The sequence below is a fragment of the Algoriphagus oliviformis genome, assembly GCF_017254915.1.
Lineage (GTDB): Bacteria > Bacteroidota > Bacteroidia > Cytophagales > Cyclobacteriaceae > Algoriphagus > Algoriphagus oliviformis.
The window spans coordinates 288,357-631,612 of the sequence record NZ_JAFKCT010000002.1; the positions used below are offsets into that span (position 1 = coordinate 288,357).

Consider the following 343,256-nt stretch of genomic DNA (forward strand, 5'->3'; position numbering starts at 1 on the left):
AGCTGGGCAACTATGCCTTCAAAAACCAGAACGGAAGCACCTTCCGAAACAGCTCAGCGGATTGGGGGCTCGACACTCCCAGCAACAGCAACGGCGCGGCCTATGCCGACCTGGACGGAGATGGAGACTTGGAACTGATCGTCAACAACCTCAACGATCCCTCACAGATCTACAAAAACCTCAGTCGGGAACGTCAACAAGGCCATTTTATACAAGTCAAGCTGGCCGGAGAAAAGGGGAATTCCAGCGGTGTGGGAGCCAAGCTTTGGTTGTACTCCGACGGTGCCACCCAATATCAAGAGCAGGCGATTTACCGTGGTTTTCAGGGAAATGTATCGGAGGTGCTGCATTTTGGGTTGGAAAATCCGAGCATCGATTCGCTTCGCATCCAGTGGCCGAATGGAAAGGTTCAGATGCTAAGAAGTCCAAAGGCCGACCAGCGGTTGACCCTGAGGATAGAGGAGGCAAATGGCACAACGCTAGCCAAGCCCTCGGTTTCTCCTCGGTTCCAGCTTGTCGATGAATTTCCTTTTGGCAGGATCGCCGAGCGATCAAACGATTTCAAGCGTCAAAGCCAGTTGCTCTATTCCCTGAGTCGGGATGGGGTCTTTTTCGGTGAAGGCGACCTCAATGGGGACGGGGAGGCGGATCTGGCCTTCGCCACTTCGAGAGGGCACCTGATGAGGTTCGACGGCAAAAGCCAAAAATTGCTCGCCTTTCCCTTGGTCGATATCCCCCCTAATATTACGGCTCTGCTATGCCTGGACCTCGATGCAGATGGGGACTTGGATCTCTACCTGGCCAATGGAGGCTATGGAAACCTTAGCGAAAACGACCCGGCTCTTCAGGATCTCGCTTTGGTCAATGACGGTAAGGGCACCTTGACGGCAGCTCCCAGGGGATTCCTGCCGGAAAGTCTCACGGCTACTTCCGTTGCTGTGGCTTGGGACTACGACGGGGATGGACGGGAGGAAATTTTCCTTGGAGGGGGCTATACGCCCGGTCGCTGGCCGGAGTCTGCGGGATCGTCTTTGTTGAAAAAGTCCCAAAGCGGCTTTGAGATCCATGCCGATCCGATTTTGGATTCCCTGAAGCGGGTCAAAGATGCATTGGTCTTTGACTTGGACGGAGATGGCGTGAAGGAATTGGTCGTAGCTTCCGAGTTTGACCGGCTTCGGGTTATTTCTGCAAAAGATGGAAAACTAGTCGACCGAAGTTCGGAATTTTTTCCTGCGGGAAAGACCGGACTCTGGCGAAGTCTACTGCTGGAGGATCTGGACGGAGACGGCAGTCCCGAGCTGCTCGCGGGCAACTGGGGGCTGAATTCCCGACTGCGAACGGAGGAGGAAATGCCCGTGCGGGTCTATTTTGCCGACTTTGACCAAAACGGTTCGGTCGATCCCCTGATGACTTTCCCGATACAAGGGAAGGAAGTTCCTTTTCTTTCTAGGGACGAGCTGGCGGCTCAGATGTACCGCAAAAAGGCGCTTTTCCCCAAACACGAAGGCTTTGCCAGTGCCGGCATGGCCGATATCCTCACGCCCGAGGAGCTTTCCCGTGCGGCGACTCTCGATGCGGAACGCTTGGAAACCCAGCTTTTCACCCTAAAAAACGGCCGCTTTGAGCCCCTGCCTTTGCCAGCCCAAGTCCAATACGCGCCCGTCAATGTTGCCTTGGCCTTGGAGGGAAGCACTTGGGGAAAAGAGTTGCTGCTGCTCGGAAACATCGACCAGCCCCGGCTCAAGCTGGGGAAAATGGACGCGAATCAAGGGCTCCTGCTGCGTTGGGATCAAGTCCGCCAATCTTGGCTTACGGTTCCCCAAACCCAGTCAGGATTGCCGCCGGGAAATGAGGTGAATTCGGCCGTGACGCTGGGAAACAGGCTATGGGTTGGGGTGGAGAGCGAAGGGGTCAAAGTCTTTGAGTATAAGTAAAACCAAAATTTTATATGGCTGATATACAGCTGTTTGGAATATGTCTCTGAAACTAAATATTTTATTGCTCATAGCGGCTGTTTGGGCCTCTTGCACCACCAGCCAAAGCATAGATTCCCTGGAGCTGAGTGAGGCTATCCGGCTTAATCAGGTGGGCTATCTTCCGGAGGGTGCCAAAGTTGCCATTCTCTTGTCGGAGGAGTCCGTGGACGGTTTTTTCGTTTGGGATGTTGTGGAAAAAGCGGTGGTTTTTGAGGCCAAGGCAAAGGAACTTGAGATGGAGACGCTTTCTGGCCAAAGGGCCTGGAGGCTGGACTTTTCGGCACTTTCCGAGTCTGGTACCTACGAGATCGGAGTGCCCGGTTTGGGCAAGTCTTATCCTTTCGAGATCGGGGAAAATGTGTTTGGGAACCTGGCCGGAGCTTCGCTAAAGGCTTTTTACTTCCAGAGGGCTTCGGTGGATATCCCAAGGGAATTCGGCGGAACCTGGGCCAGAAGTATGGGCCACCCCGATACGCTGGTGCGGATCCACCCTTCGGCAGCCAGCGCCACTCGACCGAGTGGCACCCTCGTGTCAGCGCCCCGAGGCTGGTACGACGCCGGAGACTACAACAAGTATGTCGTCAACAGCGGCATCACCGTCGGAACGCTTTTGTCGCTGTATGAAGCCTATCCTGCCTTTTTCGCAAAGCAAAGACTGAATATCCCGGAGTCTGGAGATGGAGTGCCCGACATTCTTGTAGAAATCGCTTGGAATCTGTACTGGATGCTGGCGATGCAAGACCCGATGGACGGGGGAGTGTACCACAAGCTGACCACGGCGAGGTTTGAAGGACTGGACCTAGAGCCTAGAGAGGCGGTGAACCAGCGCTATTTGGTACAAAAAAGCACCGCGGCGACTTTGGATTTTGCGGCGGTGATGGCCCAGGCGGCGAGGGTCTACAAGGCCTTTTCTCCTGAGGATGCCATAGGCTACCAAAAAGCCGCCGAAAAGGCCTGGTCTTGGGCTTTGGAACATCCGGAGGTCTACTACCGACAAAACGAACTGAATGATGCCTTCGACCCAGACATCAGCACGGGCGCCTACGGTGACCAAAATCTGGATGATGAGTGGGTTTGGGCGGCGGCAGAGCTCTTTGTCTCTTCCCACAATCTCAACTATTGGGAGGTACTTCAGCGAGCTGAGCTGGACTACCGCCTGCCATCTTGGAACCAGGTCAAATGGTTGGGCTTTTATTCCCTAATCCGGCATGAGAAGTCTCTGCCCCAGATCCCTGCGGAATGGATGTCCACGTTGAAAATCAACCTGGTCACCGCCGCCAAGTCCTATCAAAATGGGGCCCAGTCGCATGTCTGGCTTTCCCCCATGGGAGCTGAGCCAAAGGACTTCATCTGGGGTAGCAATGCGGTGGCAGCCAATCAGGGAATCTTGCTTCTTGAGGCCTATAGACTAAACGGAGAGGACGGGTTTCTCCAAGGTGCAAGGGCTAACCTGGACTACATCCTCGGCAGGAATGCTACAGGCTACAGCTATGTGACGGGTTTTGGCAGCAAGACTCCGCTTCATCCCCACCATCGTTTGGCGGTGTCGCGTCAGGACTTGCCGCCATTGCCGGGGTTTCTCGTGGGAGGCCCCAATCCCTCCCAGCAGGATGGCTGTGACTATGCCAGCAAGGTGCCCGACGAATCCTATGTGGACGATGCCTGTAGCTACGCGTCCAACGAGATAGCGATCAACTGGAATGCGGCATTTGCTTATTTGGTCAACGCAATCCAAGCAACGGAAGAACTCCCGGAATAGAGCTTTTGCGAAAGTTTTTGGCTGAATTGGCACAGATAAACCATTTATTTTTGGCAAATTCCCAGACAATCGACCAAATCTCACCTTGAAGAAGTTTCTCCTCTTTGCCTTGCTATTGCCCTTGGCTTTTGCCTGCGGCCTGTCCAAGCCGGATTCGGCCGTCGAGTTTCCAAAACTGATATCCGAGGGCATGGTAGTCCAGCGAGACCGATCCATCAAGATCTGGGGGAGGGGAATTCCCAAAGAGAAAATCCGGGCAAGCCTGGCTGGGGCAATCGGCAGTACGCAGGTATTGCCCGACAGTACTTGGATCGTGCAGCTGCCTCCTTTGCCAGCCGGCGGCCCTTACGAACTCGTGGTGAATGTCCAGACTGTCAAGGATGTCTATATCGGCGACGTATGGCTAGCCGGAGGCCAGTCCAATATGGAATGGCCCCTGAAGTCGGGCGTGATCGGTGCGCAGGAGGAATTTGCCAAGGCGGACTTTTCTTCGATCCGCTTCTTCAAGGTCGCCAAAGACTATAGCGTGGACGAAAAGACGGATGTCTCCGAGGGGCAATGGAAAGTAGCCAACTCGGAAAACCTGCCGGATTTTTCCGCAGTAGCCTGGTTTTTTGCCAAGAAAAACCATCTGGAAAAAGGCGTGCCTGTGGGCGTCATCGAGTCCAATTGGGGCGGGACTCCAGCGGAGGGATGGACGGAGACCGAGGTTCTCGCTGGAATAGCTGAGCGATCCTATACCAAGGAAGCCAACGAGCTGCTGGAGCAGGCCGAGAAATGGAGGGAGATTTTGGCGGAAAACCAAAGGCGACAAATTCTCCGCGACAGCCTGATCGGGCAGCCGGACTCGGCCAAGGCCCGCACCGTGGCTTCCCTCGAATACAACGACGCCTCTTGGAGGTCAATCAGCCTCCCGGCCGCCAATCCCCTCGAACACATCGCTTGGGTGAGAAAACGCTTCAACCTTGCCACAACCGAAAATGTCGTCCTCACGCTGCCGGACGTGCAGCAGATGGCCTACTTCTATGTGAACGGAACCTTAGTCCATCACCGGGACTGGGGGGCATCGATGCCTGAGGTGGAGATTCCCTCAGAAATTCTCAACAAAGGCCAAAACGTGTTGACCATCCGAGCGGTAAACGGCTGGAACAACAAGCCACAGGTCGGCTCAAAGGATCAGATGTACATCACGCAGGAGGGCAAAAAAGTCAATCTGGAGGGTACTTGGACGTATTCCAACGATCAAGTCGAACCTCGGGTGCCAGTGGTGGAATACCACAACTGGAGACCTGGGTTTATGTTCAATGCGATGATCGCCCCTTTGACGAACTACACCATCCGCGGGGTCATCTGGTATCAGGGCGAGAGCAATGCCGGCAGGGCCGAGGAGTATAGGGAGCTTTTTGGCACTATGATCACCAACTGGCGAACGCGATGGAAGGCGGAGAAAATGCCCTTTCTTTTTGTCCAGCTGGCCAACTTCATGGAGCGGAAGCAAGTGCAGCCCGAAAGCAACTGGGCTCACCTGAGGGATGCCCAAACGCAGACCCTGGAGCTGCCGGCTACCGGAATGGCGACTATCATCGACATAGGCGAGGAGACGGACATCCATCCGCGAAACAAAAAAGACGTGGGCGAGCGGCTTTGGCTGCAGGCAAAAAAGGTGGCTTTTGGTGAGGATATCCTCGCTTCCGGACCGGTATTCAAGGAAGCGAGGCTGCAGGAGGATGGGGTGCTGGTGACTTTTTCCGAATTAGGCGAAGGCCTGAAGTTGGTGTATGGAGAGGAGGTTTTAGGCTTTGTCGGAGAGAATGCAGCGGGGAAATTTGAGGCGCTCAAAGGGACTTTGTCAGGCAAAGCCCAAGTGCTCTTGGAATTGCCCCAGGGTTTTGTGCCGGTGGGAATACGCTATGCCTGGGCCGACAATCCGGAGGTGAATCTGGTGAATAGCCTGGACTTGCCAGCTGTGCCGTTTAAGGCCAGTTTGGAGATGGAGCAGAAATAGCCGGAAATTGCTTTCTCAAAAGGTTCCTTCTGCCAGTTCTTTTGCGCTGGCCATTTCCTCTACCTGTTCCTGAAATTCAGGCCTGGCAGGCACTTTCGCCACATTTTCCAAAAAATCTATGGTGCTGAAAAGGACGGTCTGCCAGTCATTGGAAGTGATGGAGGAGGCTATGACGTGGTCGCCGGTATTGGGAAAAGCCTGCTTGTACTTCAATGCCTCAGGGGTACTGATCTGCTCGTACATTTCCAGCATTTTTGGTACAGACACGACGAAATCCTGCTCCTTTTCATTTTTGTAATAGTAGCCCAAGAAGAGAGGCTGGGTGATTTTGGAAAAAGTCTCGGGATTCATCTCGCTGTACACCAAAGTGCCCAAGCTGACATAGGCGTTGATATGATAGTCTTCCGACCAATACGCCTTCTTTTCCCCCGTTCTTTCCTCGTGTAGGACGCTTTTCTTCATGGCGAATTTTTCCATCAAAAACTTAGACCAAGGCTTGAAAAGTGCGTCCAGTCGCTCGCCTCCATCCCGGATACAGGGAGAATAGAGGACGACAGCCTTGATCTCAGGCTGCTGGCTGGCGAGCAGGAGCGACAAAGCTCCACCCATGGACGTACCCACCACGATGACCGAGTCACCGAGGCTTCTGCCGATCTGGTAGGCCTCGCCCACGGCGTCGGCGAGCTTTTGGGCGGAGAGATATTCCATTCCGTTGTCCCGCTTGATGCCGTGCTCAGGCAGTCTGGTCACGAAGAGGTTGGCTCCGAAATGCTCGCCCAAGAAGCGGTGAATCGGATCGCCCTCCATAGGGCTGGCCCCAAAGCCGTGGATGTAAACAATGGAGTAGGGGGTTTTCGCTTTGTTGCTGCTGTCAGCCCACTGGATATAGGCTTCGTTCCCAGCTTTCAGGCCAATGACGGTGTCTTCCCGGTGGCGTACGTACTGGCTCAGTTCGCTGAGACGAGTGGGGACTTCCGGGTAGTGGACGGTGAGGTCTTGTTTTTCTATCCTTGGGCCGAGCATATAGACGATCACCAAGACAATGGCGGCGGCAAATAATCCCAGAAATATCTTACGGAGCATAAAAATCAGCGGATTTAGACTTGTGCGAAACAACAGCCATGGGCATTTGCCTAGCTGGGGTCAAAAATAGAGCTTTTCTCCTTCGAAGCTCCAAATCAGGAATCTGAAAGTTTGAAAGTAAATTCCTTTTGACGGGAGACTTTTCATCCCGTCAGCATGGGGAGCTTGGTTGTATTCCCTCCGTGTCTATAAATGAAAACAGCCACCTTAGATATCCAAGGTGGCTGTTTTTTAAACTTTTACGGTCAGGCTTTCACTACGGAGAAGTCAAAAGTCTCCAAAAACTTGGTTGTGAAGTTGCCTTCCTTGAACTGTTCGTTTTCCAACAGGGCGATATGGAAAGGAATCGTGGTCTTAATACCATCGATCACAAACTCCTCCAAGGCACGCTTCATCCGCACGATCACTTCCTCTCTAGACTGCCCGCTGACGATGAGCTTGGCGATCATGGAGTCGTAGTTTGGTGGGATCACGTAGCCAGCGTACACGTGTGAATCCACGCGTACACCACGTCCACCGGGGATATGGAGGTTTTGGATCTTGCCTGGGCTAGGTCTGAAGCCGTGAGCCACGTCCTCGGCGTTGATTCTACATTCCATGGCGTAGAGCTTTGGAAAATAGTTTCTTCCCGAGATAGTTTCGCCAGCTGCGACTTTGATCTGTTCCTTGATGAGGTCAAAATCAGTCACTTCCTCCGTGATGGGATGCTCCACCTGAATTCGGGTGTTCATCTCCATGAAGTAGAAGTTGCGATTTTTGTCCACCAAGAATTCTATCGTTCCGGCACCTTCATAGCCAATGGCCTCGGCACCTTTGATGGCGGCTTTGCCCATCGCATCGCGGAGCTCGTCGGTGATGAATGGGGAAGGGGTCTCTTCCACCAGCTTTTGGTGTCTGCGCTGGATAGAGCAATCGCGCTCGGAGAGGTGGCAAGCTCTGCCGGTCTTGTCGCCGACTACTTGGATCTCGATGTGGCGTGGCTCTTCCACGAATTTTTCGAGGTAGAGTCCGTCGTTGCCAAAGGCCGCTCCGGACTCCATTTTCGCATCGTCCCAGGCTTTCTTGAATTCCTTGTCTTCCTTGACGATTCGCATGCCTCGACCACCGCCACCGGCAGTAGCCTTGAGGATGACGGGGTAGCCCATTTGGTTGGCGATCTTCAGGCCTTGCTCGATGGAGTCGAGCAGTCCGTCTGAGCCCGGAATGGTAGGCACGCCAGCGGCCTTCATGGTAGCTTTTGCGGTAGCCTTGTCACCCATCTTCGCAATCATGTCTGGAGAGGCGCCGATGAATTTGATGCCATATTCCTCACAGATTCTGGAAAACTCCGCGTTTTCGGAGAGGAATCCATATCCGGGGTGGATGGCGTCCGCATTGGTGATCTCGGCTGCGGCGATGATTCTGGGTATATTCAGGTAGGACTCGCGGCTGGGAGCTGGTCCGATGCAGACAGCCTCGTCGGCAAATCGCACGTGCAAGCTGTCCTTGTCCGCAGTGGAGTATACGGCTACGGTTTTGATCCCCATCTCCTTGCAGGTGCGGATCACGCGAAGCGCAATTTCTCCTCTGTTAGCAATCAATATCTTGTTAAACACGGTCTTGTCTTGTTTAGTGAAAAAATCAACCTGCTGGATCTACCAGGAACAAAGGCTGATCGTACTCTACCGGGGTGGCGTTGGACACGAGGATTTTCACGATTTTGCCTGACACCTCGGATTCGATCTCGTTGAAGAGCTTCATCGCTTCGATGATGCAGACGGTTTGTCCCGCTTTCACGGAGGCACCCTCGCTCACGAAGGCCGGAGAGTCGGGGTTTGGAGTGAGGTAGAACGTACCGATCATCGGGGACTTGATCTCTACCAGATTGGAAGGGGTGGCGGCTGGCGCTGCTGCCGGAGCGGCGGCCGGAGCTGGAGCGGCTGCTACCGGGGCAGGAGCCGGCGCGGCAGCCACAGGTGCGGCAGCGTGCACGACCTGTGCGCTTTCAGCGTATTTTTTGATGGAAAGTTCGAATTCCTCGGTCTTGATTTTGACCTCTGCCAGGCCGGAATTGGAGATGTAGTCGATCAATTCCTGGATCTCTTTAGCTTTCATAGGGTTCTTTTTTGGTACAATGTCTTGAGACATTTTGGTTTGGGTTAAAACAGAAAAGCTGCATAATTTAAACAAATCGTGCAGCTATTAATAGTTATTTTACTCTTTCTGAATACGAGCCGTCCCGGGTGTCCACCTTGATCATGATGTCCTGGTCGACGAAAAGCGGCACCATCACGGTAGCTCCGGTCTCCACGATGGCAGGCTTTAGGGCGTTGGTTGCGGTGTCGCCTTTGATGCCAGGCTCGGTGTAGGTGATCATCAGCTCCACGAAGGGAGGAAGCTCTACGGACAGGGGAGTCTCGTTTTCGGCATGGACGAGGATGTCCACCAGTTGCCCATCCTTCAGGAGGTTTGGCCTTTCGATCAGGCGCTCCTCGAGGGACATCTGCTCAAAAGTCTCCGTGTCCATGAAGTTGTACCCCATGTCGTCCTTGTAGAGGAACTGGTGCGGTCTTTTTTCCACGCGGGCGGTGACTACTTTTTCACCGGCGTTGAAGGTTTTTTCCAAAGTCTTGCCGGTTCTCAGGCCTTTCAGCTTGGTACGCACGAAGGCTGCTCCTTTACCTGGTTTTACGTGCTGGAATTCGACGATCGAAAAGATGTCGTTGTTCATCTCCAGACAGAGTCCATTCTTAAAATCCGCAGTACTTGCCATAATATTGAGTTTTGTTCTGTTTGATTATTTTGGATCGTAGCCCCACTTCAGGTAGATGGAGCCCCAGGTGAAGCCTCCGCCGAATGCGGCCAGGATGAGGTTGTCCCCTTTTTTCAGCTGGCTCTCATACTCCCAAAGGCAAAGCGGGATCGTGCCGGCGGTGGTGTTGCCGTAGCGCTCGATGTTCATCATCACCTTGTCGGATCCGACTCCCATGCGGTTGGCGGTGGCGTCGATGATGCGTTTGTTGGCTTGGTGAGGCACCAGCCAGGCGATGTCGTCGCCAGTGAGGCCGTTTCTTTCCATCACCTCAGCACTTACGTCTGCCATGTTCGTCACGGCAAATTTGAAGACGGTAGAGCCCTCCTGGTAGGCAAAGTGCTCGCGTGCGGCCAAGGTCTCTGCCGTGGCCGGCTTGCGGCTTCCGCCTGCCTTCATGTGCAGATAGGGAGCACCGGCGCCGTCGGACTTGAGGATGGAGTCCATCACTCCCAGCTCCTCGGTGGTAGGCTCGAGCAGGACAGCTCCCGCCCCGTCACCAAATAGGATGCAGGTGGTGCGGTCTTGATAGTCTACGATGGAGGACATCTTGTCCGCACCGATGACGATTACTTTCTTGTGGGTACCGCTTTGGATGAACTGGGCGCCGAGCTGCAGGGCGTATAGAAAACCGGAGCAGGCCGCGCTGATGTCAAAGCTGTAGGATTTTTTCGCCCCCACCATATCGGCGATGATGTTGGCAGAGGAGGGGAAAGGCATGTCCGGGGTGACGGTGGCACAGATGATCAGCTCGATATCCATCGGGTCGGTCCCTGTTTTTTCCAAAAGCCCTTTCACCGCGGCAGCTCCCATGACGGAAGTGCCTTGGTTTTCACCTTTGAGGATTCTTCTTTCCTTGATGCCAGTACGGGAGACGATCCATTCGTCATTGGTCTCGACGAGGGTTTCAAGCTCCTGGTTTGTCAGCCGGTACTCGGGCACGTAGCCTTCTATGCCGGTGATCATGGCTCTTATTTTGTCCATTTGTATAGGTTTAATTGGAGCAGGAATAGGTATAGATGCCCCAAAATGGGTTGTTTGTATTTCAGGCATTGCCTGGGGAAGGCCAAAAATAGCACAATGGCATCTGACCACCAAAACCAAAGCGTCCACATTGGATGAAGTCGCTGCAAGTCAGTTCTTTTGAGTTTGGCAAAAACAAAAAATCCACCCCTTTTTTGGAGTGGATTTGTAGCTGTCGAATCTAACGAGCGATTAGGCTCTTACTTCTTTTTCGATGATCACCTGTCCTTTGTAGTAAAGCTTGCCATCAAGCCAGAAAGCTCTGTGAGGCAGGTGCATTTCGCCGGTAGTTGGGCATTTCGCCAATCCCGGAGCTTCCAGTTTGTAGTGAGTTCTTCTTTTATCTCTTCTGGTTTTCGAAATTTTGCGTTTAGGATGTGCCATTTTATGCGTGGTTTATGATTGTTCTTTGTTTTTTAACTTCATTAATTGTTCCCATCGGGGATCGACCGGCTTGGGCTCCTCTCCAGTTTCCTGGGCTTCGTCCTCGGCTTCCTCATCCAGCTCGTCGTCGATGTACACGTATCCTCCGTCTGCCTCCAAGTCCTCGTCATCCAGCTCATTGACATAGTCTGGATGGATTTTCTTGGCGGGCAGTGCCAGCAGGATAAACTCGTAGATGAGCTGGGCGACGTTGATCGAGGGGGTGTCCCGGGTGATCATGTACACGTTTTCATCTATCTCCTGCTCTACAGCGCCGTACTTGTAGATCATCTTTTCGGAAAAATCCAGCGGATGGTCAAACAGCTCCAGGCTGCGGTCGCAGGTCAGTTGTACAGTACCTTGGATATGGAAGGTGAGCTCGATGACGTTGGCTCCCTTGTCCATGATGACCCGTGTGGTCAGCTTGCCTTTTCGGACTATCTCGTTGTCTTCGAAGTTTTGGAAAAAGGAATCCCCAATTTCAAAGTCGATTTCGTGCTTTCCTTCTTTGAACTTAATTACCTCAATATCAAAGCTTTTCCAGAATTTCACGATTTGTCCTCCCGATTTAAGACCGCAAATGTAGGTATTATTTTAAAATTGCTAAAGCGGATTTTAAAATAATATTTGGTTTTCATGCGGGTTTTTAAAGTTTATCCGATTCAGGCTTCTACTTCCTGTGGTTCATGCTGTGCGATAATGTCTGCTGCCAGAAGCAAGGCGGCGCGCATGGAGCCTTCGTCGGCCAGATTTTTCCCGGCGATGTTGTAGGCCGTGCCATGGTCAGGCGAGGTGCGGACCACCGGAAGGCCGGCGGTGAAGTTGACCCCGGAGCTGAAGGCGATGGACTTGAAGGGGATCAGTCCCTGGTCGTGGTACATCGCGAGCACACCGTCGAATTTTCTCTGGTGCATCATGCCGAAGAAGCCATCCGCAGGGTAGGGGCCAAAGATCAGCTTGTTTTGGTCTTTGAGCTCACGTATGGCGGGCTTGATGACCTTTTCCTCCTCCTCACCGAGCAGGCCGTCTTCGCCAGCGTGGGGATTGAGGCCCAGGATGGCGATTTTTGGCTTGTTGATCCCAAAGTCCGTTTCCAGGCTTTTCAGCATGATGTTGGCCTTTTGCTGGATGCGCTCTTTGGTGATGGCTTGGGAGACCTTGGCCAGCGGGATATGGCCGGTGACCATGCCCACGCGCAGGGTTTCGTCCACCATCATCATCAAGCTGTCCTTGGCCGATACGGCCTCGGTGATGAATTCGGTATGCCCGATGAATTTGAATTCGGGGGAATTCAGGTTGTTTTTGTTCAGTGGCGCGGTGACCAAGCCTTTGATTTTGCCTTCTTTCAGGTCGTTGACGGCGGCGGTAAGAGCCTCCAGTGCCAGCTTTCCCGCTTCGGCAGTCTCGACACCAGGGATGATCTCGGGGCATTCCTCTGCCACGTTGATCACGTTGACCTTGCGGTGGTGCACTTCGTCGAGGCTCCTGATCTGGATAAAGTTGAAATCCTCCAGGCTCATGTGCTTGCGATAGAAGGACAGGGCCTTGCCATGGCCATAGATCAAGGGGGTGAAAGACTTAAAAACGCGGCTATCCGAGAGGGCTCTCAGGGTGACTTCCACACCGATTCCATTGATGTCTCCTATGCTGATTCCCAGGATGGGCCTTTGTTTTTTTGCGTTCATGTTTTGCTCTGCTGAAAATGGGCAGGGGACAAAATTCCCCGACCGTTTTGGAATATTCCCTTAATTTTAGGCTGCAATTTATAAAAATTTATCAGAGCCTGAGGATGGAAAAAGTCAAACCCAAAAAGCATTTAGGACAGCATTTCCTGACCGATTTGAGCATAGCCGAGCGTATCGCGCAGGCTGTCAAAGGGCACGGGGGTGTGAACCAGGTGCTGGAGATCGGCCCTGGGATGGGCGTGCTGACTGATTTTCTGCTGAAGAATCCCCAGGAACTCTATCTGATAGACATCGACAAGGAGAGCATCGCCTACCTGCACCAGAAATACCCCCAGCTCGGCGACCGCATCATCGAGGGAGACTACCTCAAATACGATTCCCATCAGGCACTACCGGAGAAGTACGCCATAGCGGGGAATTTTCCCTACAACATTTCCTCGCAGATTTTCTTCAAGATCCTGGAGGAGAAAAACCGTGTCACCGAGGTGGTATGCATGCTCCAAAAGGAAGTCGCCCAGCGCATTGCGTCGCCAAAGGGCAACAAGGATTACGGCATTTTGTCGGTGCTGCTGCAGGCCTGGTATGATATTGATTACTTGTTTACCGTTCCCCCGGGTGTATTCAACCCGCCTCCCAAGGTCAATTCCGGGGTGATCAGGCTGACCCGCAATTCGGTGGCAAAACTGGATTGTGACGAGCGGCTGTTTTTTAAGGTCGTCAAGGGAGGCTTTGCTACGAGGAGAAAAACGCTAAGAAACGCGCTCAAGCCTTTCGGACTTTCGGAGGAATTCAAGTCGCACCCTATGTTGGACATGCGCGCGGAGCAGCTGGACGTGGCGGATTTTGTGTTTTTGACCCAACAAATCGAAAAATCGCGTGGAGCAAATCAGACAGTTTGAGCTATCCAAAGAATACCTCGAAAGTCTCCAGCTGGGGATAGAAGAGGAAAATATTGACTTCATCAGGGACTCCCTGGATGGGGTCAACGTGGCCGATATCGCCGCGATCCTGGACGAGCTCAGCATGCAGGAGTCGATCTATGTGCTGCGCCTGCTGGAGAAGCAGCTCGCCGCCGACATCCTGATCGAGCTCGACGAAGACACGGCCGTCAAAGTGCTCCGTGAGCTGGAGACCTCCGAGGTTGGGTCTTGGATAGAGCTGATGGATTCGGATGACGGGGCGGATATCTTGAGTCTTTTTTCCGAAAAAGAGCGCGAAGACGTCATCGCCGAGATCCAGGATAGGATCAAGCTGGAGCAGATTCTCGAGCTCCTCCGCTACGAGGAAGATACGGCGGGTGGTATCATGGCCAAGGAATTCATCCGGGCCAACAAAAACTGGAACGTGATCCAGACCATTGCCGAGATCCGCCGCCAGGCCGAAAACGTGGAGAAAATCTACTCCATCTACGTCATCAACAACCGGCAGCAGCTGCTCGGACGAGTCTCGCTGAAAAAGATCATCCTGGCTGGGGCAGATACCCGGATCGAGGACATCTATGACGAGGAGGTGATCTCAGTACCCGTACACATGGACCAGGAGGAAGTCGCCGCCATCATGCGGAAATATGACTTGGAATCCGTGCCCGTCATCAACGCCAAAAATAAGCTGGTCGGTAGGATCACGGTCGATGATATCCTCGACGTCGTGCAGGAAGAGGCCGACGAGGACATCCAGGCGATGACCGGGGTGTCGGCCGATATCGAGGAGTCTGACTCCGTGCTGACCATCTCCAAGGCCCGCCTTCCCTGGCTCCTTATCGGGGTGCTCGGCGGACTGATGGGGGCCAAGATCATCGGCTATTTCGAAGTGGGCCTGAGCAAATACCTGGCGTTGGCCTCGTTTATCCCGCTGGTGGCAGCGACCGGGGGAAACGTCGGGATCCAGGCCTCCTCGCTGATCGTGCAGTCTTTGGCCTCCAAGTCGGCCTTTGACGACACGCCGATGCAGCGTTTTTTCAAGGGACTTTTCGTCGCAGTGCTCAACGGGATCGTCTTGGGAGCCTTTGTCTTTTTGGTGGTGGTATTCGTGTATGGTTTCGAGCCCATATTTGGCGTGACGATAGGCTTTGCGCTGTTTTGCGTGGTCTTGTTGGCTTCGTTCATGGGGACTGTCACCCCTTTGGTTTTAAATAGATTCGGCATCAATCCGGCCATTGCGTCGGGGCCTTTTATCACGACTACCAACGACCTCTTGGGCTTGACCGTGTATTTTGGTATCGCGATGTTTTTACTCAAACTCTAGCAATGAAGATTCTGATTATCGATGAGATGCATCTCAGCATCGTGGATATGCTGCAAAAAGATGGTCATCAGGTGACTTATGCCCCCAAAATCTCCCGAGAGGAGATCTTGGATCAAGTAGGGGAATACGATGGGTTGATCATCCGGTCCAAGACGCCGATGGATCGGGAGCTGATGGAGAAGGCCGTCAACCTGAAATTCATCGGCAGGGCCGGAGCGGGACTTGACCAAATCGACTTGGACTATATGGTGCAGCGTGGGATCAAGCTTTTCCATGCGGCCAAAGGAAACCGGGATGCGGTCGCCGAGCATGCGATGGGCGGCCTTTTGGCGCTTTTCAACCACACCATCAAGGCCGACTCGGAGGTCCGAAAGGGAGTCTGGGATCGGGAAGGCAACCGCGGCGATGAGCTCAAAGGCAAGACGGTGGGAATCATGGGTTTTGGCAATATGGGAAAATCATTTGCCAAGCGCCTGACTGGCTTTGGGGTGAAGACCGTCGCCTATGACAAATACAAGATGGGCTACGGCAAGGGCTTGGCCGAGGAAGTGACTTGGGAAAAACTGAAGTCCCAGGCGGATATCCTGAGTATCCACGTGCCCCTTACGGCCGAGACGAGGAATTTCCTCACCTTGGACGAGCTGGGCACTTTTGCCAAGCCGATTTGGCTGATCAATACCGCACGCGGAGAGGTGGTGAGCTTCGCCACCCTGAATGCAGCCCTGGATCGGGGAATTCTCCGAGGCGCGGTACTGGATGTGCTGGAAAACGAAAAATTCAAGAAGTTCACGCCCGAGCAAAAAACGGAATTCGAGAGGCTTGCAGATCGGGCAAACGTCATCTTTTCCCCACATGTGGCTGGCTGGACCTTTGAGTCTTACGTCAAGATCAACGAAGTTTTGGTTAAAAAAATAAAAAAGGCGTTTGAGCACTGAAATCTCCTTCCATGACCAAGGGAGGCAGGTGACGGTACCTTGCTAAGTCAAAAACCTTTGCTATCTTTGCCCTACACATAAAAGGCAAAACAAAGTAACGGTCTCCACCACGTGACCGTTACTTTGTTTTTTGTGCCTTTCGAAAAAGAAAAAAACTATGTCAAAAGTACAATACTACACCGAGGAAGGGCTGAAGAAGCTGAAGGATGAGCTTCAGGAGCTGAAGACCAAAGGACGTACGGATATCGCTCGTCAGATTGCCGAAGCAAGGGACAAAGGTGACCTGAGCGAAAATGCGGAATACGACGCGGCGAAGGACGCCCAGGGGCTTTTGGAACTCAAGATTGCCAAATTGGAAGCGGTAGTCGGCAACGCCCGCATCCTGGACAATTCCCAGATGGATACCTCCAAGGTGGGAATCCTCAGCACCGTGAAAATCAAAAACGTGAAAAACGGCATGACCGTGAGCTACAAGCTGGTGTCTGAAGAAGAGGCTGACCTGAAAGCCGGAAAGATCTCCTTGGCATCTCCTTTCGGAAAAGGACTGGTGGGAAAGTCCATAGGTGATATCGCCGAGATCAACGCCCCCGCCGGCACGTTGCAGTTTGAGGTTTTAGACATTACCTATTAAACACTATCCCGGTTCGTTCCGGGATTTTTTTTGATATTTACCCTGGACGAAGCGGCATTTTAGCGCACATTATCCAGACAGCTCGTCCGGAGGTTCATTTTGAAGTCCCATTTTCAGTTATCCCATGGCCAGCATTTTCACCAAAATCATCAACCGGGAGATTCCCGCTCACATCGTCGCCGAAGACGAGCATTGCATCGCATTTCTGGACATCATGCCCTTGGTCAAAGGACATGTCCTGGTCGTGCCCAAGGAAGAAACGGACTACATTTTTGACATGCAGCCGGATGCATTGGCGAGGCTGAACGTCTTTGCGCAAAAAGTCGCCAAGGCCATCGACAAGACGATCAAATGTACCCGCGTTGGGGTGGCGGTGATCGGCTTGGAGGTGCCCCACGTGCACATCCATCTCATTCCCATGAGGACGATGGACGACGTGAATTTTTCCCGACCCAAGCTGAAGCTGAGCCAAGAGGAGCTGGCCGAGGTGGCCGAGACGATCCGGGGAGGCTTTTGACTTTGGTCTTAAAAATCCAATTGGGCAGCAGTCTCAGCCCAGGCTTTTCTTCCAAATCTCGATGCCGCGATACGCTGGCAGGAGCATTTCAAAATCCAACTGGTAGTTGAAAAAAGGCCCAAACCCCATTTTTTCGTAGAAACGCTTGGCTTGGGGCTGGCAGGACATCACTTCCAGCCAAAGCGACTCCAGTCCATTTTTCGTCGCCTCATTTTCGCAGTGGGCTACTAGGGTTTTGGCAATCCCTTTTCCGTGGACATCCCGATGGAGGTACAGCCGATGAAGTTTCATCGAGTTGGGGATCTCGATTTCGCGAGGTGAAAAGGGATAGTCGTACTTGAGGATGCCGATCTTTTTGCCTGCCAGCGCTACGAAGAAATAGTGGCTTCTGGCCCGGTTGAGCTCTTTTTGGAGGGTTTCGGGACTGTAGATGAGGCTCACATACCAGTCGCCTTGGTCTTTCCAAGCGAATCGGTAGGCATCTCGGTAGATCGGGTCCATCAGGGCCAGAAGTTCGGTATGGTCTCCGGGCAGAACGGGAACCAGGACTAGTCCGCCCGCTGGGTCAAGGGGTATTTCCATTCCCGCGGTTTATTTCAGCTTTTCAATCAGCTCTTCGGTCATCTCGTCGGCATAGACGCCGTAGGAGTTGACCAAGACACCTTTGATGCCACCGGATTTGGAGGAGATCGCATAGAGGATGGCCTCGTCGGAGGGATTGGTATTGCCTTCGAAGCGGAAGGTCTGGTCTACCTCAAACTCCTGGGGAAGGAGGCAGGCCTTGTCGCAGATCAGTGCGTCAAATCGGATGTTGAAGTCCTCGGTGTAGCCTTCTTTTCGGAGTTTTTCCAGGGTTTCCACGAGGGTAGGTTCATAGTTGGGCATGGCAGTGTGGGCGTTGATTGGATTCAAGTTACGGTTTTGCCGGGCGATATCCTTCCGTGCTTCGCAAAAAGAAAGCATGGGCAGGCAAGTTTGTGGCTTGGCTTTACAAGGCGGGGTTGAAAAGGGAAAAACCCAGAAACTATTTCCAGAGGCAATTGCGTGGACTTTGTAATTTTCGGCTAACTTACTCAGAGTAGAAACGCCCAAATAGCCTAAACTGGGAAGCTTTCCAGCTTTTCCGGTTTCGACCGATGAGATTTTTCTTACTTTAACCACCTATTAGGCCTATGTCCATCCGAGTTGCCATCCGGCACTACACCAAGTACGAGTACGAGCGTCCGATCAGTCTCAGTGCCCAGGTCATCCGCCTGCGCCCCGCCCCGCATTCCCGCACCCATATCAAAGGTTATTCGCTGAACATCAAGCCCGAAAACCACTTTATCAACTGGCAGCAGGATCCTTTTGGCAACTACCTGGCCCGGATCGTGTTCCCGGAAAAGGTCAAGTTTTTCGAGATCGACGTGGAAGTCATCGCGGATATGGTGGTGATCAATCCCTTTGACTTCTTCGTCGAGGACTATGCGGGAGAATTTCCTTTTGACTATGATCCAAGTGTGCAAAAGCAGCTGGGCCCCTATCTGGAAAAGCTGGAGGCAGGGCCTCAGCTGATGAAGCTCGTCGAGCGGGCGAAGTCCCTGCTGAAAGAGGATACCCGCACGGTGGACTACCTCGTAGCGATCAATCAGCTGATCCATGGTGAGCTGCGATACAATGTACGGATGGAGCCCGGTGTGCAGACCTGTGAGGAAACCCTCGGTTTGGGCTCCGGATCTTGCCGGGATTTTGCCTGGCTGCTGGTGCAGGTCCTGCGCCATGTTGGGCTGGCTAGCCGCTTTGCTTCCGGGTATCTGGTGCAGCTGAAGTCCGACGAAAAATCTCTGGACGGCCCGTCGGGGCCTGAGGAGGACTTCACCGACCTGCACGCTTGGGCAGAAGTCTATGTGCCCGGAGCAGGCTGGATAGGCTTGGACTCTACTTCGGGTTTGTTTGCCGGGGAGGGGCATATTCCCCTTGCCTGTACACCAAGCCCCCAGGATGCAGCACCGATCAGCGGAATGGCTGAGCATGCGGAGACGGAGTTTTTCTTCGAAAACAAAGTCACTCGAATCAAAGAGACTCCCCGAGTCACCAAGCCTTATACTGACGAGCAGTGGGAATCCATCCTCGCTGTGGGAGACCGGGTGGAGGAGGATTTGGTCTCCAATGACGTCAGGCTCACCATGGGTGGAGAGCCGACTTTCGTCGCCATAGACAACCAAGACGCTCCCGAGTGGAACTCCTCTGCCGATGGCGAGCATAAACGAAGCCTAGCCAATACGCTTTTCCACAAATTGAAAAATGAGCTGGGCAATGGGCCTCTCATGCAGTACGGGCAAGGGAAATGGTACCCCGGTGAGCCCCTTCCCAGATGGAAGCTTGCCTGCTTTTGGAGAAAAGACGGCCGGCCGATGTGGCATGACGACGCCCTGATGGCGGATCTGTCCAAGGACTACAAGTTTACCAGCCGCCATGCCAAGGAATTCATGGCGGAGCTGACGGGACAGCTCAACGTGGATCAGAGAAATGTGGCGCCGCTGTATGAGGATCCCTTTTATTTCATCTGGCAGGAGGGAAAAGTGCCAGTCAACGTAGATCCCTTCCAATATGATCTGAAGTCCTCTCTGGAAAGGCAAAAGCTCGCGGACTTGCTAAGCCAAGGTTTGGATGAGGCCGTGGGCTACTCCGTTCCCTTGGAGTGGGACTATGGAGCCGCGATGTGGCAGAGCTGCCACTGGATGTTCAGAAGAAACCATCTTTTCCTGATCCCGGGCAATTCACCAGCGGGCCTGCGCCTGCCGCTGGACTCCATCGAGTCAGTCAAAGTGGAAGATGAGCCTATCCAGCCGGAGCGGGATCCTTTTGAGGAGGTTTCCGCCTTGCCCAATGCCCCTGTGGAGGCTTTCAGGCGACAGCCTATCAACTCCAGCCGGATATTCAAGACCTCGCTGGTCGTCGAGGCAAGACAGGGAAAACTCTTTGTGTTTTTTCCCCCGGTCTCCTACATCGAGCACTACCTCGATATCGTCCAAGCGGTGGAGCGCACGGCGAAAAAACTGAACATGCCGATCCTGATCGAGGGCTATGACCCGCCCTCGGACACGCGGATCGAGAAGCTGATGATCACCCCCGATCCGGGAGTGATCGAGGTGAATGTCCAGCCTGCCAAAAGCTGGAGGGAAATCGTTGCCAACTATGGAGTACTGTACGAAAAGGCGAGGGAGTCCCGGCTCACCAGTGAAAAGTTCAACGTGGACGGGAAGCACACCGGCACGGGGGGCGGCAACCATATTACGCTGGGTGGAGCGAGCCCTTCGGAAAGCCCCTTGCTGCGTCGACCCGATGTATTGCGGAGCTTCATCACCTACTGGCAGCATCACCCGGCACTGTCTTACCTGTTTTCTACCCAATTCATAGGTCCGACTAGCCAGGCGCCCCGGGTGGATGAAGGCAGGGAGGATATGCTGTATGAATTGGAGCTGGCCTTTGAGCAGGTGCCCACGGGGCAGGAGGGAGAGCTGCCGTTTTGGCTGGTGGACCGGATTTTCAGAAACCTGCTCGTGGACATCACGGGCAATACGCACCGGGCGGAGTTTTGCATAGACAAGCTTTACTCACCCGATTCGAGCAGTGGTCGGCTGGGAATCCTGGAGTTTCGGGGTTTTGACATGCCCCCGCACTATCGGATGAGCATGGTGCAGCTGCTCTTGATCCGGGCCTTGATGAGCTGGTTTTGGAAAAAGCCCTATGAACATTCCCTGGTGCGCTGGGGGACTTCCCTGCACGACAAATTTCTGCTTCCCCACTACTGCCGTCAGGATATGCTGGATGTAGTGAACGACCTGAAAAGTGCCGGATATGCGTTTGACATCGCTTGGTTTGATCCTTTCTTTAGTTTCCGTTTTCCTTTCGTGGGCGAGCTTCAAGTGGGTGACATCCATATCGATATGAAAATGGCGATTGAGCCCTGGCATGTCCTGGGTGAGGAGATGTCCAGCACGGGCACGGCCCGCTTTGTAGACTCATCTTTGGAGCGGCTGCAGGTGAAGATCAGCGGTCTCACGGAGTCTCGCTACCACCTGCTTTGCAATGGCTATCGAATTCCCCTGAAAAACACAGGAGTGAAGGGCGAGTTTGTAGCGGGTATCCGCTACCGGGCATGGCAGCCGCCCTCGGCCTTGCATCCGACGATAGGCATAGACACGCCTCTGGTGATCGACCTCTATGACACCTGGAGCAAAAAGTCCGTTGCAGCCTGCCAATACCATGTGGTCCATCCCGGTGGCAGGAGCTATGATACCTTCCCGATCAACAGCTTTGAGGCGGAGTCGCGCAGGGTGGCCCGTTTCTTTGATTTTGGACACACCATTGCCCCCAGCAGCGCACGAATCGTGTCGGCAGAGGGAGAGGGGCTGTCCGACCGATACATCACCCAACTGAACATCCAACCTCATTACGAGGCGACCGAACTAGTAGTAAACCCAGAATTTCCCCATACCATGGATCTCCGCCGGTATAAAAAACGATGATTCTGTATTTTATCCCGATCCATGCTAGCAATTTTGAGATATGATAGACTCTTATCTTATTGAGCGAATGTTCAATAACGAGCCCTTTCTTGACGAAATGGCTACGGATCAAGGTAAAATAAGCTCCCATTGGGAGCGCCTCGCCAAGTACTACGAGCAGCTCGGCAGCGAGAAGATGGGGCAGTTTCATGAGGAAGTGGGTCGGCAGCTCCGTGAAAACGGAGTGACCTACAACGTCTATGGAGACCCCAATGGGATGAACCGGCCCTGGATACTGGATCCCGTACCCATGGTCTTTGGCGGTGAAGAATGGGAGGGGATAGAAAAAGGATTGGTTCAAAGAACCAATCTTTTGAATCTGGTTTTGAGTGATTTATACGGAGCTCAAACTTTGATCAAAGAGGGCCTGATTCCCTTTGAATTGGTGTACAACCACAAGGGGTTTCTCCGGCAGGCGCACAATATCAAGCTCGACGGAGACCAGCAGCTGATCCAATATTCTTCCGATCTGGCCAGAGGCCCCGACGGCAAAATGTGGGTGCTTCACGATCGGACGGATGCGCCATCCGGCGCGGGATATACCTTCGAAAACAGGGCTGCGATGACCCGAGTTTTCCCCGATCTGATCCGGGAAAACCATGTCAGGAAGATTACTTCCTACTACCAAACTTTCAAAAACACGCTGGGCAATCTGACCACCAACAACAAGGAAAACCCCAGGATAGTCCTGCTTTCCCCAGGCCCCACCAACGAGACCTTCTTTGAGCATGCCTACATTTCTTCCTTTATGGGCTTCACCTTGGCCTTTGGGGAAGATCTCACCGTGAGCGACGGCTACGTATGGCTGAAGACGATCAAGGGTCTGGAGAAGGTGGACGTGTTGATCCGTCGGGTGGACGACGTCTTTTGTGATCCCTTGGAGTTCAAAAGCGACTCCCACTTGGGCGTGGTAGGACTGATGGAAGCGGTCCGGCAAAAGAAAGTCTTGGTCATCAATCCGCTAGGGTCCAGGGTTCTGGAAAATCCAGGCTTGATGGCATTTTTGCCCAAACTGAGCAGACATCTGCTCGGCGAGGACCTGATCATCCCCTCGGTCGCCACCTGGTGGTGCGGGCAGCCTAGGGAATTGAGCTATGTATTTGAGCACATGGAGTCCCTGGTGATCCGTAACATCTATCGCGGCACCAACCACAAATCGGTGTTTGGAGGAAGCCTGTCGAAGGCGGAGTTGGAAGCTTTGAAAAAGGAGATACGTCGCAGCCCCTACCTGTATGTGGGGCAGGAGATGGTGGATTTTTCCACCACGCCGTCCTGGATCAACAACAAGTTGGAGGCGAGAAACGCGGTTTTCCGAAGCTATGTGGTGGCCGATACCGAAAACAAAGACTATAAGGTCATGCCGGGAGGACTGTCCCGAAGCTCCCCGGAGAAAGGGGCCTTCTTGGTTTCCAATCAGACAGGTGGGATCAGCAAGGACACTTGGGTGCTGGGAAAAGCCAAAGATGCGGTCTCCGTGGCTATGAAGCCGCTGAGCATCCAGCCTTTGGTGCGAAACGTCCTTCCCAGCCGCACCGGGGAACGCCTGTTTTGGCTGGGGAGGTACCTGGAAAGGTCTGCCTACACGGTACGCCTGATGCGGATGACCCTGCTCTCGTACAACGAGGCGGATGAGGATATCCATATCCAGGAAAACCCCGTTTTGAACACCCTCCTCCAAACTCTGACGAGTATGACCGGAACCTTTCCGGGTTTTAGTGACAAGTCTATCCTCAAAAATCCCGAGCCTGAGCTGATCGCGCTGGTACGGGATGCCGACAAATCTGGCAGCTTGGCCTATTCCGTCCAGTGCTTTTTGGCGAATGCCTTTGCCGTCAGGGATAGGCTGAGTTTGGACACCTGGAGGATTTTGGACAGCATATCGGAGGAGCTGGGCCGCATGCGGATGTCGGTCACGACTGTCCAGCAGGCCTACCAAAGCCTGGACAGCATGATCGTGAAGCTCATGGCTTTCTACGGGCTCAACATCGACAACATGACGCGGGAACCGACCTGGCACCTGCTCAACATAGGCCGCTTTATCGAGTCGGCTGTCAACAACTGTACGATACTGAAGGGTATGCTTAGCAAGTCTTTTGACACGGAGTCAAACAAAGAGCTGATGGAGGATACCCTGCGCTGCAATGAGAGTCTCGTGACGTACCGCTATCGCTACCGCTCCAACCTGGAGATGCATGGCGTGCTGTCTCTACTGATGCTCCATGAGGACAACCCCAGGGCGTTGATTTTCCAGCTTTTGGAGATTGACCATCACCTGAGGACGCTGCCCAACCAAGGCGAGGGAGAGCTCTTTGGCGGCGAGCGGAAAAAGCTGCTCGAAGCGATCACCAAGATACGACTCTGCGACATCGACAGACTGTCCGAGCCGAATGCCAAGACCAAAGCGTACCAGGAATTGACGGCGTTTTTGGACGAAATCGTCGAGCTGCTCCATGATACATCAGACGTAGTCTATGAGAAATATTTCAGCCACACCGGCAGCAACTACCGGACAATGCAAACTTCCGTAATTCCCGAAATATGAGATACCAAGTAGTGCATGTCACCAACTACCTGTATGAGGTTCCCGCGACGCTTTGCCACAATCTCATGTTTCAGGTTCCCCAAGACCTGCCTTTTCAAAAGGTGGAAGAATACCTGTGTGAGATCAGTCCCAAACCCAGCTTTGAGGTACAGCGGATTGATTTTTTTGGGAACAAGTACCTCTATTTTTCCGTGGCCCGATCCCACAAAAAGCTGACGGTAACCTCAAAAAGTACCTTGGAACTCTCCAAACCGGCTTGGGATAGCGCAGATCCATCGGAGACCATGCCCTGGGAACAGGTGGTGGAGTGGCTGCATTCCACCGAGGCATCGAGCGAGATCCGGCAGTTTTACCTCGAGTCCAATCATGTGCAGCTGATCGATGGGATTGCCGAGTACGCTCGACAGTCCTTCACTCCAGATCGACCGATCATGGAAGCCATGTTGGATCTGAACGGGCGGATTTTCAAGGATTTCGCCTTTACCCCGGGCTTCACGGACATCAGCACGCCTTTGGAGAAAGTCTTCGAGCACAAGAAGGGCGTTTGCCAGGATTTTGCGCACTTTTCACTGGCCTGCCTGCGTTCGCTGGGGCTTGCGGCTCGGTATGTGAGTGGCTATATCGAGACTTTTCCGCCCCCGGGCAAGCCCAAGCTGGTGGGCTCTGACGCTTCTCATGCTTGGATAGCGGTCTATGTTCCCGGCTTGGACTGGGTGGAGTTTGACGCGACCAACAATCTGCTGGTCAGCGACAATCACCTGCGCGTGGCTGTAGGAAGGGATTTCGCGGACGTGACACCCCTGAAGGGCATCGTGTATGCGGGCAAGGAGCAGGAGATGAAGGTCAGTGTCGATGTCCAAGCACTGGAAGAGGAGGAGGAAGAATAGGGGTATTCTACGTTTTACCGCTGGTCAATAAGTGGCGTGTGGGCTTTTAGGGATAGCCAGGCTTTTGCGAATTTGAAAAGATGGGTTTGGATCTATCATCTTGTGGCCACTCGAAGCTGACTAGCGATGTAAGTGGAACAATTTCTACAGCTTGGCAAAAAGTACCCCAAGTTGGACAAGCTGATTTGCTGCCGCCAATTCCAAGCCTGACTTTTTTTGGTTGAATTTGGACTTTAATCTCCCTAAGTGTTCGGTTAGGAGGTGTTTTCCGTGCACTTGGTACGGATATGGGATAGGGTCGAAATGACACTGGAGCTATCCAGTTTTTTCGACCTGTTCTTTTAGTACAAACTAAACCCAGACCCGATGAGCCTGACCTTGATGAAAAGCGACTACATCATGGCCTTGATGCGATGTGCTCGCGACTGTTCCGAGTATATTGGGATGTTGCCCAAGGGAGAAAATGCCAGCCTTTCTGTTTCCAAAGCGCAGGAATGCAGAACGGCCTGCCTGGACTGCGTGGAGGCCTTTGAATCTGCACAAGTGGCGATACGGGGACTGCTGATCCAGTCTGCAGCCCACGCCTGCCGTTCTTTTTTGAAGCTTTGCGAAGGGTGTTCCGAGCCCATCAGCCAAAAGTGCAAAGAATCCTGCAAGCGTTGTATCGAGGAAAGCGAGTACCTCATGGCTTGAAGCCCATCCACTTGCGCTAGCCGAAAATGAAGCCTCCGTCACTGGTATTCCAGCCGGTAGATTTTGCTGTCGAAGGCGCAGAGATAGAGGTTTTTGTTTTCATCCACTCCAAAAGAAGAAATGTTAAAATTGGTCTTGAAAAGCTCTTCGTTCACTGGGTTTTGGGGGTTGGAGGCGTCCAGGCTCCACACTCTGCCCGTACCAAAATCCGCATAAACGTACTTCCCCTGAAGCTGCGGCATTGCGGAGCCTCGATACACGTAGCCCCCGGTGATGGACACGCCCTCAGACCGACCATATTCCCATACCGGCGGATCAACAAAGCCCAAGTCGCAATTTGCGGGTCTGAAGCAGTGGTTGCCCTCGGCGATGTTCCAGCCGTAGTTGCCGCCCTTTTCGATGATGTCAATCTCCTCGTAGTTGTTTTGGCCTACGTCTCCCGCCCATAGCTGGCCTGTCTCGCTGTCGAAACTGAAGCGCCAGGGGTTTCGCAGGCCAAAGGCATAGATTTCCTTCATAAATCCCTCTGTGTTTCCCGCAAAGGGATTGTCGGCAGGGATGCCGTAGTTTTTGCCTCCCTCGGTTTTGTTCACGTCGATGCGCAAGATCGTTCCCAGAAGGGTTTTAAGATTTTGCCCATGCCCTTCCGGATCCCCGCCGCTGCCCCCATCGCCTACCGCGATGTAGAGGTATCCGTCTGGGCCAAAAGCCACTTGGCCACCGTTATGGTTGGAGTAGGGCTGCTGGATTTCCAAGAGAACCAGTTCGGAGGCCTTGTCAGCCGAGTTGGCATTTGCAGACACCTTGAACCTGGAGATCACCGTACGGTTTGGATTGGAGGCGGTATAGTTGACGTAGAAGTAGCCGTTGCTTTTGTAGTTAGGATGAAAAGCCAAGCCGAGCAGTCCTTCTTCGTTACCGCTGTCATCCACTTGGGACTCGATGTCGAGGAATGTGGTTTTTTCATTCGTCTGCGCCTCGTTTTTGAAAACTGAAATCACCCCGCGCTGCTCCACGACAAACAGTCTGCCGCTGCCGTCCCCGGCATGCTGTAAGTCCACCGGCCTGTTGAAACTCAGGTTTGGAAAGGCCTCCGTGACTTGGTAGCTCGCCGGACTGGGAGGATCGCCCGGGTCAGTTTGGGTGCATGCGGTCACCGTGGCGACGAGAAAAAACAAGACAAGCGTAGATAGCGGACTGAACTTCATGGTGGCAAGGGTTTGGTTTGTTTGTCTGCCCCGAAAAAAACCAGGAGAGATTGCCCAATTTGGTTTCGAATTTGGATTCGGGGTCGAACAGTTACTAACGTCCTTTTTGACAAGAAGTTAAAATCCCAAAGTCCAGGCTTGGTTTAGCCGATTTCTATCCCCAGCCGCTCGTGCCAATGCGGCAGCATTTCGAAGATCAGGTCCAAAGCCTTTTTTTGCTCGTCGGTCAGCGGGGTGTTTTTTGACCGGGCGAGGGGGAGTATAGGCACACCCCGCTTTTGCAGGAAGTATTTGGCGCTGATCGGGTAGCCTTGGGAAATGATCGAGTCCGCCTGCGTCAGCTCTGCCTGAAGCCACAGGACATCGGCCTGTTTTGCCGGGTTGTTGGCGTTGGCGCACATCCATGAGAAGAGCTCGGGGTAGAGATTTCCTGCAATGCAGGACATTCCCTTGGCTCCCAGTTGGAGGGAGTCCATGGTGTTTGGCGTGTGGGCGTCATAAAACTCCAGTGGACTGCCTTTGCTAATCTCCAGTTTGGCTTGGATCAAATCCAGGTCAAGACTGGTGTCTTTGTGATAGGTGAAGCGCTTTGAAGAAACCATAAAACGCATCACTTCGGGAGAAATGATCCTCTTGTAGGGAGAGGGGCATTCGTAAGTGCCCAAAGGGATGTCGCCGGTGAGGCTTAGGAACCTTTCGAGATTACGGATCAATACGGCGTCATCCTCCTCCTTGTCGGCGAAGTGGCTGCTGATCAGGATGACTGCGTCGACTCCGGTATCGTACATTTTCTTCGCAAACTCCGCCTTTTCCTCAATGGTATCCCCAAAAGAGCCCGTTGCCACCACCGGCATTTTTCCGTTCACCTGCTTCACCACATGGCGGGCTAGGGCGAGGCGCTCCGCATTGTCGAGGTGGTACATTTCGCTGCTCAGACAATTTGCGAAGAAACCTTTGGCTCCGCAGGCGAGGTAAAAGTCAGTGAGTTTGCCCAAGGCCTGAAAATCGATTTTCAGGTCTGATTCGAAGGGCGTCAGCATCACCGGCACAAATTTCCTTTGCCCTGTTTTTAACCTGTCGGAAAGGGTTTTCTTTCTGGTTTCCGGCGAATCGGAAGCGAAGAGGGTTTGGTCAAGGCCTATCAAGGTAGTCAAGGAAAGTGTTCCGAGGGAGACTTTCTGCAAAAAGTCCCTTCTGGGGTTTCGGTGGGATGTTTTCATGAGGGAGTTTCCCTTGTCAAGGAGGCTTGAGGGGAAAGTTTTTGTCTTTACTCGTTTACGTTTTTTCGTCTTTCCATGACCTCCCGCCAGGTGGTCAGGATGATGCCGTTTTGCTCGATGTAGGATTTCAAGTCTGGAGAACGCATGGCATCCAGGTCCGCTTGTCGCGAACGGCCCGAGCCGGAAATGGTGTCGAAGTTTTCGTTGTGCGTAGTGCTGTGGACGATGACCATGGCCAGTCCGGGTTGCATTTTGGCCAAAATGCGCTTGAACTCGGCTACTTTGTAATCGGCGTGTTCTTTTGGGGAGTAGCCAGCTGTCGCAGGCTTCCAGTCTCCGCTCATCGTGTGCAGGTCGTCGAGCACCGGGAGTCCCATCGCCCAGATCTTTTCGCCTAGGAGGGGAGCCTGCTCCAAGATTTCGATCTTGGGCAGTTCCATGCCTTCGACATACTTTCCTTCCGCTTTCAGCTTTTGGATGACCGGCGCTTGCTGGCATTCTTCCAGCAGGACGTTGTTGCCGCCGGGAAACATCACCGGAATGCCGTACTCGACCCCGAGTTGGATGTATTTCTCCAAAAATTTGGGATGGGCAAAGACCGTCCCCATATGTGAATCCAGGTGCGTGGGACGGATGCCCATGTTGAGCGAACGGTCTATCTGGGCCTTGAGCTCGATGTAAACCTCCTCGGGGCTGGCGTGTGCGACCACCTCTTCGACTGTGTGCCAAAAGGAACCTTCGGGATCATGCAGTCCGGGCACCAGGCTTTTCCCCGCCAAAGGCTCCCAGCGGTAGCCTTTCCATTCCGAAGTCAACACCAAGTGCAGACCCGCATCGATAGGTGCCTTTCCCTTGGTCTCACGCATAAACGTCCCGGCCCAGGGACAGGGCATCATGACGCTGCAAGAGGTAGCGATGCCGCCCTCCAGAGACTGAAACGTGCCCTCGTTCGACTCCCTCGACATGCCCGCGTCGTCCACGTGGAAGATCACCACCTTTTTGTCTTTCGGCCAGCCTAGCTTCTCGGCGTAGGTTTGGGCGAAAACCGGTGAGTTGGCAAAAATGAGAAGGAGGGGGATGACAAAAGTTTGGTTTGAAAAAATGCGAAGAAAGGTCTTTTTCATGGTTTGGCTGAAAATAGGGGGTACATGTTCATTACCTCCGATCAGCCCAAAAGGGCTAGCGAAAAGGGATGATTTCGCCAGCGCCTACCCCTAAAACCGAAAAACCACAGCCATGCCAGCTGTGGTTTTATATTTTGGAAGGCTTTTGGCTTATTTTCTCGCGATGGCGGCTTTCGCAGCTTTCACGATGTTTTCGGCGTTCAGGCCATATTTTTCAAGCAATTGGGTCGGAGTACCAGACTCGCCAAAGCTGTCGTTGACACCGACGTACTCCAGCGGAGCCGGATTGTGGCGGATCAGCGTTTGGGCGATGCTGTCGCCCAGGCCTCCGTTGATCTGGTGCTCCTCGGCGGATACCGCGCAACCGGTCTTTTTCACAGACTCGAGGATCGCTTCCTCGTCCAGTGGCTTGATGGTGTGGATGTTGATCACCTCGGCGTGGATGCCTTCCTCACGGAGCATGGCCTCAGCGACTACGGCTTCCCATACCAAGTGGCCAGTAGCGAAGATGGTCACGTCCTTGCCGTCGATCATCTTCCACGCCTTGCCGATCTCAAACTTTTGGTCTTTAGGAGTAAAGATAGGCCAGCTCGGACGACCGAATCTCAGGTAAACCGGGCCCTCGTGCTCCGCAATCGCCAAAGTCGCGGCTTTGGTCTGGTTGTAGTCGCAAGGGTTGATCACCGTCATGTGGGGAAGCATCTTCATCATGCCGAGATCTTCGAGGATCTGGTGGGTAGCACCGTCTTCACCCAGGGTCAAGCCTGCGTGTGAGGCGCAGATTTTCACGTTTTTGTCTGAATAGGCTACGGACTGGCGGATCTGGTCATAGACACGGCCGGTGGCAAAGTTGGCAAAAGTACCCGCGAAAGGAATTTTGCCGCCGATAGCCAAACCAGCGGAGATGCCGATCATGTTTGCCTCGGCGATGCCGGTCTGGAAGAACCGTTCGGGAAACTCTTTTTGGAAGTCGCCCATCTTCAGGGAGCCGATGAGGTCAGCGCAAAGGCCTACGACATTGGGATTTTTTCTCCCTGCTTCCAGGAAACCGTCACCGAAACCGGAGCGGGTGTCTTTCTTTTCTGTATAAGTGAATTTTAAGTCTAAGCTCATGATAAGGTCATTTGGAAGGGGAAATTAATAGTCGCCGAGGGTCTCTTCGAGTTGTCCCAAAGCGTTGGCCAGCTGCTCGTCGTTGGGAGGGGAGCCGTGCCACTTGTGCGTGCCGACCATGAAGTCCACGCCATAGCCCATCTCGGTGTAGAGCAGGTTCACGACAGGCTTGCCTTTTCCAGCCAGTTCTTTGGCTTTTTCCAAACCATCCAGCACAGACTGCATGTCGTTGCCGTTGGTGATTTCGTTGACTACCCAGCCAAAGGATTCCCATTTGGCCTTCAGGTTCTTCAGGTCCATGATCTTCTCGGTCGGGCCGTCGATCTGCTGACCGTTGTAGTCCACGGTGGCGATCAGGTTGTCCACTTTTTGGTGGGCGGCATACATGGCCGCTTCCCAGATTTGTCCTTCCTGCAGCTCGCCGTCACCCATGAGGATGTAGACCAACTTGTCGTCCTTTTCGATTTTCTTGGCTTGAGCCACTCCAATGGCGACGGACAGCCCCTGTCCCAAGGAGCCGGAAGCCACGCGAATACCGGGAAGGTGCTCGTGGGTAGCGGGGTGGCCTTGAAGCCTGGAGTTGAGCTTGCGGAAAGTCTTCAGCTCTTCTACCGGGAAGTAGCCGCTGCGAGCCAGCACGGAATACCAGCCTGCGGAAAGGTGTCCGTTGGAAAGGAAAAAGAGATCCTCACCCTTGCCGTCCATCTTGAAGTCAGGGTTGTGGTGAAGCTGGTCAAAGTACAGAGCCACAAAGAATTCTGCGCAGCCCAGTGGCGCGCCTGGGTGGCCAGACTGCACCGCATGCACCATGCGCAACACGTCCCTGCGGAGCTGTGTGGCGACCTTTTGGAGTTGTTCGATTGATTGTTTTCCCATGTCTATAGGTTTATTTTAGGATTTGAGCCGTGTGGTTTTTGGATTCGACTTTTTGGATGATTTCCGAGATTTTGCCCGCTTCGTCGATGACAAAAGTCGTGCGGATGGTTCCCATGTAGGTTTTTCCAAAGGTCGTTTTTTCACCCCAGACGCCGTAAAGGTTTTGGACCTTTTGCTCCGGATCGGAGATCAGCGAAAAGGGCAGGGATTGTTTCTTGATAAAGTTGCGGTGTGACTTTTCACTGTCCGAGCTCACGCCCAGCACCACGTAGCCAGCCTTAAGCAGCGCCTCGTGATTGTCTCGAAGGTTACAGGACTGGGTGGTACAGGTCGGGGTATTGTCTTTGGGGTAAAAATAGAGAACCACCTTTTTGCCCCGGAGGGAGGAGAGTTTTACCAGTTCTCCGTTTTCGTTTTTCGCTTCAAAATCGGGGGCCACTTGGCCAACTTCTAATGACATTCTTACTTCACTTTTAAAATTAAAAACTCAGGAAATCGTCCCTTTCCATTCGGCGACGTTTCCCGCCATATCGGTCACCCGCAGCACAGCGGCACCGCGGAGGGGCTCGCCATTGAGCGTCTCAGACCAGATGACCGCCTGCTTGTGCTCGTAGCGCATGAGCACCCACTTGCCGTCCACGAAGGCCTCAAAGCTCTTGATGCCCGAGAGGTTGTCCTTGATGGTAAAGCGCAGTCCTTGGCTGTTGGCGCGGATCACGGAGATCGTCGGCTTCACGTCGTCCACGGCGAGGACAAAACTACCAAAATTTCTGGTTTTGAAGCGGATTTGTCCGCCTTCCCAATCACCCCCGGCAAAAGACCTGGAGCCGTTTGGCGAACGGAGGTACACGTGGGTTTTGCTTTTGTCTCCCGTGTACCCGCTCACGTCCCAGAGCACCTCGATGGGATTCCAGAGGTATTCGGTCGTTTCTTGCAGTCTCAACACCGGTGCGGAAGGACTTCCGGAAAAGCCTACCCGCAGATACAGGTCTTCCAAGAGGCTGTTTTCCGCCACCTTTACCGTCAGCCGATCCGTGGCGTGGAGATGCTCTTTTCCCACAGGGAAATGGCCAAAGAGCTGTGGATCGAAGATCTCTGAACAAAGGTCAATCTTGGTCGGAACGCCAAATCGCAGATCCCATAGGTAGGTTCGCGTCTGCGCGTCTTGGTAGGCCGGAAGGACCTCATAGACCGTGTTTGCGATGAAAAACTTGGCCAATCCGCCCTTGTCGGTCTGCGCGACGCGGATCTTCATGTGGTGGTTTTGGTAGCTCGCTTGCGCGCTGCCAGGGGCTGAGCCGTCGGACACAGTCGAATCCAAATCCGCTCCGGTCAAGGTCAGGTTGACCAGGCGGGTATTGTTGTAGGCGTCGGAAAGCTTGATCTGAACGTTCTTTTTCTGCCCTGCTTCCACCTGGAGTTCTCCGGTACCGGGCGTATTGGGAGTGAAGAAATCAAACTTCAGATTCGGCTGGAAATACAGCTTGGTGAAGCGGTTGAGATGCGTGTGGAGCAGGAAATGTCGCGTGTAGTTGAAGTCCACTTTGTCCACGACCAAGCTGAAGAGCGAGCCGCTGTCGTCGGCCACTTCAAATTTCGGGTAGCCGTTTTGGTTGTTTGCCCCGTCCAGCTTGTCGTAGCTTTGGATTTCCAGACCCACTTTCCCGGTGACTTTGATGGTTTCGGGGATCTTGTAGCTCGCACCACTCAGCACTGGGGTGATTTCCAGCCGTTGGAATTTGCCATTGACCCGGCTGTCGATCTCCAAGGGGACAATGGCGATTTTTTGAGGTGTGGGAGGGATGTTGTCGATAATTTCAGGCAGGCCTGCCAAAAGCGGATCCATCGCTCGGTCCAAGCTATCACGGATTTCGAAGTGCAAATGCGGTCCCCCAGAACTTCCCGTGTTGCCTCCGTTGGCGATGAGTTCACCTTTTTTGACGGAGAGCTCACCTGGTTCTGGAGTTACTTCCAGTTCGTTGGCCTGAGCTTCATAGAGCTTTTGTCGCATCCAAGCCTGAAGTTTGGGGTTGAAGTTTCTCAAATGCCCATAGAGCGTAATGTTGCCGCTGGGATGCTTCAGGTAGATCACGTTGCCATAGCCGAAGGAAGAGATCTTGATTCGGTGTACCCAGCCATCCGCGGCGGCGTAAATAGGTTCGCCTTCCGACCCGCCAAACTTATAGTCCAGGCCGGTGTGGAAGTGGTTGGGGCGGAGCTCCGCGAAGTTGCCGCTGAGGTAGTTTCTTCCTCCGGGCTTGACCGGGGAGCGGAAGTAGCCCTTCTGGATATCTTGGGAAAAACTGCTGAAAGAAATACAAAAACCCACGAGCAGCGCTAGCGGAAAAAGCTTACTTAACTTCAAAATCCAGCATTTTTTCGGTTCCGATAAATCCTGTTAGCCTGTCGCCGATCTTCACCGGACCGACTCCAGCGGGCGTGCCGGTGTAGATGAGGTCGCCTTTTTTCAGGGTGAAAAATTGGGAAACGTACGAGATGATCGTGGCAAAGTCGAAGAGCATCAGGCTGGTGTTTCCTTTTTGCTGCAGCTCCCCGTTGATCTCCAGATGGAAATCCACATCTTTCAGGTCTGCGAAATCAGAAACCGGCTTGAAGTCGCCGATGGGAGCCGAGCCATTGAAGGCTTTGGCAATCTCCCAGGGCAGGCCTTTGGCTTTGCATTGGTCCTGCAGGTCGCGGGCGGTGAAGTCTATCCCGAGACCGATTTCCTCGAAGTAGCGGTGAGCAAACTGGGGCTGGATGTATTTTCCTTCCTTGGAGATCTTCAGCACGAGTTCCAGTTCGTGGTGGATGTTTTCCGAAAAGTCAGGGTGGTAGAAGGGAGCGCCGCCTTTGAGCAGTGCGGTGTCTGGCTTGAGGAATACGACCGGCTTGCCGGGTTTTTCGTTTTTGAGTTCTTCGATATGGGCGGCGTAGTTTCGGCCAATGCAGATGATTTTCATAGAGTAAAGCTGGATTCGAAAATGAAAACAGGCGCAAAGACCATGCTCCATTTAAGTCCGTGAAATTAATTGGATTTGCCGCATGGAGGCAATTTTTGCGGGAAAAATGAACCGTGAAGGCCGAATACCTCCATCTGGGTGATTCGAGCAAAGCAAAAGAGGCTGACCAAATGATCAGCCTCTCTTTTGAATCCAGTAAACCTTACAAAATCGACTTCACCAATCCACCTTCCACCCGGATTGAGGCACCGTTTGTCGCGGAGGCGAGTGGGCTGGAGTAATACACCACAGTGTCGGCTACTTCCTCCACGGCTGCAAAGCGCTGGATCAAGGAGGTAGGACGCATGTCTTTGAAGAATTCCCGCTCCACGTCGGCGGTACTTTTCCCTCCCGAGCTGGCCAGCTCTTCGATAAACTGTCCCACGCCCTTCGACTTGGTCGGGCCGGGAAGGATGGAATTTACCGTCACGGCGGTACCTTTGGTCAGTTCGGCCAAACCTCGACTGACGGCCAGTTGGGCGGTCTTGGTCATGCCGTAGTGGATCATCTCATCGGGGATGAAAACACCCGATTCGCTGGAGATGAAGATGACGCGCCCCCAGTTTTTGGCCAGCATCTTTGGGAAATAGTGGCGCGCTAGACGGATGCCGCTCAGTACATTGATCTCAAAGAAGCGGAACCAGTCCTCGTCAGGAATGTCGGCAAAGGCTTTGGGCTCAAAGATCCCGGCATTGTTGATGAGGATGTCGATCTCGTCGATTGCCGCGATTAGTCGGTTGACGTCTTCGACTTTGGAGAAGTCCGCCGCTACGCCAGAGACCGATCCGTTTGGGTATTCGGCTTTCAGCTCGGCAATGGCTTGGTTGACGCTTTCGTCGCTGCGTCCGTTGAGGATGACGCTGGCACCTTCGGCCAAAAATCGCTGGGCGATGGCGTAGCCGATACCGGCGGTGGAACCGCTGATCAGGGCTTTTTTGCCTGTGAGTTTTAAATCCATGTGGTTAAAATATATTGGTTTGAAAAGATCTCTCCCCGAATACTCGGGAGAATGGAAAACCCGAAGGCGGAAACAAAAATTCCCCCGATCACCACTTCTGGACTGTTTTTGTCCATGTACTTGAACGACACTAGGCTAACAATCCGCTTTATTCCCTAGCTTTGATCTAACAAACCATCACTCCCATGGATCTACAGGCAATCAAATTGGATCTTATTCAATGGCTAGCAACGCTTCAGGATCGCAGTGTATTGGAGCAATTGCAAGCTTTCAAACAGCAGCAAAAAAACGGTTTGAGTGAATCCCACAAGGCGCTGTTGGACGAGCGGATCGAATCTTATCAAAGCAATCCTGGCAATGTCAGGGATTGGGAGGATGTGATGGATGAGATCGAAAAAAACCTGTGAGCTTTAAAATCAAGCTTCTGGATTCCGCTCGGAATGATATCCATGAAATCATTGACTGGTATTCTGGCAAAGAAAAAAGGCTTGGGGATAGGTTTTATCAGGCTTTGAAGTCAGCTATGGAGTACATCAAAAGGAATCCGTACAACTGTCAAATTGCCTATCGAGATGTGCGTAACAAGCCACTTGGCAAATTTCCCTATCAGGTGCATTATTGCATCGAAGAGCCAGATAAAACGCTCATTGTCTTGTAACCCATACAAGTAGAAATCCGAGGATCTGGACTGAAAGGCGCTAATTCGCCGCAATTCAGTCCAAGAAACTCTACCAATACAATCAGCGCGACTATCGCTAAAGGCATCGACTCAGTCCACCGCCCGCAAACTCATCAACGCATCACCTTTTTCATCACGGAGATAGAGCACGTTGTTTTCAATTTCAAAAGTCCGAACCAGCTCCAGCACTTTTTTGACTTCGTTTTCCGCTTCCATGTTTGGACAGGCCATCATGGTGGACGCGCCCTGACCGAAGCGGATGCCCTTTGCTCCTTCGAAAGCAATGGCTCCACGGATGGAATTGCAGCCAGTCTCAACGAAATAGGAGCTTTGGGCCCCATTGATCTCAAAAGTCAAAGCTTCGCCTTTTGCCGACTTGGGATCCTTGATCGCCCCCACATGCAGGAGTTTCCAGATATTGGTGAGGGCAAGCCTGGGGTCGGAGGTCTTGCTTAGTTCTTTGACCAATCGGTAGGAAAGCGCAGACGCGTCTGCGGGAATGGGCTCTTCTTTCTGGGTCACTTGGACTTCCAGCTGATAGATGTAGCCTGGCTCGTAGTCGAAGCCGGAGATTTGGTCATAGAAAAGCGTCCACTCACCATCTTTTAGGCTTTCGCCCTTTTGGATCTGCATACAGCTCATCGGGCCGACCCCCACGCAGTCGATCTTGGCGGAGTTGACCCACCAGATTTCGGTAGTGTTTTCTTCGCTTTCCTGTTTTTCACAGGACTGCGCCATCAGGAGAACGGAGAGTAGTGTGAGGAGTAATTTCATATCAGAAGACGGTTTTTTGAACTAGGGTTAAAAGCTTTGTAGTCCATCGCGCATAGACCAGTCCGGAAGGATGGAGCTCGTCCGCGACGACCATTTCTGGCTGGGCTCCGATTTCGCGATAGTCTTCGGTAATCCCGACGAAGGCGACTCCCATTTGGCTACACACGGCCTGTTTGGCGGCATTGAAGGCGTTGATTTCCAGTGCGACTTTTTCCGGATCCACCCCTTTGCCTGCCGCAAAAGGCGTCACTCCCCAGTCTGGAATCGAGACTACGATGACGTGGTCTTTTCTCCCCCTGGCAAATCCAATCGCCCGATTCAGCATCGCTTCAAATTCCATCTCAAACTCCGCCACTGGTCGGCCTCGATACTGGTTGTTTACCCCGATCAGCAGCGTGACCAGGTCATAGCCTTCGGGGCTGAGTTCGGCGGAATTGATGCCAGCCTCGAGTTCGTCCACCGTCCAGCCGGTCCGGGCGATGATCTCGGGTGGGGAAAAGAAGAAGCTTCCGGATCGGTTCAGTTCGCGGACCAGCTGGACAGGGTAGCGGTCTTTTTCCTCCACGCCTTCACCGATGGTATAGCTATCGCCGAGGGCAAGGTAGGTGAGGGGTTGTTTGTTTTGGGTAGCTGAGGATTCTGACATGGTAAAAACTGCCGCAGAGATTTGTATAAGTAGAAGGAAACTAATCATGGATTGCTCAAGATTGGAAAAGCCGCTGCCCCACCGTGATCGTCCCCAAGTCCGCATCCATCTCGACCTGTGCTCCCACCGGGATGATAAACTGCCGGGAGACGTGGCCGATCATGGCTCCGCTATAGGCCGGGACTTTCAGCGGCAAAATGTAATGGTCTAAAAGCTGATCCACCGTGAAAGCTCCATAGCCACCGCTTGGCGTGCAGTCGGAGCATTGCCCAAATACAAAGCCTTTGATCTTGTCCAGTGTGCCGTTCAGCTTCAGCGTACTAAGCATGCGGTCGATCTTGTAGGGATCTTCCCCAATGTCTTCTATGAACAAAATAGCGTCTTGAAAATCAGGGAAATAGGGCGTCCCGGATAGAGCGGTTAACACGGTCAGGTTTCCGCCCAGGATCTTCCCTTTGGCTTTGCCTCCAGTGAGGGTTTGGATGCGATTTCCCTTTGCAACTAGGTCGTCCCCTTTGCTGGTTTCGTTTTTGAAGACAATGGGTTCGGTACCGAAAAATACCTTTTCAAACTGCTTTACATTGAAGCTGTTCCAGCTGCCAGAGCCGTTGGGGCCGTGGAAGGTGATCAGGCCGGTCTGGCTTTGGATGGCGGAGTGCAGCGCTGTGATGTCGGAATAGCCTTGGAGGGGTTTCGGGTTTTTCCGGATCAGTTCATAGTCGAGCAGCGGCAAGATCCTCGCCGCACCGGAACCACCCCGGATGCAGATCACCATTTTGACCTCGGGGTCTCCAAACATCGCGTTCAGGTCACCGGCCCGTTCTTCATCTGTGCCCGCCAAATGCCCCAAACGGTTTTTCAGGTTTTGGCCCAATTTTACCTGGAAGCCCAACGCTTCCATGGCTTCCTTGGCGTAGGTAAACTCCATGCGATCAGCCGAAGCCGCAGAAGGGGAGATGATCCCGACGGTATCGCCTTTTTTGATCGCTTTGGGCAAGATCACATCCGCTAAGGGATTTTTTGCCGAAGGGCTGAATGATAGAAAAGGAGCAGTACCGGCCAAGAGGCCTAGGGATTTCAGAAAATGTCTTTTGTCCATGTACATCGGGGATGAAAATTGAAGTTAGCGTTTTGCGGAGAATCGCGCGCCAAACCGCCAAGGCTTTCGCAAAAGGTATTCCAACATCTGACATCGGTCATCCGACACCTGACGCCATTACAGCATCTCCCGCACCATCACCATGACCTTTTCCATCTCCCTGCGCACGACGGAGGCGGTGTAGGGATAGTTGGAGTTCATGAAGGCAAAGCAATACGTTTTCCCGCTTTTGGTTTTGACCAGACCGACGAGGCTATGGTTGTTGCTCATGGTGCCGGTCTTGGCGAAAATGTAGGGCTGCGCGGCCTGGTAGCTGTTTTTCAGCGTTCCGGTTCTACCGCCCGTCGGCAGGATGTCGTAGAGTTGGTCTTCGGGTAGGATGCGGTAGAGCTTGTCAAAAAGAGCCACCATGGATCGGGGCGTGAAGAGATTGTGGCGGCTCAGGCCGCTCCCGTCCACCCACTTGGGCTGGTCGGGCAGGTCAAAAAGGTAGGTTTTTTGGATGTACTCGATGGCCCGCTCGGTGTCCAGGTTTTGGAAAAGCCTGTCCGAAACCATCAGCATCAGCTGCTCGGCGATGAAGTTGTCGCTTTCGAGCATCATCTCTTTCAGAAGGGGAAAAAGCGGAGAGGCCCTCCAGACTTGGTTTTCCGCAGGCAAGGGGTCGGCGCGATAGATCCAGGGTTTTCCAGTCTCCGAACTGGCCAAGTCCACAAAAAGCTGCGCTGAGGTGAGGAAGGGGATAAACTCCTCTTTTCCCTGAAAAGTCAGCGGGTTGTATTCAAAGGTATTCGCATGGAAATCCCGCTCCAGTTCCTTGATCGGGCGAGTGGTGGTACTGACATAAGGCTGAAAGCTTGCCGGAAAAACGAGCGCCTGACTGCCGGACTTTTTCACCCGAACCAGATTGCCATAGATCGGCAGGGACGTCCGCTCCGCGGCATAGTCAAAGTAGTAGTCATCCCACTGCCAGCCGTAGCCAAATTCCGGGGAGAGCTGGTTGGCGTCCGAGAAGACCACCGCACGGAAGGGAGCCAACAGGCGACGGAAGTCCGGCTGGGCAAATTCCTTGTATTTCCAGCTCGGATCGCCACTTCCCCAGATCCGCAGCGTGTCCCCATCCGCCACATAGCGCAGGGTTTGCGTGCTGTCTTGCAGGATCAGGAGTGAGGAGAAAAGGGTAAACAGCTTGGTCGTCGATGCGGGAATGAAGCGGATTTGGGAGTTTTTCTCAAACAAGACCCGTTGGGAATCCAAATCGTAAAGCATAAATCCCGTCAAGTGCCCGCTGAAAAAACTCGTTTCGCCCAAGGCGGATTCCAGTCTGGCGTACTGGTCGCGGTTGAGTTGGGCGGAGGCGGGGACTAACGCAAGGAAAAAAGCAAAAGCCAAAACCATCGCCTCTTGGGATATGGGGAACTTGGAAAGTAAGGACTTAGGCTTGGACATCGGGCTTGGGAAATCGAAGGAAAATGGATTGGCTTAGGACTTGGATTCTGCGGCGAGCGGTATCAATCCCAGCCAACCGACGATAAAGGCCACGCCGCCGAGTGGAGTGATGGCGCCCAGCCAGGTGACGCCGGTCAGGCAAAGGGTGTACAGCGATCCTGAGAAAACCAAAATCCCCAAGGAAAAACCCCAAAAGCTTAGCGCGGTCTTTTGCATCTCCGGCTTGACCGAAGTCCAAATCCCGAGGGCGAGCAGCGCAAATGCGTGGTAAAAGTGGTATTTCACGGCGGTTTCGAAGGTTTCCAATCTGCCGCTGCTTTCCAGCAAGGGCTTCAATCCGTGTGCACCGAAGGCTCCGATGCCGACGGCCAACGCTCCGAAGATCGCTGCGGTTTTGAGGATGGTAGAGGATTTCAAAGGTTGGTTAGTGGTTAGAGGTTATTGGTGTAAGGTGGTAAGGTGGTAAAGTGGTAAGGTTGCAAAGTTGGAAAGTTCAGTACCTCAAAGGCCAATACTTAAATCAATCGCTCATCTTGCTTTTGACGTCGTAAATCATAAATTCTTGCCTCTCGCTTCTTGATACTTGCTACTCGATACTTGCTACTTTCGTCTCGCTACCTGCTACCGACTTCCAAAAATAGCCGAACCAATTCGCACCATGGTACTGCCTTCTTCTTGGGCGATGGGGTAGTCCCCGCTCATGCCCATGGAGAGCTCGGCGAGTTGGACAAAGTCAGGGAGTTTTCTCTTCTTCAGTTCGTCAAAGAGACTCTTCAGGCTTCGGAATTCTTTTCGGATTTGGCTTTCATCCTCGGTGAAAGTCGCCATGCCCATCAGGCCTTTGACTTGCACATGGCCCAATGCCGCAAAATCCGGAGAGGCGAGCATTTCTTCCAACTCAGCTTGGTCAAAGCCAAACTTGCTCTCCTCCTCGGCAATATGGATCTGTAGCAAAACAGGAATCATGCGCCCGACTTTCTTCCCCTGCTTGTCAATCTCCCGCAACAGCTTGAAGGAATCGACCCCATGAATGAGATGGACGAAGGGGGCGATGTATTTGACCTTGTTGCTCTGGAGGTGGCCGATCATGTGCCAGCGGGTGTCGGCGGGCATCTCGGGCTGCTTGGCCTGGATCTCCTGCACCTTGTTTTCCCCAAAATCCCGAATTCCAGCGGCATAGGCTTTCTGGAGGTCGGGGAGGGGCTTGGTCTTGCTCACGGCGATGAGCTGGCAGGCGGGATTGACAAAGGATTTTTTTACTGCTTCGAGGTTGGCTTTGATGTCCATTGTATATTTTTAGACTTCACTTTTGGCCTGTAGGGCATAGACAAAGATATGGCAATCCTAAGCAATTTGCTTAAAAAAGGCATCCGACTTCGGGACAGCTTGGAGCAGGAGTACTCCAGCCCGCTCGACTTGCAAAAAGACCAGCTGAAGAAACTCTTGCTCAAGGCCAAGGACACCGAGATTGGCAAAACCTATGATTTTCATGGTGTTTTGAAGGCATTCAAGGAAAGTAATGGGGCGTTTTACGAGCGATACAAAAGCCAGGTGCCCATCTATGACTACGATTCAATCCATGCCGAATTTTGGCACAAACTGCTCTCCGGCAAGGCCAATGTGACCTGGCCCGGAGCCGTGAAGCACTTTGCGCTCAGCTCGGGCACCTCCGGCGCGGCGTCGAAGTACATCCCTATCACCAAGTCCATGGTCAAGGCCATCCGTCGCACAGGCGTGCGGCAGATCCTGAGCCTTTCCAAGTACGATCTGCCAGCCTCGCTTTTCACCAAAGGCATCCTGATGCTCGGTGGAAGCACGGACCTGGAGTTTAACGGCACCTATTTTTCCGGCGATCTGAGCGGGATCACGGCGGGCAAGTTGCCGATCTGGTTTCAACGCTTTTACAAGCCGGGCAAGAAAATCTCGCGAAACAGAAATTGGGGCGACAAGCTCGACCAGATCGTGGAAAAAGCCCGAGACTGGGACATAGGCATCATCGTGGGCGTGCCGGCTTGGCTGCAGATCCTGATCGAAAAGATCATCGAGCGCTACCAGGTGAAGCATATCCACGAGATCTGGCCCAATCTGCGGATTTTCGTCCATGGGGGCGTTTCTTTCGAACCCTACCGGAAGGGCTTTGAAACCCTCCTTGACAGGCCTTTGATTTACATCGAGACTTATCTGGCTTCGGAGGGATTTCTCGCGTTTCAGGCTTTGCCCGACCGCAGATCCATGCGGCTTGTGTTGAACAATGGCATTTTCCACGAGTTTATCCCCTTCACCGAGGCTAACTTTGACGAAGAGGGAAATGTGAGAAAAGACGCGCAGACGCTCAAAATCGACGAGGTGGAAGAGGGGCGTGACTACGCGCTGTTGATCTCGACCTGTGCGGGAGCTTGGCGCTACCTGATCGGGGACGTGGTGCGCTTTGTGTCCAAAGCCGAGTCCGAAATCATCATCACTGGCCGCACCAAGCACTTCCTCAGCCTCTGCGGGGAGCACCTCAGCGTGGACAATATGAACAAGGCCGTGGAGCTGGCAGCAGACGAATTGGGCATCCGGATCAAAGAGTTTACCGTGCTGGGGGAGCCCTACAAGAAGCTTTTTGGGCATCACTGGTACATCGGATCGGATGACGCGGTGGATGCGAAAAAGCTCACCGCTAGCCTGGATCAGCACCTCAAAGTCCTCAACGACGACTACGCCGTGGAGCGTAAACACGCTCTCAAACAGGTCAAAACCACCGTTTTGCCTACAAAGGCCTTCTACGACTGGATGCGTGAGCAAGGCAAAGAAGGCGGCCAAAACAAGTTTCCCCGGGTACTCAAGGGTGAAAAAGCGAATTCTTGGAAGGGCTTTTTGGCGGAAAAAGAGCTTCACCAGTGATCCAGAGTCTGCTGGAAGGAGTCAGCATGGGCCTGCTGCTCTCGGTGATCATCGGGCCGGTCTTTTTTACGCTGATCACCAACAGCATGCAGTATGGCTTTCGCTATGCGATGAGCTTGGCGCTGGGGATTTTTGTCAGCGATTCCCTGTATGGCCTGCTGACCTATTTTGGGGTCCGCCTGCTGGCCAATACAGAGCTGTTTGAGCAGGTGCTGGGCTATACGGGAGGATTGATTTTGATCGGTTTTGGATTGGGTTCTTTGTTGAAAAAGAGCGTCCAACGTCCAAATTCAGGCATCGATCAGCAGGCTGGGAGAAAGCGGACGGCCTTCGCCAAAGGGTTTAGCATCAATGGAATCAATCCCTTCGTCCTGCTTTTTTGGATTTCCATCGCCAGTTTGGTGTCGCTCAAGGAAGCCTGGACAGGCGGGCAGGTTTTGCTTTACTACACGGGGATTTTGTTGACCGTTTTTTCCATCGATTTGCTCAAGGCCTTCGTGGCCAAGCAATTGTCCCGCTTTGTGACGCCTCGACTGATGGGCTGGCTCAACAAAGGAGTGGGGATCGCCATGATTGCCTTTGGCATCCGGATGCTGCTCTATGCCTACCTTCACTAGGAAGTGAGCTAAAGGATTTAGTTAACCGACAGCTCAGGATCGAGCTGTTTTTTGGACTCTTCGGAGCAGGTGCTGACGAAATTTTCTCCTGCCGAGGCGATCAAGCCGCAGGTTCCGGTTCCCATGCCCATGATCGTACGCATGGCATCCTGGGTTTGTACATTGAGAAAAGTAATGGCGTTTTTTGGCACGTGGTAGATGTTGCCATTCGTGGGGTTGGGCGCTGTGGGGACGAAAATGGTATAAAGGTCTTCGTTGATCTTGTCCGTGACAAAGCCCGTCATCAGCGTTCCGGTCTTGAAGGGGTCAATCAATACCACGTCCGAAAAGGGAAGTTTTTTCAAGCCTACAAACTGGTAGACCGTCTGATGGATCAGGCTGTAGAGCGGCACTTTGGTCAGGTATTTTTTCTCAAAGCTGGAAAAATACCGCTTCCCGAGCTTGTTGCGGATCAGCGCTCCGATGATGAAGATGAACAGCGCCAAGATGCCAATTGACAGAAAGTTGATCGACCAATGCGGCTCATCGGCTCCGGAATCCAGCATGAAACTGATTGGGGAGACGATTTTGAAGATGAAGTTGAACACAAAGGAAAGGAGAATCAGTACGATCGTCAGCGGGAGCAAAATCAAAAAACCTTGGAAAAGGGTATCCAAAAAATAGCCTCGTTTTACATTCTTCTCCTCGGTTTCGGGATTTTTGAGCTCGGGTTCCATGATTTTTATCGGTCTGATTTGCGTTCAAATTCCCTTTTGTGACAGTCAAATCCATGCCATTTCGCTAAAATGGCTCCCTGCCTGAGTGAGGCTGCTCGAACTGTGTAGGCGATGGGTCTAGTTGGGGAGTTTTTGCCTCTGTTTTAGGAATAGGGAGGAAAAGGCCGACCACTTGGCGCTTTGCAAAGGGAATGGTAGGGCTATGAAGAGTTTATTCTGAGACGGAGCGAATGGGTGCACAAAATAAAAAGCTGATAGTCAGCTAACTATTTTTGTAAACTTATCGTATCTTTCTTCACTCACTTTTAACATAAAACCCATGAAAAAGACCTTGTTCGTATTAAGCCTCGCGTTGCTGATTTTTTCTTGTAAAACCTCCGAAACTGTCACCGTAGACACCGTGGCAAAAAAGGAGCAGCTGAAGTACTATCAAACCTTTAAGGTGGTGGAGAATGACAAGGCGGATCGGCGAAGCGAGATGCTAACGGGTTCTTTCCGTAAAGCTTTGTTGGAATATGGCTATGAGGAGGTGGTGGAGAATCCGGATTTCTTGATCCAATCGGTGTTGGTGACTAGGGAATATGTGCAGGAACTCGGTGCTTATTCTTCCCAGCCACCCGCATATATCGACCAGTTTTATGGGATAGCCAGTGGCGGGACGAGTGATTTTGTGGTCAATAAGGGCATGATAGGCAAGGTGATTTTTTTGATACAAGACTCCCAGACCAACGAAATCGCCTGGATGGGAGTGGGGACTGGCGTCACCCAAGGTTCAAAACAGATCAGCATGGAAAACCTAGACTTGGCGCTGTATGAATTACTGGCAACGCTGAATTGATGCCCAGTTTTCGAATTTGCTTGCCAGGCAGGAAAATCGGCAGATTAAGGTGAATTTCGATGGGTCGGAATGATAGCGACAGCTAAAAGCTTATTTTTGCGGCATGGAAAATCTAGCCCCTTGCCCCAAGTGCCAATCTGAGCTCACCTATCCCATGGATAACCTGCTCGTGTGCCCAGAATGCGGCCACGAATGGAACCCAGAGGAGATCGAAGAGGAAACTGGTTTGGTCGTCAAAGACGCCAACGGAAATCTACTCGCCGACGGTGACGCCGTGGTGATCGTCAAAGACCTTCCCGTCAAAGGAGCCCCCAAACCGATCAAGGCGGGGACGAAAGTCAAAAGCATCCGCTTAGTCGAAGGAGACCATAATATCGACTGCAAAATCGATGGATTTGGATCCATGGCGCTGAAGTCTGAGTTTGTGAAAAAAGCCTAATTCGGTAGGCAGTCTCAGCGTGCAGGTCTCAGGCGCAAGAGTGACATTTCGTCAAGTCTTCAGCCCAAACAAACGAAAAATCCCGCTAGAGTGATCTGGCGGGATTTTGTGTTAGTGTCGATTTGGCTTAGGCCAAGTATTTCTCTACCGGAGTATAAGGCAGGTTGAAGGCTTGCGCTACGGCTTCATATACCACTTCTCCATTGATCACGTTCAAGCCGGGAACCAAGTCTGCGTTTTCTTTTGCGGCCTTTTTCCACCCCTTGTCCGCCAGCTGGATCGCGTACGGTAAAGTAGCGTTGGTGAGGGCTAGGGTAGAGGTGTAAGGCACCGCACCGGGCATGTTGGCTACGCAGTAGTGTACCACGTCGTCGATGATGAAGGTAGGATTCTCATGGGTAGTAGGCTTGCAGGTCTCGATGCATCCTCCTTGGTCTACCGCCACGTCCACCAATACGGTGCCCGGCTTCATATCCTTCAGCATGTCGCGGGTGATCAGGTGGGGTGCTTTGGCGCCTGGGATCAGGACAGCTCCGACGATGAGGTCAGCGTCCTTGATCAGGTTTCTCACATTGTATTCGTTGGACATGATCGTCTTCACGTTGGCAGGCATCACGTCAGCGAGGTATCTCATGCGAGGCAGGGACACATCCATGATGGTGACGTCGGCGCCAAGTCCAGCCGCCATCCATGCAGCCTGGGTTCCCACGATGCCTCCTCCGAGGATGAGGACTTTGGCAGGAAGTACGCCAGGTACGCCACCCAGTAGGATTCCACGGCCTTTCAGAGGTTTTTCGAGGTAGTTTGCTCCTTTTTGGATAGCCATTCGGCCGGCTACTTCAGACATGGGAACCAAAAGAGGCAAGCTTCTGTCGGCTTTCTCCACGGTCTCATAAGCGAGGCAAACCGCCTTGCTCTCGATCATTGCCATGGTCAGCGGCTCATAGGAAGCGAAATGGAAATAGGTAAACAGGAGTTGGTTTTCCTTGATCAGCTTGTACTCGGATTCAATGGGCTCTTTTACCTTCATGATCATCTCGGCGATGTCGTAGGTCGCCTCGATGGAGGGGAGGATCTTGGCTCCAGCTGCCTCGTATTCGGCATCAGGAAAGCCGCTGCCTTCACCCGCTGTATGTTGTACATAGACGCTGTGGCCTCGCTTGATCAGCTCTTTGGCTCCGGCGGGGGTAAGTGCTACCCGGTTCTCGTTGTTTTTGATTTCCTTAGGGACACCGATTATCATGGCAAATGCTATTTGGATTTAGATTCTTCAGGCAAAGATAAGAAGCAATGAGTTTCGAAAAAGCCCTTTAAAAAATAGTATTTGGTATCGAATTGGGGTAAAACATGTTTTCGATAGTTTATTTCATTTTTTATGGTGAGGATTTAGAAAATTCCAAGATTTAATTTTTCGAAATGCCAAAACTTTAAAATATATTTTTAAAAAATGTTTAATTTGGAGAGGTTTCGCGGTTTCTGATTTTCAAGCAATTCGGTTGTTTGTTGAATAATTTCAAAACAAAATTTCAAGATCATGAAAATTTGGCAATTCTTTCAAAATTTTTGATTGCTGAAATGGAAAGGCGAAATTTGCATCAAAATCTATTTTGGCTATTTTTGATGATACTAAGATCAGAATGTAGAACCCAAAGTAACATTTTAGATTCCTAATCGCTTATGGCAATTACCAACCCTTATCCGCAATCCCCTGAAGAGCATTTGGTTGACAAAGAAGAGATCCTAAAGGACTTCAAAGTGGCGGTGACCAGCCGGCACGCCTCCCTGATGGGAAGAAAGGAAGTGTTTATGGGGAAGGCAAAGTTTGGGATTTTCGGTGACGGAAAGGAACTGGCGCAGATTGCCATGGCAAAAGCCTTCCAAATCGGCGATTTCCGTTCGGGATATTACCGCGATCAGACGTTTATGTTTGCGCTGGGCGAACTGAGCGTTCAGCAGTATTTTGCGCAGCTCTATGCCCATACCGATGTGGAAGCCGAGCCTGCCAGTGCCGGGCGACTGATGAACGGTCACTTTGCCACGCGATCCCTCAATCCTGACGGATCCTGGAAAGACCTGACCAAGTCTTACAACTCAGCCGCAGATATTTCCCCTACAGCAGCCCAGATGCCAAAACTCCTCGGCTTGGCGTATGCGTCCAAGCTTTTCCGAGAAAACAAAGGACTGAAGGAGCTGAAGCAGTTTTCTAAAAACGGAAATGAAGTGGCCTGGGGCACCATTGGCAATGCCTCTACCTCGGAAGGCATGTTTTTCGAAGCGATCAATGCCGCAGGTGTCATGCAGGTGCCGATGGTGGTCGCGATATGGGACGACGAATACGGCATCTCGGTACCCAATGAATTCCACACGACGAAGGGAAGCATATCCGAGGTACTGATGGGCTTCCAGCGCACCGATACGGAGAAGGGTGTGGAAATCCTCCGTGCCAAAGGATGGGACTACGAAGGCTTGGTGCAGACTTTCCGCTATGCGGGTCAGCTTTCCAGGGAAGAGCATGTCCCGGTTCTGATCCATGTGGAGGAGATGACCCAGCCGCAAGGGCATTCGACTTCTGGTTCACACGAGCGCTACAAATCCTCCGCGCGCCTGCAATGGGAGCGTGACTGGGACTGCATAGCCCGCTTTAGGGATTTCATCGTTTCCTCTGGCATTGCCGAGGAGGAGGTACTCGACAAGATCGAGCATGAGGCCAAAGCAGAGGTCAAGCGCCAGAAGGAAGCTGCTTGGAGCAGCTTCTCCGGGGAGATCAAGAAGGAGATCCAAGAGGCAGTTAGCCTTTTGAAGGCTACCGCTGAAAACAGCTCCAAAAAGTCCCTGCTTCTGCAGCTGGCAGAAGACCTCGCCAAGACCATCAACCCAATCCGCAAAGATGCCGTCACAGCAGTGAGGAAGGCTTTGCTTGCCCTACGTTTTGATTCGGAGGAGGTAAAAGCCGGGCTAAAGGGATGGTATCAGACTCAGGGTGAGAAGAATTACGACCGATACAATAGCCATCTGTACAGCCATTCCAAATGGGCTGTAGGAAATATAAAGGAAGTAGCCGCTACCTACGACGATAAGTCTCCCTTGGTAGATGGGCGCGAGATTCTCCAGGCATTTTTTGACCGGATGTTGGAAAACGACCCTCGATTTTTCGCATTTGGAGAGGATGTGGGCAAGATTGGTGACGTAAACCAAGCCTTTGCGGGCCTTCAGGCAAAATATGGTGAGCACCGCGTGGCCGATACCGGCATCCGCGAGTGCACCATCATCGGACAGGGGATAGGTACAGCCCTGAGGGGGCTTCGGCCTGTAGCCGAAATCCAATACCTAGACTACCTGCTCTATGCGCTGCAGACCCTCTCTGACGATTTGGCTTCTCTTCTCTATCGGACCAAGGGCGGGCAAAAAGCTCCGCTGATCGTGAGAACCAGAGGGCATCGATTGGAAGGGGTGTGGCATTCCGGATCTCCGATGGGGATGATTCTTTCATCGCTTCGGGGGATGATCGTGTGTGTGCCCAGGGATATGACCCAGGCTGCAGGGATGTACAAGACGCTGCTTGAATCCGACGAACCAGCGATCATGATCGAATGCCTGAATGGCTACCGTCTCAAGGAAAAGATGCCTTCCAATCTTGGGGAGTTCACGGTGCCTTTGGGTAGGCCGGAGATCCTGCGGGAAGGTACAGATCTGACCATCGTGACCTATGGCAGTATGTGTAGGATCGTGATGGATGCGGCTGAGGAGCTGGCTGAGCTGGGCATTTCAGCGGAAGTGATCGACGTGCAGACGCTGTTGCCGTTTGACTTAAGCGGGGTGATCGGCCAGTCGGTGCAGAAGACCGGCAGGGTAATCTTTGCCGACGAAGACGTGCCGGGCGGCGCATCAGCTTACATGATGCAGCAAGCCATCGACGAGCAGGGCATTTTCAAATACTTGGACTCGGAGCCCCAGACCATTGCTGCCAAGGCACACCGTCCGGCTTACTCTTCGGATGGGGACTACTTCTCCAAGCCCAGCACGGATGACGTGACCGAAAAAGCTTATCACATGATGCATGAGGTCAGTCCGGAAAGGTTTCCCGCCATCTAGACGGGAGATTGGGAAAAGCCTCTTAGAAAAGGGAAGCCGGTATAGATAGTTCTTCCGACTATTTGCCTAGGCAGCTTGGTTTTTTAGCGTCTTGCGGTAGTAGGGTTGCTTTTTCGACAGAAAGTTGGCGACTTCGATGCGGTAGAAATCATATCCGATCACCACCAGGAGAAACAGGCAAACGATATAGAATACATTGTATTCCACACGGAGGTAGATCAGTCCCGCGCAGACGCCACCAGTGACATAGGAGACCATAATGGAGAGCAACAGTCTCATCTTGTCACGCAATTCCGGCCGTTCTCGGTATTCCTTCTTTGTAAACATGGAGGCCAAAATTCCCAAGTCGGTAGTCAAACCGGTAAGGTGGGTCGTCTTCACCGCAGCGTTGGAAACGGTTGCCGTCAGCCCGTTTTGGAGCCCCATCGCAAACAGCATCAAACTCACCATCAGCTCGGTCTCAAAAAGTGTTTCCCTATAGTAAAACTGGATATAGGTGCCCACAGCCAGCAGGCAAAGTATTTCCAAAATAATGGGAAGTGAATGGGCCAAATATGCGTTGGACTTGTTAAGGTTGATGACGGCAAGGTTGGAGGTGAAGTTTCCCAGGAAGAAAAGCAATATCCATCCGCCCACCACCAGTACCTCATACCAGTTTCCCTTGGATATCTCTTCGGCAAGAATGGCATAGTGACCGGTGACGTTTGAGGTGAAGGCAAAAAATATGATCACGGATACGACATTCACCATGCCTGCCGAAAAGGCCGTCAGGGCCCCAAGTTGGATGTTTTCCCTGTTGGTTCTATCTCTGTATCTCTTGATCATGATGGGGTGGTCTTATCTTTTCGAAAGTCATCTTCACGATTCCCCTCACCTGCATGTCCGAGTTGAAATGAAGCACCATTCGGGAAGGGGTGAGCTCTTGGATCTTGTAGTGCTCGGTCTGGTCTTCCGCGCCGGAGATCTTCAGCACGTTGCCCCGCCCCTTCAGTTTCCACCGAGAGGATTTGGAGTTGTTCTTTCCGCTCATGTGCAGCGACTCGTCGGCTCCAAAGCTCCAGATTTCGGCCTGGTGTATGATCAGGTTTTCCGCGATCTGGCTCTTGATATGGTCGGTAATCCTAAAGTCAAATCCGCCATCATCCGGATTGTCTGCCTTTTCGTATTCCCAGGACACTTCCTTCCAATCCCCCAGAATCCTGCTTTGTGGACTGGGCTGCGTGGATAGCAGGGCGAAATAGGCGGCGGCAAACAAAAGGAATGCCGCCAGGTAGAGCATCGAGGTTTTCATTTTGTCCAACGGTCAATGGGCAATCTGCCCCCTGGTGAAGAACAGTGTGGAAATCGCGTTTTCCCGGTCTTCATGGGATGAGATGGATATATCCTCCCAATCAACCTTGATTTTGGGCAGTCTGCATTTGTTGAAAAAGGGAAGCAGGTCAAAACTCGACCGGCTGGCAAGCTTTAATTTGTGGTTTCCTGGCAAGTATACTTCGTCTATCCGGTTGGCTTCCAGGTAGTTTTCAAAAGCCGCTTGGGTAAATCCGCTGAAGATGTCTATCGTCATCCGTTCGATTTTCCCGTCGAATTTCGAAAGGAGAAGGTTACAGCTAGCTTGGAATTCAGGAGTCTCCAAGTCGGCAAGCACCCTTGATTTGGAGTAGAAAAGCAGCTCCGTGATGGAAGTGGATGCCATCAAGCCGTGGATGAGGATGATCTTTATTTTCTCTTGCGGATCGAGGCTTTTTTGCAAAGCCATTTTGGCAAGGTTGAGGGATTTTACCGTAAAGTCCGTCGGTATCAGGATTGTTTTGGCCATGTCTACATCACGTTGTTGAAACAGCTGTAAAACTAGGCCTGTCCAATTAGAACGGTCTAAGGATGGGATTAGGACGGGATTAGAATACCGCCCCCAAATTAAAACGGGATTAGAGTTGGAAGTTGCCGCGGGGAAGATGGATCTCCACGGTGGTGCCCAGGTTCAGTTTGGAGGAAACTTTCAGCTCTCCGTCGTGGATTCGGATGATGTTTCTGGCAAGGGGTAGGCCGATGCCGTATCCTTCATGGTTTTTGGTGTTTGAGGCCCTGAAGTAGGGATCGTAGATGTAATCCATTTCCTCCGGCGGGATACCGATCCCGTTGTCCTTGACGATCACGACGATCAGTCCTTCCATGGCTCCCAAAGCAATGTTTACGGGTTTTCCGTCCGAATATTTGCATGCATTCAGGACGATGTTGGAAAGGGCCAGGTGGAGCAGCTGCTCGTTTCCCAGTACCTTCAGCATCAGTGGGCTTTCGGGCAGCAGGCTGAAGTCCAGGGAGATCTTCGAATGGGTCTGGATTTTTTCCACTGTCTCCTTGACGTCCAGGATGAGCTGGTCCATCCGTACCTTTCCAAACTTCTGCCGCTTTCCGTCAAATCCGGTTTGTGCCAACAGCAACAGAGCCTGTGTTTTGCTCTGCAGCTTTTCCGCATCGTCCAGGATCGCCTTGATCGCCTCGATGTATTCCTGGGGCTCGCGGAGCTTGGAAAGGGTGACGTCCGCTTCGCCGATGATGGAAGTCAGTGGCGTGTTGAGTTCGTGGGAGGCATTGCTGATGAAGTTTTTCTGGGTTTCAAAGGACGTTTCCAGCCTGTTGAGCATATCGTTGAAGGTCTGGCTGAGTTCCCGGATGGCGTCATTGCTTCCGGGGACTTCCAATCGCATGTGCAGGTTTTCAAAGCCGATTTTTCGGGTTTTTCGGATGATGTTTTGGATGGGCTCGATGATCTTCCGTGAGAACATCACCGAAAACACCACGATGAGCAAGAAGGCAATGGCAAGCGAGGTGAGTATCAGGTTGCGAAGGTAGGCCAGATGGTGGGTGGCAAAATAGTTTTCGGCGGAGATGATCACCAGGTGCTCTCTGCCGTCGGGGGTTTGGTAAAGCGTGCCGTAGACAAAGGTGTTTTGGGTATTGTAGGTGGCCAGCCCCTCAGCCAAAATGGCCCGGAGGAAACCGTTTTGGTATCCGTCCAGCCTGGCATCCTCCAAAACAGACGATTTGTCTATGTCCTCCAAAATAAGGTGGCTTTCGTTGGGGAGTACTTCCAGGTATTCCTGCCTCAGCTGCTGTACCACGTTGGTTTCCGTGGGGTTTTCCAGTTCGATTTTGGCAGTGGTAATGGCCCGGATCTCCAGTCTTTTGTAAAAATCGGCAAATGAAAACCTCGAAATGGAATAGTAGATAAAGCCGCTGAACAACAGGGTGTAGCCCAGAAAAGCGGTCAAGAGGATATAGACAATCTTGTTTTGAAGCTTCATTGCTCTTCTTTTAGCACATAGCCCATGCCGATTACGGTGTGGATTAGTTTCTGGTCCCCATACTTGTCCAGCTTCTTACGGATGTAGTTGACATAGACATCCACCACGTTGGTACCCATGTCAAAGTTGACACCCCAGACTTCGTCCAGTATTTCCATACGGGAAAGGACCTTTCTCGGAGACTTCATGAACATCAGCAATAGCCGAAACTCCGTGGAGGTAAGCGAAAGCTCATGCCCGTTTCTGAAGACCGACTTTTCCGAATTGTTGAGGATGAGGTCTGCAAAGGTGAACAGTTCGCTGTCGGCTTTTTTTGGCTCTTCGCTCTTTTCGCTCCTGCGGAGCAGCGTCTTGATCCGTGCCAGCAGTTCGATGAACTTGAACGGTTTGACCAGGTAGTCGTCTGCTCCTGACTCCAGCCCGATCACGATGTTTTCGCTGCTGCCCATGGCCGTGAGGAAGAGTATGGGGATGTCCCGATCCCGCTCCCTGACCTGTCTGCATACCTCCAGCCCATTCATGTTTGGCAGCATGATATCGAGAATCAGGACGTCGAAGCTTCCGCGGGTAGCGAGCTGTAGCCCCAAAGTCCCATCCATTGCCACCGTCACCTCAAAGCCGTTTTCCGTCAGGCCTTTGTTGATAAAACTGCATACGCGAGGATCGTCCTCCACCAAAAGTATCTTTTTCAAATCAAATCTTTGTTTTTGCTAACCCTGCCCACAAGTACACCTGGCTCTGAACGGATGTCAAGTTTGGCCGGTTGTAACCTGCCGCCTATGGCCAAGGCTGTCCAATTTCGGTATTGTTTCCATTCTCAAGCAACACAATTTATTTGGAAGAGTTGGTATTGTGGTAGAAACTGTACTATTGAGTCGTGAAAAAATGGAGTTGAATTTTAAGGCCAATTTGAATGGATAAGGTCAGAAGCAGGCCAAGCCGATGGTTTAGATGGAACAATTGAATTGTGGGCGACACGGTTTTGGGGCTTGTCTTTTGCCGGTTCAGTTCCTTTGAATCGACGATAGGGGTTTTTCTACGTCATGCACGAAGGGTGTTTTCAAACCGAGTTTTAATAAAAAATCCCCAAAACTGCTAAGTCTTGGGGATTTGTGATTTTCGGAATCGGAAGCCTGTTTACTCTCCCGTGTCTGCAGCAGCGTGCAGCTTGCCAAGCTCTTGGTCGATCGTCCAGAGTCCCACGCCTTCCTCTCCGATGATTTCGAACAGTTCAAGGGCCCGTCGTGACATGGTCTCCTCTTCGCGCTGCTCGGTCACGTACCATTGCATGAAGCTGAACGTGGCGAAATCCTTTACCGAAAAAGCATGGTCCACGATGTTGTTGATGGACTTGGTCACCTTGATCTCATGCTCCAGGATAAGCTCAAACACTTCGCGCAGCGAGTTGAAGTTATGGCGAATGCCTGTGATTTCGGGCTGGATGGCGTGTCCGCCGGCCTCATTCACGTATTGGAAGATCTTCATCATGTGCATGCGCTCTTCGTCCGCGTGGGTGTAGAGGTATTTGGCGGCATTGGCGTAGCCCATCATATGGCACCAAGATGCCATGGAAAGGTAGTAGGCGGAGGATTTTCCTTCCATTTCCACCTGTTTATTGAGCAAAGCTTCGGTATCCGGCAGCAGGGAACGCTGAAGCGTTACGATTTCTTTCTGTTTCATAGTTGATAAAATTAGATACTTAAACTTAACGAAATCGGGGCTTTTTCCATTCCCGGCCGAAGCTTTTCGAAGAGAATTTGAAATTGGTTTAATTTAAGCGAGCTGCCTTACCTGGAAACCGGCGAGGGAAAGACCGCGAGGCTTTCGGACCCGGCGTCGGTGACCGACTGGACTGCGAAGAAGTAGTTGTCCTTGGAGTAGGGGAGGGTCAGGGTCGTTTCGGTGGTGAAAAACTTCTTTTCCCACATCGGCGACGAAGTCTCCCGCATCAGCACGTAGTATCCTTTGGCTTTTCCGGTGGTAGGCGCCTTCCAAAGGAGGGTGGACTTGTTGCTCAGGCCCGCCACGCTGATGCGCACGTCTTCCGGGGATCCGGCCGAGCTGGCCAGGGACGCGGCGGCAGCGAGATTCACGGCTGAGACTTTTCTGAGGTATTCGAAGTCCATGAACTCAGGCAGATCGCCATAGTGTATGCCGTTTTCCACCCGCACATTTTCATGCTGGTGGTAGAAGTTTTCGTTCATCTCGGATACTCGGATGGCCGTGAAGCCATTTCTCAAAAATGGCGTTTGGTCCCCGCCTCGGAGAAAACGGTCCATCCTATAGATCAGCTTGACCTCCATCTGGTCCACGTAGCGCTCGCCGACTTCTTTGATGTAGCGGGCAAGTTGTCGGGATTTGGAGTCGTTCTCCGCACCTACGGAACGGCGTGCGGCGGCCTCCTGCTCAGTCTCGGCCAGAGGGATGGTTTCGGAGAAAATCCTAACCTTCGTATTGTCGCTGATAAGCGTCTCGGAGGAATTGCTGTTGCCGATGATGTCGTTGTTGAGGACTCCGGCGATGTTCCATCGTTCGGCTTTGGCTTTGTCCGCCAGGTAGGTTGCCCCTTTTAGTCCTTGCTCTTCCCCGGTGAAGGCCACAAACATCAGGGTAGCGGAAAATTCCATCTTGGCCATCACACGAGCCAGCTCCATCACCGCGGCGACACCGCTGCCGTCGTCGTTGGCCCCAGGCGCTCCGCCTTCGGCGTCCATCACGTCCTTGTTTCGGGAATCCAGGTGGCCGGAGATAATGAAAATTCGGTCATCGGCAGGATCGGTTCCCTTGAGTGTCGCGACTACGTTGGCCACCTCCGATTCGGCGGTGATCCGGCGTCCGTCTGCCGGGGTGACAAAGTGCTCGATTTCCGCAGTCATTCGGCCGGATGAGGACTTCGCAAAGGAGTTGAACTTGGATAGCACGTAGCGCTGGGCCGCTGGCATGCCGTTCTTGTCGTCCTTGCTCAAGGTATGGCGGGAGTGGAAAGCGGCTAGCTCGTGGATGTATTTTTTCAGGGAATCGGAAGAGACCTCGGAGACCAGTTGCTCTATAGCCGGATTTCGGTGAACAAGTGTCTGGGCGTCTGCATCCCATAGAGTGAGACCTAGAAAAAGGGCGAATAAAGTTTTGCGCATAGTAGTTTGGTTTTAACCTTACCCCTAAATTTATCCGAATAGCTCTTAACCCAAGCGGATTTTATATGAACAGCTTTGCATTGCCCCAGACCGGGACTTATCCTTCTTTTTACCACACGTACATCTCCAAGCTTTCGGAAGCACAGTACCAGGATCTGATCCTATCCCAGGTCGCCGAGATCAGAGCCCTTTTTGGATCCAAGGAAGAAAGCTGGGCTACCAGCCCCTATGCGCCTGGCAAGTGGTCTCCAAAAGAGGTCTTGGGGCATATCATCGACACGGATAGGATCATGACGTTTCGGGCGCTCTGCTTTTCCCGGGGAGAGCAAAGTGCCCTGCCAGGTTTTGACCAAGATCCCTATGTGATCAACGCGGGATTCAACCAGGTGGAGACAGGTTTGCTGTTGGCGGATTTTGAGGCAGAGAGAAAGGCCTTGGCGACGCTGATGAGCACCCTGGACGAGTCGATACTCGACAACGTCGGCACAGCCAACGGCAATCCCATCAGTCCAAGATCCCTGCTTTGGATCATCCCGGGCCATTTTATCCACCATCTCAACATCCTCAAGGAAAGATACTAAGCCATGCAGATCCCTATAGCAGTAATCGACGCCTTTACCGACAAGGCATTCTCCGGCAATCCCGCCGCCGTCTGCCTGCTCTACGACACGCTCACTGACGAGCAGATGCAGGCCATAGCCATGGAGATGAACCTGAGCGAGACGGCATTTGTAAAGGGGATGGAGGAGCAGGGAGTGTTTTCCCTGAGGTGGTTTACCCCGGCGGTGGAGATAGATCTCTGCGGCCATGCGACCCTGGCTTCGGCGTTTTGGATGATCCAGTCGGGCTGGGCGGATGGTCTGGACCTGATCCGCTTTCAGACCCGCAGTGGGGAGCTTCGGGTGAAAAGCGCGGCAGGGAGACTGGAGATGGACTTTCCGCTCATCCCCACGTTTACCGACACGCACCCCCATTTTTCGGAAGAGCTGTTTGGCAGCAAAATCCTCCAAGCGGCCAAGTTGGAGAGAAACTGGATTTTCGAGCTGGAGAGCGAAAAGGCCGTGCGGGAGCTGCAGCCGGATTTTCCGGAAGTAGCCAAGCACAGTGACTTGGGCTTCATCGTGACCGCAAAAGGAGACGGTGACTACGACATAGTCAGCCGTTTCTTTGGGCCCAACGTCGGCATCAACGAGGATCCGGTGACCGGCTTTGCGCACTGTGCCTTGGTCGACTATTGGAACCAAAAGACGGGGAAGACCCAGTTTAAGGCCTTTCAGGCCAGTCAGCGGGGCGGAGAGCTCTGGTTGGAAAAGCACGATGACCGGGTCATGATCAGCGGGAAAGCGGTGAAGGTGCTCGTGGGAACCATGGATATCTGAGGCGATGGTGAAATTTGCAAGAACCGGCCACGTGAAGCATGCCATCCGGCGCATCACCGACTACTGGCTCAACGACGCCAGCTTTGTCGTGCTGATGCTCATGTTGGTTTTCACCGTTTTTATCCTTCCCATTCTGATAGACTACGGGCATGTCAACATGCTTTTTGTCAACGTGGTCTTCATGTTCCTCTTTTTCACGGGAATCTGGTCTTCGGACAACAAAGGCCTGATAGCCCTGACGACCATCCTCTTTCTCGCCCAGCTCGTACTGAGGATCTTGAGGTTTAGCGATCTGCCGGTGGAGTTCTACCTTTGGGAGCGGCTGGTGGGTCTTGCCAACATGCTGGTATTTATATTTTTGAACATACGCCTGCTTTTCCGAAACTACGAAGTGGGGCTCTATCGGATCATCGGAGCGATCAACGTGTACCTGCTGGTGGCAATCTTGGGTGCTTTTGCCATGGAGATCATACAGATCACCATAGGTTCGTCCATTTCCGGCCTGTCAGAGCAGGCTCCTGTTCATCAGCTCAAGGGCGTAGATCAGGACTTTTCGACCTACATCTATTTCAGTCTGGTGTCGTTGACCACGGTGGGTTTTGGCGACTACACGCCGGTAAACATCCTGTCCAAAATGCTGTCGGTGATGCTTTCGACCACGGGAATCTTGTATCCCGCAGTCGTGATCGCCAAGCTGGTCGGCTCCAGCAACGAGGAAAAGCAGTGAGAATGCCCGCTCCTGTAAAAGGATTGCGGCTAGTCGGCAATCCTTTTTAATTTTTCAGTAAACTTAGAAACCACACCTTATGAAGAAAATCTACCTGAGCATGCTGCTGCTCCTGTGCTATGGACTGACCTGGGCGCAGACGGAGCGAAAAATAGAGACCGAATCCAAAATCGAGACCACGGCTGAAGTCACCATCAAAGGCAAACGCGTGCCCTACAAAGCGACCGCCGGCACCCAGCCCGTTTGGGACGACAAGGGGGAGCCGATCGCCTCGCTTTTCTACACCTACTATGAGCGGACCGATATCAGTGACAAGGCAAAGCGCCCCCTGGTGATCAGTTTTAACGGTGGACCGGGCTCGGCATCGATCTGGATGCACCTGGCCTACACCGGTCCGGTTATTCTAAACATCGACGATGAAGGCTATCCCGTGCAGCCCTACGGCACCAAAGCCAATCCGCACTCCATTTTGGATGTGGCGGATATCGTCTACGTCGATCCTGTGAATACCGGATATTCCCGTATGGTAAAGGAGGACACACCTAGATCTACTTTCTTTGGCATCAACTCCGATATCAAGTACTTGGCTGACTGGGTAAATACCTTCGTGACCCGCGCCAATCGTTGGGCTTCGCCAAAATACCTGATCGGCGAGAGCTACGGCACTACTCGCGTGGCGGGTTTGGTATCCCAGCTGCAAAATGCACACTGGATGTATTTCAACGGTGTGATCCTCGTGTCGCCTACAGACATGGGCATCGAGCGCGAGGGCCCGGTGAAGATGGCGAACTATTGGCCATACTATGCGGCGACGGCTTGGTATCACAAAGCGCTGCCAGCTGACCTGCAAAGCAAGGATCTTGACGAGTTGCTGGCAATTGTGGAGCCTTTTGCGATCAATGAGGTACTTCCTGCCATGACCAAAGGCGGCATGCTCTCCGAAAGCGAACGGGACGCCATTGCGACCAAGATGGCCTACTATTCGGGCTTGAAAAAGGAATCGATCCTAGCGTACAACCTGATGGTGCCGACCAGCTATTTCTGGAAAGAACTTTTGAGAGAAAGAGACGGGATGACCATCGGTAGACTGGACAGCCGCTACAAGGGCTTTGACCGCATGGAAGGAGGCGACCGCTATGACTTTGATCCCGCGCTGACCAGCTGGAACCATGCTTTTGCCCCGGCCTTTCAAGTGTATGCCAAAAACACCCTGAAGTTCAACACCGATCTGACCTACAACCTCTTTGGACCCGTGCATCCCTGGGACAGAAGCAATGAGACCACCGGCTACGACCTGGGCTCTGCCATGCGCCAGAATCCTTACCTGCACCTGATGGTCCAGTCCGGCTACTACGATGGAGGCACCGACTACTTCAACGCGAAGTACAGCACCTGGCACATCGACCCCAACGGCAAGATGAAAGACCGGATTGACTTCAAAGGCTACCGCTCCGGACACATGATGTACCTGCGCGCGGAAGACTTGGCCACTTCCAATGAGGACATCCGCCAGTTTATCCAGAAGTCAGCCGTCGCGCCTGATCAGCCTGCAAAGTACTAGTGAGGTCAGTCAACGGTCCACTGAGCGATGTGGTAGTTTGACCTTCAGTTTTCAAAACAAAATATAAACCTAATGAGACTCAAGAGAAACGCACTGATACCGGTGTTTTTGCTCTGCTTTGGCTTTGCCCAGGCGCAGGACAAAAAGCCGGTGCAGCTCAGTGACCTGACCAAGATCGTCACGGTGGGCGATCCGGAGATCACGCCCGACGGGCAGGTGATCTTTGTGAAAAGTTACATGGAAGCCGGAAAGGACGGAGCGTACGACTACAAAAGCCAGGTCGTCCGCGTTAGTCTGGCCGATCCTTCACAGACCCAGGTACTCAACAGCCCGAGCTATGACCTTTCTGGCTTTGCCCTGTCGCCTGACGGCAAAAGTCTGGCCTTCACCAAATCCTGGGAAGGCAAGCCCCAAATCTGGATTCTGCCGCTGAATGGGGGCGAGGCACAGGTGCTGACTTCCGAGAAAGACGGCGCTTCCTCGCCCGTCTGGTCTCCGGACGGAAAGAAGATCCTGTTTTCCTTCTCCGTTCCGCTGACAGCGATGGAAGGAACACCGCCTTGGGAAAATCCCCGCCCGGGCCGTATCTACGGCGACGAGCCCAACTATGCCGCAGCCAAAGAGGGCAAAGGCGAGGAATCCACCAAAGCGGACATGGACGGAAGCCTGGACGAGCTCCGTGCTTGGCTGGCTAAAAACGCCTCCAAAAACAATCCCCGCGTCATTGATCGTCTCAATTTCCTCGGTGAAAACGGTCTGTCTACCAACATTAGCTACCGCCATCTCGGCGTGATCGACGTGGCGACCAAGAAAAGCAGCAAGCTGACCTCCGGCTACCAAAGCTTTGGCAGCGCCTCCTGGTCTCCAGACGGGAGCTTTGTGCTGGCAAGCAGCGTGAAGAGCGAGGAGCATCCCGACCTGAGCTTTGAGCTGGATTCGGAGATCTTCAAGATCAACGTGGCGGATCAGGCGGTTTCGGTCTTTTTGACGCAGGAGGGCTATCGCTTTTCCGAGGCGACTTTTTCCCCTGACGGAAAAATGCTCCTCGTCTCCGGTCAGGATACGGAGGATCGCAGCTTCAACCAGTCCCTGATCGGTGTGGCAAAGCCAGACGGCAGCGGCCTGAAGTGGTTTACCGAAAAACTGGATCGTCGACTCGGAGGAACCAAATGGACAGACGACAGCAAGGCGATCTACTTCACCGGTGCAAACCAAGGCGGCGTGACACTCTACAGAGCGGAGGCCTCCAGCGGCAAGATCAGCGAAGTGATCACAGGACCGGTGGGAGTGAACAGCTTCGACGTGCACGGAAGCCAGCTCGTCTACGCCCTGACCAAGGTGGCCGATCCGAGTGAGCTCTATGTGGCTGATTTGGCTGGAAAGGGCGAAAAGCAGCTGACGAACTATAACACGGCATGGCTGGCTGAGCGCTGGGTGTCCCAGCCTGAGGCAGGTCAGTTTGAGCAGGACGGGTTCCAGGTGGACTATTGGGTGATGCCGCCTTTCGGACTGAAGGAGGGCACAGAATATCCGACCCTGCTGGAAATGCACGGCGGCCCGACTGCGATGTGGGGGCCGGGAGAGTCCAGCATGTGGCATGAGTTTCAGGTGTTGGCAGGCCGAGGTTATGGTATCGTCTACGCCAATCCGCGCGGAAGTGGCGGCTACGGCAAGCATTTCCAGCGCGGCAACTACCGGGACTGGGGAGATGGCCCTGCCAAGGACGTTTTGACGGCTTTGGACAAAGCCGTGGAGAAATACGAATGGATCGACGAAGACCAACTGGTTCTTACCGGAGGCTCCTATGCCGGCTACCTCACCGCCTGGATCGTGGGTCACGACCACCGCTTCAAGGCCGCACTGGCTCAGCGGGGGGTCTATGATCTGACCTTCTTCATGGGTGAGGGCAATGCTTGGAGACTCGTGCCCAACTACTTTGGCTATCCTTGGGAAGAGGGCGTAAAGGAAATTTTGGAATACAACAGCCCCCAAACCTACGTCGCCAACATCCAGACTCCACTGATGATTTTCCACGGCGATGTGGATCTACGTACGGGCGTGCGCCAATCAGAACTGCTCTACAAGAGCCTGAAAATCCTCGGTAAACCCGTGGAGTACATCCGCTATCCAGATGAAGGCCATGAGCTGTCCCGCTCCGGCAATATCAACCGACGAATGGACCGAATTGGACGGATCGTGGAGTTCTTTGAGCGCTACGTCACCCATCCCAACTAGACGGTCAAAACTTACTCATCGAAAGCTGCTCCATTGGGGCAGCTTTTTTTGGTTGTGGAAATTTCCGATAGCATCGTTAAAAAGCGGTGGCTTTGTTCTGGGTTTCACAAAGACCGCTTATATTCTCGCTTCAAAACACAATTACTTAAGCCCAAGCCATGAAAACCAAACTCCTGACATACTTTTTTGCAACCGTATTTTCTGCTTCCGCCATAGCCCAAGAGAAGGAAACGGGCTACTTGGACAAAAGCTGGAAGCAGGTGGCGACCGGAATGCCCGACTCCTGGTATGGATCAGAAGCGGCCAAAAACGTGGCGGAAAATGTGCTGCTCTACCAAAAGGCAATCGGAGGCTGGGAGAAAAACAAGGACTTTCACCATCCTGTGTCCGACGCGGAGCGAAACGAAATCCTCGCCGCCTCCGACGGGCTGGGGGCTACTTTCGACAACGGCGCCACCATCCAAGAGCTGCGTTTTTTGGCAAATATGGCCAAACACGCCAATAACCCAGCCTACGCCGAGGCTTTCAAAAAAGGCTTGGACTATACGCTGGAAGCCCAATACGCCAACGGGGGGTGGCCTCAGTTCTATCCAGCCCGCAGTGGAGGGGCGTCCTATTCCGAATACATTACCTACAACGACGACGCGATGGTCAACATCCTCCGGTTTCTGAAGGAGGTCTATGCGGGTAGCGGAGCCTTTGCTGCCTCGGAGCTCGATACCGAGACAAAGGGCAAAGCGAAGGCAGCTTTTGACAAAGGGATCAAATGCATCCTGGCTACCCAGATCGTGGTGGATGGCAAGCCGACCGTTTGGTGCGCCCAGCACGACCAAAATACCCTTGCGCCGGCCAAGGCTAGGGCCTTTGAACTCGCGTCCTACAGCGGGGCCGAGTCGGTCGGGATCGTGCTGCTGCTCATGAGAGTCGATCAGCCTTCCGATCAAGTGATCGCCGCGGTCGAAGGGGCGATGGACTGGTTTGACAGCCATCGGGTCGAGGGACTACGGCTGGATACGGAGCTGGACGCGGAGGGCAGGAAAAACCGGATCGTGGTGCCGGACCCAACTGCTCCGACACTGTGGGCGAGATTTTACGACCTGGAGACCGGACAGCCGTTTTTCTGTGATCGGGACGGGGTGAAAAAGCAGACCCTGGCCGAGATAGGCTACGAGCGGCGCAATGGCTACAGCTGGTACACGTCCAGTCCCGCCAAGCTTTTCAAAGAATATCCCGAATGGAAAAAGCGGGTAGGCCTAGAGTAGGCTAGAGCCCCAAGGCATTTTTGAAGCCTCCAAAGTCAACGAGCCGTTCCTTGGCTCCCATTAGTTGTCCCAAAAGGGTAAAGAACTCTGGCAGCTTCTTGCCCTCTTTTCTCAGGAATTGGATGGAAGTGGCTCCCTCCGATTTGGAGAGCTTTTCCTTGTTGAGCCCCTTGATCAGGGCATGGTGATGAAAGGTCGCCTGGCCAAATCCCTCGGCGCCGATGATCCTCGCCAGATCCAGCTGGGCCAGCGTGGAGCTGTGCAAGTCGCTTCCCCTCACGATCAGGTCGACCCCAAATAGCTCGTCATCGACCACTGAGGTCAAATGATAGGCGGGAAGGCGGTCTTTTTTCCTCACCACATAGAAGGCCGTATCCTGCGGGATCAGCTCGCTTTTCTTTTGGTCCGGATATTCGGTGAATTTGACAAAGTCAGACTCTTGGGTATCCACTCTCCACGCGCTTTCGGGCTTGTCCAGCGGATATTTTCTGTCTATGCATTGGCCTAAATAATAGCCTGACGGATCGAGCTGCAGGATCTTTTTCCTAGAGCAGTCGCATGCAAAGACCTTTCCGCTTGCTTTCAATTTCTCCAATGCGCTTTCATATATTCCCATGCGATGGATCTGGGACCAATCGGTCTCAAAGTCCCGGAGGTCTTTTGGCCCCTGGTCAATCTGGATCTCCAGGAAATCCAATGTCTCAAAAATATCCTCGACGTATTCAGCTCGGTACCTTTCCCTGTCCAGGTCGTCGATGCGCAGCAGGATTTTGGCGCCGTGCCTCTCGGCCAGTGCCTTGGTGATCAGGAAGGAATATGCGTTTCCCAAATGCAAAAATCCGCTGGGGGTGGGGGCGATGCGGGTCAGGCTGAATTTCATCCTGCGAAAATAGGCAATGCATCCCGTGAAATCATTCTTCCCAGCCGATAGTCATTAAGTTACTTTAACGGGTACTTTTTCCGGAGCCTGTGATAAACGGGTATTTTGCGGGCGAAATGAAAGCAGGCCTTTTCCTCATCGTGTTCTTTAGCTGTGTCTTTTGCGCCAGCGGACAGTCGTATTCCGGCAATGTGCTGGATGCTTTTGACAAAAAGTATCTGGAGGGAGTGCTGGTATCTGTGTCTGGAAAAAGCCAAACGGCCACCAACGGTCGGGGATATTTTTCCCTCGAAGGGGAAGTAGGCGACACACTTCGGCTGAGTTTTCCGGGTTTTGTCGACCATCAGTTGGTGCTGGGAGAGGACAGGTTTCTTTTGCTGCAGATCCAGGACAAGGCCCGCTTGCTGCCGACGTTCCAAGTGGAGGCCGAGCCGTATCGCTTTCGCTTTAAGGACGGAAAGCTCTACCTGGCCGAGGATGAGCCGGAGACGGAACGGAAGCTGAGTACCTCCGTCAGTGGGGGAGCCTTGAATTCGCCAAACCTTACACCCGGATTTGCGATGTACGGCGTGCTGAGCTCGCTGACCAAGAGAAACCGGGAGCTTCGAAAGTATGAGGAAAGGCTGGCATGGATCGAGCGCCGGAAGGGCTATCTGGAAGTGATCGACTCCGAGCCGATCCGAGAGGAGCTGATGGCGTCCTACCGACTGGACCGCGAAGACTGGGACGAGATGATCGTCCGCTTCAACGAGTTTCATCTGGAGCATGAATTTTTGGACTGGCCCAAAGAGCGCGTGGAGGCCAGTTTGGAGGAGTTTGTCCGACTCGAATCCTATCTGGACTTTTAGGATTTGCGCTTAAAGGACCAGGTGACGAAGAATCTGGCCACCACTTCACCGGCAGGGTTTTTTCCCGTGGAGACCATCGTCAGCTGTCCGGCTTCCCCGACTTTTAGGCTTTCTACCAGATCAAACAGCTCAGAGCCTTGATCGCAGGTGAAGGTGATTTTTGCATTTGCCTTCTTCGAGTATTCCGCCCGAAAATCCACCACCAGCATGCTGAACGCGCCCCGTCCAGCCAAGGCCAACTGGCCCAACGCCCCGGTGCTCAGCTCCGCAGCGCCCGCAAGTGCGGCAAAATAGATAGACCGAAAGGGGTTTTGGGTTCTCCATCCGTAGGGGATGGTGACTTCACAGCGCTCGGCTGTCAGCGTCTTGATCCGGAGCTTCCAGAAAATCGCCGAAGGGAGCTTCAGGAGCATGGCAAACCAGAATACCAGCGGGCTGCCCATCTTGCGCTGGTAGGCCAATGCGGCAGGCGAAAGGAGGTGGGCTGAAGTTCGGGTTTCCATGCGCTGGGATTTTTACCCAAAGTACTAAAATTCGCTTGGCCGCGGAACCTTGGTATCGTTTTTGACTTTCGGCTTTTATAAAACAATCCACCATGAAGAAGACAATATTGATTTTTGCGATGGGACTTTTGGCCTTTTCCTGTGCCAAAGTTCCGCTTACGGGCAGAAACGCGCTGGCAGTCGTCTCCAACGACGAGATCCAGCCCCTAGTCAATGAAGAGTATAAGAAAGCGTTGGCCTCGGACAAGACCCTGACCGGCACGGCAGACGGACAAAAAGTCGTGCGGGTAGGAAAGAAGATGGCAGCAGCCGTGGAGGCCTTTTTGATCGCCGAGGGATATCAGGAGCTGGTAGACGACTTTGCTTGGGAGTTTAACCTGCTGGAAAGCGAACAGGTGAACGCTTGGTGTATGCCGGGAGGAAAAGTGGCTTTCTACACCGGGATCATGCCTATCACGAAAGATGAGACTGGGATTGCCGTGGTCATGGGCCACGAGATAGCCCACGCAGTCGCCTCGCATGCGAGAGAGCGTATGTCAAACGGGATGGCCATCAACCTGGGTATGACGGCTTTTTCCACCGCCTTGGGCCAAAACCCTACCATGATGGAGCAGATTCTATTGCAATCCGTGGGGATGGGAAGTCAGCTGGGAATGCTGAGCTTTTCCAGAAAACATGAGCTGGAAGCTGACGAAATGGGCTTGATCTTCATGGCGATGGCTGGATATGATCCGCGCCAAGCGCCGGTCTTCTGGGAAAGAATGGCCGCCGCGGGTGGAGCCGCTCCGCCGGAGTTTCTCTCTACCCACCCTGGTCCTGACCGTCGTATCGAGCGTCTGAATGCCAATATGTCCAAGGCCTTGGAATATTATAAGCAGTAGGCGGCTTCCAGTAGGCAGTTTCCAGTGGGCAGTAGGCAGAATTCTGTGTACTGCCCACTGCCCTCTGAAAACTGTTCATCGTCCTACTTCATGCCAAATCCGCGCAGCTTCACTTGGGTCAGCTTGCGCTTGGTGTCCAGGGGAAAGTCCCCTTTCATCATCCACTCGTAGTAGCCGGGCTCTTCCTTCAGGGCTTGCTCGATTGTTTTTCCCTTGTGCTTGCCAAAGTTGAAGATCTCCTGACCTTGGGAGTTGAAGACAAACCTTCCGGCTAGATCCACCATTTTTTCATTGACCATTTCATGGATTTTCCTCATGTCGTTGGTGAAAATCCCCACCCGATTTCCCTGCAGGTCCTCGATTTCCTCGCCTTGGTAGCGCTCCACTTGTGCTTGGAAGACATCCAAAGTAGCGAGCGTGTCGGCCTCTGCGCTGTGAGCGTTTTCGAGGGTGCGATTGCAATAGAATTTATAGGCTGAGCTGAGGTTTCTTTTTTCCATCAGGAAAAAGATCTTTTGCGCATCGAGCAGGTTTCTGTGGTCGAGATCAAAGTCGATCCCGGCCCGGAGAAACTCCTCGACCAAAAGCGGAATGTCATATTTCAGGACGTTGAAGCCCCCCAAGTCCGCCGTGCCGATAAACTGCTGTACCTCTCTGGCGATGTCCTTGAAGCCGGGCTCGTTTTTCACGTCTTTGTCATAGATGCCGTGGATGAGCGATGCTTCGAGGGGAATGGGCACTCCGGGGTTGACGCGCTTGGTGTAGATTTCCCTTCCTTCATCGGGGTGAAGCTTCACGATGGAGATCTCCACGATCCGGTCGGTTCCGACATTGGTGCCGGTAGCTTCGAGGTCAAAAAATGCAATTGCGTTTCTTAGATTGAGCTTCATTGGGAATTGAATTTTGCTTTGAGCGGTTCGAGATCCAGGTTGTCATAGTTGCCCGAACTCATCAAAAGCAGGTTTGTGTTGCTGTAATTTTGCGAGTTAAGATAATCTTTTAACGCAGAGCTTTCGGTAAAAAGCATCAAATCCGCCCGTTTAAATCCCTCCCGCAAGGTGGCCTCGTCCATGAGCTCCAGCTTCTTCAGCGCGACGGCATGGGGATTCAGGTAGATCAGGGCCAGGTCTGCGGCGTCCATGGAGTGGGCATAGTTAGGCAAAAATGCCCTGTTGAGCGAAGAGTAAGTGTGCAGCTCCTGCACGGCAATCAGCCTTCGTTCGGGAAACTGGCTTTTGACTGCATTGACCGTAGCCTTCAGTTTGGACGGGGCATGGGCAAAGTCCCGGAAAAGAATGCAGCTATCGCCTTTGGCGAGGATTTCCTGTCGTTTGGCGGCTCCTTTGAATGTAGGAATCGATTGATAAAACCGCTCTTTGGACACACCCAAGGCTCGGCAGATCTCCATGGCACCTTGGAGGTTTTGCAGGTTGTGATCTCCGAAAATCCCGATCTCGACGAGTCCCTGTTCTGTTTCTAGGAAGGTCTTGCCATCGAGGATCTGGGCGGGATGGGCGCGGTAGGGAGTCTTTTGACCTTTGGTCGATGACTGCTCCGCGGCATCGTTTACCAAGGGATCGACGGCGCAGTAGATCAGCTCGCCAGTTGCGGGAGTTTTGTCCATCAGTTTGGAAAACTGCGCCTTGTATTCGTCGAAATCCGGAAACACATTGAAGTGGTCCCAGGCGATCCCGCTGACCAGCGCGATGTCGTGGTGGTAGTGGAAAAACTTCGGCGTACGGTCTATGGGGGAGGTGAGGTACTCGTCGCCCTCGATGATGATCACCGGCGCATCCGACAGCCGTACCATGAGGTCAAAGCCGGCAATCTGTGCACCGACGAGGTAGTCAAAGTCCACCTGTTGCTCCTTGAGCACATGGAGGATGATCGAGGTGATCGAGGTCTTGCCATGGGAGCCGGCGATCACTACGCGTTTTTTGTCCTTGCTTTGGTTGTAGATGAATTCTGGAAAGGAATAAACCGGGATGCCGAGCTCCTGCGCCCGGATCAGCTCGGGATTGTCTATGCGGGCATGCATCCCCAAGATGATCCCGTCGAGGTCGCCGGAGATTTTCTCCGGAAACCAGCCGTAGGCTTCAGGTAGGATGCCGGCATTGGCCAGGCGCGTGCGGGAAGGTTCGTAGATCTCGTCATCCGATCCGGTGACTTGATAGCCTTTTTTGACCAAGGCGAGGGCCAGATTGTGCATCACTGCTCCACCGATGGCGATGAAGTGGTATTTTTTCATAGATGAAAAGTGAGGTTATGCTTTGCCCGTCAAACTTAAAAATAAAACACGGCTGCTCAGGGACTATTCTTTTTTGATTTCAAGGTTTTTTTGAGCCCGTGGCTTTTTGGCTATTTTCGGGCAAAATTTCCCCGAGAATGCTCGAAGACAAGTACGCCTACCTGACCCTTTCCCTGCTCTACATGCTGGCTTGGCTGGTAGTCTATCTGAAAAACCCCTGGAAAAGCGGCATGGTCAAGGTGTGCGCGATCGGGGGGCTCATGGGGGTAGTGGCCGAAGTCTGGTATTTCCACGACTATTGGCGGCCGCCAACCTTGTTTGGGGTAGGGATCGTCGGCATCGAGGACTTCATCATCGGCTTTGCCATGTTTGGGGTCGGTGGGTACATCCACTCTTCCTTCACGCGCCGCGAGATTAACTTTGACTACCAGACTCCGGCCAAGAACAAGGATTTCTTCTACCTCTGGCTGATCGGCTGCGCAAGCCTGACCATCTTCACCTTCGGGGTGAAAATCCACTCCGGATACACCACCTTCCTGACCTTCCTGGCTTTGTCCATCTACATCTGGATCCAAAGACCCGACCTGATCGGTCTCTCCCTGATCTCGGGAAGCGCGGTGATGCTGATCACGATTGCGATCTATTTTGTCACGTTCCGCATCCTGTTCCCACATTTTTGGGATACTTATGGCATGCTGGACGGTACCTACATGGGGGCGACGATCCTGGGGATTCCGCTGTCGGAGATCCTGTGGCACTCCAGCTGGGGGATGCTCTGCTCCATGTTTAGGGGCTATCGAAATGGCGTTTACTATAAAGAAAGAACCCGATAGGGGCTTGATTTTTGCTGGTTAGGCTTGTTGATAAGTTTTGTAAAACTTGTTCAAAACTCTTGCCTTTCAGCCGATACATTTGTTCTATGACCGAAAATACCAACCAACCCCGAATCACCCGCAAAAAGCCGAATTTCGACAGCCCAGCCAACTTTCTGGGCAAAGTCCCTCCCCAGGCGGTGGAGCTCGAAGAGGCGGTGCTCGGGGCGCTGATGCTGGAAAAGGACGCGCTGACCAACGTCATCGATATCCTGAAGGTGGAGAGTTTTTACAAGGATTCGCACAAGGTGATCTTCCAGGCGATCCTGGATCTCTTTACCGAAAGCCAGCCCATCGACCTGCTCACGGTCACCACCCAGCTACGCAAAAGCGGCGCGCTGGAGATCGCAGGCGGTGCTTTTTATGTCACTGAGCTGACCTCCAAGGTTGCCTCGGCAGCCAATATCGAATACCACGCCCGGATCATCACGGAGCAGTCCATCAAGCGTGAGCTGATCCGTATCTCGGGAGAAATCCAAAAGGACGCCTTTGAGGATACGACTGACGTATTTGAGCTGTTGGACAAGATGGAGCAGTCGCTGTTTGAGATCTCGGAGAAAAACATCAGAAAAAACTACTCCGATATGCGCTCGATCATGCGCGATGCGATCAAGGAGCTGGAGGAAAAGAAGCACCAAAAAGACGGTCTTACCGGAGTTCCTTCCGGATTTACGGCTTTGGACCGGGTGACTTCCGGTTGGCAAAAGTCCGACTTGGTCATCATCGCGGCCCGTCCGGCGATGGGAAAGACGGCCTTTGTACTCTCTACCTTGAGGAATGCCGCAGTCGATCACAGCCGACCGGTAGCGATCTTCTCCCTGGAGATGTCCTCTGTCCAGCTCGTCAACCGTCTCATTTCCTCCGAGGCAGAGCTGGACTCCGAAAAAATCAAAAAAGGCTCTCTTGCCGACCATGAATGGGCGCAATTGGTTCACAAGACCGCCAAGCTGTCCAAAGCTCCGCTTTTTGTGGATGACACGCCGGCCCTGTCCATTCTTGAGCTTCGCGCCAAATGTCGAAAGCTAAAGGCCCAGCACGATATCCAGATGGTCGTGATCGACTACCTGCAGCTGATGTCCGGTGACACCAAAGGCGGAGGTGGCGGCAACCGTGAACAGGAGATTGCGAGTATTTCCCGAGCCTTGAAGAAGATCGCCAAGGAACTCAGCATCCCGGTCATTGCACTCTCGCAGCTGTCCCGTGCGGTGGAAACCAGGGGCGGGGACAAGCGCCCGCAGCTGTCCGACTTGAGGGAATCCGGTGCCATCGAGCAGGATGCCGATATGGTAATGTTCCTCTACCGTCCGGAATACTACGGTATCACCCAGGACGAGGACAACAACTCCACAGCCGGGGTCGGCGAGGTGATCATCGCCAAGCACAGAAACGGTTCCCTGGAAAACGTCAAACTCCGTTTTATCGGCAAGTACACCAAGTTTGCTGATTTGGACTCAGGGATGGGTGGAATGGGCTATGGAGGTAGCCAAGCGCCGGAGGTCGCCTATTCCCACAAGTTTACCTCGGGGGCATCGGGCGTTTCGGCGTTTGACAGTGGCCAGACCATCAAGCTGAGCAGTAGGGCCAATGAGGATGACATCGACGATGTCTTCAAGAGCGACGGCGGTCCGGCACCGTTTTAAGTATCAAGACTCTAGTATCAAGAGGCTAGTATCAAGACGTTAGACTTTAGATTATTAAGGAAAAGGTGCCAAACTGGAACAAGAGAGGTACTGGTGAAAACAGATTTTTTGAAGATGAAAGGAATAGTTTTAGACAGAAATTCGGAACCAAAGATAGATTTCGTGTCACTGCCTGAGCCGGAGCTGAATGCTGGCGAGGTGCTGGTGCGGATCAAAGCCGCCGCGCTCAATCACCGTGATGAGTGGTGTCGCCAGGGACTTTACCCCAACCTTTCGGATGGGGTAGTCCTTGGCTCGGATGGTGCCGGGGTCGTGGAGCGAGTGGCTGACGACGCGGATTCAGCCTGGATCGGAAAGGAAGTCATCATCAACCCCGCCATCAATTGGGGCGCTGATCAGCGTGCGCAGTCCAAGGATTTCCAGATTTTGGGTATGCCGAGAAAGGGACTTTTGCCGAATACCTCGCCATCCCGGCCGATAGGCTGCACGAGAAGCCCGCCCATTTGACTTGGGAGGAGGCTGCGGCTTTGCCTTTGGCGGGACTCACCGCCTACAGGGCTTTGCTATATCAGGGACAGGCAAAAGCTGGGGATCAGGTCTTGGTGACGGGCATCGGTGGTGGTGTGGCGCAGTTTGCTGCGCAATACGCTGTAGCCTTAGGGGCCAAGCTCTCGGTCAGCAGTAGCCGAAGCGCAAAACTGGAGAAAGCCAGAAGTCTTGGGGCAGAGCATGGTTTCAATTACCTGGAATCCAATTGGGTGGATCAGGCCCTAGCAGCTACCGGAGGCTTTGACGTGATCATCGACGGAGCGGCAGGAGACCCGCTCAACAACCTGATCCACGTATGCAAGCCGGGGGGTAGGATTGTGTTCTATGGTGCGACGATGGGACTGCCGGGCAAGCTGGAGGCAAGAAAAGTGTACTGGAACCAGCTCAAGATCATGGGCTCTACGATGGGATCCGACCAAGACTTCCTGGATATGATCGCTTTTGTGATGAAGCATGCGATACGACCTGAGATTGATCGGGTATTTGGCTTTGGCGATGCGGTGCAGGCCTTTGACCGGATGAAGGCTGGAGACCAGATGGGAAAGATCGTCCTTACTCCTTGATTGCCTCGTAGGTCTCGCCAAACTCCTTTTTGGCCACGCGGTAGATCTCGCTTTTGTCCGTGGGGGCCACCAAAAAATCTCCGGTCTTCACGACGATGGACTCCTTCCAAGGAGCCTGAAACTCCATCACTTCACCCGCGCCGAATTTTCCCAAATCCTCTTCGGAGACCTTGTAGGCATAGACTTCACCTACGGGGCGGTAGCAGCCCCAGCCTTCGCCAAGGGAGTGCATCAGGATGTATTTCTTTTCGAAAGTCTCGGCTTTGATCAGGTAGCTTTCTTTGGCCGAAGTCTGGTTTTCGACCAGCCAATCCCCCTTTTCCGCAGTGTTTTTGGTCTCCACCCCGTCGCTGGTGAGCGTGACGACTTCGAGCCCCGGTTTGGCTTTTTTGGCCCGGATTAGGCTCCGCTTTCTGAAGCGCTTCCCCTGCGCTTCCATCAGAGGCAGAAAGTGTGCGAGTATTTCTTTTTGGGAGATCATAGGTCAATGCGTTTCTGGGAGCTTCAAGTTAGAAAAATGGTCGCCAATTCATACCCGCTGGTTTCGAAATTCGGATTTTCGGCTGTCTCAGTCCAGATCATTTTCAAAAAGAAAGTTCTGGTAGGCATTGCGGAGTTCCTTCAAAGCCTTCTCTTCCTTGGTTTTTGTCGCCAGCTCCATACCGGATTCGAACAGATTTTGGGCCTTTTCCAGCTCATCCAGCTCCGCAAAAAAATGTGCAGAGGGGAAATACACCGGCAGGTAGTCGGGATGCTTTTCCAAGACCAGGTCAAAGAGCCGCCCGGCTTCTCGGGGATCTTTTTCCCGAAGTTCCAGAGCCAAAGCGTAATAGTTAAAGGGGTTTTCTGGCTCCTCCTCGATAAAGTCCCGGAGTAGGGAAAGTCTGTCCAAATTGCCCATGAATAGTTTTTTTAATTAACCTTTCGCTGTTATTTTCACGCAAAATAAATCTAAAATAATCTAACTCTAAACCAATGAAGATTCTTGTTTGTATCACCCACGTCCCGGATACTACGTCCAAGATTCAGTTCACTGCCAATAATACCAAGTTTGATACCACAGGAGTTCAGTTTATTATCGGTCCGTACGACGATTATGCACTGGCTCGGGCAGTGGAGCTCAGAGACCAGACCGGCGGCAGCCTGACCGCGCTCAACGTAGGAGAGGCCGAGACCGAGCCTACCCTGAGAAAGTCGCTGGCCATAGGCGCTGACGACGCGATTCGGGTCAATTCCTTTCCCAAAGATTCTTTTTTCGTCGCCACGCAGATAGCCCACTATGCCAAGGAAGGTGGATATGACCTGATCCTGATGGGCCGGGAGTCCATAGATTTCAACGGCGGGATGGTGCACGGCATGGTCGGCGAGTTGCTCGGAATGCCGTCCTTTTCCCCAGTGATGAAGCTGGAAGTAGAGGGATCCACGGTGAAGATGGCGCGTGAAATAGAAGGCGGCAAAGAGCATCTGGAAGCCCAGCTGCCTCTGATCGCGGGATGTCAGGAGCCTATCGCTGAGTGGAAAATCCCAAATATGCGCGGCATCATGTCTGCCCGCACCAAGCCGCTGAAGGTGGTAGAGCCCGTCAGCCAAGAGACCCAGGCCGAAGCGACCGGTTTCCAGTTGCCGCCAGCCAAAGGAGCGGTAAAACTCGTGGACAAAGACAATGTGGCCGAACTGGTCAAAATGCTCAAAAACGAGGCAAAAGTACTTTAATCAATTTTTGGTAAATTTCGATAAATCAAGATCTTATGTCAATCTTAGTATATATAGAGCACGCAGACGGAAAAGTGAAGAAAACCAGCCTCGAAGCTGTGTCCTACGCCAATGCCTTGGCCGCTCAGACCGGCGAAGGGGAAGTGGTGGCCGTAGCTTTGGGCACGGTGGACTCAGGAGAGCTGGCTTCGGTAGGCAAAGCAGGGGCGTCCAAAGTTCTCCATGCCGATGACGCCAGACTCACCGACGGCGTGATCCAAGCCCATGCGGCAGCGGTGGCCCAGGCTTTTGGATCTGTGGGTGCCAAAACCTTGGTATTGGCCAAGTCCTCCCTAGGGGATGCCGTGGCTGCCCGACTGGCGATCAAGTTGAATGCAGGGCTGGTGTCCAATGTGGTAGAGCTTCCCAACACTTCCGGTGGCTACACCGTGAAGCGCAGCATCTATACCGGAAAAGCCTTTGCCGAGTCGTCCATCACCACCGAAAACAAAATCCTCGCGGTAAAGAAAAACGCAGTCGACCTGAAGGCCGACGGAGCTGATGCCACTGTGGAGAAAATCTCCGTGACGCTTTCCGATGCGGACTTTGCCTCCAAAATCACTTCCACCGAGAGAGCGACAGGCGAAATCCTGCTTCCCGAGGCGGATATCGTGGTGTCGGGTGGTAGAGGAATGAAAGGCCCGGAAAACTGGGGCATGATCGAAGACCTCGCAAAAACACTCGGCGCAGCCACGGGATGCTCCAAACCTGTGTCGGATATCGGCTGGAGACCACACCATGAGCACGTGGGCCAGACAGGGGTGAAAGTTGCCCCAAGTTTATACATTGCCATAGGAATTTCAGGAGCTATTCAACATCTTGCGGGGGTCAACTCTTCAAAATGCATTGTCGTGATCAACAAAGATCCTGAGGCGCCATTTTTCAAAGCGGCCGATTATGGGATAGTAGGGGATGCTTTTGAGGTGGTACCCAAGCTAACTGAGGCACTAAAAGCTGAACTTTAATTTTGTGGAAAAACTCGTAGAACTGGAGATTTTGGGACTTTCTTCCAACCATTCACAATCGGGGTCTTTCACCCTGGTGATGGGAGAGGTAGAGGGAAGCAGAAGATTACCTATCGTTATCGGAATGTTTGAGGCTCAGGCGATAGCCATTGAGATCGAAAAGATCATCCCCAACCGTCCGATGACCCATGATTTGTTCAAGTCGTTTTCCGACAGTTTCAAGTTTGAAATTGAGAAGATCGTCATATCGGACATGAAGGAAGGGGTCTTCTATGCCAAAATCCACTGCAAAAACAGCGCAACCCTGGTCGAGATCGACAGCAGGCCCTCGGATGCGATTGCGATTGCGGTAAGATTCTCCGCGCCGATATTCTGTGCCGAAAAGGTGATGTCCGAGGCGGCGATCGAATTTACCGAGGAGGACAAAAAACTGGAGAGCACCAAGGAATCCCAATCTCCGCCTCCGAAGGCAAGCCCCAAAAAAGAACCTTCATTGAAGGATTTTAGCCTGGATAAGCTGAATCAGCTTCTGGAAAAAGCCATCACCAACGAAGACTACGAAAGAGCTGCCCGGATAAGGGACGAAATAAACAAGAGAAATTAAGAATCTAAGGCCCCGGATGTTCTGGGGCTTTTTTCTTGTTGGCCTTTGGGCTATTTTTAGCCCTTCGTTACAATTTCCACTACATGGATTATCTCAGGGGTGCCCTCGGTCTGGCAATCATCATCTTAGTTGCGTTTATTTTTTCCAACAACAGAAAGAAAATAGACTGGAGGCTGGTCGCCATCGGCATTTCGCTACAGCTGGTTTTTGGCTTTCTGATCACCCAAGTGGAATTTGTCAAGGATGGCTTTCAGCTGCTTTCCCAAGGCTTTGTGAAATTTCTCAGCTTTAGCGAAGCGGGAGCAAGGTTCATCTTTGGTGATCTCGCTGGTGATAGCTTTGGATTTATCTTTGCCTTTAAGGTACTGCCCACAATCATCTTTTTTTCAACGGTTTCTGCCGGACTATACTACCTCGGAATCCTTCAAAAAATCGTCTATGGCATTGCTTGGGTGATGGCTAGGACGATGAGGCTTTCCGGTCCGGAGTCCCTTTCCGCAGCAGGAAATATATTCCTGGGACAGACGGAAGCTCCCTTATTGGTTAGGCCATTTATCCCCCAAATGAGCAAGTCGGAGCTGATGTGTCTGATGACGGGCGGCATGGCAACGATAGCCGGAGGGGTGTTGGCTGGATACGTCGCATTTCTCGGCGGTAGCAGCCTGGAGGAGCAGAGTAAATTTGCTGCCTACCTCCTCGGGGCCAGCATCATGAACGCGCCGGCTGCGATTGTGCTTTCCAAAATCTTCATCCCGGAGACGGAAAAGGAAATCAAGCAGGACAAATTGGAGGTCAATGAAGAAGCCATGGGCGTGAATTTGATCGATGCCATGTCCATCGGAGCGGCGGAGGGGCTAAAGCTCGCGCTGAATGTGGGCGGGATGCTGCTGGCATTCATTGCGGTGATCGCGGCGATCAACTACGGGCTGAGCGGCCTGATCGGTGAGTACACGGGCCTGAATGCTTGGGTCAATTCTACGACTGGGGGCCAGTTTGACGGCTTTTCACTGGAGTATATTTTTGGACAGATCTTCCGGGTTTTCGCATGGGTGATCGGAGTGGACTGGGTGGATACGCTGCAGGTAGGTAGCCTTTTGGGGCAAAAAACCGTTATCAATGAGTTTGTCGCATACTTGAGCCTGTCGGAAATGAAGGCGGCCGGGACGCTGAGCACCAAGTCCATCGTCATCGCTACTTACGCGCTTTGCGGCTTTTCCAACTTCAGCTCTATCGCCATCCAGCTCGGTGGGATCTCCATCATCGCCCCCAACCAACAGGCAAACCTGAGCAGACTTGGGATGCGGTCTTTGATGGCGGCATCACTTGCCTGTCTCATGACCGCTACGATAGCGGGAATGCTTTTTTAAGCTGCTAGAAAAAGCATCAGGACATCAGAGGTTGCATGCAGTAGCATCAAAAAAGCCCGATTTCATTACGAAAACGGGCTTTTTTCCATTCAAAGTATGCTATCTTTTATCTTGATACCTGATACTAAAATCTAGCTACTCACTACTCAGCTACCAGATTTTACTTTCCATACAGCGCCTTGCCTACTTCCTCGTATTTGTCTCCCGCCGCCCAAGTTGGCTTTTGGTCCCAGTTGGCGATTTTTTCGGCAGAGAGGATGTAGGATTTCCAATACAGCTTGGCGTATTCCAGGTCAAAGCTTTCGACCTCGTCGGCAGCCTTGTGGTAGTATTGCTGGATCTCGTCGTCAAAGGCGGTGAAGCCCAGCGTGAAGCTTGGTGCAGGAATGCCCTTTCTGGCAAAGTTCACGTTGTCAGAGCGGTCATACAGGCCTTGCTCGGGAGCGGGATCAGCCTTGGCAGTGAGGCCAAAATCCGCCACAGCCTCCTCGATCAGGAAGTCGGCGCTGGTGCGACCCAATCCGATCACCGTGATGATCGAGGTGTCGTTGTAGCCCGCGTTGTCGATGTTGAGGTTATAGACGATCTTGTCCAGAGGGATCAGGGGATTGTTTGCAAAATAACCACTGCCCAATAGGCCTTTTTCCTCCGCCGTCCAGAGCGCCAGCAGCACGGATCGTTTTGGAGGGTTTTCCGCAAAATACTTCGCCGCGTTGATCACCGCAACGGTGCCGACGGCATTGTCGCGCGCGCCATTGTAGATCGAGTCGCCCTCGGCATCGGGAGTGCCCACGCCCACGTGGTCGTAGTGTGCGGAGAGGAGGATGTATTCGTCTTTCAGCTTCGGATCGGTGCCTTCGATGTAGGCGACCACATTTTTGCCTTCCACTGGGGTGTTGACTTTTCCGGAGACATCGACCTTTGCGGTGGTCAGCTTGTCGCCGACCAGCTCATTTTTCACATCCTCTATCCAGATGTAGGGCAGGTCGCTTGCAGCACCCTGGTCTATGCTCATCTGGGTGCGGTTGAGAAAGCCCGAAATCATCTGCCAAGGCACAGACGGCACGTTGAAACGCTCGATCAGGGCGACTGCGCCGGCAGCCTCGGCTCTTTTCGACTTATCCCTACCTTCGGAAAAAAGCTGGTTGGGGTTCAGTTTGTTTGGGGCACCTACATTGGTGATCACTATTTTTCCCTTCAGATCTTTGCCCGCAAAATCCTCCTCCTGGCCAAATCCCAAATCAACCACTTCATAACTGCCTGCAAAGGACTTGCCGTCCAGCACGAGCAGGTTTTTCCCTTGGGAAAACTCCGAGCCACCGATGGAAATGGTGCCGGATTGGGGAGGGGAAGAGAGTCGGAAGGGGATGTTTTGGTAGTAGCCGTCCGCACCCTGTAGGGGCTTGGCACCGGCCTTTTTGAACTGCTCGGCGATGAAACCGTAAGCCAGCTTCATCTCGGGGCGAGCCGGATCACGGCCCATCAGTTCATCCGAAGCCAGGTAGGTGAATTCGGAGATGGCCTCCTTCTCGTCAAATTGCTTCTCGACTTCTTTCTTTTGGGAATATGCCAAGGTGCTGGAGAGCAGCACCAAGCCCATGGGCAAAACCAGTTTTTTCATAGGGTAATAGTTAGAAGTTGAAAATTAGCCGAAAATTCGGACTTCGGCTTCCCGTTGCTATAAATTGCCGCTTTCCCATCCCAATTCCCGCATAATTGTTCGGAAATGGGCAGGAGGAGGGCAGGAAAGCGAGATTTCCTCCCCGGTGATGGGATGGTGAAAGCTGAGCTTCCAGGCATGGAGAAGGAGGTTTTGGAGGGCAAACTGCCGCTCGAAAAAGATGTTCTGCTTGTTGTCCCCGTGCTTTTTGTCCCCGATGATGTAGTGGCGGATATGCGCCAAATGCCTCCGGATCTGGTGGGTTCGGCCCGTCAGCAGTTCCATCTCCAGCAGGCTATAGCGGCTGGTCGGATAGCGGCCGGTGGAATTGAAGGGGATTTCGGACTCCGCCAAAACCCGATACTTGGTCTGCGCTTCCTGTAGGCGTTTGGACCGCTCACTCTCCAAGGGCTGGTCGATCAAACCGGCTTTTTCCCCGGGGATGCCACGGGCGATCGTGAGGTAAAACTTGCGGACCTCCCGATCCATAAAGCGGGCTTTGAGCTGCGGGAGAATTTCCTCATTCTTGGCGAACAGCAGAATCCCGCTGGTAGCCCTATCCAATCTATGCACCGGCGAAACCCACGATCCGATCTGATCCCGAAGCTGGATCAGCGCATTCTCGTCTTCTCCATAGGCCTGTCGGGTTCGATGAACCAACAGCCCTGCGGGCTTGTCAATCAAAACAAGATTTTCGTCTTCAAAAAGGATGTCCAGCATAATTACCAGTCGCTAAGAAAGGAGGATAGTGGAAGTATTAGTTATTTCCCACAGATGTTCACAGATTTTACAGATCATGATAATCTGCAATCTTGCCAGTAAGCGAAGTTGCTTCTTCAATCTGGTCGGAAGACCGATGACCGAAGACCGAAGTAGGGCAAAGCCCCAATTTTAGGGTTCTTTTGGATTGTCGCAGCTGCCTACAGGTATAAAAGCGGATAATCATATTACAGATTATGCAATCCGTGAAAATCAGTGACCTTTTCTATGCTTATCTGTGGGAAAAACTCAAAATATCGTCCCGGAACCAATGCATTCCTCGCCTTGATACCAGGCCACAAACTGGCCGGAGGCGACACCTTTTTGCGAGTTTTCGAAGAGTACATACAGCCCGTTTTCCTTCATGACCAAAGTCGCTTTGGAAAGGGGCTGACGGTAGCGGATTCGGGCTTCGTAAACAGCAGATTCACCGGGTTTTAAAGTCAAATCCTCTCTGATCCAGTGGATTTGATCTTTTTTGACAAACAAACCCAATCGGTTCAAGCCGGGATGGTCTTCTCCTAAACCCGTGTAAATCACATTTTGCCGGGTATTGGTTTCGATGACAAAAAGGGGTTTACCTGTTCCGCCTACCTGAAGGCCTTTTCTTTGACCCACGGTAAAATAATGCGCCCCATTGTGTTCTCCCAATACTTTTCCCTGGTCCGGAGTATAATGAATCGGCAAGCAAAGTGCATCCAAAGTTTCCTGATCCCAGTCTTGGGGATCGATACCTGCTGGAATTTTTACCTGATCGTAAACCGGTAGGTTTTCCGGGATTTGGATGATCTGACCTTTTTTGGGTTTGAGTTGCTGCTGAAGAAATTCAGGAAGTCGTACTTTTCCTATAAAGCATAGGCCTTGGGAATCCTTTTTCTCCGCCGTGATCAGATCGGCTTCTTTGGCGATTTTCCGCACGTCTGGCTTTTGCAAATGGCCGATGGGAAACAGGGCCTTGGAAAGCTGCTCTTGGGAAAGCTGGCAAAGGAAATAGCTCTGATCCTTGTTGGGGTCGGCTCCTGCAATCAGCTGATAAACAGGCTGACCATCGACCAAAATCTCTCTTTTCTGGCAATAGTGACCCGTGGCCACAAAGTCTGCTTTGAGCTTTTGGGCAGCTTTTAGGAAGATGTCGAATTTGATTTCCCGGTTGCAAAGAATGTCCGGGTTGGGCGTCCGTCCGGCTTCGTATTCCGAAAACATGTAATCCACGATACGCTCCCGATATTCCTCGCTGAGGTCAATGGCTTGGAAGGGGATTCCCAGTTTTTCAGCTACCAGCATGGCGTCTGTGGAGTCTTCCATCCAAGGGCATTCGTTGGAAATGGTGACGGATTCATCGTGCCAGTTTTTCATAAACATGCCGATGACTTCATAGCCTTGATCCAAAAGTATTTTGGCGGCAACACTGCTGTCAACGCCTCCGGAGAGGCCGACAACTACTCGAGGTTTTGTCTTCATAGGTAGTGGTTAATGGATTCAAGGTCCATTAGGTTACGCTGGAGGAAACGCCCAATCGGGCGGAAATAGTTCGTCAAGGTATCTAAATCTGTGGCAAGGTTGCAAAGTGGTAAAGTTGTAAAGTTGTGGCCTAAACTTTGCAACTTTACCACCTTACAACTTTTGAACTTGATGAGTACCCTCGACCAACGAATCCTTTCCGGTGCTTTTTTGCCCGAACTCCAATTTCAGACTTCCCGCGCGGGAGGGCCTGGAGGGCAAAACGTCAACAAGGTGGAAACGAAGGTTCAGCTTCGGTTTGACGTCAACAATTCCTTGATTTTGAGTGAGGAAGAAAAGTTGACCTTGCTTCAAAAGGCGTCCAACAAGATTGATCAGTCGGGAGCTTTGATGCTTTCCTCCCAAGAAAAGCGCTCCCAAATCCAGAATAAGGAACTGGTAATCCGCAAGTTTTACGACTTGCTCAAATCTGCTTTTGCGAAGCGAAAGGTGAGAAAAGCGACCAAACCGTCCAAAGGGGCTGTCGAGAAGCGCTTGCAGTCAAAGAAGGCCCAATCGGAAAAGAAATCCTCCCGAAACTGGAAATACTAATCGCAAACAGGGGAGTTGTCTTCATCATTGGTACGGAAGTATCGCTCTCCATTCAAGTAGAGTTTTTGGTCGATGTATTCGAGTCGATAGCGTCTGGTTTCTCCGGAATGCTCTTCGAGCTGTAGGTGAATATAGGCATCCGTACCTAGGACTATACTCCATTTGCCGCTTCCTTGCTGATTTCCAGAGACGGCTCCGTTTAGGAGAATATTACTGTTGCTTCCGTAGGTGTAGAACCCCTGAGGGCACAGGTCAATCACTCGCTTAATATCGTAGCCACCCGAAATTCCACCACTATAGCTAGGAGAATTATAGGACTCCAGATAGGTCAGCCGCATACCCGAGAGGAATTTCAGCCATTCCTCTATCTCTGCGGTTCTGTCCACTTTTTTAAACTCAAAGGAAGAAGCGAGCTGCTGTCCGGTTTGCTGGAGCTCTTCGGAAAACAAGCCCGGTTCGCTCGCGGCGAGGATCGAGACTCCCAATCCACCAAAGGGATTGGCGATGCCGACAATGTAGCACTTTGCCGGACTACCCTCGAGCAAGCCTTGATAGTTGCCACCAATAGAGTTGGCGCTCAAGGTCTCCAGGTTCCCGGTGAGTTGGAGACTGGTTCCCTGTCCATCGTCCAGGGGCTTTACGGCGTCATCCTTTAGCTGATCTAGTGTACGCGCATGGGTGGATATAAAAACAAAGCCTGGCGAAGCGGGCTTTTGGAGCAAGATTCCTTGGTTTATTTCTTGTGGTTGCCAGCCTGGCGGAATCACGAACGAAATGCCCAACTGATCATAGCTGACCCGGTTGCTTTCCTGAGCGGTCAGGGTTTGAAACGCAAAAAGTGACAGGAAAAATAGAAGTGCACTTTTCATAATCTTATGAAATACAGCAAAATAAGTTAGAAAATATGGGGAAAAAGGAAGATTAAACTTTCCTTTTTTTCTTCGTGGTCATAAAGAACAGGGTAAATCCTGAGACAATCGTGGCCATTCCAAAGAGCGAAAATGCCCGAAGCAGGAGGTTGTTGAAATTGTCCCGACCGGCATAATCCATGGTATGGAACATCCACAGGAAGTCAAATACCCTCCAGCTACTATGTCTTACCCGCTCAAAGTTTCCGCTTTTCGCGTCGATATAGGCGGTAAGGTTTTCCGGGTGATCGTAGTGGATTGCCCAAGCGGGTAGGGGACGGCCGCGATATTCGTGATGGGAACCCGTTTCAGTCAAATACTCAGCTTCTTTGATGCCATAGTCCCCTTTGATGTAGATCTTGGCGATTTCCTTGGCCTGCTCGGCAGTGATTTCTCCCTGAAGTTCACCGGTTTGGGCATTGAAAAGCTTTTCTCCGTTCACCCAATAGTGGGGCTGATGCCGGACAAAGCGAAGCTCAAGGGTGGAGATTTCCAAAGTAGAGTCCAGTGATCCCGGGTCTGCCAGATTAGTCGCCGTCATGTGCATCATATGGTCTGCATGGAAGTGATCTCCGTGAATCTCATCGATATCTGTCCAGGAAAAATATAGGCCTGAAAGTGTCCAGAAGAAGAACTGGATTCCGATGAATACGCCCAGAAACCGGTGGATCTTCCGGGTGTAGTATTGGTTGTTTTTGCGCATGGGTGTAGATAGATGGTAGAGTAACCCTCCAAGGGTTCAAAACCCTTGGAAGGTTATCGTGTGCTAGTCGACCTCAAAGTAGAGGTGATAATGCTTGCTGCATCCGGGGTTGAATCCTGATTTGCAATGCGGGCAGGTATTGTTGGAAGCCATGTAATCTTGGATGCTCAGTTCGTTTCCACAGACCCCACAAAGGATAGCCTTCTGGTCAAATTCAGCCTTGGGCCAAACCTGGTGTTCATGGTCTGCTTCCTCCTCATGACAGGAAAAGCAGGGATAATACTTCTCGCAACATTTGAATTTGATAGCAATGATATCTAATTCAGAGTGCCAATGCACGCATCGGGTTTGGTTGTCCACCGGCTTGCCAAAGACATTGATTCCTCTGATTTGGGATACTTTCAAGGGTTCCAGGATTTTTTCCTGAGCCAGGCTTTTCTCCATGGAAAAAAACAAAAGACCCAGAAGGCAGATAAGTTTGAATTTCATATCCCAAAAATAAAGAAAGCGAACCGATTTGGGCGATTCGCTTCCTTGAGATGATCAATTCATCGCGATGACTTCCTCTACTCGACCGCAAGTCAACATGGAGCTTCCGAATAGGGGATTCTTGATTTCCTCTTTGGCACTCAGCCACATGCCACCTGATCCGTTTTTGTACATCGGGCAATACTGATGGTATAAGGTACGGTCAGTACCTGCCACTTTAAGCAAATCTTTCATAGTTACACTAAGCGCCTGGAAGCTTTCCCTTTGGGCTGCAATGTCACCGGAAGCCAATTTTTTCGCCTCCTCCAGCGCTTTTGCCTTGTGTTCCTCAGCTGCTTGTGCATCAAAGTTTTGAATTGCCGTAACAAGCGCATCGCTTTTTGATGCTGCCTCTGCCTGATTGTCTGCGACCAAGGCATCCTTTACCGCAAGGTAGGAATCAATCATCGCGGTGGTGGCCATATTCCTAGAAGTGGAAGTAGGAGTGGCCTCTGATTCATGGCCGGAGGAATGTTCCATGTCATGTCCTTCGTGGCTTTCTTCCTGTTCGGTCTTTCCTCCACAGGAGAAAAGTGCGACTGAAAGTGCAAGGGCGAATAAAAGGGACTTTTTCATACGTGTTATAATTTAGGTTTTGTTGAATGAAAATTTAAAATCAGTTGGTGAAGACACAAACGAGATGGGTAGTTCATAGACCCTCCAGGTTTTGGAAACCTGGAGGGTCTTCCTGTTGGATTAATGATTGTGTAGAGGAGCTGGAGCTGGGTTAGAACCTGCCAGGTTCAAAACAGGCTGGCCTTTGAGGTAGGTCTGTTTCACTTCTCCGCAAGTGAGCATGGAAGCACCAAAATAGGGATTGGTGATATCTTTTTTCTCCGAAAGCCAATACGCTCCCTGATCTCCAAAAGCCATTGGGCAATAGTCTTTGTACACGACGTCCTTGTTGATACCGAAAGTCTCGGTCATTTCCAGAATGTGAAAAGAAAGCATGGAAAAGTGCTTTCTGGCTTCCTCTAGGCTGGGAGAGGCGTTGATTTTTTGGCTCGCCTCCTTGAGGCCGTTCAGTTGATTCATCCATTGCACATGGGCCTGATCCTTGACCAGGGACATATTGACTTTGGAAAGCTCCTGGGAAAGGAGGCTAACACCCTTTTTGGTCCCTTCCAGATCGTCATTGACCAAGGCATTTTTTATCCCAAAATAAGCCTCTGCCACCTGGGTGATTTGGCTTTTGAATTCGGGAGAAACTTCCAAAGATTTGGTTTCCGGACGATTCATCATGCTAAATTGACCCGAAAGCTGCGCCGCTGCATCGATGGCAAAAGCGCCATGGGTGACGATTTCTTCTCCAGGCTGCAATCCGGACTCCACGAGGTAGTTGTCGCCCATTCGAGCTCCTAAACTCACTTCTCTCATTTCAAAGGAAGGTCTTTCTGCAGGGACTTTTACATAGACCACTGATCGCTTACCTGACCAAAGAATGGCTGTTCTGGGTACTGTCAAATCCGATCCAGGTTGCGCAGTTCTGGTTTTAACCTGAGCAGTGACAAACATCTCCGGTTTCAATTTCTGGCCGGAATTGGAAATCTCAGCCCGAACGGAAGCTGCTCTGGTGTTTGGGTCCAGAAGCGGATCGATAAAGGAAACCTTCGCTGTAAAAGTCTCTCCAGGAAGGCCAGCCACCGAAAAGCTGATGGGATCTCCCAGTTTGATAGATGCCAAATCAGACTCATAGGCATCCAATAATACCCAAAGCTTATTCAAGTTGACCACATTAAACAGAACCTGACCGGTGCTCACATAGTCGCCTAAGGCTACATTCCTTTGGGTTACGACTCCGCTTTGGTCAGCCAGAATGTCGATTTGTTCAGAGACTTTTCCGCTTTGTTCTATTGCCTGGATTTGTGCCTCTGTGAGCTTCCAAAGCCGGAGTTTTTCCTTTGCAGCCTGATAGAGTTCGGGAAAATCCGCCTTGCTTTTTCCCGCTTCGATCAGCTCACGCTGGGCAGAAAGCAATTCCGGTGAATATAGGGTGGCCAGTTTTTGACCCACCTGAACCCGCTCACCGGTAAAGGTGACATACAGTTTTTCAATTCTTCCTGGAAACTTGGCCGTCACAGAGGCATTTTCCCGCTCGTCGGCTTGGATTTTTCCCGTAAGGAAAAGTTCACCAGCAGCATTGGTTCCACCCACTCGGGTGGTGTGAATATTCGCCAAAGCTACCGCCTCAGGGGTCATTTCGTATACCAAAGGATTTCCTGAACCAGAACTCATCTGGTTAGTGGGAATCAAGTCCATCCCGCAAATAGGGCAGGAGCCCGGCTCTCCCAATCTGATTTGAGGATGCATAGAACAGGTCCAAACCGTATTGGCCCCCGCTTCTCCCACATGGTCATGCTCCGCCTCCGAAGGGGAAGCAGAAGGTTTTAAGATCCATCCAATCAAAGCTCCAAGAATCAGAGTGCTAAGGATAAGGACCGTTTTATTTTCAAATATTTTTTTCATCGGATTCATTGGTTAAATGGGAGGGAGGAGGAGGAAAGCATTTCCAACTTTGCCAGACTTTGATGCTGGAGATTGATCGCGTTGATCTCCTGCAGTTGATAGTTTAGCAGCTGTTGCTGCGCTCTTAGGATTTCCTCGAAATCCTCTCCGTTTGCCGAAAATGATGTGATCAACAGGTTTAGGTTCTGGTTGGTCAAGTCCCGTTGCTCTCCGTAGAGTTTGATTTTCCGCTCGGCATTTTCCCAATCCCGATAGGCGTTGGCCCATTCCATTGCCAGCAGGTTTTTGGCTTTGTCCTTTTCCAGCAAGGTCGCTTCCTGAAGCAGTTCGGCTTCTTTGACTCGGGAATTGATCTTTTTGCGATAGATCGGTAGGGATAGGCTGACCATCGGCATGACCATGTCCTTGCCGCCCATCATCATCCCGCTTTCCTCCCGGGCGGTGAAAGGCATGTAGTTCACGCCAGCCCCAAACATCGGTCTGCCGTCGATTTTCGCCATTCTGGCCTGTTGCTTGTATGCCGCCAACTCCGAGTCATACATGGCGAGCATGGGGTTGTTGCTCTGGATGCTGTCCAATACTTCCATTTTTCCAGCCTCCAACCGAATCGGCTGAAAGCTTGCCGGAAGAGCGATCTCCGACCTGATCTCCCGGTTGAGCAGTTGGTTGAATTTGATCTGAATCGGTTCCAAATCCGCCCGCTGCTGCTCAATCGTATTTTCCAGCTCCTTCATGGAAATGCGGATCTGGAGGATGTCGCTCATCGTGGAGCCAGATGAGGCCATGGCGGGAGATGCCATGGAGCTTGGCGCGCCGGAGCCCTGGGAAGCAGGGGAGCTGGTCGATTGTCCTCCCATGCTGGCCATTCCCGAGGAACCGGAGGAGGCGCTGTTTCCTGAGCCACTAGCCATCGCCTGAGCCGGGGCTCCGGTTGAGCTTCCCGTCGCAGCCTGGTATTTGATCAGGGCAAGGCGCTCGTATTTCTGAAGGAACTCCAGATTTTCCTTAGAAATCCGGATTTCCTCCTGAAGTCGAATCATCTCGTACCAAGTAGATTTAACCTGATACATCAACTGGGTTTTTTCCTCCAAAAAGAGTTGGTATTGCGCTTGAGCCATGTGTTTGGCTTCTTCTTTCTGCGTACCTATCATCCCAAACCAAGGGAACATCTGCATCAACCTGAGATCGGCCTGCTGATTTCCCATAAACCGCTCCATAGGTCGGAAAAAGATTCCGGCCTGGAGTTCAGGATCAGGAAGCCCGGGTTGGTTGGTCCTTTCCAAAGCAGCCTCGTAGCGCGCATAGGAGGCTTTCAGGCCGGGGTTGTTTTCGGCAGCCTGGATGAGGTAGTCGTCGAGGGTTTGGGCGTTTCCTTGACTGGTAAATAGTAAGAGATAAGAAGTAAGTAGTGAAACGATTATTCGAAATCCGAAGTCTGAAATCCGAAGTCTGAAATCCGAAATCCGAAATCCCAAATTGAATATGGTCCTAATTGTCATGACTTTATGCGTTTGATTCTTCAGCAAATGCCTTGGAATTGTTTTTCAATTTTCGCTCTGCCCACCAGCAATAAAGAGTTGGCACAATAAATACCGTGGTAGTTTCCAAGACCATTCCTCCCAAGGAAGGAATCGCCATTGGAATCATAATGTCAGATCCTCTTCCTGTAGAGGTCAATACCGGAACCAAAGCAAGCAATGTGGTCGCCGTCGTCATCATACAAGGTAAAACCCGTCTTTTTCCGGCTTCCAATACCGCTTCCCTGATTCCTTGGATGGTTCGGGGCTGGTTTTCCTTGAAGCTCTGGTCCAAGTAAGACGCTACAACTACCCCGTCATCTGTGGCAATTCCAAAGAGGGCAATGAAACCCACCCAAACTGCTACGCTGAGGTTGTACACTTTCATTTGGAAGAGGTCCCGAATATTGGTTCCAAAGAAACTGAAGTCCATAAACCAATCCTGCCCATACAACCAAAGCATAAGAAATGCACCGGAAAAGGCCATTCCAATTCCCGCGAAAACAAACAAGGAGGTGGATACTGATTTAAATTGGAAGTAAAGAATCAGAAAAATCAGGATCAAACAGAGCGGAACTACAATTCCCAGTCTTTTCTCCGCACGGACCTGATTTTCATAAGAACCCGAGAATACATAACGAACTCCATTCGGAACCTTCAGTTCTCCGGAATCAATTTTCTCTTTTAAATACTTTTGGGCTTGCTCGACGACAGTCACTTCCGCGAATCCTTCCATTTTGTCCAGCAGGACATAGCCTACCAAGAAGCTGTTTTCTCCGCGGATCATATCAGGTCCAGGTCGGTAATTGATGGCGGCTACTTGGCTTAATGGGATGTAATTTCCCAAAGGGGTCGGGATTTGAAGATTTTCAATTGCATAGGGATCATCGCGAAACTCCCGGGCATAACGGACGCGAATCGGGAATCGCTCACGTCCTTCGACCGTTGTGCTCAGTTTCATGCCCCCAATGGCAGTTTCGATGAAGTCCTGCACATCAACTACATTCATCCCGAATCGGGAAATCTGATCCCGGTTGATGTCCAGTTCCAAATAGGGCTTACCCACAATCCGGTCGGCAAATACGGCTTCTTTCTTCACGGAAGGTACCTCTTTGAGGTACTTTTCCAACTCTAAGCCAAAGCTTTCAATGGTTTGTAGATCAGGGCCATAAACCTTGATTCCCATAGGTGCCCGCATCCCGGTTTGAAGCATCACCAATCGGGTTTCGATGGGCTGAAGCTTAGGGGAGGAGGTCACCCCAGGGATTTGGATTACACCGACAATTTCTTCCCAGATATCATCCGGAGACAGGATGTGCTTTCTCCACTGCCGGAAATACTCTCCGTCTTCATCCGGAACCAAATCAGCCACTTGGATTTGATTGGGGGTCATAGTTTCCGGGTCGAAAAGGGAGCCGTTTTTCAATTCATATTTTCCGTCATTGATTTTAAAGCGAAGTCTGTTGCCATTGATGTCTGTGGCGTATTCGCTTTTGTAGTTGATCGTGTTTTCAAACATGTTCATCGGGGCCGGATCGATGGCAGTTTCTGCCCGACCGGCTTTTCCGACCACGATTTCTACTTCAGGAATCGCCGTGACCAGCATGTCCAGCTGTTGAAGTACTTCCTTGTTTTCCTGTACCCCGGCATGTGGCATGGTGGTGGGCATCAGGAGGAATGATCCCTCGTTGAGCGAAGGCATAAATTCCTTTCCCAAGCCCGGGAAAGAATGGCTCAATCCTGACCACAAGCCGGTAGTTCTGATATTGACCCCGATCATGTCAAAAGTTTTCGGGATAATCCCAAAAACCCGGTTGAAGCCCAACCAAACACTGGTTCCCAATAGGAAAATGAAAATCGGAAAGAGGATAAACTTCCCTTTGTTAGCCAGACACCAACCGAGGATTCTTGGGTAAATCCGGATAAATCCAGCAAATCCGCCCAAGACCAAAAACAGCAGTAACGCGATGAAGAAGAAGTTGACCCCCTTGCTGACTGATACACCCAAAGGCATCCATAGCCCCGTCAACAGCCAGGTGACAAATAGCAGGGTAATGGCAATGGTTGCCAGGTTTTTATGCGGTTCGACTTTCTCCGGATACTGATAAGAAAGTGCATGCAGCAAACCAAAAGCAAACAAAAACCAACCGGCCCAAGCCCATACAGTGAGGGCAATGACCGGTCCGAGGATCAACAAGGAAAGGTTGATCCATCGACCAATTTTTCCCTTGATCTCCTTCATGGAAAATGCCCAATGGGAAAAGGCCGGCATGATCAATAGGGTGAAAATCACCGCTGAAACCAAGGCAAAGGTCTTCGTATACGCTAAAGGACCAAAGAGCTTTCCTTCTGCCGCTTGAAGGGTAAATACCGGGAAAAAGCTGACAATGGTAGTACTTACCGCAGTCACGATTGCTCCGGAAACTTCTGCGGTCGCCTGATAAACAGTTTTGAGTTTGGATTGGCCCGAGGGAGCTGACTCCAGATGGCGGAGAATATTTTCGTTGAGGATAATCCCTAAATCCACCATGGTCCCGATGGCGATGGCAATACCTGATAGGGCTACGATATTGGCATCCACGCCAAAGTATTTCATAAAAATGAAACACATCAATACCGCTAAAGGCAAAAGTGCAGAAATCAGTAAGGACGCTCGAAGATTGTACACCATGACGATGATCACCAGGATGGTGACCAAAATCTGAAGATTGATGGCCTCGTAGAGGGTGCCCAAGGTTTCATAGATCAGACCAGTCCGATCGTAGAAGGGCACAATGGTGACTTTGGAAACGGTGCCATCGGCCAAAGTTTTGCTAGGAAATCCCTGGGAAAGTTTTTCGATTTCGGCTTTTACTCCATCAATTACTTTAAGAGGATTATCTCCATAGCGGGCGATAACCACTCCACCGACAGCTTCGGCTCCGCTTTTGTCCAAAATACCGGACATGTTCCGGGGTTGTGGACCGATATTCACCCGGGCTACATCCTGGATTCGGATCGGCACATTGTTGGTGACTTTGACTACGGCCTTGTCCAAGTCGGACAATTCCTCCACATAGCCCAGTCCTCGGATAAAATAATCCACCCGGTTGACTTCAATGGTATTGGCAGAAACGTCCAGATTGGACTTCCGGACAGCTTCCATCACATCCATCAGGGTTACGCCGTGAGCTTTTAGCGCCGCAGGATCTACATCCACCTGGTATTCTTTCACATATCCACCGACGGAAGCTACCTCAGCAACCCCTTCGACAGCCGTGAGGGAGTATCGAACATAATAGTCTTGGACAGTTCTAAGTTCGTGCAAATCCCATCCACCGGTAGGATTTCCGTTTTCATCCCGGCCTTCCAAGGTGTACCAATATACCTGACCTAAGGCGGTGGCGTCCGGACCCAGTTTGGGTTGGACTCCATCCGGTAGCAAACCGGCCGGCAGGGAATTGAGTTTCTCTAAAACCCGGGACCGACTCCAGTAAAACTCGATGTCTTCCTCGAAGATGATGTAGATGCTGGAAAATCCGAAAGCAGAGCTGGATCGCACGCTTTTTACCCCTGGTAATCCCAAAAGGGTAGTGGTCAGCGGATAGGTGATTTGGTCTTCTACGTCCTGAGGGGAGCGTCCCATCCATTCTGTAAAGACAATTTGTTGGTTTTCTCCAATATCAGGAATGGCATCTACCGGGACAGGGTCTCTGGGCAAGAAGTCCACATTCCAGTTGAAAGGAGCAGTGACGATTCCCCATCCGATAATCAGGAGCAGGAACAGGACTGTGACCAGTTTATTTTCTAGAAAGTATTTGATGATTCGATTGAGCATAAATCAAAGGTTTTGAATGCAAGAGGCTGTGCCAACCTGGATTGGCAAGTAAAATACATGCGGGACGCGCCCGCAACCTGGGATTTAGATCAAGAAGGATTGATACAGTACCTGCAGGTTCTGCTCAATGGGGGGAGGGGAATAGGTAGGGAATTGTTCCTTTTCGGCAGTTTCGGTCGCAATGCCGAACACGAAAACCTGAACTAGTGCCACCGCAAAGTCCAGCGACAAATTGACGTCGATCTTTTTGAGATGAACATCATCGTCCACCTGCAATTGGGTGGTGACGTTTTCGCAGCAGGACTTGGGGTCTTGTTGATTATCTGGCACATTTTCACTGTGGTCCATGGGCATGTTCATGCCGCAGTCCACGTGTTTTTCACCAAAGCCGATCTCTGACTTCATTTCCATACCCATGCAAAAATGGGTCGTCTTCGCCATCCCAACGGAGGCAAAGAAAACCAGCAGGGCAAGTACTATGGACACAGAGGCCTTCATCGGTTCAAAGGTACGGAATAAAATTGGGGAAGTTTAGATTAAGATTCAAGGGGCTAGACACAAGACGTTAGACACAAGACATTAGACAGGAGACCGATGTCTTGAGTCTAGCGTCTCTTGTCTTTTATTTCACATTCGCTACGAATCCGGCCTTCAAGACCGCCTTTTTGATATCTTCCGGTTCTAGGTTTTCGGTGTTGACGGTAAGCGTGCGGTCAGGATCCTGCAAATCCACCTCCCAAGATGCGATCCCAGATTCTTCATTGAGCTTAGGGCTGACTTTTGCCAAACAATTGTGGCACTGGATGTTGGTTTTGAATTTTAACGTTTTCATTGTTTGAAATTTAGTTGTTAAATAATAGAAATTGGTTGTTGATATTTTTGATTTCGGATTTCGGATTTCAGACTTCGGATTTGGGATTTTAGACTTCAGATTTATGATTTCAGACTTCAGACTTTAGACTTCTAAATTCCGACTTACTCTGAATTTCCCCTCGTAAATCGTAAATCATAACTCGTAAATCATTAAAGTTTTCTCACTTTCAGTCTCAAGCTATTCATCACCACGGAAACCGAGCTAAAGGCCATGGCAGCTCCGGCGATCATTGGGTCCAGCAGAAATCCATTGATCGGGTAGAGGAGGCCTGCGGCAATAGGAATACCGATCAGGTTGTAGATAAATGCCCAAAAGAGGTTTTGCTTGATGCCATTGACGGTCAAATGTGACAGTTGAAAGGCCTGTGGGATTTTTTGGAGATCAGAAGTAATCAGGGTAATCTTGGCCACATCCATGGCGATATCCGATCCATGACCCATGGCAATGCTGACATCTGCTTGCGCCAATGCTTCTGAATCGTTGATCCCATCACCGACCATGGCGACTACCTTTCCTTTTTCCTGAAGCCTCTTGACAAATTCCGACTTGTCCGCAGGCATTACCTCAGCGCGATAATCTGTAATTCCTGTTTCCTTCGCCACCGCGGCAGCAGTCTGCCGGTTGTCTCCAGTTAGCATGTAAACTTCCACTCCGGATTGTTGAAGCCGGGTTATAGCAGCTTTTGAACTGGGTTTAATCTGATCCTGAATGCCTAGGATGGCCAAGGCGTTTTCCTGATCTGCAAACCAAATGACCGTTTGGGCCTGCTCGCTCCAGGCATGGGCAGTGGACTCCAAGTCTTTAGGAATAGAAATCCCATTTTCCTGGAGGAGTTTGAGATTTCCTGCGAAATAGATCTTTCCGTCTTTGCGGCCTTTCACACCACGTGCGGTAATGCTTTCGAAATGTTCCAGGTCTGTGGCTTCGACATTTTCGGTTTTCAAATGCTTGACCACAGCCTCTGCTAGAGGATGCTCGGATTTGCTTTCTAGACTTACGAGTATCTCTTTGAGAACAGAAAGATTGCTTTGCTCCTCCGTCGCTCGCAATGACGACTGCCTACTGCCACCTGCCAGCTGTCCACAGCCAGCTGCCCACTGAATACTGCTAACCGTTGGCTTTCCTTCCGTAATAGTTCCCGTCTTGTCGAGAATAATCGCATTGACTTTATGGCCCAATTCCAAGCTTTCCGCATCCCGGATCAGGATATTGTTTTCGGCCCCTTTACCTACGCCTACCATGATGGCGGTTGGCGTAGCCAATCCCAAGGCACAGGGACAGGCAATGACCAAGACCGAAACTGCTGCAAGTAGGGCATGGGAAAAAGCATTTTCCCCGCCCCAAATCATCCAAACCCCAAAAGTGAGGATGGCGATTCCCATGACCACCGGAACAAAAATCCCCGCGATCTTATCCACCAGTTTTTGGACTGGAGCCTTGCTTCCCTGGGCTTCCTGCACTCGCTGGATGATTTGAGCCAAGAGGGTAGAGGCTCCTACTTTCACCGCTTCGATTTCCAGACTTCCTTTTTGATTGATAGTGCCGGAAAAGACCGAATCCCCTGCCTTCTTTTCTACCGGTACGGGTTCCCCGCTGATCATGCTTTCGTCTAGAAATGAACTGCCTTCCAGTACTTTTCCGTCCACTGGGATTTTCTCCCCCGGCTTAATCAGGATTCTGTCACCAACCAAAACCTCGTCGATTTTGATTTCCTGAGGCCTACTGTCTTGGATTCGGGTCAATGTTTTGGGCTGCAAGCCCATCAGCTTTTTCAAAGCCGTTCCCGTTTGGGATTTGGCTTTTTCCTCCAGCATTTTCCCGAAGGAAATAAAGACAATAATCACCGTCGCCGCCTCATAATAGACGTGGGGATGGATGCCTCGCTGATGCCAAAACTCCGGAAATAGGGTATTGAAGACCGAGAAAACAAAGGCAATCCCGGTACTCAGGGCAACAAGCGTATCCATGTTGGCCTTGCCATGCCGGGCTTGCTTCCAGGCGTTGCGGTAGAAGTTTCTTCCGAAAAAGAACAAAACCGGAATGGAAAGCGCCAGGCTGATCCATTTTCCCGGTTCCCATTCCATGAAAAACATCCCAAGGATAAATACCGGCAAGGTCAATGCTGCTGCGCCTATCGTCTGCTTTTTGACGGCTTGGTACTTTTTCTCCTGTTCTTCCTGCACTGTTTCCTGCACATCCTTCGAACCCACCACCAAGCCATAGCCGATGTCCGCCAGGGCAACATTGAGCTTTTCCGGCGAGGTGCTGTCGTCGTATTCGACCTGAACCGTGTTGGTGGCGAAGTTTACCGCGGCGGATTTGACACCATCCGTGTGTTGCAAGATCGTCTCCACGCTGGAGGCACAGGCGGCACAGGTCATGCCTGTCACGGGAAAGGTTTCCTTGTGGACTTTACCGATCGTTTGTGTTGTATTTGGGCTTGGGGATTCCATGGCTAAGAATTGATGATACAAAGTTGTGCGCTTAGCCGCAGAAAAGTCTTACAGGATTTTGGGAGAGATTTATAAGATTTTGTGGCTCGACAGGCTCGACAACCTGGTCTCGACATACCTCGGCAAGCTCAGGACAAGAGCTCGATCATCTAAGCTCACCGGCCTTGAAATCCATTGCGGCAAAGGCATAAAGCTATTGCGACGAAGTTTACAAGATCTCCAAAAATGGCAAAAACAACTGGCTACCGCAGGGCTTTTTAAATCCCATCCAAGCTTCTCCGTTTCGCCTGCCCGTTCTTCTTGAATTCGCTGGGAGTCATGCCGGTTTCCTTTTTGAACTGGGAGCTGAGGTAGGCCACCGAGCTGTATCCCATGTGGAAGGCGATTTCGGAAAGGCTGAGTTCGTCGTAGAAGAGGTATTCCTTCACTTTCTCGATCTTTTGCAGGGTGTAGAAGCGCTCTATCGTCATCCCCTCCACAGCCGAAAAGAGCTTGCTCAGGCCGGTGTATTCCTGCTGTAGCTTTTCGGAGAGATAGGTAGAGAGATTCTCGTGAAGGGATTCGCCGCGGTGGTGCACCAGCTCGATGATGAGGGTTTTGATCTGGGAGATCAGCGCGGATTTTCCCGGTTCGAGAAGTTCAAAACCCCGATTGCTGAGCGCTTGGGCCAGTTTTTTCTTTTTGTCCTCGCTGATGCTTTGCGTAAGAGTCACTTTCCCCAAATCTACCTTTGCTTCCAGCTTTTCTCCTGCGAAAATCCCAGCCACCGCCTCGATGCAGCGGGGACAAACCATATTTTTGATCAGTAGGGTAGTCTCCATTATTTAGCGTGAACAGGTGTCAGGCAATAGATCATGAGCTAAGGATTGGGCAGTTGTAAAATGCAGTGTTCTTTTGGCGGAATTTCGGGTTTCCTGCATCCCAAATCCGACATCCTAAAACTCCTTCTCGCCAAATTCCGATTTCACGAATTTCGCCCGGTTTTTAGAACGGTTGATCGTGTAAGATAAGTTCAGGATGATCATGTCCACCTCTTGGATATAGTTGGTGGTGGTGTAGAATTCCCCTTCCCGCCAGGTGGTGATGCGCTGTTCGTTGGTCTTGAGCGCGCCCAGGTCGATGTTTTGCCAGAGCAGGTTGAGGGCCAGGCGACCGTCTGCAAAGGTCTTTTTGACATTTAGCGAGGGCAGGTAGAAGCGGGAATCCTCTCCCTGGGCGGTGACCCTTCTGGACAGGTAGTTGAGCGTAAACTGGGAGCTGACCGTCTTGAAAATGTTGTAGGTCGTGTTGAAGTTATACGAGTAGGTCCATGCCGCCTGATCGACCGCACGGCCATCAAACTCGCCAGCTATGGAGTAATGATAGACATTGCCGCCTAGGTAGGCTTTCCACTTGGGAGTGAAAAAGAGCTCTGTGCCCAGCTCCAGCCCGATGGATTTTCCCACGCCGACGTTGGAGTAGATGCGGTTGAGGATGGTGTCGTTGTAGACCGTATTCACGCGGTTGACCAGGTTTTCGATGCGGGTGTAGTAGGCCGTGGCAAAGAAGCTGTTGTCCTTCCAGTTTTTGATCATGCCCGCCTCCAGCGTGTTGATAAACTCCGGCAGCACGTTGGGGTCGCCCTGCTCCAGGGTTTCGCTGTGCTCCCTTTCGGGAAAGGGATTCATCTTGAAGGTCGTCTCCCGCTCCACGCGCTGGGTGAAGCTGAGCTTCCAGGTCAAGTCTTCTTTAGGCGTGTAGGTAATATTTCCGCTGAAAAATGGTCGGATATAGTCATACAGGTAGGTGGTGTCGATCGTGCCGGCCTTGTCCTGCAAGCGAAATTTCCTGTCCATTATCTCCGTCCTTACTCCGGCGCTGTAAGACCACTTTTCTTTCTTTTTGTCCCACTGCACATAGCCGGTGTGGATGATGCGCTTGAGGTCCACTTCGGAGGAAAACTCCGGCACCATTTCCCACGCCCCGCTTTCGTTGTTTTTTCGCTCGTAGAGAAAGTCCCCGAAGTGGTCCAGAAAACGGTACTGATAGCCGACTTGAATCGTGCCTACAGCCCCAGGCTGGAGGGTATAGTCTAGGTTGTACCGAAAGCCGTTGAGCGGGTTGTCATTGCTGTTGTACTCGTCCTGATAGACGATGGACAGGTCGGGATAGCCTAGGTTTCGGTTGATCGTGGGGCCACCGAGCATGGAGTATTCGTAGAGGATGGAGGTGCTGAGCTTGGAGGAGTTGCCAAAGGTGTGGGAGTAGTCCAGGCTACCCAGGGCAAAGTCGCCACGGCGGTTTTGGTCGTTGGCATTGAAGTATTGGAACGGAGCCGTCTCGCCTCCGGGGTACTCTTGGTGGTTGTCATAATAGAGGATGTCCGCGGTCCGTACCTTGTCTCGCACGCCGCCATAGAAGCCAAGGCTGAAGCCGTCCGAAGCACTGGGATTGAAGCCCAGGGTAAACCTCCCGGAGTAGTTGACTTCGTTTATGCTCCGCTCGCCCTCCGATGGGAAATAGGTGGTCGTGTCTCCCTCGATGGTGTACACGTTGCCGACGCGCTTGCCTGCGATGTCATTTCGCTGATAGCTCGCGCCTAGGGAAAGGTCCCATTTTCCCTTTTGGTAGTTGAGGTTGAAGTCTCCGCCATAGCGCTCCTGTGGTGCTTTGTTGTCGTAGTTTTCGATGGAGGGCAGGCCCAGCTTCCCGTTGAATTGCAGGTAGAGCCCGTCGGTAGCGCCTTTTTTGGTGGTAATGTTGATGATTCCCGCCTTTCCCTCGGAGTCAAACTGTGCCCCGGGAGAGGAGAGCCATTCCACCTTTTCTATGCTGTTGGCGGGCAATTGGCCGAGGAGCATCATGGGATCTCCCTGAGTAGGACGTCCATTGATCATCACGACAAAGCCGGTGTTCCCGCGAATTGCCAGGGTACCTTCCGAATTGATGCTGACACCGGGCAGGTTTTTGAGGACATCGGTGGCGGTGCCGCCCTGTGCAGCTTCGAAGTTTTCGGCGGAGAAGCTCTGTTTTTCGGGACGAAACTCGGTGCCTATCCTTTGCCCCTGGACGTCCACGGTCTGTAGGCTTTGTGTGCTGGCAGAAAGCAAAAGGACTCCCAAGTCCAAGCTTTGGTTTTTGCCCAAATCAAATACGGGAGAAGGGACGGGGTCAAAGCCCAGGAAACTGGCGATCACGTAGTAGCTGCCGGGGGGCGTTTTTTCAAAGACAAACTTCCCTTCCGAGTCCGAAATGGTGCCGTCGATGAATACGCTGTCTCTGTGGGAGTAGAGCACGACGGAGGCATATTCGAGTGCCTCTGCGCTGCCCTGGCCCCGCAGGGTTCCAAAAATGCGGGTTTGGGACAGCGCCAGGTTCGCCCAAGCGGCAAACACCAAAAATAAAAACAATGATTTCATAGGCCCCGAATATACTTCCGCTGCGGATATTTTGATTTCCCGTCTGTCAAACTAGGCGAGCAATTTTTCCACCAAAAGGAAAAACAGGGAAGGGCAAACCAGGCAGCCCAAGCCTGTATAAAACGTAGCCGTCACAGCGCCGTAGGGAACCAGCTTCGGGTCTGTCGCGGCCAAACCCGCCGCCACACCGCTGGAAGTGCCCATGATCCCACCGAAAGCCATGGCCGAACCGGGGCTGGACAAGCCGATCTTTTTGGCGAAAATGGGGGTGAAAATGGTCACCGCGATGGTCTTGACCACGCCTGTGCCTATACTGAGTGCGATGACCTCCGAGCTGGCTCCCAGGGCTCCACCCGTCACCGGCCCTACGATGTAGGTACAGGCTCCGGCTCCGATCGTACACAGGCTGACGGCATCCCTGTAGCCCATCACCCAAGCCAACACAACTCCGGAAGAGAAGAAGACGCCAATTCCCAAGACGAGGGACACCAGTCCCAGCCAGCCGCTTTTGCGGATCAAGAAGAAACTTGCCCCTATCGCGGTGGCCACGATGGCAAAATCCCGAAACATAGATCCTCCCAGACTGGCAAGGCCTCTAAAAAAAGGGACGTCTGCAAGGCCCTTTTCCCCTCCAGCCCACAGTCCGCCCAAATAGCCCAAGACCAAAGCCAGGAAAATGGCTATCGCCGAACCCGGAACCCTTGATCGGATCATTTTTTTGGAAAACAGGTCTGTCAGCCAGGTGAGCGCCCCGACGATGAGGAAGGCGACGACGAGGCCGTTTTTGTCCAAAACCGTCATCAGCTCAGTCATGTGCAGCGGGGAAGAAGCGGATCAAAAGCCTAAAAACCCAAAAGGCAAGCAATACCGGAACAATGCCGGCCAAAATCGCGAGGGTGCCGGATGAAAGGGCTGCTTTGACGTTGAGGCTGGCGGCCATGGCGATGACGACGGGGATGTAGAGCTTGTTCCAAAACTCGATTCCAAAGCCCATTTCTGGAGCCCACCAGCCTTTTTTCTGGAAATACTCTTTGGTCAGCAAAAGGAAGATCATGGCAAAGCCCACTCCGCCTACGTTGGCATCGACTCCCAGCCAGGTGCCGAGCAGCTCTCCACACCACATGCCCAGTAGGAAAGAAAAGGAAAGTACAGCAAGTCCCTGGATCATGGGCTAGAAGAGCTTTTTCAGTTCGTTTTTGACCACTTTGCCCATGGCGTTTCTGGGAAGGTCTTCGACGACGAGATACTTCCGGGGCGTCTTGTAGGCCGGCATTTGCTCGCGCATCCAGCGGTTGAGGGCCTTTTCATCCACAGGCTCCAGGGTGACCAGTGCGGCGGAGACCAGTTCTCCCCACTCTTCGTCGGGGATTCCCACGACTCCGCAGTCTTTGACCGCGGGATGCTTTCTCAGCACTTCCTCGATTTCCAAGGCGGAGATCTTATAGCCGCCGGACTTGATGATGTCCACAGAGTCCCGTCCCAAAATGCGGTAGTAGCCATCTTCGATGACGGCGACGTCCCCAGTCTTGAACCAGCCGTCCGAGGTGAAAGATTTGGCGGTAGCTTCTGCTTTTCCCCAGTATTCCCGAAAGACGGAGGGGCCTTTGATCTGGATCTCTCCCGGCTGTCCCAGCTCCACCGCATGGTTTTGCTCGTCGACCAGCCTGGTCTGAACCCCAGGCAATGGCTTGCCTATGTATCCAGCACGCCGCTCTCCCTCATAGGGATTGCTGATCGCCATGCCTATTTCCGTCATGCCATACCGCTCCAGGAGGTAATGTCCCGAGATTGCTCTCCACCGTTCCATCACGGAAACCGGAAGCGCCGCCGATCCGGAAACCATCAGCCTAAACTTGGCCATGCACTCGCTGAGCCGCTCTTGTTTTTCCTTTGAATAGGATTCAAACTCAGCGATCAGCTTGAAATAGATCGTGGGCACCGCCATGAAGACGTTTACCTTTCCCTCCAGAAATAGCCCATAAACTTCCTTTGCGTAAAACGGATGGATGAATTGGACCGTTGCTCCAGACCAGAGTGCAGAGGATACGACGTTGATGATGCCATGCACATGATGGAGCGGAAGCAGGCAGACCGTATGATCTTCGGCAGTCCATTTCCATGCTTTGACCAAGGTGCCGACCTGAGACTCGATGATGGCATGGGTGGTGAGTACGCCCTTGGGCAGGCTGGTGGTGCCAGAGGTATAGAGGATCATTGCGCCTCGGCCACTGTCTATTACTGGGAGAGGAGTGGTGTCATCGAGTTGATCGACTTCGGGAATGGTCAGGAGGCGTATGCCTTTTTCCAGGGCATAGCTACGGAGAATGTCTTCGTATTCGGGGCCGGCGATGATAAGTTCCGCCTGCGTGTCCTCGATCACATAGGCCAAAGACGGCAAAGGGTAGGTGACGCAGAGGGGGACAGCTATGCCGCCTGCCTTCCAGATGGCCCATTGGATCCGGACATAGTCGAAGCCTGGGGAAACCATAAATGCCACCCGGGCTTCATCCAGGTCTGGCTTGCCTGCCAATATTCCCTTTGCTATCCTATCACTATCGGCTTGGAGCTGGCGGTAGGAAAAACTTCCTTTTGGGTCTATGATGGCTGTTTTGTTTGGTGATAGTAGGCTTTGGGTAAACAGTTGCTGCATTTCGGGGTATTTTCCAGTAAGATACCCATTAAATGGAATTTTGAAAGGCAGACTACGAGGCGGAGCGTTCACACGCTGCTTTTGGGAAATGGAAAAAAACAGCCAGAGAACGTGGGAAGCGATTGGCTGTCGGTCATCTAACAAAGAAGAGAGCGAGAGAGCCAAAAAAGAAGGCCGTCCTGTTGGAACGGCCCTTTGGTTTAATTGAAGGCAACTGCGGCGCTTTCTTCGGTCAGGATGGTGGTCTGCTCCTGGCCGATACTGCCAGCCGGGATGGTGGGATCTTGCTGGAGCAATCGGGACAGCATCTCAGCCTTTTCCTCTCCGGTGATGATCCAGAGGATTTTCTCGGCCTGGTTGATGAGCGGATAGGTCAGCGTCATGCGATAGCGGCCTTGATAGGGATTGCTGGTGAGGGCCACGTCTCTGTCCTGCACAGCCAACACCTCGTCTCCCGGAATCAGTGAAGCGGTGTGTCCATCTGTGCCGATTCCCAGGTGTACCAGGTCCAACTTTCCGGTTTCGGTCACACGCTTGATGGTTTCGGCGTATTCTTGGCAAGCCTCATCCAGGTCTTCGGCGACGACATGCATCGGGAAGATGTTCAGTCTGGTAGGGAGCTTGGTGTTTTCTATGGATTTGAAAAGCTGGGTCAGATTTCGGTCGGGGTGTCCATCCGGGGCGATGCGCTCATCCACTTGGAAGAGAAACACCTTTTCCCAAGGCAAGTCCTGCTTAGCCAGCTCCTTGATCATTTCCCAAGGGGTACGGCCACCGCTGATTGCCATGGTGAAAAAATCCTTTTTCGCGATATTTTCCCTGATCCTGTCGGCTATAAAGTTGGCAGCTTCCTGGGCTACTTCATCCGCAGATTGAAACGTTCTGATATCCATTTATTTGCTTTTTGTTACAGTTGGATTGTTCCAACCACCTAGGGGTAGGATTTGTTCATTGACTGTGTCCGGTCCCCAGGAGTTTTTGTCATATATATAAACGGGGTGATCAGAGGATAAGTATTCGTCGACGATTTTCCATGCCTCTTCCACATAGTCCTGGCGGGCAAAATGGGTCGGGTCTCCGGCCATCGCATCAGTCAAGACTCTTTCGTAGGCTTCCTTTTCGTTTGGAAAAGGAGTCGGGTTGCCTTGCACTTCGGACAGCACCGAGGACATATCTTCTCCCGGAGCCATAATTAACATCCCGAAGGCGACTTTTACGTCGGGACTTATGCGAAAGCGGATATGGTTGGGTTGTGTGGCTATAGAAGAGTATGCCGAAGGCAGATGCTTAAACCGCACCACGATCTCGGTGCAGGTCACCGGGAGGTTTTTTCCGGCACGGATGTAGAAGGGGACGCCTTGCCACCTCGGGGAGTCGATGTGCAGTCTCATCGCCGCAAACGTCTCGGTTTTAGAGCCTTCCTTCACTGCTTTTTCTCCCAAATATCCCTCGTACTGGCCACAGATGACGTCCTGCGCTTTGAGCGGGCTGATGGCTTTGAGGACTTTGACCTTTTCGTCACGGATCGATTCGCTGTCCAGCGCCTTGGGCGGTTCCATGGTCAGATTGCATAGGATCTGGAAAAGGTGGTTTTGGATTACATCGCGGATCGCTCCGGTGACGTCATAGAAGGCGCCGCGGCCTTGGATACCAAAATCCTCCGCCATGGTGATCTGTATGCTCTCGATATGCTTGTGGTTCCAAACCGGCTCAAGGAGTGAGTTGACGAAGCGGAAAAACACAATATTGTTCACCGGACGCTTGCCAAGGTAGTGGTCGATGCGGTAGATGGCGCTTTCGGCAAACTTCGCCAACAGCACTTTGTTCAAGGCTTTGGCTGAGTCGTAGTCGGTTCCAAAGGGTTTTTCCACGATGACTCGGGCTCCCTTTGCGCAGCCGGACTGATCAAGCTGGGCGATGATGGTGGGGAAAAGGACAGGGGGGATCGCGAGGTAGTGGGTGGGGTTGTTTGCTCCGCCCAGTGCTTCGCGGATCCGCCTGAACGTCTCCTGGTCGGTGTAGTCTCCGCCGACGAAGGCCAGCAAGCTGCAAAACTTCTTGTAGGATTCTTCCTCGTATTGTCCGTGTTTTTGGATGCTTTCTTTGGCTCGTGCGCGGAGCTTCTCCAGATCATAGTCCCCGCGGGCCACCCCGATGATGGGGGAGTCCAGGTTGCCTCGCTTCACCATCATGTGAAGTGCCGGGAAGATTTTCTTATAAGCGAGATCTCCGGTAGCGCCGTAAAAGACCAGCGCATCAGATTTGACTTGAGTCATGGGTAGAGGGTCGATTTTATCGTAGAAAGGGTTAGCTGCATACCAGAAACTCCGGTATGCTTGTTTTGGGTTTCAATTCAATGTGGATCGGCGGAAATTAGTTTCGCCAAGCGCTCAAAACTTGTAGGATTTTTCCCAAAGCCTGAAGCCTCCGGTGAAGGCGTTTTTGTTGGAACCTAGGCTGCAGTCCTCAGGGATCTCGTCTAGGAGCTTGGAGTTGCCGCCTCCGAGGATGATGTGGTCTGGCTGGAAGCAGCGCCTGAAATGGGCTATAGACTGGGCTACGAGCTCCTTCCATTTCTTTTTGCCCATTTTTTTCATGGCGGCATTGCCCACGTGGGTTTCAAAAGTCCCCAACTTGAAGGGGAGGTGTCCGCCTTCCATCGGCAAGATCAGGTCTTCGAACACTAGGGCTGTTCCCAGCCCAGTCCCGAAACCCATAAAAAGTAACTTGCCGCCTTCGTAGCTGCCGAGCGCCTGCATCGCCGCGTCGTTGATGATCTTTACAGGGCAACCGAAGGCGTTCTCAAAATCGAATCCTTTCCAGCCTGACCCCATGTTGACCGGATCGGCTACGATCTTTCCCTGCTTGACCACGCCGGGAAAGCCGATCGTGATCACCTCGTAATTCCAATCTTTGGCCGCTTCCTTGACCAGTGGGATCATCTCCTCCGGGGTAAAATCCTTTCCGGAGGGGATCTTGATACGTTCGGGTTGTCCTGTTGCTAATATTTTGATGTTTGATCCTCCGATGTCGATTACGAGTACGTTCATTTTTTTCAATAGGTAGAGAGGCTTGGTGGGGTTAGGCTGAAAACCTTCCGGGAATTTGTATGCGTTCCAGAGAAAATTCCATGCCTAGATTCATTTTTTAGGTACAGCTTAGGCTATATGCGGATTAAAGATAAGGAATACTTTCACTCCTCAGGGACGTATTTGCCGCCTTTTTGGCTTCTGCTGAAACGCTTTTTTTCAGCGGTTCGGAATTTTTGTTTTACAAAAAACCGATTGTCCTGCCTCAGTGCTTGTCTTTCCTCGTATTTGTGGAACAAAATTTCACGGAGGGGAAAATCAGCGTAAAAACACCTTCCGTGGACGAAAACGTCTTTGATCACACCTTATCTTCTCGATGCAAGGCTCAGCTGGCAACACGGCGTCGCACGCCTTGGGGAGTCGGCGCCACAGCTACTTTTGTCCAGCTAGACAGAAATGAGCTTAAAGTGGCAGTTGGAGTTTTCCTTTTTGTTGCCGCTGATCTCCTTGCTCAGGTGGTAAAAGGCCTCCAAAAGCGGGGCGTTGATCATCCCCCCGGCGTCGATAGCCTTAAAGCCGATGAGTTCCACGAGGCGTTTGATCCGGATACGGTCCGGCAGACTATCCCCGCAAAAGTAGGTTTCTTTGACCAGGCCTAAGGAGTCCGAGCTGGGATAGTCTATGCCTAGATTGTTGAACGCTTTGAATACAGAGGCCTTTGGTGCCACTTTGTAAATCTGCGTGGTATTGGGGTTGGCCAGTTTTTGGTCGTAGGGGGCGTTGGTGCAGTCGAGGATTATCTTGTCTTCAAGTTCGGCATCTTGCAGTGCGGCACATACGGCTGAAAGTTCCTCGTTTTGGCAGCAGACCAGGATGATCTCCGACTGGATGATCGCGGAGTCAAAGGGGCAAAGTCTGTTGTGAAGACGGTTGAGCGCTTTCCAGTCACTGGCCTCGGTGTCAAAATCGCTTCCGACCCCGAAAACCACCGAAAGACCGGCATCCAAGTACCTTTTTCCCAATGTATTGGCCAGCGAAGTCCCGCCTAGGATTCCAAGTTTCATAAATCGCAAAATTGTAGTGGGTTTGCTCGTCAGGAAATCTCCGAGGCACAAAATATCGGAAGGGCAGCAAAGCGGGGATTTCCTGAGAATCAAAGAAAAGTAGAATGAAATCGGAAGGAATCAAAATTAAATTTTGAAAAACAAGAATGTGTGATTTATTGTTCTTTTTCTTGTCCTTGAAAGCCAAAAAACCGTGTTTAAATTTCATGTCAACCTGAAAGTCAATTGACGCTATGCTTCTGGGTATGATGTTTTGACCACATGCTTTTTCACGCTATCGTTGGGCTGGAGACCGTCAAAATCAAAAATGGGTAAATTAGAGAATACGGTTGTTGAAAAGCTTTTATTAGGTTCAATTTGTGTAAGGAAACGAATATTAGGTTTAAAAATACGTTTAAATTGGTTTGTCAAATTGGATTTTTGAAAATATAGGTTTCAAAATTAACCAAATGATTTTTTTGACTTAACTTCACGGCATCTCCTGGATTTTCCGAGGAATCTACCGCCCAAAACAGCCTGGCCAGAAAGGAAAGACCCTGCCTTTTCGAGCCCGAGAATGCCAGTTTTTGGCATTTCTACCCAATACAAATACCCTTTTACAGAACTATTTACCCAAATCATTACAGATATGACCAAGACTTTAAACAGAAGAGATTGGCTGAAGTCCGGCCTGCTGCTCGCAGGTGGGCTGGTAGCATCACCGTCGTTTGCCTACAAAAGATCCATGCCTGTCAAATCGGCTTCCACCAGCTTGGTGAAAGAGCTGATGCCGGAGCTGAGAATGACCGAAAGCCGTATGTTGGCCCGACTCAATGCCAATGAAAACCCCTATGGCCCTTCCCCGAAAGTCATTCAGGCCATCACAGAGTCTGTGAGCCTGGGTAATCGCTATGGCCACGGAGATGCCGCAACGCTCATTAGTATGATTGCTGAGAAGGAGGGGGTGGACAAAGAGTGCATCATGCTCGGGCCTGGCTCCACGGATCTGCTGGAGAAGGCGGCGATCACCCGCTTCCAGCATGGCGGCAACATCGTGTCGGCGGACCCATCCTATATGTCCGTGATGAGTACCGCCCAGGCGATGGGAGGGAAGTGGAAGCCAGTGCCATTGGCAGCTGACTATTCCCATGATTTCGCCGGAATGGCTGCGGCTATTGACAAGGATACGCGACTGGTCTATGTCTGCAATCCAAACAACCCAACGGGATCTATCTCCGATGCTGCCGCACTCAGGAAATTCTGCCTGGAGGTGTCTCCCAAGGTTCCGGTGTTTGTCGATGAAGCCTACCTTGAATTTCTGGAAACCCCGGAAACCCAGACTATGGTGGGCTTGGTGGCAGAGGGCAAGGATGTCATCGTCGCCAGGACTTTTAGCAAGATACATGGGATGGCGGGTCTGAGGATTGGCTATATCGTGGCTACCCCGGAGAGAATACAGAGCATCACCGAAAAAGTAAGAAGCACCATGGGGCTCTGCGTGACCTCGCTCAAGGGGGCCATAGCCAGTATGCAGGAAACCGCGTTTTTGGCTGAATGCAAGTCCCAAAACACCGAGTGCCGGGAGTTCATCACCTCGGAGATCATCAAATTGGGCTATTCTCCCATTCCGTCATTTACCAGTTTCGTCATCTTCCCTATCCACATGGAGGGGGAGAAGTTTATGAAAGGAATGTATGGCGAGGGGGTAGGCATCCGGGCCTACGACATGTATGACAAGCCGTGGTGTCGGGTGAGCATGGGAACCCAGCAGGAGCTGGAGCTTTTCCTTGAAACCTTCAAGAAAGTAACCCAAGCCTGATAGTCTCTGCCATGCCTTCTGCCATTCAGACCTCAATTTCCTTGTTGCTGATGATTTTCCTTGGCTACCTCCTTCGGGGAAAGCTGGAAAAGGAAGAGCATAGAAAGGGTATTAAAGTAGTAATTCTGGATCTGGCCCTTCCCGCGATGATATTCGTGGCGATGATGGGGGTCAAGATGGATGCGGAGTTGTTGTTTTTGCCAATAGCGGTTCTGCTCTGGAATGGCTTGATGCTCGGCGCCGGCTACCTGGGGCTTCCTCTGATGGGAGTCAGCAAAGACAGTCCGCAATATCGTACTTGGCTGCTGCTGTTGCCTTCTTTGGCCCCCGGTTTGTCCTGTTTCCCATTTTTGATCGAATACTTGGGCGAGGACGCTCTGGCTTGGGGCGCCTTGTCGGATTTTGGCAACAAAATCTTTGTACTGCTCATTTCCTATTTCATTGCCATGACCTGGTTTTATCGATCGAGCCGTGTCAGCCAAGAGTCAAGCGGCGAAAAGGCGCGGCAGTTGCTTTTGGCCATGCTCAAGGAGCCCATCAACATGGTTTTGGTCCTTTCCGTACTGCTTCTCGGGCTGGGATGGACTATGCAGGATCTTCCAAAGGCGCTTGGGGAGACGGTACAGATGCTCAAAGGAGTGATGACACCGCTGATTCTGCTGTTTATAGGCATGTCCGTTATCCTAAAGTGGCAGCAGATCCAGTCCATCCTTTTCCTGCTGATGCTCAGGGCGGGCCTCAGTCTGCTGGTCAGCGGACTGATAGTGAGCGTGGTGTCCTTGCCGACGGAGTCGGCAGTCCTGTTGGCGGTCGTCTTCCCGCTGTCGAGTTGTTCTTTTTGGCCTTTTGCGCACATGTCCGCCATCCGACAGATGGAGACGAAAAGAGGCGTAGGATCAAGGACCTTTGACCTGGATTTGGGGATCAACATTTTGGCGGTTTCACTGCCTTTTAGCACCCTGCTTATTCTGGGTATTTTCAGTGCGGGGGACTACTTTGTTTCCCCTGTGGCGGTCGTCGGACTTGGTGCGGCCTTGATTTTTGTGCCTTTGATGGCAAAGGTGGTGTCCTACATTCGGGGTCTGGATTTTTCGGTCGATTTGGTGAGGAATCAGGGATTGAAAAACAGCTCCACCGAAAGCAGATAATACAATAGGTTTGATTCAATTGAGAAACGCCCCGGGAAATTTTTCCGGGGTGTTTTTTCCTTTCCCAATCAGCCATATGCCAATGCGCTGATTTACATGGTGGTAAAAGCTGTCGGGTTTTGTCTGTTTTTCAACGAACTGAAAGCTGGATTCGGATTTTTGCAAAAAAAGTAAAGATTTGTAAAAAGATCTTTTTTTGGCTTTTTTAAGACTTATAGTCGCCATATAATCCTTTTATCCCGCTGTTTTTTGCCGCTACGGCTGTAATCCTCCCGTTTTTTTGGACTATTCGAGATGGAATTGAAATTTTTTGTAATCATAAATATGCATTACACCACAAAAAAAACGCATTTAAATTTTGGAAATCTGTACTTCGAACTTAACTTTGGATCAGTTGCAGTTCGGGAAAGCGTTCGCTTTTGAATTGCTGCGGAATTCGGAGCAAGTGTTGTTGTTTTGTCGCCGTTTTTCTAGGGCTTATGGAAAAAGTTTGTTTTTCAAGTGTGATTTCTGCCCGGGGCGCTTTTTATAGTGTTGCGCAGTCTCAGGACGTGGTGGCATCCTCCAAAGAATCGACTACATGTAGTGTTGATCTGACGGCGGGATGTTTTGTTGTGGATGTATCGGGGATTTGTTGATCAGGTCGGAATAAGGATAAGCATTTAGCGCGGTTGGTTGAGTTGGTAAAAAGCAAGCTGCTGACTGGTTTTAGATATTTCAGATGACATATACCACATACTTTAACTATTTGATTTTAAACTAAAGCTTATTATTCCAATGAACTTTTTGAAAAAAAGAATCTTTGTAGCTGGCCATACCGGGATGGTTGGGTCGGCAATATGGAGGCTGTTGGAGGCTAGGGGAGCAGAGCATCTGATCGGTGTGGGCAGCAAGCATCTCGACTTGCGCGACCAGGCCGAAGTCGCCAACTTCTTTGACATCCACAAGCCGGAGATCGTCATCGATGCAGCGGCCAAGGTAGGGGGCATATTGGCCAACGATTCCTACCCGTACGAATTTCTGATGGACAATCTCCAGATCCAAAACAACCTCATCGACACCGCCTACAAGACCGATGTGGAGCGTTTTCTGTTTCTCGGCAGCTCCTGTGTCTATCCGAAGAGATGCGCCCAGCCAATTCGCGAGGAGTATCTGCTGACAGGCCCGCTGGAGCAGACCAATGAAAGCTACGCTATTGCCAAAATATCCGGTGTAAAGGCCTGCGAGGCCATTTTTCAGAAAACAGGCAGGGCTTTTTCATCCATCATGCCTTCCAACCTGTACGGTCCCTTTGACAACTTTGACCTTACCAGTTCCCATGTGTTGCCGGCGATGATCCGCAAGTTTCACGACTCTAAAGTCAACGGCAACCAGCCGGTCAAGCTTTGGGGTACGGGCGAGCCAATGCGGGAGTTTCTGCACGTAGAAGACCTGGCGGATGCGGTTCTGTTTCTATTGGACAAGGACGTTCAATACCCGGTTTTGAACGTGGGTACAGGCATAGACATTCCAATCAAGAAACTGGCGCTTATGGTGCAGAGCGTGGTCGGACATGAGGGAGACATCCTTTGGGATTTGGACAAGCCCGACGGCACGCCGAGGAAGGTGATGGATGTAAGCAAAATCAACGGTATGGGATGGAGCCATAGGCTGAGTCTGATAGAAGGCATCACACAGACCTATAAGTGGTACCTGAAAAACCCACACAGTATCAAGCATGTGAAAATGAATATCTGATTATAAAACTTATCACTACCTAATTTTAATTTCAACTTTAATATCATGACAAAGAAGGTTGCTTTAATTACCGGTGTAACAGGCCAAGATGGTACTTATCTTGCCGAACTTTTATTGGAAAAGGGCTATATCGTCCATGGCATCAAAAGAAGATCCTCCTCATTCAACACCCAGAGGATCGACCATCTATACCAGGATCCGCACTCCTCAGATCCTACTTTCATCCTTCACTACGGTGATCTGACTGATTCTATGAACATCACCAAGATCATCAAGGAAGTAATGCCCGACGAGATCTACAACCTGGGCGCGATGAGCCACGTGAAGGTGAGCTTTGACTCCCCGGAGTACACCGCCAACGCTGATGGACTTGGTGTCCTTCGAATCCTGGAAGCCGTAAGATTGCTGGGAATGGAGAAAAAGACCAGAATCTACCAAGCCAGTACTTCCGAGCTCTACGGTCTGGTGCAGGAGATCCCCCAGTCTGAGACTACGCCATTCTATCCCCGCTCACCCTATGCGGTGGCCAAGTTGTATGGTTTCTGGATCGTGAAAAACTACCGGGAAGCCTATGGCATGTTTGCCTGCAACGGTATCCTCTTCAATCACGAGTCGCCGCTGAGAGGCGAGACTTTTGTGACGAGAAAGATCACCCGCGCCGTGACTAGGATCGGTATGGGAATGGAAAAAGTCCTGCACTTGGGCAATCTCGACGCGAAACGCGACTGGGGACATGCCAAAGACTATGTGGAAGCGATGTGGAGAATGCTGCAGGTAGATACTCCGGAGGATTTTGTAGTCGCTACCGGTGTTACGACCACCGTAAGGGACTTTTTGAACCTCGCTTTTGAAAAAATCGGCTTCAAGCTGGACTATGTGGGTGAGGGAGTGAACGAAATCGGTCTCTTGTCTCACATCGACTATGACGTAGCGTTCCAGCAACTTGGCAGAACCAAGGAAGAGCTGCCTAAGCTGGGAGAGGTTCTCCTGAAAGTAGATCCCGAGTATTTCCGACCTACCGAAGTGGATATCCTGATCGGCAAGCCAAACAAGGCATTTGAAAAACTGGGCTGGAAGCCGAAATACGACCTCAACCTGCTGGTAGAGGATATGGTAACCGAGGATCTAAAGCATTTGAAAAAAGACATCTGCCTCGTAAACGGTGGTTTTGAAGTCACTGCTCACTTGGAGTATTGATTGAGATAGAATTTAGTTCACGGTTTGACTAACCCAAGGTAAATAGAATGGAGTCTTCAGCATCTTTTGAATCACAGCACGTATTTTCCAAAGTTGAGCAGGCATTTCGCTTGTTTCCCGGTGAGGTTGCCTTGGTTTTTGGTGACGAGGCTATCACGTATGCGGAACTGGAGCGACGGGTGTCAACGCTTCGCCAGCTTATTCTGTACAAAGTACCCGGCGAAAAGCTCATCGCAGTATCCTGTACCCGGTCAATCCAGACGGTCGTAAACATTCTTGCGGCGCTCGCAGCAGACAAGGCTTACCTGCCGATCGATTTTGACCTGCCGGCTGACCGAATCCAAAAGATCGTCTCCGAAACCCAGCTCAGATTTGGTTTGCCGGGTAGCGTTCACGAGTCCTTTGACTCCTTGGGTATCACGGATATCAGCGAATCGCTCCCGTCCCAAACCGACGTGGCCAACGAGCGGGCTGAAAAAGCTTACATTCTATTTACTTCTGGGTCTACCGGCGTGCCCAAGGGGATCGCGATTCCCCATGCTGCGGTGACCAATTTTGTGGAGTGGCAAAACTCCACCTCCCAGTCGGGGCCTGGTTTTAATACGCTGCAATTTGCCAAGCTTACCTTTGACGTGTCGGTGCAGGAGATTTTCTGTACGCTGTCTACCGGAGGCACGCTTTTTCTGGCTGAAAACAGCACGCTGAAAGACCCGCTTTTGCTCCTGGAATTTGTCGAGAAAAATGCGATCAACCGGATTTTCTTCCCGTTCATCGCCCTCCAAGGACTCTGCAATGCCGCCAATTCCTATGGCATTTTCCCCAAGTCGCTCAAGGAGATCATGACTGCCGGCGAGCAGCTCAAAGTGAGTCTGGCTGTCAGAAAGTTTTTCGGCAAGATGGACTGCGTCCTCTACAACCAATATGGACCAACCGAGACGACTGTGATTATCACAGAGCTTCGTCTCGACGGCAACCCTGACCGCTGGGAAGATCTTCCCTCTATAGGCAAGGCTATTGCCGGCCACGAGCTTATTTTGGTGGACGAAACTGGTAAGCTGGTGACGGACACAGGAGTGGTGGGCGAGATCTACATCTCGGGTCCAGGCCTTGCGCTGGGCTATTTCAACAACCCCGCTCTCACGGCCGAAAAGTTCGTAAAGATCGGGTTTGAAGGATTGCCACAGCGGCGCTATTTCAAGACCGGGGATCTTGCGGAATGGACTTCTAGGGGCGAGTTGAGGTTCAAGAGCAGAATCGACGACCAAATCAAAATCAGCGGCTTCCGAGTCGAACTGAGCGACATCGAGGCCAACGTGTCCAATATCGAGGGTATCGACGAGAATGTGGTAATCACAGACCACTACAGCGACGGGGAGATTTTCCTGAAGTTGTTCTACATCTCCGCAGACTCGACGCTTACCCAGGAAGTGATCCGTAGAAAGCTCGAGAAGGTTCTTCCCGAGTACATGATTCCTGCCCAGTTCATCAAAGTAGACCTTTTCCCGAAAACATCCAGTGGAAAGGTCGACCGGAAGGCCTTGGCGAAATCCCAGGTCGCTGGCACTTCATCCAAAGCGGAATCCAAGCTGGAAGAAACAAAAGACATAGAGCAGATTGTCAGAAAGATATGGGCCCAGGTTTTGGGTGTAGATGACTTTGCTGCGGACAGTAATTTTTTCAATCTGGGAGGTCGCTCGATCCTTGCCCAGAAACTTTCCTTGGAGATCAGCGAAAAGCTTGGAATGAGGTTCCCGGTAGCTTTTGCATACCAATACCCAACACTAAAAAGCCAGCTCAGCTACCTGACGGAAGCCAGCAAACAGTCCTCCGAGGCGGGTAAAATCCAGCAGAACCAGAGCTCCCGCCAGTCCAAGGACGTGGCGGTGATCGCGATGGCGGGCAAGTTCCCCAAGGCAAATTCCATCGGGGAATTTTGGGAGATGATCAAAAGCAAAGGGGAGGGGATTACCTTTTTCGACAAAGATGAGATCGATCCCTTGATCCGAGCCGAGGCTGAGGAGCCAAACTACGTGAAGGCCCGGGGGATAGTGGATGGCGTGGAAAACTTCGACGCCGAATACTTTGGCATCAATCCCAAGCTGGCGGCGATCATGGATCCACAGCAGCGGCTGTTTATGGAGATCTGCCATGAGGCGCTGGAGAAAGCCGGCTGGATAGCCAATCGTCCCGAATACAAGATTGGCGTGTTTGGAGGAACCAACTACAATACTTATTTCAACAAAAACATCGTATTTGACCAAGAGCTGCTGGATGTCTTTGGGGCGATCCCCATCCTTTCCATGAACGAAAAGGACTATCTGACTTCCCGCACGGCTTTTCAGCTCAATCTCAAGGGGCCAGCCGTGAGCGTTTACTCCGCCTGCTCCACGTCTCTCTTGGCTGTGGCTCAAGCTGTAGAAAGCATCCGAAGTGGACAATGCGTGGCGGCCCTCGCTGGAGGAGCCTCGGTGACTTTCCCGGTGAGAAGCGGGCAGGTGCACGAAGAAGGGGCGATTTTCAGCCATGACGGCCACTGCAAGCCCTTTGATGCGAGCGGTACTGGAACGGTATTCTGCGACGGCGCTGGAGTAGTGCTGCTCAAGTCTTACGAGCAGGCTGTGGCAGATGGAGACCCGATTTTTGCGGTGGTCAAAGGCGTAGCCGTAAACAACGACGGATCCGAAAAGGCCAGCTTCACCTCCCCAAGCGTATTGGGTCAGGCCGATGTGATCAAGACCGCTATGGCCGATGCCGGCGTACGGGCTTCCGATATTGGAATGATCGAAGCGCATGGCACTGCGACCCCGATCGGGGATCCGATTGAGATCGAAGGGCTCAAGTTGGCCTTTGGAGAAGCAGCTCCCCTTCAGAGCTGCTCCATCAGCTCCGTAAAGAGCAATGTGGGGCACTTGACCGCAGCCGCGGGAATCGCCGGCTTGATCAAAGCCATCTGCGCACTGAATGAACGCGTGCTGCCTGCCTCGCGCGGCTATGAGCGTCCCAATCCGGAAATCAACTTTGAGCAATCGCCATTTTATGTGCAAAAAGACACCGCCCCTTGGATGACCGACGGCAAAAGGGTCGCTGGCGTGAGCTCATTTGGTTTTGGCGGGACGAATGTCCACGTGATCGTGGAAGAGTTTGACTCTGCCGAAAAGAAAAAGAAGACTTCAGACTACAGCGACCATTTGATTTCTTTTTCCGCAAAGAAAGAGAAAAGCTTGGCGCTTTATGCCGCCGATCTGCGCAGATGGGTTTCCTCGCGTTCTGATCTGGACTTGGCCAGCTTGAGCCAAAACCTGCTGAAGAGAAACGCTCCCTTCGGATTCCAACAGTCCTTTTGCGTTTCCTCCAAGCGGGAGCTGCTGGACAAACTGCAGGCAGTGGCAGACGGAGAAACCAGAGCCATCCAGCGTTTGGGTGAATTTGGACGTCCTGTTTTCCTCTTCCCAGGTCAGGGAGCCCAATACATTGAGATGGGCAAGACGCTCTATGAGTCCAACAAAGTATTCAAATCTGCCTTCGACGAATGTTGTGGTGAGTTTGACAGCTATTTGCCCACCTCGCTGAAGCAGGAGATCTTCAGCGGATCGGCCGAGACTTTGGCCAATACCCTTTACACCCAGCCGGCGATTTTCACGGTTTGCTATTCCCTTTCCGTGATGTTGATGGATATGGGAATCCAGCCCGAGGCGGTTTGCGGACACAGCATAGGGGAGTATGTGGCGGCACATTTTGCCGGAGTCTTTTCCCTGCAAGACGCGATCAAAGTCGTGGCGTACAGAGGAAAGCTGATCAGCGAACTTCCGGGCGGAAACATGCTGTCTGTCAGGTCAAAGACGGATATCGTGCTGGAGCTTTTGCCTCAACAGCTATCTTTGGCAGCCCACAATTCCCCCAATCTCTGCGTGGTATCCGGCCCGGTCTGTGCGATCGCGGACTTCAAGACTGTGCTGGACGGCTATGGCATTGCCAGCCAGATTTTGAAGACCAGCCATGCCTTCCACTCCGCGATGATGGACGGAGCGCTGGAAGATTTTGCAAAAGTGATCGCTTCGGTCAAGCTGCAGTCGCCAAAACTCCCGCTGATGTCCACGCAAACGGGCAAATGGCTCACTGACCAGGAGGCGAAATCTGTAGACTATTGGACTGGTCACATCAGAAACGCGGTGTTGTTCAACGATGCAGCGGCCACCCTGCTGGAGGAAATGCCGGATGCCTATTTTGTGGAAGTAGGCCCGGGAAATGTGCTAAACAGCCTGATGCAGCAGCAGCCCAACGGAAAAAACCATCCCATTGTCCATAGTCTTTCCAGAACAGACTCAGGTTCGGAAAATGCTTATATGATCGAGCAGTTGGGCATCGCAAGAGCCAAAGGAGCACTCATCGACCTGGACTTGATATTCAAGTTTTCCGATTTTGAGTTTTTGGACATTCCTACGTACGCCTTTGACAAAAAGCTCTGCTGGAACCAGAACGGCGCGAATTTCAATCCCGCATTCCGCAAGAGCGCTGGCCAAAGCCTGGGAAATAGGGTAGTGGAGGCTCCACTTTCTTCTGGCAAATTTGCCAAAGAAGAGGGAAATGGCGAGCTTCGTCATTTTGCCAAACTAAAAACTATGCTTGAATCGGCATCGGGTATTTCTATTTCAGAAAATGACCTTGATTCTTCATTTTTCGAGTTGGGTTTGGATTCCCTGATTTTGACCCAATTCACCTTTTCGCTGAAGAAGGAATTTGGCGTCCAGGTATCCTTCCGCCAGCTCAACGATACGCACAACACGCCCAAGTCTATCCTGGATTTGCTGGATGAGAGCCTGTCTCCAGAGGAGAAGGCCAACAAAGCTCAGTCGGCGCCCAAGGTGAGGACGGTAGAAGTCGAGGATATCGTAAACGCATCGGATTTGGCAAGGGAAACCTCCCAGGAAGAGGGCGATCTTTCCGCGATAAAACTTCAGAATTTCAATAAAATAAAGGCCTTGTTGGAAGCTGCTGCCGGAGTGTCGATCTCAGAGGAAAATCTCGATTCCAGCTTTTTTGAGCTTGGGCTGGACTCTCTGATTTTGACCCAGTTCGTTTTCTCCTTGAAGAAGGAGTTTGGCGTGCAGGTGTCCTTCAAGCAGCTCAACGACTCGCTGAATACTCCAAAGTCTATTCTGGACTATTTGGAGGCAATCAGACCTTCAGATGCCAAGCTTTCCCAGGAAAATCGGAAAGGTTTTCCATCAGGTGAGGCTTCCATGCACCATCTCAAAAACCAGCTTGAATCCATCACCCAGCAAGTCCGAAAAATCGAGACAGGCCACTCCGAGGAGCATGCCAGCCAAATGGGCTTGGATCTGGGGAGGCTGACCAGTGGGATGGCTGAGGGCAGCGCAACGGGCCAAGGTGCTAGCCCAGTGGCTGAGACTAGCCAGAAGGCAGCGGATTTCCTCGCTGACTTTGGATTGGAGTTCACCCGAAAAACGATGAAGAGCAAGCAGCATTCGCTGCGGATGAATGGAGGTTTGGGTAATCCGAGTTTTGTGAACGGCTATCCCGCGATCGACTCTTCCGATGTTTCTTACAAAATCGTGTCCGATCGATTTGCTGGTGCGACCATGCATGACGTGGATGGAAACCGCTATCTTGACTGGATGGGCGGCAAGGGTGTCAATATCCTAGGCAACAATCCGAGTCTGGTTGGCGAGGCTTTGAAAAAGCATATTACAATGGCAGGCGATTCCGGTTCGATAGCTTCTCAGGTAGAAGCCCTCGGAAAGACCATCCGTAGCTTGGCTGGTGTCGAGCAGTTTGCGCTGTATGCCACGGAATATGAGGCCAAGCAGTGCGCCTTTTCACTGGCCCAGAGCGTGTCAGACAGAAAGGTGCTGGTGACTTTCTCCAAGTCCTGTCAAGATTGTGATCGTTCTGGCAGTGCTGTGGATACAGCCGATTCCAAAGGAGAATTGGTACTGGAGTATGGCTCTCAACAGGCTTTGGAGACCATTTCGAAGCGTGCCAGCCAGATAGCCGCGGTGTGGTTTTCACCGATACAAAAAAACAACCCGGGCTTTGTGTCCCTGGATTTCCTCAAAAGACTTCGCGCACTGACCGCGTCCTTGGGAATTTGCCTCATTATGGATGAGACGCTGACAGGCTTTAGAGTGCATCCTGGAGGTTTTCAGCAGCTCGTAGGCGTGACCGGTGACTTGACCGTGTACGGTACGATGGAAAATTCCGGCCTACAGCTCACCATCCTTGGGGGGAAGGCAAAGTGGTTTGGCCTGATAGGGGAAAACTCTGTAAAAGAGGTCAATGGATCGGAATCCAACGCGCTCGGATTTTGTGGCTCCCAGATCCGCCAGCCTCTGCCATTGGCGGCAGCGCAGGCTGTCCTCAGGGAGATAGCGGAAAAAAGCCCCGAGATCCAGGAGAACCTGACGGGAATGACGCGACGGCTGGTCACGGGGATAAACGACATTTTCGACCGGTTCGGAGTTGCCTACCGAGCATTTGCTTTCAAATCCATCTGGAGAATAGCTGCGGTATCCAAGTTTAGCCATTCCGATATGCTTTTTGCCATGCTGAGAAGCGAAGGGGTGAATATCCACGAAAGGGGCTTTTGCTACATGACAGACGTGCACTGGGCCGGAGACATTGACCTGACGCTGCAAAAGATCGAATCGGTATTGACGACACTGATCGAAAACGAAGTGATAGACGGTGACCTGCCGGATTTGGAGGAAGTGCTGATGGATATCAAGAATCCGCCTTTCCCGGGAGCGAAGATAGGATTTGACGAAAATGGCAACCCGATGTGGATAAAGCCACCAAAAAAATAGGATTACAAAAAAACAGTAAGCATTTTTTATGAACAACTCAGTTGAAATGACCTTAAATAAGATGATTCTCACCAACGAACCGGTCGAAATCGAGAAAGTCATCCAAACGACTCCTTCCCAAATGGAGATCTGGCTGGCCTGCAAGCTTGGCGGCAATGAGGCGAACATGGCCTACAACGAGTCCGTTTCCGTCCAGCTGAAGGGCAACCTGTCTGTGAAGAGTCTTCAGGAGGCATTTTCGAAAACCATCCAGCGGCACGATGGTATGCGGGCGATCCTCAGCCCCAACGGAAAGCATTTGCTGATCCTTTCCTCCTACGAACTGCCGATTCGACTGAGGGATATCAGTGAGATGAGTTTTGAGGAAAAGGAGCGTTTTTTGAAGAAGCACAGCCTAGAGACCGGCAAATATCAGTTTAACCTGTCTCAAGGACCGCTTTATGTCATGGAGCTGATCAAGCTGGATGGAATGCACTATCAGCTGACCTTTACTGGGCATCACATCATTTTTGACGGCTGGTCGCTGGGCGTGATGATGGAGGAGCTGGGGAGCCTGTACTCTTCCATCGTGAGCCAAACCGAGTCCACGCTGGACAAGGCTGACGACCTCACGGAATACTCTGTGGAATTGATCAACTATACCCGCAAGTCCAGCTATAAGGAGACCAAGAAGTTTTGGACTGACTACCTCAGCAATCCTGTGCCTGACTTGGTGCTGCCGTTGGACAAAGCGAGACCCAAATACCGGACCTTTGAATGCGAAGTGCTGGAGGTGCCTTTTGAAGACCACTTGCTGGCCAAAGTGAGGGAGTTTTCCGGCAAGCAGCGTGTCAGCCTCAACCATACCTTGCTGTCTGCTTTTGAGATATTCCTGAGTGGATGGACGGGGCAGGATGACGTGGTCGTAGGACTTCCCGTTGCCGGGCAGCTTTTGATGAACCGACCCTCCCTGATCGGCCACTGCGTGCATCTGCTTCCCCTGCGCAGCAAAATCGATCCTTCACAGACATTCATCGACTATCTGCAGGATCGCAGAAAATCGTATAACAAAACCCTGGACTACCAAGCAATCAGCTTTGGCACCATGGTGCAGGACCTTCAGATCAAGCGGGATCTATCCCGCATCCCGCTGGTTCCGATTACCTTCAATATTGATATGGGGATGGACAAGTCCATCGAATTTAAAGGACTTGAGCACAAGCTGATCTCCAACCCCAAGGCCTTCGCCAACTTCGAGATCATCATCAACCTCTTTGGCTCAGCCAACGAGAACGTATTCCAATGGACATTCAACAAGGGGCTCTTTGACGAGCTGTCCATTGCCGCTGCGGGTAGCAGATACATGGCGTGCCTGGAGAAGATAGTGGAAAACCCAGAGGCCAAAATCGGGGAAATCATCCAGTCCAATCAGGCTTCGAAAACCGACTCTGCCGCATCGGTGGGGGGACTTTCGAACGGAACGGACCGGGACTTCATTCCATTTGTGGAAAAGATCCAGCACCAGTTTGACCTTCAGGGAGACCAGCTTGCACTTAACTTTCACAAGGAAGTCGTTTCCTACCATTCATTGGGTACCAAGTCAAAATCATTTGCAGCCTACCTGACCAAAAATGGCATCGGCCCGGGCGACGTGGTCGGTATCCATCTGGACCGTTCGCCTGAGTTGATCTACACCATTTTGGGAGTATTGCAGGCTGGAGCTGCTTACTTGCCCATCGACGTGGATTTCCCTGAGGACCGGGTGAAATTTATGCTCAACGATGCCCAAGTAAAGTGCTTCTTCACCGGAAGCAAAGACTTGGACTGGGGCAGCCTGGAAGCCAAAAAGAGAACTCTAGACCCGGAAGTATTTCATGCCTATCTCGGAGACTATCGTGCTGCGAAGATGGCTGCCAGTGACCCTGTTTTCATCATCTATACATCGGGATCTACCGGCGTGCCCAAGGGCGTGGTCCTGACTCAAAGCAATCTCTTTCATTTCGCCAAGCACTATGTCACTACTCCTGGAATCAAGGCAGGAGATCGAGTTTTGGGACTCACGTCCGCCTCATTTGACATGCATTGGCTTGACATGGTCATGCCTTTCGGCTATGGCGCATCGCTTTTCTTGCTGGACAGGTATCATCGAATCGACTCCAGGGAGATCATCAAGGCGCTGGAGAAACACAAGATCACGCAGCTTTCGGCGACCCCTTCCCACTTGAGATCCCTGGTCAACCATGGCATGACCAAGCGACTGGAGGGACTTCGTATCACTTCTGCGGGTGAGCCGCTTTTGGTGGGATTGGCAGATTCGCTCTTTGCCGTATGTGACTCACTTTTCAATATCTATGGGCCGTCGGAGACGACGATTTTCTCCACAGTCAAGAAAGTGGAACCGGGGTCAAAACTTATCACCATCGGTGGGCCTGTACCTGGGACGGACATCATCATCGTCGATGAAGAAGGCAATCTGGTAGAGGGTAGCGGAAAAGTCGGGGAATTGGTGATTGGCGGCACGGGAGTGTCCGCGGGATATCTCAATCGTCCCGAGCTGAATCGTGAAAAGTTCATCATGGATCCCTTCCCTACCCACAAGGGCCGCTACTATCGTTCTGGCGATCTGGGTCACTGGACTGAGGATGGCGAAATCATCTGCATGGGCAGAATCGACCATCAGGTGAAAATCCGCGGCCAGCGCGTGGAGCTGGGTGAGATCGAAAGCAAAATCTCGGGAGACCCCAAAGTCCAGCATGTCGCGGTACTCAAATATACCGACGAGCACGGGGATGACCTGTTGAAAGCATTTGTCTCCATCAAAGAGGCGTTCAGGAGCGGTTTTGACAAGCAGGCTTGGATCGAGGACTGCAAAGCAAGCCTCAGCAAGCGCGTAGCTTCCTACATGGTGCCCGCACAATTCGTTGTATTGGATCAGTTCCCGCTGAATTCCAACGGTAAAGTCGACAGAAACTCGCTCAAGTCGTATGGGTTGGAAGGTTCCCTGGCGACTACGGCTCCCAGCCAAACCGAACGGGTGACGGGAGACACCAAGACCAGAGTGAAGGCACTTTGGGAGAAAGTGCTCTATACCAACAACATCGGGCTGGACGACAATTTCTTCGAAGTGGGAGGCCACTCCCTGCTGGCTGTGGAGCTCATTTCCCTCATCGAGCGGGATTTTAGCGTAAACCTCCCGCTTTCCATACTTTTCGAATACCCAAGCATCCGGTCCATTTCAGCCCAGATCGACAAGCTTTCTGAGGAAAACACCAAGTCGCACTCCGGCTCCCTGGTGAAGATCAAGGATGGGGATCCGGACAAGGTATTGTTCTTTATCCATGGAGTGGGGCTCAATCCAATCGAGATCACGACGCTGATCCAGCACATGGACGCTTCCCAGACGATCTGGGGCCTGCAATCTCCCGCGGTAGTCGATAGCACCATCGCTCCTCTGACCAACCTTGAGGAGATCGCCAACTACTACATCAGCCAGATCAAGTCGGCCGGACTGCAAGGACCCTACAACCTGATGGGGAATTCCATCGGAGGGCTGATCGCTTTTGAAATGGCACACCAGCTTCACAAGGCAGGCGACCAAGTGAGCTTTCTAGGCATGATCGATACCGTAGCTTTCCAGTCCGAAAGCATGGGAGACAGTTTGTTTGGAGGGATCAAGACGATCCTGAGGAAACTTGCCTTCGAAGCAAGTTTTATTCTGAACGATTTCGGATACTACCTCAAGTTCCGAAGAAGATATATCCAGGAAAAATGGGAGGGTATCTACGAGCGGATCACAGGAAACAAAGGAACGGACCTCTTTGCCAGGATCAAGCACATCGAGCATGTCAACATGGAGGCATGGAAGAACTACAAGCACCCCCAGATTGATTTCAAGATTACCCTGTTTTTGGCGGAACGAAAGACCTTCTTCGTCGGCGATCCGAAGACCTTCGGCTGGAGCAAGTTCTGCCCTGAGGTGGAAACGATCCGAATGCCCGGCGAACACGCGGAAATGCTCAAACCTCCCCACGGAGAGAAGTTTTCCAAAACCCTTCAAGCTAAACTCAATCTGATAAAGTGATCGAAGATGGTATTGGGAAGAGTAATCTGCGATAAGATAAAGGTTCTTGAATGGAGCAAAGTGTGCGATTTTGAATTGCTGAACCACTTTGATCTATGGAGAATCCACATTCCAGACCACTTGGATGCGATAGAGCGCGAGATTGGCCTACTGGTGGAAGCAGAGCAAAAAAGAAGTGACTCCTACGTGCGGCAAGAAGACAGAAACAGGTACGTGCTGGGAAAGATATATCTGAAGAAGCTGCTGTCTAGCTATCTGAAAACCGACCCGTCGGAGCTGGAATTCAAGTATTCCGATCAGCAAAAACCGACATTGGAAAATTTCCCCTGGGTACACTTCAACGTGTCCCACTCTGGCGACTATATCATCATTGGCTTTGCCAACAAGTGGTCGGTGGGGGTGGATATCGAGCAGATGACTCCAAACGTGGATCTCTACAACATGATCATCAACTGCATGTCCAGCACCGAGGTGAGCGTAATCCTCAACAGCGAGATGCCCCGGCAGATGTTTTACAAGTATTGGACAAGAAAAGAAGCGCTTCTCAAAGGGCTCGGCATAGGGCTGACGGATCGGCTGAAGGATATCAGCTGCAGCGACGGGCTTAATTTGGTTCCGATAGAATTTTCAGGGTTTGCCTCCACCTGGAAAGTCTGGAGTTTTGAAATGGAGGACTCGTATTCGGTCAGCATCGCCCATGATGCAGCTATCCGGGTGATGAGATTTTATGAAGTATAAACCAAACCACTGACTGAAAAATAAAGCTATGAAAACCAAAAAGAAAGACTTGTTTAGTATCGCCAGGTGGACGGGAGCAGTGATGTTGACGCTGTGTTTGTTTTCCTGTTCCAAAAGAAACATCACCTATTTTTCAAACCTGGAAACTCAGGAAGAGGGTGTGATTTCCAACCTAACCGAGCTGGAGCCAATCCGCATCCAAAAGGACGACGAACTGGAAATCAAGGTGACTACGCTCAACCCCGAATCCAACCTCCTCTTCAACTACGGAGTGATGTCCGGTGCCGACCAAGTCAACGTGCAGTCAATGGGAAGCTACGATCTGGCAAGATACATTGTGGACTCCGAGGGAAACATTGATTTTCCCATTCTGGGAAAAATCCAGATGGCGGGCCTGACTAGGGAGGAAGCCAAGAAGAAATTAACCGAACTGCTGTCCAAGCTCGTGACAGATCCCCGGGTGGAGCTCTCCATCGCCAACTTCAAGATCACCGTACTCGGAGAGGTCAACAATCCCTCTACTTTCACCATAGAGGCAGACAAGGTGACCATACTGGAGGCACTCGGGCTGGCTGGTGACATGACGGTCTACGGTAAGAGGGAAAATGTCCTGGTCATCCGCGAGATGGAGACCGGAAAGAAGATAATCAGAGTAAACATGCTGGATAAGGCAGTACTGAACTCCAGCAACTACCAGCTGATGCAGAATGACGTAGTCTATGTAGAAGCTGTAAACAAGAAAGTAAAACAAGCCGATATCAACCCGACTACGATTGCGATCATTTCCATCGCATCCTCGGTGCTGGTAGCGTTTATCTTTAGTTTTGACGAAATATTTAATTAACATGAAGGCTTCAGACGTATTGTTGGACGGTTTTTTTCAGAAGGATTCCACCAACCCAAGGGCAGTCAAGCAGAGTATGAATTACTATCTCCGGTATTGGAAGTGGTTTGTGCTATCCATGCTGTTGTGTTTCACCGCTGCCTTTGTTTTTCTCTATTACTTCGTGCCGGTCTACCGCGTAGGCGGAGCAATCATGCTGAAAGATGACTCAAAGGGCTCTCGCTTCTTCGAGAATCCCGTAGTCGGCGAGCTGGAGGACTTCAAGTCTTCCCAGCTTACCGAAAACGAAGTGGACGTATTGGGTTCCTACGAGCTGATCTACGAAGTCGTAGACAAGCTGAACTACTACAATCTCTACTACTCCAAAGGTGACTTTGGCAAGTTGGAGGCGATACCGGACAGTCAGCTGCCTTTTTACTTCAATGTCTCCGAGGTGTTTTACAATCGGACCGAGCCGGTGGGTGACTGGACGATCGACGCCATCCAGGGAGATGTTATTCGCTTCACCGTGGACGGCAGCCAGAAGACCATCCAGTTTGGCCAGACGATCAAGACGGACTTTGGTGTCTTCGTTTTTGAAAAAAATGAGCTGACCGAGTCCTACACCAACTTTCCCTTGGTGATCAAATTTCACAACAAGCACGAGCTGGCAGGCCTGTTTAGCATCGGTCTGAAGATTGAGCCCAAGGACAAAAACAGCTCCGTGATCTACATCAGCTTGGACACGTCGTTTCCAGAGCGTGGCGTAGCGGCCGTGGATGGCCTGGTGGACACCTACAATAAAAATGCACTCGAAGACAAGAAGGAAGTGGTGCTGAGCACACTCAGCTTTCTCGATAGCCAGCTCTATCAGCTGACCGCGGACCTTGCCGTGATCCAGCGAAATATCGAGCAGTTTAAGAACCGTAGAAATGTGGTCGACATCGAAAACGACTCCAAGCTGTACCAAGAAAACGCGGTGGAAGTGACCAAGCAGTTGGCTGAGTACCAAAACCAGCTGGATATCCTGACCAATCTGCAGGCGGATCTGCAGGCCAACTCGGAGAAGAGCATCACGCTGGGGCCCTTGTCCAGCAACGACCCTGCTCTGCTGGGCATGATCCAAGACTTCAACCAGGAGCTGAATCGACTGCTGAGACTCCGAGCAAGCCTTTTGCCCGAAAACCCGGTGTATGTCAATTCCCAAACCAGCCTAAACAACTTCAGGGAAAAGATCGACAACCACATCAAAAATAGAATTTCGGCGCTGGAGATCACGCTGAGAAACGCCGAGACGACTACGACCACTTTCAGCCGCAAGTCCAACTCTGGCCCGATGTTGCAGCGGGAGTTTGAAGTGCTGACCAGAGACCTGGAGATCAAGAAAGAGCACTACCTCTACTTGATCAAAAAACGCGAGGAGACCTCTTTGTACCTGGCTTCTGTACCTACAAGCCACTCCAAAAGCATCAACCGAGCGGGATTTTCCCCGACTCCGATCAGTCCCAAGCCGTCGATCATCTACAGCATCACCCTGCTGCTGTCTCTGATAGCCCCCTTTGGATACCTCTTTGTGAAGCGTTCTATGGACGAGAAACTTGAGGACAAGAGTGCGATCTCCAACCTGTCGGTAAATATGCTCGGTGAGCTATCCGAGATCCCAAAGAAAGATCGCGGCATGCTGATGATCGAGGATCCGAGAAATCCTATCGCCGAACAACTCCGATATGTGAGGACGAGCTACTCCCTGCATAGTGAGCGCAACAAGTCCCAAGTGGTGCTGATCACTTCGACGGTGTCCGGAGAGGGCAAGACCTTCTTTGCGCTGAATTTCGCCAAGTCACTAGCCCTAACGGGCAAGAAGGTAGCCGTACTGTCTTACGACCTGAGAAAGCCGCAGACCAACTCAAAGCTGGTGGATGCGAAGGGGCTTAGCCTTACCAGCTTCCTCAGCGACAAAACCATCTCTGTGGAGAGTATGCTGGACAGCGGAATGCCAATGGATGGATTTACTTTCTTCCAGTCTGGCAAGGTGCCCAAAAACCCGGGCGAATTGATCATTGACGAGCGAAACAGGGAGCTGATCGATAGACTGAGAGATCAGTATGACTACGTCATCATCGACTCCAGTCCGGTAGGACAGGTCGCCGATGCGCTGGCTCTGGTGCCCCTGGTAGACCGCACGATCTACATCATGCGATACAACTGGACCACCAAGCAGGATATCGAGTTTTTCCAACAGCTGAACCAAGAGGAAAAATTGGTGAACCCGCTGATCGTCCTGAACGGATGCAAAGTGGGACAGGGATACGGATACGGATATTATCAAACTAGCTAATCGATAAACTTTTGAAACAATGTATTTGACCAGTGTCAAAAAAAGCGTGTTCAATATCAAAGAGGAAGTAAGAGGCTTTTTTTCAAAAGGAGTTCAGCGCTCGATCGAGGCTAAAAAGAATATAGTAGGATCATTTTTGATCAAAATAGCGAATATGGGAATCTCTCTGCTACTGGTGCCGATCACCATCAACTATGTCAACCCGACGCAATATGGCGTGTGGCTCACCTTGACCTCAATGGTGGCCTGGGTGGCATTGTTTGATGTGGGGTTGACTCAGGGGCTGAGAAACAAATTTGCAGAGGCAAAGGCGCTGAAGGACTCGGCTCTAGCCAGGACCTACGTCAGCACGACTTATTACTACGTCGCCCTGATATTTATGCTCATCGGGATCGTCGCCATTGCCGCCAGCTATTTCGTGGACTGGAGGGCATTGATCAATGCTCCGCTGGGGAGCGAAAACGAGTTGAAGTATCTGGTGGTCATTGTGATCAGCTATTTCTGCCTGCAATTCATCTTCCAGATCGTCAAGGTGGTCATCACCTCTGACCAAAAGCCAGCTTTGGCTTCCCTGATCGAACTGTCCGGGCAGGTCTTGGTCTTGCTCATTGTCTGGCTGCTTACCCATTTCACGGAGGGCTCCCTGATCTACCTTGGCCTCGCGATCGGGCTTACCCCGGTAGTGGTGCTGATCCTCGCCAACCTTTATTTCTTCTCCGGCAAGTATCAGATGTATCGGCCTTCCCTGGCTTTTGTCAAGAAAGAGTATGCCTCGGAGCTGATGACCATGGGGGGGAAGTTTTTCGTCCTGCAATTGGCCGCGATGATCCAGTACAGTACGACGCTTTTTCTCATCGCCCACTATTTTGATCCAGAGTCTGTGACGGCCTACAACATCGCCTTTAAATACTTTGTGTCACTGCAGGCGATATTCATGATCTTTCTTACGCCACTTTGGAGTAGCACCACGGATGCCTATTTCCTCAAGGATTTTGACTGGATACTCCGGGTGATCGGGAAGTACATGCTTTTGCTGATTCCGTTTGCCGCCGCTGCCTTGCTGATGCTTTTCTTCTCAGACGATGTGTACAGACTGTGGTTGGGTGATGCCTATATCGCCATTGACAGCAAGATTTCCATTTTGTGCTGCATCTACATTGTCGTGTCCATGTTCTCGAGTGTTTTCGTGAATGTGGTGAATGGGATGGGCACGCTGAAGATCCAGTTTGTGTCATCCATCGTGACCTCGCTGTTTTTTCTTGTCCTGTGTTACGCGTTTATCAACTACTTCGGATTTGGAGTGTGGTCCATCATCCTTGCCTCTATCCTGAGCAATGTGTATGGCTTTGCCATTTCGCCTGTCCAAGTGTATAAAGTACTGATAGAGAAGACGTCAAGTAAAATTTGGTATTAAACTTATTTAATATGAACAAAGTTGCAATTTTCGGAGGCTTAGGAAATCAGATGTTCCAATATGCATTGGCGATATCCATGGATGCTGAAGGGATTCCGACCAAGATCAGCGTCAATGACTTTTTGCTGAACAGACATTACCAAGGCTTTGAGCTATTGAAGGCGTTTGACGTGCCTATGCCGATAGTGGACCGATGGAGAGCTTCACTGATGTCGCGGGTAAGACCGCTGCTCATGAATGCCGGCTCTGGCCTTGTGAAAAATACGCTTTCCAAACTGCTGCTGAGCAGTTCCAATGAATTTCACGAGAAGCTGGAGTATCAATATGACGAGGAGGTGATGCAACAGCGAGATTCCCATCTGATAGGAACTTGGCAATGCCCCAAGTATTTTGAATCCCAGCAGCAGCTGATCCGTGAGGTTTTCAATTTCAACAAACCTCACGACGATCTCAACCTGAAGTTTTCCACCGAAATCGCTGCGTCCAATGCCGTCGCAGTGCATGTACGGCGCGGCTTCTACCTGGAGCAGTCCATGAGCCGGAGCCACATGGTGATCGACTCCTCGGACTATTACTACAAAGCCTTTGACCTGATCAGCCAGCAGGTAAAAAATCCCGTTTTCTACGTTTTCTCCGACGATATCGCCTGGGCAAAGCGTAACCTAAAGGGTGGGAGATTTGTGTTTGTCTCGCACAACAGAGGGGCAAACAGCTACTTGGATATGTACCTGATGAGCTTGTGCAAGCACTTCGTGATCGCAAACAGTGCGTTTAGCTGGTGGCCCGCCTGGCTTGCTCCCAATCAGGACAAAGTAGTCGTGGTGCCCAAGCCATGGGTACGCGAGTCCGACTGCCCCAGCATCTACCTGGGCAATTGGCAGGCTATAGATGTGTTGGACAATCAAATGGAAGTGGCCTGATGAAGCGAATATTACATATCCAATTTTCGTCCAAATCGGGAGGATCTGCGGCTTGGAAGCTTCACGAGGCATTTCTGGCCCAGCCAGGCTTCACCAGTGAGGTACTTTCCCTGCATCCAAACGAGCAGGAAACGCCGGGATTGGTAGTGTTGCCGGAGCGTTCACGCTTCAAGGCCAAGGTAAACAATCGTCTGGGAAACATGTTTCTGGACTATGACAAAAGCAAATTTGGTTTGTTTTCGCAGCCACTGATAGGCACCGATGTTTCCAAGCACCCAAGCGTACAGAAGGCCGATGTAATCTATATCCATTGGGTTCAGATGGGGGTTTTGACGCTGGGCGGATTTGAGAAGCTGGTGGAGACCGGGAAGCAGATCATCATTTTCATGCATGACATGTGGGCGATTACCGGTGGATGCCACAATTCTTTTGATTGCCTTGGCTACCAGAGCGATTGCAAAGGATGCCCGATCCTCAACAGAAGCAAGTCGCTGGCAGCAAGGCAGCTCAAATGGAAAGAGTCCATCTTCAACCGTAAGAATGTTTTCTTCGTTTCTCCCAGCCGTTGGCTGAAAAGCTGTGCGGAGGAGTCCACCATCGCACGCAACAGACCCGTCCACTACATTCCCAACTATTTCAATTCCAAGGCTTTTGTCCCAAAGGACAAAGTGTTGGCCAAGCGACAGATGGGGATTTCGCCCGAAACCAAAGTAATCGTCTTTGGCGCTGTCAACCTGCTGAGTCCCTACAAAGGGTTTAAGTATCTGGAAAAGGCGCTGAACCATCTCCCCAATATTTACCAAGAGGAAGATGTACTGATCCTGATTTTTGGAAGCGCCGAAAAGGAAGACATGGAGCGCCGCCTCCCATACAACATCAAATTTTTGGGCTATTTGGGGTCTGAGCAAGAGGTGGCCGAGGCATTCCAAGCGTCTGATGTCTTTGTGATTCCTTCCATCATGGACAATCAGCCCACTGTGATCGTAGAAAGCCTCTCCTGCGGGGTGCCTGTAGTCGGCTTTGAGATCGGCGGGATTCCGGATATGGTGAAGCACAAGGCAAACGGCTACTTGGCCCAGGTCACAGACTACCAAGAGCTGGCGGAGGGTATCAAGTACTGCCTGGAGGAACAGGTCACCGGATATCAGCTGGACAATTTTGGCCCAGCATACGTCATGGAACTACACAATGAAATGATCGATGAGCAGCACGCAGTTAGCATATAGCGTAGAAAACCAGTCAAAACTGACGATGTTTTTTGCCCCCTTGTCACTCACGAGGAGCATGAACATCTTTTGGATCAGTGTGATTCTGTTTTCGGCTGGCTATACTTTTTCGTCCAGTATCTATCCCATTGCGGCACTGTTTCAGGGACTTCAGGTTCTGGGTTTGGTTGGGTTGATGTTTTCCATTTTCCAATTGGCGAGCTTCAATCAGATGAGCGTCTATATCCAGCTCTTGTTGCCTATCTATGTTATTTGGCAGCTCTACTTTCTGCTTCGCGGAGACTTTGAAGGACTGAAATACGAGGATGTCAAATCCTTGATATTTAGCGGTAACTATGGGGTGATCTGTTCTTTTGTACCTCTGGCGCTACTTCTTCCTTCGACTTTGCCCAACGTGAAAAAGATGTTTGATGCGATCTTTATCCTGCTCTTCCTGTATCTCGTCTTTTCGGTCGTGTTGCTTTCGGATCTGCTCAACCCAGACTCATTGGATGCCTTTTCCAGGGAAGCCCTCGAGACTTCGGTGAAGTTCCTTGCTTTTCCCGCAGGACTGATTCTGCTCACTTTTGACCTGCATACCAACAAGCGGAGGCTGTTTGCCCTGGCGGTATTTGCCGTATCCATCCTGTTGGCTATCGTGAGAGCCAGGAGGGGAGTGCTGCTGATGGATGGAATAGTGGGCATTTTTGCTTTTACCTTTTTCTTTTTCAATACCTCCAAAAAGATAGGCTGGGTGCTTGCAATCGTCTATCTGCTGATCCTCGGATATCAGTTTTACATGATCGAGTACTCATTTGCCAAGATCAACTTCTTGGGGAACCTGTTTGAGAAAGGGCTGGAAAATACGAGAACCTATGTGGAGGAGTGCTTCTATGCGAGTATGTCCACCATGGACTGGATTGTGGGCAAGGGATACAACCAAGGGTATCAGTGCCCCGGAATCGATGAGTCGGTTTTTGCAAACGGGGTCAGGAGGGTCATCGAGACCGACTACCTGCAGTTGATATTGACCGGAGGACTGGTCAACCTGTTTTTGATCTTGGCGATGATCCTTCCCGCGGTATTTCTCGGGTTCTTTCAGTCATCCAACCTGTTTTGCAAGAAGGCGGCCACCTGGATCATGATCTGGATTTTCTTCTTGTACCCATCCAATGGCTACACTTTCTCCCTTTTCCATATCAGCATGTGGCTGATGGTAGGGCTTTGCTATAGCGGGAAGTTCAGAAATCTTTCGGATCAGGCGATTATCAACTACTTCACAAAAGACATTAAAATAAATACAAGTGGAAAAGCCTAGAGTTTTAATTTTCGGTCAGTCATTCAACTCCAATACTGGAGGTGGGATCACCCTGTCGAATCTATTCCATGATTGGCCGAAGGAAAAATTGGCGGTGACTGTGACAAGCCATGCAATGGGTAACATCAACACGGTGTATTGCGACAAGTACTATTTTATCGGCAGCAATGAAAACAGCTGGAAGTTTCCTTTCAAGTATTTCCAGAGAAACATGCCCTCCGGCGAGCTGGACATCACCAAACAGGCAGAGGAAAATGAGGTGTTGACCTCCAACCCCAGCTTGAGAACTCGCTTTATCAACGGGGTATTTTATCCTATTCTGAATTGGACCGGGCTCTTTCACGTTTTGTCCAAAATCAGCCTGACGGATGACCTGAAAAAATGGATCCGTGATTTCGACCCGGAGATCGTCTACATCCAGGTGTCTACTAGAGACTCGCTGCAGTTTGGCATCGCGCTGGCAAAGTACCTCCAAATACCCGTGGTGCTTCACCAGATGGATGACTGGCTGAACTCCATCAGCTATGGCGGCTTGGCCAGCGGATTTTGGAGAAAGCAGATCAACAAGGAATTCAAGCAGCTGGTAGACCTCTCCACGCTTTGCCTCAGCATCTCTGACCAGATGGGCGCTGAATACAAGCGCCGGTTTGGGAAGGACTTCAAAACCTTCCACAATCCGGTAGACCTCAGTTTTTGGAACTCTGACGAAGAGGAAATCAAGCTCAACCCAAAGGGGATCACCGTCCTGTACGCCGGCAGGACGGGTTTTGGGATCGGCACCTCCCTGCGGACATTCGCAGAGGCGGTCGAGTTGCTTCGAGTCGAACACAATATTCCCATTGAGTTTTTCATCCAAACGGTGGAGCCTTTGTCGTGGATTTCCGAGTTTGAAGGCACGCACTACCGCGGATTGGTGCCTTATTCCAAGCTGCCACAGGTGTTTAGGGGATCGGACTTTTTGTTGCTTCCCTGTGATTTTTCCCAAAAATCGGTAGAGTTCCTGCGCTATTCCATGCCTACCAAAGCACCGGAATACATGATCTCCGGCGCGGTGACCATTCTTCTGGCACCGAAGGAGACCGCGGTATACCAGTATGGAGACGAAGAAAAATGGGCCTTTGCGATCGGCAAGGATGATGTAGGTCTGGTGAAAAAAGAGCTGCTGAGACTAATCCAGGACCAAGATCTTCAAAATAGGATCGCCGACCGGGCCGTTCATTTGGCCAAGACTAACCACGATTGCCTGACTATTCGTGAGAAGTTTGCCGGGGAGTTCAGGGAGCTCCTGAGAAAAAGAGACAAGGAGAATGACAACTATGTCTACTCCGGTTGATTTGTACGCCTATTTTTAGAAGCTATGCATATTTTGGTTTTGGGAGTGACACTCTATGAAGGAATGGCCGGCTCGGTACGAGTCCGCAATCTTCTTGAGCCTATGATTCAGTCTAAGGGCATCGTCTGGAGCAACCTGTATTTCACCAAGTTGGCTGGGAACAAGGTGCCCGAACAGCAGGAAAACATGAAGGAAGTAGACGTGGAGCTGTCCAGCCCGCGTTCCATTTTCAAGTTCCTCAGAGACTCTTTCCGTTTTATCCGACGGCAAAAGGTCAAGGGAGAGCTCAACGTATTCTATGCCTACGACACCCCGGACCTGAAGACCATCTTGCCAATCCTTTATGCCAAAATGTTGGGCTACAAGGTGATCCTGGATATCGTGGAGGACAACAGTGTGGCACTGAGTTTTGACGGGGTGATGAACCGGGTCAGGATCAAAAGCGGACAATACCTTCTCAATATGTCGCCGTTTTTTGCCGACATGGCCATCGTCATTTCCAGCCATCTCAAAGGCAAGCTTGATAACATCTACAATGATCTCTCCCGTGTACTGTACATCCCCGTGACGGTGGATCTGAAAAAGATCAAGTACACGCCCACTTACCGGCCAAGAGTGGAAAAAGTATTTTACGGAGGATCTTTTGGCAAAAAAGACGGACTCGATGTCCTGATCAAGGCATTCTCCCGCGTGTCGGGCGAGTTCCCACATGCGGAACTCATCCTGACCGGAAAAGGCGAGAACAAAAAGGATTTCAACGAAATCATGGACTTGATCGCGGCTTCCGACGCAGCCACCCAGATCAAGTACCTGGGCTTTTTGAATTCAGAGGATTACCTCCGTGTCTTGGGGGAATGTGATGTCTTCTGTGTCACCCGAAACAACTCCAAGGCGGCCAATACCGGATTCCCCAGCAAGCTGAGCGAATTTTTGGCTGCTGGCAAGGCCGTGATCGCCTCCTCCGTCGGTGACGTGGGCACCATCCTCAAAAACGAGGAAAACGCGCTGCTGATTTCTCCGGAGGACGAGCAGGCGATGTATCACTCCCTCAAGCAGGTGTTTTCGGATAGCTCGCTGATCGAAAAACTGGGAACGAGCGGACGGAAGACCGCCGAGGAGAATTTCGACAACCGCAAGTTTAGCAACCTGCTGTTTGAGCGACTCAAGTTCCTGGAAAACTAACCCCATATCATGGAAAAGAAACTGAAAGTAGCAGTCCTATTGACCAACTCATACCTCACCTCTTATGGGGGAATAGGCCCTTTTGTGAGAAATTTAGACATCGACCTGCGAAATTATTTTGACCTGCATTATTTCTTTTTGCCGGAGCACCTGGAGAAAGTCAAGCTGATTCCCCATCGCTTGCTGTTTGTTTTTTTTCTCCTGAAAAACTTCCGACGGCTCAGCAAAACCGACCTCATCGTCTCGCACAGTCCTGAGGGCTCCTATGTGGCAAGCTATACGTCCACGCCCTTGGTGCATATTTTCCACGGCAATACCAACCCCATGGAGATCTCCAGATTCAGCTTTGGCAAGTACCTCCGTTGGGTGTTTGACTACATGAACCAGGTGATCTACTCCAAGTCCTTTTTGCTCTACTCGGTGGGGGAAAAGCGGGAGGGCACCAAGAAGTTTGTCAATCCCATTTCCCACGAGGTGATGGTCAAGAACCCCGAGAGCCGGGAAGGTTTCATCTTTGCCGGCAGGCTCGAAAAGGGAAAATGTGTTCCCAAAATCATCGAGTCCTACGCTTGTCTGCCGAAGGAAGTCCGAGCCAACCATAAATTGTACATCGCTGGATCCGGATCGGAATTTGGAAATCTCAAGGAGCTCGCCAAGAGCATGGACCTGGCCAGTCAGGTCGTGTTTTTGGGAAATATGGACAATCGCTCGCTGATCGAGGTGACCTCGAAGAGGAAGATGCTCCTGATGGCGTCGGCTTTCGAAGGCTTCCCTATGGCCATCGCCGAGGCACTGTCTGTTGGGGTGCCGGTGGTGAGTACAGCGGTGGGGGATATCCCGCAGTTTGTCGAAAGCGGCTACTGCGGCCTTCTGTACCCGGTGGATTTTCTGCCGGAGGACTATGCCCGAGGAATCCTGTCCATATTGGACGACTATGAAAACTATTCAAAAAACGCGCTGGAGGCGAGCCGTCCCTTCGATGCGAAGGAGGTCACGAGAAAATTTGCGGAGGAGGTTCTTTCGGGATTGAAAACCGCAAGTCTTTCGAAAGTCGCCTAAATTTACCATGAACAAAATCTGTTTAGACGTTACCAATATTTCACCCGGCAAGGGTGGGGCAGGAGGGGGAATCACCACCTACGCCAAAAATCTACTCCTGGGACTGGATTTTTTGCTGAAAGAGCCCGAAAATTCCAAAATCGAATTGGTCGCCCTGGGGCATACCGATTTTTTGGCTGGGCTGAATCTCGACCGAATCCAAAAAGTCACCAGAAATGTCAATAACCAGTCTTTCTTCAAAAGAAACTATTGGCTCCATGTAGCACTTCCGCGTTTCCTGAAGGAAAACCAAATTCGAGTCCTGCACCGCGTCATTCCCGAACTGCCGATGGTGAAGTCCTCCAAATACATCATGACGCTCCATGATTTCATGTTTGATTTTTACCTGGAGCACCCGCCTCTGAAAAGCTACCTCAGCACCGCAAACCAGCTGAAGTTTTTGTTTCTTAGGAAGCTGATGCAGATGGGGGTCGCCAACCACGACTCCATCCTAGTACCTTCTTCGTCTATCGCTGAAGAGGCCAAACAGCGCTTCCCCGACCGAAAACTCAACTGCAAAGTCACCAAACTAGCCACCAATCGGGAGCTGAGCGACGTCAAACCGAACGGCGCCCACGGCAAAGAAATAGCATTGGGCTACGTGGCGGGATTTTACCCGCACAAGGGGCACAAGCAGGCGCTTCGTCTGATGAAGACGCTCAGGGGATCCGAGCGCGGTAAAAACGTCAAGCTCTTTTTCCGTGGAAGCGTGGTCTACCGCAACTATTTCCAAGAAATAGAGCAGCTGATCCAGAAAGAAGGGTTGCAGGACTGCGTCTTTATGGAGGGATTTGATCCCGACATCACCATCGAGGAAATTTACAGAAAGTACACGGCGACGCTTTTGCTTTCCGAATATGAAGGCTTTGGGCTTCCGGTGCTGGAATCTCAGGCATTTTCCAAACCAGTGATCTGTTCGGATATTCCGGTTTTCAAGGAAAACCTAAAGGATTCGGCGATCTATCTCAGCCTCAATCCTTCCGGTCAGGAAATAGAGGGGATGCTGGACAAGCTCTATGATCGGGCGTACTTGGAGGATCTGGTGGAGAAAGGAAGCGAGAATACTTCCCAATATTCCTGGAAATCAACTTGCCAAGCGACCTTGGACAGCTACATGAGTCTGCTTTAGCAGACAATATTTTCGACAAAAAAAGAAGGGCCCGATGAGGGCCCTTCTTTGGTTTACTAGGCAGCCTGTAGCCACTTAGATTTTGATCAGTTTCTTGGTCTGGAAATGTTTGTCTCCAAAGGCCAGTTTGACCACATAGATGCCTGGTTTCAGGAAGGAAAGATCCAGGGCGATGGATTCCTGATCTGTGTTGAAGTCTGAGTTGAAGTGGTTGACTCCTCTCAGGTCCAGGACAGTCACCTTGCCATCCATATTCGCGGGATATCCATCGAAGAAGACGTTCAGGGTTGAGCTGGTAGGGTTTGGTCCCATCTTGATTCCATAGCCAGTGGCTCCGTCGGTCTCAGCCACTGCCATTTCGCTTTCGACTTGTCCTGCGGAGGAGTCAAGAGGATTGCTTGGCGTGGTAGTCTCGGTTTCTCCGTTGGTACGGTAGTTTGGAGAGACTACTTTGAATCTTACCGGCTCAGAGTCGATTACGTTGCCCTTGGAGTCTGTGATCCTGGCGGACACAAAGTACTCTCCGAGTTCGATTTTCGTCCAGCTAAACTGGTTCGTGTTTGACACTGATACCAGCGGTAGGTACCAGTTGAAGAATTCTACCTTGCTTACCGACTCGGAGGTGACTGCTTTCAGTACCACTTGATCTTTGCCCAGCTCAAACACTTGGTTGTCCACCGGGGAGGCCATCGTCAACGTAGCGGGAGCAGTAGACTTGCTTGCATCCGTTGCAGAGGCAGAGTAGGACGGAGCCGTTACTTTGAATTTGACAGTGTTGGATGTGGAAGTCGCTCCGTTTTGGTCGGTTACCACCGCGTAGATTTGGTAGTCTCCCACCTCGATTTTCGTCCAGTCAAATTCATAGGGTGAAGCATTGACCGCTACCAGAGGATGGCCCCAGTTGTAGAACTGGACGTTTTTGATGGAGGTAGAGCCGGAGACATCAGCCTTTAGCTTTACCACTTGTTGACCGAGCGTGAAGGTTTGGCCATCGGACGGCAAGCTCATATTGATGCCGAGGCTCACTGGAGGGGTGGCCGTCGATGTAGACGAGGCAGCTTTTACGGTAAACTTGACGGTAGCTGTCGTGTAGACGGTACCTTTGCTGTCGGTGACTTTGGCGTAGATGCTGTAGTTGTCAGGCTGTACTTTGGTCCAAGGGAATTCAAAGTTGCCGGAGGTCACGGTCACCAATGGATAGCCCCAGTTGAAATACTCCACTTTCTGGATGGTCAGGCCGGAGCTTGCTGCGTTGGTCTTCAAGACGACCTGCTGGCTGCCCAGGTCTAGTGTGGTATTGTTTGCCGGGCTTACCATCTGCGCGGTGTAAGACGGCGGGGAGACCACTGTTGCGTCTTTTACGGTGAAGTTCACTTTGGTAGAGGAGGCGGTCAGGTTGCCCTCATCCACTACTTTGGCATACACCTGATAGCTGCCGGTCTGAATGCTGCTCCAAGTGTAGGAATATGGTGCTGCTGTGACAGTAGCCAGCAGGGTGCTGCCATTGTAGAATTCCACACGCTTGATTTTTCCCTCAGGATCCTGGGCGTTGGCCACGAGCTCCACGGTATTTACTCCTTTGGTGAAGACCTGTCCTTCGGTTGGCTTAGAGAGGGAGACCGTGGGTGCTTTATTCTCGGCGGGAGCGGTCACTGCAGAAGCAGCCTTCACGGTAAACTTCACTGTGGATGTCGTATAGACATTGCCCTTGCTATCGGTGATCTTTGCGTTGATGCTGTAGTTGTCCGGTTCTACTTTGGTCCAGGGGAATTCAAAGTTGCCAGAAGTCACGGTCACCAATGGATAACCCCAGTTGAAAAACTCAACCTTCTGGATGGTCAGTCCCGAACTGGCTGCGTTGGTTTTCAGCACTACTTGCTGCGTTCCCAGGTCAATGGTGGAATTGTTGATCGGAGTGACCATCTGTGGAGTAAAAGACGGAGGGGTGACAACCTCTTCTTCCTTCACGGTAAAGTTTACTTTGGTGGAAGTCGCAGTGAGGTTTTCTTCGTCCACCACTTTGGCGTACACCTGATAGGTACCGTTTTGGATGCTGCTCCAAGTATAGGAGTATGGCGCGGCTGTCACGGTAGTCAGCAGGGTGGTGCCGTTGTAGAATTCCACACGCTTGATTTTTCCTTCCGGATCTTGGGCGTTGGCCACGAGCTCTACAGGATTCACGCCTTTGATGAAGACCTGTCCTTCGGTCGGCTTGGAAAGGGATACGGTCGGAGCCTTGTTTTCCACGGGAGTGGTGGCGCCTGATACTTTCGCCAAGAGTACTGAACCGTAAGCAGGTATTGAGATCGAGCTGCTGAAGGTTTCGTTTTTCGCATTGACGTAGGTTCCAGACAGGGATTTCTGCACCGGAGAGCCGGTCTCGTTGTAGGCGAAGAAGACGAGGGACTCTTTGTCGATGTCTTGGGTAGTGACCCTGCTGATTTTGATGTTGTCCAGGAAAAGCTCGCTAAGCGAGGGAGGAAAACGGAATACCACGCTTTCGTTGCTTTTTGCCGCCAAGGAGTTTAGGATGATTTTGTGGCTTTTGGCAGAAGTTGTCGTGGAGACCTTTGCGTTGCTCAGTCCTTTGTCCACATTGTAAGTCCCTTCCAAAAACAGCTCCACGGGGATGTTTGCCGGATTGCCTTTCATGTCAAACTCGATCATGATTTTCTGGCCAGCTTGCACCGCGCCGATCTGGAGGTAAGCGGTGGCATTGTTGGAAGAGTTGGGGGCAAGTCTCAGGGTTCCGCCGGAGATGGCGCCGGATACCAATTGGGAAGAGGCTCCATAGACACCAGACACGATGGAGGAGTTGGAGCTGAAGTCGCTTTCCTTAAGGAGTGTCGAGGAAGTGACCGTATAGGTAGGCACGTTCAGATCCGGTCTCAGAGAGTTCGCATCGTATCCGAAGTTGGTGGCCCAGTTGCTCAGGTTTCTGCTGACGCCGGTAGGGCCGTCATTTGATCCTTTGGTCAGGATGAAAAAATCGTTTTTGAATGGATCGAGAAAGTAGTTGGAGCTGAAGGATCCCACAGATCCGATGTCATTTTCGGAGGAATAGATGGAATAGACCTGGTCGGTTTTTTCCACTGAGGAAAACTGGTTTTTGTTGACGTTGATGTTTCGGATAGGATCCCCCATGAAGTCGTGGGTCAACTGGAGCTGGCTTTTGGACTTGTAGAAAAGGTTGTCCGTAATGGTGATGTTGTTGGCATTGTGCAGGTAGATACCCTTGCCAGTCACAAATGCGATGGTGTTTTTGGATACGGTGACTCCGGCACTGTTGTCATCAAGGTAGATACCTTCTGCCATGTCAACTTCCTCTGTGGTGCCCAGTTTGGTTCCTTTTCCGTTTACTACGATGTTTCCGGTGATTTCCCTGCCTACGTTATTTCTGTCTCTGAAGCCGTCGGAGTTGGTGTAGATACCACCGCCGTCCTGCTTGTAGAGGCAAAAGTTGTCGATGAAGTTGTTCACGACTTTGGTATGGCTACCGCCAAAGTGGATTCCGTTGAAGCCTGAGTTGATGAGTGTGTTTTTTTCGATCAAGCTGCCGTCACCGTCGCTGGCCAGGAAGATACCGATGCCGGCGAGGTCGCTGTTCTTTGCCATTCCTTGGAAAGGGAAAGTGTTGGTCAGCCTGTTGCCACGGATGATCGCTCCCGGTGCGCCGTAAGAGATGTAGATACCGGAGTTCAGCGCATAGTTGATCTGGTTGTTTTGCACCACATAGCCTCTGATGTCGGAGGACTGGATGGCGTTTTCTCCTGCATACTCTAGGAGGCAATTCTCGATTTTCACGTTTTCACTGCGGGAGATATTCATCAGGTGGCTGTTGGCACCTTTGAAATGCAGGTTGGCAAAGGAAAGGTTAGTCGTGTATTGGTTGTTGGTCACCAAGTAATCTTGGGTAGCTACCGATACGTTGACAGAGCTGGCGTTGAAGCCATTCAGGTTGATAGTAAATTTTTTGGTGCTGGGATCGTAGCTCCATTCTCCGGGCATGTCCAAAAGGGAAGCGTGGTTTTGGAGGAAATAGCCGTAGTTTTTCTGAGGAGAATAGTGGCTTTCGTTGGATTTGAAAGAGATGCTGCTGCCTGAAATGCTGGAGATGGCATGCCGGTCGATGATCCAGTTGTTTTTTCGGATGACGACATCCCCGCTGTTGCCGCTGTAGGGGTTGCCGGGAGTGCTGATGCTTGTGCTGGAGTTGACGTTGGTGATGCGGAGGTAGCCTCCGTCGGCTGCACCCGTGTTGGGATAGCGTCCCACTTCCTTGATCTGGTCGTTGACAGTTGCGATCTGCAGCCTACTGATGTTGAAAGCGCTCAGGTCAGCCTCGTATTTTCCGCCGCCAACAGAGACTAGGTTAGTCAGCTTGACCAAAGAAGTAATGACGGGCTTGGAGCCGGTTCCATAGGAGGTGAACAGGATCGGAGCTCCAGCTGAGCCGGATTTGGTGATCTTGATCGTACCGTAGAAGACGTCTCCTGATTTGAAGAAGATCCTGTCGCCGCCTTTGAGAAGGCTGGAAATCGAGTTTAGCTTGTCGATGGACTTCCATGGAGTAGCGGAGTTTTGCGCTTCGATGGCACTCCTGCTGTCATTTCCACTACTGGATGAGAAGTAGTAGTCGGTGGCAAAGCCTTGCTGGACCAGGGCCAGCATCAGGACAATGAAGGGAAGAAGGCGGGTGACTCTGAATACAGAAAGACACGTCTTTCTACATTCGGCGATGAAATCGGTGGTTTTCATGTTTAACGGTTAGTAAGTAAAGGTGATTTTCAAATGGGGCGATTAAGTTGTATGACTGAATTCTAGTGTTTGGACTAATCAGTTATTATGGGTGGGCCGATTCTTCCCCGTTCCCAAAAGGGAGGGGGGTAGATTGGTAGATGGACTAGCTTGCCAAGTTTGGATGGGCAAAAGGATATCAGGGCCGCTGATTCGAAATAGGGTGAAATCTCAAATCCGGCAGAATCCAATCTGGGGTGATCACATGTTTGGCGGGTGCATCAGCGGAAAGTCAATTCAGGAAATTGAACTTTGGGTGATTTTCTTTTGATGCGATAGTACTCGGCTGTTTGGTATTTTTTTCTTGTATTGGTTTACGTTGGAACTACTATTTATCAGGTGATTTTTGGGTGATATAATATTTAGATAGTTGTCTTTTCCTGGGTGAACTATAGATGCAAACATTTTTTATGGCCTTCGTGATTTTTGGAGATTTTCAGGGTGCTTTTTGATTTGATTATCTCCGATCAATCTTTGAAATCTATGCCAGAAATGCGGGCTTATTGGTGATGGTGTTTTTTTTGCATTTCATATAAAATAAAATTTATCTTATATTTATATCTATTTTTCATTCAATATTAGTTTATTATTTTGATATAAGGCAAATGTCAGAATAAAATTTTTTCCCGCTAAAACTATCCAAATCAGCGTGTTGTGCTGTTTATACTTTATAAAAGTGGAGTTCGAATAGCTAAAAGATCATTCTATAGGAAATTTCCCCTTAAAAAAATTTTTGAAATTTTTTAAACGGAATGGTTTCCTCTTTCGTACTAGGCTGTTTTATCTGCGTAATGTTTGGTCAAATCCGAAAAAACAGATGGCGCACTCTCTGGCAAAGGGCGAACTATCAGGCTGTTAAAAATTGTGATGGCGGAGAGTCCCGAGTTGGGAACGCCCAGTGGGACAAGTGGAATATCGCCCTTTGAGTCCACGGATTGTTCTGCATTTCCGCAATGTTTTTGCAGCTAGGCGTGGGGAGGAAACCCTTCTTCTTGTCGCCCCTTCATTGCCATATTTCTCCGGGCAAAATGGCACATGGAACTCACTAGGCCGTCGATGGTGTGTCAAATTGCTTTCTTGAATTTGATAGTTGCGGGGTTATTTATGCCCTGATTTTTAAACACTGGAATTAATAAAATGGCCTTTGTGGGGATTGGGCTTAGAAGCTGACATACTAAAACAGGGCTGGAAAAAACCAGCCCTGTAGAAGGAAGACAGAAGAACAATATAATCTTAGAGTTTGATCAGTTTTTCCGATTGTACGGTACCATTGTCAAAGCTCAGCCTAACCAAATATACCCCAGATTTCAGCTTGGCCAGGTCAAGGTTTAGCGTTCCCTGACTGGTGTTGAAATCTTCGCTGATCAATTCGACACCCCGTAGATCCACGATGGACAATTCTCCTCGGTAGTCTTTCGGGTAGTCGTCAAAGAAGATGTTCAGGGTAGAGGAGGTAGGATTTGGTCCCATTACGATACCATAGGCTCCGGTTTTGCCCGGGATATCCTTGCCAGCGGCGCCTTCGAGCCCTTTTTCAGATTTAGCTGCATCGGATTCTACTACGGTAAACCATACCGGCTCGGTCTGAGAGGTTCGGCCCAAGGTGTCTGTAATCTGGGCATACACCATGTATTCCCCTGGTTGTGCTTCGGACCATTCGAGTTCGCTCTGGCCCTCGAGTTGGGTTCCTATCGGCGTAAACCAATTGAAATATTCTACTTTGCTGACACTGCCAGAGCTTGCCACCTCAAATGACACAGGTTCTTCGCCCAGCTCAATCACCGCGTCGTTTGCAGGTTTAGTGATCATCGCCGTGAGCTCGCTGGTAGATGAGGTGCTGGTTTCGGTACGGGCGCTAGGGGCGTTGACCCTGAATCTCACCGTGTTTGAAGTCGATGTACGTCCATTGACGTCAGTGACTACTGCATAGAGAAGGTATTCGCCTACCTCAATTCTCGTCCAATCAAATTCATAGGGGTAGGTGTTGTCTGAAACCAATGGGAGGTTCCAGTTGTAGAATTGGATGTTTTGGATCGGCGCCGTGCTTGACACGTCTGCTTTCAATTTGACCACCTGCTGGCCTAGGACAAAGACCTGGTTGTTGTACGGCTGGCTGACGTTGATACTGAGGCTAGCGGAAGGAGCGGTCACGGTGAAGCGGATAGGCTCTGTGGTGTATACGGTCCCATTGCTGTCGGTTACCTTTGCGTAGATATTATAGGTGTCCACTTCTATCCGCGTCCAGTTGAAGTCAAAGTTGCCGCTGCTGACCTCGACTAGTGGAAAGCCCCAGTTGAAAAACTCCACCTTTCTGATGCTGAGTCCAGAGGTGGAAGCATTGGTCCTCAAGATGACATCTTGGCTGCCGAGTGCGAAAGTAGATCCGTTGATCGGCGACACCATCTGTGCATTGTACGTCGGGTTAGTTGGGGTAGTAGGTGCGCGCTCGGCGGCTACGGAGAATTTGATCGTCGAGGAGGTGGCGCTCAGGCCTTGGTCGTCTCGGACGATCGCGTGCACTTGATAGTCGCCGGGCTCTATCGTGCTCCAGTTGAACGTATATGGAGCAGCGGTCAAAGTGGTGAGGGGAAGTCCCCAGTTATAGAATTCCACCTGTTTGATTTTCCCTTCCGGATCCTGTGCGTTGGCAACCAGCTCGACCGGGTTGACGCCTTTGACGAAGATCTGTCCCTCTTTTGGGTTGGTAATCGAGATGGTAGGTGCCTTGTTGGTCGTGGGTGGTACCTCATTGGATACTTTTGCCAACAACACCGAGCCGAAAGCAGGGATAGTGACTGACCCGCTGAACACTTCGTTTCTTGCATTGACATAGGTGCCGCTCAGTCCTCGCTGCACAGGAGAGCTTTCGGCATTGTAGGCAAAGAAAATCTGAGACTCTTTGTCGATGTTTTGCGTGGTGACTTTGCTGATTTTCAGATTGTCGATCAATACCTCGGAAGCCGAGGAAGGAATTCGGATGACGACGCTCTCGTTGCCTTTTGACACCAAAGAGCTTAGCAACACCTTATGGTTTTTGGTAGCGGAGGTAGTAGATGCCTTGCCGTTTCCTGCGCCCTTGTCTACGTTGTAGGTGTCTTCCAAAAACAGCTCTATCGCCGTATTGGCCGGTGTGCCGCGCATGTCAAATTCGACCAGGACTTTTTCACCAGGCTGGATCGCTCCGATCTGGATATAAGCGGTGGCGTTGCTGGATGAATTGGGGGAAATCTTCCATGTTCCACCTGAAATCCCGCTGGAAATCAGCTGGGATACCGCTCCATAGACACCGGCGAGGATTGAAAGGCCGGAGCTGAAGTCAGTCTGTTTGATCAGGGAAGAGGAAGTGATGTTATAGCTTGCGAGGTTTAGGTCGGGTTTGGTGGCATTGTTGTCAAAGCCAAAGGTGGAAGCCCAGTTGTTTAGGTTTCGGTCCACGCCGGAAGGGCCGTCGTTGGATCCCCTCGTTTTGATAAAGAAGTCGTGGTTGTAAGGATCCAAAAAGTAATTGGAGCTGAATGAGCCAACCGATCCAATATCATTGGCGATGGAATAGACTGAGTAGATCTGATCTGTCTTGTCGACCGAGGAAAAGAGGTTACGGGAGACGCTTACGTTTCGGATAGGTCCGCCGTAGTTGCTGTGCGTCAATTGGACCTGGCTTCTGGACTTATAAAACAGGTTTTCGGTGATCACGATGTTGTTGGCGTTGTGGAGATAGATACTTTTTCCACTCATAAAAGCCACGGTATTTTTGTGCACCGTCACTCCGGCGCTGTTGTCGTCGATGTAGATCCCTTCGGCCATGTCCACGTCCTCCAAGGTTCCGGTCTTAGTTCCTTTTCCGTTGAGCACGATGTTGCCGGTGATCTCTCTTCCGATATTGTTCATAGTGCTTAGGCCGTCTGAGTTTGTGTAGATACCACCACCGTCTTGTTTAAATAAGCAGAAGTTGTCAATAAAGTTATTGACGACCTTGGTGTAGCTTCCCCCGAAATGGATGGCGTTGAACCCGGTGTTGACGATTCGGTTTTTCTCGATCAAGCTTCTTTCCCCATTGCTTGCCAGGTAAATCCCCACACCTGCGATGTCGCTGCTTTTGGCCATGCCTTGGAAAGGCATGGTGTTGACGATGGAGTTGTTGAGTACATTGGCTCCAGGGGTGCTGTGTGCCATGAAGACTCCCGCGTTTAGTGCATAGTTGATCTGGTTGTTGTTGATCACCAGGCCGCGAATATCATAGGTATAGATGCCGTTTTCCCCCGCGAAGTCCAACACGCAGTTTTCAACTTTGACGTTTTCGCTTCGGTTGATGCTGATCATGTGACTGTTTGAGCCTCTGAAATGGAGGTTGGAGAAAGTCATGTTGGTAATGTAGGCACCATTCACCACGAGATTGTCCAAAGTGGCGACCGATACATTGGTGGATCCGACATTGTAGCCCGAGAGGTTTACGGTCAATCTTCTGGAGCTTGGGTCGTAGGCCCATTCTCCCGCCTGGTCTAGGATGGAAGGGTGGTTTTGGATGAAATACCCAAAATTCCGCTGAGGGCTATATGGACTTTCGTTGGCGCGGTAGTTAATGGTAGTTCCGCCGATGTAGTCGATGGTATGGCGGTCGATGATCCAGTTGTTTTTCCGGATGACCACTTCTCCGCCTGAGCCTGAGTATGGGGCTCCGCTTTGGGTACTGATGCTTGTAAAAGAATTGGCGTTGGCAATCTTTAAGTAGCCTCCGTCCGCAGACCCTGCATTGGGGTACCTTCCTATTTCTTTTATTTGATCGTTGATCAGCAGCACTTGCATTTTGCTGATGCCGTATCCGGAGAGGTCAGCCTGGTAGAGTCCATTGCCTATAGATACCCAGTTGGTCACGCGGGCCAGGGAAGTAATGACAGGTTTTGCACCAGTGCCATAGGAGGTAAAAAGGATAGGTGCTCCGCTAGCTCCTGATCGCGTCACTCGGATGGTGCCGTAGAAGACATCTCCAGATCTGAAGAATATCCTGTCCCCGCCTTTGAGACTGCCCGCGATCGCGTTGAGCTTGTCGATCGTTTTCCAAGGAGTGGCAGAGTTTTGCGCCTCACTTGCACTCCGGCTATCATTTCCCAGACTAGAGGAAAAATAGTAGTCGGTGGCCAATGCCGACTGTGCAAGACTCAAGATGAATAATAAGGTGAAGGCAAGGTAATTCTTTCGAAAGCTGAACGCAGGGGTAGCCCAGCTTTTGCTGCAAATGGTAATTGTCATGATTGATCAATAGGTTGGGGTTCCGACCAATTTTGACAAGGACTATGCCAGCGTAAAATGTAGATGAAATACAAAGAAAGTTATTATAGATTTTTTGAAACTATTGGGGCGATTCTTAGATTGACCCACTGTTGGTTTCGAAGGTGGGTTAGTATCTTTTTTGATTGTTGACTTCGCATTTTTTCTCGAGTCTTTCAGTCCAAACGCTGGTGTTTGATTTTACTGATGGACAGAAGCGATAGCTATTGCATTGTTGAAAAGCTTGCCACACCATCTTTATTTTGAAATTCGAAAAAGTATAGTCTTGGGCTGCCTGTTGATTGTAAAATATTTAAAAATGTCCGTCGTATTTTTTAAAAAAAATCAATTATTAATCTAATGAATATTTAGGATTGTATTAATAATATTAGTTGGTTTTGCTACGATTTTTGCCGTGGTCGAGTCGATTTGCCAGTCTTTTTCATGGCTTTTTTATGAGGCGACTTTCTTTGTCTGGTGATTTTTTGACTCCATTTGTGCAGGAATTTTGATTTTGTATAAAAAGCAGGAATCTGTATGTAAAAATTTATTTTGTCTGTCAGGTTTTTTAAACAGAATATTATTTTGAAAAATATTTATTTATAGAGGTAAAAGTCTAATAATCTTTAAATGTAAGCTATTAATTAAAATTTAATTACACTAACAGGCTGTTTTTTGATTTAGGTAGAAACTTTTTTACAGCAGGTAAATGGATTTCAATTATAAAAAAATGTATCTTGTGCCAAAGTTCAACGGCTGGAGATCGACGGAAATCCAGATGTCTACCCAGATAACAACAAACTATGAACACGTTAGAATCCGAGTTTTTGGGATACCATATGTACAAAGGTCAGCTGACCGACATCCTCCAAAAAGGCAAAACCATCATCAATACGCTAAACCAATACTCTTTTTGCCTGGCAGAAGAGGATAAGGTGTTCAAAAAGGCGTTGATGAGTTCGGACGTGCTGCTCCCTGACGGCATTGCGATCGTTCTTTCCGCGAAGTTTTTGAGCGGGAACAACTTCTCTAAAATCGCGGGCGCTGACCTCCACGAGTTTGCTCTAAAATATTTGAACAATGTCTACGGCAGCTGTTTTTACCTCGGCTCGATGAATGACACCATTGAGGCCATATCGAGTAAAGTTGCGGAGGAATTCCCCAATGTGAGAGTAAGTGGATACTCTCCACCATTTAAAGACCAATTTACCGAAGAGGACAACAAAATCATGATCGAGAAAATCAATGAATTTGGTCCTGATGTACTGTTTGTCGGCATGACTGCTCCGAAGCAGGAGAAATGGGTCTTTCAAAACAAGGACAAGATCCAGGCTACCTATATCTGCTCCATTGGGGCGGTCTTTGATTTTTACTCCGGCAAAATCGAGCGGCCAAATGCGATTTGGGTAAAATACGGCTTGGAGTGGTTTGCCCGATTCCTGAAAGAACCTAAAAGATTGTGGCGCCGCTATTTTCTATACGGCGCTGTCTACCTGAAGCATATCGCGTTTGGGAAGTTTAAAAAAGCAGCCCCTGTCAATTTGAATTAACTTTTAACTCCTACCACTATGTCTCTTACTATTGAAAAGTACATTGCTGTAATGAATTTCAAGCAAGAGAAGGACTTTTTTATCAATTCCTACTCTTTGAACTACCTGGACTCGGTGCAGGTCTTTTCCAAAAGAATGACCGACCTGGTTCTTTCCGGACTCTTTTTGATAACAGTAGGTTGGTGGCTTTTTATTATAGTGGCTATCTGTATCGCGCTCGAGTCCAAAGGGCCGGTGATTTTCAAGCAGCTGAGGCATGGGAAAAACAACCGCCCATTCTATTGCTATAAATTCCGCACCATGAAGTACGATCCGGAGAGAAAATTTCACCAAGCCCAGAAGAATGACCCCAGGATCACCCGGGTGGGTTATTTCTTGCGCACGACAAGCTTGGACGAATTGCCCCAGATTTTTAACATATTGGTAGGGGAGATGTCCATCGTAGGGCCGAGGCCCCATGCGCTTCCGATGAATCGGCAATATTCCGAGAAAATCGAGCGCTTCATGTGCCGCCACATGGTCAAGCCGGGAATAACTGGGCTCGCCCAGGCAAAAGGGTATCGAGGAGAGATCAGGGATGAAAGGGACATCAATTTCCGACTTACCTATGACCTTTTCTACATCAAAAAATGGAGCCTTGCCTTTGACTTCATGATCATTTGGATGACGTTTAAGTGCCTTTTGTTTAATAACGAGAATGCGTACTAAGCTTGGTTGTCAGACAAGGTAAGTATCGCAAGTACCAAATTGGCGGGTGGATCGGTCGATAAAGACAGATTCATCCGCTTTGTTTTTGACTCAAGTTCATTCAGTTGCTAGCCAAGGATTCCAATACCCCGGCCCAGCTTGTATTTATTGCGGAAGTCCCTGGGAGTGCAGCCGTTGATTTTCATAAAGGCGGCGTTGAAGCGGCTTACCGAGTTGAATCCACAATCAAAGACAATTTCGGTCACCAAACGGTTGGTGGCTACCAGTTTTCTTTTCGCATGGACGATCCTTTCTTCCATCACGTCGTCGCCCATCGCCATAGGGGTTAGGCGTGCGCGGATCTCGAGGAGTGCGACCTCTCCCGAACTACCTGGGCTGATACCTTAAAGCCAATTTTCGAGGAGGTACTCGTCTTACGCGCTGTTTTTTCCGATGCTTCGCAAAGAACTTCCAGCAATCCTGTCCTCCATGTTCGACGCGATAAGTGACAAAATGTTAGTCTTTTACATTGATGATCACCCTCTTGTATCTGGTCAGTGCAGGGCTACCATTGTCTGTGACTTCCAGGATGATATGCAGGGTACCGAGTCTTGGCGCCTTCGGAATTACGAGCACTGCATTAGCCGAATCGGCGTTTTCGATCTGGAGCGGTGTGGCAGTTCGGCCGCTAGTCAGGGTAAACTCGCTTGGCTCGGAGTAAAAGTACCAGCGGTAGCTGAGGCGATCGCCATCCGGATCGGTCGTGCCGTCCGCGCTGAGCTCCACCCGGTCGCCGACTTTGGCTTCCAGCGTGGCAGGAGAGGCGAGTTTGACAAGGGGAGGATGGTTTGCATCTTTGTACTCCTTGATCGTCCAGTCCATCCTCGCGACGAAGTCATTTTGGAAAGCCTCTCTCCATCGCCAGATAGTGGCCTTGTTGCTGGTGTGCCAGCTGCCGTCGGCACCGTAGACCTCGTCCATGGCATCCGTCCAGAGTGGTCGGGTTTCAGGCTCGGAAAACCATCTCTCAGTTCTGGGTTGGTAAAACTCATACCGCCCGCCCCAGTTGCCGAAGTCAGGGCGCTCCGGATTTTGCATACCGGTGTGGATCAGGTGCATAAAGCTCGGGGAGTCGCCCTCCATCAGGAACTCCATGTGTGGGTATTCTTTGCCTAGCGGGCCTTTGCTCCGGATATGTTCGTCCAGCCAGGGATTGTCCACGATTTCAAAATTTCCTCCGGCAAACCTCCCGTGAAACTTGTCTCCGCTGATCCCCGACCAGGTAGCAAAGTGATAGGCACCATAGGCGTGGATTCCAGGACTCGCGATGTAAAAGAGCCCTGGAAAAGTCTTTCTCAGCCAAGGTCCGCTGTTGTCCTGGTCGGAGATGGTGTACACGCGCAGCTTCGCGACAAACTTCTCCACGTCGGCTGGACTGCGGCTTTCCTTGATTTTCCAAAGTGCCTGGGCCAGACAGTTGGGACCGCCCCAGACCAGCACCCAGACCGGGCGCTCGTCTGCCTTGTCCACGGAGCTGATGATCAGCTCGGAGCCTTCGGAGTCCATGCCCTGGCCCACCGCCTCCATTCCGTATTTTGGGATGCCCTCCCTCACGACCGAGCGCAGGTAGTCCGCGCTGGGATAGCCCTGTTCATGCTTTTCCAGGTTGTCCCGGACTTTGCCGTAGGCATCCAGGATCTCGTGGATTCTCCAAGTGGCGATCTCGTTTTGCTGGTGGATGGAAGTGGTAGCGATCAATCCTTCCACGTCCCATTGATTGGAATAGGTGAGAAAGCGAACCAATGACATCGCATCGTCAGGCTCGTTTTCGATATCGGTGAGGACGATGATTCTTTCCTTTTCGGATTTTTGTTGGGCATTGAGCCCGGTCGATACGAAAAGCAAAATGCTCCAAAAGAGCAGGCAATTCTTATGCGGATATTTCATGGTTACGGGGGTTATTTTGCAGTAATAATCACTCGCCTATATCTGGTCAAAGCGGGCCTTCCACTGTCTGTGACCTCACAGATCACATGGATCGTTTGACCGGGTTTTGCGTCTTTAGGTACTGTGAAGACGGCGTCTTGCTCATTTGGATGCTGGATTGAAACTTCGCCTTTGTAGGAGCTCGGATCGCGATACTGCCACCAATGATAGCTAAGCCTATCACCATCTGGGTCATGGGAGCCTGCTGCACTTAGTTTTACTTTAGCTCCGGGTTTTAGCAGCATGTCCTCGTCGTGGGCGAGCTTGACGACGGGCTCATGATTTGCTTCCGCAAAAGACTTGATCGTCCAGTCTGCTCGCGCGGCAAAGTCATTTTGCATCGCCGCAGTCCAGCGCCAAAGTGGTTCCAGATAGTCCGTTAGTTCCTGGTCATTGGGTATTTCTTCCCTCAGCCGCTCTCTTCCCCAGGCAGAGTCGCCATACCATCTTCCTTCAGGGTAGGAATAAGAGGAATCCAAAACTGGATCCAGCCAGGTGTTTTCGCGAACTTTCACATATCTACCTCCCCAGCCTCCAAAGTCCGGTGATTCCATGCTCCGCAATCCGGTAGGTACGGTATGTAGAAAAGCAGGTGAATCTCCCTCTGACCTGAAATCGCCTTTGTCAAATCCTTTATCGCCTTCTTTGTGGGCCGGATACATGGATAAAAGCGGCCCATGCCCCTCCAGGATATTTTCGTTCATCCAGTCCGCCGCAAGGTATTTCTGCTCAGCCTCCGGCAAATACTTTTTCCAATGATAGAAAATGGCAATGAACTGATCAGAGATGATCGTGGGGATATTGTATTTGCCCCAAACCGGGCGAATGTATTTCTGATAGGTTTCGTCTTGCTCCCAGATGAAATAGAACCGGATTTTGTCTGCGACCGCCTCCATTTTTTCAGGATGATCTTCCTCTATCGTTTTCAACGCCCGCGCAATGGTATTAGTCCCGCCCCAAGCCTGAATCCAGATTGGCCGATCGTCGGATTCGTCCAGCAGTACTTTTACGATGTGCTGGGAGCCGTCCGTGATTTTTTCCATCTCACCTTCTGTCTCCACATTACCGAGAAAAGTCCGGGAGCGGAGGAATTCCGCAGAAGGGTAGTCCGGATCATGCTGGAGAAGGTTGGGCTGCACTTTTGCGTAAGCATCCAAGTAGGGAAAAGCCCAGTCGTCGCCGGCCCATCGGTGACCATGCCAGTGGTATTGGGAGCTCGAGGTAATGATGCCCTCAATATCCCATTCGTTCGCGTACAGTAAAAACCGCACCAGGGAACATTCATCATCGATCTCACCATCGCTGGTGACGATCACCCTTGGTTTTTCCGGTTTTTGCTGCGCAAAGACATTCAAACCAAGCATCCCAATCAACGGCAGTAGGAGCAGGGGTTTTGGGGAAAAGTTATGAGGTTTCATCGTTTGACAGTGTACTAAAAAGCAGTTTTGGGAGATCTAGTTTGCTTTTACGGAGACGATCACACGGCTATATCTGGTCAGGGCTGGACTGCCGTTGTCAGTCACTGCGCAGATTATATGGATGGTGCCACTTCCCTGCGGCACTACAAACGAAGCCTGGGCCTGATCTGAGTTTGTCAACTTTACCAGCTCACCGGCGTTTGGTAAAGTGCTGGGTTCGGTATGCACATACCAATCATAGCTGAGTTGGTCGCCGTCAGGATCTTTGCTTCCGGCTACGCTGAGCTTGATGATCTCACCGGGTTTTGCCGTTGGGTTCAGTTTGCTTTTAGTCCGCACTACAGGCGGGTGGTTGGCGTCTGCGTAGGATTTTACACTCCAGTCGGCCCGGGCAGCAAAGTCATTTTGCATCGCATCAGACCAACGCCACATCGGTTTGAAATAGGTGTTTCGCTCCTCTGCAGTGGTGTTGGTTCCTTCACGTAAACTTGCTCTGCCCCAGCCATTGCTTCCGTACCATCTGCCTTCCGGATATTCATACCCAGAGACCGGCACCGAGTCCAGCCAGGTATTTTCCCGGATTTTCACAAATCTGCCACCCCAACCTCCATAGTTTGGTGATTCCAAGCTTCTCAGGCCTGTGGGAATGGTATGCAAAAATGCCGGAGAATCACCTTCAGAGCGGAAATCACCGTTGTCCATCGCGGGATAAAGTGATGCCAATGCGCCGTGGTTTTCAAGGATATTTGCTTTCATCCAAGGCCCTTCAAAATAGGGCTGCATGGTTTTGGGCTGCACCTTTGCCCAGCGATAGGCGATGGCCTCAAACTGGTCCGAGATAATGGTCGGTATGTTGTATTTCCCCCAATGCGGACGGATATATTCCTGATAGGTCGCGTCCTGTTCCCAAATCAAATACAGGCGCATCTTCTCCGCCACATATTCCATCTTTTCAGGATGGCTTTCTTCGATGCTTTTCAAAGCTCTGGCTAGTGTATTCGTCCCGCCCCAAGCTTGAATCCAGATGGGTCGATCATCTGTTTCATCCAACAAAACCTTTACTATCAGCTCCGAACCGGGAGTGATTTCAGTCATTTCACCTTCTGTCTTGACGTTGCCAAGCAAGGTTCTTTCCCGAAGGAAAGCCGGTGTAGGATAGTCCGGGTCATGCTTGACCAGATTTGGATAGTCCTTGGCATAAGCATCCAAATAAGGATCAATCCAATCATCTCCAGGCCAATTGTGGTCATGCGCATGATATTGTGAACTGGAGGTAATTATGCCTTCTACATCCCATTCATTTACATAAAACAGGAAGCGGACGATAGAACATTGATCGTCGATCTCTCCATCACTGGTGACTAAAACCCGAGTTTTCTCAGATTTCTTTTTTTGAGCCTTTCCTTCATAAAAACCAAGTAGGAGTAAGGCAGTAAGTAGAAAAGCTATTTTGGGAAGCTGTTTCATGAAGGGTAAGATTAGGTTTAGGTGTTTTTATTGCCAATTACTTTTTTCCATCCTTTATAATATCCCGCTACTTTCTCAGAGTCTTTTCCAGGTAAAGTGCTGATGAAGTTTTGGTTAAAGGATCTGAGTTGATCTATACTTTCATACACTTTGGAGTTCAGTCCCGCCAGATAGGCGGCACCCAGCGCGGAGACGTCCGCGATGCCGATAGTGATGACCTTGCGTTGGAGTAGGTCGGCTAGGAACTGCAGGACGAATCGATTGGCAGTGATGCCTCCGTCCACCTTGAGCTCGGTCAGGGTCGTGCCTGAATCCGCCTCCATTGCGACGACCACATCCTTGATCTGGTAGGGGATAGACTCCACCGCCGCGCGGATGATGTGGCTTTTGGTGCTGTCAAAAGATAGCCCCTCGATACTCGCCTTTCTGTTCATGTCCCAATGGGGAGCGCCCAGACCGGAGAAAGCGGGCACGATGTACACACCGCCGTTGTCGGGGAGGGAAAGGCATATTTGCTCCAATTCCGAAGGATTTTCAAACAGGCCGAGCTGGTTTTTGACCCATTCGATGGTGGCACCTGCCGAGACGATGATCCCCTCCAGGGCATAGTCCACGCGATCTTCCGTACTCCAGCAGATCGTGGTGACCATTCCGGTTTTGGACGTTTTCAGCTCCTTTCCTATGTTCATCAAAATGGAACTTCCCGTCCCCAAGGTGGCTTTGGCACCGCCCGGCTCGAAACAGCCTTCCCCAAAAGCCGCGGCATGGGAGTCGCCAATCAGCGCAGAGATGCTGATTTCCTGATCCAGCAGCCCGTCCAGATTGCTGTGGCCAAAGTGGTAGGAGGAGGGTTTTGCTTCGGGTAGGTTTAGCTTGGATAGACCGAAGTCAGCCAGGAGCTCACGATCCCAAGCCAACTCTTTTAGGTTGAAAAACAGCGTTCTGGAGGCATTGGTATAGTCGGTCAGGTAGGATTGACCTTGGGTCAGTCTAAAGAGCAGCCAGGAATCTATGGTGCCAAAGAAAGCTCTTCCCTGATCGATCGCCTCTCTGACAGTGGGCTCGTTTTCGTAGAGCCAGATTACTTTCGTTCCGGAAAAATAGGGGTCTATGATCAGGCCTGTTTTCTCGTTGATCTTTGTGCCAAAGCCTTTTTTCTCCAAACGCTCACAGACTGCAACTGATCGCTTGCATTGCCATACGATGGCGGGGTGCAAAGGCTTGCCCGTCTCGTCCCAGATGACGAAGGTCTCCCGCTGGTTGGAGATGCCGCAGGCCTTGATCTGTGCCAAATCACCTCCGTTGGCTGCAAAGCCGTCTAGGCACTTGCGTACGGAAGTCAAGACATTTTGGTAGATCTCCTCCGGGTCTTGCTCCACCCGGTTTCCATCCAGATAGACGCTCCTCAGTGGCTCGGTGGCCTTGTGAACCGACTTTCCGCCCTCGTCGAAAAGGATGGTTTTGGTGCTGGAAGTTCCCTGGTCTATGGCTAAAATGTAGGGCATGTCGCTTTGCGTTTACCGTTTTGGATTTGATGCTATTCGCTTTTTTGGTTGGACTTGTCGATGACCACCGCCAATAGAATCACGATGCCTTTGATGACTTGCTGCCAAAAAGGGGAGACGTCCAGAAGGATAAGGCCGTTGTTGAGCACCCCGATGATCACCGCGCCAAGGACAGTCCCGAGGATGGTGCCGCGACCGCCGGAAAGCGAAGTACCGCCGATCACGACCGCCGCAATGGCATCCAATTCATAGCTCATGCCGGCATTGGGCTGGGCCGAGTCCAGCCGGGCCGTCACCAGCACGCCGCCGACCGCTGCCAGGAGGCCAGCAAGTGAGTACACCCAGATCTTCACCTTGGAAATGGGTATTCCGGAGAGTCGGGCGGCGTTTTCGTTTCCGCCTATGGCATAGATGTATCGGCCAAACTTGGTTTTCCCCGTGAGTACCACGGCAACGAGTACAACGAAACCCGAGATCCAAACCGGCATGGGGATGCCCAGAAACCAGCCTGTGCCCAGAAAGCCAAAGCTTTCCCCCAAGCCCGTAATCGGATGGCCCTTTGTCCACAGCATGGTGAAGCCGCGTGCCATGGTGAGCATCGCCAGCGTAGCCACGAAGGGCGGCACCTTGAATCTGGTCACCGCGTAGCCATTGACAAAGCCCAATCCGCCGCCGAGCAGCATGCCCGCGAGCACCGCGCCCAGCACGGTAAAGCCGATAAAGAGATTGGCCGAGGGAATGCTGATGCCTGATCGTAACAGTCCTGCGGTCACTGCGCCGCAGAAAGCCAGGATGGAGCCCACCGAAAGGTCGATTCCGGCAGTCAAGACCACGAGGGTCATGCCCACGGAAATGCAGACATTGACGGAGATCTGTCGCATGACGTTCCAGAAATTGTCCGCCGTCAGAAAGTTGTCCGTGGTCAGAGCCAGCCCCAGACAAAGGACGAACAGGGCGATGAGGGATTGAAACTGGGCAATATTTAAGTTTTTCCTGAGGGCGATCATTGGGGCAGGTTTTCTGGGATACAGGCGTTCATGATGTTGTTTTCAGTGGCTTCGCCGCTGGCAAATTCGGCCGTGAGCTTTCCCTCGGCCATGACGAGGATGCGGTCTGAGATGGCGAGGATTTCCGGTATTTCGGAGGAAATGACCAAGATGGAGATTCCCTCGGCACTGAGCTTGGAGATAAGTTCGTAGATCTCGCTTTTGGCGTTGACGTCGATGCCGCGGGTGGGCTCGTCGAGCATCAACACTTTTGGATTTCGCTCGATCCATTTGCCGAGAATGACCTTTTGCTGGTTTCCGCCGCTGAGGTTTTTGATAGCTTGGTGTTCTCCCGAGGACTTGATTTTCAGGGAGGAAGTATGTTTGTCGTAAAGCTTCGAGTGAAGCCGGTCGCTCAGGAATCCCAGCTCGCTGACTTTTTCCAATACCGTCAAGCTGAGGTTTTTGCCCACGGACATCCCGGGAACTATCCCATCTCTCTTGCGGTCTTCGGGCACCAGGGCCATGCCTGCGGCGATCGCTTGGATAGGGCTCTTGAACTGGCAATCCTCGCCGTCGAGCCTGATGGAGCCCTTGAGTGCTTTGGAGTGCAAGCCAAAAAGGCTTTCGCAGAGCTCCGTCCTCCCAGCTCCCATGAGGCCGTAGATCCCCAGTACCTCACCTTTGCAGAGAGTGAAACTGATGTCATCCAAAAGCGGCCGAGCGCTGTTTTCCGGATTGAAAAGATGGAGGTTTTTCACCTCCAAGACGGTTTCCGGGCAAGCGCTTCTGGAGGTTTTCTTGACCACTTTCACCTCGCGACCAGCCATCATGTTGATCAGCTGGGCTCGGGAAATCTGGGAGACGGGCCCCTCGCCGACGATTTTTCCATCCCGCAGTACGACGAGATCGTCCGCCATGGCGAAGAGCTCGTCCAGCTTGTGGGAAATGTAAACGATGGCCTTTCCCTCGGCCTTTAGCCTTTCGATGATCTCAAAGAGCACTTCCACCTCGCTCTCGCCGATGGCGGAAGTGGGTTCGTCCATGAATACCACTTCGGATTCGACCAAAAGCGCCTTGGCGATTTCCACGATTTGCTGCTGTCCGACTTTCAGGCTACCCACCAGGGCGGTGGGGTCGACGTCGAGCTTGAGCCTTTCCAAGAGCGTCTTGGTCTTCCGTATCATCTGGCTCTTGTCCAAAAAGCCCAGCGCATTGAGCAGTTCCCTTCCCAAAAAGATGTTTTGGGCGACGCTGAGGTGGGGGATCAGGTTGAGTTCCTGGTGGATGATGGAGATGCCCAGGTCCTGCGCATCCTTGGGACGGGTGAATTTCACCTCGCTACCTTTGAACAGGATTTGGCCCTCATAGTCGGTGTAGACGCCGGACATGATCTTGAGCAAGGTGGATTTGCCGGCACCGTTTTCCCCGATCAGGGCAGTCACCCTGCCTCCTTCGAGGCTGAGGTTCACCGCACTGAGGGCTGTCACGCCGGAAAACCTTTTGGTGATGTCTTTTACTTCCAAGAGCGCTGCCATGCTAGGGGTTGATCTTGAGGGTGAAAGGAATGATCTCAGGCCGCTGTAGGTTCAGATGGGCTTTGTTTAGCTCCATCGCTCCCTCAAATTCTACCCGGTCGCCGACGGCCAAGGAAGACCGAAACGTCGGAATGAGGTCGTGGCGGATTCTCGCGTTGATCTCCTCCGATATGGTGTTGAAGTCGGAGGTGTTTGGATAGTCGTTGATTTTCACGAGTCCGGAAGCGTCACGCAGGGCATTTCCGTAGATGAATTCCGTCTCGATCTCTACGCTTTTGTCCCCAACTTGCAGCAGGACATGGTTTTCGTCCACCGAAGTGACCGTGCCTTCCCCCTTCACCCGGAAGTATCCGATGTTGCCGATGCCCAGGGCGTTTCCGCTTTTCTCGAAGGTGCCCTCTGGGTCTGTTGCCAGTGCCGTGAGGAGTTGGGAAAAGTCGGGAGCGTTGCCGTAGGACTCCGCCAGCTCGGTGTCCCAGATGCTTTCCACGTAGGCGGCGGCATCGAAGACCTCCTTTTGGTTTGCGGCCAGCCGCTCGTCCAGAGGCTGGAAGTACACCGAGTTGTAGCCCAGCAAGGCCAGCAGCGCCATTCCTATCAAGTATTTGATCGCTCTCTGTTTCATTTGCTTCCGTAGGCTTCGTATTCGTAGACGTTTTCCTGGTTGACCATCTCGACGGTCACGGGTACTTTTTGGGCAAAATCACGCTTGCCTCCAAAATATTCCTTGGCGTACTCGGCGGCGGTTCGGGCGATGAGCTTGGGAAACTGCATCCCGGTGGCCAGGATTTTCCCCTGCTCGATGGACGTGACCACGTCGCTCGCACCGTCAAAGCCAAACACCATCACCTGTTCCGCCTTTCCGGCAGCTACCAAAGCTTGGTAAGCTCCCATGGCCATGCCGTCGTTTCCGCAGAAAACGCCCTTGATGTCTGGATGTACCTGAAGGATGGATTCCATGACCTCCATGGCCTTGTTTCGGTCAAAGTCGGCATTTTGCTGGGCGACCATCTGCAGACCGGGGTAGTGGTCCACAACGGAGTGAAAGCCCTTGGAGCGGCTCCAGGTGTTGTTGTCACCGACGAGGCCGAGGATTTCCACATACTTGCCTTCCTTGTTGAGCTTTTCGACGAAATACTTGCCGATGGCCACACATCCGGCATAGCTGTCGGAGAGGATCTGGCTGGTGGCGGCATCGGTGGCGTTTATTTCCCTGTCCATGCAAAAAACCGGAATGTCGGCCCGCTTGGCGATCCGCACGTTGGCAATGGAGCCGTCTGCGTCCGTGGGGTTGAAAAGGATGGCATCGTAGCCGGAAGAGATGGCATTTTCGAAGTGGTCCGTCTCCAGCGCCGTATTGTTTTGGGAGTCAAAAATGGTCGCCTGAAAGCCAAGTTCGGTTGCCCGGTCAGCCGCCGTCTCTGCCAGGACAACAAACCAGGGATTGTTGAGCGTGGAGACGATGACGGCTACCTTCTTGGGGGCGTTGGGGTCAGATTCCTTTTGTTTTTGGCAGCTGGCGCAAATACCGACAATCAGCAGGAAGAGAAACGGGAAGAGGCTGTTTTTGAAATAGGTCATTTTGGGTCGTTGTTTTTTATTTCAAAAGCTGCTCTGCCCGGGCTAGAATTCCCTCCGGGGAGATTCCGTAGTGGCCCAAAATCTCCATTTGGGATCCGGTGACCGTGTATTCATCCGGGATTCCCATGATTTGAAAGCGGTTTCGGGCGCCTTTTTGGAAAAGGTAGGAGGCGCAGGCTTCTCCCAAACCACCGTTCACCATGTGTTCTTCCACGGTGATGATCGGTTTTCGTTTGGCAGCCAACCCATCCAACAGCTGGGTGTCAAGCGGCTTGATGGTGTGCATGCTGACGACTTTTGCGCTGATGCCGTGTCTTTCGTCAAGTGCTTTGGCTGCTTTCCAAGCGGGATAGACGGTCTCCCCATTGGCGATGATCGTCAGATCACTTCCCTCGCGGACGATCCGTGCCTTTCCAAATTCAAACTTTTGGTTTTCCTCAGAAAGAAAAGGCATGGCCTTTTTCCCAAAGCGGAGATAGACCGGGCTGCTGGATTGGCTGGCAAGTAGCACCGCCTGCTCCGTTTCGAAGTTGTCAGCCGGAGCGACGATGATCAGGTTGTTGATGGCGCGGAGGGCGGCAAAATCATGCAGGCTGTGGTGGGTGGTGCCCAGAGCGCCATAGCTCACTCCTGCACTGATTCCCACCAGCTTCACGGGATTGTCCGAGTAGGCGACGTCATTCTTGATTTGTTCCAAAGCGCGGGCAGTCAGAAAACAGGCGGGGGAGACTGCGAAAGCCTTTTTGCCGGCCGAGGCCAAGCCTGCGGCCACGCCGACCAAGTTTTGCTCGGCTATGCCTACTTCGACGATCTGCTGGGGGAATTTTTGGCCAAAAGGTACCAGCTTCCCCGATCCTCGGGAGTCGCTTGTCACGGCGACGATATCCCGGTCTTTGGCGGCCAGCTTTTCCAGTGTTTCCGCAAAAATCTCCTGGTTAGCTTTTCCCATCCGGAGATCCATTTCCGCTAGTTTATCCAGTTCCATAGGTTTTCAGATTTGTGCTTCGGCAGTGTCCAGTTCGGTCATTGCCAGTTCGTATTGCTCTGGGCTTGGCACGCCATGGTGCCATTTTAACACGCTTTCCATGTAGCTTATGCCTTTGCCCTTGATGGTGTGGGCGATGACGAAGCTGGGTTTTCCGGCTTCCAGCGGGCCTTGGTTGAGCGCTTTCTCCAGTTGGTCTAGGTCGTGTCCATCCACTTCCCGCACGGCCCAGCCAAAAGCCTCCAGCTTTTCCCGCAGGGAATCAGTATTCATGACCTCCTGGTTGGAGCCGGTGATTTGCTGCTTGTTGTTGTCAAGGATGGCGTAGAGATTGTCCAGTTTGTAGTGCGCAGCCGAGAGGAAGGCCTCCCAGTTGGAGCCTTCGGGCATTTCTCCGTCGCCCAAGAGGGTAAAGACGCGGTGGGATTTGCCGTCAAGTTTGGCGGCGATGGCTTCCCCGACACAGATGGGGAGTCCGTGGCCCAATGCTCCGGTATTTTGTTCCACGCCATTCACTTTCTTGGTGGGATGCCCGATGTAGTGGGATTGGTATTGGCACAGCGTTTCCAGATCCGATTCGGGGAAAAAGCCCCGGTCGGCCAAGGTCACAAAGAGCGCTTCGACACAGTGTCCCTTGCTCTGGATATAGCGGTCCCGGTTGGGATTTTTGAAATCGGCAGGATCGACATTCAGCACCCGATTGTAGAGGACATTCAGCGTGTCCACGCAGGAAAGACTTCCGCCGGTATGGCCGGCCTTGGCTTTGTAAATGTATTTGAGAAGGTTTTTTCTCAGCAATACAGACTTTATTTTCAACTCACTGTCGGTCATCTGAAGGTAGTTTTGATAGCAGCGGACTGCAAGATTGATGTTGTGTTATCCCTGATGGTGATAAACTTCCCAGCCCAGGTAGTTTTCGAAGGCCTCCCCCAGTACAGCCGACGTATGGGAGGCGTTCATGACCACGTGGTGCTCGAAGCCGTTTTTGCAGACATACTTCATCAGGCCTTGGAGGTCGGGGATCTTTGCGACGGCTCGGTTTCCGAATGTGTTCAGCTCATCGTTGGTGAGGTATCCGTCGCCGATGTAGGCTTTCATGATGCCACGGGTATCGTCCGTGCTGATTCGACCGAAGGTCAAAGGCGAGGCTGGGGTGCGCCCGTCCAGCGCGCCGTAGGTATTTTCTACCCCCACGGTAGTGCCGAGTATGGGGGCGTTGCTGATCTCTATGTCCGGGAGAAAAGACTTAGCCCAATTGCCGCAGTGGAAAAGCACGCATTTTTCATCGTCGTCCGCATAGTTGTTGTTCCAGTCGACGAGGGCGCTGGGCGAACCGGAAGCAAGCTGTAGGGCATACATGCTCAGGGTGCCGGTGACGTCCACTTCGCAGGCGCTAGGGATCATGCCTTCGCTAAACATACTGGAGCTGGTGCAGACGTTGCAGCCGTAGTTTTGCTGGAGGGAAGTCCAGCATTGGATGGCGTTGGCATCGAGCTGGTTTTCGATCATGAAGTCGTTGAGGACCACGTCCAGTTTCGCCATTTGGACCAGTGCTTCGCTTGGAGTCTTGCCTGTCGAGGCATAGTTGTGGATTTTTTCCAGATGTTCTTTCACTCGCTGATCGCTTGGGCCGAGCTTGTTTGCTTTGCCGAGGATTTCCGAAAGGTCGCAGGTGACGACGGAGATGCCGTTTTTCTGCAAGATTTTTTCGCTGTAGCGGACTGTGTTGAATGCGGTGGGCCTGGCGCCTATGGCGCCGATGCGTACGTTTTTCAGGCCTTTGACCACTCGGCAGACTCCGATGAACTGCTCCAAGTCGGCGAGAAAGGAGGCGTCGCCAGGATGCACCACATGTTTGGCGGTGAGGCTGTATTTGATGCCGTATTGGTAGAGGTTGTTGCAGACGGAGATCTTGCCGCACCAGGAGTCGCGGCGGTTTGCGACATTGAGCTTGTTGAGCTCATCGGGATAGCCCTGGATCAGTACGGGTACTTTGAGGTCGGCGAGGTGCAGGGTATCCGCCACGCCTCGCTCGTCTCCAAAGTTTGGCAACACCACCAGCACACCGGCGATTTGGTCTTTGTGTTTTTTGAAGAGGTCTGCGCATTTTTTGGCGTCTTGGTAGGTTTCCACTCCGCCCAACTTGCTGTCCGACTCCGCGAGCATGACTGCGCTGATTCCGCTCTCGGCAAAGAGCTTCAGGATGTCTGCCCGGGCTTCAGATACCAGTTTGTCGGGAAAAAAATCCCGGTTTCCTATGATCACTCCCAAGGTGAGGTTTTGCTTTTTCATTGAATGGGTCAGTATGGGGTACTATTTATGTGGTCGGTTTCTCTGCGATGATCAATTCGATCTCGTGCTCCTTAAATACTTCTTTGTGCTTGTTTTCAATCCCTTCGTCCGTGATGATGTAGTCGATCAGAGATAGGGCTCCCAGACTCGCAAAGGCGCTTTTGCCGATCTTAGAAGAGTCGGCAACCAGGTAAGTGGTGTCGGCAGCCTCGATCATGGCTTTTTTGACCACCAGGTCACTGAGGCTGGGGTAGGTGAGGCCGGACTTCAGGGAAATGCCCGCCGTTGCCAGAAAGAGTTTTTGCACATTCAGGCCCTTGAAGAAATCTGCCGCCTTTTGCCCGGTGAGCGAAAGGGTAGGAGCTTTGAATTCTCCGCCTGTCATGATGATGTCGATGTTTGGGTTTGCGCCAAGCATCAGGGCAATATTCAAAGCATTGGTAATCACCGTGAGCCCTTTGATGTTGATGATCTTCTTGGCGATTTCGGTGGTTGTCGAGCCAGAGTCCAGGATGATGGTGTCTCCTGGGTGGATGAACTCCAGACACTTTTCGGCGATGATTTCCTTTTCCCGAAGGTTGTCTTGATGGACTAGGGAAAAATTTCGGACTTGGTCTTCCACATCCTTCAGGTGAACGCCTCCATGTTCGCGGACCACCAGTCCGTTTTTTTCCAGTTTCTCCAGATCCTGCCGGATGGTCACTTCAGTCACCTTGAAGATTCTCGCCAAATCGTTGACTTTGGCAGAGCCGTCTTCTTTCAATAGCTCAAGTATCTTTTCTTTTCTTTGTTTGGGAAGCATGTGGATTTTGTTTCTTGATGGAAAACAAAAGTAGCCTATTTCGAAAACTTATGCTTTTCATTGGGTTTGCTTTCGCAATATTTCATTTTGATATACAGCCTTTCGAAAATCATCTTCCCAGGATCGTTTGAATGAAGACTTGAATTGAGCGTTTTGATGTGAAGCTTAACTAGGAGGAGGGGGCTATACCTCCTAAGGTAGAGCCCTTCCTTCTAAGTCCATGTATTTATTGGTAACCCGGATTTTGGGTAAACTCATCCCGGTTAGTAACCGCGTCCAATTGCGACTGAGGGATAGGACGGATATAGTGGTGTTGACCCACGCTCTTTACGTCCGGATTTAGTGCAGGGACTCTGTCGACAAGCTTGTTGGTTCTTTTCAGGTCAAACCATCTCAATTGCTCCCCGGCAAATTCTCTTGCGCGCTCATCCAAGATGAAGTCGATCGTAACTTGGTCTGCGGTGATTTTCATTGCATCCGCTTGGCCGGGCTTGGCTGCTCTTGCTCTTACTACATTGATGAAATCTGCCGCAGCCTGAAGGTTGCCAAGGTACATCTGCGCCTCAGCTGCGATCAGATACAATTCTGCAAATCGGATGACATAGGCGTCTCTCGCACTCTGGGCTTCATTGGCACTCGATCTGGTGTTGTCCATGTGCTTAGTGAGTGTAGGATAGCGAAGATTGTCACGGACGGTTCCATCTTGGTTATAGATGTCATTTCTGTTATAGACCTGATATATATGTCCCGCGCTTCCCTTGAAGGTAGATCTGGTGGCTACTACGGCTGTGTCTCCCCGGTGCATTCCGGCTGGGAGGTTGGTGGAGTTGGCATACCATACCTCCATAAATGACCCCTCATATCTATTATCTGCCTCGCTGTATAGGTCTAGCAGTGTTCTGGTGGGCATGTATCTGTTGAACGGTCTGCCATATTCGATGGCTCTGGTGAGTCCGGGCAGGTTGTCGTATTTCATCAGGAAATGCAGGTGACCATTATTACTGCCACGGCCATGTCCAAGCGGATTGGTTTCATTGTTTCGGAGGTCATTCAGAGTCAAATTTTCCGCATAGTTCACCGCGTATACTATTTCGCTGTTACGGTTGTTGGCCATATTCCAAAGGTCTTTATAGTTCGGTACAAGTTTGTACCCAAAGCCCCCATTGATCACAGCAGTGGCCATATCACTCGCTTCCTTGTACATCTTTCTGGTCAGATAGATGCGGGCGAGAAAAGACATAGCTGCCGGCTTGGTTACTCTTCCATAATCTGGAGTCGTAGGGGCTAGATGCTTAACTGCGAAATTCAAGTCTTCGAGAATCTGGGCGTAGAAAGTATCCACGGGAGTTTTGTTGGCAGTAGTAATGATCCCTTGGGATTCTTCCAAGGTGAAATGTACTCCTCCCCAAGTCTCTACGATATGATAGTAGTAAAATGCTCTAAGGAACCTCAATTCAGCTTCTCTCTGTAGACGGTTGGCCGGTGTTAATCCTGCGTCGGCGATCCTGTTGATGCCAGCATTCGTCAGGTTCACGGCTGCATATAGCTGCGTCCAAAGTGTAGTGATAGGGGCGTTGGTGCCCTGTAGGTTGGTGTAGGTGGACAGATCCGGCCACACATCTCCTGCTGCACTCATCCAGATATCGGTCCCCATCTCTGTCATATTGTATGCCTCTTCTTTGCCATACCACCATCTCTGGTAAGAGTATGCCGCATTTACTAAGGACTCAAATCCTTCAGGAGTCGTATAAACGGCCTCTGCAGTTAGACCGCTGGGGTTGTATTCTTCCAACAAGTCTTCACAAGACGTGGTAAGTATCGTGATCGATAAAGCGAGTATGGATAGTATTGATGTTTTTTTCATGGTTACGAGCTTTTGAATGATTTAAAAACCAAGGTTGATTCCGAAGACATAGTTTTTTAACATCGGAAAGCTTTCTCCGCCACCTCTTTCGGGATCGTATTCATCGAGCTTGGAGTTCTTAGTCCAGGTGAAGAGATTGGTGCCTGCGAAATATATTCGCATGTTGCTGACAATCGATTTATCCTTCACTGGTAGCGTATAGCCTAGGGATAGATTTCTCACCCTGAGGTACGATCCGTCTACATAGCCAATGGTGCTCCAATAGAGCGTAGATGAACCGGATACCCCTGCATTTGGTCTTGGATATTCATTCGTTGGGTTTTCAGGAGTCCAATAGTCAATGGCTTTTGAACTATTGCTAAGGTTTGACTGCCTGTCATATCTGCTTAGGAAATTTGGATTGATAGTTTGTCCCCATCTCGCAAATAGATACACACTGAAGTCAAATGCTTTGTAGGTCACTTTGTTGTTCAAACCTCCAAACCAATCAGGTCTATTGTTGCCAGCCAACACGATCCTGTCATTCACCGCATCGATCTTATTGTCTCCATTTTGATCCCTTACCTTGATATCGCCCGGCGCTTGACCAAAGATTTTTGCTTCGTCCGCCTCGGCGGTCTGCCAGATTCCCAATTTTTCATAATCATAGAAAACCGAAATAGGCTGCCCTACAAACCAACCGTTGCTGATATCATCCACTCCGTCAGTGACCAGAGAGACAATCTCTTCTCTATTTCTGGTGAAAGTCAATGTGCTTTCCCATAGCAGGTTTCCTTTTTCGATGTTGACAGTGTTTATCCCCAATTCAATCCCGCGATTTTGCGTTTTGCCGATGTTCTGATAGACCTGCTGCACGCCTGTGGTAGGTGGCAATCCTCTGGGAAGGAGCAAGTCGGATGTCTGTGTGTTGTAGATGTCTAGGGTGGCATTGATTCGGTTTTTCCATAATCCCAGGTCAATTCCAAAGTTGGTGGTGGCGGATAGCTCCCATCCTGCATCGGGATTTCCGAGAAGGGGGGAGAATGTAAAGCCCTGGAAACTTGACTCTCCAAATGCCATAGGAATTCTGGTCAAAGTGCTTTGGGTACCATAAGGCTGGATCCCGGAGTTTCCTGCCACACCGTAGCTTGCACGGAGTTTCAATTCACTTATGCCTTCAATGTTTTGCATGAAACCTTCATCCACCACTCGCCATGCCACTGCTGCCGATGGGAAAAATGCCCATTTGTTTCCTTCTGACAATCTCGAAGCTCCATCAGCCCGGTCCGTCAAAGTGATAAGATACTTGCCTTTGAAGCTGTAGTTTAATCTCGCGGCAAAGGACAAAACATTCCATTTTGAATAGCCGCTGTTGATTGAAATATTGTCAGGGGCATTTCCCAGGCCATAGAATAACTGTCCGGGAAGCAATTGATTTTCGCCTTGCGCCAACACATCATCCCCCTCGCTTTGTACATAGCTACTCAAGGCGGTGATGGTAAAGGAGTGGTCTTTGATCTCTTTTTGATAGTTGAAAACATTGTCCCAATTAAAAAAGCTGCTGTTGGAGGCGGTGTATTGTGCTCTGCTTGTTCCCCCGTTTCTGCTGATCGAATTGGAGGCTTCGAATAGACCTACCCGCGAGTTGCCGATATTTGTCCCAAAGTTGGTTTGGAAACTAAAGCCCTCGAATGGTTTGAGATCCAAATAGACATTGGCGATGACATTGGTGATCTTACCCGTGTTGGAGAAAATGTCCGGCTGCTCATCAGCTAAAGGGCTGATGGAAGAGCCTCCAAGAGGAAAGACGATAAACTCGCCTTCGTCATCATATACCGTCCCAAGGGGAATGATTTTGTTTGCCATGTTCAGCGGGTCTCGACGATAGCTTTCGTCCCTGTTGGCTACCTGTGACTGCAACCCTGCCTTGATCCAGCTATTGAAGGTATGGTCCACATTGGCTCGGATCGTATAGCGTTTTACCTCGTCGAATTTCAAGATGCCTTTTTCACCAAAGTAATCGATTGAGGTGTAAACCTTTGTTTTGTCGCTTCCGGCGTTTACGCCTACGTTATAATTTTGCTGAGTGCCGTTTTTGAACAGTAGGTCTTGGTAATCAATCCATTCTCCGTTTGCTATTGCGTCCAATTCTTGAGTGTTGAAGATGAGTGGATCATCTGCCTCGGACTTCCATTTTCCCGTGGTTCGGTTTGCTTCTCTCTTGATGGCAACATATTCGTCCCCGTTCATTACCGCTGGATATCGCGAAACTTCCGAGACACCGAAGTAAGAATTGAATGAAACTTTGGGTTTGCCTGCCGCTCCTTTCTTGGTGGAAATTATGACGATGCCATTGGCTCCTTGCCAGCCATAGATTGCGGTAGAAGAGGCGTCTTTTAGGAATTCCATCGATTCAATGTCATTTGGGTTGATATTGTCGATGTTGCCTGTCTGCACTCCGTCCACTATAAACAAGGGGTTATTGCTTGCACCGATTGATCGGTTACCTCTAATCCGGATATTGATTCCCGACGAAGAAGATCCGCTTCCTCTAGTGATATCTACCCCTGCGACCTTTCCTTGGATGGATTCCAGTGGGTTTTGGGCCGGCACCTGTCTGATGTCTTCATTTTTTAGAGAGGTGACGGCACCCGTCAAGTCTCTTTTCTTCACAGTACCATACCCAATGACGACCACTTCTTCCATGTTGGTGATATCAGGACTGAGCGTGATGTCGATAGTTTTTTGATTGCCTACTTCAACTTCTTGTGTGTTATATCCAATCGAGCTGAATACCAGGGTGGAACCCGTTGCCACTGAAATGGAATATCTTCCATCTGCATTGGTTACTGTACCGGTATTGGTTCCTTTTACCAATATCGTCGCCCCTGGAAGAGGGCCATCGAAATCAGTCGCGTTTACGATCCCCGTTACCTGGGTCGTTTGGGCCGAAATCTTGAAGGATACAAGTGCTAAACAAACTGAAAAAAGCCACAGGAGCCGGTTCAGTTTGCCACGTTTCCGTGTAGGTCCCGTTTTAGTAAGAGTTTTCTTCATGTTAAATGGGTTTTTGTTAAAGGATAGGGAATCGACAGACAAGCGGTTCCTTTGATAAGTTTTATAAAACAGAAAGCATGTGAAACTAAAACGAAGAAAACGGAAGTCATTTCCGGGATAAATGTAGGTATTAGGAAAAATAATCAAAGAAATATTTCGAAAAAATTTACGAATATTTTCCTTTTGTTTTTCGTTTTCTTTCTTTTTGATACATTTGACCATAGTCTTGCTTAGGGCGAGCGTACCAAATCTTCGGGTGGATGGGTGAAATGTCCTATATAGCGTCAAATAAAAGTCAGGCAAGTAGTATGAAATGGATCAGGATTATTGGTTTGGGAATAATGGGGATAGTCGCAGTGGGTACTTTGCTCAGCTGTGAGGGATCTGAAATAGAGACTTCCAAGCCGAGGGTACTCGTCAGTTCTGATATCGGCGGCACAGACCCTGATGATTTTCAATCGATGATCCACCTGCTGATGTATGCGGATCAGGTAGAGTTGGAAGGACTGATATCTTCTCCTTTCGGAGAGGGTAGCAAAAAAGACATCCTGGACATAATCGGGCTCTATGAGCAAGATTACCCTCAACTCCTTGCCCATGCCCCGCAGCTTCCCAGCCCCAATTCCCTGAGGGCTATCACCAAGCAAGGCGAAAAAGAAGCGGCCCCCTTCAAAGGCTATGCTTCTGCGACGGAAGGTTCAGAGTGGATAATCCAATGTGCCAAGAAGAAAAGCGATCAGCCTCTTTGGGTGCTCGTCTGGGGTGGGATCGAGGATGTCGCGCAGGCACTGCACGATGCTCCTGAGATCAAGGAAAAGATCAGGGTGTATTGGATCGGCGGGCCTAACAAGAAGTGGAGCATCAATGCCTATTCCTACCTCGCCGCCGAGCACCCCGACCTGTGGATGATCGAGGCCAATGCGACCTACAGGGGCTGGTTTATGGACGCAGAATCGACCGCGGAGTGGAAGGGCGACACTTACTATGAGCGCTACATCTCTGGCCGTGGGGCGATGGGCAAGGACTTTGTCAACTACTACGAGGGCAACATCAAAATGGGCGATACGCCGTCACTGGCCTACTTGCTGGACGGTAACCCAGACGATCCCACGGGGGAAAGCTGGGGAGGGAGCTTTGGGAAAATCGACCGAAGCGCGAGAAGGGTGTTTGAGGGAGGAAGTACGGTCGAGGACACGGTTTCGACCTATGCGACCCTGGAGTGGCACTTTTCCGGCCCTGTCTTGGATATTCCATTGGACTCGGCGGTTTTTCGGATTGAGATACAAAAGCAAGTTTGGCCGGGCTATTACCTCGGGGATGGGCGGTATGGAGTGAAGTATTCTCCCAAACAGGCTGAGACAGGCAGCTACGTCACCAGCAGCAGCATTCCCGAGCTCGACGGGCTGCGCGGAGGCTACACCAGTGTCAATCCCTGGCCGGGAAGACCTTCGCCACTGGACTTCCTGCTCGGCCCCAACTGGTACAGCGACCGTCCGGATTCGGCTTTGTTTATCGAAAACCAGCAGGGTGCCAAGACCATTTCCAAGCACAGGGAAGCGTTTCTGTCCGATTGGGCGGCACGATGGAAATGGTTGGAGTAGGAGCTTTTCGGCTTTTAGCATGACGCTCATTTTTACTTTTGGTGTCTCTTAGGGTATTGCTGCCCAGACAGTGGAATAGTTTCCACAGCCGCTTTGGAACTTTGATTTGGGCTGCGATAGCGAAGGTTCCTTTTCGGTGCATTCCGTTGGCATTTCGGGACAATTTCCTCTATTGGGGCAGTTTGGGATCACTTTTGAAACAGGGGATAGCGACAAACTAACCCCGACTTATGACAGCATTTCATTCCCGGTATTTTTCCAGGGTGATAGACACCGTAGGAGATACCCCCCTGATCCGGCTCAACCGCATTTTCCCAAAGTCCAGCGTTCTGTTTTTTGGGAAGGTAGAATCCTTCAACCCTGGTGGGAGTATCAAGGACCGTACTGCACTCCAGCTGATTTCCCACGCGATGGAGACGGGACAGCTCAGACCGGGAGACACGGTCGTTGAATCCAGTTCAGGTAATATGGCGATTGGCCTTGCGCAGGTGTGCAAGTACTTTGGACTGCAGCTCGAAGTCGTGGTAGACCCGATGGTCAACCGGCAGAACGTCAGAATCATGAAAGCCTATGGAGCCCATATCAACTATGTGGAAAAGCCTGCCCAAACCGGCGGTTTCTTGCAGGCTAGGCTGGACAAAGTTCAGGAACTATTGCGCCGAATCCCGGGAAGCTTCTGGACCAACCAATATGGAAATGGCCAGAATCCGGCAACCCATCGCAAAACCATGCACGAGATCGTCAAGGACTTGGGCTATGCGCCCGATTACCTGTTTGCCGCGACGAGTACCTGCGGGACGCTGATGGGCTGCGCCCAATACATCCAGCTCATGGCGCTGGATACCAAGCTGGTCGCCGTCGATGCCGTAGGTAGCGTGATTTTCAACGGGCCCTCAGGAGAAAGGAAGATTCCGGGGCACGGAGCGGGAAGAAAGTCGCAGTTTTTGGAGCCGGAGGCAGTCGATAGGGTGGTGCATGTGGACGACTGGGACTGTGTACAGGGCTGTAGGCAACTGCTGGATCGAGAGGCCTTGCTCTGCGGAGGCTCATCGGGGGCTGTGTTGAGTGCAGTCGCCAAAGTTTTGCCGGAGATTCCAAGAGGTTCCACGGTAGCCATGATTCTTTGCGACCGCGGGGAGAGATACCTGGATACCATCTATAATGAGGAATGGGTCAATACCCAAATTCGACGAGGGGAGGTGGTGGAGCTTAGATGAAGACAGGGAAACAAGCATTTGCAAATCGAAATCCTCGACCTTTCAAAGTCGCGATAGTGGGCTTGGGGCCCAAAGGCCTCTATGGCTTCGAGCGCCTACTGGCGAATCTGGCGCTCTTGGAGGACGCCCCGGAGGTAGAAATCCACCTTTTCAACCGGACGGAAAGTTTTGGTGCGGGAGAGGTCTATGATCCCGAGCAGCCAGCGTACCTATTGATGAACTATGCCAACGGCCACATCTCCATGTGGCATAGCGAGGGGATTCCCGCCGTGGTGCCGACGACTTATACCTTGGTCGAATGGCTCAAAAAAAACCAATATTCTACTTCCGAGCCAAACGAAGTGTCGCCGCGGTATTTGGTGGGGAAGTACCTTCAGGAGGGTTTCGAAGCGCTGGTAAAGCATGCTCCGAAATTCGTCAAGATCTACAAACACGTAGGTGAGGTGGCGGACATAGCCCCTCTTGGAAAGCGGTACACGCTGACCGTCTCGACCGATGGATCAGAGCGTCGACTGCGCGGTATCGACGAAATCTTGGTGGCTTCTGGTCACCCGAGGGCCCAGGCGCCACCTTTTCCAGATCTCGATCACGCGGTGGACTTTGTCTATCCCATCCCGAGCAAACTTGCCAAAATCAATCCGGGAGAGCTGGTCGCGATGAAGGGGGTGGGGCTTACGTTTGTGGACGTTGTGCTCGGTTTGACCGAGGGTCGAGGTGGCCGTTTTTCGGAAAACTTTCAAGGGGATTTGGTCTATTTTCCCTCGGGAAAAGAACCCCAAAAGATCTTTCCCTTTTCGAAGTCTGGGCTTCCCATGATGCCCCGGGGAAATACCTACCCGCCCAAAATCTACGAGCCCATTTTTTTTATCGAGGAAAATTTGACCCAAGGTCGGAATCCAAGCGCAAAGTATGACTTTGAGAAAGAAGTGCTACCCTGGATGGAGCGGGAATACAAGTGGGTGTACTACTCCAAGCTCTTCAGGATAAATCACTTGACCTTGGATTTGAGTACTAACTTTTTAGAGGTAGAAGCCCAGATTGAAGACTTTCATCGGCTGTTCCCAAAGTTCGTTCGGTTTGACCTGCAGGACTTTTTGCATCGTCCTTTTACCGAGGAGGGCTTTGTTGAGGACAGGCAGGCCTACGTGGACTATTGTCTTGGCCAGGCAAAGCTAGGGGAGGAAAACAGTCCGCTGGCAGGCGCGGCTGGACTATGGAGAAGCCTTTCACCCGTATTTGCCCGGATTTACCAGTTTGGAGGCCTCAAACCCGAATCCCACAGACTTTTTGCGGAGCAGTACGCGGGAGCGCTCAACCGTCTTTCCTATGGGCCTCCCGTCGGAAACATGGAGAAGATCTTGGCTCTGGCAAAAAACGGGTTGCTCGACTTCTCTGCCGCTAAAGGGCAAATCTCCTATAGAAATCCTTTGTTTCGGCTCCAGTCGGAAGTTGGGCGAGTTGCGGTTGAAACCGACTACTTCGTAGATGCCAGAATTCCCAAATATCAAGTTTCCGACACTTCCCAAGGCCTGTACGGCAAAATGATCGAACGAGGCATAGTCACCCCGTATGTCAACCGGGAGGGAGAGCGCTGCTACCAGCCCGGATGCGTGGCTCTCAGCAAGGCCGGGCATGCGATTGATCCCTCGGGCCGTGTCAACGATTCGATCACCTTCACCGGCACGCCTACCGAAGGCCTGACCTACGACAATGACTCGCTCTCAAGGGAAAAAAACGACCTGGTAAGCGCCTGGGCCAGAAATCTGTGCGAGCGCTTGGAAAAAAAGGCTAAGCCTTTCCGGATCTCTGAATCAAAAACCTCTGTATCCCCATGAACACCCTGCCCAAACTCACGCCCATCGTATCGCCTTGGATGGAAGACATAATAGCAAACAAGCCGCTTTTGGAGGAGTTGATAGCCGAGTATGGCTCTCCGGTCAACATCATCAATCCAAAATCCATGGCAGCCAACTATGGCTCGTTTCTCTCGACGCTGACAGATTTTGGACTTTCCCACGGTGTGTTCTTTGCCAGAAAGGCAAACAAGTGCAGGGCATTTGCCGAGCAGGCAGCTGCCTTGGGCATGGGCGTCGATACGGCCAGTCTGCAGGAGTACGTGCAGTGTCTGGAGATGGGGATAGATCCCTCGCGGCTTATCGTGACGGCGGCGGTGAAAAACGCCGAGCTGATCAGGCAGGCGGTCGAAAATGGCAGCACAATTATTTTGGACAATCAGGATGAGTGCGTCCAGGTCCAAGCCATCGCCCATCGCCTAGGGAAACAGGCCCTCGTGGGGTTTCGGCTCAGCGGGTTTCAGTTTGGCGACGAAAAGCAATACAGCCGCTTTGGTTTTGATCTGGAAGATTTTCTACCCTTTGCGACGGAAGCGCTGACGGGCTCGGATACCTTCGGAAATCTGGCTTACCAAGGGCTTCACTTTCACCTGAACCGCTACTCTACCCAGGAGAGGGGCATGGCGCTGGGGCAATGTCTCGACCTGGCCTCGCAACTTAAAAAAGCCGGATTGGACACCAAGTTTATTGACATTGGGGGTGGTTTTCTGATGAATTATCTCCAGGATCAAAGCCAATGGGAGGGCTTTCGAGAAGCGCTTGAAAAGGCTATGTTGAATGAAATCCCTCCAATCACATTCGGCAACCAAGGCCTTGGGCTTTTTGTCCATCAGGGAAAAATCGAGGGAAGCCTGGGGGTCTATCCTTTTTGGAACGACCGCCCCCAGGGCAAATTCCTGAACGAGGTTCTTTCCCATCGACACCATGGGGGGCAGCGGGTGGGAGACCTGGCGGCTTCGCAAAAAATAGAAATCCGGATGGAGCCGGGCAGGTCCCTGCTTGACCAGACTGGGATGACGGTGGCAAGGGTAGCCTTTCGAAAAAGGGATTCCCGAGGCGATTGGCTGGTCGGATTGGAAATGAACATGACCCAGATGCTGAGCGGAAGTGCTGATTTTCTGCTGGATCCTTTCCTCATTTCGGAAGAAGAAAATGCAGAAGAAGAGGTTGGAGTGTACTTTACCGGAGCGTATTGCCTGGAGCGGGATATTTTGCTCAAAAGGAAGGTTGCGCTTTCGCACCTGCCGGAAGTGGGCGACCTGGTAGCCTTTGTAAACACAGCCGGATACATGATGCATTTCTTTGAATCCAGCGCCCATCTTTTTCCCCTCGCCGCAAATCTCGTCTATCAAGAAGAAGCGGGAGCCAAAGCCCAAGTGCACCATTTTCGGCAGGAAGTGGAGTAGCCAAAGCAGGATTCAATTCGGTCAAAGGCGAAGGATCTGCTGTACAAACGAAGTACGCGAAACAAACGCACAACCGAAGTTGTTGGAAAATACGGCAACTAAAGCATAGCCTATGCTTCGAAACGATTTGTTGATTTTTGACTCCAAGGGGATTTTTTGCCCTCCCGCGCAGGTTTATCTCGATCCCTGGAAGCCGGTAAAGCGGGCCATCATCACCCATGGGCACTCTGACCACGCGAGGTTTGGACACCAGTACTACCTCACGCACCATTCCAATATTCCTATCCTCCGGCATCGTTTGGGCAATATTCGGGTTCAGGGAGTGGATTGGGGCCAGACGTTTTTGATCAATGGGGTAAGCTTTAGCCTCCAGCCTGCGGGACATATTGTGGGATCATCGCAGGTCAGGGTAGAGTATGGAGGGGAAGTGTGGGTCTTCACCGGCGACTACAAAAACGAGCCCGACGGAGTGGCGGAGCCTTATCGGCCGATCAAATGCGACACGATGATCACCGAATGTACCTTTGGGATTCCGGCCTTTAAGTGGAAACCCCAGCATCAGGTTTTTGACGAGATCAATTCCTGGTGGCAAGGCAATAGGGAAGAAGGCAGGACTTCGGTGTTGTTTGGCTATACTTTGGGCAAAGCGCAACGGATTTTGAAATACCTTGATCCCTCCATCGGGACGATCTACACCCATGGAGCGGTCGAGAATATGACCGAAGTGCTCCGGCCTCAGTTGGAATTGCCCACTACCGTTTTGGTCACCAAGGACATACCAAAAAAAGAGCTGGCGGGCAACTTAGTCATCGCGCCGCCGTCGGCCCACGGGTCATCCTGGATGAGAAAGTTCGTGCCCTACGAGACCGCCACCTGCAGTGGCTGGATGGCTTTTCGGGGAGCGCGGGCAAGAAGGGCCACCGACCGGGGTTTTGTCCTCTCTGACCACTGTGACTGGAGCGGCCTGCTGGACAGCATCAGGTCCAGCGGGGCCGAGCGGGTGATTTGCACCCATGGCTACACCGACATTTTCAGCCGATACCTGCGCGAGATAGGCTACGAGGCAAGCGTGGAAAACACGGGCTACGAAGGGGAAAAGGACGAATCTGAAAGCCAACTGCAAACCAACGGGGGATGAAGGCATTTGCGGATTTGGTAGAAATGCTGGACTCCACCAACAAAACCAGCCAGAAGGTAGCCGCTTTGGCGGACTATTTTGCTCAGGCCGAGGATAGAGACAGGCTTTGGACGATCGCGATACTTTCCGGCAGAAGACCTCCTCGGCCGATCAACACCACACTGCTGAGGGAGTACGCCGCGGAGCTCGCGGATATTCCGCTTTGGCTTTTTGAGGAAAGCTACCATATCGTAGGAGATCTTGCCGAGTCCATCGCCTTGATCGTCCCCACTAATCGGGATGATTCGGGCAAGGAACTGTGGGAAGTATTAGGTGAGATCGTATTGCTCAAGGCGAAAACGGAGGGAGAGAAAAAAGCCTACGTCGTGGATATGTGGAGCCGCTTGGACTACTACTCGAGGTTTGTATTCACCAAATTCCTGACGGGATCCTTTCGCATCGGCATCAGCCAAAAATTGATGACCAGGGCGCTGTCGCAGGTGTCGGGAATCGGAGAGGATGAGTTGGCCTATCGACTCACGGGAGGCTGGGATCCACTGGGTACTACCTACCGTGAGCTTGTTTTTGGCCAAAATGAACAAGCCCAAGTCTCCAAACCCTATCCGTTTTACCTCGCTTACGCTTTGGAAGGCGGTCTCGAGGAACTTGGGCCGGTTTCAGACTGGGCCATCGAACATAAATGGGACGGCATTCGCGGTCAGCTGATCCATAGAAAAGAGGAGGTTTTCCTTTGGTCGAGAGGGGAAGAGCTGGTCACGGGGAGCTATCCGGAGCTTTCGGAAGCCGGGAGCCATCTGCCGGATGGCACCGTGCTGGATGGGGAAATATTGCCTTTCAAAAACGGGCAAATAGGCCTCTTCAACGACCTTCAAACCCGGATCGGCAGGAAAACCGTGGGCAAGGCGATCTTGGCCAAAGTCCCGGTGGTCTTCAGGGCTTACGACCTGCTGGAATTTGGCGGCGAGGACATCCGGAATCGCAGCTACCTGGAGCGCAGGCAACTTTTGGAAAGTCTGCTAGCTGAGCTGGGGCATCCTTCCCTGCAACTTTCCACCCGTTTTGAATTTGGGAGCTGGGAAGAAGTGGCCGAGGAGCGGGAGCTTTCCAGGGAGAAAAGGAGCGAAGGTCTGATGCTCAAGAGAACCGCTGCTCCCTACCGGCTGGGAAGGAAAAAGGGCGATTGGTGGAAATGGAAGACTTCTCCATTGACCATCGACGCCGTGCTGACCTATGCCATGCGTGGCCACGGCAGAAGGACCAACCTGTTTACCGACTATACTTTTGCGCTGTGGCATACCAACGAGCAAGGGGAAAAGGAGCTGGTGACGGTAGCAAAGGCATATTCCGGACTGACGGACAGCGAGTTTGCCAAGGTGGACCAGATCGTCAAGCGCACGACTCGGGAGAGGTTTGGGCCGGTGCGCAGTGTGGAGCCCACCCTTGTGTTTGAGTTGGCCTTTGAAGGAGTCGCTTTCTCCAAGCGTCACAAAAGCGGTGTTGCCGTCCGGTTTCCGAGGATTTTGAGATGGCGTCAGGACAAAAAGATCGAGGAGGCAAACAGTTTGGAAGATCTTAAGTCTTTGATACCGGGCTAGTGAAGGACATTATTCGAGAGCTGTCAAAAACAAAATCGGGCGGAAGCTTGACGCTGCCGCCCGAAGCGTCCCTAGACCGGGATTTTTTTGGCATCCTCCCTTTCCCATATCCTGTGCTTGGAGATCGCCTCGACGAAGGAGCTGGGGGCCTGGTCAAACAAGACTCCTTTCGGCTTGGCGTTTCTCGAGGCATAGGTCATGTCCCAAAGTGACCTTCCTGACCCGTCTACTGCGATAAACTTGTAGTGCCTATAGGATTCATCCAAAAATCGGATCGCCAGTGGTTCGTCCTTGAGCGTCTCCACACTTTCTGCTCCGTCCGGCACATATACTGCGTCAAACAAGACAGAAGACGTAGTCACCAGACTATGGTCAACTTTGATCGTCTTTCCGCCTGAAGCCGTGATGGATCCTCCATTTTTGCTGATGATTTTCGAGTCTGCCCCGGCGCTATTGAATGCTTTTTGGAATTTTTCTACAGCATCGGAATCTACCCCATCTGCAGCCAAAATAGCAATCACCCTGCCCTGTATGCCTTTGCCCGGAGAGGCCATCAGGCTCAGTTTCTCTGATTTTTGGATTTTCGATTTCACCGTTGTCGGCTGGTAGTCTTGCGGGTTGGCATCAGCTCCGTAGCTGTGGTTGAGGGGTTTTTCCGGAGTCTTGATCTCTTTGATCCCCAGTCCCTCGGCCACATTTTTGGCCAGCTCTTTATTGACGTAGGAGAGCATTCCCACCATTCTTTCCCTGATTTTCTCATCGGTCACCTTCCCCAGCTCAAACCTCAAGGCTTCGATGATGTGCCGCTGCTCCAGAGCAGTCTGGCTCTCGTAAAAGAGCTTTGCCTGGCTGAAGTGATCGAGAAAGCTCTTACTTCTTTTACGGATTTTGTAGCCTTCGATCCTTTCATGATGCGATACAAATCCGCCGTCGGCCATCGCAGCCTGATAAGGACAGCCTCCATTTCCTTGGTTGGGGTGGTAGCCCCCCTTGCCTTTGTTGATGGTCAGCCGCATCGATCCTCCCCGCTGGTTGTTGTGCACGGGGACGATGGGGCGGTTGATGGGGATTTCAGCAAAGTTCGGCCCCCCCAAGCGAGAAAGCTGGGTATCTGTGTAGGAAAACAAACGGCCTTGGAGGAGTGGATCGTTGGTGAAGTCTATTCCAGGCACCAGGTGGCCTGGGTGAAAAGCAATCTGCTCGGTTTCTGCGAAAAAGTTGTCCGGATTGCGGTTGAGCACCATTTTTCCGAGTATCTGAACCTGTACCAGCTCTTCGGGGATAAGCTTGGTGGGGTCGAGTAAGTCAAAGTCAAACTTGTGCTCGTCCTCTTCCCGGACTACCTGTACGCCAAATTCCCATTCCGGAAAGTTGCCGCTTTCGATGGCATTCCAGAGATCCCGTCGGTGAAAATCAGGATCTTGCCCTGAAATCTTTTGGGCTTCCTCCCAAGTCACCGAGTGGGTCCCCAACTTGGGCTTCCAGTGGAATTTGACGAAGGAGGATTTGCCCTTGGCATTCACAAACCGAAAGGTGTGGACGCCAAAACCTTCCATCATTGCCAAGCTTCGTGGCAAAGCCCTGTCACTCATCGCCCACATGATCATGTGCATGCTCTCGGGCATCAATGAAATGAAGTCCCAAAAAGTATTATGGGCGGAAGCTGCCTGTGGAATTTCGTTGTCTTGCTCGGGCTTGACGGCATGGATCAGATCGGGGAATTTCATCGCGTCTTGGATGAAAAAGACCGGCATGTTGTTACCGACCAAGTCATAGTTGCCCTCATCGGTGTAAAACTTTACGGCGAAGCCCCTTACATCCCTGGCCAGATCGGTGGATCCCCTGAATCCTGCCACGGTGCTGAAGCGAGCGAAAACCGGGGTTCGTTTTCCTTTCTCTCCGAGGAAGGAGGCTTTTGTCAGTTCGGAAAAGTCGCCGTAGCTCTCAAAATAACCATGCGCACCTTCGCCTCTGGCGTGGACGATTCGCTCCGGAATGCGCTCGTGGTCGAAGTGGGTCATTTTCTCGCGAAACTGAAAATCCTCCAAAAGTGTCGGGCCTCTTTCCCCGGCAAGGAGGGAGTTTTGGTCATCGTTGATTCCCACGCCTTGGTTGTTGGTCATCATTTCGCCGCTACCATCTTCGGTGTTTACATGGAGATCTTGGATTTTCTCGTTCTTAGGCTCTTTTTGAGATTTCTTGTCTTTCATGATGGGATTTGTTTAGTGGTTGGCAGTCAGCCGTTCCAATAACATTCCATACCATTTAGGAGTCTTGAAAAAAGAGAGGTAAAGGAGCCAGGGGAGATCCCTGCTTTGGTAGACTAGCGTTCAGATAGACTAAGAAAACTGCTTCCAGAGGAACTACAGGGAGTTTTTGGGCTTGATAACATCGCTCGGCAAAAAGCTTGGCGGAGCACATTTTCTGTTGTGGCTATTTCTGGCTGAATGTCCTTTGCGCAGGCGACGGCCCACCCGATGTCCCATACAATCCACACTCTGTACAAAAACAGAAAGCATCCGACAATTGAGAGAAAGAAGGGTGAAAATAGCCTTAGGCGGCTGTCCTTCTCCTGTCTCCAGCGTTCCTCTCGAGGAAATAGACCAAATCATGGAGATTGCTTGAAGTAGTTCTAGAGTAGACTGTCTTGGCGTTCCCAGACCGAAATTCAAGCTTGAGCGAGTAGATTTTTCCCAGACCGGGCAGCTTGAAGCTTGTCAGTCTCCATCCTTTCAGGTCGGTATCGACATTGATGAGGAGTGTCTTCAGGGGATGCCAGATTTTCACGTTCCTACCCAGACGGGTAATGCATTTGCTTGTTTTGGAGTCTAGGGTTAAAACGAGTGAGAGAAGGGATGCGAAAAGCATAAAGGAGCAAAGTGCCGCGAAAAAAATCATGTGTAACAGTAAAAAGGTTTTAAAACAAAATATGAGTCGCAGCCGAAAGCCAGCAAGACAGACCAAAAACAGGGTAGATCGCTAATTGAAAAAAAGAAGGCGTTGGAATTCCATCCGAAAATCCGTGCCTCTAGTCTTCAGAAAACACTTTCAAATCCTGAAGGCTGACTTTTAAACGTACCGAGGTATGGAATTCTTCGAAAAACCGACAGTTTTTTTTGAGCGGTTTCTGAGGCATATCTTGGGAAGTTGTTATCAGTTTTCTGGCTATAATGTTGTTTGAATTTAAAAATATGGAATTCCTATTCATAAAATTGCATAAAAAATTTTTTAAATTGGATTTTCGCCTCTGACGAAAGGCTGTTTTTCTTCTAAATCCCCGCTCATCGGAGCGTTTGGAATTCTCTCAGGACATCATCATATACCTAAAGCCAGATTTTTGGTGATGGTATCGTTCCGCTTTCATGTTTGACTTTGGCTCACCTGCGAAAGGCGGGGTTGGGATGGATTACATAAAGGTGCCTTTCGAACGCACTTCCGCTACGAGTGGTAACACAAACCAGGAAAGCGCTGTCGGAAAAAGGTGGAAGTTGGTACTTTACCACACTAGGCCATTCCAAGGGGTTTCTGGTAGTCCGAGTATGCTAGACGGATTTTGAAGCCTGGAAAACCAGAAGACAGCGCTTCTTCTCGCTAAGCAAATCACTGAAACATAGCTAGATTATGTGTCGCAGGAAACTGAAAGTACTATTGGTTGATGATGACCAGGTTATGAACTTTGTCAACAAGAGGATGCTTGAAAAATCGGGCCATGCCGACACTATTGAAGTTGGGCTAGGGGGTAGGATGGGTTTGGAATTGCTCGCCAATAAACAGCAAAAGGGGGAAAGGTTTCCGGACTTGATCATGCTAGACCTGAACATGCCGGAAATAAACGGCTGGGAATTTTTGGACGAATACAGGAAGTTTTCCCCGCAGGTGAAGTCTAAAACCCTGTTGGTCATGCTCACCAGCAGCTTGGATCCAGATGATTTTTCCTCAGCAATGAACCGAAGCGAGGTGGACGAGTACTACGTCAAACCCTTGGAGATGAGTGTGATCGAGGACCTCGTGGCGAAATGCCAGGCCAAATCCGATCAATAGAATGGTTTTGCCCTCTGGAGCGATCTGCTAGTTGTTGATTTTATTGACCCTATTGATCAGGTCTTTGTAATAGTTTCTTCCTATTGGGATTTCCGAGTCCTCGATTTTGATGATGTCATGATTGAAGGCCTCAATCTTCTCCAAGTTGACGATGAATGACTTGTGAACCCTCACGAACTCATTCTCGTCCAGTTTGCCCATGATTTCCTTTACGGTATTCCGCAGGGTATATTGCTTGCCCCCCACATTCAGATGGGTATAGGTGCCTTCTGCCTTGATCCAAAGAATATCCACACTTTTGATTTTTTTGAGCCACCCGTTGTCCCTGATGAAAATTTCGTTCATGTGTGGCTTGGTGTCAGCCAAACTTGTCTGGGTTCTTTCTGATTTTTTGCGCTTGGTCTTGTAGTTCGAAATCGCCAGCTCCACCGTGGTGATTAGAGACTCTTTGGTGAAGGGCTTGACGATAAATCCGTCAGGCTCTAAATACTTGACCCGGGAAATGACTTCTTTGCCGGAGGCCGAGGTGATAAATACCAGTGGCAGCTGAAAATCCCTTCTCAGCTCCTCTGCCAGCTCTATTCCGGTCTTCTTTCCCTTGAGTTTGATGTCTATCAACACCAAATCCGGGGAGGATTCCATCATGTTTTCGCCTGCCTCCTCCGCGGACTCATAGATTCCCAAAACTTCGTATCCATTCAATTTGAGCAGTTCGCTGATGTTTTCGGACAGGTTTGCATTGTCCTCGACCAGCAGCACTTTTGTTTTCAGACTCTTAGCTTTCATGAATTGGCGTTTCCGAAATGGTTTATTTGATTAAATTAGTTGTCCTCTACTAAAAAAGTAAAAAAAAACGATAGATGGAAGGTAGCTCCGTTGATGGCACCGGTATGGAAGACTTGATTTTTTCCCTTTTTGACTATTCTATCCTGAAAATTTCCGAAAGGATAAAGATACTTTTTCCTGTGATAGACTGGGATCAGATTTCCTGTCTGGGGGATTATGACCTGGCAGCGCCACTTCCCGAAGAGCTGGGAAAGCGGAAGGACCGCTATCCGTCGCAGTCTGACTCGGACGCTACGGTGGAGTTTGGGAAGGGCGGAACACAGGTTTTTGCCAAGGAGGTCGCTTGGGTAAGCGGGGACGGGGAACGGCTTCACCTGATGCTTTTTCCCAGCAATGTGGAGCGCTATTTTGAGATATCACGCAGGCGGCTTCAAGAATACATGGATAGGCTGGGCACTCCTGCCGTGCTTTTTGACTATTCCTTGGAGTCCACGACAGCGATAAACTACGACATGGTATCGCTAATGCGTAAATCCATCTCATTGTTTTCCAATGGAATAGGTCTAAAAGATCTTCTGATGGACGATTCCATCTTCGAAAAGCTTTTGGATTGGAGGGAGTCGGCCTCGGTTTCCCAGGCATTTGAAGTGAAAGTAAGCTCGCAGGACGGCAGGGGGCATTGGTTTGAGGTGAATTTCTCCAAAGTGAAGATGGAAGGGCTGATCTATCTCATGGCGGTCTTCAAAGACATCCATGAGGCGACGGTTTTCCAATTGCGCCAGAGAAAAAAGAAGCTCATTCTATCCCGCCTATCCAAAGTACAGAACTCTTTTTTGTCCAAAACCTCCGATTTCAACCCTTATCAACTTTTTCTTGACGCTATTCTGGATATTTCCGGAGCCGAATATGGATTTGTGGGTGAAGTCGGGGTGGGCAGTGAGGGGAATAAGCTGATGAAAATCCACGCGGTCACGGATTTTTCGAACAACAGTGAAGCGTCCAAGGCGCTGATCGACAAGCTTAAACACGACAAATTTTTTTTCAGCCACTTTGACAATCTCTTCGGAGCCTGCATCAAGACCGGCCAGGTCATCTGCGAGAACAGTCCCAAGACCAATCCCCACTCCAGCAACAAACGTATCCCCGGACACCCAACCATCTCCAACTTTCTGGGAATTCCTATTCTCAACGGAGACCAGGTAGTCGGCTTGATCGGCTTGGGAAACAAGCCGGAGGGTTTTTGTGAAAGTGACGTAGAAGACCTTCAGCCCTTTGCGAGCACGTATTCGGTGATCTTGAACGCGTTGGAAAACGAAGAAAGAAACCAGGTACTGCTGAGGGACTCATCCGACAAGGCGCTGATCCTATCGACGGTAGGCGACCATTCCCCGGACACCATCGTCGTGCTCGACGGACAATTGAACATCAACTTCCTGTCCCCCGGATACAGCAAGCATTTTGGCGCTGCCGTGACGGAACTCGACGCCAAAAACAAGATCAAATCCCTGATAGGGAAGACTTTGGCACAGAAGTACAAGCAGACTGAGGAGCATTATCGATCCAGGCTTTGCATCACTACCAAGGAGCATGAAAACCGGTGGCTGGAGACTTCGCTGAATATTTTTGGATCGGAGGGAGGACAAAAGATCATCGCATTTGTCCGCGAGGTGACCACCCACGTGAAGTCTGAATTGACCCTCAAGGCCTCCCTGAGGAAGGAAAGACAGTTCAAGCACTTTCTTTCCGAATTTATGGGGGTCATCGCGCATGAATTCAAAACACCCTTGGCGACGATCATTTCCAGTTTGGAGCTGTCCGGAGTTTACCTCAACCAGCCTACCGAGGACAACCTTCTCATGATCAAAAAGCATCTGGCCAAAATGGAGAACGAGGCCGGCAACCTGCATAAGATAGTCGTGAACTCGCTGGCCTATGAGCGGTTTAGGAAAGAAAGTGCGACGCTCAAGAAGGAAGAGGTCAAGCTCTATTCGTTTTTGGTCGACACACTCAGCCAATATGGCCTTGCAGACCAGGTCAGTTTAGGTTTTGAAATGGAGCGGGATTTCAAGGTGCGGTGGGATCGTTTTTTGATGCAGACGACCTTGGTCAATTTGGTGAACAATGCGCTTAAGTACAGCGATGGAAAAGGCATGCCCAAACTCAGCGTAAGATCTCGGGCGTCTGGATTTTCGATCAGCGTTCGTGACTATGGGATAGGAATTTCGGAAAAGGACTTGCCATATATTTTTACGCCATTCTATCGGGGAACAAATTCCCAACATGTGGAAGGAACGGGAATGGGATTGATAGCGGTCAAGAATTTTGTGAAGCTCCACGGGGGAGAGTTGAGAGTCAGGTCCAAGCTCAACGAAGGCACGCTGGTGACCTTATTTTTCAAAGAATGACGGAGTGGAGGTTTTGCGAAAACTCTTGTAGCGATGCTCTGGTGGCGATTTTCAGCGATTCCAAGACTTCTTGTCCACGTGAAAGCCGGTTATACGCTGCTGCTCAGGACGACCAATTCCTAAAGAAAAAATCACAAGCCTCGCCGGATATAAAAAAAAATAAAATAATACGGTGATTTTTGTCAGATTGGTGTCTTAATTGGACGTTGTTTTTCCTGAATCTAGGGAAATACAGCCCTTGGTCACCCCGACTTAACACCTCAGTTTGAAAAAAAACCAAATAGCAATTTATCCTGCGTTGTCTCCAAGCGACGTAGATACGACTCTTATAGATCTTTTCTTGCAAGAAGGGTACGATGTGGTCGTTTCCTACCATCTCAGTGAGGATAGGGAGTTTTTGCAAAGCCGGATTTTAGCAAAAGAGAGAAGCCGAGTACATTTTGAAACCTGCGATTTGGAAAGTCTTGGAGAAGTCCAAGCCTTCCAACAGCTCCTGTTGGAAAAGTGGTATCCTATCAGCGCTGCCTGCATCACTTTTGGATCCGAGACCGGTATTCTAGGTCTGGAGGACCTGAGTACCGAGACTTTGTTGGAGGCGTTCAAGGCTGATTTCCTGCCTTCGTTTCATTTGGCCAAGTGCCTTTTGCCGCTGATGCGCTCTGCGGGTTCAAAGATATTGGTAGTGGAGAAAGAGGTTGTTTCGAAATCTCGCAGGCTGGGACTAGTTGGTGAACTGTCCCAAGGATCCAAAGGCGTCTTGTGGGACAGATTTCAAATGGAATGTAAAGGTGCCGATCTGAAGAGATTCACGCTAGACGTCCGAGTCGAGTCTGAAGAAGAAACGGTCGATGCAGTCACCCACTCCGCTATGATCGAAAGCGTCAGGGATTTTTTGGCAAACAGAGACCCCGATTCACTCGCAGAATCGGGCTCCGATACCTCACCCAAATTGATTTTGCCGGGACGGTTTTGAAATCTTTAGCCCAAGGTAAAAAGGTTGTTTGTGTATTGGGACACGATGGCAAGGTGTAAAATGAATCTGAGCTTATTTACCGATGCGGTAAGTGTATATCTTTTGATAATCAATGTATTATGTTTGTTTTTGTGTATGTGGGGTGTAAACTTTTTAGGAAGTGTGGGGTTTTCTGATAGGGAACAAATCGTGTGAAAGTAGGGGAGGCGGTAATCTCCCTTTTATCTCCTGTAATTTCTCCGGTGTTCTCTTAGTGAATTCCAATTTCTATCTGGCTTTCCAATTGCTGTTAGGTTTAAACTTAGATTTTCAGCAAGTTTTTTCCTTTGAGCTATAGAATTACATTCTATAGCTCATTTATTTCGTAATATTGAGGTGTAGAAACGAGATTTATCACTCATGAAATGCCCGTGCGAATGACTTTTCACACAGTCAGATGATCATTTAGGGCATTCTCCCGACGAAAATCGGTACAGGCTATCTGACCAATTAAATCAATTAAAAACAGATGAAATGGATTTGGGAGAGACCGGATTGGCCAAACTTTACCTTTGATGCGGCTGCTTTCATTCATTTAGAACGCGAATTCCATCGGAATACGGGTTTGATTTTAGGTTCGCTTAGTGGAGTGTCTTCTGAAGATGCGGATGAATTGCGGGTGACCCTATTGAGCAACGAAGCGCTGGATACCTCGAAAATCGAAGGGGAAATATTGGACAGGGATTCCGTACAGTCGTCCATCCGTGGCCAGCTGGGATTGCAGACTGATGGGAGAAGATCTGGCCCCAAGGAAACAGGTGCTTCCCGTATGATGGTGGATCTCTACAGAAGCTACAGTGAGCCTCTTGACCAGGAGCGTCTATTCTCCTGGCATCAAATGGTAATGAATGGAAGGGTTGATTTGGAAATCATTGGGGGTTACCGAGTTCACGAAGATCCTATGCAAATTGTATCGGGGAGATTTGATTTACCCCAAGTTTTCTATGAAGCTCCGCCATCCCACCGGGTACCAAGCGAGATGGAAAATTATTTGCTTTGGTTCAATCGAGCTTTTAATGAAGGAATGCCTACGTTGGTTCATGCTGGATTGGCGCATCTGTTTTTTGAACTGATTCACCCTTTCGAGGACGGAAACGGGCGAATCGGTCGTGCTATTGCAGAAAAGGCCTTGGCTATGGGAGCCAAGCATCCCTTGATTACATCTCTTTCCAGTACCCTAGAGCGAAACAAGAAGGCCTATTATCATGGGTTGGAACGTGCCAATGGTTCTCCGGATGTGACTGATTGGTTAGTATATTTTTCTGGAGAGGTATTGAAAGCCCAAGGCCATGTGCAGCAACTGATTCTATTTATCGTGGAAAAGGCTCGCTATTTCGAGCAATTCCGGGATCAACTGAATGGGCGCCAGTCCAAGGTCGCGCTTCGGTTATTCCGAGAAGGGCCAGCCGGTTTCCATGGGGGACTGAGTGCTGAGAACTATATCCGAATCAGCAAAACGTCCCCCGCTACCGCAACCCGCGATCTGGCGGAAATGGTAGCTATTGGAGCCTTAAAAAAAACTGGAAAATTGAGGCATACACGGTACTATCTCCCGATGGTGGAAGTCTAATTGTTGCTTTTGGCTATGATTTGGGTATTTCAAACGCCATATCTTCCTTGATCAGATCCGCTACATTAAGGGTAGGCAATATATATCTTTCAAAACCTGTTTTGTCCAGTTTGGCATGTAAAACCCCTCGCGCAGTCCCGATAGTCAAAACAGTCAAATGGGTCAAAAAACCTTTAGGGATGATGTATTTACCCAATTTAGAATCAAGCATTTCATCAAAGGACTCCTTTTCAACGTCAAAAGAGCAGGTTAGTTTCAATACGATAAACGGTGATTCTTTACACTTATACACTATAGAGAAGCGTACTGCAACTGTATAACTCTCAGGGTCAATTTCGAATGTATATCCGGTTTCAATCTGAACACTTTCTTCTTCTTCTTTATAACATTCCTTTATCGTCGCAAACTCATCTGTCGAGATTCCTTTTAATTGAAATGTTACTTGCTGACTTGCCATGATTTAAGCTACTTTTAAATAGGGGTATTTCTCTTGAACCGCATAGGCGACTTCTACAGTCGACGCGTTGTTTCTAGCTACTGTTTCTCCTGAAATTTGAAAGGAAATAGGATTTAAGACTTTCTTTACTTCCTGAGCTGATTTGATTTGCTGGATTGGAGTGGCTTTTATTTCAAAATTCTGGTGATAGAATGCCAATACATCCGTTTTTACAAGTACTTCGTCACTCTTCGGAGAAACAATCAATTTTTCACCCAAGACCGATTCAATCTTGGCTATGCTCTTCAAGGTGAAATTATGTGAGCCCTGCATCCATTTACTGATTTCGGACTCTTTCTTGCCCATTAGATTAGCAAGATCTCGCTGCGTTTTACCTTGTTTTTCCAACAAATCATAGATCCGATTGACAATGTCAAACGAGTGATCTACATAACGCTTTACGTCATCACTTACTTGGATTGATTCGAAAATTGCGCTCATGCTAGGGGTTTATTTTGTGAAAAAAGTCAAATCTCCAGAAATATGATTACTGGTAATCTCAATTTGACCACTTTCTAATTTCATTTGAATCGCAAATGCGAGGGTATTCATTACTTCGAAATGGGGGAATGCATCTGGACTATCTTGTACTTTTTGGGATGATTTAATCCCTCCATTGCCTAAAATCACAATTTTATCACTAAGTCGGTAACAATAAAGCCGCAGCTTCGAAATGGTGATGGGAATTGCTTCTGCGGATTTCTCCGGCCTAAAATGCCTTTCCAAGGCACCTGATTCCTTTCCGATTTTTTGGATCCAATACTTGATGGTTGCAATATCTTTCTGATAATCAGGGTTGTCCTTGAAGCGGATAAAGAACTCATCGGTCTCGTTGATTCCCTTTCCTACTTCTTCGATGGTGTAGAATTGGGTCTTTTCGAAACTGATATAAGCCTTTATTTCAAAGCAACGCTTCACTTTTAAGTTAAGTTTACAAATGTGTCAAAATTTTGTCGAGATAAGCAAGCTCATCATTCTTGAATTTTTGTCCGTTCCCAAAATTTCTCATAGCATGACAAAGGATTTTCTATTCCTTACTCCCCAAAAAATACACCGGGTGCAGTGGAAGCATATTTTTCTGCTCGTCGCTCATTCTGGGGTAGTATTCGATCCAGAGCTTGACAAATCGGGAAAAGTCGATCAGCTCGATATGCTTGTAGGCAGAGGTGGCCTCTTGCTTTGCCGGACTGCTGAAATCTCCCGAGGTGACGAATATGCCGACATCCGAATTCCGCTTCATGGTACCGGAGAGCTTTTGGATTTCGTCCGAATTCACGTTGTTTTCCGGTCGGTGTTTTACTTGAACGATAATGCGGGGAGAGTTGACCCCCAGGGGATCGGTGTAGGCGATGATGTCGATACCTCCATCTCGACCCTTGGGAGCCACCAAAGCAATATGGTATCCCATGGCCTTAAGCAGCTCTGCGACCAAGTCCTGAAATTCATAGGGATTTTTACGGTTGACAAACTCGCGGATTCCGTCCAGTGCGCTGGACTCGTACTGGGAGAGGAGGGCTTCCTGTTTTTGGGAGATCTCTTCCGTATCGTCTATGTCTATATCCTGGGACAGGTCGGATTCTTTCGACTGCTTGTTCAGCGCATCCCATTCCCGGTATTTTTTGGTAGCGGTGGAGAGTAGCTTTTCTGCTCCAAGTTTCATGGCTTCCTCACCTTCTTCAGTCAATATCCACATGCCGCTTTGCTTGCGCATATAGCCTGCCTTCATGCAATCTATAGTGAAAAAGTGGAGTATGCTTTCCCAGCGGATATAGCCTGTCTTCTCGTAGCGGAAGTTTTCGTATTCGTCAAAGGTGAGCCTTTCCCTCAGCTTCTCCACCACTTCGCTACCCCGCATTTCGCCACCAGCCTCTTTCAAAATCTGAAAGGAGGCAAAGATGGTCTTTTCGGCTATTTCTTTGGATCTGGATTTTTTCTTCATAAAATTAGACTATAGTACCAACACAATTTCTCTTCTCCACAAGTAATTTTTTCCTCCATATCCATTTAGTAAAATCATATATATAAAATTGCCTATTTCATGGTTTTCATTCAATAGGTCTATTACATTGAACTTGCCTTGAATACTTTCAGAAAAATATAGTATAGATTTAACAAAGTGATTCTCATCAAGTAATTTTACTTGCCTATTTTTGAAATCTAGTAAAATAGAATATCCATTGTTTGATGTATACCACTCCTTAAAATTAATGTTATTCATTATTTAATCATTTTAGCCATAAGTTTTTACAACTGGTAAGAAAGTGATTTTTTTTATTATTGGTTCTTTCATATATAGATTTAACTTCCCTTTTCCACTATCCCAATCTCCTCCTCACTCAAGCCATACATCCCATACACCAACTGATCGATTTCGGCTTCCAGCGTCGAGGTGTCCGAGCTAGGGTCTTGCTTTTTGGATTCCAGGATTTGTTCTACCAGGTTCTCTATTTCGGCTCTGTCACCTTCGGATATCGCTGCTATCGGGATTTGGGCTAGGTACTGCCTGATGAATCTCAAATAGCCGCCTCTGATTGTCGAAGTAAGGTTGGAATAGAAGAAGTGCACCAATTTGGAATTGAGGATGGCCAAAAGGTATCTGTCCCCTTTGGGGATGATGTAGGCGGTGTTGACGCAGTACATTTGATGGGTGTCCAGTAGCGCTTCCGCTTTTATGGAGATGTCCGGAAGCATGATTTTGTTCTTCTCAAACTCATCGTAATAGTCACAGGCCCGCAGCTCCCACCAGTAGTCGCCTTGATCGCTACGTTTTTTGGCAGCCTTTTCAAAGGGCCGGAGATAGCCAGCGATTGCAGGATAGTGGTGCTGCACCCATGCCCAAGCCGGATCATAACCCATGTAGCCGTATCGAGGAGGTTCGCTAACCTGAGGCAAATAGTTTGGATCATCCATTGGCAGGTTTCGCTTGATGGTAAATCCCTTAGGAAATAGTATCAAAAACTTATCACTCTTCGGCTGCTGGTAGCGCTTGATATCCCTTCCCGCCAGGAAGGGCTTGATGATCTCCGCGCTTTTGGGGTCTTCGGCGATCAGGCGTTCTCGGGTTTCCGCATCGATCACAAAGGCTTCGTTGTATCCGGTTTTGATACCGTAGAAGATTTTCCCATCCACGTACTCCGATAGGGGAACGCCCTGGGACTTGAGCTTGAGAAGAAGTGCCTGGGATCGACTGTCAGTCAGCGTCCAGCCTTCCTCGGAAAGGCCAGCAGGGGAGACTTCCAGTTGGTTTTGTCTAAGGTAATTTTCCATCCCGTCAGGAAAGTCCAAGGTGTTCAAGTTGACAGCATGGAAATTGGCTCCCGGTTGGGACTTGCCCAAAGCAATGATCAGGGGATAGGTGGTCGCCTCCTCGAAGACTTGCAAGTCCCCAAAGTCCAGAAGCTCCTGGATGGCGAATTCCTTCACATAGCTGCGCAGCGCCTTGCCGTATCCAGCCCGCATCCATTTGTTGGGGATGATGAAGACAAAGTTGCCACAGCTTTTCAACAGGTTCATACTCAACTCCACGAAGTACACATAGAGGTCGGCAGTGCCTGCAAAAGTTCGGAAACGTCCCTGTAGGTAGGGCTTCAGCGCGGAAAACTCCTCCTGTCGGATGTAGGGCGGATTGCCTATCATGACATCAAATCCCACAAAATCCCCCTCATCACTTAGGACTTCTGGGAATTCAAAGCGCCATTCAAAAGCGTTTTCATAGATCTGGTTGGCTTTGATCTCCTCGATTTGGCTGTCCAGTTTGTTGAGCTCTGCGCTGACTTTTTCCACCTTCGCTAGGCGGATTTTCTTTTCCTTGGCGGATTCTTCAAAGAGCCCGGTTTGGCTGGTCAGGTTGTACAGCTCACCGCCCAGCTTGGCTTTGCGGATAATTTTTGGGTCATTTTTGGCGATCTCGGAGCGGAAGTTGGTTTTGATCTGTGCGATCAGGGCTTCCATTGCCCGTTTTTCGTCCTTAGATTTGGCATTGCGGTAGGTGGAGACGGCGACTTTGTAGTCCTCGATCTTCCAGGTTCCCTTCAGTGCTGACTTGAGGTCAGAATCCAGCGCAAAGCGGCTGACCAAGGAATTGCCCACTTTGATATTGATGTCGATGTTGGGCAGGGTTTCGAGTTCGCGGAGACCTGTCAGGTTTCCAAAACCTGACAGGTCTTTGTATTCCGGCCTTACTTCATCAGAACCTTCATAGCATACTGGCGAACTGTTGGCTTTGGTCGCATTAGCGTCCTTGTAATAGGCACTTTTCAGCAGCTCGATCCAAAGCCGTAGCCGACAGATTTTGACCGAGTTGGGGTTGATATCTACTCCGAAGAGGCAGTTTTCGATGATTGTCTGCTTCTCGTGAAAGAGCGTTTCCTGGATTCGTTGGGATTCTTTGTTGTTGGGGTGGTAGGCAAAGAGTTCCCCATCTTCGTCCTTGACGATCAGTTCGTCATTCACCACTTCGACCTGGTATTCCTTCAGCCGCTTTCCCTTTCGGTCTTGTAGGATTTTTAGGTCGTTTTTGACCGCAATGATCTCATTGAGCGCGGATACGAGAAAGTGCCCTGAGCCCACGGCCGGATCGCAGATTTTCAGGGAGTTGACCAGCTGGTTGGCTTCGGCTCGATCTTCGATCAGGTCATACAGGTCGTCAAATTCTAGGGGAGAACCCTCCAAGGGTTCCGAACCCTTGGAGGGTTTACGATACCCCGCCTCGACAAACTTCTGCACGACGGCCTTTCGGATGGTTTCCCGACACATGTACATCGTGATAAAACCGGGAGTAAAGAAGGAGCCGTCTTTGTAGCCGTTGATTTTCTCGAAGATCAAACCCAGCACCGAGGCATTAATCAGGGTTTTGTTGTCCTCCTGGATTTCCTCCGAACCCTCGCTGGCGAAATCGTAGGCATCCAGAAATCGGAACAGGTATTCCAAAGTCGTGAGTTCTCCCGTCAGCTTTTTCCCTTGACCGTCCTTCAAAACCGTAGAAGAGATCACGGGGATAGTCTTCTCATTTTTCAGAAAGTTGACCATGATGGTTTTTTGCTCCATCTCGGTCGGCTCAAAAAGGGAGGAGTTCAGGTAGGGGACTTGGGCAAAAGCCGCCCTTACGTCCTCGTTTCTGTCCTCGGTTCTCTTGGCCAAAACCTGAAAAAACAGGGAATTCAAGTCATCCCAATCATGGATTTTCTTCTTGTTTAGAAAGGAATAGGAGGTATCTCCTTTGTGGTAGGCGATGAGCTGCGCTTCCAAAAGCTTGAGGAACAGCACTCGGTTGATCCAAGTGATGCTCAGCTCCAGCCCCACATTGAAAAGTCGTTCCTCGGCGCTGCCGCCGTATTGACTGGGTTTCGTGAGTTGGCTGATCTTGTCGTAAGTGTCCAGCTGTATCATCGCATCCTCCAGGATACTTCCGGAGTTTCGGCTGCCTTTGCTGCTACGCTCGATGAGCTTCTTACCGCCTTCCTTAGTCTCGGTAAGACCGATGATGTGCAGCAACTCAGCGTAAAAGCGCTTGTCTAGACTGTTGCTGTCGTTAGCAAAAGGCAACTTCAGCAAATGCTCGGGAGAAAGGAGCTTGAAAAGCGCAATGAGCTTCGTATCATCGGCCTTGTCCGAATTTCGCAGCGCTTTGTCGTATTCCCTGAAATCAAAGTAGGTGAAAGTAATTTGATCCTTGACCTTCTCGATGGCTGGTTCAGCGATGTTTTTGTAAAAAAAATCAGTCTTGATATCTGCCAATCTTCCCGCGTCAAAATCCTCAAACTGCTTGACCAAAGCCTTGTTTTGCGCAAAAAGGCGGTCAAAGGTCAGTGCATCGAAAATAAACCATTCGTGGATGTTGGTCACGACGAGATGCTTTACCTCCAGATTGTTAAGGACGATTCGTTCCCTAAGGTAGTACAGCACCAGTTCCTGAAAAGCCTTTCGGTTAAGACTCTCCCTCGATATCATCTCAGACTTGCTGCTTGGCTTTTTGGCTTCGACGATGACGCCGACGCTGGATTTGGCACTGTCTCCGGTGTGGATGACCAGGTCGTTTCTCCCTTTGGTATTGATGAAGTGGGAGGGATCGTAGTAGGTTTTTTTGAGAAAATCGCTGACCAGATTTTTGTGAAACTCCTCCGATTCTGACTCATTGATTCGATCGATGAGTTGGATGAGATTTGCCTTGAAGCTCTCGATGGCCGAGCGGTTGGGTTTTACTTTGCGAAATGCGGGATTGAGGGCTTGTTTGGGCTTGAGAAACTTTTCGGTCATCGGGAGTCAGCTTGCTAGAAAAAACTGTTCTCAAGATGCATTTTTTTTTGACTAAAAAGGCAATAGGAGAGATTGGGTTGTCGAAAAAAACTGCGTCAGAACATCAGGTTAAACCCAGACCCTTTTTTGGGCTTGTTGATCTCTTCAATCTTACGAATCTCTGATTGAAGGAGCTTGGAATACTCATCCCGCATAAACGATCGGAATATTTCCAGGTTGCTCTGGGCCCTTGTGTCTATCAAGGCCTGAATATATTCTGCTTTTGACTCGCTAAACACAATCGCCAACGGCAACTCGTAAAAGTGTTGGATATAGTTCATCAGCAATCTCGAGGTGCGTCCATTGCCGTCATAAAAAGGATGGATGCTCACCAAGTTGAAATGAGCGTCGAAGGAAAGGTTAAGCTGCTCATTGATGGTGATTTCTTTATTCATCTTTTCCTTGACTTTTGATGCCAAAGCAATAGTCATGGATTCTACCTTCTCGTAATTGGGGAAATAGGAAGCTCCAGCACTTACATTCCCTTTTCGAAAAGCCCCCGTTCGAGCATCAATTGTCCCGAAAACAGTATTATAAACAGCTCCAGTACTGTGGACGACATGGGCGTTTATTTCCTGGATAAACTCGGCTGTAACGGGCCTTTTTCTTTTGGCTTCCTGCAACGTAAATTTTAAAGCTTTAAAATGGTCAGTAACCATCAAACTATCCTGTATGGGTTTGCCTTTTGGAGTAAGCCCCTCATTTAGCAAAACCTGCGTTTCAACTTCCGTAAGCGTAGAGCCTTCAATAGAAGTAGAGTGATGAACTATCGAAATGAGATTAAATTTCTCATGGTCGATGATTTCGTCAATCTTCAGTGATCTATATTGTTGAATTAAATCTGCGATATCCATCATGCAACACTATCCCAAATAGTCCTTACTCCAAAATTGCATATTCTCTTGTAGAAACATCAACTTATTGGAGACTTATTTCCCGATGCAAAAATTCCTAAATATGTTTTCCAAGAGGTCATCGGTCGTGATTTCGCCAGTGATTTCGCCCAGGTAGTGCAGGGACCGGCGGATGTCCATCGCGACAAAGTCGTTGGTGACCTGATTGTCCAAACCTGCCAAAATATCGAGCAAAGACTCACGGGTTTTGACCAAGGAGTCGTAGTGGCGGATGTTGGTGACCACGGTGTTTCCGGTCTTGAACTTGTCCAAGTTCACCAGTTCCAGGATGCGGGTTTTGAGGCCTTCGAGGTTTTCCTTTTTTCCCGCGGAGATGAAAATCGTGTCAGGATGCTTTGATCTTAACTCATTAATCAACTGTACATTAGCTTTATCTATCTTATTCGCCACTTTCAGGAAAGGAACGCCTTGGTTTTCCAGCTTGTTGACATCCCGATTGATCTCTACGAGGTCGGTGTCGCCCAGGTCAAAGAGGTAGAGGATAAGCGAAGCGGTCTTCATTTTCTCCTGTGTTCGGCTCACGCCAATCGCCTCGATGGTGTCGGTCGTCTCGCGAAGTCCAGCTGTGTCGATAAATCGGAAAATCACGCCACCGATGTTGATTTCGTCCTCGATGAAGTCCCGCGTGGTACCTGCGATATCCGAGACGATGGCTTTTTCCTCGTTGAGCAGCGCGTTGAGTAGGGTGGACTTACCGGCATTGGGCTTTCCGGCGATCACGGTAGGCACGCCATTTTTGATCACATTGCCCAGGTCGAAACTCAGAATCAGTTCCTCTACGACGCGAAGCAGCCTTTCGACCAATTCACGCAATTCTTGGCGACTGGCAAACTCTACATCTTCCTCGCTGAAGTCCAGCTCCAGCTCGATCATGGAAGCAAAATGGATCAGACGGGATCTTAGCTCCTGTATTTCAGAGGAAAATCCGCCTCGCATTTGCTTCAGCGCAGCGCTGTGGGAAGCTTCCGAATCCGCGTGGATCAGGTCAGCCACTGCTTCAGCTTGTGCCAAATCAAACTGCCCGTTCAGAAAAGCACGCTGGGTGAATTCTCCCGGCTTAGCCAAGCGTGCTCCCTTTCGGACAAAGAGCTTGATGACCTGGTTGATGATATAGGAAGAGCCGTGGGTGGAGATCTCCACCACATTTTCCTTGGTGAATGACTTTGGGGCGATGAAAAGCGAAACCAAGACCTCGTCTATGATTTTTTCCCCGTCCCGGATCGTGCCAAAATGGATCGTGTGCGAGGCCTGTTTTTCCAGGTTTTTTCCAAAAAAAACTTCATTACAAAGCCGGATGGCGTCTTTTCCGGAAAGTCGGATGACCGCGATGGCTCCTACGCCTTGGGGCGTGGCCAGTGCGATGATGGTATCTTCGCGCTCGGCGAGGGAGAAACTCATGGGGTGTTTTTGAAAGCTTTGTCAATCAGCTCGTCCAAACCCGCCAGAAACTGGTCAGGGGTACGATAACCGGGAAGTTGGGCGATATTTTGGAGCTTGGGCTCAATCACGACGAAATTGGGATAGGAGCGAACCCGCATAGCTGCGGCCATCTCGGCTTCATTGTATTTTTTCCCCATAAACTCAAAGGTGCGCTTGGTGTCTTCCGCGTTGAGCTTGACCGCGTAGTAGTTTTGGTTGATATGGGCGATGACCTTCTCGTCCGTGAAGGTCTCCTTATCCATCTTTTTGCACCAGCCGCACCAGTCGGTGTACACGTCCACGAGCAGCATTTTTGGATCTTTTGCGTTGGCGGCTATCGCTTCCTCAAATTTCATCCAGGTGATTTTGTCTTGGGCTTGGAGCGAAAAGCTCACCAAAACCAAGAGGCATAGGACAAACAGGTATTTCAATTTTCTGATCATTTAAGCTCCAACGGTTGGGCGTGGGGAGAAGTTCCGCGAAGCCAGAGTGGCTTCTTGCTGTGTATGAGTGCGCTGATTAGGAAAAATACTCCTGCGACCGTCACCATCATTCCGGCAATCGAACTGTCAATCCAGTAGGCAAGATAATAACCTAAAAGTGCAATCAAAACACCCATGACCGCGGTGAGCTTCAATAGGGGAATAAGGCTCTTGGTCCAAAGGAATGCCGTGGCCGGAGGGACCACCAAAAGAGCGACGACCAAGATCGCACCCACTGACTCAAAGCTGCTCACCGTGGTATAGGACACGATGCTCATCAGTGCGAGGTTGATTCCCTTGGAAGGAAGGCCCATCACTGAGCTGAAGTTTTCATCGAAGCTGGTAAGTGCTAACTCCTTAAACAATAAGTAAATAAAGCCACAGACAAAAACGAAATTCAAGCCCGCGAGCCAAGTGATTCTGGGACCGAGGTTCAGCCCGTTTTGTGTGATCCAGCTATCGATGGGCAGGTAGGCGATCTCCCCGTAGAGCACGCATTCCTGATCGAGATCCACCTTGTAGGCGAGCACATTGACCAGGATGATGCCGATGGCAAAAAGCAGCGTGAAGGTAATTCCTATCGACGCGTCCAGTTGGACTCGGGCTTTTTTGCGCAGCCAATCGATCATGAGCGTGGCGAGAATTCCCAACAATCCCGCTCCGATGATCACTTCCAGGCTTCGCTGGCTGCCGGAAACAAAGAATCCGATGACGATGCCAGGCAGTACCGCGTGGGAAATGGCGTCGCCGGTCATGGACATTTTGCGCAGCATCATGAAAACGCCCAGAAATCCACAGGATATCGCGATCAGCGAGCCGGTGAAGATGATGAGGAATGCGTTGGTGTCGAAAGACATTTTGTAGAGTATCTAGTAGTGAGTAGCTAGTATCAAGATGTGAGAGTCAAGAGCCAAGAGGCTAGAGTCAAGTAGTTAGTATAGAGTAGGTGGCAGTCGATTTTCAATGTTCAATTATCAATGGTCAATAATCAATTTTCAATAACCAATAACTACTCACCACTTACTACTTACCAAATCACTTTTTTTCCGGTCGTGGGATAGGCTCCTGATGTGGGTCGAGCGCGGGGAAATTGAAGCGCTGCTCGAGCATAGCCTCCAGCTCTGGAGTGATCAAGTGCTCCAGCTGCTCGGCCGAATCGTGCACGTGATCTGGCGCGATATTCATCGACTCGTTCAGGTACAATTCCCACAGGCGATGCAGACGGACCACCCGCATGGCCTCTGTTACACCCTTGGAGGTAAGGTCTATAATCTGTTGATTTTTATCGATAAAGTTCAGTTTTTCTAAATCAGTGATTGATTGCTTTGTCTCTGGCTTTTGGAAAGGGTAGAGCTCATAGATTTCATCTATAGTCAAGCCGGGCCTGCCGTTTTCCTTCGCCTTGTAGAGCGCCTTGAGCAAATGCTCGCGGTGGGTCTTTGTCAAGTATTTTTTCCTCGCAAAGTATCGGAACAGCATACCGCTTTTAGGCGAAACCAAAAACGAAACCACAGCAAACAGCGATAGAAACACGACTACCCAAGGGCCGGTCGGCATCTGCGGAATGACAAAAGAAACGTAGGTGCCGAGTATGCCGGAAACCACGGAAAAGAAGGCGGCGAGGATGAGTAGGGGATTCAGTCGATCCGTCCAAAATCTGGCGGCAGCCCCCGGAGTGATCAGCAATGCGGCCATCAAGACCACGCCGATTGCTTGGATGCCGATCACGACGGCCAGGATCATCAGCACATTGAAAAGGAAGGTGATGGCTTTCATCGGAAATCCGATCGCTTTGCCAAACTCGGGGTCGAACACCATCAGGCGGAATTCCTTTAGTGCGACGGTCAGCACCAGGATGATCGCCAAGGCCAAACCTCCGTACAGCAGGAGATCTGACTCCGAGATGCCGATGGCGTTGCCAAAGATGAAGGAGTTCAGGCCGGCGACTTCGGGATTTCCTGATTTTTGCAGGGCGGTGAGCAGGACGATGCCAAATCCGAAAAAGACCGAAAGAATGGTGGCGATGATGGTGTCCTCGCTAAGCTTGGTATTTCGCTTCAGCCAGGAGCTCAGGAAAGTCGCCACCGCACCGGACAAAAATGCGCCAGTGACGATGTAAACGGGATTTTTCTCACCCGCTAACACAAAGCCTAAACAAATTCCCGGCAGCACCGCGTGGGAAATGGCGTCACCGAGCAGGGCTTTTTTGTCCAAAAAGGAAAAAGTCCCGACATAGGCCGAGCCCACGCCGAGCAGCGTAATGCCTAGCACCACCCAAGCGATGGAGGGATCCTGAAACGTGAAGAAGTAGACGAAATCTTCCATGTTCAGCCTTTGAGCGGGTTGAAATCTTTTTGCCGGATCAGGTCGGTGACGCGGGTCAGGAGGTTGAGCTTGCCCCCGTAGGTTTTGCGAAGCATTTCTTCGTTCATTACCGTTTCTTTCGGCCCGGAGGCCACCAGGTGCAGATTGAGCATGATCAGCCAGTCGAAGAAATTCATGGCCGAGTGGATATCGTGGTGGACGACGATCACGGTTTTTCCTGCTGAAGCCATGTCTTTGAGAAGTTGAAAGATGGCCGTCTCCGTAGCCATGTCCACTCCGGCAAAGGGCTCGTCCATCAGGTAGAGATCTGCCTCCTGCGCCAAGGCCCGCGCGATGAACACTCGCTGTTGCTGTCCGCCGGAGAGCTCGGAGATCTGACGCTTCGCAAAGCCGGTCATGCCGACCTGCTCCAGGCTTCGCATGGCGAGGTCTTTTTCCTTTTTCCCCGGACGGCGAAAGAGCCCGAGCTTGCCGTAAGTCCCCATCATCACCACGTCGAGCACCGAAGCGGGAAAGTTCCAGTCCACGGATTCCCGCTGGGGCACGTAGCTGATCCGCGCGCGCACGTCGTTGAGCGGCTTGTCAAAGATCTTCACATAGCCAGACGTGGGAGGGATGAGTCCCATGATGGACTTGATCAGCGTGGACTTGCCCGCACCGTTTGGCCCGAGGATGCCTACGAGGTTGCCCGCGGGCAGGCTGAGGTCCACATTCCAGAGCACGGGGTTTTGGTCGTAGCTGACCGTGAGGTCGTGGATTTCAAGAATCGGATTTTCTACTTGGGTAATCATGGCAATAGGTTTTCGTAGATGATTTGCAGGTTGGTTCGCACCATTCCTATATAAGTGCCGGCGGGCGTTCCTTCCGCGTCGAGACTGTCCGTGAAGAGCGGTCCAGCCAAGATGACTTCCCGGTTTTTCTCCGCAGCTCCGGCGACTACGGCTCGGATGGCTTTGGGCGAGATGGTCTGCTCCGCAAAAATGGCTTTGACGTTGTTTTCTTCCACGATCTGGATCAGGTCGGTCAAGTCGCGAAGACCAGGTTCACTTAGTGTCGAAAGTCCCTGCAGTGATTTGACCGGAAGTCGATAAGCTTTGCCAAAGTACGCAAAGGCATCATGGGCAGTGACCAAAACCTGATTGCTTGACCGGAGTTCATTGACCTTGGTTCTAACCTCCAGGTCAAGGGATTCGAGTTGGCCAAGGTAGTTGTTTGAATTTTGTTCAATGTTGTTTTTCCATTCCGGCTTCCACTCGATGATCTCCTCCGAAGCATAGTCCATGGCGATTGACCAGAGTTCGACGTCAAACCAAATGTGTGGATCGACGCTGTGGCTTTCCGGGCCGGAGCGGATCAGGCGCTCTTTGGGCAGCCCTTGGGAAATGTCGATGAGTGCTTGACTGAGGGCCAGTTTTTCGAAGATCTCGGTCATTTTTCCCTCCAGGTACAAGCCGTGGAAGACCACCAAGTCGGCGTTGGTCAGGAGATCGAGATCCCGTACGGATGCTTTGTATAGGTGTGGGTCTACACCGGCAGGCATCAGTGCCACGACCTCGGCTTGTTCTCCCACGAGATTGCGGATGCCGTCGGCCAGGATGCTCGTGGTGGCGACTATGCGTGGCTTTTCTCGATGTCCCTTAGCGTCGGGCTTGCAGGAGAGGAGCGCCAAAAAAGCAATCGCTATGCAGATCAGGCGGCTCATGACTGCTGAACGAGGATATTGGCTGAGACATCCTTGGACATGAAGAGAGTCTTCTTCTGGTCGACCAAGATCTCCAGCGATCCGTCAAACTCCACCTTGTCCAAGACTTTGATCCTGGCGCCGATGTAGGCTCCGACCTTGTCCAAGTAGCGGAGGAAAGCTGCCGAGCTGTCCTTCACGGCTACGATCTGGCCAGTTTGGTCGATTTCCATTTCATTGAGCTGCACGCGTGGTCTGGCCCGTACGTCCCCAAACTCATCCGGAATCGGGTCGCCGTGCGGGTCAAACTTGGGATAGTTGAGGTAGGCGTCCAGACGCTGAATGAGCAGGGGGGACTGGATATGCTCCAGCTGCTCGGCCACCTCGTGGACTTCGTCCCAGGCAAAATTCAGCTTCTCCACGAGGAAAACTTCCCAAAGTCGATGCTTTCGGATGGTTTGCAAGGCGAAGCGCTTGCCGCTTTCCGTGATCTGTAGCCCGTAGTACTTCCGGTATTCGATCACTTCCTTTTCCCCCAGCTTTCGCAGCATGTCGCTCACAGAGGCTGGCTTCGTTTTCATCTCCGCGGCGATGTCGTTGGTGGCGACACTTTTTTTGCCCTCCTCGGATAGGTGATAGATCGCTTTCAAATAGTTCTCTTCCGCCGTCGTCAATTCCATGTCTCACTCAGTTTTACAATGAGTCAAATATAAAAATATATTTAGAGATAGCTAAAAATTATTTTCATTAGAGCTAAAACAGCTGTGGAAAAGCCAAAAATAGCTGTGGTTTTCAAATTAGTCTTGGCTAAAAATATGTTTAGGATGTATTAAAATACAGTGTAAAACGCTGTAAATAAGGGTGTAATGATTCTGTTTTTGGAGGCTGATGGGCGGAAAAGGCGGAAAAATCCCAGTTTCCATTTGGAGGAAATGGGTGTAAAATGGCGGGCGTGGGTGGATAACTTCGCGGACTTATCCACCGCCAGGCGTTGGATTGGGAGGGGCTAGAAAAGCAGCTTAGCGAAAGTCTGCTGTAGCTGAGCGCTTTGTGTTTTCCACAGCACAGACTGTGGAGCGGGGGACGTAAAAAAAGTTTTCCCCAGCGCTGCTTCAAATTGACTGAGCGCGGTAGATGGAGTGGAAAAGTCAACGGAATGTCCCCCAGCGAAAGGCTTTAGAAAATCCACCCACGGTGGACTGGGGCTGACCAAGACCGGAATCCCCAGCGCCGCGCATTCAAAGAGCTTGGTAGGCATCTTGCCATCTATGGCAGGATGACTTTGATAGGGGAGCAGGGCAAAGTCCGCCTTCTTCAATGTATGGATAAGCGCTTCGTGGGCTATAGGAGCCGAGTCTAGCCGGAGCTTGATCTGGGGATTTTGCCTGCTGGCTTGGGCAAGTTTTGCCCCAAAATCATCCAAGGGACAGTGCCCGATGATCTCCAGCGTGGACACTGGATAGACGGGAAGGATAGTCTCAAACCAAGTGACCGCCTCCCAAATCCCAAAAGCTGGCGTGATGGTGCCGGTGATGCAGAAGCGAAAGCTCCTTTTATCCAGAAATTGGATTGGCTGAGTAGGCTGTACCTCTCCGCGAAACTTGTTTTCCAAAACCAAACAAGGCGTCTTCTCCGGCATTTCGTTGAGGTAGCATTTTTCAGCTAGGAGATAGAGATCAATTCGGTCGGTGTCTTCGGCGCTTTGGATGAGTTTTGCAGCGCGGGACTTTGCAGCGGAGGAAAGAGTTGGATTCAGGTCAAGATTTGCACGGTAGTTTTCCTGCACGTCATACACCAGTTTGTAGCCCAAGATGGGCTTCCAAAAGGAGGCGAGAGGCAGCAGTTCGTAGCTGCAGCAAAGGAGGATTTTTGGGCGCACCTGGAGCAGGCATTTCAAAAATCTAAGCTGGGAAAGCAGGCGATCCGGGCGTGAACCGAAATGGCCCATAGAAGAAAAAAATCGGATTCCAGGCTCAGATTCGGGCTTTTTAGGAGAAAAGCCTATGATGTTAAGCTCGTATGTATTTGTTTCGCCAAGTGAACGAGCCAGCTTGCCAAAAGCCCGTACATCCCGGATCGGCTTCAAGGTCGAGGCGATCAGCAGGGGGATTTTTCGGGCCGGAGGCTGGGTCATAGCCGAAACTATAAAAAATAATGGAACTGAAAACTATCATCGAATCAGCCTGGGAAAACCGGGAACTGCTCAAGGAAGCCGAAACCCAAGAGGCCATCAAATCCATCATCGCCCAACTGGACGCGGGTCAACTTCGCTGTGCGGAGCCGACCGAATCAGGCGACTGGCAGGTAAACGACTGGGTGAAGAAGGCTGTCATCCTCTATTTCCCCATCCAAAAGATGGAAACCATCGAGGTGGGACCGTTCGAATTCCATGATAAGATGGCGCTCAAGACCAACTATGCCGCGCAGGGCGTACGGGTGGTTCCCCATGCTGTGGCACGCTACGGCGCCCACCTGGCTTCCGGTGTGGTGATGATGCCAAGTTATGTTAATATCGGCGCATTTGTGGATAGTGGCACGATGGTTGACACTTGGGCTACCGTCGGATCTTGTGCACAGATCGGCAAAAACGTTCATTTGAGTGGTGGTGTTGGTATCGGGGGCGTGTTGGAGCCAGTCCAGGCAGCGCCGGTGATCGTAGAGGACGGTGCTTTCATCGGCTCTCGTGCGATTATCGTAGAGGGAGTTCACATCGGCAAAGAAGCCGTGATCGGCGCAGGGGTGACCTTGACCGCCAGCTCCAAAATCATCGACGTGACCGGCGCAGAGCCAGTGGAGTACAAAGGCTACGTGCCTCCGCGCTCCGTGGTGATTCCCGGATCGCTTTCCAAGCAATTCCCAGCCGGAACATTCCAAGTTCCATGCGCTCTGATCATCGGTCAGCGCAAGGCTTCTACCGATCTCAAGACTTCGCTCAATGATGCCCTTAGGGAAAACAACGTAGCAGTCTAACAAAAACAACAATGAAATTACTTTCCAAAGTCCTTTTGATTCCAGCCTTGGCTGGGTCGCTTTGGGCTTGTTCTGAGTCCAAAAGAAATCCTGCCGACAGCTATTTCGAAAAAGGGCAGTATGAATTGGCGGTTCAGACCTATACTGAGGATCTGAAGTTTAAGCCTACAGATGTCAAGATGCTTTACAATAGAGGTAGGGCATTTCAGGAGATGGGGGATGTGGAAAAGGCCAAGGCGGATTTTGAAGCTGCTTTGGACCAGGATCCCAAAAACTTCCAAGTGCTGCTGAGCTTGGCGGCACTGCAGCTGAACGATAGGAACTACGCCAGCGCACTTTTGTACGCCAGCAAAGCGGAGGAGATTCCAGGCGCACCTGCCATGGCATCCCTGCTCAAAGGTCGCGCTCTGCACCAGATGGGTTTGACCGAGGAGGCGCTCCGAGCCTATGGCAACGCGATCCAGCTAGATAAGGAATTTGGCCAAGCCTACTTCAACAGAGGGATGCTGAAAATCGCTTTGGAAAGGAAAAAACAAGCTTGTGAGGATTTTAAAATGGCCGAGGTGCTGGGCTATCCCGGCGCAGACGACATGCTCACGAAATATTGCAACTAATCAAAATCCCGCTTCTGGCGGGATTTTTTTTGTCATTACGCCTCAAGTAGAAGCGCTCGGTATTTCAAGTTGAATGGGATTCACCGAATTGAAGAATCGATGGTAGAGTGAGGCGTCAATAGCGCTGCCAACGCTGGCTGACCGCTTAAACTGTTATTTACTTTCATCGCCGTGCTGGTGAGGCTGATGGTCGCAGATCGCGTCAGAAGTGATTTTTCCCGCCCCGTTGCAGGTTTTGCAGTCGCTGACTTGCTTGCCAGAGCCGCTGCACTCCGGACAGGTGAGGCGTCCTTTGCCCGCGCAACGCTCGCACTCGAAAAATTCGACGATGTTGAACACGTTCACTTTTTTGATCATGCCCGAAGCGGCACAGCGGCTACATCCCACGATTCCCTTGGACTTACAGTAGTCGCACATCTGCTCGATCTGCTTTGAGCCCTCACAGGTAAAGCAGGTCTCGTAGCGGTAGCCTCTCCGATCGCAGAGCTGGCACGTTTGGATGGCGGAGAGAGGCTCCTTCAGCTTGGCTTGAAGCTGCTTGGCACCTTCGTAATTTTCGCCTTTGAAGCCGGTCAGCTCGAGGTACTTGTTGAGAAAGTTCGAACTGTTGTCGTATTGTCCCAGCTCATAGAGGGTTTCGGAAAAGTAATAGGGCATCTCATCGGGGAGCGGCAGCCCGGAGTCGATGAGGTTGCGGAAGATCGAGTTGGCGGTCTGGTAGTCGCTCCGCTCCATGGCGGCAAGGGCGCCTTTCATCCAGCGGTCGGTCTGGCCAAGGTTGACCTGGCCAAAGGTCCAGAACGGCAGGAAAGCAAAGAAGAGGAGGAGCGGGATTCGGTATTTGGATGACAAAGTCACTTCTGTTTAATTCCTCGAAAACTACTTAACTCCCATTTTAACTCAAAGTTAAAATTTGTGGGGATCAGGCCTTCATTTCGGTATTTTCATTTTGGGAACGGAAAATTGTCATTATTTTGGAAGCTAGTGGGAAATTTGCACCTCAAATTTCCTTTTTTGAAATTTCCATCTAAACCAAAAACAACGATGAGCAAAACAATCACCATGATCGAGGGAATAGGAGAGGTCTTCAAGGGAAAACTGGCGGAAGCCGGCGTCACCTCCGTGGAAGGACTTTTGGAAAAAGGTGCGACCAAGGCCGGAAGAAAGGCCATAGCCGGAAGTTCGGGAATTGACGAAGGCAAAATCTTGGATTGGGTGAATATGGCTGATCTGTTCAGAATCAACGGGATCGGTAGCCAGTTTGCAGAACTACTGAAGGCTGCCGGTGTAGATACCGTGAAAGAGCTGAGAACCCGAAATGCCGAAAACCTGCATGCCGCGCTGACCAAGACCCAGGAGACGAAGGGCTTGACCAAGGCCGTCCCTGCGCTGAGCAAAGTCGAAGACTTCATCGCCCAAGCCAAAGCGCTGGAACCAGTAGTGACCTACTAACCAGGAGCCAAGCTCCCAGCAACATGAAAACCTTGAGGAGACTCAGGGTTTTTTTGTAGTTTGGAATCCAAAACCCTTCCCCCATGAGCAATATTGACCAGTTTAAAAAGCATCTGGAAGACGGCCAGGTATTCAAAAAAGACTACATCGTATTGGGAGCCGGTATCCTGGACGGACAGCCAGTCGGCCAGGCCCAGGTAAAAGTGCCGCTCAAGACGATGAACCGGCATGGCCTCATCGCCGGAGCGACCGGTACAGGTAAGACCAAGACGCTCCAGGTGATCGCAGAGCAGCTTTCGCTGAAGGGTGTCCCTTCGGTATTGATGGATCTCAAGGGGGACTTGTCGGGGCTGGCCAAGCCAGGAGATGCGAGTGATTTTATCCTGAAAAGGTCGGCGACCATCGGAGTGGACTACGAGCCTCAGGGCTTGCCCGTGGAGCTCATGTCCATTTCCAACGAAAAAGGAGTGAGGCTAAAAGCCACAGTCTCCGAGTTTGGACCGGTTTTGCTTTCGCAGATCCTGGAGCTGAATGATACCCAGCAGGGAGTGGTCGCCGTCGTGTTTCGCTACTGCGATACTCACCATCTGCCGCTGCTGGATCTGAAGGATTTCAAGCGTGTCCTGCAGTTCATCACCAACGAGGGAAAAGACGCGATAGAAAAGGAGTTTGGGCAGGTATCTTCTGCATCGGTCAACACGATCATGCGAAAGATCATCGAGCTGGAGCAGCAGGGAGCGGAGCGCTTTTTTGGGGAGCTGTCCTTTGACGTGGACGATTTCCTGCGTACCAAAGATGGGAAGGGTGTCATTTCGGTCATCCGCCTGACCGATATCCAGAGCCGCCCCAAGCTTTTTTCCACCTTCATGCTGAGCTTGCTGTCGGAGATCTACGAGACTTTTCCGGAGCAGGGAGACGCAGACCAGCCTAAGCTTTGCCTGTTCATAGACGAAGCTCACCTCGTATTTGACAATGCTTCCAAAGATCTGCTGGAAAAGATCGAGGCGATCATCAAGCTCATTCGCTCCAAGGGGGTCGGAGTGTTCTTTTGCACGCAGACGCCCACGGACGTTCCGGACAGCGTGCTGGGACAATTGGGCCTGAAAGTACAGCATGCGCTGCGGGCCTTCACTGCCAAAGACAGAAAAGCCATCACCAAAACCGCTGAAAACTATCCGGATTCGCCTTTCTACGAGACTTCCGAGGTATTGACCGCCATGGGAATCGGGGAGGCTTTGGTCACCGCGCTCAACGAAAAGGGGATCCCCACACCGCTGGCGCATACCCTCGTGCGCGCGCCGATCACGCGGATGGACATCTTGGAAGACGCGGAAATAGACCAACTCGTAAAGAACTCCGATCTGGTCTATAAGTACAACAAGGACATTGACCATGACAGTGCTTTTGAGATCCTGGAGCGAAAGATGAAGGCTGTACAGGAGGCACAGGAAAAAGCTGAACTGCCCGGTCCTTCTTCTTCCCGACGCAGCAGCACCCGTACCAAAGAGGAAGAATCGCTCCTCGAAGAGCTCAGCAAAAACACGATGGTGCGACAGCTGGGACGCACGCTGTTTCGTGAATTGGCCCGGGGGATCTTGGGTTCATTTTCCAGTAAAAAGAGAAGGTAGTAATTGATTGTAATCTAACTGCTTAAGGATTTGAAAGTAGCAGTAATCGGCGGTGGTGCAGCGGGATATTTCGCGGCCATCCATGCCAGTGGGCCGGGGATTGAGGTCACGATTTTTGAGAAGACGCCCAAGCTGCTCTCGAAAGTCAAGGTCTCCGGCGGAGGTCGATGCAATGTCACCCATCGGCCCATGGAGATCTCCAAGCTGGTCAAGAACTATCCCCGCGGGGAAAAATTCCTCAAGCGTACCTTTCGGCACTTTTCCATTCCCGATACTTTCGACTGGTTTCAGTCCCGCGGGGTAGAGCTCAAGGTCGAGTCCGACGGGCGCGTGTTCCCCGTCAGCGACTCCTCCCAATCCATCATCGATTGCCTGCAGCGGGAGGCCGAGAAGGCTAAGGTGCATATTCGGACTTCTACGGCCATCAGGGAATTGAACCCCCTCGAAAAGGGCTACGAGCTGATCACGGAGAAAGGAGTCTTTCGCGCGGATGCGGTGGTCATTGCAGCTGGAGGACAGCCCAAGTCAGATGGGTATTTTTTTCTTAAATCCCTTAAGCATAGCGTAAAAGATCCGATTCCTTCACTTTTCACTTTCAATACTCCCGGGGAGCCCATCCGGGAGCTGATGGGGATCGCTGTGCCGGACGGCATGGTAAAGATCGAGGGCACCAAACTGAGCTACCGCGGGCCAGTGCTGGTCACGCATTGGGGCATCAGCGGTCCAGCCGTGCTCAAGCTTTCGGCCTTCGGCGCGGACTGGCTTCACCAGCAGCAGTACCGGGCCCGGGTGCTGATCAATTGGAATGCGGGCTTCGGGGAAAATGACTACCTGGAGCATCTGACCGGCTATGCCAAGGCGCATCCCAACCGAAAAGTCCATTCCCACCCGCTTTTCGAGCTGCCAGCAAGGCTTTGGGAGCATTTTTGCGAAAAAGCGGAAATAGAAGAAGGGGCCTTACTGGGAAATTTGTCAAAAAAGAATTTAAACAAGTTAGTTCAAAACCTTTTTTGCTATATCTTGGCAGTGAGTGGGAAGACCACCTTCAAGGAAGAGTTTGTCACCGCAGGCGGTATTTCCTTGACAGAGGTGGATCCCGAGACCATGCAAAGTATCTATCACCCCAACCTATACTTTGCCGGCGAAGTCCTAGATATTGATGGAATTACAGGCGGCTTTAATTTTCAGGCGGCCTGGTCTACTGGATTCCTTGCCGGAAAGTCTATTAAACAGCGCATTGTATGAGCAACATCTACCCGGAATTGGGCCAAAGGATTCTGGAAATGGCAGAGGGAGACGACGAGTTTCGAGTAGAACTGACCTCGGCGATCTATACCGGATTGCTGGAGCTAAAGGCAAGATACAGCGAAGGCACCGCCGATCGCGATGAGGAGAAGATCCAGCAGATTCGGCACAAGATCAAGCCCACGGTGACGATGTTTGAGTTTGACCAATTGGCCGACTCGCTGCAGAAAGGCAAGGAAATCCTCGATTCGGAGGGCTTTGGAGACAGCTTTGACTCGCACTTCCAGCTTTTTTTGCTGCTGGTGGACTCCGCACTCATGGAGGTGGGCAGGCTGAAAAACTAAAAAAGGAGCTGCACCTGCGAGCTCCCATTTTAGTTAAATGCCCTATGAAGAAAAATTCTACCGCGAAAGTAAAACCCCATTTTTGGGCGTCGGTTAAGGCTGTGTTATTTTCGGGTGAAGAATCAAATGCCTGATCCATGCCGATCATCCCCAGCGCTTACACTCGGCCCCCCGCATACCTATTCAATGCCCATCTTGAGACCATCGTCCCCAGCCTTCTGAGGAAGATCTCCGGTCTGGAGTACAGCCGCGAGCGCATAGACACGCCCGATGGTGACTTCCTGAACCTGGATTGGTCTAGGGTCGGAGGGGAGAAGCTCCTGATCCTTTCCCATGGGCTGGAGGGCGATTCCAGACGGCACTACGCGATGGGATTGGCCAAGCTTTTCAACCAACAGGGCGTGGATGTGCTCGTGTGGAACAACCGGACCTGCGGAGGAGAAATGAACCTGAAGCCGATTCTCTACCACCATGGATCCAGCTATGATCTGGACACGGTGATTACCCACGTGCTCAGACAGGGGACGTATCGGGAGATCTTTCTCAGCGGTATCAGCATGGGCGGGGCGCAGACACTCAAATATTTAGGCGAAAAAGGACGCGATCTCCCCGCTCAGATCACCCGTGCAGCGGTCTATTCCACGCCCTGCAACCTCGCCTCAAGCGCCGCCACGCTGAAGATCTCCAGCAACCGATTTTACAAAAACCGTTTTTTGGGGAAGCTGAAAAAGAAGATCGAGGCGAAAGCTGTCCAGTTTCCGGACTTGGTAGATCTGGAGTTGCTGCGCAGGGTAGATGATTTCGATACGTTTGACACGCATTTTACGGCAAAGCTGCACGGCTTCAGGGATGCGGCGGACTTCTATAAGAGCGTAAGTGCGGACAATTGGATGGACCAGATCGCTATTCCCACCCTGATCGTCAATGCCCTCAACGATCCCCTTCTTGGCCCTGCGTGTTTTCCTACCAAACTCGCCGCCTCCAAGTCGAATATTTACCTAGAAATGCCCAAGCGAGGGGGACATACCGGATTCCTGCTTCGTGGGAAAGAATTCACCTTTGGTGAATTTAGGATCTTGGAGTTTTTGAATGGGGCTTGATTGCTTGGGAATTGTTATTTTCCCATTGACAACCCATTTCCTTTATGAGAAAGCTCTCGCTGGCCGTCTTGATCGGCCTCGTCCTAGCCACCTTCTTTTTCATGTGGCTCAATGATTTCGAATCCTTCAGGATCGGCTATCTGATTTTGTTTGTGCTTTTTATGATCGCGGGCTTGGGCCTGTGGGATGCCACGCAAAAGAAGCATGCGATCCTTCGCAATTTCCCCGTCGTGGGTCATTTCAGATACCTGCTGGAGTCCGTCAGTCCTGAGATCCAGCAGTATTTCATCGAATCCAATACCAGCGGGAGGCCTTTCAGCAGAAATCTCCGCGCCCTGGTCTACCGTCGGGCAAAGAACGTAAACGACACCCATCCCTTTGGCACCCAGCGCGACATCCACGCGGAGGACTACGTGGCGCTGCGGCACTCGATCTATGCCAAAACCCCGAAGGAGGAAGACCTGAGAGTGACCGTCGGAGGGCCCGATTGCAGGCAGCCCTATTCCGCATCCATTTTTAACATTTCCGCGATGAGCTTTGGCTCCCTGAGCGGAAATGCAGTGACTGCCCTGAACAAGGGCGCTCAAAAAGGCAATTTTTTCCACAATACCGGCGAGGGAGGCATATCCCCCTACCACCTCCAAGGTGGGGATCTCTGCTGGCAAATTGGCACGGGCTACTTCGGTTGTCGAGATGAGCACGGCTTTTTTGATGGGGAAAAGTTCAGGGAGAAAGCCGCTTGGCCCCAGGTCAAGATGATCGAGATCAAACTCTCCCAAGGCGCCAAACCCGGACACGGTGGTGTGCTGCCAGGGGTGAAAAACACGCCGGAGATCGCGGACATCCGTGGCGTGGTGGCCGGGACGACGATCCTTTCGCCGCCTGCCCACTCGGCTTTCAGGGATCCGCATGAGATGGCTCATTTTGTGAAAAAGCTCCGCGAGCTATCGGAAGGCAAACCGATTGGGTTCAAGCTTTGCATAGGGCGCACGGAAGAGTTTGAGGCGATATGCAAGGCAATGGTAGCCGAGGACATTTTCCCGGACTTCATCACCATCGATGGGGCTGAGGGAGGCACGGGAGCGGCTCCGTTGGAATTTTCCGACAGTGTAGGGCTTCCGCTGGAACCGGCCCTGATCTTTGCCCGCCTGACCTTGGAAAAGTACGGTATCAAGGACAGGATCAAGCTGATCGCTTCGGGCAAAGCCATCAGTGCCTTCGCCATCGTCAAAAATCTGGCTCTCGGTGCCGACCTCTGCAATTCCGCCCGTGGCTTTATGTTCAGCCTAGGATGCATTCAGGCGCTCCGCTGCAACACCAACGCCTGCCCGACTGGGGTGGCCACACAGGATAAACATCTGGAAAAGGGCCTGGTCGTCACTGACAAGTATGAGCGGGTGTACAATTTCCACAAAAACACCGTCCACGCGGTCAAGGAACTGCTGGGCGCCACGGGATACGACCACACCTCACAGCTGACTGTCAGGGACTTGGTGAGAGGGGACGAGATGGTTGACTTTGCCAACCGATTTTTCCCAGACTCAGTGACCCACCATCTGGAGTAGCAGGCTAGTCAAATCGCTTCAATACCATAGCTGCCACCGTTCCGCCAATCGCAAGCGAGCTGGTGGCTGCTGGAGAGGGGGCGTTGAGCACATTGATCGCGTAGGCTGACTCGCGGATGGCAAAGTCGTCCAGCAATCCGCCGCTGCGGTCACAGGCTTGGGCACGCACGCCGGCGCCACCCTCGACGAGGTCTGATTCTTGGATTTCCGGGATCAGCTCCTGTAGGGCCTTGGTAAAGGCTGCTTTGGAAAAGGAGCGGTACATCTCCCCAAAACCGGTTTTCCAGTATTTGGCGGCTACTTTTTGGAAGCCCGGCCAAGCTAGGGACTCCGCCAGCTCGGCGAGGTTGATCTGGCTTTTCTTGTATCCTTCCCTGCGGAAAGCCAGGACCGCATTGGGCCCGGCTTCGACTCCGCCTTTTTTCATGCGGGTAAAATGCACCCCTAGAAACGGGAAGTTGGGATCCGGAACCGGGTAGATGAGGTTTTTGACGAGGTATTCCTTTTCTTTTTTGAGCTTGAAATATTCGCCTCGAAAGGGAATGATCTTGACGTCATCGATGGCCGGGTCGTTCATCTGGGCGACCTTGTCCGAGTAGAGGCCGGCGCAGTTGACGACCAGTCTGGCTTCAAAGGTCTTGTTTGGAGTTTCGATGTAGTTAAGCCCTTCTTTTTGGCTTATTTTCAAAACTTTATGGTTCAGAAAAATCTGTCCTCCGTTTTGGAGGATTTTCCTCCCATAGGCCAGTGCCACTTGGTAGTAGTCCACGATCCCGGTCTGGGGCACGTGGATGGCGGCTACACCCGCGCAGTGCGGCTCGTAGCCTTTGAGCTCCTCCAGGCTGATGTATCGGGTGCCTTCCAAGCCATTGGCTAGGCCACGGTCCAGCAGGGTCTGAAGCAGTGGCTTTTGCTCCTCACGGGTGGCGACCACGACCTTGCCGGTGATCTCGAAGGGGATTTTTTCCTCCTCGCAAAACTGCACGAGCTCGTGGTAGCCGCTGATGCAGTTGGTGGCCTTGAGCGATCCCGGCTTGTAATAAAGGCCGGAATGTATCACGCCCGAGTTGTTTCCCGTCTGGTGTTTGGCCAGCTGGTCCTCCTTTTCCAAAACCGCAATTTTCAGCCCGGGGCGGGACTTCTGGATTTTGAGGCCTGTGGCCAGTCCCACAATCCCACCTCCGACTATCACTAAATCGTATGTCATTTTCTCATTCAATTTGGCCCCAAATATACATGCAGGACAGTCAAAGCAAACCCCATTGCGGGCCAAGAAAAAGCTTCTTGTTTGGAAATATTCACACCAAAAGCCGGGCAAAGCGCCCCGTTTGGATTTAACTTGCGAGCCATTACCCCCATGTGCGTGAACAAAACAATGACTCGCTTCTTTTTAGCTGCTTTCTTTTTCTTTTTTTCCAGCTCCGGCTGGGCCCAGTACACGATCCGCGGGAAGGTATCGGACGCAGAAACAGGTGACCCCATCGCCTTTGCCAACGTGATCCTCCGAGGGACTACCACCGGCATCACGACCGACTTCGAAGGCAACTACCTGATCCAGGCTAGGTCCCTGAGCGACAGTCTGGTGGTGAGCTACCTGGGGTATATCTCCCAGTCCAAGGCCCTGGCCGACCAGCCTGAGCAGGTGCTGAACTTCCAGCTCAGACCTAGCGACTTTGAGCTGGAGGCTTTTGTATTTGAAGCTGGGGAAAATCCGGCTTTCGAGATCATCCGTCGGGCATCCGCTAGGCGAAAGGACTTTGACAAGCGCTCGCTGAACGCCTACGAGACTAAAAACTACACCAAGATCGAGATTGATATTGACAACCTCTCGGAGGAGTTTCGTCAGCGCAAATCCGTCCAGAAAGTGACCTCAGTCTTGGACAGTATCCGCCAGCTGACCAACGACGAGGGGGAGAAGATCCTTCCTGTTTTCTTCTCGGAGACGGTTTCCAAGTTTTACTACCGAAACAATCCCGAGCTGCGCAAGGAGGTGATCGAAAAGACCAAGGTCACCGGGGTTGGGATTACCGATGGCTCGACAACCTCGCAGATCACCGGCTCGGTCTTTCAGGAGTACAACTTTTACAAAAACTGGCTTTCCATCCTAAACAAGGACTTTATCTCCCCAATCTCAGATGGGTGGAAGACCTTCTACGACTATGATCTGCTGGACTCCGTGCTCGTGGGTCAGGACAGCTGCTACAAGCTGCAGGTGTATCCACGTCGGGAGCAGGACTTGGCTTTCACCGGTACGATTTGGATCAAAAAGGACGACTATTCCCTCAAGCAGGTGGATCTGACGATCCCCAAGGCGGCCAACCTGAACTTCGTGGACAGGATCAAAATCCAGCAGGAGCTGGCCCCCAGCTCTGCCGGGCCACTGCTTCCCTCCAAGACCCGGGTGCTGATCAAAATCGCACAGGTGACCGATGACACAGCGGGGCTTTTGGCGAAGTTTTACACCGCGACAGACAGCGTCCTTGTCAACCAGCCCAAGGAGACCAAGTTTTTCAACCAGGCGGTGGAGCTCCAGCCTGACTTTGGGATGGCCGAAGAGGACTTTTGGGTGGCAAACCGTCCCGACCCCCTGAGCACTGAGGAGCTGGCCGTGCTGCAGATGGTGGATACGCTCAAGACGATACCCATCATCCGTTTTTACTCGGAAGGGCTGAAGTTTTTCGCGACGGGGTACAAGCCTATCGGCAAGATCGACATCGGGCCCTGGCCGGGATTTTTCAACTACAACAACATCGAGAATGTGCGTCTCGGCATGGGACTGCGGACCAATTACAAGTTTAGCAAGAAGTGGGAGCTGAAGGGCTACCTGGCCTATGGTTTTGGGGACATGGAGTGGAAATATGCCGCATCCGCCACGCGGATCCTCGACCGAAGCCACTGGACCACCATCCAGGCGTACTCCAACAAGGAAATCGACCAGGTCGGACTGGAGATCGCCAACCTGCAGAGCAACAGCATCTTTTTGGCAGCCAGCAGGTTTGGCACGCTGCGGAGTCCGTACTTCAGCACCAACCACGGGCTGAACGTGCAGCGGGAGTTTTTCAAGGGCTTTCTCGTCAAAGCTGGAATGAACGTGGGTCAATTTGATCCGCTCTACGACTTTTATTACCTGGAAAAAGACACGCGGGAATACCGGTCCAGCTTCGAGACGACCGAGATCCGTGCCGGAATCCGCTACGGACGGGATGAAATCATCCTGATCAACGACAACGAGCGGACCTCGCTGGGATCGATCAAGTGGCCTATTTTCGAGGTCAACTACGCCCAAGGAATCAGTGGCTTGGGCGGGGACTTGGAGTACCAAAAGCTCAGCTTCTACGTCTACCAGCGCATCAACATGGGATTGCTGGGAGTCGGGCGGTACGAGCTGGATGCCGGCAAGATCTTTGGCGAGGTGCCGTATCCCATCCTGAAAAACCACCTGGGCAACGAAACGCTGTTTTATACCACGGCAGCTTTCAACACGATGAACTTTACCGAGTTTACATCCGATCAATATTTCAGTATCCGCTATCGTCAGTCCTTTGAGGGCTTCTTGCTGAATTCCATTCCGCTGATCAAGCGCTTGAAGTGGCGCTTCGTCGGCAATGCGAACGTGCTCTGGGGCTCGGTCAAAGACTACAATGTGGACAATGTGCCGGCTTTTGATCCGGATGGCAATCCCCTGAATACCTTTGGACGACTCGATTTTGGAACACCTTACCTCGAACTGGGCTATGGGATAGAGAATATTTTCAAGTTTCTCCGCGTCGACTTTTTCCACCGGATGACCTATCTGGACAATCCCGGAGCCAAGCCTTTTCATGTGAAGGTGAGCGCGCAGTTTATTCTTTGATCGAAAGTTTTCCGCATTCCCCTGCACTAAATTTTTCCTTTGCTAGTCGGTTTTGCATATTTGCAGCTTAGACCATTTGCCTGTTTGTATGGGCAGAAAAACAACAACACATGTCTGATCAAATCAAAATCACCCTTCCGGATGGCTCCGTGAGGGAGTACGAAAAAGGAACAACCGGGCTACAGATTGCTGCAAGTATCAGCGAGGGTTTGGCGCGGAATGTCCTTGCCGCCAAAGTCAACGGAGAGGTGTGGGACGCTACCCGCGCCATCCATTCCGATGCAAATCTACAACTGCTCACCTGGAACGACGGAGAGGGGAAAAACACCTTCTGGCACTCTTCTGCACACCTGATGGCCGAAGCGCTTGAGGCGCTTTATCCCGGCATCAAGTTTGGCATCGGACCTCCGATCGAGACCGGATTCTACTACGACGTGGACTTCGGCGACCACAAGCTCGAAGGCGAGGAGCTGGAAAAGATCGAGCAGAAGATGATCGAGCTCGCCAAGCAGAAAAACGAATACATCCGCAAAAGCGTGGGCAAATCGGATGCGATAGCCTATTTCCGGGAAAAGGGGGACGAGTACAAGCTGGACCTCTTGGAAGGCCTGGAGGACGGGTCGATCACATTCTACGAGCAGGGAAGCTTTGTCGATCTCTGCCGCGGTCCGCATATCCCAAACACAGGTTTTATAAAAGCGGTCAAGCTGACCAATATCGCCGGTGCCTACTGGAGAGGGGATGAGAAGCGCAAGATGCTGACCCGTATCTACGGGGTGACTTTTCCGAAAGCACAGGAACTGAAAGACTATTTGACCCTGCTCGAAGAGGCGAAAAAACGCGACCACCGCAAGCTGGGCCGCGAGCTGGAGCTTTTTACTTTCTCCGAAAAAGTGGGCATGGGACTGCCGCTGTGGCTGCCTAAGGGCACCTTGCTGCGGGAGCGTCTGGTGAATTTTCTCAAAAAAGCCCAAGACAAATCCGGCTACCAGCAGGTCATCACGCCACATATCGGCCACAAGGCGCTCTACGAAACCTCCGGCCACTACGAGAAGTATGGCAAGGATTCCTTCCAGCCGATTACCACGCCGCATGAGGGCGAGGCCTTCCTGCTGAAGCCGATGAACTGTCCGCACCACTGCGAGATCTATAAGCACAAGCCGAGATCGTACAAGGATCTGCCGATCCGCTATGCGGAGTTTGGCACCGTGTACCGGTACGAGCAGAGCGGCGAGCTGCATGGCCTGACCCGCGTGAGAGGTTTTACCCAGGACGACGCGCACATCTTCTGCCGTCCAGATCAGGTGAAGGAGGAGTTTATCAAGGTGATCGACCTGGTGCTCTATGTGTTTAAGGCACTGGGCTTCCAGGACTATACTGCACAGATCTCCCTGCGCGACCCGGAGAACCCATCCAAATACATCGGTGGCGACGAGGCTTGGAACAAAGCCGAGGCGGCAATCATCGAAGCAGCTGCCGAAAAAGGACTGGATACCGTCACCGAACTCGGAGAGGCGGCCTTCTACGGGCCTAAGCTGGACTTCATGGTGAAGGATGCCTTGGGCAGAAAGTGGCAGCTTGGAACGATCCAGGTGGACTACCAGCTTCCGGACAGATTCCAGCTGGAGTATATTGGCTCAGACAACCAAAAGCACCGTCCGGTGATGATCCACCGCGCGCCTTTTGGTTCGCTGGAGCGTTTTGTCGCCGTCTTGATCGAGCACTGTGCAGGAGATTTTCCGCTATGGCTTTCTCCTGAGCAGATCAATATCCTGCCTATCTCGGAGAAGTACATTGCTTACGCTGAAGAGCTGAAAGCGCTGCTGGACGAGGCGGGTATCGCCGGCAACATCGATAACCGTGATGAGAAGATCGGCCGAAAGATCCGCGATGCCGAGGTCAAAAAGGTGCCTTTCATGCTGATCGTCGGCGAAAAAGAGCAGGAAGAGCAGAAGGTGTCCGTCCGAAAGCATGGCCAGGGAGACCTGGGAAGCTTCGCGATAGCGGACTTTATCCAGTATTTTCAGGGGATTATTTCAGAATCGCTGAGCGGACAGTAATAACGTAATATTTTATTCCGCTTTTTAGAATTGGAAATAATTCCGATATTTGCAGGCAATTTCACAAGAAACAACCAAAGCTAACTTGAGCCAAAGACCACATCAGCACCAAAGAGGAAGACAAGAGGAACCCTATAGGATCAACCATAAGATCCGGGTTCGCGAAGTAAGACTAGTAGGGGATTTCGTAGAAGGGGGCAATGCCGTCCTTCCCATCGAAAAAGCCATCAAACTTGCCCAGGAAAACGAACTGGATCTTGTAGAGATTTCTCCCAACGCCGTGCCTCCTGTATGTAAGATCATCGACTACGCAAAGTTTAAATACGAGCAAAAGAAGAAGCAAAAGGAGATCAAGGCCAATGCGGCCAAGGTTGTGCTAAAAGAAATCAGATTCGGGCCTAATACCGATGATCACGACTTCAACTTCAAACTGAAGCATGCAATCAACTTTCTGAAAGAAGGAGCCAAAGTGAAAGCCTACGTACACTTCGTCGGCCGATCCATTGTCTTCAAGGAAAGGGGAGAGATGCTGCTGTTGAAATTTGCGCAGGAGCTCGAAGACCACGGCACCGTGGAGCAAATGCCAAAGTTGGAAGGAAAGCGGATGAACATCTTTATCGCCCCGAAGGCAAGCAAGAAATAATTTCAACCAACTAAATACAGCAAAATGCCAAAAGTAAAAACCAAATCCAGTGCAAAGAAGCGGTTCGCGTTGACGGGAACCGGCAAAATCAAAAGGAAACACGCTTTCAAAAGCCACATCCTGACGAAAAAATCTACCAAGCGTAAGCACAACCTGACCAAAACCGGTCTGGTACACGTGTCCGATGAAGGTAGAGTAAGAGACATGTTGAAAATCTGATTTTCGACGGAAAGCTTACAAAACAAGGTTAATTAATTCACCAGATGCTCTGGTAAAAAAGATCCCGGTCACACGGGGCACCAAGTGTCAAAAATCAAAAAACTATGCCTAGATCAGTAAACGCGGTAGCGTCAAGAGCAAGAAGAAAAAAAGTGCTAAAGGCCACTAGAGGCTATTTCGGAAGAGGTAGCAACGTATGGACTGTAGCCAAAAACAAGTATGAGAAAGGTCTCCAGTACGCTTACAGAGACCGCAAAGCGAAGAAGAGAGAATTCAGAGCTCTGTGGATTCAGCGTATCAACGCAGGTGCCAGAGAGCACGGCGTATCCTACTCTCAATTGATGGGTCTGTTGAAGAAAGCTGAGATCGAACTGAACCGTAAGGTTTTGGCTGACCTCGCCATGAACCATCCAGAGGCATTCAAAGCTGTAGTTGAAAGAGTGAAATAAGGTCGGCACATCCTTATTTTGCGGAAAGCTTTCCCGACAGGGAGGGCTTTTTTCGTTTAGAAGAGTTTGAAAATGCCGTAGCCAGACACCAGCAGGATGGAGGCGATGCTCAGCCAAAAGACGGTTTGGTACACCTTGCCGGGAGTGAGCTTGAGGGCTTGGTTGCGGAGGAAAAAGACCACTCCTCCATAGACCGTCAGCAAGAGCAGCACGGATCCGACCGCCCCGCCAAACAGCACCATGACGCCGGGCTGCTTCACAAACAGGAACGTCAACACCCAGCATAGCGGCAAACCCAACGCGAGGAAGCGGACGCTTTTTCCCAAGCCCTGCGGAGCGATCCATCCCGCGGCGACGAAAATATCCGGAAACAAGCGCGTCCAATAGGCCAAGGTGGCAAAAACGCTTGAATACAGCGCAAAGAAGGCCCCGACCAGGTAGCCGACCCTAGCCCCAGAGCCGAGGGATTCGGTATAGATACCGGCAAGTGTATTGACCAGATCGGTACCCTCGGGAATACGCTCCCGACCGTGAAGAATCGCCGCTCCCAGCAGATAAAATGCCGCAGTGACCAAGGTGTAGATGCCCATGGCCACGAAGGCGTCCAAGTGCATGACTTTGATCCATCCCTTCGCGCGGGCATGCCATTCCGGGGATTCCTCATAGGGGCCTAGGTATCGCGCGTAGCCTTTCTCCTGGCACCAATAGGTGTAGGCGATGATCTCGTCGCTAGCCACGCCCGTGATTCCAAAGGCCCCAATGGCGACAAAGACCAGCTCAGGAGGCAGTTGGAAGGTGAGGCCTGTCGAGAGCTCAGTCAAGCCAAAGGAATAGGAGGTGAAGAAAATAGCCGCAAAAGAGGCAAGCGTAAACAGTGTAAAACCACAGACCAAGGTCGTGGACACCTTCTCTATCCTGGAATAGTAGTTTTTGATAAAAAAATAGGGGAGGGTCGCACCCAGGATCACGGCACAGAGAGCCACCGGCAACTGCGGAAAGAGGAGGCTGAGTGCGATGGCTGCGCCGCCGAGCATTCCGCCAAGCTGCAGGATCTTGAAGGAAGTCAGGACAAAGGTGCCCCAGACCATCCAATTGGTGTTTCGGATACGCCAGCCCCGAAAGCTATTGAAGTCCTGCATCAACGGCCTACCCGAGATGATGGCGTTCTTGCCAAATTCCAACTGTACGGCCACTTTGATCAGGCAGCTGACCAGGATCACCCAGAAGGTGATGAATCCGGCCTTGGCACCGAGGACGGTCGTGGCGATCAGCTCACCGGAACCGACGATGGATGCCGAGAGGATAAATCCGGGGCCTAGAAATCGGAGTTTGGAAAAAAAAGATTGGGGAGGAGCAAGCGTAGAAACAGGGTCGGTTTTTGGCATTGGGGAATTTAGCCAAAAAGGAGTCAGGAGAAAATGCGGCTTCGATGTCCAGACCTACTAGAAAAGAAAAAAGGCTTCCGTTTCCGAAAGCTCCCGAAAGCGTTCGGGACGAGAGGGAGAATTGAACTCCTGTCCGCCCGAGGCGGATATGAATCCTGCGCTTTAGCCATCTGGGCTGGTCAGCGCTCAAAAGAATACAACATTGCTTTTTACCCATTCCCTGCCTGTTCCTGTTTTCAGGTATTTCTCACGCCGTAACGCGTCCGCTTTTTCCCCAAAAAACTCGACGTGGACGACAGTCCATGGCCTAAATCGTGTGGTAAACCCTTTTGTAGATTTGGAATTGTGGAAATGGAATCTGGTGATCAGATCGGAGGTCATCCCAGTGTAGGTCTTGCCAGAACTGGGAGAGAAAAGGATGTACACGACGAATGAATTCATAGCCGCAAAAAAAAAAGGCTTCCGTTTCCGAAAGCCTTTGTAGCGAGAGGGAGAATTGAACTCCCGACCTCAGGGTTATGAATCCTGCGCTCTAACCATCTGAGCTACCTCGCCATTATGAATCTTGCGCTCTAACCTCCCGATGGCTATCGGGATGAGCTACCTCGCCTTGTGTTTTAAATATATATTCTGGATTGATTTCTGAAATTAATGGTTAACTTAATGCACCATCGAATTTTCAAAAATCAGGCTATTTCCTTGTGAAACCAGCTATTTTCAGCCCCCTGCGAAAGGGAATGCAAATATGAGGTCTTGTGCTCTGAAATGCAAGTTCAGTTTTGAGAAAAAGTGTGAAAAAGTCGCCTTTAAAATAACCCGTCATGGTCAAAAATAAGTTTGTCGCTGATTATCAAATAAATGCTTCGAAGAAAATTGTTTTCCATTATTTAAGTTCTGCCAGCGGATTAGAGGAGTGGTTTGCCGATGAGGTGAGAATCGACGAGGACAAGAATTATATTTTCAATTTTGACAATGAGGACCACCACGCCAGACTGAGTTCGATGAGGTCCAATCTCCATGTGAAGTTTGATTTTTTCGACCCAAAGAGCCCAAACGAGTCGGATCATTCCTTTATCGAGTTTAAACTCGAGGAAAACGAGCTCACCCAATCCCTGTTTTTGAAAGTGATCGACTACTCCAACGACTACGAAGAGGAGGAGCTCCAGGCCATCTGGGACGGGTTGGTCTCGAAGCTAAAAGAAATTATAGGTGGATAAAGTGCCGCCAAATCGCCAACTTTGAACCCTGGCGTGGTAAAATCGTTTTTCTAGCCGGGGAAGTTTGCACGGATGAAAAAACTCGATAAGCTTATTTTGGGGTCTTTTTTAGGGCCTTTTTTATTGACCTTCCTAGTCGTTGACTTTATTCTGCTGATCGTCAACATGCTCAAGTACTTTGACGAGATATTCGGAAAGGGACTGAGTTTTTGGATCTACGCGGAGCTGATCGGATACTTTGTGATCAGTATTTCTCCCATGGCACTGCCGCTGGCTGTGTTGCTCTCCAGCCTGATGACCTTCGGCAATCTGGGAGAGCACTTCGAGCTCACCGCCATCAAAAGCAGCGGCATTTCCCTCATTCGGGCGATGCGTCCGATTGGCATTTTTGCCGTATTGCTGACCATCGCCGCCTACCTGTCCAACAATTACCTAGTACCCAAGGTCAACCTGAAGACCTTTAGCCTGCTCTACGACATCCGGATGAAATCCCCCGCACTGGACATCAAAGAGGGGGTATTCTATGCGGGAATACCGTCCTACAGCATCAAGGTGAACAAAAAGCTGGATGACGTACGACTCAAGGACATCATCATCTACAACCACGCCGAGCAGCAGGGAAACCTCAACGTAACCTTGGCGGACTCGGGTAGGATGGAGACATTTTTCAACGACAGCTACCTGAAGCTGACGCTCTACAACGGGCAAAACTACAAGGAAGCTAGGCTGAGCAGAGGAATTGCCGAACCACCACCGGAGTTTTCCAGGACGAAGTTTGACGAAAACGTCATCGTGTTCAACCTGGATGCTTTCCAGCTCAGCAGAACACCGGAGGACCTCTGGTCTACCAATCGGGCGATCAAAAACATCTCCCAAATCAAGATGGGCCTGGACTCGATCAACACGCTGGTCAATGACCTGAAGTTCCAAAACTACATCACTGCGCAGAGTACCTACACCTTTTTTTCGAAAGAGCGGAAGCTTCTCGCTCCGGAGGAAATCCAGGAAAGAAAAAGGCGTGACGATGAAATCCGCAGGGAAAGGCTTGAAAGGGAGAAAGCCGAAAAGGACTCCCTGAAGGAAATGGAGAAAGGCTTGGATTCTGCCGCGGTACTACAGGGCGACTCGGCTCGCAAGGATATTTCTAGGATCTATGTCACCAGCAGTGCAGACGCTCCCGGGACTGATTCGGTATTTGTCAGGGATTCGTCCAAGCGCGTGGAGCTACTGGACTCTGTGGCTTCCAGCACGCCTGCTGCCCCAGCGGCGGACACGGTGGTCAATCTGCCGCCTACGAAATTCAAAAGGACGGCACCCCTGACTGACGAGGAGCGGGCCCTCATTGACTCGGTAGTCATCCAGCGCGGATATATCTCCAATGCCTACACCATGGCGCTCAACAATTCACGAAACCTGAAGAATTCCTTTGATGTGAAAAAGAACCAGGTGGAAGGTCATGAGCGGGAGTATCGGCGATATGAAATCGCCTGGTACCAGAAATACACGCAGGCGATTGCCTGTTTTGTGATGTTCCTCATTGGTGCGCCTTTGGGTTCGATCATCAAGAAGGGGGGCCTAGGCATGCCGGTTCTGATCTCGATTATCTTCTTCATCCTCTTTTACATGTTGACGATTACGGGGGAGAAGTGGGCCAAAGAAGGCATTACGGACCCGCTGTTTGGGACGGTGTTTTCCAATCTTTGCCTGTTGCCTTTTGGTTTGTTTTTCCTCAGACAGGCCCGCAAAGACGCCCGGCTGTTTGAAGCGGATTTTTATTCGGGACTTTGGAAAAAAGTGTCCGCTTTTTTGCCCAAACGGGCAGCAAAGTCAAGTTGATTGTTTACTTTCCGGAATATTAGCCTTACCTTTGTAGCTGTTTTATAAAATTTAGCTAAACATGTATTTAACATCAGAGAAAAAACAAGAGTTGTTTCAAAATCATGGACGGTTAAAATCTGCTACTGATACAGGATCTCCTGAATCACAGATTGCCCTCTTCACGCACAGAATCCAGCATTTGACCGAGCACTTGAAGTCAAACAAAAAGGATCACTCCTCCCGACTGGGTCTGCTGAAGCTGGTAGGTAAGAGAAGAAGCCTACTTGACTACCTCCATAAGAAAGACATCGAGCGCTACAGAGCGATCATCGCCGAGCTCGGAATCAGAAAATAATCCTTAGGGTAAGGTTCTCCAAGTTGAGAACCTTACTTTTTTCTTTTTTAAGCTAGATGCCTTTATTTTTCAAACCGAAGAAAATTATCTAACAACAATTTATGTTACCAAATTTGATCACAAAGACCATCCAACTACAGGATGGCAGAGAAATCACTATCGAGACCGGAGCACTTGCCAAACAGGCTGATGGATCTGTAGTGGTACGGATGGGAAAAGCCATGCTTTTGGCCACCGTCGTCGCCAAAAAGGACGCGCTTGAAGGCGTGGATTTTTTGCCTTTGTCAGTAGACTACCAAGAGAAATTTGCATCCTCCGGCAAGATCCCGGGAGGGTTTTTGAAAAGAGAGGGAAGGCTCTCCGACTATGAGATTTTGATCAGCCGCATCGTAGACCGTGCGATCCGTCCGATCTTCCCAGACGATTACCATGCCGATACCCAAGTGGCGATCACCTTGATGTCTTCGGACAGCGAAGTGCTGCCAGACAGCTTGGCGGGCTTGGCAGCTTCCGCTGCTTTGTCTGTTTCGGACATTCCTTTTAACGGCCCTATCTCCGAGGTTCGCGTCGCCAAGATCGACGGGACTTTGGTCATCAACCCGACTCCATCCGCGCTGGAGAAGGCCTCCCTCGAGTTTATCGTGGCGGGTTCCCTCGACTACATCCTGATGGTGGAAGGCGAAGCTTCCGAGATCCAGGAAGACGAAATGGTCGAAGCGCTGCAGTTTGCGCACGAGGAGATCAAGCGTCATTGCCAAGCACAGGTCGAACTGACCAAAATGGTCGGCAAAGAAACCAAGAGAGAATACTCTCACGAGAAGTCCGATTTGGCCCTCTACGAAAAGATGAAGGCAGAGCTGTACGACAAGCTTTTTGCTTCAGTGAGCCTCCAAACTCCAAACAAGACCGAACGCTCCGCGGCTATCAAGGCGATCAAAGATGCCTTCGTAGAAAGCCTGGGCGAAGAGCACGAGTTTGAGGCCAGCCTTATCGGCCCATACTTCCATAAGATCCACAAAGAAGCCGCGCGTAACCTGACCCTCGAAACTAAGAAGAGACTGGACGGACGTGAGCTCAATGAAATCAGACCGATCTGGTCAGTGGTGGATTACCTTCCTTCTGCACACGGTTCTGCCGTGTTTACCAGAGGGGAAACCCAATCCGTCACCACCTGTACGCTCGGTACCAAAATGGACGAGCAGATGGTCGACGGAGCGGTGATCTCTGGCTACAACAAGTTCTTCCTGCACTACAACTTCCCAGGATTCTCTACCGGTGAGGTGAAGCCTAACAGAGGCCCAGGTAGGAGAGAGGTTGGTCACGGCAACTTGGCTATGAGAGCTTTGAAAAAAGTACTTCCTGCCGAAGCCGAAAACCCATACACCATCCGTGTCGTTTCCGATATCCTTGAATCAAACGGTTCCTCATCCATGGCTACTGTCTGTGCGGGTTCTTTGGCACTGATGGACGCTGGTATCCCTATCAAAGCTCCAGTCACTGGTATCGCGATGGGAATGATCTCCGATGCCAAAACAGGAAAATACGCGATCCTTTCTGACATCCTTGGGGACGAAGACCACTTGGGTGACATGGACTTCAAAGTGACCGGAACTGAAAAAGGAATCACTGCTTGCCAGATGGACCTCAAAGTAGAAGGTCTTGACTACGCGGTGTTGAAAGAAGCCCTTTATCAGGCAAAAGACGGTCGTCTGCATATCCTGAACGAAATCTCCAAGACGCTGGCTGCGCCTAAGCCAGACCTGAAGCCTCATACCCCACGCTCATTCATGATGTGGATTCCAAAGGAACTGATCGGTGCTGTGATCGGACCTGGAGGCAAAGTGATCCAGGAAATCCAAAAAGACACGGCCACAACGATCGTGATCGAGGAGATCGACAACCAGGGCAAAATCAACGTGTTCTCAGCCAACCAGGCCAACATGGACGCGGCGATCAAGCGAATCAAAGCGATCGTGGCACAGCCGGAAATAGGCGAGACTTATACCGGGAAAGTGAAAAACATCCAGCCATTTGGGGCATTCGTGGAATTTATGCCGGGCAAAGATGGTTTACTTCATATATCGGAGATCAAATGGGAGAGATTGGAAAGCATGGAAGGCGTACTCGAGCCAGGCGAAGAAATCACTGTCAAACTGATCGATGTCGATAAGAAGACCGGCAAATTCAAACTTTCCAGAAAAGTTCTATTGCCCAAGCCGGAAAAACCCGCTCAGAAAGAGCAAGCTTAATCAGACAATTGATTATCTTATTTGCATTAAAAAATTAATTTCTCAAATTCCATCCTGAATGAGGCAGCTAAAAATTAGCAAACAGATTACCAACAGAGAATCCCAATCACTGGATAAGTACTTGCAGGAAATTGGTAAAGTCGACCTGTTGACAGCTGATGAAGAAGTGGTTTTGGCAAAAAGAATCCGTGAGGGCGACCAGCTTGCCCTCGAGAAATTGACCAAGGCAAACCTTCGATTTGTGGTGTCCGTGGCTAAGCAATACCAAAACCAAGGGCTTTCTCTGGGAGATTTGATCAATGAAGGTAATCTCGGTTTGATCAAGGCTGCCCAGCGATTTGACGAGACCCGTGGCTTTAAGTTCATTTCCTACGCCGTATGGTGGATCAGACAGTCCATCCTGCAGGCTTTGGCTGAGCAGTCCAGGATCGTCCGTCTGCCGCTGAACAGAGTGGGGTCCCTCAACAAGATTTCCAAGACCTTCAGCGAGCTGGAGCAGAAGTTTGAGCGCGAGCCGTCTCCCGAGGAGCTGGCCGAAGTGCTCGAAGTGACCGCTTCTGAGGTCGTGGATACCATGAAGATCTCCGGACGTCACGTATCCATGGATGCGCCCTTTGTTCAGGGTGAGGAAAACAGCCTTTTGGACGTGTTGGAAAACGACGGCGACGAAAAGCCGGACGACGGTCTGATGACCGACTCCCTGAGAAAAGAAGTCCAGCGGGCACTTTCTACCCTGACCCAAAGAGAGGCTGACGTGATCACCCTGTACTTTGGACTCAACGGTGAGCATGCCATGACGCTGGAGGAGATCGGGGAGAAGTTTAACCTGACCCGAGAGCGCGTGAGACAAATCAAGGAAAAAGCAATCAGGAGGCTGCGCCATACTTCCAGAAGTAAGACGCTAAAACCCTACCTGGGATAACAAGACTAAAAGGGGGCTCAGGCCCCTTTTTTTATTTGGAGTGCCTCCAAAACTATCCCTCTGAAAAATAGGCGACAATTGGCCGCTTAGGGAATTTTAACTAGGCCGAGTTTTGTTGCCTATCCAAAAATGACAAAATTTAACCGATTTAATACAAGCTATTAATGAATCAGCAAATTGAAAGGGTCAAAGTATTGATCATAGGATCAGGCCCTGCTGGCTATACAGCCGCGATATACGCCTCCAGGGCTGGATTGTCACCCGTATTGTACACCGGCGGCCAGCCAGGCGGACAGCTCACCATCACCAACGACGTGGAAAACTATCCAGGCTACCCTGACGGCGTCATGGGCCCTGAGATGATGGAGGATTTCAAAAAGCAAGCGGAAAAATTTGGTACTGACGTGCGCTACGGCATGGTGACCAAGGTGGACTTTTCCGCCCGTCCCCACGTGGTCACAGTGGACGATCAGGTCACTATCCATGCGGATACGACTATTATTTCCACCGGAGCCTCAGCCAAGTGGCTGGGAATAGAAAGCGAAACCCGCCTGAATGGCAAAGGGGTATCGGCCTGTGCGGTCTGCGATGGGTTCTTTTTCCGCGGACAGGAAGTGGCCATAGTAGGAGCCGGCGACACCGCCTGTGAGGAGGCATCCTATTTGGCAAACATCTGCTCCAAGGTCTACATGATCGTAAGAAGAGACGAGATGCGCGCTTCCCAGATCATGCAAAACCGCGTGATGAACAATCCGAAAATCGAAATCCTTTGGAACTCGGAGACTGACGAAATCCTCGGGGAGGAAGAGGTGAATGGAGTCCGTATTGTCAACAATAAAACCGGGGAAAAACAGGAAATCGCAATTTCTGGCTTCTTTGTTGCTATTGGACATCAGCCCAACACGGAGATTTTCAGGGAGTTTATCCACATGGATCCCTCCGGTTACATCAAGACAATTCCGGGAAGTTCAAAAACCAACGTTGACGGCGTTTTTGCCTGCGGTGATGCTCAGGACAACATCTATAGACAGGCTGTCACTGCAGCGGGTACCGGCTGTATGGCGGCATTGGATGCTGAGCGCTTCTTGGCTGCACACGAGAATCATTAAATCCAGTTGATGAGGAATTTCATTCTGAAGACAATATTGGGAATCCTGCTGAGCATTGGTTTCGTCGAAGCCAATGCTCAGGTTTTTCCCAAGATTGTGAAGAAAAACAGTACGACAAACCCAGCCAATGCCCAGGAGAGAAGAAACATCGAACTGAGGCAATTTGATCAGGAGTCCTATCTCAGGACGCTGACCTTTCAGACTGATTCCCTCATTTTCCAATACGACGTCAATCTCGCCCGCATCCGGTCTATCATCAGTGAAGACCAAAACGTGATGGCTTGGGCCCCCACTAATCAGCTGGTCAAGGTGTCCGAACAGATTCAGATCGACAGTATCTGGGTGACGGCATTCGAATACTATTCCACCTGGGACAGCAAGAAGGTGGACATCTACAATTTTGACATCCGCAATTTCCAGGACAGCCTGCAGCTGCGCCTGTACGACCAGCGCTACGGCATGGACTGGAAGCTGCCGCTGGATGAGTCCAAAAAGACCTCCGTTTTTGGCCCCCGATGGGGTAGAAACCACTATGGGACCGATTTGGATTTGGATACTGGGGACCCGGTATATTCCGCTTTTGACGGCATCGTGCGGGTGCGGTCCTATGACCGATATGGATGGGGCTATTACATTTTGGTGAGGCATAAAAATGGCCTCGAGACTTTGTATGGCCACCTTTCCAAGCAAATAGCCGAGGTAGGGGACGAAGTGAAGGCCGGAGATATCATAGGAAAAGGCGGGAGCACCGGCCGTAGTACCGGTTCCCATCTCCACTATGAGATGCGCTACCGGGGCTTGCCTTTTGATCCGGAGAAAGTCTATGATTTTGACGTCGGAGCGCTGACGATCCAGGATCTGATGATCACCAAGGATCTCTTTTCCCATGTCGCCAAAGCCAGGGCCGCTGCCTACCATCGCGTAAAGCGGGGTGATACGCTAGGCTCTATCGCCAGAAGGTATGGCGTGACCATCAGTCAGATCACCCGACTCAATGGCATCAGCAGCCGCTCCATCTTGAGAGTGGGGCAAAATCTCAGAGTAAAATAAGAACTAGATGAAATTAGATATTTTGGTGTTGGCTGCCCATCCCGACGATGCGGAATTGGGTTGCTCAGGGACTATCGCTGCACACATTGCCAAAGGGCACAAAGTCGGCATCGTGGACTTGACCCAGGGAGAGATGGGCACACGCGGCACGCCGGAGCTTCGACTGGAGGAATCCGATGAAGCCGCGAAAATCCTGAGGCTCTCCGCCCGCGAAAACATGGGCTTCAAAGACATCTATTTCCAGGACGACGAGGCCCATCAAAAAGAGCTTATCCGCATTATCCGCAAGTACCAGCCCGATATCGTTTTGGCCAATGCCGTAGCAGATCGCCATCCCGACCATGGGAAGGGGGCTTCTCTGGCTACCAACGCCTGTTTCATGAGTGGGCTCCGGCGGATCGAGACTTCACTCGACGGAAAGGCGCAAGAGCCCTGGAGACCGAAATTTGTCTACCACTACATCCAAAACAACTACATCAAGCCTGATTTCATCTTCGACATTTCAGAGTTTTGGGACACCAAGGTAGCCAGCATTATGGCCTTCAAGTCGCAGTTTTACGATCCTTCCTCCGAAGAGCCGGCCAGTTTCATTTCCTCTCCGGACTTTTTGCCTTTTATCGAATCGAGAGCCCGGGAATTTGGCCACCGCATCGGGGCCAAATATGGCGAGGGCTTCACGGTGGAGCGCTTTGTGGGAGTCAATGACCTTTTCGACCTGAAATAATCAGGGGGCCAGGCGGTCGATTTTCCAGCTGTGGTCTGGATTCATCTGGTAAGAAATGCGGTCATGGAGCCTGCTCGGCCGTCCCTGCCAAAACTCCATCCGTATCGGCGTCAGCCTATAGCCTCCCCAGTGCGTCGGTCGGGTCAGTGGCTCTGTTGCAAATTTTTCCTCAAATGCCTGCTGACGCGAGGTCAATTCCTCCCGATTGGCAATGATGGTGCTCTGGGGGGAAGCCCAAGCGCCGATCTGGGATCCCAGAGGCCTGGAATGGAAGTAGGCGTCGGATTCCGCGCCGGACACCTTTGACAAATCGCCACTGATCCGGACCTGCCGCTCCAGCTGCGGCCAAAAAAAAGTGAGCGAAGCTCTGGGGCTTGAGGCGATTTCTCGTCCTTTTTCGCTCGCGTAGTTGGTAAAAAAAACAAATCCCTGATCGACCTCTTTCAGCAGTACGATCCGCCCGTTGGGGTAGCCGTCCAGGCCTAGGGTAGAAAGGCACATGGCGTTCACTTCGGGGACTTCGGAATCGATTGCTTCGGCCATCCAGCTCCTAAACTGCTCGATTGGGTTTGTGTTTATATCTTTGATATCCAGTGATTTGGAACTGTAGTCTTTACGAATTTCAGAAAGCTTCATCATCGATTCTCTTGGGTTGAAAATTGCCTGATAAAAGTACCACAGGCATTGGATTTTTAAAATTTAAGCCTATATTTTTCACTCAATAGGAAAGGATATAAGTATGAAGAATGAGGCTACGAAAATCCCCCAAGCAGGAAATCTACTGATTTCAGAACCTTTTTTGCAGGATGAAAACTTCGTCCGCTCAGTCGTTTTGCTTTGCGAGCACAACGCTGAGGGAAGTTTTGGACTGGTACTGAACAAGCCCTCCATCCTCCATCTCAGCGAGTTGGTCGAGGAGCTTTCCTTTTTGGAAAACGAGGTCTTTGTGGGCGGTCCCGTAGAGCAGAACACCCTGCACTTTATCTACTTTGGGGAAAAGTCTCTGGAGGGGAGTATAGCCATAGGGGAGCACCTCTGGTGGGGAGGGGATTTTGAGAGCCTCGTGGAGCATCTGAAAAGCGGCATTTTGGATCCTCATGACGTTCGTTTTTTCATCGGATACAGTGGATGGGGATCCGGACAGCTGTCCGACGAATTGGGTGAAAACACCTGGATCGTATGCGACCACAAAGTGGAGCCGAATGTACTGGAAAACACCCCTGACGAGCTTTGGCGCTTGCTTTTGAAAAACATGGGAGGGGAGTTTAAGGTAATCGCAAATTATCCCCTCGACCCAAGATTAAATTAGGCAAAATCCCTACTTTTGCCCATATTGCCTTGAAATAGTATCGTTTTTATGACTGAAAAAAGTAACGAATTGTCTGAAAAAGACAAGGTGACCCAAGCTTCCGAAGAGGAAGTAAAGGGTATCGAAAATGCAGAACAAGCCGATCAAACCGAAGCGGTCCCAAGTCCCGAAAGCAAGGATGCGGAAGATACCCAGCCAGTAGCAGCAGAGGAAGAGAAAGCCGTCGAAGGAACTTCGGTGAAGGAAACTCCCGCAGCGCCAGCTCCGGAAAAGGAGGCGCCTATCGCGGCGGAAGCTGCCAAGGATGAGGCTGCAGTCGACCCAGATAAAAACGATCAAAGCGAGAAAGAGGAGGGGGAATCAGAAGAGTCTGACGAGGATGATGACCATGCGGATGAGCACATCGACCTGTCTGACTTGGGCAAGGTTCAACTTTTGAAGCTCCTCAAGGATAAAATCCACCAAGTACCCGTACTGAAGCTCGACAAGCTGGCCCATGAGATCAAGGCTGCTTTCGAAGAGCTGGTCTCCAAGGACAAAGAAGAGGCATTGGCCAAATTCAAGGCAGAGGGTGGAGCGGAAGATGATTTCGAATACCGCCAGCACGAGGAAGAGCGTGAGTTTTTCAAAGTGTTCAACGACTTCCGCTACCAAATCAACTCGCTGAGAAAAGAAGCCGAAAAGCAAAAGGAAAAGAACCTCACGGCGAAAAATGAGCTTTTGAACAAACTCCGTGACCTCGTCGACGGAGAAGAGACTACGCTCAGTATGGGGGCTATCAAGGCCATCCAGGAAGAGTGGAAGTCCATCGGTCCGGTACCTACCGCTCAAAACAGAAACCTTTGGGCGAGTTTCAATGCCCTCATGGACCGTTTCTACGACAATCGAAGCATCTATTTTGAGCTCAAGGAACTTGACCGCAAGAAAAACCTGGAGAGCAAGACGGAGCTCTGCGAAAAGGCCGAGCAGCTGAAGGATGTCAAGGAGCTGAAGGAAGCCATCAAGCAGCTCAACGAGCTGCACGAGGAATTTAAGCACATTGGCCCCGTACCCCGAGAGGATCAGGAGGATTTGTGGCAGCGGTTCAAGGCAGCATCAGATGCGGTCTATGATCGCCGAAAGGAATTTTTCGAAGGCCAAAAGGAAGTCTATAAACAAAATCAAGTCGACAAAGAGGCATTGATTGCCCAGCTGGCTCCATTTGCCGAATTCAAGGCCGACCGGATCAAGGACTGGAATACCAAGACCAAGGAAATCCTGGAAGTGCAGAAAGCTTGGGAAAAGATAGGCCCTGTGCCGAAGGAGTCCGGAAAGGAGATCAACAAGGCGTTTTGGGCGGCTTTCAAGCATTTCTTCCACAATAAGAACCTGTTCTTCAAGGAACTGGATGAAATCCGCGCTACCAACCAAAAGAAAGCCGAAGAACTGATCGCACAGGCGGAGTCCCTGATGGACAATACCGACTGGCAAAATACCGCCAACCAGCTCGTGAAGTTGCAGCAAGACTGGAAGAAGCTGGGGCCGACCCCTGAGAAGAACAGAGACGCGCTATACAAGAAGTTTAAGTCCGCTTGCGATACCTTCTTCGAAAACAGAAGAAACTCCAACAAGCAGGCGCATTCCGAGTTTGATCAGAACCTGAAGAAAAAGCAGGAGATCATTCAAGCCATTGCCGATGCGGCATCTGGGGAGAGCCTGACGGAGGAAGCCTTGACCACCTGGGTTTCGGAGTTCAACGAGATTGGCTTTGTGCCTCGCAAGAATATCAAGGAGGTGCAGGCGCAGTTTAAGGATGCCGTGGACAAGTATCTTGAAAACCTCGACTCTACCGATACCGATCGGGAAGATTTTCTGTTTAGGCTCAACCTAAACCGTATCCAGTCCGATCCAAATGCCGTGAAGACCCTCAACAAGAAGGAGCATGGCATACGCAAGCAAATCGCCGATCTGGAAAACAACATCACCCTCTGGAAAAACAACCTGGAATTCTTTGCGGCATCCAAAACCGCCGATAAGCTCAAGGACCAGTTTGATGTGAAAATCCAAAAGGCGGAAGAAGAGATAGACAAGCTGAAAAAGAAGCTGAACATCCTGAAGGAGTTCTGAATTTTCATGCTATAAATTAGGGAAAAGGGAGTTTTTAAACTTCCTTTTTTTTCTGCCTAACTCCTTTTAGGCAGTAGCTTGAAATTTCACTTGAATGGGTTTTCTTTCATCCCTACACCATTTCACCTTAAAATTGTTTTGGAAAAACAATTACTAAGCCGCCGCGATTCCGCTGATAAAAGTCTCCACGAAGTCGACGATTTTACCGATCACCCGCTCGGCGGTGGACTTGCGTTTGGCCAGGCCTGGCTTGTCCTTCATGATCGATACCACCTCGTCCCGTAAGGGTTCTTTCTCAGTATAGATATAGCGGGCGATGAGATCTTCCAAGGGGGCGGGCTCCAGTCCTTCTTCTTCGCTGAGCATCCTGACCGCCTCGATGCGTTCTCTTGTCCAGAACTGCTCAAATTCCTCCGGGATCTGCTCCGAGTCGCCGATCTGGGGGAGATTTTCGCGGATGAACTTCTCGATCAGTTCCCGCTTGCTGCGGAGTTGGGACTCGCCTACCATGAGGTCGACGATGGCCTGCTCTTGCTTCTCGCGCTCCTCTAGCGGCGCATCTTTTAGCTTAGCCAAGAGCTTGAGAATGTAGGACACGTTGATTTCGTCCCGGTGGATCAGCTCCAGCTCAAAGTCCACATCCTGGAGGATGGATACCTTTTCCTTTTGCGTATGTCCCTTGGCCTTGTCGTAGAGGTCCAAGTATTTACTCTTGTAGTCTTCGAAGGTCTGCTCCGGCATCGCCAGATCCGCAAAGCTGAACTCGGTAAAGGTCCCCAGCACGTTCTTGATCCTCATCAACTCCCGGAAGGCCTTGATGAATTCCAATTCCTCCACCTCGCTCGGCAGATGGTTGACGCTGTCCACGGTTGGGGTGATCTGCAGCAGCTTGATATAGGCCTCTGCGAATTTCCGCACATAGTCCTCGTAAGGCTGGAGGATGATTTCGTCCTTGGCCGCGATGTTGGAGAACAGGGTGATCGCTTCGTCCGTGGCGCTCTTCAGGTTTCGGAAGCAGACGATGTTGCCTTGGGACTTGAGTTCGTTCAGGATACGATTGGTACGGGAGTAGGCCTGGATTAGTCCGTGGAACTTGAGGTTTTTGTCCACATACAGCGTGTTCAGCGACTTGCTGTCAAAACCCGTGAGAAACATGTTCACTACCAGCAGTACGTCGATCTGTTTCTTTTTGACCTTCTTGGCAATGTCGATATAGTACTGGTAAAATAGTTTACTGTCTTTGGTGGAGTAGTTGGTGTTGAAGTCTTGGTTGTAGTGACCGATGAACTCGTCCAAGTATTCGCGGGGATGCTTGGCACCGGGTAGGCCATAGGGCGCTCTTTCGTTGTCCGCAGCGATGCCAAACTCGCTTTCTTCCCAGTCGTCCTCAAAGCCACCATCCTCGATCAGATCCACATTTTGGCCATAGGAGTAAATCGTGGCTACCTTCAGCTGATGGGCTCCTTCCTGGCGCTTGCGGTGGAAAAGCTGGTAATACTGGATCAGCACAGGCACGCTGGGTACGCATAGGATGGATGTAAACTCCCGGTTGTGGGTCTTCTTGCCATGGTTTTGGATGATGTACTCGACGATGGACTCCAGGCGCTGGGGAGCGGTCATCACTTCTTCCTCGTCGATGGCTTCCACGTTGATGTCCAGGATCTGGTCTTTCTTGCGAAAGGTGCTGATGTATTCGACGGAAAACTTCAGGACGTTTTCATCCCGGATCGCGTCGGTGATCACATACTTGTGCAGGCAGTCACCAAACAGCATCTTGGTCGTCCGCTTTCCGTAGCTGTTTGTCCCGGCGTTTTGCTCAAAGATAGGGGTGCCGGTGAAGCCGAACATCTGGGAACCTTCGAAAAAGCCCTTGATCTGCTCGTGGGTCTTTCCAAACTGGGAGCGGTGGCATTCGTCGAAGATGAATACGATCTTTTTGTCCCGCAGCTGTCCAATTTTTCCCAGATGGCGTGTCTTGGATACCGCCGTGTTCAGCTTCTGGATGGTGGTGACGATGAGTCGGGCATCTCCTTCCAATTGCCTTACCAGGGTTTTTGTATCGTTGGTACCGTCGATGCTACCCTTACTGAAGGCGTTGAACTCTTCGACGGTCTGGGTGTCCAGGTCTTTTCTGTCCACGACGAAGACGACTTTGTGGACTTCAGGGAGGTTGCAGAGGATCTGGGCGGTCTTGAAGGAGGTGAGCGTCTTGCCCGAGCCGGTGGTGTGCCAGATATACCCAAACTTGTCACTGGTCTTCACCCGCTCCACGATGGCCTCGGTGGCGAAGTACTGGTAGGGGCGAAGCACCATCAGCGTCTTGTTGCCCTCGTTGAGCACGACATACTTGGTGATCATCTTGGCCAGGTGGCAGCGCTCCAGAAACACATCCGTGAAGGCCTGCAGCTGAGTGATCAACTGGTTCTTTGGATCTGTCCAGTAAAAGGTCTGCTTGAAGGAGCGGTCTTTCAGGCTGGAGTTTGCGTAGTACTTTGTGTTGACGCCATTACTGATGACGAAGAGTTGGATAAACTGGAAGAGACCCTGTCCGGCACCGAAGGAATGGATGCCGTAGCGCAGGGTTTGCTTAAAGGCTTCCTTCAGCTCCAGTCCGCGACGCTTGAGCTCGATCTGGGCGAGGGGAAGTCCGTTGATCAGGATGGTGACATCGTAGCGGTTTCTGTACGTGCCCTCCATGCTGAGCTGTTGGGTCACCTGGAACTCGTTTTGACACCAGTGGAGTTGGTTGACCAGTTCGATGGTGCGGTGCTCGCCCATCTCATCCAGATAGGGCACCCGATCTCTGAGAATTTTGGCGCGCTCGAATACGCCACCCTTGTTGATGAAGTTGAGGATCTGGGAGAAGCTGCCCTCGCTGAGCTTCACGCGGTTGTGCTTTTCCAGCTGGGTTTTGAGGTTGCCCAGAAGGTCTTGTTCGTCTCGGAGGATGACCTTATTGTATCCGAGCTGTACAAGTTGGTCGACGAGGTTGTTTTCGAGGGTCTGTTCGGGCTGTATGGTCATTGGTTGGTGAGCGTATCCGGAATTCTGCCAGCTTTGCAATTTTCGGTAAGTTGATCTGTCTTCTGGTTCAATAAGGCTGGATGTCCGATGTCCGATGTCCGATGCTTGGGATTCAGTACCATCAATAGCAGATTGATCCATAAAACCAGCGTAAGGTGGATGTTGAGTCTGGATTTGGAGGGGTAATACATTCCAGGTAAACTTGGAAGGCTCTTTACCTTCGGTTTGGTGCCCACAAAGGTCTTCGACGTTGAACCCGAATCAACGTCTTCTTTTTTGAAGAAGAGTTCTGCGACTGTCAAAGTTTTTTCAAAAAAAGACCCGAGAGCAGATCTCCCGGTCACTATCGGGACGGTATGCCACTCAGGTTCTGTTGTGGCTAAGATGCAAAATTAGTTGACGCGATGCAAGGTCTCCAGCGGATCTCGATTTACCCTAGTATTTCAGCCTAGTCGGGCTTTGGCGAACGTCAAAAAAGGTGATGATCAAAATGCTGTCGGCCTTTATTCGGTAGTAGACTCTGGTCTGCTTTGTCAACTGGAAGGCTCTGATCGACTTTTCGCGTTTACTTCTGGGCCGATATCCGGAAAGTCCGCCACAAGATCCAAAAAATTCTTCGTGCGTTTTTCAAACTGAACAGCCACGGCTTCACCTCATTCCTCCTCCAGGTAGTCGACTGTTTTGTGGAATTTTTTGAGTGCAGTCTTGGTGACGACTACCTTCACTTCAGGTGCCGAAAAAGTCTTGTCTTTTCTACGAGGTTTTCCTCTTTTTCGGACTCCTCATAGGCATCCAGCACTTCCTGTTTTTGCGATTCGCTCAGATCATCCCACAGGACACCTGCTGGCGTGTTTCTCTGAGAGAGGAACCTGACCAGTGTTTCGAGGAGATCTTCTTCCTGGATCTCTTCTACGAGCCGGATGAGTTGTGTTTTTAGTTCGACCGCGGGCATGATGTTAATCCTGTTTGTCAGAATGGTTAAGGTAGCTAACGGCAGGGAGGTTTCAAAGTTCCTTCAGCCGTCCTATCGACGAACTGGACCTATCAGTATCCCAAACCCATGTCTTGTGCCTCTTGGGCGAGCTGCTCCAAGCTCTTTCTTCGTGTCTCCCGCAGGTTTTGGTCATAGCGCTGCACATGCTCCGGTAGGAGTATGCGTTGTGTCCCGGCTTCCTGAAAGGGAATTTGACCTGTATCCAGCAACTTTTCCAGATGGGAGGGGGAGACCTTCAGGAGATCCGCGGCTTCGGCGGTAGTCAGTTCTTGGTACATGGTTTTGAATGTATAGCCTGGGGGGAAGTTAAGATCCGCGTTGGCCAAATCAAAACGTAGGCATATAAACCGACGGGATTTGCTTTGCGGTGACCTAAACAAACCGCGTTTACAATACCTCTCCCTAAAAAGCAAAAGACACGCCCTGGGACGCTGCCCCGATGGAAATCGGGAGTGGTAGCGTGGCGTGTACTGTCGCTGTGAAGATGCCGAATTCGTTTCGAGATAGCAACGTTTCCATCAGGTTTTTCCGAATGTATTGGAGCATCTCTACAGGTTTTTGGGATAGCACCGGGATTTCATCCAATGGGGCACATTCCCTCAATTTTCTCTTCTACCAAAAATGATGGGTTGAAGTGATTCTCTCAATCCGCTATTTCCCAAATATGTCCTCGTGCCATTTGCCGGGATTGTTGCGGATATAGGCCTTGATTCGCTGGTATTCCCCTTGGTCGCGAATGATGTGGTCGTGGTAGTTGGGCTGGAAAAAATGGTTGTAGTGGTTGTATTTGGGCATTTTCAGGTGATGTTGGTCGATATAGTCGTCGATTCGGGAATTTACGGCGGATTTGAATCCAGCCAAAAAGGAGGAAATCGATCGGGGCAGGCGGATGGGGCGATGGCGTGGGATTGGGATATTGGAATTGGGGTTCGATGCAGATGGCAATTGGGATGCCGATGGCGATGGCGATCGCAGAGACGCACGGCCGTGCGTCTGTACGGATCCGGATTTTGATCCGGATTCCGATCCAGATCCCGAATCCGATCCCATGTGCGATGCCGATTGATTGATCAGGATGATGGCGTGCAGGTGATTGGGCATGATGATGTATTCATCGCAGGTCAATTCCCGGCGGATATCAAAGGAGCGGAGCCATTCCGTTTCCACGATTTTCCCAAAATCGGATAGCCACATCCGATTCGGTGGGTAGATCCTGCCCAGGTTGCAGATCCGGTGCTGGGTCACGAAGGTGATGAAATACGCCCCGTCCGAGGAATAATCCCAGCCTGGTCTCCGGTGGGATTCGATACGGCATTTGTCTTGGTATTTCATGCAAAATAGCTGGGATCAAAAAGAGTATCCCAATGTCGCTATTTCCATTTGAAAATCAGAACACTACACAAACATCCCCTGCAGCAGCCCCTTCTTCCACTCCTGCGTCTGGGTGATCTGCTTGTTTAGGGTTTCAAGGATCGAGTCCAAGCTTGTCAGAAACTGGACAATCTTGGCTTGCTCTGCTGGAACTGGGAGGTGCAGATCCAATTCTGACATCCTGGGAACTGAGATGCTGAGGACTTTCGTGCCTTGGGCGATCTTTTTGACCTGGTTTCTGACAGCTTGCGATTTCATCAGATATCCTCCAAATCCCAAGGCCATTGATCCGCTTGACGGTTTTGCGTGAAGCGTGTGAAGTCCCGCCAGTACACGTTGACCTTCTGTGTTGACCACTTCGATAGTCTTTCCGATGTCGTTGTAGTCTTCAGATGCGTCTGCAATGATCAGGTCTCCGGCCTCCACCAGGTTGTCGGCAAAGGTCTTTCGAATCTCAACGTCCTCGTTGACAAAGGGCAGGGCTACTTTCTCCAAATCCACAAGGGAAGGAAGTTTGATGTGGATGTCTCCGTAGTGGATATTCCTGAACTCCCCGCTTTCCTCGTTCATCTTGTCTCTTGAAAAAGAGTTTGTAGTGCGGAATTCATAAACCTCCCCCAGCTTCTTCTCCTCCCAGTCCGGGAAGGCTGACCCGTCGTCGGCACGGAAGCGGATTTTCTGGGAGAATATGCCCTGCATCACGCCCTTCTTGTAGGCCTCCAGCTTGGCGCGCTTGGCCTGCAGCAGCTCGATCCGCCTGTCCACCGCCGTCAGAAACCCGGCGATCTTCTCCTGCTCGGGGAGGGAGGGGAGCAAAACGGACACTCTTGACAGCGTCTCTTGACCTACATTATATCTTGTGCTCCCTCCGCTTTTTGAAGTGATTTCATTTCGTGCGCTTGGAGTTTTTAGTAAACTGTTCAAGAAAAAGGGCTCATACTCGCCAACCTTTTTCCCCCTAATTACAAAACCTCCGAAAGTTGAGGGCCTTTGCTTATCCAAATAGACATTTGCCTGCCCCACTTCCTCACGAGTTTCAGAGCTTCGCTGGAATAGGATGTCTCCATATTCCACTTTGTATTTTTCAAACTCGCTTAGAGAAAGCTGTACAGACCCGATGATCTTATCATGAGTGATAAAGTCGTTTTGAATGATGTCTAGTACGTTGATGAATTTTTCTCCCGAACCATAGCTTTCTTTGGATGCGTTGAAGCCGTTTTTGAACTCTAGGAGTTGCCCGAGGCTCTTTTCTTGCCAGTCCTGTCCAAACCCCGGAAACCTCAGCTTCGGCACGTTTCTTTTTTCGCCCATGATCAAAACGGGCTTGGGATTCCGAGTTGCTTGCAGAAGCCGATCAGGGATACTTCGCTGGACTTCAGCTCGGAGTCCAGGCTTCTGAGCTCCTCGGCGACTTGCTCCAGGTTGATCTCCTCCTCGGCCTCGAAGGTGTCCACATAGCGGGGGATGTTGAGGTTGTAGTCGTTTTCGGCGATCTCGGCCAGGGTGGCCACATAGCTGTACTTCTCGATGCTTTCCCGCTTGCGGTAGGTGTCCACGATCAGCTGCACGTCTTCGTCCCGGAGTTCGTTTTGGTTGCCCACTTTGATGAAGTGATTGTCCCCGCTGGCATCGATGAAGACCACGGAGTCGTCCTGCTCGCGGCACTTCTTCAGCACCAGGATGCAGGTGGGGATGGAAGTGCCGTAGAAGATGTTGGCCGGAAGGCCGATCACCGCGTCGATCGCGTTCATATCCCGGATGAGGTACTCGCGTATGGCTCCCTCGGCCGCCCCGCGGAAGAGTACCCCGTGGGGGAAGACGGAGGCCATGATGCCGCTGTCGCTGAGCTGGAAGAGCATGTGCTGGAGAAAGGCGAAGTCGGCCTTGGTCTTGGGCGCCAGTCTGCCGTAGCGGGCAAAGCGCTCGTCAGATTCGAAGAGCGGGTTGGCATCGCCCCGCCAGTGTGCGGAGAAGGGCGGATTGGCCACGATGGCCTCGAAGCGCAGCTCCGTATGCTGGGGATGCTCCAGGGTGTCCTCCTGCCGTATGCTAAAGTCCCGGTAGTGCACGTCGTGCAGGATCATGTTCATCCGGGCGAGGTTGTACGTGGTGCGGTTGAGCTCCTGCCCGTAGAACTCCGTCACCTCGGCCTCCTTGGCCACGCGGAGCAGGAGGGAACCCGAGCCGCAGGTGGGGTCATAGACGGACTTGAGGCGGGACTTGCCCGTGGTCACCAGCTTGGCGAGGATCTTGGACACCTGCTGCGGGGTGTAGAATTCCCCCGCGGATTTCCCAGCCCCCGCGGCAAACTTGCCGATGAGGTACTCGTAGGCATCGCCCAGCACGTCGGACTCGATGTCGTCCAGTCGGAAGTCGATCTTGGCCAGGTAGCCGAGGATCTGGGCGATCACCGTGTTTCTGGCGGCCACCGTCCGACCGATCTTGGTGGAGTTCAGATCCAGGTCTTCGAAGAGGGCCGTGAAGTCGTCCTCGGACTCGGTGCCCATGGTGGACTGCTCGATATGGTTCAGAATGGCCTTGAGGTCTTCCAGGATGTAGTTTGACTCAGATTCAGTAGCCGCGTTGCCCCGTGCGGCGATGGTGTCAAAGAGCTCGCCGGGCAGGAGGAAGTAGCCCAGCTTCTCCAGAGACTCCTCCCGGATAGCCTCGATCAGGTCGGGATCCCGGAGGTCGGTATAGTCATTGACAGACTCGGTCTCCAGGAGGGAGTTGGCATATAGGTGCTGCTTTTCGCTGAGATACTTGTAGAAGATGAAGCCCAGGATGTAGTCGCGGTAGTCGTCGGCGGAGATTTTGCCGCGGAGCAGGTTTGCGATGCCCCAGAGCTGGGACTCCAGTTGGCGTTTTTGGTCTTCGGACATGGGGGTGGGGTACTTTTTCGAAAAAGGTTTTGGGTCGCTAAAAATAGGTTTTTCGGTGGAAAGGGAAAGGGGTGGGGAGGAAAAAAGAAACCCTCAGCTGAGGGGAAAGGCCAGATTCACAGATGTGCCAGCTCTCGACTGCAAACAAAGTGTTGATCGTCAGGATCTGGCAAAGCATGCACTAGTTCTCCGCCTGCAAAACCGCCGACAAGCTCAAGGACCAGTTTGACATCAAAATCCAGAAGGCGGAAGAAGAGATAGACAAGCTGAAAAAGAAGCTGAACATCCTGAAGGAGTTCTGAATTTTTCACGCTCACACTCTGGGAGATAGGATTGGAAAGCAAAATTCTTGAAAGTCCGACTTGGAGTGAAGCACCCGAAAGTCTATATTTGCACCACGATAAAGGTAAGCCTCTTTAGCTCAGCTGGTAGAGCAACTGACTTGTAATCAGTAGGTCGCTGGTTCGATCCCGGCAAGGGGCTCCGAATAGGGAAACAGAAATGTTTCCCTTTTTTTGTTTTTTTTCATTGATACCACATGGGGAGCTTCTTCGTCTACATCATCTATTCGAAATCGACCGATAGGTATTACATCGGCCAAACCGAAGACCTCGGAGAGCGACTATCCATGCACAACTCACATTTCTTCACGCATTCCTTTACCAAAATCGCCTCTGACTGGGAGTTGAAATACGCTCTAACATGTCGAAGCCGAAGCCAGGCCCTTAGGATAGAATCCCATATCAAGAAAAACAAATCCAGAAAATACATAGAGGATGTGATTCGACACGAAAGCATTGGTTTACGCTTGCTGGAGAAATACCAAAATCCTCAGTAGGCCGCTGTCCGCGATAGCCATCGGGACGATCCCGGCAAGGGGCTCCGAAAAACCACCCAGAAATGGGTGGTTTTTTTATTTTCCTTGCTGGGATAGTTTGGATCAGTCCGAATATCTGGGGGACCGTATTTTTCAAGCATAGATGTTGGAGAGCCTGAAAAGGAAGAATTCGGATCAGTCCTAAAAGTTGGGGGATTTGGTTAGAAAGGTTTTCTTTGAAAGAAAAGGATTACCTCAGTTTGCTGTTGCCCGAGGGGCTGTGGGATTTTTCAAGGTGACCAAAGTCGCCCTGCGGGACAACGAGATCAGTTTCAAAAGTTGGGGAGGAGTATTTTTCAAGCATAGCTATTGGAGAGCCTGAAAAGGAAGAATTCGATGTTTGTCACTCCGCTATAGCCCAATGCGGGGAACTATATTTTTGTCAAGTGCCAGCTTTGATGGAGAAAAATCACTACATTTTTTGACACAAAACCAAAACCCAAATCAGATGAAACTACTTCTTACCAGCTTTGCGCTGCTGCTTACGCTTTTCGGGACTTCGATGAGCTCTCCTGAGGTGGCAGCCCGCGCCACCTATTTTGACGGAAAATGGGAGGTATTGATCAAAGAAACGCCTCAGGGAGATGCGGTGATCCCCATGCGGTTTGAGACTGCAGACGGCAAGACTACCGGCTACTTCAAGGAAGCAGGAGCCGAGACCGAGTCCAAAATGAGCTCCGTGGCCGTGACAGGCGACGTGCTCAACGCAGCCTTCAACATCTCCGGCTATGATGTCACGCTGGACCTCAAAAAGGTCGACGAGGACTTCTCCACGGGAAGCTTGATGGGGATGTTTACCGCCGAGGCCAAGCGGGTGAAGTAAGGCCGGTGAGCAGTGAACGGTCGGCAGTAAGCAGCCCGTACTAAGCAACTAATCCAAGCAGAACCAATTACGAATGCAAAAAGGCAGCCCGAAAGGCTGCCTTTTTGTATGGATTAAGGGGTAGTTTACTTGATCGTGAAATCCGGCAGATGCTTGATCTTTCCGCCTTCCATGGCCGACTCGTGGGCCAAGATCCCCACACAGGTGATGTTGGCCGACTCGCGGGCATCGGGATAAGGAGCTCTTTCTTCGGAAAGTGCATTGAGAAATTCATTGACCAGGTGGGGGTGTGAGCCACCGTGGCCGGAGCCTTGGATGAAGGACAGGTGCTGGTTGTCATCCGAATCATACACGCCTTGGGTGGTAAAGGAGGCAATCTCCGCAGGAAGCAGATGGGCATAGTCCGGGATCTTCACCCGCTCAGGCGTCTCGCCGGTATGGATCACCGAGTCCTCGTGCTCGATGAGCGTCCACTCAAAGGACTTTTTGGAGCCGTACACGTCAAAGCTTTCGCGATACTGGCGGGCGGTGTTGAAAAGGGAGCGGGTCACCTCGGCCGCCAAGTCGGAGTCTTTGAACTTGATGTGGCAGGTCTCGATGGCAAAAGGCGAACCGTACTTTGGAATCAGGTTTTCGTCAATCCGTCCCGAACCGAGGCAGGACACGTACTCAGCCTGTCCTTTTGGCAAAGCCAAAACCGGCCCCACGCAGTGCGTCGCGTAGTGCATGGGAGGGAGGCCTTCCCAGTAGCCCGGCCAGCCAGCCATCTCCTGCTGGTGGGACGCACGGAGAAACTGGATTTTGCCCAGCTCGCCCTTCTGGTACATTTCCTTGACAAAAAGGAATTCGCGGCTGTACACCACCGTCTCCATCATCATATAGGTCAGGCCGGTCTCTTCGGTCAGCTTGACGATCTGGCGGCATTCCTCGACGGAAGTCGCCATAGGCACCGTGCAGGCGACATGCTTGCCCGCTTTCAGAGCTTTGATGGACTGCTCGGCGTGGTTCTGGATAGGGGTGTTGATATGGACAGCGTCTACGTTGGGGTCTTTCAGCAGCTCGTCGTAGTCGGTATAGACTTTCTCGATGCCAAAGGCTTTGCCGATCTCCTCGGCTTTTTCCTTGTTCCGCTGGCAGATTGCATACATGTTGGCCAGGGGATGCTTTTGGTAGATCGGGATAAATTCAGCGCCAAATCCGAGTCCGATGATGGCGATGTTGATTGGTTTTTTACTCATGATTAATGTCGATTTTTTCGGTTAAAAAAAGGGTCTAAGGTGTATTGATGTCCGATGTCGGATGACCGATGTTGAATTGCAATTTCTTGATACTAGCGTCTACTCCGCCGCCCATTTACGCAGGAATTCCAGGCCCTCTTTGGCGAAGCCATCTTGGGAAGGCACCAAAGGCTTCCAGATGCAGACCGCTCCGGCGAGCTCCTTGATCTCCGGGGTAAAGCTCTCGATGGAGACGTAGCCGGAGTAGTTGACTGCCTCCAAGCCACGCTTCCATGCCGCCCAGTTGGTCTGGCCTGTGCCGGGAGTGCCGCGGTAGTTTTCGGAGACCTGCACGTGGATGAGCTTGTCGCCAACGGCCTTGATCGCGTCTTCGATGCTGGGCTCCTCGATGTTCATGTGGAAGCCGTCGAGAATGGCCTTGGCTTGGGGTTCGTTGATGTCGGTGATCAGCTGCTTGAGTTCGGCCGCCGTATTGATCAGGTCGGTTTCAAAGCGATTGAGCGTCTCGATGGCGATTTCCAGGCCGTGCTTCCCAGCTGTGTGGCAGACCTTCCGGAGATTGGTCACCGCACGGTTCCACTCCACCTTTTTTTGCTCGGGAGATACCAAGCGGGCTTTGCCCACAGCGGAATACATCGGTCCTGCCACAAATTTAGCCCCAAGCTCCGAGGCGATCTCGAAGCAGGCATCCAGGTAGTCAAAACAAGTCTGGTGATAGGAGGGATCCTCGTTTGTCAGGTCTCGGCTTGGTCCGAAAGCTCCGCAGATAACGGGACTGAGCCCGTTATCCGCAAGTGCTTTCTTTACCCAATCGATATCTATCAAGGCGGGGTCTTCCACCGGAATCTCCACGGCATCGTAGCCGTAGCTTTTGATTTTGGGGAAGAGAGCCGTCGTTTCTTTGTTGAATGGCGAAGTCCAAAGCCAGGTACTTACCGCAAATTTCACGTCTAACGCCATGCCTATTCTACTTTCATGATTCCGTTCATGATTCTCCAGTGGCCTGGCACGGTACAGATGAAAGGATACTCACCCGGCTCGGTAGGTGCCACAAAGACCAGCGATTCGCGTCCTTCCGGATCGACCAGCTTGGTCGCGGCGATCACCTGAGGGATCTTCGGTACGTAGTTTTGCTCTGCACCCTTGGGATCTCTGGCCAGTTCGTCTGCCGCGAGACCAATGGTTTCCATGGAGCCTTTTTGGCCGATGACCAGGTTGTGCTGCATGAAGTCCGGGTTTTCGAAGTCTATGGTCACTTGTGAGCCGGCCTTGACGGTGAAGGTGGCTTTGTTGAACTTCATTTCATGGGGAGTCACCGCCAGTTTGATCACAGTCGTACCGTTGGCTGCGACGGCTTGGGAAGACTCACCCAAAAGATCGATGGCCGCGCCCGGTTTTTTCAGCGCCAGAGTTGACTTGTTGCTCAGTCGGCCTCCAAACCACCAGGTCCCCTCATATTTTCCGACCACGTTTCGGCCGTCATTTTGTCCCACACGGACTCTGGTCGGCGTCAGGGGAGCGGTGAAAAGCCCTTTGGTTTTCCCCTTGTCCACTTCTTCGCCGTTGATTTTCAGGCTTAGGCTGCCATCCTCTACCAGGGAAGCGTCGATGGTAAACTGCTCCTCAGGAAGTGCCTTTTTCGACTTGAGCAGAGTCAGTTTTTCATCCTGCGCTACCGCAAAATAGAGTGCGTCCTTGTAAATGTAGAGGCTATAGCCATTGGTGTTGTTGCCTTGTGCGACGAGCACGCCTTCGAGGGGATCGTTGGCCTTGGAGATCATCATGCGGATGGAAATCTCCTTGCCAGCCACATCAGGCGGGAAAAGGATGGTGTTGCGCTGGTCGAGCGGATACTGCTCGGCCACCAGACTGCGGCTGATGCGGTCTGTCAGGGAAACCTCGGTATCCGAGTTGGCCTGCAGGGCGGCGGTGTTGTCCAGCTTGGCAAACTCTGTAGGATGGGCCAAGACTGCCGCGAAGATGGACTGGGGCAGGTAAGCGTCTTTGCCGTTTTCCTCGGCTTTGGCGGCATCCACCAGCTTCTTAGCCGCATCTTCGGAGAACGGCATGTCCGAAAGCGCCAAGAAAGCTTCCTTGCGGGTGTGTAGGTCTGTATCGTTGATGATATTGGAAGCCAAAACAGCGTTTAGCGAAGACTCGGTTCTTGGCAGTACGCGCAGAGCATTTTTGCGAACGGCGGCAGAAGGGTGGGAAAGTGCTTTTTCCACGGCCTGCATCGCTTCGGCATTTTCACCGCCGAGCTCGCCCAAGCCCTGCAAAGCCCACAGTGCATTGACGGCTGGGCCGTTGAGGCCGATTTCGTCCACGGACTGGTTTCCGATGATTTGATAAAGGCCGGAGAGTACTGACTTGTCCTGCTTTTCCACGATCAGGCGCTGGGCGGTAAGTCTCCAGAACATGTTTTCACTCTTCAGTGCTTCTAGGAGCTCGTCTCCGTCGGCATCTTTGAGGTCAAAGACTTTGGAGTCCTTGCCTCCCTTATGGCTAATGCGGTAGATACGGCCGTGCTTGGCGTCGCGAAGGGGGTTGATGTAGGCATTGCCTTCCCCGTTTTCGAAGCCTCTTGGAGTCGGGTTGTGCTGGATGATGAAGTTGTACCAATCCGCTACCCAAAGCGCTCCATCCGGTCCGACTTCGGCATGGACGGGAGAAAACCACTCGTCAGAGCTGGCGAGGATGTTGAATCCGTTTTTCTCCTTGAAGCCCGATCCATCGGTGTTGATGATGGCATTGTGGAGCACTCGGCCGGTAGGCTCAGCCACGAAGGCGATGCGGTTCCAGTAGTTTTTGGGAAAGCTTCTCGCGGTGTAGAAGTTGTGTCCCGCTGCCGCGGTATAGCTGCCAAACCAGTCCACCTGTCGCAAGAAAGGCGTGATGTGGGGCATGTCGTAGTGCGAGTCGATACCATGCACGGTATTGGCGGACCCTTGGAAGATCGGGCGCTTCAGATACTTGTTTGGCATGGAAAAGTAAACGCTGTGCTGTCCGTTGGCTGTGGAGATGAAGGTCTCGAAGTCCTCCGTGAAGCCCAAGCCCCAAGTATTGTTGGAGGTGTTTCCTAGGTATTCCAGGTTTTCGCCGCTTGGCTCAAAACGATAGACGCCCTGCCCAAAGGAATGGGAAACGCCACTGACTTCACCTCTAAATCCGGAATAGCCAAGGACTCCCCAGATTTTGTTGTCAAAACCGTATTTCAGGTTGGAAGGTCCGGCGTGGGTGTCGCTTTTACCCCAACCGGTCATGACCACTTCGCGCACATCTGCTACGTCGTCGCCATCGGTGTCTTTGAGGAACACAAAGTCAGGCGCCATGGAAATGAGCATGCCTCCATTGACCGCCATGATGGAGGTCGGGATATTCAGGTTTTCGGCAAAAACGGTCACCTTGTCGGCTTTGCCGTCTCCGTCGGTGTCTTCCAAGATCTTGATCTTGTCGTCGCCGCCTTCTTTTCTGATCTCGTTGGGATAATCCACGGTCTCGATCACAAAGAGCCTTCCTCTTTCGTCCCAGGCCATGGCGATGGGGTTGATGATCATCGGCTCGCTGGCGAAGAGCTCCATTTCAAAGCCTACCGGTACCTGCACCAGCTTCATGCTCTCCTCAGGAGAAAGCGGTAGCTGGAATCGTGGAGCCGGATCCCGCTTTTCGTAGTTGGGAATCTCCGCGTCTTGGAATTGGGTCACAGGGATGTCGTAGGCCGCCAACAGTTCGTTGACTTTGTCTCCCACTGCCCAGAGAATGCCATTGGCGACCAGTTCCTGAAACTCCGGCTGCTTCCAGGTTTCCTCGTTGTGGCCATAGGCGGTGTAGAATACGCGTCCTTTGCCTTCCTCACGGGTCCAGGTGTAGGGTTCCTTGTGGTCGCCCTCTACGCGCTCCATGAGCACGTGCATGTCGGGATTGACGTGGGAGTGGACGTAGGTCTCGTCCCAAGTCTCAAACTCCTCGATGCCCTCCATCGCCGGGTGCTCGGCATCGATGATGTCCGCGGTGAAGCGGCCAGTACCATGGGTGCTAAACTGCCCACCGACTGCGCTTACAAACCAATCCGAGTTTCTGAAGCACCAAGAGGCGCTGTGGATGGGAATCAGGGCTTTGCCACTCTGTACGTAGTCCTTCAGCGCGGCCTCTTGGCTGGAGCTGATGGAGTCGTGATTGGCATAGATCATCAGACCGTCGTAGTTGTACAGCACCGACTCGTTGAGGTCGTTGGGGTCAGAGGTGTAGGTGAGGTTGATGCCTTTTTGGAAGAGCGGAGTCCCCAGATACATCATCAACTTCTCCGAATTGTGATGCTCGCTGTCGTGTCCCAAGACGAGGATTTCTACCCGTCGGGGTTCTGTCATGGAGAGGTAGGAGTCTTTTTTGCCGCAGGAGAATAAGAATACGAGGGCATAGAGTAGGGGAAGACCATATCTTCCCGGCATTTTTAAATTGGTCATGCTTTGGGTTAGCGGATTTTTTTCGATCCTAATATTCCTTATTTAGTGGAAGAATTTCTTACTGTATTCCCCTAATTTGTGACTGTTTTTTGCCAATTTGTATTTTCAAAACCCAAAAAAAGAGCAAAAAGCAGTGAAGACGCCTTTCCAAAAATCCCGGATACCAGAGGGTAAAGCCTTTGAAATCAGAGAGTTGATCGCCCCTTATTTCGATGTGAACTGGCATTTTCATTCTGAGTATCAGCTTTTTGTGGTGCTCAAGGGGAGGGGGACGCGCTTCATCGGCGACCACATGCAAAACTTCAAGGAAGGCGACATGGTGCTGACCGGTCCGGATCTGCCGCATCTCTGGAAAAACGACAAGGCCTACCACATTCCGGAAAACCGCATGGAAACCCACGGGGTGGTGATCTATTTCCCGGACAATTTCCTCAACAACTCCGTCTTCCAGCTGGAGGAGTTTGAGACGATCTCCGGCATGCTGAAAAAGTCCGTGCGCGGAATCGAGATCAAGGGCAAGACCAACCTACTCGTACGGCAGATGATGGTGGATCTCCTGGAGATCAGGGGAGTCAAAAGCATCGTGCAGCTGCTGAAGATCCTACAGACCATCGCCGAGTCCAACGACTGCAAGCTCATCGCCGACGCCGCCTACATCAATACCAACAAGGAGTCTGAAAAGGACCGTATGGGCCAGGTCTATGAATACGTGATGCACAACTACCAAGGCAAGGTCAGTCTGGAGGAGGCCGCCCAGCTGTCCAACCTATCGGTGTCGTCCTTCAGCCGCTTTTTCAAGTCGAGGATGAACAAGTCCTTCACCGATTTTGTCACCGAGGTCCGGATCTCCCATGCCTGCAAGCTACTCCACGAGACGGATCTGAACATCAGCGAAATCTCCTATGAATGCGGTTTTTTCACGCTTTCCAACTTCAACAAGCTCTTCAAGGAGCGGATCAAAAAAACTCCCGTCGAATACCGACGGGAGTTCTTGAATACGTTTTCGGCTTAGCCCAGCTGAAGACGATCAAAAGTAGGCATTGGACTGTAAGCTGGCGACTGGGACGGATCACTGATCTTTCAGCTTCTCCATGACCTCATCGAGGTAGGAAGAGCTGATCGGCACGCGGTGTCCCCCAAGGTGCAATTGGTGCCTTTCGGCCTTGTTCACCAGGTTTTTGTTGGCGAGAAAGGAGCGATGCGTACGGACAAAGTGGGAGGGCAGGAGCTTCTCCGTCTCGGAGAGGGTCATGCGGCTGATGATTTTTTCCCTTTCCAGCTGGAAGTTCACGTAGTTGCCTTGGGCCTCGCAGTAGTAGAGGTCTGAAAAATCCACGCGAACTTGCCCCTCGGAGGTTTTCACAAACAAAGAGGCGGACTCGTTTTTGGGCTGGAGTTCCATCCATTCCTGGGCTTTCTGGCAGGCTTTCAAAAAGCGGCTGAGGTTAAACGGCTTGAGCAGATAGTCCAGCGCATTGAGTTCGAAGCCCTTCACCGCGTAGTCCGAATAGGCCGTGGTAAAGACGACCAGCGTCTCCTTTGGAATCAGCGCAGCCATGTCTATCCCCGAGATGTCCGGCATGTTGATGTCCAGAAACACCAAGTCAACGGCGTTTGACTTCAGGTATTCCAAGCCCAAAATCGCATCGGTATAGGTCGCTTCGAGGGCCAAAAAAGGCACTCTGGAAGCGTGCGATTTGATCACTTCCAGAGCAAAAGATTCGTCGTCGATGGCAATAGCCTTGATCATCAGGAGTGGATTTGTACGGATAGGTGGACAAAGAAATCCGAGTCGTTGGAAATGATGCTGAGCTGGTGTCTGTCCGGATAGAGCAGGCCGAGGCGGCTCTTCACGTTTTCCAGACCGATTCCGGACTCCTCACGGGATTTTTCCGCCACCGGCTTTTCGGGATGCACACTATTAACCAGGTCCAGGTGGACCGAGCCGGATATGCATCTCAAATTTAGCCGTATCCAGGATTTTTCCTTGGCGGAGATGCCGTGTTTGAAGGCATTTTCCACAAAAGGTATCAGCAGCATGGGCGCAATATCGCCCTGGCAGGCTCCGTCCTGGATCTGTATGTCCAGCTCGAGGTTGCTCTGGGAGCCAAAGCGCAGCATCTGCAGGTCCAGGTAGTTTCGCAGGTAGTCAATCTCCCGTGAAAGGGGGATGCGTGGGAGTTGGTTTTCGTGGAGCATGAAACGCATCATGTCGCCCAACTTCTGGATCCCGTCGGCGGTTTTGTCCGCATTTTCGATCAGAGAGCTGGCATAGAGCGTATTCAGGGCGTTGAAGAGGAAGTGCGGATTGATCTGGGAGCGTAGGAAGTCCATGCTGGCGTTGCCGTGGTCCACCTGGTTGGTCAGCGTGGAGATCTTTCCGACGTAGGAGTCTATCTTTTTGAAAATCAGCGTAGCCAAGGGGAAAAGCACTACCTGCAAAAAGGCTACGGTCGGTAGACCGCCGAGAAAGAAGATTTCCTCACCGCGATACGCATCTACAGCGATCAGGAAAAACACGAAGAGGATCACTGCCATCAGTCCCCAGTTAAACCATCTTGCCCGCTTGATCTTGCCCGCCAGCTTGTTTTGATAGATAAAATAGTAATGATACAGTCCTAACAGGATAAGCCCAGGCACCACCATCCCGAAGATGATCAGTGGTCCCGGATTGGTGATGCGCATGACCTGGATCAAAAAGAGGATGCAAAAAAGGTAGGCTACGGCCAGTCGGACGATGTTGTAGATCTGGAAGTCGCGCAGGCGAGGCGGTGTCAGCGCCTGCTCCAGGATGTAGGCCCCGATCAGGTAGCAGGCGTAAATGCCCACCACGCCGAGGTAAAAGCTGGGAAAAGGCGCCCTGACCAACTCAGACTGGTAGGCCAAAATGGCGCAGATAATCAGCGACGCCGCACCGATCAAAACGGTGAAAATGATGGGCAGCGCCGCTTTTTGCTCCCGCTGGTACTTGGGGATCAGGACCATGTGTACCAGATGGAAGGCTATGTACAGGACCAGCGGAATAGCCAATCGGGAGACATAGCGGAAGATTTCGTGGGCGGAGGTTTCGTAAAAGCCCGGGTTGAATCCGAACAGGTTGAACAGGATGATGGCCAGAAAGGCGGTGGTGACGATCCACCATTCGATTTGTCGGAAATCGAGGCTTTGGGATTTCATGGGCGAAAGGTAAAGACTATTCATGGAGGCTGTGTGAGGTGAGTTCATTTTTGGCTGGGGTTGGGGTGGCATCGTCCTCCTTGGAGGCAAACCACAGGAACAGGTTGTACAGCAGCGCGGCGGCGATGATGAGGTAAAAGGCCTTGCGTCTGTCATGCTTTCTGCTTTGGCTTGCATCCATGGGGACTGGGGAGAGTTGGTTTAGTTTTCGGGTTGAAAATTTTACCAACATTACCGCCCCCGCCCAGCGGGATCAAAAAAATGTGACGAAAGCGGGGATTTGAGGGGTGGAAGTGGGGAGGTGGGAGGCTAGGAAGTGAGAAGTTTGGAAAAAGGGAGGAATGTCACCCTGGGCACCTGAGCGACGAGAGTCCCGAGGTCGAAGGGAGTGTCACCCTGAGCGAAGTCGAAGGGTTATCTGGTAGGCAGTCGGGAGTAGGAGGTTGGGAAGTTGGGAAGAGGGAAGCTCGGACTGACACTTCACTGCGACCCCGACAGGGGTCAAACTTTTGAATAACCACCGGTGAAACCGGTGGGAAGCCAGTCCATACGCCACTTTCCCGCGACCCCGAAGGTGGTCGAACTCTGGGCAAAAAATACCCTCGATACATCGCAAATGGGTCGATACTCCTCCTCTGACATCGGAGACTGGACATCCGACCTATTAAAAAGGATACTTTTCCAACTCAATCCCCCAGAGCCAGGGCAGGACAAAATACACCATCAGCGCGATGATCAGGACGGAGAGGAGATTCAGCCACAGCCCCGCCTTCACCATGTCCTTCATCTGCAGGTAGCCGGAGCCAAAGACCACGGCATTGGGCGGAGTGGCCACAGGAAGCATAAAAGCACAACTCGCCGCCAGGGTGGCGCCGACCATCAGCCCGAAGGGATGCAAGTCCAACTTGATCGCCACGGAAGCCAAAATCGGCAGCAGCATCGATGCCGTAGCCACATTGGAAGTGACCTCTGTGAGGAAATTGACCGAGGCGATGATGACCAGCAGCAAGATAAAGAAGCTGACCCCCTCCAAAAGGGTGAACTTTTGCCCAATCCACTCGGCAAGTCCGGTGCTCTGGAAGCCCTCGGCCAAGGCCAAACCGCCCCCAAACAGGATCAAAACGCCCCAGGGAATGCGTTCGGCGGTCTTCCAGTCCAGGATACGCTTGCCAGGCTGGGAAGAGGGAAGGATCAGGAGCAGCACCACGCCAGCCAGTACGATGATAGTGTCATCCAGCCCAGGGATGAACGGCGCCAAAAGGAAGCTGCGCGTGATCCAACAAAAGCAAACCAGGCCGAAAATGAGCAGCACGGACTTTTCCTCAAAACTGATCTTTCCCAGTGATTTCAACTGGGTGGAGATCACCGACTCGGCATCGTCCAGTTGGAAGGATTTGGGTAACTTATTACCAAAGCTGACCAGGTAGTACCAGCAGATTATCAGCAAGATAAGCGCGAAAGGAAATCCGAAAAGCATCCACTCGTTGAAGGCGATTTCGTAGTCATAGAGCTCCTTGACCACAGCGGAAAGAATCGCGTTGGTCGGCGTGCCGATGAGGGTCGCCATGCCACCGATGGAGGCGGAGTAGGCGATGCCGAGCATGATATTTTTGCCCAAACTATCGGCTAGGATTTCGTTGGATTTACCCAGTTGGCTTTTGAACTGGGTGACGACGGCCAGTCCGATGGGCAGCATCATCAGGGCGGTGGCGGAATTGGAAATCCACATCGAGAGAAACCCCGTGGCAAGGATAAAGCCCAAAACGACCGTGCGGAGGTTGGTACCTAATAAGTTTATTATGTTAAGTGCGATGCGGCGGTGCAAATCCCATTTCTCGATGGCAGTGGCCAGGAGGAAGCCGCCCATGTAGAGCATGACCGTGGGATGCATGTAGTTGGCCGACACATCGCTAATCTTGAGCAGTCCCATCGTCGGCATCAGGATCAGTGGCAAGAGCGCCGTACCGGCAATAGGCAGCGCTTCAGTGATCCACCAGATCGCCATCCAGGCGGTGAGCGCGAGCATGGCTTGTGCTTCGGGATTGAGGCCCGGTGAGTCGAGGAGAAAGATGATCGCCAGAAAAGCCAGCGGGCCAAGGTACAATCCCAGTCGGGGAAGCCAATTGTTCATCAAAAGCGGGAGGCGTGGTGGTCAAAAGAATTCAGAAAGGGAAGATAGAAAAAGAACGGGAAAAGGGAGGATTTGATTTTTTATTTAACATAATATAAATTATAAAACAGTATATCGATTTTTATCATCTAGACTTTCAGCCTTGATATCCCACCATCAGCGTGCAGCACTTGACCAGTGATCCAAGATGATTTTTCACTCAGTAAGAACTCGGCCATATTGGCGATGTCTTCTGAGTTCCCTATTTTTTTTAATGGATGGCGCTGGGCGTTAGCCTCTTTCTTTTCCTCACTGCCAAGCAGAGAACCCGCCAGCGGTGTGTCGACGATAGATGGGGCAATGCAATTTACCCGGATCTTTGGGGCAAATTCTGCCGCCAAAGCTCTGGTCAACCCTTCTACCGCACCTTTGGACGATGAGACAAGTGAGTGAAAATTAAATCCCGTCTGTGCGGCCACCGTGGAAAAAAGCACGATGGAAGGACTTTGGGAATTCTTGAGCTTTGGCAGACAGGCTTGGAGTACCTTGACCGCGCCTAGGAACTGGAGCTGGTAGTCTGCACTAAAATCTGCCGGCTTGATCCTCGAAAAAGGTTTGAGTAGTATCGCACCCGGGCAATAGGCTACTCCGTCCAATACATCCGGAACAAAACTCAAATCCAGCGCGTCGCCGAGCACGTCTAGTTGTTGGATTTTTTCAAATCCTTGGTGAGTAATCTCGGTCTTTAGAAAAGTCCCAAAGACACGGTGACCGCCAGCGATCAGACTTTTGGAGAGGGATAGGCCTATCCCCGAGGATGAGCCGATTATCAGGATGTTTGCCATGGTCGGAAAACTAGCCACCTGCCGATTTGTTCATCCTCCCTTTGCATCAGCTCCGCGCAGCTCTTGGATTTCTTTCTCGAGCTGGTCTATCACTTCCATTTTGGCAGCATAGAGCCTGAGGTCGCCCGACCGCTGGATTTGCATCGCTTCTTCGAGCAGTCGCCCGACCGCTGGATTTGCATCGCTTCTTCGAGCAGTTTCCTTCGTTTGGTTTCAAGATTTTTAAGTGGATCTTTTTTGAAAAAGGAAAACATATGGTTTTTCTTAGATCAACCCAGAAAAGCCGGAATTGTTGTCAGGCGAGGCACGACACATGTGCGGTACGAAATTCTCCACACCGAAAACTTCCTTGTCTTTTCACCTTTGCAACAGCCGGGCGACGGTCTCATGCCCAGCCTCTGTAGCCCAATCAAGCGCAGTTTTTCCCAAGCTGTCTTTCACTTCCAAGTCTATATCCGGAAGACTGAGAATCCATTGGACAATTTCTATAAAACCAGCTCTGGCCGCCACGATCAAAGCGGTGGATTCTGTGGCTTCATAGTTCGCAACCTCGCATGTTTCCGGCTTGTTTATCGATTGATTTTCGTGATGATGTTTCCATTGGATTATTTCCAGGAGGTTTTCTGAGGCAGCATTGGCATTGGTAATGGTTTTTGATTCGGAATCGCGAGGAAGTGTAGGCATCGCGTAGTAGCGAAGCATGCCGATCTGTTGCTTGTGCTCGATAGGCATTTCGGAGATCACTTCGATATCCTTCATCATTGCTACTACCCCATTTTTCGAGATGCTAAATGGGGTTATAAACAAAGAATTGCTGTATTGCACCAGTCTTTCGGTCAACCAAAGCCCCTTCTCCTCATTGGTGGGTTGGTTTTTTACCCTAGTGAGACAGAGCTGTACCAAAGACGCGATTCTTTCTTTTTCAGCATCTGAAACACCTGATATCCATCGGAGATCCGATACATGGTTTATCAAGTCAAAAAATCCCATATCGGCATGGAGGTTAGCGCAAAAGAACTCCAGGTAAGAATCGACGTTGCCAATATTCAGTCTCACTGGCAGCTGACTGTTGAGTGCGTATATTGGATGGGATTTCCCATCCAATAGCTGGACGTATTCCCCGTCCTTGACGATTGCCCTCGTGAAATACTGGATGCCGTCATGTTGCCATAAATCAAATTCCAGTAGATCCAAGCTTCGGTAGAAACTCAAAGGAGCCAAATAGCCAGAGCCAGTGGAGAGGCTGTGATCAAAAATCACCTGAAGCTCGGGAAGCCTCTGCTCCAGAAATAACGAAAGCAAGTAAAGGGCATCCTCCTGGCCTTCTTTGGTTTTGATCCAGGTTTCGATGTTTGATTTGGCGTCTTTTTGTAATTGACCCGCAGCGGGGGGAATTTTGATCAAATTGGGCATTTCGTATCTGTAAAACGGACCGTAGGTTTTCAGATTTTGGATATAAAAGCCCTGATGCTTAGGGATGTCCTGCTGCATGACCACCTCGCCTCCCGGTTTTACCAGAAATCTGGCCAGGAAAAACGAGCTGGAATAATAGAGGATCCTTGAGGTTTGCCAGCCTTCAGTCACTGGATAGATGGCGGTGTCCAGCTCTTTCAATTCGCTCTGAAGATATTTTAGTGTATTCGCAGTGATTTCGTTCTCTTCTATAAAAGGGAGCAGTTCGGGATCGCGTACCACCTCGAAACTTCCCGCATCTGCCATGATATTTCCTGTGAAGAATTCGAGATATTGGCCCACGTTGTCAGCATCCAAATGAAATTCCGGGCGCCCTATCAGTCCCCTTATGATGGTGGATGTACCGTTGAGAATACTTAGGATTCTCTTGTCTCCATCCGCGACAAAGCGCAAAAAGCAACCTGGCAATCCACTAAAATTTGGATGAAACTCGTACAGTGTCATCCCCTCCAAGAAAGGCAGCGGAGTACTCATCACCTGATCCGAATGCTCTCCGGCCAAGACCTCCTCTATTTTTTGGATTACCGGATTTCCCTTGATGTAAGACAGGTAGTCAAGGAGAGGAAGGTAATCCGCCGTTTCCTTGTGTTCTTTTATCCAAGCCATCACGAGGCTATACCATGCCCGCTCGGCTTTGCCTTGGGAAAAACGCAGGTTTGCCTGAGTCAAATCCTCTGAAGGGCTCTTGTTGTCATAGGCAAGGCCTGCCCTGAAAGCCTCAAATGCTTCGTCTTTTTGTCCCGTGTTCAGCAATATGTTGAACATGACATAGTGTGCGTTGGCATTGTCGGCCTTCAAAGCCAAAGACTCGGTCAGAAATTCGTAAGCATCCTCGTAATGTTGTTGATACAGACTCATCATTCCCTTTATTTGATAGGTATAAGCCGTCAGGTATTTGCGTTCATTGGAGGGAACTTGCCTTTCTAGCAAACGCAGGATGATATCCGGATATTTGGCGCACTTCTCATAGTCTTCGATATTGAAATATTCGGAGGCAAGATTGTAAAAGAAAATCCCAAGCTGCTCGTATTCCTGGGTTTCCAGATAAGAGGCCAACTTCTGGAAATCAGGATCGTCGCGGTAGTCCCGGGCTGCTTTGCTGAGCATAAGTTGGGTTCGCTTGGGAAAATAGGTCCAGGATATTTCCAGCAGCTTCTCGAAATAGGCAAATCCATCCCTGCTGAAAAGATGCTTGATGATGAAATACTCCGCCACGATATCCGGCTGCAATCCCAGATATTTGGGCATAAGTCCTCCCAATTCTTCCCGATAAAACAACTCGTCCAACCGGTCATCGATGTTCTCCTCGAGCTGAGGAAAGCAAGGCAATCCCGCCTCGGTGGTTTCCCGCAGGATCTTATAGAAATTCGGATTGAGTTCGAGATAAGATACCGCGGTCGCCAGCCAAACCATATTTTTAAGTGCTTTGCGATTTGCATACCAAGGGTGTCCCCTCCAGCGCCTGCTTTCGAGTCGTTGGACATACCACTCGATAGCCTCGGTTCGATCCTTGAGTTGCAGGCTGCCGGTTTCTTTGAAAGCTTCCGCTACGATGAATACAAAAAGCGGTCTTTTCAGGCCGTCTAGGCTTGCCAGCTTGCGCAGTACATCTGGCCTGATCCCATCGCCGGAGTAGCCACTCACCTGTCTGAAAAGATCCCAGCGCTCAGAATCGCTCAGGCTTCGCAACTTGAAGGGCTGCACATACTTTTGCAGAGAGCTTTTTTGACTGAAGGTCTCCGGTTCGAGGCTTTCTTTGGGGAAATAGTTGAAGCGGATCTTTTGGTCATTGAGGTCGTTGAGCTGGTGTTCGTTGAGGAATCGCTCAAGCAGGACGAACCGCACCTTTGGAAGCATCTTTTGGCGATAAGTCTCCGACCTCGGGTCAATTCCCTCCAGTTCGCGCTTGAGCTTGCTGACTTCCACGTTGAGATTACGAATGGCGCTCAAGGCCTTCTCAAAGTGGTCCCCCACACCTACGTAGTCAAAGATAATCAGGGTGTTTTTGTCAAAGGATGACCTGTTGAAGCTGTAAGTTGGATCATTTTCGTATTCATAAAAGCCTACCTCCCAACCCAACTCATCCAAATCTCTGCAACACTCGTAGGCCAAGCGACTCTTGCCCGAGCCTCCCTCTCCGGTGATCACCAGCCACCTGAACTTCTCCCCGTCTGCCAAAAAGCTGTTGAGGTATGCTACGGCATCCTTCCGGCCAACGTATTGGGATTTGCCGGCCTGGTAGGTAAACAACTCCATCTTGGCTCGCTCCTCATTGGGAAGTAATCCGGAAAGCGGAGGCTGGGTCAGCCGTTTGAAACCTTCCATCAGCCTGCTTTCGATCTGTGTCTGCTTCACCAGCAGGGTGTGGTTGATATGGATGCTATAGGCATGAAAGGCCGTCTCGTTGCTTTTCAGCTCCTTGAGAAAGTACTCGCTAAATAGCAGGTAGAGATTGTCTTTCAGCACGTCCAAAAATTCCAGGAGCTTGTCCTCCGTCTTGTTGCTAAAAGAAAGGTACAGGCCATCTACCTTTTCTCCAGCTTCTAGTTTCTGCCCGTTTTCCAGCATCTGGTCAATCAGATCATGGAAAAAATACTCTCCCTGATGGATCTGAACCTGCTGATCGTAGGCCAGTTTGATTCGATCCGGGTCGCAAAAAGCCTCCAAAACCTTTTCGCAGGTCTCTTTCAAGGCTGCCCGGATGATCTTGTTGTCCGAGGGAAACTGCGATAGCTGTTCGGAAATGCTGAGGTTTAGCCCATGATCCTTCCGAAAACAGCTGTCGACTTCCCCCACACTCGATTTGACTGCGGAAACAAAGGCCCGGTGCAAACTCCCGTTTATTCGCACCTCCTTCCTTTTTGCGACCTCCTGAAAGTCCCGTAGGAGGAGGTCATCGCTGATGCCGCTAAAAAAATTGAAGAAAGAACCAAGTTCTCCTGAGTTGTTTGCGGCAAACTTCAGAATAGTCTTTCCGGCTAAAAATACCAAGGAAACAGGGAGTGACGATATCATGGGCTTTTTATTTATCCAAGCAGTATGAGTTAGGTATTAAATCAACTTGAGTGTTATGTCGTTCTTAGGTGCCTACCAAATCTTAATCCTCTCCTCCGGCTCCTTGTAGTTTGCGTCGCCGGGCTGGATGCCGTAGGCTGTGAAAATTCTCATATTTGGGTTTCAATAATGAAATCTCGCCTGTACAATCCTAAGAATCTGGTCGTCCCCTGAGCCCTGCACTCGATAAACCAATCGATGTTCTCCGGTAATTCTTCTGGACCAGTAACCAGCCAAATTTCCTTTTAGAGGTTCAGGCTTGCCTTTTCCTTTGAAGGGATTTCTTTTGATTTCCTTGATCAGCTCATTGATTTTTTCAAGGACATCAGCATCGTGCTCTTGCCAGTATAGGTAATCATTCCACCCATGATCTGTGAATGCGACCTGCATTTATTCGTCGAGATTGAGTTCTCGGAGTGTCGCACCATTTGTTTGGTCTTGGGCGATACTTTCGAGTAACCTTTTGGCATTGGCTTGGGTGGACAGCAAGTGGGCCGTTTCTTCCATGGCATTGTATTGCTCCAGCGTCAGCACCACAAAGTCTTTTTTCTTTGGCCCAGAAAGAATCAGAATATCCTGATCGTCTTCGATTTCCCGAAGACGTTCTTTCATATTGGCCCTGAAGTCTGTAATCGTTGCAGTTTTCATACAACCAAATTAACCTAATTTTTTCAAAATTGGTTGCGATTATCTGTACATAATTCTGTACTTTTTTTTCGTAATCCCCCTGCCCCCTTTTGTAAAGGGGAGTCGGCCTCTGACAGTCTCACTCTCCTATTCAAATCCTGAAGCCCTCGGTTTAATTTTTCAATTTTTAAATCTTGCAATTTTTCAATCCCTCCCCTACCAAATCTTAATCCTCTCCTCCGGCTCCTTGTAGTTTGCGTCGCCGGGCTGGATGCCGTAGGCGGCGTAGAAGGGCTCGAAGTTCATCAGCGGGCCGTTCACACGCCACATGGCCGGGGAATGGGAGTTGGTTTGGACGTAGTTGCGCATGAATTCGTCGCGGGTCTTCACCCTCCAGATGCGGGCGATGGAATAGCAAAAGCGCTGATCGGGGCTCAGTCCGTCGATCTTGGTCGTGTCCTGCCCCTGCTCCGTGAGCTTGAAGGCATCGTAGGCGATATAGATCCCGCCGTTGTCTGCCGTGTTTTCGCCTATGGTCATGGCGCCTTTTACATGAACCGAATCCAGCACGGTGAAGGTATCGTAGCGGTCGATCAGCAGCTGGGTTTTGGCCTTGAACTTCTCGTAATCCGCCGCAGTCCACCAGTTTTTCAGGTTGCCTTCTTTGTCAAACTGCGCCCCCTGATCGTCAAAGGCATGCGTGAGCTCATGTCCGATCACCATGCCTATGCCGCCATAGTTGATCGCGTCGTCGGCATTGGGGTCAAAGTAAGGATACTGGAGAATGCCCGCCGGGAAAACTATTTCATTCAGGGAGGGATTGTAGTAGGCCGTCACCGTACTCGGGGTAGTCCCCCACTCTGTCTTGTCCGGAGCCTTACCAAACTTCTCTAGCTGGTATCGTGCATTGTCCTTGCGCAGTGCCAGGACGTTTTCGAAGTATTTCCCCCGGTCTATGGCTACGGGATATTCCCGCCACTTGTCGGGATAGCCGATTTTTTTGGTGATGGAGTAGAGCTTTTCCTTGGCCTGGGTCTTGGTGCTGTCGCTCATCCAGTCCAGCTGGTTGATGCGCTGCTCGAAGGCCTTCTGCAGGTTGTTCACGAGGTCTAGTACTTTTTGCTTGGCGTTTTCGTCAAAGTGCCGCTTCACATACAGCTGACCGAGGTCAAAGCCGAGCTGCTGGTCTACCTGCTGCACCATCTGTTGGGCGCGAGTCAACTGCTTGGCCTGCCCAGACACGGCCTTGTTGTATTCGAAGGCCGCATTGGCAAAGGGAGTGCTGAGGTAGTTTGCGTATTCAGTCAGCGTGTGCGCTGCGAGGTAGGTTTTCCAGTCGGCCAGGGATTGGCTTTTCAGCATGTCGTCGAGCTTGTCGTAGTAAGCCGGCTGGCGGATGTCCAGGGAGTCGGCATTGAGGCCCAAGCCCTCAAAAAAGCCCTTCCAGTCAATATTTCCGTGTTTTTTGTCCAGATCGGCGAGGGCGACTTTGTGGTAGTTTTCCTTGACCACGCGGCGCTCGATGCGGGTTTTGTGGGATTCAGCCAGTTGCTTCTCCAGTCCATAGACCTTGGCGGCGGCGGATGTGGCATCGCCTGCGCTTTTCCGGGTCAGCTGAAAAAGCGTGGAAAGGTAGGTCTGGTAGGCCTTTTGGATGCCTAGGGTGGCGGAGTCGCTTTTGAAATAATAATCCCGATCCGGCAAACCGAGACCGGTCTGGCTCACATGGATGATGTTGATGGTACTGTTTTGGTCGTCCGGGGAAATGCGCAGGCCGATCAGGGACTCGTGCGTGTGCTGGATCTCGGATACCAGGTATTGCTGCAGGTCTGCCAGGGAGGCGATGGCCTCTATCTGGGCGAGCTGGGGCTGGATGGGTTCAAAACCGCGGGCATTGATCGCCGCAGTGTCCATGCCGGAGGCGTAGAAGTCCCCCACTTTTTGCTCGATGCTGCCGGCGGGATGCTCGGCTGCGGAGACTTCATCGAGGATGCTTTCGAGGAGCTTCTTTTGGGGAATGTTCAAAAAAGAGTAAGACCCAACTCCCACTTGGTCCGCGTCGATCTCGGCGCTGTTGTACCACTTGCCGTTGACGTGCATGAAGAAGTTGTCGCCGGGCCGGATGGTGGAGTCTATGCCTGCCAGCTCGACAAACTGGCGGGATTCGCTTTCGTTGGAGTTTTGGCTGGAACTGTTGCAGGCAGCCAAAAGGATCAGGCCTGCCAAAAATCGGTTTCTCATAAGGTGGGGATGGTTTTAGCCCTAAACTAAAGAAAAAAGTTGGATGAGGGATGACCGATGTCGGATGTCGTTGGATCTACGATTTACGAAATACGTCCCGATGACTATCGGGATACGAAGTTTTCCGGAACTCCGGTCAGCCATATATAAGGCAACCCTTGTTTTGCATCTGAGAGCTTCGCGGAAGATGTCTTTTGCGCATGTACGATTTACGAAATACGATTTACGGCGTTTTTGGGTAGTGTCTGAAGTTTCTTACAACTTTGCCACTTTACCACTTTCCAACTCTCGAATCCAATTTTCCCATTAAAAAACATCGGTCACCGGACACCCGACATCGGACTCTTTACCACCTTCCCACTTTACCACCTTCCAACTTTCACAATATTCCAATCATATCGAAATCCTCGCCTCGGAATACAGATCGTAGGCAGCAATCAGCGCTTCGGCGCCCCGGGCATTGGGATACAGCTCGTAGCCCTCGATCGCTTCGCGGTCTTCCAGGTACAGGGGCTGGTACTGTTCGTCATAGACATTCCAGATGACCAAGAGGTAGTGGTAGCCGATTTTGCTGGTTCGGCCATTTTCCAGCCAGCTTTCAAAAATGTCTTCGCTCAGCGGCTTGGGATAGTTGGGACTGTCAAACATGGAGGCAAGGTAGCGAGGAAAGGCCTTTTTACCCACTTCTGCCGCTACGGCTCACTCCATTTTTCGCCGATAGGCCCTATATTCACCAAAACCACCTTTCCAAACCACCTTGCCTTATGAAGAAAATCAGAAACCTTTTTTTTGCCTTGCTGGCTGTATTAGCGATGCTGGCGGCCATCTTGGTCTTCAACACCCTTCGCCTCAGTTCCAAGCAGGTAGATCCCCTCCCGATCACCGCCGTGGATGTGCCGGAGGAGGTTTTTCCGCGCCTTTCTGCTGCCATCCAGTTTCAGACCATTTCGTTTAACGAAGATGCGATCCCGGACTCGGCGGCATTCAACGGTTTCCATCGGTTTTTGGAGGAGGCTTTTCCCCTTGTCCATCAGACCATGAGCCTGACCAAGATCAACGGGTACAGCCTGCTCTACACCTGGCAGGGCGCGGATCCCTCACAAAAGGCCATCGTGCTCATGTCCCACCAAGATGTCGTTCCCGTGGACGAACCCACGCTGGGCATGTGGGAGGCTCCTCCCTTTGAGGGGAAAATCACCGAGGACCATATCATCGGGCGCGGTACCCTAGACGACAAAAGCTCCCTGATGGCGCTTTTGGAAAGTGCCGAAATGCTGATCCAGGAAGGTTTTGTCCCCCAGCAGACGATCTATTTTGCCTTTGGCCACGACGAAGAAGTCGGGGGTGGCAAAGGCGCCGCCAAGATCGCCGAGCATCTGAAGACGCTCGGCGTGCGGGCCTCTTTCACCCTGGACGAGGGCGGTTTTATCGCGGAGGGCATGGTCCCCGGCGTGGATCAGCCCATCTCGATGATCAATGTGGCCGAAAAGGGCTTTGCCTCTTTCCGCCTGATCGTAGAGACCAAGGGAGGGCATAGCTCCTCCCCTCCCCGTGAAAACACCATCGGCATGCTGGCCCAGGCCATCGTCGATCTGGAGAACAACCAGCTTCCTTACCGCCTCGTAGAGCCTGTGGAATATCAGCTGGAATACCTGGGGCCCGAGCTCCCCTTCCTCCAGCGGATGGCTTTCGCCAACCCTTGGCTACTGAAGGGTCCGGTACTGGAGGCGCTCAATTCCCACACGTCCACCGCACCCACCATCATCGATGGCGGGGTGAAAAACAACGTCATCCCTACGGTGGCCGAGGCCACGATCAATTTCCGGATTTTGCCCGGGGAGAACATCGAGTCGGTAAAGGCCCATATCGAAGCGACCGTCAGCGACAAGATTCGCGTCGAGCCTGTCGGATTTCTGACCAATCCCTCACCCTCATCGAGCATAGATACCAAGGAATACAAGCTGCTGGAAAGCACCGTGCGTTCGGTTTTTCCGGAGTCGGTGGTGGTACCGGGTCTCATCGCAGGTGGGACCGATGCCCGGTACTTCTATGAAATCTCGGACGGGGTGTATCGCTACTATCCGATCCGCATTTCGCCAGAGGGAATGACGCGCTTCCATGGCATAGACGAGAAGATCTCCAAGGAAAACTACCTGGAGATTATCCAGTTCACCTACCAACTGATGAAGCAGCTTAGCAGCCAGTAGTGTGCAGTGGTTTTTGGGAAAAACAGGCTCTAGGGTTTCCAGCGTTTTTCTACTGCACCCTCCCCATCATTAGTTATTTAGCCTTTACAGATAGAGATAAACTATCTATCCATAAATACAATCAATTTGACAAATGGGCCGGATAGGGTTTATCTTGGCTTAAGTTTTAAAAGTACTTACCTTAAATAACCATTTTAAACTAACATACTATGTCAGAAATGAAAGACCACAACGGGAGTGCAGGAGCTGGTAAATGCCCCTTTGGCCACTCGGCGCCCCCTGCTGAAGCCAAGCAACCCGCAGGTGCCGGGACAAGAAACAGGGACTGGTGGCCCAACCAGCTAAAAGTCAGCATCCTGAGGCAGAATTCCTCCCTATCCGACCCCATGGACAAGGACTTTAACTACGCGGAGGAGTTTAAGAGCCTGGATCTGGAAGCCGTCAAGGCGGACTTGCACAAGGTCATGACCGATTCCCAGGACTGGTGGCCAGCTGATTTTGGACATTATGGGGGACTTTTTATCCGAATGGCCTGGCATAGCGCCGGCACTTACCGTATTCACGACGGTCGCGGGGGCGGAGGAGCAGGCATGCAGCGCTTTGCCCCGCTCAACAGCTGGCCGGACAACGTCAGCCTGGACAAGGCCCGTCGTCTCCTCTGGCCGGTGAAGCAGAAGTATGGCAAAAAGATCTCTTGGGCTGATCTGATGATCCTCGCCGGCAACGTCGCGCTGGAATCCATGGGATTCAAAACCTTTGGCTTTGCCGGAGGACGAGAGGACGTATGGGAGCCCGACGAGTCCGTGTATTGGGGATCTGAAAAAGATTGGCTAGGAAGCGACCTGCGCTACGAGCATGGCTCTCCCGGTGCTTCCAAGCAAGAAGGTACGCTGGTATCCGACGACGACGCCAGTGGGGCCACCCACGGTAGAAACCTGGAGGAGCCACTTGCCGCTGCGCACATGGGGCTGATCTATGTCAATCCCGAAGGTCCCGACGGCAAACCTGACCCAGTAGCTGCCGCCAAAGACATCCGCGATACCTTTGGCCGCATGGCGATGGACGACTACGAGACTGTCGCCCTGATCGCCGGTGGGCATACCTTTGGCAAGACCCACGGTGCGGCTTCTTCCGAATACGTGGCTGCCGAGCCGGAAGGCGCACCGCTGGAGGCCCAAGGTTTTGGCTGGACCAACAGCTTTGGTTCTGGTGTAGGCAAGGATGCCATCACTTCGGGCTTGGAAGTGACCTGGACCAAAACTCCTACCCAATGGAGCAACAACTTCTTTGAAAACCTGTTCGCCTACGACTGGGAACTCGAAAAGAGTCCGGGAGGGGCACATCAGTGGGTGGCCAAAAACGCCGAGGCTTCCATCCCTGACGCGTTTGACAGCTCGGTGAAGCACCTGCCAAGGATGCTCACCACAGACCTTTCCCTGAAGTTGGATCCTGGTTTTGAAAAGATCTCCCGTCACTTTCTGGAAAATCCCGACGAGTTTGCGGATGCTTTCGCCAGGGCTTGGTTTAAGCTGACCCACCGGGACATGGGGCCAAAAGCCCGATACCTCGGTCCAGAGGTGCCTGCGGAAGACCTGATCTGGCAAGATCCTATTCCTGCCGTCACCCATCCACTTGTGGAAGAGGAGCAGATTGATGCCTTGAAGGCGAAAATCCTGGCTTCCGGCTTGAGCATTTCCGAGCTGGTGAGTACGGCGTGGGCTTCGGCTTCGACCTTCCGTGGCTCGGACAAGCGAGGCGGTGCCAATGGCGCTCGCATCCGTTTTGCCCCACAAAAAGACTGGGAAGTCAACAATCCGGCCCAGCTGGGCAAGGTCTTGGCTACCCTGGAAAAAATCCAAAGTGACTTCAATGCCAATGAGACCAGTGCCAAGAGGATTTCCCTCGCGGATCTGATCGTCCTGGCAGGATGTGCCGGTGTGGAAAAAGCCGCTAAAAACGCAGGATTTGACGTCAAAGTGCCTTTCACTCCCGGCCGTGCAGACGCCCTGCTCGAACAGACGGACGTAGAAGCATTTGATGTATTGGAGCCTCTGGCTGACGGATTCCGCAATTACAGCAAAAGGCTGTTCAGGGTTTCCGCCGAGGAAATGCTGATCGACAAGGCCCAGCTCCTGACCCTGACCGCCCCCGAGCTGACGGTGTTGGTTGGTGGCATGCGGGTATTGGACACGAATTTTGACCACTCCAAGCATGGCGTGTTCACGAGCCGACCTGGATTCCTGACCAATGATTTCTTCCTCAACTTGCTGGATATGGGGACTGCCTGGTCTGCATCTCCAGGGAAAGAGGGAATCTATCAGGGCATGGATACCAAGTCCGGAGTCGTCAAGTGGACCGGAACACGGGTGGATCTGGTTTTCGGTTCCAACTCTGAGCTTCGTGCCATCGCGGAAGTATATGCCTGCGAGGACTCCAAGGAGAAGTTTGTCAAGGACTTCATTGCTGCTTGGAGCAAGGTGATGAACCTGGATCGCTTTGATCTGGCTTGATTTTGAATTGAAGTTATAAAAATGAAAAGGCGGCTCTCGGGCTGCCTTTTTTTATCCCAAAGACTGCACGAGACATCATCTTGCCCCATCACCCTCCAAGGGTTCAAAACCCTTGGAGGGTTCCGACTTTGGACTATGGACTATCAACCATGGACCATGGACTAACAACTATGGACTACCAACTACCTCATTTTCTCCACACCCACATAGTAATCCGGATCGACGGTCAGCGGAGTTTTACCATCCACTTGCATTTGTCGCCACTTGGTGGTGGGGCTGATGCGGATTTTCTTTTCGCCCAACGCCACGTCTACCGGCATATCAAAGGAAGCTACCGCATTGATCCAGCGATAGTTGAGTGTTTGTTCGTCAGAATAGTAATACTCCAAAATTGGAATCCGAACGTCTCTTAAATATTGGTCAAAAACTGGCTGAAGATCCGTCCCAAAGGCTTGGGAGATGTAATCTTCTACTTGCTGGGTGGTGACGGTTTGGTGGTAAAATTCCTCGTTCAGCCCCCGCAATACGCCTCTCCACTTCTCGTCGTCGTTGAGGATCTCGCGAAGCATGTTCAGGAGGTTTCCGCCCTTGTAGTACATATCACCCGAGCCACGCTGATTGACGCCGTACTTGCCGATGATGGGGATATCGTTGGCGATGGCCATGCGTGTACCGCGCACATACTCCTGACCAGCTTCCTTGCCGTAGTGATAGTCGAGGAAAAGGCTCTCCGAATAGTTGGTAAAGCTCTCGTGGATCCACATGTCCGCGACGTCCTGGTAGGTGATGTTGTTCGCAAACCACTCGTGACCCGCCTCGTGGATGATAATAAAGTCAAACTTCATTCCCCAGCCCGTCCCGCTGAGGTCTCGGCCGCGATAGCCGTTTTGGTAGCCATTGCCATAGGTGACGGAGCTCTGGTGCTCCATCCCGAGGTAAGGCGCTTCCACCAGCTTGAATCCATCCTCGTAGAAGGGATACGGCCCAAACCAGTGCTCAAAGGCTTTCATCATCCGGCCCGCATCCTGAAACTGGACTTTGGCCTTGTCTAGGTTGTCACGCAGCACATAATAGTCCATGTCCAGTTCGCCCTTTTCCCCGGCATACTTTTCCGCAAAATGCACGTAGTCGCCCACGTTGATATTGACCCCGTAGTCGTTGATGGGATTTTTGACCTCCCAGTGGTAGGTCGTGGTTTTGCCTTTTTTCTCGGTTTTGACGAGTCGGCCATTGGACACGTCCATAAGTTCATTCGGCACCGTCACGCTGATCCGAAGGCTGTCCACCTCGTCGGCGGGATGGTCTTTGCTGGGCCACCAGATGCTGGAGCCTATGCCCTGGTTGGATGAGGCGATGAAGTGCTTACCGTTGGCGTCTTTTTGCCAGGTAATGCCTCCGTCCCAGGGTGGACGCACGGCCTCTTTGGGCTGACCCTCGTAGGAAATGAGAATCTCCTCGACTTGACCCGGGTTCTGCTTCTTATTTAGGGAGATCAAGTGTGCCGCTCCTTCCTTTGTCACCTCGAGTGTTTCACCGTCCTGCGTCACGGCAGTGATGGCCAAAGGCTCCTGTAAGTCTATCTGAAGCGTTTGGTTTTCGCTTTTTACCCGATACTTGACCAGGTTGGTTCCTTTGATGGATTTGGTCTCGGGAAAGATCTCCACCGACAGATGGTAATAGCCCAGATCCCACCAGGCGCGCTGCGGCGTGATGCTCCCACGCAGCGTGTCCGCCCGGCTGGGCTGCTGCTGGGAAAAGGCCGAAAATGTCATCAAGGATAGGCTGAGAACGCCGAGTAGTCGTAGCGGTGATTTCATGAATCTAGGGGTACTGGGTAAAGGTTTGGCTTCAAATATTCTAAAAAAACCAAACAATGTTACCGGGATTTACACCTTTGGCAACGGTGCTTTCCATATTTTTTGGACAATCTGGAAAGAAATATGCCTTGGCTGACTCCAAAAACAGGCCGAAAAACTCGGGCTTTACCGCATGATATCGGCCAGATTCACCACTGCTCCTCCCCTGTGCTTGCTTTCGTCGGCCGCCTCCATGAACGCATAGATTTCCAGCGTCTCGGCAGCATCGACGGGGGATTTTTTGGTTTTGAAAAATTCCGCAATCCGCACTGCCAAAGGTTCATAGCCTTCGTATTGCCCAAGGAAGAGGTTTCCCTCCGAGCCAAAAGCTGTCCCTCCATATTCGTGTTTGCCGCTTCGGGTACCGCGAAACGTCCCAATCCGTCCGTCAGCCCAAGTGCCAATGACCAGCTCTGTGTCTGGCGTACTGCTGCGGGTCACAGACTGGCAGCCGGGCCCCATCACGGTAAAGAGAATCTCCACGCCATGTATCCCATACCAAAACAAATCCGGGTGGCTCGGCTCCAAGACCGCCGGGCTGAAGGCATCGCAGCCCAGGACCTTTCCGATTTTGTTCGCATGGCGCACGGCTTGGGCATTGCTCATGTAGCGGAGTGATGAGGCCGAGAAAATGGGAACTCCAGCGGCCTCGGCTTCTTGATAGATCAGCTGTGTGTCGCGAAAGCTCGCCGCTACCGGCTTATCGATGAAAAAGGGCTTGCGCGCTTGGATGACTTTCCGGGCTTGTTCCAATCTGGGATTACCGTCGTTGGTCTCCAGCAGCACCACGTCAACCTTGGTCAGCAGCGATTCGATGGACTCGCAGATCTCGACTCCCAATTCCTTGACCTGCTCGATGTAGCCTGGGATGCGGTCATAGCTGGACTTGATCGTGCGGCTGCCGTGGGGATAAGCCGCCACGACCCGAAAGCCAGCCAATTCCGGCTTTGGACTTTCCGCGTTGAAAAGCTTGGTAAACGCAGGCGAATGCGAAGTGTCCAGGCCGATGATTCCTATCCGGATGGGAGCGACTTTTTCTTCCGCAAAGACCGAAAAAGGCAGGGCGCCGACCAATCCAGCTGCCGCCCCGATCGTGGATGTTTTCTTTAGAAATGACCGACGGGAAGATTTCATATATTTCTGATATTAAATTAGATATGACTTGTTAAGTGATTATTTCGTATAATTATCCGCAATCTTGCCAGTAAGCGAATTCGCTTCTTCAATCGGGCCTGCCTGCTCAGGCAGGTCGGAAGACCGATGACCGAAGACCGAAGTAGGGCAAAGCCCCAATTTTAGCGTTCTTTCGGATTGTCAAGGCTGCATACTGGCATAAAAGCGGACAATCATATTATTTTATTAAAAAGGATCTATGGTTCTCATTCCACTTTTTCTTGTTTTTACATTCTAGCTTCTTTCGATCTCAAGTCCTCAAACGAGCACTCGCTTTAAGCTCCAAATACTTGATACCAGATACTAGCCTCTTGATACTTAGATGCCTTCTTGTTTCTCGATTCTTGCTTCTTAATATCAGACTTTTGGCTCCCAGCCCTTTTCATACTCCCGTCCCCAGAGCTTCATAGCAGCTTTGTCCTTCAGGACTCTGCCCGTATCGCCGTCGATCTCCAATGCCCTTCCTGTGCGATAGGAAATATTCCCGAGATGACAGAGCAGCACGCTTTTTTGGATTTCCGGATAGGGAGAAATCAGCGATTCCCCTTTGTCGATCGCGTTGATGAAGTTGGTAAAATGGGCAATATCCATGTCAAATCCCGCCCCGGCCTGGTTTACCACCGTGTTGCTGGTCGGTTCAGCGGATTTGAGGAGCTGGTTTTTGTTGTCAAAGATTTTGTAGGAGTTGTTGAGCAGCTCGAGGGTTCCGTTTTCCCCGTGAAAGGAAACACCCGATCCCATGGCGTTGATGTCCCGGGCGTTGCAGCTTCTGCCTTCCCAGAGGATGCTCTTGCCATCGGCAAAGTCGAAGGAGGCAATCTGCGTGTCGGGAGTCTCCCAATCGTCCTGGTACTGGTATCTCCCGCCGCTGGAGTAGGCGCGAACGGGATAGTTTTCCTGTAGCCCCCATCGGGCTAGATCCAGGAAATGCACGCCGTTGTTGACGATCTCGCCGGTTCCCCAATGCCACTTCCAGTGCCAATTGTAATGGATCAAGTTGTCCACGAAGTCCTGTCTCGGCGCAGGCCCCTGCCAAAGCTCGTAGTCCAACCACTCCGGCACGCTGGCTAGGTTGCCCTTCCCTATGCTCGCCCGGGTGTTGGTGTACCAGGCCCTCGCGTAGTACACGCGGCCAATCGTGCCGCCGTGGAGCTCCTGCATCGCTTCCTGCACTCTAGGCCACGAGCGGCGCTGGTTGCCCATCTGGACGATTTTTCCATAGCGCCGGGTGGCTTCCACGAGCAGCTCGGACTCTGCGGCGTTGTGCGAACCGGGTTTTTCCAAGTACACATGTTTTCCCGCCTGCATCGCCAGAATCGCAGCCGGAGTGTGCCAAAAGTCCGGCATGGCAATAGACACGGCATCCAGCGTTTTGTCCTCCAAAGCCTTCCTGAAATCCACCAACCCGACCGGCAAGGTCTGCGCGCCGGAGGACTTAGCCAGCTCTATCCCCTTTTCCCTCGCCCGGGAGTCCACGTCGCAGATATAAGCAATCTCCACGTTCGGGATTTTGGCGAAAGCCTGGACGTGCTGGGCACCCCGGCTGTTCACTCCGATCACGGCCACTCGATATTTGTCCTTTAGTGGATATTGGGAGAGGATATTGAAGGAAAAGGCGGAAGACATCGCGCCGAGGCCTAGGGCACCGGTGGTGGCGGATTTGAGGAAAGTACGGCGGTTAAGGTTATTTTTCATGGCAAAAGGATTTTTGACTTGGGGTTAAGAGGAAAATACTTCCTTTCCGTTTTTGATGGTTTTCAGGACTTTTAGGCTTTGGTTCGGGCCCTTTTGGATGAGGATCAGGTCGGCTTTCGCTCCCACTTTGATCGGGTCAAACATGGGATCAAAAAGCCGATGCGGCCTGGTGGAAGCCATTTTCCAAGCTTCCGACAGGGTGGCCAGCTCTTTTTCCAAAAGGAATTCTATCCCTTGAAGCAGGTTCATGGCCGACCCTGCTAGCATCTGTGGATTGGAGCGGAGGTGCAGCTTGCCCTCGGGACTCAAAGTGATCTGGCCTCCAATGTGCAGCTCGTAGTCCCCCGCAGGCATTCCCGCCAGAGAAGTCGAATCGCTCACGAGCAGGAGCTGCTCCCCCTTGGCTCTTTTGAAAACGCGGATCACTTCCGGCGGCAGGTGAAACCCGTCGGCGATGATGCTGGCGGCAAGGCGATCTTCAGCCAGCTGGGACCAAAGGTAGTTGGGGTGGCGGGCGATCTGCCCATGCATGCCATTCCCCAGATGGGTGGAAAGTCTCGCCCCAGCCGCCACCGCGGCGATGACCTGCGCCGGGCTTGCCTTAGTATGGCCTATGGACACCAAAATGCCCTTTTCCACGCATTTCTCTATGAACGAAGGCGAATTGTCCCACTCCGGCGACAGCGTCACCATCCTAACCAAGCCCTGGCTTTCTACCATCCAGCGCTCAAACAAGTCCCAATCCGGAGCTTGCACGAACTCTCGGGGATGCGCTCCCCTTGGCCCGTCTTCGGGGGAGATAAAGGGCCCTTCGATGTGGATTCCGGCGATACAGTCACGGGCGACTTTGTCCTCCCTGCACAGCGTCACGATCTGGCGGATAAGGCGGGAGATCTGCTCTGGGCTATTGGTGATGATCGTGGGAAAGTGGCTGGTCACCCCGACTTGCAGCAGTTTGCGGGAAATTTGACCTAGGGACAAAACCTCGTCATAGACCGCATTGTAGTCCCATCCCCCGTAGCCATTGACCTGAATATCCATCAGTCCAGGGCCCAGGAACTGGTCATCCGGAAGCGGCTCCGCTATCTTTTCCACCCGGGAAATAAGTCCCCCTCCGATCCTCAGCTTCAAGGGACTACCGTCCAAAAAGGATTTGCCACTAAGCACTATGCGATCTTCCATTTCCTGATTTTGTGCCCATGGAGCGCGTAATAGACGAGATACAGATAGCAGGGAAACAAGACCCAATAGGCCATTTTGACGGAGTATAGATCCGCAAAATACCCGTACACCATCGGCATGATTGCGTTGCCGCAGAGTCCCATAATCATGATGGAAGCGCCGAGTTTGGTAAACCTTCCCAGGCCATCTAGCGCCAAAGGCCAGATCCCTGCCCAGACGAGCGAATTGGCCAATCCCAGGAGCACCACGAAAAGGATGGAAATGTCGACGGTCATTCCCAAAAAGCGGATTGGCCCGCTGCTAAAGACAATCAGCAGCGTCAACGCAGTACCCAGCAGGGTGCAGATCCGCAGGACATTTACTTGGGAGATGACCTTGGGGATCAAAGAAATCCCCACCAAATAGCCCAAAATGGTGAAAGCCAGCGTAAATGAGGGAAATACTTTAGCGTCCAAAAGACTGATGCCAAAGGAATTGGCATAGGGAATCACCGTGTCTATGGCGATGACCTGGGTGCCAACATGCAGGAAGATGGCGATTGCCCCCAACACCAGATGGGGAAACTGGAAAATAGAACTCTTGCCGGAGTTTGCCTCCGCCACCTCGGCGGATTCATGCTCCGTGTCGATCTCGGGAAGTGGGGAAAATCGGACGAAGATCCCCAGTGCCAAAAGCACCGTGCCCACGACAGCGTATGGCGTGATCACCCGCTGGATCAACTCGGTCAAGGCAGCGTCCCTCGCCTCTGGACTCATCTGGTCCAGCTGCTGGAAAAGCTCGCTGTCCCCGACTCTCAGCACCACTGCCGCGAAAAGAATGGGAGCCAAAATCCCCGCGCCCTTGTTGAATATCCCCATGATGCTGATGCGCTGGGCTGCGCTTTCCTTGGGGCCAAGGATCGTGACGTAGGGATTTGCCGCCGTCTGGAGCACCGCCAAACCAGATCCCAAGGTAAACAGGCCCAGCAAAAACAACTCGTAGGTCCGTGTCATCGCCGCTGGTACGAAGATATAGGCACCCAGCGCCATGGCGAAAAACCCGTACATCATGCCCTTTTTGAAACCCACCGCCCGGAGCAGGTAAGAGGCCGGCACGGACATCACCAGATAGGAAATGTAGAAGGCAAAGGCGACGAGGTAGGAGTCTAAATTGCTGAGAGTAAAGGCAATCTTGAAGTAGGGAATCAGGATGGCGTTGACCCAGGAGACAAAGCCGAAGATGAAAAACAGCATTCCGATGATTCCAATCGATATCCAGGTCTCTTTTGGGCTGAGGGACTCTACTTTGACTGCCGTTTGGCTGGAGGACATAAAGTGTAGCTTGGTGGATGGTTCAATTCCAGAATCTTTGCCCGAAATCCCTATAAATACCAAATTTTAAACCTAGCAAACAAGCCTTTTCCCATCAAATGCCCACAAGCAGGGATGAAGAATCGCGGTCCAGAAAAATCCAGCAATCCGGATGACTTTGGAGAACTGAGGCGGGATGCCTGTTGCTGATTTCCCCTTGCAGACAGTCCTTGACCGCTTGAGCCTTTCTCTGGTCCGGCACGGAGCAAATGAGCTGTTTAGACTTCAGGATCTGGTGGATGGACATGGAAATGGCCTTCTGCGGAACCGACTCCAAGTCCGGAAACCAGCCCTCTCCCATTTGCTGGGCGCGGCAGGCCTCATCCAGCGTCACGACGATATAGGGCTTTTCCACGCTGAAATCAGCCGGGGGATCGTTGAAGGCCAAGTGCCCGTTTTCCCCGATTCCCACGAAAGCCACGTCAATGGGATGATCCGAAATCAGAGCGGAAAGGCGTTCACATTCCTTGTCTGGGGCACTTTCCCCGTCGATGAGGTGATAGGCTTTCAACTGGACCTTGTCAAAAAAACGCCCCTTTAGATACCTGCGAAAGCTGGCCGGGTGGCTGATCGGCAGTCCGATGTACTCATCGAGATGGAATACGGTCACCTTTTCCCAATCGATGTCCTCCTCCGCCAGCAGCTGCTTGAGCGTCTCAAACTGGCTGGTGCCCGTCGCGAGGATGATGTTTGCAAATCCCTGAGCCCGGATGGCTTGGCGGATGAGTTCTGCGCCGGCCTTTCCGGCAGTTTGCCCGAGCGATTCTGGCGAGGGAGAAATGTGGATTTTCATGTTTGGGGCTAGTTCTCTAAAAGGGCTTCTATTCTAAAACCGTAGTCGCTTTGCAGGTCTTCGTGGAGGCTGGAGATGGCAGTTTGGGCTTTTTTGACCTGCAGGGCAAAAAGGTTGTCGATGACCGGATGTCTGAACTTGAGGTAGCCGTACTCCTTCATCTGTTCGCAAAAATAGAGGATGACCTCCGCCTGATCCGCCTTGTTTTTGCTCAGCTTGAGGAGCTTGTTCAGCTTCCTGCGGATGGCCTGGGCGGACTTTTTGGCAAGGTGGTAGTTTCGGGTATTCGCGGTTTGGAAAGCTTCCTCCAGCTCTTCCCTCACCGCATCCACGTAGAGTCCGGGTTGCTCTGCCTCGTGCAGTTTGAAATAGAGGAAAGCTTTGTTGTCGCGGCTGAACTTGGCCAGGTCCGAAAGCAGCGCCACAAGCTCCTTTTCGCTGCGGTAGCCCAGCTCTCTTTTCAACTCTGCCAAAGAAGGAATGTCCATGTAATTGATGGCCTGATCTGTAAAAACTGTTAAATCCGGGAAGCTGCCAAAAGGCTTCGTCGCAAATTAGCGCCTGTTCGTCGCAAACCGGATTTTCAAATTAGCTCAAAAATCCATTCCGCCGTTGATTTGTCCAAAGATTTAACCCAACCAACAGACGCCATGGAAAAACGAGAATTTCTGAAACGCCTTAGCCTGAGTACCTTCGCCTTTCCCATGCTCATGTCCTGCGCCGAGCGGGCAGAAGCCATCATCGAGGGCAGTGACGAAGGCTCCACCAACTCCGCGGACACCGCATCCGACTGCACCCTGACCAACTCGGAGACGGCAGGCCCCTACCCGACCCATTCTCCCGGCAGCCTGGTGCGGGAAGATATCCGAGCCGACCGTACCGGCGTCCTGCTGGACGTCGAGCTGACCGTGTTGAACGCCAGCCAATCCTGCCTGCCCCTGGTCGGTGCGCTGGTGGACATCTGGCATTGCGACAAGGACGGCAACTACTCCGAGTACAGCGGTTTTTCCAATGTCTCCTTTCTGAGAGGGAGACAAGTGACGGACGAAAACGGCAAAGTGGCCTTCACCACGATCTTCCCAGGCTGGTACAATGGCCGCGCGACCCACATCCACCTCCATGTATTCAACTCCGCCGGAAAATCCCTGCTCGTGTCCCAGATCGCCTTTCCCGAAGGCTCCAGCAGCGCTGTGGTCCAAGTCAACGCCAGCACCGCAAATGGCTACACCAAGGGAATGAACGGCTACACCTACAACGCCCAAGACGGCATCTTCCGCGACGGGGTGAGCAATGAGCTCGCCAACATCTCCGGAACCCTGAGTGCCGGATATCAGCTCACCCACTCCATCGTCGTCTCTGCCTGATGCATAGCCCAAACCAACAATCGGAACGGAGGATACTGCTGTCGGCCCAGGCCGAAATGCGCCAAGAGCGGGGCTTCACCATGCGCCAGAGAGAGCTGGACCTCGTGCCTGGACTGACGGTGAAGATCTCTGAAGTCACACTGCTGCCAAAGACGGAATTTGACGTGATCGCGTCGGAATCTTCGCTGCAATGCCTGCTGCCCATGGTGGGTGAGATCAGGCTCGAGTCCGGCATGCGGGTGGAATTGGGAGAGCTTTGGTCCCAATTCAAACCCAAAAATGGCAGGCTTTCGGTTTCCAATCCCTTTTCCAAGGAGTCGGTCCATTTCCTCCGAATAGAGATCCCCAGCCTGAGCTATTTCCCGGAGACCTTCTCCCCTTTTCGTTTCGAAAACATCAAAGATCGGATCTCGCCGATTTTCACCCACAGGGACGGCGGAGAGTACTTCCGCATCAGCGTCGGGAATTTGGGAGGGAGAAAGGATGTGGAGTTTCCCTCTCAGGCCAGCTCGGTGGCACTGGTCCTGTCTGGCGCCATGGAATACCAAAACTGCCTGCTGGAGCAGGGCGACTGTCTGGCGCTGAATGGAGCCTGCACCCTGGAAATGGAGGCGCTGAGCGAGGAGACCTTGGTTTTGATCCTCGAATTTGCCGCCAAAGAGGAAAAATCCGAGGATCCTTTGCGTAATTAGGATGATGAAACCAAGGACCAGCTGGCCACTGCACCTGATCGCCGGAATCTGCTTTCTGCTGGTTCCGGTGATCTTGGCGCCGCAGCCGCCGGGAGTGTCCCGCTTTCAGCTGGATGTGGTCACAGTGCGGGAGCTGTTCAGCAATGGGCTGATGTTGGGCTTTTTCTACCTCAACTATTTCATCCTCATCCCCCGTTTTTTTCTCAAGGGAAAGTATTTGGGCTACTTTCTGATCGTGCTCGTGTCTTTTACCCTGATCCTCGGGATTCCCGAACTCTTGGTAGTGGCCAAGCCCGCAGCGCAGCATCCGCCACAGTTTCCCAAAATGCACCGTCCGCGTTTGGTCCCACATCCCAAGGCCCTGGATCGGCTTTTTATCTGGGATGAACTGGCCGCTTACACCTATCAGTTGCTGCTCTTCTCGGTGATGGTGCTCTTTTCGATCTTTCTGAGGTTGAGGGAGGCGCTGTTTGACTCCGAGCAGGCGAAGTCCAAAGCCGAAATCGGAAACCTGAAAAACCAGATCAATCCGCACTTCCTCTTCAATACACTCAACTCGATCTATGCCCTCAGCATACGGGAGAAGGCCGACAAAACCGGCCAGAGCCTGATGAAGCTCTCCGAGATGATGCGCCACGTGGTCTCCGAGGCCCAGCACGACACCGTCCCCCTACAGCGGGAAGTCGCGTATATCGAAAACTACCTGAACCTGCAGCGCCTTCGCCTGCCGGAGGATTTTCCGCTGACCTATCACAAGAAAGGCCGTTTTGAGGAAAAGAAAATAGCTCCCCTGCTGTTGATCCCCTTTGTGGAAAATGCCTTCAAGCATGGCGTGAGCACGGAGGAGCCCGGGGAAATCCGGATCGAGATCGCGCTGGAGCAGGACACCTTTTCCATGCAGGTCGTCAACCGGCTAGTCTCCCACCAGCTCGCCAGCCATGAAGAAAGCGGTTTGGGGCTGGAAAACACCAAATCCAGGCTGGAATTGATCTACGGAGGAGACTACCGGCTTGAGATAGGCGAGGCAAATGGCTATTTTCGGGTACACCTGCAAATCAAGCTTGGATGATCAGAGCCATTGCCCTAGACGATGAACCCCTGCCCCTGGAGATCCTGAGGGCATTTTGCGAACGAATTCCAGAAGAGATTTCCCTGCTGGCCACCTTCTCCAAGGTGACCGAGGCCAAGCAGTTTCTCGAAACTGAAGACGTGGACCTGATTTTTTTGGATATACAGATGCCCTTCCTTTCCGGCTTGGACTTTTACCGGCTTTTTGGCGCGGACAAGCTTTTGATCTTGACCACGGCCTACTCGGATTTTGCCCTGGAGAGCTTCGATCTCGGCGCTGTGGACTATCTCCTGAAGCCCTTTGATTTTGAGCGCTTTCATCAGGCCGTGAAAAAGGCCCTGCGCTACCAATCCACAGCATCCAAAAGCGCCGCCAAGGACGTGATTTGGGTAAAGTCGGACTCTCGGCAGGTCCGCGTGGAGCTGCATCAGATCCTCTACATCGAGGCCATGGCCGACTACCTGCGGATTTTTTTGGAAAACGGCAAACCCTTGGTCACACGCATGACCCTGAAAAAGATGGTGGAGGAGCTGGACGAAAACTTCGTCCGCATCCACAAATCCTACATCGTAAGAAAGGATAAAATCACCGCGAAAAGCCCCAAGGAAGTGCAAGTCGGCTCGGTCACCCTTCCGGTAGGCTCGGCTTTGGGCTCGACCGCCGAGCTGGACTGAGGAAGTTCCTTCGGTCTCCCCACCCATCGCTTGCGAAAATTCTCCCACCAATCGTCTCAATTGATTGAAACCGTTCTGCTTTTTTCCTAGGTTTAGTGCAAATACATAAACCCAAATCTGTATATACGCTTTTCTGCCAGTAAACGAATTTTCATTAACAATCGGGCCTGTCTGCTCAGGCAGGTTGGAAGACCCCGACTCGTCGGGCAGGCGATGACCGAAGACCGAAGTAGGGCAAAGCCCCAATTTTAGCGTTCTTTCGGATTGTCACGACTGCCTACTGGCATAAGAGCGGATAATTACAAATACATAAACCCAAATGGAAGCTTACGGTCAGATCCTCCTCATCGCGATGCCGGCGTTCTTTGTCCTGGTACTTTTCGAAAAGTTCTGGGGCATGTGGAAGGGCTTTGACACCGTCCCGATGAACGACATGATTTCCAGTCTGAGTTCGGGGATCACCAATGTCACCAAAGACGTCCTGGGCCTGAGCATCGTGGTGATTTCCTACAGCTGGCTGCATTCCAAGTTTGGCTTTTTCGAGATCAAAGCGACCTGGCTGGTCTACCTGATCGCCTTTTTCGCGCTGGACTTTGCAGGGTACTGGACCCACCGCATCGCCCATGAGTACAACATCTTTTGGAACAACCACATCATCCACCACAGCTCAGAGGAGTTTAACCTGGCCTGTGCGCTCAGGCAGAGCATCTCCCAGATCCTGAAGATCTTTGCGGTCTTCCTCATCCCCGCGGCGATCTTGGGCGTGCCTGCCGAGGTCATCGCCATCGTGGCTCCCCTGCACCTTTTTGCGCAGTTTTGGTACCACACGAGGCATATCGGCAAGATGGGCTTTTTGGAAAAGATCATCGTCACCCCTTCCCATCACCGCGTCCACCACGCCATCAACCCCGAGTACCTGGACAAAAACTACGGACAGATCTTTATCTTTTGGGACCGCTGGTTTGGCACCTTCCAAGCAGAACGCGAGGACATTCCCCCTGTGTACGGCGTGACCCGCCCCGTGCAGACTTGGAACCCGATCAAGATCAACTTCATGCACCTCTGGCTGCTGATCCAGGATGCCTGGAGGGCAAAAAATTGGGGAGACAAGCTGAAAATCTGGTTTATGCCCCTCGGCTGGAGGCCGGCAGACGTGGCCGCAAAGCATCCCGTGTACAAGATCCAGGACGTTTACCATTTTGAAAAATACAATCCCGTCCTGGGCAAGCCCCTGTTGGTCTGGAGTTTTTGCCAGCTGATTGCCTTGCTTTCGCTGCTGAGCTACCTGTTTGCCAACCTTGCCGCCATTGGCGCACCGGGGATTTTCTACTATGGAGGCTTTGTGTTCCTGACGGTTTACGCCTTTACCGAGCTCATGGACCGCAATCCGAAGGCTTGGGTTTGGGAGCTTCTAAAGGCCGCTTATGCCTTCTATTTTATCATTTCCACGGGAGATTGGTTTGATTTGAGTAAGGTGTTTCCGGGTGGCCTCTCTATTTTCGTTGGTTACCTCCTGGTATCGTTTGTCCTTTCCCTTTGGTTTTCTTTCAGAAAAGAAAGCCTCGAACTCGCCTCTTGACCCATTTTCCCGCAGATGAAAGAACTTCAGCTGATCATCCAAGCCTACGAATTCGCAAAGTCCGAAAGCCAGCAGGTCGCCCTCGCTACCGTGGTGAAGGTGGACGGCTCCGCCTATCGCCGACCCGGAGCTCGGATGCTGGTGACTCAGGACGGACAGCTCACCGGGGCGATCAGTGGCGGCTGCCTGGAAGGTGATGCGCTGCGCAAAGCCCAGGCGGTGATCTTCCAGCAAAAATCCATGCTGGTGACCTACGACACGACCGACGAAGACGACCAGAAGTTTGGCGTGGGGCTCGGCTGCAACGGCATCATCCACGTCCTGATCGAGCCCATCGATTTCGAAGACGCGGAAAACCCCGTGGAGCTGATCCGCTCCGCACTCTCCGATCGCCAGACTGCGCTGCTGCTCACACTGTTCTCGGTGAAGCATTCCAAATCGGAACAGATAGGCACCGTACTGCTCCAAAAAGGCGAGTCTAGGCGGGGAAACTGGCAAAAGCGCATCACCGACGCGAGACTGAGCGAACTCCTCGATTCCGAGATCCAGGGCTTTGGCGCCAACAGCGACATCAGAAACTACCCCGAGCATCAGGAGGTCTCCGTGTTTTTCGAGCTGCTGAAGCCCGCTCCCCGCATCCTCCTCTTTGGTGCCGGCAACGACACCCAGCCTTTGGCCAAAATGGCCGAGATCCTGGGCTTTGAGCTGGTCTTGATTGACGGGAGGAAAAATCTGGCGACGGATGCACGGTTTCCCTCCGCCAAGCGCATCATCCAGGGTGCCGCGGAGGAAGTGATGGACGAGGTCGAAACCGACCTGCACACGGTCGCCCTGCTGATGACGCATAATTTTGAGTACGAGGCCGTGGTGCTGGAAAGGCTCCAGTCCAGCATGATTCCCTACATCGGGATATTGGGCCCGAAACGGAAAACCGAAAAGCTGATCCAGCGCCTTGCCCTCAAGGGAGTCGAGGTCGCCGAGGAAAACATCTACGCGCCGGTCGGCATAGAGATTGGTGCCGAAAGCTCCGAGGAAATCGCCCTGTCCATACTGGCCGAAATCAAGGCAGTACTCAACCGTAAACAGCCGATTTACCTTCGGGACAAGGACGGGCCGATACACGAGAAAGGCGTATGAAAACAGGTGTAGTCATCTTGGCGGCAGGTTCTTCCTCCAGATTAGGAAGACCTAAGCAATTACTTGAATTCCAGGGCAAAACCTTGCTTCAAAAAGCAATTAACGAGGCGTCCGGAAGCCATGCTGATTCCCTGGTCGTCGTGCTGGGATGGAATCCCGAACTGATCCAGACCGGCTTTGATTCGACCAAGGTGGCATTTACCATCAACCCCAACTGGGAAAGCGGCATGGCTGCCAGCATTCAGGCTGGTTTGCGGTTTTTGGTTGAGAAGGGGGAACCCGATCAAGTCTTGGTCATGCTTTGTGACCAGCCCTTGGTGGATGACGTACTTTTGAACCGATTGATTAGAAAGGGCGTCAGTTCAGGCAAGGGAATCGTAGCGAGCTTCTATGCCGATAGCCTCGGCGTCCCGGCGCTATTTTCCAAAACGTATTTTCCCGAACTGCTCAGCCTCAAAGGCCAAGAAGGGGCGAAAAAGCTTTTTCATCAGCATCAGGAAGACCTGGCGAGGGTCGACTTTCCAAACGGCGTGATCGACCTGGACACGGAGGAAGATCTGCGCAGACTGGAAGGCCTTGGGTGACGAAACCCAGATCAGTGCCTTATAAGCCATTCCAGACTGGGGAAGCTATCGCTTTTTCATCCACCAAAACAAGAGCCCTACTAGAAGGGCCACAGCCAGAGCCCAATGGAGCCAAGGCTTTCCTCCTTGGGAATCCAGCGCCGAGGTATCCCCTATCAGTCCCAGCCCCGCCCAGTAGTAGGGATGCGCCAATTCCTCCGGCGCATTTTCCAGAAAGTCCAACTTCGCCTCCCGAAGAGCCGCTGCCTTCGGCTCTCCCTTGGCGAGCTTGAGGTAAAAGCTTTCCAGGATCTCCGAACTGGTTTTTTCGTCAATTGCCCACATGCTCATCAGCACGGCCGAGCATCCGGCATGCAGGAAGCTGTGGGCCAGGGACACCAGTCCCTCCCCCTCCTGAAACTTGCCGACACCGGTGTTGCAGGCGGACAAAACCGCCAGCTCGGCGTTGAGCTGCAGACCGTAGATCTCGTAGGCGTGGAGTACGCCGTCCTCCATGCTGCTGTCCCGATCTGCTGGCAAGGCGAAAAACAGACGGGACTGCATGGGAAAACTGTGGTCGGCCTCGCCATGGGTGGCCAAATGGAGAATCCCAAAGTCAGGAGCCGACTGGGTAAAAAACGACTCCTGAGCCTCATTTTGCTGGAAAAAAGTGCCGCCAATCAGCTCCGATGCCCGCTCGGCGGTCTTTAGGGAAAAGGGCTGGCGGATCAGCTGGCTCTGGATGGGAAAGGCCACATCTCCATCCAGGTCAGCCAGATAGCCGGTCTTCATCTCCTCGGTGAACCCGGGAGCCATAAATAGGCCCTTGTTTGCGGGGGATCTGTCCCTTTCAAAAAAACGGTTGGAAGTGGAAGCCGAGAGCAGGTAAGACACCTGATGGGTTCTGAGCAGGTAGCTGAGCTCCGAAAAGGCCTTCCCTTGCCCATCCGAGATGAGGGTCTCAAAATTCACCGAAAACAGCTCCCGGTCTGGGACGATGATCAGACTTTTGCCTTCCAGGTATTGATAGACTGGCTGCACCAAGCTTTGGAAGAGTGGAAAAGCAGCTGCCTTAAACTCGGCAAGGTCCAATTTGGGCAGGTTTTGGAGGGAGGAAATCGCATGCTCCAAGGGGGCTCTCGGTCTCCGGAAAACCCGAAAATCGCCGTGGGTGAGCAGGAAGCCGTAGATGCTTTCCCCGGACAGGGAGTACTCAAGCAGGGCCTCGTCCGCGCCCAAAAGCCGGTCTCGGATTTCGGCTAGGCTAAACGGAGTCAAGGCATACCGATCCCTCCATCGGTCTTGGTCAACCCGGGTCACACTGTCCTGAAAATCCCGATAATCTTCCAATGATTGGGTCAAGGCGTTGAGCACAGAATCGTTTGACTCTTTGCTGTTTAGATACTCCGAGTTCAATCGACTGATCCGCTCCCTCCAGCCCCTGTCTCGGGCGAGGATTTTGTCGCCCGAATCGGCCTTTGCATCCACCATCATATTGTTTGCGGCCAGCCTTAGCAGCACTCCTTTTTGGAGTTCCGAGAGGAAAAAAGCCTCCTCCAAATACTCTTGCTCCCCGTAGACATTGGCCAAGTCCCAACAGGCGTCGATGGCTTTCTGGATGATCTGCCGTTGCTTTTTGGCGAGCTCGACCAGGGAAAACTGGGAACGCAGCCCGACAATACTCCGCTCGAAGTTGTAGGTATATCCTTTCGTCAGCTCCAGGATTTGGAGAAGATAGTCCTTTTTGGCCTGCTGGCTGTTTTGGGCTGCGAGAAGCTCGATTTTGGTAAAGATGAAATCCGCAATCTTCGCGTTGGGAGGCAGCTGGAGCAGCCAGTCGGATTGGGCGTAGCCTCCAGCCCCTAGGATTTCGAGAAATGTACTGTCGGAGTAGCTCAAGCCCTTTTCCAAATCACCCTTGCGGAGAAAGCTGTTGCCGAGCTCGTTGAGCTTGCTTGCCACCGCGACCTTGGAGTCGGGGTACAGCTTGCGATAGTTGTCCAGTGACTCCTCATGATATCGGATTGCCTGCTCAAACTGCCCCAAGCCCAACAGGCCTTTGGCGAGGGAAGTCTTGGCCTCACTCACCAGGTAGTGCTCCTCGATGTCAGAGCGCTGAAAGTGGCCGACAGCTTTTTCATACCATTTTACCGCTTCCTGTAGGTTGGACTGGGCAGAATACAGGTCGCCGATTTGGCTTTCCAGGCTGGCCAGGCCCGGAAGGTTTTCTTTTTCCAACACCTGCTGCTTGCTATAAGCCAACTGAAACAGCGAATCGGCCTCCGTCAGTTTCTCCAGCGCCAGCTTGGTACTGGCCAAATGTGCGAGGGACTGGATGATGCCGATCTCCTCTGTTCCGTAGTTTTCGGTATGCAGCTGCAGCGCCTTTTCAAAATAAGGCTCCGCCAGGGAGAACTCATGCAGCTGGTGGTAGAGGTTGCCGATGTTGTTGTATGCGATGGCCAAAAACTGTGGATTGCCGGTATCGGCGTAGTTTAGCTCCGCCACCCGGGCCACCTCTCTCATGTACCGGAGCGCTTCGGTGTATTCAAATCTCGCCTCCTTGATGATGGCCAGTTGGTTGTACACCAAGGCCATCGTGGGATGGTCTGGGGCAAGGTGGAGCTTGGCGATATCAAAGAGGCGGTAGCTGTAGCGCTCCGCGTCCACATAGTTTGCCATGTCGTTGGCTATGAGACCCAGAGACTGGTAGACTCCCATGAGCCGCCGGTCATTCTCTCCATACAGGCCTTTTTGGATGTCCAGCGAGCGGAGCGCGTAGTCGTAGGCCTCCGGTAGCTGCTGTAGATTGAGGTAAAGCCAAGAAATATTGTTGTACAAACCCGATACGATCGGGCTGTCTTTGTCTCCCTCACCTATCCAGGATTCGGCTTTTTGAAAGGTTTTCTTTGCCTCCTCCAAGTAATAGGCATGCACCAGCAGCTGGCCTTTCTTGTTGAGCGCCGACACTTTGGAGAGCTTGCCGGAGGGATACTTTTCCGAAACCAAGATGGCTGAATCCGCCATCTGCAGCGCTTCCTGAATACCCGACAGATTCCACAAAATCGTGGTTCGCTGGACGTAGGAATACACGAGGCTGTCGGCCGATGCCGATGATTTGAACTGGGCGAGGGCTTTGGAATTCAAAAAATAGGCGGAATCGTAGTTGCCCTGGCGAAAGGCCTTCTCCGCCTGGGAATACCAAGCCTGCCCCTGTGCAAGTAGGCTGGTTGAAACAACGAAAAAAAGAACGGAAAAAATCCTTTTCACACCATGCATCATCTTTGGGTTTACCGCAGCTTGTCCAAGAGCTCCTGCGTCCGTGGATCATCCCCGCGCATTTCCAGCAGCGTCGCTTTGGCCTCTTCCAGTTTGCCTTCTTTGAGCTGGATCAGCGCGGTGTACCAAAGTGCCTTTTCGTAGAATTCCGATTCCGGCTGGAGTCGGATTTGGTCCAAAAGAACACTGGATTCTGCCGCTTGACCCCGGTTTAATTTTGCCATGGCAACGTAGAAAACCAGCGTATCCGTATCACCAAGGCGCCTTAGCTCCGTCCAGACCGCCTCCGCTTCGGCGTAGGCTTCCTCCTTGTAGCTCACCATCCCGTCGTCAAATTCGTAGCTGTCCGTGCTGCTCATCGGCACCGGCAATCCCGGATCGGGGTAGTAGTAGGCGGAGAATAGGTCCTCGTCCTCACCAATCCCCCGCCCCAGGCTAAGCCACACCAGGACCACGGCTATCAGTGCCAAGGACGCAGCAATGCCATATTTCCACAAAGGGATAGACCTGCTACTGCCCTGCTGGATTTCTTTGGATTTGAAAAAGGAGTCAAGCTCTGTCGCCGCCATCAGCTTCTGCTGAATGGCAACTTCCTCCCTGAGACTCGGGTTTGTCTCCATTTCACGCCGGAAGTCCACAGCCTCCTGCTCGGGCATGTCGTCCGAGACATATCGGTCGATTTCGTCAAATTCCTCCGGGGAAAGTTCTGGCTTATGCTTCTTCATGGGTATTGATCAGCTGTAGGTAGGCTGCCCGCAGGCGGTTCATGCAGCGGTATTTCATGGTTTTCACACTTTGATCGGTCACGCCAATGCTCTGGGAAAGCTCCTGGAGGGACTGCTTCAGGAAATAAAAGGAATTGAGGATGGTTTTGCATTTGTCCCCCAACGAACTCATTGAGCGGTGGAGCACATCCAGATCTCCAAACGCCTCCTCGAGTTCCCCGCTTTCGACTTGGGGCTCTTCCACACCAGAGAGATCCAGTGAATGGCCAAAGCGCCCTTTCCGCTTTAGCTCGTCCATCCATTTGTACTTGCAGATCTGCCGCACGTAGGCGGTGAAGTCCGACTCGATGCCGACAAATTTCCCGTTTCTCAAGTTGATCCAAGCGACGCTGAGGCTGTCCTGGAAGATATCTTTTGCCTCTTGGGAGGTTCCGCTGTTTTTGGCCACATAGCGCTCAAACCATGGCAGGTTTTCGGCGTAGGCTGTTTCCAGCCATTCCTTTGCTGTGGGCTTTACGGGGTTGAGATCGGTTTTGCTGGTCACGTCTTGGAGTTCAGTTCTTTAAGATACTGTTCTGAAAGAAATTCTGAAAACCAAGACGTTGATAGTGTTCCAGTTTTTAGCGCAGCAAGGCTAATCCCCTTGCTTCTTGATTTTGACTATGACCTGGGCGGTCCCTTTGTACTTGGCGGCGTTCGCCGCAAAGCCCGCACAGTCCGGCCAACCTTTGTTTTCCGGCCTGCTGCCCGACTGCACAAAGACATAGCTGAACTCATATTTGCCTTCATAGTCGGGTTGTTTTTGGGCACTCCAGGTGGCGCTTCTGCCTACCATGATGTTTCCCCCTGGATAAAACTCGACGATCTTTGCGGTATAGGAGATGGCGTTTTCCACCGGCTCTACGAGGAAGTGGACCCCCGAACCGCAGTTGAGGTAGATTCCCGTTTGATTGGAAAAGGATTTGACCTGAGTGCTTACCATGATGATCTTTACGTCATCCTCATTGTTGATCTCGATGGTCTCGCTGAGCTCCTCAAAGAGGAAATACTCTCCGTCTTCGGCCGATCGCTCATACACGCGAACAGTGACCTTCTCGGTGCCTTTTTCGGTATCCTCGTCGGTACATTCGTAGCTGAGCGAGTTGGTGTCATAGGTGGTGATCACGTTCGCATACTCACCGTTGTTTTTCAGTCGGCCATGCTTTCCCTCGATGGTCCAGACGATCTTTTTGCCGGTGAAGTCGGCACCACGCTCGGTGACAGGCTCGACATAAAGCCTGGCTGAGTTGGTAGAACCCTCTTTTCCAGACAGGATCAGGCCTTTAGGCTTGAGCTCGTAGCTGCTTTTTTTCAGGTTGAGCACCGCCGTGTCCCGACCGATGAGCTGGTTTTTGAAATAAGCCTCTATGTAGATGTACTCGAAGTTGTTTTCCTCCGGCAGCTCATTGGCGCCGGTTTCGGAGTAAAAGGTCACTTTGGTATCCGAGCTTTCAAAAGCCTTCCCCTTATGCCCTTTGGTGTCCTGGATGTAGCCATACTTTCCAGAGGTGCTCCACTTGAAATAGGGGAAGTTGTCGCCTCCCGCTTCCTGGAGGTTTTTGATTTCGGCCGTCAGCTCTTTGTGTCCCCTGCTGGCCACGGTGGCCTCGGCCGGCAAGAGGCTGACTTTGGCGGCGCGGGCCTGTATCGTCCACTCCTCGATGTTTTTGGACATGGCAATCCCAAATGACACCTGCGCCAGATCCTGCCCTGCCATGATGGTATTGATCACCTTGAGGATGCCGGTGAACTTGCCCAGCACCTGTTGATCCAGCTTTTGGGCGGCCCCTTCTATGTTTACACTTCTCTTTGCAGCCTGGCTTCGGATAAAGTTGAAAACCTTGGTCAAAAGAGGCTCCAGGTACTTGTTTCCCCCACCTTCTGTCCCTATAAAGAGCGTAAAAGAAATCAGCGCATCCTTGAATTTCCCCTGCTTGATCAAGTCATAGGTAGCAGGGCTGGCGTTGATGATCACTTCCACCTGGTCGATGAAAGCGACTACACCGGACTCTCCCACATCAAATCCCGCCGCGTTCAGGTCGTCTTTCCAACCCACCATCTGCATGGTAAAGGGCAGAAACAGGTCCAATACGAAAGACTCCATGGAAAGCCTCAGCTGCTTGATGCGCTCTGCATCCGTCATGGGGATGGAGGCGTTTTCGCCCCCGGCGCCAACCACTCTCACTTTGTAGGTGTGCTCGTCCTCATTGTCGCCCAGGGTAATGGAGTAAGGCTCCGACTTGGCCACGCCGGCAGAGGCCGCTCCGCCATCGATCGCTCCACCGACCACCCCCGTCGCAGAGGTGAAGGCGGTGGTTGGGTTGACCATGAAGTCTTTGCTGGCCGCAGTTCCTTTGCCGATTGACGGGATCAGTACCTTGCTGCTGCCGTCTGTAAACTTGGTTTCGGTCTTGTAAAGAAAGGCGTGGGCGCGTCTCCTGTAGTAATTGTTGACCGCGATGCTGCCTATGCTTTCTTCGAAAACCTGGATACCGCTCTTGACATCAGACTGGTCTATGGATATGTCGGACACACGGGCGGCCTCCTCGATGCGACCCCGGATGTCCAGTTCCTTAGGCTTGGGCATCACCTTTGCCATCAGCGCGTTTAGCGGCTGCGCAAAGGAGGTGGTGGAGAGCAGCGTGGGATTGGTCTTCCACAGCGTCTCAAATTCCTTTTCCCACTCTTGGATCTCCGGATATTTCCCTATCTCGGCAAAGAATTTTGGGGCGAGTTCCTCGGTGCTGAGCCACAGCCCAGAAGCCAGGAACACCAACACTCTGGCGGTGCTTTTGGCCGAAAATTCCTTGGAGTTTCCATCGATGTATCCTGCCATGAGTGGCTTCCCGTCTTTGTCAAAAAGAAAGGCCACCTGGCCTATCCCGGGGGTAGAGACCACCTGTGACTTGCCCCCAGCTACCGGAAAACTTTCCCCGAAGGAAAAAATCTCCGCGCCCGTCAAGTCCACCGCAGCCCCCTGAGGGAGGACAATCTGTACGTCGCTTACCTCAAACCCCTCGCCTGGAGGCGTGGTAGGGCCAACTGGCTCCGTGTCGTCCTGGCAGGACCACATCGTCAAAAACATCATCATAAGGGTAAAAATCAAGGGTTTCCTTTTCATGGCTCGTATAGTTTAAAGTGGATGAATCGTCTCTAGTCCCCGCATTATTGCAGTGGAAAGGGCTTCTACCTACTTATCGCCGAAAGGAAAAAAAGTGAACAGTCTGCGGGGAAAAATTTTTGGAAAGGAATGGCGCCAATCAGGGCCTTGGCGAAAAAAGAAAAACCCGGAAGCTTGCCTCTGAAAATCAGCGAGCTTCCGGGGTAACTACATTAGTCCAATTGAAAAAGTTGACTAGGCGGGCTCAGCCTATTTTTTGCCGAGCCGCAGTTCTTCCAACACTTTTCCAATCCAAACCAGCGTTTTGGCGATGTCCTCCTCATGGATGTTTTTTCCCAAACTAAACCGGATCGATGCCCTGCCCAGGTCGGCGTCAATTCCCATGCCTTGAAGCACGTGGCTGGGTTTGGGGGAAATGGAAGTGCAGGCCGAGCCGGAGCTCACCGCTACTTTCTGGTTGACTTTGCGGAGCAGCTCCTCCCCTTCCACACCTCCAAAGGAAATGTTGCACACATGGGGAAGTCGGTCGATGTGACTCCCATTCAAAAAAGTGTCCGGAATAGCCAAAAGCTGCCTTTCCAAGTTGTCACGGAGGATTGTTAGCCGCTCGCCTTCGGCCGCCATTTCCTGTCGGCGAAGTTCGGCCGCCTTTCCAAAACCCACAATGCCGGTGACGTTGAGCGTCCCACTGCGCATGCCTTTTTCGTGGCCGCCACCGTGGATTTGCGCCAAAGGCTTGGGCAAAGCATGGTTGTGCCGGACATAAAGCGCACCAACGCCCTTGGGGCCATAGAGCTTATGTGCCGAAAGGGCCATCAGGTGAATGCCTCGGGTAACTACCGGGATCTTTCCGACGGCTTGCACGGCATCGGTGAAGAAGGCTACGTTTCGCTTTTCACAGAGTTCGGCAATCTTCTGAATTGGATGGATGACTCCGGTCTCGTTGTTTGCCCACATGAGGCTGACCAGTTTGGTGTGGGGCAAAATGGCCCTTTCCAGACTTTCCAGGCTGATTTCCCCCAGCGAGTTGACCGGGAGATAGGTGACTTCGGCTCCCCTTTTTTCCAGCTCTGCGAAAGTATCCAGTACGGCTTTGTGCTCCGTCTGGCAAGTGATGTAGTGCTGCTTTTCCCCAGGATAGCTTTCAAAAATCCCTTTGATGGCCAAGTTGATGGCTTCGGTGGCACCCGAAGTGAAGACGATTTCCTTGGGATTGGCACCGATGAGGTTGGCGACATTCTCCCGCGCTTCCTCGACGGCGTTTTCGGCCACCCAGCCATAGGGATGGCTTTTGCTGGCGGCGTTGCCAAAATGCGTGGAAAAATACGGCAACATGGCCTCCAGCACTTCCGGTGCGCAGGGAGTCGTGGCGTTATAGTCTAGGTAAATGGGGTAATTCATGCACTCAAGATAAGGCAAGCACAAGGATTTCGCTTACGAAAATGAGACGATCTGGTAGCCGTTTGATGATCGGGAGGGCGAAAGAAGCACGTAGAAGCATCTTTGTTGCTTTAGCTGAACTTTTTTCAAGTGCTTTTGGTGTTTGGCACTGAGGGGGCTTCGACTCCGCTCAGCCTGTAATCGATTCTTCTCAGCCTGACATCAACTCTTCTCAGGACGACGATGCGGTCACCCTGAGCGTAGTCGAAGGGTAAGATACTAGACTCGTCCCCGACTGAAATTGCTAACTTGAAACAAAAAAACATGCAAGAAACCTGGTCTTTTGATTTTCCAAAAACAGAAAGCCTCCCCGACCAACTCACGGATATTTTGGAGCGGGAGGCGAAGGAACTGGGGATTTTTCTCTCCTATTATTATAAAAAGGAAGGAGCCTTGGCGGAAAAAGTATCCTTGAAGGGAAAGCCAATTTTCGTCGATGAGCGCAAGGGAAAGCTTGTGCTGGACTTTGACCTGGTGCATTTCAACGCGTGCCTGGCCATCCACGAGCAAAAGCGGGAGGAGATGACTGTGGACTTTGAGATCGACCCAACCCATGAAAAACTGAAGCTCGTCGGTCCCTACTGGCCGAGCCGGGAAATGGACGAGATTTAGTTTTTTTTCTTTAGTGCATATCCGCAATCTTGCCTGTGAGCGAATTTACTTCTTCACCCGGGCTTGTTTACTTAGGCAGGCTAGAAGACCCCGACTCGTCGGGCAGGCGATGACGGAAGACCGAAGCTTGGGAAAACCCGTAGCTTGGCGTTCTTTCGGATGGCGACGGCAACCTTGGTGGAACAAAAGCGGACATACATATTTTCCTTTAAGTCCCATTCATCAGTTCTTCAGTGGTTGCAGTTCCTTTCATTTCGGCTATTTTTGGCTATCCATTTTCCAGTATGAAAGAAGCAACAGAGTCGCTCAACTTCATTGAGCAAATAATTGAAGAAGATCTGGCCGCGGGATTTCCGCAGGAAAAACTGCGTTTCCGCTTTCCGCCGGAGCCAAACGGCTACCTGCACATCGGCCACGCCGCCTCGATCTGCCTCAATTTCGGTTTGGGTGAAACGTACAATGCGCCTGTAAACCTGAGATTTGACGACACCAACCCTTCCAAAGAGGAGCAAGAATACGTGGATGCCATCAAGCGCGACGTCGCCTGGATGGGATTCCAGTGGGCCAATGTCTGCTACGCCTCGGACTATTTCCAGCAGCTCCACGACTGGGCAGTCACGCTGATCAAAGCTGGCAAAGCCTACGTCGACGGGCAAAGCTCCGAGCAGATGGCTGCGCAAAAAGGCACGCCTACCAGCCCTGGCACCGACAGCCCTCACCGCAACCAGTCCGTGGAGGAAAACCTGGATTTGTTTGCCCGCATGAAGGCTGGGGAATTTGCCCCGGGAAGCTACGTGCTGCGTGCCAAGATCGACATGGCCTCGACCAACATGCACATGCGCGATCCTATCCTCTACCGCATCATCAAGAAGTCACACCACCGCACCGGCTCCGACTGGTGCATCTATCCCATGTACGACTGGGCGCATGGAGAGTCTGACTATATCGAGCAGGTCTCCCACTCGCTTTGTACGCTGGAGTTCAAGGCGCATCGCGAGCTCTACGACTGGTATCTGGATCAGATCCACGACCCTTCCCGACTGCGTCCCAAGCAGCGGGAGTTTGCGCGGAGAAACCTCAGCTATACCGTGATGAGCAAGCGAAAACTGCTGGAACTCGTCCAAAACAAATACGTCTCCGGATGGGACGATCCCCGCATGCCTACCATCTCGGGCTTGCGTCGACGAGGCTATACGCCGGAGTCCATCCGCAAATTCAGCGAGCTGTCCGGTATCTCCAAGCGGGACAACGTGACGGATGTATCGCTATTGGAGTTTTGCATCCGCGAAGACCTGAACAAGACCGCTACCCGCGTGATGGCCGTGCTGGATCCGGTGAAGCTGGTTTTGACCAACTATCCCAAGGCCCAAGTGGAAATGCTGGATGCCGAAAACAACCCGGAAGATCCGAACTCCGGTACGCATCAGGTTCCATTTTCGCGTGAACTCTACATCGAGCGGGAGGATTTCCTCGAATCTGCTGGCAAAAACTTCTTCCGTCTCACGCTCGGCGCGGAAGTACGCCTGAAAAGCGCCTACATCATCAAGGCTGAATCCGTGGTGAAGGATGCCGAGGGCAACATCCTGGAAATCCACGCCACCTGCGACATGGACTCGAAGTCAGGTTCAGGCACCGAGGCCAGCACAAGAAAGGTGAAGGGAACGCTTCACTGGGTTTCCATCGCCCATGCGATCAAGGCCGAAGTGAGGGAATACGACCGCCTCTTCTCCGACGAGGCACCCGATGCCCATGAGGACAAAAATTTCCTGGAGTTTCTCAACCCCAACTCCCTGAAAGTAAACAAGGAAGCCTACCTGGAGCCGTTTTTGGCCCATGCCACCACGGCTGACAAATACCAATTCCAGCGCTTGGGATACTTCGTCCTGGACAGCGATGCCACTGCCGACAGGCTGATCTTCAACAAAACCGTGGGGCTGAAGGACTCTTGGGCCAAGCAGCAGGCACCGGCTGCCAAACCCACGGCGCCGGCACCCAAGCCACAGCCCAACCAAGGCAAGAAAAGCGCCCTGAGCGAAGTGCAGCAGATCAGTAAAAAGCTGACCAACCTCTCCGGCGACAAACTGGAGGCTGCCCGTCAGGACATCATCCGCTATGCCGCCGAAATCAGCTACGAAGAAATCGAGCCGCTTTTTGGCACTGCTGCCAAAAAGGTCGGAACCCGTATCGGGGTCATGCTGGTCTTGGGTGTCTTGCTGAAAAATGGACAAGAGCGAAATGCCGCTGTAGAAGCTTTTATCGAAGCTGGCAAATCCGACTCCGATGAAATGCTGAAAGCGGAAGCCGAGGCGATCGCTTGATACCAGCCTTGCTGGGCAAACGAAAAAGGCGACAGAGATTGATCTCTGCCGCCTTCTTTTTTGCTCCGGTCTTCGGTCTTGATTCTAAAATCTAATGTCTAGCGTCTTGATACCAGCGTCTAGATACTTACCATCATGCTCTTCTGATCTCCAGATTGATATCCGAAAACTCCTTTTGCTCGATAAAAGGCTGGCTGCGGAGTCTTCTGCCGGTAGCGGCAAAGATCGCATTGGCAATCGCACCCCCAGTCGGAGGAAGTGCAGGCTCGCCCAGGCCGGTCGGATCAAAGCCAGAGTCCAGGAAATGCGTCTCGATCTCCGGCACTTCCTTCAGTCGGATGAGGCGATAAGAATCGTAGTTTTTCTGCTTTGGCACCCCATTTTCGAAGGTTAGGTTGGTGTACATCGCATGGCCCATGCCATCGACGATTCCTCCCCTCACTTGGTGGTTTGCTCCAATGGGATTCACGACCATGCCGCAGTCGGTTACCGCCGTGATTTTTTTCAGCACCGGCGTGCCGCCTTGCATTTCAATATCAGCCACTTGTGCGACATAGGATCGGTGGGAGAAATAGACGCTCAGTCCCTGTTTTACGTTGGGATCTTGTCCCCACTTGGACTTTTCAGCGACCTCCTTGGTCACGGCGATCATGCGGTCCACATCGTAGCCCAACTCGCCTACAGGATTGGATTTGGCCCGATTGAGCAATTCCAACCGAAACTCAACCGGATCTTTTCCCGCCTCCAAAGCCACTTCATCGAGAAAGCTCTGCTCCGCGTAGGCCAGGAAATTGGTAATCGGAGCTCTCCAGGCATTGGTGGTCACAGAGGATTCATAGTTGACGCTTTCGATCAGCACATGGTCCACGGCGCCGGAGGGGAAGTTGTTTTCTCTGGTGGAGTTCCCGGCGTTCATCCCTACGCCCTTGAGTTTGTAGCCGACCATTCGGTTGTCGGCATCCAGCGCAGCTTCAAATCTATAGCGGACGGCAGGACGGTAGGCTCCACCGGTCAGCTCATCTTCCCGGCTCCAGGTCACTTTCACCGGACCCGCGATAGCCTTAGAGATGTGGACGGCCTCTTCCGCGTAGTCTGCCCGCAGCCTTCTTCCAAATCCACCTCCCAGACGGGTGATCTGCACGGTGATGTTTTCCTTTGGTATGCCCAAGATATCCGCCGCAGATTGTCGAGCCCTGTCAGGGGTCTGGGTGGGTCCGATCAGTTCGCATTTATCTCCTTGTACATGCGCAAAGAAGTTTTCAGGCTCCATGGGCGAGTGCGCTAAAAAGGGACATTGATACTCTGCCACGACGACCTTTGCGGCGTTTTTAAAGGCCTGGTTTACATTGCCATCAGCCCGCTTCGTTTCAGCCTTTCCATTAGCCATGAGATCTGCGAAAATACGGTCATGGTCTGAGGTGCTTTCGACGTTACCATCCGCTTCGTACTCTACCTTCAGCAGCTTTTTCGCCTTCATCAGTGGCCAGGTGGAAGTACCGACCACGGCTACACTGGTACCAAAGGTCACTACATCGGTGATGCCAGCAACAGCCTTGGCGGCGGACTCATCCACCGATTTGATCTTCATCCCAAAGGGAGCCCGCTGTACCATGGCGTGCTTCATTCCTTCCCGGTAAAAGTCCAATCCGTAGAGGGGCTTGCCGGTGTACATCTCCATCGCATCCACGTTTTTGACGGGCGTTCCGATGATTTTGAAGTCCTTTTTGTCCTTCAACGCCACCTCTTCAGGTGCCGTGATGGTCGCGGCTTCCGCTACAAATTCGCCGAAATGGCCGCTTTTTCCAGAAGCGTTGTGGGAGATGACTCCCTTGTCTACGGTGATTTCCCCAGCGGGCACATTCCAGGTTTTGGCTGCAGCGGCGACCAAAACGAATTTTGCGGTAGCGCCTGCCTTTCTCAGCCTCTCCCAGCTATGGGGCATGGCGCCCGATCCTCCGGTGAGCTGTCGCTCGTACTTCTCGGTGTCCAGGTTGGCTTGGACTACCCTCACCTTGCCCCAGTCGGCATCGAGCTCCTCGGCCACGACCATGGGAAAGGAGGTTTTGATGTTTTGACCCAATTCGGGATTGGGAGAGTAGATGACGACGTCTCCGCTTGGAGAGATGGACAGGTAGCTATTGAAGGACTTGGCTTGGGCGAGGATTTCCTCGGTGCTGAGCACTTCCACCTTGGGCGAGTCACAGCTAAACCAGTTGAAGCCGATTACCAATCCTCCGACGGACGTTCCTGCGATCTTGAGGAAGTCCCTTCTGCTTGATTTGATTAGCGTGCTCATGGTTATTTGGTGTTAGCGGCTAGGGCGACGGCTTCCCGTACCTTGTGGTAGGTACCGCAGCGGCAGATATTCCGGTTCATCGCGTTGTCGATTTCCTCCATGCTGGGGCTTGGGTTTTCGTTGAGAAAAGCCGCCGCAGTCATGATCTGTCCGGCCTGGCAGTAGCCGCACTGGGCCACGTCCACTTCGGCCCAGGCCTTTTGGACGGGATGGTCTCCCTCCTCGGAAAGTCCCTCGATGGTGACGATCTCGGCCTTACCGACGCTGGATACTGGCAGCACGCAGGAAAAGGTAGCCGTCCCGTTGACGTGCACTGTGCAGGCCCCACATTGGGCTATGCCGCAGGAAAATTTAGTGCCGACCAGGCCGAGATGGTCTCGCAGCACCCACAGCAGGGGTGTGTCGTCGGCTACGTCAACGGTATGGGCTTTCCCGTTGATCTTCAAGTTGTAGTTTGCCATGGTAAAATGGGTTATTTGCGGATCTGTCTTTACGCTTTTCTGCGAGTAAACGAATTTTCATTGACAATTGGGCTGGATACTTCGACTTCGCTCAGTACAGGCGACCGATGACCGAAGACCGATGTAGCGTTTTCGACATGGTTTCCCGCTCCCAATACTAGTCTTAGACTATTGCAGGCAAAGTAGCGTATATCCAAATTAGTGTCTTATAAGGTAGAAAAAATATGCCGTTCAGCCCAGCATATGGTTTTTAACGGCTTGGAAATTTGATGAATAGCGGAGGCTCACCCGATTCGGCGGATATTTCGGCACCTTTTTCTCCTCCAAACAGTTTAACCTTTTTAAAATAATGTGTTTATCCGCTATTGTGCCAGTAGGCAGCCGTGACAATCCGAAAAAATGCTAAAATTGGGGCTTTGCCCTACTTCGGTCTTCGGTCATCGCCTGCCCGACGAGTCGGGGTCTTCTGACCTGCCTGAGCAGGCAGGCCTGATTGAAGAAGCAAATTCGCTTATTGGCAAGATTGCGGATAGTCACGTTGAAAAACTCTCCATTCCAAAACTCATGGGAAAGATTTTCCTGCGTTTGCTCAAATACACTTCGATGACTTTATTAACGATTCTCGTTTTGCTGATTGTGTTGGTCTTCCTTTTCGTCCAATTCAGCCCGCAGTTTGGCGCTGCCCCGGACAAAAGCAGCCAGCTCAGATACGAGCAACTCCCCTACTACACTGACGGCAAGTTTTCTAACCTCATTCCTACCAACATGGACATGAGTACCGGGAAAGCAATCCGCATGCTGCCCGAGTTTTTCAAAAACGACCCGGCGAGGAGGCCGGATTTTGAGATTCCCATCGAAAAGAGGGACAGCCTGGAGCTGACCGGTCCAGTTGCGGCTACGCGGCTGGTTTGGTTTGGACACTCGGCTTTTCTCCTGCAGATAGACGGGAAGACCATCCTGATCGACCCCATGCTGGGAGAAGTGCCGTCCCCTCATCCCTTGCTAGGCAAAAAGCGGTTTTCCAAAGAACTGCCGATAGCAATCGAAAAACTGCCAAAGATCGACTTGGTCATGATCTCCCATGACCACTACGACCACCTGGACTATGGTTCCATCCAAAAGCTCATGGGCAAGACCGAGCGCTTTTTGGTGCCCTTGGGTGTCGCCGCGCATTTTGAACGCTGGGGTGTGGACAAGTCGGCGATCCAGGAGTTTGCCTGGTGGGAAGAGGCGCAAATCGACTCCCTGCGTCTGGCTTTTACCCCATCCCGGCACTTCTCAGGCCGAGGGCTCAACGACCGCTTCAGCACACTCTGGGGGTCTTGGGTGATCCAAGGAGCCGAAGAAAACCTCTATTTCAGCGGTGACAGCGGCTATGGGCCGCATTTTAGCGAGATCGGGGAAAAATATGGCCCCTTCGACCTGGCGATGATGGAGTGCGGGCAATACAACGAAAACTGGGCGGACATCCACATGGCTCCCGAAGAGACTGCCCAGGCGGCGGCGGACCTAAACACGAAAGTGTTTATGCCCATTCACTGGGGGGCCTTCACGCTGGCCATGCACACCTGGACCGACCCGGTGGAGCGCGTGCAGCGCAAAGCCGAAGCGCTAGACCAGGCGATCGTCATTCCCAAGATTGGCTCCTTTATCGACCTATCCTCTGAGCTGAAGACCCGGGAAAACTGGTGGGTCAAGCCCTGACTTGGGATTTTGCCGTTGCCGAGGCCGTTCTTTGCCATCGCTTTAGCAACATTTAATGTCGCCCCTACCAGAATAAATGTTCCCTTTTTTTTGATTTTACCTATTTTCATATCTCATTTACACAATCACAATTCGTAAACCCATGTCTCAAACCATCAAATCGGCCATCGTCGGTACCGGATTTATCGGACCAGCTCACCTCGAGGCCCTGAGAAGAATCCCTAATGTAGAAGTAGTTGCCCTGTGCGAAGTGACCCAAGAGCTGGCTGAAGCAAAGGCAAAGCAGCTCGGAATTCCCCATGCCTACACGTTTGACGAGATGCTCAAGCAGCCGGAAATCGACGTGGTGCACATCTGTACGCCAAACTTCCTGCACTATTCCCAAGCCAAGGCGGTACTGGAAGCCGAAAAGCACGTGATCTGCGAAAAACCACTCGCGGTGAAAATCGATGAAGCGGAAGAGTTGGTGAAAATCGCCTCTGCGACCGGGCTGGTCAATGCGGTTCACTTCAACCTGCGCTACTATCCTATGGTGCGGCAGATGAAGACCATGCGTGAAAAAGGCGAGCTGGGCGAGGTGTACTCCGTGATGGGCTCCTACCTGCAGGACTGGCTGTACCTCAATACGGACTACAACTGGAGACTGGAGCCGGACAAGTCCGGGGATTCCCGTGCCATCGCCGATATAGGTTCTCATCTTTTGGACATCACGGAATATGTCACCGGATTGAAAATCACAGAGGTGATGGCGGATTTTTCCACCGTACACAAGACCCGTCTGAAGCCGCTGAAGGCAATCGAGACCTACTCAGGCAAGATGCTCAGCATGGAGGACTATGCCGAGGTACCGATCAATACCGAAGACCACGCCACCGTTTTGCTGCGCTTTGACAACGGAAGCAAAGGCTCCGTCACCGTATCCCAAGTGGCCGCTGGCCGTAAAAACAGGCTGAACATCGAGATCTCCGGCTCCAAGTCCAACTTTGAATTCAATTCAGAAAGACCCAACGAGCTCTGGATCGGTAAGCGTGAGAAAGCCAATGAGCAACTGATGAAGGATCCTGCGCTTTTCCATCCAGAAGCTTCCGCACTGATCAGCTTCCCAGGCGGCCACAACGAAGGCTTCCCCGATACTTCCAAGCAGATGTTTAAGGAGGTTTACGCGGCGGTAGCGGCAGGAAAACAGCCTGAGAATCCCTCTTTTCCAACTTTCGCCAGCGGCTTGAGAGAGCTGATCATCGGCGAGCGAATCGTGGAGAGTAACAAGAAACAAGCTTGGGTCAAGATCTAAGCAGCCAGAAAAGCCTTTCCAAGAATATTTTGGGAAGGCTTTTTTATTTGCGCATAACCTTTGAAGCCAAAAACCTGTTTTTACTTCTGGTTTAGGTTTTCTGGCCAAAGGCCAAACGGGAAATTTTCAATCCCGCTTTATTTTAAAACTAAACTTTCGATTACCTTCATTTTCATTACTAACAAACCCATCAAAACAATGAATTTCAGAAAAGCACTCTTTTCGATGGCACTGACCGCATTTGCGGTAGTAGCGGCTTTTGCGCAGGAAAAAGCAAGCCCCGCCAAGACAGCCGAAGGGACCGTCGCAGGTTCCAAGATCACCATCAACTATTCCTCCCCTGCCGTGAAAGGCCGGGTGATCTGGGGAGATTTGGTTCCGCTGGGCCAGGTATGGAGAGCCGGAGCCAATGAAGCAACCACCTTCACCACCACCAAGGACATCACCGTGCAGGGACAGAAACTGCCAGCGGGCACCTACAGCTTCTTCATCATCCCCAACGAAGGCCAGTCCACCTTTATCTTCAACAAGGTAGCCAAGCAGTGGGGAGCTTTCGAGTATGATGCCAAGCAGGACCAGCTGCGCGTAAACGTGCCTTCCGGCGAAAACGGAACCATGGAGGAGCGTTTGGTTTACGAGGTAAAACCTGACGGCTTCGAAGTGCGCTGGGAATACGGCAAGGCTTTTGCCAAGATCGGTTCCTGATCCTAACCTGCTGAAAAAATCGACACCCGCTGAGAGATTGGCGGGTGTTTTTTGTTTGGGCGTCATACCTTGGCGACTTCCATGTCGTAGCGGAAACCCGTACTTTTGCCCCCGATGTCCGATTTCAATCCCTTCTCTTTCGACCTCCCGGTGGCGGAGATCATCCCCAAAGTCCAGTCCCAACTCGCCCAAGCCAACAGCCTTATCATCCAAGCGCCTCCTGGTGCGGGTAAAAGTACGCTCTTGCCTTTGGCGCTTTTGGACGAACCCTGGCTGGCGGGCAAAAAGATCATCATGCTGGAGCCCCGCCGCCTGGCCACCAAGAGCATTGCACAGCGCATGGCCAGTATGCTGGGCGAAAACACCGGGGAAACGGTCGGCTACCGCATCCGCTTTGAGTCTGCGATCTCCAATAAAACAAGGCTGGAAGTCATCACCGAGGGAATCCTGACCCGCATGATGCACTCGGACAACGAGCTGCAGGACGTAGGCCTGGTGATTTTTGACGAGTTTCATGAGCGAAATCTCCATGCCGAGGTAGCCCTGGCGCTTTGCCGGGAAGTGCAGCAGGTGCTGCGTCCAGACCTGAGGATTTTGCTGATGTCGGCTACCATCGATACCGCTGAGCTTTCTTCCCTGCTCGGTTCCAAAGTGATCCAAAGCCAAGGCCGCCAGTTTCCCGTCCAGGTAAACTATCTCAGCGAGGCCGACGAATATGCCATCGGCGAGGATACGGCGAGGCAGATCATCCCGCTAACCAAAACCCATGAAGGCGATTTTCTGGTCTTCCTTCCCGGACAGGGAGAGATCAAAAAGGCCGAGGCAGTGCTCCGTCGCGCCCTTCCCGATGACGTGGTCGTTCCCTTGTATGGGCAGCTGTCACCCGCAGAACAAAACCGCGCCATCCTGCCCCACCCCTCGGGCAAGCGCAAAATCGTCCTTTCCACCGACATCGCGGAGACCTCGCTGACCATCGAAGGCGTGAAAGTTGTGGTCGACTCTGGCTTTGCGAAGTCCAACCGATTTGATCCCAGATCGGGACTCTCCCGCTTGGTTTTGCACCGCATCAGCAAGGATTCTGCTGACCAGCGTAGCGGTCGTGCTGGCCGTTTGACCGCTGGTCACTCTTACCGGCTTTGGACCAAAGCCACCCAAGCACAGCTGGCCGAATTCCGGACACCTGAGCTCATGGAGGCCGATTTGACCGGTTTGGTGCTGGATATGAAAGCCTGGGGAAAGGACGACATCCGCTCCATGACCTGGCTGACACCACCGCCTGCGGGCACATTGGCGCTATCCGAAAAGACCCTGGAGTCCATCGAAGCACTGGAGGAGGGCAAGCTGACCAACCACGGTCATGAAATCCATGAACTCCCCTGCCATCCCCGTATTGCGCACATGCTGCTCTACGCCAAAAAGGCCAAGCAACTCGGCTTGGCGACGGACATCGCAGCAGTGCTGGAGGAACGGGATCCCCTACCCGCGGACGCTGGGGTGGATCTAAACTTGAGAATCGAGGCTTTGCGGAGATTTCGAAGCCGCGGAGCTTCCATTGCCCGTATCAAAAAGATCGAAAAGATCGCGGCCCAATACCGGCGCATGTTTGGCGTCGAGGCGCAAAACGATCCGGTTGACCCTTGGCAGACCGGCCTGCTTCTAGCCTACGCCTATCCCGAGCGGATCGCTGCCGCCCGCCCCGGCAACAATGCCCAGTTTCAGCTTTCCAACGGAAAAATAGCCCAAATAGGCCATCGTGACGACCTTGCCCATGAGTCATGGCTTGCCGTCGCCCACTTGGATGCCCGCGAGGGCATGGGCAAAATCTGGCTTGCCGCTCCCATCAACCCGAAGGACTTGGCCCCCATGCTCAAGTCCAAGGAAGTGCTGGAATGGGATCGCAAAAAAGGCGGGCTGATCGCCCACTCTGAGATCCGCATCGGGGCGATTGTCTTGGGAAAAAGGCCTTTGGCCAATTTTGACAAAAGCCAGGCGACCCAGGCAATCCTCGAAGCCATAGCAGAAGAAGGCGAGCTGCTGCTGGATTTCAACGAAGAAGTGCTCCAACTCATCTACCGCGTCCAGTCCCTGCGAAAGTGGAATCCAGGCCAAGACTGGCCGGATTGGTCGGAGCGGATGCTTTGCGAATCGGCCCCGGAATGGCTCAGTCCCTACCTGCAAAACATCAGCAAAAACGAGGATTTCAAAAAACTGGACTTGGGTCAAATCCTGCTGCACAGCCTCCCATTTGAACAGCAAACCTTGCTCGATGAGCTCGCTCCGCAAAAACTGCTGGTTCCCTCTGGCAGCCAAATCCAAATCGAGTATCGGGAAGGTGGAGACACGCCTCTCTTATCCGTTCGGCTTCAGGAGCTGTTTGGGCTCTTGGACACGCCAAAAGTCAACGCGGGCAAAGTTGCCGTCCTGATCGAGATGCTTTCCCCGGGATACAAGCCCGTGCAGCTCACGCAAGACCTTAGGAGCTTCTGGGCCAATGGCTATTTCGAAGTGAAAAAGGAGCTGAAGCGACGCTACCCCAAGCACGAATGGCCGGAAGATCCGATCAACGCTGAGGCCGTCAGGGGCGTGAAGCGGAGAGGGTAACGGATTACTCAAAGCCAATATCTCGGCGTTTTTGGCTTCATCTTGGCTGAGAAAAGGTAAATTGGACAAACAGCTTTGGTATGCTTCGCTATTATTCTCTCCGGTCTGCACTTTTCATCCTCCTTCTCCTGGGAGCCTGCGCTCCCAAGTCAAGCGTGGAGACCTCCAGGCAATCGGCCGGTTTTGTTTCTTTTACCACTACAGGGCTAGACCGTGAAGAGGATGAGTTGGTGGGGGTTTACTTTATGCCTTCCTGGAACACCTCGCCTGATCCCAACACGGACCGGGACAGTTTTTGGTCTTGCCTGCAAGATCCTGCCAATTGCTCCAACCTCTTGAACCCGGGGATCTGGGGGCCAAAAGGAAGGATCTACAATGCGCAATATCCCTACGAGGGGCCCTATCTGGACCGCAAGCCAGTTGCCGAGCTGAAGGGCTTTTACAAGCGCACCGATCCGGAAGTAGCCAGAAAGCAGCTTCAATACATGAAAAGCTACGGAATCGATTTTTTCGCCTACGACTGGTTTTTTGGCAGGCACTACTTCCACCACCAAAACTTTGCTCCCCAAGCCCACCTCTACTACCCAAAAGGCTGGCCAGCCGACCAGGCACGCTCCGGAAGGGTTGCCGTACCAGGCTTGATTGAGTGGGGCGAGCAGCTGGAGGTTCTCTTGGCGGAAAATGCCAAGCTTCCAAAGGACGAACAGATGAAGTTTGCGATCAACTGGTGCGACGACAGCGACGAGCGCTGGAAGCTTTGGCTGAAAATCGGCTCCCCCGACGAGCTGGCCCGCCAGGCCAACTACGAGGGCGAAAAGCCCACCAGGGAACTGTACCTCAAAGTCCACGAAAAAATCACCCAGCTGTGGATAGACCAGTATTTCAGTAGGGAAGATTACCTCATAGGCAGCGACGGCAGGCCGATTGTTTACTTCTACTTTCCGCAGGATGCCGAGGCCAGAGCGGCATATTACGGTTTGGGCTTGGGAGATTTGCTCAAGCTTTCGCAGCAGACCGCGCAAAAGGCCGGCCTGCCGGGCATCAAGTTTATCGCAGTGATGGCCGGGCCGATGCAGCAGCACGAGCGCATGTATGGTCTCCCCACGGTTTGGAAGCCCAAAAACCCCAAGAAACCCTGGGAAGGCGGAGAGTACCAGAAGCGCCAGCTCCTACAAGAGTATGTCCCAAGGCTCAAGGGAATGGGCTTTGAAGGGATGACGGCCTATGTGTACCACAACTTTATGGAGAAAGACAACCGCTCCTATGCCGATATGAGGGAGACCTATCGAGGCCACTGGGATATGTGGAGCGAGAAATTCAAGAAAGACCCCGGTTTTGAGTATCAGGTGCCGGTCGCCATGGGCTGGGACATGAGGCCGGCCGGAGGCACTTGGCCACAGCAAAGCGGCTTTCCCTCCGAACCCTACAAGGACCTGGTACACAGCGACAAGACTTCATTCACAGGTATGCTGAGGGACGCAAAGCAAGTATCCCAGAAGTATAGAGCTTCCAATGGCAACACGGTGATGATCTGCTGCTGGAACGAATACTTGGAGGGCAACTACATTGAGCCCACGGAGGGCCACGGCTTCAGCTACTTGGAAGCGATACAGGAAGTGTTTGGAAATTGACCGGCCACCGAGACGGCTGAGACTTTTGGGAAGTCTTTTCTCCAGGCGAAAATGCGCTTCCCGCCTATCTCACCCTCTGCCTGATCCCTCAAAGAGCTCGTACTTGAGCAGGCGGCAGTCGATGGTGCCGTTCCAAAACTCTATCCGTCGATTGGCCTTCAAGCCGACTTTTTTGGCAAGCTCCAGGTTTCCGGTGAAGATGTAGCCCCGATATCCCGCGCACTTCTGCTTCATGAAGTCTCCCATGCGCCGATAGGTCAGTTCGAGTTCGTCGTTTTCCCCCAGTCGTTCCCCATATTCCGGATTGAACATGATGACGCCCCGTGGCCTTTCCGGGATTTCAGTCTCGGCAAAGTCGCAGGTCTGGAACTCAATCATGTGGTCGACGCCAGCATAGGCGGCATTTTCCCTCGCAAAAGAAATCGCCTGCAAAGAGATATCCGAAGCAATGATCTTCACCTCGGTCGCCTCTACGATCTTGTTTTCCAGCTTTTTCTTTTTGGCCAAATAGGCAGCCTCGTCGTACCCAAGTATGTGCTGGAAGGAATAGTGGTCTCGATAGAGGCCTGGATAGCGCTTGGTGGCCATCAGCGCTGCCTCGATGGCAAGCGTGCCGGAGCCGCACATGGGATTGATGAAGGGCACGCGGGTGTTCCACTCGGTGGCGTAGATCGTGGCGGCGGCAAGGGCCTCCATCATCGGCGCTTTGCCTGGGATCTTGCGATAGCCGTGCTTGGCGAGCGTTTCACCGGAGGTATTGAGGTAAACGGTGGCTTGGGTTTCCTTCCAAAAGACCTGAACTACCAAGCCTGAAAAGTCCGAACCGGAGTCCGGCCGTCGTCCTTTCTGCTCACGAAAGCGATCTACGATGGCGTCCTTGACCTTCACGTTGACGATGAGAGGTGTGGTGATGGATTCGTTTTCCGCCACGGAATTGACCGAAAAGTAGCCGTCCACATCCAGGTATTCCTCCCAGGGGATGGACTTAAACTTGCGGTAGATGTCCTCGGCATTTCTGAGATAAAAGGATTTGATCTCGTAAAGTACGTGGGAGGCGGTGCGCAGGTGCAGGTTCAGGTCCATGCATTCTTCCATGCTGGCCTGGATTTCCAGGCCGGTTCGCATGACGGAGCTAGGCACAAAGCCGAGGTCACGGACTTCCTGCTCCAGGTAGCTGACCGAGCGGTCCTTGCAGGTGATGAATACTTTTCCCTTTTGGTTAAAATCAAGCATGCGCAAAAGTACGCAAGGCAGGCGGATATCAGGGGGATCTCCCGGGATAAATTGGAGTACATATCTTACGTATTGGGATGCGCGATCCAGCAAGGTGTCACAAAGTCATTCCGCCCGATCCCCCTATTTTCCATTCGCAATCGATTCCGTAAATTGAAACCTGCGTAGGTTGCCCCTACTTGCATTTATCTGGAATTTTAACCCGTACCCAAACCCCAAAAATAAATGAACCAATCCCTTAGAAAGAGCCTATTCTTTCTCTCCAGCGTAGCCCTCATCAGCTGTTCGACTCCTGCCGAGAAAGCAGAAGACGGCTGGGTAAATCTATTCAATGGTGAAGACCTTTCCGGCTGGAAAGCCGTGGCCGGCACGGCGACCTTTGAGATCGTGGACGGCGAGATCGTCGGCACCTCGGTGGCGGGTTCGCCCAATACCTTCCTGATCACCGAGCAGACCTACGGGGATTTCATCCTCGAACTCGACCTCAAAGTGGAGCATACCACCTCCAACTCCGGCGTGATGGCCCGCGGCCAATATGATCCTGCCGCCCGTGAGGGAAAGGGAATGGTCTTTGGCTACCAAATCGAAGCCGACCCGACCGAGCGCGCTTGGTCTGCCGGTATATATGACGAGGCTCGCAGAGGCTGGCTTTATCCCCTGGATCTAAACCCAGACGCAAAATCCGCCTTCAAAATGGGCGAGTACAACCATTATCGTATCGAGGCCATCGGCAACGAAATCAAAACCTGGCTCAACGGACAGGAAGTCGCCTACGTGGTGGACGACATGGACAAGACCGGCTTTATCGGCTTGCAGGTGCACTCGGTGAAGGATGAGTTTGCCGGAAGAAAGACCTACTTCAAAAACGTGAAGATCCAGACTGAAAACCTCCAGCCAAAGCCTTTCAGCAAGGACATCTACGTGGTCAGCACGGTGGACAACACCCTGACCGACTTCGAAAAAGCAAACGGCTACAAGCTCCTCTTCAACGGCCAAAACAGCGAAGGCTGGAGAGGTGCGAAAATCGAGACCTTCCCTACCACTGGTTGGACGGTAAACAACGGTGTGCTCACCATCGCCAAGACAGACGGCAGCGAGTCCCAAAATGCGGGTGACATCGTCACTGTGGACAAATACTCCGCCTTTGACCTTTCCTTCGATTTCAAACTCACCGAAGGCGCCAACAGTGGCGTGAAGTACTTCGTGACGCTGTCCGAAGGCAACACCGGATCTGCCATAGGCCTGGAATACCAAGTCTTGGATGACGAAAGGCACCCCGATGCCAAGATGGGAATCGCCGGTAACCGTACCCTATCTTCGCTTTACGACCTGATCACCTCCAGCAAAACTGCCCGATTTGTCAAGCCTATCGGCGAGTGGAACAAAGGACGGGTGGTAGTCTATCCCGACAACCGTGTCGAGCACTACCTAAACGGCGTGAAAGTAGTGGAATATGTCAGAGGCTCCCAGGAGTACCGCGACCTGGTGGCCGGCTCCAAATACCAGAAGTGGGAAAACTTTGGCGAAGCTGCCGAGGGCCACATCCTCCTGCAGGACCACGGCGATGAGGTAAGCTTCAAAAACATCAAAATCAAAACCCTTAACTAACCTGTGATGAGCAACAATCAACAGAACCGAAGGGATTTTATCAAGAAAAGTACCGCAGCCACGCTGGGCCTATCCGTCTTGGGTTCTGTTGGTTTTTCTGCAAAATCCTATTCGAGAATCATCGGTGCCAATGAGCGCCTCAATGTGGCAATCGCCGGATTGGGACGCAGGCTCGGCGCCTACTATGAGCCTATCGGCCTCGCTTCCAGCAATGTCAACCTGCTCTATCTCTGCGACGCCATGCAGTCCCAGATGCCCAAGGCTGCCAAAAACTTCGAGAAACACATCAGCTACACGCCAAAGCTCGAGCAAAACATCCTCAAAGTCCTGGATGACAAAGAGGTGGACGTGCTGATCAATGCGACGCCTGACCACTGGCATGCGCCAGGCACTTGGCTGGCCCTGGAGCGTGGGAAGCATGTGTATGTGGAAAAGCCCTGCTCCCACAATCCCTGGGAAGGAGAACTCCTCATTGCCCTGCAGAAGAAGTACAACAAGGTCGTCCAGATGGGCAACCAGCAGCGCTCCGCTCCCGAGAGCCGCGAGATCATCGCCGCCATCCACAACGGCGCTATCGGGAAGGCATTCATGGCCAAGGCCTTCTACAGCAACAACCGGGGAGCTGTCCCCAATCCTGTCAAGCAAGCAGCGCCAGCCGGGCTCGACTGGGAGCTCTTCCAAGGGCCCGCTCCCCGCAAGGAATACATGCATGACACCTGGGACTACAATTGGCACTGGTACGGCTGGGACTATGGCACTGCCGAGACCGGCAACAATGCCACCCACGAGCTGGACGTAGCCCGCTGGGCCCTCCAGGTGGACTATCCCAGCGAGGTATCGGTGATCTCCGGCAAGATGCACTATCCCGAAGACGGCTGGACCATGTACGACACCATGGAGGCTACCTTCAAGTTTGGCGACAACAAGGTCATCCAGTGGGATGGCAAAAGCCGAAATGCCGCGAAAACCTACGGCTCCGACCGGGGCACCATCATCTATGGCACGGAGGGCTCCGTCTATGTCGACCGGGGCGGCTACAAGCAGTTTGACCGAAGTGGCAAGATGGTGAAGGAAAATAGGGGCGGTGGCAGCGAAGGCGGCACGCAGCTTGGCGGCGGCGGAGACATGAGCACCACCCACGTGGTCAACTTCTTCAATGCGGTGCGCGGGCTGGAAAAGCAAAACTCCAACATCGAGGAGGGCGCGGTATCTACCCTGCTTTGCCACCTGGCCAACATCAGCAGCCGTACGGGCGAGTCCCTGGTGTGCGACCCCAAAAACGGCCATATCCAAAACTCCGAAAAGGGCAAAGCGCTGTGGAAAAGAGACTATGAAAAAGGTTGGGAGCCTCCCAAAGTCTGATCAATATTGAAAATTTGGTTTTCTTTTTTACCAAACACCTGCTTTCGCATCGAGGGCAGGTGTTTTTCTTTTTAGGCCATTTACCAGCATGGGCATAGTCTATGTACAAAGCATAGCAGCGACGGAGTCGCTATAAATCAACTCTATGGGCTAGTAAAAGCAGGCTAAACCTGTGTGCTTTTCACCTACCTCAACAGACTCGCTACGGTGCCAGACCGATCCACTCCTATACTTTCGAAGGGAGATCTTGTGAAAAACAGCATGGAAGGCAATGATTTTTTTCCTTGCGCTATTCTCCCTTGGACTTTAGCCCATCCTCATCAAAACAAGTAGGAATCCGGCAGATTATTGGATTTTTTGCCAACAATCCAACAAAACAATCTCTTTGTTAATTTTCATTCAACAAAATCTTCATTTGTCAAACAAATCGAAATCCGAGTAAACCGTGGAAAGCTCGAAAATTTCATGCGCAATCGATTTCGTAAAATGAAGCCAATTGGCTTGCAACATCGATTGCCTTCTATCTACCTTTTGTACTGAAAAGTCGGCAAATTTTTCCGCTCATCAACACTGAACGAAAAGACCCTTGCATGACCCAATCTATCTTTTAACAATAACCCCTTACACTATGCGTACAAAATTTTACACCTACCTCTCGGTGGTGTTGATGCTGTTGCTGAGCGCAGGCTATGTGCAGGCACAGGATGTCCAGGTGAATGGCACCGTGTCCGACGAGACAGGCTCCCCTCTACCGGGTGTGACCATCCTTCTCAAAGGCACCACCAAAGGCACCACCACAGATTTGGATGGAAAGTACTCCATCTCGGGCCCAGCATCCGGCGTGCTGGTATTCTCGTTTATCGGCTACAATGCCCTGGAGGAAAACATCGGCAACCGTAGCCAGATCAATGTCAGCCTAAGCCCCGACCTCTCAGACCTAGAAGAAGTCGTGGTAGTCGGCTATGGTACGGTAAAGAAAAGCCAGCTGACTGGCGCAATCTCCTCCGTGGGAAACAAGGAAATCCAGGAACTACCCATCACCGATGCCCGCCAAGCACTGCAAGGTAGAGCTGCCGGTGTGGACGTGACGCAAGCCGGCTCCAAACCGGGTTCTGCACCTCAAGTGCGTATCCGTGGTCGCCGCTCCTTCAACGCGTCCAACGAACCGCTCTACGTCATCGATGGTATCCCCACTGTAGGGGGCATTGGCGACATCAACCCCCAAGACATCACGTCCATGGAGGTTTTGAAAGATGCTTCTGCTACGGCGATCTACGGATCCAGAGGTTCCAACGGCGTCGTCCTTATCACTACCAAGCGTGGCAATGTCGGCAAGACAGTCGTCTCCTTGGACTCCTACTATGGCATCAATGAGGAAATGGGAAGAATCGATGTATTCAATGGCCCTGAGTTTGCAGAGTACAAGCGGGAATCCAGAAGAGCAGTTGGACAGTATCCTGAGGGGCCGGGTACCACGGCAGATGACGCAAAGATCTTTGAGCCGGTGGAAATGGAAAGTATCGCGCTAGGCAGAAGCACGGACTATGTCGCGGGCTTGATGCAGCGTGGAAGCATCCAAAGCCATCAGATCGGTGTGAGTGGAGGAAGTGAAAAAACCACCTTCTTCGTATCAGGCAACTATTTCAAGGACGTGGGCATCATCCAAAACCAGGACTTTACCCGCTACACCTTCCGTGTAAACCTGGATCACCAGCTGAACAAGAAGGTCAAAATCGGTACTTCTACCTTGGTGACCTATAGCGAGCGAAACGGAGAGAATTTCAACCCCATCGGTGGTGCTTTGGCAGAAAACCCGCTGGGCAAGCCTTACGACGACGAGGGCAACCTGATCTTCCTTCCTACCCAGGATGGATTGAGAACCAACCCTTTTGCCGAGGTCGTACCCGGCGCGCAGGTGGATGAAACCTTCAGAACGAGAATCTTCAACAGCATTTTCCTCAACTGGGAAATCACCAAAGGGCTTACGTACCGACTGGTTTTGGGGCCTGACTTCAACATCAGCCGAAATGGGCGCTTCACAGGCTCACAGACCAACGCCCGTCGTGGTGCGGCGCCTACCGGAAGTGTGGACGAGCGATTCCAATTCAACTATACCGTCGAAAACATCCTGACCTATCAAAAGACATTCGGACAGGATCATAACCTAAAAGTGGACGTGCTGCAGTCTTTCCAAAAAGACAAATGGGAACAAAGCACCATCAGCGTATTGGGCATCCCAGCGGCTTCCCAACTTTATCACCGTTTGGGCGATGCCTCGCAGATCACCGGTGCGAATACCAACCTGGTGGAATGGGCCCTCCTATCCTACATGGCTCGTGTAAACTACGGATACAAAGGAAAATACATGCTCACCGGTACTATCCGGGCAGATGGCAGCTCCAGATTTGGTGAAAACAACAAGTTTGGCTACTTCCCATCCGTGGCTGTGGGCTGGAACATGGACCAAGAGGATTTCTTGAAAAACTCTTCCTTCGTTGACCAATTGAAGATGCGTGTCAGCTACGGCTCCATCGGTAACCAAGCGATCAACCCTTACCAGACCCAAGCACTCTTGGGCAGAACCAGCTATGCATGGGACAACACCGCTGCCTTCGGCTATCGCCCCAACACTATCGGCAACCCGGATTTGAAATGGGAAACTTCTACCACCTTCAACATCGGTGCTGATTTCTCCATCTTGAAAAACAGGGTGTTTGGATCGGTCGAATACTACATCACCAACACCTCTGATCTATTGGCTCCACAGCCTCTGCCTAACTCTACCGGCTTCGGTGGATTCACCACCAACATCGGTGAGACCCAAAACAGGGGTATAGAAGCGACTATCTCCACACTGAACATCGAGAAGGGTGATTTTGTATGGCAGACCGACTTCATCTTCACCCGCAACAGAGAGGAAATCCTTTCCCTCCCCAACGGTGACGACATCGCAGCAGGCCGCTTTATCGGACAGCCTTTGACTGTATTCTATGACCTCAAGAAAATCGGCATCTGGCAGACGGATGAAAAAGATGAGGCAGCGGCCTATTCTGACGTCCCTGGGGTGATCAAGATCCAGGACACCAACAATGACGGCAGAATCAATGCTGAAGACCGGGTGATCTTGGGCTCAGCTGTTCCAGACTTCGCAATGGGGATGACCAACCGCTTCAACTACAAGAACTTTGACCTCTCCTTCTTCATTTTTGGACGTTTCGGATCGATGATCAACAGTTCTTTCCATACCGGCAACAACAACCTGGCTGGAAGGTACAACAACCTGGATGTGGACTACTGGACTCCTACCAATCCAACCAACCTCTATCCGCGACCAAACCAAAATCAGGAATTTCCGAAGTACAATACCTCTTTGAGATATTATGACGGAACTTTTGTCAAAGTCCGAAACATCAATTTCGGATACAACTTTGGATCAGGCGTCTTGGACAAAATTGGCCTCAGCAGCCTAAGGCTGTACAGCAGCATCCAGAATCCATTCATTTTCGCGGAATACCGAAAAGTACACAAGGGAATCGATCCTGAAGTATTTATGGATGCCGAACAGGGTGTAGGAGCGGGAGAAGTCAACGCCAACATCACCCCTGCAACTGTTCAGTTCACATTTGGTATCAATGCGAAGTTTTAATTCAAAGTAAATCTGACCATGAAAAATAGATCAAAAATATTTCCAATTAAATCTTGGCTTAGAACTGGATCGCTTGCTTTCGCGCTTGCCCTGCCTTTTTCCTGCCAAGATGCCTTGCAGGAAGACGTGATTTCCCAAATAGGCAACGACTACATGAACACTGCCAAAGGGCTGGATGACGCAGTGAACGCGGCCTACACTTCCCTCAGAGCCTGGTACGGCACCGAAAGGGGGCACAACATGACCGAGTTCGGCACGGACATCTACACCAATGGAGCGGATGGTTCCTGGAAATTCATGAACACCTACACCAATGATTTCGACTCCCAAAACGGGCACGTGCGAGAGCTTTGGGATGAACTCTATCGCGGAATCAACACCTGTAACGCGGTCATTGATCGCTCGGTGAACGTCACTGGACTGAACGAAGCGACCAAAAAGCAGCGAATTGCTGAAGTGAAATTCATTCGCGCGCACCACTACTTCTTGTTGGTGCAACTCTTTGGAGCAGTGGACTTGCAGCTTTCCGAAAACCTGGTGCCAAACAAGGTCGTCAGCCGAGCTCCAGTGTCCGAGATCTACGCCACGATCATCTCGGACCTGCAGGCCGCCATCCCGGATTTGGAAGCAGCTAAAGCTTCTTCCCAGTATGGTCGTGTGACACGGCCAGTCGCCCAGCACCTGCTTGCAAAAGTCTACATGACCAAAGCTACCTCCGAAGCCAAGGCCACCGATGACTATGCCAAGGCTGAGCCCCTGCTGAAAAGCGTGATCAGCGACTACGGCTTTAGCCTGATGCCAAACTTTGCCCAGATTCACCAATTTGGAAATGAGCGCAATGACGAGGTAATCTGGGCAATCCAGTACACCCGTGACCCATTGACCAACGGTGGCGGAAACAACTCCCACGTGTTCTTCCTCATGGAGTACGACGTGCAGCCCGGTATGAGAAGGGATGTGCAAAACGGTCGACCATTCAAGCGCTATCGAATGACTCCGTATGCGATCAACACGGTATTTGGAGATCGGGTAAATGACAGTCGATATAAGGCTTCTTTCAAGGACACCTACTACTCCAACAACCTAGGTACCAACAACGGTAAGTTTAACACCAGCTTTGATACGTCCAAACCTACCGTCACCTTCGCACTTGGCGACACGGCCATCTTTATCCCCGGATACGAGATGTCCGTGGAAGAGCGAGCCAAAAAACCTTATCAGGTGTTGGTGCCAAGCAGATATGACGAAAGACTATTCCCAGCATTGACCAAACACATGGATCCGGGACGCGCGGACTTGACGCAGTTTGAGGGTGGCCGTGACTTCATCGCCATGCGACTCGGCGAGACCTACCTCCTCCTGGCTGAGACCCAGCTCAAGCTGGGTAAAATAGCCGACGCGACAGCTTCGATCAATGTCATCCGTAGAAGGGCGGCATTCTCCGGAAAGGCAGATGCGATGGAAATCACCCAGGCGCAGATGACCATGGACTTCCTGATGGAAGAGCGTGCCCGAGAGCTGATCGGTGAGCAGTTTAGATGGCTGGATCTGAAGCGCTGGGGAGTGTTGGTCGAGCGTGTGAAAATGCACAACGCGCAGGCTGCTCCCAACATCAAAGACTACCATGTGCTAAGACCTATTCCCCAAAACCAGATCGACCGGACCCAGGGCGGCGCCAGCGCCTTCCCCCAAAATCCCGGTTATTGATCCGAATAAACCAAACAATCAAAGGCCCCGAAGTTTTCGGGGCCTTTTTTTATTGCCCGGCGGACAAATCTCCCCGACGAAAGTGGGGCACAAAGGTAAAAATCCCGAACGAACCGGTTAGGACACAGAGCTTGCCCGTGGCAAAGGTGATACAAAAAACCAAACCAAAACTGTTATGTAGCTGTAATTCAGATATATAACTGATATTTTTTTCGACCGCAATCGATTTCGTTATTCCAAGACTTTTAGGGTTGCCTAAAAAACAGGCATGGGATACCTTGCCCCTGGCCATTTTTTAAGGATATGACCGACAGTCCCCGATCGGATTTTTACACTGAAAGATGCGCCGCACGATTAATTATTCTAACCCAAAAAACTATGTTAAAAAACTTTTACACCTACTGTACAGTGGTGCTGATGTGGCTTCTGAGCCTAGGATTGGCCAGAGCCCAAAACTCGCAAGTGTCCGGAACTGTGACGGACGAAACCGGCAGCCCAATGCCGGGAGTCACGGTCGTTTTGAAAGGAACCACCAGTGGCACAACGACCGATCTGGATGGCAAATACGCCATTACCGTGCCCTCTGAAGGAATTTTGGTCTTTTCCTTTATCGGCTATGAGACGATAGAGGAAATGGTCGGTACCCGTAGCACTATTGATCTGCGCCTCAGTCCGGATATGGCAGATCTGGAGGAAGTGGTCGTCATCGGCTACGGTACTGCAAAAAAACGGGACATCACCGGCGCAGTATCCTCGGTCAACCCGACCAAACTGGAAAACGAAAACCCCAACTCCGTCCAAGATATCCTACGCGGCAACGCGGCCGGTCTCAATGTGGGCCTCAGTACCTCCGCCAAAGGGGGAGGTAGCTTGGAAGTACGGGGTCGGACATCCCTCACCGCTGGCAACAGCCCGCTGCTCGTACTCGACGGGGCGATCTACTATGGGCAATTGGCAGACATCAACCCCAATGACATCGAAAACATCGAGGTACTCAAGGATGCCAGTGCTGCGGCGGTATTCGGTGCCAAAGCCGCCAATGGGGTCATCCTGATCACCACCAAAAAAGGGACAAAGGGCAAGCCCACCATCAAGTTCAATCTGAACACAGGCTTGGCGACTTTGGGTACCTTCCCCGAGGTGTATGGCCCCGACGGTTTCGTCGCTTGGAGGGAGGATGTCTTCAAAAGCATCAATGCGGGCGGCTACGAGCCCTACGAGTTTTCTGACCCGAGAACGCTCCCAAGCGACATCACCCTCGAAGAATGGATGGCGTATGACGGCTCCTCGGGCGATCCGGTGACCGTTTGGCTACAGCGGCTCAACATGCAGCCAGCCGAAATAGAAAACTACATCGCTGGCAAGTCGGTGGACTGGAAAGACAAGATCTTCCAGACTGGCCTGCGCCAAGACTACACCGTCAGCCTCTCCGGGAGTTCGGACAACATCAACTACTACTGGTCTGTCGGCTATCTGAACAACGAGGGCATCGTCATCGGGGATGAATACGAGACAATCCGAAGCAGGATCAACCTGGAGGGAAAGGTCAACAAATGGCTGAGCGTGGGCGTCAATACCCAGTTTGCCGTAAGTGACGACAGCCATGTGCCCATCGACAGCGACCCCGCTCCCCTCTATACCAGTTGGGGACTGCTCCGCACCCTTTCGCCCTGGGGATCGGAATACAACGAGGACGGCTCCTACAAGTGGCGTCCAAACGATGAAGCCAGCGGGGGAAACCATCCTTTTTACAACATGAGCTTCACGGATCGCTATGAAAAGACAACGACGGTGAACTCCACCCTTTTTGCTTCCATCAAGTTGCCTTTTGGCTTCAACTTCCGAACCAATTTCAGCCCTAGGCTGATGTACAGCGATCGGTTTTACCACCTGTCTGCCGATCATGCCGAGTGGGGAGCGCAAGGGGGAACTGCCAACAGGCGAAATCGAAAAGAGTACTATTGGCAGATCGACAATATCCTGACTTGGCAGAAGACTTTTGGGGAAAAGCATGACTTCAACGCCACCTTCCTGGCGAATGCCGAAAAATTCCAGTACTGGTCCAACACCATGAGCAACAATGGGTTTGAACCCACTGACCGGCTCGGCTACCACAACATCGGCGCCGGCATCAATCCCATCATCAGCAGCAACGATGAATACAGCACAGGCGATGCGCTCATGGGTCGATTGATCTATTCCTACGATGCCAAGTACTCCACCACCCTATCCGTGAGACGTGACGGATACTCCGCATTTGGCGGGGCAAATCCCCGGGCATTGTTCTATTCCGCTGCCTTGGGATGGGTATTTTCTGACGAAAACTTCATCAACCTCGACTGGCTGGACTACGGAAAGATGCGTGTATCCTGGGGAAGCAACGGAAACCGGGACATCGGCCGATATGTGGCCTTGTCGGATCTGAATACCGGAAAGTACTTCTACCAAACCCCTTCCGGAGAGCTAAACCTGGTCAACCAGCTCTATGTAAACCGCATGGAGAACAAAAACCTCCAGTGGGAGCGAACCGAATCCTTCAACTTCGGTCTGGACTTCTCCCTACTCAAAACCCGACTCACCGGTACCTTTGAGGCCTACAAGATGTCCACGACGGACCTGCTCGTACAGCGCGCGCTGCCCAACTTCCTGGGCTTCGACAACGTGTACGACAACCTGGGCCAGGTGGACAACAAGGGTTTTGAGCTCACCCTGAACTCGACCAACATCCAAAACTCCGTCCTCACTTGGAGGACTACCGCCAACTTCCAACTGAACCGGAACGAAATCGTCCACCTCTATGGGGACTACGATGAAAACGGTAAGGAACTCGACGACATCACCAACCGATGGTTTATCGGCCATGCGATCGACGAAATCTGGAACTACAAGACTCAGGGGATCTGGCAGAGCAACGAGGAAGAAGAAGCCAAAAAATACGGAGTGCGTCCTGGGGACTTCAAGATCCAAGACGTAAACGGCGATGGCCTCTACACCAATGCCGACAGACAGTTTCAAGGTTTTACCCAGCCAAGATTCCGATGGAGCTTGAGAAACGAGTTTAACATCCTCAAAAACATCGACTTCTCTTTCATGATGTATTCGTATTGGGGCCACGAAAACTCCTTTAACCAGATGAAGAACCGAGATGGGTTCCTGGATCGGACCAGCTCCTATGTCACTCCCTACTGGACAGAGGAAAACCCGAACAATGAATGGGCTAGGCTGAATTCAAGCGAAGGCGGCGCAAGTGGCTTCAGCGTCTATCGCAAAAAGTCCTTTATCCGACTGGAAAACATCTCCGTCGCCTACAATTTCCCAACCCAATTGATAGAAAAAGCCAACATGGCCAATGCCAGAGTGTACTTCAACGTGAGAAACGTCGGATACTATGCTCCTGAGTGGGACTTCTGGGATCCGGAAAATTCCGGCCCGACGCCTAGATATTTTACACTGGGACTAGATGTCACATTCTAAAACTTAAAGCGCACCATTTGCTATGAACATACGAATCAAATCAAATACGATAAAAGTCCTCCTGACAGGATTGATCCTTGCAGGGGCTCCCGGCTGCAGCGAAGACTGGCTGGATCCTAAGCCGCTGTCTTTTTACACCCCGGAAAACACCTACAATGAAGCCAGTGGGCTTTGGGCTGCGCTGGTGGCCTGTGAGCGAAACATGCGCCACGAATACACCGGCGACGGCTCCCCTATCCTCACGGAGCATATCTTCTCCGAAGTAGCCGTAGAAGGCACCACCGACAAGACTGGTCCTGCCCAGGACATGAACCTGCTCATCACTCCCGATGCGCAGCTGAACCACACGGATTTCAACCGAATCGGGTGGTACTGGCTGGAAGGATTCAAGGGGATCAAATATGCCAATACCGTCATCTCCAGGATCGACGAGCCGCAGGACTACAAGTCGGACGCAGAGCGCAACCATATCTTGGCCACCGCCTATTTCCACCGGGCGCTCCGTTACTACAGGCTCACCCAGCAGTTTGGAGATGTGCCTTTGATCTTGGAGGAAATCGTTTCTCCAAAATTGGATTTTTACTCTACAGACCGCAAAGTCATCCTGCGAAAGATGAAGGAAGACTTGGTGTGGGGTGAGGAATGGATTCCTGACGGCCTGGATCGTGGCAGGGTACCGAAAGGCGCCCTTCAACACCTGCTGATCAAGGTCAACTTGGCCCTGGGTGACTTCCAAGACGCCCTGGCCGTAGCAAACAGACTGATCGACCAAGGCCCCTATGCGCTCATGACCAATCGCTTTGGCGTGGATGCCGGAGATGCCAGCAAGAATGTCATCTGGGATCTGCACAGACCGGAAAACAAATCCCTCATCACCAACACCGAGACCATCCTGCTCGTGATGGACAGAGTGGACACCGAGGGCAACTCCAGCGGGATCATATCCATGAGAAATGCGGTACCGTTCTGGGGAAGCAATATCAATACCCCAGCTGGTAATAAAGGGACTTCGGATCTGGCGACCGCTCCAATCAGTCAGGTGACTACCTACGGCAGGGGTATCGGAAGGCTCAGGGCCACCTGGTATCACCAAAGCATGATCTGGGACGACGAAAACGACCTGCGACACGCGCCAGGCAACTGGATGGACATGACCGACTTGGTGTACAACAATCCGGGCATCAGAACAAACGATCCCTACTACGGCAAAAATCTGCAGTTCAGAAATGATGCTGGCGTAGTGCTGGCGGTGGACACCATCAGAAGCTGGTTCTCTTGGCCACACTATAAACTGTTCGTGCCTGATCCGCAGCGAATCCAGCCTCAGGGTGGCCCCACAGACTGGTACATCTTCAGACTCGCCGAATCCTACCTGCTCAGAGCAGAGGCCAAGTTTTGGCTGGGTGACCTCACCGGTGCAGCGCAAGACTTGAATGAGGTAAGAACCCGCGCCGGGGCTGCTCCCTACACCGCCGCCGAGATCAACATCGGCACCATTCTCGACGAACGCGCACGCGAACTCTACTACGAAGAGCCACGAAAGACCGAGCTGACCCGGATCGCCCGCATCTTTGCCCAAACCGGACAGGCCGCCTACAATGGCAAGTCATACAACGAAGCGGATTTTTCCAAAAACAACTTCTACTATGACCGGATCATGGAAAAAACGGACTTTTACAACAAGGGCGTATTCACCCGTCACGGGGACACCTACACCCTGAGTCCTTACCATGTCCTTTGGCCGGTTCCGCAGGGATCGATCGACGGCAATACCCAAGGGCAAATCAACCAAAACGAAGGGTATTCGGGATTTGAAAACAATGTACCGCCCCTGACCACCATCGACGGAGACTGATCCTCCGCGTGTAAACTAAAAAGGCCTCCAGGAATATCTGGAGGCCTTTTTTTTTGTTCGAATCCAAGAGAATTAATATTCCACCAAGGTACTGGCGCGGATCGTGATTTTGGAGGGAATGCTGATCACCTGGTTGGGAAGATCCGGCTGCCTTGGCTTGGTCAGCTTCTTGATCAGGAGCTTGGCACACTCCTCGCCAATGTTGAAGGCCGGCTGGGTAATCGTCGTCAGCGACGGGGTCAGGAGCCCGGCGATGCTCAGGTTGGAGAAGAAACTGATGATCTTCAGGTCTTCGGGTATTTTGATGTCGGTCTTCTTGACGGCGTGGTAGGTCGCCAAAGCGAGCTTTTCCACAGAGGAGACCAATCCATCCGGCCTATCCTCGGAGAGGAGCAGGTCGCGGATAGCCTCGATGTTCTTTTCCTCTTCGTGCGCGCAGGTGAGCTGTAGCGAGGGAGTCGGGGCGAGTCCGGCAGCCTTCAGCGCATCCAAATAGCCTCTATACCGCTCTCGGGTGATGGACAGCTCTTTGGACAGCATCAAGAAGCCGATCTTGCGGCAGCCCTGCTGGATCAGGTGCTTGGTACCATCGTAGGCGCTTTCGTAGTCGTTGGTGATAAACTTGGTGGTGGGGATGCTTTCGCAGATGCGGTCGAAGAAAATCAACGGAAAACCCCGCTCGTGTAGCCTCGCCAAGTGCGAAATGTCGCTGGTCTGGCTGGAAACGGACATGACAATCGCGTCCGCCCGCCCGTTCATGAGCAGGTTGACGATCTTTTTTTCCCGCTCTACATCCTCATGCGTACTGTAGATCAACAGGTGATACCCGTGCTGGTGGGTCACCTCCTCGATTCCGTCGATGACCTTGGAGAAAAAACTGCTCATCCGCTCCGGCATGATCACCGCAATGGTTTTGCTTTTGTTTTCCCTCAGGCTTCGTGCAAATGGATTGGGCTGATAGTTCAGCTTTTCAGCCATACTGACGACCTTCTTTTTGGTCTCCTCGCTGATCTCGTAGCTGTCATTGAGCGCTCGCGAAACCGTCGAAGGCGAAAGCTTCAGCTCCGCTGCCAGTTCTTTCAGATTGACTCCGGTACTCATTGGTATTGTAGGTTATTTGTGCCAAGGTTACTACGGAAGGGTTCCGTGGCGTTAAAATAATGAATTTATTCCAGTAAAGGCGTTTCGCAAACGTTTCCGTATTTTAATAAGGCAGGGGCCTTATTTCGGGATAAATTAGCCTACCAAATCGATACAAGCCTAGCTTCCCAACCTACACTTATGATGCCCGTTCAAACCCAAAATTCATTCCTGACCGAGGATTTTTTGTTGCACTCTGATTTTGCGCGGATCCTCTATCACGAATACGCCAAAGACCTTCCCATCATCGATTACCATAACCATCTCCCTCCTGCCGAGATCGCCCAGAACCGGAAATTCGAAAATATCTCCAAAATCTGGCTGGCAGGCGACCACTACAAATGGCGGGCGATGCGCACGCTCGGCATCCCCGAGAAGTTCATCACAGGAGATGCCTCCGATACCGAAAAGTTCGAAAAGTGGGCTTACGCCGTACCCTATACCATGAGGAATCCCCTCTACCACTGGACGCATCTGGAGCTGAAGCGCTATTTCGGTGTGGAGGAATTGCTGACCTCCTCCAATGCAACGGAGATCTACCTCCATACCACCGAATTGCTGCAGAAAGACGAGTTCCGCTCCCGTGGCCTTCTAGAGCGTATGGGTGTGGAAGTCGTCTGCTCTACCGACGATCCTACCGATACGCTTGAGCACCATGAGAGCTACCTCGGCGCTGGCGCAAAAGTCCAAATGTACCCGGCCTTCAGGCCTGACAAGTCTTTTGCCATAGAAAACTCCGAGGCCTACGCCGCCTATCTCCAAAAGCTGGGAGGAGTCGTGGGCTTTGAGATCGATTCCTTCGACAAGCTCGTGGAAGCGCTGCAAAACCGCGTCGACTTCTTCCATTCCCGAGGCTGCCGTCTCTCCGACCACGGCTTGGAAAATCTCTACTACTCCGACGACAGCCGCCTTTCGGCCGACGGCATTTTGCTGAAAGCGCTCCGCGGAAATGAGATCACAAAAGAGGAACTCGCCTACTTCAAGTTTAAGGTTCTAAAAAAACTCTGCAAAATGTACCACGCCAAAGGCTGGGTGCAACAGTTTCACCTGGGGGCGCTCCGCAACACCAACGCGCGCATGCTGCGGGTATTGGGACCTGATACGGGCTTTGACTCCATCGGCGACTTTGACCAGGCGCGTGCCATCGCCTCCTTCCTCAACGAGCTGGACTCCACAGACCAGCTGTCCAAAACCATCCTGTACAACCTCAATCCCCGAGACAACGAAGTCCTGGCCACCATGATCGGCAACTTCAATGACGGCTCGGTCAAAGGCAAGATCCAGTTTGGCTCCGGTTGGTGGTTTCTCGACCAAAAAGACGGCATGGAAAAGCAGATCAACACCCTCTCCAACATGGGGCTGATCAGCTGCTTCATCGGCATGCTCACCGACTCGCGTAGCTTCCTGTCCTTTCCCCGACACGAATATTTCCGCAGAATCCTCTGCAACCTGATCGGCCAGGACGTCAAAAACGGCGAGCTTCCCTGGGATGAAAAGTGGCTGGGGCAGCTGGTGTCTGACATCTGCTACCACAACGCCAAGAACTATTTTGACTTCTCCCCTTCTAATTACAAGCTTTGATGTCTACTTCTGATTTGTTTTCCCTAGCGGGAAAAAAGATAGCCTTTTCCGGTGCCACGGGTGTATTGGGAAAAACCATGGCCCTGCACCTCGCCGCCAGTGGAGCGGAACTCTTGATTTTGGGACGTACTCCCGACAAAGTCAACGAGCTGGTCGCTGAGATCGCCTCAGCCGGAGGCAAAGCTTGGGGGTACTTCGCGGACGTGACCGATGAGGAATCCTTGGCCAAGGTGGCCGAGATGATCGAGTCCGAGCATGGGCGCGTGGATGTCTTGATCAATTCCGCCGGTGGAAACATGCCGGGTGCCGTCGTGAGACCAGACCAAAACTTCCTCGACCTGGATACTCCCTCGCTGCGCAAAGTGATGGACCTGAACTACCTAGGCACCGTGCTACCGACCAAGGCCCTACTTCCACTCATGCTGAAGCAAGGAAAAGGCAATATTCTGAATATCAGCTCCATGGCCGCCACCCGTCCTATGACTCGGGTGATGGGCTATGCCTCTGCCAAAGCGGCGATCGACAACCTGACCAAGTGGCTTTCTGTGGAGCTCTGCCAAAAGCATGGCCCAAATTTCCGGGTCAATGCCATCGCTCCCGGTTTTTTCCTCACGGAGCAAAACCGCACTCTCCTCACCGAGGCGGACGGCAGCCTGACCCAAAGGGGAAACCAGATCATCGGCCATACCCCGATGACGCGTTTTGGCAAGCCGGAGGATCTCCTCGGTGCCTTGCAATGGCTGTGCAGCGATGCCTCGGCCTTCGTCACCGGCACCATCATCCCGGTGGATGGCGGCTTCAGCGCCTATTCTGGAGTATAGAAAAGAGAAAAAGTGATTGGTTATTGGTTATTTTCAAGCTCCTAGCTGCTTCTTTTACCCAATATCCAATAAGCCACTAACGAATAACACCTAACCAATAACCCAATCTCCATGAGCATCAAAATGGAACAGACCATGCGCTGGTATGGTCCCAAAGACCCTGTAAGTCTTAGAGATATCAGACAGTCCGGTGCCACGGGCATCGTGACTGCGCTCCACCACATTCCAAACGGGGAAGTGTGGAGCCGTGAAGAGATCCAAGCCCGCAAGAAAACCATCGAGGAAGCCGGCCTGACCTGGTCGGTCGTGGAGTCCGTTCCTGTGCACGAGGTGATCAAGACACGATCCGGCAACTTCCTGGAAGTGATAGAAAACTACAAGGAAACCCTGCGCAATCTGGCCGCTGAAGGCGTTTTTACCGTCTGCTACAATTTCATGCCTATTCTGGACTGGACACGCACCAACCTGGAGTATGAGTTGGAAAATGGCGCTAAGGCCTTGCTGTACGAGAAGAAGGCCGTGCAAGCCTTTGATCTCTTTATCCTACAGCGCCCTGAGGCCGAGCAGGAATACACCGAGGCGGAAATCGCCGAGGTCAAAGCCTACTACGAGGCTCTTTCCCCCGATGCCAAGCAACTGATCATCGACAACATCCTGAAGGGCCTGCCCGGCTCCGAGATCGGCTACACCATGGACGAGTTTCGCGCCATGCTCAAGACCTACGAGGGGATCGACGCCAAGAAACTGGCCGAGCACCTTCGCCTCTTCTTGGACGCGGTCACTCCGGTAGCGGAAGAAGTCGGCGTCTTTCTTTGTATCCACCCAGATGATCCGCCTTTTTCGCTGTACGGCCTCCCGAGAGTGGTCAGCACGGCTGCTGACGCGAGGAGAATCCTCTCCGAAACGCCAAGCCAGCACAACGGACTCACCTTCTGCACCGGCTCCTATGGGGTTCGCGCGGACAATGACCTTCCGGCGATGGTGCGAGAGTTTGGCGAGCGCATCCACTTCATCCATCTCCGCAGCACCAAGCGGGATGCGGATGGCAACTTCTTTGAAGACAACCACCTGGAAGGCAACGTACCCATGGTCTCCGTAATCAACGAGATCCTGCAAGTACAGGAAAAGCGTGGCAAGAGCCTTCCCATGCGTCCTGACCACGGCCATCAGATGCTGGACGATCTCCACAAAAAGACCAACCCAGGCTACTCCGCCATCGGCCGACTCAAAGGCCTTGCCGAGATCCGCGGCGTGGAAGAGGCCCTGCTTTGGGTGAAAGGCGGGAAGTAGGGAAGTAAGGAGGTTTGGAAGTCCGAAAGTAGGAAGTCGGGATGCCGAGAGCCAGACTACTCTCCTGCATAACATATCCCTTCGGATAATTGGAATCTGGGATTCTATGCCTTATCTTCTTAGCTGGAAATCCACTTGATTCAGTTCAGGTGGATTTCTTCTTTCATGATTATCCGCAATCTTGCCAGTAGGCGAATTTAGTTCTTCACTCGGGCCTGCCTGCTCAGGCAGGTCGGAAGACCGTAGTAGGGCAAAGCCTAAAGTTTGACCTTCTTTTGTATGGTCAAGGCTACTTAGTGGCATAAAAGCGGATAATCGTATCTTCTTTTTAGCCGACCAAACCCCATCATCATGAGCGAAGACTTTTCTCCCTTACCCCCATCGTACACCTCCATCCAAAAAGCGACAGCCGAAAGCGGATTTACCATGGCCTCTGACCTGGCTACCGGCAGCCTTTTGAGAACCCTCGCCGCGACCAAACGCCGCGGAAAATTGCTCGAGCTGGGCACTGGCACGGGGCTCTCCACTTCTTGGATCTTGGACGGCATGGACAAGGACTCGACTTTAGTTTCCATCGACAACGACCAGGATGTTTTGGCTATCGCAAAGCAGTTTTTAGGCGCAGACCAGCGGTTGGATCTGCAGCTGATGGATGGGGAAAAATGGGTAGAATCCAACAGGGAAAGCAGTTTTGACTTCATTTTTGCCGACACCTGGCATGGCAAATACCTGCTGCTGGAGGAAGTGCTGGAGATGCTACACATCGGCGGCCTGTACATCGTGGACGACATGATTCCCCAGGCCAATTGGCCCGAAGGGCACGCTGAAAAGGCCGAAAAATTCATGCAAAAGCTGGAATCCATGCCCAATTTGACTTTGACCAAATTAAATTGGTCTACTGGCATCATCATTGCGGCGCGCAGGTTTTAGGAAGCGCCGTTCCGTTTTGAGGTAGAGAAAGGGCAAGATCTCCCACACTTTCCGGGCATGCTGCGTCGGAAAAATCCCTTTCTCCTCCGTTCAGATAAAAGTGGCGACCAAAAACAAGCCTTTCCAATAACTTGCCAAACCTCCCAAACAGGAAATCGCCCCACAGCCCCCAATGAACAAAACCACCTCAGTAGTAGTATTTGCGTTTATCTCCCTTTTCTCACTCGGCACTTTGGCTATGGTCAACTACCAGCCGGATTTCAAAAAAAGACTTCAGGACACCTACTCCAGCCTCGTCGAGGAGGAGATCCATACCGAATACGTAGAGTTGCCGGAAGCCAAGCCTCTGGAACCTTCCACCGAAATCGAATTGCCGACTTTCTCGGGCCGCCTTGGCAAAGACGCCTACGATGACCACCTCAACGCCGCAGAGCTCAAAGGCATAGGCCTCATCCAAGACGAGGAACAGCTGCGAAAACTGGTGGAAAACAGCGTGCTCGTAAAAGCTGAGGCCGGTGCCGGATACCAGGTGGACTCGCTGACCTACAGCCATCCCTACTTTAGCCTACAGTCCAAAAAAGTGCTGGATGAGATCGGGCAAACCTTCGAGACGCTCAATGGCCAAGGAAACTACTTCACCGTCACCTCCGGCACTAGGACCATGGAGCAGCAGAAAAAACTCTCCCGCCGCAACCGCAACGCCACCAAGGGCGAAAGCTCCCACTCCTACGGCGTCTCCTTCGACATCTCTTACGTTCGCTTCAACGGTGAGAAAAACTACGACCGAAAGGCCCAAAAGGACCTGGAGGCCGTCCTCAACCATTTCCAAAAGGAAAACAAGATCTTCGTCATCAAGGAAAGACGCCAAGCCTGCTATCATGTAACCGTGAGATGAGGTCCGAAACATCACTAAGCAAAAAGACCGCCTTTCAGCGGTCTTTTTGCTTCCCTCTTCTGTCTCCGGTCTTCCGTCTCCTAATACCCCAGCGTCTTCAGCATGCTCTCTTCGGTCTGGTCTTTGGCGAAAAGTCGGTGGGTGACATTTCCGTTTTCATCCCGGTCGATCAGCACGTGTTTGGGCGCTGGGATCAGGCAGTGCTGTATGCCTCCATATCCTCCGAGAGATTCCTGATAGGCACCGGTGTGAAAGAAGCCGATGTACTGCTTTCTCCCCTCCTCGATTTTGGGCAGGTAGATGTTGTACTGGTGAGCCTCGGAGTTGTAGTAGTCCATGCTGTCGCAGGTCAAGCCGCCAAGGGAAATGCCCTGATAGGCCTCATCCCAGTTGTTCACGGCTAGCATGATGTACTTTTGGTTAAGACCCCAGCTATCAGGAAGTTGTGTAATGAACGACCCGTCAATCATATACCAGAGTTCCTTGTCGTTTTGGAGCTTTTCATCCAGGATGGAGTAGAGCACGGCTCCGCTTTCCCCTACCGTGTAGCTGCCAAACTCGGTGAAGATGTTTGGCTCGGTGGTGTTGTTTTTGGCGCACATCCACTTGATGTTTTTCACGATCTGGTCGGCCATGTACTGGTAGTCGTAGTCGAAAAAGACGTTGGTCTTGATCGGCCAGCCCCCTCCTATGTCCATGGTGTCCAGGCTAGGCGCGACTTTTTTCAGATCGACATATTTCTGGATAAAGCGGGTGAGCTCCGACCAATAGTAGGCCGTGTCCTTGATCCCGGAGTTGATGAAGAAGTGGAGCATCTTCAGGCTCACCTGGGGATTGTCCTTGATCTTCTCCTCATAGAGTCGGATGATGTCATTGTACCGCACGCCGAGTCTGGACGTGTAGAAGCCAAACTTCGGCTCCTCGTCGGCCGCGATCCGAATCCCCACTTGGAAAGGCACCTTCACATGCTCCAGGTAGTAGTCGATCTCGCTGAGGTTGTCCAGGATGGGCACACAGTTCACAAAGCCGTCATTCAGCAGCTCGGAAATGTACTTTTTGTACAGCTCCCGCTTGAAGCCGTTGCAGATGATGTAGGTATTCTTGGTGATTTTTCCCTTCGCATACAGACTTCGCACCAGGGGAATGTCAAAAGTGGAAGAGGTCTCGATGTGAATGTCGTTTTTCAGCGCCTCGTCCAGCACAAAGCTGAAATGCGAGGACTTGGTGCAGTAGCAGTAAGTGTATTTGCCCTTGTAGTCGTGTGTCTGGATCGCATTGTTGAAAAAAGTCTTCGCATTCTGGATGCTTTCCGAAATCTTCGGCAAGTAGGTCAGTTTGAGCGGCGTGCCGTAGGTCTCGATGATCTCCATCAGGTTGACCCCATTAAAAAAGAGCTCATTGTTCTCGACATGAAACTCTTTGGTAGGGAAATCAAACGTCTGTTGGATCAGGTCAATGTATCTGTTCATTTACCAGGGGTTTAAATACATGAAGTAAAGGCTGCAAAAATTGCGCTTTTATCGGGGTATTTCAAATGCAGAGGGGAAAACTTCCGACACTTGGAAACGATTGGAAAGGGCATTTGCCATCGCCTTTTGCTAGTCAATAATAAGCACATCAAATCAAAAAAAGGACAAATCCACGCTGGACTTGTCCCTTTTAACCCAAGATTAACGCTGGCTTAATCCCAAGCCGCGCCCTGCAATGCGGAGTTTAGCAGGGCCTGTTCCGCTTGAAAACGCTTTTTGTTTTCGATCACCTGGGCAAGGATTTCCTTGAAGGCCACCTCTCTTTTGAGAAGGGAAATGATGTGGTTGAAAAAGCGGACAACCTCTGGTTTCTGGCTTTGGGAAAAGGTGAAAAAGGCCTGTGCCCGGTCAAAGTCGTAGATCAGGCTGAGAGACGCTGGCTTTCCCAACAAAATCAATCCCCTGAAAAGCGGCAGAAGCTGCTCAAAGCCACGCTCAAAGCGGCACATGCCCTGCATTTGGTTTCCTACTTCCTGAGAAAAGATCTTCAGGATTGCCTCCTTGCCCACGTTGAACTGGGCGAGGTCTGGCGTAGAGGTCACAGTCCAGGTGCTGGACTTCAGTTCGGGGCTTACAAGTGTGGCTACAGCGCTCATCGGTAATGATTGGTTATTGGACGATGAGCCAAAGGTAAAGCAAGGATTCATATTTTCCTATATTCCCTATAATTTTTATAGGATTATAAAATCAATTAGTCTTTTGTCCTCGACAGCAGAAGCAAAAGATCTAGCCCAAGCTGTCGGGCTGCCCGAATTCCCCGGACTTTTGTACAGGAAGCTGGCTTGACCAAAAATGGATTGCGGGCTTTTTTCCTAGTTTTACGCTCTGGAAAGAAAGTACCCACCCTAACCCAAATACCGACTCAGAGATGAGAAACATCAAACTAGTGGAAGTCCGCTCCGAGATCGCAGCCGGTACCCGCGGCGCGAGCATGGGGATAGATGCGCTGAAAGTCGCCAGTCTGGACAAGCAATCGGCCTTTTTTACCCACTTTGACCCGATCAACGTCCCGGATGCCAACAGCTTTCTCTGGAAAGGAAACAAGCATCCCCACGCCAAATACATCGACGGGGTGTATCAGGTGCTCAAAAACGTCTATTCGACCATCGAGTCGCTGCGTCTGGAAAAGAAGTTTCCCATCGTCCTGGCTGGAGACCACAGCACTGCCGCTGGCACCATCATGGGCATCAAGGCCGCCGATCCGGACAAGAGACTCGGCGTGATCTGGATCGACGCCCACGCAGACCTGCATACGCCATTTACCACGCCCTCTGGCAACATGCACGGCATGCCCCTGGCGATGACTGCCCATCTGGACAATCTGGACTGCCAGATCAACGCACCGGAGGCGGAGACGATCAACTTTTGGAACAAGATCAAAAACATAGGAGGCGAGTCGCCCAAAATCAGACCGGAGGACATCGTCTTCATCTCGGTGCGCGATACGGAAAAGCCCGAGGACTTTCTGATCCGAAAACACGGCATCAAGAATTTCAGCACGCAGGAAGTCAGAGAGCTGGGAATCTCCCAAGTGGCCGAACAGGCGCTGGCGATCCTGAAGGACTGCGAGCAAATCTACATTTCCTTTGACGTGGACAGCATGGACAGCTCCATCTCGGTCGGAACAGGGACTCCAGTCCCAAACGGCCTGACGGTCCAAGAAGCGATACAGCTCAACGTACAGCTCATCCGCGACAAGCGCGTGTGCTGCTGGGAGATCGTCGAGGTCAACCCTACTCTGGACACCGAAAACACCATGGCCGAAGCCGCCTTCGAAGTCCTCGAAGCCACGACGAATTCTTTGGTGGACTATTTTTAAACCGCTAAGTTCACGAAGAAACGCAAAGAAATGAGGGCTCCTGCATTTTTGACCGAGGATGAGCTCAGCCATATCGTCATCGGAGTGGCTTTGAATGTCCATTCCCAATTGGGGCCTGGCCTGTTGGAAAACGTGTATAAAAAAGTCCTTCATTATAAACTTCTAAAAGAAGGGCTTTCTGTAGAGCTTGAAAAACCAATGGGGATCGAGATCGATGACATCTCATTGGATTTGGGATATAGGATAGATTTGCTGGTCGAAAACAAACTGGTCTTAGAACTGAAATCAGTAAAGGAAATCAATGACTTACACGTCGCCCAAACGCTCAACTACCTAAAATTGGGGAGGTTTAAACTTGGCCTCATCCTCAATTCCAACGTTACCCAAATGAAATCAGGAATCAGAAGAGTGATTTTAACTAAAGACCCAAGACAGTTCTAAAGGCTTTCTTTGTGTACCTTTGAGTCCTTTGCGGTCAAAATAAAAAATGAACATACAAGAAAATATCATCCAAGGCATTCAGCTGGCGTTTCAGAACATCTACAACCATGACCTGCCGCTGGATCAGATCAGCCTCGCTCCTACGCGCAAGGAATTCCAGGGAACCTACACCTTTGTGGTCTTCCCCTTTTTGAAAATCTCCCAGTCCAACCCCGACACCACCGCCAAGCAAATCGGCGAATACCTGAAGGGCAACGTCCCCGTCGTGGCCGACTTCAACGTGGTCAAGGGCTTCCTCAACCTCGTCCTCAACGAGCGCGTGTGGGTGGATCTTTTCTCCCAAATCTACAGCAACCCAAACCTCGGACAGCTCCCGGCCAATGGCCAAAAGGTGATGGTGGAATACTCCTCCCCCAACACTAACAAGCCCCTGCACCTGGGACACCTGAGAAACAACTTCCTGGGCTTTTCCGTCGCGGAGATCCTCGCCGCCAATGGCTATGAGGTCATCAAGGCCAACCTGGTCAACGACCGTGGCATCCACATCTGCAAATCCATGGTGGCCTACCAGCACTTTGGCGACGGCGAGACTCCCGAGTCCTCCGGGTTGAAGGGCGACCACCTGGCGGGAAAATACTACGTCCTCTTTGACAAGGAATACAAAACCCAGATCGGCGAGCTGAAAGCGGCCGGGCAATCCGAGGAAGAAGCCAAGAAAAACGCACCCATCCTACTCGAAGCGCAGGACATGCTCCGCAAGTGGGAAGCGGGTGACAGCGAGGTCGTCTCCCTCTGGAAGCAGATGAACGAATGGGTGTATGCGGGCTTTGAAGCGACCTATCAGCGCATGGGCGTGAGTTTTGACCAATACTACTACGAATCTGACACCTACCTGCTGGGCAAGGACATCGTCGAGGAAGGCCTGGAAAAGGGCGTGTTTTTCAAAAAGGAAAACGGCTCCGTCTGGGTCGATCTGAGCGACGAAGGACTTGACGAAAAGCTCGTGCGCCGAGCCGACGGCACCTCGGTGTACATCACCCAAGACTTGGGCACCGCAGACCTGAAGTACAAAGATTTCCAAATCGACAAGTCCGTATATGTAGTTGGCAACGAGCAGGATTACCACTTCGAGGTTTTGTTTAAGATCATGCGAAAGCTCGGTCGCTCCTATGGGGACGGGCTCTACCACCTCTCCTACGGCATGGTGGACCTGCCTACCGGCAAGATGAAGTCCCGCGAGGGTACAGTGGTCGATGCCGATGACCTGATGCAGGAGATGGTGGAGACTGCCGAGCAGCACACCAAGGAACTCGGCAAGATCGAAGGCTTCACTGAGGAGCAAGCCAAGGAGCTCTACGAAACCTTGGGCATGGGTGCCTTGAAATACTTCCTGCTCAAGGTCGATCCCAAGAAGCGCATGCTGTTCAATCCCCAGGAATCCATCGAATTTCAGGGCTACACCGGACCATTCGTCCAGTATTCCCATGCGCGCATCGCGGCGATCCTGCGAAAGGCCGAGCAGATCGGCGTGGACTATGAAAAGCCAAACCTGGCTGAAGTCGGTGCCCTGGCGGAGTCCGAGACAGCCTTGATTTTCCTCCTGAGCAGCTTTGAGAAGAAAATCAAACTTGCCGCCGACGAATATTCCCCGGCCGTGATTGCCCAATACCTCTTCGATTTGGCTAAGGAATACAACCGTTTTTACGCGGATCTTCCTATCTTCCATGAGAAAGACCAGGTAGTTCAGGCCTTCCGAGTGGCGCTTTCGGCCCTGACTGCCAAAACAATCAAAAAGGGAATGGGTTTACTCGGTATCTCCGTCCCAGAACGTATGTAAACCATGAAGACTCTACTCCTATTCATCAGCATCGCCCTGCTGGCCTGCGGCAAAACCTTGGAAAGACCAACAGACCTGGCAGCGCTTCACCCCTCTTTTGACCAGACTATGGAAAGCTCCTTCTACGACTTCAAAATGAAAGACATCAACGGCAAGGAAGTCGCCTTCTCCGAGTTTAAGGGCAAAAAGCTCCTGCTCGTAAACGTCGCCTCCAAGTGCGGCTACACCAAGCAGTATGCCCAGCTGCAGGAGCTCTATGCCGAGCACGGCGACAAGATCCTCATCCTGGGCTTCCCTGCCAACAATTTTGGCGGACAGGAGCCGGGCTCCAACGAGGAGATCAAGGAATTCTGCTCCACGGAGTATGGCGTGACCTTCCCGATGTTTGAAAAGATCTCCGTGGCGGGATTTGACAAGCATCCGCTCTACCGATGGCTGTCCGACGCCTCCAAAAACGGCTGGAACAACGAGGAGCCGAGCTGGAACTTCTGCAAATACTTTATCAATGAGAAGGGCGAGCTGGTGAAGTTTTTCCCTTCCGCAGTCACTCCGCTGGACGAGCAGATCCTACAACTAATCGAAGCTTAATTCAAGAATTTTCTCCTTGAAAAAAGAAATTACCACCAAAAAAGAAGCCTGGCTGCACGCGGTCAGGCTTCGTACTTTACCCTTGGCCTTGGCCAGCATTTTCGCCGGATCCTTTCTGGCAGCCTGGCAAGACGCCTTCCGCTGGGAAATCCTCCTGCTGGCCGCACTGACCACTATTTTCCTCCAAATCCTGTCCAATCTGTCCAACGACTACGGGGATACCGTGCACGGAGCCGACTCCGCCGAGCGAACCGGGCCGGTGCGGGCCGTACAGTCGGGCATGATCTCACTTCCGGAGATGAAGCGGGCCATGTATCTGTTTGGGGTGCTATCCCTCATATCAGGCCTGCTGCTGGTATATTTGGCCGTGCAGGATTGGAGGCTGTTTGCGCTATTCCTAGGCTTGGGCCTGGCGGCGATCTGGGCGGCGATCACCTACACCTCCGGCAGCAATCCCTATGGCTACGCCGGGCTCGGCGACATTTCGGTCTTTGTCTTCTTTGGCCTGCTCGGCGTGCTGGGCACGTATTTTCTCCATACGCTCAGCTTTGAGCCGCTCACGATCGCAATCGCTGTCGCGCTAGGGCTCTTCAGCACCGCGGTGCTCAACATCAACAATATCCGTGACATCGAATCTGACGAGAAGGCCGGCAAGCGCTCCATTCCCGTAAGGATCGGACGAAAAGCAGCCGTGCAATACAACTGGGCGCTGCTTATCGGGGGCTATGCCTGCTTGTCTGTCTTTGTCTTGCTGAGCGGAAAGCTCTTTGCGCTAGCCACCTTCTTGGCTTTGCCCATCATGCTACAGGTCGGCTTTGGCGTGCAGCGGGCGGCTTCCTCGGCCGAGACAGATCCCTTTCTGAAAAAAATGGCCCTCAGTACCCTACTCTGGGTTCTGCTTTTTGGGCTCGGACTGCTTTTTTAGCAAAAGCTGGCAAAAATCATTTTCCTGTCGCTTTTAATGGCTAATTTGAGCTAAACAAAAACCTCTTTTAGCCATGATCAAAGTCCTTGTTCCTTTTGATTTTTCACAAACAGCACAACACGCCCTCAACTTCGCCGTCAGCCTGACCGAGGTGTACCACAAAGTGGAGCTCAGCGTCATCCACGTGGTGGAGACCCCTGTGACTACCGGCATGGGCACCATGGGTGGCGGACTGGAGGCCATTCCCGATTTCCAAAACCAGATCTTCTACCTAGAACTGGTCGAAACGAGGAAAAAGCAGTTTCAGGAGCTGGAGGAGAAGTACGCCGACGCCAAGTTTTCCTTCGCCACCAAGCTGGTACTTGGCAACGTGTTTAGGAGCATCAGCGAGGCGATTCAGGACGAGGCTCCCGATCTGGTCATCATGGGTTCCAAGGGCACTTCCGGTCTGGAGGAAGTCCTAGTCGGCAGCAACACCGAGAAGGTCGTGAGAAGCGCCTCCTGCCCCGTCATCACCATCAAGGCCGACACGCCCATCCACAGCATGAAAAAGGTCGTGTTCGCTTCGGACTTCCGGGAGTCCAACGACGAAGTGGCCGGGCGGATCAAGCGCATGCAGGCCATCTTCGACGCCCAGTTTTACTTTGTGGCGGTCAATACCCCGGGCAACTTTGAGACTACCCGGGAATCCATGGCACGTATCCGGGCTTTTGTGCAGAAGTACCAATTCGAAAACATCAAGGCCGAGATCTACAATTCCCTGTCTGAGGAGTCCGGCATCATCGAGTTTGCCGACGACATCGACGCGGACATGATTGCCATGACCACCCATGGCCGCACCGGCCTGCTCCACCTGATCACCGGCAGCATCGCCGAGGACGTGGTCAACCACTCCAAACGCCCGGTATGGACCTATAAGACGAAGTGAGGTCGAAAATCTGGAGTGTAAGAAATCCCTCTTAAATCCCTTTGGAAATAACCGCTACCAAAGGTGCACTTATCGATCCAAATCGAAAGGATTGGTGTACCAAAGGTACACGGATAAATGAGTTATATGCCACTTTAGGACGACAGACAGACCATGCCAAAAAGTAAAAATCTAAACGGACTCCCACATAACCTGACAAAAAGCTTTTTCGGGACGAAACGCAATTATAAGTGTGGTTATATGGCTGACTGGCTTGTAAACGCAGCAAGAAAACTATAACTAACAGAGGCCACTATTGACGTCTTAAATCAAACTATTCATCCGACAGAATTGAATTTATACCCGCTGACTATTAATCTTAGAAACTTGCCCAACATCATCGACAAGGAATTAAAAGAAAATGGTTTCCCGTTCGACTTTATTACAGAAGCAAAAATCCGTGTCGAATTTTTTAACTCAAACACTCACAGTAAGACAATTTACTGCTTTCCAACACTGACAGACAAAGAAGGGCATAAATATGAACCTGGACGAATAATTGAAGGTGCTTACGAAGACAAGTTCGACCCGTTTGACCCGATAGAGATTTATCCTGACAAGCCTTCATTCATTGACAGAATTAAATCCAAATTCAATTAATCCAATATGAGCGACGACACATTTTCCGATGACACATTAACTGAAGAAGAAGCTTTTTGGGTTATGTGGTATTTTTTAGAAGGACATTATGAATTGGCAGGAGGACAGTTTGATTTATCAGACATTTTGAGCGCTTCACAACCTTTTGAATTTGACGACAACGGACACTTTGATGGAGAAGTAAAAGGGAATAGACGTGTCGCTCCAGCGGACAGCGGAATGGTTTGGCATTGGAATGAAGCAGTGAAAAAATATAAAGAACAAGGACGACCAAAACCGACACCATTAAAGAAATAAGAAAAGCGGCATATAACAGCTAGGTTTTCGTTGCGTCCGCAGGACGGACAGTGAAAACCAGGTTGCACGAAACCGGGGAGGTTCCTATGGGGATTGGGTCGGTTTTTGAGGGGATCAACGAGCCTGTGAAGCTTGAAAAAAGGAAGCGGGGAGCTGCTTCCGGCATCAAAAATAAATACGGAATCATCTTAATCAGTCCGCTCAAGCCTGTTTTCAAAGGGCTTTTTTTTGTGGCTTGGCACAGCTTTCCTAAAAGTATATACCCAAAACATATACCTTTGTAAAATGAAAACCCTTTCCCTCAAATTGGATGATGAGATCTTCGAAGAGGCTGAAGAGATCACCGGCAAGCTAAATCTGGCTAGAAATCGCTATATCAACGAAGCGGTTCGGATCTATAATCGGGTGCACAAACGCCGACTTCTGAAGGAGCAACTCGCCAAGGAATCCGCTTTGACTGGTAAAGACTCCATGGAAGTACTCCGTGAATTCGAACGTCTTCTGGATGAAAACTAGCCAATACGACATTTGGTTGGCGGATCTGAACCCCAGTCGGGGAACGGAGCCGGGTAAGACCCGTCCCGTAGTGGTCATCCAAACGGATTTATTGAATGGAACGCATCTTTCGACGATCGTTTGCCCCATCACTAGTAACGTTCAGCAAGACATCGATATCCTGCGCGTCCACTTAAACGACAAGCAACTGGACAAATTGAGCGATATTTTGGTCGATCAGATCCGCGCCATCGACAACAAGCGACTTATTGAAAAGCTTGGCGAATTGACCAAAGAACAACGGGACAAGCTTAAAGAAAACCTTAGAATAGTTTTGGACATTTAGTCCCAAAAAAACACGATTGATTCTGGCATTTATGCCCACTTGACTTCCCATGGCAAAGAAAAACAACGACTGGAAAAAGCGCGACGGGGTGGTCTACTCCACCAGCGACGATTTTGAATACAACATCGGAGGCGAAGATGCCGCCGAAACCCTCCCTCCTGTCCAGCAGAAGCTCAAGGTGCTCCTAGACAAAAAACAGCGGGCAGGCAAGCAGGTGACTTTGGTAAATGGCTTCGTAGGCACCGAAGAAGATCTGAAGGAACTCGGCAAGCTGCTCAAAAACAAGTGTGGTGTCGGCGGCTCGACCAAGGACGGCGAGATCCTCATCCAGGGCGACCACCGGGACAAAGTCCTCCAGGTCTTGCAGCAGGCCGGCTACGGCGCTAAAAAGTCGGGGGGATAAGAGTTAAAAGTTATGGGGTTATTGGTTATTAGTCGATAGTCCATGGCGAGCAGTCCATAGTGGGAAGTGGATAGTCCATAGTCGATAGACGATAGCGAGTAGTCCATAGTTGGTAGTCGATAGTCCATAGTCGACAGTCCATGGCGAGCAGTCGATAGTCCATAGCAAATAGTGCTAAGCTTAGGACCATTCCGAACCACCACTTACTACTTACCACTTACTACACCCGACACCGGTCATCGGTCATCCGACAGCCTAGTCCGGCGAATAGACGATAGTACAAAGCTCAGGATCATCCCGGACCACCACTTACCACTTACTACACCCGACACCGGTCATCCGACAGGGTAGTCCAGGCGAATAGACGATCGTACAAAACTCAGGATCATCCCGGACCACCACTTACCACTCACTACTTACCACTTACTACACCCGACACCGGTCATCCGACAGGGTAGTCCAGGCGAATAGACGATCGTACAAAACTCAGGATCATTCCGAACAACCACTTACCACTCACTACTTACGACTTACTACTTACCACTTACTACACCCGACACCGGTCATCCGACATCGGACATCGGACATCCCCCTCACCCTTCAATCTCCGCCACCAGGGCCTCGTACCAAGCCTCACCATACTTCCGGATAAGGGAATCCTTTAAAAAGCGGTATAGCGGCACCTTGAGGCTTTGTCCCAGCTGGCAAGCCGGATCGCAGATATGCCAGCGGTCGTAGTTTAGCGCGTCAAACTGGTCGTACTTCGTCACCCGGATCGGGTAGAGATGGCAAGAGATGGGTTTTTTCCAAGAAATCTTCCCCTCGATATAGGCTTGCTCGATGCCGCACTTGAGGATGCCGCGCTCGTCGTACAGCGCGTAGGCGCACTCCCGGTTGTCACCGATGGTGGGCGTGCCTTTGTCGCCGTCCTTGTCGATCACCCACACGCCCTGCTCGGCAATGGCTTGCCGCCCCTCCTCGGTGATGTAGTCTTTGACGATGGGGTAGATTTCCTCGAGGATCTTGGTTTCCTCATCCTCCAGCGGCGCGCCGGCATCGCCTTCCACGCAGCAAGCCCCCTTGCAGGCCTCTAGGTCACAGACAAAAAAGTTTTCCTTGATATCGTCCGACAGTACGGCGTTTCCTACCAGAATCATACGCTTGGTTTGTTTCCCCAAAGGTAGAAATCTATGCAAGCCAATCCTACTTTTCCTTTTTCGGTGAAAAGGCTTTCGCCTCCCAAAAATCTAGTGGGGGAGTATCTTGACCACATTCCATTTGTCGAATCACGTCCCTTTCGGACAATGGGATAAAAAGGGGTTGGCAATTCTGATCTTTTGACTAAATTAAGAAGCGCTCTCTCCTATTGTTCTGTTGACCCTGTTTTTGAAAAAGCACTTGCCGTCGTCTCCGACCGGAAAGTTCTGATATGCTTTACGGACATTTTTAAAACCAATTTTTCAACACAAACAAAACAAACTATGAGGTACCTAAAAAAAGCAAATGCATTGCACCTGCTGGCGGCAATAGCACTGGTGTTCTATGGATGCGAGAGCAGCATCGTCCAGGAAGAGCCCATCACACCAGCCACGCTGGAAGCGGAATCGGAGACTAGCAAGTACAACCTGAACCTTCTGCCCCAGGTGACGGACTTTTCGAATCTACGGGTCGGCACCTACACCGGACGCTACCTGATCATCAACAAGGGAAACCAATCCAAAAGCATCGCCAAGGATATCCAAGCCGCAGGCGGTGAGATCGTCAAGACTTTTCCGGAGATCGGCGTATCCGTAGCCATCTCCCATTCTGCTGATTTTCTTGACAAAGCCCGCAAGCTGAGTTCCATCGAGTCCATCACGCCGGACTTTGTCCTCCAATACACTGAAGAGCCCGCAGGCGTAGGCGAACTGTCCAGCCACGAGCTTGGCGGCATCGCTGCCGCGGGAGAGCCTTTTGACTACCAAAGTGCGATCTTCGACGGCTTCCAATGGGCACCGCAATCCATAGGCGCCCCCACTGCCTGGGAAAACGGGTTTACCGGGGAAGGTGTCCGCGTCGCGGTGATCGACGGAGGCATCCATTCCAGCCACTTCGACTTGGCACCCAACCTTGACGTAGCCAGCTCCATCTCCACTGTGCCCGGCTTTGCTTTCAACCAGGATGTGGGCACTTTTTGGCATGGCACGCACGTAGCGGGGATCGTGGCAGCCTCTGGGTTTGGAGTCGTGGGCATCGCGCCAAAGGCCACCATTATCGGAGTGAAGTCGCTCCACAATGGGTCCGGCGCATTTGAATGGATCCTGGAGGGACTGCTCTATGCAGCCACTCCCCAATCCATGGGTGGAGCCGGTGCACAGGTCATCAACATGAGCCTGGGAGCCACCATCCCCTACAGAGACGAATGGAAAGACAAGGAATTCAGGGATGCATTTCGCGAGCTGCAAAAGATCTATGACATGGCTACCCGCTATGCCTACCAAAACGGCGTGACCGTGGTCGTCTCAGCCGGTAACGGCGCCACCAACTTTGACAGCGCCAAGGAACTTTACAAGATCCCGGCGGAAAACCAGCACGTGATCTCCATCAGCTCCACCGGACCGGTGGGATGGGCTTTGGGAGCCAGCAACTTCACCGACCCAGCCTACTATACCGATCACGGCAAATCGCTAGTCAGCTTTGCCGCTCCGGGCGGCAGTGCGGGACTGCTGGTGGTCGATGGCTTTACGGGTAACTGTACCGTGGTAGGTACGACCCGTACGATTACCAATCCTTGCTATGCATTTGATATGGTATTCAGCACCGTGAGAGGTACGACCAACGGGAACTACAGCTGGTCTCAGGGCACATCCATGGCGGCCCCTGCGGCTGCGGGTGTGGTGGCCCTGATGATGGAAGCGAGCGGAGGCAGCATGAGTCCAAGCCAAGTGCGCAGCAAACTGGTCAGCACCTCTACCGACCTCGGCAAACCGGGCAACGATGAATTTTACGGCCATGGCTACGTCAACGCAGCCAAGGCAGTCGGTTTGCAGTAAAAGGCATCTAGGCTAAAAAGGCTGATAGCTCCCTCAGAAATCGGGGGCTATCAGCCTTTTCTTTGAATTGCGTTTAAATTTTTTCCGGCTTGGATACCAGAGGTTCTAGTCCTCCAAGCGGTAGATCTCCATGATGTCTTCCAGTACTTTTTTGAAGTCGATCTTCAGGTCAATCAGCTTGCCCGAACTGATGTCGAATACCCATCCATGGATCTGCATTCCCCTTTTTCGTATCGCCCGCTGCACTGCGGCCATCTTCACCACATTGATTGCCTGCTCTTTCACATTGAGTTCGACCAGTCGGTCATAGCGCTTCTGCTCGTCCGAGATCGCATTGAGCTCGTCCTTGTGCGCGCGGTAGACGTCCCGAATGTTGCGCAGCCAAGGGTTGAGAATTCCGAGATCTTTGGCCTCCATGGCGGCTTTCACCCCGCCACAGGAGTAGTGTCCACATACCACCACGTGGTTGACCTCCAGGTATTTCACGGCGTAGTTGATCACACTTTGGGCATTGAGGTCGATGGCATTGACGACGTTGGCGACATTGCGGTGGACAAAGAGCTCTCCGGGCTGCATGCCCATCAAGTCCTCGGCCGTCACCCGGGAGTCCGAGCAGCCGATATAGAGCACATCCGGCTTTTGCCCTTTGGCCAGGTTTTCAAAATAGTTGGGATCACCTTGGGTCTTGGATTGGATCCATTTTTCGTTGTTTTCAAAAATCTTGGATAGTTCCATGGGAGTGTTTTTTGGTTGAATGCTATGGCGATGATAAAGCAAAAATACGGGAGAGGCAAGCGTACAATCGCTGCTACCCTTGAATCCAATCTTGGTTTTTTCGCAAAGACTGTCGCACTCGTCAGGCTTCCAGATGGTCCAGGTAGTTGAGCAACCGCAAAAACGAAGCAATCGTGAACGGGGTCATCTCTCGCTGCTTGATCTGCTGCAGATACACGTTTCTCAAGACGGGGTAGTCGGCCTCGTTGTACAGTTTGGCCAGGGTGGCACCCCGAAACGAATTGTAGACAAAGTTGTGGGTCTTGAAGCCTTCGTGCTTCTGTGAGGCAAAGGCATTTTCGAGCTTCCTCGGCTGGATCATCTCGTCCATCCAGGGAAATCCTTCGGAAAGGAAAAACCGTTCGGCGAGCTCCATCACGTCAGCCAGTTGGCTGTCGCTTTCGATCACAAAGCGATGGGGCATTTTGTCGCTGATGCCGTCCGGAGTCTGGATCAAGGTGATCGACCGCTCGGAGTAGCCTTTGAGAGTGGGCAAAAAACGGTGGATGATCTCTTCCACCTCATCTATCCTCACGCCAAAACTATACTCCAGATAGGACAAGCCGGGATTTTCCGTGTAGTGCACAAAAACCACCTGCTGTCCTTGGGGAAAAGTCTTCTGAAACAGGAGATGGGCCGAGTGGAATTTGAAGTCAAAATCTTCAAAAAACCCATGGTGCAACTCGATTACCTCCCGCTTCTTCATGCTTTTTTTAACTGATGAAAAGCGGATTTGTTGTGTTTAATCAGGAAAATAATTCCCTCATTTCCTGCAACATAGGCTCAATCTCGGCCTTCTTCAGCTGCAAACTCCCTTCGTCTTCCGGATTGTGAAGGTAGTGGTTCCAGTGCTTTTCGGCCTTGCGGATAGTGCGCGGCGTGATGTCAAATTCCACCTCATCCAGGTAGTCCTTGGCAAGGGTTGAGGCCTTGAAATTGCCGAAAAGATATACCCGGAAAATGTCCACAAAACTGTTGCTGAGGTCAAACTCCTCCAGGATCTGCACAAAGGCTCCCTGTACAGACTTGTTCTTTTTGTCGAAAATGGCGTCGAAGATCGCATCCAGCGCCTCTTCCTGATAGGGAGTCTTGGACAGCGCCCTGCAGGCAAGGTAGGCGACTTCCCAAGAGTCCCCCCGCACGAGCTGGATCAACCGTTCTTTGGCCTCCTCATCGGCGAGACTTCCCAGCTTGTCGGCAAAATGATAGGCTTCGGACTCCTTGGGGTCGGATATTCGTTCAAAAAGTTTCTGGATTTCTTCCTGCATGATTTTTTGATTTCTTTGCGCAAAGATAGCCATTTGTTTCACCCCTCCATGAATATTCCGCAGGCCCAAACAATCAGTGACGAACAGGCTAAAAACCTGCTGGATCAGGCTGGACGGCTCGGGCTCACACCTGCCTATTTGCCCAAAAAACACCAGCTGCTGCTGGAGGACGGCGAGGGCTGGCTGGCCAAGCTCTACCTGTCTTGGACCATCCGATGGGTGGAGCATGGATGGGCCGAGAGGGCGGATCCACACTATTCTCTCCTACTCCTCCGCGCGGGACAGGCTGCTGTAGGATACTTTCACCGGGGAGAATTGCTCGACCATAAGGTATTTCGCGCCTATATGGTACGGCAAAAACAGGGCGTGTCCCAGATCAAGCATCTCAAGACCAAGGGGAAATCGCGGGCTGGCTCCAGGATCAGGCTCGCGGAGACGGAGCGCTTTTTTGAGGAAATCAACGAGCGGCTAAACTCTTATGCAGACAGCTACCCCATCGACTTCTGGGGAATCAGCTGCGCAAAGACCATGTGGCCCTTTTATTTTGACTCGGCGGTCTCCCCTCCTTTTTCCCAGAAACAGGAAAACCTCATCGAGCTTCCGGTGCATGTCGCGCAGGCTTCTTTTGGGGAGTTGGAAAAGGCCGGACAGCTGGTGAACAGGTTTCACCTGATCCTTTCTGGTCGGGGTGAGCAGCTGTTTGCCATTGTTGGTCAAGGGCATTCATCAGCGGACGGGGATGACGATTGGTAGGATGGGAAACGAAGCATTCCCATCGAGCCTATCAACCGGAGAATCCAGCGAGCTTATTCCCTTTGGTACAAAAAAAAAGCCCCGATCTCTCGGGGCTTTGGGTACTGCTAGTGGTTGTTAAATTAATTTATGCCGTGGTGGAGCCTCCCATGTTGGGGAAGTGGCTGGAGATCATGGCGAGGGTTTCGTGGGCCATTTTCACGTTGTATTCGTAGGCCAGGCTCTTGTAGTTGACCAGATCGACGATCGTACCGATGAAGCAGAGACCGACGGTCAGGATATAGAGGATGCCGAGGCCGATCTGCCCCAGGATGAAGCGGTGCAAGCCCGCGAAGCCGAAGAAGCCGATCAGGGTCAGAATCAATATCATTTGTGCGTCCTTTCTTCTGGCGCGGTACACCTGCGCAAAAAGCGACGCTTGGTCTTCATCCATGCTTTTCATCAATCCCTGGATGTAGCCCAGTTCCATACCTTCCAGTTCGGGAAGGTGTCTCAATACATTAGCCATAATTGTGTGTTGTTTTAAGGTTTTTGAGAAGTATCCAAATCCTATGAAAGATCACCCCATAAGCCAGGATCGCGAGCGGGTGCATAGACCAGGAAGCCTCGAAATCCCCCTGCGCAAGGAGATTCATAGACCTGCCCAGCCCACATCCCGGACACCAGTCGAAACCGAGCTGGCTGAGCGGGCAAAGGCTCAGATGACTGCCGGACTGCGGATCCAGGATCAGGATGGCGATCAGGCTCCCTACCCAAAACAGCAGCTCCAGCGGCAAGCGATTCCAATATGCGGCGATTTGCTTCATGGCTCTCAAAGTACGAAAAAGGTGCCAGCTGCCAAATATGCCTTCAATCGCCCAGATTTGGAGATTTGGGAAAAAGGATGCGTGAATAACGAACAAAAAAGTGTCCGAATGTGGACAAGTTTTTCCAAAATAGAAAAACAAGCCGAGCGCCTACCGACACTGCCAAAGCCTTCCTCCCTGAGCGCATTCGGTGCGCTGGCGAAACCCGTCTTTGGAATTTACGCCGATTCCCCGCGCCATTCTTGCCTTCATTTTGTATTTTGGGCGGCTTAGAAAGCCAAACCATGCCCAGATTCCCATTAGCCCTTATTCTTTTCCTCTTGTTCCAAAGCCAAGCCACTCTTGCCCAGGGAGGTTTTGATCTGTGGGTAGTCGATACGGAGGGAAAGGGCGGAAAGCTCAAGCTACTCCCCGACACCGGCAAAGCCCTGACCGACCGCCCGGAATATGACAACCAGCCCAACTTCATCAACGATTCGGAGCTGGTCTTTTCCGCAGCGGACGAAAAGGGCAACCACGACATCATCCTTTACAGCTTCCGGACGGGCAATTTCACCAACTTCTCCAAAACGCCTGACCGAAGCGAGTTTTCCCCCACGCTCACGGACTGCAAGCAGTACATCTCCGCCGTTGTGATGGAGCCGGACAGCACGCAGCGGCTATGGCTATATCCCGTCTCCGGCGAACCTGCCGAGCTCCTCTATGACGACATCGCGCCGGTGGGCTACTACGACTGGTATGACAACCGGGCGGCGATGTTTGTGCTCGGTGAGCCCAACTCGCTGGTGTACGCCTGGGCCAAGGGCAATGTGCCTACGCTGGAGAACAATGTGGGGCGCTCCATCAAGACAAGGCCCAAATCAGACCAAGTCGGATACCTCGCGATGGACGCGCAGCGTGAAGGCCAGAACGGCAAGGAAACCGGAATCCGCTCCTACGATCTCAAACGTGGAACCTACAACGAGCTGGGATTCACGCTCTCCGGATCCCAAGACTTCATCTGGGTGGACAAAAACCACCTGCTCATGGCTCGTGGCGAGGAAGTCTTTGTCAGAAAGACCTCAGGGTCTGAATGGCAGTCAATCGGAACGCTGCCCTCCCAGAGCCACCATAAAATCACCAGAATGGCCTACAGTCCAGACCTGAACAAGCTGGTCGTAGTCATGCAACGCAAACAACAATAAACCTATGAACAAAAATTTCAGAAACGCCGTGGCGATTTCCGCCCTGCTTCTAGCCAGCACATCGCTTTTTGCCCAGATCGAGGACAAAAAAGGAATCGTGGCCAAAGGCGCCGAGCTCTTCAAAGTCCAAGACGGATTCAGCTTTACCGAAGGCCCCGCCATCAACCGCATGGGAGATGTCTTCTTCACCGACCAGCCCAACGACAAAATCTACCGCTGGAACTCCAACAGCAACCAGATCACCGTCTTCAAAGACGGCGCTGGCCGCTCCAATGGACTCTATTTCCAACTCGACGGGACGCTCATCGCCGCTGCCGACCTGAACAACGAGCTCTGGGAGATCGACCAAAACACCGGAGCGGAAAAGGTAATCGTCTCGTCTTTCAAAGGAAACAAACTCAATGGGCCAAACGATGTTTGGGTTCGTCCCAAGGGCGGCATCTTTTTCACAGACCCACTTTATCCACGGGACTACTGGGAAGGAGTCCGAGGCAAGGAAATGGAGCAGGATGGCAAGCACGTCTATTTCCTGTCGGCAGACCGAACGGAGCTGTTTCGGGTAGCCGAAGACCTTACCCAGCCCAACGGGATCGTGGGCACACCTGATGGCAAGACGCTCTATGTCGCGGACATCGGTGCCAAAAAAACATGGAAATACGACGTCCAGGAAGACGGATACCTGACAAACAAAACCCTCTTCTGCGAAATGGGCTCCGACGGCATGACCATCGACGATCGCGGCAACGTTTACCTGACTGGAAATGGCGTCACTGTGTTTGACAAAAAAGGCGAACAAATCGCCCATATTCCGGTGCCGGAAAAATGGACCGCCAACGTCTGTTTTGGTGCGCTGGACCGGAAGACGCTATTCATCACCGCCATGGGCGCGGTCTATACGCTGGATATGAAGACCAGGGGAGTCTGGTAAAAATAAGACCGAAGACCGATTCGAGAGTATCAAGACGCAAGTATCAAGACGTAAGTGACAATGCCTAAATAAAGTTGTCACATTTGTTGGTTGTCCCAACAATCAGACAAGATGAAAAACGGACTTAAGATTAGGCAAAGGAGAACGTTCAGTGAAGCATTACGGAAGCAAATAGTGGGTCA

280 protein-coding genes and 2 tRNA genes (1 of these 282 only partly in view) are annotated in these 343,256 nt (G+C 51.7%); 134 read left to right on the forward strand and 148 right to left on the reverse strand.

What is annotated here, in order from left to right; translation table 11 throughout:
- The 3 genes from J0A68_RS06820 to J0A68_RS06830 form a co-directional block, all read left to right on the forward strand.
- Window positions 1–1,934: the 3' portion of a VCBS repeat-containing protein gene (locus J0A68_RS06820; RefSeq protein ID WP_206577435.1), read on the forward strand. The gene continues 1,273 nt to the left of window position 1, outside the view; the window shows 1,934 of its 3,207 coding nt (coding positions 1,274–3,207); its start codon lies beyond the left edge, outside the window; the stop codon is at window positions 1,932–1,934.
- Window positions 1,935–1,974: 40 nt separating this feature from the next.
- Window positions 1,975–3,735 (forward strand): glycoside hydrolase family 9 protein, encoded by a 1,761-nt coding sequence (locus tag J0A68_RS06825; protein ID WP_206577436.1) that lies wholly within the window; start codon window positions 1,975–1,977, stop codon window positions 3,733–3,735.
- 85 nt (window positions 3,736–3,820) lie between these two features.
- A complete protein-coding gene (locus tag J0A68_RS06830) occupies window positions 3,821–5,740 on the forward strand; it encodes a sialate O-acetylesterase (RefSeq protein ID WP_206577437.1) in 1,920 nt (639 codons plus the stop codon).
- A gap of 15 nt (window positions 5,741–5,755) precedes the next feature.
- Here the strand turns inward: J0A68_RS06830 and J0A68_RS06835 are convergent, their stop codons facing one another.
- The 8 genes from J0A68_RS06835 to pdxA form a co-directional block, all read right to left on the reverse strand.
- Window positions 5,756–6,823: an alpha/beta hydrolase gene (locus J0A68_RS06835; protein WP_206577438.1), complete on the reverse strand. Its 1,068-nt coding sequence runs from the start codon at window positions 6,821–6,823 to the stop codon at window positions 5,756–5,758.
- 245 nt (window positions 6,824–7,068) lie between these two features.
- Complete coding sequence (accC, locus tag J0A68_RS06840; protein WP_206577439.1) at window positions 7,069–8,418, reverse strand: acetyl-CoA carboxylase biotin carboxylase subunit; 1,350 nt, start codon at window positions 8,416–8,418, stop codon at window positions 7,069–7,071.
- A gap of 25 nt (window positions 8,419–8,443) precedes the next feature.
- On the reverse strand, window positions 8,444–8,917 hold the full coding sequence (gene accB, locus J0A68_RS06845) for an acetyl-CoA carboxylase biotin carboxyl carrier protein (RefSeq protein ID WP_206577440.1): 474 nt from the start codon (window positions 8,915–8,917) through the stop codon (window positions 8,444–8,446).
- Between the two features lie 94 nt (window positions 8,918–9,011).
- Window positions 9,012–9,575 carry an elongation factor P gene (efp, locus tag J0A68_RS06850; RefSeq protein WP_206577441.1) on the reverse strand — a complete coding sequence of 188 codons (564 nt, stop codon included), beginning with the start codon at window positions 9,573–9,575 and terminating at the stop codon, window positions 9,012–9,014.
- Window positions 9,576–9,599: 24 nt separating this feature from the next.
- Window positions 9,600–10,598 carry a beta-ketoacyl-ACP synthase III gene (locus J0A68_RS06855; protein WP_206577442.1) on the reverse strand — a complete coding sequence of 333 codons (999 nt, stop codon included), beginning with the start codon at window positions 10,596–10,598 and terminating at the stop codon, window positions 9,600–9,602.
- Window positions 10,599–10,829: 231 nt separating this feature from the next.
- Window positions 10,830–11,021 (reverse strand): 50S ribosomal protein L32, encoded by a 192-nt coding sequence (gene rpmF, locus J0A68_RS06860; protein ID WP_206568919.1) that lies wholly within the window; start codon window positions 11,019–11,021, stop codon window positions 10,830–10,832.
- Window positions 11,022–11,033: 12 nt separating this feature from the next.
- On the reverse strand, window positions 11,034–11,612 hold the full coding sequence (locus J0A68_RS06865; RefSeq protein ID WP_206577443.1) for a YceD family protein: 579 nt from the start codon (window positions 11,610–11,612) through the stop codon (window positions 11,034–11,036).
- A gap of 110 nt (window positions 11,613–11,722) precedes the next feature.
- A complete protein-coding gene (pdxA, locus tag J0A68_RS06870; protein WP_206577444.1) occupies window positions 11,723–12,745 on the reverse strand; it encodes a 4-hydroxythreonine-4-phosphate dehydrogenase PdxA in 1,023 nt (340 codons plus the stop codon).
- A 104-nt stretch (window positions 12,746–12,849) separates the two neighbouring features.
- On the opposite strand from pdxA, the gene rsmA reads away from it, so the two are divergent.
- The 5 genes from rsmA (at window position 12,850) to J0A68_RS06895 (ending at window position 17,072) form a co-directional block, all read left to right on the forward strand.
- Window positions 12,850–13,644, forward strand: coding sequence for a 16S rRNA (adenine(1518)-N(6)/adenine(1519)-N(6))-dimethyltransferase RsmA (gene rsmA, locus J0A68_RS06875; protein WP_206577445.1), 795 nt, complete (start codon window positions 12,850–12,852; stop codon window positions 13,642–13,644).
- On the forward strand, window positions 13,622–14,989 hold the full coding sequence (gene mgtE / locus J0A68_RS06880; RefSeq protein WP_206577446.1) for a magnesium transporter: 1,368 nt from the start codon (window positions 13,622–13,624) through the stop codon (window positions 14,987–14,989). The genes rsmA and mgtE overlap by 23 nt, the downstream gene beginning before the upstream one ends.
- A 2-nt stretch (window positions 14,990–14,991) precedes the next feature.
- Window positions 14,992–15,924, forward strand: coding sequence for an NAD(P)-dependent oxidoreductase (locus J0A68_RS06885; protein ID WP_206577447.1), 933 nt, complete (start codon window positions 14,992–14,994; stop codon window positions 15,922–15,924).
- A 157-nt stretch (window positions 15,925–16,081) separates the two neighbouring features.
- Complete coding sequence (gene greA, locus J0A68_RS06890; protein ID WP_206577448.1) at window positions 16,082–16,555, forward strand: transcription elongation factor GreA; 474 nt, start codon at window positions 16,082–16,084, stop codon at window positions 16,553–16,555.
- Between the two features lie 124 nt (window positions 16,556–16,679).
- Window positions 16,680–17,072 carry an HIT family protein gene (locus tag J0A68_RS06895; RefSeq protein ID WP_206577449.1) on the forward strand — a complete coding sequence of 131 codons (393 nt, stop codon included), beginning with the start codon at window positions 16,680–16,682 and terminating at the stop codon, window positions 17,070–17,072.
- Window positions 17,073–17,105: 33 nt separating this feature from the next.
- Here the strand turns inward: J0A68_RS06895 and J0A68_RS06900 are convergent, their stop codons facing one another.
- Window positions 17,106–17,654, reverse strand: a complete 549-nt coding sequence (locus J0A68_RS06900) for a GNAT family N-acetyltransferase (RefSeq protein WP_206577450.1) — start codon at window positions 17,652–17,654, stop codon at window positions 17,106–17,108.
- A gap of 9 nt (window positions 17,655–17,663) precedes the next feature.
- Entirely contained in the window at window positions 17,664–18,035 is a 372-nt protein-coding gene (locus tag J0A68_RS06905; protein ID WP_236021383.1) for a phosphoribosylpyrophosphate synthetase, read from the reverse strand.
- Window positions 18,036–18,244: 209 nt separating this feature from the next.
- Between J0A68_RS06905 and J0A68_RS06910 the strand changes: the two genes are divergently transcribed.
- The 4 genes from J0A68_RS06910 (at window position 18,245) to J0A68_RS06925 (ending at window position 25,744) form a co-directional block, all read left to right on the forward strand.
- A complete protein-coding gene (locus J0A68_RS06910) occupies window positions 18,245–21,583 on the forward strand; it encodes a transglutaminase family protein (protein ID WP_206577451.1) in 3,339 nt (1,112 codons plus the stop codon).
- Between the two features lie 67 nt (window positions 21,584–21,650).
- On the forward strand, window positions 21,651–24,164 hold the full coding sequence (locus J0A68_RS06915; protein ID WP_236021384.1) for a circularly permuted type 2 ATP-grasp protein: 2,514 nt from the start codon (window positions 21,651–21,653) through the stop codon (window positions 24,162–24,164).
- Entirely contained in the window at window positions 24,161–25,051 is an 891-nt protein-coding gene (locus J0A68_RS06920; RefSeq protein WP_206577455.1) for a transglutaminase family protein, read from the forward strand. Before J0A68_RS06915 ends, J0A68_RS06920 begins: the two co-directional genes overlap by 4 nt.
- Before the next feature lie 366 nt (window positions 25,052–25,417).
- Window positions 25,418–25,744: a hypothetical protein gene (locus tag J0A68_RS06925; protein ID WP_206577456.1), complete on the forward strand. Its 327-nt coding sequence runs from the start codon at window positions 25,418–25,420 to the stop codon at window positions 25,742–25,744.
- Between the two features lie 38 nt (window positions 25,745–25,782).
- On the opposite strand, the gene J0A68_RS06930 is transcribed toward J0A68_RS06925, so the two are convergent.
- From J0A68_RS06930 to J0A68_RS06970, 9 genes are all read right to left on the reverse strand, one after another.
- The gene (locus J0A68_RS06930) at window positions 25,783–26,952 is read right to left on the reverse strand and encodes a PQQ-dependent sugar dehydrogenase (RefSeq protein WP_206577457.1); all 1,170 of its coding nucleotides are present in this window, start codon (window positions 26,950–26,952) and stop codon (window positions 25,783–25,785) included.
- Window positions 26,953–27,095: 143 nt separating this feature from the next.
- Window positions 27,096–28,172, reverse strand: coding sequence for a dihydrodipicolinate synthase family protein (locus tag J0A68_RS06935; RefSeq protein WP_206577458.1), 1,077 nt, complete (start codon window positions 28,170–28,172; stop codon window positions 27,096–27,098).
- Between the two features lie 47 nt (window positions 28,173–28,219).
- The gene (locus tag J0A68_RS06940) at window positions 28,220–29,296 is read right to left on the reverse strand and encodes a polysaccharide deacetylase family protein (protein WP_206577459.1); all 1,077 of its coding nucleotides are present in this window, start codon (window positions 29,294–29,296) and stop codon (window positions 28,220–28,222) included.
- Between the two features lie 150 nt (window positions 29,297–29,446).
- On the reverse strand, window positions 29,447–30,409 hold the full coding sequence (locus tag J0A68_RS06945) for a transketolase family protein (protein WP_206577460.1): 963 nt from the start codon (window positions 30,407–30,409) through the stop codon (window positions 29,447–29,449).
- A gap of 24 nt (window positions 30,410–30,433) precedes the next feature.
- Complete coding sequence (locus J0A68_RS06950) at window positions 30,434–31,285, reverse strand: transketolase (RefSeq protein WP_206577461.1); 852 nt, start codon at window positions 31,283–31,285, stop codon at window positions 30,434–30,436.
- A 10-nt stretch (window positions 31,286–31,295) separates the two neighbouring features.
- Window positions 31,296–31,745, reverse strand: coding sequence for a thioredoxin-dependent thiol peroxidase (gene bcp, locus J0A68_RS06955; protein ID WP_206577462.1), 450 nt, complete (start codon window positions 31,743–31,745; stop codon window positions 31,296–31,298).
- Between the two features lie 27 nt (window positions 31,746–31,772).
- On the reverse strand, window positions 31,773–33,650 hold the full coding sequence (locus J0A68_RS06960) for a M23 family metallopeptidase (protein ID WP_236021385.1): 1,878 nt from the start codon (window positions 33,648–33,650) through the stop codon (window positions 31,773–31,775).
- Entirely contained in the window at window positions 33,637–34,248 is a 612-nt protein-coding gene (locus J0A68_RS06965) for a fumarylacetoacetate hydrolase family protein (RefSeq protein ID WP_206577463.1), read from the reverse strand. Before J0A68_RS06965 ends, J0A68_RS06960 begins: the two co-directional genes overlap by 14 nt.
- A gap of 202 nt (window positions 34,249–34,450) precedes the next feature.
- Window positions 34,451–35,245, reverse strand: coding sequence for an SDR family NAD(P)-dependent oxidoreductase (locus J0A68_RS06970; protein WP_206577464.1), 795 nt, complete (start codon window positions 35,243–35,245; stop codon window positions 34,451–34,453).
- A gap of 185 nt (window positions 35,246–35,430) precedes the next feature.
- On the opposite strand from J0A68_RS06970, the gene J0A68_RS06975 reads away from it, so the two are divergent.
- Window positions 35,431–35,652 carry an addiction module protein gene (locus J0A68_RS06975; RefSeq protein ID WP_206577465.1) on the forward strand — a complete coding sequence of 74 codons (222 nt, stop codon included), beginning with the start codon at window positions 35,431–35,433 and terminating at the stop codon, window positions 35,650–35,652.
- Entirely contained in the window at window positions 35,649–35,903 is a 255-nt protein-coding gene (locus J0A68_RS06980) for a type II toxin-antitoxin system RelE/ParE family toxin (RefSeq protein ID WP_206577466.1), read from the forward strand. The genes J0A68_RS06975 and J0A68_RS06980 overlap by 4 nt, the downstream gene beginning before the upstream one ends.
- A 111-nt stretch (window positions 35,904–36,014) precedes the next feature.
- On the opposite strand, the gene J0A68_RS06985 is transcribed toward J0A68_RS06980, so the two are convergent.
- The 6 genes from J0A68_RS06985 to J0A68_RS07010 all read right to left on the reverse strand — a co-directional run bounded on the left by J0A68_RS06985 (window position 36,015) and on the right by J0A68_RS07010 (window position 41,179).
- Complete coding sequence (locus J0A68_RS06985) at window positions 36,015–36,698, reverse strand: DUF4377 domain-containing protein (protein WP_206577467.1); 684 nt, start codon at window positions 36,696–36,698, stop codon at window positions 36,015–36,017.
- Between the two features lies 1 nt (window position 36,699).
- Window positions 36,700–37,344 (reverse strand): SGNH/GDSL hydrolase family protein, encoded by a 645-nt coding sequence (locus tag J0A68_RS06990; protein WP_206577468.1) that lies wholly within the window; start codon window positions 37,342–37,344, stop codon window positions 36,700–36,702.
- Between the two features lie 55 nt (window positions 37,345–37,399).
- Window positions 37,400–38,443 carry a S66 peptidase family protein gene (locus J0A68_RS06995; protein ID WP_206577469.1) on the reverse strand — a complete coding sequence of 348 codons (1,044 nt, stop codon included), beginning with the start codon at window positions 38,441–38,443 and terminating at the stop codon, window positions 37,400–37,402.
- A 117-nt stretch (window positions 38,444–38,560) separates the two neighbouring features.
- Window positions 38,561–39,892: a D-alanyl-D-alanine carboxypeptidase/D-alanyl-D-alanine-endopeptidase gene (locus J0A68_RS07000; protein WP_236021386.1), complete on the reverse strand. Its 1,332-nt coding sequence runs from the start codon at window positions 39,890–39,892 to the stop codon at window positions 38,561–38,563.
- A gap of 33 nt (window positions 39,893–39,925) precedes the next feature.
- Window positions 39,926–40,309 carry a DUF423 domain-containing protein gene (locus tag J0A68_RS07005; RefSeq protein ID WP_206577470.1) on the reverse strand — a complete coding sequence of 128 codons (384 nt, stop codon included), beginning with the start codon at window positions 40,307–40,309 and terminating at the stop codon, window positions 39,926–39,928.
- A 204-nt stretch (window positions 40,310–40,513) separates the two neighbouring features.
- Window positions 40,514–41,179 (reverse strand): YggS family pyridoxal phosphate-dependent enzyme, encoded by a 666-nt coding sequence (locus J0A68_RS07010; protein WP_206577471.1) that lies wholly within the window; start codon window positions 41,177–41,179, stop codon window positions 40,514–40,516.
- 48 nt (window positions 41,180–41,227) lie between these two features.
- Here J0A68_RS07010 and J0A68_RS07015 point away from each other — a divergent pair, with 48 nt between their 5' ends.
- Together J0A68_RS07015 and J0A68_RS07020 are read left to right on the forward strand one after the other, a co-directional pair.
- On the forward strand, window positions 41,228–42,778 hold the full coding sequence (locus J0A68_RS07015) for a GH3 family acyl-acid amido synthetase (protein ID WP_206577472.1): 1,551 nt from the start codon (window positions 41,228–41,230) through the stop codon (window positions 42,776–42,778).
- Window positions 42,775–43,395 carry a LysE family translocator gene (locus J0A68_RS07020; RefSeq protein ID WP_206577473.1) on the forward strand — a complete coding sequence of 207 codons (621 nt, stop codon included), beginning with the start codon at window positions 42,775–42,777 and terminating at the stop codon, window positions 43,393–43,395. The genes J0A68_RS07015 and J0A68_RS07020 overlap by 4 nt, the downstream gene beginning before the upstream one ends.
- 17 nt (window positions 43,396–43,412) lie before the next feature.
- Here the strand turns inward: J0A68_RS07020 and J0A68_RS07025 are convergent, their stop codons facing one another.
- Window positions 43,413–44,111: a DUF502 domain-containing protein gene (locus J0A68_RS07025; protein WP_206577474.1), complete on the reverse strand. Its 699-nt coding sequence runs from the start codon at window positions 44,109–44,111 to the stop codon at window positions 43,413–43,415.
- Window positions 44,112–44,430: 319 nt separating this feature from the next.
- Here J0A68_RS07025 and J0A68_RS07030 point away from each other — a divergent pair, with 319 nt between their 5' ends.
- On the forward strand, window positions 44,431–44,949 hold the full coding sequence (locus J0A68_RS07030) for a DUF4136 domain-containing protein (RefSeq protein WP_206577475.1): 519 nt from the start codon (window positions 44,431–44,433) through the stop codon (window positions 44,947–44,949).
- 103 nt (window positions 44,950–45,052) lie between these two features.
- Window positions 45,053–45,388 carry a zinc ribbon domain-containing protein YjdM gene (locus J0A68_RS07035; protein WP_206577476.1) on the forward strand — a complete coding sequence of 112 codons (336 nt, stop codon included), beginning with the start codon at window positions 45,053–45,055 and terminating at the stop codon, window positions 45,386–45,388.
- A gap of 127 nt (window positions 45,389–45,515) precedes the next feature.
- On the opposite strand, the gene ald is transcribed toward J0A68_RS07035, so the two are convergent.
- The gene (gene ald, locus J0A68_RS07040) at window positions 45,516–46,631 is read right to left on the reverse strand and encodes an alanine dehydrogenase (RefSeq protein ID WP_206577477.1); all 1,116 of its coding nucleotides are present in this window, start codon (window positions 46,629–46,631) and stop codon (window positions 45,516–45,518) included.
- A gap of 434 nt (window positions 46,632–47,065) precedes the next feature.
- Here ald and J0A68_RS07045 point away from each other — a divergent pair, with 434 nt between their 5' ends.
- Window positions 47,066–49,480: an alpha-ketoacid dehydrogenase subunit alpha/beta gene (locus J0A68_RS07045; protein ID WP_206577478.1), complete on the forward strand. Its 2,415-nt coding sequence runs from the start codon at window positions 47,066–47,068 to the stop codon at window positions 49,478–49,480.
- A 66-nt stretch (window positions 49,481–49,546) separates the two neighbouring features.
- On the opposite strand, the gene J0A68_RS07050 is transcribed toward J0A68_RS07045, so the two are convergent.
- From J0A68_RS07050 to J0A68_RS07080, 7 genes are all read right to left on the reverse strand, one after another.
- On the reverse strand, window positions 49,547–50,305 hold the full coding sequence (locus tag J0A68_RS07050; RefSeq protein WP_206577479.1) for a YoaK family protein: 759 nt from the start codon (window positions 50,303–50,305) through the stop codon (window positions 49,547–49,549).
- Complete coding sequence (locus J0A68_RS07055) at window positions 50,283–50,771, reverse strand: lipocalin-like domain-containing protein (protein WP_206577480.1); 489 nt, start codon at window positions 50,769–50,771, stop codon at window positions 50,283–50,285. The genes J0A68_RS07050 and J0A68_RS07055 overlap by 23 nt, the downstream gene beginning before the upstream one ends.
- A 12-nt stretch (window positions 50,772–50,783) precedes the next feature.
- Window positions 50,784–51,299, reverse strand: a complete 516-nt coding sequence (locus J0A68_RS07060; RefSeq protein ID WP_206577481.1) for a hypothetical protein — start codon at window positions 51,297–51,299, stop codon at window positions 50,784–50,786.
- A 109-nt stretch (window positions 51,300–51,408) separates the two neighbouring features.
- Window positions 51,409–52,785, reverse strand: a complete 1,377-nt coding sequence (locus J0A68_RS07065) for a sensor histidine kinase (protein ID WP_206577482.1) — start codon at window positions 52,783–52,785, stop codon at window positions 51,409–51,411.
- Window positions 52,782–53,477: a response regulator transcription factor gene (locus J0A68_RS07070; RefSeq protein WP_206577483.1), complete on the reverse strand. Its 696-nt coding sequence runs from the start codon at window positions 53,475–53,477 to the stop codon at window positions 52,782–52,784. Before J0A68_RS07070 ends, J0A68_RS07065 begins: the two co-directional genes overlap by 4 nt.
- 445 nt (window positions 53,478–53,922) lie before the next feature.
- Window positions 53,923–54,465 (reverse strand): ferritin, encoded by a 543-nt coding sequence (locus J0A68_RS07075; protein WP_206577484.1) that lies wholly within the window; start codon window positions 54,463–54,465, stop codon window positions 53,923–53,925.
- Between the two features lie 107 nt (window positions 54,466–54,572).
- Window positions 54,573–55,919: a M20/M25/M40 family metallo-hydrolase gene (locus J0A68_RS07080; protein WP_206577485.1), complete on the reverse strand. Its 1,347-nt coding sequence runs from the start codon at window positions 55,917–55,919 to the stop codon at window positions 54,573–54,575.
- Window positions 55,920–55,984: 65 nt separating this feature from the next.
- Here J0A68_RS07080 and J0A68_RS07085 point away from each other — a divergent pair, with 65 nt between their 5' ends.
- The 6 genes from J0A68_RS07085 (at window position 55,985) to pelA (ending at window position 63,083) form a co-directional block, all read left to right on the forward strand.
- A complete protein-coding gene (locus J0A68_RS07085; protein ID WP_206577486.1) occupies window positions 55,985–56,500 on the forward strand; it encodes a DinB family protein in 516 nt (171 codons plus the stop codon).
- A gap of 3 nt (window positions 56,501–56,503) precedes the next feature.
- Window positions 56,504–57,298 (forward strand): PhzF family phenazine biosynthesis protein, encoded by a 795-nt coding sequence (locus J0A68_RS07090; RefSeq protein ID WP_206577487.1) that lies wholly within the window; start codon window positions 56,504–56,506, stop codon window positions 57,296–57,298.
- Window positions 57,299–57,302: 4 nt separating this feature from the next.
- Window positions 57,303–58,025: a potassium channel family protein gene (locus tag J0A68_RS07095; RefSeq protein ID WP_206577488.1), complete on the forward strand. Its 723-nt coding sequence runs from the start codon at window positions 57,303–57,305 to the stop codon at window positions 58,023–58,025.
- 79 nt (window positions 58,026–58,104) lie between these two features.
- Window positions 58,105–59,586: a S10 family peptidase gene (locus J0A68_RS07100; protein WP_206577489.1), complete on the forward strand. Its 1,482-nt coding sequence runs from the start codon at window positions 58,105–58,107 to the stop codon at window positions 59,584–59,586.
- Between the two features lie 72 nt (window positions 59,587–59,658).
- The gene (locus tag J0A68_RS07105) at window positions 59,659–61,821 is read left to right on the forward strand and encodes a S9 family peptidase (protein WP_206577490.1); all 2,163 of its coding nucleotides are present in this window, start codon (window positions 59,659–59,661) and stop codon (window positions 61,819–61,821) included.
- Window positions 61,822–61,979: 158 nt separating this feature from the next.
- Entirely contained in the window at window positions 61,980–63,083 is a 1,104-nt protein-coding gene (gene pelA / locus J0A68_RS07110; RefSeq protein ID WP_206577491.1) for a pectate lyase, read from the forward strand.
- A gap of 1 nt (window position 63,084) precedes the next feature.
- On the opposite strand, the gene J0A68_RS07115 is transcribed toward pelA, so the two are convergent.
- A complete protein-coding gene (locus tag J0A68_RS07115; protein WP_206577492.1) occupies window positions 63,085–63,963 on the reverse strand; it encodes a glutamate--tRNA ligase family protein in 879 nt (292 codons plus the stop codon).
- Between the two features lie 116 nt (window positions 63,964–64,079).
- Here J0A68_RS07115 and J0A68_RS07120 point away from each other — a divergent pair, with 116 nt between their 5' ends.
- Window positions 64,080–64,811 (forward strand): peptidase associated/transthyretin-like domain-containing protein, encoded by a 732-nt coding sequence (locus J0A68_RS07120; RefSeq protein ID WP_206577493.1) that lies wholly within the window; start codon window positions 64,080–64,082, stop codon window positions 64,809–64,811.
- Here J0A68_RS07120 and J0A68_RS07125 read toward each other — a convergent pair.
- Window positions 64,808–65,314, reverse strand: a complete 507-nt coding sequence (locus J0A68_RS07125; protein ID WP_206577494.1) for a DUF4442 domain-containing protein — start codon at window positions 65,312–65,314, stop codon at window positions 64,808–64,810. The genes J0A68_RS07120 and J0A68_RS07125 overlap by 4 nt on opposite strands.
- A gap of 92 nt (window positions 65,315–65,406) precedes the next feature.
- Between J0A68_RS07125 and J0A68_RS07130 the strand changes: the two genes are divergently transcribed.
- Window positions 65,407–66,195, forward strand: a complete 789-nt coding sequence (locus J0A68_RS07130; protein ID WP_206577495.1) for a M48 family metallopeptidase — start codon at window positions 65,407–65,409, stop codon at window positions 66,193–66,195.
- Between the two features lie 83 nt (window positions 66,196–66,278).
- Here J0A68_RS07130 and J0A68_RS07135 read toward each other — a convergent pair whose 3' ends face one another.
- Entirely contained in the window at window positions 66,279–67,085 is an 807-nt protein-coding gene (locus J0A68_RS07135; RefSeq protein ID WP_206577496.1) for a 3'-5' exonuclease, read from the reverse strand.
- Window positions 67,082–68,443 carry a UDP-N-acetylmuramate--L-alanine ligase gene (locus J0A68_RS07140; protein ID WP_206577497.1) on the reverse strand — a complete coding sequence of 454 codons (1,362 nt, stop codon included), beginning with the start codon at window positions 68,441–68,443 and terminating at the stop codon, window positions 67,082–67,084. Before J0A68_RS07140 ends, J0A68_RS07135 begins: the two co-directional genes overlap by 4 nt.
- A 137-nt stretch (window positions 68,444–68,580) precedes the next feature.
- On the opposite strand from J0A68_RS07140, the gene J0A68_RS07145 reads away from it, so the two are divergent.
- The 4 genes from J0A68_RS07145 to J0A68_RS23000 all read left to right on the forward strand — a co-directional run bounded on the left by J0A68_RS07145 (window position 68,581) and on the right by J0A68_RS23000 (window position 72,067).
- A complete protein-coding gene (locus tag J0A68_RS07145; protein ID WP_206577498.1) occupies window positions 68,581–69,276 on the forward strand; it encodes a lycopene cyclase domain-containing protein in 696 nt (231 codons plus the stop codon).
- 86 nt (window positions 69,277–69,362) lie between these two features.
- Window positions 69,363–70,955, forward strand: coding sequence for a replicative DNA helicase (gene dnaB, locus J0A68_RS07150; protein WP_206577499.1), 1,593 nt, complete (start codon window positions 69,363–69,365; stop codon window positions 70,953–70,955).
- Between the two features lie 114 nt (window positions 70,956–71,069).
- Window positions 71,070–71,462: an alcohol dehydrogenase catalytic domain-containing protein gene (locus J0A68_RS22995; RefSeq protein WP_317195093.1), complete on the forward strand. Its 393-nt coding sequence runs from the start codon at window positions 71,070–71,072 to the stop codon at window positions 71,460–71,462.
- Window positions 71,459–72,067, forward strand: coding sequence for a quinone oxidoreductase family protein (locus J0A68_RS23000; protein ID WP_317195094.1), 609 nt, complete (start codon window positions 71,459–71,461; stop codon window positions 72,065–72,067). The genes J0A68_RS22995 and J0A68_RS23000 overlap by 4 nt, the downstream gene beginning before the upstream one ends.
- Here J0A68_RS23000 and J0A68_RS07160 read toward each other — a convergent pair.
- Both J0A68_RS07160 and J0A68_RS07165 read right to left on the reverse strand, forming a co-directional pair.
- Window positions 72,057–72,548, reverse strand: a complete 492-nt coding sequence (locus J0A68_RS07160; RefSeq protein WP_206577500.1) for a hypothetical protein — start codon at window positions 72,546–72,548, stop codon at window positions 72,057–72,059. The two genes, J0A68_RS23000 and J0A68_RS07160, sit on opposite strands and share 11 nt — an antisense overlap.
- An 87-nt stretch (window positions 72,549–72,635) precedes the next feature.
- Window positions 72,636–72,968, reverse strand: a complete 333-nt coding sequence (locus tag J0A68_RS07165; RefSeq protein ID WP_206577501.1) for a tetratricopeptide repeat protein — start codon at window positions 72,966–72,968, stop codon at window positions 72,636–72,638.
- A 74-nt stretch (window positions 72,969–73,042) separates the two neighbouring features.
- Here J0A68_RS07165 and J0A68_RS07170 point away from each other — a divergent pair, with 74 nt between their 5' ends.
- From J0A68_RS07170 to J0A68_RS07185, 4 genes are all read left to right on the forward strand, one after another.
- Entirely contained in the window at window positions 73,043–73,780 is a 738-nt protein-coding gene (locus J0A68_RS07170) for an electron transfer flavoprotein subunit beta/FixA family protein (protein WP_206577502.1), read from the forward strand.
- A 35-nt stretch (window positions 73,781–73,815) separates the two neighbouring features.
- Window positions 73,816–74,784: an electron transfer flavoprotein subunit alpha/FixB family protein gene (locus tag J0A68_RS07175; protein WP_206577503.1), complete on the forward strand. Its 969-nt coding sequence runs from the start codon at window positions 73,816–73,818 to the stop codon at window positions 74,782–74,784.
- 4 nt (window positions 74,785–74,788) lie between these two features.
- Window positions 74,789–75,388: a bifunctional nuclease family protein gene (locus J0A68_RS07180; RefSeq protein WP_206577504.1), complete on the forward strand. Its 600-nt coding sequence runs from the start codon at window positions 74,789–74,791 to the stop codon at window positions 75,386–75,388.
- Window positions 75,389–75,471: 83 nt separating this feature from the next.
- Window positions 75,472–76,755: a NupC/NupG family nucleoside CNT transporter gene (locus J0A68_RS07185; RefSeq protein ID WP_206577505.1), complete on the forward strand. Its 1,284-nt coding sequence runs from the start codon at window positions 75,472–75,474 to the stop codon at window positions 76,753–76,755.
- A 160-nt stretch (window positions 76,756–76,915) separates the two neighbouring features.
- Here J0A68_RS07185 and J0A68_RS07190 read toward each other — a convergent pair whose 3' ends face one another.
- The 3 genes from J0A68_RS07190 to mnmA all read right to left on the reverse strand — a co-directional run bounded on the left by J0A68_RS07190 (window position 76,916) and on the right by mnmA (window position 80,635).
- On the reverse strand, window positions 76,916–78,376 hold the full coding sequence (locus J0A68_RS07190; protein WP_206577506.1) for a M28 family peptidase: 1,461 nt from the start codon (window positions 78,374–78,376) through the stop codon (window positions 76,916–76,918).
- A 57-nt stretch (window positions 78,377–78,433) separates the two neighbouring features.
- Window positions 78,434–79,135, reverse strand: coding sequence for a pseudouridine synthase (locus J0A68_RS07195; protein ID WP_236021387.1), 702 nt, complete (start codon window positions 79,133–79,135; stop codon window positions 78,434–78,436).
- A gap of 288 nt (window positions 79,136–79,423) precedes the next feature.
- Window positions 79,424–80,635, reverse strand: coding sequence for a tRNA 2-thiouridine(34) synthase MnmA (mnmA, locus tag J0A68_RS07200; RefSeq protein WP_206577507.1), 1,212 nt, complete (start codon window positions 80,633–80,635; stop codon window positions 79,424–79,426).
- A gap of 171 nt (window positions 80,636–80,806) precedes the next feature.
- On the opposite strand from mnmA, the gene arfB reads away from it, so the two are divergent.
- Window positions 80,807–81,226 carry an alternative ribosome rescue aminoacyl-tRNA hydrolase ArfB gene (gene arfB / locus J0A68_RS07205; RefSeq protein ID WP_206577508.1) on the forward strand — a complete coding sequence of 140 codons (420 nt, stop codon included), beginning with the start codon at window positions 80,807–80,809 and terminating at the stop codon, window positions 81,224–81,226.
- Here the strand turns inward: arfB and J0A68_RS07210 are convergent.
- The 19 genes from J0A68_RS07210 to J0A68_RS07300 all read right to left on the reverse strand — a co-directional run bounded on the left by J0A68_RS07210 (window position 81,223) and on the right by J0A68_RS07300 (window position 104,633).
- Window positions 81,223–81,948: a hypothetical protein gene (locus tag J0A68_RS07210; protein WP_206577509.1), complete on the reverse strand. Its 726-nt coding sequence runs from the start codon at window positions 81,946–81,948 to the stop codon at window positions 81,223–81,225. The genes arfB and J0A68_RS07210 overlap by 4 nt on opposite strands.
- A 199-nt stretch (window positions 81,949–82,147) precedes the next feature.
- Window positions 82,148–82,837 carry a PepSY domain-containing protein gene (locus J0A68_RS07215; protein ID WP_206577510.1) on the reverse strand — a complete coding sequence of 230 codons (690 nt, stop codon included), beginning with the start codon at window positions 82,835–82,837 and terminating at the stop codon, window positions 82,148–82,150.
- A gap of 63 nt (window positions 82,838–82,900) precedes the next feature.
- Window positions 82,901–83,326, reverse strand: a complete 426-nt coding sequence (locus J0A68_RS07220) for a CHY zinc finger protein (RefSeq protein WP_206577511.1) — start codon at window positions 83,324–83,326, stop codon at window positions 82,901–82,903.
- Between the two features lie 54 nt (window positions 83,327–83,380).
- Complete coding sequence (locus J0A68_RS07225) at window positions 83,381–83,941, reverse strand: DUF3347 domain-containing protein (protein WP_206577512.1); 561 nt, start codon at window positions 83,939–83,941, stop codon at window positions 83,381–83,383.
- 120 nt (window positions 83,942–84,061) lie between these two features.
- Window positions 84,062–85,840: an efflux RND transporter periplasmic adaptor subunit gene (locus tag J0A68_RS07230; RefSeq protein WP_317195095.1), complete on the reverse strand. Its 1,779-nt coding sequence runs from the start codon at window positions 85,838–85,840 to the stop codon at window positions 84,062–84,064.
- Window positions 85,837–87,330, reverse strand: a complete 1,494-nt coding sequence (locus tag J0A68_RS07235; protein WP_206577514.1) for a TolC family protein — start codon at window positions 87,328–87,330, stop codon at window positions 85,837–85,839. The genes J0A68_RS07230 and J0A68_RS07235 overlap by 4 nt, the downstream gene beginning before the upstream one ends.
- A gap of 4 nt (window positions 87,331–87,334) precedes the next feature.
- The gene (locus J0A68_RS07240) at window positions 87,335–91,165 is read right to left on the reverse strand and encodes an efflux RND transporter permease subunit (protein ID WP_206577515.1); all 3,831 of its coding nucleotides are present in this window, start codon (window positions 91,163–91,165) and stop codon (window positions 87,335–87,337) included.
- A gap of 84 nt (window positions 91,166–91,249) precedes the next feature.
- Window positions 91,250–91,663 carry an HYC_CC_PP family protein gene (locus tag J0A68_RS07245; protein ID WP_206577516.1) on the reverse strand — a complete coding sequence of 138 codons (414 nt, stop codon included), beginning with the start codon at window positions 91,661–91,663 and terminating at the stop codon, window positions 91,250–91,252.
- A gap of 124 nt (window positions 91,664–91,787) precedes the next feature.
- Window positions 91,788–91,997 carry a heavy-metal-associated domain-containing protein gene (locus tag J0A68_RS07250; RefSeq protein ID WP_206577517.1) on the reverse strand — a complete coding sequence of 70 codons (210 nt, stop codon included), beginning with the start codon at window positions 91,995–91,997 and terminating at the stop codon, window positions 91,788–91,790.
- 191 nt (window positions 91,998–92,188) lie between these two features.
- A complete protein-coding gene (locus tag J0A68_RS07255; RefSeq protein ID WP_206577518.1) occupies window positions 92,189–94,492 on the reverse strand; it encodes a heavy metal translocating P-type ATPase in 2,304 nt (767 codons plus the stop codon).
- Window positions 94,493–94,749: 257 nt separating this feature from the next.
- Window positions 94,750–95,313, reverse strand: coding sequence for an AraC family transcriptional regulator (locus tag J0A68_RS07260; protein WP_206577519.1), 564 nt, complete (start codon window positions 95,311–95,313; stop codon window positions 94,750–94,752).
- Between the two features lie 114 nt (window positions 95,314–95,427).
- Window positions 95,428–97,890 carry a TonB-dependent receptor gene (locus J0A68_RS07265; protein ID WP_206577520.1) on the reverse strand — a complete coding sequence of 821 codons (2,463 nt, stop codon included), beginning with the start codon at window positions 97,888–97,890 and terminating at the stop codon, window positions 95,428–95,430.
- A 51-nt stretch (window positions 97,891–97,941) separates the two neighbouring features.
- Entirely contained in the window at window positions 97,942–98,703 is a 762-nt protein-coding gene (madM, locus tag J0A68_RS07270; RefSeq protein ID WP_206577521.1) for a malonate transporter subunit MadM, read from the reverse strand.
- The gene (gene madL, locus J0A68_RS07275; RefSeq protein ID WP_206577522.1) at window positions 98,696–99,058 is read right to left on the reverse strand and encodes a malonate transporter subunit MadL; all 363 of its coding nucleotides are present in this window, start codon (window positions 99,056–99,058) and stop codon (window positions 98,696–98,698) included. Before madL ends, madM begins: the two co-directional genes overlap by 8 nt.
- Window positions 99,059–99,061: 3 nt before the next feature.
- Entirely contained in the window at window positions 99,062–100,540 is a 1,479-nt protein-coding gene (locus J0A68_RS07280) for an acyl-CoA synthetase (protein WP_206577523.1), read from the reverse strand.
- Window positions 100,541–100,740: 200 nt separating this feature from the next.
- Window positions 100,741–101,433, reverse strand: coding sequence for a 6-phosphogluconolactonase (gene pgl / locus J0A68_RS07285; protein ID WP_206577524.1), 693 nt, complete (start codon window positions 101,431–101,433; stop codon window positions 100,741–100,743).
- Window positions 101,434–102,816 (reverse strand): glucose-6-phosphate dehydrogenase, encoded by a 1,383-nt coding sequence (gene zwf, locus J0A68_RS07290; protein WP_206577525.1) that lies wholly within the window; start codon window positions 102,814–102,816, stop codon window positions 101,434–101,436.
- 114 nt (window positions 102,817–102,930) lie between these two features.
- Window positions 102,931–103,590 carry an ROK family protein gene (locus tag J0A68_RS07295; RefSeq protein WP_206577526.1) on the reverse strand — a complete coding sequence of 220 codons (660 nt, stop codon included), beginning with the start codon at window positions 103,588–103,590 and terminating at the stop codon, window positions 102,931–102,933.
- A gap of 425 nt (window positions 103,591–104,015) precedes the next feature.
- Window positions 104,016–104,633 (reverse strand): NADPH-dependent F420 reductase, encoded by a 618-nt coding sequence (locus J0A68_RS07300; RefSeq protein WP_206577527.1) that lies wholly within the window; start codon window positions 104,631–104,633, stop codon window positions 104,016–104,018.
- 628 nt (window positions 104,634–105,261) lie between these two features.
- Between J0A68_RS07300 and J0A68_RS07305 the strand changes: the two genes are divergently transcribed.
- From J0A68_RS07305 to J0A68_RS07385, 17 genes are all read left to right on the forward strand, one after another.
- Entirely contained in the window at window positions 105,262–106,431 is a 1,170-nt protein-coding gene (locus tag J0A68_RS07305; RefSeq protein WP_206577528.1) for a pyridoxal phosphate-dependent aminotransferase, read from the forward strand.
- Window positions 106,432–106,442: 11 nt separating this feature from the next.
- Window positions 106,443–107,579: an AEC family transporter gene (locus J0A68_RS07310; protein WP_206577529.1), complete on the forward strand. Its 1,137-nt coding sequence runs from the start codon at window positions 106,443–106,445 to the stop codon at window positions 107,577–107,579.
- Between the two features lie 786 nt (window positions 107,580–108,365).
- On the forward strand, window positions 108,366–109,316 hold the full coding sequence (locus J0A68_RS07315; protein WP_438839566.1) for a GDP-L-fucose synthase family protein: 951 nt from the start codon (window positions 108,366–108,368) through the stop codon (window positions 109,314–109,316).
- Between the two features lie 45 nt (window positions 109,317–109,361).
- The gene (gene gmd, locus J0A68_RS07320; RefSeq protein WP_206577531.1) at window positions 109,362–110,513 is read left to right on the forward strand and encodes a GDP-mannose 4,6-dehydratase; all 1,152 of its coding nucleotides are present in this window, start codon (window positions 109,362–109,364) and stop codon (window positions 110,511–110,513) included.
- A gap of 47 nt (window positions 110,514–110,560) precedes the next feature.
- Window positions 110,561–117,337, forward strand: coding sequence for a polyketide synthase (locus J0A68_RS07325; protein WP_206577532.1), 6,777 nt, complete (start codon window positions 110,561–110,563; stop codon window positions 117,335–117,337).
- Window positions 117,338–117,383: 46 nt separating this feature from the next.
- Window positions 117,384–121,397: a non-ribosomal peptide synthetase gene (locus J0A68_RS07330; RefSeq protein WP_206577533.1), complete on the forward strand. Its 4,014-nt coding sequence runs from the start codon at window positions 117,384–117,386 to the stop codon at window positions 121,395–121,397.
- 75 nt (window positions 121,398–121,472) lie between these two features.
- Complete coding sequence (locus J0A68_RS07335; protein WP_206577534.1) at window positions 121,473–122,135, forward strand: 4'-phosphopantetheinyl transferase family protein; 663 nt, start codon at window positions 121,473–121,475, stop codon at window positions 122,133–122,135.
- Between the two features lie 28 nt (window positions 122,136–122,163).
- Window positions 122,164–122,979, forward strand: a complete 816-nt coding sequence (locus J0A68_RS07340; protein WP_206577535.1) for a polysaccharide biosynthesis/export family protein — start codon at window positions 122,164–122,166, stop codon at window positions 122,977–122,979.
- A 1-nt stretch (window position 122,980) separates the two neighbouring features.
- Window positions 122,981–125,296 carry a GumC family protein gene (locus J0A68_RS07345; protein WP_206577536.1) on the forward strand — a complete coding sequence of 772 codons (2,316 nt, stop codon included), beginning with the start codon at window positions 122,981–122,983 and terminating at the stop codon, window positions 125,294–125,296.
- A 19-nt stretch (window positions 125,297–125,315) separates the two neighbouring features.
- Window positions 125,316–126,710: a lipopolysaccharide biosynthesis protein gene (locus J0A68_RS07350; RefSeq protein ID WP_262897998.1), complete on the forward strand. Its 1,395-nt coding sequence runs from the start codon at window positions 125,316–125,318 to the stop codon at window positions 126,708–126,710.
- Between the two features lie 11 nt (window positions 126,711–126,721).
- Complete coding sequence (locus J0A68_RS07355; protein ID WP_206577538.1) at window positions 126,722–127,630, forward strand: alpha-1,2-fucosyltransferase; 909 nt, start codon at window positions 126,722–126,724, stop codon at window positions 127,628–127,630.
- On the forward strand, window positions 127,630–128,856 hold the full coding sequence (locus J0A68_RS07360) for a glycosyltransferase (RefSeq protein WP_206577539.1): 1,227 nt from the start codon (window positions 127,630–127,632) through the stop codon (window positions 128,854–128,856). The genes J0A68_RS07355 and J0A68_RS07360 overlap by 1 nt, the downstream gene beginning before the upstream one ends.
- Before the next feature lie 58 nt (window positions 128,857–128,914).
- On the forward strand, window positions 128,915–130,153 hold the full coding sequence (locus J0A68_RS07365) for a hypothetical protein (RefSeq protein WP_206577540.1): 1,239 nt from the start codon (window positions 128,915–128,917) through the stop codon (window positions 130,151–130,153).
- A 115-nt stretch (window positions 130,154–130,268) separates the two neighbouring features.
- A complete protein-coding gene (locus J0A68_RS07370; protein WP_206577541.1) occupies window positions 130,269–131,486 on the forward strand; it encodes a glycosyltransferase family protein in 1,218 nt (405 codons plus the stop codon).
- 102 nt (window positions 131,487–131,588) lie between these two features.
- Window positions 131,589–132,668 (forward strand): glycosyltransferase, encoded by a 1,080-nt coding sequence (locus J0A68_RS07375; RefSeq protein ID WP_206577542.1) that lies wholly within the window; start codon window positions 131,589–131,591, stop codon window positions 132,666–132,668.
- Window positions 132,669–132,677: 9 nt separating this feature from the next.
- On the forward strand, window positions 132,678–133,727 hold the full coding sequence (locus tag J0A68_RS07380; RefSeq protein ID WP_206577543.1) for a glycosyltransferase family 4 protein: 1,050 nt from the start codon (window positions 132,678–132,680) through the stop codon (window positions 133,725–133,727).
- A gap of 7 nt (window positions 133,728–133,734) precedes the next feature.
- Window positions 133,735–134,895, forward strand: coding sequence for a glycosyltransferase (locus tag J0A68_RS07385; protein ID WP_206577544.1), 1,161 nt, complete (start codon window positions 133,735–133,737; stop codon window positions 134,893–134,895).
- A gap of 75 nt (window positions 134,896–134,970) precedes the next feature.
- Here J0A68_RS07385 and J0A68_RS07390 read toward each other — a convergent pair whose 3' ends face one another.
- Together J0A68_RS07390 and J0A68_RS07395 are read right to left on the reverse strand one after the other, a co-directional pair.
- A complete protein-coding gene (locus J0A68_RS07390) occupies window positions 134,971–139,653 on the reverse strand; it encodes an Ig-like domain-containing protein (protein ID WP_206577545.1) in 4,683 nt (1,560 codons plus the stop codon).
- A 1,272-nt stretch (window positions 139,654–140,925) separates the two neighbouring features.
- Window positions 140,926–144,939: an Ig-like domain-containing protein gene (locus J0A68_RS07395; RefSeq protein WP_206577546.1), complete on the reverse strand. Its 4,014-nt coding sequence runs from the start codon at window positions 144,937–144,939 to the stop codon at window positions 140,926–140,928.
- Window positions 144,940–145,760: 821 nt separating this feature from the next.
- Between J0A68_RS07395 and J0A68_RS07400 the strand changes: the two genes are divergently transcribed.
- Both J0A68_RS07400 and J0A68_RS07405 read left to right on the forward strand, forming a co-directional pair.
- Complete coding sequence (locus J0A68_RS07400) at window positions 145,761–146,507, forward strand: WecB/TagA/CpsF family glycosyltransferase (RefSeq protein ID WP_236021389.1); 747 nt, start codon at window positions 145,761–145,763, stop codon at window positions 146,505–146,507.
- An 18-nt stretch (window positions 146,508–146,525) separates the two neighbouring features.
- Complete coding sequence (locus J0A68_RS07405) at window positions 146,526–147,215, forward strand: sugar transferase (protein ID WP_206577547.1); 690 nt, start codon at window positions 146,526–146,528, stop codon at window positions 147,213–147,215.
- Window positions 147,216–147,322: 107 nt separating this feature from the next.
- Here the strand turns inward: J0A68_RS07405 and J0A68_RS07410 are convergent, their stop codons facing one another.
- The 15 genes from J0A68_RS07410 to J0A68_RS07480 all read right to left on the reverse strand — a co-directional run bounded on the left by J0A68_RS07410 (window position 147,323) and on the right by J0A68_RS07480 (window position 166,876).
- Window positions 147,323–147,529, reverse strand: coding sequence for a helix-turn-helix domain-containing protein (locus J0A68_RS07410; RefSeq protein ID WP_206577548.1), 207 nt, complete (start codon window positions 147,527–147,529; stop codon window positions 147,323–147,325).
- 181 nt (window positions 147,530–147,710) lie between these two features.
- Entirely contained in the window at window positions 147,711–149,141 is a 1,431-nt protein-coding gene (locus J0A68_RS07415) for a DUF1593 domain-containing protein (RefSeq protein ID WP_206577549.1), read from the reverse strand.
- 11 nt (window positions 149,142–149,152) lie between these two features.
- Window positions 149,153–150,598 (reverse strand): DUF1593 domain-containing protein, encoded by a 1,446-nt coding sequence (locus J0A68_RS07420; protein WP_206577550.1) that lies wholly within the window; start codon window positions 150,596–150,598, stop codon window positions 149,153–149,155.
- Between the two features lie 36 nt (window positions 150,599–150,634).
- Complete coding sequence (locus J0A68_RS07425; protein WP_206577551.1) at window positions 150,635–152,065, reverse strand: DUF1593 domain-containing protein; 1,431 nt, start codon at window positions 152,063–152,065, stop codon at window positions 150,635–150,637.
- A 17-nt stretch (window positions 152,066–152,082) separates the two neighbouring features.
- Complete coding sequence (locus J0A68_RS07430; protein ID WP_206577552.1) at window positions 152,083–153,570, reverse strand: FGGY family carbohydrate kinase; 1,488 nt, start codon at window positions 153,568–153,570, stop codon at window positions 152,083–152,085.
- 32 nt (window positions 153,571–153,602) lie between these two features.
- Window positions 153,603–154,577, reverse strand: a complete 975-nt coding sequence (locus tag J0A68_RS07435) for an ABC transporter permease (protein ID WP_206577553.1) — start codon at window positions 154,575–154,577, stop codon at window positions 153,603–153,605.
- Window positions 154,574–156,094 (reverse strand): sugar ABC transporter ATP-binding protein, encoded by a 1,521-nt coding sequence (locus J0A68_RS07440; protein WP_206577554.1) that lies wholly within the window; start codon window positions 156,092–156,094, stop codon window positions 154,574–154,576. Before J0A68_RS07440 ends, J0A68_RS07435 begins: the two co-directional genes overlap by 4 nt.
- A gap of 1 nt (window position 156,095) precedes the next feature.
- Complete coding sequence (locus J0A68_RS07445; protein ID WP_206577555.1) at window positions 156,096–156,719, reverse strand: DUF2291 domain-containing protein; 624 nt, start codon at window positions 156,717–156,719, stop codon at window positions 156,096–156,098.
- The gene (locus tag J0A68_RS07450; protein ID WP_206577556.1) at window positions 156,716–157,675 is read right to left on the reverse strand and encodes a D-ribose ABC transporter substrate-binding protein; all 960 of its coding nucleotides are present in this window, start codon (window positions 157,673–157,675) and stop codon (window positions 156,716–156,718) included. The genes J0A68_RS07445 and J0A68_RS07450 overlap by 4 nt, the downstream gene beginning before the upstream one ends.
- 16 nt (window positions 157,676–157,691) lie before the next feature.
- Window positions 157,692–158,660 carry a transketolase family protein gene (locus J0A68_RS07455; protein WP_206577557.1) on the reverse strand — a complete coding sequence of 323 codons (969 nt, stop codon included), beginning with the start codon at window positions 158,658–158,660 and terminating at the stop codon, window positions 157,692–157,694.
- Between the two features lie 6 nt (window positions 158,661–158,666).
- A complete protein-coding gene (locus J0A68_RS07460) occupies window positions 158,667–159,491 on the reverse strand; it encodes a transketolase (protein WP_206577558.1) in 825 nt (274 codons plus the stop codon).
- Window positions 159,492–159,536: 45 nt separating this feature from the next.
- Entirely contained in the window at window positions 159,537–160,952 is a 1,416-nt protein-coding gene (locus J0A68_RS07465) for an L-fucose/L-arabinose isomerase family protein (protein WP_206577559.1), read from the reverse strand.
- Window positions 160,953–160,977: 25 nt separating this feature from the next.
- The gene (locus J0A68_RS07470) at window positions 160,978–161,754 is read right to left on the reverse strand and encodes a DeoR/GlpR family DNA-binding transcription regulator (protein ID WP_206577560.1); all 777 of its coding nucleotides are present in this window, start codon (window positions 161,752–161,754) and stop codon (window positions 160,978–160,980) included.
- A 226-nt stretch (window positions 161,755–161,980) separates the two neighbouring features.
- Window positions 161,981–163,618, reverse strand: a complete 1,638-nt coding sequence (locus J0A68_RS07475) for a RagB/SusD family nutrient uptake outer membrane protein (protein ID WP_206577561.1) — start codon at window positions 163,616–163,618, stop codon at window positions 161,981–161,983.
- A gap of 21 nt (window positions 163,619–163,639) precedes the next feature.
- Window positions 163,640–166,876, reverse strand: coding sequence for a SusC/RagA family TonB-linked outer membrane protein (locus J0A68_RS07480; protein WP_236021390.1), 3,237 nt, complete (start codon window positions 166,874–166,876; stop codon window positions 163,640–163,642).
- Between the two features lie 86 nt (window positions 166,877–166,962).
- On the opposite strand from J0A68_RS07480, the gene J0A68_RS07485 reads away from it, so the two are divergent.
- From J0A68_RS07485 to J0A68_RS07510, 6 genes are all read left to right on the forward strand, one after another.
- Window positions 166,963–168,255 (forward strand): nucleoside hydrolase-like domain-containing protein, encoded by a 1,293-nt coding sequence (locus J0A68_RS07485; RefSeq protein ID WP_206577562.1) that lies wholly within the window; start codon window positions 166,963–166,965, stop codon window positions 168,253–168,255.
- 230 nt (window positions 168,256–168,485) lie between these two features.
- A complete protein-coding gene (gene sbnA / locus J0A68_RS07490) occupies window positions 168,486–169,472 on the forward strand; it encodes a 2,3-diaminopropionate biosynthesis protein SbnA (protein WP_206577563.1) in 987 nt (328 codons plus the stop codon).
- 62 nt (window positions 169,473–169,534) lie between these two features.
- On the forward strand, window positions 169,535–171,307 hold the full coding sequence (locus tag J0A68_RS07495) for an FAD/NAD(P)-binding protein (protein ID WP_206577564.1): 1,773 nt from the start codon (window positions 169,535–169,537) through the stop codon (window positions 171,305–171,307).
- Window positions 171,304–172,731 (forward strand): type III PLP-dependent enzyme domain-containing protein, encoded by a 1,428-nt coding sequence (locus J0A68_RS07500; protein ID WP_206577565.1) that lies wholly within the window; start codon window positions 171,304–171,306, stop codon window positions 172,729–172,731. Before J0A68_RS07495 ends, J0A68_RS07500 begins: the two co-directional genes overlap by 4 nt.
- 112 nt (window positions 172,732–172,843) lie before the next feature.
- Window positions 172,844–173,869, forward strand: coding sequence for a ligase-associated DNA damage response exonuclease (locus J0A68_RS07505; protein WP_206577566.1), 1,026 nt, complete (start codon window positions 172,844–172,846; stop codon window positions 173,867–173,869).
- Window positions 173,866–175,464 carry an ATP-dependent DNA ligase gene (locus J0A68_RS07510; protein WP_206577567.1) on the forward strand — a complete coding sequence of 533 codons (1,599 nt, stop codon included), beginning with the start codon at window positions 173,866–173,868 and terminating at the stop codon, window positions 175,462–175,464. Before J0A68_RS07505 ends, J0A68_RS07510 begins: the two co-directional genes overlap by 4 nt.
- Window positions 175,465–175,535: 71 nt before the next feature.
- Here J0A68_RS07510 and J0A68_RS07515 read toward each other — a convergent pair whose 3' ends face one another.
- Both J0A68_RS07515 and J0A68_RS07520 read right to left on the reverse strand, forming a co-directional pair.
- Window positions 175,536–177,674, reverse strand: coding sequence for a catalase (locus J0A68_RS07515; RefSeq protein WP_206577568.1), 2,139 nt, complete (start codon window positions 177,672–177,674; stop codon window positions 175,536–175,538).
- Between the two features lie 343 nt (window positions 177,675–178,017).
- Window positions 178,018–178,362: a hypothetical protein gene (locus J0A68_RS07520; protein WP_206577569.1), complete on the reverse strand. Its 345-nt coding sequence runs from the start codon at window positions 178,360–178,362 to the stop codon at window positions 178,018–178,020.
- 723 nt (window positions 178,363–179,085) lie between these two features.
- On the opposite strand from J0A68_RS07520, the gene J0A68_RS07525 reads away from it, so the two are divergent.
- Window positions 179,086–179,505 carry a response regulator gene (locus tag J0A68_RS07525; protein WP_262897999.1) on the forward strand — a complete coding sequence of 140 codons (420 nt, stop codon included), beginning with the start codon at window positions 179,086–179,088 and terminating at the stop codon, window positions 179,503–179,505.
- A gap of 27 nt (window positions 179,506–179,532) precedes the next feature.
- On the opposite strand, the gene J0A68_RS07530 is transcribed toward J0A68_RS07525, so the two are convergent.
- Window positions 179,533–180,291, reverse strand: a complete 759-nt coding sequence (locus J0A68_RS07530; protein ID WP_206577571.1) for a LytR/AlgR family response regulator transcription factor — start codon at window positions 180,289–180,291, stop codon at window positions 179,533–179,535.
- Between the two features lie 74 nt (window positions 180,292–180,365).
- On the opposite strand from J0A68_RS07530, the gene J0A68_RS07535 reads away from it, so the two are divergent.
- The 3 genes from J0A68_RS07535 to J0A68_RS07545 all read left to right on the forward strand — a co-directional run bounded on the left by J0A68_RS07535 (window position 180,366) and on the right by J0A68_RS07545 (window position 185,278).
- Window positions 180,366–182,696, forward strand: coding sequence for an ATP-binding protein (locus J0A68_RS07535; RefSeq protein WP_206577572.1), 2,331 nt, complete (start codon window positions 180,366–180,368; stop codon window positions 182,694–182,696).
- Window positions 182,697–182,961: 265 nt separating this feature from the next.
- Window positions 182,962–183,669: an SDR family oxidoreductase gene (locus tag J0A68_RS07540; protein ID WP_206577573.1), complete on the forward strand. Its 708-nt coding sequence runs from the start codon at window positions 182,962–182,964 to the stop codon at window positions 183,667–183,669.
- Between the two features lie 508 nt (window positions 183,670–184,177).
- On the forward strand, window positions 184,178–185,278 hold the full coding sequence (locus J0A68_RS07545; protein ID WP_206577574.1) for a Fic family protein: 1,101 nt from the start codon (window positions 184,178–184,180) through the stop codon (window positions 185,276–185,278).
- A 13-nt stretch (window positions 185,279–185,291) separates the two neighbouring features.
- Here J0A68_RS07545 and J0A68_RS07550 read toward each other — a convergent pair whose 3' ends face one another.
- From J0A68_RS07550 to J0A68_RS07615, 14 genes are all read right to left on the reverse strand, one after another.
- Window positions 185,292–185,735, reverse strand: coding sequence for a hypothetical protein (locus J0A68_RS07550; RefSeq protein ID WP_206577575.1), 444 nt, complete (start codon window positions 185,733–185,735; stop codon window positions 185,292–185,294).
- Between the two features lie 3 nt (window positions 185,736–185,738).
- On the reverse strand, window positions 185,739–186,215 hold the full coding sequence (locus tag J0A68_RS07555; protein ID WP_206577576.1) for a helix-turn-helix domain-containing protein: 477 nt from the start codon (window positions 186,213–186,215) through the stop codon (window positions 185,739–185,741).
- A gap of 9 nt (window positions 186,216–186,224) precedes the next feature.
- Window positions 186,225–186,692, reverse strand: coding sequence for a hypothetical protein (locus J0A68_RS07560; protein ID WP_206577577.1), 468 nt, complete (start codon window positions 186,690–186,692; stop codon window positions 186,225–186,227).
- Window positions 186,693–186,801: 109 nt separating this feature from the next.
- Window positions 186,802–187,713, reverse strand: a complete 912-nt coding sequence (locus tag J0A68_RS07565; RefSeq protein WP_206577578.1) for a restriction endonuclease — start codon at window positions 187,711–187,713, stop codon at window positions 186,802–186,804.
- Window positions 187,714–188,072: 359 nt separating this feature from the next.
- Window positions 188,073–192,029, reverse strand: coding sequence for a class I SAM-dependent DNA methyltransferase (locus J0A68_RS07570; RefSeq protein ID WP_206577579.1), 3,957 nt, complete (start codon window positions 192,027–192,029; stop codon window positions 188,073–188,075).
- A 95-nt stretch (window positions 192,030–192,124) separates the two neighbouring features.
- A complete protein-coding gene (locus tag J0A68_RS07575) occupies window positions 192,125–192,925 on the reverse strand; it encodes a Fic family protein (RefSeq protein WP_206577580.1) in 801 nt (266 codons plus the stop codon).
- Window positions 192,926–192,997: 72 nt separating this feature from the next.
- Window positions 192,998–194,380, reverse strand: coding sequence for a tRNA uridine-5-carboxymethylaminomethyl(34) synthesis GTPase MnmE (mnmE, locus tag J0A68_RS07580; RefSeq protein WP_206577581.1), 1,383 nt, complete (start codon window positions 194,378–194,380; stop codon window positions 192,998–193,000).
- Window positions 194,377–194,844: a thioredoxin family protein gene (locus tag J0A68_RS07585; RefSeq protein WP_206577582.1), complete on the reverse strand. Its 468-nt coding sequence runs from the start codon at window positions 194,842–194,844 to the stop codon at window positions 194,377–194,379. Before J0A68_RS07585 ends, mnmE begins: the two co-directional genes overlap by 4 nt.
- Entirely contained in the window at window positions 194,841–195,740 is a 900-nt protein-coding gene (locus J0A68_RS07590) for a metal ABC transporter permease (protein ID WP_206577583.1), read from the reverse strand. The genes J0A68_RS07585 and J0A68_RS07590 overlap by 4 nt, the downstream gene beginning before the upstream one ends.
- Before the next feature lie 178 nt (window positions 195,741–195,918).
- Window positions 195,919–197,208 (reverse strand): metal ABC transporter permease, encoded by a 1,290-nt coding sequence (locus J0A68_RS07595; RefSeq protein ID WP_206577584.1) that lies wholly within the window; start codon window positions 197,206–197,208, stop codon window positions 195,919–195,921.
- Window positions 197,209–197,210: 2 nt separating this feature from the next.
- Complete coding sequence (locus tag J0A68_RS07600) at window positions 197,211–197,999, reverse strand: metal ABC transporter ATP-binding protein (protein ID WP_206577585.1); 789 nt, start codon at window positions 197,997–197,999, stop codon at window positions 197,211–197,213.
- The gene (locus tag J0A68_RS07605) at window positions 197,996–198,910 is read right to left on the reverse strand and encodes a metal ABC transporter solute-binding protein, Zn/Mn family (RefSeq protein ID WP_206577586.1); all 915 of its coding nucleotides are present in this window, start codon (window positions 198,908–198,910) and stop codon (window positions 197,996–197,998) included. Before J0A68_RS07605 ends, J0A68_RS07600 begins: the two co-directional genes overlap by 4 nt.
- On the reverse strand, window positions 198,907–199,569 hold the full coding sequence (locus J0A68_RS07610; protein ID WP_206577587.1) for a metal-dependent transcriptional regulator: 663 nt from the start codon (window positions 199,567–199,569) through the stop codon (window positions 198,907–198,909). Before J0A68_RS07610 ends, J0A68_RS07605 begins: the two co-directional genes overlap by 4 nt.
- A gap of 326 nt (window positions 199,570–199,895) precedes the next feature.
- Entirely contained in the window at window positions 199,896–201,023 is a 1,128-nt protein-coding gene (locus tag J0A68_RS07615) for a glycosyltransferase family protein (protein ID WP_206577588.1), read from the reverse strand.
- A 20-nt stretch (window positions 201,024–201,043) separates the two neighbouring features.
- Between J0A68_RS07615 and J0A68_RS07620 the strand changes: the two genes are divergently transcribed.
- Both J0A68_RS07620 and J0A68_RS07625 read left to right on the forward strand, forming a co-directional pair.
- Window positions 201,044–201,859, forward strand: coding sequence for a 2,3,4,5-tetrahydropyridine-2,6-dicarboxylate N-succinyltransferase (locus J0A68_RS07620; RefSeq protein ID WP_206577589.1), 816 nt, complete (start codon window positions 201,044–201,046; stop codon window positions 201,857–201,859).
- 11 nt (window positions 201,860–201,870) lie between these two features.
- Window positions 201,871–202,473 carry a tetratricopeptide repeat protein gene (locus tag J0A68_RS07625; RefSeq protein WP_206577590.1) on the forward strand — a complete coding sequence of 201 codons (603 nt, stop codon included), beginning with the start codon at window positions 201,871–201,873 and terminating at the stop codon, window positions 202,471–202,473.
- Window positions 202,474–202,626: 153 nt separating this feature from the next.
- On the opposite strand, the gene J0A68_RS07630 is transcribed toward J0A68_RS07625, so the two are convergent.
- Window positions 202,627–203,325, reverse strand: a complete 699-nt coding sequence (locus J0A68_RS07630) for a molecular chaperone DnaJ (protein WP_236021391.1) — start codon at window positions 203,323–203,325, stop codon at window positions 202,627–202,629.
- A 192-nt stretch (window positions 203,326–203,517) separates the two neighbouring features.
- Here J0A68_RS07630 and J0A68_RS07635 point away from each other — a divergent pair, with 192 nt between their 5' ends.
- The 6 genes from J0A68_RS07635 (at window position 203,518) to J0A68_RS07660 (ending at window position 209,807) form a co-directional block, all read left to right on the forward strand.
- Window positions 203,518–203,925, forward strand: a complete 408-nt coding sequence (locus tag J0A68_RS07635) for a DUF4332 domain-containing protein (RefSeq protein ID WP_206577591.1) — start codon at window positions 203,518–203,520, stop codon at window positions 203,923–203,925.
- 83 nt (window positions 203,926–204,008) lie between these two features.
- Window positions 204,009–205,553 carry a helicase HerA-like domain-containing protein gene (locus tag J0A68_RS07640; RefSeq protein ID WP_206577592.1) on the forward strand — a complete coding sequence of 515 codons (1,545 nt, stop codon included), beginning with the start codon at window positions 204,009–204,011 and terminating at the stop codon, window positions 205,551–205,553.
- A gap of 30 nt (window positions 205,554–205,583) precedes the next feature.
- Entirely contained in the window at window positions 205,584–206,798 is a 1,215-nt protein-coding gene (locus J0A68_RS07645; protein WP_206577593.1) for a BaiN/RdsA family NAD(P)/FAD-dependent oxidoreductase, read from the forward strand.
- On the forward strand, window positions 206,795–207,142 hold the full coding sequence (locus J0A68_RS07650; RefSeq protein WP_206577594.1) for a hypothetical protein: 348 nt from the start codon (window positions 206,795–206,797) through the stop codon (window positions 207,140–207,142). The genes J0A68_RS07645 and J0A68_RS07650 overlap by 4 nt, the downstream gene beginning before the upstream one ends.
- A 137-nt stretch (window positions 207,143–207,279) precedes the next feature.
- The gene (locus J0A68_RS07655) at window positions 207,280–208,242 is read left to right on the forward strand and encodes a YheT family hydrolase (RefSeq protein WP_206577595.1); all 963 of its coding nucleotides are present in this window, start codon (window positions 207,280–207,282) and stop codon (window positions 208,240–208,242) included.
- 44 nt (window positions 208,243–208,286) lie between these two features.
- The gene (locus J0A68_RS07660; RefSeq protein ID WP_206577596.1) at window positions 208,287–209,807 is read left to right on the forward strand and encodes an FMN-binding glutamate synthase family protein; all 1,521 of its coding nucleotides are present in this window, start codon (window positions 208,287–208,289) and stop codon (window positions 209,805–209,807) included.
- Between the two features lie 4 nt (window positions 209,808–209,811).
- Here J0A68_RS07660 and lhgD read toward each other — a convergent pair whose 3' ends face one another.
- On the reverse strand, window positions 209,812–211,014 hold the full coding sequence (gene lhgD, locus J0A68_RS07665; protein WP_206577597.1) for an L-2-hydroxyglutarate dehydrogenase: 1,203 nt from the start codon (window positions 211,012–211,014) through the stop codon (window positions 209,812–209,814).
- A gap of 168 nt (window positions 211,015–211,182) precedes the next feature.
- Here lhgD and J0A68_RS07670 point away from each other — a divergent pair, with 168 nt between their 5' ends.
- The 5 genes from J0A68_RS07670 to rplT all read left to right on the forward strand — a co-directional run bounded on the left by J0A68_RS07670 (window position 211,183) and on the right by rplT (window position 217,031).
- Window positions 211,183–213,660: a DUF5686 and carboxypeptidase-like regulatory domain-containing protein gene (locus J0A68_RS07670; protein ID WP_206577598.1), complete on the forward strand. Its 2,478-nt coding sequence runs from the start codon at window positions 211,183–211,185 to the stop codon at window positions 213,658–213,660.
- Window positions 213,661–213,770: 110 nt separating this feature from the next.
- On the forward strand, window positions 213,771–215,720 hold the full coding sequence (gene thrS, locus J0A68_RS07675) for a threonine--tRNA ligase (RefSeq protein ID WP_206577599.1): 1,950 nt from the start codon (window positions 213,771–213,773) through the stop codon (window positions 215,718–215,720).
- 85 nt (window positions 215,721–215,805) lie between these two features.
- Window positions 215,806–216,363, forward strand: a complete 558-nt coding sequence (gene infC, locus J0A68_RS07680) for a translation initiation factor IF-3 (RefSeq protein ID WP_236021392.1) — start codon at window positions 215,806–215,808, stop codon at window positions 216,361–216,363.
- A gap of 24 nt (window positions 216,364–216,387) precedes the next feature.
- Window positions 216,388–216,582, forward strand: a complete 195-nt coding sequence (gene rpmI / locus J0A68_RS07685; RefSeq protein WP_077350130.1) for a 50S ribosomal protein L35 — start codon at window positions 216,388–216,390, stop codon at window positions 216,580–216,582.
- A 104-nt stretch (window positions 216,583–216,686) separates the two neighbouring features.
- Window positions 216,687–217,031, forward strand: a complete 345-nt coding sequence (rplT, locus tag J0A68_RS07690) for a 50S ribosomal protein L20 (RefSeq protein WP_026951716.1) — start codon at window positions 216,687–216,689, stop codon at window positions 217,029–217,031.
- 56 nt (window positions 217,032–217,087) lie between these two features.
- Here the strand turns inward: rplT and J0A68_RS07695 are convergent, their stop codons facing one another.
- The 3 genes from J0A68_RS07695 to J0A68_RS07705 all read right to left on the reverse strand — a co-directional run bounded on the left by J0A68_RS07695 (window position 217,088) and on the right by J0A68_RS07705 (window position 218,971).
- Window positions 217,088–218,416, reverse strand: a complete 1,329-nt coding sequence (locus tag J0A68_RS07695; RefSeq protein ID WP_206577600.1) for an Nramp family divalent metal transporter — start codon at window positions 218,414–218,416, stop codon at window positions 217,088–217,090.
- Between the two features lie 186 nt (window positions 218,417–218,602).
- Window positions 218,603–218,857, reverse strand: coding sequence for a GIY-YIG nuclease family protein (locus tag J0A68_RS07700; protein ID WP_206577601.1), 255 nt, complete (start codon window positions 218,855–218,857; stop codon window positions 218,603–218,605).
- Window positions 218,858–218,897: 40 nt separating this feature from the next.
- Window positions 218,898–218,971 (reverse strand) — tRNA-Met (locus tag J0A68_RS07705).
- Window positions 218,972–219,237: 266 nt separating this feature from the next.
- On the opposite strand from J0A68_RS07705, the gene J0A68_RS07710 reads away from it, so the two are divergent.
- The 8 genes from J0A68_RS07710 (at window position 219,238) to bshB1 (ending at window position 227,860) form a co-directional block, all read left to right on the forward strand.
- Window positions 219,238–219,633: an START-like domain-containing protein gene (locus tag J0A68_RS07710; protein ID WP_206577602.1), complete on the forward strand. Its 396-nt coding sequence runs from the start codon at window positions 219,238–219,240 to the stop codon at window positions 219,631–219,633.
- A gap of 72 nt (window positions 219,634–219,705) precedes the next feature.
- Window positions 219,706–221,469: an LptF/LptG family permease gene (locus tag J0A68_RS07715; protein WP_206577603.1), complete on the forward strand. Its 1,764-nt coding sequence runs from the start codon at window positions 219,706–219,708 to the stop codon at window positions 221,467–221,469.
- A gap of 61 nt (window positions 221,470–221,530) precedes the next feature.
- The gene (gene rpsO, locus J0A68_RS07720; RefSeq protein ID WP_206568761.1) at window positions 221,531–221,806 is read left to right on the forward strand and encodes a 30S ribosomal protein S15; all 276 of its coding nucleotides are present in this window, start codon (window positions 221,531–221,533) and stop codon (window positions 221,804–221,806) included.
- Window positions 221,807–221,907: 101 nt separating this feature from the next.
- Window positions 221,908–224,055 (forward strand): polyribonucleotide nucleotidyltransferase, encoded by a 2,148-nt coding sequence (gene pnp / locus J0A68_RS07725; protein ID WP_206577604.1) that lies wholly within the window; start codon window positions 221,908–221,910, stop codon window positions 224,053–224,055.
- A gap of 58 nt (window positions 224,056–224,113) precedes the next feature.
- Window positions 224,114–224,977, forward strand: coding sequence for a sigma-70 family RNA polymerase sigma factor (locus tag J0A68_RS07730; RefSeq protein WP_026951708.1), 864 nt, complete (start codon window positions 224,114–224,116; stop codon window positions 224,975–224,977).
- A 164-nt stretch (window positions 224,978–225,141) separates the two neighbouring features.
- Window positions 225,142–226,086, forward strand: coding sequence for a thioredoxin-disulfide reductase (trxB, locus tag J0A68_RS07735; RefSeq protein WP_206577605.1), 945 nt, complete (start codon window positions 225,142–225,144; stop codon window positions 226,084–226,086).
- A gap of 9 nt (window positions 226,087–226,095) precedes the next feature.
- Window positions 226,096–227,136, forward strand: a complete 1,041-nt coding sequence (locus J0A68_RS07740; RefSeq protein ID WP_206577606.1) for a M23 family metallopeptidase — start codon at window positions 226,096–226,098, stop codon at window positions 227,134–227,136.
- A 7-nt stretch (window positions 227,137–227,143) separates the two neighbouring features.
- Window positions 227,144–227,860: a bacillithiol biosynthesis deacetylase BshB1 gene (bshB1, locus tag J0A68_RS07745; RefSeq protein WP_206577607.1), complete on the forward strand. Its 717-nt coding sequence runs from the start codon at window positions 227,144–227,146 to the stop codon at window positions 227,858–227,860.
- Here bshB1 and pdxH read toward each other — a convergent pair whose 3' ends face one another.
- Window positions 227,861–228,496, reverse strand: a complete 636-nt coding sequence (gene pdxH, locus J0A68_RS07750) for a pyridoxamine 5'-phosphate oxidase (RefSeq protein WP_206577719.1) — start codon at window positions 228,494–228,496, stop codon at window positions 227,861–227,863.
- A gap of 103 nt (window positions 228,497–228,599) precedes the next feature.
- On the opposite strand from pdxH, the gene J0A68_RS07755 reads away from it, so the two are divergent.
- Window positions 228,600–229,169 (forward strand): YqgE/AlgH family protein, encoded by a 570-nt coding sequence (locus J0A68_RS07755; RefSeq protein WP_206577608.1) that lies wholly within the window; start codon window positions 228,600–228,602, stop codon window positions 229,167–229,169.
- A 48-nt stretch (window positions 229,170–229,217) separates the two neighbouring features.
- Window positions 229,218–231,275: a DUF349 domain-containing protein gene (locus J0A68_RS07760; RefSeq protein WP_206577609.1), complete on the forward strand. Its 2,058-nt coding sequence runs from the start codon at window positions 229,218–229,220 to the stop codon at window positions 231,273–231,275.
- A 153-nt stretch (window positions 231,276–231,428) separates the two neighbouring features.
- Here the strand turns inward: J0A68_RS07760 and J0A68_RS07765 are convergent, their stop codons facing one another.
- From J0A68_RS07765 to J0A68_RS07795, 7 genes are all read right to left on the reverse strand, one after another.
- Window positions 231,429–234,299 (reverse strand): type I restriction endonuclease subunit R, encoded by a 2,871-nt coding sequence (locus tag J0A68_RS07765; RefSeq protein ID WP_206577610.1) that lies wholly within the window; start codon window positions 234,297–234,299, stop codon window positions 231,429–231,431.
- A gap of 721 nt (window positions 234,300–235,020) precedes the next feature.
- The gene (locus J0A68_RS07770) at window positions 235,021–235,251 is read right to left on the reverse strand and encodes a hypothetical protein (protein ID WP_206577611.1); all 231 of its coding nucleotides are present in this window, start codon (window positions 235,249–235,251) and stop codon (window positions 235,021–235,023) included.
- Between the two features lie 92 nt (window positions 235,252–235,343).
- Window positions 235,344–235,571, reverse strand: coding sequence for a helix-turn-helix domain-containing protein (locus J0A68_RS07775; protein ID WP_206577612.1), 228 nt, complete (start codon window positions 235,569–235,571; stop codon window positions 235,344–235,346).
- A 373-nt stretch (window positions 235,572–235,944) separates the two neighbouring features.
- Window positions 235,945–236,625 (reverse strand): transposase, encoded by a 681-nt coding sequence (locus tag J0A68_RS07780; protein ID WP_206577613.1) that lies wholly within the window; start codon window positions 236,623–236,625, stop codon window positions 235,945–235,947.
- Window positions 236,626–236,688: 63 nt separating this feature from the next.
- Window positions 236,689–237,975 (reverse strand): restriction endonuclease subunit S, encoded by a 1,287-nt coding sequence (locus J0A68_RS07785; protein WP_206577614.1) that lies wholly within the window; start codon window positions 237,973–237,975, stop codon window positions 236,689–236,691.
- Window positions 237,976–237,977: 2 nt separating this feature from the next.
- Window positions 237,978–239,546, reverse strand: coding sequence for a type I restriction-modification system subunit M (locus J0A68_RS07790; protein ID WP_206577615.1), 1,569 nt, complete (start codon window positions 239,544–239,546; stop codon window positions 237,978–237,980).
- Between the two features lie 116 nt (window positions 239,547–239,662).
- Window positions 239,663–239,857, reverse strand: a complete 195-nt coding sequence (locus tag J0A68_RS07795) for a hypothetical protein (RefSeq protein WP_206577616.1) — start codon at window positions 239,855–239,857, stop codon at window positions 239,663–239,665.
- Between the two features lie 99 nt (window positions 239,858–239,956).
- On the opposite strand from J0A68_RS07795, the gene J0A68_RS07800 reads away from it, so the two are divergent.
- From J0A68_RS07800 to J0A68_RS07810, 3 genes are all read left to right on the forward strand, one after another.
- Window positions 239,957–240,029: transfer RNA gene (locus J0A68_RS07800), tRNA-Thr, on the forward strand.
- Window positions 240,030–240,084: 55 nt separating this feature from the next.
- Window positions 240,085–240,384 carry a GIY-YIG nuclease family protein gene (locus J0A68_RS07805; RefSeq protein WP_206577617.1) on the forward strand — a complete coding sequence of 100 codons (300 nt, stop codon included), beginning with the start codon at window positions 240,085–240,087 and terminating at the stop codon, window positions 240,382–240,384.
- A gap of 487 nt (window positions 240,385–240,871) precedes the next feature.
- Window positions 240,872–241,246 carry a hypothetical protein gene (locus J0A68_RS07810; protein WP_206577618.1) on the forward strand — a complete coding sequence of 125 codons (375 nt, stop codon included), beginning with the start codon at window positions 240,872–240,874 and terminating at the stop codon, window positions 241,244–241,246.
- A gap of 125 nt (window positions 241,247–241,371) precedes the next feature.
- Here J0A68_RS07810 and J0A68_RS07815 read toward each other — a convergent pair whose 3' ends face one another.
- From J0A68_RS07815 to J0A68_RS07825, 3 genes are all read right to left on the reverse strand, one after another.
- The gene (locus tag J0A68_RS07815) at window positions 241,372–242,484 is read right to left on the reverse strand and encodes a Gfo/Idh/MocA family oxidoreductase (protein ID WP_206577619.1); all 1,113 of its coding nucleotides are present in this window, start codon (window positions 242,482–242,484) and stop codon (window positions 241,372–241,374) included.
- Window positions 242,485–242,583: 99 nt separating this feature from the next.
- Window positions 242,584–243,444 carry a sugar phosphate isomerase/epimerase family protein gene (locus J0A68_RS07820; protein WP_206577620.1) on the reverse strand — a complete coding sequence of 287 codons (861 nt, stop codon included), beginning with the start codon at window positions 243,442–243,444 and terminating at the stop codon, window positions 242,584–242,586.
- A 2-nt stretch (window positions 243,445–243,446) separates the two neighbouring features.
- Window positions 243,447–246,947: a PVC-type heme-binding CxxCH protein gene (locus tag J0A68_RS07825; RefSeq protein ID WP_236021393.1), complete on the reverse strand. Its 3,501-nt coding sequence runs from the start codon at window positions 246,945–246,947 to the stop codon at window positions 243,447–243,449.
- A 133-nt stretch (window positions 246,948–247,080) separates the two neighbouring features.
- Between J0A68_RS07825 and J0A68_RS07830 the strand changes: the two genes are divergently transcribed.
- Window positions 247,081–247,959 (forward strand): AraC family transcriptional regulator, encoded by an 879-nt coding sequence (locus J0A68_RS07830; RefSeq protein WP_206577621.1) that lies wholly within the window; start codon window positions 247,081–247,083, stop codon window positions 247,957–247,959.
- Window positions 247,960–248,016: 57 nt separating this feature from the next.
- On the opposite strand, the gene J0A68_RS07835 is transcribed toward J0A68_RS07830, so the two are convergent.
- The 12 genes from J0A68_RS07835 to J0A68_RS07885 form a co-directional block, all read right to left on the reverse strand.
- Window positions 248,017–248,697: a LytR/AlgR family response regulator transcription factor gene (locus tag J0A68_RS07835; RefSeq protein ID WP_206577622.1), complete on the reverse strand. Its 681-nt coding sequence runs from the start codon at window positions 248,695–248,697 to the stop codon at window positions 248,017–248,019.
- Window positions 248,697–250,124 (reverse strand): sensor histidine kinase, encoded by a 1,428-nt coding sequence (locus tag J0A68_RS07840; protein WP_206577623.1) that lies wholly within the window; start codon window positions 250,122–250,124, stop codon window positions 248,697–248,699. Before J0A68_RS07840 ends, J0A68_RS07835 begins: the two co-directional genes overlap by 1 nt.
- Before the next feature lie 16 nt (window positions 250,125–250,140).
- Window positions 250,141–250,305, reverse strand: coding sequence for a hypothetical protein (locus tag J0A68_RS07845; protein ID WP_206577624.1), 165 nt, complete (start codon window positions 250,303–250,305; stop codon window positions 250,141–250,143).
- Window positions 250,306–250,788: 483 nt separating this feature from the next.
- The gene (locus tag J0A68_RS07850) at window positions 250,789–252,255 is read right to left on the reverse strand and encodes an SLC13 family permease (RefSeq protein ID WP_206577625.1); all 1,467 of its coding nucleotides are present in this window, start codon (window positions 252,253–252,255) and stop codon (window positions 250,789–250,791) included.
- 128 nt (window positions 252,256–252,383) lie between these two features.
- Window positions 252,384–253,079, reverse strand: a complete 696-nt coding sequence (locus tag J0A68_RS07855; RefSeq protein ID WP_206577626.1) for an SDR family NAD(P)-dependent oxidoreductase — start codon at window positions 253,077–253,079, stop codon at window positions 252,384–252,386.
- Between the two features lie 30 nt (window positions 253,080–253,109).
- On the reverse strand, window positions 253,110–253,217 hold the full coding sequence (locus J0A68_RS22800) for a DUF6435 family protein (RefSeq protein WP_369075004.1): 108 nt from the start codon (window positions 253,215–253,217) through the stop codon (window positions 253,110–253,112).
- Window positions 253,169–253,333, reverse strand: coding sequence for a DUF6435 family protein (locus J0A68_RS23135; RefSeq protein WP_206577627.1), 165 nt, complete (start codon window positions 253,331–253,333; stop codon window positions 253,169–253,171). Before J0A68_RS23135 ends, J0A68_RS22800 begins: the two co-directional genes overlap by 49 nt.
- Before the next feature lie 103 nt (window positions 253,334–253,436).
- Window positions 253,437–257,567, reverse strand: a complete 4,131-nt coding sequence (locus J0A68_RS07865; RefSeq protein WP_206577628.1) for an ankyrin repeat domain-containing protein — start codon at window positions 257,565–257,567, stop codon at window positions 253,437–253,439.
- Window positions 257,568–257,729: 162 nt separating this feature from the next.
- Window positions 257,730–257,996: a Txe/YoeB family addiction module toxin gene (locus J0A68_RS07870; protein WP_206577629.1), complete on the reverse strand. Its 267-nt coding sequence runs from the start codon at window positions 257,994–257,996 to the stop codon at window positions 257,730–257,732.
- Entirely contained in the window at window positions 257,997–258,254 is a 258-nt protein-coding gene (locus J0A68_RS07875; protein WP_206577630.1) for a type II toxin-antitoxin system Phd/YefM family antitoxin, read from the reverse strand.
- A gap of 195 nt (window positions 258,255–258,449) precedes the next feature.
- Window positions 258,450–260,474: a M13 family metallopeptidase gene (locus tag J0A68_RS07880; protein ID WP_206577631.1), complete on the reverse strand. Its 2,025-nt coding sequence runs from the start codon at window positions 260,472–260,474 to the stop codon at window positions 258,450–258,452.
- A gap of 393 nt (window positions 260,475–260,867) precedes the next feature.
- Complete coding sequence (locus J0A68_RS07885) at window positions 260,868–261,122, reverse strand: hypothetical protein (RefSeq protein WP_206577632.1); 255 nt, start codon at window positions 261,120–261,122, stop codon at window positions 260,868–260,870.
- A gap of 116 nt (window positions 261,123–261,238) precedes the next feature.
- Between J0A68_RS07885 and J0A68_RS07890 the strand changes: the two genes are divergently transcribed.
- A complete protein-coding gene (locus J0A68_RS07890; RefSeq protein WP_206577633.1) occupies window positions 261,239–262,681 on the forward strand; it encodes a M20 family peptidase in 1,443 nt (480 codons plus the stop codon).
- Between the two features lie 209 nt (window positions 262,682–262,890).
- On the forward strand, window positions 262,891–265,191 hold the full coding sequence (gene katG, locus J0A68_RS07895; protein WP_236021396.1) for a catalase/peroxidase HPI: 2,301 nt from the start codon (window positions 262,891–262,893) through the stop codon (window positions 265,189–265,191).
- A gap of 182 nt (window positions 265,192–265,373) precedes the next feature.
- Here the strand turns inward: katG and J0A68_RS07900 are convergent, their stop codons facing one another.
- The 7 genes from J0A68_RS07900 to J0A68_RS07930 form a co-directional block, all read right to left on the reverse strand.
- The gene (locus tag J0A68_RS07900) at window positions 265,374–267,008 is read right to left on the reverse strand and encodes a M1 family metallopeptidase (protein ID WP_206577634.1); all 1,635 of its coding nucleotides are present in this window, start codon (window positions 267,006–267,008) and stop codon (window positions 265,374–265,376) included.
- 165 nt (window positions 267,009–267,173) lie between these two features.
- Window positions 267,174–268,181, reverse strand: a complete 1,008-nt coding sequence (locus tag J0A68_RS07905) for a Gfo/Idh/MocA family oxidoreductase (RefSeq protein WP_206577635.1) — start codon at window positions 268,179–268,181, stop codon at window positions 267,174–267,176.
- A gap of 396 nt (window positions 268,182–268,577) precedes the next feature.
- Window positions 268,578–269,915, reverse strand: a complete 1,338-nt coding sequence (locus J0A68_RS07910; RefSeq protein ID WP_206577636.1) for a Gfo/Idh/MocA family protein — start codon at window positions 269,913–269,915, stop codon at window positions 268,578–268,580.
- A 24-nt stretch (window positions 269,916–269,939) separates the two neighbouring features.
- The gene (locus J0A68_RS07915; protein WP_206577637.1) at window positions 269,940–271,097 is read right to left on the reverse strand and encodes an N-acetylglucosamine-6-phosphate deacetylase; all 1,158 of its coding nucleotides are present in this window, start codon (window positions 271,095–271,097) and stop codon (window positions 269,940–269,942) included.
- The gene (locus tag J0A68_RS07920; protein WP_206577638.1) at window positions 271,082–272,407 is read right to left on the reverse strand and encodes a sugar MFS transporter; all 1,326 of its coding nucleotides are present in this window, start codon (window positions 272,405–272,407) and stop codon (window positions 271,082–271,084) included. Before J0A68_RS07920 ends, J0A68_RS07915 begins: the two co-directional genes overlap by 16 nt.
- 94 nt (window positions 272,408–272,501) lie before the next feature.
- Window positions 272,502–273,239, reverse strand: coding sequence for a glucosamine-6-phosphate deaminase (locus J0A68_RS07925; RefSeq protein ID WP_206577639.1), 738 nt, complete (start codon window positions 273,237–273,239; stop codon window positions 272,502–272,504).
- A gap of 8 nt (window positions 273,240–273,247) precedes the next feature.
- Window positions 273,248–273,727: a hypothetical protein gene (locus J0A68_RS07930; protein WP_206577640.1), complete on the reverse strand. Its 480-nt coding sequence runs from the start codon at window positions 273,725–273,727 to the stop codon at window positions 273,248–273,250.
- 162 nt (window positions 273,728–273,889) lie between these two features.
- Here J0A68_RS07930 and J0A68_RS07935 point away from each other — a divergent pair, with 162 nt between their 5' ends.
- The 7 genes from J0A68_RS07935 (at window position 273,890) to J0A68_RS07965 (ending at window position 280,338) form a co-directional block, all read left to right on the forward strand.
- Entirely contained in the window at window positions 273,890–274,603 is a 714-nt protein-coding gene (locus J0A68_RS07935) for a dioxygenase family protein (protein ID WP_206577641.1), read from the forward strand.
- Window positions 274,603–275,295 (forward strand): hypothetical protein, encoded by a 693-nt coding sequence (locus J0A68_RS07940; RefSeq protein ID WP_206577642.1) that lies wholly within the window; start codon window positions 274,603–274,605, stop codon window positions 275,293–275,295. Before J0A68_RS07935 ends, J0A68_RS07940 begins: the two co-directional genes overlap by 1 nt.
- Window positions 275,296–275,299: 4 nt before the next feature.
- Window positions 275,300–276,364, forward strand: coding sequence for a sensor histidine kinase (locus J0A68_RS07945; protein WP_206577643.1), 1,065 nt, complete (start codon window positions 275,300–275,302; stop codon window positions 276,362–276,364).
- The gene (locus tag J0A68_RS07950) at window positions 276,361–277,038 is read left to right on the forward strand and encodes a LytR/AlgR family response regulator transcription factor (protein ID WP_206577644.1); all 678 of its coding nucleotides are present in this window, start codon (window positions 276,361–276,363) and stop codon (window positions 277,036–277,038) included. The genes J0A68_RS07945 and J0A68_RS07950 overlap by 4 nt, the downstream gene beginning before the upstream one ends.
- Window positions 277,039–277,357: 319 nt before the next feature.
- Window positions 277,358–278,617, forward strand: a complete 1,260-nt coding sequence (locus J0A68_RS07955; RefSeq protein WP_206577645.1) for a sterol desaturase family protein — start codon at window positions 277,358–277,360, stop codon at window positions 278,615–278,617.
- A gap of 15 nt (window positions 278,618–278,632) precedes the next feature.
- Window positions 278,633–279,754 carry an XdhC family protein gene (locus tag J0A68_RS07960; RefSeq protein ID WP_206577646.1) on the forward strand — a complete coding sequence of 374 codons (1,122 nt, stop codon included), beginning with the start codon at window positions 278,633–278,635 and terminating at the stop codon, window positions 279,752–279,754.
- On the forward strand, window positions 279,751–280,338 hold the full coding sequence (locus tag J0A68_RS07965) for a nucleotidyltransferase family protein (protein WP_206577647.1): 588 nt from the start codon (window positions 279,751–279,753) through the stop codon (window positions 280,336–280,338). Before J0A68_RS07960 ends, J0A68_RS07965 begins: the two co-directional genes overlap by 4 nt.
- A 45-nt stretch (window positions 280,339–280,383) precedes the next feature.
- On the opposite strand, the gene J0A68_RS07970 is transcribed toward J0A68_RS07965, so the two are convergent.
- The 5 genes from J0A68_RS07970 to J0A68_RS07990 form a co-directional block, all read right to left on the reverse strand.
- Window positions 280,384–283,596 (reverse strand): CHAT domain-containing protein, encoded by a 3,213-nt coding sequence (locus J0A68_RS07970; protein ID WP_206577648.1) that lies wholly within the window; start codon window positions 283,594–283,596, stop codon window positions 280,384–280,386.
- Window positions 283,597–283,607: 11 nt separating this feature from the next.
- Complete coding sequence (locus J0A68_RS07975; protein ID WP_206577649.1) at window positions 283,608–284,321, reverse strand: tetratricopeptide repeat protein; 714 nt, start codon at window positions 284,319–284,321, stop codon at window positions 283,608–283,610.
- Complete coding sequence (locus J0A68_RS07980; RefSeq protein WP_206577650.1) at window positions 284,308–284,865, reverse strand: RNA polymerase sigma factor; 558 nt, start codon at window positions 284,863–284,865, stop codon at window positions 284,308–284,310. The genes J0A68_RS07975 and J0A68_RS07980 overlap by 14 nt, the downstream gene beginning before the upstream one ends.
- A 90-nt stretch (window positions 284,866–284,955) precedes the next feature.
- Window positions 284,956–287,481: a hypothetical protein gene (locus J0A68_RS07985; protein WP_206577651.1), complete on the reverse strand. Its 2,526-nt coding sequence runs from the start codon at window positions 287,479–287,481 to the stop codon at window positions 284,956–284,958.
- A gap of 249 nt (window positions 287,482–287,730) precedes the next feature.
- Window positions 287,731–288,882: a cysteine desulfurase family protein gene (locus J0A68_RS07990; protein ID WP_206577652.1), complete on the reverse strand. Its 1,152-nt coding sequence runs from the start codon at window positions 288,880–288,882 to the stop codon at window positions 287,731–287,733.
- Between the two features lie 303 nt (window positions 288,883–289,185).
- Between J0A68_RS07990 and J0A68_RS07995 the strand changes: the two genes are divergently transcribed.
- Both J0A68_RS07995 and J0A68_RS08000 read left to right on the forward strand, forming a co-directional pair.
- Window positions 289,186–289,533: a hypothetical protein gene (locus tag J0A68_RS07995; protein ID WP_206577653.1), complete on the forward strand. Its 348-nt coding sequence runs from the start codon at window positions 289,186–289,188 to the stop codon at window positions 289,531–289,533.
- A gap of 284 nt (window positions 289,534–289,817) precedes the next feature.
- Window positions 289,818–291,851: a glutamine--tRNA ligase/YqeY domain fusion protein gene (locus tag J0A68_RS08000; protein ID WP_206577654.1), complete on the forward strand. Its 2,034-nt coding sequence runs from the start codon at window positions 289,818–289,820 to the stop codon at window positions 291,849–291,851.
- A gap of 133 nt (window positions 291,852–291,984) precedes the next feature.
- Here the strand turns inward: J0A68_RS08000 and J0A68_RS08005 are convergent, their stop codons facing one another.
- Both J0A68_RS08005 and J0A68_RS08010 read right to left on the reverse strand, forming a co-directional pair.
- Window positions 291,985–294,147 carry a xanthine dehydrogenase family protein molybdopterin-binding subunit gene (locus J0A68_RS08005; protein ID WP_206577655.1) on the reverse strand — a complete coding sequence of 721 codons (2,163 nt, stop codon included), beginning with the start codon at window positions 294,145–294,147 and terminating at the stop codon, window positions 291,985–291,987.
- A 2-nt stretch (window positions 294,148–294,149) separates the two neighbouring features.
- Window positions 294,150–294,608 carry a (2Fe-2S)-binding protein gene (locus J0A68_RS08010; protein WP_206577656.1) on the reverse strand — a complete coding sequence of 153 codons (459 nt, stop codon included), beginning with the start codon at window positions 294,606–294,608 and terminating at the stop codon, window positions 294,150–294,152.
- A 564-nt stretch (window positions 294,609–295,172) separates the two neighbouring features.
- Here J0A68_RS08010 and J0A68_RS08015 point away from each other — a divergent pair.
- From J0A68_RS08015 to J0A68_RS08035, 5 genes are all read left to right on the forward strand, one after another.
- Window positions 295,173–296,312, forward strand: coding sequence for an MBL fold metallo-hydrolase (locus tag J0A68_RS08015; protein ID WP_236021397.1), 1,140 nt, complete (start codon window positions 295,173–295,175; stop codon window positions 296,310–296,312).
- A 142-nt stretch (window positions 296,313–296,454) separates the two neighbouring features.
- Window positions 296,455–297,603, forward strand: a complete 1,149-nt coding sequence (locus J0A68_RS08020; protein WP_206577657.1) for a Gfo/Idh/MocA family protein — start codon at window positions 296,455–296,457, stop codon at window positions 297,601–297,603.
- Window positions 297,604–297,801: 198 nt separating this feature from the next.
- Window positions 297,802–298,308, forward strand: a complete 507-nt coding sequence (locus J0A68_RS08025) for a DUF2911 domain-containing protein (RefSeq protein ID WP_206577658.1) — start codon at window positions 297,802–297,804, stop codon at window positions 298,306–298,308.
- 114 nt (window positions 298,309–298,422) lie between these two features.
- Complete coding sequence (hrpB, locus tag J0A68_RS08030) at window positions 298,423–300,909, forward strand: ATP-dependent helicase HrpB (RefSeq protein ID WP_206577723.1); 2,487 nt, start codon at window positions 298,423–298,425, stop codon at window positions 300,907–300,909.
- Between the two features lie 80 nt (window positions 300,910–300,989).
- Entirely contained in the window at window positions 300,990–302,540 is a 1,551-nt protein-coding gene (locus tag J0A68_RS08035; RefSeq protein WP_206577659.1) for a glycoside hydrolase family 99-like domain-containing protein, read from the forward strand.
- A 69-nt stretch (window positions 302,541–302,609) separates the two neighbouring features.
- Here the strand turns inward: J0A68_RS08035 and J0A68_RS08040 are convergent, their stop codons facing one another.
- Window positions 302,610–303,773, reverse strand: coding sequence for a THUMP domain-containing class I SAM-dependent RNA methyltransferase (locus J0A68_RS08040; RefSeq protein WP_206577660.1), 1,164 nt, complete (start codon window positions 303,771–303,773; stop codon window positions 302,610–302,612).
- Window positions 303,774–303,998: 225 nt separating this feature from the next.
- On the opposite strand from J0A68_RS08040, the gene J0A68_RS08045 reads away from it, so the two are divergent.
- The 6 genes from J0A68_RS08045 (at window position 303,999) to J0A68_RS08070 (ending at window position 317,425) form a co-directional block, all read left to right on the forward strand.
- Entirely contained in the window at window positions 303,999–305,381 is a 1,383-nt protein-coding gene (locus J0A68_RS08045) for a 3-keto-disaccharide hydrolase (RefSeq protein ID WP_206577661.1), read from the forward strand.
- Between the two features lie 6 nt (window positions 305,382–305,387).
- Window positions 305,388–306,743 (forward strand): Gfo/Idh/MocA family protein, encoded by a 1,356-nt coding sequence (locus J0A68_RS08050; protein ID WP_206577662.1) that lies wholly within the window; start codon window positions 305,388–305,390, stop codon window positions 306,741–306,743.
- Window positions 306,744–307,371: 628 nt separating this feature from the next.
- The gene (locus J0A68_RS08055) at window positions 307,372–310,389 is read left to right on the forward strand and encodes a SusC/RagA family TonB-linked outer membrane protein (protein ID WP_206577663.1); all 3,018 of its coding nucleotides are present in this window, start codon (window positions 307,372–307,374) and stop codon (window positions 310,387–310,389) included.
- An 18-nt stretch (window positions 310,390–310,407) separates the two neighbouring features.
- Window positions 310,408–312,096 carry a RagB/SusD family nutrient uptake outer membrane protein gene (locus tag J0A68_RS08060; protein WP_206577664.1) on the forward strand — a complete coding sequence of 563 codons (1,689 nt, stop codon included), beginning with the start codon at window positions 310,408–310,410 and terminating at the stop codon, window positions 312,094–312,096.
- Window positions 312,097–312,474: 378 nt separating this feature from the next.
- Complete coding sequence (locus tag J0A68_RS08065; protein ID WP_206577665.1) at window positions 312,475–315,570, forward strand: SusC/RagA family TonB-linked outer membrane protein; 3,096 nt, start codon at window positions 312,475–312,477, stop codon at window positions 315,568–315,570.
- Window positions 315,571–315,592: 22 nt separating this feature from the next.
- Window positions 315,593–317,425, forward strand: coding sequence for a RagB/SusD family nutrient uptake outer membrane protein (locus tag J0A68_RS08070; protein ID WP_206577666.1), 1,833 nt, complete (start codon window positions 315,593–315,595; stop codon window positions 317,423–317,425).
- 72 nt (window positions 317,426–317,497) lie between these two features.
- On the opposite strand, the gene J0A68_RS08075 is transcribed toward J0A68_RS08070, so the two are convergent.
- Entirely contained in the window at window positions 317,498–318,526 is a 1,029-nt protein-coding gene (locus J0A68_RS08075; RefSeq protein WP_206577667.1) for a LacI family DNA-binding transcriptional regulator, read from the reverse strand.
- Window positions 318,527–318,706: 180 nt separating this feature from the next.
- Between J0A68_RS08075 and uxaC the strand changes: the two genes are divergently transcribed.
- The 5 genes from uxaC to J0A68_RS08100 all read left to right on the forward strand — a co-directional run bounded on the left by uxaC (window position 318,707) and on the right by J0A68_RS08100 (window position 324,082).
- A complete protein-coding gene (gene uxaC, locus J0A68_RS08080) occupies window positions 318,707–320,146 on the forward strand; it encodes a glucuronate isomerase (protein WP_206577668.1) in 1,440 nt (479 codons plus the stop codon).
- The gene (locus J0A68_RS08085; protein WP_206577669.1) at window positions 320,146–320,967 is read left to right on the forward strand and encodes an SDR family oxidoreductase; all 822 of its coding nucleotides are present in this window, start codon (window positions 320,146–320,148) and stop codon (window positions 320,965–320,967) included. Before uxaC ends, J0A68_RS08085 begins: the two co-directional genes overlap by 1 nt.
- 111 nt (window positions 320,968–321,078) lie before the next feature.
- Window positions 321,079–322,257: a mannonate dehydratase gene (uxuA, locus tag J0A68_RS08090; protein WP_206577670.1), complete on the forward strand. Its 1,179-nt coding sequence runs from the start codon at window positions 321,079–321,081 to the stop codon at window positions 322,255–322,257.
- A 351-nt stretch (window positions 322,258–322,608) separates the two neighbouring features.
- The gene (locus J0A68_RS08095; RefSeq protein ID WP_206577671.1) at window positions 322,609–323,187 is read left to right on the forward strand and encodes an O-methyltransferase; all 579 of its coding nucleotides are present in this window, start codon (window positions 322,609–322,611) and stop codon (window positions 323,185–323,187) included.
- A gap of 172 nt (window positions 323,188–323,359) precedes the next feature.
- Window positions 323,360–324,082, forward strand: coding sequence for a DUF5715 family protein (locus tag J0A68_RS08100; RefSeq protein ID WP_206577672.1), 723 nt, complete (start codon window positions 323,360–323,362; stop codon window positions 324,080–324,082).
- A gap of 80 nt (window positions 324,083–324,162) precedes the next feature.
- Here the strand turns inward: J0A68_RS08100 and J0A68_RS08105 are convergent, their stop codons facing one another.
- Entirely contained in the window at window positions 324,163–325,551 is a 1,389-nt protein-coding gene (locus tag J0A68_RS08105; protein WP_206577673.1) for an arginine decarboxylase, read from the reverse strand.
- 212 nt (window positions 325,552–325,763) lie between these two features.
- A complete protein-coding gene (locus J0A68_RS08110) occupies window positions 325,764–326,207 on the reverse strand; it encodes a hypothetical protein (protein ID WP_206577674.1) in 444 nt (147 codons plus the stop codon).
- A gap of 272 nt (window positions 326,208–326,479) precedes the next feature.
- On the opposite strand from J0A68_RS08110, the gene rocF reads away from it, so the two are divergent.
- The 11 genes from rocF to J0A68_RS08165 all read left to right on the forward strand — a co-directional run bounded on the left by rocF (window position 326,480) and on the right by J0A68_RS08165 (window position 334,329).
- A complete protein-coding gene (rocF, locus tag J0A68_RS08115) occupies window positions 326,480–327,430 on the forward strand; it encodes an arginase (protein ID WP_206577675.1) in 951 nt (316 codons plus the stop codon).
- A gap of 30 nt (window positions 327,431–327,460) precedes the next feature.
- Complete coding sequence (locus tag J0A68_RS08120; protein ID WP_236021398.1) at window positions 327,461–327,871, forward strand: GxxExxY protein; 411 nt, start codon at window positions 327,461–327,463, stop codon at window positions 327,869–327,871.
- Between the two features lie 46 nt (window positions 327,872–327,917).
- Window positions 327,918–329,708 (forward strand): arginine--tRNA ligase, encoded by a 1,791-nt coding sequence (gene argS / locus J0A68_RS08125; protein ID WP_206577676.1) that lies wholly within the window; start codon window positions 327,918–327,920, stop codon window positions 329,706–329,708.
- A gap of 3 nt (window positions 329,709–329,711) precedes the next feature.
- The gene (locus J0A68_RS08130; RefSeq protein WP_206577677.1) at window positions 329,712–330,296 is read left to right on the forward strand and encodes a glutathione peroxidase; all 585 of its coding nucleotides are present in this window, start codon (window positions 329,712–329,714) and stop codon (window positions 330,294–330,296) included.
- Window positions 330,297–330,312: 16 nt separating this feature from the next.
- A complete protein-coding gene (locus J0A68_RS08135; RefSeq protein ID WP_206577678.1) occupies window positions 330,313–331,221 on the forward strand; it encodes a 1,4-dihydroxy-2-naphthoate polyprenyltransferase in 909 nt (302 codons plus the stop codon).
- A gap of 73 nt (window positions 331,222–331,294) precedes the next feature.
- On the forward strand, window positions 331,295–332,149 hold the full coding sequence (locus tag J0A68_RS08140) for a universal stress protein (RefSeq protein WP_206577679.1): 855 nt from the start codon (window positions 331,295–331,297) through the stop codon (window positions 332,147–332,149).
- A 366-nt stretch (window positions 332,150–332,515) separates the two neighbouring features.
- Window positions 332,516–332,788 carry a hypothetical protein gene (locus J0A68_RS08145; RefSeq protein ID WP_206577680.1) on the forward strand — a complete coding sequence of 91 codons (273 nt, stop codon included), beginning with the start codon at window positions 332,516–332,518 and terminating at the stop codon, window positions 332,786–332,788.
- Between the two features lie 6 nt (window positions 332,789–332,794).
- The gene (locus tag J0A68_RS08150) at window positions 332,795–333,085 is read left to right on the forward strand and encodes a hypothetical protein (RefSeq protein WP_206577681.1); all 291 of its coding nucleotides are present in this window, start codon (window positions 332,795–332,797) and stop codon (window positions 333,083–333,085) included.
- A gap of 285 nt (window positions 333,086–333,370) precedes the next feature.
- The gene (locus tag J0A68_RS08155) at window positions 333,371–333,601 is read left to right on the forward strand and encodes a hypothetical protein (RefSeq protein WP_206577682.1); all 231 of its coding nucleotides are present in this window, start codon (window positions 333,371–333,373) and stop codon (window positions 333,599–333,601) included.
- Window positions 333,591–333,926: a type II toxin-antitoxin system PemK/MazF family toxin gene (locus J0A68_RS08160; protein WP_206577683.1), complete on the forward strand. Its 336-nt coding sequence runs from the start codon at window positions 333,591–333,593 to the stop codon at window positions 333,924–333,926. Before J0A68_RS08155 ends, J0A68_RS08160 begins: the two co-directional genes overlap by 11 nt.
- Before the next feature lie 49 nt (window positions 333,927–333,975).
- A complete protein-coding gene (locus J0A68_RS08165) occupies window positions 333,976–334,329 on the forward strand; it encodes a translation initiation factor (RefSeq protein WP_206577684.1) in 354 nt (117 codons plus the stop codon).
- 593 nt (window positions 334,330–334,922) lie between these two features.
- Here J0A68_RS08165 and J0A68_RS08170 read toward each other — a convergent pair.
- Window positions 334,923–335,486: a DUF3109 family protein gene (locus J0A68_RS08170; protein WP_206577685.1), complete on the reverse strand. Its 564-nt coding sequence runs from the start codon at window positions 335,484–335,486 to the stop codon at window positions 334,923–334,925.
- Window positions 335,487–335,810: 324 nt separating this feature from the next.
- On the opposite strand from J0A68_RS08170, the gene J0A68_RS08175 reads away from it, so the two are divergent.
- Window positions 335,811–337,361, forward strand: coding sequence for a S8 family peptidase (locus J0A68_RS08175; protein WP_206577686.1), 1,551 nt, complete (start codon window positions 335,811–335,813; stop codon window positions 337,359–337,361).
- Between the two features lie 105 nt (window positions 337,362–337,466).
- Here the strand turns inward: J0A68_RS08175 and J0A68_RS08180 are convergent, their stop codons facing one another.
- The 3 genes from J0A68_RS08180 to J0A68_RS08190 form a co-directional block, all read right to left on the reverse strand.
- Window positions 337,467–338,096: a carbonic anhydrase gene (locus tag J0A68_RS08180; RefSeq protein WP_206577687.1), complete on the reverse strand. Its 630-nt coding sequence runs from the start codon at window positions 338,094–338,096 to the stop codon at window positions 337,467–337,469.
- Window positions 338,097–338,217: 121 nt separating this feature from the next.
- A complete protein-coding gene (locus J0A68_RS08185) occupies window positions 338,218–338,841 on the reverse strand; it encodes a hypothetical protein (RefSeq protein WP_206577688.1) in 624 nt (207 codons plus the stop codon).
- Between the two features lie 40 nt (window positions 338,842–338,881).
- Window positions 338,882–339,403, reverse strand: coding sequence for a HEAT repeat domain-containing protein (locus J0A68_RS08190; RefSeq protein ID WP_206577689.1), 522 nt, complete (start codon window positions 339,401–339,403; stop codon window positions 338,882–338,884).
- Window positions 339,404–339,451: 48 nt separating this feature from the next.
- On the opposite strand from J0A68_RS08190, the gene J0A68_RS08195 reads away from it, so the two are divergent.
- On the forward strand, window positions 339,452–340,156 hold the full coding sequence (locus J0A68_RS08195) for a VLRF1 family release factor (RefSeq protein WP_206577690.1): 705 nt from the start codon (window positions 339,452–339,454) through the stop codon (window positions 340,154–340,156).
- Window positions 340,157–340,283: 127 nt separating this feature from the next.
- On the opposite strand, the gene J0A68_RS08200 is transcribed toward J0A68_RS08195, so the two are convergent.
- Both J0A68_RS08200 and J0A68_RS23005 read right to left on the reverse strand, forming a co-directional pair.
- Window positions 340,284–340,664: a TM2 domain-containing protein gene (locus J0A68_RS08200; RefSeq protein ID WP_206577691.1), complete on the reverse strand. Its 381-nt coding sequence runs from the start codon at window positions 340,662–340,664 to the stop codon at window positions 340,284–340,286.
- Window positions 340,657–340,962, reverse strand: a complete 306-nt coding sequence (locus J0A68_RS23005; protein WP_206577692.1) for a DUF2752 domain-containing protein — start codon at window positions 340,960–340,962, stop codon at window positions 340,657–340,659. The genes J0A68_RS08200 and J0A68_RS23005 overlap by 8 nt, the downstream gene beginning before the upstream one ends.
- Window positions 340,963–341,246: 284 nt before the next feature.
- Here J0A68_RS23005 and J0A68_RS08210 point away from each other — a divergent pair, with 284 nt between their 5' ends.
- Both J0A68_RS08210 and J0A68_RS08215 read left to right on the forward strand, forming a co-directional pair.
- A complete protein-coding gene (locus tag J0A68_RS08210) occupies window positions 341,247–342,146 on the forward strand; it encodes a TolB-like translocation protein (RefSeq protein WP_206577693.1) in 900 nt (299 codons plus the stop codon).
- Window positions 342,147–342,150: 4 nt separating this feature from the next.
- Window positions 342,151–343,074 carry an SMP-30/gluconolactonase/LRE family protein gene (locus tag J0A68_RS08215; RefSeq protein WP_206577694.1) on the forward strand — a complete coding sequence of 308 codons (924 nt, stop codon included), beginning with the start codon at window positions 342,151–342,153 and terminating at the stop codon, window positions 343,072–343,074.
- Window positions 343,075–343,256 lie beyond the last annotated feature (182 nt).

Excerpts from the sequence above, each read along its gene's own strand:
- J0A68_RS07610 (WP_206577587.1), bottom strand. The coding sequence starts at position 199,569 with ATGGAATTGACGACGGCGGAAGAGAACTATTTGAAAGCGATCTATCAC.
- thrS (WP_206577599.1), top strand. The coding sequence starts at position 213,771 with ATGTCTGATCAAATCAAAATCACCCTTCCGGATGGCTCCGTGAGGGAG.
- J0A68_RS07780 (WP_206577613.1), bottom strand. The coding sequence starts at position 236,625 with ATGAAATACCAAGACAAATGCCGTATCGAATCCCACCGGAGACCAGGC.
- J0A68_RS07815 (WP_206577619.1), bottom strand. The coding sequence starts at position 242,484 with ATGAGTAAAAAACCAATCAACATCGCCATCATCGGACTCGGATTTGGC.
- J0A68_RS07765 (WP_206577610.1), bottom strand. The coding sequence starts at position 234,299 with ATGACCATACAGCCCGAACAGACCCTCGAAAACAACCTCGTCGACCAA.
- J0A68_RS07060 (WP_206577481.1), bottom strand. The coding sequence starts at position 51,299 with ATGGCCAAAACAATCCTGATACCGACGGACTTTACGGTAAAATCCCTC.
- J0A68_RS06935 (WP_206577458.1), bottom strand. The coding sequence starts at position 28,172 with ATGAAAACATCCCACCGAAACCCCAGAAGGGACTTTTTGCAGAAAGTC.
- J0A68_RS06940 (WP_206577459.1), bottom strand. The coding sequence starts at position 29,296 with ATGAAAAAGACCTTTCTTCGCATTTTTTCAAACCAAACTTTTGTCATC.
- J0A68_RS07940 (WP_206577642.1), top strand. The coding sequence starts at position 274,603 with ATGCATAGCCCAAACCAACAATCGGAACGGAGGATACTGCTGTCGGCC.
- rpmF (WP_206568919.1), bottom strand. The coding sequence starts at position 11,021 with ATGGCACATCCTAAACGCAAAATTTCGAAAACCAGAAGAGATAAAAGA.
- J0A68_RS06975 (WP_206577465.1), top strand. The coding sequence starts at position 35,431 with ATGGATCTACAGGCAATCAAATTGGATCTTATTCAATGGCTAGCAACG.
- J0A68_RS08165 (WP_206577684.1), top strand. The coding sequence starts at position 333,976 with ATGGCAAAGAAAAACAACGACTGGAAAAAGCGCGACGGGGTGGTCTAC.
- J0A68_RS07835 (WP_206577622.1), bottom strand. The coding sequence starts at position 248,697 with ATGATCAAGGCTATTGCCATCGACGACGAATCTTTTGCTCTGGAAGTG.
- J0A68_RS07445 (WP_206577555.1), bottom strand. The coding sequence starts at position 156,719 with ATGAAACAGAGAGCGATCAAATACTTGATAGGAATGGCGCTGCTGGCC.
- J0A68_RS07770 (WP_206577611.1), bottom strand. The coding sequence starts at position 235,251 with ATGCCCGCGGTCGAACTAAAAACACAACTCATCCGGCTCGTAGAAGAG.
- J0A68_RS07930 (WP_206577640.1), bottom strand. The coding sequence starts at position 273,727 with ATGGACATTCCTTCTTTGGCAGAGTTGAAAAGAGAGCTGGGCTACCGC.
- J0A68_RS07415 (WP_206577549.1), bottom strand. The coding sequence starts at position 149,141 with ATGAAATATCCGCATAAGAATTGCCTGCTCTTTTGGAGCATTTTGCTT.
- rsmA (WP_206577445.1), top strand. The coding sequence starts at position 12,850 with ATGGAAAAAGTCAAACCCAAAAAGCATTTAGGACAGCATTTCCTGACC.
- J0A68_RS07000 (WP_236021386.1), bottom strand. The coding sequence starts at position 39,892 with ATGTCCAAGCCTAAGTCCTTACTTTCCAAGTTCCCCATATCCCAAGAG.
- J0A68_RS07120 (WP_206577493.1), top strand. The coding sequence starts at position 64,080 with ATGAAAGCAGGCCTTTTCCTCATCGTGTTCTTTAGCTGTGTCTTTTGC.
- greA (WP_206577448.1), top strand. The coding sequence starts at position 16,082 with ATGTCAAAAGTACAATACTACACCGAGGAAGGGCTGAAGAAGCTGAAG.
- J0A68_RS07240 (WP_206577515.1), bottom strand. The coding sequence starts at position 91,165 with ATGCTCAATCGAATCATCAAATACTTTCTAGAAAATAAACTGGTCACA.
- J0A68_RS06970 (WP_206577464.1), bottom strand. The coding sequence starts at position 35,245 with ATGGATTTAAAACTCACAGGCAAAAAAGCCCTGATCAGCGGTTCCACC.
- J0A68_RS06965 (WP_206577463.1), bottom strand. The coding sequence starts at position 34,248 with ATGAAAATCATCTGCATTGGCCGAAACTACGCCGCCCATATCGAAGAA.
- J0A68_RS08175 (WP_206577686.1), top strand. The coding sequence starts at position 335,811 with ATGAGGTACCTAAAAAAAGCAAATGCATTGCACCTGCTGGCGGCAATA.
- lhgD (WP_206577597.1), bottom strand. The coding sequence starts at position 211,014 with ATGACATACGATTTAGTGATAGTCGGAGGTGGGATTGTGGGACTGGCC.
- J0A68_RS07505 (WP_206577566.1), top strand. The coding sequence starts at position 172,844 with ATGCTTCGAAACGATTTGTTGATTTTTGACTCCAAGGGGATTTTTTGC.
- J0A68_RS07185 (WP_206577505.1), top strand. The coding sequence starts at position 75,472 with ATGGATTATCTCAGGGGTGCCCTCGGTCTGGCAATCATCATCTTAGTT.
- J0A68_RS07950 (WP_206577644.1), top strand. The coding sequence starts at position 276,361 with ATGATCAGAGCCATTGCCCTAGACGATGAACCCCTGCCCCTGGAGATC.
- madL (WP_206577522.1), bottom strand. The coding sequence starts at position 99,058 with ATGATCCAGGGACTTGCTGTACTTTCCTTTTCTTTCCTACTGGGCATG.
- J0A68_RS07235 (WP_206577514.1), bottom strand. The coding sequence starts at position 87,330 with ATGACAATTAGGACCATATTCAATTTGGGATTTCGGATTTCGGATTTC.
- J0A68_RS08210 (WP_206577693.1), top strand. The coding sequence starts at position 341,247 with ATGCCCAGATTCCCATTAGCCCTTATTCTTTTCCTCTTGTTCCAAAGC.
- J0A68_RS23005 (WP_206577692.1), bottom strand. The coding sequence starts at position 340,962 with ATGAAGCAAATCGCCGCATATTGGAATCGCTTGCCGCTGGAGCTGCTG.
- sbnA (WP_206577563.1), top strand. The coding sequence starts at position 168,486 with ATGACAGCATTTCATTCCCGGTATTTTTCCAGGGTGATAGACACCGTA.
- J0A68_RS07220 (WP_206577511.1), bottom strand. The coding sequence starts at position 83,326 with ATGAAATTCAAACTTATCTGCCTTCTGGGTCTTTTGTTTTTTTCCATG.
- J0A68_RS08050 (WP_206577662.1), top strand. The coding sequence starts at position 305,388 with ATGAGCAACAATCAACAGAACCGAAGGGATTTTATCAAGAAAAGTACC.
- J0A68_RS07700 (WP_206577601.1), bottom strand. The coding sequence starts at position 218,857 with ATGAATTCATTCGTCGTGTACATCCTTTTCTCTCCCAGTTCTGGCAAG.
- J0A68_RS07555 (WP_206577576.1), bottom strand. The coding sequence starts at position 186,215 with ATGAGCGCAATTTTCGAATCAATCCAAGTAAGTGATGACGTAAAGCGT.
- J0A68_RS06885 (WP_206577447.1), top strand. The coding sequence starts at position 14,992 with ATGAAGATTCTGATTATCGATGAGATGCATCTCAGCATCGTGGATATG.
- J0A68_RS08060 (WP_206577664.1), top strand. The coding sequence starts at position 310,408 with ATGAAAAATAGATCAAAAATATTTCCAATTAAATCTTGGCTTAGAACT.
- argS (WP_206577676.1), top strand. The coding sequence starts at position 327,918 with ATGAACATACAAGAAAATATCATCCAAGGCATTCAGCTGGCGTTTCAG.
- J0A68_RS07625 (WP_206577590.1), top strand. The coding sequence starts at position 201,871 with ATGAAATTACTTTCCAAAGTCCTTTTGATTCCAGCCTTGGCTGGGTCG.
- mnmA (WP_206577507.1), bottom strand. The coding sequence starts at position 80,635 with ATGAAGACAAAACCTCGAGTAGTTGTCGGCCTCTCCGGAGGCGTTGAC.
- J0A68_RS07365 (WP_206577540.1), top strand. The coding sequence starts at position 128,915 with ATGAACATCTTTTGGATCAGTGTGATTCTGTTTTCGGCTGGCTATACT.
- J0A68_RS07520 (WP_206577569.1), bottom strand. The coding sequence starts at position 178,362 with ATGATTTTTTTCGCGGCACTTTGCTCCTTTATGCTTTTCGCATCCCTT.
- uxaC (WP_206577668.1), top strand. The coding sequence starts at position 318,707 with ATGATGCCCGTTCAAACCCAAAATTCATTCCTGACCGAGGATTTTTTG.
- J0A68_RS07640 (WP_206577592.1), top strand. The coding sequence starts at position 204,009 with ATGAGCAATATTGACCAGTTTAAAAAGCATCTGGAAGACGGCCAGGTA.
- J0A68_RS08170 (WP_206577685.1), bottom strand. The coding sequence starts at position 335,486 with ATGATTCTGGTAGGAAACGCCGTACTGTCGGACGATATCAAGGAAAAC.
- zwf (WP_206577525.1), bottom strand. The coding sequence starts at position 102,816 with ATGACTCAAGTCAAATCTGATGCGCTGGTCTTTTACGGCGCTACCGGA.
- J0A68_RS08110 (WP_206577674.1), bottom strand. The coding sequence starts at position 326,207 with ATGAGCGCTGTAGCCACACTTGTAAGCCCCGAACTGAAGTCCAGCACC.
- J0A68_RS06855 (WP_206577442.1), bottom strand. The coding sequence starts at position 10,598 with ATGGACAAAATAAGAGCCATGATCACCGGCATAGAAGGCTACGTGCCC.
- J0A68_RS23135 (WP_206577627.1), bottom strand. The coding sequence starts at position 253,333 with ATGTTTTCCTTTTTCAAAAAAGATCCACTTAAAAATCTTGAAACCAAA.
- rocF (WP_206577675.1), top strand. The coding sequence starts at position 326,480 with ATGAGAAACATCAAACTAGTGGAAGTCCGCTCCGAGATCGCAGCCGGT.
- J0A68_RS07225 (WP_206577512.1), bottom strand. The coding sequence starts at position 83,941 with ATGAAAAAGTCCCTTTTATTCGCCCTTGCACTTTCAGTCGCACTTTTC.
- J0A68_RS08160 (WP_206577683.1), top strand. The coding sequence starts at position 333,591 with ATGAAAACTAGCCAATACGACATTTGGTTGGCGGATCTGAACCCCAGT.
- J0A68_RS07915 (WP_206577637.1), bottom strand. The coding sequence starts at position 271,097 with ATGGAAGATCGCATAGTGCTTAGTGGCAAATCCTTTTTGGACGGTAGT.
- accB (WP_206577440.1), bottom strand. The coding sequence starts at position 8,917 with ATGAAAGCTAAAGAGATCCAGGAATTGATCGACTACATCTCCAATTCC.
- J0A68_RS07865 (WP_206577628.1), bottom strand. The coding sequence starts at position 257,567 with ATGATATCGTCACTCCCTGTTTCCTTGGTATTTTTAGCCGGAAAGACT.
- J0A68_RS07045 (WP_206577478.1), top strand. The coding sequence starts at position 47,066 with ATGGCAATTACCAACCCTTATCCGCAATCCCCTGAAGAGCATTTGGTT.
- J0A68_RS07260 (WP_206577519.1), bottom strand. The coding sequence starts at position 95,313 with ATGGAGACTACCCTACTGATCAAAAATATGGTTTGTCCCCGCTGCATC.
- J0A68_RS08185 (WP_206577688.1), bottom strand. The coding sequence starts at position 338,841 with ATGAAGAAGCGGGAGGTAATCGAGTTGCACCATGGGTTTTTTGAAGAT.
- J0A68_RS06905 (WP_236021383.1), bottom strand. The coding sequence starts at position 18,035 with ATGCTTTCTTTTTGCGAAGCACGGAAGGATATCGCCCGGCAAAACCGT.
- J0A68_RS08035 (WP_206577659.1), top strand. The coding sequence starts at position 300,990 with ATGCTTCGCTATTATTCTCTCCGGTCTGCACTTTTCATCCTCCTTCTC.
- J0A68_RS07530 (WP_206577571.1), bottom strand. The coding sequence starts at position 180,291 with ATGAAAGCTAAGAGTCTGAAAACAAAAGTGCTGCTGGTCGAGGACAAT.
- bshB1 (WP_206577607.1), top strand. The coding sequence starts at position 227,144 with ATGAAATTAGATATTTTGGTGTTGGCTGCCCATCCCGACGATGCGGAA.
- J0A68_RS07480 (WP_236021390.1), bottom strand. The coding sequence starts at position 166,876 with ATGGTCAAATGTATCAAAAAGAAAGAAAACGAAAAACAAAAGGAAAAT.
- J0A68_RS07295 (WP_206577526.1), bottom strand. The coding sequence starts at position 103,590 with ATGAACGTACTCGTAATCGACATCGGAGGATCAAACATCAAAATATTA.
- J0A68_RS07935 (WP_206577641.1), top strand. The coding sequence starts at position 273,890 with ATGGAAAAACGAGAATTTCTGAAACGCCTTAGCCTGAGTACCTTCGCC.
- J0A68_RS07190 (WP_206577506.1), bottom strand. The coding sequence starts at position 78,376 with ATGAAAAAACTGGTTTTGCCCATGGGCTTGGTGCTGCTCTCCAGCACC.
- J0A68_RS07695 (WP_206577600.1), bottom strand. The coding sequence starts at position 218,416 with ATGCCAAAAACCGACCCTGTTTCTACGCTTGCTCCTCCCCAATCTTTT.
- J0A68_RS07960 (WP_206577646.1), top strand. The coding sequence starts at position 278,633 with ATGAAAGAACTTCAGCTGATCATCCAAGCCTACGAATTCGCAAAGTCC.
- J0A68_RS07330 (WP_206577533.1), top strand. The coding sequence starts at position 117,384 with ATGACCTTAAATAAGATGATTCTCACCAACGAACCGGTCGAAATCGAG.
- J0A68_RS07775 (WP_206577612.1), bottom strand. The coding sequence starts at position 235,571 with ATGTACCAAGAACTGACTACCGCCGAAGCCGCGGATCTCCTGAAGGTC.
- J0A68_RS08065 (WP_206577665.1), top strand. The coding sequence starts at position 312,475 with ATGTTAAAAAACTTTTACACCTACTGTACAGTGGTGCTGATGTGGCTT.
- J0A68_RS07395 (WP_206577546.1), bottom strand. The coding sequence starts at position 144,939 with ATGACAATTACCATTTGCAGCAAAAGCTGGGCTACCCCTGCGTTCAGC.
- J0A68_RS07075 (WP_206577484.1), bottom strand. The coding sequence starts at position 54,465 with ATGAAACAGAAAGAAATCGTAACGCTTCAGCGTTCCCTGCTGCCGGAT.
- gmd (WP_206577531.1), top strand. The coding sequence starts at position 109,362 with ATGACAAAGAAGGTTGCTTTAATTACCGGTGTAACAGGCCAAGATGGT.
- J0A68_RS07820 (WP_206577620.1), bottom strand. The coding sequence starts at position 243,444 with ATGGCGTTAGACGTGAAATTTGCGGTAAGTACCTGGCTTTGGACTTCG.
- J0A68_RS07955 (WP_206577645.1), top strand. The coding sequence starts at position 277,358 with ATGGAAGCTTACGGTCAGATCCTCCTCATCGCGATGCCGGCGTTCTTT.
- J0A68_RS07280 (WP_206577523.1), bottom strand. The coding sequence starts at position 100,540 with ATGCAGCAACTGTTTACCCAAAGCCTACTATCACCAAACAAAACAGCC.
- J0A68_RS07265 (WP_206577520.1), bottom strand. The coding sequence starts at position 97,890 with ATGAAATCATTGTTTTTATTTTTGGTGTTTGCCGCTTGGGCGAACCTG.
- bcp (WP_206577462.1), bottom strand. The coding sequence starts at position 31,745 with ATGTCATTAGAAGTTGGCCAAGTGGCCCCCGATTTTGAAGCGAAAAAC.
- J0A68_RS08150 (WP_206577681.1), top strand. The coding sequence starts at position 332,795 with ATGAGCGACGACACATTTTCCGATGACACATTAACTGAAGAAGAAGCT.
- J0A68_RS07300 (WP_206577527.1), bottom strand. The coding sequence starts at position 104,633 with ATGAAACTTGGAATCCTAGGCGGGACTTCGCTGGCCAATACATTGGGA.
- J0A68_RS07525 (WP_262897999.1), top strand. The coding sequence starts at position 179,086 with ATGTGTCGCAGGAAACTGAAAGTACTATTGGTTGATGATGACCAGGTT.
- J0A68_RS08195 (WP_206577690.1), top strand. The coding sequence starts at position 339,452 with ATGAATATTCCGCAGGCCCAAACAATCAGTGACGAACAGGCTAAAAAC.
- katG (WP_236021396.1), top strand. The coding sequence starts at position 262,891 with ATGTCAGAAATGAAAGACCACAACGGGAGTGCAGGAGCTGGTAAATGC.
- J0A68_RS07535 (WP_206577572.1), top strand. The coding sequence starts at position 180,366 with ATGGAAGGTAGCTCCGTTGATGGCACCGGTATGGAAGACTTGATTTTT.
- J0A68_RS07805 (WP_206577617.1), top strand. The coding sequence starts at position 240,085 with ATGGGGAGCTTCTTCGTCTACATCATCTATTCGAAATCGACCGATAGG.
- J0A68_RS08215 (WP_206577694.1), top strand. The coding sequence starts at position 342,151 with ATGAACAAAAATTTCAGAAACGCCGTGGCGATTTCCGCCCTGCTTCTA.
- J0A68_RS06995 (WP_206577469.1), bottom strand. The coding sequence starts at position 38,443 with ATGGACAAAAGACATTTTCTGAAATCCCTAGGCCTCTTGGCCGGTACT.
- J0A68_RS07885 (WP_206577632.1), bottom strand. The coding sequence starts at position 261,122 with ATGTTTGACAGTCCCAACTATCCCAAGCCGCTGAGCGAAGACATTTTT.
- J0A68_RS07995 (WP_206577653.1), top strand. The coding sequence starts at position 289,186 with ATGCAAGAAACCTGGTCTTTTGATTTTCCAAAAACAGAAAGCCTCCCC.
- J0A68_RS07325 (WP_206577532.1), top strand. The coding sequence starts at position 110,561 with ATGGAGTCTTCAGCATCTTTTGAATCACAGCACGTATTTTCCAAAGTT.
- J0A68_RS06930 (WP_206577457.1), bottom strand. The coding sequence starts at position 26,952 with ATGAAGTTCAGTCCGCTATCTACGCTTGTCTTGTTTTTTCTCGTCGCC.
- J0A68_RS07375 (WP_206577542.1), top strand. The coding sequence starts at position 131,589 with ATGATTCAGTCTAAGGGCATCGTCTGGAGCAACCTGTATTTCACCAAG.
- mnmE (WP_206577581.1), bottom strand. The coding sequence starts at position 194,380 with ATGAGTTTCTCCCTCGCCGAGCGCGAAGATACCATCATCGCACTGGCC.
- J0A68_RS07090 (WP_206577487.1), top strand. The coding sequence starts at position 56,504 with ATGCAGATCCCTATAGCAGTAATCGACGCCTTTACCGACAAGGCATTC.
- J0A68_RS08120 (WP_236021398.1), top strand. The coding sequence starts at position 327,461 with ATGAGGGCTCCTGCATTTTTGACCGAGGATGAGCTCAGCCATATCGTC.
- J0A68_RS07450 (WP_206577556.1), bottom strand. The coding sequence starts at position 157,675 with ATGACCTATTTCAAAAACAGCCTCTTCCCGTTTCTCTTCCTGCTGATT.
- J0A68_RS07095 (WP_206577488.1), top strand. The coding sequence starts at position 57,303 with ATGGTGAAATTTGCAAGAACCGGCCACGTGAAGCATGCCATCCGGCGC.
- J0A68_RS07870 (WP_206577629.1), bottom strand. The coding sequence starts at position 257,996 with ATGCAGGTCGCATTCACAGATCATGGGTGGAATGATTACCTATACTGG.
- J0A68_RS07085 (WP_206577486.1), top strand. The coding sequence starts at position 55,985 with ATGAACAGCTTTGCATTGCCCCAGACCGGGACTTATCCTTCTTTTTAC.
- J0A68_RS07785 (WP_206577614.1), bottom strand. The coding sequence starts at position 237,975 with ATGGGCGAAAAAAGAAACGTGCCGAAGCTGAGGTTTCCGGGGTTTGGA.
- J0A68_RS07595 (WP_206577584.1), bottom strand. The coding sequence starts at position 197,208 with ATGGAAGATTTCGTCTACTTCTTCACGTTTCAGGATCCCTCCATCGCT.
- J0A68_RS07575 (WP_206577580.1), bottom strand. The coding sequence starts at position 192,925 with ATGATGGATATCGCAGATTTAATTCAACAATATAGATCACTGAAGATT.
- J0A68_RS07715 (WP_206577603.1), top strand. The coding sequence starts at position 219,706 with ATGAAAAAACTCGATAAGCTTATTTTGGGGTCTTTTTTAGGGCCTTTT.
- J0A68_RS07355 (WP_206577538.1), top strand. The coding sequence starts at position 126,722 with ATGAACAAAGTTGCAATTTTCGGAGGCTTAGGAAATCAGATGTTCCAA.
- J0A68_RS07370 (WP_206577541.1), top strand. The coding sequence starts at position 130,269 with ATGGGTAACATCAACACGGTGTATTGCGACAAGTACTATTTTATCGGC.
- J0A68_RS07165 (WP_206577501.1), bottom strand. The coding sequence starts at position 72,968 with ATGGGCAATTTGGACAGACTTTCCCTACTCCGGGACTTTATCGAGGAG.
- J0A68_RS07600 (WP_206577585.1), bottom strand. The coding sequence starts at position 197,999 with ATGATTACCCAAGTAGAAAATCCGATTCTTGAAATCCACGACCTCACG.
- J0A68_RS07100 (WP_206577489.1), top strand. The coding sequence starts at position 58,105 with ATGAAGAAAATCTACCTGAGCATGCTGCTGCTCCTGTGCTATGGACTG.
- J0A68_RS07910 (WP_206577636.1), bottom strand. The coding sequence starts at position 269,915 with ATGAAAAATAACCTTAACCGCCGTACTTTCCTCAAATCCGCCACCACC.
- J0A68_RS07425 (WP_206577551.1), bottom strand. The coding sequence starts at position 152,065 with ATGAAACAGCTTCCCAAAATAGCTTTTCTACTTACTGCCTTACTCCTA.
- J0A68_RS06985 (WP_206577467.1), bottom strand. The coding sequence starts at position 36,698 with ATGAAATTACTCCTCACACTACTCTCCGTTCTCCTGATGGCGCAGTCC.
- J0A68_RS07470 (WP_206577560.1), bottom strand. The coding sequence starts at position 161,754 with ATGCTTCCCAAACAAAGAAAAGAAAAGATACTTGAGCTATTGAAAGAA.
- J0A68_RS07170 (WP_206577502.1), top strand. The coding sequence starts at position 73,043 with ATGAAGATTCTTGTTTGTATCACCCACGTCCCGGATACTACGTCCAAG.
- J0A68_RS08010 (WP_206577656.1), bottom strand. The coding sequence starts at position 294,608 with ATGGCAAACTACAACTTGAAGATCAACGGGAAAGCCCATACCGTTGAC.
- J0A68_RS07660 (WP_206577596.1), top strand. The coding sequence starts at position 208,287 with ATGAGAAAGCTCTCGCTGGCCGTCTTGATCGGCCTCGTCCTAGCCACC.
- J0A68_RS07420 (WP_206577550.1), bottom strand. The coding sequence starts at position 150,598 with ATGAAACCTCATAACTTTTCCCCAAAACCCCTGCTCCTACTGCCGTTG.
- J0A68_RS07990 (WP_206577652.1), bottom strand. The coding sequence starts at position 288,882 with ATGAATTACCCCATTTACCTAGACTATAACGCCACGACTCCCTGCGCA.
- J0A68_RS08025 (WP_206577658.1), top strand. The coding sequence starts at position 297,802 with ATGAATTTCAGAAAAGCACTCTTTTCGATGGCACTGACCGCATTTGCG.
- J0A68_RS07710 (WP_206577602.1), top strand. The coding sequence starts at position 219,238 with ATGGTCAAAAATAAGTTTGTCGCTGATTATCAAATAAATGCTTCGAAG.
- J0A68_RS07160 (WP_206577500.1), bottom strand. The coding sequence starts at position 72,548 with ATGATCTCCCAAAAAGAAATACTCGCACACTTTCTGCCTCTGATGGAA.
- J0A68_RS06915 (WP_236021384.1), top strand. The coding sequence starts at position 21,651 with ATGTTCAATAACGAGCCCTTTCTTGACGAAATGGCTACGGATCAAGGT.
- J0A68_RS07590 (WP_206577583.1), bottom strand. The coding sequence starts at position 195,740 with ATGTCTTTCGACACCAACGCATTCCTCATCATCTTCACCGGCTCGCTG.
- J0A68_RS07305 (WP_206577528.1), top strand. The coding sequence starts at position 105,262 with ATGACCAAGACTTTAAACAGAAGAGATTGGCTGAAGTCCGGCCTGCTG.
- J0A68_RS07080 (WP_206577485.1), bottom strand. The coding sequence starts at position 55,919 with ATGCGCAAAACTTTATTCGCCCTTTTTCTAGGTCTCACTCTATGGGAT.
- J0A68_RS07500 (WP_206577565.1), top strand. The coding sequence starts at position 171,304 with ATGAACACCCTGCCCAAACTCACGCCCATCGTATCGCCTTGGATGGAA.
- pgl (WP_206577524.1), bottom strand. The coding sequence starts at position 101,433 with ATGGATATCAGAACGTTTCAATCTGCGGATGAAGTAGCCCAGGAAGCT.
- uxuA (WP_206577670.1), top strand. The coding sequence starts at position 321,079 with ATGAGCATCAAAATGGAACAGACCATGCGCTGGTATGGTCCCAAAGAC.
- J0A68_RS07655 (WP_206577595.1), top strand. The coding sequence starts at position 207,280 with ATGCCGATCATCCCCAGCGCTTACACTCGGCCCCCCGCATACCTATTC.
- J0A68_RS07635 (WP_206577591.1), top strand. The coding sequence starts at position 203,518 with ATGAGCAAAACAATCACCATGATCGAGGGAATAGGAGAGGTCTTCAAG.
- J0A68_RS06945 (WP_206577460.1), bottom strand. The coding sequence starts at position 30,409 with ATGAGCTTAGACTTAAAATTCACTTATACAGAAAAGAAAGACACCCGC.
- J0A68_RS08095 (WP_206577671.1), top strand. The coding sequence starts at position 322,609 with ATGAGCGAAGACTTTTCTCCCTTACCCCCATCGTACACCTCCATCCAA.
- J0A68_RS07010 (WP_206577471.1), bottom strand. The coding sequence starts at position 41,179 with ATGGACATCAAAGCCAACCTCGAAGCAGTAAAAAAATCCTTTGTCAAT.
- J0A68_RS08005 (WP_206577655.1), bottom strand. The coding sequence starts at position 294,147 with ATGAGCACGCTAATCAAATCAAGCAGAAGGGACTTCCTCAAGATCGCA.
- J0A68_RS07380 (WP_206577543.1), top strand. The coding sequence starts at position 132,678 with ATGGAAAAGAAACTGAAAGTAGCAGTCCTATTGACCAACTCATACCTC.
- pdxH (WP_206577719.1), bottom strand. The coding sequence starts at position 228,496 with ATGAAGCTTTCTGAAATTCGTAAAGACTACAGTTCCAAATCACTGGAT.
- J0A68_RS07135 (WP_206577496.1), bottom strand. The coding sequence starts at position 67,085 with ATGAAGCTCAATCTAAGAAACGCAATTGCATTTTTTGACCTCGAAGCT.
- J0A68_RS07245 (WP_206577516.1), bottom strand. The coding sequence starts at position 91,663 with ATGAAGGCCTCTGTGTCCATAGTACTTGCCCTGCTGGTTTTCTTTGCC.
- J0A68_RS07350 (WP_262897998.1), top strand. The coding sequence starts at position 125,316 with ATGTATTTGACCAGTGTCAAAAAAAGCGTGTTCAATATCAAAGAGGAA.
- J0A68_RS07605 (WP_206577586.1), bottom strand. The coding sequence starts at position 198,910 with ATGAGCCGCCTGATCTGCATAGCGATTGCTTTTTTGGCGCTCCTCTCC.
- rpmI (WP_077350130.1), top strand. The coding sequence starts at position 216,388 with ATGCCAAAAGTAAAAACCAAATCCAGTGCAAAGAAGCGGTTCGCGTTG.
- J0A68_RS07175 (WP_206577503.1), top strand. The coding sequence starts at position 73,816 with ATGTCAATCTTAGTATATATAGAGCACGCAGACGGAAAAGTGAAGAAA.
- J0A68_RS07970 (WP_206577648.1), bottom strand. The coding sequence starts at position 283,596 with ATGCATGGTGTGAAAAGGATTTTTTCCGTTCTTTTTTTCGTTGTTTCA.
- J0A68_RS07880 (WP_206577631.1), bottom strand. The coding sequence starts at position 260,474 with ATGAGAAACCGATTTTTGGCAGGCCTGATCCTTTTGGCTGCCTGCAAC.
- J0A68_RS07810 (WP_206577618.1), top strand. The coding sequence starts at position 240,872 with ATGAAACTACTTCTTACCAGCTTTGCGCTGCTGCTTACGCTTTTCGGG.
- pdxA (WP_206577444.1), bottom strand. The coding sequence starts at position 12,745 with ATGAACGCAAAAAAACAAAGGCCCATCCTGGGAATCAGCATAGGAGAC.
- J0A68_RS07965 (WP_206577647.1), top strand. The coding sequence starts at position 279,751 with ATGAAAACAGGTGTAGTCATCTTGGCGGCAGGTTCTTCCTCCAGATTA.
- J0A68_RS08190 (WP_206577689.1), bottom strand. The coding sequence starts at position 339,403 with ATGCAGGAAGAAATCCAGAAACTTTTTGAACGAATATCCGACCCCAAG.
- J0A68_RS07115 (WP_206577492.1), bottom strand. The coding sequence starts at position 63,963 with ATGAAATTCAGCCTGACCCGCATCGCCCCCACCCCCAGCGGATTTTTG.
- J0A68_RS08100 (WP_206577672.1), top strand. The coding sequence starts at position 323,360 with ATGAACAAAACCACCTCAGTAGTAGTATTTGCGTTTATCTCCCTTTTC.
- J0A68_RS08070 (WP_206577666.1), top strand. The coding sequence starts at position 315,593 with ATGAACATACGAATCAAATCAAATACGATAAAAGTCCTCCTGACAGGA.
- J0A68_RS07615 (WP_206577588.1), bottom strand. The coding sequence starts at position 201,023 with ATGACCCAGCCTCCGGCCCGAAAAATCCCCCTGCTGATCGCCTCGACC.
- J0A68_RS06990 (WP_206577468.1), bottom strand. The coding sequence starts at position 37,344 with ATGTCAGAATCCTCAGCTACCCAAAACAAACAACCCCTCACCTACCTT.
- J0A68_RS08085 (WP_206577669.1), top strand. The coding sequence starts at position 320,146 with ATGTCTACTTCTGATTTGTTTTCCCTAGCGGGAAAAAAGATAGCCTTT.
- J0A68_RS08155 (WP_206577682.1), top strand. The coding sequence starts at position 333,371 with ATGAAAACCCTTTCCCTCAAATTGGATGATGAGATCTTCGAAGAGGCT.
- pnp (WP_206577604.1), top strand. The coding sequence starts at position 221,908 with ATGTTACCAAATTTGATCACAAAGACCATCCAACTACAGGATGGCAGA.
- J0A68_RS07905 (WP_206577635.1), bottom strand. The coding sequence starts at position 268,181 with ATGAAATCTTCCCGTCGGTCATTTCTAAAGAAAACATCCACGATCGGG.
- J0A68_RS07455 (WP_206577557.1), bottom strand. The coding sequence starts at position 158,660 with ATGGAACTGGATAAACTAGCGGAAATGGATCTCCGGATGGGAAAAGCT.
- J0A68_RS07900 (WP_206577634.1), bottom strand. The coding sequence starts at position 267,008 with ATGAAATCACCGCTACGACTACTCGGCGTTCTCAGCCTATCCTTGATG.
- J0A68_RS07875 (WP_206577630.1), bottom strand. The coding sequence starts at position 258,254 with ATGAAAACTGCAACGATTACAGACTTCAGGGCCAATATGAAAGAACGT.
- efp (WP_206577441.1), bottom strand. The coding sequence starts at position 9,575 with ATGGCAAGTACTGCGGATTTTAAGAATGGACTCTGTCTGGAGATGAAC.
- J0A68_RS07565 (WP_206577578.1), bottom strand. The coding sequence starts at position 187,713 with ATGAAGAAAAAATCCAGATCCAAAGAAATAGCCGAAAAGACCATCTTT.
- J0A68_RS07825 (WP_236021393.1), bottom strand. The coding sequence starts at position 246,947 with ATGACCAATTTAAAAATGCCGGGAAGATATGGTCTTCCCCTACTCTAT.
- J0A68_RS08045 (WP_206577661.1), top strand. The coding sequence starts at position 303,999 with ATGAACCAATCCCTTAGAAAGAGCCTATTCTTTCTCTCCAGCGTAGCC.
- J0A68_RS07740 (WP_206577606.1), top strand. The coding sequence starts at position 226,096 with ATGAGGAATTTCATTCTGAAGACAATATTGGGAATCCTGCTGAGCATT.
- J0A68_RS22995 (WP_317195093.1), top strand. The coding sequence starts at position 71,070 with ATGAAAGGAATAGTTTTAGACAGAAATTCGGAACCAAAGATAGATTTC.
- J0A68_RS08015 (WP_236021397.1), top strand. The coding sequence starts at position 295,173 with ATGGGAAAGATTTTCCTGCGTTTGCTCAAATACACTTCGATGACTTTA.
- J0A68_RS07570 (WP_206577579.1), bottom strand. The coding sequence starts at position 192,029 with ATGACCGAAAAGTTTCTCAAGCCCAAACAAGCCCTCAATCCCGCATTT.
- J0A68_RS07975 (WP_206577649.1), bottom strand. The coding sequence starts at position 284,321 with ATGAAGAAGCATAAGCCAGAACTTTCCCCGGAGGAATTTGACGAAATC.
- J0A68_RS07945 (WP_206577643.1), top strand. The coding sequence starts at position 275,300 with ATGAAACCAAGGACCAGCTGGCCACTGCACCTGATCGCCGGAATCTGC.
- J0A68_RS07140 (WP_206577497.1), bottom strand. The coding sequence starts at position 68,443 with ATGAAAAAATACCACTTCATCGCCATCGGTGGAGCAGTGATGCACAAT.
- J0A68_RS07890 (WP_206577633.1), top strand. The coding sequence starts at position 261,239 with ATGAAGAAAATCAGAAACCTTTTTTTTGCCTTGCTGGCTGTATTAGCG.
- J0A68_RS08200 (WP_206577691.1), bottom strand. The coding sequence starts at position 340,664 with ATGGCTAATGTATTGAGACACCTTCCCGAACTGGAAGGTATGGAACTG.
- hrpB (WP_206577723.1), top strand. The coding sequence starts at position 298,423 with ATGTCCGATTTCAATCCCTTCTCTTTCGACCTCCCGGTGGCGGAGATC.
- J0A68_RS07250 (WP_206577517.1), bottom strand. The coding sequence starts at position 91,997 with ATGAAAACGTTAAAATTCAAAACCAACATCCAGTGCCACAATTGTTTG.
- J0A68_RS07385 (WP_206577544.1), top strand. The coding sequence starts at position 133,735 with ATGAACAAAATCTGTTTAGACGTTACCAATATTTCACCCGGCAAGGGT.
- J0A68_RS07435 (WP_206577553.1), bottom strand. The coding sequence starts at position 154,577 with ATGATCGCCCTCAGGAAAAACTTAAATATTGCCCAGTTTCAATCCCTC.
- J0A68_RS07430 (WP_206577552.1), bottom strand. The coding sequence starts at position 153,570 with ATGCCCTACATTTTAGCCATAGACCAGGGAACTTCCAGCACCAAAACC.
- J0A68_RS06910 (WP_206577451.1), top strand. The coding sequence starts at position 18,245 with ATGTCCATCCGAGTTGCCATCCGGCACTACACCAAGTACGAGTACGAG.
- J0A68_RS07790 (WP_206577615.1), bottom strand. The coding sequence starts at position 239,546 with ATGTCCGAAGACCAAAAACGCCAACTGGAGTCCCAGCTCTGGGGCATC.
- J0A68_RS08180 (WP_206577687.1), bottom strand. The coding sequence starts at position 338,096 with ATGGAACTATCCAAGATTTTTGAAAACAACGAAAAATGGATCCAATCC.
- J0A68_RS07850 (WP_206577625.1), bottom strand. The coding sequence starts at position 252,255 with ATGAACAATTGGCTTCCCCGACTGGGATTGTACCTTGGCCCGCTGGCT.
- J0A68_RS07650 (WP_206577594.1), top strand. The coding sequence starts at position 206,795 with ATGAGCAACATCTACCCGGAATTGGGCCAAAGGATTCTGGAAATGGCA.
- J0A68_RS07405 (WP_206577547.1), top strand. The coding sequence starts at position 146,526 with ATGTCTCTTACTATTGAAAAGTACATTGCTGTAATGAATTTCAAGCAA.
- J0A68_RS07845 (WP_206577624.1), bottom strand. The coding sequence starts at position 250,305 with ATGGATGCAAGCCAAAGCAGAAAGCATGACAGACGCAAGGCCTTTTAC.
- J0A68_RS08140 (WP_206577679.1), top strand. The coding sequence starts at position 331,295 with ATGATCAAAGTCCTTGTTCCTTTTGATTTTTCACAAACAGCACAACAC.
- ald (WP_206577477.1), bottom strand. The coding sequence starts at position 46,631 with ATGATAATCGGTGTCCCTAAGGAAATCAAAAACAACGAGAACCGGGTA.
- J0A68_RS07920 (WP_206577638.1), bottom strand. The coding sequence starts at position 272,407 with ATGTCCTCCAGCCAAACGGCAGTCAAAGTAGAGTCCCTCAGCCCAAAA.
- J0A68_RS06920 (WP_206577455.1), top strand. The coding sequence starts at position 24,161 with ATGAGATACCAAGTAGTGCATGTCACCAACTACCTGTATGAGGTTCCC.
- J0A68_RS06950 (WP_206577461.1), bottom strand. The coding sequence starts at position 31,285 with ATGGGAAAACAATCAATCGAACAACTCCAAAAGGTCGCCACACAGCTC.
- J0A68_RS08040 (WP_206577660.1), bottom strand. The coding sequence starts at position 303,773 with ATGCTTGATTTTAACCAAAAGGGAAAAGTATTCATCACCTGCAAGGAC.
- J0A68_RS07130 (WP_206577495.1), top strand. The coding sequence starts at position 65,407 with ATGAAGAAGACAATATTGATTTTTGCGATGGGACTTTTGGCCTTTTCC.
- J0A68_RS07985 (WP_206577651.1), bottom strand. The coding sequence starts at position 287,481 with ATGAAAAGGAAACCCTTGATTTTTACCCTTATGATGATGTTTTTGACG.
- trxB (WP_206577605.1), top strand. The coding sequence starts at position 225,142 with ATGAATCAGCAAATTGAAAGGGTCAAAGTATTGATCATAGGATCAGGC.
- J0A68_RS07125 (WP_206577494.1), bottom strand. The coding sequence starts at position 65,314 with ATGGAAACCCGAACTTCAGCCCACCTCCTTTCGCCTGCCGCATTGGCC.
- J0A68_RS07670 (WP_206577598.1), top strand. The coding sequence starts at position 211,183 with ATGACTCGCTTCTTTTTAGCTGCTTTCTTTTTCTTTTTTTCCAGCTCC.
- J0A68_RS07620 (WP_206577589.1), top strand. The coding sequence starts at position 201,044 with ATGGAACTGAAAACTATCATCGAATCAGCCTGGGAAAACCGGGAACTG.
- J0A68_RS08105 (WP_206577673.1), bottom strand. The coding sequence starts at position 325,551 with ATGAACAGATACATTGACCTGATCCAACAGACGTTTGATTTCCCTACC.
- J0A68_RS07485 (WP_206577562.1), top strand. The coding sequence starts at position 166,963 with ATGAAATGGATCAGGATTATTGGTTTGGGAATAATGGGGATAGTCGCA.
- J0A68_RS07730 (WP_026951708.1), top strand. The coding sequence starts at position 224,114 with ATGAGGCAGCTAAAAATTAGCAAACAGATTACCAACAGAGAATCCCAA.
- J0A68_RS07340 (WP_206577535.1), top strand. The coding sequence starts at position 122,164 with ATGAAAACCAAAAAGAAAGACTTGTTTAGTATCGCCAGGTGGACGGGA.
- J0A68_RS07550 (WP_206577575.1), bottom strand. The coding sequence starts at position 185,735 with ATGGCAAGTCAGCAAGTAACATTTCAATTAAAAGGAATCTCGACAGAT.
- J0A68_RS08075 (WP_206577667.1), bottom strand. The coding sequence starts at position 318,526 with ATGAGTACCGGAGTCAATCTGAAAGAACTGGCAGCGGAGCTGAAGCTT.
- J0A68_RS07510 (WP_206577567.1), top strand. The coding sequence starts at position 173,866 with ATGAAGGCATTTGCGGATTTGGTAGAAATGCTGGACTCCACCAACAAA.
- J0A68_RS07065 (WP_206577482.1), bottom strand. The coding sequence starts at position 52,785 with ATGAAGCTTCAAAACAAGATTGTCTATATCCTCTTGACCGCTTTTCTG.
- J0A68_RS07230 (WP_317195095.1), bottom strand. The coding sequence starts at position 85,840 with ATGAATCCGATGAAAAAAATATTTGAAAATAAAACGGTCCTTATCCTT.
- J0A68_RS07755 (WP_206577608.1), top strand. The coding sequence starts at position 228,600 with ATGAAGAATGAGGCTACGAAAATCCCCCAAGCAGGAAATCTACTGATT.
- J0A68_RS07255 (WP_206577518.1), bottom strand. The coding sequence starts at position 94,492 with ATGGAATCCCCAAGCCCAAATACAACACAAACGATCGGTAAAGTCCAC.
- J0A68_RS08000 (WP_206577654.1), top strand. The coding sequence starts at position 289,818 with ATGAAAGAAGCAACAGAGTCGCTCAACTTCATTGAGCAAATAATTGAA.
- J0A68_RS06925 (WP_206577456.1), top strand. The coding sequence starts at position 25,418 with ATGAGCCTGACCTTGATGAAAAGCGACTACATCATGGCCTTGATGCGA.
- J0A68_RS07025 (WP_206577474.1), bottom strand. The coding sequence starts at position 44,111 with ATGGAACCCGAGCTCAAAAATCCCGAAACCGAGGAGAAGAATGTAAAA.
- J0A68_RS07545 (WP_206577574.1), top strand. The coding sequence starts at position 184,178 with ATGAAATGGATTTGGGAGAGACCGGATTGGCCAAACTTTACCTTTGAT.
- J0A68_RS06835 (WP_206577438.1), bottom strand. The coding sequence starts at position 6,823 with ATGCTCCGTAAGATATTTCTGGGATTATTTGCCGCCGCCATTGTCTTG.
- J0A68_RS07195 (WP_236021387.1), bottom strand. The coding sequence starts at position 79,135 with ATGCTGGACATCCTTTTTGAAGACGAAAATCTTGTTTTGATTGACAAG.
- J0A68_RS07465 (WP_206577559.1), bottom strand. The coding sequence starts at position 160,952 with ATGAAAAAGCAAAACCTCACCTTGGGAGTGATCATAGGAAACCGGGAT.
- J0A68_RS07015 (WP_206577472.1), top strand. The coding sequence starts at position 41,228 with ATGGCAATCCTAAGCAATTTGCTTAAAAAAGGCATCCGACTTCGGGAC.
- madM (WP_206577521.1), bottom strand. The coding sequence starts at position 98,703 with ATGACTGAGCTGATGACGGTTTTGGACAAAAACGGCCTCGTCGTCGCC.
- J0A68_RS07585 (WP_206577582.1), bottom strand. The coding sequence starts at position 194,844 with ATGATCAGAAAATTGAAATACCTGTTTGTCCTATGCCTCTTGGTTTTG.
- J0A68_RS07310 (WP_206577529.1), top strand. The coding sequence starts at position 106,443 with ATGCCTTCTGCCATTCAGACCTCAATTTCCTTGTTGCTGATGATTTTC.
- J0A68_RS08130 (WP_206577677.1), top strand. The coding sequence starts at position 329,712 with ATGAAGACTCTACTCCTATTCATCAGCATCGCCCTGCTGGCCTGCGGC.
- J0A68_RS07055 (WP_206577480.1), bottom strand. The coding sequence starts at position 50,771 with ATGAAAACCTCGATGCTCTACCTGGCGGCATTCCTTTTGTTTGCCGCC.
- J0A68_RS07400 (WP_236021389.1), top strand. The coding sequence starts at position 145,761 with ATGAACACGTTAGAATCCGAGTTTTTGGGATACCATATGTACAAAGGT.
- J0A68_RS07760 (WP_206577609.1), top strand. The coding sequence starts at position 229,218 with ATGACTGAAAAAAGTAACGAATTGTCTGAAAAAGACAAGGTGACCCAA.
- J0A68_RS07515 (WP_206577568.1), bottom strand. The coding sequence starts at position 177,674 with ATGAAAGACAAGAAATCTCAAAAAGAGCCTAAGAACGAGAAAATCCAA.
- J0A68_RS07855 (WP_206577626.1), bottom strand. The coding sequence starts at position 253,079 with ATGGCAAACATCCTGATAATCGGCTCATCCTCGGGGATAGGCCTATCC.
- rpsO (WP_206568761.1), top strand. The coding sequence starts at position 221,531 with ATGTATTTAACATCAGAGAAAAAACAAGAGTTGTTTCAAAATCATGGA.
- pelA (WP_206577491.1), top strand. The coding sequence starts at position 61,980 with ATGAAAACCAAACTCCTGACATACTTTTTTGCAACCGTATTTTCTGCT.
- J0A68_RS07840 (WP_206577623.1), bottom strand. The coding sequence starts at position 250,124 with ATGAAATCCCAAAGCCTCGATTTCCGACAAATCGAATGGTGGATCGTC.
- J0A68_RS08020 (WP_206577657.1), top strand. The coding sequence starts at position 296,455 with ATGTCTCAAACCATCAAATCGGCCATCGTCGGTACCGGATTTATCGGA.
- J0A68_RS07925 (WP_206577639.1), bottom strand. The coding sequence starts at position 273,239 with ATGAAAATCCACATTTCTCCCTCGCCAGAATCGCTCGGGCAAACTGCC.
- J0A68_RS07390 (WP_206577545.1), bottom strand. The coding sequence starts at position 139,653 with ATGAAAACCACCGATTTCATCGCCGAATGTAGAAAGACGTGTCTTTCT.
- arfB (WP_206577508.1), top strand. The coding sequence starts at position 80,807 with ATGAGTACCCTCGACCAACGAATCCTTTCCGGTGCTTTTTTGCCCGAA.
- J0A68_RS07440 (WP_206577554.1), bottom strand. The coding sequence starts at position 156,094 with ATGGCAGCGCTCTTGGAAGTAAAAGACATCACCAAAAGGTTTTCCGGC.
- J0A68_RS06825 (WP_206577436.1), top strand. The coding sequence starts at position 1,975 with ATGTCTCTGAAACTAAATATTTTATTGCTCATAGCGGCTGTTTGGGCC.
- J0A68_RS06900 (WP_206577450.1), bottom strand. The coding sequence starts at position 17,654 with ATGGAAATACCCCTTGACCCAGCGGGCGGACTAGTCCTGGTTCCCGTT.
- J0A68_RS07035 (WP_206577476.1), top strand. The coding sequence starts at position 45,053 with ATGGAAAATCTAGCCCCTTGCCCCAAGTGCCAATCTGAGCTCACCTAT.
- J0A68_RS08055 (WP_206577663.1), top strand. The coding sequence starts at position 307,372 with ATGCGTACAAAATTTTACACCTACCTCTCGGTGGTGTTGATGCTGTTG.
- dnaB (WP_206577499.1), top strand. The coding sequence starts at position 69,363 with ATGACCGAAAATACCAACCAACCCCGAATCACCCGCAAAAAGCCGAAT.
- J0A68_RS07360 (WP_206577539.1), top strand. The coding sequence starts at position 127,630 with ATGAAGCGAATATTACATATCCAATTTTCGTCCAAATCGGGAGGATCT.
- J0A68_RS06895 (WP_206577449.1), top strand. The coding sequence starts at position 16,680 with ATGGCCAGCATTTTCACCAAAATCATCAACCGGGAGATTCCCGCTCAC.
- J0A68_RS07050 (WP_206577479.1), bottom strand. The coding sequence starts at position 50,305 with ATGATCAAGAGATACAGAGATAGAACCAACAGGGAAAACATCCAACTT.
- J0A68_RS07145 (WP_206577498.1), top strand. The coding sequence starts at position 68,581 with ATGCTCGAAGACAAGTACGCCTACCTGACCCTTTCCCTGCTCTACATG.
- J0A68_RS07460 (WP_206577558.1), bottom strand. The coding sequence starts at position 159,491 with ATGACCGACAGTGAGTTGAAAATAAAGTCTGTATTGCTGAGAAAAAAC.
- J0A68_RS07105 (WP_206577490.1), top strand. The coding sequence starts at position 59,659 with ATGAGACTCAAGAGAAACGCACTGATACCGGTGTTTTTGCTCTGCTTT.
- J0A68_RS07215 (WP_206577510.1), bottom strand. The coding sequence starts at position 82,837 with ATGCGCAAAAACAACCAATACTACACCCGGAAGATCCACCGGTTTCTG.
- rplT (WP_026951716.1), top strand. The coding sequence starts at position 216,687 with ATGCCTAGATCAGTAAACGCGGTAGCGTCAAGAGCAAGAAGAAAAAAA.
- J0A68_RS07030 (WP_206577475.1), top strand. The coding sequence starts at position 44,431 with ATGAAAAAGACCTTGTTCGTATTAAGCCTCGCGTTGCTGATTTTTTCT.
- J0A68_RS07475 (WP_206577561.1), bottom strand. The coding sequence starts at position 163,618 with ATGAAAAAAACATCAATACTATCCATACTCGCTTTATCGATCACGATA.
- J0A68_RS07410 (WP_206577548.1), bottom strand. The coding sequence starts at position 147,529 with ATGGGCGACGACGTGATGGAAGAAAGGATCGTCCATGCGAAAAGAAAA.
- J0A68_RS07345 (WP_206577536.1), top strand. The coding sequence starts at position 122,981 with ATGAAGGCTTCAGACGTATTGTTGGACGGTTTTTTTCAGAAGGATTCC.